We start from the raw sequence: 449,797 nt of genomic DNA, 5'->3' as shown, positions 1-449,797 counted from the left end.
CCCGGGCGGCAGGCAGCCGATGATGAAGGCCGAGGCCACGGCTTCGGCCGACAGGGCCTTGATCTTCTCGCCCATCAGCTTGCGGGCCCGCAGCACGATCGACAGGTTGCCCAGGGCTTCGGCCAGATTGCCGCCCGTCTTGGCCTGGATCGACAGAACGATGGCGAAGAAGCGCAGTTCATTGGTCGGCATGCGCTCGTACATGCGCTCGAGCGCCACATCCATCGGCATGCCCATGCCGACATTCTCGGTCATCATCCGGAACTCGCCGGCCAGAGGCTCGGGACTTTCCTTGCCGATGATCTTCAGGCAGTCGTGAACCGGCAGGCCCGACTTGATGCCGCGGACGATGATGTCGATGGCGTCGGAAAAGGCCTCGGTGAACTTCTTGGTACGGGCCGTCGCCAGCATGCCTACCACCCAGCGGGGCAGACCCAGTCCGGCTCCGAAGGCCGCACCCAGGGCCAGGAGCGGATGCTGGCCGAGGATGATCACGATCAGGCCCACGCACAGGCCCAGGCCGCCGCTGATCATCCAGAACATCTGGGCATTCTCGCCGAGGCCGGCGGCGCGCAGGCGCGCGGCAATGGACAGGGACGCCTTCTTCTGCTTGCGGTCCTGTTCCTTCAGGGTCTTGAGGATCTGCTTGCGGCGGGCATCTGGCGTATTGGCCGCAGCCTTGGCGCGGGCACCGTCGTCCCGGGCCCCGCCGCCGACAATGGCCTGGGTGCGCTTGGTGGTTCGGGCCGCCGTCTGGTCGCCGCCGGCAAAGGCAAAGCCCAGGGCTGTGATAGTGATAAAGCCCAGAATACCGGCGATCACGAACAGCATCGGCTACTCCGCCGCGTCGAGGGCTTCGGCCAGCTCGCGCTCCAGGCCGTAATAGCGGGCGCGGTCCCAGAAGCGCGGCCGGGCGATGCCGGTGGAGCGGTGCTTGCCGACCACCTTGCCTTCCGCGTCCTCGCCGGTGATCTCGTAGACGAACAGGTCCTGGGTGACGATCACATCGCCCTCAAGCCCGACGACCTCGGTGATGTGGGTGATCCGTCGTGAGCCGTCCCTCAGGCGGGCCGCCTGGACGATGACATCGACCGAGCCGACGATCATTTCCTTGATCGTCTTGGAGGGCAGGCCATAGCCGCCCATGGTGATCATGCTCTCGATCCGGCTGATGGCTTCACGCGGGGTATTGGCGTGCAGCGTGCCCATCGAGCCGTCGTGACCGGTGTTCATGGCCTGCAGGAGGTCGAACGCCTCCGGGCCACGGACTTCACCGACGATGATGCGTTCGGGCCGCATCCGCAGACAGTTCTTGACCAGGTCGCGCATGGTCACAGCGCCCGAGCCTTCCAGGTTGGGCGGCCGGGTTTCCAGACGCACGACGTGGGGCTGCTGCAGCTGAAGTTCAGCGGCGTCCTCGCAGGTCACCACCCGTTCGGTCGGGTCGATGAAGGCAGTCAGGGTGTTGAGCAGGGTAGTCTTGCCGGAACCGGTACCGCCCGAGATGACGATGTTGCAGCGACAGGCACCGATCACACCCAGAACCCGCGCGCCCTCGGGGCTGATGGACTTGAAGTCCACCAGGTTCTTCATGGTCAGCTTGTCCTTCTTGAACTTCCGGATGGTCAGGGTGGGACCATCCAGAGCCAAGGGGGGCGCGATGACATTGACGCGGCTGCCGTCGGGCAGGCGGGCGTCGCAGATCGGCGAGCTTTCATCGACCCGGCGGCCGACCTGGCTGACGATCCGCTGGCAGATGTTCATCAGCTGCATGTTGTCGCGGAAGCGCACATTGGTCAGCTGGACCTTGCCGCCGACTTCGATGAACACCCTGTGCGCGCCATTGACCATGATGTCGGCGATGTCATCGCGAGACAGCAGGGGCTCCAGCGGGCCATAGCCGAGGACGTCATTGATGATGTCCTGGACCAGGTGCTCCTGCTCGGAGACCGACATCGAGACATTCTTGATCGCGACCAGCTCGGCGACGATGTCGCGAATTTCCTCGGCTGCCGCCTTCAGATCCAGCTGGGCCAGCTGGCTCAGGTCGATGGTGTTCAGCAGGGCATTGAAGATGACGGTCTTGGTGGCGTGATAGTAGTCGCTCTGCTCCCGCACGATCGTGGTCGTGGCAGTAGCCCCTTGGGCGGCACGCAACTGCTCCAGGCCGGGCGTCGGCTTGGGCGTGGCTGTGGCCACCTTGGGTGCGGGCGCGGTGCGATCCGGGGCAGGTTCGACGCGCTGCGGCCGCGTCGCGATCGCAGCCCCGTCGACCGGAGCCGGCGGCGGCGCATGTCGATCCGTTGCGGAATTCTGATCGCGTTTGCCGAACATCCGTCGCTATTTCTTCCTGAACAGACCGGACAGCATCGAAGCCTTTTGAACCTGCGGCGGTTCGCGACGGCTGATCAGCTGGGCCAGATGGTCTATGCCCTCCGCCGCCTTGGACTTGGGCGCGACCTCACCGACCATCTGGCCGTTATTGGCGGCCTGGCCGAACGACTTCGGATCAAAGGGCAGGACGATCGATGGGGTAAGGCCGAGGGCCTCGCCGAAGTCCTTGACCGGAATTTCAGGACGGCCGGGAACGCCGACCTGGTTCAGCACCAGCCGCGGCGGTGCGTCATTGGGACGGGCCTGACGGACCATGTCGACAATGTTCTTGGCATTGCGCAGCGAGGCCAGGTCCGGTGTGGCGACCACGACCAGGTCGTCGGACCCGATCAGAACCTTGCGGGTCCAGGCCGCCCAGCTGTGCGGCAGGTCCAGCACGACGAAGGGCGCGGCACCGCGGATCTTCTGGGTGACTTCCTCATAGGCCTCGGCGCTGATCTCGTAGTCCTGGTCGAGGGTAGCCGGAGCGGCAAACAGCGACAGCCGGTCGCCGCAGCGGACCATCATCCGGTCCATCAGCACCGGATCCAGCCGCTCGGGCTGGGTCAGGGCGTCGATCACGCCCTGCAGGGGGTCCTGGTTGAAATCGAGCCCGGCCGTGCCGAACGGCAGGTCCAGGTCGACGAGCACCGTTGCGGTCTGCATTCGCTCGGCCATGGACCAGGCAAAGTTATGCGCCAGGGTCGAGGCCCCCACCCCGCCCTTGGCACCGACAAAGGAGACCTGGCGGCCGACAAAGGGTGCCGACGGATCGGCATAGAGCCCGGAAACGGCGCGGATGATCTGCAGCGGCCCAAGGGGCTGGGTCAGGTATTCGCTGACCCCGCGGCGCATCAGTTCGCGATAGAGGGCGATGTCATTGGTCTGGCCGATGACCACGACCTTGGTGCCGGGATCGCAAACCTGGGCCAGGGCATCCAGCAGGTGCAGCAACCGCTGGGCCCCGTCATGGCTTTCCACCATCACCAGCGAAGGCGTGGACTGGTTCTGGTAAAGGTCGACGGCGGCGTCGAGCCCCCCCACCCGGACGATGGTCGAGGCGCGCGACATGCGACGGTCGGCTGCGGCCTGTTCGATCAGGGCCGAGGTCTCGGACCGTACACAGAAGGCATGAATGGTGATGCGGGGCACCGCCACCTCGCCGAGGGCGGCGTCGCTGCCGCCCAGGCTGTCCTGCGGGATCGGGGCAGACGGCTCCGGAATCGGCGGCGGTGCCATGTCGGCGGCACGAGGGCGCTGAACCTGCGGCTGGGCCTGGGGCGGTGTCGCAGCAGCCTGGGCTTGGGCTTGGGCCTGGCGGGCCGCGGCAGCCGCCGCGAAGGGATCCTGTGCGGCCGCAGGCTGCTCATCGCGCGGTCGAGCCGGCGGAAACTCGGCAAAGGGATCGTCTCGGTCGCCGGCTGCAAAGGCCTGAGGCGACGCACGCCAGGGATCGGAGCCGGCCGAGGTGAACTCGTCGGCGGCGTCGAAACCCAGATCAAACGGTTCCAGATCTGAAGGCGGACGCGACATCAGTTGATCGCCTTGGAGATTGCGCCATTGGCCTGATCGTCCTTGGCCGAGGACGTGATTTCGCCCTTGCGGTACTTGCCCAGAACCGTGTCGCGACGGCCGGCGTCGATCGCGGTGGAGTCACGCGGCCGGATCAGGTCTTCCGGATTGGCGATCTGGGCGGCGAGATTGGCGGCCAGGGCACAACCGAAGTTGTCATAGGCCTCGTTCTTGCGCGTTGCCGTCAGGTTTTCCCAGTGCTGGCCGCAGCGGGGTCCCTCGGCGACGAAATACTCAAATCCGACGCGAACCGCGGCGTTGGCACTTCCGGCGGCGTCATAGCCGACCAGCCGCACCTGGGGTGCCGGAGCCCCCAGCATCACCAGGCGCTCGCGAACATCCATGGCCATGCGGCTGGCGACGGCGGGGTCGCCACCGCCCAGGGGCGCGCTGACCACGATCTCGCGGGCCTCCGCCGACAGCCAACGGCTGACCAGGGCCCGCAGCGCCTGATCCTGATTGGCCGAGATCCCCGTGGTGTGAGCGGCCAGCTGGATCTCGTCGGGGTGCCCGTCGACCTTGATCCGGTTGGTCCATTTTTCCGTGGCCAGGCGCGGCGTCGGTTCGGGCACGGCCTTGCCGGCGCCCTCGCCGCCCGTGGCGCAGGCCGACAGGGTCAGCAGGACGGCGCCGGCAAACAGGCTCTGAAGAATGCGGTTCACGGTTGGCTTGCTCATGTCCGCGTCCTCACTCGATCACATAGCCGACCGGGCCCTGATAGGCGCGGCCCGCATTGGCCCCGGCCGGAGCCTTGACCACTTCGTTCAGGCGACCCAGCAGGGTCGTACTCAGGTCGCCGGCGACCCTCAGGCCATCCGCCGGCGTCTGCAGGTTCTGGGGCCGGGTGGGATCGACGATATAGGGGGTGATGATGATCACCAGTTCGGTCTCGCCGTTCAGATAGTCGCGCGACCGGAACAGCGAGCCCAGGATCGGCATGCTGGTCATGCCCGGGATCGCGTCGATGGTTTGCTTGGTCGTCTGTTGCAGCAGGCCGGCGATCATCAGGGAGCCGCCCGAGGGCAACTCAACCGTGGTCTCGGCGCGACGCACCGTCAGGCCGGGCACCGTCAGGACACTGCTGCCGGTCGTCACCGAATAGGCCCCCAGACTGCTCAGCTCCGAGACTTCAGTCGACAGCTTCAGGGAAATTCGGCCGCCCGACATCACCACCGGCGTATAGCCCAGGCCGACACCGTAGGGCTTGAACTCGACCGAGATCTTGCCGGTGTTGTCGGCCGAGACCGGCACCGGGAACTCGCCGCCGGCCAGGAACTTGCCACCCTCACCCGAGACAACGGTCAGGTTCGGCTCGGCCAGGGTCCGCACCAGGCCCACCCGCTCAAAGGCCTGGATCATCGCCTTGGCAGAATTGACGTCATCACTGCCGGCCAGGCCGCTGGTGACACTGGCCAGGGGATTGCCCTTGTCCTGATAGATGCCCGAGCCCGGCGTGACCGTATTGACGTTGGTCAGGAAGTTCTGGATCCACAGGTTCTTGGCGTCATTGCCGGCCGTGCCGGCACCGCCGGCCAGGAAGGTCCGAACATCGGATGACAGGGACGCCGCCGAGATGCCGACATCCTTCATCGTATAGGTCACGGCCGCAGAGCCGGTGCCGACCACAGCCGTGGTCTTTCCGGCGATCGAATTGGCATAGGAGCCCAGCCACGAGCTCTGGGCCGAGCTCAGGCTGCTGTCATTGGACAGGAAGCGCTGCAGATAGTTCAGCAGCGACACCCCTGGCTGCGCGCCGGGGACCGTCCCGAACAGGCTGGAGACCAGATTGGTCGGCTGGTTGGTGGTGTTGATATTGTAGCCACCCTTGACCCCGCCCAGCAGGCTGCCGTTCACGCCATAGGTCGGCGACAGGCCGAACGAGAACTGGTCGGTGCCCAGCTGGCCCAGCACGGCATTCAGGTCGACGCCCAGCTGCTTGATCACATTGCGCTGCACCTCGACGATGCGCACCTGCAGCATCACCTGGTCCTTGCCGGCGATGCTGAGCATGTTCAGCACCTTGTCGGGCGAGGCGACGAACTGGGCCGCGATCCGCGAGGCCTTTTCCGAGTCGGCGGCGTTCATGACCATGCCGCTGAGAATGACACTGTCCTTCAGCGGAATGACCTGGACCGTTCCCATCGGCAGGACAGTCTTCAGCGTCGAGGACAGGAGGCTGATGTCCTGGGCGACGCGAATGTTGAGCTGCAGGATCTTGCGACCGGCGGCGTCAAAGAACACCGCATCGGTCGAGCCCGCGGTCAGGCCGAGGACATAGATCCGCCGGGGACTGCGCAGCACGGCATCGGCGACCAGGGGATTGGTGACCAGCATGTCGCGCACGTCGACCGGCAGCTCGATGATCGCTGACTTGCCCAGCGGCAGGTCGAGCACACGGGCCCCGGTGCCGGCGGTCAGGTCGATGCTCAGAACCTGTTCAGCGGGTGGCGGCGAGAGCGACGGCAGGGGCGCGGCGGCGACCGGTGCCGGACGGACCGTGCGAGGCGCAGGTCGATAGGTGTGCGACCCGGCGACGGGCCCGTCGGCGAACACGGGCGTGGTCGAGCTGAGCGCCAGAAGCGCGGCAACTTGGGCAGTGAGAACGCGACGGATCACGGGGGAGCGGCTCATTGGCGCACCGAAATGTTGGTGGTCTGGCCGCCACGGTTGACACGGATGACCGCTTCTTCCTGGGCCTTTTGCTCGACCCGTCCGACGGCACCCGAGGGGCCGCCAAGATCGGTATAGGCGCGCAGGGCCAGGGTCACCGGCCCGGTCGCCTTGGCCCGGGTCAGGGCTTCGGCGTCGGAGGGGCTGACCTCGATCGTCGCAGTCGCCGCCACAATGGACTTGGCGTCCTTCTCGGCGGCGGTGCTCTGGTCGAGGGCCAGGACGCGGACGTTCTGGAGAATGGTCTCGGCGATCACAATCTTGCTGGCGCCGCCTTCGGCACCGGGGGCCACGGTGTCTCGCGTCTGCAGCACATCCACCCGGTCGCCGGGCAGAATGAAACCGCCGACAGCGGTCTCCGAAGTGACCGGCACCGACATGGCCCGCTTGCCGGGGGCCAGCACGACCGACAGATAGCCGCCATCGCCGCCCCGGACGATCTTGCGCGGGGTGATGGGTTCGCCGGTCAGGATCGGGTCGCGCACGATTGCACCCTCGACCGCCTTGGCCGGGTCGACACCCCCGATCATTTCATTGGCAACATTGGTGACGGCAGCCGTGGCCTTGGCCGCCCCGACGGGCGCAGGCTGGGCGGCACCGTTGGTGATGAAAGCTGCGTTGACGGCCTCGGTCGGCCAGGCCTGCCAGGTGACGTCGTCGCCCGTCAGGCGTGCACCGATCGCCAGGTCACGCTTGGCGACCAGTACCTGGGTCATGGGCTTGCCCGCAACCGGAGCGGACACCGCCGACGGTGAGGCGACGGCAGGCTTTCCACCCAGGGCGCGCTGCATCACCACAGCCAGGCCAATGGCCGAAACGGCGGCGACCAGGACGATCAAGAGGCGAACAGGATTCATTGCGCGGTCACAGGCTTTCGCGACGATAAGCGAGGTTTCGCAAGCGGTTGCCCTTCAGGGCGGCGCACGCGATTCGTCAGTCAGCCTTTCTGGCCACCCTCATGGTCGCCCGCGCATGGTTAACACCGGCTAAAGTTTTGCCCTTCCGAGTCGATATGCCCTCTGTGACAGGCTGACGCGGAACCGCCCGGCTCAGCTCATGATCGCCGAGGCCAGGGCCCCTTGAGGGAAGGTTATCAGGGCCCCGGCCGCGATGGCCACGCCATAGGGAATGTCGCCCCCCTGGGCCCCGAGTTTGCGCAGCCAGGACGGGGCTCCGGCCAGGACCGGCTCAAGCCAGCCCGAGCGCAGGGCCAGGATGCCCATGGTCAGGGCTCCACCGGCCAGGCCGGTCGACAGCATGAAGGGAATGGCGGCAGGCCAGCCGATCCAGAGGGCACTGGCCGCAAACAGCTTGGCGTCTCCACCACCGATCCAGCCGGCGGCAAACATCCCCATGCCCAGGACCAGAGCGCCGAGCCCCGTCGCCAGACATAGTCCGATCACCGCAAGGGGCGCGCCACTGACGGCCGCCGCCGGAACAAAGGCTGCGATCAGGGCCAGCGAGATCCAGTTGGGGATCGTGTAGCTGGTCACGTCCTTCAGTGCGGCCACGATGGCCAGGGCGGGAAAGACCAGCAGAAGCGGGATCTGGATTGCTTGCATCACTTAAGCCCTGTTGTGCGCCTCATTTTGGGACGATCAAGTGAAGCAATGGTTTCCCGCTGGGGCCAGACGCGGAAAAGGCCGCAGCGAAACCGCCACGGCCTTCCCGTTTTCGAGGCTGTTTCGGGCCCTTGAGGGCCCTCGCACCTTAGCTGGCCGAGTTGGCCGTGCTGACCGTGGTGCCGACCTTGGTGAAGGTCGCCTTCAGGTTGGTGCCCAGGGTGGTGACGGCGGTCACGATCACAACGGCGATCAGGGCGACGATCAGACCGTATTCGATGGCCGTAGCGCCGGACTCGTCATTCAGAAACGTCTTGATGAAGCTGGTCATTTAAAGTCTCCAGAGTTGAATTTCGTGATTTAGACTTTGCACCAAGAGTGTAAATCAATCGTATTCGTCGAACGACATTCTGCGAAATGCATAGATTGTTTTAAAATGGCCGATAAGACAAGAAAAAGGGCCGGGACATGCTGTCCCGACCCTTCTTTTTTCGAGGCCTGAGGCCAGGATTTAGCTGGCCGAGTTGGCCGTGCTGACCGTGGTGCCGACCTTGGTGAAGGTCGCCTTCAGATTGGTGCCGAGGGTGGTGACGGCGGTCACGATCACAACGGCGATCAGGGCGACGATCAGACCATATTCGATGGCCGTGGCGCCGGATTCGTCGTTCAGGAAGCGGGTGAAGAACTTCGACATGACTTGATCTCCTAAATCATCGTTGGTTGATGTTGAGGTCTTCAAGCCGTGTTGACTTGCTCACCCCCGAAAACACGATCAATTTCGCCCACCTCGCTTAATGGCCAGTAAACAGCAGAATAGTTTTCGGAAATTTCCTCTTGGTTTATTTGTATTTACTATTACTTGTTCTTAACCGTACCCGATCTCGGGCCGAACAAAGCCTTTTGAATCAAGGATTTCAGGCAGGGTCACGTTGTCGCGTCCAGGACTAATTTAGTCTTTTGTTGACCATTCAAAGTCAGTCTCGGCGGCGCTCCGTTATCGAACTGGAACCGCCATGCGTCGCCTGTCGCTCGCCCTTGCCGCCATTTTCGCCCTGTCAGGGGCGACAGCCCAGGCTGAAAGTCTGTCCGTCGCAGCAGGTGACATTGCCCGCATCACCCTGTCCGGTCCTGTGCGCGACGTGGTGGTCGGCGATCCGCTGGTCGCGGACGTCAGTGTCATCAATGAACGTACCCTCCTGATCATGGGAAAGCGCGCCGGTGCCACCACGGTCCTGGCCTTCGACACGGCCGGCCGGCCCCTGGCCGATCGGCAGGTGACGGTGTCAGAGAGCGGGGGCGTCACCGTCTATCGCGGCGCCGCCAACGTCGGCACCTATGCCTGTAGCGCCCAATGCAACCGCGTTACGCCGACGACCGGCGGCGTTCCTTAAGAGTCCGCCGGACGCGCCCGTGCGTGCCTCTCAACACCTGATTAGGAGCGCGGGACCTATAGTGTCTCGACCGCCCGATCCGGCGGAATCGCAATGGACCCCCAGCGTCATGGCGCACCTTGCCCGCCTCAAACGCATCAGACGCCGCGCCGGCCTTCTGGCCCGCTTCGCCCGCGCGCGGCGCGGCGCGGTGACAGTCGAGTTCGCCTTCGTCTCCATTCCTTTCCTGTTGCTGATCTTCGCGATCATTGAACTGGGCCTGGTGTTCCTGGTTTCCCTGACCCTGGAAAACGCCCTGCTCGACGTCGGCCGGACCATCCGCACCGGCGAGCTGCAGACCGCCAACGGCAACGCCGCCGGGTTCAAGACCGCTGTCTGCGCGAAGATGAGCTGGCTGGGTACGGCCTGCAGCGGTGCCCTGAGCCTGGACGTCCGCACCTTCAGCGGCTTTTCCGCCTCGGCCACGGCCCTCAGCGCCACCAAGCCCAATACGACCTGCTGGGATCCAGGTGGACCGAGCTCGATCGTCATGATCCGCGCCTATTACAACTGGCCCCTGATCACACCGTTGCTGCAGACCGGCCTTCAGACCTCGAACGGCAGGCGCATGCTGACGGCAGCCACGGCCTTTGCGAACGAGCCCTATGCCGACACCACGGCACCGACCGTCACATGCCCCACCAACTGACGTCCAAACCCAGACGGAGCCTCAAGGGCTTCTGGCGCGACCGAGGCGGCGTTTCGGCCGTAGAGTTCGCCCTGATCGCGCCGGTGCTGGTGATCCTGTATTGCGGCCTGGCCGAACTGACCCAGGCGATGATGGCCCAGCGCCGTCTCAGCAACATCGCCTCATCGATCGGCGACCTGGTGGCCCAGAGCACCCAGCTGAGCAATGCTCGCCGCGACGACATCTTCACGATCGGCAACACGATCATGGCCCCCTTCCCGACCGCAACCCTGCGGATGTGCCTGGTCAGCGTCTCGTCGGATTCGACCGGCAAGGACACGGTCGACTGGTCTGAGAACAGGAACAGCCATGCCAACTGCCCGGCGGCCGGCACAGTGCTGGCGACCGGTGTGATCCCGACGGGGGTCCTGCCCGCCAGCCAGAACGTGATCATGGCCAAGGCCAGTTATGGCTACAGCTCGCCGATCAAGTTCATCCTGCCCTCGACCCTGAACTTCTATCGCACCTTCTATCTGCGGCCGCGAAAGTCGGACAAGATCCTCCGGGTCACCTGACGGGCTCGGCCCTTAAGCCGGGCCTCAGCCGATCGTCAGGCGCAACCGATCGCTCAGGCCGTGCGGCGAAAGGGTCCGGCCGTTCAGGACCGAGACAGGACGCACGCCGATCAGGCTGTTGGTCAGAAATACCGCCTCCGCCGACAGCAGCCGCTCCGCCCCGGCGGCGACCTCCAGAACCTCGACGCCCGCCGCGCGCGCAGCCGCCAGGACACGGGCGCGGGTGATCCCGGCCAGGACCCCGCAATCGAGAGTCGGAGTCACCAGTCGATCACCTTCGATCCAGAACAGGTTGGCCGCCGCAGCACAGGCCAGATGGCCGGCATTGTTCAGCATCACCGCCTCATCGGCCCCCGCCGACCGGGCCTGAGCGCGCGCCAGCACATTGTCGAGATAGGCCAGGGTCTTGAGCCGCGACGCCGGTGAGCCCTCGTTGCGGCGGGTCTCGGCAATGATCAGGGTCGCCGGGGTTTCGATGGGCGCGGACAGGGCGGCGGTCGCCCTCAGGCGCGGGACGACCTGGGCCGGACGATCCAGGCCTCGCCCCCCGGAACCGGCCGTCACGGTCAGACGCACGCCGGCCCGGCCCGCAGGCGGCGACGCGGCAAGGCACAGGGCCCGCGCCGTCTCGCGATCCAGATCCGGCAGACCCAGAGCCGCGCAGCCGGCCGCCAGACGGTCCAGATGCGCCTCGATCATCGGGATCGCGCCGTCCAAAGCCAGCATGGTCTCGAACAGGCCATCGCCCAGCAGCAGGCCGCGATCGTCCAGCGGGATCATCGAGTCATCTCCGTCAGGGGCTCGGTCAGGGCGCGCTTGAGGGCGGCGATCTTGGTCTCGGTTTCCTGGCGCTCAGCCTGCGGATCACTGTCGGCGACGATCCCCGCCCCCGCCCGCGCCTCGAGCGTCCAGCCCGACCCGTCCTGCTCCAGCCCCACGGTCCTGATCAGCACGCTGGAGTCAAAGCTGCCGTCGAACCCCGCCCAGAACAGAGAGCCACAATAGGGTCCGCGCGGCGGTTCATGGCCAGCGATGACCTTCATGGCCTGGACCTTGGGCGCGCCGGTGATCGAGCCGGGCGGAAAACTGGCCCGCAGCAGGTCGGCCAGGGTCAGGCCCGGCCTGAGCCGCGCGGTCACGGTCGAGACCAGGTGGTGCACATTGACGAAGGTCTCGACCCCGAACAGGTCTGGAACCCGCACGCTGCCCGCCGGGCTGACCCGGGCCAGGTCGTTTCGCATCAGGTCGACGATCATCAGGTTCTCGGCCCGGTCCTTCTCGCTGGCCGACAGCTCGGCGACCATCACCGCATCCTCGGCCGGCGTCGCGCCGCGCCGCCGGGTGCCCTTGATCGGCTTGGTCTCGATCGTGTCATCGGCCCCCGAGACTTTCAGGAACCGTTCGGGCGAGTTGGACACCACGGCCCGGTCCTGCAGCCGCCAATAGGCCGAAAAGGGGGCCGGGCTCTGGCCGCGCAGACGGACGAACAGGTCGAAGGGGTCAACGCCATCCGCCAGACGGCCGGTCCAGGCGCGGGCGATGTTGGCCTGGAAGATCTCGCCGCCATGGATGCGCGCCACCACATCGGCGACGGCGCGCTCATAGGCGTTCCCGTCCGTGGCGGTCAGGGCCGGGCAGAGCGGCCCTGCCATGGGTGGCCGCGCCTCGGCAGGCTGGTCAAGCCAGGCCAGGGCCTGCCAGGCAGCGTCCGTCGCCAGGGCGTCTGTCTCGCCCCGCCCGACGGCCACGACCTGTCGCTGATGATGGTCGAAGGCGAGGAGCGCGCCATAGCGGGCGGCGGTCAGGTCCGGCCAGGCGGTGCGGGCCAGACCCAGGGCCTCGACCCGGTCCCCCAACTCATAGGTTCCCAGACCCACCACTCCGCCCTGAAACGGCGGCCCCTTTGGGTCCGTCGGCCGGCGTGGCCCGATCAGGGCCGTGAGGGCCTCGAAGGGATCGCGCGGATCAGCGGGTTCAAGACTCAGGACAGCGTCCGGAGCGCGCAGCAGATAGGACCACCGAGCCGTGCCGCCCGACAGCAGGGCGCAGGCGAAGGGCTCGTCCCGGAAGGGCTGCAGGGCCTCGGCCGGCTCGCACCAGGGGGCGGAATGGAAAGCGACGCAGCGCATGACGGGGGATCTAGCAGATGCTCCCCCTTTGGGGGAGCTGTCGCAGAGCGACTGAGGGGGCCATCTCGGCATCGACCGCGCTGCCCCCTCCGACCCTCCGGGCCACCTCCCCCGGAGGGAGAGGATCTAGACCTAAGCCTCGCGGTTACCGCCCTTGACGAAGAACAGCCCCAGCGCCCCGAGCGCCAGCAGGCCGACGATCGGCACGAAGCCCGCCACCTGGCTCTGGAAAATCCGGGTTGCGAGGGCCACCAGCAGCGAGCCCAGCCACACCGTCGCCGTGCCCGAAAGGGCGAACAGCCCAAAGAAGGCGGCGATACGGTCGGGCGGCGCCAGACGGACCAGCAGGGTGCGGCTCGAAGCGTACTGGGCGGTGACGAACACCGCGATCAGCAGGCCCAGACCCAGATACAGAACCTCGGGCAGGGTGCGGAACAGCGGCCCGTTCCACAGCGGCGCATGGGCGGCGGGGTCATAGCTCCAGAAGTACAGGATCCTGTCGCGGCCCATGCCCAAGGCACCGATCAGCACGATCAGGCAGCCGAAGATCTCCAGCTGCACCGCGCGGCGCGGCCCCAGGGTCCTGTCCAGCCAGGGGGCCAGGAAGCCGCCCAGCACGCCGAAGATCGACAGCGAAATGCCATAGGCCAGCATCTCCAGCTCGCCCCAGCCCATCAGACCGGCGGCGAACAGGCCACTGAACACCAGCAGGGCCGTCATGCCGTCGCAGTACAGCATCCGCGTTCCCAGGAACGTCGCGACGTCGCGATGGCCCTTGAGGTTGCTGAGCGTGTCGATCAGCAGCCGCGCGCCGTGGCGCAGGCTGGCCGCCATCGACAGGCCGGTGCGCGGCGCATCGCGCGTCCACAGCAGGAACGGGATCGCGCCCAGCAGCATCACCCCGGCCGCCATCGGTCCCGACAGGCGGGCCGGCTCGTGGTTGGAGGTCGGCAGGCCAAACAGCGGCGCAGCCGGCACGCCCGGCCAGTCCACAGCGCCGGGCAGGACGAAGGCCCACATCATGAAGATCAGCAGGCTCACCGACAGGCCGTTGGCCATGGCATAGCCCAGCCCCGAGACCAGCGGCTCCTGACCCGGCTCGGCGGCCCGTGACAGCAGCGAATTGTTGAGCACGTCGCCCCAGTTATAGGACACGCCCAGGACGATCAGGACGAGGCCGACCACGGCCACCGACGGCCCATCGTTCGGCTGGGCCAGCCACAGCAGCATCAGCAGCGGTAGCATGATGGCCAGAATGCCGATCAGGAGCGGCTTGCGCGGGCCATAGCGCTCGATCGAGGCGCCCAGCAGGGGGGCTGTGAGCGCCGTCAGCAAACCAAAGGCGGTGGCGATGTCGGCCATGGTCGCCTGACCCTTGACCGGATCCCCGACCAGGACCCGCGAGAAATAGGGGGCGAAGATGTAGATGGTGATCAGGACGACATAGGCGTCGCGAGAGCCCTGATGGAGGATCCAGCTGAGCGCACCCTTCGACAGGCCCGCCGGCTTGTCGCGCGCCGGCGCGTTGGTGACGTCACTCATGCCCTACCCCGTCTGAGCGCCGTCTGACGCGGTCGCTTCAGGACAGCGTGGCGGTTAAACAGGCGTTTGTCACGAACCCGTTTAGAGCAGGATGTGGGCCCGCACGGCCTCACGGCTCGCCGCATCCAGGCCGATCACCTGGTCCAGATAGCCGTCCAGCGAGCCGTTCTGGTCCTTGATCACCGCGAAGGCGGCGGCCAGGTAGTCGGCGTGAACGCCCATGGCCGCGCGCATCGCCGCTTCGGACGGCATGCGGCCTGTCACCTCATGGATGGCGGCCATGAACTTGGGCCCGCGCCGCTCGAAGCGGCTGTCGTCATTGGTCAGCAGATAGTCGTCGATGACGTCGTCGTCCGACACCCCGGCAATGTGATGGGTCAGGGCCGCCAGAACGCCGGTGCGGTCCTTGCCCGCCGCGCAGTGGATCAGCACCGGTCCGCGTCCCTGGGCCAGGGCCTGGAAGTAGCGGGTGAACAGGTCGATGTGCCGCTCCTTGAACGGCAGCCGGCGATAGTACTCGACCATATAGTCGTGGATCGACTGCACACTCAGGTCGGAGCTGTGCAGGAAGGTGTGCCAGGGATCATCGGGTGAGCCCTGGTCGTTCTCGATGACCTCGGCCGCAAACCCGGCCCAGCGCCGCGAGGGCGCGCGTTCCCGTTCATTGGGCCGGCGCAGATCGACCAGGGTCGCGATCCCGAGCCCTGCCAGGGCCGCAAGATCCTCGTCCGTGGCCTCGGCCTGATGGGCGGCGCGGAACAGAACCCCCCGCTTCAGACGGCCCGCGCCGGCGGCGTAGTCACCATAGTCGCGGAGGTTTTCAATGCCTTGCAGCGGGATCAGACGGGTCATGTCAGGGGTGTTAGCGCGCCAGGGTGACGTTGGCGAGACTCTGGACGCCCCGCGCCACGCCTGAGTAGATGGTCCCATGACCAATCCTTACCGCTTCAAGAGCTTCGACGGCGTCGAGATCGCCTGGCGCACCCTGGGCGAGGGTCGGCCCACCCTGATGCTGCATGGCTTCCTGGCCAATGCCGAGTTCAACTGGTTTGCGCCCGGCATCGCCGCCGCCGTGGCCGCCACGGGCCGTCAGGTCATTGCGCCGGACCTGCGCGGGCATGGCCACTCCGCCGCGCCCGTCGCGCCGGCGGCATGGCCTGCCGACGTCCTGGCCGCCGACCAGGAGGCGCTGATCGCCCATCTGGGTCTGACCGATTACGATCTCGTCGGCTATTCGCTGGGCGCGCGGACGGCGGTGCGGATGCTGAACCGCGGTGCCCGGCCGGCGAAACTGGTGCTCGGCGGCATGGGCGACAGCGGCCTGATGGCGGCCGGCGCACGCGCGGCGATGTTCGAGGACTCGATCCGCCACGGCGAGGCCGCCAAAGACCCGCGCGCAGGCCGGCGGGTTAAGGCGATGATGGCGGCCAGCGGCCTGATCCCCGAGGCGATGCTGGGCGTGCTGGCCTCGTTTGTAGCGACCTCCGAGGCGCAGCTGCGCGCCCTTGACCTGCCGACCCTGGTGATCGCCGGCGTCTCAGACGACGACAATGGCTCGGCCGAGGGTCTTGCGGCGATGATGGGCAACGCGCGGGCGGTGCGCGTGGCCGGGGATCATCTCAGCGCGGTGATGGAGCCGGACCTGGCGGCGCAGATCGCGCGCTTTCTGGCGGCCTGAAACGGGCTACCGCCTCAGCCACGGTGCCAGCCGGTCCTGCACCGGCTGGTCGACATAGGTGTGGAACAGCCAGGCCCCGCCATAGGCCAGGGGGAAGCCGGCCAGCCACATCAGCCACTGCCAGCCGATACCGATCGGCACGGTGTCGATCAGCTTGTGTACGGCGCTCCAGTAGATCACCCCGACGAAGATGTGGGTGATGAACAGGGCAAAGGACAGCTTGGCCCCCTCTTCGATCCAGGCCCGGGGGCGCTTTACCGGCAGGCGGCCGGCACCGAGGATGATGCAGCCTATGGCCAGCAGGCTGGGCAGGTCGAACCACAGCACGTCGGGCAGGGCATAGCGGTCGAACAGCTGCCAGGCGATCAGAACCGCCGCGCCGCCATAGAGCAGAACGCGCGCCGCCGCCTCCGAGGGCCAGTCCATCTCCACAGCCCGGGCCAGGCAGACCCCCAGGATGAACAGGGGCAGGGCCCGGACGACCCCGAACTGAAACTGCAGGTCGGCCAGGGCGTGGTCGAAGCCGAAGCGGGCGATGATTTCAAAGACAATGATCACGGCCAGGCCCGCCAGGGGCAGCACGACCGCATGTCGCACCCGGTCCGCTGCCCGCCACAGGAACGGGAAGATCGCATAGCAGACGATCAGGGCCGACAGGGACCAGCTGGGCAGGTTCCAGCCATCGCTGGGCACACCCCAGGCATGGACCAGCAGGGCCTGGACCGGCAGCTGGTCCCAGGCGAAACGCGAGGGCTTGTGGGCGTCCGTGCCGATGGCGTTGAGCACCAGCACCAGGGCCGCCATGGCCGCCAGCACCATCAGATGTCCCGGCCAGACCCGGGCGGCGCGCCGCACCCAGAACCGGCCCGGCGAGATCTGGCCCGACAGGGTCGAGGCGCCATAAGCCCGGCCCAGCACATAGCCCGAGAGGATCAGGAAGAAGTCGGTGGCCAGAAAGCCGCGCGAGAAGACCTGGTGAAACCGCTCGATCCGCAGCGGACTCTCGGCCCCGTAGTGATAGAGCACGATCAGCAGCGAGGCGAGAAACCGCAGGAAGTCCAGGGCCCCGCCCCGCACGGCCCGGCGCGCGCGCGCCATGACCGGGGTCGCGACCGGAGGGGCTTCAGGCGCCGACGAGGACGCGTCAGGGGGCAAATCAGAGCGGGTCACAGCCATGGCCTTAACAAAGCCGGCCGCGCGGGAAAAGCCATGCCGTCGCGCCATCTTGCGGCAGGCTGTGCCCCCGCCTATCTGTAACTAGAGTTGTTTCCGAATAGAGATCACCATGACCCGCATGCCCGCCCTGTTCGTCGGCCACGGATCGCCGATGAATGCCATTGAGGACAACGCCTGGAGCCGCGCCTGGGCCGCGATGGGCCGCGACCTGCCGCGTCCGCGCGCCATCGCCATGGTCAGTGCCCACTGGGAGACCAGGGGTGCCACGGGCGTCAGTGCCTCGGCGACGCCCGAGACGATCCACGATTTCGGCGGTTTTCCGCAGGTCCTGTTCGATGTTCAGTACCGCGCCCCGGGCGATCCGGCCCTGGCGGCGCAGATCGGCCAGATCCTCTCGCCCGACCCGGTGGTCCAGCATCCGACGCGCGGTCTCGACCACGGGGCCTGGGGCGTGCTCTTGCCGATGTATCCCGAGGCCGACATTCCGGTAGTGCAGATCAGCCTCGATCGCGGCCGGTCCAATCCCTGGCACTATGAGGCCGGCCGGCGTCTTTTAGCCCTGCGCGACGAGGGCGTGCTGCTGATCGGCAGCGGCGACATCGTCCACAACCTGCGGGCCGCCGATTTCCGCCGGCCCGAAGCGCCGCCCTGGGCTGAACGTTTCAACGAGACGGCCAAGGCCCTGATCCTGGCCGGCGACCATGACGCGCTGATCGACTGGCAGGGCCTGGGCCCAGACGCCGAGATCGCCATCAACAGCGCCGAACACTATCTGCCCCTGCTCTATGTGCTGGGGGCACAGTGCCCGGACGATCCGGTCAGCTTCTTCACCGATGACGTCTTCGCGGCGATCTCGATGACGGGGGTGAAGGTCGGCTAAACGTCATTCACCGAAGCCCACCAACAAGCGGGGATTGCGGCTCATCACTTCAATTTTTTGGCGACAGCTTTGGCTTTAGGCTTTGAGCTTGGTGCTGAAATCTTAACTTTAGGCTTTGGAACCAACATTTTCGCGGAACTCTCCACATCGTTCACAAAGAAAAAGTGATCTTCGTCGACGTCGAAACTCGTAACATCACCTTCTCCCTTTTCCGAATTACATACGAAATTCAGATATACATTTGCAACAGTTCCGGGCGCAACGGGTCGCCATTCAATTGAATATTCAGATATGGTCCTTGAATTCAACACTTCGCCACTTGAATCGTAGCTAATATATGATTTTAAAGAACTACTATTATCTTTGCAATCATAATACCTCATTTCTCTCGACGTCAATTCTCCAGACTTATCCGCCGAGCTATTTCTATAGAATGCCCAAACCCTGAAAGCGTCCCGACCCAGGACTTTTACTGACCGAATGGACTCCCGGTCCGCAAAATAGACGGTCTTGTCACTTTCAGTAACGTACCACCATTCTGATGCAAACGACGATCCAGTCTGAAGCGCCAACGCCGCTCCAATCAGAGCTAATGAGTGCTTCAACGTACCCTCCCGACAGCCCAAATTCTCGCTCAAATGGCATAATAAGCAAACATCAACGGCAACGGGAAGGGTTCGCCCGCCCCTGCTCTATTTGCTGGGGGCACAGGGCCCGGACGATCCGGTCAGCTTCTTCACCGATGACGTCTTCGCCGCCATCTCGATGACGGGCGTCAGGGTCGGCTAGATGCGAACAACGCCCGTGCCGGGGAGCACGAGCGTTGCGCTTTTAAGGACGCTGGGGCCGGCTGGGGGGGGGGAGGAGCCGGGTTGTCCGCGTCGAGTCTTAGATTGGGAGCCGAACCCGGCTTTGCAACGGCCTGACCGGGGTCTTTTCAAGACCAAATGCGGCGCAGCTCGCCGGAACAGCCCGCCGCTTAGGTCTCACCGTCAGGACCGGGCGATCCGCGTGCTCCACCAGAGCAGAAGCGGCATCAGGATCACCTCGGCTAGAAAGGAGCCCAGAATGTCGGGTCCGAACTGGATATCGAAGCGAAGGGCGCTGAACCGCGCCAGCCCTCCGATGATCGTCAGGACCAGCGCGGTCTGAAGGGCCGGCTTGAGCGGCCGCAGGTTCCAGGCACCGGCCAGAAAGAGCAGACCCACCCCCAGCCACAGCCCGCCCAGAAACCGGACATGACTGTCGTGGGCCGCATAGGCGTCGGGGCGGATGGCGGCGACGAAGTCGGTCGGACCCTGCAGCCCCAGGGTGGCGATGCCGCCCAGGGCGACATTGGCACCCGTCAACAGGGCCACCAGGCCAAGGAAGAAGATCACGGTCCGGAAAGCGCGTTCGCTGAGGCTCGTTCGGTATTGCATGGGAGATCCTGGGGCGGGCTGACGCTAGCGCGAGACGCTGCGGAGATAGGCGATGAGAGTGTGGCGATCCTCGGCGGACTTCACCGTGACCGTCATCCGCGTGCCGGGCACCAGGCGCGATGGTGCCGTCAGCCACTGATCGAGCATTTGCTCGGACCAGACGACACCCGAATGGGCCAGGCTCGAAGAATAGCCGAAGGTGCCGAGGCTGCCCGCCGGGCGCCCGACCACGCCGCGCAAGGACGGTCCCGTCCTGTTGACGTCGAGGGCGTGGCAACCACCGCACCGAAACATGAATTGCATCCTGCCCCGTTGAACCGAGGCAGCGGCCCTCGCCTCCTCGTCCAAAACGGGAGACGCAGCTGTTAGGGTGGCGGCAAGGCACAGCCAGGCCAGGACGACGATCGGTTTCATATGGCCTTGTCTATTATTTATAACGCGTGATAAATAATAATAAGCGAAGGAAGTCAAGCCTGTGAGTTTGGACAAGGAAACCGTGAGCGCGCGCAGGGGCCGACCGGCGCGGAGCGGTGGAGACATCGTGGCGATGCGGAAAAAGGTGGCCAATGCCGCCGCGCAGCTGTTTCGCGATGAGGGCTACGCCTCTGTGTCCATGCGCCGACTGGCCAAGGAGGTCGGCTGCACGCCGATGACCCTCTATGCCTATTTCGACAGCAAGGCCGACATCCTCAGCCATCTCTGGGAAGGGATCTATGACGAGGTGTTCGCCGAACTGGGCGCCCTGTCACGGTCGATCGACAGCCCCGCCGATCGCCTCACCGCCGTCGCCGCCCACTATGTCCGCTACTGGGTCGGGAACCCGGAGCGATACAGGCTGGTGTTCATGACCGAAGGCGTCAGCCAGGCTGAAGTCAGCAGCTTTCTGGAGTCCTCCACCGCCGTCGGCCACTACCAGCTGTTCTTTGGTCTGGTGCGTGACGTGCTGGGGCATCCGGGCGAGGCTGACCTGAAGCCCCGGACCGAGGCCCTGCTCTGCGGCCTGCTGGGCATAGCCCACAGCCATGTCACCATTTCCGGCTACCCCTGGTGCGCGCCGGAGGTCCTGACCCGGCAGATCGTCAGTGCCCTGATGTCACCTTCAGATTGGAAAGAGCCCTAGGCGGGTCCGCGCCTGCGCCTATATCTGAGGCTCACCCGCCAGGACCGCGCCCATGACCAAGCCCCTGAAGATCGATTTCGTCTCCGACGTCTCCTGCCCCTGGTGCATCGTCGGCCTCGGCGGTCTGGAAACGGCGCTGGAGCGCGTGGGGGATCTGGTCGAGGCGGAGATCCATTTCCAGCCCTTCGAGCTCAACCCCCACATGCCGCCCGAAGGTCAGAACATCGTCGAGCATATCGCCGAGAAGTATGGCGCGACGCCGGAGCAGTCGGCCGCCAATCGCAAGGCGATTCACGAGCGGGCCGCCTCGGTGGGCTTCACGATGAAGACCAGCGAAACCAGCCGGATCTACAATACCTTCGACGCTCACCGCCTGCTGCACTGGGCCGGCCTGGTCGGCGGCCAGAAGGCCCTGAAGCGCGCCCTGTTCGACGCCTATTTCACCGACGGCCTCAGCCCCGCCGACCATGACGTCCTGGTCGCGACCGCCGAGAAGGCCGGTCTGGACGGCGCGGCGGCCCGGCAGGTGCTGAGCTCGGGCCAGTATACCCAGGAGGTGCGCGAGGCAGAGCGCGCCTGGCACACGGCGGGCATCAGCTCGGTCCCCGCCGTGATCATCAATGACCGTTACCTGATCTCGGGCGGACAGCCGGCGGAGTACTTCGAAAGAGCCCTCCGCCAGATCGCCGCCGAGGCCTGAGCCCCCTTCACAGCGCCTGGGTCGCCGTGCCTGCCACCATGTACCAGGTCAGCAGCAGGCCGCAGATCACCGTCGCGACCGCATAGCCGCCGGTGCGTTTCCAGGTGAAGACCCCGATTGCCGCCATCAGGGCCGTCAGCGGCAGGAACTGGATGGCCACAACGGTCGACAGCGGATCAAACGCCGTCGGCAGGCGGCCCGTCAGGAACAGCACGCCGTAGTCGATGGCCAGCAGCAGGGCAAATCCCCCGCTCAGGGCCAGGACGGCAGAGCCATAGCGGGCCAGATTGCCTTCACCGGCCACCGGGATGCGGGCCAGCAGGGTGCGCAGGGTGACGCCGAAGGCCAGGGTCAGGGGCAGGACATAGACCAGCACCAGACCGGCCTGGTCCGGGCTGAGACGCTTGAGCGCCACCACCCAGAAGCGGAAATCGACCAGGAACAGGCGATGGACCAGTTCCAGGGCGCCATAGACCACGCCGACACTGATCAGGCCGATCAGCAGCGAGAGCGGCCAGCGATTGCTGAAGCCCGGCCGCGCGCCCTTGCCGAGCGCCGCCAGCCCCAGGGTCAGCAAGGCCGTTACGACCGCCCAGGTCAGGACCTGGTTGGTGATCGCCTGCTTCAGGAGACCATTGGCCGGCAGGGCCACCATGCCGAGGATGAACAACGGAAAGAAGGTCACGGCCGGCAACAGGGCCGACAGGGCGATGCCGCGCCACCAGCGTCCGTCCCGAGCCGAAGCGGTCGGCTGGATCGCCTGACGCAGGGGGGCAAACAGCTTCAGGGTCAGCAGGGCCTGGAACGTCCCCAGCAGCAGCACCACGGCGCCGATCAGGGCAATGCCGGTTCCGGCCTCCTTCCACATCCAGATCTTGTCGCTGGCCGGGCGCGGCGTGCCGCCCTTCAGGGTCAGGGCAAACCAGTCGAGAGCATGGCCGATGGCGGCGGGCGAGATGTGATCGCCGGGATGGGTGGTGGCCGGGGTCTGCAGCATCCGCGCGGTTCCGTCGGCCACCGTGCCATAGACCTTGCCCGGCTGGACCGGCCCCGTCGCGCCGAACACCGCCTGCAGCTTGGCGCTGCCGGTCACGTCCTTGGCGCGATCGACGCCCCACATCAGCTTGGAGAACTCGTCATACTGGCTGAACACCAGGGCGAGGTTGCGCGGCCAGACCGGGGAACCCTCGGCCGCGAACGGCTTGCCGGTCGAGGAGCCTTCCAGCACCACGGACCGATAGGCGTCGGGCATGGCGGCCGCGGCGGCCAGGACCGTCCACCCGCCCATGCTGTGCCCTTCCAGGCCGATATTGGCCGGATCGACGGTCGGCAGGCTGCGCAGGTACTTCAGGCCGTCGGGACCGCCAAAGCCGTTCGAGAAGGCCGGTCCGCCGCTATAGCCGTGGCCGGTCTGGTCCAGGGCCAGAACCACATAGCCGCGCCGGGCGAACTCGATGGCGAAGCCGCTCTGGGTCTCGCGGGAATTGATATAGCCGTGCACGGCCAGCACGCCGGGGGCCGGCGTCGCTGCGGTGGCGTTGGGCGGAGTGTAGAGCAGGCCGCTCATCGGCGTGCCGCCGGTGCCGGCGAAGGTCACCTCGGTAACCCTGATCCCGCCCGCCGTCTGGACCTTCCAGGCCAGGGCACTGCCGCCCAGAACAAGCACCATACCCAGCAACAGCAGCAGCCATGGCTTGCGCATCTCATCCCCTCCCCGCGCCGGTCATTCGCCGGCTTTGCGAGGGAGCCTAGAGGAGGTGCGGGGAATGTCGAATCCCTGCGCCCCTTTGGAGGCCGGGGCTATCACCCACGACCCAAAACGGCTGTCATCCCGGACAAGCGCGCAGCGCGAAGATCCGGGACCGACGCCTGAGCTCTGCGCTTCCGGCGATCCCGGATCTACGCCCGGCTTTCGCCGGGCTTGTCCGGGATGACAGGCTTTTCGAGACGGAGCCAGCCCCTACACCAGCGCCCCGGCCTTCTCCGCTGCCGCCAGACGCTCGTCCATGCCCTTGCCGTACATCCGCTGCATCCGCTCCAGGACCTCGGCCGGTGCCGTTTCGGGGCGGCCGGCATTGAACGGTGGGGCCGGGGCATATTCCACGGCCAGCTGGATCGACTGGGCGACGACCTCGCCAGCGATCTCGGCGGCGATGGTCAGGGCGAAGTCGATGCCGGCCGTGACCCCGCCGCCGGTGAAGACATGGCCATCCCGGACCACCCGCTCGGGATCGGGAATGGCCCCGAACAGCGAAAGCTGGTCGCGCCAGGCCCAGTGGCAGGCAGCGCGCCGGCCCTTCAGCAGGCCAGCCGCGCCCAGCACCAGCGAACCGGTACAGACCGAGCAGACATAGCGCGCGCCGGCGGCCAGTCGCCGGATCTCGGCAAGGAAGGCCGGCTCGGCCATGGCCTGGGTGGTGCCGAAACCGCCGGGCACGATCAGGACATCGCACGCCCCGACATCAGCCAGACGCGGCAGGTGCGCGAAGATCAGGCCATCGGCCTCGATCTCGCCGCCGTCGAGGCAGGCGACCGTGACTTTCGCCCCAGGAAGGCGGCACAGGATCTGGTGGGGACCGGTGAAGTCCAGATGGGTGACGCCCGGAAACAGGGCAAAGACAATGTTCAGGGGCTCGACCTGGGCCATGGCGACATCTCCGTTTGACGCCGCATCATCCCGCGCCTAGCGTCTGGCTGAAATGACATAATTCCCTCGGATTCCGCCATGCCTCGCACCATCGGCTTTCTGGTCTATCCGGACTTCCAGCTGCTGGACGCCACCGGCCCGATCGCTACCTTCGAGATCGCCGCGCGCTACGCCCCGGGGGCCTATCGCCTGCTGTTCCTGTCGCGCGACGGCGGCCTGGTCACCAGTTCGTCCGGCATGGCCGTCGCCACCATGGCCCTGACCGACGCCCCGCCCCTCGACACCCTGATCGTGGCGGGCGGCGACGGCGTAAAGGAACCCGCCAACTGCGCGGTCACCCTGGCCTATGTGCGTGACACGGCCAAGACAGCCCGGCGCATCGCCAGTGTCTGTTCCGGGGCCTATGTCCTGGCCGAGGCCGGCCTGCTCGACGGCAAGCGCGCCACCACCCACTGGAGCCGCACCAAGGACTTCCAGAAACGTTATCCGGCCATCCGGCTCGAGCCGGACCGGATCTTTGTCCAGGACGGCCAGATCTGGAGCTCGGCCGGAATCAGTGCCGGGATCGACCTGTCCCTGGCCCTGGTCGGGGCCGACGAGGGCGAGACCCTGGCCCGCCGGGTCGCCCAGCAGCTGGTGGTCTATCACCGCCGTCCGGGCGGTCAGTCGCAGTTCTCGGCCCTGATCGACATCAAGTCCCGGCGGTTCGATACCCTGCTGGCCTGGGCCCGCGAGCATCTGGCGGAGCCGCTGAGCGTCGAGCAGCTGGCCGACCGTGCCGCCATGAGCCCGCGCAACTTCGCCCGCCTATTCACGGCCGAGACCGGGGTCACCCCGGCCAAGGCGGTCGAGCGCCTGCGGGTCGAGGCGGCCCGCGCCCTGCTGGATTCCCAGCCGCTGCAGGTCGAGGACGTGGCCGTGGAAACCGGGTTCGGCGACCCGGAGCGCATGCGGCGGGCCTTCATCCGGGCCTTTGGCCAGCCCCCACAGGCCCTGAGACGCAAGGCCAAGACGGGATAGGCAGCGGCAGCGGGGTAAGGTTCTCAGCCTATTTTTCTCCGCTCTCCCCGGCGAAGGCCGGGGCCCAGATCGAACCCGAAAAGGACGTCAATTTGGCCCGGCCAGACGGCGAGTCATCCCCAAACGCTCAGGCTGAATCTGGGCCCCGGCCTTCGCCGGGGAGAGCGGAGTGAAGGAATGGGGAGAGGTGGGATTGAACCTTCCCTAGTGCCCCCCACCCCTCGTCGGATGGGGGATCTTGGCGACATCCGCCGCCGTCACCGGCTTGGCATAGCTGTTGCCGAAACTGGTGCGGATATAGGTCACCACCTGGGCGATCTGGTCGTCGTCCAGGGGCCCCGCCAGGCTGGGCATGCCGCCCTTGCCCAGCACCACCGCCGAGATCGGATAGGCCGCTCCGGCCAGACGCGGATTGGCGGCCAGGGCCGGTATGGTCCCGGCACCGACACCCCCCTTGGCATCGGCCATGTGGCAGGCCTGGCAGACGGCCTCATAGACCTGCTGGCCGGTGACAGGCTTGGCGACGCGGACGACGCCGCCGCCGGTGTCGCCGCCGGCCGGGGTCTGGGCCAGGGCGGGCGTCGCGACGGCCAGCAGGCCGGCCAGGATCGCGGGAGAAAGACGGACGGTCATGCTCAGGCCTCCAGGGCGCGCTTGTGCAGGCGGGTAATGGCATCGATCGAGGAGAGCAGAGCGCCCTCCATCCAGCAGCCGACATAGGAGGCGTGCTCGCCGGCCAGGACGATGCGGCGGTCCATGGCCACCAGGGTCTGGTAGTGCTCCTTGCGCGACTCCTCGGTCCAGCGGGCGCAGCAGCCAAGCGCCCAGGGGACCCGGCTCCAGGCCACCGAGGCCCCGGTGCGGAACTCCTTGCGATAGCTGGCCGGATGCAGGACCGAGCCCTGCTGCAGGGCGACCTCGAGCCGCTGCTGCGGGGTCATGCCGGCCAGACGATAGGCCCCCATCTCGCGGGCAAAGGCCCCCAGCAGCACGGCCGGGCCGTCGCCGAACAGATTGTTGTTCGGATAGGAGATCAGGGCGATTTCCTGGTCGGTGAAGCTGTGACCGCCATAGATGGAGTCCTCCTCCTCCCAGAAGCGGCGGTTCATCTCGAGGCCGATCTTGACCTGGCCCGAATAGGGCACGGCCTTGATGGCGGCCATCATCGCGTCGGTGACCTGGGTGTCGATCTGGCCCAGCACCGACAGGGGGATGGTGCAGACACACCAGTCGGCCTGGGCCGTGGAGACCTTGCCTGACCGGGTATCGGCATAGGTCACGGCCACGCCCCTGTCGTCCTGGGCGATCTTCGTGACCTTGGCCCCATAGGTGATCTGGCCCTCGACCTGTTTGGCGAAAGCCTTGCCGATCATGTCCATGCCGCCGACCGGCTGGAACATGGTGGTCTGCATCTCGTGCCCCATGAAGAAGGCCATCGAGGTCCAGACCTGCGGGTCCAGCACATCATGCAGGTCATAGAGGGCCGACGGGATCGGCGCGCCATTGATGCCGCCGCCGGGCGGACGGTCATAGCCCCGGTGCGAGGCCGAGCGCAGGTTCGAGGCGTAGCGATAGTCCTTGTCCAGCATGCCCCAGCCCTTCAGGGCCTCCAGCAGGCGTTCGCGATCCTCGGGCGTGACGGCCTCGTCCAGGGCCTTGGTATTGACCGACTTGGCCAGCAGCTCGGCGACATGGCCCTCGAAGTCGGCCGCCGCGGCCTTGAAGCGCACCGGCTTGCCGCCGAACGATTCCGACGAGTGGATCCAGGTATTGTGGTTGAACTGGATGAAGGGTTCCAGGGCCACGCCGAAGGCCTTGCAATAGTGCAGCAGGGTCCTGTGATGGTGCGGGATCCGCCAGGGCCCGGGATTGAAATAGTTGCCGGGCGCATAGCCGACCTTCTGGGTGGCCCCGCCCAGCTCGGTATAGGTATCGCCGCCGCGCAGCGACCAGTTCCGGCCGCCGGCCCGGTCCTGGTATTCGAGGATCTGGACCTTGTAGCCGGCCTTGGTCAGCTCGTGGGCGGCCAGCATGCCGGCCAGACCCGCCCCCAGCACGATCACCGAGGCCCCCTTGCGCGCCCCCGCCAGGTTGGGCGGGCCGGCGAACTGGGTCTCGGCTGCATGGCCCAGGGAGGTCATGGCCTGGTAGAGCGCCGCCGTGCCCCCGACTGCAGCGATGGCCGAAAGCAGCTGACGTCTCGTCGGTGTGCGTGCGCCCAGGTCCATGCGACCAAATCCCCTCGCGCCGTCCGGTCGACGGCTGTCGGGATCGAGCTAACGAGAACTCGGACGGCTTGGCGCGGGTGATGTCGCTCGCCGGGGGGCCGAGCGACGCGCTCTTGGTTATTTGGGGCGCCGCGTGGGGAAGGCTGCGCAGGAACTATGCAGACGGGCCTGCGCGGGAAGGCGGCGCTGTGCGCTTCCCTTGGACCTCACGCCCGAAAGGAGACGTTTGGAACGTCAGAGAAGGGTGGTTAGAGGACTTTCGGGGCGCCGCGCGAAGTGACAAGCTCGCACCATGCTCGCCCTGACAATTGCTCGCTTCGATGCTGACCCGGACGCGGTCACTGACATCTTGGGTCTGGCGCCAACAGCAGTTGTAAGGCGTGGTGAGCCTCGGCCAAGCGGGCGGCTGCATGACTTCAACATGTGGCATCTGGAACTGCATGACGCGCCACTCCTCGATGGCCGAGAGCACGCAAACGCTATCGATACGCTGATCGGCCAGCTCAAAGGCCGGGAGCCCCGCTTTGTGGAGCTTGCCAGGACGATCAAACCCGCGAGCATCGAAATCTACGGAGGCTTCTATGTCTCTGACGAACAGCAGGGCGTTTGGCTCGACGCTAACCAAATGGCCGTCCTAGCGGCGTGCGGAATTGGTTGGGGCCTCGACTTATTCGAGGCGACAATGCTGAGCTGAACGTCCGCAACGGGTCGAAAGCGGAAATCAGGCCATCGCCCGAAACAGGACATCCGTCCCCTGACCCGCAAGCGGACGTCGCCAAGGTCTGTGAGGGGTGGATGGCTGGCGTGGCGGCTAGACGTGATCCGCGTCTTTACGCCAACCGAAGAGGCGGACCATTCCAGCGATCACGAAGCTCGCCAGCAGCGCGCCGCCTCCTAGCCACAGCAGTATGAAGTCCCGGCCTTGGCTCCAAGCAAACGCGTTACGGTCTAAGAGCGGCAGTCCAAAGAGGACTGCCAGAAGCGCGAATAGCTTTAGCCAGGTCCATAAGAATTCGCGCACGAGCTTCATAAGCGGCAGGCTCGCACGGCTTTGGATCAATGTCAGCTATGGGTCGGGAGCGGAAATCAGATCACCGCCCGAAACCAGACGTTGGACGTTTTGCCCGCAAGCGGACATCGCGAAGGTCAGAGAAGGGTGGGAAGCGGTCATTTCCAACGCAAGAGTTCGCGTGCAGGCTTCGCAGTTTGGTTCACCAAATACTCATCGAACAGGTCGGGCTTGTAAGCTCCGTCCCAAGGCGTCAAACCATGAAATGCGTTCAGGAACATTGACACAGCGCCACCATCCAAGACTTTGGTGCCGACAAACCGGTCATGTCTTCGCTGGCGGATTTCCATCAATTCCTCCCATCCGATGACGGGCGTTGAGTTGCCAACCACTTTCCAAGTGCGTTTGTTGATTTCCTTTGGCAGCACCAACAGCAGAGAAACTAAAGAGGATGGGTCCACCAGCCGCAGCAGGTCTGCATCCCACTCGCTTTGATTGCGGCGCGCGAAGAATGCACATGCAACTGCGCCCATTGCATCTGGCTCTAACGATAGGATTTGTCCAAGTGCCGTTGAGCCGTCCGTGAGGGGGACGCTAAAAAAATCCCCTACTCTGAATCTAGGTGGCATTGACCCTCATCGCGCTACGAGCATCCATACGGCCAAGATTGGCAAGCTTCCGCAATGGGTCGGGAGCGGAAATCAGCCCATCGCCCGAAACAGGACATCCGTCCCCTGGCCCGCAAGCGGACGTCGCCAAGGTCTGTGAAGGGTGGTGAGCGGCCTTCGGAACCCCTCTCTCATAGAGAGAGGGAGGGGCCCGGCGCCGCAGGCGGTGGGAGGGTGAGAGGTTTCACCGCTAGCCGGAAAAACCTCGATTCCTGTCGTTGAGCGCCCTGACACCCCAGCCCACCTTTTAGCCACGGCCAAGACTGCGAAATAGCGGACACCATCTTGGCCGCGTTTCAGTCGGATAGTTTGTAACCTCTCACCCTCCCACCGCTTCGCGGCGGGCCCCTCCCTCTCTCTATGAGAGAGGGTTTCAGGAGGTCCGACTTGGGTCGTGCCCGGCCATCAGCACAGGCACCGGATCCGGACATTCCGATCGCAGCCGCGAGATATTGTCCGTCCCGGTCAGCAAAAGCCCCTGCAAAATGAAGGGGCGCGGTGCGAGCCCCGCAGGGCCCGTCGCCCTACCCCTTCGCCTCCAGCTTGCCCGCCAGCGCCGCCACCTGGGCCTCCAGCCGTGCGAGGGCCTCGGCATTGTGGCGGCTCAGCTCGGCGAGGTCGCGGTCCCGGAGGGCGTCGAGCTTGGCGTGCAGGTGCATGATCTCCAGCTCGGCCCGCAGATTGACCACATAGTCGTGCTCGGCGTTCTGGCGATCCTTCTGGGCCTGGCGGTTCTGGCTCATCATGATCACCGGGGCCTGCAGGGCTGCGACCGTCGACAGCAGCAGGTTGAGGAAGATGAACGGATAGGGGTCGAAGGACAGGTGCAGGGGCCCCAGGGCCAGGTTCAGGGCCACCCAGGCCAGCAGGACCGCGCTGAAGCTGCCGATAAAGGCCCAGGACCCGCCCACCGCCGCCACCCGGTCGGCCAGCCGATCCCAGTAGGTGCGGTCATCGGCGACCAGGACCTTGTTCAGCCCGGTCGGTGCCTCGGCGGCAATGAGGTCGATGACGCTGCGCTGGACGTCATTGAGGTCAGCATAGGCCTCGTTGAGCAATTGATGGGACAGTTCGTCGAGACGGTCATTGGGCGACATGGGCAGACTCCGCAGCCCCGCACGATTGACACGGTAACACGGCACAAGCGAGGCTCCGCGCGCCGCAAAGGCGACATGCCCACCCTGCTCCGAGGAGAGATCCCATGGCCCACAAGTTCATTATCAAGAAGGACAAGGCGGGCGAGTTCCGCGTCAACTTCGTCTACAACAGCGAAGTCATCTTCTCGACCGAAGGCTATTCGTCCAAGGCCTCGGCCAAGAACGCCATCGAGTCGATCCTGAAGAACGGCCCCGGCGCCGAAATCGACGACCAGACCGACTGATCCGCCCTGACTCAACCCGCGCCCCCTGAACACAGGCCGGGCGGGCGCGGGACTTGACCCCTTCCCCCGCTCGGCGTCTGATCGCCGATAACAAACAAAAACGGGGGAGGACTGCCGATGCCCGCCAACGGCCGCAAGACCATTTTCATCACCGGTGCCGCCAGCGGAATCGGCCTGGCCAGCGCCAAGCGGTTCGCCGCTGAAGGCTGGTTCGTCGGGCTGTCCGACATCGATGTGGCCGGGCTGAAAGCCGCCCTCGCCGCCATCGGGCCCGACAACGGTGCCACCTTCAAGCTGGATGTCCGCGACCGCGAGGCCTGGGACAATGCGCTGGGCGAGTTCGGACGCCTGACCGACGGCAAGCTGGACGCCCTGCTGAACAATGCCGGCATCGCGCGGTTCGGCAATCTGGAAGAGCTCAGCGAGGCCGACTGCGATCTGCAGATCGACATCAACATCAAGGGCGTGATCCACGGCGCGCGGGCCGGTCTGCCCCTGCTCAAGGCCGCCGGCGGCCGCCTGATCAATGTCGCCTCCTGCGCGGGCCTCTATGGCTCGCCCAAGCTGGCGGTCTATTCGGCCACCAAGTTCGCGGTGCGGGGCCTGTCGGAAGCCCTCGACATCGAATACGGCCAGCACGGGGTGTCCGTGGCCTGCGTCATGCCGTGGTTCATCGAGACCCCGATCCTCAATGCCGGCTCATCGGGCAGCAACGAGAACATGGCCGACGCCCTCAAGAAGGGCGGGCTGGAAGTCTATCCGGTCGAAGACGCCGCCGAGGTGGTGTTCAAGTCCGCCAGCGGCAAGGACCTGCACTATCTGGTGGGCAAGCGCGCCCGGCAGATGCGCTTTGCCACCAGCCACATGCCCGGCTCCGTCAGGAAGCAGCTCCGGTCACGGCCCCTGTCGTCGTCCTGACGGCTTCGGCAGCGGACTTGTCGGTGCCCGTCTTGGCGGGCGCCGAGGCCGGCTCCGAGACCTGGCCGAGCGGGCCGCCCATGCCGTTGCCGGTCGGTGCGGCCGTCTGCACCGGCGACAGGGCGCTGGCAGCATAGATCATGCCGCCGATCGGCTTGCCATCGGCCGAGATGCTGGCGATCTCGGGCGCGTTGGGCAGGTCGTCGAGCGTCGAGGGACGCGGGGTGGCCGAGAAGGCTCCCGGCGCGCCGGCGCGGCCGCCGAAGCGGTAGAACACGTGCATGCCGACCTGGGCGACCTTCAGAAGGCGCGGACCCCAGCCCGGTGCCACACCCGTGGTGTGGAAGTGGGTGGCGGAGCCGACCTCGTTCATCACGGTCCCGGTCAGGGCGCGCTCGGCGATCTTCTGGGCCCGCCGCCAGGCGCCGCGTTCACGGCTCCGGTTCATCGAGCCGTCGCAGGCAAAGCTGAACTGGCAGCCGATCTTGCGATAGGCCCCCTGGAACACGACGCCGCAGATCGACTTCGGGAAGGCCGGGTGGCGCACGCGGTTCAGAACGACCTGGGCCACGGCCGCCTGGCCGCTGGGGGTCTCGCCGCGGGCTTCATAATAGACGGCCTCAGCCAGGCAATCGAGCTCGCGCGAGCTCTCAAGCACATTGCCGAGGCGGAAGGGCGAGGCCGCCGGATTGAACGGTCCGCCGAAGCTGGCGCGCAGCATCAGGGGCCCGCTGCGGGCGACCGGTTCGCCGGCATGGCGGTTCTCAAGCCGGGCCACCAGCAGCGACACCTGGCGGTCGCGCTGGGCGGCACCCGCCACGGTATAGGGATCATGGCGACGGGCCACGGCGAGCGCGCCCTGGTCCATACGCGAAGCGGCATTCATCAGGGCGACGTCGGAGAAGCCCTCCGAAGCGCCGTCTGCAAGGCGTGTAACGCGGGCGTGCTGGCCAGCGGTCTGGGCAAGCCCACCCGCCAGATAAACACCGCCCAGAGCCAGGCCCGTAGCGGACCCAATCAAGACAGCGCCGACCAGCGCGCGCGCGTCTGCGCGCGTCTGCATGTTGTTGTACAAAACTCGTGTCCTGCGCGGCGAGGGCAATCCGCCCCCCGACAAAAACGCTTCTAGAAACCCGGAAAACTCACTGTCGGGCAGTCCTGGAGGCGGAGGTTCGACCGTTTCACGATGTGGCCGAAAACCTGCTTATGACCGGCTTATGACTGATAACGGCGCGAGTCGCAAGCGCACGCCGCAGTGCAGCATTGAATCCGGGCCGATTGGTCGCAGTCAAGAACGTTAACGCCTTGATTCGCTAGAAAAACCCGACAGTGAAAAAAATCACTGCTTTGCCGCAGCGCGAAGCATTGGTCCGACTGTTCTGGACCCCTTGATTCAGGGAACGCGAAGCCATTGAGCGACGTTACTCAAGCCAGACAAACACCGTCTAAGAGGAGCGCGCCATGACCCCCAAACCCCGTGTCTTTCGAGGCCTTTCCCTGGCCGCCGTGGCGACTCTCGCAGCGCTCGGATTGTCCGCCTGCGGGCACAATATGGAGCAGCGCGCGGCCACGGGAGCCATGACTGGTGCCGTCGTCGCCGGGCCGGTCGGCGCGGTGGTGGGTGCCGGTGTCGGGGCCGTCGTCGACACCGCCACCAAGCCGAAGAACTAGGGCTTCAGCCGGCCCGGGATCCGTCCCGGGCCGGCGGCAGCAGCCGCCAGCCTTCGATCAGGATCTTGCCGGCGAAGATGGCGGCGGCGACCACGGCGATGACCCTGAAGGTCTGGTCAGTGACATGGCGAAGGGTCACGAAGTCCTCGGCCGAGGCACCCGGCCCGGTGAACGTCACGAGCGGCATCTCGCGCCACAGGGCGTAGGCCAGGACGATGCCGGCGATCGAGAGCACGATCTCGACCGCCGCCCGCGGCCGGATCCAGGCCGGGCGGATCACCAGGATCAGTCCCGAGATGATCTGGCCGATGGCCAGCAGCAGGATGGGCGTGTGCAACTGGGTCAGGATCGGCGCCAGCGTGACCTGCAGTTCACCCTCGTGGCCAAACGGTCCCCGGCTGCCGGGAAAGTCCACGACGCCCGCCCACCACAGGGCGAAGAAGGTCATGAAGATGACCTCGAACAGGGCCTCGAAGCGCGTGGTGCGGAACCACTGCTTCCTTGTCGAGACGTGCGGCAGGTCGCTGACCTTCCACTGGCCAAAGTCGCCGGTCTTGATCCAGCCGCGCTCGACCATCGCCCCGATGATGGTGATCACACCGATCAGTTGCAGGGCTGTGGGAATGAAGTCGTGGATCACGCGGCTGGGGATGCCCGCCATGCCGCCATGTGCTCCCGTCATGCCCTGGACCACCGCAGGAATGATGCCGACGAAGAGGGCGATGGCCAGGGCCACCTTCACCGCGAACATGTAGAAGGGGTAGAGCTCCACCCCGATCAGGGCGCGCTGCGGGCCATAGCGGCCGGCCACGGCCAGGGGATGGCCAAACTCCCGAAACAGGACTTCGAGGGCCTTTTTGTCGAGAGGGCGGCCCTGCTGGGCTTCCCGCTCCTCGATACGGCTCATCAGAACGTCGCGCAGTTCGGCGATGATGTCGTCGCGCTGGGCGGCGGGCAGCAGGGCGGCGACGGCGCCCAGATAGCGGTCGAGCAGGTCCATGATGCCTCTCCTCAGAGCAGGGGTTGCAGGGTGTCGTTGATGGAGCGCCATTCGTCGGCCAGGCGGGCCAGCACAGCCTCGCCCTCGGCCGAGAGGCGGTAGAAACGCTTCTTGCGCTTGTCTTCTTCGCGCCACTCGCTGGAGAGCAGGCCCTGCCCTTCCAGCCGGCGGAGCATGGGATAGAGCGCGCCTTCGTCGATCTCGACACCCACCGAAGAGAGCGCCTGGCGCAGGCTGTAGCCGTAGCGCTCGACCCGCAGCTGGGCGAGGACGGCGAGGATCAGGGTCCCGCGCCGGAGCTCCTGGCGGAGCTGTTCAAAGATCTCGGTTTCAGACGGCATGCTATGCATCATATCGTGTGCGCCACATGGTGTGTGGCGCACACTGTGTGGCACACAGTGATTTCAGAGTCAAACACCGGGCATCCTGAGCTGGATGTGCTGCGTAGCTGTCAGCAGGCTCGCCCGATGGGCCAGGAGATCCCCGCCATGCCCCGTACCGCCCGCCTCGCCGTGATGGCCGCCACCCTGATGGCGATCAGCCAACCGGCGTCCGCCCAGCCCAGGCCGCTCGACATCGCGGCCCTGCGGCTGACCACGGTCGGGGCCTGGGAGGGCAAGCTGGAATATCGCGACTATCAGGCCGACCGCTGGTTTGGCATCCCGATGAAGGTCCGGATCGAGGACGGGGGCGACGGCGTCACCCTGATCCGCAAGGCCGACTTCGACGACGGCCCGAGGGTGGGCAATGTGAGGATCACCACGGTGGACCTGCTGGATCCGGCCACGGATAAGGAAACCTCGGCCAGCTTCCGCAAGGGCCGCGAGACCAGCCTCGAGACCAGCGCCCTGCGCCTGGCCGCGCCACCGGTCGATGCCACCCACTGGACGATGATCTCTGAGGCCGACAGCCGCGATGACGACCGCCCGGCCCGCCTGCGGGTGACCACTGTCCGCGACGGCGACCGCATGACCACCCTGAAGGAGGTCGACTTCCTCGACGATGCCGCCGAGGCCTGGATCCAGCGCAACCGCTCGACGCTGACCCGCGTCGGCGGCTGAGCCGGACCCCTCCGGAAAGCCGGAGGGTCTTACTTCACGTCGGTGACGAACTGGTCACGCGGACGGCGGACCTTCTTCAGATTGACCAGCCAGTCGCCCTCGGGCTGGCGGTAGCCCAGCGGGATGATGACCACCGAGCGCAGGCCGCGCTCGCCCAGGCCGAGGATCGCGTCCAGCGAGGCCGGATCAAAGCCCTCCATGGGCGTCGCATCGACCTCTTCAAAGGCCGCCTGGGCCAGGGAAAGACCGACGGCGATATAGGCCTGACGGGCGGCGTGCTCATAGTTCAGCTGGGCATCGCGCTGCGGATAGGAGGCCAGCAGCATCTGGCGGTAGTTTTCCCAACCTTCGTTGCGGAAGCCCCGGACCTCGTTGACCAGGTCGAACATGTGGTTGATCCGGTCGGCGGTGTAGTTGTCCCAGGCGGCGAAGACCAGCAGGTGCGAGCCGTCGGTGATCGGGCTCTGGTTCCAGGCGATGGCCTTGATCTTTTCCCGCACCTCGGGATTGGTCACCACATAGACCTCGAACGGCTGCAGGCCGCTGGAGGTCGGGGCCAGTCGCGCGGCCTCGACAATGCGCTCGACCTTGTCGTCCGACACGGTCTTGGCCGGATCCATCTTCTTGGTGGCATAGCGCCAGTTCAGCTTTTCAAGCAGCACGGGAAACCCTCGTTTCGCCCTCGACGGGGCCAGTTGAGACCTGCATGTGAGGGTAACGAACCGAAACCGCAACGGGTTCAGTGTCAGATAATGCTGAACCCGGGCCCTGCCGCCACGTCCCGCCAGTCTGCTGACACCGGCCGTCAGCAGGGCCCCTAGCCTTCGACCGCGCGCAGCCCTACTTTCGGACCATGCCCAGCACCCCGGACAACGGCGTTTCCGACGTCTCGACCCCCTTCGTCATGGATATCGTGCCCGGCGGTGCCATGCCCGCCCTGTGGACGCCGCACCGGCCGGCGCGTCCCGCCAAGTCGGAAGGCGGCCGGGCCTTCAAGCTGGTCTCGGAATATTCCCCCGCCGGCGATCAGCCGACCGCCATCGCCGAACTGGTCGAAGGGCTGGAGAACGGCGACCAGGACCAGGTGCTGCTGGGCGTCACCGGCTCGGGCAAGACCTTCACCATGGCCAAGGTCATCGAGGCCACCCAGCGCCCGGCCCTGATCCTTGCCCCCAACAAGACCCTGGCGGCCCAGCTCTACAGCGAGATGAAGAGCTTCTTCCCGGAGAACGCGGTCGAATATTTCGTCAGCTATTACGACTATTACCAGCCCGAAGCCTACGTCCCGCGCACCGACACCTATATCGAGAAGGACAGTTCCATCAACGAGCAGATCGACCGGATGCGCCACTCGGCCACCCGGGCGATCCTGGAGCGCGACGACGTGATCATCGTCGCCTCGGTCTCCTGCATCTACGGCATCGGCTCGGTCGAGACCTATACGGCCATGACCTTCACCCTCGAGGTGGGCCAGACGGTCAACGAGAAGCAGCTGATGGCCGACCTGGTGGCCCAGCAGTACAAGCGCAATGACGCGGCCTTCGAGCGCGGCACCTTCCGCCGACGCGGCGATACGCTGGAAATCTTCCCCGCCCACTATGAGGACCGCGCCTGGCGGGTCAGCCTGTTCGGCGACGAGGTCGAGGCCATTGCCGAGTTCGACCCCCTGACCGGCAAGAAGACCGCCGACCTCGAGAGCATCAAGGTCTATGCCAACAGCCACCACGTCACCCCGCGCCCCACCCTGCGCCAGGCGATCATCGAGATCCGCAAGGAGCTGAAGGAGCGCCTCGCCTGGATGTACGAGAACGGCAAGCTGCTGGAGGCACAGCGGCTGGAACAGCGCACCACCTTCGACCTGGAGATGATCGAGACCACCGGCTCGTGCGCCGGCATCGAGAACTACAGCCGCTATCTCTCGGGCCGGAAGACCGGCGAGCCGCCCCCGACCTTCTTCGAATATATCCCCGACAACGCCCTGCTCTTCACCGACGAGAGCCACCAGACGGTTCCGCAGATCGGGGCCATGTACAAAGGCGACCGCAGCCGCAAATGGACCCTGGCCGAGTACGGCTTCCGCCTGCCCAGCGCGCTCGACAACCGCCCGCTGAAGTTCGAGGAATGGGACGCCATGCGGCCGCAGTCGGTGCACGTCTCGGCCACCCCGGCCAGCTGGGAGATGGAGCGGGCCGGCGGCGTCTTTGCCGAACAGGTCATCCGCCCCACCGGCCTGATCGACCCGCCGGTCGAGGTGCGCCCGGTCAGCAAGGACGGTGCCTCCCAGGTCGACGACGTGGTCGACGAGATCCGCCAGACCATCGCCAAGGGCTACCGCACCCTGGTCACCGTCCTGACCAAGAAGATGGCCGAGGACCTGACCGAATACCTGACCGAACAGGGCATCCGCGTCCGCTACATGCACTCCGACGTCGACACCCTGGAGCGCATCCAGATCATCCGCGAGCTGCGAATGGGCACGATCGACGTGCTGGTCGGCATCAACCTTCTGCGCGAGGGCCTCGACATCCCCGAGTGCGGCTTCGTGGCCATTCTCGACGCCGACAAGGAAGGCTTCCTGCGCTCGGAGACCAGCCTGATCCAGACCATCGGCCGCGCGGCCCGCAACATCGACGGCAAGGTCGTGCTCTATGCCGACCGGATCACCGGCAGCATGGAACGGGCCATGGCCGAGACCCAGCGCCGCCGCGAGAAGCAGCACGCCTACAATCTCGAACACGGCATCACCCCCGAGAGCGTCAAGCGCGACATCAAGGACATCCTCAACAGTCCCTATGAGCGCGGCGACCGGGTGCTGGTGCCGATGGGCGTCTCCGAAACCGACGACCGCCCGTTCAACGGCGACAACTTCAAGTCCGCCCTCAAGGACCTGGAAGCCCGCATGCGCGAGGCCGCCGCCAATCTCGAATTCGAAACCGCCGCCCGCCTGCGCGACGAGATCAAGCGCATGAAGCTGATGGACCTGGAGTTCGCCAACGAGGTCCTCACCGCCCCGGGCACCGCCGTGGACAAGGCCGCCCCCAAGCGGGTGCGGGCCGAGCTGCGGGCGGAGCAGGCGGAGGCGTTTAGGAAGAGCAGGCTGTAGCCCCCTCTCCCCTTGCGGGAGAGGGTGGCCCCGGCGAAGGCCGGGGTCGGGTGAGGGGTTGAAAGGCGCTCGCTTTGAGAACCCCGTTTTAACTACCGTCTGGACTATGAGCGAGCGCCAGATCACACCCGACGCAGCCCGCAAAGCCGACGCCGCCCGCGAGGTACACTACCTAACCCTCATGCAGGAAAGCCTGGACGAACTCGCGCACAGCGCACAGTCTATTCACGCCCCATTAGTCGCTCGATCGTTTGATCCCCGTACTTTCGGCGCAAGCGATCTACAAATACAGGCTCAGCATCCTGTGCAAAGGCAAGTAAACCAACAAGTTTACGCTCTTGTTCCGGATCAAAATCACCAATCAACCACTTGTGGACCATTGCGGATATAGATCTCTTGCGATCTCGACCAAGGGAAACGCCGCCAGAATTGGGCAACACAAGCCCCGTAACTCTCAACGATCCCCTTCTCGAGAACAATCCTGTCTTCTTCTCATTTATCGATAATTTTGGACCATCTACTCTTCCCAGGAGCCCACGCATGAATTTCATCACCCCTACGAAATCAATATAGTCATGAGATGAAACTGTAATATCGTCGGCATATCTAGTATAAATTAGACCATTATCTTTCGAGAAGGCCGTCATTTCCGCGTCAAAATCAAACATAAGTATGTTCGATAATTTAGGAGAAGTAGGAGCTCCTATTGAGAGGCAAATCGGAATTTCCCCACCCGCTCCCCAAAACATAGATTGAACAGTAAAATCTATGTCTATATTTGACCAGTTTGGAAATTTTCTCTTCGCATACGAAACCCAATCCGCTACCTTTATGGACGGAAAAAAAGCTTCAAAGTCTGTCTTTATAATAACTCTCGCACCAGAATGTGCATTCGCGTTAAGTCGGATTGACGTACCGACCTCATAGGCCATCGCGCTAGGATGCACCTCACATTCGGAGAGTATTGTGTTCAGTAAATGATACTGGATTGCCTTCAATTCACGTGAAGGTTGACAAATTAGGCGCTTTCCACCATCGCGCTTATCAATAGTATATACTTTGTATTTCTTCGGTGCATTGCGAACGATGTACGCAACTTCGGACATCGTTATCCCAAGATCCAGTGCGCACCTTCTGATTAGACCGCCATCAGCACTAGGAGTCAGCATTGTGCGCTCCAAACACTGCCAAGCGATTTTTATCTTCTTCTTTTATCTGAGAAACAACGTCTGTAAGATAACGGACAGGATCCCTAATACTCCCCCCCTCAGATAAACTGATATCTAGGTTTACCCTTTCAATCCTTGGAACATAATACGTATTTTTTCCATTAGTGACCGGCTTCAAAAGGTCAACCACTTGTAGAACGTCAAGAAAATTTCTTATCTCTGTTTCAGATATGTATGGCCATATAATTCTAGCACATTCTTTTATCTCTCCAATTTTACCGCCCCTCAGTATAAAAGAAATCGCCAAAACAACGTACACTTTATGACCCAAGCTATTGGGCAAAAATCCTTCCTTAATTGGACGGGCAGAAGCAGCCGCTTCCGCCTCAGCTTTAATTTCGTTCAGAACGAATGGCTCAACCCTAACGCCGCCAACGCCGACATCCCAATCAAATGTCGAGAAGTTATCGACGCCGTCAGCCTTCGCCAAGTATTTAAGTGGACCATTTCTGACAAACGAGCTCCTAATAGCATGCTCGTTCATCACAAATGTAGTTAGCCTGTTTGCAATATCTGGTATTTTGCAAAAAGCTCCAAGTTCACATATAGAACCAGGGCTCTCAACAAACAAAACAACAGCATCTACGACAGCTCCGATACACTCTTCTAAATCAAGCAAGTTTTTAAAGCTACTGTCAGGAAGAGCCGCATTGGCCTTTTCGGCTAAGATAACCTTTGCACCACCAAGGGCTCCGTTATTCAACTGGCGCATAAGTGCGTCTCTCGCCGAGACGGGGGGAGCATCTCTATCGCCAAGCAATCCGCCGCAAAGAAATACAAGCCGAGCAGGGCGCAATATCTTTGTGCGCTCCAAGTCCCAGTTCTTAATAAAATTCTGTGCGGTTTCTAAAAAAGACACGCTTTACCTTAGCAAGGCTCGGTTAGGCCTTGGGTTTCTTCCCTCGGAAGGGAGCGATAGCGAGCGTCTGCTTGCAGGCCGAGGGAAGAAACCCAAGGCCTAACCGAGCCGACAATCCCTACCAATCAGAACATGTCTGGCTAATCGCCCGACGGAGCTTGCGCCCATTCGCGTAAAGCAATGCAAAGTTGTGCTAGCAAACAACCTTTGTCAACAAGGCCTACCAATAAATGGGCGGCACCCTTCCAAGTCGCTCCACAATGAAGACCCAGGGCATCATGTTAGCAGTGCACTAGTTGGCGCCCCTCGCGCCCCACCCCGCCCTTCATCTCCTAGAGACCAAGCGTGCCGGCCTGGACAGGTTGGTAAAGGCCCGGTCTACGACCGGCCGCGCGGCGGCGTCCCGGAGGGCCGGCCTGGAGCAACCTGTCCAGACCGGCGATCGACTTGCCGTGAAATATTGGCCTGGCTCCCCCTAGGCGCGAAGGGCCGCCCCCCACAGCCGCCTCCCCCTTCAGGGGGAGGATCTGCGGGGATCCCGGCCGCTCCATCCCCGCAACGCGGTTAAGCGGCCTTCGTGATGAACCCCGCAGTCATCACGCTTGTTCTCACAGTCTTCAGGAGGCCCGGCCTAGCCTGTGCGACAAATCGTCCAGTCAATCTTGGGTTTGTGAAAACGATTGCCGGGCGGGACTAGGCTTAACGCGCGCTTAACGGGGGAACGTCCGCAAGCCCCGACCGGCGCGGCCGCTCCGCCACGGGAGCGGTCCCCCGTGCCCGACCGGGACCGGGGCCAGATGGGACGGGGAGGCGTTCGGATGAAGGGCGTGATCTTCAATCTGCTGCAGGCGGCCGTCACCGAGACGCACGGCGCCGACCTCTGGGACGACCTGATCGACGACGCCGGTGTGGACGGGGCCTATACCTCGCTCGGCACCTATGACGAGGCGGACCTCGAACAGCTGGTGGCGGCGGCCGGCCAGGCCCTGGGCCTGACGCGCGCCGAGGTGCTGCGCTGGTTCGGTCGCCAGGCCATGCCGCATCTGGCCCGCGCCTATCCGGTGTTCTTCGAGGGCCATGCCAGCGCCACGACCTTCCTGGCCGGGATCAATGACGTGATCCATGTCGAGGTGCGCAAGCTCTATGTCGGGGCCGTCTGTCCGCACTTCAACATCCAGACCGCCCGGCCAGGCCGGATGGACATGGACTATCACTCGCCCCGGCGGCTGTGCGCCCTGGCCCACGGCTTCGTCGAGGGGGCGGCGCGCCACTTCGGCGAGACGGTCGATTTCCGGCACCTGACCTGCGTCGAGCAGGGCGATGCCGGCTGCACCTTCCGGATCGGCTGGCCGACGCTCGAGGCCGCCCATGTCTAGGTCCACCGCCCGCTCCCACCCCCGCCCGGTGACCTGGGTGGACGACGTCGCCGTCAGCCTCACCGACCAGATCACCCGGCTGGAGCGCCGCCTGGCCCGCGCGGAGAAGGCCCGGCACGAGGCCGAGACCATCGCCGAGCGCGAGACCCTCAACCTGTTCCGCCAGAAGGAGCAGATGCGGCTGCTGTCGGAGCTGGCCATCATGGCCAACCGGGGCGGCGACCTCGTCGAGGTCCTGCGGCTGGCGCTGGAGAGCATCTGCACCTTCACCGGCTGGGCGATCGGTCATGTGCAACTGGTCGAACGTCTGGATGATGGCCGGCGCCGGATGCGGCCGTCCGGAATCTGGTGGGCCAGCGAATCCTTTGACGGCAGGGCGCTGATCGCCGCGACCGAGGCTATTGAGTTTGTCGACGGGGTCGGCCTGCCCGGGGTGGTGCTGTCCCAGGCCCGGGCCTACTGGATCTCCGCCACCGCCAGCAGCACCCTGCCGCGCAGCCGGATCGCCCCGGACAACGGCATCGCCGCCGGCGTCGCCCTGCCGGTCCTGGTCGGGTCCGAGGTCGCCGCCGTGCTGGAGTTCGGCCAGGTGATCGCCCGGGAACCGGGGCAGGACACCCTCGACTTCCTGGGCCAGATCGGCGCGATCCTCGGGCGGGTCATCGAGCGCGACCGGGCCACTGCCGCCGCCGCGACCGCCCAGCGGGACCTGGAACAGATGCTGCACCGGGCCGAGGCGGCCAGCCGCGCCAAGACCCAGCTGCTGGCGGTCGCCAGCCACGAGGTTCGCACGCCGCTGAACGCTGTCCTCGGTCTCGCCGAGGCCCTGGCGGCGACCCCGCTGGATGATGAGCAGCGCGATCACCTCGACGGCATCCGCCGCTCCGGCGGCATGCTGCTGCGCCTTCTGAGCGCCGTCATGGACTTCGTACGGGTCGAATCCGGGGCCAGCGCGGTCGCCCGGACCGAGTTCGACCTCGTGCAAATGACCCGGGACCTGTTCGAGCTGTGGCGGACTCCGGCCGCGGCCCGGGGCCTGTCCATGACCCTGGACGTCACCGCCCTGCCCGCCTCGCACAGGATCATCAGCGACCCCGGCAAGATCGAGCAGACCCTCACCAACCTGATCTCCAATGCCGTCAAGTTCACCCCCGACGGCGGCGCAATCCACGTGCGGCTCAGCCCCTCTGCGGGCAAGGCCGGCCGGATTCTGGTCGAGGTGCGTGACACCGGCCAGGGCGTCGCTGACGAGGACCGGGACCAGCTGTTCACACCCTTCCAGCCCGCCCGCCTGGGTCGCGAGACCGGCGGCGCAGGCATGGGCCTGGCGATCTGCGCCGCCAATATCCAGGCGCTGGGCGGCGAGATCGGCTGCGACACGGAGGCCGAGGCGCGGACGGGCGGCGGCAGCCGCTTCTGGTTCGACTTTCCCGCCGAGCCGGCCAGAGCCGGGTCCGATCCCGAACCTGAGCCCGAGCCCGAGCCCATGCCCGCCCTGACGGCGCGCATTCTCGCCGCCGAGGACAATCCGGCCAACCAGCGCGTCCTGCAGCTGCTGCTGGCCCAGATCGGACTTGAGGCCCTGATCGTCGACGACGGTCTGGCGGCGGTGGAGGCGGTGCAGCAGGCCCCCTTCGACCTGATCCTGATGGACGCCAACATGCCCCGCATGAACGGGGTCGAGGCCGTGAAGGCGATCCGCGCCCTCGAGACCAAGGCCTGCCTGACGCCGATCGTCATGGTGACGGCCAATGTGTTTGAGGACGACCTGCTGCGCTACCAGGAGGCCGGGGTCGATGGCGTCCTGGCCAAGCCGATCATCGTCTCGGAACTCTTCGGCATCCTGGCCGCCGTGCAGGAGATGACGGCCGCGCGCTGAAGGCGGGCCGCGCCCGGCTTGAGGCTTCTCCCCCTGCTTCGAACGGTGCCCTCCGGGATCGCCGCCATGACCCATGCCCGAAACGGGTTTTGGACCGGGCCGCTCACTATTAAATGGGCACGGAACGTGTCAAAACATTTGAACCACTCAAACAATTTGAATGGTAACTATATCCCGGCGCGATAACAGCGTAAACTCAGCGTTTACCCTATCAGAATTGCCAATTCATAAGTAATTGAAAGTTATTCGACGTTAACAAATACAAGGCACAGTTCAACGGACTTTGTCCGTTTTTACCCTTCAGGAAACGATAACGTTACACCAAGTAGGGCGGGGGCCAGACATGCTGGATAGCAGCCGAATTAATCTTAATTCCGCGAAGGTTCTGGTCGCTGATGATAACGAGAATGCCCGCACCATCCTTCAAGACATGCTGCGATCCTTTGGGGCGAATGACATCATCGCCGTCAAGGATGGCACCGAGGCCAAAAGCCTCCTGGCCAAGCAGCATTTCGACCTGGTGATCACCGACGGCGCCATGCCCGAATGCGATGGCTATGAACTGGTGCGCTGGCTGCGAAACCGCCCAAAAGACGAAGACCGTATCACGCCGGCCATCATCATCTCGGCTCACACCCGCGAATCCCAGGTGGCCGCCGGCCGCGACTGCGGGGCCAACTACATCATCGCCAAGCCGATCAGCCCTCAGGTCCTGCTGGAGCGCATCTTCTACATCTCGAACGAGCCCCGCAGCTTCATTGTCGGCGACAGCTATGCCGGGCCGGACCGGCGCTGGAAGCATCAGGGCCCGCCGAGCCAGGAAGAGGGCCGACGCAAGAGCGACCTGTCCCTCGATATCGGCGCGGCCCAGGACGAGAACCTGAGCGAGAACGAACTCGACGACCTGGTCAAACCCCAGAAGGCGGCATCATGAGCCCGGTCCGCACGATCCGTCAGCTTCCCAGTCTGAGCCGGCTGATGAAGGCCGAGGGCGGCGTCTATGCCCGAACCGCCCTGGACCAGGCTGCGGCGGTCCAGGCGGCCCATCGAGACGCCCATCTGATCCTGATCGATGAGGCCCTGGGCTGGATGGGCGAGTGGCGCGAGCTGCTCGAACCCTCCGCCTCCGACTGGGAGGCCCTTCATGAGGCCAGTGCCGGGATTATCGGCCTTTGCGACGGCAAGGCGGACGCTCACCTGCTGCGAGCCTCCCGCCTGCTCTGCGAATATGTCGATCGCTGCCGGCACGGGACCTGGTCAAAGGACGTCGCGGCCCTGTTCATCAACACCCTGAAGGCGATCGCCGCCCGGGACGCGGACCCGGCCACACGGGCCGCGGTGCTGGGGGGGCTCGAGGCGCTCGTGCCGCGACCGGATCCCGGCACCGCCACCTGAAGGGGGGCGCGGCCGGAGCCCGGCCAGGGGAGACGATGCGCGGGCTCAGTCGGCCTTCGTCGTCCCGACAGAGGCGGCGCCCCGGGCCTTCTTAAGGCGTTCGCGATAGGCGGCCGAGCTCTTCACGAAGCCCTCGGCGTCGCCATAATCAAGGAAGCCGGCATAGCGCTCGTGGCTGCCCTTGACCTTGAGCGCGTGTTTGATCGGGCACCAGTACTGCTCGGTGCGGGCCGTGATCTCGCGGGCATAGGCGATGACGCCGTTGCCATAGCCGCAATAGACGCAGTTGAGCTTCTGAACCGGGTTCAGATAGCTCAGCCGGTGGCGGTCGATGACCACATAGTCTCGGCGGCGGACCCGCTCTATGCCCCAGGCAGTGAAGCAGCCCAGCTGGTAGACGCTGACGGCCAGGTCCATCAGGGCCATCGGAATGACCATGCCGTAGATCAGGGGCAGGGTCAGCAGGGTGGGCCACGGCGTCTTGAAGAAGTGGATGCGCCGCTTGTGGCCGCGCTGGCTGGCCCGGACCTCGGGGCCGAAGCGCGGCTTGCCGCTCTTGAGGTCCAGGCCATGGCTTCCGGCCCGGACCGCAAAGGCGGCCTCCAGCTGTTCCTCAAGCGCCCGCAGGCGGTCGATCATCGCCTCGATCGAATCGGCCATCGGGGTCCCCTCGCCTGTCAGACCCCTTCATCGGCCATTGGGCGAGGCAGGACCAGTGATGGTTGCGCGACGTCAGCCGACCATCCCGGCCAGACGGCCACGGATGATCGCCTCGGCCTCGGCGACCATGCGGTCAACGAGATCTTTCACGGTGGGGATATCGTGGATCAGGCCCTGGACCATGCCGGCCGACCAGATGCCGCCGTCGGTGTCGCCCTGGGCCAGGGCGTCGCGGCCCCGGGTTCCGGCGACCAGGTGCTGGACGTCCTCGAACTTGGCTCCGCCGGCCCGCTCGATCTGCACGACCTCCTGGCTGACCGCATTGCGCATCACGCGGGCGGTATTGTGCAGGGTCCGGAAGATCAGGTCGGTCTGACGCTCGTCATTGGCCACCATCTGTTCCTTGAAGGCCATGGGGATCGGGGCCTCCTGGGTGACGCAGAAGCGGGTGCCCATATTGACGCCGTCGGCACCGAGGGCCAGGGCCGCGACCAGGCCGCGCGCATCGGCAATGCCACCCGAGGCCAGCATCGGGATCTTCACCTTGTCGGCGGCGGCGGCGATCAGGATCAGGCCGGGAATGTCATCCTCGCCCGGATGGCCGGCGCATTCGAAGCCGTCGATCGAGATGGCGTCGACACCCATCCGCTCCGCGCTGAGGGCGTGGCGGACGGCGGTGCACTTGTGGATGATCTTCACGCCATGGGCCTTCAGATGATCAACGTGCTCCTGCGGCTTGTAGCCGGCGGTCTCGACAATGCGGATGCCGCTCTCGATGATCGCGGCCCGGTACTCGGCATAGGGCGGCGGCTTGATGGCCGGCAGGATGGTCAGATTGACCCCGAACGGCTTGTCGGTGAGATCGCGGGTGCGGGCGATCTCCTTGGCCAGGTCCTCGGGGGTGGGCTGGGTCAGGGCGGTGATGAAGCCCAGGGCCCCGGCATTGGCGACGGCACCGACCAGCTCGGCCTTGCCGACCCACTGCATGCCGCCTTGGGCGATCGGGTGCTCGACGCCGAACATCTCGGTGAAACGGGTCTTGATGGCCATGCGCGGATCTCCCTGATGATTTTCAGGGACTATGGGCGCTTGACCGTAACGTCAGGCAAGAGGCATCCGCAGGCTATGCGGCAGGTCTGCCGAAGACCTGGATCCGCCCTCAGGGCTTGAGCAGGTCTTCCAGGGCCTGGGCCCGGCGGGCCGTGTGCTCCAGATAGCAGATCTGCATAACGATCGGGGCGATGGTTCCGCCGCTCAACGCCCGGACTGACGCGCAGTCGGCGTCGCGAAAGGCGATCCAGGCCCGCTGGGCCTTGAGCAGGGCGGCCTTGGCCTCAGGTGCCTTCGCCAGGTCGGCCATGTCCGCCTTGTAGGCCTTGTTCAGCCGGGCGTCCTGAAACTTCATCTCCGCTTCGCCGCACTTCAGAATCCCGTAGGTGGTGGAGTTTTCTGGCGTGTCCCAGCAACGCTCATAAGCGGGGCTAAAGGTGACGCCCTCCTTGGACTGGGCCTGGGCATGGGCCGCGACGGGGGCCACGATCAGAAAGGCGGCGGCGATCAGCGTCGTCCGGAACATCATGGACTGGTCCTTGCCCGTCTATTGCAGGCCGACGTGGCCGATGGCGTAGAAGCGATCGGAACGTTGCTTCTTGAGTGCGGCGGAATCCAGGCCAGACAGCGCCTTGAGCTCTTCTTCGAGGGCATCACCCACCGCCTTGAGGGCCGCCTCGTGGTCGGAATGGGCCCCGCCGGCCGGTTCCTCGATGATGCGGTCGACAATGCCGATCTTGATCAGGTCCTGGGCGGTGATCCGCATCTGGGTCGCGGCATCCTTGGCCCGGGCCCCGTCGCGCCACAGGATCGAGGCCGCGCCCTCGGGGCTGATCACCGAATAAATCGAGTGCTCGAGGATCAGCACCTTGTTGGCACCGGCCAGGGCGATGGCCCCGCCCGAGCCGCCCTCGCCGACGATGGTGGCGATCATCGGCACTTCCAGGGTCAGGCAGCGCTCGGTCGAGCGGGCGATGGCCTCGGCCTGGCCGCGCTCTTCGGCCCCCAGGCCCGGATAGGCCCCGGCGGTGTCGACAAAGGTGATGACCGGCAGGTTGAAGCGCTCGGCCATGTCCATCAGGCGCACGGCCTTGCGGTAGCCCTCGGGGCGGGCCATGCCGAAATTGTGCTTCAGGCGCGTGGTGGTGTCGTGACCCTTTTCGTGGCCCATGACCACGACCGGCTGACCCCGGAACCGTCCCAGCCCACCGACAATGGCCTGGTCATCGGCGAACTTGCGGTCGCCGCGCAGCTCCACGAACTCCTCGATCAGGCCGGCAACATAGTCGCGCAGATGGGGGCGCTGCGGATGACGGGCGACCATGGTCTTCTGCCAGGCGTCGAGATTGGCATAGGCCTCGACGCGGAGTTCCTGGGCGCGATCGCGCAGCGCCTGGATCTCGAGCTCGAATGCGCCTGGTCCGGCGGTCTCGGAGAGCTTGCTCAGCTCTTCGATCTTGCTTTCCAGATCCGCGATGGGACGTTCGAAATCGAGATAGTGGGCGGCCATGGAGTCTCAACGTCGCCGTTTACGAAAGGGTGCGAACCTAGTGGCTCTGCCGGAAAAAGGGAACCGGCTTTGGAACGTTCCGCAAGGGCGAGGATTCATCCCCAGGACCGTCCCCAGATGGATCGCGAGAGAGTCTCTTTTGAAGACTCATTTTTATGGTGAATCGCGACATTTGGTCCTATGGTCTGTTCCTAGCTGGTCGCGAAAGAGAGCCAGCGCCTGCGGCCCCCGCCATCGAATGTGGCCCGGTCCCGCCTGTTGAGAACCGTGTTCCCATGCAGGTGTTTACATTCTTCTGCGTCGAGCCGGACGGCTCCGTTCCCCGCTTCGACGTCGCCCCCTATGCCGATGACCAGGCCGCCCGTCAGCGCGCCTTCGAACTGATCGACATGCACCACCGCTGCGACATGATCGAGGTCTGGCGTGGCAGTAAACGCATCTTCGATGTCCCGGCCCGGCGCGTGGCGGCGGCTTAGATTTCATCGGACGATGAATTATTGCCCCGCCCACCCGGCGGTGCTATCCGATGGTTCCGGACGGAGCGCCCTCCCCGGCAGCTCCCGATCCGGAGTTCGCCATGGACGTCCAGGTTTCCAAGCCGCTGATCCCGCCCGCGCCAAAGGTTCACACCAGGGACCTGACGGATCTGGGTGCCGCCTGGGCGATGATGCGCAACATGGTCGGGGCCTGGTCAGAGTCCGGCTTCGACACCCTGATGATCCCCTATAACTTCCTGGGCCAGCCTGGCCTTGTGGTCAGCGACCCGGCCGGGGTCAGGCAGGTGCTGGGCTCCCACGCGGCGCGCTATCGGCGCCCTTTCCAGATCAGCCGGATCCTTCGGCCCATTGTCGGCGACGGCCTGCTGCTGACCGAGGGCGAGATCTGGCGACGGCAGCGCAAGGCCCTGGCGCCAGCCTTCACGCCCAAGGCGGTCGAGACCCTGCTGCCGCACTTCATGGCCGCCGGCCAGACCCTGGCCGAAGGTCTGGCGGGCCAGGATCGCGTCAATCTGAGCGAGACCTTCCATCGGGCCACACTCGATGCCGTCCTGCGTGCCCTCTTCTCTCGCGCGGCCAGCGGCGAGGGGGCGCAGCTCGGCAAGATCGCCCGCGACTACCTGCAGGGCCAGGCCAATGTGAACCTTTTCGATCTTCTGGCCCGTGCGCCGGGCGATTTCGGCTTTGCCGAACGGCCGAGGCGAGCCGTGGGGGCCCGCTGGATGGCCGCCGTCACGGCGCTGATCGACGCTCGCCGAGACGACCCGCCGCAGTCGCACGGGCGCGATCTGCTGGACAGTCTCCTGGCCGCGCGTGACGAGGACGGCCGCCCCCTGCCCGACCAGGAAATCCGCGATCAGTGCGGGACCATGCTGGCTGCGGGTTTCGAGACCACCTCGCGCCTGCTGTTCTGGGCGACCTATCTGCTGGCTCTGGATCCCGTGACCCAGGGACGGGTGCGCGCCGAGATCCTGGCCTATCCGCCGGACAGGATCCGGTCCCTGGAGGATCTATCGGGCTGGCCCCTGACCCGGTCGGTCCTGCTGGAGGCCCTGCGGCTCTACCCGCCCGCCCCGATGATGAGCCGCGAAGTGATCGCCGAGGATGAGGTCCAGGGCTTCAAGGTCTCGCCCGGCCACGTGATCACCATCAGTCCGTGGCTGATCCATCGTCATCGCAAGCTTTGGGATCAGCCGACGGCCTTCCTGCCCGAACGCTTTCTGGGCCACCCCTCTCCCTGGGGGATGGACGCCTTCATCCCGTTCGGGGCCGGACCTCGGGTCTGTATCGGGGCCAGCTTTGCCATGGCCGAGAGCCAGATCCTGCTCGGCAGCCTGCTGTCGCAATTCCAGATCACCCTGGCCGACGACCGGCCGGTCATACCCGTGGCCCGGATTTCTCTGGGACCCGATCGCGAACCGGACTTCCGACTGACACCGTTCCGGCGGACATAGGCGCAAGCCTGGGTCTTGCGGGGCACCCAACGACACCCAAGCTTGGTTGAACGTCGCAAGGACCCTGCCCATGACCGCCACCCCTCGCCCCAGTGCCATCGCCGCTGACAGCGGCCACGGCGGCCTGCAGACCTTCGTAACCGCCGGCCCGACCAGTCTGGTGGCCGATGTGAAGGTCTCGGCCGGCGGTCTGGATCTGGGACCTGACCCGCATGACCTGGTCGCGGCGGGCCTGGCGGCCTGCACGACCATGACCCTGCGCCTCTACGCCAAGCGCAAGAACTGGCCCCTGGGCGCGGTGCATGTCGAGGTGCGGAGCAGCCGAGAGGCCGACATGACCCCGCCGGAGCGGTTTGATCGCGTGATAACCCTGGGCGGCGATCTGGACGCCGAGCAGCGCGAACGCCTGCTGGCCATCGCCGAACTGTGCCCGATCCACAAGCTGCTGACCCAGGGCGCGCGGGTGGTGACGACGGTGGGGTGACCTCAGCAGATCCTCCCCTTCCGGGGGAGGTGGCCCAAAGGGCCGGAGGGGGCTAGCTCGGCATTCGCCGCGACGGCCCCCTCAGTCGCTCCGCGACAGCTCCCCCAGCGGGGGAGCATCTGCCGCTAAAAGCCATAGAGCCTGGCATACTCCGCATCCTTGCCCGCGATCTGGCGCGCGCAGTCGACCATGACCTTGGCCTGTTTCCAGGTGGCGTCGTCCTGCATCTTGCCGTCGAGCATGGCGACGCCCGTGCCGTCGGGCATGGCTTCGAGGATGCGCTTGGCGAAGATCACCTCGTCGGGGGCCGGGCTGAACACCGACTTGGCGATGGCGATCTGGCTGGGGTGCAGGCTCCAGGCCCCGGCGCAACCCATCAGGAAGGCGTTGCGGAACTGCTGCTCGCAGGCGACCGGATCATCGATCGCACCGAACGGACCATAGAACGGCTTGATGCCATGAGCGGCGCAGGCGTCGACCATCTTGGCGAAGGTGTAGTGCCACAGGTCCTGCTGCACCGAAGCGCGGGGCGCGCCGTCGGCATGCGGGTCCTCGATGACGCGATAGCCGGGATGGCCACCGCCGACGCGGGTGGTCTTCATGGCCCGGCTGGCGGCGAGATCGGCCGGGCCCAGTGAGATGCCCTGCATGCGCGGACTGGCCGCCGCGATCTGCTCGACGTTCATCACGCCCTCGGCCGTCTCGAGGATGGCATGCAGCAGGATCGGCCGGGTGACGCCGTGCTTGGCCTCCAGCGAGGCCAGGAGCTGGTCCATGTAGAAGATGTCCCACGGCCCCTCGACCTTGGGCACCATGATCACGTCGATCTTGTCGCCGGCCTTTTCGACGATGGTCGAGACCTCGTCCAGGTGCCAGGGCGAGTTGAGGCAGTTGATCCGCGTCCAGAAACCGACGCCCAGGGCCTTGAAGTCGATGGTGCGGGCCATGTCGATCAGGCCGGCCAGGGCCGCGCCCTTGGCGTCGGCGGGGATGGCGTCTTCGAGGTTGGCCAGGATCACATCGACGGTCGGAGCGATCTCGGGAAGTTTGGCGCGCACCTTGTCCAGGTGCGGCGGCACGAAGTGGATCATGCGTTCGACGCGGGCCGGCAGATCGCGATAGGGCGTCGGCGCACCGATGGCCAAGGGTCTGAAAAAGCCTCGCGCGGTCTTCATCGGTCGCTCCCCGTCATGGATAGGCGCGTGTCGGACACCCAGACCGGTGGCCATTCTTCACTGTCGCGCCTGCTGTTCTTTTCGCAGTTGCGAGAAGACTGCGGCGACGCGTCAAGGGCGTCAAGCCTCAGCTTATCGGCGTTCAGAAACCTCAGCCCTTGGACGGTGCAGCCGGGGGCGACGGCGACAGGGGGGGATCGTCAGGATCCTCGCGTTCCAGATCCAGGGCGGCGTCATTGCTGGAGCCGGGCTTGGCGGCCTTGGCCTTGCGGCGGCGGGCGGCGGGCTCCAGCTTCAGGCTGGTCAGGGCGTCCTCGCCCTCCTCGCCGAACAGGCCTCGCACCCGGAGGTCGCGCTGGGGATAGGGGATCTCGATGCCCGCCTCGCGCAGGGCGTCGTCAATGGCCCAGGTATAGGCCGCAAAGATCGCGGCCGGGCGGCGCACCGCCTCGACCGTGGGCCAGACGATCAGCTCGAACTTCAGGGCGTGTTCGCCATAGCCGACCAGCCAGACCTGGGTGCGCCGCACGGCATCGTCCGGCGAGGTGAAGGGTACGCTCCGTGCGGCCTTCAAAACCGCCTCGCGCACCTTCTGCTTGTCGACCCCGAAGGCGGTGACGAACGGCACCCGGATGCGGCGATTGGTGTTGCGCAGGGTCCAGTTGATGACGAGGTCATTGACCAGGACCGAGTTGGGCACGATCAGGTCGGTGCTGTCATTGGTGCGGATGCGGGTGGCGCGCGGACCGACCTCATGCACCACACCGCGCTGGCCATTGGGCAGTTCGACGAAATCGCCCACTGCCACCAGCCGCTCGAACACAAGCGAAATGCCCGAGGCGAAGTCCTTGACCATGCCCTGCAGGCCCAGACCGACACCGACGCCCAGGGCACCGGCGAACACGGCCAGAGAGGTCAGGTCCAGACCCATGGTCGAGAGGCCCGCCACGAAGCCGATGATCACCAGGCCGTAGGTCAGGACCTTCTCGACGATGTAGAGCGAGGCGGCGCTTCCGGCCGCCCGGGCCCGCAGGCGCTGCAGGCCCGCTGCCGTAAGACGCGAAGCGATCAGGGCGGCGGCGATGATCAGCAGGGCGGCCGCAAGGCCGCCGACCGTCACTGAGGCCTTGCCCAGCTTGACCAGTTCGAAGGTGTCCAGGCGTTCCAGGGGATTCTCGGCCATGGCCTAGTCTGGGCCCCGCTGCCGCATCGGATCAAGGGGGTCCCGGCGCTTGCCGATCAGTCGAGCCAAAGCCCCGACCGTTCCATCCCGTCACCCCAAAACCCCGGCTTGGGTGGCGTGATGACTCCACCCTCGACCCGCAGCCCCCCGGGGTGATCCACCGCCAGCCACCAGGGTCCGTCGAGATCGGCATACTGGCATCCCCCCGCCAGGTGCAGGGCCGGGGCGATCCCCAGGGACGAGGCCACCATGCAGCCGGTCATCAGCTGGAAGCCCAGGGCACGGGCCTGTTCCAGCATCCTTACGGCCTCGGTCAGGCCGCCGGTCTTGTCGAGCTTGAGATTGACGGCCTGATACCGCCCCCGCAGGGCGGCGAGATCGCCGCCGACATGCACCGACTCATCGGCGCAGATGACATAGGGCGGGTCATAGCCGTCCAGGGGATCATCGGCACCGGCCGGCAGGGGCTGTTCGACCAGGGCAATCGGCAGGTCGGCCAGCAGCGCGCGCAGGCCATGCAGAACCTCGAAAGTCCAGCCCTCATTGGGATCGACGATGAAGCGGCTATTGGGCGCGGCGGTGGCTACGGCCCGCAGGCGGGCGGCGGGATCCTCAGCGGACAGCTTGATCTTGATCAGCGGCGCGTCGGCCACGGCCAGGGCCGCGGCGCCCATGGCCTCGGGCGTATCCAGACTGACGGTGACGGCGGTGACCAGGGCGGTCGGAACCAGCAGGCCGGTCGCCTCGGCGACGCTGACGCCGGCGCGCCGGGCCCGCAGGTCCCAGAGCGCGCAGTCCAGGGCGTTGCGGGCGGCCCCGGGGGCCAGCAGGGCCAGGGCGGCACCTTCGTCACCTTCGCGCTCCAGCACCGCCAAGGCCGGCTTCAGCTGCTCCAGCACGCCCCCGACCGTCTCGTCATACCGGCCATAGGGCACGCTCTCGCCGCGTCCGACCTGGCCTTCGGCCTCGACCTCGACCACCACGACCTCGGCCGCGGTCTTGACCCCGCGCGAGATGCGGAACGGGGCTTTCAGCGGATGGTGGACGGCGCGGGCGGTGGCAGACAGCGACATGGCCCAAGGCTTGTCATTGTTCGCCAGGCTTGGCGAGACCCCTACCAGCGCCAGTCGCGGCGGATCGGCGAGTCGGCGCGGCGCTCGCGGAACACCTTCAGCGCCAGGGGCCGGTCGAGCACGAACAGGGCCAGCCAGACCAGCAGAACGCCTCCATAGCTTACGGCACCGATCAGGCCGGTGGGACGCCCCGGACGGGCGGGACGGCGGGTCGGCTGGAAAGCGTGGGGCATGGCAAAGTCGGTCATGGCGTCCTCCTGGGATGCCTCACTCTCGAGCCTGGCCACGTCGAAAACGGTCGCAGCTTTCGCTGCAGCAAAGCGCACCTATGTTCAGGCGGCGTCGTTCCGTTTCTGCAGTGAGTTCCCGATGTCCAAGCCGATCACGATCACCATCCCCCACAAGCTCGGCGCTGCCGAGGCCCGTCGGCGGATCGAGACCGGCTTTGCCCAGCTGGCCAGCCAGATTCCCGGCGGCAGCGCCGATCAGGTGAAGCAAACCTGGAACGGCGACACCCTGACCTTCTCGGCGGTCGCCATGGGCCAGACGATCAGCGGCACCCTGGATGTGCTGGGCGATATGGTGAAGCTGGACATCGTCCTGCCCGGCATGCTGGGCATGATCGCCGGCAAGATAAGAGACCAGCTGCAAAAGCGGGGTCAGCTGCTGCTGGAGAACAAGTAGTCCCTAAAGGCGGCGTTCGTCGAAATCGTGCCGGCCGAGACTGGCGAACCGGCCTTCCTCGGCCTTGTGGATGTATTGCGAGGCCACCAGCCAGGCCTTCACGGGCCGCAGCGTGCCCAGACACCCCGCCAGCAGGGCCGGGAACACGGTGACGAAGTGGACCCAGACCGGCGGGTGATAGGCCACCTCGATCCAGGCGAAGACGCCGATCACCACGATCCCGACGCCGCTCATCACGAAAAAGGCCGGACCGTCGGCCGGGTCGGCGAAGGCGAAGCTCAGGCCACACCGGTCACAGGCCGGGGCCAGTTTCAGGAAGCCCCTGAACAGCTTGCCCTCGCCACAGCGCGGGCACCGGCAGCGCAGGCCGGAGAGAACCGGCGGGATCGATCGCTCAGGCGTCGTCATCCTCGTGCTCCGCCTCGTCGTCGCTGTCGCCGCCGGTCGCCAGCTCCAGGGAGTCGATGATGTCGTCCATCTGGTCGGCGGTGATCGAGACGTAGAGGGTGTCGCCGCCAATGGCCGAGACCAGCAGGCGATAGCCGTCCTCGGTCTCCTGCAGGCTGAAGGACTGGAGGGGCTGCAGCTTGGCCATCGGGGTCTCCGGAAAACACAAGGCGCGGATATAGGCTGCCGGGACCGACTTTGCCACGGCCGGGCGCGGGCGCGCCTACTTAAGGGCACCCCGGCGCAGCATGGCGATATGGGCGTCGATGAGCGCCTCACGCTCGACCCAGGGAAACTCCGACCGTGCGATCAGCAGGGACACCAGGCCATGCAGCCCCGCCCACAGGGTCTGGGTGGCCAGTTGCGGGTCATCCAGCACGGTCAGACCCGCTGCCTGATACTCTTCGACGATGTCACGGAACATCGCGAAGGCGTCCAGGCCCGCCAGCATGGGCAGGCTGTCACGCTTGTCGAAGCCGTGGCCGTGCGGCCCCTTCTCGATCATGAAGGCGACCCGATAGGCATTGGGGCTCTCGATACCGAAATCGACATAGACCCGCAGGGACCGCTCGAAATTGGCCACGGTCGGCTCGCCCACCACCCTGGCGGCCTTCATCCGCTCGACCAGGACTGCGAAGGCCCGCACGCACAGCTCATCGGCCATGTCGTCCTTGGTGGCGAAATAGGCATAGAGGGCCGGTTGCGAGATGCCGGCCAGTTCAGCGATCTGGCGGGTCGAGACCGCATGGACGCCGCGCTCGCTGAACAGGGTCAGGGCGGCCTCAAGGATCTCCTCGCGGCGCTCGGCACCGTGCCCTTTGGCTTTACGCGGCGATCGCGTGGTTGGAGTCTTCATTTTCCGACCTTCATCACCCGGTGGCGAGCTTGACAAGTGGCAACAATCTATCACTGATAACTTATCATTGATTGACATGGAACCCGGACGATGCGGCGCTCTCCCCAGCCCCTTCTCCAACCTGCCATGCGCCCATGGGTCGTGGTCGCGCTTCTGCCCTGGCTGGCGTCCTGCGGCAGTCAGGGCCAGAAGGCCGAGGCCCCGGCCCTGCCGACCCCCGTCGAGGCCGTTCGAGTCGCCGCCCCCCGCAATGCCGACACGGTCTCGGCCACCGGTACGCTGGAACGCCGCCGCGAAATGGCCCTCTCCTTCCGCATCGCCGGGGTCCTGACCCGGATGAGCGTCGAGGCCGGAGACCGGGTGCAGGCCGGCCAGGTGATTGCGACCATCGATCCGGCCAGCCTGGATGCACGTCAGCAGCAGAGCTCGGCCGATCTGGAACGCGCCCGTCGCGACGTCGAGCGCGACAAGACCCTGTTCGAAAAGGGCTATGTCAGCCGCCAGCGCCTGGATGATCGCCAGAGCGCCCTGAAGGCGGCCCAGGCAGCCTATAATGCCGCCAGCTTCGATCGGCGCTGGGGCCAGTTGGTCTCGCCCGCCTCCGGCGTGGTGCTGGCGCGCACCGCCCAGACCGGTGAGGTGGTGCAGCCCGGCCAGGTGGTGGCACGGGTCGCCGACCTGAACAGCCCCCTGGTCCTGCGCCTGCCCCTGGCCGCCCGCGACGCCGCTCGCGTCAGGGTCGGCGACGGGGCCCGGATCAAGGTCGAGGATCTGGGCGGCGCGCTCCTGACCGGCACCGTCACCCGGGTCGGCGAAGCTGCCGATACCCGCACGGGGGCTGTGACCGTGGAACTCGAACTGGCCGGTCGCTCCGACCTGCGCAGCGGCCAGATTGCCAGTGCCGAGCTGTCGGTTCGCGCCGCCACTACACCATCGGGCCCGGCCGCCGCCCAGTCCCGCATCCCCGCTGAGGCCCTGCTGGAGGCCAAGGGCTCCCGCGCCTTTGTGCTGCGTCTCGACGGCGGCGTCGCCCGACGCACCGCCGTAGGCTTTGGCGGTTTTGACGGCGATGACGCCCTGGTCTCCGGCCTCGCCGACGGCACCCAGGTGATCACCGCCGGAGCCGGCTTCGTCAGCGACGGCGAAAAGGTGCGGGTTGTCGATCCGGCCAAGCTGGTCGGGGAGAACTAGCCGTGAAGTTCGACCTCGCGGGCGTGGCGGTTCACCGCTGGCAGTTCACCCTGGTGGCGTTCGGACTGCTGACCATGCTGGGCTTCAATGCCCTGACCAGCATTCCGCGCTCCGAAGATCCGCATTTCCCGATCCCGATCGTCATCGTTCGCGCCGTGCTGCCGGGGGCCGAGCCCTCGGAGATGGAGCAGCTGGTCGTCGACCCGATCGAGGATGCCGTCGACGGTCTGGACAATATCGAAAAGGTCGAGTCGACCAGCGCCGATGGCGCGGCATCGGTCCGCGTCCACTTCACCTGGGACGTCGATCCCGAGCGCAAATACGATCAGGTGGTCCGCGAGGTGAACGCCATTCGCGGGGCCCTGCCGCCCGGCCTGGCCCGTCTCGACATCCAGCGGGCCCGCACCACCGAGGTCTCGATCGTCCAGGTGGCCCTGACCAGCGACGTCCTGCCCATGCGGCGGCTTGAGAAGACCGCTGACCGCCTGCGGGAACGCCTCGACCGGGTGCCCGGTGTGCGTGAGGCCAGGTACTGGGGCGCGCCCGCCTCGGAGGTGCAGGTCACGCTCGATCTGGCCCGTCTGGCGGCCCTGAGACTGCCCGCCACCGCCGTCGCCGACGCCCTGAAATCAGCCGGCGCAGAGGCCCCGATCGGCGCGGTCCAGGCCGGCGAGCGGCGGTTCAACGTCAAGTCCGGGGGAGCCTTCCGTTCTCTGGAGGCCGTCGGCGATACGCCTGTGCGCGCGATCGGCGGCCAGGTGACCCGGGTTCGCGATGTCGCCAAGGTGGCCTGGGCCCAGGCGGAACCCACCCATCTGGCCCGCTTCAACGGTCAGCGCGCCGTGTTCCTGACCGTGACCCAGAAGGACGGCCAGGATGTGACCAAGATCACCAGGAGCGTTGAGCAGGTCCTGGATGAGTACGAGAAGATCCTGCCGGCCGGGGTCAAGCTGGAGCGCGGCTTCGTCCAGGCCGACAATGTCAAACACCGGCTGAAGGCCCTGTTCCGCGACTTCGGCATCGCCCTGGTGCTGGTGCTGATCACCCTGCTGCCCCTGGGTCCGCGGGCCGGTCTGGTGGTGATGGTGTCGATCCCGCTCAGCCTGCTGATCGGCCTGTCGATGCTGCAGGCCTTCGGTTTTACCCTGAACCAGCTGTCGATCGCCGGCTTCGTGCTGTCCCTGGGCCTGCTGGTCGACGACAGTATCGTCATTACCGAAAACATCGCCCGCCGCATCCGCGAGGGCGAGAGCCGCACCGAGGCGGCGGTCAACGGCACCCGCCAGATCGGCCTGGCGGTGATCGGCTGCACGGCCACCCTGATGCTGGCCTTCCTGCCGCTGATGGCCCTGCCCGCCGGCTCCGGGGCCTATATCAAGTCCCTGCCGGTGACCGTGCTGTGCACCATCGCCGCCTCCCTGCTGGTCTCGATGACCATCATCCCGTTCCTGGCCAGCCGGATCCTCGACAAGCATTCGGATCCCGAGGGCAATGCCATCCTGCAGGCCGTGAACGGCGGCATTCACCGGTTCTATCGTCCGGTGCTGCACTGGTCCCTGGCCCGCCCCTGGGCGGCTCTGGCCATCATGCTGACCCTTTGCCTCAGCACCTTCCCGATGCTGAAGCTGATCGGCTCCAGCCTGTTTCCGCCGGCCGAGACGCCCCAGTTCCTGGTCCGGATCGAAACCCCCGACGGCACCTCCCTGGCCCGCACCGATCGCGCCCTGAAATATGTCGAGCAGCGCCTGAAGGCCACGCCCGAGGTCACCTGGAGCGCCGCCAATCTGGGTCGGGGCAATCCGCAGATCTTCTACAACCAGCAGCAGCGCGAGAGCGCCACGACCTATGCCGAGCTCTTTGTCAGCCTGAAGGCCTGGGAGCCGGGCAAGAGTGAGAAGGTGCTGGACAGCCTTCGCCGCGACTTCGCCGATGTGCCCGGCGCGCGGATCAGCGTCGTCACCTTCGAGAACGGCCCGCCGATCGATGCCCCGATCGCCATCCGCCTGACCGGTCAGAACCTCGACGCCCTGAAGGCCCTGGCGGCCCGCGCCGAGGCCATCCTCAAGGCCACGCCGGGCACGCGCGACGTCACCAATCCGATCCGTCTGGACCGCACGGATCTGGACCTCGGCGTCGACGAGGCCAAGGCCGCCGCCCTCGGCGTCCCCGCCGGAGCAGCCCGCCGCGCGGCGCGTCTGGCCCTGTCCGGCGAAGAAACCGCCCGCTTCCGCGATCCCGACGGCGACGACTATGCCGTGAAGGTGCGCCTGCCGATGGACCAGGCCGACGGCGCGGCCCGCAATGCCCTCTCGGCCCTGAAGGCGGTCTATGTCCCGACCGCTGACGGCCTGGCCGCGCGCCTGGATGCCGTGGCCACCCCGACCCTGAAGTCCAGCCCGGCCCGCATCGACCGCTTCGACCGCGAGCGGACCGTGACGGTCACTTCCTATGTCGCCACCGGCTTCCTGGCCGCCAAGGTCACCGAGGACGTCGTCGCCCGGATGGAGAAGGACCTGCCCATGCCCCCCGGCTATCGCCTGGGCCTGGGCGGCCAGGCCGAGGCCCAGTCTGAAAGCTTTGCCGGCCTGGGCGCGGCGGTGCTGATCGCGGTCTTCGGCATCCTGGCGGTGCTCGTCCTGGAGTTCCAAAAGTTCAAGACCGCCCTGGTCGTTGCCGGAATCATCCCGTTCGGCATCTTCGGGGCCGTGGCGGCCCTGGCCATTACCGGCAACTCCCTGAGCTTCACGGCCACCATCGGCCTGATCGCCCTGATCGGTATCGAGATCAAGAACTCGATCCTGCTGGTCGATTTCACCGAACAGCTGCGCCGCGAGGGCATGGACCTGCACGACGCCATCGAAAAGGCCGGCGAGGTGCGTTTCCTGCCGGTGCTGCTGACTTCGGTGACGGCCATCGGCGGCCTGCTGCCCCTGGCGCTGGAGCGGTCAGGCCTCTACTCGCCCCTGGCCATCGCGATCATCGGTGGCCTGATTACCTCGACCGTCCTGTCACGGGTGGCGACACCGGTGATGTACTGGCTGACGGCGCGGGGGGATCAGCGGGCTTAGGTCGGCGAACACCTGCCCCCTCCGCGCCTTCGGCGCTCCTCCCCCGGAGGGGGAAGACGACCGCGAAGCGGTCCGGAGGGGGCGAGTCCGCCGAACGCCCTTGCCTATTATACACTCGTATAGCAACTTCTCCCCACACATCGGGGAACACACCACATGGCCACCACCCAAACCCGCGACGCGGTCATCATCGGCGGGGGCCATAACGGCCTCGTCTGCGCCTTCTACCTGGCCAAGGCCGGGCTGAAGGTCACGATCTGCGAGGCGCGCGGCGTGGTCGGCGGGGCGGCGGTGACCGAGGAATTCCATCCGGGCTTCCGCAACTCGGTGGCCAGTTACACGGTCAGCCTGCTGAGCCCCAAGGTCCTCTCCGACATGGGCCTTCACTGTCACGGGCTGAAGATCGTCGAGCGGCCGATTTCCAACTTCCTGCCGATCAGCGACAGCCAGTACCTGAAGCTCGGGGGCGGGCTGGAACGCACCCAGGAGGCCTTCCGCCAGTACAGCCGCCGCGACGCCGAGGTGCTGCCGGCCTACTACGCCATGCTCGACGAGATTGGCGACGTGCTGCGCGACCTGGCCGCCGAGACCCCGCCCAATCTCGGCGACGGCATCCATGGCCTGCTGCGCGGGGCCCGCCAGGGCACCCGGCTGGCCCTGCTGAGCAGGGAACGCAAACGCGACCTGCTGGACCTGTTCACCAAGAGCGCTCGCGACTTCCTGGACGGCTGGTTCGAAAGCGACGCGGTCAAGGCCAGCTTCGGCTTCGACGCCGTGGTCGGCAACTTCGCCAGCCCCGACAGCCCGGGTTCGGCCTATGTCCTGCTGCACCACACCTTTGGCGAGGTGAACGGCAAGAAGGGGGCCTGGGGCCACGCCATCGGCGGCATGGGCGCGATCACCCAGGCCATGGCCAAGGCCTGCGAGGCCCTGGGCGTCGAGATACTGCTCGATGCCCCGGTCGAGGCCGTGCATGTCGAGCACGGCAAGGACGGCCCCCGGGCCACCGGCGTGCAACTGGTCGACGGCCGCCAGATCATGGCCCCGATCGTCTCCTCCAACCTCAATCCGGCCCTGCTGTACGGCAAGCTGATCGCCCCCTCGGCCCTGCCCGCCCCGTTCGCCAAGGCGATCAAGGGCTACAAGAACGGCTCGGGCACCTTCCGGATGAATGTGGCCCTGTCGGAGCTGCCGGACTTCACCTGCCTGCCCGGCAAGGTCTCGGCCGAGCACCACCAGTGCGGCATCGTGATCTCGCCCAGCCTCGACTACATGGACGAGGCCTATCGCGACGCCAAGGCGCACGGCATCAGCAAGAAGCCGATCGTCGAGATGCTGATCCCCTCGACCCTGGACCCGACCCTGGCCCCGCCCGGCCAGCACGTGGCCAGCCTGTTCTGCCAGCAGTTTGCCTGGGACCTGCCGGACGGCCGCTCTTGGGACGATGAGCGCGAGGCGGCGGCCGACCTGATCATCGACACGGTCAATGACTGGGCCCCGAACTTCAAGGCCTCCGTCCTGGGACGGATGATCCTGTCGCCGGTGGACCTCGAACGGAAGTTCGGCCTGGTCAATGGCGACATCATGCATGGCCACATGTCGCTGGACCAGCTGTGGGCCGCGCGCCCGATCCTGGGTCATGCCAGCCATCGCGGGCCGCTGAAGGGCCTCTACATGTGCGGAGCCGGCTGCCATCCGGGCGGCGGCGTGTCCGGCAATCCCGGCCGCAATGCCGCGCGCGAGATCCTGCGCGACAAGGACTTTGTCACAGCGCTGCAGCTGTCGGTGGTGGGGCGGTGATGGCCAACCAAGACCCGCAAGCCGACTGGGGCCTGCCCGGCTGGATCTATGGCAACGACCGGTTTTTCAAGGAAGAACAGGACCGCATCCTGCGTCCCTCATGGCAGATCGTCTGCCATCTGAACGACATCCCCAAAGCCGGCGACTTCCATACCCTCGACTATATCGGCGAAAGCGTCGTGGTGGTGCGCGCCCGGGACGGGGGCGTCCGCGCCTACACCAATGTCTGCCGCCATCGGGGGGCGCGACTGCTCGACGGCCCCAGCGGCAGCTGCGGCAAGGGCGGCGGCCGCATCGTCTGCCCCTATCACGCCTGGACCTATGACCTTGAGGGCCGGCTGATCGGCGTGCCGATGCGCGACACCTATCCCGCCCTGGAGCTCGACCAGCAGGGCCTGGTCAGGGTCGATGTCGAGGTCTGGCGCGGCTTTGTCTTCACCCGACTGGAAGGAGACGGCCCCTCCGTTGCCGAGATGATGGCCCCCTATGACCACGAGGTGGCGCACTACCGGTTCGAGGATCTGCAGCCGTTCGGCCGGGTCACCCTGCGACCTCGCCCGGTGAACTGGAAGAACATCAGCGACAACTATTCGGACGGCCTGCACATTCCCGTCGCCCATCCGGGCCTGACCCGGCTGTTCGGCAAGGGCTATGGCGTCGAAGCCGAAGCCTGGGTCGACAAGATGTGGGGCCAGCTGATCGACGAGCCCTCGGCCAACCCGTCCGAGCGGCTGTATCAGGACATCCTGCCGGACGTTGACCACCTGCCGCCCGAGCGCAAACGGCTGTGGACCTATTTCAAGCTGTGGCCGAACTTCGCCTTCGACATCTATCCCGACCAGGTGGACTTCATGCAGTTCATCCCGGTCTCGGCCACCCAGACCCTGATCCGCGAGATCGCCTATGCGCTGCCCGACGAGCGGCGCGAGATGAAGGCGGCCCGCTATCTGAACTGGCGCATCAACCGTCAGGTCAATACCGAGGACACCGAACTGGTGGCCCGGGTTCAGGAGGGCATGGCGTCGCGCAGCTTTACGGCGGGGCCGCTGGCCAGCTCCGAAGTCTCGCTGCGCAGCTTCGGACGGAAGATGCGGGCGCTGATCCCCGAGGCGCGGCTGGACCGGCCGCCGACGGGGTGGTGAGCCCGGAACGCCCCCTCCGTCACGATGAGTATTCGCATCGCGCCACCTCCCCCGTTTCACGGGGCAGGAGGGTTCAGCCGCTCTTCTCCTGCCCCGCTTGCGGGGGAGGTGGCGCGGCGCCGAAAGGCGACGTGACGGAGGGGGCGTCCGCGCCATGACCCGCGCCCCCTTCACCCGCGAAACCGCCGACACCCGACGCCAGGCCCTAGTCGCCGCCGCCGAGACGGTTCTGGCCCGCGACGGTGTCGCCGGGGCTTCGGTGCGGGCGATCTGCGCCGAGGCCGGGGTCTCACCCGGCCTGCTCCGGCACTATTTCGACGGCGTCGAGGCCCTGTTCGCGGCGGCCTATGAGGCGGTCGGCCAGAGGATTGATGCGGCGCTGGAGACGGCGGTCGCCCAGGCCGGACCCGCGCCGCGAGCGCGCCTGTCGGCCTTTCTGACCGCCAGTTTCAAGCCGCCGGTGCTGGACGAGCAACTGCTGGCCGCCTGGCTGGCCTTCTGGAGTCTGGTCAAGGTCAATGCCGTCTTCGCCGACATCCACAGGCGGACCTATGCCGGCTATCGCGCGCGGCTGGAGGACCTGCTGGCGGCCTGCGATCCCTCGGCGGATGCGCGCCTGGCGGCCATCGGCCTGACCGCCGTGGTCGATGGACTGTGGCTGGAGCTGTGCCTGGACCCGACGGTCTTCACCCCGGCCGAAGCCGGGGCCATAGCGGAACGGCTGCTGGCCGGCTATTCGCCGACGCCGGTGTTTCTGGATTAAGCGGCGACGTGATTGACGATGCTGCGGCCCCAGGTGGCGCGGCGCTGTTCGGGTTCAAACACCTCGACCTTGGCGGTCTTGCCCTGAACCCGCATGTGGCGCGCCATCATCTCGGCGATGGCCTGGGCCTCGGCCTGGCAGGAATAGGAGCCGATCAGATCCGGTGCATCGTTCCAGGTCACATGCCAGACACCGGAGACGGGGCGCACGAAGTAGCTGTGTTCGTTGGCCATGGGTGACTCCTTGGACTGGCTTAAGCGTCGGACATACAGCGTCCGTATGACAGTGTTTCAATGCTGCGCAGCAACATGAATGTTGCATTGCACATAGCACAGGCCGCGCCAAGGCGAAGGCTGGTGAATCCGGGAGCAGGTTTGAGGCGAACGCGCCTCTGGATATCCACCCGACTTCCAGAAACCCGCTCTCCCCGGCGAAGGCCGGGGCCCAGATTCAGCCCGAGCGCCCTGGCGTGACACGCCATCTGCCTTGGACAGAACAACGACCGTTCGGGGTTCGATCTGGACCCCGGCCTTCGCCGGGGAGAGCGGAAAAAAGGGGGTGTGAAGCGGCCGGGCCTACTCCTTCACCACCACCCCGCCCTTCATGACCTTGGCGACCGAGGACAGAAGGGTGATGTCCGCCAGCGGATCACCGGCGACGGCGATCATGTCGGCATAGCGGCCCTTGCTGATCACGCCGACCTCGGCGGACTTGCCCATCAGGGCGGCCGAGACCGTCGTCGCCGACTGGATCGCCTGCATCGGTGTCATGCCGTACTTGACCATATAGGGCATCTGCCTGGCGTTCTGGCCGTGCGGAAAGACGCCCGCATCGGTGCCATAGGCGATCTTCACCCCGGCCTTGACGGCCTTGGTGAAGCCGATGCGCTGGGCTTCGGTGGTCTCCAGGTTCTTGCGCAGGGTTTCGGCCGGCCAGCCATGGGCCGTGCCATAGGCGTCGATGAAGTCGCCATTATAGATATCGGCCACCAGCCAGGCGCCCTTGGCCTTCATCAGGGCGATACCCTCGTCATCGATCAGCGAGCCGTGCTCGATCGAGCGCACCCCGGCCCGCACCGCAACCTTGATGCCCTCGGCCCCATGGGCATGGGCCGTGGCATAGGTGCCGCGCTTGGCGGCTTCCTCGACGGCGGCGGCGATTTCCTCGGCCGACAGTTCCAACTGGCCAGGCTCGGTACCGACCGTCAGGACAGCGCCGGTGGCGATCAGCTTGAGGAAGTCCGCGCCGCCGACCAGCAGGGCACGGGCCTTCTTGTGGGTGTCGGCCACGTCCTCAACCACCCCGCGCCGCATCTCGGGCGGAATGCCGACATCAGCAGCGATGCCGGTGATCTCGCCACCGCCGCCGGGCGTGGTGATATAGGCTCCGGCCACCGACATGCGCGGCCCGGGAACCAGTCCCCTGTCGATGGCGTCGCGCAGGGCGACATCGCTGAAGGCCCGCCACGACCCCACGTCACGCACGCTGGTGAAGCCGGCCATCAGGGTCGCCCGGGCATGGGCGGCACCGATATAGGCCTGCTCGGCGGCTGTGGTCAGCAGGGGTTCGGCGATATTGTCGGTCTGCTCCTGGTCGACCAGATGAGTATGCATGTCCATCAGGCCCGGCAGGACGGTATAGGCGCTCCAGTCCAGCACCGGGCCGTCGGAGGGGGCCCCGGTCCAGGGGGCGACGGCTGCGACCCGCTCGCCCTCGATGCGGATCAGCTGGTTGGTCAGAACCTTGCCGGCCTCGGTATCGATCAGCTTGCCGGCATGGACATAGGTCGGCTTGGTCTGGGCCAAGGCCAGGGTGGGCACCAGAAGGGCGAGGCTTGCGGTCAGGGCCGCGCCCGCAAGGCAGGTCAGTCGCCGCAGCATGTCGGTCACTCCGCAGGGGGCGCGACGGCGACCCGCTTGATCAGCCAATGGACCGGCAGTCCCACCACCAGCAGGACCAGACTCCAGAGACTGGCCTCGCCGGCGCCATAGAGGGTCCAGAACGAATAGACGGTCGCGATGATCGCCACCACGGTGAGCACGCGCGACGGCTCCATTTGACCCCGCCCCTGCAGCCGCAAGGCCGCCGCAGCGCAGAACAGATAGGCGAACAGCGAGATGGCCGTGGCCAGCAGGGCCATGAAGGTGAAGAGTTCGACCATGGACTTGCTGTAGTTCATCGCCACCAGCACGGTCAGGAAGACGCTGGACAGCAGATGGGCCCGAACCGGGGCACCTCGCCTTGAGGTCTTGGCCAGAAAGGCCGGAAACACCCCGCCCTTGGCCATGGCATAGGGCACTTCGCCCTGCAGCAGCATCCAGCCGTTCAGGGCCCCGAAGCCGCTGATCGCCGCAAAGCCCGCCAGGACCAGCCGGGCGTCGCCACCACCATGCAGGCCGACGAAATCGGCGAATGGGGCATTGGAGGTCTTGAGCATATCGGCCGGGGTCAGCAGAACCACGGCCGAACAGACGACCAGATAGATGACCCCGGCGAAGGCCGTGCCCACCAGGGTGGCGCGGGGAATGGTCCGCTCGGGATCGACGACCTTGCCGGCCGGGACGGTGGCCGACTCCATGCCGAGCAGGGCCCACAGGGTCAGGGTGGCGGCGGCGGTAATCCCGACCGGGGTCAGGTCCTGGGCGTGGAACGGCAGGACGGTGGAGCCGCCGGTCTTGCCCAGCACCACGGCCGCCAGCAGCAGCACGCCCAGCAGGGGCAAAAGTTTGAGGACGGTGGTGACCACCTGCAGGCCGCCCGCCAGGCGCGCGCCGAAACAGTTCATGAGCGTCAGGCCCCAGACCATCGCCAGGGTGATGGCGCAGTGAAGGCCGGTCTGGGTGGCGATCTGCGGATAGAAGACGCTCAGATAGCTGACCGTGCCGGCGGCGATGGCCGCATTGCCGACCCAGATCGAGATCCAGTAGCTCCAGGCCACCATGAAGCCGGCGGCGGGGCCAAAAGCTTCCTGGGTGTAGATGTAGGGTCCGCCGCCCTGCGGAAAGGCCTTGGCCAGGCGGGCGAACACGAAGGCCAGGCAGAGCGCGCCGCCGATGGTGAGGATCCAGCCCGCGACGGCATTCCAGCCATAGGGCGCCAGGGAGGCGGGCAGCATGAAGACGCCCGACCCGATCATGTTGCCCACGACCAGGGCAACACACATCCAGAAGCCGAGGGCCTTGGGTTCAACGACCTTCACGAAAACACACCCTTTTGGCTTGTCCCGGCGATACGGCAGTCCGGCGCAGACGAAGCCCTGTCGCAAACGAAAAAGGGGCGGCCCTGCGGCCGCCCCTTTCCCCTAGAACTTGCGGCCGATCTTCACGCCGACCGTTCTGGGCTGGTTGGGCGTGATGTAGGTCTGGGCACCGCAGACGCTCTCGGCGCATTCGGCATAACGGCCCAGGCTGGCGCGCTTGTCAGTGAGGTTCTTGATGTACAGGGACATCGACCAGTCGGCCCGCACGACACCGCCGGACACGTCCAGCAGGGTATAGCCCGCCTGACGACCGATGATGGCGCGTTCCTTGAGGCGCAGGTCCGTCCAGTTGCCCGACTGATTGACGGCCGAGGCCTGCAGATAGGCCTCATAGTCGCCGACATTGAAGTCGTAGCGCGCCGTGATGTTGGCCTTGAACTTCGGAGTGACCGGCAGGGCGGTGCCGTCCGGAGCCTGCGGCGTCGGGCAGACCGTGACCGGATTGCCCTTGGCGTCAGTGAAGCCGCAATAGTTGGCCGTCAGCTTGGCGTCGGTATAGGCCGCCGCGCCGCTGATCGTGAAGCCCTGGCTAACGGCCAGGGTCACGTCGCTTTCGATGCCCTTGATGCGGGCCTCGTTGGCGTTCTTGATCTCGGTGAGGCCGTTGGCCCCCAGGATCGAGAACTGGAAGTTGTTCCAGTCTTCCATGAAGACCGCACCGTTCCAGCGGAAGCGGTTCTCCATCCAGCTGGTCTTCCAGCCGAACTCGTAGTTCTTCAGATAGTCGGCCTGATAGGGCGGCAGGGTCGAGCGGCGATTGATACCGCCCGGACGGAAGCCTTCCGAATAGGTGACATAGGCCAGCTTGTCGTCGTCATGCTTGTAGGTGAGCGTGACCTTGGGAACGTTGCCGGTTTCCTTGACGCGCTTGTCCAGGTTCGTACAGGGCGCGCCATTGACGCCGCCCGTACGGAAACAGGCCTTCTCGCCGGTCGAGCCATAGCCCTTGCCGTAGCCGTAGAAGCCTTCCAGCGAGTTGTCGGACTTGAAGAAGCGGATGCCGCCCATGATGGTCAGCTTCGGCGTGATGTCGAAGGTGGCTTCACCAAAGGCCGCCGTATCGCGGTCGATCCGCTGCTGGGCGGTCAGCCAGATGGTGTCGCTGTATTTGGGAACTTCGATGTCGTAGCCGATGCCGTCGATCTTGTAGCGCTGGAAGATCCCGTGTTCCTGCTTCTGGTAGAACAGGCCGCCGATCAGCCGGAATCGCTTGTCGTCCGGCGTGGCGATCCGGATTTCGTGGCTTTCCTTGGTGTAGCGGTCCTTGCCCTGGATGTACTGCGACGGGTTGGCCAGGCCACCCGTGTCATTGGTCCAGTAGAAGCCGTAGCCGACCTGATCATAGAAGTACGAATAGTCGGAATAGTCCTGACGGGTGTCGACGGTGCGCTTCAGATAGGAGCCGGCATAGGTGACGTCGAGATTGGCGATCTGCCCCTCGATGGTCATGGCCGTCTGGGTCCACTTGTCGTCCGAAGATTCCGGATAGAAGTGGGTCAGCTTCAGGTCGCCGACCTTGGGATCATAGGCATAGATGCCGCTGGTCTTGGTCCGCTGGCCCATGATCGACGGGGTGACCACCCAGTTTTCGCCGAGTTCGACCCGCATGGCGGCGCGACCGCCGCGGGTGCTGGAGCCGTTGTAGTTGTCGCTGGCAATGCCGGCATTGCTGATCGTCAGGTCGTCCGCCTTGGTGGCGGTGCCGCGGCCATAGGTGCGCGTGCCCTTGACGTTGTCGATATAGCCGGCGGCTTCCTCGTTCCAGCCGACCAGGCGCACCGCGACGGTGTCCGACAGCGGCAGGTTGACGAAGGCCTCCTCGACATGGCCGGTATCGTCGCCGTCGACGATATTGCCCTCGATGTCGATACCGGCTTCGAAGCCGGCGGTGCTCGGCTTGTTGGTGATGACGCGCAGCGTGCCGGCCTGCGAGCTGGCGCCGTACAGCGTGCCCTGCGGACCGGCCAGGGCCTCGACCCGGGCGACGTCATAGACGTGAACATCCAGAGCGCCCTGGATGGTGCTGATCGGTTGTTCGTCGAGATAGACGCCGACGCTGGGCAGGGACCCGGAGTGGTTACCGTCGCCGCCGCTGGCCACGCCGCGCATATAGACCTGGCCGAAGCCCGGTCCGGCCGTCGTGAACGAGACGCTGGGCAGGTACTTCACATAGTCGACGAAATTGCCGACCTGCAGCTGCTCAAGCTTGGCCTCGCCCATGGCCTGGATGCTGACCGGCACGTCCTGCAGGTTCTCGGATCGCTTCTGGGCGGTCACCACCACCTCGTCCAGCGATACAGACTGGCTCTCCTGGGCCGAGGCGGCCACGCTGGTCAGCATGGTCGAAGCCAATAGCGCGGCCGAGTAGACCCCCGCTCTCTTGATTGTCTTAGTCGTCTTCATGGTCGCTCCCCGTACCATTTTAAGCCAGGGATGTTCGGCCGCGTCCCACCGCTCGGCAAGACGTAAAGCGTCGGAAAAACCCGAATCTTCCGACTGTTGCAGAAATGGCAGACCCTGTGACGGCTGTTCAAATTCTGGGCGGGTCCGGATAAGTCTGCAGGCATTCGCCCAAAGCCTGTTTCAGCGGGCCAAGGTCTGATTCGAAGTTCTGCCAATGCTCGACGGCCGTCTTGAAGATCGGCTGGCGGACCTGCTCGGAACTGGCGGTGCGGACGGCCCGGTCATTCTCGTGGAAGTTCAGACAGCCCGGCTCGAACGGCAGACCGCAATGGTCCAGCAGGGCGCGGATCTGGCCCTCGGGATCCTCGATCATCGCCTCATAGATGACCCGGTGCACCCGCCCCGGCAACACGGTGTCGAAATGGTCCATCAGGGCCACATAGTCGGCATAGTAGCGACCGATGTCGGTCAGGTCGTAGCTGAAGGCCTGGCCGCGGGCGAAGTGCTGCTTGAAGCCGGAAAAGCAGCAGCCCAGCGGATGACGGCGCGCATCGATGATCTTCGCGTTCGGCAGGATCAGGTGGATCAGGCCGGTATGGGCGAAATTGTTCGGCATCTTGTCGATGAAGAACGGCCGATCGGTCTTCCGCTGCACCCGGGTCCGCTCGAGATACTCCTCGCCCAGCTCACGCAGGGCCTCGGGCGACAGGTCAGCCAGCATTTCCGGATAGGTCGAGTCGGCGCGGCGCACGGCCTTGCCGCCCAGGCGGCGGGCCATGACGATCAGGTCGGGCAGCTCCATCGTGCCCTCGACCTGACTGTGGCTGGCCAGGATCTGTTCGATCAGGGTCGAGCCGGAGCGCGGCAGACCGACCACGAAGATCGGATCCGGGGCCGGGCAGCCCTGCCCCGCCGTCGCGGCCAGCAGGGCCGGGGTGAAGACCGCCCGCGACCGCACCAGATCGGCATGGTTCTCGTCCGGGTCATAGTCGACCTGGGTCCGGCGAAGGGCCGCTCCAGCGGCATAGTGCCGGAACGAGTCGGCATAGAGTTCGGCATCCTCGAGCGCCTTGCCGAGGGCATAGTGCAGATGCAGACGGTCATCGTCGGACAGATCCGGCCGCTCCAGCCCGGCGGCCATGGCGGCGCGATCCCCGGCATCGAAACGGACGGTCTTGAGGTTGGCCAGGCTCCACCAGGCCTCGCCCAGGCCAGGCGATAGCTCAAGACACCGGCGATAGGCCGCGATGCAGTCGGCCTGGCGGCCCACGGTCTTGAGCGCATGGCCATAGCTCATCCAGCCCTTGGGCTGATTGGGAAACTCGGCCAGCATCCGCTCATAGAGGCCGATGGCCTTATCGTATTCCCCAAGCCGCGACAGGATGGCGGCCCGCAGATTGGCATAGCCGGGATGGCGCGGATCGCGGTCGGTCAGGCGCTCGATCTGGGCCAGGGCCTCGGCGGACTTGTTCTGGCGATAGAGCATGGTCGCCAGATTGTGCCGGGCGGCCGCAAAGCCCGGTGCGATCTCCAGACAGCCGACCAGCAGGCGCTCGGCGTCTTCGTAGCGGCCCAGTCGGGCCCCGGTCTCGGCCAGCATGCGCAGGGCGGCGACGTCGGCAGGATGGTCGGCCAGATGATCGCGCAGCCGCTGCTCGGCCTCGCCCAGCCGGTTGTCGATCAGGGCCGCAGCGGCCTCGATAAGGGCCGGATCACCCGTCGAGGCCCGAAGTTGCTGGGCCAGGGCCTGCTCGGCACCGGCCCTGTCGCCCAGCAGGTCGAGGCTCTCGGCCAGGCCGCGCCAGGCTTCACCCGCCCGCACGTCCAGGGCCAAGGTCCGGCGAAAGGCCGCCACCGCTTCGACCGTGCGTCCCAGATCCGCCAGGGTCAGGCCCAGTTCCAGCTGCCCTTCGGCGAGGCCAGGCAGACCCCGCGCCAGGGGCGCAATCACGACCAGGGCCTGGTCGGGCTCGCCGGACAGACGCAGGGCCGAGGCCAGAACCACGGTCGTCTCCGCATGGCGCGGCACGGCTTCAAGGATGGCCTCGGCCTGCTGTCGGGCCAGGACGGGGTCGCGCTCCAGAAGACGTCGGGCGTGGTCGAGGGCCGTGGCGAGGCCGCCCTGGGCTTGTGGAGTCGCGGTGGTCATGGCGCGAGGAGACGGGGACAGCGAAGGCTTGTCAATTCGAACTCCGCCGCCGACGGCCTCAGGCGACCGGCACCCAGATCTCGATCACGCCCGTCCCCGTGCGACTGTCGAACCGCTCGTCCATGCGCTCGAAACTGGGGGCATTTCCGGGCTTCAGCCGGGCGGCCGGGAGCCAAGAATCATAGATGTGACGCCAGGTATTGCCGATGCCGCTGACATGGCCCTGATGGGTAAAGACGGCATAGCTGTGGGGCGGGATCCTGAGCCGTGTGAAGCCCTCCGGCAGGTCGCCCTCGCCGACCTCGACGGCGGTCAGATAGTCCAGCCCGTCTGCGCCGGTGAAATTGTAGGACACCCCATAGCTGGCCGTTCCCTTCTGGGCGTCGATCTGGCCCTGCCAGGTGCGGAACTTTTGCCACTGGCCCGGGATCCCCGCCAGATTGGCCAGGGAATAGGTGGCGCTCAGTCCGCCAAGGGTCATGGCTGGGACCTTGACCACGCGGGGGGTCTGGTCAGGAAGGGCTTGGGTGGTGGTCATCGTCAAGGGCTCCGTCAGGATCAGGCTTTTCAGGTCTTGGGTTTGACGAAAGGTCTTGGGTGAAATCCCGAACTGGGCGCGGAAAGCCCGCGAAAAGGCCGCGTGCGAGCCATAACCCGCACCGACCGCCACGGACAGAATGTCCGACTGCGGACCCAGCATCCCGGCGGCCACACTCAAGCGCCGCGCCCGGACATAGGCCATGACCGGCATGGCAAAGGTCAGGGCGAAGAGGCGCGTGATGTGGAAGGGACCGGCCCCGACTCCGCGCGCAATGCGGTTCAGGGTCAGGTCCTGGTCGAGGTGGGCCTCGACGTACCAGATGATTTTTGCGGCCAGGCTCAAGATGTTCCCCGTCTCTCGTCTGGACTGTCCTAGGGTCTGTCGCGGCGAGATATTTGATCAGTCTTGCCATGGCCGGCGGGCTTTTTCGCCCTGCCCTGATGCAGCCATCGGGTCGAAAAGAACCCTAGAGCCGGTCCCGCATGGCATACCAGCTGAGCCCGGCCACGGTCAGGGGCCAGCGCAGCCAAGGGCCGCCCGGGAAGGGCGGGGTCGGCAGGCGCGACAGAAGCTCGACGCCGCCGGGCTCGCCCAGGGCCGCGTCGGCGAGCAGCTTGCCGACATAGGGGGCCAGCATGACCCCCTGCCCCGAATAGCCCGAAGCCACCCGAACCCCGGGGGCCACTTCCCCGACGAAGGGCACCCTCTGCATCGTGATGCCGAGGGTCGCGCCCCAGGCGTGGCTGATCTTCACATCCTTCAGCCGCGGATAGATCTTCAGCATGTGGCGGCGGACGAAGCCGGCAATGTCGCGCGGGAAGCCGGGCCGATAGTTCTCGCCGCCGCCGAACAGCAGGCGTCCGTCGGGCGTCTTGCGGAAATAGTTCACGACAAAGCGGCTGTCGGCGACGGCGGCGTCCGAGGCGATGATCTCGCCCGCCAGCTCGCCGAGAGGCTCGGTGGTCAGGACGAAATTGTTGATCGGCATGACCCGGGCGCGATCACGGCCGGCCATGTGGTTGAGACTGCCGTCGCCGCTGATGATCAGCTGGTCGCAGCTCACGCGGCCATCGACCGTGAAAACGGCCAGCTTGCCGCCTTCGCGCCGCCAGCCGAGCGCGCGACTGCGGGTATGGATCACCGCCCCGGCGCTCAGGGCGGCCCGGGCCAGGCCCAGGGCAAGATTGAGCGGATGCAGATGGCCGCCGTCCCGGTCGACCAGGCCGCCATGATAGACCTCCGTGCCCAGATCCGCAGCGAGATCGGCGGTGCCGATCAGGGACAGGGCGTCATAGCCATACCGGCGGGCCATGTGCTCGATATGGGCCGCATCCTCGGCCTCGCCGCCGGGCCGGTGGCGGGCGTGGATCATGCCGGGCTTGAGATCGCAGGCAATGGCCTGTTCAGCGATGGTGGCATGAAGATGGGTTCGGGCGTCCTGGGCCAGTCGCCACAGCGCCATGGCGTCATCCGGTCCCACCGCCTTTTCCAGCCAGGCCTGGTCGCGACGGTGACCGGTATGGATCTGTCCGCCGTTGCGGCCCGACGCCGCCGAACCGACCTCCCCGGCCTCCAGAACCATCACGGAAACACCGCGCCGGGCCAGGTCCAGGGCGGCCCCCAGGCCGGTGAAGCCCGCCCCGATCACACAGACATCAACCCGCACGTCGCCCTTCAGCGGCGACAGGTCTGGAAAGGGCGTGGCGGTATCGACGTACCAGCAGTTCAAGGCTGCGACCTCTGGGACGCGATCATCTCGCGAGCAGAGAGGCAGACGGAAAGGCCACCCCAAAACGCCACAGGATCAGGCTCACACATTCAGCAGCAGGAATTCCCGCTCCCAGGGACTGATGGTGCGCATGAAGGTCTCGTACTCGGCCTGTTTCACATGGTCATAGGCCTGGCAGAAGACCGGCCCCAGAATGTCGACCAGGTCCTCGCAGGCCTCGAACAGGCGCAGGGATTCGGTCAGGCTGCGCGGCAGTTCAATGCCCCGCGCCCCGGCGTCGGTGAGGACCGGTGCCGTTGGCTTGAGATCCTTGACCATGCCCAGATAGCCCGCCGCCAGGGTGGCGGCGATGGCCAGATAGGGGTTGGAGTCCGACGAGGGAATGCGGTTTTCCAGGCGCCGGTTGGCGGCATTGGAGGGCGGCACGCGCAGGCCGCAGGTGCGGTTGTCATAGCCCCACTGGGTATTGACCGGCGCGCCACTGTCCTTGGCGATCCGGCGGTAGGAGTTCACATAGGGGGCCAGGATCGCCATGACCGCCGGCAGGTAGGTCTGCTGTCCCGCAATGAAGTTGTGGAACAGCGGCGTTTCCTCACCGGTCTTCGGATCGGAAAACAGGTTCTGGCCATGCCGGTCGATGATCGACTGGTGGATGTGCATGGCGCTGCCGGGCTCGGTGGCCATCGGCTTGGCCATGAAGGTGGCATAGATCTCATGTTCCAGCGCCACCTCGCGGATGGTGCGCTTGAACATGAACACCTGGTCGGCCAGTTCCAGCGGCGGGCCGTGGCGCAGGTTGATCTCCATCTGGGCCACGCCGCTCTCGTGGATCAGGGTGTCGATCTCCAAGCCCTGGCGCTCGGAATATTCGTACATGTCCTCGAACAGGGCGTCGAACTCGTTGACCGCGCTGATCGAATAGCCCTGGCGACCGGTCTCGGGCCGGCCCGAACGCCCGATCGGCGGCTTCAGCGGGTAGTCCGGATCGGTGTTGCGATCGACCAGATAGAACTCGATCTCCGGGGCCACGATCGGCACCCAGCCCTTCTTTTCGTAAAGGGCCAGGACGCGGCGCAGCACCTGGCGCGGGCTTTCCTCAACCGGTCGACCGTCCGGATGGTAGGCGTCGTGGATCACCTGGGCGGTCGGATCCTGGGCCCAGGGCACGGCGGCCAGGGTGGCGAAGTCCGGGGTCAGGACGATGTCGGTGTCGGCCTGGACCGAATTGACCTCCCCTTCGAACTCGGGAAAGTCGCCGGTGATGGTCTGGTAGAACACGGCCAGGGGCAGGTTCATCGAGGGCGTTCCGAGGAACTTGCGCACCGGCATGATCTTGCCGCGCGCCACGCCGGCCAGGTCGGGCACGACGCACTCGATCTCCTCGATGTTCTGCCGCTCGAACCAGGCCTTGGCGTCCTCGATGGACTGAACGCCGCGATTGACCCGCTGGTCGGGCTTGGCCTTCTTGTGCTTGGGCTGTTTCACGACTTGGCCTCCGGCTTCAGGGCCCGAAGCACGGGTTCGGCCTCGATCAGCGACTTGCGCAGGATGCCGACCAGCTCGTCGATCTCCGCATGGGTGATGATCAGCGGCGGGCAGCAGACCAGGCTGTCGCGGATGGCCCGGACCATCAGGCCATTGCGGATGCAGATGTCGCGCACGACCGGTCCGGCCTCGCCCTCCTTGTCGAGGAAGCGGAGATTGGTGCCCTTTTCCCGCACGATCTCGACCGCGCCGATCAGGCCCAGCGAGCGGGCCTCGCCCACCAGGGGCAGGTCATTCAGCGTCGCGAGGGCCTTGGCCAGATAGGGACCGGTATCCTGGCGGGTGCGCTCGACCAGACCCTCGCGCTCCATGATCTCGATGTTCTTCAGGGCCACGGCGCAGCAGGTGGGGTGGCCGGAATAGGTGAAGCCGTGGACGAAATCGCCGCCCTTGTCCTTCAGCTCGTCGACGATGAAGTCGGCGACGCCCACCGCGCTGATCGGCAGGTAGCCGGAGGACAGACCCTTGGCCATGGCGATCATGTCGGGCTTGATGCCGTAGTGCTGGTGACCGAACCACTGGCCTAGGCGCCCGTAACCGCAGATCACCTCGTCACAGACCAGCAGGATGCCGTATTTGCGACACAGGGCCTCGACTGCCGGCCAGTAGCCATCGGGAGGGATGATGACCCCGCCCGCACCCTGGACCGGCTCTCCGATGAAGGCGGCGACATTCTCGGGGCCGACCGCCAGGATGCGGTCCTCGATCGCCTTGACCGCGCGCGCGCAGAAGGCGGCCGGATCCTCGCCGAAGCCCTCATTGAAGCTGTAGGGCTGCATGACGTGCTCGACGCCCGGGATCGGCAGGTCGCCCTGCTCGTGCATGTACTTCATGCCGCCCAGGCTGACCCCGGCCACGGTCGAGCCGTGATAGGCGTTCCAGCGGCTGATGAAGACCGTCCTCTGCGGCTGGCCCTTCAGCTTCCAGTAATGGCGAGCCAGGCGGAAGACCGTGTCATTGGCCTCTGACCCCGACGAGTTGAAGAACACGTGGGTCAGGTGGCCGCCCATCTTCTCGGCGATCTTGGCGGCCAGCCGGATCGGCGGCGGCGAGGCCGTCTTGAAGAAGGTGTTGTAGTAGGGCAGCTCCAGCATCTGGTCATAGGCCGCCTGGGCCAGCTCCTGCCGGCCATAGCCGACATTGACGCACCACAGGCCGGCCATGCCGTCGAGGATCTGGTGACCCTCGCCGTCATGGATATAGACCCCGTCGGCGCGGGTGATGATCCGGCTGCCGCCGAGGGTCTGCTGCAGCTTGTAGTCGGTCTGGGCCGGCAGGTGATGGGCCAGGTCCAGGCGCTTCAGTTCGGCGATGTCATGGTTGCGGATCGGGACGGTCATGGGCGTTACTCCGGTACTTTTCCTGTGCCGCGCCTCCCCTGGCTGAACGGGGATCCGGGCGGCGATTGTGGGATCTTGTCTGGGCGCCTGTCGCCCGCACGGCCTGGGTCCCCGCCCTCGGCGGAGATCTACCGTCAGGGGTCTATCGGGACCATCGGCTCGCCCCGCAGGGCCCGGCCGAACAGTTCAAAGAAGATCTGCGACTGCCGATGGGCGGCCGTCTGCCATTCCGGATGCCACTGAACGGCCAGGACCGGCGCGCCATTGACCGCAGCCGAGACGGCCTCGACGACGCCGTCCTCGGCCCGGGCCTCGACGGTCAGGCCCTCGCCCAGCCGGTCGACGCCCTGGTAGTGCACCGAATTGACCACCGCCCGGCCGGTGCCGAAGGCCGTGGCCAGGATGCCGCCGGCCGTCAGATCGACCGGATGGGCATGGTCGAACATGGCATTGAATCCGACATCGTCGGGCGCATGGTGCGGGATCAGGTCCGGGCTGGCGGCCATGTCGCGACGCAGGGTGCCGCCGAACGCGACATTGATCTCCTGAAAGCCGCGACAGACGCCGAACACCGGCCGGCCAAGGTCGAGCATGGCCCGGATCAGGTCGGCGGTCATGGTGTCGCGGGCCAGGTCGAACGGGCCGGGCGCGTCGCCGATCTCCTCGCCATAGAGGGCCGGATCCAGATTGGACGGGCTGCCGGTCAGCATCAGGCCATCGAGACGCGCGGCGATCTCGGAGGCCTTCATCAGCTCCGGCATCGACGGCACCAGCAGGGCCGCGGAGTCGGCAAACCGCATCGCGCCGGCGACATAGCGGTTCATCACCGCCTGGGCCGGCTCGATCCCGACCGTCCGGGTGCAGCAGATGATGCCGGCGACGGGACGGGTCATGACAGCAGCACCGCCGGCGAACAGGCGTGCCAGCAGAGCCAGACGGTCTCGCCGAGCTTGAAGTCCTCCTGGTCCCAGCGGGTCAGGTTCGAGCGATGCACCTTGACGCGCCGCCCTCCGTCGATCTCGACTTCGTAGACCGAGGAGCCGCCCAGATAGGCCTCGTGCTTGATGACGCCCGCCACAGCATTGGCACCTTTGGGCGCATCGCCGAGATTGGGCGCTTCGTCGCCGACCTTCTTGTGCAGCTCGATCTTCTCGGGCCGGATTGCCGCCCAGGCGGTGCCGCCGCGCGGACCGGTGACGCCGTGGTCGAGGAAGATGTCCACCGGCAGGTCCGGCGAGCGGATGATCGCATGGCTGGGCTCGTCCACCGCCAGCACGCCCTCGAACAGGTTCACGCTGCCGATGAAGTCGGCGACGAAGCGGCTGTTGGGGAATTCATAGAGGTCGTTCGGCGTCGCCACCTGCTGCAACACGCCACGGTTCATCACCGCACAGCGGCTCGCCAGGGCCAGGGCCTCGTCCTGGTCATGGGTGACCATGATGAAGGTGATGCCGACCTTTTCCTGCAGGGTGCACAGCTCGGTCCGCATCTGCTCGCGCAGCTTGGCATCAAGGGCCGAGAGCGGCTCGTCCAGCAGCAGCACGCGCGGACGCTTGACCAGGGCCCGGGCCAGGGCCACCCGCTGGCGCTGGCCGCCGGACAGCTGGTCCGGCTTGCGGCCGCCCAGACCGCCCAGCTGAACGAGCTCCAGCGCCTCCTCGACCCGGCGATCGCGCTCGGCCCGGGGTACGCCGTCGACCTTGAGGCCATAGGCGACATTGTCGGCCACGCTCATGTGCGGGAACACGGCATAGGACTGGAACACCATGTTCACCGGCCGCTTGTTGGGCGGCACGGTCGAGACATCCTGTCCGTCGATCAGGATCCGGCCCTCGGTCGGGGTCTCGAAGCCCGCCAGCATCCGCAACAGGGTGGTCTTGCCACAGCCCGACGGACCCAGCAGCGAGAAGAACTCGCCCTCCTCGACCGACAGCGAGACATTGTCGACGGCCACCATCTTGCCGAAGCGCTTGGTGACGTTCTCGAAGGTGATGATGCTCATGACTTTTCCCCCCCATGACCCGCTGTCGCGGCCGAATTGCCCTGCAGCTTCAGGGCGACGGCCGTGAGGATCACGGTCAGTACGATCAGAATGGTCGAGGCCGCATTGACCTCGGGCGTCACGGAGAACCGGACCATCGAATAGACCTTCACGGGGAAGGTCACCGTGTCGGGCCCGGCCGTGAAGAAGGTGATGACGAAGTCATCCAGGCTGAGGGTGAAGGCCAGCAGCGCTCCGGCCACCAGGGACGGGGCCATGTGCGGCAGGATCACGTCCTTGATCGTCCGCCATTCGCCGGCCCCCAGGTCGCGCGCCGCCTCCTCCATTTCGCGGTTGAAACTGGTCATGCGGGCCCGCACCACCACCGCCACGAAGGGGAACGAGAACGAGACGTGGGCGATGATGATGGCCCCGAGGTTCAGCGGCCAGATCATCCCCTGCGGCCAGGGCATGACCTTGGCGAAGAACACCAGCATGGCCACGCCCATGCAGATCTCGGGCACCACGATGGGCAGGGCCAGGGCTCCGTTCAGGGCCGTCTTGCCCGGGAATCGGAAGCGCCAGAGGGCCAGGGCGACCATGGCTCCCAGGGCCACGCTGACCACGGTGGAGATCGCCGCAATGGTCAGGCTGTTGCCGAACGCCTCGATCAGACCCGCATTGTTGAAGGCCTTCTCGTAATATTTGAGCGTGAAGCCCTTCCAGACGATGTTGCGCCGGCTGTCATTGAAGCTGAAGGCCATAAGGGCGATCAGCGGCGCGTAGAGAAAGATCGCCACGGCCGCCAGCCAGGCCTGCATCTGCCAGCGGCGGAGATATTCCAGGGGACCGGGTGCGGATTTCTTGGCCATCAGCGCACCCTTTCCCCGTTCTCCCCGGCGAAAGCCGGGGTCCAGATCGAACCCGCCAACCTCGGCGGATTGGGTCGAGGCAGAAGGCGCGTCATCCCCAGACGCTCCGGATGAATCTGGGTCCCGGCCTTCGCCGGGAAGAGCGGATTGAAGGGCCCCATCACTTGGCCTCCGGCGTCTTGCGCGACAGCACGGCCTGGATCGCGATGGCGATGAAGGTCATGTACATCAGCAGGAACGACATCGCCGCCCCGAACGGCCAGTCATTGGCCCGCTTGAACTGGCGCTCGATGACATTGGCGATCATCTGGCTGTCGGGGCCGCCCAGCAGGTCGGGCGTCAGATAGGCCCCCAGCGCCGGGATGAAGGTGATCAGCACGCCAGAGGCTATGCCCGGCAGGGCCAGGGGCACGACAACCTTGAACAGGGTCTGCAGGTGGCCGGCCCCGAGGTCGAGACTGGCCTCCAGCAGCGACTTGTCCAGCCGGTCCAGGGCCGAATAGAGCGGCAGGACCATGAACGGCAGGTGGACGTAGATCAGGCCGAGAATGACGGCGAAATTGTTGTGCAGCAGTTCCAGCGGCTGGAAGTCGCCAAAGGGCTGCAGGCCCAGCAGGGCGGCGACCGTGCCTCCACCCTTCCACAGCCACTCCAGGCCCATATTGACGTAGCCCTCGGTGCGCAGCACCGCGATCAGGGCGTAGGTGCGGATCAGCAGGTTGGTCCAGAACGGCAGCATGATCAGCAGCAGCAGCCAGGTCTTGGTCCTCTCGGACGCAAAGGTGATGGCCAAGGCGACCGGGAAGCCGATCACCAGGCACAGGCCGGTGGTGATGGCCGCCACCCAGGCCGATTTCAGGAAGATCTTCAGATACAGGGGCTCGATGGCCCGGGCGTAGTTCTTGAAGGTGCCGGTGATGGCGATCTCGGTCAGGCCGTCATTGTGGCCAAAACTGTAGGCCCAGACGATGGCCAGGGGCACGAGGAAGAACAGCACAAGCCAGAACAGCGGCGGGCCGAGGGCGCCGGCGAACACCGCCTTGGCCTGTTTCCAGCTCTGTTCCATTCAAACCCCCTGTCCTCGGTAGATGCTCCCCCTCTGGGGGAGCTGTCGCGGAGCGACTGAGGGGGCTAATGCGGCCTAGGCCGCGCTGCCCCCTCCGGCCCTCTGGGCCACCTCCCCCGGAGGGGGAGGATCTGGCTTAAGCCGCCCGCACGCGGGTGATGACTTCCTCGTACTGGCTGGCCTTTTCCGCGCCTTCGAAGGCGCCGTACTCGCACTTGGCCATCACATCGAGGGGCGGGAAGATCACCGGATTGTTCTTGTAGTCGTCCGGCATCAGCGCCTTGGCGGCGGCATTGGGGGTTGGGTAGAGGATGGTCTTCGAGATCGCCGCCCCGGCCTCGGCGTCGAGCAGGTAGTTGATGAACTTGTGGGCGTTCAGCGGCCGCGGCGCGCCCTTGGGAATGCACAGGGTGTCGGAATTGATCAGCGACCCCTCCTTGGGGACCACGAAGCCGATATCGGGATCTTCCTTCATCAACTGGGCGATATCGCCATTGTATTCGAGGACCAGATCCACCTCGCCCGAGGCCAGCATGTCCTGGCCGTTGTCGTCGTGGAAGGCTTTGACGAACGGCTTCTGCCTGATCAGCATCTTCTCGATCTCGGCGACCAGTTCGGGCGGGATGTCGTTGACGCTGTGGCCCTTGTACTTGGCCGAGAGGCGGATCAGGTCGGCGCTTTCCGACAGCAGGGCGATCTTGCCGGCATATTGGTTGCTGTCGAACAGGTACTTCCAGCTGTCGGGAACACCCTGCACCTTGCTCTTGCGATAGCCGATCCCCAGCACCAGCCAGGTGTAGGGCATTGAGAACTTCCGGCCCGGGTCGAAGGCGGGGTTCATGAAGTTGGGATCGACGTTCTTGATATTGGGAATCTGGCTGTGGTCGAGGACCTCCAGCAGCCCCCCCTGGCCCATCCGGGTGACAAATTCATTGGACGGCACCACCACGTCGAAGCCGGGGTTGCCGGCCTTCAGCTTGGCGAACAGCTCATCATTGGTGGCGAACAGGCTCATGTTCACCTCGACACCCGAGGCCTTCTTGAAGTCGGCCAGGGTGGTGTCGCCGATATAGGTGTCCCAGTTGTAGAAGTTCAGCTTGGCTTCTTCGCCGCCCGTCGACGCCGCCGGCTTTTCGCCGCAGGCCGTGAAGGTCAGGCCGATGGCGGCCGCGCCGGTCGCCGTCAGCAATGACCGGCGGTTCATGCCCCGTTGTGTGATGGTGCCCATGGTCTCGAAACTCCCCTTGCTGTTTCGTCTGATGTCGGCCTGCGCCGAACGTTCAACCCAAGCTCAGCTTCACTCCGCCATCAGGCGTTGCGAAGGTACCAATCGAAATCGAGGCTGGTGACCACCTCGAAGAACCTCGCCTGTTCCGTCCGCTTCACGGACACGAACATGTCCACGAAGCGGTCACCCAGATAGTCGCGCAGCACGGTCGACTGGTCGAACAGATCGACCGCCGAGAACCAGTTGGAAGGCAGACGCGACTTCTCCTTGGCGGCGGCCGCATAGCCGTCTCCGACCACCGCCGGGCCCGGATCGATCTTGTTCGTCAGGCCGTGGTGGGCACTGGCCAGCAGCACGGCCATGACCAGATAGGGGTTGCCGTCAGCCCCCGCGACCCGGTGCTCGACATGGCGGGTGGGGGCCGGACCGGCCGGGATGCGCAGGCTGACCGTGCGGTTGTTGACACCCCAGGTGGCGGCGACCGGCGCATAGGAATTGGCCTTGAAACGGCGATAGCTGTTGGCATTGGGGGCCAGGATGGCCATGCCCTCGCCGAGCAGCTGCTTCATGCCGCCGATGGCCTGGCGCAGCATGGGCGAGCCTTCCGGATCCTCGTCGGCGCACAGGTTGTTGCCGTCGTTGTCATTGAAACTGACATGGACGTGGAAGCCATTGCCCGCCTTGTCGGCCCAGGGCTTGGCCATGAAGGTGGCCTCGCAGCCGTGGCGCAGGGCGACGCCCTTGGCCATGCGCTTGTAGAGCAGGGCGTCGTCGCAGGCCCGCAGCGCGTCGGGCTTGTGCTTCAGGGTCAGTTCCACCTGGCTGGGCGCGAACTCCGAAATGGCCCCCTCGAGCGGCACGCCGATCACGTCGGCGGTATCCCAGAGCTCGCGCAGGAACGGTGCGATCGCTTCCAGTTCCGGCAGGCCATAGACCTCGATGCCGTGCGGCCGGCGGCCGGTCAGGGCCGATTTCGGCGGTTGCAGATCGCCGTCGGCGGTGCGCTCCCGATCGACGAGGTAGTATTCCAGTTCACAGGCGGCGACCGGCGTCAGGCCATCGGCCGCATAGCGGTCCAGAACCCGCTGCAGCACGTGGCGCGGATCCAGGTCATTGGGCGTCCCGTCCAGCTCGTAGAGCGACAGCATCACCTGGGCCATGTCATCGCCCAGCCAGGGGGCGAGGGTCAGGGTGCCGGGCACCGGCCGTGCCCGGCGGTCGGCGTCGCCGTCTTCCCAGACCAGACCGGTGTCCTCGCAGTCGGCCCCGGTGGTGTCGACCACCAGGATCGAGCCCGGCAGGAAGCGGCCATAGTCATAGATGGCCTGCAGCTCATGCACCCGCAGCCTCTTGCCGCGCGGCACGCCGGTCATGCTGGTGAAGAACACCTCGACATATTTGACCTGCGGATGGGCGGCGAGGAAGTCGCGGCATTCCTGGGGATCGGCGACCATGGGATGACTCATGCGGAAAGGCCCTCGATCTCCCCGGCGAAGCTGTCGACCGCCGCGACCAGACGGTCGATGGCAGGGTCTTCAGTCACCGGTGACACCAGCATCATGTTGTGAAAGGGCGCTATCAGAACGCCCCGGTTGATCAGCCACAGATGAAGCGCGGCCAGGAGGTCGTGGTCCAGAGCCTTGCGCATCTCGGCAGCATTTTTCGGAAGGGGATCGGCGAAGACCAGCTCGACCCGTGCCCCGACATGGGCCACCGACCAGGGCAGGCCGCGCGCCGCGATCACGGCCTGAAGCCCCGCCACCAGGCGCTGCGCCCCGACCAGCATCCGGCCAAAGGCCTCCGGCGTCATCACCTCGGTCAGCATGGCCCGCATGGCGGCCAGGGCCAGGGCATTGCCCGACAGGGTGGTGCCGATGCCCGACTGGCCCGGTCCGGTCCGCGCCTGGGCCTCGTCCATGCGACCCGACAGTTCGGCGGTCACGCCCCAGACGGCGGCCGGCACGCCGCCGGCAATGGCCTTGCCGACCACGAACATGTCCGGCTCCAGGCCGTGCAGCCCGACATAGCCGCCCGGCCCGCTGGACAGGGTGTGGGTCTCGTCAAGGATCAGCAGGGTCCCGGCGTCGCGGGTCAGGGACCTCAAGGCGTCATGGAAGCCCGGCTCGGGCAGGATCATCCCGCAATTGGTCATCACCGGCTCGGCCAGGACCGCGGCGACATCCCCCGGTGCCAGGGCCGCCTGCAGGGCGGCAAGGTCGTTGAACGGTATGACCCGGGTCGTCGCCGTCAGGTCATGCACCTGGCCCAGCAGGCCCGGCTTCATGATGGCACCACCGTCGCCGAGGACGACGAAGGCATCCTCGACCATGCCGTGATAGCAGCCGTCGAAGATCAGGATGACCGGCCGGCCCGTGACCGCACGTGCCCAGCGGATCGCCGCGCGGTTGGCATCGCTGGCCGTGGTGGCCGTCTGCCAAAGGGGCAGGCCGAAGCGCTCGGCCAGCAGACGGCCGACGATCACCGAGGTCGCCGTGGGCAGCATGAAGCCGGCCCCGCGCTTGATCTGGTCCGATACCGCTGCCGCCACCGCCGCATCGCCATGGCCGAACATCGACGGCGTGTCGCCCAGGCAGAAGTCGTCGTACAGCTTGCCGTCGACGTCGGTGATCTGGGCCCCGACGCCTTGGGCCGCGAAGATCGGGCTCGGGCTGGCCCAGTCGTTCATCCAGTGCATCGGCGCGCCGCCGCGCCAGACCTGGGCCGCCTGCCCGGCCATCGCCACGCTGCGCGGGTGCTCGGCCGTGAAGCGCGCGGCTTCGGCGGCGAGGAGGTCTTTCAGTTCGGGGCGAGTGGTGCGTTCAGCGATCATGCGCGCCCCGCACCAACGGTGTCAAAAGCAGGCGGAACCCCATCATCCCACCCCGCCAAAACAGAGGTACTTGGTCTCCAGATACTCCTCGAGCCCCTCGGACGCGCCTTCACGGCCAAGGCCCGATTCCTTGACCCCGCCGAAGGGCGCGACCTCGGTGGAAATCAGGCCTTCATTGATCCCGACCATGCCGGCCTCGATCGCCGCGGCCACCCGCCAGCAGCGCCCGACGTCGCGGCTGTAGAAATAGGCGGCCAGGCCAAACGGCGTGGCATTGGCCAGGGCGATGGCCTCGGCCTCGGTCTCGAACTTCACGATAGGGGCGACCGGACCGAAGATCTCCTCCTGGAACAGCCGCATGTCTGCGGTCGCGCCGCTCAGGACCGTGGGCTGGTAGAACAGGCCGGCCAGGTCATGGCGGGCACCGCCGGTCTCAACCCTTGCGCCCTGGGCTACCGCCTCGCGGACCAGGGACTCGACCTTGACCAGGGCCTTGTCGTTGATCAGCGGCCCGATGGTGACGCCCTCGCCCGTGCCGGGCCCGACCGTCATGGCCCCGACCCTGGCCGTCAGCCGTGCCACGAAGGCGTCGTGGATGCCTGACTGCACGATCAGCCGGTTGGCGCAGACGCAGGTCTGGCCGGTATTGCGGTACTTGCTGGCGATGGCCCCCTCGACGGCGGCCTCGAGATCGGCATCGTCGAAGACGATGAAGGGGGCATTGCCGCCCAGTTCCAGCGACAGCTTCTTCACCGTCCCGGCGCACTGGCCATAGAGGGTCTTGCCCACCGGAGTGGAGCCGGTGAAGGACAGTTTCCGCACCCGGGAATCCGCGCACAGCACCTTGCCGATGCCGCTGGCGTCCAGGCCCGTGACGATGTTGAGCACCCCGGCCGGAAGGCCTGCCGCCTCGGCCAGGCGGGCAATGGCCAGGGCGCTGAGCGGAGTCTCGGCCGCCGGCTTGACCACGACGGTGCAGCCCGCCGCCAGGGCCGGCCCGACCTTGCGGGTGATCATGGCGATCGGGAAGTTCCACGGCGCGATGGCGGCGCAGACCCCGACCGGCTGCTTGATCGAGGCCAGGCGCTTGCCCGGCATCGGGCTGGGAATGGTGTGGCCGTAGGACCGCTTGGCCTCCTCGGCGAACCAGTCGATGAAGCTGGCACCGTAGACGACCTCGCCCCGCGCCTCGGCCAGGGGCTTGCCCTGTTCGGAGGTCATCAGCCGGGCCAGGTCGTCGGCCTGGGCCAGGATCAGGTCGCTCCACCGCCGCAGGATCGCGCCGCGATCCTTGGCCGTGCGCGCGGCCCAGGCCGGAAAGGCGCGGTGGGCGGCCGCAATGGCCAGGTCGGTCTCGGCCGCCCCCAGATCGGCCACCTCGGCGATCAGCATGCCGTCGGCCGGATTGGTCACCGCAAAGGTGCTCGCCCCCGCGATCCAGTGCCCGTCAATCAGGGCAGCGGTTTCAACAAGCCTCATCAGGTCACCTCAGCGTCACGGACACCGACTTCAAGTCGGCATACTTGTGCAACGCATGGAGGCTGCGGTCGCGGCCAAAACCCGACTGCTTGAAGCCGCCGAACGGCATGGTGATGTCGCAGGCATCCCAGCCATTGACCCAGACCAGCCCGGCCCTGAGCTGGCGTGCCCCGCCCAGGGCCCGGCTGATGTCCGAGGTCCACAGGCCGGCGGCCAGGCCATAGACCGTGTCATTGGCCAGGCGGAAGGCTTCGGCCTCGCTGCTGAAGCTCATCACCCCGAGGACCGGCCCGAAGACCTCCTCGCGGGCCAGGGTGCTTTCCGGTGCGACGCGGTCGAAAATGGTCGGCTCGACATAGAAGCCGCCGCTGTCCTGGCGCACCTGCCGTCCGCCCAGGACCCGCCGCGCGCCTTGGCTGTCGGCGGTGGCGATATAGTCGAGGGCGGTGTTCATCTGCCGCTCGCTGACCATGGCTCCGAACACCGTCGCCGGATCCAGCGGGTCGCCGGGCACCATGTCCCTGGCCACGGCCACGACCCTGTCCAGAAAGGCGTCCTTGATGCTGGCCTCGACCAGCAGGCGCGACGCCGCCGTACAGACCTCGCCCTGGTTATAGAACACGCCCCAGGCGGCGGCCTGGGCGGCGGCCTCGAGGTCCGGGCAGTCGGCGAAGACGATCTGGGGCGACTTGCCGCCCAGTTCCAGCGACACCCGCTTGAGGTTGGAGCGAGCCGAATACTCCATCAGCCGCCGCCCCACCGGACCCGAGCCGGTAAAGGCGATCATGTCGACATCCATCGACAGGGCAAGGGCCTCGCCGGCGACGGAGCCCAGACCGGGGACCACATTGAGAACCCCTGCCGGGAGCCCAGCTTCCAGGGCCAGTTCACCGAGCTTCAGGGCGGTCAGGGGCGACTGCTCGGCCGGCTTCAGCACCACCGAATTGCCCATGGCCAGGGCCGGGGCGACCTTCCACATCGCCATGTGCAGCGGGAAGTTCCACGGCACGATCGCTCCGATCACGCCCAGCGGCTCATGCACGGCATAGCTCAGCCGATCCACCGGCGAGGTCCCGACCTCGCCATAGACCTTGTCCAGGGCCTCGGCGTACCAGCGGCAGGTATTGATCGCCAAAGGGATGTCGACGGCCCGGGCGTCGCGGATCGGCTTGCCGACGTCGAGGCTCTCGAGCAGGGCCAGTTCCTCGGCATCGCGTTCCATCAGGTCGGCGAGGCGGAACAGGATCGCCTTCTTGGCGCGCGGTCCCAGGTCCCGCCAGCGGCCGTCCTCGAAGGCCGCCCGGGCCGAGGCGACGGCCCGCTCGACATCGACGGCCTGACAGGCGGTCACCAGGTTCAGCACCCGGCCATCGCGCGGCGAGACATTGTGGAAGGTGGCCCCCGACTCCGCCTCGACGCGCTCGCCTTCGATCACCGCCAGGCCAGGCAGGGTCAGGCGGGCAACCGCTTCGGTCATGGCAGCAGGCAGGGTCACGGGCGGGGCTTCCTAAAACTGTGATCACAGTTCTTGGCCCGGGCGGGACTGTCAAGCCGGACCGTCACGACCCGGCCTCCACGGCGGCCCGCATCTTGTCCATGCCTTCGGACAGATCAGCGGCGATGGCGCGGCGGGCACCTTCGGCGTCGCGGGCCTTCAGGGCGGTGATGGCCTCGGCATGGCGGTCCGTGGGCAGACTGCCCGTGCCCACCCGGCCGAACACCACCCGCATGAAGGGCCCGACCTGCAGCCACAGGCCGCCGGCCATCGACAGCAGCACCTCGGCCCCGGACCGCTGGTAGATGGCAAAGTGAAAGGCATGGTTGGCGGTCATGTAGCCGTCGACATCCCCGGCGGCGAGCGCCGCATCCAGGCGCGCGTCAATGGCCTGCAGGGTCTTGATCAGGGCCGCATCGGCCAGGGGCGCGGCGCGGGCGGCCAGTTCGGGCTCGATCCACAGCCGGGCCTGGGACAGCTGTTCAAGCCGGTCGGCGGTCAGGGACGGCACCGACAGGCGCTTGTTGGCCGGATTGATCGCCAGGGCCCGCTCGGCCGCCAGCCGCCGCACGGCATCGCGGACCGGCATGGGGCTGACCCCCAGTTCGGCGGCGAGGCTGCGCAGACTGACACCCACCCCGGGGGCGATACGGCCGGTGATCAGGGCCTGCCGGATGGCGTCATAGACCTGGTCATGCACGGCCGTGGAATCGGCCAGGGGACGGCGGGACTTCGCTTCGGCCAAAGGCTTCTCCCCAGCTCACCCCCCAAAAGCGGGGCCAAGCGGCTATTGAGGGCTTGCAAGGACACACCAGATTGCGATCACATTGCAAGGCCTCATCAAGGATCACCGCCATGGCCGATTTCGGTGCCAACAACCTCGATGCCTTCTGGATGCCCTTCACGCCCAACCGGCGGTTCAAGGCCCATCCGCGCATGCTCGCCTCGGCCAAGGACATGCACTACCGCACGCCGGAAGGCCGCGAGATCCTCGACGCCACCTCGGGCCTCTGGTGCGTCAATGCCGGCCACGACCAGCCCCGGATCCGCGAAGCGATCCAGAAGCAGGCAGCCGAGATGGACTATGCCCCCTGCTTCAACATGGGCCATCCCCTGGCCTTCGCTTTTGCCAGCCAGCTGGCCCAGGTGACACCGGAGGGCCTGGACCGGATCTTCTTCACCAACAGTGGCTCGGAGTCGGTCGACACGGCCCTGAAGATCGCCCTGGCCTATCACCGGGCCCGCGGCAAGGGGACCAAGACCCGGCTGATCGGCCGCGAGCGCGGCTATCACGGCGTCGGCTTCGGCGGCATTTCAGTGGGCGGCATCCCCAAGAACCGGATGTATTTCGGCTCGCTGCTGACCGGCGTCGACCACCTGCCCCATACCCACGGCGTAGCCGGCAACCTGTTCTCGAAGGGCGAGCCCGAGCACGGTGCCCACCTGGCCGACGAGCTGGAGCGCATCGTCGCCCTGCACGACGCCTCCAACATCGCCGCCGTCATCGTCGAGCCGGTGGCCGGGTCGACCGGCGTGCTGATCCCGCCCAAGGGCTATCTGCAGCGCCTGAGGGCGATCTGCGACAAACACGACATCCTGCTGATCTTCGACGAGGTGATCACCGGGTTCGGCCGCTTGGGCACGCCGTTCGCCGCCGACCGCTTCGGCGTCACCCCCGACCTGATCTGCATGGCCAAGGGCCTGACCAATGCCGCCGTGCCCTGCGGCGCGGTCGCCGCCTCGGGCAAGATCTATGACGCCATGATGGAGGGGGCAGACGCCCCGATCGAGCTCTTCCACGGCTACACCTATTCGGCCCATCCCCTGGCCTGCGCGGCCGGGATCGCCACGCTGGAGACCTACAAGGAAGACGACCTCTTTGCCCGCGCCGCCGGCATGGAGTCCTACTGGCAGGAGGCCATCCACAGTCTGCGCGATGCCCGCCATGTCATCGACATCCGCAATCTCGGCCTGATCGGCGGCATCGAGCTCGAGGCCCGCCCCGGGGCCCCGACGGCCCGGGCCCTGGAGGTGTTCGAGGCCGCCTTCGACGCCGGCCTGCTGATCCGGGTCACCGCCGACATCATCGCCCTGTCGCCGCCGCTGATCATCGAGAAGAGCCATGTCGACCAGGTCGTCGAGACCCTGCGCGGGGTGCTGGCCCGGGTCGACTAGGAGCCATCGCCCGGCCCTATTGATCGGGATCAATTCCGGCGCAGGCGGAGAGCGCAGACTGGGCTCACCCCTGTGGGCCAGAGCGCCATCACCATGACACCGCCCCTCCCCGTCGCTGTCCGCCATCTTGGCCTGGTCATCGCAGCCTGCGCCGGCCTCGCCGCCTGCGCCAGCACGCCGGGCGAGCCGTCCGCCTCAGACCTCGTCGCCCGCGGCCGCAGCCTCGCCCTGTCCGAATGTGCCCAGTGCCATGCGGTGGGCCCCAGCGGCGGCAACGCGCGCTCTGGCGCGCCCGCCTTCGCCAAGGTGGCCGAAACCTATCGCAATACCCGGCTCGACTGGGAGCTGGAGGCCATTACCCAGGTCGGCCACTACCGCATGCCCCGCAAGCAGCTGACCTCAACCGAGATCACCGAGGTCACGGCCTATATCCGCTCGCTGGACCGCTCGCGGCGCTAGGGGGCGGTGGGGGCGGTGTAACCCCGGCCGACGCCGCTGGCCCCCTCCTGACCTGCTTTGCAGGTCGTCCTCCCCCCTGCGGGGGGAAGATGAAACGCGCGAACCCATCTTCCCCCTCCGGGGGAAGACGATCGCGAAGCGATCCGTAGGGGGCAAGTACGGGGATAGAGAACAATCAATCCCCGGGGCTTGCAGGGAAAAGCTCAACCCGATCAACACCCTGCAAAAACAACCACCGCGCCCAACCGACGCGCCCAATCCTCCCGTATTCTGTACCCACCTCGTCGCGAGGAAAGGGCGCTTGGCCAGCGACCATGGCGGCGGCGGGGGGTGATCGAGCGGGGCTGGGGTCGAGGGGGATACTCGACCGGTCCGGGGACCTGGTTGCTGGCCAGACCCGCCCGCCGTCGGCGTGGTTGAAGGCAAAGGGGCGTGTCTGGCTGAAAGCCCGTCCTCTTCGACCGCCGGAGCGCGCTGGAAACGGCGGGATCCGGGTCCCGGTAAGGCCTCAACAGGGCCACCTGGCGGGAGGCTGACGGAAAACGGTGACGCGGAGCGGACGGCTTCGTCGAAACGGTATTTTCTATCTCTCATCCGGACGTCGTCCGGACGCTCCGCGACCCTTTCCATCCCTTCAGCGAGTGATCGCGTGAGGTCGAGAAGCTGTGTCCGCCAGACTTGCCCCCTACGGGCTGCTGCGCAGCCGTCTTCCCCCGGAGGGGGAAGATGAAAGGCGCTGACCTCATCTTCCCCCTCCGGGGGAGGACGACCGCCTAGCGGTCAGGAGGGGGCCAATAGCTCCGAGAGAGAAATGACACCGGTGGACAAAGGTCTCTCTCACCGGCATTTTCCCGCCTCGACACCTGCCCTCAAGACACCAATGCTCCGGGGATGAAACACGCCATGCGCCGCCCGCTTCAGAACGCCGCCAGCCTCGCCGCCCTGGCTCTTGCCGTCTCAGCCTGCGCCACCGGCCCCTCGGTCGCCGCGCCGAAAGAGGTCGTCGCCTTCCCCGGGGCCGAGGGTGCGGGGCGGCTGTCGGTCGGTGGACGCGGCGGGGCGGTGCTGCGGGTCACCAACCTCGAGGACGCCGGTCCCGGCTCGCTGCGCGCGGCGGTCGAGGCCAAGGGCCCGCGGACCGTGGTGTTCGATGTGGCCGGCACGATCCTGCTGAAGACGCCGCTGAAGATCTCCAACGGCCAGATCACCATCGCCGGCCAGACCGCACCGGGCGGCGGTATCACCCTGCGCGACCAGACCCTGGTGGTGGCCGCCGATGATGTGGTGATCCGCTTCATCCGCTCGCGCCTCGGGGCCGAGAGCAAGACCGAGGGCGACGCCATCTGGATCGCCAAGGGGCGGCGGATCATCCTGGACCATGTCTCGGCCAGCTGGTCGGTGGACGAGACCCTGTCGGCCTCGGCCCGGTTCGACAATCCAGACCAGGGCTTCCATGACCTGACCGTGCAGTGGTCGATCATCGCCGAGAGCCTGGCCCACTCGCTGCATGCCAAGGGCGACCACGGCTATGGCAGCCTGATCCGCGGGGGCCAGGGCTCGAAGATCAGCTTCCACCACAATCTCTGGGCCAATCACATGGCCCGCATGCCGCGCCCCGGAAACTATGACGGCCCCGACAAGGACCCGATCGGTGCCTTCATCGAGTTCCGCTCCAACGTCTTCTACAACTGGGGCAAGGGCTATGCCGGCTATGACGCCGACAAGGCGGCCCTGGTCGCCTACAACTTCATCGACAATGCCTATGTCGCCGGGCCCAATTCCGAGAAGCTGGTCGCCTTCCAGGAGGGCAACAGCCTGGCCAGGGCCTATTTCGCCGGCAACAGCATGAACGGCGAGATTCCCGCCGACCCTTGGAGCCTGGTCACCGGTCTGCAGGTCGAGAACTATCGCCAGACGGCTCCGATCGCGGTCGCGCCGGTGACGGCCGACCCGGCCCCCAGTGCCTATCAGCGCGTCCTGGCCGAAGCCGGGGCCTCGGTGTCGCGGGACGCCGTGGATGCTCGGGTGGTCGAGGGCGTGAGGGCCCGGACCGGAAAGGTCATCAACAACGAACAGGAAGTCGGCGGCTGGCCGGCCCTCGCGCCCGGCCAGGCGGCAATCGATACCGACGGCGACGGCATGCCCGATGCCTGGGAGACCGCGTACGGCTTCAACCCGAAGCTGGCCGATGGAGCGGCTCTGGCCAGGGACGGGTCGGGCTGGACGAACCTGGAGCTCTACCTGGCCGATGCGGCCAAGGTTCGGGGGTGAGCGGCCAGCGCCGCAGGCCCCCACCGGGTCGCTTCGCGACCGTCCGCCCCCGGCGGGGGCGGATGAACCGACCTCATCTTCCCCCTCCGGGGGAGGAGCGCGAAGCGCGGAGGGGGCAAGTGCGCAAACCCCTGCCCGCCTTTGCTGCAGCCGGCTGTTTCCGCTAGAAGCCCCGGCATGTCGCACAATACCTTTGGTCACCTGTTCCGCGTCACCACCTGGGGCGAAAGCCACGGGCCGGCGCTCGGCTGCGTCGTCGACGGCTGCCCTCCCGGGATCGCCCTGACGGCGGAGATGATCCAGGGCTTCCTCGACAAGCGTCGCCCCGGCCAGGGCAAGTTCGTCACCCAGCGCCAGGAGCCGGATGCGGTGCGCATCCTGTCGGGCGTGTTCGAAGACGGCCGCTCGGACGGCCAGCGCACGACCGGCACGCCGATCTCCCTGATGATCGAAAACACCGACCAGCGCTCCAAGGACTATGGCGAGATCGCCCAGGCCTTCCGGCCCGGTCATGCCGACTATCCCTATTTCGCCAAGTACGGCGTGCGTGACTATCGCGGCGGCGGCCGCAGCTCGGCCCGCGAGACGGCGGCGCGCGTGGCGGCCGGGGCCATTGCCCGGCTGGTCATCCCCGGCGTGACGGTGCGCGCGGCGCTCGTCCAGATCGGCCCCTACGCGATCGACCGGGCCAACTGGGACTGGGACCAGGTCGAGCAGAACCCCTACTGGTCGCCCGATGCGGCGATCATCCCGGTCTGGGAAGAGCATCTGGAAAAGATCCGCAAGGCCGGCTCCTCGACCGGGGCCGTTGTCGAGGTCGAGGCGACGGGTGTTCCGGCCGGCTGGGGCGCGCCGCTCTATGGCAAGCTGGACGCCGAACTGGCCGCAGCCCTGATGTCGATCAATGCCGCCAAGGGCGTCGAGATCGGCGAGGGCTTCGCCAGCGCCGCCCTGACCGGCGAGGACAATGCCGACCAGATGCGCATGGGCAATGACGGGCCAGTCTTCCTGAGCAATCACGCCGGCGGGGTACTGGGTGGCCTCTCGACCGGTCAGCCGGTGGTGGCCCGGGTGGCCTTCAAGCCGACCTCCTCGATCCTGATCCCGCGGGAGACGGTCAATGAGGCCGGCGAGAATGTCGACCTGCGCACCAAGGGACGCCACGACCCCTGTGTCGGCATTCGCGGCGTGCCGGTGGTCGAGGCCATGACCGCCTGCGTCCTGGCCGATGCCTTCCTGCGCCACCGGGCCCAGACCGGCGGCGGTGCCTACCGGCCCGGGCAAAACGAGCGCCTCTGAAACCTCCGGTCAGCGACCTTTGGTATTTTGAGTACGCTTGCTGAAAACATTAGGTTTTTCGGCTTGACCTGCCCAGTTGCCAGGCAGTAGGTCTGCCATTACTGCGAATAAAATCCAAAAAATCTCGCAAAAGTTGCGCCGTAGCGCGTCAAGGTCCAGGAAACGCGTGCGCTTCGACACCCTGAAAATTCTACTGGTCGATGACAATCGGCACATGCGGCTGCTGTTGACCGAGATGCTGCGCGCGATCGGCGTCCGGCAGATCTTCGAGGCCATGGACGGCGTCGAGGCCCTCAACCTGATGCGCGGCGTGCCGATCGACATCGTCATCACCGACCTGAAGATGGGCCAGCTGGGCGGCATCGACTTCGTCAACCTGCTGCGACGCTCGCCTGACAGCCCCAATCCCTTTGCGCCGGTCCTGATGGTCACCGGCCACTCCACCCTGCGGCGCGTCCAGGATGCCCGCGATGCCGGGGTCAACGAGTTCCTGACCAAGCCGGTCACCGGGCGCAGCCTGGTCCATCGCCTGACCCTGCTGATCGAGCAGCCGCGCCCCTATATCCGCTGCGGGACCTATTTCGGGCCTGACCGCCGGCGACGCACCAGCGCCGACCACAAGGGCCCCTGGCGGCGCGACGAAGATTCCATCGCCATCGATTTCGGCTAGGGCACCTAAACGGCCGAAAGCCGTTTCCCGCCGGTTGGGCAACGCTCCGGGACGTTGCTCATCAGGTTTTAAGACCTGTTAGCCATCATCAGGGCGCTGTCCGTCCTGATGAGCGCGCCATGAGCCTGAAACGTCTGACTTCCGTCGTCACCCTCGTCGCCCTGGGCCTGAGCCTGCAGGGCTGCCTGGCCGCCAGCACCGTCGGCATGGTGGCCGGCACCGCCATTGGCGTGACCGGGGCCATGGTCGGCGGCGCCGCCAAGGTCGGGGGCAAGGCCGTGGTCGCCACCGGCAAGGCCGTCATTCCGGGCGAAAGCGCCAAGGATCGCGAGAAGCGGGAATACGACGCCTGGAAGCGCTCGCAATAGGACTCAGAGGCTGAGCGCGCAGCGCTCGCCGATGGTCGGGCGCGAGATCTCCACCCGGGACAGACCCGGAAAGGCCGGGGTCAGCCGCTCGGCGAAATAGAGACAAAGGCGCTCCAGGGTCGGGCTTTCCAGACCGGGGCGATCATTCAGCAGGCCATGGTCGAGCTCTGCGGCCACGGCCTTCAGCGCCGTGTCCAGCCCCTCCAGGTCGGCGACCCAGCCGGCGCCCTGCATCTGGCCCTTCACGCTGGCCTCCACCTTGAACGAGTGGCCGTGCAGCTTGCGGTAGCGATGGTCGGCAGGACCTTGCTCGATGTAATGGGCCGCGTCGAAGGTCGCGGCCTTCGTGATCTCGAAGACGGGCATCATCTATGCTTCTTTTGACAAGGCCTGGGAGGCTCTAGCGCGTCGACCCTGTCACCAAGTCGAGCGCCTTATCCGTCAGGGCAGGCCGAGATATTTATGTGTTTGGACGCTTAAACGCCATTGAGGGTGGGAAAGGCAATAGGCGACGGCCAATTGCGTGTTTCGGTCGCGGTCGGGGCCGTCCATCGGCTGCAGGTAAAAGCGCTCGAAATCGAGACTTTCGAACCGCTCCGGCATGGCCTTGTCCTGCGGATAGACCAGCTTCAGCTCCTGGCCCCGGGTCTGGATGACCGGGGCGTCAGCCTTCGGGCTGATACAGACCCAGTCTATGCCCTCGGGGGCCGAGACGGTGCCATTGCTCTCAACGGCGATCATGAAACCCCGGGCGTGGAAGGCGGCGATCGCGGGCGGATCCAGCTGCAACAGGGGTTCGCCACCGGTACAGACCACCAGGCGATCCTTGGCCCCGCCCGTCCAGGCGGCCTCGACTGCGTCCGCCAGAAGTTCAGGCGTCGCGAACTTGCCGCCCCCCTCGCCGTCTGTGCCGACGAAGTCGGTGTCACAGAAGGTGCAGACCGCCTTGGCGCGGTCCTGCTCGCGACCCGTCCACAGATTGCAGCCGGCGAAGCGGCAGAACACAGCCGCCTTGCCGGCCTGGCCGCCTTCGCCCTGCAGGGTCAGGAAGATCTCCTTGACGGAATAGGTCACAGTTCGAGCTCCGCACGTCCGGCGGCGTCCCAGGCCTCGTAGCCCTTCTGGCGCAGGTCGCAGGCCGGACAGTCACTGCAGCCATGGCCCCAGGCCTGCAATTCGCCGCGCTCGCCCTGGTAACAGGTGTGGCTCTCGACCACGATCAGGTCGACCAGATCCTCGCCTCCCAGGGCCTTGGCCAGGGCCCAGGTCTCGGCCTTGGTCAGGGCCATCAACGGCGTTTCGATCCGGAACTCGCGGTCCATGCCGAGATTGAGCGCATTCTGCATGGCATCGAGGGTGTCGCGCCGGCAATCGGGATAGCCAGAGAAGTCCGTCTCGCACATTCCACCGACCAGGGCGGCGATACCCCGGCGGTCGGCCAGGGCCGCAGCATAGGTCAGGAACACCAGGTTACGCCCAGGAACGAAGGTCGACGGCAGGCCCCGATCAGTCATTTCGATGGCCCGATCTGCGGTCAAGGCGCTCTGCGCCACCGCACCGAAGCCGCGGAGGTCCAGCACATGGTCCTCGCCGAGCCGTTCGCCCCAGTGCGGGAAGCGCGCCGCGATCTGGTGACGGACAGCTTGCCGCGCCTCCATCTCGATCACGTGACGCTGGCCATAGTCGAAACCGACCGTCTCGACACGGGCATAACGTTCCAGTGCCCAAGCCAGGCAGACGCTGCTGTCCTGGCCGCCAGAGAACAGCACCAGGGCGGCATCAGTCATGACGTGAGCTCCAGGCCGGCTGGCCGCCGGTTGAACAGGGGGTGAGGAACAGAACCATGGCTCCCTCTACACGACGCCGAGACCACTCGAAACGGCTGAGCCGTGGCTGCGGACCTTGATCCACCACCTGGTGCCCAGCGTCACGGCTGCTGCAAGTCTATGCCGCCAATACCCAAGCCCGTAATCGCGCAACGGGCGATAAGGTGGTCCGGTGCAGGATCCCGGCCTTGGGGGCCTCAGGCAGAACTTCCGTTAGGTAAGCAACAAACCGTCCTTTCTAATTCCGGTGGAAACTTGCCCCAAACAGGAGAACGCAACGAAGGGGAAAGTGAAAAGGCGTAACCTATCGCCGATCACTTATATGGACACCAGTTGACAGCCAAAGAACGCAAGTATGCAATCCTTGTATGCTGCGAGGGGTCAGCCGTACGCCCGCGTAGCGCGAATTGTACGGCACCGAGGAAACAAGCGACGCACGCAGGGTCCGCCATAAGGAACCGCGGCGTTCAGGGAGGGAATTCGAATGTCGCAATCTTCGCGTTTGCGGAGCCTGTTGGCCATGGGTGCTTCGGCGGCCGTGCTTGCAGCCGTCGCCACACCCGTTCTGGCCCAGACCAGCACCCAGCAGAGCACGGTGATCGAGGAACTGGTCGTCACCGCCCAGAAGAAGGAAGAAGCCCTTCAGGACGTGCCGATCGCGGTTTCCGCCTTCAGCCAGGACACGCTTGAAGCCCAGAAGATCGACGGCGGTCCGAACCTTCAGCTGGCTATTCCGAACGTCAGCTTCGCCAAGAGCAATTTCACCAACAGCTTCAACTTCCAGATTCGCGGCATCGGGGCTCGGGCCGTCGGCTCGTCAGCGGATGCCGGCGTCGGCGTCCACCTGAACAACGCCCCCCAGCAGTCGGGCAACCTGTTCGAAGCCGAATTCTACGACATGGAACGCGTCGAAGTGCTGCGCGGACCGCAAGGCACCCTTTATGGCCGTAACGCCACCGGCGGCGTGGTCAACCTGATCACCGCCAAGCCGACCGACAGCTTTGAGGGCATGGTCCGCGCGGAAGTCGGCAACTACGGGACCCAGAAGGTCCGCGGCATGGTCAATCTGCCGATCTTCGGCGACGTGCTCGCCGTCCGGGCCGCAGGCGCCTATCTGAAGCGCGACGGCTACATGACCAACACGTTCACCGGCAACAAGGTGGACGACCGGGACCTTTACTCGACCCGCATCTCGGTGATGTTCAATCCGTCCGAGAAGCTGCGCACAAACTTCCTCTGGGAACGCTTCCACGAGGATGACGCCCGTTCGCGGACCGGCAAGCAGCTCTGCACCAAGGACAATGGTCCGGCCACCGTCGGTGGCGTGGCCACTGGCGCAGCCCGCATCTTCCTGACCCAGGGCTGCCTGCCCGGAACGCTGTACAGCAACAACGCCTATGGCACGGTCAACTCGTCCGGCACCCTGACGGGCGAACTCGGCAACATCTTCGGTTTCACCAGCGGCGACGTGAACGCCGGCGACACCACTGACAAGGATCTGAACAAGTTCGAGTCGTCGTTCGACCCGATCTATCGCTCCAAGTCAGACGTCTATCAGTTCACCCTGAACTATGACCTGACCGACAACCTGACGGTCACGGCTATGACGTCTTACAGCGAGAACTCGGTCTATTCAAAGCAGGACTATAACCGCAACGTCTCGACCGTACCGTTCAACAATACCCCGTTCACGCCCGGTGGCTTTGCCAATGACCCGCAGACCGGTCGCAGCAACAAGTTCACCACGCTCGATATCTCGGCCAATGACGCCAATCAGTTCAGCCAGGAAATCCGCCTGTCGTCGAACTTCGATGGGCCGCTGAACTTCAACATCGGCGGCATCCACTTCGACTATGAGACGGTCACCGACTACTATGTGATCGGCAACTCGCTGACCCTGTCGGCCCTGGCCCTGAACGCGACCAACCCGCTGAACGGCGGCAATCCGAACTGTAACCCGGTCACCCTGCCGAACAGCTGTATCGGCATCGATACCAAGGCCACGCCGGACGGTTCGGGCCACAACTACTATGACAACCGCACCCCCTATCGCCTGAAATCAGACGCCCTGTTTGGCGAACTGTACTGGCAGGCCAATGACGACCTGAAGTTCACCCTGGGCCTGCGCCAGACCCGTGACCGGAAGGAAGTCGACAACTACAAGACCGTGCTGCTCGCGCCGGGTACCGGCCTGGTCCTCGATCCTGCGACCCCGACCGCCAAGGTCAGCTTCAGCGAACTCACCGGCCGCTTCGGCTTTGACTACAAGCCGGATCTGGAACTGACGGACGACACCCTCGTCTATGCCTTCTATTCCAAGGGCTACAAGGGCGGTGGCATCAACCCGGGCGTTCCGGCCAATGCCGTTGGTATCCCGCAGACCTTCGAGCCGGAGTTCGTCAACGCCATCGAGCTGGGCACCAAGAACACCCTGATGGGTGGCAGCCTGCTCGTGAACGCAACGGGCTTCTACTATGACTACCAGGGCTACCAGATCTCGAAGATCGTGAACCGCACCTCGGTCAACGAGAACGTCAACGCCAAGGTCTATGGCCTTGAGTTCGAGTCGATCTGGTCGCCGATCTACAACCTGCGCCTCAACGCCAATGTCGGTTATCTGCACACCGAGATCGGCAAAGGCGTGAAGTCGATCGACACCATGAACCGGACGCAGAGCAACCCGGCCTATACGGTGGTCAAGGTCGGGCCCAGCCTGCCGAACGCCAGCGTCGGCGCCAACTGCGTGCTCAGCTCGGCCGGCGTCGCCACCCTGCTGGCCATTGGCCAGGGTGCCACCCTGCCCTTCGCTTGCGGCGGTCCTGCCGTGTTCGCCGGCTTCCTGCAGAGCCGCGGCGTTCCGGCACCGACGGCCAACTTCCTGGCCAACGGCACCGGCCTCTATAACTACGGTGCCGGTTACTCGATCGAAGGCACCACGGCGGATCTGTCCGGTAACGAGCTGCCCAGCTCGCCGCACTGGACGACCTCGGTCGGTGCCCAGTATCGCTGGGATATGGCAGACGGCTGGTCGGCCACCCTGCGCGGCGACTACTACCGCCAGACGGGTCAATATGCCCGAGTGTACAACACCGCCTATGATCGCATCAAACCCTGGGACAACGCCAACCTGACCCTCAAGATCGAGAAGTCGGAATGGGGCTTGGAAGTCGACGCCTATGTGAAGAACCTGATGAACGACATCCCGATCATCGATGCCTATACCAGCGATGACTCCTCGGGCCTGTTCACCAACATCATCACCCAGGAGCCGCGCCTCTACGGCGTGAGCGTCACCAAGAAGTGGTAACCAAGGGTTCCTGACGGAACACTTCAGACTTCAAAGGGCGGCGGACAATTCCGCCGCCCTTCTTTCATGGTCGGGACAGCCAGGGCCGCGACCAGCACAAACGCCGGCACCAGGCTGAATTTGCAAGAATCTGCCGCGACTTAACGACTCCGCAAGGGCGCTGACGGCAAGGTGATCTTTCACAGACGCCAGCGAAGCGGCCGCATGGAAACGCTATCTCGTCTTATCGATCGCCGTCCACCGGTCGCCCCGACTGCCTCCTGCGAGGCGGTGTGGGCGCTGCTCGAGGCTGATCAAACGGCCTTCTCCCTTGCGGTGGTGGACGGTGGCAAGCCGGTAGGCGTGATCTACCGCGATGTGTTCATGGGCATGATGGCCGTCGCCCGCGCGGCTCTGGCCCAACAGCCAATTGCCGAGATCATGGACACCTCACCCCGCCAGGTTCCGGCGGATACTGAGCTTGGCGCTTTTGTCGACCGACTGGCTGACAATCCTTCACCGGTGTTCCGCACGGCCTTCGTGGCGGTGGACGAGGCCGGCGACTATGTCGGCGTGGGAGGACTTGGACCCTTGCTGGCGTCCTATCGGCGCCGGCAGCGCGAGGCCCGGGAGGCCATGGCGCTGGTCGAGCGGATGGCGACCGACATCAATCATCACCTGGACGGCGTCCTGGCCATCACTGAGCGACTGGAGCAACAGCGCCTGACGCCGGACGCCAGCGCCTTTGTGCGCGCCATCGGCGATACCAGCCGCGACATGGGGGCCATGCTGGGCCGGGCGATCGACCTTCACCGTTCGACCCTGGGTCAATTGCCTTTGGCATCGCAGCCAGTGCGCCTCTGCGACCTGGCCGACGCTGTTGAGGCCCGTTGGTCAGTGCGCGCCGCCGAGGGCGGCTCAACCCTCCTGTTTTCCTATGATGGCGAACCGGACTGCGGGGTCGAGGTCGACGCCGAGCGCCTTTTGCAGGTCTTTGACGCCCTGATCGAAAGTGCCCTCGCCAGCGGCCGGGGCGTCATCGAAGCCTGTCTCCAGGCCCGTATCGGCCAGGATGGTGTCCATCTTGAAGGGAGCGTCCGCGATAATGCCGTTGGCCAGGCAGAAGATCGGCTGGCACGCATTTTCGACCCCCTGGGTGCCGCTCGCATCGAGGATCGTACCGAGATGGCCCTCGGCGTCGGCATGGCCCTGGCCCACCAGATCATGCGTGGCATGGGCGGCGAAGTGAGGGCTGAAGCCAATCGCGGCGCAGGCCTGACCGTGCGCTTCGGCCTTGACGCTCCCCTGGCAGAAACCAGCGCCGCGCATCGGGCAGAGCCGAGCCACGACACCCGGGCCGCTCATATCCTGATCGTCGATGACAATGCCACTAACCGCATGGTCGCCGAGGCCTTGTGCGACATGTTTGACTGTACTTCGGAACAGGCGGTCGATGGTCTCGAGGCTGTTGAAATGGCCAGGAGCGGCCGCTTCGACCTGATCTTGATGGACATCAAGATGCCCCGCATGGACGGCGTGACGGCCACGCGCGCCATTCGCGAGATGCAGGGGCATCCCGCCACGACGCCGATCGTCGCCTTGACCGCCAACGCCGATCCTTCCGATGTCCAGACCTATCTGGCAGCCGGTATGCAAGATGTCGTGGAAAAGCCGATCAAGCCCGACCGATTGGCCACCGTGCTCAGCGCGCTCCTGAACGACGCAGCGGACGAGGACGTGGCGGCCTGATCCTCACCGATTTGAGCAACACTCCGATCAAGGCCCACGGCTTCGGACCGCACAGATGCCCCTTCGAAGGATCAGCGGCGGCTGGTCTGAACCCATATTGGGGGGCGCAGGACCTCACTCGCCCAACCTGAGGCCACGCCTGACTTTCGCCGCCGTCACGGTCGTGTCATGTTTGGCGAACAACCGTTGGAGGCGAAAGAATGAACGAAGAAACCGAAGGCCGACGACCCAACCCGGTCGATCTGCATGTCGGCGGGCGCGTTCGAATGCGTCGCAAACTGTTAGGGGTCAGCCAGGAACAATTGGCGGAGTCCCTCGGCCTGACCTTCCAGCAAGTGCAGAAGTACGAGCGTGGTGCCAACCGCGTCAGTGCATCCAAACTGTATGAGATCGCCAAGACCCTGCAGGTGCCGGTTTCCTTCTTCTTTGACGGATTGGCTGACCCCATGGGGGGCTCTGAGGCCGACGAGGTCGGGCTGCATGCCGAACGGGTGGTGCAGGAGTTCCTGACGACCCCTGAAGGCATTGAACTGGCAGAAGTCTTCCCCCGCATTGGCCGGGGCAAGGTGCGCCGCCAGGTACTCGATCTGGTTCGAGCCATGGCGGATGACTCCGTGCGGGGCGACGCCGCCTGACCCAAGGCTAGGGAAACGATGAGCGAGATCCCGACAGTCAGCTGTCAGGATCTCGGTTGCCTAACTGACCGAAAGGCGCGCCTGCGAGGCCATCCAAAGGTTCTTGGCCGTGCGGGCTGAGGCGTGGGTCAGACCGCGCAGATCATGGCTCTTGAGGATTTTGAAGCCGACCTCGCGCTCCCTCTGCCAGGCCAGTTGCACGTCATGGGCCAAGCCTGCAGCGAGATCGACCAGTTGAACCTGGGCCGGTGGCGCAACCCCGGCGAGCATCTGCACCCTGATCCCGCTTTCTGAAACGTCGCGGATCACGCAGTCCCAGGCGAAGGTGCCGGACAGCAGCTTGCCGGCCCTTTGGGTCGCCAATCGGGGCGCGCCCCGCCGATCGCCTTCTCCGCCTGACGCGTACTTGGACATGGGGCCATAAACGCATGCCGCGGTTAATCGGCCGTGCAGGCGGGCTTTTTTTGTCGTCCCTGCGACCATTACCCGCCGGCAAGCCGCTGAAACCTAGGGTCTTTTACCTGCGCCAGCGAGGGAATTTGCCCCGGCGATCATGGTGCCGCCACATTAACCTTTCGCTCTTCCGGCACCGGGCTCAGCTTTGCGTTCGGAGACAGGGCCGTGGTCAGATCGGCCAGGATATCAGCCAGATCCTCAAGACCAATCGACAGCCGCACCAGCCCCTCGCCGATGCCCGCCGCCGCCCGCTCCTCGGCGCTGTAAGTCGAGTGGGTCATGCTGGCCGGATGCTGGATCAGGGTCTCGGCGTCACCCAGGGAGACAGCCCGGCGGATCAGGGTCAGCCGGTCCATCATCGCCACCCCGGCCTCGTGCCCGCCGGCCAGTTCGAAGGCCATCATGCCGCCGGGCAGGGCCATCTGGCGCTGGGCCAGCGCGTGCTGGTCAAAGCTCTTGAGCCCCGGATAGAAGACCCGCGTCACGGCCGGATGAGACTCCAGCCAGGTCGCGACGCTGGCGGCGCTGGTGCAGTGCTGACGCATGCGCAGGGCCAGGGTCTTCAGCCCCCGCATGACCAGAAAGGCCGTGAACGGCGACATCACCGCCCCGGTCATGTCCTTGACCCCGGTCAACCGTACACGGGCCATGTCTTCCACCCCGCCGACGGCGATGCCGCCGACCAGATCGCCGTGACCGCCCAGATACTTGGTGGCCGAATGCACCACGATGTCGGCACCCAGTTCGATCGGCCGGGTCAGCAGCGGTGTCGCGTAGGTATTGTCCACCACCAGCTTTGCTCCGCAGGCACGGGCCACCTTTGCCGCACCGGCGATGTCGACCAGCCGCATATTGGGATTGGCCGGGGTCTCGAAATAGATAATCCGGGTCTTGTCTGACACCACCGCCGCCAGGGCGTCCATGTCGGTCATGTCGACCTGGGTGACCGTGATCCCGAACCGCGAGAGGCCGTCACGCATGAAGGCGAAGGTGCAGCCATAGAGCGTCTGGTCAGTGACCACCTCGTCGCCCGCCCGCAGAAAGCTCCACATCACCGCCGTGATCGCCCCCATGCCCGAAGCTGTGGCCACGCCCGCCTCGGCTCCCTCCAGCGAAGCGACGCGGCGTTCCAGCAGGTCGGTCGTCGGGTTGGAGATGCGCGAATAGAAGTGCCCCGGCCGCGTGCCGGCAAACATCTCACCGCCGGCCTCGGCGCTGTCGAAGGCGAAGGTCGAGGTCAGGTGGACGGGCGGGGTCAGGGCACCGTGCTCGTCAGCCGGATCATAGCCCGCGTGGATCGCCCGTGTCGAAAAGCCGGTCTCGATAAGGTCGCGCGCCATGGCTGTGCTCCGTTGCTACGGCACGAGATTGACGTGGATTCATCGGCGGAAGATTGCCAAGTCTGCTAGTGAAGGCATCTGTTTTGGCAGATTCCACCCTGAGGAGCCGATATGGACGCCAAGGACCGTCAGATCATCCGCGAACTGCAGAAGGACGGTCGCCTGACCAACCAGGACCTGGCTGATCGGGTGAACCTGTCGCCCTCCCCCTGCCTCCGCCGTCTGCGCAATCTGGAAGCTGAAGGGGTGATCACCGGCTACACGGCCCTGGTCGATCAGAAGGCCTATGGCCTGCCGATCACCGTCTTCATCCGCGTGCGGCTGGATCGTCACGGCCAGGACGTGGTCAAGGGCTTCGAGGACCAGGTGGCGCGGATCGACCAGATCCTCGACTGCTTCCTGCTGGCCGGCGGCGACGACTATCTGCTGCGGGTGATCGTTGAGAGCCTGGAAGCCTATGAGGACTTCATCCGGCGGAAGCTGCACGCCATTGCGGGTATCGCCTCGATCGACACCAGCTTCGCCTATGGTGTCGTCAAGCAAACCCGGGTGTTTCCGCTGGCGGGATAGGGCACGAAGCGGAAAAGTGACCTGGTGGTTGGAGGCGGGATCGAACCGCCGACCTGTGGGTTATGAATCCACCGCTCTAACCATCTGAGCTACCCAACCGTCCCAGGACGGAGCGGGGTCATACGCCCAAGTCGCTGAGGCATCAAGCCCGGGCAAGCATCCGATCTACCACGGCATCAAGTCGCCTCGCCAGGCTGGCAGGGCCGTAGTCGCGCAGGACGGCCTCCCGGGCACGCTCACCAAGGCTGCGGGCCAGGGCGGGCTGGGCGATCAGGTCTGCCAGTGCCTCGGCAAGGGCTTGCGGCTCACCCGGTGGCACGAGCCGTCCGGTCACGCCCTCCTCGACCATCTCCACAGGGCCGTCGATCGCGGATGAAACGACCGGCAGGGCAACGGCCATAGCCTCGAGCAAGGCGAGCGGGAAACCTTCCTGGTACGACGGGAAGGCAAAGAGGTCCCCGCTGGCGAGATGGCTCGACACCTCGGGGGTCCAGCCGATCAGGCGAACGACCGAGCCGAGGTCCTGCGTCGTGATCAGTTGCTGCAGATGGGCGCGCTCCTCACCTTCGCCCGCGATGTCGCAGACCACGTCCAGACCGCGGGCCCGCAGCAGGCCGATGGCCCGGATCAGGACATCAAAGCCCTTCTTGGGATGCAGACGGCCCGCCGCCACGATACGGACCGCCGCGCCTGGCTCCGCAAAGGGCGTCGCCTGAACGGTGGGCTCGGCAACGGCATTGGGAACGACATGCACCCGCGACGACGGCACGCCGCGCGCCAGGGCCAGGTCGGCCAGATGGCGGCCAACGCAGATATAGTGGGTATCGTCGACGACATCGAAGGTCGGCTTGTGCACACAGACCGCTTTGACCGCCCCGACCGGAGCCAGGCGCGCAAACAGTCGAGCAGGCCTCTGGCCGTGGCTGAGGATCAGGTCCGGACGGGTCTGGGCCACCAGGCGGCGGGCAGAACCGACGGTCCAGGGATCCCAGTCCGTATAGGCGGGCATGCTGGCCAGGGGGGGTGCGCGCAGCGCCTCTGCTGCGGCGATCGCGCCGCCCCGGCGCACCACGCCCGTACAGTGGCCGCCCTGCCTGGCGGCATAGGCCTCCAGGATCGGCTGATAGTCGAGGAATACGCGCTCCAGTCCGCCCAGCCCCTTGCCCAGCATGGCGTGCAGGATGGCGGTCAAGGGCAGGCTCCAGTGCGTCCAGGAAGGCGGAACATCTGCGGGCGGGTCAATGGTGTCAACGGGACCTGCTTAGCCCAAAAGCCGCGCGGCGACCTCTTCCCCGATCGCGAGGGAGCTGGTCAGGCCCGGACTTTCGATCCCGAACAGGGCCATGAGCCCTTCAAGCCCGTGGTCATCCTCAGTGCGCAACTGGAAATCCGGTTGCGGTTCGCCGGGGCCATGCAGCTTGGGGCGTACCCCGGCATAGTCCACCGACAGGGCCCCTTCGGGCAGGCCCGGCCAGAACTTGCGGATATAGGCGGCAAAGATCTCGGCCCTGGCCGGGTCGACCGAATAGTCAGGGGCCGGGACGTATTCCAGATCGGGTCCGAACACCGCCTGCCCGCCCAGGTCATTGCGATAATGGGTACCCAGGGCCCCATGGATCGGCGGCGGATAGATCAGGCGCTGGAACGGAGCCTTGCCGGTCAGACGGAAATAGACCCCCTTGCCGAAATGCCCCTTGGGGATGTGATCGACGGGATAGCCCTCGATCCGCGCTGCAACAGCCTGGGCCGACAGCCCCGGTGCGGTGACCAGCCACCGGCAGGTCAGGCTCGTGGGCTCGGCCCCGCCGGCGCGAACGGAAAAGCCGCCGCCCGGAAGGGCTTCCGCGCCCTCGAACGGCGTCGCGATCACCACCGCCCCGCCGGCCGCCTCGATCTCGCCCTGCAGGGCCGACATGTAACCATGGCTGTCGAACACGCCGCTCTCGGGCGACAGCAAGGCGGCGTGGGCATTGAGGCCGGGCTCAAGGGCACGGGCCTGTTCGCCGGTCAGGCATTCCATGCCCTCGACATCATTCTCCAGCGCTTGGGCCAGGATGTCGTCCAGCCGCGCGATCTCGGCTTCGTCAGTGGCCACCACCAGCTTGCCGCACTTCTTGAAGCCGACATTGTGCCGCTCAAGGAAGGGGTAAAGAGCTCGCCGGCCCTGCACGCACAGCCGCGCCTTCAGCGACCCGGTCGGATAATAGAGCCCGCCGTGGATGACCTCGGAATTGCGCGACGACACGCCCTGGCCGATATGGCCCTGCTCTTCCAGCACGGCGACAACCAGACCCCGCTTGGACAGGGCATAGCCACAGGCCAGGCCGACGGCACCCGCGCCGACCACCACGGCGTCGAAATCGAAGGCCACGCTCACTCGTCGGCGGCCTTGGCCTGCGCCTTCAGGTTGGCCAGCATCTCGGTCAGGGAGATGTTGCCGGCCACCGGCGCTTCAGGCTCGACCATCTCGAAATCCAGATCATCGAGCAGGGCTTCCAGCGCCTCGGAGCCTCCGACGATCTCGGCCGCGCGGCGATAGTTCAGCTCGGCCAGCTCGGCCGCCACGCCCTCATCCAGCGAGGCGAACTCACCGCGATCGACACGGGCCTGCAGATCGGCGGCATCTTCGGCCGACAGCCGGACTGTGACCAGACGTGGACTGGGGAACTTTTCCATTGGCGGCAGCCTAGAGTATTTCCCGGGAAGTGGGAAACGGCCATCGGATCTGGAAAGGCTCTAAACTTTTGATTTAGAGCCCGTTTTGACCAAGCCGCTGCCACCGGCCCGGGCAGAAAGGGCTCTGAATCATAGGCTTAGACCCGCTCGGACAGTCGGCCGGCCGGCCGCCCCCCTTCAGGGGCGGGCTTCGCGCCTTAGGCCTGTGAAGGTGACCGGCGCGTTGTATTCGCGGGCCACGACCCGCACATAGTCCGTAAAGGCGGACGCGGTCTTGCGTGTTTCACCTTCGCTCCAGCCCGAGGCCAGCAGATACCGGAACCGGCCATCGGCCGGCAGGGACGCGGTCATCAGGTGATTGCCCTCATAGGCTGGAAGAAAGGCATAGGCCGGTGCGAGCCGATCAGGCACGACCACGGCAGAGCCCGCATAGGCCACCGCCATGTCCGCCTGGACCCGCGCCAGATCATCGGGGTTTCGGATCAGCTCGGCCCCGGCGCTGACCACCATCCCGCCCTGCTGAACGAAGCTGTCCTCGGTCGCCCGCTTGCGGATGCCGACCACCAGCCGAGGCGGGCTGGCGCTTTTCGGCCGGCGCGTGAAGGCCAGTTCGGCGGTCGTGTAGTCCTCACCGGCATAGGCCGTATAGACCTGCTCCAGATCATAGGTCCCCAGGCCGGTCGTCCAATTCATCGTCCGGATGCGCACCATGCTGCGGACCGGCCCATTGGCCACGACGCTGAACGCATAGCGCGTTGAAGACAGCGGTCCGCCATTGAAGTTCTCGGTGGTTCCCGGGCCAAACCGCGGCCGTGAGACCTTTTCGGGGTGGGCCGGGTCCTCGATCAGGCCAATGCCACCGCCGCCGAACGAGTTGGCGACACTCATGATGTCCGAGCCAAGACCCGGATCGATCAGCGACACCGCATAACCGTCCAGGTTCTCCATATAAAGCCGGTTGCTCATCAGCTGCGGCTTGCGCTTGCCGTAGACGTCGATGTCGGTGGGATACCAGAGTTTCCAGCCGATATTGGCGCTCTCCCAGAACGGAACCGTGTGGCGCATGTAGCTGCCGATGGCGGCATGGGTGCGGTGCGGGTTCCAGCCGCGCTGCTGCATGCCCAGATAGACATAGAAGGTCCGGGTTTCGCGCGGAGCGAAGTCGGCCATGAAAAACAGCTCATCCCAAAGGCCGTCGCCATCCAGGTCATCGAACTGGTAAGGGAAGGCGTGGCCATTTGCCTCGGCAACCTGGCCATGCGCCCCCTCAAGCGCCCGTTTTTGGGCGGAGGGCTCGGGATTGGGCGTTCCACGCGGATCGACCAGCGTCATCTGCAGCTCATGCACGTCGTGCAACGGCACCAGATCGGCGCGCTGGATCGCGACCGGGCTGTTGGTCCGCGCCACGTCCAGCGGGTTCTGCACCTGGATGGCGATGCGCTGCACGGGTTTGAACTCGCCCTGGACGTACCATGGGTCCTGCGCCAGGGCTGGGCCGGCCGTCAGCAGAAGCAGGGCAGCGAAGCCAAAGGCCCTCATCGGCCGGCCTCCAGATAGGCGATCAGGCGGCTCATATTGTTGATGTAAGTGCCTGTCGAAATGCCCATGGGACCCGAGGCCTCAGTGAAGGGTGAGGTGTCCCACGCGTCACCGACCTGCCCGCGATCGACAAAGCCCGGCGGGGGGACCGGCGGGCCGTCTCCGCGATAGACGTGGCTGGTGGTCCGCAGCTCCACGGGCCAGTAACCCTCGGCATTGAGCCCCGCCACCAGGGCCATTGCGCTGTCCTCGGCCTTGGCTGCGGCAGCGGTGACATTGAGGTCTGACCCGCCCAGGGCGTGGGTCACGACAAACCGGGGCATCAGCGACGGTCCGCGCCCCATCAGCGCCGAGTCGCGCGTGGCCTCCTCGGCGCTCATGGCGGCCAGCTGCGTGTAGCGGGCGCGGAGCTTTTCGACATTGACCCGCTTGGCCGGCAGCGTGGTGGAGGTGTCGGCCCCGTTCCAGTACGCGCCGTTCTGGGCGTTCGAGCCCTTGCGCCCCCCGCCGATGAGCCGACCGGTACTTGGATCATAGTTGCGATAGAAGTTCAGGCCGTTCGCCGGCCGCTTCTCCGGCGGAATCTCCACGCTGGTCAGCCAATCGATCGCCTCGCCCACGCGGGCCAGATATCTCCGCTCCCCGGTCAGCTGGTAATAGTCGAGGAGCTGGGTGATCGCCGCCGCCGTGCCGTGCGGGGTGATCGATGCGGGCTCATAGGTGCGGGCCGGTGCGGGTTTGAGGTCGGGCGTGTACTGCATGGCCCAGCCCGGCGTCGGGGCCGGCTGCTGCAGGTCGATCATCAGCTCCATGGCCCGAACAAGCGGCGCGCGGACCCGCTCCTCCTTCAGCTGTTGCAGGACCAGCAGCAGGAAGCTGATGTTCTCTTCCGCAACCTCGTCATTGAGGGTGATCAGACCGGTATAGTCCGGCCTCCCCTGTTTTGAGAACTCGCCCATCCTGGGCCAGCGTTGCGGCCAGCCGCCGTTGGGATACTGGCTCTCCAGAACGAAATCGACGGTCTTGTCGACGGCCTGGCGATAGCGGGCATCGCCCTTTTCCAGATGCATCCTCAGCAGGAAGCGGCCGCATTCGATGGTCGCATGATCATCGAAGGTGGCGTTGCCGTAGTAGTGCTGAAACTCCTCCAGTCGCCAGCCGTTCTTGCCGATCGTCTCGTACCAGCGCCGCATTGAGGCCTCGCCGGCAAAGTCGATGATGTAGTTCCAGCCGCCCGAAGGATGCTGGCCGGCGATCAGGGCCGCAGCGACCTGCTCGGCGGCCGCGTAGTAAAAGGCCTCTCCCGTGGCGTGCCAGGCATCCAGAAAGATCTGCCCCACCTCCGGCGTCCCCGGGGCCTGGGTCCAGATCATGGTCGGATAGGCCTCCATCTCGCCCCAGCGGCGCGACAGGTCGGGGAGGTAGGACCAAACATAGCCGCCGCGAACGGCCACCTTCTCGGTCATGAAGCGGGTGGCGCGCGCCATGGCGGTCAGCACGGCCTGGCGCGGCGCTTCGGCGGCCGAGGCCCTGCCCTTTGGGCAAAGGGCCAAGGCCACACCTGCCAGCAGCCAATTGCGGCGATTGAACATGCAACACCCCCCTAAACCGCCCGGACCTGAGGGGTCTCTATTGGCGGAACGCTCGAAACGCACCGCCAGTGAGACTCTTGATAGACACCGGTGTCAATGCACGACGGTCGGGCTCAGGCTCAGTGGACGGGGTGCGCGTCGGACGGGAGCGCGCTGGCCGCCAGGGCCGAGGTCGGTCAGACCAGCAAGGCTGCCGACATCAGGCCCCGGCGGATGCGGTTCGGACGGGTCTGCGACATCACGCCCTCTCCGTTCGTCGGCAGGGGGCTTAAGCCCCCCACTGCTCCCACAACTTCGCCTCGGCCGCCTTGGCCGTGACCACCGCCGCTTCCTTCACGTGGCCATAGCCGCGGATGGACTGCGGGATCTCGGCGATCTTCTGCGCCAGGGGCAGGCTCTCGGGCTTGAGGCCCGCTGAGAGGCGATCCAGGGCGACCTCATAGGCGTCGATCAGGCCGCGCTCCATGCGGCGCTCCTCGGTCTTGCCGAAGATGTCGAAGGCTCCGCCGCGCAGGCCCTTCATCTTCGCCATAATCGGGAAAGCAAACTCGAGCATCCAGCCGCCGAAGGCGATCTTCTTCGGTTTGCCGTCCGGACCCTTGCGGGCGATCAGCGGCGGGGCCAGCCAGACCTTGGCCTTGCCGCCCTTGAAGGTGCCGGCCAGCTCGGCGGCAAAACGACCGTCGGTATAGAGCCGGGCGACCTCGTACTCGTCCTTGTAGGCCATCAGCTTGTAGAGATTGATGGCGGCGGCGCGGGTCAGGGGCAGGGCAGCGGCCTCGGCACTGACAGCGAGCTCGGCGGCCCGGACCCTGGCGATCTTGGCGGCATAGCGTTCGGCATAGGCGGCGTTCTGATAGGCCGTCAGTTCGGCGGAGCGCTTGGCGATCAGGTCGTCCAGAGGCATCGTCTCGGGCGTGGCTCCGACTTCGACCTTGGGGCCGGCGGCGGACGGATCATGGGCGATGCGGCGACCCAGTTCGAAGGCCTGGAGATTGGCCTCGGCTTCCACCCCGTTCAGCTTGATGGCCCGATACATGGCGCGACTGGACAGGGGGATCACCCCGCGCTGCCAGGCGAAGCCGACCATGATCATGTTGGCGAAGATGGCGTCGCCAAACTGGCTTTCAGCCAGGTGCTGGGCTGGGCAAGCATCGAAACTCTTGGTCGCGCCCTTGACCCGGCGGGCCATGGCTCCGCTGTCGAACTTGACGTCGCGGCTGGTGACGAAGTCGGCGGTGGGGGCAAAATCGCTGTTGCCGAAAGCAGCGGTGCGGTCCTTGGCATAGAGCGACAGGCCCTCGGGGCTGGCAGCCACCAGCAGGTCGCAGGCGATCAGGACGTCGGTGCTGGCGGCCGGCACGCGGCCGCCGACCACGGTGTCCTCGGTCTCGCCGATCTTGACGTGGCTGAACACCGAGCCGCCCTTCTGGGCCAGACCGGTCATGTCGACTACGCTGCCCGAGCGACCATCAATGTGCGCCGCCATGGCCAGGATCGAGGCCACGGTGGTGACGCCGGTACCGCCGACGCCGGTGAACAGGATCTTGCGAACGCCGACCAGCGGCTCGAACTCTGGCAGCGGCGTGGAGTCGGCGGTCAGGGCGGCAGGACGGGCCTTCGACTGAGCGCTTTCAGCCCCCTCCAGGGTGATGAACGACGGGCAGAAGCCCTCGACGCAGCTGTAGTCCTGATTGCAGCTGGACTGGTTGATCTTGCGCTTGCGGCCAAACTCGGTGTCCAGCGGCTCGACGGAGACGCAGTTGGACTTCACCGAACAGTCGCCGCAGCCCTCGCAGACCAGCGGGTTGATGAAGACCCTGCGAGGGGCCTTGGCCATGGTGCCGCGCTTGCGGCGACGGCGCTTTTCAGTGGCGCAGGTCTGGTCATAGAGCAGCACCGTGGTGCCGGGCGTTTCGCGCAGCATCTTCTGTACGGTCATCAGTTCGGACCGCGGGAAGACGTCGACATTGGGCGCCAGATCGGAGACGCCCTGATAGCGTTCCAGCTCATCGACCACGATGACGGTGCGGGTCACACCTTCCGAGGCCAGTTGACGGGTGATCTGGGCAGGCGTGAAGCCGCTTTCGGCCTTCTGGCCGCCGGTCATGGCCACGGCGTCATTGAACAGCAGCTTGTAGGTGATGTTGGCCCTGGCCGCGATCGCAGCCCGGATCGCCAGCGAGCCGGAGTGGTTGTAGGTGCCGTCGCCCAGGTTCTGGAAGACGTGCTTCTCGGTGGTGAACGGCGCCGCGCCCACCCAGGTCAGGCCCTCGCCGCCCATATGGGTGTTGAGGTCCGTCGAGGGGTCGTTGAACCCGGCCATGTAGTGGCAGCCGATGCCGGCGAGGGCCCGCGAGCCCTCCGGCAGCTTGGTCGAGGTGTTGTGCGGGCAGCCCGAGCAGAAGAACGGCTTGCGGGCCTGGTCGGCGGCCAGGCTGACGGCGGCGACGCCGGCGGCCGAGACGCGGTCCAGATAGGCGCGGGCCCGTTCCATGTGCGGCCCGTCGGGCAGGCGGTCATAGATGGCGAGGGCGATTTCGGCGACCGACAGCGAGCCGAGCTCCGACAGCAGCGGGTGATGGTGCTCGTCGGTCTTGCCGATGATGCGCGGGCGGGCCTGGGCCGGCAGGTCATAGAGGGCGGCCCGGGCCTGGGGCTCGATCAGGCCGCGCTTGTGCTCGATGACCATCAGGGTCTCAAGGCCCGCAGCGAAGGCGCGGATGCCCAAGGGCTCCAGCGGCCACGGCATGCCGACCTTGTAGATCGAGACGCCGAGGTCAGCGGCTTCCTGCAGGGTCATGCCCATGGCCGTGAAGGCCTCCAGCACGTCCTTATAGGCCTGGCCCTGGCAGACGATGCCCAGGCGGGCCTTGCCGACGCGGACATGCGAGGCGCCCAGCACCACGCGGTCGATGTGGTTGGCACGGGCAAAGGCCAGGGCGGCCGGGATCTTGTGCAGACGGAGCCGGCGCTCCTTTTCCATCGGCTGATCCTTCAGCCGGATGCCGAGGCCGCCCGGCGGCATCGCGAAGTCGGGGATGATGACGTTGTGGCGATCCAGCGACACATCGATCGTCACGCCGGAGTCCATGGTGTCGGCAAGGGCGATCATGCCGGTCCACAGGCCCGTGAACCGCGACATGGCGATCCCCATCAGACCGTAGTCGAGGACCTCCTGCACATCGGCCGGCGACAGCACCGGCATCTCGAAGTCCTGGAAGGCGAACTCCGACTGCGACGGCAGGGTCGAGGACTTGCAGGCATGGTCGTCGCCGGCCACGGCCAGAACACCGCCGGTCGGGAAGCTGCCGGCGAAATTGGCGTGCTTGAAGACGTCGCCGGTGCGGTCGACGCCCGGGGCCTTGCCGTACCACATGCCGAACACGCCATCATGGGTCGCGCCGGGGAACAGGTTGGCCTGCTGGCTGCCCCACACGGCGGTGGCGGCCAGGTCCTCGTTGAGGCCTTCCTTGAAGACCACGTCATGCGCGGTCAGCAGCTTGTTCAGGCGCGCAGCCTGCTGGTCGAGTCCGCCGAGCGGCGAGCCCCGATACCCCGACAGGAAGCCGGCCGTATTCAATCCGGCCCGGCGATCCAGCCGCTTGCGATCGAGCAAAACCCGGATCAGCGCCTGGACACCGGTGATGAAGGCGCGACCATCTTCGAGAAGATATTTGTCGTCCAGAGTGACTTCTGAGTGCCTCATGGCAAAAAAATTCCTCCCGGGTCTTCTCGCCCGCGTAGCAATATCTTATAGAAACGGGGAAATTGTTTGCCCAAGGCGTGCCCTAGTCGTGGCTGCTTTCGGCACGATCACCGCGCTAAATGACCTCTGGGGGAGGAATTCTTGTCCGAACAACTCGACGCCGTGGATGCCAAGATCCTCGATCTCATCCAACACGACGCCGGTCTGTCCGTCGCCGAGATCGCTGAACGGGTCGGGCTGTCGTCCAGCCCCTGCTGGCGTCGGATCAAGCGCCTGGAAGACGCCGGCGTCATCCAGCGCCGCGTGACGATCCTCGACCGCGAGAAACTGGGCCTGGGCTTTGAGGTCTATTGCACCGTCAAGCTGTCCCTGCCGACCAAGGAAAACCTCGACACCTTCGAGCAGGCCGTCAGCAAGTGGGCCGAGGTCGTGCAGTGCGCCACGGTGACCGGGGCCGCCGACTATGAGATGCGCATCGTCACCCGCGACATGCGCGCCTTCGACGAGTTCCTGCGCGACAAGCTGCTGTCCCTGGGCCTGGTCAGCAATATCGAGAGCCGGATCGTCATCCGCGGCGTCAAGAACTCGACGGCCGTGCCGCTGGGTCTGGTCAGCCCGTATGTGAGCCCTCTGGGTTAGTCAGCACTCGCCCCCTCCGCGCTGACGCGCTCCTCCCCCGTAGGGGGAGGATGAAAGCGTCTTTCCCCTGCGGGGGAGGACGGCGGCGAAGCCGCCAGGAGGGGGCCAGTCGCTCAGACAGGGCGCATTTCGACAAGACGCCCACCGCAACCTGTGAGAATCTCCGGCCACCCCCTCGCCGGAGCCCTCCATGATCGACCTCGTCATCGAAGCCCGCCGCCACGACATCGGCAATTTCGAGGTCGGGCGCATCCTGCCCTTCCATGCCCATCGCATGGTCGGCCCGTTCACCTTCCTCGACCACATGGGACCCGCCGAATTCGCGCCGGGCTTTCCCAAGAGCGCCGACGTGCGGCCTCACCCCCATATCGGCCTGTCGACCCTGACCTATCTGTTTCAGGGCGAGATTACCCACCGCGACAGCGTCGGGTCGCTGGCCGAAATCCGGCCAGGCGAGGTCAACTGGATGACCGCCGGGTCAGGCATCACCCATTCCGAACGCTTCGAGACCCTTCGCCGCCAGGGCGGCCGCATGGACGGCATGCAGGCCTGGATCGCCCTCCCCCAGGAATTCGAAGAGGTCGCCCCCAGCTTCAGCCACCATGCGGGCGACACCGCCCTTCCCTATTATGAGAGTGGCGGCCTGAAGGCCCGGCTGATCGCCGGCGAGGCGTTCGGGGCCAAGACCGATGTACCGGTCTATTCGCCGCTGTTCTATGTGCACTGGGAACTGGCGGCCGGGACCACCGCCGGCCTGCCCGCCGAGTATTCCGAGCGCGCAGCCTATGTCGCCAGCGGCCGGGTCGAGGTGGATGGTCGCGAGCTTTCAGCCCTGCAGATGGCCGTATTCGCCCCCGGCGAGACGATCGTTTTCAAGGCCCTGGAGCCCTCGACCGTCATGTTGCTGGGCGGCGAGCCCGTCGGCCCGCGCTTCATGGAATGGAACTTCGTCTCGTCCTCAAAGGACCGGCTGGAACAGGCCAAGGCCGACTGGAAGGCCGGACGCATGAAGCTGCCCGACCTCGATCATGACGAGTTCATCCCCCTGCCCTGAGCGCCGTCGGCGACAGGACAGACGGCGGAACAGACCTAGGTCTGGGCGGAACTACCTGTAGCGCCGGTTCTCGCGGATACCGAACCTCAGGAAATGCTTGCGGGCATCCACCCCCGCTGCGGCCACATCGGCATTGAGCGCCAGATAGCGCTTGGGATCGAAGTCAGCCGGGATCTTGCCCGGCACGAGGGCGGCCTGGTGCTGGGCGGCAGGCGGGGTAGGCTCCCGGCGAACGACCTCGGAGACTGGCCGGTCAATATAGATGTTGGGTGCCACCTGACCGGTCGACAGATCGATGATCTGGCGCAGGTCCAGATTGCCGACCAGCGGGTCCGAAAAGGCCGGCGTGTAATAGGTGCAGTCGTCGAAATAGTAGTGGGTCACCTGCGACCAGCGGGTGCGGGCAGGGTCCTTCTGCCGGCTGCCGCCATGCAGCAGATTGGCCGCCCAGATCAGGGCCTGGCCCTTCTTGGGATAGAAGTATTCCGGTTGCACACCGGTCGCCTCGACCAGGGCTGCCCAGACGTTTTCGTAGGGTGTCTGGGCCAGGAAATCCGCGCCGGCCCCGATCACCTTGCCGATCATGTCGTTGTAAAGGATCGGCCACTTGTGGGAGCCCGGATAATAGACCAGCGGCCCGGCGTCGGGATGGATGTCCTCCAGGGCCAGCCAGACCCCGCACATGAATCGCTCCGGAATGCTGGAAAAGTGGATCGAGTCAGAATGGACGTGCTGCTGGGTCCCGACAGGGAAGTTCAGGGTCTGGAACGGAAAGGCCCGCCGGCCATAGAGCTTGCCCAGCAGGGCCAGCACCGCCTCATTGACCGCGATGGCGCGCACGTCTTCGCTGGTCTTCCAGGCATCCTGCACCCTTAGGCCATTGTCGGCGGCCCAGCCCTCGGACCGCCAGTGCTCGAAATCATACTGGGGGGTCAGGGTCTCGATGATCCGCGCGATGCGCGCATCCAGATCGTCGTCCGGGAAATCCAGGACGGCAAAACCCTTCTCATGCAATTGCAGGGCAATGTCCCGCTCGATCGCGGTCAGACCCATCTGATCCAGAGAGGCCTTGAGCAGCCAGGACTCGACCAGCGGCACGCCGGGGAGAAGGTCTTGGGAAACAGTCATGAGGCCTTATAGGTCCGTTCGACGCAATTGGGCGGACACAAGCGTCAAGGCGTGGCCATTTTTTGACGGTCGGCAGACTGGGCCCTTACCCGGAGCTGATCCGAGTACATCGCCCTGTGCCTTGCAGGCCTCGCCCCATCCAGACTCAGATGGCGATAGATGACGTGTCGCATGATGCGGCCCGAGCTAGCCTGAGACGCATTCATCACCCTGCCGGAAGTGGCGGGGACCCTACCAGGACAGGTCGGCCATCATCGCCGCATATAGCCCGATCCCGTCCCAGAGATTGGCCAGGCGCAGGTTCTCGTCGGCAGCGTGCTGGTTGTTGTCGTGGTTGCCGATCGGCAAGCCGATCAACGGCGCGTCCAGGGCGTCCTCGAACATGTTGAGCGGTACGCTGCCCCCCATCATCGGCAGCAGAGCGACCGGGCGGCCGGCGACGCGATTGGCCGCGGCGATCACCGCCCGCGAGGTCGGCGTCGTCATGTCCGAGCGCAGGGCGCGATAGCCGCCTGACCATTTCAGCCGCATCAGCTGCGGATGGGCCGCGCGATCAGCCTCGCTCGGCGGGCCGTCCAGTAGGGTCCAGCCGCGCTTTGTCAGGAAGGTTTCGACGCTGGCGCGCACGGCGTCCGGCGACTGGCCTGGAACCAGGCGGATGTCGAAGGCAGCCTGGGCCTGGCTGGGGATCGCGCCCTGGGCCTGGTCGCCGACCTGACCGGCTAACAGCCCCCGCACGTTCAAGGCCGGGCGCTGGGTCGACAGGGTCAGCCCCTCCTCGCTCTCGGCGGCGGCGACGCCGATCTCGCGGCGGATGTCGGCGTCGACCGGCGGCAGAGCGTCGATCGCCGCCTTCTCGGCTGCGCTCGGCGGCTGCGCCCCATCACTGAAACCCGGAATCAGAACCCGGCCATCGGGGGCGCGCATCTCTGCAATCACCTGCGCCAGGCGAGCGGCGGGATTGGGTGCCCAGTTGCCGTAGTGGCCGCTGTGCAGCGGTCGTCGCGGGCCATAGAGGGTCATGTCCAGGGCCATGACCCCACGCACGCCGAAATAGAGGGTCGGGGTCCGCGACTGGTGCACGGGCGCATCACCGATCAGCCAGAGATCGGCCTTCAGGCGGTCGCGGTGGGCGGCCAGGATGGCGGGCAGATGCGGTGAGCCGGCCTCCTCCTCGCCCTCCCAGAAGACGATGATGTTGATCGAAGGCCTCTTGCCCACTGCCTTCAGCGCGTCGAACGCGGCCAGGAAGGCGACGATGGCAGCCTTGTCGTCAGCCGCGCCGCGTCCGAACAGTCGCCATTCGGGATCCAGCGGCCGGGCACCGGTCCGCCAGTCCGAGATCTCGGCGGCGTCAACCCCTAGGCCAGTCCGCAGGGTCGGGACGAACGGATCCGAGCGCCAGTCGCGCGGCGCGACCGGCTGGCCGTCATAGTGGGCATAGAAGACGACCGTGCGCCTGGCACCCGGGGTGTCGTAACGGCCGAACACGACCTTGGGCGAACCGTTGGCGGCCAGCAAATCGGTCTTGAACCCGCGCTGGTCCAGATGGGCCTTGAGCCGGTCTGCCTAGGCGTCCAGCCCGGCAGGATCGACGGCAATGCTGCGAATGGAAATCGCGTCGGCCAGCTGGCCGACGATGGCGGTCTCGTTCTTTTGCCGCCAGGCTGAGACCTTGGCCGACAGGGTTTGGGCCTGGGCGACCGTCGCCAGGCTCAGCAGGACACTGACAAGCGTTAGTCCTCGGATCAGCCGCATTCCGACCACGTCGCTTCCCCCTACATCGCCTTGTGTTTGGCGATCGTCGCCGCGTCGAGGCGCAGGAACCGCGCGGCATTGTTGTAGAGGATGTCACGCTTTTGCTGCGGCGTCAGAAAGGGTGCCTCATCGATCACGGCAATCGACCGTTCGATGGCTTCAGGCCAGACCATCTGGTCGGAGCCGAACATGACCCGCTCGCCAAACCCTGCGTCCACAAGGGCCTGCAGATAGCGATAGAAGGCCGGCCGGGGCTGCGTATAGACGATGACGCCGGTGTCCAGATAGACTTGCGGGTGGGCGTAGAGAAGCGCCAGGGTGTCATCCAGCATCGGATAGCCGGCGTGCATCACATTGATGCGCAGCTTGGGATGTTTGACCAGCACGTCCTCCAGCAATAGCGGGCTGCTCAGCCGGGCGCGGTACCCTGACCCGGGCATATAGGCCACGCCGGGAGGGCCCGGTCCGACATGGATGGCCACCGGGATGTCGAGCTGTTCGGCGGCGGCCCACAGGTTCTCCAGGCGCGGATCGTTGGGCGCGATCCCCTCATACTGAAAGCCCAGTTCGCCAAGCACGGCCAGCTGGCCGGCTGCCTTGGCCTTGCCGAAGTCGTCCTGCAGCACCTTGGGCTTTGAGAGATCGGACATGGTCGGCATCAGTGCCGGCAGCACCCGGTCGGGGGCCAAGGCGCGCCAGGCCATCACCCGCTTATAAGGCCCGCTGACCACGCCGATAATGTTGCGCCTGGCCATGATCGCCAGGGTCCTGTCGCGGATCTCGTCATCGGTCGTCGGTGACCAGATCGGGTCGGCGCAGCCGGGCGTCTTGAACATGCCGATCAGACCGTCGGTCCAGGGCTGGCGCTGGTCCCAGGTCGGCATCGGCGAGATCGGCGTGCACATGGCCAGCGGCGGCGGCCCCTGGTCATCCGCCGCCAGAGCGTGCAGGTGCATATCGATGATCGGATCGGCGGCGGCGGCAGGCGTGACGCAGAGCCACAGCCCCGCGAGGGCGAGCAGGATGGGCTTGGGGGACATGTCGTGCTCCAGCGTCCGGCGCTAATTGCCGCAGATCAAGTCAAGCTGACCCGCCCCCGCCTTGTAAATGCCCTTGAGAACAAAGGTCTGCGATTTCCGCCGACACGCGCGGCCTAGGCGAGGTCGCGGAAGATCTCGGGCAGGGCGGCGGTCAGGGTCGAATAGTGCGAGTGCCCCGGAAAGGACCGGACGCGGCGGGACTCCGGCCGGGCCTCGGCGATGGCGTGCGACATGCCCGATGGTGCCCAGGTATCGGCCTCGCCGCACCACAGGGTAATCGGTGCCCGCAGGGTCACCAGCCGTTCGGGCGTCTGGACTACATAGCCGCCGATGTCGCGCTTATAGCCCCGTGCGCCCTTGGCCAGGCTGTGGACGATGATGCGTTGGAGACTCGCCTGGAATGCCGGGTCGAGGGCCAGTTCAGCGTCCGCCCCGGCCGCGCCGGCGAAGATCTGGCCGAACAGCGTCTTGGGCGCCAAGGCCGCGAGACCGCCTTGCACCTGGGTCATCAGGTTGAACAACCAGGGTTGGGCGCGCGCCAGGGCGAAGACCCGGCCGCCCGCCATATGCGGCAGGAAGTCCCCATAGCCCAGCGGAGCCGCCGTTGAGATCAGATCCAGGCTCAGATCGTCGCCACGACCGCGCTCAGCCAGCCGCAGCGCGATCTCGGTGGCGACATAGCCGCCCAGCGAGAAGCCCACCAACCGGATAGGACCCTCAGGATATCGCCGCAGGATGCTGGCGGCCAGATGGTCCAGATAGGGCTCGAGCGCCAGGTCGGGACGGTCCAGGGCCCGGTCGGGCGCAAACAGATTGGCGGCAGCTGTCCAGCCGTCGGGACGCGCCAGGGTCAGTTCAACAGGCGAGCCTGGTTGGCCGTGCAGATAGACAAACTGGTCCGCCGCCATGTCTCGCCCCTTCGCCGCCTGGATCGCAGGCATGCCACCCGGCGTGTCATAGGGGGTGGTGGTCGAGGGTCAAGCGCGCCGGCGTCGCGTCCACTGGCGAAGATCCGGTTGAAACCGGCCAGCGCGGCGGCCCATAACAGCCACATGACCGACACCGATCTTACCGCCTTCGTCCGCGGCCTGCCCAAGGCCGAACTCCACATGCACATCGAGGGCAGCCTCGAGCCGGAGCTGATGTTCGAGCTGGCCGAGCGCAATGGCCTCGCCCTGCCCTTCAAGTCGGTCGAAGAGATCCGAGCGGCCTACGCCTTTTCGAACCTGCAGGACTTCCTGGACATCTATTATCAGGGGGCCGGGGTGCTGATCACCGAAGCCGACTTCAAGGATCTGGCCCTGGCCTATTTCCGACGGCTGGCGGCCGATGGTGGCACCCATGCAGAGATCTTCTTCGACCCCCAGACCCACACCGATCGCGGCATCGCTTTCGATGTGGTGATCAAGGGCCTGCTGGCCGGCATGGACGAGGCTGAAAAGACGCTGGGCGTCACGTCAAAGCTGATCCTCTGCTTCCTGCGCCACCTGGACGAGGACGCCGCCTTCGCCACCCTGGAACAGGCCAAACCCTGGCTTGCCGAGATCGTCGGCGTGGGTCTGGACAGCTCCGAAGTCGGCCATCCGCCCGCCAAGTTCGCCCGCGCCTTCCAGGCGGCCCGCGACCTGGGCCTCAAGATCGTCGCCCACGCCGGCGAGGAAGGCCCGCCGGCCTATGTCTGGGAAGCCATAGACCTGGTGAAGGTCGACCGTATCGACCACGGCAACCGGGCGCTCGAAGACGACGCCCTGACGGCGCGGCTGGTGCGCGACGGCACGACCCTGACGGTCTGCCCGCTGTCGAACCTGAAGCTGTGCGGCGTGAAAACGCTGGAGGAGCACCCCCTCAAGCGCATGCTGGACCTGGGCCTGAAGGCTACGGTCAATTCCGACGACCCGGCCTATTTCGGCGGCTATCTGCTTGAGAACTACATGGCCACGGCCACGGCGGTGGGCCTGACGCGCGAGGATCTGGTGACCCTGGCCAAGAACAGCTTCGCCGGATCGTTCCTCAGCGAGGCAGAGAAGGCTGAAAGGATCGCGGGCGTCGACGCCTATGCGGCGGCGAACTAGCCCGCGACAGCGCTCCGCAGCACCGCCGCGATATCGTCGAGCGCCTCAAGGCCCAGGTCCGGATCGATGCGGATCACAATCACCGAACCCGCCAGCCGGTCGGCGATCGGGGTCTCATCGGCGTCCATGTCGCGGGTCCGGAACGATGTGCCGACGGCTTCAACGCCGGCATCGCCGAGCTTTGTCAGCACGTCGGCGGCGGTGTCTTCGGGCAGGCTGAAGGCGCAGGTCTCGGACACCCAGCTCATGCCCCAGCCCGGCTGAAAGCCGATCGGCGCGTCCAGAAGCAGCACCCGCAGGCGCTGGGCGGCGGTGGCCAGGCGCGGCCGCTTCTGCGGCCACAGATCCAGGCCCGCCTCGCCCTCGAACAGCGGGGTATCCATGGCATTGATCGGGGTGGCATCCTCGCAGGCGACGAACACGCCCTGACCGCTGGGCAGGCCGACAATGACCGGCACCGGGGCACTCTGGATGACGTCAAAGGCCTCGACGGCCTCGACCAGGATCGGCAGGCCGGTCTCGTCCCGAAAGGCGGCCCAGGCCCGCAGGTCAGGTGCGCGGCCATGGGCACCGGCCGGCAGGATGGCCTCCAGCGGGCCGGGGGCCTCGGGCAGGCGCTCGCGCAGATGGGCAGGATCGAACATCCAGCTGAACGGATCGACATCGACCAGCCAGGGCTTGAGTCCGGCATCCGCGACGCCCTTCAGGGTCGCGGCGCAGGCCAGGGCCGAAACAACACAGTAGCCGCCGGGGCGCACGCCGAGGGCGGTGAGGGCGACGGAGACGGCCTGGGCGTGATCTGACAGAACCCTTACCGCGACCGGTTGACAGAAGCGCGACATCAGGCCGGCTTCCTCGCCGGGTCCATGACCGGCCGCACGCAGGGCCTCGGTCACGGCATCGAAGTCCACGGGCGAGGCCGGCGCACGGGTCTTGGCGGTGATGGCTTTCGGAACGGGCGCGGTGGCGGGCGAAGGACGCATGGGGCAGGCGCTTCCACGAGAGACCGGTTCCGCCCTATGGCGTCACCTTATGGTTAAGCAACCGTAACAACCGATTCCATTCGCCCCGCTGCGGCGCGCCGTCGCGGGGAAAAGCTCAGAGCTTGGACTCAGCCTGCCATGAGTCGCGCAGTTCCCGCTTGAGAACCTTGCCGATGTGGCTGCGGGGCAAGGCATCGACCAGATGCACCTCGGCGATCCTCTGGGTCTTGCCCACCCGGCCATTGACGAAGGTCCTGATCTCCTCCGCCGTTGCGCTCGTCCCGGCCTTGAGGGCCACGAAGGCGACCGGAGTCTCGCCCCAGGCATCGGACGGCACCCCGACCACCGCCGCCTCGGCGACGGCCTCGTGCCTGACGATCTCGGCCTCCAGATCACTGGGATAGATGTTGAAGCCGCCGCTGATGATCATGTCCTTCTTGCGGTCCATCAGCGTCAGGAAGCCGTCCTCGTCGAACCGGCCCACGTCGCCGGTGCGAATGAAGCGCTCACCCTCGGGCGAGATCCAGGTCGCCTCGGCGGTCTTGCCCGGCTGGCCGTGATAGCCGTTCATCATGCCGGCCGACCGCCCGACGATCTCGCCGACCACGCCAGGCCCGACCTGGACGCCGTCCTCGTCGATCAGACGGATATCGTGGCCCGGGGCCGGCCGCCCCACCGTGTGCAGCTTGTCCGGATGCTCATGGGCCATCAGGATGCAGGTGCCGCCGCCCTCGGTCATGCCGAAATACTCGACCAGTCCACCAGGCCAGCGCTTGAGGACGTCGGCCTTCAGATGGGCGGCGAACGGGGCGCTGGTGCAGAACTTCAGATGGGTGGTCGACAGGTCATAGCTGTCGAAATCAGGTCGCTCCATCAGCCGGCGGTACTGTACGGGCACCAGCATGGTGTGGGTCATGCGGTGGGTCTGGGCCAGGTCCAGATAGCGGCCGGCGTCGAACTTCTTCATCAGGATGACGGTCCCGCCGCCCGCCAGGGTCGGGAAGAAGACGACCAGGGTGGTGTTGGAATAGAGCGGGGTCGACAGCAGGGTCACGGCGGTCGGGCCATAGCCGACCGCGTCGCCGCGGAAGACGTGCTTCCAGCGCATGCCGTGCGACTGGACGATGCCCTTGGGCGTGCCGGTGGTGCCGCTGGAATAGATGATATTGAACGCCGCTTCGGGGGCGATCTCGACGGGCGTCGGCTGGGCACCTTCAGGGGCCAGCCAGGCGTCGAAGGCCTCGCCGGCACCCGAGCCGTCCAGGGCGATCAGGCGCACCGCAACCGGTGCGGGCGTCTGGGCCTCGGCCACCCCGGCGTCGAGAAAGAACAGCTTGGCCCCGCAGTCCGCGACCATGCCGGCTATGGCCTCGGGCGTGGAGGACGGGGCGATCGGCGCGACCGCAACACCGGCCCTCAGCCCGCCCAGAAATACCGCCGTGTAGGGAATGGATGAGAGGGCGCAGACCGCCACCGCCTCGCCCGGCTCGATCCCGTCGCGCTGCAACGCAGCCGCCACGCGATCGACCAGGGCGTCGAACTGGCCGTAGGTCACGGCCTCGCCGGATTCCATGATGATGGCCGGATGGTCGGGATTTTCCGCCGTCCGCAGCCGCAGGATGTCACCCATCACGCCGTAGTCGGCGCTCATCATGCTGGCGATGGTGGTCATGGGCGAGCATCCACAGAAATTGTCATCCCGGACAAGCGCGAAGCGCGCCGATCCGGGACCGACCCGAAGCGCTGAGTTCCATGTCGGTCCCGGGTCTGCGCTTCGCTACGCCCGGGATGACAACGTTCAGGAGGATGCCGCTACGCGTCCCTGAAGCCCTTGCCCTCGGCCACCAGCCGCTCCAGCAAGGCCGACGGCTTGAAGTCATCGCCAAGGGCCGCGTGGAATTCGCGCATCTTGGCCAGGATCTTGTCGAGGCCGACCAGCTCGCCCCAGAACATCGGCCCACCGGTATAGACCGGCCAGCCATAGCCATTGAGCCACACCGTATCGATGTCCGAAGCGCGGATGGCCTTGCCCTCTTCGAGGATCTTCGCGCCTTCATTGACCATCGGGTACAGGCACCGCTCCAGGATCTCCTGATCGGTGATGTCGCGGCGCTGGATCTGGCGCTTCTCGGCGAAGTCGCGGATCACCTCCTCGACGATGGCCGAGGGCTTGGCGACGCGGTTTTCGTCATAGTCGTAGAAGCCCTTGCCGTTCTTCTGACCGCGACGATCCATCTCGCACAGTACTTCGCGAACGGTCGAAGACGAGGTCTTGGCCGGATCCCAGCCGATGTCGAGGCCGGCCAGGTCGCTCATCGCAAACGGGCCCATGGGCAGGCCGAAGTCGTAGAGCACCCGGTCAACGTCCCAGGGCATGGCCCCTTCGAGGATCAACTTCTGGGCCTCGCGCTGGCGCTGGGCCAGCATGCGGTTGCCGACAAAGCCGTGGCAGTTGCCGACCAGAACGGCGACCTTGCCGATCTTCTTGCCGATCGCCATCGAGGTGGCGATCACCGACTTGTCGGTCTTGGCCCCGCGGACGATCTCCAGCAGGCGCATGACATTGGCCGGCGAGAAATAGTGCAGGCCGATCACGCTTTCGGGGCGCGAGGTCGAGGCGGCGATCACGTCGATATCGAGATAGGAGGTATTGGAGGCCAGGATCGCGCCCGGCTTGGCGATCTTGTCGAGCTTTCCGAAAACTTCCTTCTTGATCTCCATCAGCTCGAAGACGGCTTCGATGATCAGGTCGCAGTCGGCCAGGTCTTCCAGGTGCATGGACGGCGTCAGCAGCCCCATGCGCTTCTCGACGTCGTCCTGGGTCAGGCGGCCCTTCTTGGCGGTGTTCTCATAGTTCTTGCGGATCGTGGCGACACCGCGATCCAGGTTTTCCTGCTTCATCTCGATGATCGTCACCGGGATGCCGGCATTCAGGAAGTTCATCGAGATGCCGCCGCCCATGGTGCCCGCACCAATGACGCCGACCTTCTTGATCGGAATGAGCGGCGTATCGTCCGGAACATCGGGGATCTTGGCGGCCTGGCGTTCGGCGAAGAATACATGGCGCTGGGCGGCCGACTGGCTGCCGGTCATCAGCTCCATGAACAGCTTGCGCTCGGCTTTCAGGCCTTCGTCGAAGGGCAGGTTCACTGCCGCCTCGATGCACTTGATGTTGTTTTCCGGGGCCATGAAGCCGCGGAACTTCTTGGCGTTGGCGGCGCGGAAGGCCTCGAAGATCTCAGGCTTGCCACGGGCGGCCTCGACCTTGGCGTTCAGTTCGCGAACCTTAGCCAGAGGCCGCTTCTCGGCCAGCACCTTCTGGGCGTAGGCGATCGCACCGGCACGGAGGTTGCCCTCCTCGACCAGCTCGTCGAACAGGCCCATCGCAAGCGCGGCCTTGGCCGGCACGTGCTGGCCGCTGGTGACCATCTCCAGTGCCTTTTCGACACCGACGATGCGCGGCAGACGCTGAGTGCCGCCGGCACCCGGCAACAGGCCGATGTTCACTTCCGGCAGGCCACCCTTGGCCGACGGCACGGCGACGCGATAGTGCGCGACCAGCGCCACTTCCAGTCCGCCGCCCAGCACCGTGCCATGGATCGCGGCAATGACCGGCTTGGGCGAGTTTTCGATGGTGTTCTGAACGTCCTGCAGGGACGGACCGGTCATGGCCTTGCCGAATTCGGTGATGTCGGCCCCGGCGATGAAGGTCTTGCCCTCGCAGATCAGCACGATCGCCTTGACGGCGGGATCGGCAATGGCCGCGTCAAAGGCACCCGAAAGGCCTTCGCGTACGGCAGCCGACAGTGCGTTGACTGGCGGCGAGTTCAGCGTGACGACGCCGATGTCGCCTTCGACAGTGAGATCGGTGACGGCGTTGATCGCGGTCATGGCGGTTTCCACCCCTGCTCTTATGTTTGAACGGTTGTTTGAAGACAAAACCTGCACGCTCGCGCGCCGATGTCCAGACCTCCGTGACGGCGCCCGAATTATGGGCACCCGGCGTTGACGGCACAGGGGACATACTACAAATTCGAAATCAGAGATTCAGCCGAGATGGTCAGCGGGGGCGGCCGAGGCGTTGAACGCTATCAAAGCCCTCCCGCGACCAAGAACCGTCCGTGCTGGGGGAGGGCGTAAGCGTGGAGGCCGGGGCTTGGGGCGCGACTTGCAAGCGTCCCGCCAATTCGAAGTCATGGATTTTTACGCGGACGCGGCGCGTTGTGGCCAACGTGTCGAACTAGGTAAAGCGCACTTCGGCGCGGGAGCCCTGCTCCCGCGCCGCTTTCTTTGCGCGCCCCCCAAGGAGCCTGACTAGGCGGCGCTTTCCGTAAAGGCTGAATAGACCAGGGTGCGCAGCTCGCGCCGGATGGGATAGGCCGAGGACGGCATCAGCTGGGTCATGAACACCACCGCCAGGTCTTCGACCGGATCGATCCAGAAGGCCGTCGAGGCCATGCCACCCCAGAAATACTCGCCATGCGAGCCGATGTTCTTGGTCCGCGCCTGATCGACAGTCATGGCGAAGCCAAGGCCAAAGCCCAGGCCTTCGAATACCGCCTCGCTGAACAGCGACTTGGAGAGGTCCGTCAGTTCCTTGCCACCCGGCAGGTGGTTCATGGTCATCAGCTTGATGGTCTTGGGGCTGAGCAGTCGCGCGCCGTCCAGTTCGCCACCGTTCAGCAGCATGCGGCAGAAACGCATATAGTCGTCAGCCGTCGAGACGAGGCCGCCGCCACCCGACTTGACCGACGGATCGGTCAGGAAGCGGCTCTTTTCCGGATCGTCCTGCAGGACCACCTTGCCTGACGGCGTCAGGGCGTAGCAGGCGGTAAACCGGGCGCGCTGGCTCTCCGGAACATGAAAGCCCGTATCGACCATCTTCAGGGGATCGAAGATGCGGCTCTTCAGAAAGGCGTCAAAAGGCTGGCCGGAAATGGTCTCGACCAGGTAGCCGAGCACGTCCGTGGCCACGGAATAGTTCCAGGATTCGCCGGGCGTGAATTCCAGGGGCACCGTGGAGAGCTTGTCGACAAAGTCCTGCAGGCCGCCGTCGCTGTCGATCCCGTCCAGCTTCAGCTTGCGATAGGCCGCATCGACATTGGTACGCTGCTGGAAGCCATAGGTCAGACCCGCCGTATGGCGCAGAAGGTCCAGCATGCGCATCGGCTCGCTGGCGCGCTTGGTCTGGAAAGCGCCCAGGACGCCCGCCTGGAAGACGCCGAGGTCGCGCCAGGCCGGGATGTAGCGATGGACCGGATCATCGAGGGAGACCTTGCCCTCCTCGACCAGCATCATGAAGGCGACGCTGGTGACGGGCTTGGTCATCGAATAGATGCGAAACAGGCTGTCGGCCTGCAAGGGCTTGCCGCGCTCGACATCGGCCGAGCCCAGAACCGAGCTATAGGCCAGCTGGCCACGTCGCCAGACCTGGGTGAGGGCGCAGGGCAGCTTGCCGCTGTTGATGTACCGCTCCTGGATGAAGGTCTCGATGCGGCTCAGGCGCTCCGACGACAGGCCTACGGCTTCCGGCGTGCTCATGGATACTGTCTCCCCTGGGATCGCCCCCGGATCGAAGGCGTTGTTCTTGTTGGCAGCGAGGCATCCGGCCGTGATCGGCACCAGGTAGCATCGTGCGTGGCTATTCAAAACGAAGCAGGGTCCGTGGGCAAGGACTTGCGCACTACAGGGTCCGCCGGCCCGCAAAAACTCGGCATTCTGCAACAGGCCTGAAAAACAGGCGCACCAAAGCTCTGCTAAGGAGGAGATAATCGGAGGGCAGCCTTTGCGCTGCCGCTGGGGACGCCTAAATTGGAGGCAGCCGCCCAGCGACCGGCAAAATCGGCATTTCGGGGACCCCGCCTTATGGATGACGGACGGATCGCAGGTGCGGCCACCGCGCGCTATGCGCGGAAGAAAGAGGCGATCCTCGCCGCCGCAACCGCCATCCTCAATCGCCAGGGGGTGCGCGGCATGACCCTGGCCGACGTTGCAGCCCGGGTGGGCCTGATCACCACCAGCGTCACCTATTACTACCGCAAGAAGGATGATCTCGCCGCGGCCTGTTTCCTGCGTGGCCTGGAACGGTTCGATGCCATGATCACCCAGGCAGCGGTCCAGCCTGATCCACCATCACGTCTGAAAACCTTCATCGACCTGTATCTTGATCTGAACCGGCGGGTCAGGCTGGGCGAGGCCACGCCCCTGACCAGTTTCACCGAGATCAAGGCCCTCAAGGAACCGCTGCGCTCATCGGTCTCCCAGGCCTTCAACGACCTTTTCCGGCGGGTGCGCGGCTTCTTCGAGGGCGAGGGCTTCGAGCACCTGGAGAAGCGCGAACGCAATGCCCGCACCCATCTGCTGATGGAGCAGGTCTTCTGGTCGGGCACCTGGTTGCGGCGCTACGATCTGGATGATTACGACCGCGTTCGGGACAAGATGTACGACATCCTGGTCGGCGGCCTGGCCGCACCGGGGCGACTCTGGTCGCCCGCCGCCCTGCCCGATCCAACGCCGGTCTCGCCCGACGGCCTGGAATGGCGTGAGACCTTCCTGGTCGCCGCCACCCGGCTCATCAATCAGCGCGGCTATCGCGGCGCGTCCGTCGAGGACATCTCCGCGGCCCTGAACGTCACCAAGGGCTCTTTCTACCATCACCACGATGACAAGGACGCCCTGGTGGTCGAGTGCTTCCAGCGCACCTTCGCAGTGATCCGCAAGTCGCAGGTCGATGCCCGCGCCGGCCAGGGGACATCCTGGGACCAGGTTTCCGCAGCCACGGCGGCACTGGTGGCCTATCAGCTGTCAGACCATGGTCCGCTGCTGCGCGCCTCGTCGATGGGGGCCCTGCCGACGGACATCCGCCATGAGATGGCCGAAGGCTATGGCCGGGGCTCGGAGCGCTTCGCAGCGATGATCTCGGACGGGATCGCTGACGGCTCGATCCGGCCCGTCGATCCGATGATCGCCGCCCACATGATCAATTCCATGCTCAATGCCGCCGCTGCCCTGGGAGCCTGGGTTCCCGGTGTCGAGCGTGATGAGGCGGCAGGGCTGTTCGCCCGCCCGCTCATGATGGGGCTGTTCACAGCCTAGTGGCCGTGACGGGACGCTCTGGCGCTATCGCCAAAAACAGAAGCGCGCCCCAGATGGGACGCGCTTCCGTCTTGATCGCTCCAGCGCGAGTTAGAACTTCTTGCGCAGTCCAACCTTGTAGGTCCGGCCCAGCGGATCCCCGGTGAAGGGGTCATAGGCGAGATCCAGACGGGCGTAGGACGGGTCCTTGTCGAACAGATTGGTGATCGCGGCCGTGACCGTCGTGTCCCAGGGCAGGAAGACGCGATAGGCCAGATCGGTCAGGACCTGGGCGTCGATCTTCTTGCCCCGGGTGATCTGGACGCCTGCTCCGGTCGTGTCCTTGTAGGCATTGGCCGCAAAGGGGGCCGTACGCTGATCGGTGTACGAGTCGATATAGTGGACCGTCAGGCGCACATTGTGCGGCCCCATGCTCCACTCGGTGTGAACGTCACCCTTCCACTGCGGGATTGGCACGACCGTGGTCTGGTAGTTGAGCAGGCCAACGGCGTCGAAGGCCTTCTCGACCACCACACCCTCGACGCTGGTGGCTCCAACCTTGTACTCGGAGATGTAGGTGGCATTGCCGCCGACCGCGAGATCGCCGCCAAGGACATTGCTGAACTCGTAGTCGACCGCAAAGTCGAAGCCGGAGTTCTTCACCGCCGCGCCATTGATGTAGTTGGTCTTCAGGCGCGCGATCGTCGTCGGGGGACCGCAGACACCGTTGAAGGTGAACCGCGCCGCCAGGGCCGGATAGAGCGCGCAGTTATTGGCCCCCGCGGCACCGTTCGGATAGAGGGCATTGACGATACCGGCCACAGGCTCGGTGACGATCGGATTTTTGAAGTCGAACTGGAAGTAGTCGATGCTGGCCTTCAGCTTGCCGTGGCTGAACAGCAGGCCGGCGTTGTAGGTATTGGCCTTTTCCGGATTGAGGTTCGGATTGCCGAAGATATCGACCGCCCGGAACGTGCCCAGAATGCTCTGCAGTGATGTCACCGAGGTCGTGGTGGTGATCGGATCCGGCGGCCCGCGGAAGGTGGAACCGGCGGAGCCCCGCACGGCCAGCCATGGCAGGGCCTGCCAGCGCGCAGAGATCTTGGGATTGAAGGTGTCACCCACCGCGCCGCCATAGTCTTCAAAGCGGGCCGCCAGCTGGACCTGGAAATCGTCGGTGAAAGGCACCGACAGTTCGCCGAAGGCGGCCATCACATCAGACTGGTTGTCGGCCTCGTTGCCCACGCCCAGGAACATGAAGGGCCCGTTGCGCTGCGAACCGGTGCAGGTCGTGACACCAAAGTCCGGCGTGTTGACGCAAGGATTGATCGCCGCATTGCTGATGTCGTTATAGTCGGCCTTGAAGTAGGTCCGGCGATACTGAACGCCCGCCGCCCAGGCGACATCGCCGCCGCTGAGGCTGATGGCGGTCTTGCCGTTCAGAACCGCTTCACCGACGAACAGTCGCGAGGACTGCTTGGTCGACAGCTTCTGGAAGAACCACTTGGCCAGGTCCTTGTTGACCGCCAGGGCCGAGTTGTAGGCCGGATTGGCGACGCCGGTGACCGCATTGCTCGGGATCGCGCTGGCAAACGGGTTGAAGTACATGCAGCCGCCGACGCCCGCAGTACCCTGGATACCGGGCAAGGTGGGATTGCTGTCGCAGGTCGGGCCGCCGAGGCCCTGCAGGGCCAGGGCGTAGCGGTTCACCAGGGTGTCATAACCCGTGCGGATACCGATCTCCTGGGAGTAGGTCAGAGCCATTTCCCAGCCGATGCCGTTGTCGAATTCGCCCTGCAGATCACCCGAGACCCGGAACGCGTCGAAGGCGCGCGAGCCGATCGAGGGGCCATAGCCGAAGGCCGGGTTGCCTCCGATCCCGAAGGGCCGGTTTGCCGCGTTGATGGCCCCGAAGGCAAAGATGGACCCCGGCGCCGAAAACTGGGTGCCGTTGACCAGATTGGTCAGCTGAACGGTCGGATTGGCCGCGATAAAGGCCTGCAGGCCCGGATTGGTCGCCGGAACAATGTAACGCCCTGCGATGGGCGAAGCTTCCGCGGTCGGCACGGCCAGTGCGGCATAGGACGGTGAGGTGTTCCAGTCAGGGACGTCCGTATGGGCATACAGCACTTCGACATGGAACTTGGTCTTGTCGGACAGGTTGGCGTTGATCTCGCCATAGATCTGCACCGCGTCCGACTTCTCGACGAGATTGTCGAACGGGGTGTAGTGCCAGTAGCAGACCGGGGTCAGGCCGCTGAAGCCCGGGAAGCCGCCCAGGCCGCCGCAGCCCGGATCACGCATGCCACTGGTCGTGCTGGCCAGGGGAATAAAGGTCGAAGGGCTGCCCGCCGCCGACCAGCCGGCTTCCGGATTGTTCAGATAGGGGGTGTTGGCCCAGTTGCGCTCTGCCACGCTCAGTTTGGAGCGATGCTGCCAGCCCGCGCTGACCAGAAGATTGCCGTTGTCCCAGATCTTGCCGAAGGTCGCGTTCAGGCCGTAGTCGCCGTCCGAGCCATTGATGACCCGGTAATCGGCGCCCACCTCGAGCCCATCGACATTCCGCTTGGTGATGAAGTTGACGACGCCGGCGATGGCGTCCGAGCCATAGGTCGCTGCCGCGCCGTCCTTCAGGACTTCCAGCCGTCCAATGGCCGCCGCGGGGATGATGTTGGTGTCGACGATCCCTGCCCCGGCCGCACCGAACGGATTGATCGCCAGGCGCCGGCCATTCAGCAGCACCAGAGTGCGTTGCGAGCCAAGGCCGCGAAGATTGACCGAGCCCGAGCCTTCCGAGCCCTGGGCCCGGCTGTCGAACTGGTTGGTGTCACCCAGAACCCCACTGGAAACCGACAGGGCCTTGAGGAGTTCGACCGTGGAGGGAGAGCCACGCTTCTGCAGTTCTTCGGCACCGATCACATCGACCGGAAGGGCAGCGTCCTCAGGCGTACCCCGGATGAAGGAGCCGGTGACGACGACCTCTTCGACCTGTGTGGATGCCGCATCGGGCCGGGTCTGGGCGTGCGCCGCCCCGGCTGTCAGGGCGATGGCCAAGGCCAGTGACGAGCCGCCGCGCAGGAACACGGTTCTATTCATTATGCTTCCCTCCCTCGTTTGCTTTTTTGATGCTTATTTTTGGGGGCCTTGGTCGATCTCAGTCGTCGGGACGCCTTGCAGGACAGGTCGCTGACCAGATCATCCCGTCGAGGAAGAAATCTGGCACCGCAGCATTTTCGAAACCTGATGATGCACCGCACATAACCGACACGCCTGGGATCTCCCTGAGCCGGATACCGGAAAACGCAAGCATACTGCCTCACAAGACAGAGCAAGGCGGGTCACGAACCTGAATTCGAACACCCGTTTCGATGATGCGGTATGTTTCTGAGGGACGCAACTGTCTCTCTGCCGCGCGAAGGCGCGAACCGCCTTCACCCTGCCGTGCCTGCAATGCTCCGATGGCGGCATATCTCTAAGCATCTTGATTGTTAAGTTGCTTAGAGATATGTTCCCAACATGATTCGCGATTCAGCACCGTCCGACTGCGCGCCCCGGGCCGCCTATGCCGACAGGCTGAACGACCCCATCATGCAGCGCCTGAAGGCCATCTCGTTTCTGAACCTCGAGATCGGCAAGAAGATCGGCGAGACCCTGGGGGTCAACGTCACCGACATGGCGGCGATGGAGCTGTTGATCGACGCGCGCACGCTGACGCCGAGCCAGCTGGCCAGTCAGCTGAAGGTGACAACGGCTGCAGCCACCCAGATCGTCGATCGTCTGGAGCGGGCCGGTCATGTCACGCGCGAGCGAAAGACCATCGACCGCCGAAAGATCTTCGTGGCTCCCGTGGAAGCTTCAGAGGTCAGGGCCTTCGCGCTGCTGGCACCGATGCTCGATGCCTTGAGCGGCGTGATCTCTGACCTTACCCCCGCCGAACGCAGCGTCATCGAGACCTTTCTGGACCAGGTCGTCGACATCTACCTCCAGGCGTCGGGGCCACCGCCCCTGTGTCCCGAACCGACCGAACCTGATGACGCCTCCTCCCCTGTCCCCTAGCGCGCCCGAGTACCGGCAGATGAACCCTAGCAAGACTGTCAGGCGACCTGGATCAGGCGCGAGCCTGTCGGCCCTGGCCCTGGCCCTGACGGGGCTGGCCCTGGCCGGCTGCTCGACCGCCCCGCGCCACACAGCCGAGACCCGACTACCCGCGGCCTATGAGGTCGCGGCTGGAGCCACCCTGCCCGATCAGGATCTGGATCGCTGGTGGCTGGTCTTCAACGACCCCGCCTTGAGCGCGCTTGTGGACACGGCCCTGACCCAGAGCCAGGACGCCCGCCTGGCGGCAGCGCGCCTTGACGAGGCCCGCGCCGTTCGACGCGGACAGGTGCGGCAGCTCTACATCCCCTCTACGCCCCTGACCGGCTCAGCCAACCGCAGCAACACCGACATCATCGACCAGAGTGGGCCGGGCGGCTTTACCCAGGGCGGGGACAGCGAGAACTACAGCGGCAGTTTCGACGTCAGCTGGGAGCTGGACCTGATCGGTCGTCGCCGCGCTGCCATGGGCGTCGTGCGCAATGATCTGGCCGCCAGCCGTTTCGCCTATGAAGGCGCTCGCGCCGCCCTCGCCGCCAATGTCGCCCAGTCCTATTTCCAGGCGCGGGTCCTGGCCGTGCAGCTGGACGACGCGAGAGAGAGTGTCCGCATCGCCAGGGCCCTGGCCGATCTGGCTGCCGGCCGCGTTGCCAGGGGCCTTTCGCCGGGATCCGATGCGGATCGAATGGCCGCTGACCTGGCCCAGGCCGAGGCCCAGGCCGCCAGTCTGGAAGCTGAGCTGCAGGTTGCCCGCCGCAGTCTGCTGATCCTGGTCGGACGCGGCATCGATCCTCTGGCCAGTCTGCCTGTGGCGGCGATCCTGACCGATGCGCCCCCGACCCCGACGGCCCTGCCCGGCGCGCTACTGGCCCGCCGCCCGGACGTGCGAGAGGCCCAGGCCCGGTTAGCCTCGGCTTCTGCCAACCTGAAGGTCAATGAACTCGCGCTCTTTCCAACCTTCACCCTCAGCCCGGGGATCGGATTGACCAAGGCGTTGTCGCCCAGCTTCCTGACATCCGGAGCCACATCCTCCACCACCAGTTCCGCCTGGTCCATCGGCCTCAACCTGTCGATCCCGGTCCTGAACATTCCCAAGCTTCTGGCGGACATTGACGCCCAGGACGCCCGCACAGAACAGGCCGCCCTGGCCTATGAGAAGACGGTGCAGATGGCTTTCGGCGAAACCGAAGGCGCACTTCTGCAACTGTCCGCCGACCAGCGCCGTGTTGCCCTGCTCAGCGCTGGTGAACGTCGCGCCTCCACGGCCTATGAGGCCGCCCGCCGGGGCTATGCGGCCGGACTGAGCGACCTGACCTCGACCCTGCAGGCCGAGCAATCCTGGCGCGCCGCCCGGACGGGGCTCAACGGCGCGCGAGGTCAGGCGCTGCAACGCGCCGTCCAGACCTACAAGGCCTTGGGCGGCGGATGGTCGCCATCGCCGAACCCCTCGGCGGCTACCGAACAAACCTCTTCGCGATGAGATCCGCTCCAATGACACGCCCCCTGATCGCCGCCCTTTTTCTGACGACGGCCCTGGGCCTGACCGCCTGTGGCGACAAGCCGGACAAATCCGCCAAAGAGACCGCCGCCAGCCCGGCGCGCGCCGTCACGGTCGGCCGCGTGGAAAGCCGTTCGCTGGGGGCCGGGTTCGAAGCCTCGGGCCAACTAGTCCCGCGAGAGGAAGCCGCCGTCGGTTCCGAACTGGCTGGCTATCGCGTCGCCCGCGTCTATGTCGAGGAAGGGGCCTATGTCCGGGCCGGTCAGCCGCTGGTCCAGCTGGACGATACCCTGCTGCGCGCCCAGATCGCCCAGCAGTCGGCCCTGACGGCCCAGGCCCAGGGCGAAGCCGCCCGCGTCGCCGGGCTCGATGGCCAGGGCGTGCTCAGCCAGGAACAGATCGAAAGCCGCCGCTATGCCGCCAAGGCACAGGAGGCCGCCTTGGCAGAACTGAAGACGCGCTCCAGCCGCATGACCATCACGGCCCCGGTGAGCGGGCGAATTCTGGAGCGGACCGTGCGCCCCGGCGAGATTTCGGGCGGCGCAACCGCGCCCTGGTTCCGCATCGCCCGTGACGGCCTGGTCGAACTGGATGCCGAGGTCGGCGACGCCCAACTGTCCGCCATTGCGGTCGGTCAGTCTGCTCAGGTGCTCCTGCCCGATGGTCGCACGACCTCAGGCGTCGTCCGCCTGATCAGCCCCCGCATCGACGCCGCAACACGTCTGGGAAAGGTGCGGGTTCGCTTGCCCCGGGACTCGGGCCTTCGCCCTGGCGGCTTTGGCCGGGCCACCTTCGCGCCGTCCGGCCGCCAGGTGAAGGCCGTGCCGGAAACCGCGATCCGCTATGACGCCGAGGGCTCGTCCCTGGTCACCGTCGACGGGTCCAACCGCGCTCGCCAGACCCCGGTCCGCACCGGCCAACGCGGCGGTGGCTGGGTGGAACTGCTCGATGGCCCGCCCGTCGGTGCGCGAGTGCTGCTCGGCGGCTCAGCCTTCACCCTCGACGGTGATCTGGTCAAGCCGGCTGACGCCAATGGCAAGGCCGCGCGCTGATGGCCAATGTTCGCATCTCCGCCTGGTCGATCCAGAATCCGATCCCGGTCGCGGTTCTGTTCATCGCCCTGATCCTGGCCGGCATTGCCAGCTACATGATGCTGCCGATCAAGCAGTATCCCAATGTCTCGTTCCCGCTGGTGGCGGTGACCATCACCCAGAGCGGCGCAGCCGCAGGCGAGATGGAAACCCAGATCACCCGTCAGGTGGAAGACGCCGTCGCCGGGATCTCGAACGTCAAGAGCATCCGCTCTTCGGTCGTCCAGGGCGTCTCGACGACGTCGATCGAATTCGAGATCGGCGAAGACCTGCAGAAGGCCACCGACGAAGTCCGCTCGAAGGTTGATCAGGCCCGCGCCCTGCTGCCCCGCGAGATCGACGAGCCGATCGTCCAGCGCATCGATCTGGATTCGCTGCCGATCATCACCTACGCGGTCTCGTCGCACACGATGACGATCAGCGAACTGTCCTGGTTCGTCGACGACACCATCAGCCGCAGCCTGCAGGGTGAAAAGGGCGTCGCCCAGGTGGCGCGAGTTGGCGGGGTCAGCCGCGAGATCAACATCGTCATCGATCCCGACCGGATGGCGGCGGCGGGCCTGACGGCACCCCGGCTCAATGCGGCCCTGGCCAGTTTCAGCCTCGACGCCCCCGGCGGCCGGCTGGCGATCGGCGCACGCGAACAGACCGTCCGGGTTCTGGCCGCGGCCCGCACAGTCGAGCAACTGCGCGCCCTGACCATTCCCACGGCCGGCGGTCGGTTCGTCCGCCTGACCGACGTGGCCGAGGTCGGCGACGGCGCGGGTGAGGCGCGCTCCTTCGCCCGTCTCGACGGCCGGCCCGTGGTGGCCTTCCAGGTCAGCAAGACCAAGGACGCCAGCGACGTCCGCGTCGAGGACGGCATCAAGATCGCCATCGAGAAGATGGTGCAGGCCCATCCCGACGTCACCTTCACCAAGATCTATTCGATCGTCGACGACACCCGCGCCAGCTTCGAGGCGACCCGTACGACCCTGCTCGAAGGCATGTTGCTGGCCGCCGTGGTGGTGTTCCTGTTCCTGCGCGAATGGCGGGCCACCGCGATCACTGCCATCGCCATGCCGATGTCGCTGATCCCGACTTTCATCTTCATGGCGGTGATGGGCTTTTCGCTCAATGTCGTGACCTTGCTGGGCCTGACCCTGGTGATCGGCATCCTGGTCGACGACGCCATCGTCGAGATCGAGAATATCGAAAAACGCGTGGCGGCCGGCGAGCGACCCTATGCCGCCGCCATGGTCGGGGCCGATGCCATCGGTCTGGCCGTCGTCGCCACCACCTTCACCATCGTTGCGGTCTTCGCGCCCGTGGCCTTCATGCCAGGCATCCCGGGTCAGTTCTTCCGGGAATTTGGCCTGACGGTTGCCGTCGCCGTGCTGTTCTCCTTGGTGGTGGCCCGACTGCTGACGCCGCTGCTGGCGGCCTATTTCCTCAAGCCGGCCGCCCATCCGCGCCCGCGCAAGCCCTTCAAGGGCCTGTATCGCAACGTTCTGGAATGGGCCCTCGATCACCGGATCGTGGCCTGCATCATCGGCGGGGTGATCTTCGCTTTCTCGATCTTCATGGCCGCCGGCCTGCCGGCCGGCTTCCAGCCGCCGGCCAACAACAACTATTACTACCTGAAGGTCCAGGGCCCTCCCGGGGCTACGGCCGCCGACATGGATCGCGCGGTCCAGTCGATCACCAAACTGTTCAAGGCGCGACCGGAGACGGCCCACGTCTTTGCTCAGGTCGGCTCGGTCATTGCGGCCAGTGGCCCAGGCGGCGGATCCGGCGGCAGCGACCTGCGCGACGGCACGGTGACCATTGTCCTGCACGATGAGCGCGAGCTCCGCGTCCCGGAGATCAAGGCCCTGATGCGGGACAAGCTGCTGGATCTGCCGGATGTTCGCGTCAGTCTGCTGAGCGACGACGGATCGGCCGAGGTCTCCACCATTCTGACCAGCGAGAACGGCGAGGCCCTTGAACGCGCCGCCCTGACCCTCGAGCGTCAGATGCGCGGCCTGAAGACCATTGCGGATCCTCGCCCGGCCTCTCCCCCCAGCGGACCGGAAATCGTTATCCGTCCCCGCCCGGACGAGGCCGCCCGTCTCGGCGTCTCACCGGCCGATATCGCCGCCATCGCCCGCGTGGCTTCGGTGGGAGACATCGATGCCAATGTCGCCAAGCTGACGGACGGCGAGCGCCGCCTGCCGATCCGGGTGCGCCTGGATGACAGCACGCGTGGCGACCTGGCCCGGATCAAGGCCCTGCAGCTGCCGACCGCATCGGGCGGCTATACGCGGCTCGACGCTGTGGCCGATGTCGAGTTCCAGGCCGGTCCGGCCAAGATCGAACGCTTTGGCCGCAAGCGCCAGCTGACCACCGAGGCGGACCTTCAGCCCGGCGTCGTCCTTGGCTCGGCGACGGTCGAGGTCGACAGTCTTCCGATCATGAAGAACCTGCCCGCCGGCGTGGAAAAGGCCACAGGCGGCACGGAGGAAGCCATGGGCGAACTGTTCGGCGGCTTCGCCATCGCCCTGCTGTCGGCGATCTTCCTGGTGTTCGGCGTGATGGCCCTGCTGTTTGGCAGCTTCTTCAAGCCGATCACCATCATGTCGGCCCTGCCCCTGGCCATCGGCGGAGCCTTTGCCGGCCTGCTGCTCTGCGGCATGAGCATGTCGATCCCCTCGCTGATCGGTCTGCTGATGCTGATGGGTCTGGCGGCCAAGAACTCCATCCTGCTCGTGGACTATGCGATCGAGGAGGAGCGGGCCGGCAAGCCCCAGCGCGAGGCCATCCTTGAGGCCTGCCGCGAACGGGCCCGGCCGATCATCATGACCACCCTGGCCATGATGGCCGGCATGCTGCCGACGGCCCTCGGTATCGGCAAGGGCGCCGAATTCCGCCAGCCTATGGCCGTAGCGGTGATCGGCGGCCTGATCACCTCGACCGTCCTGTCCCTGGTTCTGGTGCCGGTGGTCTATGAGATCGTCGACGATTTCGAAAACTGGCTGAAACCCAAGCTGGCCCGCTGGACGACCCCACGGGAAGCGCCGGTAACCGCTGGGCCGGAGGCGGCGACCCCGGCAGAGCGGATCTAGAACGAAGGGCCCCGGTGCGAACCGGGGCCCTTTTTCAAACCGGGGTCTCAGCGGATCGAGGCGATCTCGTACAGGAAATCGACATAGCCCATGGTCGCGCCGACCAGGCCTTCGACCTTGGGATTGGAGGACTCGATCACGTAGTACTCGTTGGGAGCGTGAGCGCCGCTGCCGTGACCCAGACCGAACTGCCCGGCCGGCAGGCCGACGGGGGCCGAGGTAAAGACAGCGCCCGGCCATGAGCCGGCCAGTCGCGGATAGAGCGAGGTCTCGACGCCCAGGCGCTTGTAGCTATTGAGTTCGGCGCGGATCAGCCGGCTGTTCTCGTCGGTCTCGGTGGGATCATAGCCGCCGCTGACATTGACCTCGATATCCTGGAAGCCGCGCTTGTCGAGATGGGCCCGCAGCTTGGCCACGCAGTCGGCCATGGTCATGTTGGGCACCAGGCGCAGGTCAATCTTGGCGACGGCGCGGCCGGGCAGCACAGTCTTGCCGCCGGGGCCGGTATAGCCCGAGACCAGACCCTCGATATTGATCGTGGGCTGGGAGGCCAGGCGCTCCAGGGCCTTTTCCCACGGCAGGTCGTCGATCCAGCGATCCACCCCCAATGACCGCTTGGCATCAGCCTCGCTCATGCGCTGGGCCGCCAGGCCGATCAGCTCGCGTTCGCGCGCGGTCAGCGGTCGCACCTTCTCGAAATAGCCGTCTATCGCGGGCGTATTGCCGTCCGGGGTGACCAGGGTGGTCAGGGCCTGGACCAGTCGCCAGGCGGGACTGTCGACCCTGGCCTTCTCGCTGGAATGGATATCGGTCCGGGGACCCCGTCCCCATTTGGCTCCGCTGGCCACCAGTTCGAGCTCGACTATGCCCTTGGCCCCCAGATTGACACTGACGCCACCATTGCTGGGGCTCTGCCAGCCCGCGGGAATGACCACGCCCTCGCAGCGCTTCAGCGCCGCCAGAATGTGTGGCCGGGTGACGATCTGGTGGAAGTGCGGACTGCCGATCTCTTCCTCGCCCTCGCAGACCAGCACCAGATTGACCGGTGACTTACGGCCGGCCGCGCGGAGGGCGTGGAGCGCGGCGAGGAACGCCGCTTCCGGGCCCTTCTGGTTGACGGCCCCGCGACCCACGATGACCTTGCCGAAGCCCGGCTTGTCGACGATGCGCGCCTCCAGCGGCGGCGAACTCCACTCGGCGGGATCGAACTGCTTCACGTCGTACATGAAGTAGATGCCCATCCACCGCTTGGCACCGACGTCCAGGGTGGCAAAGACTCCGGGGTGGCCATCGGTCGGGACCTTCTCGACCTGTTGGAAACCGGCATCGCGGGCCAGGGCCATCATGTAGTCGGCCCCTTTGTCCATGTCGCGATTCTCGGCGGCGATCGACGGCAGGGCGATCCAGTCCTGGATGCGCTTGACCGAAGCGTCGAAGCCGGCCTCGGCGGCCTTGCGAACAGCGGCCTGGTCTCCGCTGGCAGCGAAGGTCAGCCCCGGCGTGAACAGGGTCAGGGCGGCAGCCCCGGTCAGCAGCGTGCGGCGATCCTGCACAAGGCCAGAGCGCTTCGATGTGTTGGTCATGCCGTTCCCCCAGATCAGACGTCGGGGGGATTAGAACCGGGCGCGCCGCGAGCGGCAAGGCCCGGCGCCTAGAACTCTAGCGCCTTGGGCCGATAGGTCAGGCGACAGACGGTCCAGCCGTCCTGGCGGGTCAGATCGAAGACGCCGCCAAGCTGACCGGCCATAGACCGGACGATCCGCAGGCCAAGACTGGCGGAGTTGCGGGGATCAAAGCCCGGCGGCGGCCCGGTGCCGTTGTCGCGCACGATCAGCACATGCTCGTCCCCGCTCTGATCGAGGCTGACCTGCACCTGGCCCGCGCCGCCCTTGAAGCCGTGTTCGATGGCGTTGTTGAAGCTTTCGAGCAGCACCAGGGTCACAGGCGTGGCCTGATCGGGGTGCAGAGGCGCCTCGCCGCCGTCCAGCGACACCTGGGCGGGGCTGCCGGCCGCCGCGTTGGCGTCGGCCAGAAGGCTCCGGGCGAAGTCGCGGAACGGAGACGGATCGCCGACCTGATTGTGCAGTTCGCGCTGGATCCGGGCGATGGTTTCAATCCGGCCACCGGCCTCGCTCAGGGCGTGACGCGCGTCGCCATCCTTGACCCCGGCCGCCTGGAGCCGCAGCAGGGCGCCGACGACCTGGATGTTGTTGCTCACCCGATGATGCAACTCGCGATAGAGCAGGTCACGGTTCTCGGCCAGCCGCTCATAGCGTTCGCGCTCGGCCGCCAGCTGCCGCATCGCGCCACGCATGCCGTCGATGAAGAAGATGTCGACCGCCACCACGAAGACATAGAAGAACAGCGCCATCCCGGTGGCGACGTTGATGTGGAAGCCGTTGTAGGCCGGGACGAAGAAGTAGCCCGCGCCGCCCAAAGCAAAAGGCCCCGGCGTTTCCGCCGGGGCCTTCGCATTCGATCAGCGTGTCGCTGAAGACCGGTCGATTACTCGACGATCTTGGCAACCACGCCGGCGCCGACCGTACGGCCGCCTTCGCGGATGGCGAAGCGCAGGCCCTGGTCCATGGCGATCGGGGTGATCAGCTCAACGTCCAGCTCGGCGTTGTCGCCCGGCATGATCATTTCCACGCCTTCGCGCAGCTTGATGATCCCGGTGACGTCCGTCGTGCGGAAGTAGAACTGCGGGCGATAGTTGGTGAAGAACGGGGTGTGACGGCCGCCTTCTTCCTTGTTCAGGATGTAGGCTTCAGCCACGAACTTCGTGTGCGGGGTGATCGAACCCGGCTTGCAGAGAACCTGGCCGCGCTCGACGTCTTCGCGCTTGGTGCCGCGCAGCAGAACGCCGACGTTGTCGCCAGCCTGGCCCTGGTCCAGCAGCTTGCGGAACATTTCGACGCCCGTGCAGGTCGTCTTCTGAACCGGACGGATGCCGACGATTTCGACTTCTTCGCCGACCTTGACGATACCCTTTTCGATACGGCCGGTGACCACGGTGCCGCGGCCCGAAATCGAGAACACGTCTTCGACCGGCATCAGGAACGGCAGGTCCAGCGGACGGGCCGGCTGCGGGATGTAGTCGTCAACCGTCTGCATCAGCGCCAGGATCGACTCTTCGCCGATCTTGGGGTTGCCACCGTCGATGGCGACCTTGGCCGAGCCCTTGGTGATCGGAATGTCGTCGCCCGGGAAGTCATACGACGAAAGCAGCTCGCGCACTTCCATCTCGACCAGCTCGAGCAGCTCTTCGTCGTCGACCAGGTCGACCTTGTTCATGTAGACGACCAGGGCCGGAACGCCGACCTGACGGGCCAGCAGGATGTGCTCGCGGGTCTGGGGCATCGGGCCGTCAGCGGCCGAAACCACCAGGATCGCGCCGTCCATCTGCGCCGCGCCGGTGATCATGTTCTTCACATAGTCGGCGTGGCCGGGGCAGTCGACGTGGGCATAGTGACGGTTGGCCGTCTCATATTCCACGTGCGCGGTGTTGATCGTGATGCCGCGGGCCTTTTCTTCCGGCGCAGCGTCGATGTCGGCGTAGTTCATCGCCTTGCCGCCGCCGACCTTGGCCAGCGTGATGGTGATCGCAGCCGTCAGCGTCGTCTTGCCATGGTCAACGTGACCGATGGTGCCGATGTTGCAGTGCGGCTTAGTGCGTTCGAACTTTTCCTTGGCCATTTTTCTCTACCTTCGGACCCCAAACCCCTCAAAAAGTGGGGGGGCCTGCAATGAATGGGGAATATCTGGGGTTAACTTAGGCGTACTTCTTGATCACTTCGTCGGCGACGTGTTGCGGCACCGGCTCGTAGTGATCGTAAACCATGCTGAACTGGGCGCGGCCTTGCGACATGCCCCGCAGGGTGTTCACGTAGCCGAACATGTTGGCCAGCGGCACGAAGGCGTTCACCACCGTGGCGTTGCCGCGCATGTCTTGACCCTGGATCATGCCACGACGGCTGTTCAGGTCGCCGATGACCGAACCCAGGTACTCTTCCGGGGTCACGACCTCGACCTTCATGATCGGCTCGAGCAGCTTGGGAGCGCCCTTTTCGCGCAGCTCCTTGAAGGCGGCGCGCGAAGCGATTTCGAACGCCAGAACGCTGGAGTCGACGTCGTGGTACTTGCCGTCCGTCAGGGTGGCCTTGAAGTCAATCAGCGGGAAGCCGGCCAGCAGGCCGTTGTCCTTGACGGAGTTCAGACCCTTTTCGACGCCCGGGATGTATTCCTTGGGCACCGCGCCACCGACGATCGAGTTTTCGAACACGAAGCCCGAACCCGGCTCGCCCGGCTCGAAGGTGATCATGACGCGGGCGAACTGGCCCGTACCACCGGTCTGCTTCTTGTGGGTGTAGTCGATGTCGACCTTGCGGCCCAGGCTTTCGCGATAGGCAACCTGCGGCGCGCCGATATTGGCTTCGACCTTGTAGGTCCGCTTCAGGATGTCGATCTTGATGTCCAGGTGCAGTTCGCCCATGCCCTTAAGGATCGTCTGGCCGCTTTCGAAGTCGGTCGAGACGGTGAAGGACGGATCTTCAGCGGCCAGCTTTTGCAGGGCGACGCCCAGCTTTTCCTGGTCAGCCTTCGACTTGGGTTCGACGGCGATTTCGATCACGGGCGCGGGGAATTCCATGCGCTCCAGGATCACCGGCGACTTCAGCGGATCGCACAGGGTGTCACCGGTGCGGGTTTCCTTGAGGCCGGCCAGGGCGACGATGTCGCCGGCATAGGCTTCCTTGATGTCTTCGCGGTTGTTGGAGTGCATGAGCAGCATGCGGCCAACGCGCTCGCGCTTGTCGCGCGTGGCGTTGAGCAGGCCCATGCCGGTTTCCAGCTTGCCCGAATAGATGCGGCAGAAGGTCAGCGAACCGACGAAGGGGTCGTCCATGATCTTGAACGCCAGAACCGACAGGGGCTCTTCGTCCGAGGCGCGACGCACGACTTCTTCTTCGGTCTTGAAGTCGATGCCCTTGGTCGGCGGGATGTCCAGCGGCGACGGCAGGTAGTCGACGACGGCGTCCAGGAGCGTCTGCACGCCCTTGTTCTTGAAGGCCGAGCCGCAGAGGATCGGATAGAAGGCACCGGTCAGAACGGCCTTGCGCAGGCATTTCTTGATGACTTCTTCCGAGGGCTCTTCGCCGCCCAGATAGGCTTCCATCGCCTCGTCGTCCATTTCGACGGCGTTCTCGACCAGATAGGCACGGGCCTCGACAGCCTTGTCCATCAGGTCGGCAGGGATTTCTTCATCGCGGAAGTTGGCGCCCAGGGCGTCGTTGTCCCAGACCACGGCCTTCATGCGGACCAGATCCACCAGGCCGCTCAGCGAGGTTTCCGAGCCGATCGGGAACTGGATCGGAACAGCCTTGGCGCCCAGGCGATCGCGGATCGACTCGACCGACTTGTCGAAGTCGGCACCGATCTTGTCCATCTTGTTGACGAACACGATGCGCGGAACATTGTACTTGTCGGCCTGGCGCCAGACGGTTTCGGTCTGGGGCTCAACGCCGGCATTGCCGTCCAGAACGGTGACAGCGCCATCGAGCACGCGGAGCGAGCGTTCGACTTCAATGGTGAAGTCGACGTGCCCGGGGGTGTCGATGATGTTCAGGCGCTTGCCGTTCCAGAACGCAGTCGTCGCGGCCGACGTGATCGTGATGCCGCGCTCCTGCTCCTGCTCCATCCAGTCCATGGTGGCGGCGCCATCGTGGACTTCGCCGATCTTGTGCGACTTACCTGTGTAGTACAGGATCCGCTCGGTCGTCGTCGTCTTTCCGGCGTCGATGTGCGCCATGATGCCGAAGTTACGGTAGTCTTCGATTTTATGCTGGCGGGCCATGATGGAGCTCTGCGTAGCGCTGCTGTGAGGCAGGGACATTTAAACGTGCGGCGCGGGCGGTTTATCGCAAACCGCCCGCGCCTGAAAGAGTGCTGGTAAGAAAGCTTACCAGCGGTAGTGCGAGAACGCCCGGTTGGCTTCAGCCATCTTGTGGGTGTCTTCGCGCTTCTTCACCGCGGTGCCGCGGTTGTTGGAAGCATCGAGCAGTTCACCAGCCAGCTTTTCGGTCATGGTGTTCTCGCCGCGCTTGCGCGCAGCGGTCACCAGCCAGCGGATGGCCAGGGCACGACGACGGTCCGGACGGACTTCCACGGGCACCTGATAGGTGGCGCCGCCAACGCGACGCGACCGGACTTCAATCGCCGGGGCGACGTTGTCCAGGGCGGAGTGGAAGGTCTCAAGCGGACCTTGGTCCTTGCGCTTGTTTTCCAGGATGTCGAAAGCACCATAGATGATGTTTTCGGCGACGGCTTTTTTGCCCTCATACATCACATAGTTCATGAACTTCGTGACGATCAGATCTCCAAACTTGGGATCCGGCAGGACTTGGCGTTTCTCGGCGCGACGGCGGCGGGACATTCTTCTTTTCCTTACTTCGGACGCTTGGCGCCGTAGAGCGAACGACGCTGCTTACGATCCTTGACACCTTGGGTGTCGAGGACGCCGCGCAGGATGTGATAGCGGACGCCGGGCAAGTCCTTGACGCGGCCGCCGCGGATGAGCACCACCGAGTGCTCCTGCAGGTTGTGGCCTTCGCCCGGGATGTAGCAAACGGCTTCAATGCCGGTGGTCAGACGGACCTTGGCGACCTTACGCAGAGCCGAGTTCGGCTTCTTCGGGGTCGTCGTATAGACGCGGGTGCAAACACCGCGACGTTGTGGGCAGCCCTTGAGGGCCGGCACCTTGTTCCGGACCGGCTTAGGCTGGCGCGGTTTGCGGATGAGCTGGTTGACGGTAGGCATTAAGTCTCTGCTCTGATGGAAGCGTGTGCCTTTCGGCCGGGGCGCTTCAGGTCCTAGTCATGTAGTCCGGCTTGCGAGACTCCGAACGGAGACCCGATAAACACGAAACTCGCCGGGACGCGGAAAGCGTTCCGGCGGGCTATCCGTCGGTTGGGGACGGGCGCTTACCAGGACAGGCACAGGGCCCGCCTCGAAAGAGCGCGGTATTTACTCGCGAAGTCGATCCGCGTCAACGCCAGTGATTGCACCGGTTAATAGCACCTTAACGGCCACGCTTTCGCCACCTGGCGTCGCCATTGTCGCCTCGGGTTTCCCTTTTGTGTCGAGTGGCGTTTGGTCCGGTCAAGGTCGCATTCAAATCGGGTCGGACGCGGCCTCCTGCTCGCCGGATCGGTAGCAGCCCATGCGCTCGTGCTGGCGTTGCTGGCCCTGCCCCAGGCCACCGCATTCCTCGACCGCTCGGACGACGAGGACGCCCTGACGGTGACCCTCGTGCGGCCGCAGAGGCCTCTGACCACGGCGAGGTCACAGCCGGTGAACGCCAGAAGCGTGGATGGCCGCCCCCTGGCCGTGCGGCCCAGTCCCCGTTTGCCGGCCCTGCCGGTACCGCCGGGCGTGCCCACCCTGCCGACGCTTCCCGCCATCGGGACGGGCAACGCTTCAGCCCCGCCGCCGGAAGGTCCGCGCGGAGACCTCCGGACGGCCCTGAGGTCGAGCGGCGTCGGTTGCGCCAATGGCACTGCTGTCGGGCTGAACCGACGCGAACAGGAACGGTGCGACGAGCGCTGGGGTGAAGCGGCCCGCCGGGCTCCGCTCTACTCCGAGGCCCCCATGGATCCAGCCAAGCGGGCCGCCTTCGACCAGATCGCCGCCGGCCAGGCCGCCGCCCGGCGCTACCGTCAGGCCCCGATGGGTCCTGGCGTGGATCATCGCAGCCGCGATGGCCCCGGTCAGGTCAAGGAGATCCCGTTCGTGATGGGCAACACCGACGGCATCGGGCGCAAGAAGTCGGACGAGAGCCTGGGCATTCGACGCTGAGGTCAGGCCTTGGGTCGCATGACCAGCCAGGGCGTCGGACCGGCCCGCCATTCCCAGAGGGCCAGCACCATGTCCAGATGGCTCCGGTGTGTCAGAACCGGTGGCAAGTCTGCCTTGCCGACCTCCGGGTCCAGCCGGCGGATGTCGTGGCTGGCAGCGAACCGCTCCATGATCCGGTCCGTGACCCCCGGGCGAAGGCCGGGATGGGTCTCGACAATCAGGTTATAGCCCGCCAGGGCGGGATAGAGATCCGGGCGCAGGAGATCGTCCTCGGCCCCCTCGGCGTCGATAAACACCAGGATACGACCCTTGTCCTGGAAGGTCGCGAAATCGGTACCGTCAAAGGCCCCACGGATGACGACCCGATCCGCCACGCCATTGGCCTGGGCCAGGAAGCCGCAACGCCGACGGGCGGTTTCGTCGATGTCATAGGCGTTGACGATGGCGTCCGGCATCAAGCGGGCCAGGCCGACGGCATAATAGCCTTCCGCGCAGCCGATATCGATGACGTGATCCAGTCCGGCCGCCGCGAAGGCCAGCAGGTCGGGGTGAAGCTCGCGCTCATAGACACCCAGCAACCTGGGCAGAAGAGCGCCTTCGGCAGCATTGACGACATAATCCAGGCCGGAAAAGGGACCAGACCGGACCTGCAGCCCATCAGCGGCGAGCGTGTTGACCCAGAGTTGCGTGCGCCATTTGACGGCCGTCATCAGGGATTTGGCCAGCAATTCCTCGTCCGACAACTGGTCAGATTTGGCGACGAGGTCCCTGAGCCGCGCCGCACTGTCTGATGTCAAACCCATTGTGGCCGGTCCCCGAGGCGATGATCTCCAGATCTAAACCCATGGGCGAAATGCGGAAAGCCCGGGATCGCTCCCGGGCTTTCTTGAGTCATCCGATTGGCGGGCGCATGGCTTGCACCCGCCAGACTGGACATCGCAAACCGCCTATTCGGCGTCGGCGAGGGCGATGGCCTCGGGAAGAGGCTCCATCGCATCTTCACGCTGCTGGGCCAGTTGCTCGTCGCGCTTGGCTGCGACGCGCTGCAGGCTGCGCAGATAGGAACCCGTACCGGCGGGGATCAGGCGACCCACGATGACGTTTTCCTTCAGGCCTTCCAGGGTGTCGGTCTTGCCGTGCACCGAGGCTTCGGTCAGGACGCGGGTCGTTTCCTGGAACGACGCGGCCGAGATGAAGCTCTTGGTTTGCAGCGAGGCCTTGGTGATGCCGAGCAGCACCGGCTGGGTGGTGGCCGGACGGCCGCCCCGCGCGACAGCGCGGTCCTGCTCGATGTAGAACTCGGGCTTGTCGAGCTGATCGCCCTTGATCAGACCCGTATCGCCCGGCTCCAGGATCTCGACCTTCTGCAGCATCTGACGAACGATCGTCTCGATGTGCTTGTCGTTGATCGGCACGCCCTGCAGTCGATAGACCTCCTGGATTTCGTCCACGAGGAAGTTGGCCAGGGCCTCGACGCCGAGGATGCGCAGGATGTCGTGCGGATCCGGGTTGCCGTCGATGATGTACTCGCCGCGCGCGATGAAGTCGCCATCGTGCACCGCGATGTGCTTGCCCTTGGGGATCAGGAACTCGACCGGCTCGCCCTGGTTGCCGTCTGCATCGACTTCCGGGGTGATCTTGATACGGCGCTTGTTCTTGTAATCCTTGCCGAATTCGACGCGACCGTCCATTTCCGCGATGACCGCGCAGTCCTTCGGACGGCGGGCTTCGAAGAGTTCGGCGACGCGTGGCAGACCGCCGGTGATGTCGCGGGTCTTGGCACCTTCGGTTGGGATCCGTGCGATGACCTCGCCCGGCTTGACCATGTCGCCATCGGCCACCGACAGAATGGCCCCGACCGACATCAGGTAGCGAGCCTCGCCGCCGTTAGCCAGACGGACATAAGAGCCGTCTTCGCCCAGCACGCCCATGGCCGGACGCAGGTCCGAAGCGCGGGCCGAGGTGCGCCAGTCGGCGATCACGCGTTGCGCGATACCGGTGGCTTCGTCGGTTTCCTCGCGGACGGAGAAGCCGTCCACCAGGTCTTCGGCGCGAATGCGGCCGGCGACTTCGGTGATGATTGGGGTGGTGTAGGGGTCCCAATCGGCCAGGCGCTGTCCGCGCTTGACCTTCTCGCCGTCCTTGATCTTCAGGCGCGCGCCGTAAGGCGGCTTGTAGTTTTCGCGTTCCTTGCCGTCGACCAGGACGCTGACGGCCGTGTTGCGGCTCATCACGACCAGGAAGCCGTCGGCGCCGGTCACGGTGGCACCGGTCACGCGGACCGTACCGTCGTTGCTGCTTTCGAAGAACGACTGCTCGGCCACCTGGGCGGTGCCGCCGATGTGGAAGGTTCGCATCGTCAGCTGGGTGCCGGGCTCACCGATGGACTGGGCGGCGATGACGCCGACCGCTTCACCGATGTTGACCGGGGTACCACGGGCCAGGTCGCGGCCGTAGCAGGCACCGCAGACGCCGATCTTGGCTTCGCAGGTCAGGACCGAACGCACCTTCACCGACTGCACGGCAGCCGCCTCGATGGCGTCGGCCATGTTTTCGTCGAGATAGGTATCGGCCGGAACGACCAGCTCGCCGGTCGCCGGGTCCTTGATGTCCTCGGCCGAGAAACGGCCCAGGACGCGGGCGCCCAGCGAGACCAGAACGTCGCCGCCCTCGACGACGGCGCGCAGGGTGATGCCCCGCGTGGTGCCGCAGTCTTCCTCGACGATGATGCAGTCCTGCGCGACGTCGACCAGACGACGGGTCAGGTAACCCGAGTTGGCGGTCTTCAGCGCGGTGTCGGCCAGACCCTTACGGGCACCGTGGGTGGAGTTGAAGTACTCCTGAACGGTCAGGCCTTCCTTGAAGTTCGAGACGATCGGGGTCTCGATGATCTCGCCCGAGGGCTTGGCCATCAGACCGCGCATGCCGCCCAGCTGCTTCATCTGGGCCTGCGAACCACGAGCCCCGGAGTGGGCCATCATGTAGATGGCGTTGATTTCCTTCTCGCGGCCGTTCTCGTCCTTATGCTTCATCTGAAGCTCGGCCATCATTTCGTCAGCGACGCGATCGGTGGCCTTGGCCCAGGCGTCAACGACCTTGTTGTACTTCTCACCCTTGGTGATCAGGCCGTCGGCGTACTGCTGCTCATATTCTTCAGCCAGCGAGCGGGTTTCGGCGACGATGGCCTCTTTCCGCTGCGGGATGATGATGTCGTCCTTGCCGAAGGAAATGCCGGCCTTGGCCGCTTCCTTGAAGCCCAGACCCATGATCTGGTCGGCAAAGATGACCGTCGCCTTCTGACCGCAGTGGCGGTAGACGATGTCGATCAGATTGCCGATTTCCTTCTTGGTCAGCGCCTTTTCGATCAGGCGGTGACCCACCTGCGGGTGACGCGGCAGCAGGGCGGCGATCTTCATCCGGCCCGGGGTGGTGTCGATCACGCGGCGACGGGCCACGCCATCGGCGTCCACTTCCGTGAAGCGCGACTTGATCTTGGCGTGCAGGCTGACGACGCCGGCATCCATGGCGGCTTCGATTTCGGCGATGTCGCTGAAGATCTTGCCTTCACCCGGCTCGCCGTCGCGGGCAACCGACAGATAGTACAGACCCAGGACGATGTCCTGCGACGGCACGATGATCGGGCGACCGTTGGCGGGCGACAGGATGTTGTTGGTCGACATCATCAGGACGCGCGCTTCGAGTTGCGCTTCCAGCGACAGCGGCACGTGCACGGCCATCTGGTCGCCGTCGAAGTCGGCGTTGAAGGCGGCGCAGACCAGCGGATGCAGCTGGATGGCCTTGCCCTCGATCAGCTTGGGCTCGAACGCCTGGATGCCCAGACGGTGAAGCGTCGGCGCGCGGTTCAGCAGGACCGGGTGTTCGCGGATAACCTCTTCGAGGATGTCCCACACCTGGGGCTGTTCGCGCTCGACCATGCGCTTGGACTGCTTGACGGTGCCCGACAGGCCCTTGGCGTCAAGGCGCGCATAGATGAACGGCTTGAACAGTTCGAGCGCCATCTTCTTGGGCAGGCCGCACTCGTGCAGCTTCAGGTCGGGACCGACCACGATGACCGAACGGCCCGAATAGTCGACGCGCTTGCCGAGCAGGTTCTGACGGAAGCGACCCTGCTTGCCCTTCAGCATGTCGGCCAGCGACTTCAGCGGACGCTTGTTGGCACCGGTGATGACGCGACCGCGACGGCCGTTGTCGAACAGGGCGTCGACCGACTCCTGCAGCATCCGCTTTTCGTTGCGGATGATGATGTCAGGGGCGCGCAGCTCGATCAGGCGCTTCAGGCGGTTGTTACGGTTGATGACCCGGCGATAAAGGTCGTTCAGGTCGGAGGTGGCGAAGCGGCCACCGTCCAGCGGCACCAGCGGCCGCAGTTCCGGCGGGATGACCGGCACGACCGTCAGCACCATCCACTCGGGGCGGTTGCCCGACTCCGAGAAGGCTTCAAGGATCTTGAGGCGCTTGCTGAACTTCTTCTGCTTCATGTCCGACACGGTGCCGGCCAGCTCTTCGCGCAGGCGGTCGGCTTCCTTGTCGAGGTCGATCGCCTTCAGCAGGTTCTGCACGGCCTCGGCGCCGATCTCGGCGGTGAAGCTGTCATCGCCGTATTCTTCCTGGGCGCGCATATAGTCGTCCTCGCTGAGCAGCTGGTGCTGCTTCAGCGGGGTCAGGCCCGGCTCGGTGATGATGTAATATTCGAAGTACAGGACGCGCTCGATGTCCTTCAGCGGCATGTCGAGCATCATGGCGATGCGCGAGGGCAGCGACTTCAGGAACCAGATGTGGGCGACCGGCGAGGCCAGTTCGATGTGGCCCATGCGCTCGCGACGGACGCGGGCCAGGGTGACTTCGACACCGCACTTTTCGCAGATGATGCCCTTGTACTTCATGCGCTTGTACTTGCCGCACAGGCATTCGTAGTCCTTGGTCGGGCCAAAGATACGGGCGCAGAACAGGCCGTCACGCTCGGGCTTGAACGTGCGGTAGTTGATGGTTTCCGGCTTCTTGATCTCGCCGAACGACCACGAGCGGATCTTTTCAGGCGAAGCCAGCGAAATACGGATCTGGTCGAAGGTCGGAGCGGCCTGGACCGGATTGAAGATGTTCAGGACTTCCTGGTTCATCTTGGTTCCTTCTGCGGGACTACCCGCGAAAATTCTTGAGACAGAGAGCGGCGATCAAAGGCCCCTCCCCGGTCCGGAGACCGGAGAGGGTGCGATGGATCAGCTGTTCTCCAGCTCGACGTTCAGGCCGAGCGAGCGCATTTCCTTGACCAGCACGTTGAAGCTTTCGGGGATACCGGCTTCGAACGTGTCATCGCCACGGACGATCGACTCGTAGACCTTGGTGCGGCCGGCCACGTCGTCGGACTTCACCGTCAGCATTTCCTGCAGGGTGTAGGCCGCGCCGTAGGCTTCCAGTGCCCAGACTTCCATTTCCCCGAAGCGCTGACCGCCGAACTGGGCCTTACCACCCAGCGGCTGTTGCGTGACGAGCGAGTACGGACCGATCGAACGGGCGTGGATCTTGTCGTCGACCAGGTGGTGCAGCTTCAGCATGTAGATGTAGCCGACCGTGACCGGACGCTTGAACTGCTCGCCGGTCTGGCCGTCGTACAGGATCGATTGGCCCGACGGATCGAGGCCCGCCATGCGCAGATGATCCTCGATGTCGCCGATCCGCGCACCGTCGAACACGGGGGTCGCGATCGGAACGCCCTTGCCGAGGTTGCGGGCCAGTTCCACCAGACCCTCTTCGGTGTCGGGCAGTTCTTCGTCCGGGCCATAGATCTCGGTCAGACGCTCAACGAGCGCCTGCTTCTGACCGCCGGCCTGCCAGTCTTCCAGCAGGGCGGTGATCTGCTTGCCGAGACCGGCGCAGGCCCAGCCCAGGTGGGTTTCGAAGATCTGGCCGACGTTCATGCGCGAGGGCACGCCCAGCGGGTTCAGAACCACGTCGACGTGCGTCCCGTCGGCGAGGAACGGCATGTCCTCGATCGGCAGGATGCGCGAGATGACGCCCTTGTTGCCGTGACGGCCGGCCATCTTGTCGCCGGGCTGAAGCTTGCGCTTCACGGCCACGAAGACCTTGACCATCTTCATCACGCCCGGGGGCAGTTCGTCGCCGCGCTGCAGCTTGTCGACCTTGTCCTCGAAGCGGCGGTCCAGACGCTTGCGGTTCTCGTCGAACAGACGGCGCAGGCTTTCCAGTTCGCCCATCGCCTTCTCGTCTTCGAGAGCAATCTGCCACCACAGGCCCGGCTGGATTTCAGCCAGCTTGTCGGCGGTGATCTCGCCGCGCGACAGGCCCTTGGGACCCGACAGGGCCACATTGCCGATCAGCAGCTCGCGCAGACGGCCCGAGATGTTGCGGTTCAGGATCGCGAATTCGTCGTCGCGGTCCTTGCCCAGGCGGTCGATTTCCGAGCGCTCGATGGCCAGGGCGCGTTCGTCCTTGTCGACGCCGTGACGGTTGAACACGCGGACATCGACGATCGTGCCGGCGACGCCCGGGGGCAGGCGCAGGCTGGTGTCGCGGACGTCAGAGGCCTTTTCGCCGAAGATGGCGCGCAGGAGCTTTTCTTCCGGCGTCATCGGGCTTTCGCCCTTCGGCGTGACCTTGCCGACCAGGATGTCGCCCGGCTGGACTTCGGCGCCGATCGCCACGATGCCGGCTTCGTCGAGGTTGCGCAGGGCTTCCTCGCCGACGTTCGGGATGTCGCGGGTGATTTCTTCCGGACCGAGCTTCGTGTCGCGGGCCATGACTTCGAATTCCTCGATGTGGATCGAGGTGAAGACGTCGTCGCGGACGATGCGTTCGGAGATCAGGATCGAGTCTTCGAAGTTGTAGCCGTTCCAGGGCATGAACGCGACGAGCGCGTTGCGGCCCAGGGCCAGTTCGCCCAGCTCGGTCGAGGGACCGTCAGCGATGATGTCGCCGGCGCTGATCTTGTCGCCCACCTTCACCAGCGGGCGCTGGTTGATACAGGTCGACTGGTTCGAACGCTGGAACTTGCTCAGACGATAGATGTCGACGCCCGAACGGGCGGCGTCGGTCTCTTCCGTGGCGCGGACGACGATACGGGTACCGTCGATCTGCTCGACCACGCCGGTGCGCTTGGCCACGACCACGGCGCCGGAGTCGCGGGCGACCACGGCTTCCATGCCCGTACCGACCAGCGGCGCGTCGGACTGCACCAGCGGCACGGCCTGACGTTGCATGTTCGAGCCCATGAGGGCGCGGTTGGCGTCATCGTTTTCGAGGAAGGGGATCAGGGCCGCGGCCACCGAAACCACCTGACGCGGCGACACGTCCATCAGGTCCACCTGTTCCTTCTGGAGCAGGGTGGGTTCGCCGTTGATCCTGCCGGGCACCAGGTCGTCGACGATCTCGCCGTTCAACACCTTGATGTTGGACTGGGCGATGACGTGCTTCGACTCTTCCATGGCCGACATGTAGACGACCTCGTCGAGCGGCTTGCCGTCGGCGACGCGACGGTAAGGGCTCTCGATGAAGCCGTACTTGTTGACGCGGGCATGGGTGGCCAGCGAGTTGATCAGACCGATGTTTGGGCCTTCCGGCGTTTCAATCGGGCAGATGCGGCCGTAGTGGGTCGGGTGAACGTCGCGGACTTCGAAGCCGGCGCGCTCACGGGTCAGACCGCCCGGGCCGAGCGCCGAGAGACGGCGCTTGTGGGTGATTTCCGACAGCGGGTTGGTCTGGTCCATGAACTGCGACAGCTGCGAGGAGCCGAAGAATTCGCGGACCGAGGCGGCGGCCGGCTTGGCGTTGATCAGGTCGTGCGGCATCACGGTGTCGATGTCGACGGACGACATGCGTTCCTTGATGGCGCGTTCCATGCGCAGCAGGCCGACGCGGTACTGGTTTTCCAGCAGTTCGCCGACCGAACGGACCCGGCGGTTGCCGAGGTTGTCGATGTCGTCGATTTCGCCGCGACCGTCGCGCAGGCCGACCAGCAGCTTCAGGACGGCCAGCACGTCTTCCTTGCGGAGCACGCGCATCTCGTCCGAAGCGTCCAGCTCCAGGCGCATGTTCATCTTCACACGGCCGACGGCCGACAGGTCGTAGCGCTCGGCGTCGAAGAACAGCGACTTGAACATCGCTTCAGCGGCTTCGACGGTCGGCGGCTCGCCCGGACGCATGACGCGATAGATGTCGAACAGGGCGTCCTCACGGACGGCGTTCTTGTCCACGCGCAGGGTGTTGCGCATGTAGGCGCCGACCGTGACGTGGTCGATGTCCAGCACGTCGATGGTGCTGAAGCCTTGGTCGGCCAGGGCCTGGATCGAGGTGACGTCCAGCTCGTCGCCGGCTTCAGCGTAGATTTCGCCGTTTTCGAAGTTGACGGCGTCGCGGGCCAGATAACGGCCGGTCAGGGCTTCAGGAGCCAGCAGCAGGATCTTCAGACCGTTGTCGGCCAGTTTCTTGGCCTGACGGGCGGTGATCTTGGTGCCGGCCGGAGCGACTTCCTCACCGGTGTCGCCGTCAACCAGGGCGAACTCCGGCTTCACGCCGCGCCAGCGCTCGGGCTTGTAGGGGGTGGCCCAGCCGCCTTCGCGCTTCTCGAACGGGACGACGTCGTAGAACGTCGTCAGGATCTCTTCGCCGTCCATGCCCAGGGCATAGAGGAAGGTGGTGGCGGGCAGCTTGCGGCGACGGTCGATGCGGACATAGACCACGTCCTTGGCGTCGAACTCGAAGTCCAGCCACGAGCCGCGATACGGGATCACGCGGGCGGCGAACAGCAGCTTGCCCGAGGCGTGGGTCTTGCCCTTGTCGTGGTCGAAGAACACGCCGGGCGAACGGTGCATCTGCGAGACGATGACCCGCTCGGTGCCGTTGACGATGAAGGTACCCTTGTCGGTCATGAGCGGGATATCGCCCATGTAGACGTCCTGCTCCTTGATGTCCTTGACGGACCGGGCGCCGGTTTCTTCTTCGGTTTCGAACACGATCAGGCGCAGCTTGACCTTCAGCGGCGCCGCGAAGGTCATGTCGCGCTGGATGCACTCTTCAACGTCGTACTTGGGCTCTTCGAATTCGTACGAGACGTATTCGAGCACCGCGCGCTCGTTGAAATCCTTGATCGGGAAGACGGACTTGAAGACCGCTTCAATGCCCTCGTCGCGGCGCTGGCCCGGACGGACCTCGCGCTGAAGGAACTGTTCGTAGGAGGAGCGCTGAACCTCGATCAGGTTCGGCATCTGCACAGCTTCGGGGATGCGGCCGAAAGACTTCCGGATCCGCTTCTTGCCGGTGAACGATTGCGCCATGTTTTTCCCTTGGGCGCGGATCGCCGCGCCAAATGTTTCGAAGGGCCCGTGCGAAAAGACTCCGCGCGAGCGTTCGTTTGTCCTGCGTCCACCCTCGCCGCACCCGCCTGAAACGGGAGCGCCGGACGCTGGAATTCCCCTGACAGGCGACCGGGACCGGTAGACCTGTCGGGCGCCCCTTCGCGCGGGTCGGAGGGCGGCTGACCGCGCCTCGGGGCGTAAATTGCGGACACGCGCGTGCGCGTTCCACCGAATGTCTTCGTGAACGCGCGGATATAGGCCAAGCCCGGAGCGATGGGAAGAGGGATTGTTGAGATTCTGTCTACGCCCGGTCGAGCCCGGCCAGGGCCGGCCGACTCATCCGTGCCAAAGCCCGACCGTTCCGCCCGGACCACCCAGCACACCCGTCTTCCGGTCCACGAGGCGCACGACATTATAAGGTTGGGCCGTGAGGCGCTCGAATTGGCCTCCGTTCCGGCTGGCCAGGGTTCCCGAAAGGCCCGTGGCTAGCACCGTTGCCCCGGTCGTCGCGATCGAGGACAGAAAGCCGGGCGGCGCATCGACGGCCTGGAACTGGTCTCCGCCGGGGGGCAGCCACGCCAGATTGATGCCCCTGGCCGACGGGACCTTGTAGTCACCACCGCAGACCCAGAGTTCGCCACGCGGTCCGAAGGTCAGGGCGAAGGCCCCCTGGGTCGGCCCCTTGGCGGGGATCGGCGTCTCAAAGACCTGGAACCGCCGCAGATGGCCGTCGCGCGACAAAAAGACCCGCCCCCAACCGGCCCCGCCCGTACAGAAGGCCAGCTGCCCCTTGGGCCCGATAGCCAGACAGCCGTTGCTGGCCGCAAAAGCCGCCTCGCCGGCGGCAGGGGCCGGGATCAGCCCCCGTGGCGCGCGAGCCCAGTTGACCCCGCCGTCGCGGGTGATCAGCAGGGTAAAGCCTTCGTCGGTCGGATCGCCAAGGATGTAGCCGGTGCGGCCGTCCGGGGTGAAGACCAGGGCATCCCAGAAACCGGCGGGATCGGAATTGGTCATTTCCGCCGCCCAGATCCGCCCACCGTCGCGGGTCCGCCAGAGCTGCGAAGCCGTTCCAGGACCGGCACTCATCGCCAGCACGTGATCGCGGTCAAAGGCGTGCAGTCCCCGGAAATCCAGCCCCTCGGCCCCGCCGGGACGCACGACCGTCAGGCTGCGGCCCCGACCACCGTGATAGAGCACCCCGTTCGACCCGCTGGCCCAGTAGCCGTGCCGGACGATCGACAGGCCACGCAAATGACTGACCGCGCCGGGTTCGAGCATCTCGATATGGCCGGCGGTTCGCACTGCGGCCTTCGCCGGGCTGGTCAGGGCCGGAGCCACCAGGGCCGCTGCCGATCCCATCAGGGCGGCACGGCGGGTCAGGTCAGACAGAATCATGGCTCGGCTCCCTTGGCCCAGGATCCTAGACCCAATCGGACCTGCCGCGCTGCAGCCTAGGCCTTTAGCAGCGCCAGGAGCGCTTCGGCCGCCGGCCGCGACGAGGCCGGGTTCTGACCGGTGATAAGAAGGCCGTCGGTCTGGACGAACGGGGCCCAGTCCGGCCCCTTGGCATAGATCCCGCCCCTGGCCTGCAGCATGTCCTCGACCAGGAAGGGCACGACCTTGGTCAGGCCGACGGCCTCTTCCTCGGAATTGGTGAAGCCGGTCACCGCCTTGCCCGAGACGAGAGGCTCGCCGTCCGGCCGCCGGACATCGCGCAGGACGCCGGGGGCATGGCAGACTGCGGCCACCGGCTTGCCTGCGGCCGTGAAGGCCTCGAGCAGGGCGATCGAGTGCGGATCGGAAGCCAGGTCCCACAGCGGGCCATGGCCACCCGGATAGAACACCGCGTCGAAGTCGTCCGCCTTCACCCCGGCCAGGGTCACGGTGTGAGCCAGGGCCTTCTGGGCCTCCGGATCGGCCTTGAAGCGGCGCGTGTCGTCGGTTTGGGCGTCGGCGTCATCGCTCTTGGGATCCAGCGGCGGCTGACCGCCGGCGGGCGAGGCCAGGACGAGGGTCGCCCCGGCGTCTTTCAGCGCATAGTAGGGCGCGGCGAATTCCTCCAGCCAGAACCCAGTCTTGTGACCCGTGTCACCAAGACGATCGTGTGAGGTCAGAACCATCAGAATGTGCATGGGAGCCCGATATGTCGTGAAGGGAGGGGGCTCGAAAGGGGCACGAACCTGGCTACCATAACCCCCGAGGGCGCGAGACGTTGCGCGTCCGCCTCCCGGCCCAGGCGGAGCGGCTCCAACCCTTGTGCCACTGGCGGCCGAGATCGGGTTGAGCCTGACGACCCCGGCGCGGGAGATCAGCCGCTGGGGTGAGCGGATCGGGCGGTGCCGCCGGCCCGCAGGGCCTGCTGGACGCCGGTGATCAGGCTTTCCGGCGTGATCGGCTTGGAGATGTGCCAATCTGCACCCGCCTCCGCGCCCTGCAGCCGATGCTGCTCCATGGCGTTGGCGCTGAGCAGCGCGATCGGCGTGCGGACGCGGCCCGGGTCGGCAGCTTCCAGAGCGCGGAAGGCGCGGGTGGCGGTCAGGCCATCCATCACGGGCATCTGCATGTCCATCAGGACCAGGTCGAAGGTCTGCCGCTGAAAGCAGTCGAGGCCCAGCTGGCCATTGCCCGCGATCTCCAGGTCCACGTCATAGGGCTCAAGCACCAGGGACACGATCTTCTGGTTGATGTCATTGTCCTCAACCAGCAGGACCCGCAAAGCCGGCCCTGCGGCCAGACCGATCTCCTCGGGGGCAATTACCGGCTCGGCGGACTCAGAAGCGGCCTCTGGCCGCGCCAGCGGAATATCAAAGCTGAAGGTGCTGCCGGCGCCAGGCTGCGACTGTACCCGGATGTCACCGCCCATCAGATCCACCAGTTGCTTGCAGATCGACAGGCCAATGCCGGTACCGCCGAACCGCCGGGTGATGCTGTTGTCGGCCTGACGAAAGCGGTCGAACAGGCTGACGACCAGGCTCTCATCGAAGCCGATGCCGGAATCCCGCACCGCCACCCGCAGGTGGGTCAATGTCGGCGACACCGCGTCCGGCTCGACGTCCACCGTCAGGCTCACCTCGCCCACGGACGTGAACTTTACGGCGTTGGACAAGAGGTTGGCCAGAACCTGCTGGAGGCGAAGATCATCGCCCAGGAACTGTCCCCGCGCGGCCTCGCTCAGTCGCAAGGTGAAGGCCACACCCTTCTCGGCGGCACGCGCGCCCATCAGGTTGGCGATGCCCTGAATGCAGGCTGCTAGGTCGAAGGGCCGAGCCTCTATGGCCATCAGGCCGGATTCGATCTTGGACAGATCCAGCACGTCAGAAACCAGCCGCTCCAGAAGCAGGCCGGAGCTCTCAATCATGCCCAGCATGTCGCGCTGCTGGCTAGACAGTGGCGTTGCAGCCAGAACGCCGGCGACGCCAACCACCGCGTTGAGCGGCGTGCGGATCTCGTGCGACATGTTGGCCAGAAAGTCGTCCTTGGCCTTGCTGGCCGCCACCGCCGACTCGCGCGCCGCTTCGGCCTCGCGTCGGGCCTTGAGGATCTCGGCCTCGTACTTCCGGCGATCCGATGCCGGGAACACCGCTAGCCGAATGCCAGACTGATCGCCTTTCAGATCACCGATCAGCTCGGCATTCAGAAGGACCGGCACCCTGGCGCCGCTGGCCGAGACCAGGTCGAAGGCCACCTCATCCACCCGTCCCTGCATCTTCACAAGCGGTGCGACATGGGTCTCGAAATAGATCCGCCCGGCCACGCTCAGCAGGCTGGGAAAGCCCGTCACGCCGATCATCGCTTCGGGCGATCGTTCCAGCAGCCCGCAGAAATAGCGATTACAGGCCGTCAGGACATGCCCCGGCCCCAGCACGGCCAGGCCGCACGGTGCCATGTCGAAGAGCGCATCGAGATCAGAGCCAGTGGCCGAGGGCGGAAGGTGCGGCACGCCCTTCCCTAGCCGGCGCGCAGTTCGTGAACGTCCAGATAGGTTCGCATGGCCGCGATCGTCGCCTCCGGAGCGCTCAGGTGCGGACAATGGCCGGTGGCGTCCAGCGTGGTCAGCACGCTGCCGGCAATGGCCGCCTGGACATAGCGCCCCACCACGGGCGGGGCGATGCTGTCTTCTAGACAATCAATGATCATGGTCGGCGTCGCTACTGCGGCGAGGTCCTGCCGAGAATCGGACAGGAAGGTGACGCGAGCGAACTGCCGGGCGATGTCGGGATCGGTGGTGCAGAAGCTGTTCGACAGCTCCTCGGCCAGTTCCGGCCGGTCGGGATTGCCCATGATCACCGGGGCCATGGTCGTGGACCAGCCCAGATGGTTGGTGTCGAGGAATTCCAGGAGCTCGTCGATGTCGGCGCGGGCGAAGCCGCCGACATAGTCCGCGTCGTCGACATAGCGGGGCGATGGACAGATCATGATCATGTGGCTGAACAGGCCGGGCCGGCGCGCGGCGGCGAGCACGCCGATCATGGCGCTGACCGAATGGCCGACGAACACCACATCCTTCAGGTCCAGCGCGTCGCACAGGGCCACGACATCGTCCGCATAGCCGTCGAGCGAGGCGTACTTGTCGCGATCATAGGCCGACAGGTCCGAACGCCCGGCTCCGATATGGTCAAACACGACGGTCCTGAAATCGGCCGCGAAGGCCGGCGCAACAAGACGCCACATGTTCTGGTCACAGCCGAAACCGTGCGAAAACAACATCGGCCGCACGCCCTGGCCTGAAATCTGAACCGCATGCTGCTCCGCAAGGGTCAAAGCCATTCTCCTGGGCGATACTGACGGTCGGAACGCGCGCAGAACAAACTGGCAGGCTTTTTCATCCGGTCAAGGTTTCGCCGCTGCGGCCCGCCCGGAGACGAAAAACGGCCCCGGAGGTTTCCCTCCGGGGCCGCTCTTCAAGTCGTGATCCCCAACCGAAGTTGGGAAACTCCATTCGCCGAAGCGAGCGGAATTCTTACTTCACGGTGACCTTGGCGCCGGCTTCGGTCAGCTTCTTGGCGACTTCGTCGGCCTGGGCCTTGGAGACGTTTTCGACGACGTTCTGCGGAGCGCCTTCGACCAGGTCCTTGGCTTCCTTCAGGCCGAGGTCCGGACGGACGCCGCGGACTTCCTTGATCACGTTGATCTTCTTGTCGCCACCGTCCGTCAGGACGACGGTGAATTCGGTTTGCTCTTCAGCAGCTTCAACCGGAGCGGCCGGGCCGGCAGCGGCGACGGCGACCGGAGCAGCGGCCGAAACGCCCCACTTTTCTTCCAGCATCTTCGACAGGTCAGCGGCTTCGAGGACCGACAGGGTGGACAGTTCTTCAACCAGCTTTTCGAGCTTGGACATGTTCAATTTCCTAAAACGAATGAGGGATGTACGCGGAGATGACCGTTAGGCGGCGTCTTTGGTCGCATAGGCGTTGAAGACGCGAGCAAGTTGGCCAGCCGGGGCCTGCAGGACGCCAGCGATCTTGGTCGCCGGAGCCTGGATGAGGCCGATAAGCTTGCCACGGATCTGATCCAGCGACGGCAGCGTGGCGAGCGCCCGCACCGCAGCTTCGTCCAGAACCGTCGTCTGACCCAGGATGCCACCGACGAGCTTGAGCTTGTCGTTTTCCTTGGCGTACTGGGCGACGATCTTGGCGGCGGAAACAGGATCCTTGCCATAGGCGATGGCGACCGGGCCGGTGAACAGGGCGTCGCCCGCTTCACCGATCGAGCCACCGAGGGCCTTCTGGACCAGGGTGTTCTTCACCACCTGGAACGTGGCCTCTTCCTTGCGGAGGCGGCTACGCAGTTCAGTCATTTCCGCAACGGTCATGCCCATGTAGTGGGTCACGACGACAGCGCCGGCGTCGGCGAACACGCTTTTCAGCGCCTCGATCGACTCCTGCTTTTGAGCGCGGTCCATTGCGGTCTCCTACTCAATTACAGCGGCCGGACCATTCCGGCAGCCAAATGCCACAAACATGAGGGATCGCTCCCGCACGCGAGTTGCATCAGCCTGTTCCAAGGAAAGTCAGCCGCGCGTCCCATCCGTTTTCAGGAGGAAATAGCGTGGTCTTGTCCATCCCTGTCTCCCGACGGCGAGGAAGGGCTCTTCCTCATTTACGGCGTTGGTGACCCCACGCCCCGCTGTTCACAAACAGGTCTCCTCCGGGTGAACCCGATGGAGAAGGCGCGGCGTATAGACGGTTTGGACGGCAAGATCAACCGGGGGCGACAGGAACCGCCCAACGCAGGCCAAAGGCCGCGTCGGGCGGTGTCGGTCAGGCGGCGGTCAGCGCGCCATCGACGGTGTAGAAGCCGCCGTTGCAGTAGGTCGCGTCGTCGGAGGCCAGGAAGGCCACCAGGCCCGCGACCTCCTCGGGCGTGCCATAGCGCTTGGCCGGCACGGCATTGCTGATCAGGTCATGGGAAAACTTGGGGTCGCCCGACTGGCCGGTGTTGATCGACTGCATCATCCGGCTTTCGATCGGCCCGGGATTGACGCAGTTGACCCGCACGCCCTTGGCCGCAGCCTCGATCGCCGCAACGCGCGTGATCCCTACGACGGCATGTTTCGAAGTGCAGTAGCCGGCCATGCCCGTCGCGCCGGTCAGTCCGGCGACGCTGGAGGTGTTGATAATGCTGCCCGCGCCCTGGGCGTACATCACCGGCAGGACATGTTTCAGGCCCAGGAAAACCCCGGCCACATTGACGCCCAGCACCTGCATGAACGCCTCCAGCGGATAGGATTCGATCGGCTGAACTGGACCTTCGATGCCGGCATTGTTGAAGAAGATGTCGATCCGCCCGCACTCGGCTTTGGCCTTTTCGACATAGGCCTTGACCGAAGGCTCGTCGGTGACGTCGGCCTCGGCCGTGACCAGCCTGGTATCCTTGGGCAGGGCGGCCTTCAGTTTGGACCAGTCGGTTCCGGGGATATCGACAGCGACGATGGTCGCACCGCGCTCGGCCATCAGCCTGGAGGTCGCCATGCCGATCGCCCCGGCCGCGCCCGTGATGACGGCGACCTTGCCCTCGAGAACTCGTGTCATGGACCATTTCCTCGTTGTGGCGGGAAGCCCGCCGACACCCTAAACTTTGACGGTCCTCGGTTCGTTGCATGACAACAGGAACGGAGTTCCGGCCGATACCGGGGCGAGCGCCCTACTTCAGACCGTCCTGCGCCAGTGTAAAGGCCACCACCGCATTGGCGTGGCCATGGCCCATGCCGTGTTCGGTCTTGAGCAGGGCCACCAGCTCCATGTGTTTGGCCGGATAGGCCGCGCGGACCAGGGCCTGCCAGTCGGCGATCGGCCGGCCATAGGTCTTTTCGATCGACGGGAAATAGGACGCCGGGCCCTTCACCTTCTCATCCGCCATGTCGTTCCTCCTGCTGCAGTTTCGCCAGGACCTGGCGGGCCGCCGCCACGCCGGTGGCGAAACAGGCCTGTAGCAGATAGCCGCCGGTCGGCGCTTCCCAGTCCAGCATCTCGCCGGCGACGAAGATATCCGGAGCGGCCTTCAACGCCAGCCCGTCGAGCGAGTCCAGCGTCAGGCCGCCGGCCGAGGAGATCGCCCGGTCCAGCGGCTGCACCCCGGTCAGGCGGATCGGCGCGGCCTTGATCGCCGCCGCCAGGGCCGCCGGTTTGACCGGCAGGTCCAGGCCATGGGCCTCACGCAGCAGATTGACCTCCACCGGCGACAGGTTGGCGGCCTTGCGCAGGAAATTGGCCACAGACTGGCCGTCGCGGGGCCGGTTGAGGCGCGCGGTCAGGGTCTCGACCGGCATGTCCGGTCGCAGGTCGATCTCGAAGATCGCCACTCCCTCGTGTTCGATGGCCTCGCGCGGGGCTGCGCCGAGGGCATAGATCGCTCCGCCCTCCAGCCCATAGGCGGCGACCATGGCGTCGCCGCGCGCTGTGACCTCGCCCAGCCGCACGGCGATGTTTTTCAGCGGCTCGCCGGCGAAGCGCTCGCGGAACACAGCGCTCCAGGTCACGTCGAAGCCGCTGTTGGCGGCGGCGAACGGGGTCACTGCCGCGCCACGCGCTGCGAGAAGCGGGGCCCACGCTCCGTCCGAGCCCAGTCGGGCCCAGCTGGCACCGCCCAGGGCCAGGATCGTTGCGCGCGGCCGCACGGCCTGGAGCCCCTCGGGTGTCTGGATCGCCAGGGCACCATCTTCGGCCCAGCCCTGCCACTCAGCCCGGAGGCGCAGTGCAACGCCCTGCCCTTCCAGACGGGCCAGCCAGGCCCGCAACAGGGGCGAGGCCTTCAGCGCCGTGGGAAAGACCCGGCCGCTGGAGCCGATGAAGGTCTCCTGCCCCAGCCCCTGCGCCCAGGCGACCAGATCGGCCGGGGTGAAGGCCTCCAGCATCGGCCGCAGCGTCGCACTGGCCGCGCCATAGCGCTGGGCGAACCGCGCGAAGTCTTCGGAATGGGTGAGATTGAGCCCGCCACGCCCGGCCATCAGGAACTTGCGGCCGAAGGTCGGCATCTTCTCGAACACGGTCACCGACCGTCCAGCGGCACTCAGCGTCTCCGCCGCAATCAGCCCGGCCGGCCCGCCGCCGATCACGGCGACATCTAACAAGGAATCAGCGTCGCTCACGCGGCCTCGATGTCGGTCAGGGCGAAGTCGTCGCCTTTGAACAGCAGCGGCACGCCGTTGGCTTTGGCGCAGGCATAGGCGAAGCAGTCACCCATATTGAGCCGGGCGGGGTGGACGCCCTTGCCAAACCGGGCGTGGGCTTCGAGTGCAATCGTCTGCTCTGCCTGTCCAATGGGAAGGACGCGCGCACCCGCCAGCCTCTGGAGCAGGCCAAGCTTGAGCGAGGCCATCGCAATGTCGGAGGACGTCTGGCGAGCGACGGCGCGTACAACCTCCCAATTAGCGATTGCGGAGGTCGTCACTTCGGTGGTGTCGGCCAGTTTCTCTCGGAAGGCCTCCGCCTCTGGCTCTTCCAGCAGAATCGCCGTCCAGGCCGAAGCGTCGACAAACATTAGTCGTCGTACATTTCGTCGAAGAACGCCTTGTCGGCCCTAAGCCCGGTGCGCGGCCAGCTGGAGACCTCCGCCGAGATCGCCCGCATCTTGGCCAATTTTTCGGCACGCGCCTGCTCGCGCGATGCCAGGGCCTCGGCGGCGGCCAGTTTCACAGCCTCGGTAATGCCGAGCCTGGTCTTGTCCGCCAGCTCTCGTACCAGGGCGTCAGTCTCGGGATCGCGAACGTGGAAAGCCATCGGACATCTCCGTCTAGCCGAAACATAGCACCGGCTAGACGGCCAGACAACGCAGCCCCCAAACGCAAAACGGGCGCTGGATCGCTCCAGCGCCCGTTCCGATAGTCAAAAGCCCAAGAGGCTTAGGCGACCGACGAGGTGTCGACCTTGAAGCCCGGGCCCATCGTCGAGGACATCGCGATGCGGCGGATATAGATGCCCTTCGCGCCCGTCGGCTTGGAACGGTTCAGAGCTTCGATCAGCGCCTTGACGTTGATCAGCAGGGCTTCGTCCGAGAACGACACCTTGCCGATACCGGCGTGAATGATACCGGCCTTTTCAACGCGGAACTCGATGGCGCCGCCCTTGGCGTCCTTCACGGCCTGACCGACGTTCGGGGTCACGGTGCCGACCTTCGGGTTCGGCATCAGGCCGCGCGGGCCCAGCACCTTACCGAGGCGACCGACGAGAGCCATCATGTCCGGGGTCGCGATGACGCGATCGAAGTCCATGAAGCCGCCGGCGATCTTTTCGTAGAGGTCTTCAGCACCGACGTGCTCGGCGCCCGCCGCGGTCGCTTCAGCGGCCTTGGCGTCCTTGGCGAAGACGGCGACGCGAACGTCGCGGCCAGTGCCCGACGGCAGGTTGACGACGCCACGGACCTGCTGGTCGGCGTGGCGCGGGTCAACGCCGAGATTGACCGAGATTTCGACGGATTCGTCGAACTTGGCCTTGGCATTGGCCTTCACCAGGGCGATGGCGGCGGCGGCGGTGTGGGTGGCGTCACGATCGCCGGTCCACGCCTGGATGCGCTTTGCTTGCTTAGCCATGATCTTAGGCCTCCACGATCTTCAGGCCCATGGCCTTGGCGGAGCCTTCGATGATCTTGGCCGCAGCCTCGATGTCGTTGGCGTTCAGGTCCTTCATCTTCTTTTCGGCGATCTCGCGCAGCTGGGTGCGGGTCACTTCACCGACGGTCTCGCGACCGGTCAGCTTGGCGCCGGACTTCAGGCCGGTGATCTGCTTCAGATAGTGGGTCGCCGGGGGCGTCTTGGTGACGAAGGTGAACGACTTGTCTTGGTACACGGTGATCACGGTCGGCAGGGGGGTGCCCTTTTCGACGTTCTCGGTGCGCGCGTTGAACTCCTTACAGAAGCCCATGATGTTGACGCCGCGCTGGCCCAGTGCGGGGCCGATGGGGGGCGAAGGCGTGGCAGAGCCGGCCTTCACCTGGAGCTTGATATAGCCCAGGATCTTTTTAGCCATTGTATCCTCTCAAGAAAGTCGAGCTAACGACCTTCAGTGGTTGGCCGTGGTGCGGGCTTGGCGTCCCTTCCACGGATTTGAACCTGCCGCTAACGGCAAGCACGCCCCAGGACGGCGTCCAGGAGCGAGGCGCGGCGTTTAGCAGGCGGAGCCGGAGGAGTCCAGCGCAGGGGGCGACTGCGCCCTCGGCAAGACTGCGGCTATGGCCTCGTACGATCGGACAGGATCGCCGAGATCTGTGCGACGGCGTGATCGATGGAACCGCAGTCCAGGCGATCGAGCGCGATGGTCGCCAGGGTCGCCTGTCCGGATTTTCGCCGCTCGCGCGCATAGGCTCGGTCATAGTGGGCGGCCATCAGGGCGTCGGCCAGGTCCACAAACTGGCCCTGCTCGACCATGTCCTGCCAGGCGCTCAGTCGCCTCAGGCTCTGGTGGATCGGCAAGCGTTCCAGGATGGCCAATAAGGCCTCGCGCTGCGAGGTGATGTCGCCATAGGTCTCGACAAGATAGCGAGCTCGCTCCGGTCGGGGCACCGTGACCTCGAGGCGCGGTGCCCCGGTCATGGCGGTCCAGAGCACGGGCGGCAGAACCCGGTTGCCGATCTTACTCGACTCCGCTTCGACGACAATCGGCAGGGTCGGGTCAAACGCGTCCAGGGCCGCGACCAGCCGGCTTTCAAACAGCTTCTGGTCCGGCTGGTCCTGACCGGCCAGGGCACCGAACAATGAACCCCGATGGTGGGCAAGGGCTTCCAGATCGAGGGTCTGAACGCCGCGGCTTGCCAGGCCCTGCAGGATGGCCGTCTTGCCCGTGCCGGTGTCCCCGTCGAGCAGGACAAGGTCCAGATCGCAGCGTCCTTCATAGAGCCTGGCCTGCACCCAGCGACGATAGGTCCTGTAGCCGCCGTCGAGCACCGTCGTGGTCCAGCCGATGCGGGACAGGATCGTCGCCATGGACTGGGATCTCTGCCCGCCGCGCCAGCAGTAGATCAGGGGCCTGAAGCCCTCCGGCCGGTCGGCGAGACTGGACTCCAGATGACCGGCAATGTTCCGCGCCACATGGGCCGCGCCGATCCGGTTGGCGCGAAGACGCGAGTCCTGGACATAGATCGTCCCCACCTCGGCGCGCTGTTGATCATCCAGCACCGGCAGATTGACGGCCCCTGGCAGGTGATCGAGCGCAAATTCGCCGGGACTGCGGACATCGATAATCTGGTCAAAGGCCGCGAGCGAGAGCGGATCGGCCGAGGTGGCAACCTGAACGGGCTTCATGGCAGGCCTATTGTCCGTTCGGGGTCTTGCGACAAGCTACAACGTCTCGCCACCAAGGCTTTTCAGCGGGCGACTATGCGCGACCCGCCGGAGAATCGTAAGATCCAGGCGACAGGACGCGCCCAACCCGTGTGGCGAAAGTTCAGGAGCCACCGATGACACATCCCGCCGGGCAGCCCGTTCGCCTGACCTCACTGGCCCATGGGGGCGGGTGCGGCTGCAAGCTTTCGCCGGCCGTCCTGCGCGAGATCCTGCAGCAGTCACCGGCCGCCGGCGTCTTTCCGAATCTGCTGGTCGGGACCGAAACCTCGGATGACGCCGCCGTCTGGCGCCTCAACGACCAGCAGGCCCTGGTCGCGACCACGGACTTCTTCATGCCCGTGGTCGATGATCCGCATGATTTCGGCCGCATCGCCGCGACCAACGCCCTGTCCGATATCTATGCCATGGGAGCCAGACCCATCTTCGCATTGGCCATTGTCGGCATGCCGGTGGCGACGCTGTCGACGGAGACCATCGGGGCGATCCTGGCCGGCGGCGCTGCCGTTTGCGCCGCGGCGGGCGTGCCGATCGCCGGCGGCCATTCCATCGACAGCGTCGAGCCGATCTATGGCCTGGTTGCGCTCGGCATCGTCCACCCCGATCGCGTCCTGTCGAACCGGGGCGCTCAGCCGGGCGACCTGCTGATTCTGACCAAGGCGCTCGGAGTGGGCGTCCTGAGCGCGGCCTTCAAGCAGCAACGCCTGCCGGAGGAGGGCTATGCCGCCCTGATCGCCACGACCACCCAACTGAACAAGGTAGGTGCCGACCTGGGGGACGTGGCGGGCGTCCATGCGCTGACGGATGTGACCGGGTTCGGCCTGCTGGGCCACCTGCTGGAGCTGTGTCGCGGGGCCGGCCTGGCCGCCGAACTTGATGCCGATGCCCCGGTCCTGCTCCCAGGGGTCGAGGTGCTCGCTCGAGACGGGGTCAGGACCGGCGCGGCCGTTCGAAACTGGGCCAGCTATGGTGGCGACGTCACCCTGCCAGACGGGACTCCGGAATGGCGTAGAGACCTCCTGGCTGATCCCCAGACCAGCGGCGGCCTGCTGATCGCCGTCGCACCCGGTGATGCTCAAAGCGTCCTGGACATGGTCCAGACTGCGGGTTTTGCTGCCGCGCGCATCATCGGCAGGATGGTCGAGGGCCCACCCGGGGTTTCTGTCTCAACCGGAACAGCCTGAGCAGGCTGGCCCGGCGCTCAGCCCAGTTCGGCCTCGACCTGGCCCAGTCGTTCCTTGCCGAAGAACATCTCGTCGCCGACGAAGAAGCTCGGGATCCCGAACACGCCCCGGGCCACAGCGCCATCGGTATTGGCGGCCAGTTCGGCCTTGACCTCGGGCTCTCCGGTCGCCGCCAGCAGGGCTGCGCCATCAAGCCCCGCACGATCAAGCGCGGCGGTGAAGACTTCTGGATCGTCGAGCTTCAGACCCTGCTCCCACATGCCCTGCAGCATGGCCTCGAAATAGGCCTCGCCGACGCCCAGCCGCTGGGCAGCGACCATGCCACGCATCAGCAGCAGGGTATTGACCGGGAAGTGCGGATTGAACTGGAAGGCGGTCAGGCCATGGGTCGCGATGAAGCGGCGGGTCTCCAGCATCTCATAGGCCATCTTGCCCTTGACCCCGCCGAAGGCGACCATCGGAGCCTGGTTGCCGGTCAGCTTGAAGATGCCGCCCAGCAGGCAGGGGATCAGCCGGATCTCGGCCCCGCGCCGCGCCGCGATGTCGGGCAGGACCTTCCAGGCCAGATAGGCGTTGGGGCTGCCGAAGTCGAAAATGAAGTCGATGGTCTTGCTCATGTCAGCAGCTCCTCACCAGGTTTCAGAATGGGGGCGCAGGTCGATCTCGTGGGTCCAGGCCGAGCGCGGCTGGTTGTGCAGCCAGACATAGTTGGCCGCGATCTCATCCGGCTTGAGGATCTCGTCGCGGTCCAGCAGGCCCTGCACATCGTCGCGCATCTGGCGCGTGAACACCCCGTCGATGGCCCCGTCGACCACCACATGGGCCACATGCACGCCCTGCGGGCCCATCTCGCGCGCCAGGCTCTGGGCCAGGGCCCGCAGGCCGGCCTTGGCCGAGGCGAAGGCAGAAAAGCCGTCCTTGCCGCGCAGGCTGGCGCTGGCGCCGGTGAACAGGATCGTGCCGCGACCGCGCGGGACCATGACCCGGGCTGCCTCGCGCCCGGTCAGGAAGCCGGCGAAACAGGCCATCTCCCAGACCTTGGAGAATACCTGGGCCGTGGTCTCGACGATGCCGAAACGGACATTGGCCCCGATGTTGAAGACCACCACCTCGAGCGGGCCGACCTCGGCTTCGATCTTGTCGAACAGGGCGACCATCTCGGCCTCCTGACGGGCGTCGACGCCATAGGCACGAGCCCGGCAACCATCGGCGCGAATCTGCTCGGCGAGGGCCTCCAGCTGATCGAGATGGCGCGGGCGGCGGGTCATGCAGACCTCGTAGCCCTCGGCGGCGAAGGCCCGAGCGATGGCACTGCCGACACCGTCACCGACACCCACCACAAGGCACGCGCCCTTCTGGGTCGTCGCCATCGCCATCTCCCTGAATTCATCTCGGATCAGGTTCGTATTGAATCTGTACTGAGTCAAATGCAGAATGCCGACGCACGCAACAGGACTGCAATGCCATGAAGTGGGATGATCTCGCCGCCCAGCCCTGCTCGGTCTCGCGATCCCTGGCCGTGATCGGCGATCGGTGGACCCTGATGATCCTGCGCGACTGTTTCCTGGGCGTGCGGCGGTTCGAGGTTTTCCAGGCGCGCCTGGGTATTTCGCGCAGCATCGTCACCGATCGCCTGCGGATGCTGGTCGACGAAGGCGTGCTGCGCCGCGAGGCCTATCAGACCAATCCGCCCCGCCACGAATACCGGCTGACCGCCAAGGGGATGGACCTGCATCCGGTGATCATGGCCGTCGCCCATTTTGGCGATGCCTACTATGCCGGCGCAGAGGGTCCGCCCCTGCTGCGTCGGCACAAGGTCTGCGGCTGCGACTTCCACCCGGTACAGGTCTGTTCGGCCTGCGGCGATGTTGTGAAGGCCAGGGACGTAGAGACCCGGGAGTCTCCTGCCCGGGGCGCAGGCTAGGGTGCCGGGGCGACCGCAGGCTTGGGCGCGGCCTCGGGCCGCCTGAAGGCCGTGGCGTCCGGGCTCTGCACGATAGCAACCTGGTGGAGAACGAAGGCACCGCCGGTCTTGTCTTCAATGTCCAGGCGGATCTGGTTGATGGTCGAGGTGCGCCAGTCATCACCGCCCAGAACCAGCTGGCCCATGTTGTAGACCATGGTGGTGGTCTCATTGACTGCGGGATTGCCGCCGATCACCGGCTTGCCGAAATACTGGCCGCTCTCGGCATGGTCCGTTGTCGAGTAATAGAGCGCGCCGTTCCAGGCCTGTCCTGGGGCTGTGCGGGTCAACCGCACCAGGACGAGCTGATACTTGGCACCATCGATCCCGAGGCCCTTGGGAGACCGAAGGGTCGGATCGGCAATGGTGATGGAAAGGCCATCTGCCGAAGGCGCGATCTTGCTGGTGACAGCGGCGAAACCGTCGGTGGAATCGCGGAAGGTCCACAGCTTGACGGTCCGAAGGGGCGCGCCGTTCATCTCAAAGGCAGCGGCGCTGGCATTCCAGGTAATCGGGCCGGCGCGTTCAACCTTGGCCGCATGACTGGCGGCCGCCTGCTTATCCGACTTGTCGCAAGCTGAAAGCGCTGTGGAGGCCAGCAGGATCAGGGCGACTGCAGGAATCACGTTTCGCAAGGGCTCTCTCCAGAACATCCGCAGCTTCAGGTTCGATCACAAACCTTCGATGACCGCGCTTAGACTAGGACGATGAAAACGTAAATCGGCTAACGCCCAGAACCGGTGCTCAGCACACCGCGGATCCATTCAAACAAAAGCCCCGCGCCAACAAATGCGCAGGGCTTTCGATTGGTCAGATCGACACTGGGATCGAAATCAGCTGATCTTTTCAACCTGATTGTATTCCAGCTCGACCGGGGTGGCGCGGCCGAAGATCGAGACGGTGACGCGAAGGCGCGAGCGCTCTTCGTCGACCTGCTCGACCGAACCGTTGAAGCTGGCGAACGGACCGTCGGTGACGCGCACGTTCTCGCCGATCTCGAACAGTACGACCGTCTTCGGACGCTCGACGCCCTCTTCGATCGCGCCGACGATGCGCTGAACTTCCTTTTCCGAGACAGGCTGCGGCTTGGACGCGCTGCCCAGGAAGCCGGTGACCTTCGGGGTGTTCTTGATCAGGTGATAGGCTTCGTCCGAGAGGTTCATCTTCACCAGCACATAGCCGGGGAAGAACTTGCGCTCGGCATTGACCTTGCGGCCGCGACGGATCTCGACGACGTCCTCGGTCGGAACCAGGATTTCGGAGAAGCTGTCCTCGAGCCCTTGGCTGCGGGCCTGCTCGCGGATGCTCTCGGCCACCTTCTTCTCGAAGTTCGAGTAGGCGTGGACGATGTACCACTTGTGGTTCGGGTTGGACGCGGTTTCGGTGCTCATCGACTTTTCTTATCCCGCGGCGAACGACAGGAGCGCCTTGGCTCCCAGGCCCAGCAGTCCATCGACCGCCGAGAAAAACAGAGCCGCCAGCACCACCATCATGAAAACCATCACCGAGGTGATCCAGGTCTCCTTGCGGGTGGTCCAGGTGATCTTGCGGGCCTCAGCACGCACTTCGCGGAAGAATTGCACGGGATTCGTGCCCTTCTTCTTGGGCGTTGCCGCTGCGGCGGGAGCCCCACCGGCGGGCGCGAGCGCTGCCGCCGTACGGGCGGCGCGGCTCTTGATCGCGGACGGGCTGGAACCCGGTTTCCTGGCCATGCTCTTGAGGCTCACGACTTTCCAAAGCGACAGACCGGGGACCCGGACCTATCGAAGACATAAAATGGCAGGAGTGGGGGGACTCGAACCCACGACTTTCGGTTTTGGAGACCGACGCTCTACCAGCTGAGCTACACTCCTGCAGACCCTGACCCTTTCGGATCGCGGTCTCTGAACAAATGGCGGCGAGGCGGAGACCTTCAAGGGCCTTCGTCACGCTGGTCCAATCGCCAGAGCCGCGCCATTTAGCAGGGTCATCTCCGCCGGGCAAGCGGCCTGGACGGTCTCTGCGGCGTTCTGGGCCAGGAAGTCCGCAGGACAGAGCGTCGCCAGCAGCGTCGGTGGATCGGCAGCAAGACCCTGTGCCTCCCGCGCGCTCGATGCCAGAACCGCCAAGCACCGGCGAATGCGACGCCCATAGACGCACCGGCTAGGGTGCCGTCAGTCGCCCCCCCCCCGCAACAGGACTGCGCAGAGGGGTTCTCTGGGTCAGAACCCCCAAAGCGGGGCCTGGATCCAGGACTTCAGACCAGAACCAAACCGTCGGGCGGTCGCTTGCGCGCCGCCCGCACAGGTCTATTCCGCCTTTTTCTCGTGCCGTTCGATCGACGCCGAGGTGGAAGGCGCTGCGCACTGAATGCCCAGATAGGACCACTTCACGTCGGTCAGTTGACGACCGCATTCGGTGTTTTTGCCCAGGTCCTTACCTTGCAATGACACCGCGACCCCCTTGCTCGGATCCGGTGCCGGGCTGGCGGAACTGATGTCATAGTATCCGCCTGCACGACCGCGAACCACAAGGCACGAGGTGGTTTCGACCGGGCGCACGCAGCCCGTCGCCGTCACCGATTTTGCTTCCAATACAACTTGTTGAGCCAGCGCGACTTTCGTCTTCGCGCCGCCATCACCACAACCGGCCAAACCAAACGCTAACAGACTGGCCGCCGCGGCGGCCCTCACGAACCTTACCCGCATACGTTCCTCCGTATCGTTGGCTCCGCGAACGAAGCAGATGGAAGTCTGCGCCCCGTTTGTTGGGTCGGCAATCACATTTTTGACGCATTTAGAAAAAGCGTCGCCGCGCATTTTGACGATTTTGCGAAAGATTTTCCCGTAGGACCGAGCCCGCTGCCGAGTTGACTTCTCCGCCCCGGTCCTCAAATGAAACCTGCGTCGCCTCAGGGCCGTGGCGGCGCTCTCGTTTGACCTCTTCGCGCGCAAGCGCCCAGGACCGAAACATTGATGATGACGGCCGCCCCAGCCCCCGCTACGCCGACCAAGGAACCCGCCCAGTTCGTCGAGACGGTCTTGTGGGTCAAGCACTGGACAGATCGCCTGTTCAGCTTCGCGATCACCCGCCCGGCCAGCTTCCGGTTCCGGTCCGGCGAGTTTGTGATGATCGGCCTGCCTCCCCGCGAAGAGCTGGGCGAGAAGAAGCCCATCCTGCGCGCCTATTCAATCGCCTCGCCCAGCTTCGCCGAAGAACTGGAGTTCTTTTCGATCAAGGTTCCCGATGGTCCCCTGACCTCGCGCCTGCAGCAGATCCAGCCCGGCGACCAGATCCTGCTGGGCAAGAAGCCCACGGGCACTCTGGTTCTGGACGCCGTGCGCCCGGGCAAACGCTTGTTCCTGTTTGGCACTGGCACAGGCCTGGCACCCTGGCTGTCGGTGGCACGCGACCCCGACGCCTATAGCCGCTTCGAGAAGGTCATTGTCGCCCACGGCGTGCGCGAGGTGAAGGAACTGGCCTATCGAGACCTCTTCACCTCGGAGATCTTCGACGACCCGCTGGTGGGCGATGAGGCCCGCGCGCAGCTGGTCTATTACCCCACCGTGACCCGCGAGCCGTTCGAGCGTCAGGGCCGCTTTACCGATCTGATCGAGAGTGGCCGGTTGTTCCGTGACCTGGGTCTCGATACCGACCGCTTCGATCCCGAGCATGATCGCGCCATGCTGTGTGGCTCAATGGCCATGATCAAGGATACCGCCGCCCTCCTCGAAGCCCATGGCCTAAAGGAAGGCTCCAATGCCGAACCGGGTGATTTCGTGATCGAGCGGGCCTTCGTCGGCTAGGGCATGGCGCAGGTGCCACTCAAAAACCTGGCGGTCGAGGAGGCCCGATCCCGCATCCTGGCAGGGATATCCCGGCTGGGCGCAGAAACGGTCGCCCTGGAGGGGGCCCTCGGACGGGTCCTGGCCGCCCCGGTCACGGCCGGTCGCGATCAGCCGCCCTTTGCCGCCTCGGCCATGGACGGTTGGGCCATCCGCCGCGCCGACCTGACGCCGGATGCTCGTTTTCGGGTGGCCGGCGAAAGCGCCGCCGGCAAGGCCTATGGCGGCATCGTCGCTGCGGGCGACGCGGTCCGGATCTTTACCGGAGCGCCGGTTCCGGCAGGTGCCGATCTGGTCATCATCCAGGAAGAGGCCCACCGCGACGGCGACACCGTGCGCTTCGACAGCGAAGACGACGCCAAGGCTCATATTCGCCCCGCCGGCGGTGATTTCCGCGCCGGCGACGGCCTGTTGGACTCGGGCAGCCGGCTCGATCCCTGGCGGCTGTCCCTGGCGGCGGCGGCCGGGCGCGCCAAGCTGGAAGTCGTCCGGCGACCCCATATCGCCATTCTGGCCACAGGTGACGAACTGGTTCAGCCTGGCGGCGATCCGGGCCCCGACCAGATCTTCGAGTCCGGCTCCATCGCCCTGGCCGCATTGGTCGAAACCTGGGGTGGATCGGCGCAGAGGCTGATGCCCACCGCTGACAGTGCCCAGGCCATCGCCGCCGCGGTGACGGATATTGAGGCCGACCTCATCGTCACCATCGGCGGGGCCTCGGTCGGCGACCACGATCTGGTCAAGCCTGCCCTGTCGCAGTTGGGGCTGTCTCTGGCGGTGGAATCTGTCGCTGTCCGCCCCGGCAAGCCGACCTGGTTTGGAACCCTTGCCGACGGACGTCGGGTCTTGGGGCTTCCCGGCAATCCGGCCTCGGCGCTGGTTTGTGCGGAGCTTTTCCTGCGGCCATTGATCTCAGCCCTGACCGGACGTGATCCGGCCACCACCCTGATCGGTGCCCATCTCGATCATGCCCTGCCGGCCAATGGCCCGCGTGAGCACTGGATGCGGGCGAACCTCGCTATCGACCCTCGCGGGCGAGCAATCGTGACCGTATTCCCCGATCAGGATTCCTCGCTGGTCAGCGTGTTCGCCAGGGCTGATGCTCTCATCCGACGACCTGTGCATGCCGCCGCCGCATCGGCGGGAGATCTCGTCGACGTCCTTCCCCTTACGCGGGCCTGACATTTGCCTGAGGCGATGGGGAGGACGGCGGCGAGCAGGCGTGCTAAGCCCGGACGACTCCGGGTCTCGGCCGGGCGTTTGATGTAGAGGTTTCGTCTATGGGCCGTGCCGGAAAGATCGCAGCGCATACGCTGCTAGCCTTCCTGGCCTTTCTGGCTGGCCGCGTTCTGGCCGGCGTCACCAACATCGACATGCACGTGCTGCCACAGGCCGGCCTGTTTGCGGTTTCGGCCCTGCTGGTCGAACTGGTGCTTCGGGTCGAGCGCGTTCCGTGGCGCTTCGTGGCGGCCAGCGACATCCTGCGTCTCGCGCGCTCCGCCTTTATCAGCTGCCTGGTCTTCGCCGCCCTGCTATGGCTGACCACGCACCGGTTCGAGGGTCTTCGCGCCCTGATCGGGGCCTTTGTGATCCAGGTGTTTCTGCTGGCCAGTCTGCGGGTGGTGCGGCGCGGCCTGCACGAACGCGTCTTGTTCGAGGCCGTTCTGGGCCTGCGGCCGGCTGCGGCCCACCCCGCCCAGCCCCGTCTGCTGATCGTCGGGGCTGCGGCCGAGGCCGAAGAATTCCTGCGCGCGCCCACGGGCCTTGGCGAGCGCTATACGCCGGTGGGCGTGGTTTCGCCCATGGACAAGGAAACCGGCGACGAACTGCGCGGCGTCTGCGTTCTGGGGTCGATCGCGGCCTTTGACGATGTGCTGGCCCAGCTCCGCGAGGGCGGCCTGGCCCCGGCGGCAATCCTTTTCCTGGCCGACAGCCCGATGAACGCCTTCGGGGCCGAGCGTCTGGGCCGTCTCAAGAGCGAGGGCATGCGCCTGCTGCGCCGGCATGGCGTGGTCGAGATGGGCCATACCGCCACAGCCCTGCGCGAAATCAGCCTTGAGGAATTGCTCAGTCGCCCGCCCGTTTGTCTGGATCCGGAGCCGGTCCGGGCGCTGGTTTCGGGACGCCGCGTCCTCGTCACCGGGGCTGGCGGCAGCATCGGTTCGGAACTGTGTCGCCAGATCGCCGCCAGCGGCTGCGCCCAGCTGATCATGCTGGATGTTTCCGAGGCCAATCTCTTCCACATCGATCGCGAACTGGGCGAGGCTTGGCCGACCCTGGCACGCCGCGAAATTCTCTGCGACGTCCGGGACTCCGCCAGGCTGGACCGCGTTTTCGCCGCTGAACGGCCCGAGATCGTGTTCCATGCTGCGGCGCTCAAGCACGTCACCATGGTCGAGAACCATCCCTGCGAAGGCGCGCGGACCAATGTCCTGGGCACCCGCAACGTCGCCATGGCGGCCAAGGCCTTTGGTGCCGCGCACATGGCCCTGATCTCGACCGACAAGGCCGTGGCCCCGACCAGCGTGATGGGCGCGACCAAGCGCATCGCCGAGACCCTGGCCCGTCAGTATGGCTCCAGCCATGAGACGCGGGTCAGCATCGTCCGGTTCGGCAATGTGCTGGGCTCGGCAGGCTCTGTGGTGCCGCTGTTCCAGCATCAGATTGCGCGCGGCGGGCCCATTACCCTGACCGATGCCCAGGTCGAGCGCTTCTTCATGACCATCCCCGAGGCGGTGCAACTGGTCCTCCGGGCCGTCGCCCTCTCGACCATCTCGCTTGAACCGCCTGCCGGTGTCCTGACCCTGGAGATGGGTGAGCCGGTCAAGATCATCGATCTGGCGCGCCGCATGATCGAACTGCAGGGTCTGGTGCCCGACCGCGACATCGAGATCCGCATTACCGGCCTTCGCCCCGGTGAAAAGCTGACCGAGGTACTGGTCGACGTCAACGAGGCCGCCAAGCCCAAGGCACCGGGCGTCATCGAGGCCGCGCCCATGACGCCGCCCCCGATGATCGATGCCGAAGTGCTGGCGACGCTGGAAGCCTCCGCCATGGCCGGCGACGAGTTTAGCGTTCGCACCCAGTTGTTCGCCCTGGTGGAAAGCATTCGCTGCAACGAGCCGGTCACCCAACCCAAGGCACGCACCCGGGCTTGAGCCGTGCGACCCGTGACGGCCAGCGCTCCGCTGTCGGACATACCCATGCTCGGCCTGGCTCGGGAAGCTGACCGCGCTGAGGCGTGGGCTTTACCTGGGCTTGGAGCGTCAGGGTCCTCTAAAGTTGCTTCCCTGTCACATCAGTTAGGGGCCGGCGCATGATCACCGTTTGGGGCGGACAGACCTCGCGATCGGTCCGGGTGGTCTGGGTGCTGGAGGAAATGGGCCTTCCTTACTGCGTACGGCAGGTGGACATGCTGGCCGCCGAGCGGGATAGCGAGTTCCTGGCTGTGAATCCCGCCGACTACATCCCGGCGATCCAGGACGGCGATGTTGTCATGGTCGAGTCGATCGCGATCATGGAATACCTGATGGCCCGCTACGGGCCGACGCCGCTGGCACCCTCGCCCCACGATCCGACCTTCCCCGCCTACCAGCAGTTTCTGCACCTGGGTGAAGCCGGCCTCGCAACCCTCATGATGCCCGTCATCGTCAGCCGCTTCATCGCGCCCGAGTCCGAGCGGGCGAACTGGGGCGCGTCCTGGTGCCTGGAATCGTTCCAGAAGCGGCTGAAGCTGGTCAGCCAAAGGCTTGCCCGCTCGCCCTATCTTGCCGGTGAGGCTTTCACCGCCGCCGACATCTCGGTGACCTACGCCCTGAACCTGGGCCAGCGGACCTGCGGCCTCAGCCTCGGCGACGCCGAACAGGCCTACCTCGCCCGGACCACCGGCCGCGACGCCTACAAGCGCGCCATGGAGCGCTCGCATGAGGGCGTGAACACATAAACGCCGTCTCCGCTTTGAGGCGAGGCAGAGTCGGTCGTTTGAAGACCCGCCTTGAGAAGGACCTGCCTAGTGAAAGTCCCGGCTACGCTGCAGTCGTCCTGACGTCCTGGACCGCACACGTGGTGCCGGGGTGGCGGTGTCTTCCTTCAGACGGCCGAGCTCGGCCGACAGGTCGGTGAAGCGCTCGGCGACCACGTGGATCACGCCTTCGGCGGACTGTACCTTGCCGTGAACGACCAGCAGGGAGGCGGTCATCACCGTCGCGCGGTCGGCCTCGAAGCGGTCCTTCCAGACCACGGCATTGGCGACGCCGGTCTCGTCCTCCAGGGTGATGAACACCACGCCCTTTGCGGTGCCGGGCCTTTGCCGGATCAGCACGATCCCCGCGACCGAAACCCGCCGGCCATCCCGGACCTGAGGCAGACGGTCGGCGGGAATCACGCCCATCGCGTCCAGCCTCGACCGGTAGAAGGCGCAGGGGTGGGCCTTCAGCGACAGGCTGGTGGTGCGATAGTCCTCGGCCACCGCCTGGGGCAGGGCCATGACCGGCAGGTTCACCGCCGCCTCGAATAGCGGCAGGCCCGCCAGCAGCGGCGTCTGGACCGGAGCCCTGTTTTCACCTGCCAGTCCCTTGACCGCCCAGAGGGCCTCGCGCCGGCTGAGGCCTGCCCCGGCAAAGGCATCGGCCTCGGCCAGAAGTTCCAGCGCCCGTTGCGGGACACCGGCCTGGGCGAAGTCCGCCGGCGCCTGCGCGCCCTCATCCCGGGCCATGATCAGGCGCTGGACCTCGGCCTCCCGCAGGCCCTTGATCTGGCGCAGGCCCAGACGGACGGCCTTCCACAGCGGGCGGGTGTCGGGATTGAACAGCTTGTCGTCGCGACGACCCGACGACGCGACGGCCGGCGCCGCCTCCAGGGTGCAGTCCCAGTCACTGCTCAGCACGTCGGGCGGTCGCACCTCGACCCCGTGCTCGCGGGCGTCGCGCACCAGCTGGGCCGGCTGGTAGAAGCCCATGGGCTGGGAATTGATCAGCACCGCGCAGAACACGTCGGGCCAGGCCCATTTCAGCCAGGCCGAGACATAGACCAGCTTGGCGAAACTGGCCGCATGGCTCTCGGGGAAGCCATAGTGGCCGAAGCCCTCGATCTGCTTGAAGCAGCGCTCGGCGAAGTCGCGCTGATAGCCGCGCCCCACCATGCCCTCGACAAACTTGGCGCGATATTCGGCCGGCGTGCCGAGGTTCTTGAAGGTGGCCATGGCCTTGCGCAGGCCGTCGGCCTCGTCGGGCGTGAACTTCGCCGCCTCGATGGCCAGACTCATCGCCTGTTCCTGGAACAGCGGCACGCCGAAGGTCTTGCCGAGGATTCCCCTCAGCTCGTCGGCCGGGCCGTGCTCGGGCGACGGGGCCGGCCATTCCACCGGGTCCTTGCCACTTCGCCGCCGCAGATAGGGATGGACCATGTCGCCCTGGATCGGGCCGGGCCGGACGATCGCCACCTCGATCACCAGATCATAGAACTCTGCAGGCTTCAGCCGAGGCAGCATCGACATCTGGGCGCGGCTCTCGACCTGGAACACCCCGACCGAGTCGGCCTTGGTCAGCATGTCGTAGACACCCTTCACCTCGACCGGGATGTCGGCCAGATCGTGGATGTCGAGGCCATGCTCGGCCCGCAGCATGCCCAGGCCGCGCTGGATGGCGGTCAGCATGCCCAGGGCCAGGATATCGACCTTCATCAGGCCGAGACTGTCGATGTCATCCTTGTCCCACTCGATGAAGGTTCGGTCCTTCATGGCGGCATTGCCGATCGGCACGGTCTCGTCGAGGCGTCGCTTGGTCAGGACAAAGCCGCCGACATGCTGCGACAGGTGGCGGGGAAAGCCGAGCAGTTCGGAGGCCAGGCTGACCGCGCGGGCGATCTCCGGCGCCTCGGGGTCCAGACCCGCCTTGCGGATATGCGCCTCCGGCAGGCCGGAGCCCCAACTGCCCCAGACCGTGCCGGCCAGGAGGCTGGTGACGTCCTCGGTCAGGCCCAGGGCCTTGCCGACATCGCGGATGGCGCTGCGCGGCCGGTAATGGATCACCGTGCCGCAGATGGCGGCATAGTCGCGGCCATAGCGGCGATAGACATATTGCATCACCTCCTCGCGCCGCTCGTGCTCGAAGTCGACATCGATATCGGGCGGCTCGCCCCGGTTTTCGGAGATGAAGCGGGTGAACAGCAGGCGGTGTTCGGTCGGGTCGATCGCGGTCACGCCCAGGCAGAAACAGACCGAGGAATTGGCCGCCGATCCCCGCCCCTGACACAGGATGCCCATCTTGCGGGCCTCCTGCACGATGTCGTGCACGGTCAGGAAATAGTTGGGATAGTTCATCTTGCCGATCAGACGCAGCTCTTCGGCCAGCTGGTCGGCGACCTTGGGGGGGACACCCTTGGGATAGCGCCAGGCCGCGCCGGCCCAGGTCAGGTCGGTCAGGTGCTGCAGGGCGGTCTTGCCCGGCGGCACCGGCTCGTCGGGATATTCCTCCTTCAGCTGGCCCAGGTCGAAGCCGATGCGCTCGACGATCTCCAGGGTGCGTTCGACGGCGCGCGGCCAGCGTTCGAACAGGCGGACCATTTCCTGCGGTGCCTTCAGGTGACGTTCGGCATTGGCCTGCAGCCGGAAGCCCGCCTCCTGGATCGTGCAGTGCTCGCGCACACAGGTCATGACGTCCTGCAGGGGCCGCCGTTCGGGGCCGTGATAGAGCACGTCATTGGTGGCGACCATCGGTGCTCCGGACTCGCGGGCCAGCGCCTCCAGCCGCGCAAGGCGCTGCAGGTCGCGGGCGGCATAGGCCCGGCTGGCGGCCAGCCAGACCCGGCCGCGCAGCTCACCGGCCATGCGGTTCAGGTCGGTCGTGAAGGACTCATCCAGCCTGGCCGGGGGCACGATCAGGGCCAGCTGCCCCTCGGCATGCTGCAGGAAATCCTCCCAGTGCAGCTCGCACTCGCCCTTGCCGGCCCGGCGCTGGCCGACGGTGAGCAGGCGGGTCAGGCGGGCGAAGGCCTCGCGATCGGACGGGTAGCACAGCAGGCTGGGCGTGCCGTCGGCGAAGTCGAGCCGGCAGCCGGTCAGGGCCCGGACCTGCAGCGCCTTGGCGGCTGTCCAGGCCCGGACCACGCCCGACAGGGTGTTGCGGTCGACGATCCCGACGGCCGCCAGACCCAGGCCCTGGGCCGTCGGGATCAGTTCGCGGGCGTGCGAGGCCCCGCGCAGGAACGAGAAATTGCTGGTGACCTGCAGCTCGGCATAGGCGGGGGTCATGGGGTCGCCCTAGCCCCCTCCGGACCTGACGGCCCTCCTCCGCCGGAGGGGGAAGATGAAATCATCCGCCCCCTCCGGGGGCGGACGACCGCGCAACCGGTCCGGTGGGGGCAAGTGCTCTGGCTACCCAAACAGGCCATGCAACCACCACTTCGGCTCGTCGCCCGTCCCGAACAGGCCCTGGCGAAAGATCCAGAACCGGCCGCCGGCTTCGTCCTCGACCCGGTAATAGTCGCGGATCCTGCCCGGTCCGGTGTCGTCGAAATCGCCGCGCCACCATTCCTGGCCGATGCGTTCGGGACCCTCGGCACGGCGCACGCGGTGCGAGCGGCCGCGCCACTGGAACTGGACCGGGGGATCGTCGGGCAGCTTGGCCATTGCCGTGATCGGCTCGGGCCGCTTGAACAGCCGCACCGGCCGGGGGCGTTCGGGGTCCCAGGTCTGGCCGGAAGGCGCGGCCAGCGGCGCGCGACGGATCACCGAGCGTTCGGGCACATGGCTCTCATACGGATCGGCCCGCCAGACGCGATCCTCGCCCAGCCGGTTGATCAGCCGGTCGACCAGGGGGGCCAGGGTCTCGTCCAGCCCGGCTCCGGCCTCGGCATCGAGCCGGGCCTGAACGGCGCTCAGGGGCTCGACGTCGGCGGCAAAGACCGTGACCACCTCGATGCCGAAGCCGGGATCAATCACGTCCAGCTTGGGGATCATCAGCCGGGTCAGGCGCGCGGCGTCGCGACCCGGCCGCGCCAGCCCCGCCCGCACCGCCATGGCCTTGCCGTCCAGCCGGTGAAAGACCACCTCGAACCGCCGCGCCCCCTGGCCCTCGGCCTCCAGCCGCTGGCAGATCAGGGCCGTGACGTCGCCGACCACCCGGGCCAGATCGTCGGGCGCGCTGATCGGCTCGGCAAAGGCCAGGCGGTCGAACCAGGGACTGGCCGGCCGGCGATAGACCAGGGCCTCGCCCGCCGCCCCCATAGCCTGGTCCAGGCGCAGGGTCAGGTTCAGGCCGAACCGCTTGGCCAGTTGGGCGCGAGGCAGGCCCAGGATCTGCTCGATCCGGAACAGGCCCAGACGCGGCAGCTGGTCGGTGGCGGTGGCGTCGAGGCGCAGGGCCGCCACCGGCAGATCGGCCAGCCGGTCGCGCTGACCGGCCGGCGGCGCGATCTCGCCGGCCTCGCCGAAGCGGGCCCCAAATCGCGCCAGGGCCCAGGCCGCGCCGGGCGTGTCGGCGATCGCCGCCCGGGCCGGCACGCCCCAGCGGGCCAGTCGCGCCAGCAGGTCGGCCATCATCGCCGCCTCGCCGCCCCACAGGTGGTCGGTCCCGGTGATGTCGAGGAACAGGCCGTCCGTACCGTCGAGGGCCACGGCTGGCGAGAACCGCACGCACCAGTCGCTCAGGGCCTCCAGGGCCGCGCGGTCGGCCTCGGGATCGTGGTCGGCGGTGACAAGGTCGGGGGCCAGGGCCATGGCGTCGGCAGCCTTCTGGCCAGGGCGCAGGCCCAGGGCCTCGGCCGTTTCGTCGATGGCGGCGAGGCGGCGGGTGCCGGAGTCCGAGATCAGCAGGGCAAAGGGGCGCGCTGTGGCGATACCCTCACCCGGCCCTGCGCCAGGATTCCGCCGTCGCCAGGTCGTGATCGGCCAGTTGGGACACCAGACGGAAAGGATGCGGGCCATGCTCGGCCTCCGAAGACTCCAGGATCCAGGCACCGGGGCGCCCGCCCCGGCAGCGTTCCAGCTCGACCCGCCAGCGCGGCGGGCCCAGGCCCGGCGTATCCGGCGGCGGCTGGCTGGGCGCGCTGCCGATGCGCCAGCGACTGAAGGAGGACGACCCCGACACCGTCCGCGCCCGCCCTGCGGGACCGCCATAGGGCCGCCGGTGCAGCAGGACGCCGAAACTGCCGCGCTTCTCGCTGGCCAGTTGCAGGCGGCGACCGATCTTCAGCTCCGGTGCCGCCGCCTCGCCGACCGCGGCGGCCACCCCGAGGGTCGAGAGGGCATCCTCCAGCACCGACAGTACCTCGGCATCGTCGCGGGCCCGGACCTGGATCAGCCGGTCGGTGGGAAGGCCAAGCCCCGCCAGGCCCGGGGTGAAAAGATCCGTGCGCCGCATCACCCAGACCACCGCCCCGCTCTTAAGCAACGGCCGGGTCAACAGGGCGGCGAAGGCGGCAGGGGCCGCCGAGGTCTCGTCCTCCAGCCCCGCGCCCATCACCTCGTGCCAGCAGCCCGACGGCAGTCCGCCCGCCGGAAAGCAGCTGTCGATACGGGGATCGCCCAGGGCCAGGACCGGACTCGGAGTCCGAGTCCCTGCTTCCAGAGCAGCGATCCGGCCCTTCAATGCCGCCAGGCGCGCCTCGCGCGGTACGGCCATCACTCCATTCCTTTGTTCCCTTTATGTTCTGATCTTATGGGCTTGGAGAGTCAAGCGGGCCCGGCCATGCTGCGTCAAACGGCCGTATGAAGCCCCTCCAGGAAACGTCTCCATGTCCTTCCAGCGCGTGCTGATCGCCAATCGCGGCGAGATCGCCCTCCGCATCGCCCGCGCCGCTGCCGAGCTGGGGATCGAAAGTGTCGCGGTCCATGCCGGCGACGACGCGGCCAGCCCGCACGTCGCCGCCGCCGACCAGGCCGTCGCCCTGCCCAGCACCGGGGCCCGGGCCTATCTCGACATCGAAGCCATCGTCGCCGCGGCCAGGGGCGCGGGCTGCGACGCCCTGCATCCCGGCTATGGCTTCCTGTCCGAGAACGCCGGACTGGCCCGCGCCTGCGCGGCGGCGGGGATCACCTTCATCGGCCCGGCCCCCGACCAGCTCGAGACCTTCGGCGACAAGGCCGCCGCCCGCGCCCTGGCCCAGAAGCTGGGCGTGCCCCTGATCCCCGGAACCGGCACCCTGGACCTGCCCGCCGCCGAGGCCTTCCTGACCCAGCACGGGGCGATCATGCTGAAGGCGCGGGCCGGCGGCGGCGGACGCGGCATGCGGCTGGTGCTGGATCCCGGCGAGCTGGACGCCGCCTTCGCCGCCTGCGCCCGCGAGGCCATGGCCGCGTTCGGCGATGACGGCCTCTATGCCGAGAAGCTGATCGAGCGCGCCCGCCATATCGAGGTGCAGATCGTCGGTGACGGAACCCGCGTGCTGGCGGTGGGCGACCGCGACTGCTCCCTGCAACGCCGCAACCAGAAGCTGGTCGAGATCGCCCCGGCCCCGAACCTGCCCGCCGCCACCCGGACGGCCATGGCCAGGGCGGCCGAGACCCTGTGCGCCGGCTATCGCGGCCTGGCGACCGTCGAGTTTCTGCTCGACACCGCCACCGGCGACTTCGCCTTCATCGAGACCAATCCCCGCCTGCAGGTCGAGCACACCGTCACCGAGGAGGTCACGGGCCTGGACCTCGTTCGCCTGCAGTTCGACCTGGCGGCGGGGCGGACCCTGGTCGAACTCGACCTGACCACGCCGCCCCTCGCCGTGGGCATCGCGATCCAGGCGCGGATCAATGCCGAGACCCTGGGTGCCGACGGACAGGTCAAGCCCTCGTCCGGAACCCTCACCGCCTATGCCCCTCCGGGCGGTCCGGGGGTGCGGGTGGACGGTGCCGGCGCGGTCGGCCTGGTGGTCGGGGCGACCTATGACAGCCTGCTGGCCAAGGTCATCGCCCGGGGCCGGACCCTGGCCGAAACCGCTGCGCGTCTCGATCGGGCCCTCAGCGAGTTCACGATCACCGGCCTCGCCACCACCGCGCCCCTGATCCGGGCGATCCTGCAAACCCCGGACTGGAAGGACGGAGCGGCAACCACCCGGTTCATCGACGACCACGCCGCCGAACTGGTCGCCGGACTTCCCCTCCCGTCAGAGAGCGCCGAAGCCCATTTCGAGACCCTGGACGGCGCGATCACCGTCGCTGCACCCCTGGCGGCCACGGTCGGCGCGATCGCGGTGGCGGAAGGCGATCTGGTCCGTCCCGGTCAGGCCCTGGCCGTGCTGGAGGCCATGAAGATGGAGCATCTGGTCATCGCCACGTCCGGCGGCCGGGTGCTGAAGATCGCCGCCGCCCCGGGCCAGACCGTGGCCGAGGGTCAGCCGCTGGTCTTCCTGGAGCCGGTCGAGATGGCGGCCGCAGAGGCGCAGGACGCCGCCGTCGAGGACCTCGATGCGATCCGTCCGGACCTGGCCGAGGTCATAGCCCGCCACCGCTTCACCCTCGACGAGGCCCGTCCCGACGCCGTTGCCCGCCGTCGCAAGACCGGCCATCGCACGGCGCGGGAGAACATCGACGACCTCGTCGATCCCGGCAGCTTCCTCGAATACGGGGCCCTGGCCATCGCCGCCCAGAAGCGTCGGCGCACCACCGAGGACCTGATCGCCAATACCCCCGCCGACGGCCTGATCACCGGCATCGGCACGGTCAACGGCGGCCTCTTCGCCCCCGACAAGGCCCGCTGCGCCGCCCTGGCCTATGACTTCACCGTGCTGGCGGGCACGCAAGGCGCGATGAACCACCGCAAGACCGACCGGCTGATGGCGGTGATCGCCGACCAGAAACTGCCGGTGGTCTGGTTCGCCGAGGGCGGCGGCGGACGTCCCGGCGACACCGACACCACGGCGGTGGCCGGGCTCGATGTGCCGACCTTCAGGAGTTTCGCCCAGTTGTCGGGCCTGGTGCCCAAGATCGCCATCGTCGCCGGCCGCTGCTTTGCCGGCAATGCCGCCATCGCGGGGCTATCGGAGATCATCATCGCCACCCGCGACTCCAATCTCGGCATGGGCGGTCCGGCCATGATCGAAGGCGGGGGTCTGGGCGTGTTCAAGCCCGAACAGATCGGCCCCTCGGCCCATCAGTGGAAGAATGGCGTCATCGACATCCTGGCCGATGACGAGGCCCAGGCCACCCGCCTGGCCAAACAGGCCCTGTCCTATTTCCAGGGCACGCTGAGCACCTGGACCGCCCCCGACCAGCGCCGGCTCCGCAACGCCATCCCGGAGAACCGCCTGCGGGTCTATGACGTGCGCGCCCTGATCGCCGGCCTCGTCGACGAGGCCTCGTTCATCGAACTGCGCGGCGGCTTTGCGGCCGGCATGGTCACTGGCCTGATCCGCATCGAGGGCCGGCCCATGGGCCTGATCGCCAATGATCCGCGCCATCTGGGCGGGGCGATTGACTGCGACGGGGCCGACAAGGCCGCGCGCTTCCTGCAGCTGTGCGACGCCTTCGCCCTGCCGGTCCTGAGCCTCTGCGACACGCCCGGCTTCATGGTCGGTCCCGACAGCGAGGACGCCGCTGCCGTACGCCGGGTCAGCCGCCAATTCATCGCCGGCGCCAAGCTGCGCTCGCCCCTGTTCACCGTGGTCACCCGCAAGGGCTATGGCCTCGGGGCCCAGGCCATGGCCGGCGGCAGCTTCCACAGCCCAGCCTTCATCGCCGCCTGGCCCACGGGCGAGTTCGGCGGCATGGGCCTGGAGGGCGCCGTCAAGCTGGGCTACCGCAAGGAGCTGGAGGCCCTGACCGATCCGGCCGAGCAGAAGGCCCTCTATGACCAGCTGGTGGCCCGGCTCTATGCGGCCGGCAAGGCGACCAGCATGGCCGCAGCCCTGGAAATCGACGCGGTCATCGACCCGGCCGATACCCGGCGCTGGATCCTGGGCGGGCTTGACGCTGCGGCGGGGGTGACGCGGCCGTGGGCGGTGCGGGTAGACAGTTTCTAGAAAGGCCACGGACCATGAGCGAAGTCGAACTGACCACCGACGGTCCGGTCTGGACCGTGACGATCAACCGTCCGGAGCGCCGCAACGCCGTCGATCCCGCCACGGCCCTGCAGCTGAACGCAGCTTTTGACGCCTTTGAGGCCGATGAAACGGCGGCCGTGGCCATACTGACGGGTGCCCATGGGACCTTCTGTTCGGGCTTTGACCTGACTGTCGCCGCGAGCGGCGCGGGCGAGCGCTACGATCCGGTCGGCGAGGGCCCGATGGGACCAACGCGCCGCCTGCTGGCCAAGCCGGTGATCGCCGCTATCGAGGGCCATGCCGTGGCCGGCGGGCTGGAACTGGCCCTGTGGTGCGACATGCGCGTGGCGGCCGAAAACTCCACCTTCGGAGTCTTCTGCCGACGCTGGGGGGTGCCGCTGATCGACGGCGGAACGGTGCGCCTGCCGCGAATCGTCGGCCAGGGCCGGGCGCTGGACATGATCCTGACCGGCCGTGCGGTCGGTGCCGCAGAAGCCTTGTCATGGGGTCTGGCCGACCGGGTCGTCGCCGAGGGTTCGGCCCTGGTCGAGGCGCAAGCCCTCGCGCGGAGCATCGCCGCCTTCCCCCAGATCTGCCTGCGGGCCGATCGCGCCTCGGCCTTTGGGCAATGGGACAGCGATCTGGCCGAAGCCCTGAAGGCCGAAGGGCGCGGCGGGGTCGAACCCCTGCGCCGCGAGGCCCGTTCAGGCGCAGCGCGCTTCACCGGCGGGGCGGGTCGCGGCGGTCAAGCCGCGCCGGACTGAAGGCCCGGGCCTTTGAGGGTGAAGACGGGGATTGTGGATGGGGATTAAAGTGCACTGGCACCGTCGTGCGGTTCGCCTCACTGCGGTTGCCCTTGGGTCCCGGCGCTCCCGCCCTCGCGGGCGTCCGGCCGGGATGGCAGGATTATTGGGGTGAGGCGGAAGCCCCCAAAGCGGAACGATCGAGAGCCCGCCATGGGTGGAAGTCGGTCGCTCTGACCGATCCCTCTCTCTGAAAGAGAGGGAGGGACCATGAAGGTTCGCCATGGGTCGGGAGCAGATTTGGCGTCACTCCCAGAACGCGAACGCCCCGTGTCCCTCTTATCCTTAAATCGCCGGGAGGCTGCTGCGCGCTAGTCCGGAAAGGTCAATCAAGGACCGCCTCGCGGCGACGCGCAGCGTCGTCCCTGAGCAACCTGGACAGACCAGCGATCGTCTCGCCGTGAGGTTTAGGGAGTGCTCCCGCTTGGGGACGGAGGGAACGCTTGGTACCGGTCCAAAGCAGCGGCGGGAATGGAACCAGGCGGCGTCGCGACGCCGCGCGCCTCGGTCACAGGATCTCCGGCGACCAAGTTGTGAGAGACTGGTGTTCAGCCCGATTCTGCGAGCCCGACATGAAGCCCGTGATCATCTTTCAGCCCGGCATGGCCGGCGACCTGCTGTTCATTCAGAAGATCGTCAAGACCTATGCCGCCAATGGTCGCCGGGTGATCCTGCCGGTGCGCGAGACCCATCGCTGGGTCTATGACGCCCTGGTCATGCCGGACAATGTCGAGACCCCGACCCTCGAGTACGATTTCGAGTTTCGCGACGAGATCCTGTTCCTGGCCGACAAGATCGCGCTCAGCCCGATCGAGGCCAATGCCTATACGTTCCTGTCGCTGTTCTTCAGTTGGCGCTATGCCCCCGAGCAGACCATGGACCTGAAGTATCAGGTCTCGGGCGTCGAGATGGATGACTGGGCCGACCATGTCACCCTGCGCCGCGACCTGGAGAAGGAAGAGCGGCTGTTCCGGCAGCTGGGCCTGGATGACGGGGTGCCCTATGCCCTGATCAACGAGCACTGCAGCAAGCGCTATATCCCCTTTCCGAACCGGGCCCCCGAGAAGGAAGTCCGGTTGCAGGTGGTCGAGGGCTATACCCTGATCGACTGGTCGACCGTGATCGAACGGGCGGCGCGGATCGCCTCGGTGGACACGTCACTGGTGCTGCTGGTCGAGGTGCTGAAGATCACCGGCAAGCCCCTGCACGTGGTTTCGCGCTATGAGCCGCCCAGCTTTCGCGAATTGCAGAACATCCTGAAACTGGAATGGCTGTTCTATTTCCTGCCGGAGCATCTGGCCTTCGACTAGACCGGGTTCGGCGCCGGTCGGGTCCAGGCGCGGAGCAGAATCGGTCCGAACAGGGCGGCAATGCCGCAGGCGTCGGCGACGACATCGCCAAGAGCTGCATCCCGGCCGACCAGGGCCTGGACCGCCTCGATCGCCACGCCGAAGGCCAGCAGAACGGCCCCGATGCGCCAGAACCGGCTATTAGGCAGGGCAGCGACGGCCAGGGCGGTCAGGACGTAGAAGGCGATGAAATGTTTGGCCTTGTCCCACGGGATGAAGCCGATCCCGCCATCGTCCGGCAAGACGGCGCGCCACAGGGTGAACAGCGACGCCGCCACAAAGGCGGTGAAGGCCAGGCGATTGATCCTGCGGTGCTGGAACAGCGGCATGCCTGGTCTTGAACCTCGTCGTCATTCCGGAGACGGCCACTATGCCGCTCCGGAATGACGAAATCGCAAAGGCCGGCTGGACCTAGAAGGTCAGGGCGCGGGCTTCCTTGACGTGCGGCAGGGCCTGGATCTTGGCCAGCAGGGCGGCATCGGGAGCCTGGTCGACGCCGACCAGGGCGATGGCGTCCTCGTCGGCCGAGACACGACCCAGGTTGAAGGTGGCGATGTTGACACCTGCCTCGCCCAGCAGCATGCCCAGGGCCCCGATGAAGCCCGGCTTGTCGAGGTTGTTGATGTAGAGCATGGCCGGCGAGAAGGCCGCGTCCAGTTCCATGCCCTTGACCTCGACGACGCGCGGCGCTCCGGCGATCACCGTGCCGGCGAAGGCGCGCTGGCCCTTCTCGGTGGTGATGGTGATGCGCATCAGGCTGTCATAGGTGGGGCTGACCTCCTGGCGGCTTTCGGAGACGGTGATACCGCGCTCCTTGGCCACGGCCGGGGCCGAAACCATGTTGATCTCGGCCAGCATGGGCTTGAGGATTCCCGACAGGGCCGCCGAGGTCATCGGCTTGACGTTCAGATTGGCCACTTCGCCCTCATAGGCGATGTCGATGGTCTTGATGCCGAAGTCGACCATCTGACCGGCCAGGGCACCGATCTTCTCGGCCAGGGCCACGAACGGCTTCAGCTTGGGGGCTTCTTCCGCCGTGATCGAGGGGCTGTTCAGGGCGTTGGTGACGGCGCCGGTCAGCAGATAGTCGCTGACCTGTTCGGCGACCTGCAGGGCGACGTTCTCCTGGGCTTCGCTGGTGCTGGCGCCCAGGTGGGGGGTGGCGACGACGCGGTCGGACCCGAACAGCGGGTTTTCCTTGGCCGGCTCGGTGACGAAGACGTCAAAGCCGGCACCGCCGACATGGCCGCTGTCGAGCAGGGCGCGCAGGGCAACCTCGTCGACCAGGCCGCCACGGGCGCAGTTGACGATCAGGACGCCCTTCCGGGTCTTGGCCAGGTTCTCGGCCGACAGGATGTTGCGGGTCTTGTCGGTCAGGGGCGTATGCAGGGTGATGACGTCGGCGCGGGCCAGCAGGTCCTCCAGCTCGACCTTCTCGACGCCCATCTCGATGGCGCGCTCGGGCGACAGGAACGGGTCATAGGCCACGACCTTCATCTTCAGGCCCAGGGCGCGGTCGGCGACGATGCCGCCGATATTGCCGGCCCCGATCAGGCCCAGGGTCTTGGCGTAGAGCTCCACGCCCATGAAGCGGTTCTTTTCCCACTTGCCGGCCTGGGTGCTGGCATCGGCCTGGGGCAGTTGGCGGGCCAGGGCGAACATCATGGCGATGGCATGCTCGGCCGTGGTGATCGAGTTGCCGAAGGGGGTGTTCATCACGACGATGCCCTTGGCGGTGGCGGCGGGGATGTCGACATTGTCGACGCCGATGCCGGCCCGGGCGATGACCTGCAGCTTGTGGGCGGCGGCAATCACATCCTTGTCGAGCTTGGCACCCGAGCGGATGGCGATGCCGTCATAGTCGCCGATCACGGCGATGAGTTCGTCTTTCGACAGGCCGACCTTGATGTCGAAATCGACGCCGCGGTTCTTGAAGATGTCGACGGCGGCGGGGGAAAGCTTGTCAGCAATGAGGACGCGGGGAGCCATGGTGGGTGTTCCTTGCGGAGAATTGTGTGTGGGAAAGCCCCCTCCGCCGCCGTTCGGCGGTTCCCCTCCCCCCAGCGGGGGAGGGGAGCCTTTTCATCTGCCCCTGTGGGGGCGGACGGCTGCGAAGCAGCCCGGTGGGGGCAAGTCTTGAAAGCTTAAGCGGCGGCCAGTTCGGCCGAGACGGTGGCGAAAGCCCAGTCCAGCCAGGGGGTCAGGGCTTCCAGGTCGGAAGCCTCGACGGTGGCTCCGCACCAGATGCGCAGGCCGGCCGGGGCGTCGCGATAGCCGCCGATGTCGAGGGCGGCACCCTCCTTCTCGAGCAGGCTGGCCAGCTTCTTGGCGAAGTCGGCCTGGGCATCGTCCGACAGGGCGGCGATCGCAGGATCGACGACCTTCAGGCACACCGAGGTGTTGGAGCGGATATCCGGCGTCGCGGCCAGGAAATCGACCCACGGGGTCTTGGCCACCCAGTCGGCGATCACGGCCAGGTTCTGGTCGGCGCGCGATTGCATGCCTTCCAGACCGCCGATGGACGAGGCCCACTTCAGGGCGTCCAGGGCGTCTTCCACGCAGAGCATCGAGGGGGTGTTGATGGTCGCGCCCTCGAAGATGTCGAGGCTGACCTTGCCGCCCTTGGTCATGCGGAACAGTTTCGGCATCGGCCAGGGGGGTGTGTAGCTCTCCAGGCGCGCCACGGCGCGCGGCGACAGGATCAGCACGCCGTGTGCGCCCTCGCCGCCGAGGGCCTTCTGCCAGGAGAAGGTCACGACATCGAGCTTGGTCCAGTCGAGGTCCTGGGCGAAGGCGGCGCTGGTGGCGTCGCAGATGGTGATGCCTTCACGGTCGGCCGAGATGAAGTCGGCGTTCGGGACGCGGACGCCCGAGGTGGTGCCGTTCCAGGTGAAGACCAGATCCTTGGCCGGATCGACCCTGGAGGTGTCGGGCAGCTGGCCGTACGGGGCGTCGAGCACCTCGACATTGGGCAGCTTCAGTTGCTTGGTCACGTCGGTGACCCAGTCCTTGCCGAAGGACTCGAAGGCCATCAGCTGCACCGGGCGGGCGCCCAGCATCGACCACATCGCCATTTCGACGGCCCCGGTGTCGGACCCGGCGACGATGCCGATCAGGAAGTCGGCCGGGACTTCCAGCACTTCGCGCGTCTGGTCGATGGCGGCCTTCAGGCGGCCCTTGCCCAGCTTGCTGCGGTGCGAGCGACCGAGCACGGCGTTTCTGAGATTTTCGGGGGTCCAGCCGGGCCTTTTGGCGCAGGGGCCGGAAGAGAACTCGGGACGAGCCGGGCGTTGCGCCGGCTTGGCGAGGGTCGTCATAGCGATGTCTCCCATCCTTACAGATGGACAGCGCCCCGTTGGGGGGGCGTGGCCCGCCGGCGAGAAACGCTGTTTCAAACCCAAAGGCAAGGAGAGATTTGTCGCGGCGACGGGATTCTGGCGACCCGTCGGCAATTATTTTTCTTCGGAGCCTGCGCGACGACGCCATGAAACAATCGTCGCAGCCAAGATAATCAGCAGGATTGCAAAGGTATTTACGTTGTTCACTGCCCGATAAAGGTAGTCGTGTGGCTTCTCGCCGATCAGATAGTAGGCATGAAGGCTAAACTGTATGGCTTGGAGTATCATCGCCAATCCCAGCCAAGGGCTGAGATAGCGCATGGCGACCAGCAGAAAGCCAAGTGCGAGGGCTGCCTCTCCAATCAGAAGCGCCGTTGCCTGAAGCTCCGTAGGCAAAGAGACGTGGATGATCACGACCAGCAGGCTGCCGGTCAACACCAGCGCTGAACCCAGGCGTTCTGCAGAGCCGCCCCGCAACCAAGCCAGCAACACCGTAATGGCCGTAAGCGTCCAGAGCAGCGGTGCGATAAACTGTAACATAGCAAAAGCCCCTAACTCACATTAGGGGCTTCGCGAAGTTAAAGTGTTGCAACGATCGAGTTGATTAACCCGCGTCTCGCAAGTCCGCTGCCGAGCCACGAACGGCGTCTTTAGACTTATCCTCGATCCCGATCAGCTTCGTGCGAACGCCAATGCGCAGCTTTACGTCATTGAGTTCGTTGTGCATCTCGACCATGGCCGAACGGGCTTCGCCGAGGGCGGAGAGGGCTTCGACCAGCTTGGCGCTGGCGCGGTCGCCGACCACGGCCGAAAGGCCGATGTCCTTGCGAGCCTTCAGCATGTCGGCCATCAGCTCGGCGGCTTCGACCATCGCCGCATCCACCGCGTTCTCCGTCGCGAACAGCTTGGTCGCGATGCGTTGTGCAACAAAAACCTTTTCCACGCCCATCTCCCGTTAAGAACCTGTCAATCAAGGTAAACGAAGTCTTAACGCGTGCGCAACGGGAAACTCGTCTTGGCGTTGAATTGTCGCGGAGGGCTCCGGGGTTGGAAGTGAAGCGTTAGGAAGATGGCCCCAAAATGGGTCTTGCCCTTCACCCGGACGTCTCATGCCCGACACGCTGCGCCGCCCTGACACGCCGACCCACGCCCCCCTGCAGGCGCGCATTGCGGGCGTGGCCCTGATCACCACAGTGGTCGCGCTGATCGCCGCCTGCGCCTGCTTCATGGTCCAGCAATGGAGCGTGGCGCGCCAGGAGGCCCGGGCCAATCACCAGATCCTGACCCAGATGGTCGCGGCGGGGGCCGCCGCTCCCCTGGCGGCCGGAGACGTGACCGGCGTCCGCAATGCCCTGGCCGCCGTCGCCCGGGCTCCACATGTCGCAGGCGTACAGATCTCCGATCTCCAGGGCCGGGTCGTGGCTCAGGAGGGGGTTGCACGCGAGGCCGGAAAGGCGACCCAGACGGTCGAGAAGACCATCGTTCTGGATGGCCGGACGATCGGGACCCTGGCCCTGATGGCGCGCGAACCGCGGCTGGAGCAGATCCTGGCCCGTGACCTGGCCCTGACCGGCACCCTGTTCTTCGGATCGGCCGGTCTGGCGATTCTGCTGGCCAACAGCCTGGCGCGCCGCATGACCCGCCCGATGCAGCGTCTGACTGAGGCCATGCAGGCCGTGGCGGCGGACGGCCGCTTCCGGCCCGTCCAGCAGACCAGCGAAGACGACGTCTTTCACAGCCTGACCGAAAGCTTCAACCATCTGGTCGGACGGCTCGAGATCAACGACCAGGACCTGCGGGGTGCCATGGCCGAACTGGTCAAGGCGCGCGACCAGGCCAATGCCGCCAATGTGCTGAAGTCCCACTTCCTGGCCAATATGAGCCACGAGATCCGCACCCCCCTGAACGGCGTGCTGACCATGGCCGAGGTCATGGCGATGGATGAGCTCAAGCCGGCCCAGCGCGAGCGGCTGGCGGTGATCCGGGTTTCGGGCGGCCTGCTGCTCACCGTGCTCAATGACGTGCTCGACCTGTCGAAGATCGAGGCCGGCCGCCTCGATCTCGCCGCCGAGGACTTCGACCTCGCCGCCCTGGCGGTGGCCCTGCGCGACAGCTTCGCCGGCGAGGCGCGGGACAAGGGTCTTGCCTTCGAGGTTGCGGTCGCCGCCGAGGCCCAGGGGATCTGGCGGGGCGATGTCGACCGGCTGCGTCAGATCCTGGGCAATCTCATCTCCAATGCCCTGAAGTTCACGCCCAGCGGTGCGGTCGCCGTGCGCTTCGCCTCGGCCGAGGACGGTTCGGGCCTGCGCATCGACGTGGCCGATACGGGCATCGGCATTCCGTCGGAGATCCAGCCGCGCCTGTTCGACAAGTTCGTTCAGGCCGACAGTTCCATGACCCGCAAGTTCGGGGGTTCGGGCCTGGGTCTGGCGATCTGCCGCGAACTCACCGGCCTGATGGGTGGCAGCATCGCGGTGCAGAGCCGCGAAGGGCAGGGCTCGACCTTCACGGTGGTTCTGGCCATTCCGCGTGGCGAGGCCAGGGCCGTGGCCTCCGAACCGGTCCAGCCGGAAATTCCGACGACCCAGACCCGCCCGCGGGTTCTGGCTGCCGATGACAATCCAACCAATCAGAAGGTCATTGCCGCCGTCCTGGCGCCCCTCGGGGCCGAGGTCGAACTGGTTGCGGACGGCGCAGCCTGTGTCGAGGCCTGGAAACGGGGCGGACACGACATCATCCTGATGGACATCCACATGCCGGTCATGGACGGCGTCGAGGCCGCCACGACCATTCGCGAACTGGAACGGGCCGAGGGCAGGGCCCGCACGCCGATCGTGGCGGTCACAGCCAATGCCCTGGCCCATCAGGTCGAGGGCTATCTGGCGGCCGGCATGGATGGGCATGTGTCCAAGCCGATCGAGGTCACCAAGCTCTATGCGGCCATCGAGGCCGCCATGACCGCTGCGCGCCTTGCCGACGCGGCCTGAAGCCGGCTTTCGCAGCCTGCAAACATGAACGCCAGACAACGAGCGGCTCAGAACCGTGTCAGGCTCGGCATGGTTTCTTGAGATCAACGTCACCCACCCCCGGGGCGACGGAGAGTTTCAAGAGGAACCGACCGATGAAAAAGATCCTGCTTTCGATCACGGCGGTCTCGGCCCTCGCGGCCGCCACCGCTATCCCTGCCGCCGCCTCCGCCCAGTCCTTTGACCATCGCCTGGACCGACTGGAGCGCCGCATCGACCGGGGCCTGCGCAGCGGCTCGCTGAGCCGTGGCGAAGCCTACCGCCTGCACGCGCAACTGCGCGAGACCGCCCATCTCGAGCACCGCTATCGTCGCGGCGGCCTGACCGGATGGGAGCGCGCCGACCTCGATCGCCGCTTCGACCGTATCAGCGCCCAGATCCGGTTCGAACGCTACGACCGCGACTATGGTTCAGGCTATGGCCATGGCCACGATCGCGACTATCGCGACGACTATCGGCCGCGCTGGTAGTCACCCTGAGCGTCAGTCCGGCTCCACCCGCAGCCGGCTGTCCATCACTGTAAAGCCGCGGCCGCGCAGCAAGACGCGCGCGCCGCGGCTTTCGCAGTCCAGATCGCCGCCGCGGCCGGGATAGGCCTGATGGAAACTCAGCACCTCGCGGCCAAGCTTGTCGCCATAGAGGGGCATCAGGATGCAGTGGGCCGAGCCCGTGGTGGGATCTTCGGCAATGCCGCAGCCCGGCGCGAAGAACCGGCTGACCACCTGATAGGGCCGCCCTGGATCGGCGAGGGCCACGGTCACGATCTGGCCGGGACCGCCCGAGGCCTCGCTGCCCAGTTTCGCGACCGCTGACTGATCCGGCTTCAGCCTTCGGACCGTCGCTTCGTCGGCCATGACGGCGACCAGGTACATGCCGGCCCAGACCTCGACCGGGGCTGCGCCGAGGGCCTGCTCGAGCCCTTCGGGAACTGAAATCTGCTGGGGCGGATCGGCGGGGAAATCCAGTTCCAGCCGCTCGCCATCGCGTCGTACGGTCAGGGCCCCGGCCTGGGTGTCAAAGGTCAGCAGGGGCAAGTCCACCCCCATCTCGAAGAACAGGGCATGGGCGGCCGCCAGGGTCGCATGGCCGCAGATCGGGGCCTCCACGGCCGGGGTGAACCAGCGGAGGCCATAGCGCGACGGATCGGCCGTCTTCAGCAGGAAGGCGGTTTCGGCCTGATTGTTCTCGGCGGCCAGGGCCTGCATCCAGTCCGGAGAGGGCCAGGCGTCAAAGGGCTCGACCACACAAGCGGGATTGCCCCTGAAGGGGGCCGGGGCGAAGGCGTCGATGGTCCACTGGCGCATGGGGCGGATCTTTCAGAGGAAGGCGCCGACAGGGCTAATTCGGATTGATCCACAGATCAAAGATAACATTGTCATGGTGACAATCTAGGATCTGTCATCCCGGACGAGCCCGGCGAAGGCCGGGTGAAGATCCGGGACCGCCGGAAGCGCGGCGCTCAGGCGTCGGTCCCGGATCTGCGCGCGACGCGCTTGTCCGGGATGACATCCTATTCCACCGTGATCTCCGGCCAGCGCGCCTGGGCCGAGCCCGTCGTCCGTTCCCAGCCGCCCGCGCCCTTCAGGCGCAGGGGATTGGGTCGCAGATGCAGGGCGAACAGATCGTCCAGCCCGAACGGCGCAAAGACACTCAGGCTGTCGTCGGCCTCCATCCGCACGCCGACGCAGAAGGCGGTGGCGACGAAGCGCTTCAAGGCGGCGGCACTGCTTTCGAGTGGCGGATAGGGCTCGTCGGCCCCGAACTTCTTCTCGAACCACACATGCACCCGCGCTTGGTTGCGGACCTCGACCAGATCGCGCAGCGGCGGTTCGAAGGCGGCCGCCACCCGCTGGATCACGACATCCTCGGCCTCGTAGGAGATGTCGGAGACGTCGTGATAGGCGACGTCATAGTCCTTGATGCCATAGTCGGGCGCGCGGCCGGTCAGGTGGTTCCAGACCGGCTGATAGATGGCCCCGGAAAAGATCATCGCGTCGGGCAGATCCAGATCGCGGACCACGCGCAGCACCTGCATCGTGGTCGGCACGCCGTGGACGATGTCGATCAGGCGCGTTTCGAGGGATGTCGTCATTTCCGCAGCATCCATCCATGGTCGAGCGGGCCGTGGCCCTGGCCGAAGCCGGGGGCGTGCAACATGGCCTGATGCACATAGGTCCAGGCCCGGGCCACCGCCTGTTCCAGAGACTGGCCCTGGGCCAGGCCGGCGGCGCAGGCCGAGGCCAGGGTACAGCCTGTGCCGTGGGTGTGCCGCGTGTCGATCCGTTCGCCCTCGAAGGTCGTTTCGCCCGCCGGGGTCATCAGCACGTCGATCATCCGATCACCGTCAATGTGCCCGCCCTTCATAAGCACGGCCCGAGCGCCCATGGCGAGCAAGGCCTCGCCGGCCCGGCGCAGGTCGTCGGTGGTCTCGACGCTTAGGCCCGTCAGGGCCGCGGCCTCGGGCGCGTTGGGGGTCAGCAGGGCGGCGCGGGGGATCATCAGGCTCTTGACCGCCCCGATCGCGGCGTCGGCCAGCAGGCTGGCCCCGCCCTTGGCGACCATGACCGGGTCGATGACCACCGGGACATTCCCCCCCTCTTGAGATTGGGCGTATTCCAGAATGACGGCCACCGTTTCGACCACGCCCACATCGCCCAGCATGCCGGTCTTGATGACGTCGGCCCCGATGTCGTCGAGCACGGCCCGGGCCTGGGCGGCGATGATCTCCAGCGGGATCGGATGCACGCCGGTCACGCCCAGGGTGTTCTGGACCGTCACGGCGGTAATGGCGGTGGCCGCATAGCCGCCGAGGGCGGAGATGGTCTTGATGTCGGCCTGAATGCCCGCGCCGCCGCCGGAATCCGATCCGGCGATGACGAGGACGCGGCCTTGATGAGCGTGGGTCATGACGGCAGTCCTAGGGGGGAATCGGCGGAGTGCGAAGAGGGCGTGCGGCACTGGCCCCCTCGTGACCGCTGCGCGGTCGTCCTCCCCCGGAGGGGGAAGATGGGTTCCCGGGTTTCATCTTCCCCCATGCTCCCCTTCGGGGGAGCTGCCGGCGAAGCCGGCTGAGGGGGTTGGGGGGGAAGACGGTCGCGAAGCGACCCATAGGGGGCAAGTCTGGCGGACACGGCTTCTCTACCCCGCGCTTTCGCTGCGAGGGTGATGGAAAGGGTCGCGGAGCGTCCGGACGACGTCCGGATGAGAGATAGAAAATACCGTTTCGACGAAGCCGTCCGCTCCGCGTCACCGTTTTCCGTCCGCCTCCCGCCAGGTGGCCCTGTTGAGGCCTTACCGGGACCCGGACCGCGCCGTTTCCAGCGCGTTCCGGCGATCGAAGAGGACGGGCTTACAGCCAGACACGCCCTTTTGTCTTCAACCACGCCGACGGCGGGCGGGTCTGGCCAGCAACCAGGTCCCCGGACGCGCTTCAGTATCCCCCTGAAGCCCAGTCCCGCTCGATCACCCCCCGCCGCCGCCATGGTCGCTGGCCCTGCGCCCTTTCCTCGCGACGAGGTGGGTCAAGAATACGGGAGGTTTGGGCGCGTCGGATAAGTTTGCTGAACGCCCGGATTGATCCTCCCCCTGGAGGGGGAGGTGTCGGCGAAGCCGACGGAGGGGGAAGTCTTGCTGAATCAAGGCGGTCTTCCCCCACCGGCCTCCGGCCGCCTCCCCCTTCAGGGGGAGGATCTGGGTTCAATCCCCGTGCCGATCCGGGGATGGCGCGATCGCACTCCCCGCACTGGCCCCCTACGGATCGCCGTCCTTCATCTTCCCCCCGCAGGGGGGAGGACGACCTGCAAAGCAGGTCAGGAGGGGGCCTGCGGCGTCTGACGGGGAAACTCCGCCTCGGCGTCGCCCACGCGGGAGCCATCCTTAAATCTCACGACGAGACGTTCAGTTTGTCCGGAAAGACGGCCGACACCAGACGCCCCCTCCGTCACGATGCGTATTCGCATCGCGCCACCTCCCCCGTTTGGCTTCGCCACCCTTCGGGACACGGGGCAGGAGCGTGAATCTGTTCTTCTCCTGCCCCGTAGCGAAGCGTGCGGGGGAGGTGGCGCGGCGCCGATAGGCGACGTGACGGAGGGGGCGCTGCTGAGCCTTACCTCCGCTGCACCCATGAAGGGTCCGCTCACCACCCTCAACAGACCTTCAAAACAGCCGCAGCGCCCCTCACGACGCTGCCGCCCTCACCGCCTCCCACACCGCCAGCGCCTGCGCCGTCTCGCGCACGTCGTGGGCCCGCACGGCCGCCACGCCCGCCGCCGCGCCGGCGAGATGCGCCGCGAGCGAGCCGCCCAGACGCGCCCCGGCGGCCTCGGCTAGGGGGTCGATGGCGGCGATGAAGCGCTTGCGGCTCGCCCCGAGCAGGACCGGAAAGCCCAGGGCGACCAAGTGCGGCAGGGCGGCCAGCAGGGCCAGGTTGTGGGCCAGGGTCTTGCCGAAGCCGATACCCGGATCCAGCCAGATCTTCTCGCGCGCCACGCCCGCCGCCATCGCGGCCGAGGCACGGGCCAGCAGGAAGGCTTCGACCTCGCCGACGACATCGTCATAGGCGGGCGCGTCCTGCATGGTGCCGGGCTCGCCCAGCATGTGCATCAGCACCACCTCGCAGCCCAGTTCGGCCGCAACCCCGGGGGCGTCGGCGGCGAAGCGCAGGGCGGCGACATCGTTCCAGATCGTGGCCCCGGCCGCGACGGCGGCGCGGGCGACGGCGGGCTTCATGGTGTCGATCGAGATCGCCACATCGCTGTCGGCACGGATCGCCTCGATCAGCGGGATCACCCGGGCCAGCTCTTCGGCTTCCGACACCGGCGCAGCGCCGGGCCGGGTCGACTCGCCGCCGATGTCGAGGATGTCGGCCCCGTCGGCGATCAGCCGGCAGGCATGGGCCAGGGCCTGGGTATGATCCAGGAACCGCCCGCCGTCCGAAAAGCTGTCGGGCGTGACATTGACGATGCCCATGAGGCGGGGCCTGGCAGGTCTGAAGGTCATGAGCGGTGTTCTAGGCCCTGGAGGTGGCAAAGAAAAAGCCGGCCCCGCAAAGGACCGGCTTTTCCGAGTTCAGAGGCTTCAGTACCTAGACCGTGACGCCGGCCGGCGAGATCGGCACGGAGGAGACCGGGGCTGCCGGCTTCTTGTCGTCTTCGTCCTGGCGGGTGGGCTGGACGCCCTTCATCACGCCGATAATCTCGTCGCCACTGAGGGTCTCGAACTCCAGCAGGGCCTTGGCCACCGCGTGCAGGTTGTCGAGCTCCTCGGACAGGATCCGGCGGGCCTCGTCCTCGCCGCCCTTGACCAGGCGACGGACCTCGGAGTCGATCTTGATCATGGTCTCGGGCGAGACGTTCTGGGTGCGGGCGACCGAATGGCCCAGGAACACCTCGTCCTGGTTGTCGCCATAGGCCACGGTGCCCAGCTCGTCGGAGAAGCCCCAGCGGGTGACCATGTTGCGGGCCAGGCCGGTGGCGGCGCTGATGTCGCTGGAGGCACCCGAGGTGATCTTCTCCTTGCCGAAGATCAGCTCCTCGGCGACCCGGCCGGCCATCATGATGGCCAGACGCGAGGTCATCATGTCGAAGCTCATCGAATAGCGGTCGCCCTCGGGGAGCTGCATGACCATGCCCAGGGCCCGGCCGCGCGGCACGATGGTGGCCTTGTGGACCGGATCGGCGACGGGAACGCGCAGGGCCACCAGGGCGTGGCCGCCCTCGTGATAGGCCGTCAGCTTCTTTTCGTCCTCGCTCATGGCCATCGAGCGGCGCTCGGCGCCCATCATGACCTTGTCCTTGGCGTATTCGAAGTCGTGCATGGTGACCATGCGACGGTTCTTGCGCGCCGCCGTCAGGGCCGCCTCATTGACCAGATTGGCCAGATCCGCGCCCGAGAAGCCGGGGGTGCCGCGCGCCAGGGTGCGGACATCGACATCGGCAGCCAGGGGGATGTTCTTCATGTGGACGCGGATGATCTTCTCGCGACCGGCCACATCGGGGTTGGGCACCACGACCTGACGGTCGAAACGGCCTGGACGCAGCAGGGCCGGATCCAAGACGTCAGGACGGTTGGTCGCCGCGATCAGGATGATGCCTTCATTGGCCTCGAAACCGTCCATCTCGACCAGCAGCTGGTTGAGGGTCTGTTCGCGCTCGTCATTGCCACCGCCAAGGCCGGCACCGCGATGGCGACCGACGGCGTCGATTTCATCGATGAAGATGATGCACGGCGCGTTCTTCTTGGCCTGTTCGAACATGTCGCGGACGCGGCTGGCACCGACGCCGACGAACATTTCCACGAAGTCGGAACCCGAGATGGTGAAGAACGGCACGCCCGCCTCACCGGCGACGGCACGGGCGATCAGGGTCTTGCCGGTGCCCGGAGGGCCGATCAGCAGGGCGCCCTTGGGAATCTTGCCGCCCAGGCGCTGGAACTTGGCCGGGTCCTTCAGGAAGTCGACGATCTCGGTCAGCTCTTCCTTGGCCTCGTCAACGCCCGCCACATCGTCAAACACAACGCGGTTCTTGTTTTCGGTCAGCAGGCGGGCCTTGGACTTGCCGAAGCCCATGGCACCCTTGGCCCCGCCCTGCATCTGGCGCATGAAAAACACCCAGACGCCGATGATCAGGATGATCGGCAGCAGGTTCACCAGGATGGCGAACAGGCTGATGCCGCCGCCCTTGAACTTGACGTCCGCGCCCCTCGCCACCAGTCGATTGACCAGCTCGTCGGAATTGTTCGGCGCATTGACGGTCAGCACCTTGCCCGAGCTGTCCTTGGCCTGGACGATCTGACCGGCGATATCGGCCGACTTGATCTCGCCAGCGTCCACCTTGCGCAGAAGCTGCGAATAGCTGATCTCACCGCCGGCCTGGCTATGCGAGGTCTGGTTCACGACAAACATGCCGACCAGCACCGCCCCGATCACCAGCCAGATGGCTGCATTCCTGAAATTCATACGCGTCGTCTTCCCAAGGATAGCCTTCGACCTCCCAAGATAGGGGGTCGAAGGCGCTTCCGCCACGCGCGCTTTGTCAGGTCACGCATTCTTGGTCGATCAGGCCCGTCGCGGCCCTGAATCGATCCAGGACGAGCGCCCGAATTCGCACATCGGGATCGCCTGCAAAAGCCGGGCCGCCGAGGACGGGACAGGTGACCTCTCCAGACGGCAAAGCCAGTACCGGCAAGGCCGGGCGGGATGCGGGGCTCACGCTGCGCAGGGCCTTGCGCTGGGGCTCAGGCAGGTCGGCGGCCAGGCCTTTCAGCGCCCGAACCGTCACGGGGCTCGTGCCGGCGACAATTTCAAAGCGTCCGTCCCAGACACCGGTCTGGCCCGCCGCCAGGGCGAGATCGCCCAGACCACCCCGTTTTGATTCGCCCGCGTCGCGTAAAAACCGCACCGAGTCCGCCTCGGCCTCGATCCTGGCCCCAGCCAGGGTGGCGGTGAAGGCCTCGCGGGACCGCAGCCGCGTGACCAGGCGCTGCAAGCGCTCGCCGCGCGGCGGACGCTCGGTTCCGGCGGCGCACAGGCAGGCGGCGGCGACATGGGCGGCCGCGGCGGCCCGGGGCAAGGTAAGGCCGCCAAGGGGGTCTCCCTCGAAGTGTGGCTTCGCGGGTTCGGGCGGTGCGGTGGCAGGTGTGGCCGTAGGGGCCAAGGCGCGCCGGGCCCGCGCCCGGGTCGAGCCCGGATCCTCATTGGCGGGATCGTCCAGCCAGGTCTGCCCCCGCTCCGTCAGCCAGGCGCGAAGCCCGGCCCGCCTCTGGCCCAGCAGGGGCCGCAGCAGAAAGACGTCCCGGCCCTGTGGCCAGACCGGTGATGGGGCCCAGATCCGGGGATCGCTAACGGTGGAGCCCTCGGCCCGCATGGCGGCGGCTTCCAGCCGGTCATCGGCGGTGTGGCCCAGCAGCAGCACCCGCGCCCCGGCCGCCCGCGCCGCCTCAGCCAGCAACGCATGACGCGCCCGGCGCGCGGCGGCGGAAAGGCCCGTCGCCGGCTTGGGGCCTGTCCAGGCCAGGGCGAGGGATCGGGCACCCAGAGCGGCCGCCTTCTGGACCGCCTCCTGGGTCCAGAGGGCGCTGTCGGGCTGCAGCTGATGGTCGACGGTCAGGCTCAGCACCGGTCGCCCGTGCCGGCGCGCCCACTCGAGGGTCAGGATCAGCAGTGCCAGGGAATCGCCGCCGCCCGAAAAGCCGACGGCGAGGGGCGCGGCACTGTCAGGGTCCAGCCGCCGGTCGAGGGCGGCCGAGACCTCTGCTAGGCGCACTTGGCCGCGACACGGGTCGAGGCCGCCCGCGAGACGACCGCCGGCGGGGCCTTGGGATAGCGCTTGGCCAGCTCGTCCAGCGTCTTGCAGGCGTCAGCGGGCTTCTTCAGCGCCACCAGGGCGCGGGACAGCTTCAGGGTGGCGTCGGGGGCCCAGGCGGTCTGGGGCCAGCCGCGGACCGCGCCGAGATAGGATCCGGCGGCGTCGCCATAGGCTTCACGCACGAACAGGGTCTCGCCCAGCCAGTAGCGGGCCTCGGGCGTCCGGGGGGTGTCGGGATAGTTGGTCACAAAGGCCGCGAAGGCGGCTTCCGCGCTCGGATAGTCGCCATCCAGCAGGAACTGGCGGGCCTGCTTGAAGGCCAAGGCCGGATCGGCGGGCGGGGCCGGCGGGGGCGGAACCTCGGCGGTCTGGGCCACCTGTGCCGCCTGGGCGGCAGCGGCCTCCATCGCGGTCAGCTGGGCTTCCAGCGTCGCCAGTCGGGCCTCGAAGGCATCACTGCGGGCCTTCTGCTCGGCCAGGGCCCGGCGGGTCTGGTCAAGATCGTGGGTCAGGGCCTCGTTCTGGCCGTTGGCGCGCTGCAGGGTCTGTTCGAGGTCACCGAGCCGCTCGCCCAGGCTCAGGATCTGGGCGTCGGTCTCGGCCGGCTGCACGACCACCGGCTTGCCGGTGTCGCGGCCCTGGAAGACGATCGAGCGCAGTTCCCGCACCACCTTCTCCATCCGCTCGACACGCTTGACCGAGCGGTCGTCCAGCGGATCGTCGGGCAGCGGGGTCTGGGCCAGGGCCGGGACGGCTGTCGTGGCCAGCAGGGCGGCCAGCAGAACGGATTTCAGCTTCATGTCGGCGATTATGCCCTGATTACGGACAAAAGTGGGGCGGCCTTCAAACAGTCATCCCCCGGTCGCGATGCGATCCGGGGGACCCAAGCGGGCTAGGCGGCCCTTGCGGCTTGGGTCGCCCGGACAAGCCGGGCGATGACGGCCTGATGGGCTTAGCGCGCGCCGTCGGTGATGGCGGTGCGGGCGTTACGGTTCTTGGCCCAGGCCTCTTCGGAGGTGCCTGCGTCGATCGGGCGCTCCTTGCCGTAGGACAGGGTTTCGATACGCGCGCCGGCCACGCCCTGGTTGACCAGGAAGTCACGGACGGCGTTGGCGCGGCGGGCGCCGAGGGCCAGGTTGTACTCGCGGGTGCCGCGCTCGTCGGCATTGCCCTCGATGCGGATACGAACAGCGGGATAGCGGTTCAGCCACTGGGCCTGGGCGGCCAGGACCGGCTGGGCGTCGCTGCGGACGACATATTCGTCGGTGTCGAAATAGATGCGCTCACCGATATTGATCACGAAGTCCTGCACCGAGCCCGGCAGCGGGCCCTGGGGCACCGGCGAGGTCGGCGGGGTGTAGGGCTTGGTGGGGGCGGCAGGCTCGGTCGGCGCGACCGGGGCCGGGCCCACGGGCGTCGGGCGCGAGGCGCAGGCGGCGAGAGATGCGGCCGCCAAACCGATCAGCGCCAGTCTAGCGGCGCGCTTGGTGTCGAAGTTCATCCTGTTTCTCCTCAAAACCTCGGTTTGGACCCGTTGAATACCCGCCAAGCACCTCGGCGGGATCATGAAAACGCCTGACCAAGCCTCACAATGACGTCAGATGACCCTGTCGCGACCTGGATTCACTTGCAAGGCGAACCATCACAACAACGCCGCCAAACGGCCGGGGTTTCCCCCGGGCCGGCTTAGTCCAGCAAGGGCGACCAGGCCGGATCGGAGGCCTGGCCCTGATAGGCGGCCGGTCGCAGGATGCGGCCGGTGATGTCGACGGTCCACAGGCGCGGCGTGCCGTTCTGGCTCTCGCGGAAATACATCAGCACCCGGCCGTTCGGAGCCCAGGTCGGGCCCTCGTCCAGATAGCTTGTGGTCAGCAGGCGCTCGTCGCTGCCGTCCGTGCGCATCACGCCGATATGGAACTGTCCGCCGGTCTGCTTGGTGAAGGCGATGAAATCGCCGCGCGGGCTCCAGACCGGGGTGGTGTAGCGGCCGCCGCCATAGGAGATGCGGCGCACGCCGGAGCCGTCGGCGTTCATCACATAGAGCTGGGCCTGGCCGCCGCGGTCGGAGTTGAACACGATCTTGCTCCCGTCGGGCGAGAACGACGGCGAGGTGTCGATGGACGGATCGGTAGTGATGCGCGTCGACTGGCGGCTGCGCAGGTCCAGCACATAGACATCGCTGTTGCCGGCCTTTTCGACCGAGAAGGCCACCTTTGTGCCGTCCGGTGAGAAGCGCGGCGCAAACACCATGCCCGGGAACTTGCCGACCGTTTCCTGGCGGCTGGTCTCGAGATTGAGCAGATAGATCGACGAGCCCGTCGGCCGCAGGGCCATATAGGTCAGCTCCTGGCTGGTGGCCGAGAAGCGCGGGGTCATGACAATATAGGAGCCGTCGGTCAGGAACTGCGGATTGGCGCCGTCCTGGTCCATGATGGCCAGGCGCTTGACCCGGGCCATCTTCGGACCGCTCTCGGCCACGAAGGCGACGCGGGTGTCGAAATAGCCCTTCTCGCCCGTCAGGCGCTCATAGACGGCGTCGCTGATCTTGTGGGCCACGCGGCGCCAGTTGTCGGGCGTCGAGGAGAACTGCAGGCCCAGGAGCTGCTGCTGGCTGAACACGTCCCACAGGCGGAAATCGACCCGCAGGCCGCCGTCGGCCCCGACCGTCACCTGGCCGTTGATCAGGGCCTGGGCCCCGGTCGCCTGCCAGTCCGGAAAGCGCGGCTGGACATTCACATCGGCCAGCTTGTCCGGCACCGCCGTGACGTTCAGCGGCTGGAACAGGCCGGACCGCTCAAGGTTGCCGGTGATGACCTGGGCGATCTCGGCCCCGCGCGGGGTTCCGGAAAAGGCCGGCACCGCGATCGGCAGGGGCTTGACCGCCCCGGCATTGATGTCGACCTCGATCTGGGCGGCGGCCGGCAGGGCCATGCCGCCCCCGACCAGGGCGGCGACCATCAGAATCAGGGCTTTCAGGCGCATCACATTCCCTCTGGGCGTCATCATCGCGAGCAAGCCTGTTTTGCGTTGAAGTTCAGGGCGATTTTCTGACCGTAGAGATCAGACGGCAGATAGGCGAACGGCGAAGCCTGCAGCAGGGCCCGCACCGCGCGGTCTGAAGCGGCCTTGACCACCGGATCGGACGAGCTGGTGCCCGGCGTTTCCGGCTGACCCACGACCCGGCCGCCGGGGCCGATCACAAAGACCACCCGCACGCTGACATTGGCTCCGCCTTCGACCTCGCAGTTGGGATTCCAGCGATCCTGCACCTCGCCCTGCAGTCGGCCCAGGGCCGCGGCGGACAGGCCGGTGGCGGCACCGAGCGCGGGGCGGGCCGACACCGAGGTCTCCGCGCGGCTGGGACCCTTGGGTGCCGGCGCGGCGGACTTGGCGGTCGAGGCCTTGGTCTTGGACAGCGAGGCCTCCATAGAGGCGAAGAAGTCGTCCTTGGGCTTGGCCGGTTTCGGGGTCTTGCTGGCTGTCGGGCTTGGCTTGGGCGCAGGCGTCGGCGCGGGGGCCGGGGCCGGAGGTTCCGGGGTCGCCTCGGGGGCCGGGGTTTCGGTCAGGGCCGTCTGGTCTTCGAGGGCCTCCTCGGCCGGCCGGACATTGGTCGGACCGGTGGTGACGATCGTGACCGGCACGCTTTCGCCCAGGGTGATCGGCACGGGCTTCTTCCACGGCAGGCCGATCAGAATGGCCGCCGCGACCAGGCCGTGCAGGGCCACCGACCCGATCAGGGCCGGGGAAAATCCGGTTTCCGCGCGCCGGGCCATCAGCAACCTATTGGGCCGGCCGCAGGTCGCCCGACCCTTCGGGCAGGGCGTCGCGCGGAACGGCGCTCGGCGTCACATCGCCGGAGCTTGCACTGCCCGACGAGGGCCCGCCGGTCTCGGTGATCAGGTTGATCTTGGCGAAGCCGGCATTGGACAGGGCCGCCATGGTCTGGGCGACCACGGCATAGGTCGCCTTGCCGTCGGCCCGCACAAACAGCGGCTTGTCATAGCCGTGGCCGGCGATGGCGGTAATGCGGGGGGCGAGGTTCTCGAAGGCAATTTCGGTCTCACCGACAAAGATCGCCCCATCGGCGCGGATCGAGACCGTGATCGGCTCCTGCTGGTTCTGCAGGGCGGCGGCTTCGGTCTTGGGCAGTTCCAGCGGCACGCCGGCCGTCAGCAGCGGGGCGCTGATCATGAAGATGATCAGCAGGACCAGCATCACGTCGACCAGCGGGGTGACATTGATCTCGGACAGGGCCCCGCGCGAGCGGCGGCCGCGTCGGCGACCGCGGCGACCGCCGGTGGCGAAAGCGTCATTGGCGGACATCGACATGGGGCTAGACCCGCTCGGCCAGGCGGCGCTGGATCGCGGTGGACAGGTCGTCGGCGAAGCCTTCCAGGCGGCCGGAATACTTGCCCGCGTCGGTCGAGAACTTGTTGTAGGCGATATAGGCCGGGATGGCGGCCACCAGGCCAATGGCGGTGGCGAACAGGGCCTCGGCGATCGAGGGGGCCACAACGGCCAGGGACGTGTTCTTCGACAGGGCGATGCTCTGGAAGGCGTGCATGATGCCCCAGACCGTGCCGAACAGGCCGATGAAGGGGCTGGCGGTGGCGACGATGGCCAGGCTGCCCAGGCCCTCTTCGACCTTGGCGCTCTCGCGGGCGATCATGGTGTCCATGATCCGGTCGATGCGCTGGATCAGAAAGGCACTCTGGCTCTCGCTGATCGCGCCGCGCGCCTTGGCGTCACGCCATTCCTTGAGCGCTGCCTGCAGCATGCGCGGCAGGGCGTGGCGCGGATTGGCCCCGGCCTCACCGGCCACGTCTTCCAGGGAACGTCCCGCACCGACCTGGCTTTCGAAGCGGTCGGCAGCCCTGTTGAGCGCCGCAAAGCGGAACAGCTTGTCCAGAATCACCGCCCAGGACCCCAGCGAGGCCAGGATCAGACCGATCATCACCCCCTTCACGACCCAGTCGGCCTGCAGGAACAGGGCGACAAACGAGAAATTGGCGGGGGCGGCGGCTGCGGCGTCCATGCGGGAAATCCTGATCCGGTCGGGCGTCTGGCGGGAAACTAGCGTCTTACTGACATGAAGCGGCGCTTTGGTGAAACTATGACAATCACCGCGAGAGCCTGAAAGATCAGACGCCTCAGTCCGGGCTCCTGGCTCCGGGCGCGAGCCAAGGGGCCATCTGGGCCAGCATCTGGGGCGTCGGCTTGCGGGGACGGCCATCCAGCGAGATGCAGACCGCCACCCCTGCTGACTGGCAGATCAGTTCGTCGCCGCGTGTGACCTTCTGGCTCACGAACAGGCGCGGGCCCTTGACGCTGTCAAAGGTGGTGCGGACCAGCAGGGCATCATCGATCCGGGCCGAACGCTTGAAGTCCAGCTCCATGCGGATGATCGCAAACGCCGTATCGGCCTCAGCCAGTTCGGTATGCGAGATCCCGATCAGCCGGAAGAAGTCGCTCCGCCCGCGCTCGAAATAGCGCAGATAGTTGGCGTGATAGACGATGCCGGAAAAGTCGGTGTCCTCGTAATAGATCCGCACGGGCAGCTGATGCTCGCGGCCTTCGAAGACGCCGGCGGTAGGGTCGATCATCGGGCAGGCTCATCCTCTTTGGCGGGTTCGGCCAGCACCAGACCCAGGGACAGACCCCAGGCCAGAACCGGCCCGGCCCCATAGCCCAGCACAGGCGCAGGATAGTTGCCAAACAGATTGCCGGCGATCCAGCCCGTCCAGAGGGCCGCCAGGGCCAGGGCTTCGGCGCGGCGTTCGGATCGGCTGAAGGCGACCAGCAGGAACGGCGCGGGCAGGCTGAACATCAGGATGGCGGCCAGGGCACCGGTCACCGGACTGGCCTCGAAGCCGGCGCGGATCAGGCCCTCGACATAGGGCACGGCCGGCAGGGTGTCTGGCTCGGTCCAGGCGGCATAGGCGAACACGGCGGCGACCACGACCACGGCCCAGGGGACCATCTGGCGCGGACGCCGGACCAGGGTCGCCGCGCCGAGGGCCAGGGCCCAGGCCAGGGACGAGGCCGCGTCGTGCTGGTAGAGCAGCGCAAAGCTCAGGGCGGCGGCCAGGGGCGCAACACGGCGGTCCTCAAAACCGCGCGCGAAGGCCCACGCGGCGACCGGCAGGGCCAGGGAGGCGGTGTGCAGCTGCACCGGCCCCAGGGCCAGCCAGCGCCGCGCGCCCTCCAGGGTGACGCCGGACATCAGGGTCCAGACCAGGGCCAGGGCACAGGCTGCCACCAGAAGCCAGTAGCGCCAGCCCGCCTTGCGCCAGAAGCGTGTGACGACCACGGCCAGTCCCATGGCGACGACAGCGGCCAGGGTCTGCAGGAGCAGCGCATTGCGGCCGGCACCTGCCGCCGCGATCGCCATCAGGGATACGCCAAGACAGGCTGCCGCCTGGATCGCCGCCAGAAACCGTATGGCCTTCACGCCCTACTCCTCGCCAAACAGCCCCGCCTGGCCCGGAGCCGGCGGGGGAGCCTTCAGCCCCAGATGGAGATAGGCCTTGCCGCAGGCCACCCGGCCGCGCGGGGTGCGCTGGATGAAGCCCTGCTGCATCAGATAGGGCTCGATGACGTCTTCCACCGCGTCACGGGCTTCGGCAATGGCATAGGCGATGGTCTCGACCCCGGCCGGGCCACCGCCATAGTGCTCGATCAGGGCGCGCAGATAGCGGCGGTCGAGACTGTCGAGGCCGACCTCGTCGACCTCCAGCCGCGCCAGGGCCATGCCCGCCGCCTTGCGGTCGATGACGGTCGCGCCGTCGGCCTCGGCAAAGTCACGGACCCGGCGCAGCAGGCGGCCGGCCACCCGCGGCGTGCCGCGGGCCCGGGCGGCAATCTCGGCGGCACCGTCTTCCGACAGCGGCGCGCCCATCTTGCGGGCCGCGCCCAGCAGAACGTGTTTCAGCTCGGCGTGGGTATAGAATTCCAGCCGGATCGGGATGCCGAAACGGTCGCGAAGCGGCGTCGCCAGCATGCCCGCCCGGGTCGTGGCCGCCACCAGGGTGAAGGGCGCCAGGTCGATGCGGATCGACCGGGCTGAAGGTCCTTCCCCGATCACCAGGTCCAGCACATGGTCCTCCATGGCCGGATAGAGGATCTCCTCGACGTTCGACGACAGGCGGTGGATCTCGTCGATGAACAGGACGTCGTTGGCTTCCAGATTGGTCAGGATCGCCGCCAGGTCGCCGGGCTTGTTGAGGACCGGGCCCGATGTGGCGCGAAAATTGACGCCCAGTTCGCGGGCGACGATCTGGGCCAGGGTGGTCTTGCCCAGGCCCGGCGGGCCGAACAGCAGCACATGGTCCAGGGCCTCGCCCCGGCCCTTGGCGGCCTCGATGAAGATCCGCAGATTGCCCTTGGCCTGCTCCTGACCGACGAACTCGGCCAGGGTCTGGGGCCGCAGCGCCTTGTCGGCCGCAAACGGCGTCGCTTCGTGCGGCTCGGCTTCGCCGGAGATGATGCGGGTCACGCCTTCACCCCACCTTCGCGCTTCGCGTTCATCGGCCCAGCTCCTGCAGCCCGGCCTTGATCAGCTGCTGCACCGTGGCCTCTTCGCCCAGCCTGGCCGCTGCGGCCTCGACCACGCGGCGGGCATTCACCTCGGCCACGCCCAGACCCATAAGGGCCGCGACCGCGTCGCCGGTGGGGGCGGGTTTGGCCTTGACGGGCGCGGAGGTTGAGGCCGGCGCGGTCATCAGGACCGGACCGTCGGTAATCGGCTTGTCCTTCAGCTCGGTGACGATCCGCAGGGCCAGCTTGGGGCCGACGCCCGAGGCGCGACCGACAGCGGCCTTGTCGTCGCGCGCCACGGCGCTGGCCAGTTCGGCCGGCGACAGGACGTCGAGCACCGCCATGGCGGCCTTGGGTCCGACGCCCTGGATGGCCTGCAGCAGCACAAAGGCCCGGCGATCCTCGCGGGTGCCGAAGCCATAGAGCCGCAGGCCGGCGCTCTCGCTCCACTGGCTCTCGATATGCAGCAGGGTCTCCTCGCCAAGGGCCGGCAGGCGCGACAGGGTGCGCGAGCCGCAGCGGACGACATAGCCGACGCCCATGACGTCGATCAGGGCCTCTTCCTCGCCGACCTCGGCGACAGCCCCGCGCAGTCTTCCAATCATAGCTTTTTGGCGATCATGCGACCCTCCGGTTGGCGACGCGCAGATTGGCGTGGGTGATGGCGACGGCCAGGGCGTCGGCGCAGTCGGCCGTGGTCTTGCCGGCCGTCGGCAGCAGGCGGGCGATCATGAAGCCGATCTGGGGCTTGTCGGCCGCCCCGGTGCCGACCACCGCCTTCTTGACCAGGCGGGTGGAGTATTCAGCGACCGGCAGGCCGGCCCGGGCCGGGGCGATCAGAGCCGCGGCGCGGGCATGGCCCAGTTTCAGCGTCGACTGGGCATTGGTGTTGAGAAACACCTCCTCAACCGCCGCCTCGTCGGGGCGATGGGCCTCGATCACCGCGCTGATGCCCTCGAACAGATGCAACAGACGCTGGGCGAAGTCGGCCTTCTCGTCGGGCACGATCACCCCGTGGGCGACATGGCTCATGCGCGAGCCCTCGACGGTGACCACGCCCCAGCCGGTGCGGCGCAGGCCGGGGTCGAGCCCCAGGATCCGGATCGGGATGCGATTCATGTTCATCATGTGTTCTCGCAACATCGCCTGTTCCGCCTCCGAGGAAAAGCCCCTCTATTGCTAACGCGCCCTTAACGGCGGCCCTTGCGCCCAGGCCCGGCACGGGCTCTGTTTGGCAAAAGCGCCTAGGGAGATAAGTTGATGCGTTTGGCGGGATGGATGACGACGGCGGCCATGCTGGTCTTGCCGGTAATGGGGCCGGCCGTGGCGAGCGCGCAAACGCCCCCTGCTCCGGCGACACCCCGCCCCGACCAGCTGGCCTTCCGGGCGCTCTACAAGGAACTGGTCGAGATCAATACCACCCTGTCGGTCGGCAGTTGCACCGCCGCCGCCGAAGCCATGGGCACGCGCCTGAAGGCCGCCGGCTATCCCGACAGCGACGTCCAGGTGGTGGTCCATCCGAAATATCCTCGCGAGGGATCGCTGGTCGCAGTGCTGAAGGGGTCCGATCCCAAGGCCAAGGCCATCCTGCTGCTGGCCCATATCGACGTGGTCGAGGCCAATCGCGCCGACTGGACCCGCGACCCGTTCGTGCTGGTCGAGGAGAACGGCTATTTCTACGGGCGCGGCACCTCCGACGACAAGGCCCAGGCCGCCATCTGGGCCGACAGCCTGGTTCGCCTCAAGCAGTCGGGCTTCAAGCCCAAGCGCGACATCAAGATGGCCCTGACCTGCGGCGAGGAGAGCGAGGGCTATAACGGCATCGAGGACCTGCTGAAGACCCACCGCCCGCTGGTCGACGCCGAGTTCGCCCTCAACGAAGGCGCCGACGGCCTGCTGGACGAGCAGGGCCGGGAAGTGGTGCTCGAGGTCCAGGCCGGCGAAAAGGTCTACCAGGACTTCACCCTGACCGTGACCAATCCGGGCGGCCATTCCAGCCGGCCCCATGGCGCCAATGCCATCTATCAGCTGTCGGCGGCCCTGGACCGGATCGGTGCCTATCAGTTCCCGCCCCGCTTCATCGATGCGACCCGGGGCTATTTCACCCAGATGCAGCCGCGGGTTCCCGCCGATCAGGCGGCGGCCATGAAGGCCCTGGTGGCCAATGTCGAGGATCCGGCCGCCCTGAAGGTCATCACCGCCGATCCGATGTGGAACTCGATGCTGCGCACGACCTGCGTGGCGACCCTGGTCAGCGCCGGCCATGCGCCCAATGCCCTGCCGCAGCGCGCCACCGCCAACGTCAATTGCCGCATCCTGCCCGGCACGCCGGTCGAGGAGGTCAAGGCCAAGCTGGCGGAACTGTCAGCTGATCCGGCCGTCGCAGTCACCCTGGCCCACCCGTCCAAGGCCGCCTCACCGCCGCCGGCCCTGACCCCGGCCATCATGGGTCCGATCACCAAACAGGCCGCCAAACAGTGGCCCGGCGTGCCGATCGTGCCGATCCTGCTGACCGGGGCCACCGACGGGGTGCACACCAATGCCGCCGGCATTCCGACCTATGGCGTTACCGGCCTGTTCGGCGGCTCGGACGGCGACGGCATTCACGGCCTAAATGAGCGGATGCGGGTCAAGTCGCTATATGACGGCCGCGACTTCCTGTTCGGCCTGATCAAGGACTATGCGGGCGGGAAGTAGCCGCTCCGGAACAAAGCCCTCTCCCCTTGCGGGAGAGGCTGGCCCGCGGCAGCGGGTCGGGTGAGGGGTCGCACCGCCCGTTCGGCCGGGTCTTTCAACCCCTCATCCGGCGCTTCGCGCCACCTTCACCCGCCAGGGGAGAAGGATCAGACCGCCGCCTTCGCCCCGAACAGCGTCGCCACAATCAGCGCCTCGACCGCCTCGGCATCGACAGCCACGCAGATCTCGGCATTGGGTTCGCCATCGATGCGGTCGATCCGGCCCTGACGCATGCCGTCGACCGAAACCCGCAGTCGGGCCGGCTCGAAGGTGAAGGCCTCGGGCGCAACCAGGCTGGCGGCGGCCACGGCATCATGCGGATGGCAGGCCCCTTCCGTCCCCCAGGCCTGGGCGTGGAAGTCGAGATAGGCCCCGGCCGCCCGCAGCAGACGCGCCGACAGCGGCGATCCGCAGGCGGCGGAGCCCGCCTCCAGCGCCGCCCGGGTCAGGGTGATCCGACTTGAAACATCCATCGGCATCAGCCGCGGGCGGACCCCGGCCTCCAGCACACGCTGCAGGGCCTCGGGATCGCTCCAGCTGTTGAAATCAGCCCCACCGGCGGCCTTGCCCTCGACGGCAAAGGCCCCGGCCATGACCGTGGGTCGCCAGTCGCGAAAGGCGATGGGATCGTCCAGCAGGCCCTGGGCCAGATTGGTCAGGGGCCCCAAGAACAGGCCGGTGATCCGGCGGCGGGCCACGAAGGCCAGCAGGCTGACCCCATGGCCGCGATCGAGTTCCGGCAGTTTCCAGCGCTGCGAGAACCCGGCCCCGTTCAGGCCGTCGGCCCCATGCGCCGGCCGCATGCGCTCGACGCGGCGCTTGGCCAGGCCCGACCCGGCCCCGATATAGACCTCGGCTCCGCAACCGGCGAGGCGCAGCACGCCCCGGGCATTGGCGGCCGCCTGGTCGACATAGGTATTGCCGAACACCGCCGAGACCGAGCCCACCTCGATCGCGTCGCGGGCCCGCGCCAGCATGGCCAGGGCCAGGGCATCGTCCACGCCGCAGTCAGTGTCGATATGAACGCGCAGGGTCATGCGCCCACTGTAGCCGAGCGGATGCGACAGGGAGAAGACGCCTTGGACACGACGTCACACCGAGTGCGCGTCAGGCTTTCAAATTCACCTGACGCGCTCTCAATGGACCCCGTCGAGCCCGATTGCCCCGGTTGGAGGGGGCCATCTAGGCGTGAGGGTTTCTAGCCCAGCTTGGCCAGGTCTTCGTCGCTGATCTCTTCGTTCGAATAGACGTTCTGGACGTCATCATCGTCGTTGAGCATGTCCAGCAGCTTCATCAGGGTGGCGACACTGTCGCCGGCCACCGGAACCTGCATCTTGGGACGCCAGGCGATCTTGGTGTTGGAGGCCGCGCCGAACCGGGCTTCCAGGGCGGCGGCCACCTCATTGAGGCTTTCGAAGGCGGTATAGACGGTATGGCCTTCGCCCTCCTCGTCCATGTCCGACTCGACGTCATCGGCGCCGGCCTCGATGGCGGCTTCCATCATGGCGTCTTCGCTGGCGGCCTTGGCCGGATAGCCGATCTGGCCGACATGGTCGAAGTTGAAGGTCACCGAGCCGGTGGCCCCCATATTGCCGCCCAGCTTGGTGAAGTAGGAACGGACATTGGCGGCGGCGCGGTTGCGGTTGTCGGTCAGCACCTCGACGATGATGCCCACGCCGCCGGCGGCGACGCCTTCGTAGCGGATCTCGGTATAGTCGGCGGCATCGCCCATCTGCGACTTCTTGATCGCGCGGTCGATGACGTCCTTGGGCAGGCTTTCGGCCTTGGCGTTGTTCACGGCCAGGCGCAGGCGCGGGTTCATGTTCGGGTCAGGCAGGCCCGCCTTGGCGGCCACGGTAATTTCCCGCGACAGCTTGGAGAACAGCTTGGAGCGCGCAGCATCGGCGCGGCCCTTGCGGTGCATGATATTCTTGAATTTCGAGTGGCCGGCCATTCGGGGGCTCTATCTCTGGTCTGATGATGGAGTTTGGGCGCGCTTCTAGCCCCTGCAGCGGGGTTTTGTCACTCAAATCTAGGACCTCTCCCAGAGGGAGAGGAGGGGCCCATGGCGAAGCCATGGGAGGTGAGGGGTTACGCTTTCAGCCGGAGTGTCGCGCAGATGGCGTCGGCAACCCCGCCGGGGTCGGTCAGGACAAGCTCGTTGTCGAAGCGCAGAACGCGGAAGCCGCAGCGTTCGAGCACCACGGTCCGCAGAGCATCGTGCACGACCCGCTCCTCGTGCGATGCGCCATCCAACTCCACGATCAGGCTCGCCTCGCGACACAGGAAGTCCGCGAAGTAGCGATCAACCGGAACCTGGCGACGGAACTTGAAGCCGTTCAGGCGGCGGCCTCGAACGATAGCCCAGAGCTTGGACTCCGCGAGAGTCTGGCTGCGGCGGAGGCGACGGGCGTTACTGACGGGATCCATGAGCGCGGTCATGAAATCAACTTCCACGCGCATCAATGCCAGAAACGCGCGTTTCGCTGTTGGCGCCGTAACCCCTCACCTCCCACCGCTTCGCGGCGGGTCCCTCCTCTCCCTCTGGGAGAGGATTTTATACGGTGGGCACCGTCGCCTTCAGCCGACCGCCCACCCGGATCGGTTCGACGCGGAGGGCCAGGCCGGTGCGGTCATCGGTCTCGACGAAGACGCCGCAGACCGTGGCCGGACCCGAGGCGGGCGTATAGCGGCCGCCGCTGATCTTGGTGGTGAAGCGCCGCAGGGGCTCTTCCTTCTGATTGCCGATCACGCTGTCGTAGTCGGCGCAGGCCCCGGCATCGGTCTGGTAGGCGGTGCCGCCCGGCAGGATCTGGGCGTCGGCGGTCGGCACATGGGTATGGGTGCCGACCACCAGCGAGGCGCGGCCGTCGCAATAGTGGCCCATGGCCATCTTCTCGGAGGTGGCCTCGCAGTGCATGTCGACCACCACCGCATCGGCCACCTGGCCCAGCGGGGCCTTGTCCAGCTCGCGGTCGGCGGCGGCGAAGGGATCGTCCATGGCGTCCATGTGGACGCGGCCCAGGAGGTTGATGACCATGATGGTGCGGCCACGCTCGGTCTGGAACAGGTGACTGCCCCGTCCGGGCGCGTCTGACAGGATCGGATAGTTGGCAGGCCGGATCAGCCGGGGTTCGCGGACGATGTAGGTCAGGGCCTCGCGCTGGTCCCAGCTGTGATTGCCCAGGGTCAGGCAGTCGGCCCCGGCCTCGAACAGCTCGCGGGCGGTGTTCTCGGTGATGCCGAAGCCGGCGGCGGCGTTCTCGGCATTGATGATCACGAACTCGAGGTCGAGGTCACGTCGCAGGGCGGGCAGATGATCGGCCAGACCGTCGCGGCCCGACTTGCCGACGACATCGCCGAAGAAAGCAAAACGCATAGAGATTCCTTGGTGCGGCTCTGCGTGAGCCTCAGACTTTCACGGCGATATACTCCTTTTCCGTGAGAATGGCGTCCAGCGCTTGATCATGGGGTTCATGCGGCAAATTCGCCGTCTCCTGGCCGCTATAGGCCAGGCCCAGGGCGAACACATCGCGCCGCGCCTTCAGGCCCTCCAGCGCCCGATCATAATAGCCGCCGCCCTGTCCCAGCCGCCGTCCCTGGCGGTCAAAGGCCAGCAACGGCACGACAACGAGGTCCGGCTCGACCACCGCCTGATCGCGGCCCGGGGCCTGCAGCCCGATCGTGTCGCGAACCAGAGGCCGGGCCCGGTCCCAGATCCGGAAGACCATGCGACCGGCCTCGCCCTCGACCGAGGGCAGGGCCAGGGTCCAGCCGGCTTCGGCCAGACTGTCGGCCAGGGCATGGGTCGAGAGCTCCGAGCCCAGGCCCTGATAGAGCGCAGCGACCTGGCCGCCGGCCTGTGGAAAGCGGGCGGCCAGGGGCGCGCGCCCGACCTCGGCAGCCATCCAGGCGGCCTGGGGGAGCTCCCGGGCCAGGATCTTGCGCCGGGTCCGGACAAACATCCGCAGGGCGGCCTTGGCAGAGGCGGGATCAGCGAGGCTCAAGACGGATCAGACGGATCAGACGGATCAGACGCCCGATAGGTCAGCCAGACCACCCCGAGCAGAAGCAGGATCAGGGCGCACTGCACCCAAAGCCGCAGATCATCGGCGATCCGGGCCGTGCCGATCATCGCGATGAAAAACAGGACGGTGACCAACCAGCCCTGCCATCCGGTCGGGCGCGGGCCGCCCCCGAAGGGCTTGGGTCCAAACCAGCCGGATTTCATGATCGCCTCGGCGAGCAGGGAACGGGGTGGCGGCGCCATGAAGAACCGTGAAGACGTTTCAATCCACTCGAACCTGTTAGTTACAGGTGGGCCCCGTGTTCCCGCAGCCACGGCCACGGGAGGGAACAGGTCCCGATAGAGAGATTAAGGTCCCTGGGAATAGAAATCTTCGACGAGGGCCACAGCAGACCCGCCGTCAATGAAGATAGGCGTTCAGTGAGCCAGGCGCCAGCGTTGCGGTGTCGCGGAGGGCGAATAGTGCGAACTTGCCCCCTCCGCGCCTTCGGCGCTCCTCCCCCGTAGGGGGAAGATGAGATCAGCGTGCTTCATCTTTCCCCTACGGGGGAGGACGACCGCGAAGCGGTCAGGAGGGGGCGAGTTACTCCGCCGCCAGCTTCTCGATGCGCTCGGCTGCGGCGTCAATGGCGCGGATGGCGGCGATTTCGATGCGGCTGGCTTCGCGGTTCTGCTCGGTCTGCAGGCGCGACAGTTCGCTCTGGGCATGGGCCAGGCGCAACTTCAGGTCGCTGAGCTCATCGGCCAGCAGCAGGGCCCCCATCAGGAACAGCCGGGTCTCGCCCAGTTGGCCGACATCCTGGCTGACCTGCCGCACCTGTCGATCGAACAGGCGGGCGATCTCCAGCAGGTGCGGCTCCTGGCCGTCCTCGCAACCGACCGTATAGGGACGACCGTTCACCTGGATGGTCAGTTGGGCCATGAGTTGGCCTCCTCGGGCTCGTCGAACAGCTCGTCGGCCTCGCGGCGGGTCACAAAGCCCGGCTCGATGTCGGCATCGAGATGGTCGTCATTGACCGGTCCCGCAACGCGCCCCTCATCGCCGAGCGCCGCCCGGATTTCCGCAATGGCGCGGCCCAGGGCGATCGAGGCCTGGGCCCCGGCGTCCTCGAGGGCCCGCTCGCGTTCGCGCGCGGCATCCAGCTCGGCCTTCAGGCGCGCGGCCTCGGAGTCGATCGGCGCAACGGCCATGTCGGCTGCCGTCCGGGAGGTACGCGCGGCCAGCCGCTGCTCGAGCTGGACCACGGCCCGCTCCAGTCGGCGCACGGCCAGGTCGAGGGCGCTCGTTTCGCCCAGGGTCATCGGCGGGTTCCAATCATGCGGTGCAACATATAGATCAGCACCATCTTCGCCACCCGCTGCGGCGACATTAGGGTGATGAAATCGCCCTTGGCCGTAATCCGTCATGCGTTGTTACCGGCACCGGACTTGACTTCCCGGCGTGCGCCCGCAAAACGCGCTGCAAATTCAAGGAACGCTGGTCGCCTCTGGCTCGCGTCCGATCGTTAGGAGAAAGATCCCCATGGCTCTTCGCGTCGCCATCAACGGCTTCGGCCGTATCGGCCGCCTTGTCCTGCGCTCCATCGTCGAGCACGGCCGCACCGACATCGAAGTCGTGGCGATCAACGATCTGGGCCCGGTCGAGACCAACGCCCACCTGCTGCGCTACGACAGCGTGCACGGCCGGTTCCCGGGCGTCGTCACCTCGGGCGAGGACTGGATCGATGTCGGCACCGGCAAGATCAAGGTCACCGCGATCCGCAACCCGGCCGAACTGCCCCACGCCGAGCTGAAGGTCGACATCGCCTTCGAGTGCACCGGCCTCTTCACCACCAAGGAAAAGGCCAGCGCCCACCTGACCGCCGGCGCCAAGCGCGTGCTGGTCAGCGCCCCCTGCGACGGCGCCGACCAGACCATCGTCTACAAGGTCAATGACAACGTGCTGAGCGCCGCCGACCTGGTGGTCTCCAACGGCTCGTGCACCACCAACTGCCTGGCTCCGATCGCCAAGGTCATCCACGACCTGGTCGGCATCGAGCGCGGCTACATGACCACCATCCACTCCTACACCGGCGACCAGCCGACCCTGGATACGATGCACAAGGATCTGTATCGCGGCCGGGCCGCCGCCCTGTCGATGATCCCGACCTCGACCGGCGCCGCCAAGGCCCTGGGGCTGGTCCTGCCGGCCCTGAAGGGCAAGCTGGACGGCTCGTCGATCCGCGTCCCGACCCCCAATGTCTCGGTTGTCGACCTGAAGTTCGTGCCCTCGCGCGACACCACCGTCGAAGAGCTGAACAGCGCCCTGAAGGCCGCCGCCGCCGGTCCGCTGAAGGGCGTGCTGGGCGTCACCGACGAGGCCCTGGTCTCGACCGACTTCAACCACATCGCCGAAAGCTCGACGGCAGCCCTGGCCCAGACCCAGGTGATCGAAGGCAAGCTGGGCCGCGTGCTCAGCTGGTACGACAACGAATGGGGTTTCGCGACCCGCATGAGCGACACTGCGCTCGTGATGGCGAAGTTCCTCTAAGACCTGCCAGACCCCCGTCCCTCTCCGAGGGGCGGGGGTTTTGCTTGGCTCGCTCCGGCGGGTCCGCCCTCGTCCTTCGACAGGCTCAGGATGAGGGCTAGTGTACCGCCTGCTCCAGGATCCTCATCCTGAGCCTGTCGAAGGACGAGGATCCCAGCACCGACGTCAGGACTCCAATGCCCTTCCGCACCCTCGACACCGCCGATCTCGCCGGCAAGACCGCCCTGGTCCGCGTGGACTTCAACGTGCCCGTCGAGGGCGGCAAGATCACCGATGACACCCGCCTGCGCTCGGCCCTGCCGACCATCCAGTACCTGACCGGCAAGGGTGCCAAGGTGGCGCTGCTGGCCCACTTCGACCGGCCCAAGGGCAAGGTGGTTCCCGAGATGAGCCTGGGCTTCGTGGCCGAGCCCCTGGCCGCCCTGCTGGGCGCCCCGGTGACCTTCGCGGCTGACTGCATCGGCGACGCGGCCGCTGACGCCATCGCCGCCCTGCCGGCCGGCGGCGTCACCCTGCTGGAAAATGTCCGCTTCCACGCGGGCGAGGAAAAGAACGATCCGGCCTTTGCCGCCGAACTCGCCAAGCTGGGCGACGTCTATGTTAATGACGCCTTCAGCGCCGCCCATCGCGCCCATGCCTCGACCGAAGCCCTGGCCCGCGCCCTGCCGGCCTATCCGGGCCTGGCCATGCAGCGCGAACTGGAGGCGCTGGACTCGGCCCTCGGCAATCCGCAGAAGCCGGTGATCGGCATTGTCGGCGGCTCCAAGGTCTCGACCAAGCTCGACCTGCTCAACAACCTGGTCGCCAAGCTGGACCGCCTGGCCATCGGCGGCGGCATGGCCAACACCTTCCTCTTTGCCCAGGGCCACGATGTCGGCGGCTCGCTCTGCGAGAAGGACCTGGCTGACACCGCCCGCCAGATCATCGAAAAGGCCAAGGCCGCCGGCTGCGAACTGCTGTTGCCGGTCGACGTGGTGGTGGCCAAGAAGGTCGCCCCGGGCGTCGACGCCGAGACCCGCAGCCTTTCCGATGTGCAGCCCGATGACCTGATCCTCGACGCCGGCCCTGAGACCGCCAAGCGCCTGCTGGCGGCCATGGATGCCAGCAAGACCCTGATCTGGAACGGCCCGCTGGGCGTGTTCGAGGTGCCGCCGTTCGACGAAGCGACCGTTGCGGCGGCGAAACATGCCGCTCAGCTGGCAAAATCGGGTAAGATCGTGGCCGTGGCCGGCGGCGGTGATACGGTGTCGGCGCTGAATCACGCCGGTGTCGTGGGCGATATGACCTTCGTCTCGACTGCCGGCGGCGCATTTCTTGAGTGGATGGAGGGCAAGGACCTGCCCGGTGTCTCGGCTTTGAACACCTAGGGTTCCAGATTTCTATCGGCGCAGGCTACCGCGAGGGGCCTGCGCTTACGACCGGACGACCCGGGCAGAGAACGCAAAAGCGTCACGGCCCCAAAAACAAGAAACGACCAAAAACCTTTCAAGCTTGCAGGAGAGATATCACGTGGCGAGGATCACGCTTAGGCAGTTGCTGGACCATGCGGCGGAGCATGAGTACGGGCTGCCGGCCTTCAATATCAACAATATGGAACAGGGTCTGGCGATCATGGAGGCGGCCGACGCCGTCAACTCGCCGGTCATCATCCAGGCTTCGCGCGGCGCGCGGTCCTATGCCAACGACATCATGCTGGCCCGCATGATCGACGCCCTGGCCGAGATCTATCCCCATATTCCGGTGTGCATGCACCAGGACCACGGCAACGGCCCGGCGACCTGCGCCACGGCGATCCAGTACGGCTTCACCTCGGTGATGATGGACGGCTCGCTGATGGAAGACGCCAAGACCCCGGCCTCCTACGAGTACAATGTCGAGGTCACCCGCAAGGTGGTCCAGATGGCCCACAGCTGCGGCGTGTCGGTCGAGGGCGAACTGGGCGTGCTCGGGTCGCTCGAGAGCGGCATGGGAGAGGCCGAAGACGGCCACGGCTTCGAGGGCGTGCTGAGCCACGATGAGCTGCTGACCGATCCCGACCAGGCGGTCGACTTCGTCGGCCAGACCGGCGTCGACGCCCTGGCCATCGCCATGGGCACCAGCCACGGTGCCTACAAGTTCACGCGCAAGCCGGACGGCGACGTCCTGGCCATGAACGTGATCGAGGAAATCCACCGCCGCCTGCCCAACACCCACCTGGTGATGCACGGATCCAGCTCGGTGCCGCAGGACCTGCAGGACATCATCAACCAGTACGGCGGCGAGATGCCCCAGACCTGGGGCGTGCCGGTCGAAGAGATCCAGCGCGGCATCAAGCACGGCGTCCGAAAGATCAATGTCGATACCGACAACCGGATGGCCATGACCGGCGCGATCCGCAAGATCCTCGCCGAGAAGCCCGGCGAGTTCGATCCGCGCGCCTATCTGAAGCCGGCCAAGGAAGCCATGCGCAAGGTCTGTCAGGCCCGCTTCGTCGAGTTTGGCTCGGCCGGCCACGCCGACAAGATCAAGGCGCTGTCGACCGCGACCATGGCCAGGCGCTATGCCTCGGGCGAACTGCACGCCAAGTTCGGCGCCTCGAGCGGCAAGGTCGCCGCCGAATAGGGCGACCGGTCAGTCGCAGAAACGAGGCCTCCCGGAGCGATCCCGGGGGGCCTTTTTTGTTCAGGCGGGATCGGCGAGCAGGGGATCCGTCTGCCGGCTTGTGTGGATCAGCTTGAGCCCGACCGCCCCGATCGCGCCGCACAGGGCCACGCCGAGGCTGAACCAGAGGGCGACAAACAGGAAGGTCGAGTCCTGGCAGTGAACGCCATAGATGCTGGCCGATACCGCCCCGCAGAACAGGCCGACGAACAGCCCCGTCAGGCCGGGCCGATCCAGCTCGACCCGCCTTAGCCCTACCCCGGCCACCAGCAGCATGGGAGCCGCAAGGACGACGACATAGGTCAGGCAATTTCGCGCTCCGGTCGGATCTAAGATGTGGACCATCATCACCCTGCCCAGGCCGGGAGCTTCCAGAGCGGCCGACAGGGCCATGGCCCCGAGCACGACGCCGCCCGTCAGCCAGGCTGGCCACAGCGACGCACCCGGTCGGGCCGCAGCGGTCGCGGCCACAAGGGCGATGGCCGAGAGCACCACCGTGTAGAGCGCCTTGATCCAGAAGAACGGCTGAGCGATCGCAACCAAGAAATCCGGCCGCAGCTTCAGCCAGAACATCACCAGCAGAAGGGCCGCCAGGGCCCCGGCCGCACCGACTTCCAGAAGCCGAAGATGAAGCGTCCCCGTCGACCATGCAGGGGTGACCTGCAGCGTCTCGACCCCGGGGATGAGGAGGTCGTCTAGCATTACGGGCGACCCTCCCCACAAGGCGTCAAGACCGGCTCTGAAAGCCACGCCTGCGTCTTTCGCGCGGAGAGGCCTCATCACTTGATGAGCTGCTCCCGCGGTTGTCAACCGCTGTTCTGGGAACCGCAACCGGACGGGATCAGGGAACCGGACGAGGTCGCACCCCTGCTTACCAGCGCAGCATCCAGCGCCCGATTACCGCACCAAGGACCGCGCAGCCCAGCACACCCAGGCTGTACCAGAGCCCGACAAAGACAAAGGTGCTTTCGGCGCAATGCAGGCCATAGACCGTTGCCGCGACGCCGCCGGCCAGGGCTCCGGTCGCGAAACCGGCCTCAAGGGCCCGGGTCGGGGCCAGGCCGCGCAGGACCCAGAGGCCCAGCAGGGTGGTCGGCGCGCCCAGCACCAGGATGTTCAGGGAACAGCGGGTCCAGGACCTGCCGCGCATCAGGGCCATCGGATCCTCCGCCAGCCCGGCCTGGACCAGCGCCGCCAGTCCGAAGGCGATCAGGACGATCAGGCCCAGCAGCAAGCCCCGGCGGGGCGATCCGGTCGGCCGCGCCAGGCGCTCGACCGCCAGGAACCCGGCCAGGCCCAGAGCGCCGGTGTAACCCGCCTTCAGCCAGAAGAAGCTGCCATGCATGACCTGCATCAGGTCCGGACGGACCTTCAGCCAGGCCAGGACGCCAAAGAGGGCCAGAAGCGCGCCAAGGCCTGCCAGCAGGCCGAAACGTCCCGCCGGCGGAGCGCCGGGCGGCGGTCCGGCATCGGCGGCCAGGGCGTCGATCAGGTCATCGGTCCGCATGGCGCATCCTTTCGGCGAGAGCCTTCAGGGCCCGATGCAGGGCGACCTTGGCCGCGCCCTCGGAAATACCCGCCCGCGCACCGGCCTCGGCCAGGCTCAGGCCGGCCAGCTTGACGTCGCTGACCAGAATACGCTGGCGGTCGGGGAGGCTGGCCAGGGCGCGATCGAGCTCCAGCCCGACACCCGGGTCATGCTCTTCAGCGGCCAGAAATTCGGTGTGGTCTTCCAGCGGCAGGGTGTGGCGGATCTTGCGACGCCGCCAGTGGTCGATCAGCTTGTAGCGCGCCACGGCATGCGCCCAGGCGGTGAACGACTGGGAGCTGTCCCAGGTCGCCCGCTTGATGTGCACCGCCAAGAGCGTCTCCTGCACCAGATCCTCCACATCACCGGGCGCACCGGACATCCGGCGCGCAAAATAGGCGCGCAAACGAACGCCCAGCAGGGCCAGACACTCGCGATAGGCCGGGGCATCGCCCTCAAGCCCGCGCAGCATCAGAGCCTTCAGTCGGGTCTCGGTGTCCGTCACGCAGTCCCCTATTCGCGCGCCATGGCCAAAGGGTTACACGGCCCGCCCACGCATCGGAACCCATCCGTCACGGTCGGAAAAATTTTGTTCGACGAGCGATGTAACCTTCGCCGGCTGCCGGCCGTATTCCCCCATGACCGACCAGCAGGGACGGTCACAGACACCCTCTCAAGGAGCCAGTCCCATGAACCGCACCACCGCAACCGCCGCCTTCGCCGCCGTTCTCGCCCTCTCGGCCGGCGCTGCCATGGCCGCCGACGATATGGCCGCCAAGAAGCCCGCCATGGAAAAGTGCTACGGCGTGTCCAAGGCCGCCGAAAATGACTGCAAGGCCGGCGCGGGCACCTCGTGCGCCGGCACCTCCAAGGTCGACTACCAGGGCGACGCCTGGAAGCACGTGGCCAAGGGCACCTGCACCACCATCAAGACTCCCAAGGGCATGGGCTCGCTGACGCCGAAGACGATGTAATTCGGCAAACCGGCTACCTGCCCCCTCCCCGCCGGCACCCGCCTCCCCTTTCCGGGAAGATACAAGCGAAGCGGTCAGGAGGGGGCAGGCGATCGTCCTACCTCAAGAGACACACCATGACCCCCGCCGCCGGCCTTGGCCTGAAACCCCAGCACTATGCCGAGGCCCTGGCGGCGACGGACCAGGGCCTGTGGTTCGAGGTCCATCCGGAAAACTACATGTCGGCGGGCGGACCCAGGCTCTCGGCCCTGGCGGAGATCCGCCAGAACCATCCCCTGTCGCTGCATGGCGTCGGCCTGTCCCTGGCCGCTGATGCCGATCCGGACCCTGAACATCTGTCCGCCCTGCGGAAACTGGTCGACCGCTTTGAGCCCTTTTTGGTCTCCGAGCACCTGGCCTGGTCGAGCCACCGCGGCATCCACCAGCCGGACCTCCTGCCCTTTCCCCGCACCCACGTCGCCCTGGCCCGCATCGCCGGCAATATCAGCCGCATGCAGGATGCCCTCGGCCGCAGGGTGCTGATCGAAAACCCCTCGCTCTATCTGCCCCTGACGGGTCACGACCTGGACGAGACCGATTTCCTCGCAACCCTGGTCAGCCGAACCGGCTGCGGCCTGCTGGTCGACGTCAACAACATCTTCGTCAGTGCCAGCAACCTCGGCTACGGGGCCGAAGCCTATCTCGACGCCCTGCCCGCCGCGGCGATCGGTGAGGTCCACCTCGCCGGCCACGGTCCTGACGAGGGCGGTTCGGGCCTGCTGATCGACACCCACGGCGCGCCGGTCGCCGAGCCCGTGTGGACGCTGTTTGAGCGCCTGATCGACCGGATCGGGCCGCGCCCCACCCTGATCGAACGCGATGACGACCTGCCTGCCTTCGCCGTGCTGATGGCCGAGCGGGACCGGGCCCAGAGCCTGCTCGAAGCCGGAGCCTCGGCCCATGTCTGAGCTGCAGGCCTTTCAGGACGCCTTCGTGGCAGCGCTCAACGGTTCCACCTCGGATCTGGACTCTTGGCTGCAGGGCCAGGCCGCCGGCGAGCCGGGCCTTTCGGTCTATCGCAACACGATCGCCCGGGGCTGTGTCGACGCCCTGGCCGCCAATTTCCCCTCGGTGCTGGCCCTGGTCGGCGAGGACTGGTTTCGCGCCGCCGCCGCCCGGTTCGCCCGCGAGGCCCCGCCCGCCCGCGCCGCCCTGCTCGACTATGGCGAGGCCTTCCCGGCCTGGCTGGACCGCTTTCCGCCGGCCCAGGACCTGCCCTATCTGAGCGGCGTCGCCCATCTGGACCGGCTGTGGACCGAGGCCCTGTTCGCCGCCGAGGCCCCGCACCTTTCGGCTCAGGCCTTTGCGACCCTCTCGCCCGAGGCTCTGGCCGGGGCCCGCGTGGCCCTGCATCCCGGCGTTCGCTTCGCCGCCTTCGAGGCGGGCCTGCCCAGCCTGTGGCAGGCCGTTCGCGAGGGCTCCGAGGATCTGGACCTTTCCGACACACCCGAAGGCCTGCTGGTCTACCGGCGCGACGGGTCCGTGATCTGGCGCGTCGTCGGCCCTGCCGATTGCGCCTTTCTCGCCGCATGCCGGCGGGACCAGACCCTGGCCGAGGCCATCGGCCTGGCGGCAGAGGCTGATCCCCAGGCTGACCTGCAAACCCTCTTTTCCGCCCTGATCGCCGACGGCGTCTTCAGGGACCTAAAGACCGGAACCTGACCATGACCCACGCCCTTCTGAAGCCTTTCGACCAGCTGGCCCAGATCGCCGGCAGGGTCCTGCCTGACGACGTCCTGACCCTGGTCGCCCGCCTGGGCGTGGCCGGCGTGTTCTGGCTCTCGGGTCGCACCAAGGTCGACGGCCTGCTGCACATCACCGACGGCACCTATTCCCTGTTCGCCGACGAATATGCCCTGCCCCTGATCCCGTCGGACATCGCTGCCCATCTGGCGACCTATTCGGAGCACCTGTTCTCGATCCTGCTGGTGCTGGGCCTGTTCACCAGACTGTCGGCCCTGGCCTTTCTGGGCATGACCCTGATCATCGAGATCTTCGTCTATCCCGATGCCTGGAGCACCCATCTGTCATGGGCGGGCCTCTTGCTGCTGATCCTCGCCAAGGGCGGCGGTCGGTTCAGCCTGGATCGCCTTTTGCGCGTTGCCTGAGGGCAACGCCCGCTCTGCGACAATAGGCCTCAGGTTGTCCTTCTGATTGAGAACTCTCGTTAAGCTTGTTTTATCTGCCTGTCGCCATCGTCCAGTAACACGGTTGGGCGAACGGGAGCGACAGTATGGGCTTTGCGACGACGAACGCGGAACTGACCTTCAATTTCGGAGAGGCCAACGTCCTGATCGTGGACGAGAATGCCGGTTTCATGGACGTCACCAGCCTGATGCTGTCCAGTTTCGGGTTCCGGAAACTGCACCGTTGTCCAAGCCTGGGCGAGAGCCATGCCTTCTGCCAGGACCTCGAAGCCGACCTGATCCTGGTCGATCCCTTTCCGCGGACCGAGGAGGGCCTGGCCCTGATCCGCGATCTGCGCGGACGCCAGCAGCCGACGGATCCGCCGCTGGTGGTGATCATCGTCACCGGCCACACGCCGCGCGACCTGATCCAGAAGGCCCGGGCGGTGGGGGCCGACTATGTGGTGGCCAAGCCCTTCTCACCGGCCACCCTGCTGGACCGCATTCTGTGGAGCGCGTCGCCGGCCACTGAACGCAGCCTGGGCGGGGAAAATCCGGGCCAGGCCGGCCACGCGGCGGAGACCGTCGATCCCCTGCAGCAAGCCGCCCAGGCCCTGCTGCAATGACCGCCTTGAGCCGTCTGACCCGCTATATTGACCTGCCGGACGGGCTGGACCCGCAAGAAGCCCTCTGCCGGGCCAATGACAGTCTCGAATCCCATCGGAGCTCGGCCCTGAAGGTGATCGATCAGGCGCTCGCCGAACTGGTCGAAGGGGGAAACCAGGCCTCTCTTGAGACCCTGGCGCGCCTTTCCGACAGTATCGGCGGCCTGGCCGGCATGTTCCAGATGGACGCCCTGGGCCAGGCCGCCAAGCGGCTCTGTGATATCGTTCGCCTGTTCCAGCTACGCGGAACCTCAGCGCCGGCCCTGATCGACCTGCATATCGCGGCCCTGCGCCTGGTCCGCAGTCATCCCGATTCGGCCCAGGCCACCGAACTGCTCCGGGGCCTGGACAGGATCGCCGCCCGCGAGGCCAGAGGCCCCGGAGCGGCGACCGTCTGAACCGGGCCGAGCCTGGCCTCACCAGCCGCGATAGATGGGCCTGAACCGGTGTTCGAGGGCGCTGACCTCACGCTCCGCATCGCGAATGGCCCAGTCGGCCCGGCGACCGTCCTCGATGGCGTCACGGCGCTCGCTGCGCAGGCGGTTCAGCCGATCGCGCAGTTCGCGCTTCTGCTCGTCGTTCAGGGCCGGGTTACGCAGTTCATCCTCGACGCCCCGCGCCTCACGATCGCGCTTTTCCGCGCGGCGGTCGGCACTGGCCCGATCCGATTCCGCTCGCCGCAGCCGTGACTCGGCCTCATGGATCAGGCGGCCGTCAGAATAGGCCACGACGAAGTCGCCGGCCGCCGGCTCGGGGCAGACCCCGGCATAGCTGTGACCCAGCCGCCCTTCCGTAAAGCCGCGTTCCGGGGTGCAGTAGAGCCTCAGGCCCTGGGCCCGGGCGGCGAAATAGGGTGCAGGGTCAGGAGCCACGCCGCTCTTGGCGCAGGCCTTGGCATGGTCGTCGAGACGGCTTTGCGGATGGCCGGCCTGACCATCCTTGAAGCCAAGGCCGGCCCAGTCGCCCTGCAGGCAGGCCTCCTGGCTGATGGTGGCGCAGCCCGCCAGGGCCAGGCTGCTGGCCGCAAGGGAAATCAACAGAAACGAACGCATGACAGACACTCTCCAGAACCTGGCCTGAAGCTAAGCCTTGGCCGCCTGAATGGTCGATGAACATGTTCGCGGGCGCGGAGAGAACGCGCAGGAACCGCGGAAATGCCGAAGGGCGGGGCTAGTGAAGGGTCTGGCCCTGTCCGGCGCCGCGTCCCCAGATCTGGGCGGACAGGGCATTGGCCACGCCCAGCCAGCCCAGGTCCGGACCTGTCCCGCCCCCCACCTTGCTGGCCTCGACCGCATAGGCCGTTGAGGCGGCCAGGGATGCGGTCGCCGCAGCGGCCTGGCCTCCCAGCCGCCTGGCCCCCAGGCCCAGCCACAGGGCATTGAAGCCCTGGGTCAGGCTCCAGAGGGTCAGGGCCCGCGTCCGGGCCGGACTGGCCGGGGCATTCCAGGTGCGCAGGCCGGACAGGGTCATGGCAATGAACAGGGGCGGCAGGAGCAGGCTGGTCAGGGGCTTGGGCTGATGGGCGACCGGTTCGTGCATCTCGGCGAACTCGACCGCGTACATGGCGTCGTCCAGGACCGCCTCATGTCGCCGGCCCATGGCGAGGGCCGCCAGGATCGCTCCGCCCGCCAGCAAGGCCCCAAGGGCGATCTGGGCGGCAGGATGGGCCTCGGTCTCGGCTTCAACCTCGAAGGCCTCGCGGCCCGGGCGCGTAGAGGGTTTGCGGTGTCTGCCGTTCAGGATGGTCATGCCCGGACTCCTCGCTAAGCTGGCGGTGTAACCGACTGGGACTGGCTTGGTTCCCGCCCTGACCTAGACATTTGCAAGATGGTTGCGTTTCGGGTCGTTTGCCAGCGCCGAGAGCACCCGGACGAACAAGAACCATGAGACTCAGTCTGCGCGACGCCCGTCCTGAAGAGATCGAAACCTTGCGCGCCATCGAGCGGGCCTCATCCCAGCGCTTCATCGGCCTGATGGAGGACCTGGCCGGCGATGAACCGTCATCGGCCGAGACGCTGGCAGCACGCATCGACGCCGAGGGCCTTCTGGTCGCCACGGACTCCGATGTGCCGATCGCTTTCGTGATGTTCCGGCCGGTCGAGGACGGGCTCTATATCGAGCAGATCGACGTCCTGCCGGCCTTCGCGGGCCAGAGACTTGGCGCGCGACTGCTGGACGCTGCTTCAGACAAGGCCCGGGTACGCGGGCTGAGGGTCCTGACCCTGTCAACCTTCCGCGACATTCCGTGGAATGCGCCCTGGTATCGACGCCTGGGGTTTGTCGATATCACCGAGGCCGACTTGACGCCGGGCCTGTTGGCCATCCGTCTGGCTCATGTGGCACGCGGGCTGGACGAGTCCGCCCGAACCTTCATGCGCCGTCCTGGTTAGCCCAGACCGCAGACCCTTCAGCGGTTGCGTGGCGTGCGCTTCAGGCTTTTGACCAGGACCGCCATGGCGGTCTGGTTGAGCAGCCCCGCCTCCCGGATCTCGTCCCGCGCCAGACAGGCGGAGGTCACCAGCACCCCGCCCGAGCCTGTGCGCTCCACAAAGCCGGACGCGGCCAGCTTGACCACATGGCGGCGGGTCGTCTCCACCGGCAGGCCTACGGCCCGGGACAGGGCCGAGACGCTGATCGGCCGGCGCAGGTCATCGGGAAAGAACTCGTCGGTGATCAGATCGACATAGTCGTCGCGTTCGCGCAGGTGTTCGGTGCCGGCCTGGGCCGCCGTGATGAACACCAGGGCCAGGCCCAGATCACCGTCGAACACATCGCTGAAGATCCGGATCAGACGCAGCGCATAGTCCGCGCCGAGGCTGAGCTGATGGCGATTGAGGAACGGCGTCGAGCTTCGTTTCATGACCCGCCAGGCGACTTCAAAGGTTAAGATTTCTGGAACCCGGAATTACTCAATTTGAGCAATAATCAGTTACGCCTTAACCGTTTGCTTACGTCAGCAATGTCCATTGGGTTAACAGAGTGGGGGCGTCAAGTTATGCAATTGCGGCTTTCTGGGGCGATGAACCTGTTCGGGGCCAGCCTGGCGGGCGGTCTGCTGGTTCTGGCGGCGGTATCCTGGTTCGCGATCGCGACCGTTAGTGTCGGTGGGCCGATCTACACCCGGATCGTGGCCGGCAAGGACCTGACCGCCGATATCCTGCCGCCGCCCCTCTACATTATTGACGGCTATCTGGACGCCAAGCTGACCTATGCCGCCGGCGGAACGGCGGATCTCGCGGCCGCGGCCAAGGAACTGGCCAAGCATCGCGCCGAATATGACGCCCGTTTGGCCTATTGGCGTGCAATCGATTTTGACCCCGAAGTGAAGTCGGTGCTGCTGGGCGAGTCGAACGATCAGGCCCAGATTGTCTGGAGCTCGGCTGACGCCATGGTCAAGGCCCTGTCGAGCGGTGACGCCGCCGCGGCGACCGCCCATGAGGCCCGCCTGACCAAGGCGTTCGAAGCGCACCGAGCTGTCATCGAACAGATCGTGCCCCTGATCGCCGCCGACAACCTCCGGATCGAGGCCGACTCCCATGCCGAACAGGTGAAGCAACTGGCGCTGATGGGTGGCCTCTGCGTGCTGATGGCGGCGATCATCGGCGGGGGCGTCTGGGCGATGCGGCGCAGGGTCGTGGCCCCGGTCCAGGCCATCACCCGCTATATGGGTGATCTTGCGGCAGGCGACTATGAACGCGCCGTTCCCTATGCCGGCCGTCAGGACGAACTGGGCGACATGGCCAAGTCGGTGGCCGTGTTCCGCGAAGGCGTTCTGGAGCGCCGGGCCCTGCGGCTGGAGCAGGATGCCGAGCGCCGCTCGATCGAGTCCGAGCGCCGGTCCAGCGAAGAACAGCGCCTCACGGCCGAGCAGCGTCGCGAAAGCGCCATGCAGAGCCTGGCCCAGGCGCTGGACCATCTGTCGGCCGGCGATGTCGCCTATCGGCTCGAGACCGCCTTCGCACCGGAATATGAGCGCCTGCGGGGCGACTTCAACGCCGCCGCCGAACAGCTGACCCAGACCCTGAGCCAGATCCGTGAGTCTTCCAGTGGGGTGGGTTCGGGCGCGGCCGAAATCGCCCAGGCCGCCGATGACCTGTCGCGCCGCACCGAGCAGCAGGCCGCCAGCCTGGAACAGACCGCTGCCGCCCTCGACGAGATCACCGCCACCGTGCGCCAGACCGCCGAGGGGGCCCGCAAGGCCAACGAGATCGTCGCCGACACCCGCCGCCAGGCCCAGTCGACCGAGCAGGCCGTCGGGGCCGCCGTGCGCGCGGTCGGCGAGATCGAGACCTCCTCGGCCCAGATCAGCCAGATCATCGGCGTCATCGACGAGATCGCCTTCCAGACCAATCTGCTGGCCCTCAATGCCGGGGTCGAAGCCGCCCGGGCCGGCGAGGCCGGTCGCGGTTTCGCCGTCGTCGCCCAGGAGGTGCGGGCCCTGGCCCAGCGTTCGGCCGAGGCTGCCAAGGAAATCAAGGGCCTGATCGGCACCGCCTCCAGCAAGGTCCAGGAAGGCGTCGGCCTCGTCGGTCAGACCGGCACGGCCCTAGCCGACATCCTCGAGCGCGTCGGCCAGATCGCGGCCCTGGTGGGCGAAATCTCGACCTCGGCCCAGGAGCAGTCGACCGGGCTCCATGAGGTCAACACGGCCGTCAACCGCATGGACGAAATGACCCAGCAGAACGCCGCCATGGTCGAGCAGACCACGGCTGCGGCCCATTCGCTGCGCAGCGAGTCAGGCCGGCTTGCCCAGCTCGTGGGACAGTTCAACCTGACCCCGGCGAGCCGGGCCCGCTCGGCGGCCTGAAGCCTCAGCCGGCCGGCAGCTCGCCCATGGCGCTCTGCAGATAGTTCTGCTCGCCGAGCGACTTGACCAGACCCAGCTGCATTTCGAGGAAATCGATATGGTGCTCGGTGTCGCTGAGGATTTCGCGCAGCAGTTCGCGGCTGACGAAGTCGCGGGCCTGTTCGCAGAGCAGGATGCCCGGGATCAGGGCCTCGCGGCCGCCGATCTCGACGGCCAGATCGCTGCCCAGGCATTCGGGCACCGTCTCGCCGATCTTCAGCTTGTGCAGGTCCTGCAGGTTGGGCAGGCCTTCCAGGAACAGGATCCGGTTGATCAGCTTGTCGGCGTGCTTCATCTCGCCGATCGATTCGTCATAGGTGATCTTGCCCAGGCGCTTGAAGCCCCAGTTGTCGTACATCCGCGCATGCAGGAAATACTGGTTCACGGCGGTCAGCTCATTGGTGAGCACCGCATTGAGCAGGCGAATAATGCCAGGATCGCCCTTCATGGCGCACCTCCGAGGTTCAAGTCCGGGCAACCGTGCGGCAAGCGGCGGCGCGCTTCAACCGCAATGTCTGCAAGTGTTTCGCGCTATCATGGAAAGGCGTAGCGGACAGGTACACGCTCCCTGCCGGCCTGGACGGCCCTATTCGGCGGCGTAGGCCAGGGCCTGACGGCTTTCGTCGATCATCTGGCGCATCTCGCACACGCACTTGGCGCATTGGGCCTGACAGCCCTTGTGGCGGAAGATGTCGGCCGGCCGGCTGGCGCCGTCAGCGATGGCGGCGCGCACTTCGCGCTCGCGGATGCCGTTGCAGTTACAGACGTACACGGAAACACGCCCTTGCTGAATGAGTGTCATTCTCATCTAGAGCAGATCGCGACCTTTTGCAACTGACTCTCATTATGGTTAGCAGCGGCAAGGGGTCGCGGCCCTCCTCCCCCTGTGGAGAGGGCGATCGTCTGTAGATTCGTGAGAGAGAAAGCTGTCATTCCGGACAAGCCCGGCGAAAGCCGGGCACAGATCCGGGATGACAACCGGTTTTGGTCAAAGGCAAAAGCCCGGCCCTGAAATGGGGAACATCTGTTCTCTCGTCCCCCGGCGCGAATTGGCGTAATTCCCGCGTCATGACTCTCGATTGCCGCCTCTATCTGATCACCCCGCCGGCCCTGACCGATCTGGCCGCCTTTGGCCTTGAGCTGAGCAAGGCCCTCGACGGCGGCGATGTCGCTGCCCTGCAGATCCGGCTGAAGGACGTCTCGGATGCGGCCATCGCCGAGGCGGTCGCGGCCCTGGCCCCGATCGCCCGGGCCCGCGACGTGGCGGTGATCCTCAATGACCGCCCGGACCTCGCCGCCAGCCTCGACTGCGACGGCGTGCATGTGGGCCAGGGCGACACCCCCTATGCCGCCGCCCGCAAGCTGGTGGGCAAGGACCGCATGGTCGGGGTGACCTGCCATGACAGCCGCCACCTCGCGATGGAGGCCGCCGAGGCCGGGGCCGACTATGTGGCCTTCGGAGCCTTCTTCCCGACCACCACCAAGGATGCCCCCACCACCGCCGATCCGGAAATCCTGTCGATCTGGCAGGAGGTGATGGAGACCCCCTCTGTCGCCATCGGCGGGATCACGGCCGACAATGCCGCCGGCCTGGCCACGGCCGGGGCCGACTTCCTCGCCGTCTCGGCCGGGGTCTGGGCCCATCCCCAGGGGCCGACCGCCGCTGTGGCCGCCCTGAACGCCGCCATAGCCGCCGGTCTGGCAGCCCGTAGTCCCGCCTAACGACCTTATTGCGAGGTCGTTCAGACAGGCATAGCCTCCCTGTTAACCATAGGTTCCGGGGGGGAACGCGATGAACAAGCGACTCGTATTGTGCGTGGTGGGCGTGGCGGCCCTGTCTGTGGCGACCTACGCCCTGGCCGAAAACTGGAAGCCCTCGCCCGGCGAGGCCAAGACCTTCTATGACGAGGACTATATGCGGGTGGACGCCAAGTCCGGCATGGTCCTGGTCCGCATCGCCGAGGGCAAGCCCAACGGCCCCTACAGGAACTGGCCGGCCAGCAAGGGGCCGATCATCATGTTCGCCCTGGACTGCGCGGCCGACAAGTGGATCGACCTGGGCATGGATTTCGCCGGAGACATGGGTCTGAGCAAGGGCTGGCGCAGCGGCGAAAAGATCGACGACGCCAGGGCGGCCGCCGGCAGCGCTGGCAAGCTGGCCTGCGAAGCCCGCGACAGCCTGCCCAAGGTCGATCTGCCCTGACCTTTGGGGTGCCGATACCGCTGTGGCTCAAGCGTTGAGCCGCGCCAGCTTGTCGGGATTGCGCATCGTATAGATGGCCGAGATCCGGCCCTCGACCAGTTCCAGGCCCATGGTCTGGAATACGATGCCGGCGTGCGACACCACGATGCCGGGGTGACCGTTGATGCGGGCCAGGCGCGCGGTCGTGCCCTCGGGTGGCGGCCACTTCTTGCGGATGCCCAGGATCAGGCGCACGGCCTTGTCGAGGCCGTGGACCGGCCTGAGAACGGCCGCGACCTTGCCGCCGCCGTCGGCATGCCAGACCACGTCCGGGGCCAGCAGACTGCGCAGGGACATCTCATCGCCCGTCATGGCCGCCATCAGGAAGGCCGCGGTCAGAGACCGCTCCTCATCAACCGTCGGCCTGTAGCGTGGGCGCTCTGACCGGACATGCTGGCGGGCCCGGGCCGCCAGTTGCCGGCAGGCGGCCTCGCCGCGCCCCAGGGTCCTGGCGACCTCGGCAAAGGGCGTGTCGAACACGTCGTGCAGCAGAAAGGCCGCGCGCTCGAGCGGCGTCAGGCGCTCCAGGGCCAGCAGGAAGGCCACCGACAGGTCGGCATCCAGCGCGCCCGGCGCAGCGTCGAAATCCTCGTCGACCAGCGGTTCGGGCAGCCACTCGCCGACATAGACCTCACGGCGGGCGCGGGCCGACTTCAGCCGGTCGAGACACAGACGGGCCACCACGCGGTTGAGGAAGGCCGCGCCGTCCGCGACGGACCCCGTCTCGACCTTGCGCCAGCGCAGCCAGGCGTCCTGCACCACGTCCTCGGCATCAGCGCGCGAGCCGAGCATGCGATAGGCGAGGCCCGTCATGGCCGGGCGTCGGGCTTCGAATAGCGCGTCGGACCTCGTCATTCCGCCTTGACCACCCTCACAGCCTCGCCGTCCACCCTGACCTGCGAACAGGTCTTGCCGTGGCCCATGGCATATTTGACCGTGGGATAGACGCGAGCGGAAGCCATGGCGAGCGCCAGGGCGGCCAGGCCCCTGGGGCCCCAGCGCCGCAACACCTCGTCCCGCAGGGGATCGGCGCGCTCCAGATCCCGGACCAGCGAGGCCTGTGCGAAACCATAGGCCAGGCCGGCATCAGCACCCATCAGGCCGGCATCGCCGGTCAGAACCCCGCGCAGCACGGCGGGCGAGACGCCCTGCTCCTGGGCGATCCTCACCCCGATCTGCACGCAGGATCCGCAGTCCTCGGCCAGGGTAGCCACCAGACCCGCCGCCGCCAGGGCCTCGGACGGCGCACCCTCGCGATAGCCGGCCAGTTTCTGGACACCCAAAAAGGCCGTCAGCGCCCGGGGTCCGGCGGAGAGCAGGTCGTGCAGATAGGCCGCGTCATAGTCATAGCGCTTTTCCATGCGCCGCACGGCCGCCCGCATCAGCCAGGTCAGCATGGCTCAGCCCTCCCTGGCGGTGAGGCGCAGGGCGACCACCGCGATCCAGATCGTCAGCAGGGCCGGCAGGATCACGCCCGGAAAATCCCGCGCCAGCAGGGGCCAGGGCACGGCCTTGCCGCAGAACGGGGTGATGAGGTGGATCAGGGCATGGACGCCCTGGAAGGTCGCGGCCACCGTCACCGCCCCGGCGTGCCGCGCCGGGTTCCACGCCCCGAGGGCCAGTCCGACCGCGCAGGCCAGATAGGTCGCCCCGACATCGCGCACGAAATGGTCGTTGAACGGCCCCGTCTCGATCACGCCCGGCACGGCCCCGAACCAGCCATAGGGCTGCAGCAGCATCGCCACGCCGTTCAATCCGAACAGCACCCCCAGAAACCCGCAAACCCAGCGAACCATGATCGCCCTCCGCCATCGTCTTCGAGGACAGGACGAGACAGCCCGACCGGTTGTGACATCGCAGGCCGAAATTCGCCCTGCCTTGCTTTCGCGCGCGTCCGCGACTAGGTTCCGCGCCCAATTTCCCGATCTTTCTGACTGCCGCTCGCATATCCCCCGCCGTCTGCTCCAGACGCTGCGCAGGGGGACCTATGAGGAAAACCCGCCTTGGCCACTCCCTCCGCCCTTCTGAACGTGATGATCGACGCCGCCCGCAAGGCCGCACGTGGCCTGGCCCGTGATTTCGGCGAAGTCACCGAGCTGCAGGTGTCCAAGAAGGGCGCGGCTGACTTCGTCACCAATGCCGACCTCAAGGCCGAGCAGACCATCTTCGAAATCCTGGAAAAGGCCCGCCCCGGCTATGGCTTCCTGGGTGAAGAGCGCGGCCTGATCGAGGGCACTGACAAGACCCACACCTGGATCGTCGACCCGCTGGACGGCACCACCAACTTCATGCACGCCATCCCGCACTTCGCGGTCAATATCGCCCTGCAGCGCGAGGGCGAAGTGGTGGCCGGCGTCACCTATAACCCCATCACCCACGACCTGTTCTGGGCCGAAAAGGGCAAGGGTGCCTTCCTCGGGGCCGAGAAGCGCTTGCGCGTCGCCGCCCGTCGCAGCCTGGACGAAGCCGTTCTGGCCACCGGCGTGCCGTTCCTCGGCAAGCCCGGCCACGCCCAGTTCCTGAAGGAACTGCACCAGATCAGCCAGAAGGTCGCCGGCGTCCGCCGCTTCGGTGCCGCCTCGCTGGACCTGGCCTGGGTCGCCGCCGGCCGCTTCGACGGCTACTGGGAGCGCAATCTCGGAGCCTGGGACGTCTCGGCCGGCGTGCTGATGGTCACTGAAGCGGGCGGCAAGGTCTCGACCATCGAGGAGGACGGCAACCCGGCCGAAGGGGCCTCGATCCTGGCCGCCAACCAGGACCTGCACCCACTTGTGCTGGAGAAACTGCGCCTGGCCTAGGAACCGCCAGACTCGCCCCCACCGGGCTGCTGCGCAGCCGTCCGCCCCCGGAGGGGGCGGATGATCTCGTCTTCCCCCTCCGGGGGAGGAGGGCCGCAGGCCCGGAGGGGGCCAGTGTTCACCCCTAGCCAAAGTGTCATGATGCAGCGCTAAATCGCCGCCATGACCCTGCTGACCCGTCGCGCCCTGACCACCGCCGCCCTCGCGGGCACCTTCCTGCCCGGCCTGGCGCGGGCCCAGGGCAAAAGGCCCCTCGTCATCGCCCACCGCGGAGCCTCGGGCCTGCGCCCCGAACACACGGCCCTGGCCTATGAGCTGGGGATCGAGCAGGGCTGCGACTTCATCGAGCCGGATCTGGTGCCGACCAGGGACGGCCATCTGGTCGCCCGCCACGAGAACGAGATCGGCGGCACGACCGACATCGCCTCCCGCCCCGAGTTCGCGGCCCGCAAGGCGACCAAGACCATCGACGGCGAGAGCGTCACGGGCTGGTTCACCGAAGACTTCACCCTGGCCGAACTGAAGACCCTGCGGGCCCGCGAGCGCCTGCCGCAGCTGCGCCCGACCAGCGCCGCCTTTGACGGCCAGGCCCAGATCCTGACCTTCGACGAGGTGGTCGCCATCGCCCGGGCCGGCACAAAGCGCACGGGCCGCGTCATCGGCGTCTATCCCGAAATGAAGCACCCGAGCTATTTCGCCTCGATCGGCCTGCCGGTCGAAGGCCGGATGCTGGACGCCCTGAAGCGCAATGACCTCAACTCGGCCACCGCCCCGGTGTTCGTCCAGTGCTTCGAGGTCACCCCCCTGAAGACCCTGCGCGCCAGGACCCGCGCCCGGCTGGTGCTGCTGGCCGATGCCGAGGGCGGTCCGCCCGACCTGCCGGGCGTCAAATATGCCGACCTGCTGACCGCCGAGGGCCTGAAGGGCGTCGCCGCCTATGCCGACGGCCTGGGACCCAACTGGCGGCTTGTGGTGCCCACCGACGGCAAGACCCTGGGTGCGCCGACCCGCCTCGTCAGCGACGCCCATGCCGCCGGCCTGCAGGTCCATCCGTGGACGGTGCGGGCCGAGAACTACTTCCTGCCCGAGACCCTGCGCCGCGGCGATGCCCAGACCGCCGACTATCTGGCCCGCCACGGCGACGCCGATGCGGTACTCAAGGCCCTCTACGCTGTCGGCGTCGACGGCGTGTTCAGCGACTTCCCGGCCCTCGCGGTGGCGGCACGCGCTTGACCGAAGGCGCTTCGCCGACTGATGGTCGGTGAGGGCTTCCGGGGGAACGGGTTTTGCGCGCGATCGTCTTTACCGCAGGGCTGATGGCCCTGGTGCCGGCCTTCACCCAGGCCGATGCTCCGCCCCTGCCGCCGTCGGCGACGACGCTGTGCTCGGCCGGAGCTCCGACAGGGGATGCGCCGGCCAGGGCGGTGAGCCTCTTGCCGGGCTATGGCAGCGCCCGCTGGACGATCCGGACCGCCTCACCGGAGGCCCAGGCCTATTTCGACAACGGCCTGCAACTGGGTCACGCCTTCGCCCACAAGGCCGCCATCGCCGCCTTTGAAGAGGCCGCCCGTCGCGATCCGAACTGCGCCATGTGCCTGTGGGGCCAGGCCTGGGCCGGCGGGGCCACCATTAACTATACGGTCGACGCCGCGACCCAGGCGAAGATGGCCGCGCTGATGGTCCGCGCCACGGTGCTGGCCGCCGACGGTCCGCCGGTCGAGCGCGCCCTGATCGCGGCCATGACCGCCCGCTACAAGAACGGCGGCGGCAAGGGCCCCGGCGACGTGGCCTATGCCCAGGCCATGGAGGCCCTTGCTGCGGACCACCCCGAGGATGACGAACTGGCGGTCCTGGCCGCCGATGCGGTCATGGTCCGGGCCTCGATGACCGGCGACATGAGCACGATGCCCCGGGCGGTCGCCTTGCTGGAAAGGGCGCTTAAGCGTTCGCCCGACAGCGCCGCCGGCATCCATTTCTACATCCATGCCACCGAGATGAGCGGCTTCGCCGGCCGGGCCGAGCCGTACGCCGACAGGCTCGAGGGCGTCGCGCCCGCCGCCAGCCACCTCGTCCACATGCCCTCGCACACCTATTACTGGGTCGGACGCTACCAGGACGCCCTGACCTCGAACGCCAGCGCCGCGCGGATCGACGCGGCCAATGCCAAGGCCGAGGGCTTTGAGGGCGAGGACGGGGTCTTCAAGCTGTTCTACCACGCCCACAATGTGCAGTTCGGCGCGGCGGGAGCCCTGATGTCCGGCGACGCCGAGGGCGGCCTGGCCATCGCCCGCCCGTTCCTGGTCCATGCCAGGACCCTGACCGCCGACCAGGGCTGGGACCAGATGGTCGCCGGCACCGCCTATGCTGTCGAGGGGCGCTATGCCCCGGTGGACGAGGTGCTGGCCCTGCCCGAGCCGGCCCTGCCCTATCTGAAGGCGATGTGGCGCTATGCCCGGGGCGAGGCCCTGATCCGCAAGGGCGATCTGGACGGCGCGCGCCTCGAGGCGCCCCAGGTCGAGCGCTCGCGGCGCGACCTTCGAGCCTTCGGCGGGACCAGCGGCCAGGCGGCGGATGCGACGCGGGTGGCCCGGCTGGTCCTGGAGGGCCGTATCGCCATGCTCGAAAACCGCCCCGGTGACGCGGCCCGTGCCTTCCGCAAAGCCGCCGCCCTGGAGGAGACCCGCTTCCGCGACATCACCGACCCGCCCCTGTGGTGGTATCCGGTTCGGCGCAGCCTTGCCGCGGCCATGCTCTCCTCCGGCGACGCGCGCGGCGCGGCCGACGAGGCCCGCGCGACCCTGGCCCGCCGTCCGAAGGATCCGATCACGCTCAGCGTCCTGGCCCAGGCCGAGCGACGTCTGGGCCTGAACGAGGCTGCCGCCGAGCATGAGGCCCTGGCCCGGCGCGGCTGGACCGGAGACCTCGCCCGGATCGGTCTGGCCCAGAGCTGAGGCCGGCCGTGGCGCTCGCGGCCTTGCCCCGACGGGGCGGCTTGGTGCAGCCTGCCGGCCTTGCCATCTTCTGGGGACCCCCGACATGCCGATCCGCCGCGCCGCCGCCCTGGCCACCCTGGCCGTAACCCTGATGGCCGGCGTGTCCGCCCTGGCGGCCCCGGGCCCCAAGGACCTGGACCGGATCGCAACCGACTTCGTACACCTGACCCTGGAGGCCGGTGAGCGCGAGCCGGGCTATGTCGACGCCTATTACGGCCCCAAGGCCTGGGCCGAGACCGCCAAGGCCAATCCGCGCGCCGTGCCCGCCCTGAAGGCCGAGGCCGTTCGCCTGACCGCCGCCACCCGCGCTGTCCCCGATACGGCCCTCTCGCCCGACGAGCGCCGCCGCAAGGCCTTCCTGCTGGGCCAGCTGAAAGCCGCCGAGACCCGCCTGGCCATGCTGGACGGCACGAAGTTCAGCTTCCAGGACGAGGCCGAGGGCCTGTTCGGCGTCCGGCCACCGCTGAAGCCGCTGGAAGCCTATGACCCGATCCTGGCCCGGATCGACAAGCTGGTCCCGGGCGGGGGCGATCTGGCCGGCCGCATCGATGCCTTCCAGGCCCGCTACACGATCCCCGCCGACCGGCTGGAGCCGGTGATGCAGGCCGCCATCGCCGCCTGCAAGGCGCGGACGGCGGTCCACATTCCCCTGCCCAAGGCCGAGCGCTTCGACCTGGCCTTCGTCACCGGCAAGCCGTGGAGCGGCTACAACTGGTACAAGGGCGGGGCCCACAGCCTCATCGAGATCAATACCGACCTGCCCGTCGCCATCAGCCGCGCCGTCGATCTGGGCTGCCACGAGGGCTATCCCGGCCACCATGTGCTGAACGTGCAGCTGGAAGACCGGCTGACCAAGGCCAGGGGCTGGGTGGAGTTCTCGGTCTATCCGCTGTTCTCGCCGCAGTCCCTGATCGCCGAGGGCTCGGCCAATTACGGCATCCGGCTGGCCTTTCCGGGTGCCGAAAAGGTCAAATTCGAGCGCGAAAAGCTCTATCCGCTGGCGGGCCTCGACCCGGCCACGGCCGACGCCTATGACGCCCTGATGGCCGCCAAGGCCGATCTGGCCAGCAGCGAAAACACCATCGCCGACGCCTATCTGTCCGGAAAGATGGACAAGCCCACTGCCGTCGCCGCCCTGGCCAGATATGGCCTGAGCTCGGTGGCCCGTGCCGAGAAGCGCCTGAGCTTCATCGAGACCTACCGCTCCTATGTCATCAACTACAATCTCGGCCAGGACATGGTCCGGGCCCATGTGGAGCGGGCCGGAGCCAGCCAGGATGCGCGCTGGAAGGCGATGGAAGCGGTAATCAGCGAGCCGACGACACCGGCGGATCTGGCGAGGTAGTCAGCCAAGGCCTTCTCCCGCAAGGGGAGAGAGCATATCAAGCCGCCTCCACCCCGAACTGCAACTTGGCCAGCCGCGAATAGAGCCCGCCGCGGGCCGAAAGCTCGGCGTGGGTGCCCTGTTCGACCACGCGGCCGTCCTCCATGACCACGATGCGGTCGGCCTTGAGCACGGTGGCCAGGCGGTGGGCGATGACCAGGGTGGTGCGGCCGGCCATGGCCGCGTGCAGAGCCTGCTGGACCAGGCGCTCGTTCTCGGCGTCAAGCGCGCTGGTGGCCTCGTCGAGCAGCAGGATCGGGGCCTGGCGCACCAGGGCCCGGGCGATGGCCAGGCGCTGGCGCTGGCCGCCCGACAGGGTCTTGGCGCGCTCGCCGACCGGGGTGTCGAAGCCCTGGGGCAGGGCCTCGAGGAAGCCGGTGGCCTGGGCCGCCTCGGCGGCGTCGCGGGCCTCCTGCTCGGTGGCGTCGGCGCGACCGAAGCGGATATTGTCCAGGGCCGAGCCCGAGAACAGCGGCGAATCCTGGGCCACCAGGGCCATGCACTGGCGAACCTCGGCCGGGTCGGCGTCGCGCAGATCGACACCATCGAGGGTCACGACGCCCGCCTGCGGGTCGTAGAAGCGCAGCAGAAGGCGCAGGACGGTGCTCTTGCCCGCGCCTGAGGGTCCGACCAGGGCGACGGTCTCACCGGCCCTGACGGTCAAATCAAAGCCGTTCAGGGCCGGCAGGTCGGGGCGGCCCGGATAGGCGAAGGTGACGTTTTCGAAGGCGACGGCCCCCGTCGCCGGCTGCGGCAGGGTCCTGGGCTTTTCCGGCGCGGCGATGCCGGGCCGGGAGCTCAGCAGTTCGGCTATGCGTTCCATGGCACCGGAGGCCTTCTGGACATCGCCCCAGACCTCGCCGAGCGCCCCGATCGACCCGGCGGTCATCATGGCCAGCAGGGCGAACTGGGCCAGGGTGCCCGCAGTCATCTCGCCGGACAGCACCAGATGGGCACCGGACCACAGTAGCAGGGTGATCCCGCCGAAGGCCAGGACGATGACCACGGCGGTCATGACGGCCCGGGCGGTGATGCGCCGCACCGAGGCCTGATAGGCCATCTCGACCGCCTCGCCGAAGCGGCTGTCCGAGGCCTTCTCGCGTCCGAAGGCCTGCACCGTGTCCAGGGCGTCGAGGCTCTCTCCGGCATAGCCGACCGCGTCGGCGAAACGGTCCTGGGCGGTCACCGACAGCTTGCGCACCCGGCGGCCCATCAGGAACATCGGCGCTAGGATCACCGGCACCATCAGAACGATGAAGCCGGCCAGCTTGGGGCTGACCACGGCCATATAGCCGAGACCGCCCACCAGGCTGAGGATGTTGCGCACGGCCACCGAGGCCGAGGTTCCGACCAACTGCTCGATGATCGTGACATCAGTGGTCAGGCGCGACAGCACCTCGCCGGTGCGGGTTTTCAGGAAATAGGCCGGATCCAGGGTCAGGGTATGGCCGTAGAGGGCCCGCCGCAGGTCGGCCACGACCCGCTCGCCCAGCCGGGTGATGAAGAAGAACCGCAGGGAGGTGGCCACGGCCAGAACCAGGGCCACCGCGCCAAGGCCCACAAAGGCCCCATTGACCGCCGAGGCGGCACCGGTGGCAAAACCCTTGTCGATCACGGTCTTGAAGGCGGCGGTCAGGCCCAGGGTGGCGCTGGTCGAGAACAGCAGGAAGAAGCCGGCCGCCAGGGCGTCACCGATATGGGCGCGCACGAAAGGCAGCAGATGGGCCAGGGGGCGGATGTCCTTGCGGCGCGGCCGCCGGGCGGCGGCTTCCGACATTCCCTGGGCCAGTTCAGCACCTGCGCCGGGGCGTCCCTCGACCGAAATATCCCCGCCGTGCACGTCGGTCATCAACTGTCCCTTGCCAAATTCGCGGGTGTTCTTTATAGCCGCGCCTCTTCGAGGGCCACCCGCAAGGGCGTCCGCTCACCAACTTTCACACCGCCAGTCGGTTGGACCGCCCGATGAAACAAGACATTCACCCCGACTATCACTTCATCACCGTCACCATGACGGATGGCACCAGCTATCCGACCCGTTCGACCTACGGGAAGGAAGGCGCTGTGCTCGCCCTGGATATCGATCCGCGCGTGCACCCTGCCTGGACCGGCGGCAACGCCCACCTGCTGGACCGTGGTGGCCGCGTGTCGCGCTTCAACGCCAAGTTCGCGGGCTTCACCAAGAAGTAAGCGTTTCTCGCCGCAAGGCGACGGAAAGCCGGCACCGCGTTCGCGGGCCGGCTTTTTCTGTTTGGGATTGGTGCTGCCGTCAAATCTACAAGACGCCGTCATCCCCCGCGTCGTGCGGGGTACCCAAGCCGAGGCGGCCAGGTCCGCTTGGGTAACCCGAACAAGTCGGGTGATGACTAAATTTTAGATTGAAATACCGGCGGCAGATTTCAATCTATGCGACTATTGGCCGCCAACACCTACATCCTCGCCAGTCGCCCCTACGGTACGCTCTACATGGGCGTGACCAACGATCTGTCGCGCCGGATCTGGGAACATCGGGAAGGCGTAGGCAGTCAGTTCTGCCGAAAGTACGGTGTCCACAGGCTTGTCTACTATGAGGAGCACGAGGACATCAGCTTCGCGATCCATCGCGAGAAACGGCTGAAGAAGTATCACCGCCAGTGGAAGATCAACCTGATCGAGGGCTTCAACCCGACCTGGACTGATCTCTATGAGACCTGGAATTGCTGAGCACCCGGCCATCCCAGCTTGGGCCCCCGCATGAAGCGGGGGATGACGATCTGGATTAACCGCCGAACGCCGCCGCCAGTCGATCGAACTGGGCCTGAACGGGCCGGGGGGCCTCTTCAGAAGCGACTTCGATATACATCCGGCGGTCCAGATGCCGGACGCGCTCGTAGAGGCGCTCGGACCGCTGCAGCAGATTGACCAGGCCGTAGGGCAGTTCCTCGACCGCAGCCCCGATCGCCGCGACCTCTTCGGCCAGACGATAGCTTTCGGCGCAGGCGGCTTCGGCGGCCATCTCGCCCTCCTTGACCGCCCGCTGCACCAGCAGCCAGGAGGCCACCTGCATCAGGCGTGTCGTCAGGCGCATGCTCTCGGTGGCATAGGCCAGGGCGGCGTTGCGCGAGAGGATCTTGCTGTCGTGGCGGCCGGCCCCATCAAGATAGGCGGCGGTTTCCTCGACCAGCATCATGCCTTCCTCGAAGGTGCGATCGAACAGTTCCGACTTCGCGAAGTCCTGGATGACCCCCGCGCGCCACGGTGTCGACGCAGATGCGTTCAGATCGGTCATAGGTACTCAATGCCCCTTCGAAAGGCCGCGAGAACGTCTCGCCCGGCGAAGGGACTGCAACCCCCATGCCAAACTCCAGCGTCCCGTTTCGCGACCCGCCCCCTTCGACCCTGACTTGGCCCGCAAAACGCGCGGGCGAGATCCAAGGCGGCATCCCGCCTTTAGACATTGGTTAGGGTAAATGAATTGCTAGTCGAGGCGACCAAACAGCGCATTGGCCGCGTCGCGCCCGGCCCGCTTCTTGTCCAGTTGGGCCTTGGTGCGGGTGATCTCCGCCTGCAGCGCCTCGATCCGCTCCTCGAGCTCGGCCACGCCATAGATCTCGAGGTCCTCGTGGATGGTCTCGCTGAGTGCGCCACGATTGAAAGCGCGTGGCTCGACGGGTTCCTCGAACATCGACTGGCTCCCCAAGACTATGAACGTCCTTTTCGTTGGTCCATCTGACGCCTACCTAGGACGCAAGGCAAGCTAGAGAAACGGAAACACCATGTCCGACGCCATGACCGCGATTACCGTTGAAGGCGGCAAGGGGCCCGCCGAGGCGCTGGCTGCCGCGTCCCTGCCGCGCCCTGTGCCCGGACCCGGCGAGATCCTGATCAAGGTCGCGGCGGCGGGGATCAACCGGCCCGATCTGCTGCAGCGCTTGGGCTATTATCCGCCCCCGCCCGGAGCCCCGGCCACCCTGGGCCTGGAGGTCGCCGGTGAGGTCCTGGTGGCCACCGGACGCTGGTCGGTAGGCGACAGGGTCTGCGCCCTGCTGGGCGGTGGCGGCTATGCGCAATATGCCGTGGTCGACGCCCGCCATGCCCTGCCCGTGCCCGACGGGTTCGACATGGTCCACGCCGCCGCCCTGCCCGAGACCGTTTTCACCGTCTACGCGAATGTGTTCGAGCATGGCACCCTGAAGGCCGGCGAGACCCTGCTGGTGCACGGCGGAACGTCCGGGATCGGCACAACCGCCATTGCCATGGCCAAGGCCGCCGGGGCCCGGGTGATCGCCACCGGACGCGGGGCCGACAAGAAGGCCAAGGCCCTTGAGCTGGGGGCCGACATCGCCGTCGACACCAGGACCGAGGACTTCGCCGAGATCGCCCGGGCGGCCGGCGGCGTCGATGTGGTGCTCGACATGGTTGGGGCCAGCTATTTCGAAAAGAACCTGAGCGCCCTGAATATCGGCGGCCGCATCGTCTATATCGCTGCCCTGGCCGGTCCGGTGCTGGAGGTGCCGGTCATGCAGATCATGCAGAAGCGCGCCACGATCACCGGCTCGACCCTGCGCCCCCGCTCTGCCGACGAGAAGGCCCGTCTGGCGGCCGAGATCGAACGCGTGGTCTGGCCCTGGATCGCGGCGGGCAAGCTGAAGCCAATCGTCGACGCGACCTTCCCGCTGGAACAAGCGGGCAAGGCCCATGCCCATCTCGAGGCGGGCGAACATGTCGGCAAGGTCGTGCTGGTGGTGTGAACCGCCATCGCCGGGCAAGGACGCGTTCAGCCTGCCCGCAGACCCACGACGAAGCGTTCATTGATCCGGCGGCTGAGCCGCTCGCGCGCCGTCCTCGGCTCATCTTCTGCCGAACAGGCATACCAGAGGGCCGAAAGCAGCCGCGACAGGACGCCTGCCGGGAGGGCAAGCGAGGCGTGTGTCCCCGGCCGCAGGCGCCCCAGCGCCTCGCGGACCGTGCCACCATAGGAAAATCGGATCACCGCCCCGGCAGTCGCCAGATCTGGTCGGTGGATCGTCGCCAGGAAGAGACTACGCCGACGCGTCAGTGGACTGGGCGGGCGATCCTGGCCGGCCTGGAGCTGAATGGCATCGATCAAGTGCTCGACCGAGGTGACATCATCGATCGCCGGCGGCGACTGGTCGTGGCTGCCGCCATCCGCCTCCTGCATCAGTAGCTGAACCTGCCCCCGGATCGCCCCGGCGAGCAGATCCTCGATCGAGCGGAAATGGTGGGTGACGGAACCGGTGGTCAGGCCTGCCCGTGCCGCGACCGCGCGATGGGTCAGTCCGCCCAGCCCCTTGTCCTCGACGACCTCCGCCGCCGCTTCCGCAATGCGCAGGGCCGCGGGCGGCAGTGTTCCATGGGCCTTGGCGCCCGCGATCCGCTCTGCCTGCTCCAGGGCACCGCGCCCGGGTCGCGGGATCGCTCCCAGCCAGGCCTCCGCAAAAAACTCGCACATTTCCCGCAGGGCCCCGCGCTCGAGCGCGGGGGACCATCGGGAAAGGTTGTGAAGGGCTTCGGATTCAAAAAAGACATGCAGGAGCCGCCCCTCCAGCGGATCGAGGCCGAACTGCTCCGCCACATCCAGCCAGAAGTCTCGCCAGAGGCGCGTCCAGTCCGCGGCAACGCCCGAGCCCAGGCTGGTGGCGAGACATTCCTGGTACAGGACCGCGAGCGACCGCTCGCCTGCCGTCCACTGAACAATGACATCCTCAAGCGCCAGGGCAGCAGCATCCGGCGTGGCGGGCAGGAAGGCGAGCTCGCCGAGACGGCCCTTCAACCAGCACGCGGTATCGGCCATGCCCCGCGTGAACGTTGCCGATAACAAGCGTTCCAGACTGCCATGGTTATAGTTGATCGCGCTCGGGGCCATCCCTGCAGCAGCGGCGATGGACCGCGCCGAGACTGCCGCGACTCCATGGTGGGCAATGACCTCGGCGGCCGCCAGTCGAAGACGCTCGCTGCGCCCATCTCCATCTTGCCCGGACGTCGCAGTGGGCACCGGAGATTCCGGGTTTGAACCTATAACCATGGCACATTCTGTCAGGCCGGAAAGAAGGCGCAACCCCAAGGGGGTGTCGGCGGCCATATTCGCCAAACCGTGACATAACATTCGTTCCAAGGTCATGAAGGACGCCTACCTCGCACCTCGGCCAACAGGCCACTTCAGATTCAGGTGGGGTGCAGAATGGGACGGCAATTTCATGGGGTGGCGCTGCGCGCGAGCCTGCTGGCAGGCGCTGCGGCCCTGACGCTGAACGGTCAGGCCCTTGCAGCCGACGCACCGGCGCCTGCCGAGGGCGAGACCAGCCTCACCGAAATCCTGGTGACCGCCCAGAAGCGCAAAACCAACCTGCAGGACACGCCGATCGCCATTTCGGCCCTGGACGGCGAGGCCCTGAAAGCCCGCCACGTCCAGTCGATCGACGACCTCGGCGACGGCTCGATTCCTTCGCTGCGGGTCGCCCCCTTCTTCGCCCGCAAGTCCGCCCTGACCATCGGCATGCGCGGCATCGGGGCTCTGGGCGACGCGAACCAGCCGGCTCGCGACCAGGCGGTCGGCGTCTATGTCAACGGCGTCTATCTGGGCCGCGCCCAGGGCCTGGGCTCAGGCCTTTACGACGTCGAGCGCATCGAGGTTCTGAAGGGGCCGCAGGGCACGCTGTTCGGCCGCAATACCGAAGGCGGTGCCATCAGCATCATCACCAAGGCCCCGACCGGCGAGTTCGGCCTCAATACCACGGTCGGCTATGGCAACTATGCCTCGCACAAGATGGAAACCCATCTCGACCTGCCGAGCTTCAAGGGCGTCAGTGTCAAGATCGACGCCCTGCTCAGCAAGCGCGACGGCACGATCACCAACCCCACCACCTCCGGCCAGCCGGACTTCAACGCCTACGACAAGCGCGGCCTGCAGATCCAGGCCCTGTGGCGAGCGACCGAAAACGTCAGCGCCGACTATGCCTTCGACGTCTCCTATGACGGCTCGACGCCCTACAATGTTCAGCTGCTGAAGAAGGGCATCCTGACCCTGGCACCGCTGGCACCGGCCCAGCCCGATCGCGCCGACCGCGCCAATGTCGGCGTCCCCCTGCGGATCAGCGAAGGCTTTACGCGGGGCCATCGCCTGAACCTCAGCTGGAAGCTTTCGGACGACATGGAACTGAAGTCGATCAGCTCCTATCGGCAACTCAAGCAGGGCCAGTATGACAACGGCGCGGCCGCACTCTCGGCCTTCGCGCCCAATGCGCCGTTCGCCCGCTACAGCCTGGCCCAGGTTCACCAGGATCAGTTCAGCCAGGAACTGCAACTGATCGGCAAGACCGAACGCCTCGAATATGTCGTCGGAGCCTTCTATTACCGCGAGAACGTCGACGACAACGCCCAGACCCCCAACACCCTGCAGTGGAATGCCACGGGCACGGCCTACTCGACCCTGTCCCTGGACCTTCGGGCCGTGCCGTTTGACCGGGTCAGCCAGGTCACCACGACCAGCCAGGGCGTCTTCGGCCAGGGCGTTTGGACGCCGCCGGTCCTCGACGACAAGCTCCACCTGACGCTGGGCGCGCGCCTGACCAAGGACGAAAAGACCGGCTCCCTCGACATCGTCAACGGTGCCCTGCCCCGTTATGTCAACGCCAGCAAGGCGACCATCGTCGGCATCATTCCGCTCAACGAATCCTGGAGCCACATCGACCCGCTGGTCACCGTGGCCTATGATGTGACCCCGGACATCAATGTCTATGGCCGCTGGAGCACCGGCTACAAGGCGGGCGGGGCCAATTCCCGCTCCCTGACCTATCGCGCCTTCGACCCTGAAAAGGTTTCGATGTTCGAGATCGGGGCCAAGAGCGAGTTCTGGGACCGCCGCGCGCGTTTCAATGTCGCGGCCTATTCCGGCGACATCAAGGACGCCCAGGTCGACTTCAACGTCCTGATCCTCAACAACAACCGCGGTACGCTGGAAACCACCAATGCGGCCACGGGCAAAACCAAGGGCTTCGAGGCCGATTTCGCCCTGGTACCGTTTGAGGGCCTGACCCTGACGGGCAGCTATGCCTATACCAAGGTCACGCTGTCGAAGGCCTTCAACCCCTTCACCAATACCCAGGCGACGATCTATCCGCTCTACACGCCTGAGAACGCCGCAAGCCTGGCCGCCGACTATGTGCGCCCCGCCTTTGGCGCAACCTTGCGGGTCCACCTCGACGCCAACTATGCCGAGGGCCAGTACACCAATACGGTTGATCCGACGCTCAGCGACGAGTCCCTGATCGTCAATGGCCGCGTGGCCCTGACCGACATCCAGGTCAGCGAGGGCGGTCCTGCCCTGCAGCTGTCCCTGTGGTCGCGAAACCTGCTCGATGAGGCCCACGTCTTCTACCGCAACACCAGCGCGGTTCTGGGCGTGTACGGCATCTACAACGAGCCGCGCACCTTCGGCATCGAAGCCAACATCAAGTTCTAGACCTGCAGCAAAGCCGACACCGGGCGAGCCAGGCTCGCCCGGTCGTTCCCGGAGCACTCAAGATGAACCGTCGAGACTTCCTGCTGGCGGCTCTCGCCAACGGCACCCTGGCTGCCGCCCCGGCAGCCTTTGCAGCAACACCGCTCGAGGGCGCGGTGACCCGTAAACAGGCCGGATCCCTGCAACTGGACTGGAGCGCAAAGTCCGACCGGACCTCGATCTATCTCTCCACGGATCCTGACGCCTCGCGATCTGCCATGCGCCTGGTCAAGGCCAACGTCACCGGCGGCACCCTTGACCTGCCCACACCCATGACTCCCCGACCCTATTTTCTTCTGACCACGCGCAGCGGCGGCCAGACCCGGGTAGCCGAGCGCCTCCTGCCGCTGGCAGGGGGGCGCAACTTCCGTGATCTCGGCGGCTATCGCACGACAGACGGCCGTCAGGTCCGATGGGGCAGGATCTATCGCTCGGGCGTGATGAGCAGCCTGACCCATGCCGACATGGACTACCTCTCGAAACTGGGGGTTTCGGTCATCTGCGACCTTCGCAGTCCGCAGGAACGCACCGGCGAGCCGACGCCCTTCCAGGCGGCAGCCGGGCCGAAGGTCATTGCCTTTGACTATGACATGACCTCTTCGATGGGCGCGCTGGTTCGCGCCACGACCAAGGCCGAGGCGGTCAAGGTCTTCGCGGACGCCTATGTCCAGTTCATCGACCTGCTGACGCCGCACTATAGCGATCTCTTTGCACGGCTGGCGGCAGGCGAGGCCCCTCTGGCCATGAACTGCAGCGCCGGAAAGGATCGCACCGGCATGGGCGCGGCCCTGGTGCTCTCGGTTCTGGGGGTCCCTCGCGAGACCGTCATTGCCGATTACGCCCTGACCCAGACCTATACGCCACCCGCCTATTACAAGAAGCAGATGGCCCAGGGCGCGAAGGGCAGCGGATCAAGTGCTCTAACGTCCGAGCAGGCCCAGGCCTTCGCCCGCATGCCGCCGGAAGTCCTGGACGTGATCCTGGGTTCGGATCCCGCCGTCATGCGCGAGGCCCTGGCCACCGTCGACCGGGAGCATGGCGGGCCCGTAGCCCTGGCCAAGGCGCGCCTTGGCCTGACGGACGCCCGAATCTCCCAGCTCCGCAAGACCTATCTGGTCTGATACCGGCCCGGGACAGCCAGCGAACTTGACGGATCCCCTCCGCCCTTCTCGCAAGGCGGCTGCAAGTTCGCTGGACTCTTCGGGTATCCCCCGTTCCCTTTCCGCCAGAACCGGATTATAGCGTTCAGCAACATCCCGCCCGGCCGAAAGGCCGGGCGCCGTCATTTCTGGAGGACCGCATGTCCGACATCCTGATGCCCAAGGCGACGGCCGTCTGGCTCGTGGACAACACGTCGCTGAGCTTTGAACAGATTGCCGACTTCTGTAATCTGCACCCGCTGGAAGTGCGCGGTATCGCCGATGGCGAAGTGGCCCGCGACATCCGCGGCGCCGATCCGATCGGCAATGGCCAGCTGACCCGCGAAGAGCTGGACCGCGCCCAGGCCAATGACGCCTATCGCATGAAGGCCCAGGTCAGCCGCCATGCCGAGCTGCTGAAGCCGCAGAAGAAGGCCCCGCGCTACACCCCCGTGTCGCGCCGTCAGGATCGCCCCGACGCCATCGCCTGGTTCCTGCGCCATCACCCGGAAGTGACCGACGCCCAGATCTCCAAGCTGCTGGGCACCACCAAGTCGACCATCGAGCAGGTCCGCGCCCGCACGCACTGGAACGCCGCCAACATCAAGCCGGTCGATCCCGTGACCCTGGGCCTCGTCGGCCAGCTGGAACTGGACGCCCTGGTCAAGAAGGCCGCCGAGAAGAAGGCCAAGGATGACCTGAAGAAGGGCATCCTGCCGGAAGATCCGACCCTGCGCCCCGCCTCCGAGACCGGCGTCGTCGAGACGCACGAAGAGGACGAAGAGGCCGATTACCGCAAGTCGCGCGCCGAGCCCAAGGCCGAGGACGTGTTCGGGACCTCGACCTATGTGGCCGACGACGAAGACGACGAAGACGAAGACTGAGACGGTCTCACGACCGCATGAAAAAAGGCCCATTCCGGTCATCCGGAATGGGCCTTTTCTAATCGGTGAGCCTCAATGGAGCTGGGATCTAAGTCCCTCTATCTGCTCCTTCAGCTTGAGCTTTTGTCGCTTGAGCTCCCTAAGTCGGGTGGCATCGCTGGCGGGACGCTTGGTCTCTTCCTGAATCGAGCGATCAAGGTTCTCGTGACGGGACCCAAGTTCGCGGATACGGGATTCGATCGCCATGGCTGACGGCTCCTTGCTGTTGACGCCGATGAGTGAACACCCGCTGCGTCCGGCTGTCAGATCACATATGGTTGCACGTGGCCCCGCTTGACGTGACCGATCTTCATCCCGTGCCGGACGAACATTAACCATGCCAGACCCTGCAAGCCGCTCTGAGCGCCCCCGGGACCCCCGGAGACTGATCATCGGAATCTCCGGCGCGTCCGGTGTCGTCTATGGCCTCAGGGCCCTGGACGCCTGTCGCGACCTGGGGGTGGAAAGCCATCTGGTGATGTCCAAATCGGCTGCCCTGACCCTGGCCCAGGAGACCGGACTGACGGTCAGCGACGTCCAGGCCAAGGCCGATGTGGTCCACCGCCCGGCCGATGTCGGGGCCGCCATCGCCTCAGGCTCGTTCCGCACCCTGGGCATGGTCATCGCCCCCTGTTCGGTGCGCACGATGAGCGAAATCGCCAGTGGCGTAACGTCTTCGCTGCTGACGAGGGCTGCCGACGTGGTCCTGAAAGAGCGCAGGACCCTAGCCCTGATGGTGCGCGAAACCCCCCTGCATCTGGGCCATCTGCGCACCCTGACCAAGCTCGCGGAGATGGGGGCCGTGATCGCCCCGCCCCTGCCGGCCTTCTATGCCAAGCCGGCCTCGATCGCCGAGATGGTCGACCAGTCCGTGGGCCGGGTGCTCGACCTGTTCGACCTCGACTGGAAGCCCGTCAAGCGCTGGGGTGAGGACATCGCCCCGATCACCGGCAAGGGAGAAGGTTAAGATCATGATCCTCTGGGACTGGGCCCTCGCCGCCTATGCGCGACAGGATGTCGCGGCCGCCTGCCTGCACCTGCAGGACGCCCACGGACAGAACGTGCCCTACCTGCTTTGGGCTGCCTGGGCGGCCGGGGAAGGCCGCTCTGCCGACCCCAAGGCCGCCGCCCGCCTGATGAAACAGTGGGACACCGAGGTCGGGGCACCGCTGCGTGGTATTCGCCGGGCACTCAAGGCCCCGTTCCAGGATGTGGCCGACTCGGCGCGCGAGCCTTTTCGCGAAGCCCTCAAGGGCGTGGAGCTGCAGGGCGAGAGGGTGCTGATGGAAAGCCTCGAGGCCCTGTGTGGTCCGCCGGGCCCGTCGCGGGACGTTCTGGACGGCCTGATCGCGGCCGCAGCGGCCTCCGGCGACCCGCCCCGCCAGGCGGCGCTCGAACGGCTTGCGACGGCCCTGTCGTGAAACCCTTTACGCAGGCCCCGCCTTTGCTATCTATCAGACTTGGCGGCCGGCCAGGGGGAACCATCCATGACCGATGAACCGTCGACGAACGACGACGATCCGTCGGACGAGTCCGACATCGCGATCGAGCGCCGACTTTCGATCCTGCGGGAAGAGCACCAGGACCTGGATGCGGCTGTCCACGCGCTGGAGGAACGCCCCCAGCCCGACATGCTGCAGATCGCCCGGCTGAAGAAGAAGAAGCTGGCCCTGAAGGACAAGATCGGCCGGCTTGAAGACCTGCTGATGCCCGACATCATCGCCTGACGCTCTAGCCGGGCAGCCGGCCCCGGGCGACCACTTCGGACGGCTGGCGTTTGCGCACCACGAACTCGATGGCGCATTCGGTGGTCGGCAGGCGGGTCTGATCCAGCCTCTGGTTGGTGTGATAGAAGGTGCTGTTGAGGCTCTCGACCTTCTGCACCTCGGCCTGGGGTCCCAGGTCGCGGAGCAGGTCCAGCACATTCAACGACCGCCCGCTCCACGACTCCGGCTTGTAGATCGTGAACGTCCACTTGTGGTCGTCATTGAAGGTGCTGGGAAACACCCCCTGCTCGTACATGTCCTCGTCAGGGACCATGACCACCATGTGGCCGCCCGGCTTCAGCACCCGCAGCCAGTTCTGCAGGCTGACAGCCGGGTCGACCAGGTGCTCCAGACAGTGGCTGGAATGCAGGAAGTCATAGGTTTCGTCGGGGACGCTTGCCAGATACTGGCCGTCGCCCTGGGGCAGGTCCCAGGTGTCGCAGTCGCGCATCAGCGGGAAAAAGGGCCGGAAACGCTCCAGCGGATCGGGCGCGCCGCCCACATCCACGCCATGGCCCACGAAATAGTGGCTGGCGAACTTCGGATCGTGCATGCGGCGGACGATCGACTTGGCGCATTCGTGAGTCATGCGAGCCCCCTGGCGAGGGCTGTTGATCGCCCTGTTCGCCGAACTTGTCAGCGGGCCAATCGATCAGTGGGCCTGACAGGCCTCCAGCGCCCGGACGCCGCTGAGCAGCCGGGCCGGGGTGATCGGCTTTTCAATGCGGGCGTCGGCGCATTCATCCTCGCGCAGGCCGACCGGGTCGATGGCCGAGGCCAGCATGGTGCAGGTCAGATTGCCGCGTCTCTGGCGGACCGCGCGGATCAGTTGGCCGCCGGTCATGCGCGGCATGTAGAAGTCGGTGATCACCAGATCGGGGGCAAAGGCATCGAGGGCCGCCAGGGCTTCTTCGCCGTCGCGACAGACCAGCACATCGAAGCCGGCCTCGCCCAGCGTGATCTCATAGATCATCGCCAGGATCGGATCGTCCTCGGCGATCAGAATTCGTTGCATTCTCGCGCCCCACACGCCCCAACGACAGTCAGGGGGTCTTAGCTTAACCAACCGTTAAATTGGTAGCGCGGGGTAACAGGAAGAGTCCCCGGGCAAAAGGTCGCATTCCTGTTAGGCGAGTCGGTGCATCATTTTCAGGCTTGCTTGCGCTTGCGCACGAACATGGCGGCATCGGCCTCGGCCAGGGCGATTTCGGGATCGGTGCCCGGCTCGATCTCGCGAACACCCCAGGAGATATGAAGCGGGGCCGACCATTCGCCGAACTCGACCGGCGTATCCTGAACGGCTGCCGCCAGGCTGGCGGCCTTTGACAGGGCGGTTTCCTTGTCGGCCTGGGCCAGAAGCACGGCGAACTCGTCGCCGCCCATGCGCCCGACCACATCGCTTTCGCGCACATTGGCCAGCAGTCGGCCCGCAACGGCCTGCAGGGCGGCGTCTCCGGCCGCATGGCCAAAGCGGTCATTGACGTTCTTGAAGCCATCCAGATCGAAGAACACCACACTGGCCGGCGAGCCATAGCGCTGGGCGAAGGCGGCCACGCGCTTCATCTCGCGCAGGAAGGCCCGACGGTTCAGCACCGGGGTCAGAACATCCTGGTCGGCCTGCTGCTGGGCTTCATTGAGCCGCAGCTTCAGCCGCGAGACCTCGCTGCGCAGGTCATCGATCTCGGTCATCAGGGTGGTCAGGGCTTCCTGCACCTGGGGGGTCAGGTCCGCCTCGCTCAGGCCGAGAAAGGCGGCGCTGTCGGGCGACTGGGCCTCGCGCACGGAAACCTGGGCCCCCGCACGGGCCAGGGCCCGCTTGCGGATGGCGGCAAAGGGTTCGGTCCGGGCACCGGAGATCTTCATGGGCTAGGGAATCGTTTCTTGCACAGATCGGACAAGTGTTAACGCGAACGGCGGCAGGCGCAATCCGGGCGCGCTTTGGTCGCAGCGACAAGGCCCCGGGGCTGCCCGCCCTGGCCTCCGCGCCTAAAACCGCAGCGCCCTGAACGTTTTGGACTTGCACTCGCGTCATGGACGCGCATACGGGGCGGCTTCAGGCCTCGCCCCCGCAGGGCGGAGCCCGCGCGCCGACTTCAGGGGACCTCGACGCCGATGCCAAACCCGATCCCGGACAGCCCGGGCGCGCCGCCCGTCGCCATCATCATGGGCAGCCGCTCCGACTGGCCGACCATGAAGGGAGCCGCTGACGCCCTGACCAGCCTGGGCGTCGCCTGGGATGCCCGGGTAGTCTCGGCCCACCGCACTCCTGAGCGCCTGTTCGACTTCGCCCGCAGTGCCGAGACCCAGGGCTTCAAGGTGATCATCGCCGGAGCCGGCGGCGCGGCCCACCTGCCGGGCATGGCCGCCTCGATGACCAATCTTCCGGTCCTGGGCGTGCCGGTGCAGTCCAAGGCCCTCAGCGGGCTGGATTCCCTGCTGTCCATCGTCCAGATGCCGGGCGGCATTCCGGTCGCCACCTTGGCCATCGGCGAGGCCGGGGCCAAGAATGCCGGCCTGCTGGCTGCCCAGATCCTGGCCCTGTCCGACCCGGCCCTGGCCGGTCGCCTGGCCGCCTTCCGTCAGGCCCAGACCGACAGCGTCGCCGAAAGCGTCGAGGACTGAACTACAGATGACTGACGCGCCCTTCCCCCTCGTCCCCGGCTCCACGATCGGCATCCTGGGCGGCGGCCAGCTGGGCCGGATGCTCGCCCTCGCCGCCGCACGCCTGGGCTTTGACGTGGTGATCCTCGACCCCGAGGACGGCAGCCCGGCCGGTCGGGTCGCGGCCCGCCAGATCGTCGCCGCCTATGACGACCGCTGGGCCCTGAAGCGCCTGGCCGAGGCCTGCGACGTCGTTACCTATGAGTTCGAGAACGTTCCGGCCGACACCGTCGCCGAGCTGACGGCCCTGGGCTGTGTCGTCGCGCCGGGGGCCAAGGCCCTGGCCGCCGCCCAGGACCGGGTTGTGGAAAAGAGCTTCATGGCCGAGATCGGCGTGCCCACCGTGGCCTTCGCCGCCGTCCAGGACAGCGACTCCCTGGCCGCCGCGGTCGCCAAGATCGGCGCACCCTCCCTGCTGAAGACCCGTCGCGAGGGCTATGACGGCAAGGGCCAGGCCTGGATCCAGCGGGCTGCCGACGCCGAAGCCGCGTTCGAGAAAATCGGCCGCCAGGCGGCTATCCTCGAGGCCCCGGCCGATTTCGGCCGCGAGCTGTCGGTCATCGCCGCCCGTGGCCGTGACGGCGAGATCGCCTGCTATCCCCTGTCGGAAAACCACCATGAGGGCGGTGTGCTCCGGCGCACGGTGGCCCCGGCCAGGGTCACCCCGGCCACCCGTGACCAGGCCGAAGCCATCGCAGCCAAAATCCTGACCGCCCTCGACTATGTCGGCGTCATCGGGGTCGAGCTGTTCGAGCTGGCCGGCGGCAAGCTGCTGGTCAACGAGTTCGCGCCCCGCGTCCACAATACCGGCCACTGGACCCAGGACGGCTGCGAGGTCGACCAGTTCGAGCAGCACATCCGCGCCGTGGCCGGCTGGCCCTTGGGCCCGACCCAGCCCCTGGCCCATGTCGAGATGACCAACCTGCTGGGCCCCGATGTCGACGCCTGGAAGAAGCTGGCCGCCGAGCCCGAGACCCGCGTCCACCTCTATGGCAAGGGCGAGGCCCGCACGGGCCGCAAGATGGGCCATGTGAACCGGCTGCGGGGCCTGAAGGACTAGGCCCTTCATGACCGACCAAGCGATCATCGGCCTGATCGGCGGCATGAGCTGGGAAAGCTCGGCCCAGTACTACCGGCTGATCAATGAGGCCGTGCGCGCGCGGCTGGGCGGCGTGGCCTCGGCCCGTACCCTGATGTGGTCGTTCAATTTCGCCGAGATCGAGGCCCTGCAGCACCAGAACCGCTGGCCGGAGCTCGCTCGCCGGCTGGCCGATGCCGCCCGGGCTCTGGAGGCGGGCGGGGCAGACTTTCTGGTCCTGTGCACCAACACCATGCACCGCGAGGCCGACACGATCGAGGCGGCGGTCCACATCCCCCTGCTGCACATCGCCGATCCGACCGCCGAGGCGGTCAAGGCCGCCGGTCTCTCGAAGGTCGGCCTGCTGGGCACCGCCTTCACGATGGAGCACGACTTCTATCGCGGCCGCCTGGAGAAGCGCCACGACCTGGAGGTGCTGGTCCCCGAGGCCGACGACCGGGCAGCCGTGCATGACATCATCTATCGCGAGCTGGTCGCGGGACAGGTTCTGGACGCCTCACGCGAGGTCTATCGCGCCGTCATCGCCCGGCTCGTCGCGCGCGGGGCCCAGGCGGTGATCCTGGGCTGTACCGAGATCATGCTGCTGATCGGCCAGGCCGACAGCAGCGTTCCGGTGTTCGACACCACAGAGCTGCACGCGCTGGCGGCCGTGGAACGGGCCCTGGGGGACTCTGGCCTCGGCTGACTTTGCAGGGGGCGGACATGGCGAAGTGAGCGGATGTCCAGGCGCTCCGGCCTGAAGGACCCCATCGCTCCCACGCGCAGAGCTTGGCATGCAATTCAGGTTCAGGACCTTGGGCGCGGACCGCCCCCATCACTAAAAAAGTTGTCGCACGTCGTTTTCTGCAGGCAGTGTTGTGCCTAGCTGCTTTTGGCCACTCGGTACGTTCGCCCCATGATACGCACCAAGCTCATTCGCGCCTTCACCCTTGCCGCAACCGTAGTGTTGATGGCGATCGCGGCTGATTTTCTTCTTTCGATCCTGGTCGCTGGTCACACCGAGGTTTTTACCCCTTTTTCCACCCTGGCGATCGCATCGGTCATCGCGCTGCCACTGGCCTGGATCCTGACGAGCCAGCAGGTCAATCTGGCAACCGCCCACAAAGAACAGCTGGCCCTCCTGGCGGCCCGTGAACGCGCGGTCTCCGAGTATGAAGACGCCCAGGCCCGCCTGAGGTCCAGCGAGTCACTCTACCGCCTGCTGGCAGACAACCTGACAGACTCGATTTCGCTATGGTCGCCCGAAGGCAAGCGCCTCTACAGCTCGCCTTCGATTGAACGGCTGATGGGTTATACCCCTGAAGAATATGTAAGCATCCCAGTAGGCGACGTCATTCGACCCGAAGACCGTGGCCAGCTGTTTAAGATCTTAGAAACTTTGACGCCGGGCGGAGAAAGCCGCACCTGGGAGTATCGCTGCCGCCGCAAGGACGGCAGCGAAATATGGGTCGAGAGCACCTATACCCGGCTGACGGACGGCGGCTTGATGTCGACGTCACGCAACATCACGGAACGCTGGACCCTGCAGCGGGATCTGGAGACGGCCCTGGTCGAGGCCCAGAGCGCGGCCGCCGCCAAGTCCGACTTCCTGGCCAACATGACCCACGAACTGCGCACGCCGCTGAATGCCATCATTGGCTTTTCAGGCGTGTTGCGGGGGTCCAACCGTCTGTCGTCCGAAGACAGGCATCATGTCGAACTGATCAGCGGCGCCAGCGCCACCTTGCTGGGCGTGATCAATGATGTGCTGGAGTTTTCTCGGCTCGAGGCCGGCTATCTGGACCTGGACCCCCAGCCCTTCGACCCGGCTCAGTTGGTTCGCTCGGCCTGCGCCCTGATCGAGGACCTGGCCCGGGACAAGGGCCTGACCCTGAGCCTGGACCTAGCGCCGGGCCTTTCCGGCATGGTCGGCGATGGGCCGCGCCTGTCGCAGGTGCTGCTGAACCTGCTGTCCAACTCTGTGAAATTCACCAGCGAAGGCCATGTCACGGTATCGCTGCGCCAGTTTGTCGAGGCGGAGACCGCTCGCCTGCGGATCGAAGTGATCGACACCGGTATCGGCATTTCCGAAGATCAGATCGGCAAAGTTTTCGAACGCTTCGCTCAGGCCGACGGAGGAATCTCACGGCAATTTGGCGGCACGGGCCTGGGCCTGGCGATCTCGAAACGGATTATCGAGCGCATGGACGGCCAGATCGGAGTCGTCAGCACAGAGGGCCAAGGCTCGACCTTCTGGTTCGAGGTTTCCGCGCCCGTTGTGAGCCTGGACACGGTCCAGGCGGCGCACAACGAAGGCGCCTCCGGCTTCACCGCGCCGCTGCGCGTGCTCGTGGTCGAAGACAATGCCGTAAACCGCGAACTGGTCTGCACACTGCTGGCCCCCTTCGACATAACCATCGATACAGCTCACGACGGGGCCGAAGGCTTGAAGGCCACCGAACGCGGGATCTACGACCTGATCCTGATGGACATACAGATGCCGGTCATGGACGGCCTGACCGCCACCCGCCTCATTCGGGCCAACAACAACACCGCCCCGATCGTGGCCTTGACCGCCAATGTCCTGCCCGAGCAAATCGCGAAATGTCTGGCTGCCGGTATGAACGATCACATCGGCAAGCCTTTCCACGCAGCCCGCTTGCTGGAAACTGTGGTTCGCTGGACGCAGATCGCGGCCTGAGTGTTGAAGGCGGGCGGTGCGGGGAGCAGCGTGGGTGAGCTGAGGTGAAAGGTGTCTGCTGTAGGTGGGAAGCGGATACTGGCGCGTGAACCGAAGTGGGCGCGGGGCTGTGTGTCTACCGGTCGACGCCGCAGGCCCCCTCCTGACCTGCTACGCAAGTCGTCCTCCCCCCCGCAGGGGGAAGATGAGATCGCCGCCCTTCATCTTCCCCCTGCGGGGGAGGAGCGCCGAAGGCGCGGAGGGGGCGAGTGATCAGCGGTACCGCATCTTCGCCAGGGCCGTGACCAGCTCGCTGGCCAGGTCCATCGGCTTGAGCCCGGCCTTCCACTTCTCGAAGGCCATGACGTTCTCGATGCGGGCATCCAGATGGGCCAGGGCCGAGTCGCGGCCCGAGGCCATGTCGACGGCCAGGGTCGAGACCAGAATGCCCGACAGGATCGCCCGCTTGGAATAGTGGTTCTCGTCCGTGGCCGTGTCGCCCGCCCAGCGCCAGAGCATGTCGGCGCTTTCCCAGGTCAGGCGCAGGGCGAGGGCCAGGTTGGTCGGGAAGGACAGGAAGGCGGCCAGGGCCCGCATGACCTCGGCATCGGCCGCCACGGCGTCCAGCCGGGCGACGACCCCCACGCGGATCCTGTCGCGAATCTTCAACCCGTTGGGGTCGTGGATGGCCAGGCTATCCAGCGCTACCGCGTCATGGCGCCGCGACAGCAGGGCCGCCAGATCGCGGGCCCCTTCGGGCAGCAGAAGCTGGGTCTCTCCGGGCGACAGGCCGGCCGCCTGGGCCGCCCGTTCGGTCAGGCGGGCGTTCCAGCCCGCCGCCGGCGCAAGCCGCACGGCCTCGTCCAGCACCCGCTGTTCGGCCTCATCGGCCCAGTTGCTTCCTGTCTCGGCAGCCTTGCTCATGAATCCGAGTCTACACCGTGGTTTAGGCCGCGTCGCGCATGGACAGAGCCCATTCACTCTGCTATCAGCCGCCCCTCGTTTCCCGGAAGCCCCCCTTCCGGGTTTATCAGGTTTTGTTCGCCCGCCCGGCCCCTGAGAGGGACTCGGGACATTGGTCGGGCCGTCGAATGGAGAGAGACCCCTGGTCCAGATTTTCGTCCGCGACAACAACGTCGATCAGGCCCTCAAGGCCCTGAAGAAGAAGATGCAACGCGAAGGCTCGTTCCGCGAAATGAAGCGGCACGTGCACTATGAGAAGCCGTCGGAAAAGCGCGCCCGTCAAAAGGCCGAAGCGGTCCGCCGCGCCCGCAAGCTGGCCCGCAAGCGCGCCCAGCGCGAAGGCCTGCTGCCGATGCCGAAGAAGCCGGTCGGTGCCCGGTAGGCTTCACGCCTAACGGACTGAAGACTTTCGAAAGCCGCGCGGCGATCCGCGCGGCTTTCGTCGTTTATGGCCGCTGTTTCAGTGCGCCGACGGGGGTTCACCCACGAAGGCCACGGCCTTGACGATGCGGTCTGCGAAGGACCGGCCCAGCAGGCGCGTGTGGGTGGCCCCTTCGACATGGTCGACCATGCCGTGGCGCGAGGCCAGGGCCGGCGCCGACTGGATGGCCTTCCAGGCTTCGCGGCCCTTGATCGAGCCCGCCGTGACCACCGCCACCGGCCAGGCGGGGTCGAAGGGCGGCTGCTCAGCGGCCTGGTCCGAGGCCTTGACCCACAGACCCACCTCGTCGGCCGAGGTGCGGTTATGGCGGCCATAGGCAAAGGCCCAGCGCTTTTCGGCTGCGGCCTGGGGCGGCAGGCCGATCTTGTCGCCCAGGCGGGTCTGGGTCAGGGGCTTGTAGAGACCGATCGACGCCCCGCGTGCGGCCCAGCGGGAGGCCGAGGCAAAGGCCTTGACGAAGCCGCTCATGCGCGGGTTCTGCGCTGCCTCGGGCGTGGCCGCATCGACCAGGACCAGACCGGCGATCCTGTCGGGGTTGCGACCGGCATAGTGGCGCAGCCTCAGGCCGGCCATCGAGTGACCGACCAGGACATAGGGCCCGGGCTCGCCGGAGGCGGTGACCAGCTTTTCGAAGTCGGTGACGATGGCCAGGCCGTCGCGGGGCGCGGGCCCCGGCGGCGAATAGCCCATGCCGGCCCGGTCATAGGCACAGGACCGCCAACCGGCCGCTGTCAGGGCGTCCTGGGTGGCCCCCCAGTCGGCGGCGAAGCCGAAGGCTCCGGCTTCCAGCCAGACCACCGGGCGGTCGCTACGCGGCCCGTCACAGACCAGTCTCAGGCTTCGACCCGGCTCGATCTGGACCAGTTCGCCGCGCGGACGAGGAGACCCGAACGCGCTCATGGTGCCGCCCAGGGCGACATAGGCAATGAAGAAGACAGTGACACCGGCGAGACCGCGACCAAGGACCTTGAACATGGCCCCTACCTTATCGCCGGTTCGTGACGCGTCGAGCGTCGTTCGCTCAGCTGTCGGCGACAGAAGCCCGCGTTCTGACCCGGTCAGGCTTGGTCTTGGGCGGCTTGACGCCCTCGGGCCAGGCAGAGACCTGGGCCATCCGCACCTTGCGCGGCACCCGGGCCGCGGCGCGCAGGGGCAGGTCATCGGCTTCGGCAAAAACCTGACCCAGGAAATAGGACGGGTTCAGGGGCTTGCCCTTGCGACGGATCTCAAAATGCAGATGCGCACCCGTCGAGCGGCCACTGCTGCCGACATAGGCAATGGTCTGGCCTCGGCGGGCCACCATGCCGGGCTTCACGCCCCGCGCCGTGGCCCCCAGATGGGCGTACAGGGTCCGGAAGCCGTCCTTGTGGCCGATCTCCACGAACCGGCCATAGCCGCCATCCTTGCCGGTGCGGAGGACCACACCGTCGGTCGCAGCCCGGATCGGCGTTCCGATCGGCGCGGCGATGTCGACGCCCTCATGCAGCCGGCCGTTTTCTTCCCAGGGCAACTGACGCAGGCCGAAGGGCGAATTGACCACCTGGCCCGGCAGGGGGGCATCAAAGATGAAGGCCGGTGGCGGAGGCAGGTCGACAGGCGGGACCTCGACCGTCTCAGCCGGCGGTCTGTCCGGCTCTTCTGCGAAGGCGCTCAGAGCCGTGCTCGCATTGAGGGCGCACACCGTGGCCAGGACGCCGACCAGGGTCAGAAAGGCGACACGGCCGTAGGGCGGCTTGGCGGCGAGGGTCTCTGACGTCAAAAATCCGCTTCCCTGGAGTCGTGCCGTCAGGTCGCGGGACCGGGCCTTGGGCAGCGTCTTCCCACATCGATCTTTCGTGTTGGTGAATGAGCGGCCCGGCGCAGGTGCCTCGACCCGCTCTGCGACACCCTGTCGCGACGCCCCCTCCGGAGGCTGCTCACAATTCCTCGCGGGAACACGGGGCCCGACACATCGTGTGTTACTAAATGTTCACACCATAAACATTCTGTAATTCTCTAAATTATACGTCATGACTGAGACGTAACGGGACTTAATGAAATCTCGCAAGTAAACCTCTCGACATGAGGCGCAGCGAAGCGCCAAACACAAACCAACACCGAGGGATTACTTCAAATGCGCAAGTTCATCATGAGCCTGACCACCGTCGCCAGCCTGAGCCTGGCCGCCATTCCGGTTCTGGGCCTGGCCCAGGCTGCCAATGCTACCGAGCTTCAGGCCCGTATCTCGGTCAGCGACCTGAACCTGTCCAACCCCGCCCAGGCTGCCGAGTTCAAGGCCCGCGTTGATGCCGCTGCCCAGTCGCTGTGCAGCGCCCAGGCCCGCAACAACGCCGCCCACACCTTCTATGGTGCCTGCGCCACCGAAGTCCGCCGCGACGTCGAACGCCAGCTCTCGGCCCCGCAGCGCAAGGCCCTGCAGGTCGCTTCCCGCGCCAAGTCGGTCGAGATGGCCGCCCGGTGAGGCCAGGCTCCCCGACGTCCGAAAACGACAAAGGCCTCAGGGAAACCTGAGGCCTTTGCTATATCTGCGGTCCGGCCAGTGAAAGGTCAGAGCCCCTTCACGATCCCCTCGACCATCTTCTTGGCATCCCCGAACAGCATCATGGTGTTGTCGCGGAAGAAGAGTTCGTTCTCGACCCCGGCATAGCCCGAGGCCATGCCGCGCTTGATGAACAGGACCGTGCGGGCCTTTTCGACATCCAGGATCGGCATGCCGTAGATGGCGCTGGTCGGGTCGGTCTTGGCGGCCGGGTTGGTGACGTCATTGGCCCCGATCACGAAGGCCACATCGGCCGTCGAGAACTCGCTGTTGATGTCTTCCAGCTCGAAGACCTCGTCATAGGGCACATTGGCCTCGGCCAGCAGCACGTTCATGTGGCCGGGCATGCGGCCGGCGACGGGGTGGATGGCGTATTTCACCTCGACGCCCTCTTCCTTCAGCTTGTCGCCCATCTCACGCAGGATGTGCTGGGCCTGGGAGACGGCCATGCCGTAGCCGGGGACGATGATCACCTTGCTGGCGTTCTTCATGATGAAGGCCGCGTCGTCGGCGCTGCCCTGCTTGACCGGACGGCTCTCGACCTTGCCGCCAGGACCGGCCGCAGCAGCATCGGCACCGAAGCCGCCCAGGATCACCGAGACGAACGAGCGGTTCATGCCCTTGCACATGATGTAGGACAGGATGGCACCCGACGAACCGACCAGGGCGCCGGTGATGATCAGGGTGGTGTTTTCCAGGGTGAAGCCCAGGGCCGCCGCCGCCCAGCCGGAATAGCTGTTCAGCATCGACACCACGACCGGCATGTCGGCCCCGCCGATCGGGATGATCAGGGTGACGCCGATCAGCAGGCTGAGGGCGAAGATGCCCCAGAAGGCCCAGATGGCCGAACCGCCGCTGACGACCAGCACCACCACCAGGGCGACGATCGCCAGGGCGATCAGGATGTTCAGCAGGTGACGGGCCGGCAGCAGGATCGGCGCGCCGCCCATATTGCCGTTCAGCTTGGCAAAGGCGATGACCGAGCCGGTGAAGGTGATGGCACCGATGGCCAGGCCCAGAGACAGTTCGATCAGGCTGGCCCCGTGGATCGCGCCGTCTTCGCCGAGGATGCCGTAGGCGGCCGGTGTGTAGATGGCGGCCACGGCGACCAGACAGGCAGCCATGCCGACCAGGCTGTGGAAGGCGGCGACCAGCTGCGGCATCGAGGTCATGGCGACCTTGCGGGCAATGACCGCTCCGACCGCGCCGCCGACGGCGACGCCGCCGAGGATCAGGCCCAGGGTCACGAGATCCAGCGCGCCCTGGCTCCACAGGGTGGCCAGGGTGGTGGCGACGGCGATGGCCATGCCGATCATGCCGTTGCGGTTTCCCGCCTGGCTGGTGACCGGGCTCGACAGCCCACGCAGGGCCAGGATGAACAGCACCCCCGAGACGATATAGAGGATGGCGGCGATATTGGCGTTCATTCGGAGGTCCCCCCGGACGGCGGCGCCGGTTCGGCGCGCAGATTGGCGAGCAGCAGAGCTACGCCCATGCCGACGGCAAAGGGCGAGAGCCAGCGAAGGATGTCGGCGCCGCCGCTGGTTCCAGCCTGCAGGCCGATGGCGTTGGCGCTGAGGCCGATGGCGATCAGGACGAAAGCCGGCGCGAAGGCCGCGCCGTTGCCGGCCGCCTTCCTGCGGGGCAGCACCATCGAGACGCCGGCGGCGATGATCAGGATGATCAGGGCCGCCAGGGTCAGAGTGGCGAAGCCGCTCACTTGGCCTTGTCCTTCTTCTTGTACATGGCCAGCATCCGGTTGGTGACCAGGAAGCCGCCGAAGATGTTGACTGCGGCAAAGGCCGCGGCCAGGGCACCGGCGCCCTTGGAGATCCAGACCGAGCCGGTCGCGGCCTCGCCCGCACCGCCATGGGCGGCGGCAGCGAGCAGGGCTCCGACGATGATCACCGAAGAAATGGCGTTGGTCACCGCCATCAGCGGCGTGTGCAGGGCGGGCGTCACGCTCCACACGACATAATAGCCCACGAAGATGGCGAGCACGAAGATCGCCAGACGGAACACGGTGGGGTCGACGGCTTCCATGGAGGCCTCCCTTTCAATGTGAGTTAGGCAGTCTTCAGCGACGGATGGACGATCTCGCCCCCCTGGGTCACCAGGGCGGCCTTCAGGATCTCGTCCTCGAAATTGGGCGCGAAAGCCCCTTCCTTGTTGAGGAACAGACCCGACAGGGCAAAGAGGTTGCGGGCATAGAGTGCGCTGGCATCGGTAGCGATGCGGCCGGGCAGATTGGCGGCACCGAGGATCTTGGCGCCATTGGCGGTCACGACCGTCTCATTCAGCTTGGCACCGACGACATTGCCGCCCTGCTCGATGGCCAGGTCTACGAGTACCGACCCGGCGCGCATCGAGGCCACCTGCTCGGCACTGACCAGCTTGGGCGCGGGCCGGCCGGGGATAAGGGCCGTGGTGATCACGATGTCCTGCTTGGCGATGTGGCTGGAGACCAGGGCAGCCTGCTTGGCCTGGTATTCAGCCGACATTTCCTTGGCATAGCCGCCGGCGGTCTGGGCGTTTTTGAATTCCTCGTCCTCGACGGCGAGGAACTTGGCCCCGAGCGACTCGACCTGTTCCTTGGTGGCGGGCCGCACATCGGTGGCGGTGACCACCGCGCCCAGGCGACGGGCCGTAGCGATGGCCTGCAGACCTGCAACCCCGACGCCCATGATGAACACCTTGGCGGCGGCAACGGTGCCGGCGGCGGTCATCATCATCGGCAGGGCCTTGCCATAGGCCTCGGCCCCTTCAATCACGGCGCGATAGCCGGCGAGGTTGGCCTGGGAAGACAGCATGTCCATCACCTGGGCCCGCGTGATGCGCGGGATGAACTCCATGGCGATCGCGCTGACACCGGCCTTGGCCAGGGCGGCGAGCGTTTCCTTGTCCTGATGCGGATTGAGAGCGGCGGCGACGATGGCACCGCTCTTGAGGGCCGCGATCTCGCCGGCCTCCGGGGCGCGCACCTTGAACAGCACGTCCGCGCCGGTGATGGCGGCCTTGGCCGTCTTGGCCAGCTTGGCTCCGGCGGCTTCATAGTCCGCATCGGGATAGGCTGCGGCGATTCCCGCCCCAGCCTCGACCACCACCGAGAAACCGGCGGCGGTCAGTTTCTTCACCGTTTCCGGCGTGGCGGCAACCCGGGTTTCACCCCCGCGGGTTTCTTTCGTCACGGCGATGACGGCCATCGGCATACCCCTCCCAGAGCGCTGCTATCCCAGTCAGCTTGCGCTGCTGTTTAGGGGATAGTCTTGCCTCTTGTCGAGGCTTCAAGCGCGAGTAAGGGAGAAAATATGCCGATGTCTACCGGTGTCAGTGACCCGACTTAGGCTTCTCGCGCAGAAACACGATGCCCAGCACGGTAAGGACGAACCCGGAGATCGCGCCCGCCAGGAAGCCGGCCGGGGTGCAGAACCACACAGTGATCGTCAGCAGCAGCACGGCGATCGCCAGCGAACCCCACTTGGTCATGTCGCCAAAGGCCGCATAGGTGGCGGCCTGTTCCTGAATGTCCATTTCACCGCGGTGATAGTCGCCGGCCATGTCATCGTCCTCTTTGGGAAGAAAAGTCGTTCCGCCGATTACAACGGCCGGCCTAAAGGCTCAAGCGGGCGATTCCGGCGACGCTCTCGACCGAGAGGGCCGACATGCCCCCGGGAGGCCCGATCAGGGGCCGCAGAAAGCGTGAATAGTCGAGCGGCGGACTGTCGCCAAACAGCCCAATGGCGGTCAAGCCGACCGAGGCCGCGAGATTCAGGGGACCCGAGTCGTTGCCGATGAAGAGGTCGGCCCTGGACAGCAGGGCTGCCCCGGCATCCAGCTTCAGATCGCAGGCATTGACGTTGATACAGCTGCGTTCGGCACGGGCCAGCTCGGCGTCGACGGCAGGACTGTCGCCCGGACCCCCCAGCCAGAAATGGGTGCCGCCGAGATCGGACAAGGCCCCGCTCAAGGCGGTAAACCGGTCGAGCGGCCAGCAGCGACGGGGTTCGCTCGCCCCGACGCCATAGACGATCCAGGGCTTGGGCCGGTCACCGAAGCGATCCTGAATGATGTCCAGAGCGGCCGGTACCGGTGCCAGGGCCGGCTCACGGCTGGCAACCTTCAGACCGTGGAGATCTTCAAAGGCGGCCAGCTTGGCGATCCGATGCGCCGGACGCAGGGTCCGCGGCAGGAACGGTCCATGGGTCAGCCAGCCTTCCTGACTGTGTCCCAGGCCGAAGCCGCGTCGCTCACGGACCCCGGCCAGGGCCGCGCCGATGGCCGGGCGGTCGATCTTTTCCAGGATCCATACCGCCCGGGGGCGACGCAGGCGGCACAGCCGAAAGAAATCGACGATCTCGACCAGGTGGCGAAAGGTGCCGGCGCGGTATTCCACATAGTCGATCAGTTCGACACAGGGCTCTGCCGCCAGTAGTTCCTTGGCCCGGCTCGAGGGGCGTGCGGCCAGCAGCACCCGGCCCTCGATAGCCCGGCTGGCGATGGCCCGAAGGGTCGGCAGGTGCCACATCAGGTCCCCCACGCCGCGATCGGGCATGTAGACCATGACCATCCCGGCGGGCGGCACCAGGCTTTCGGTCATTGCCAGTTGGCGAGCAGGCCGCGCAGCCCGGCCACGAAGGCCAGGGGCTGATCGATCATCACATGATGGTCAGCATCGGGAATCGGCACGAGCAGGACATCCTTGGGCATCTGGTCGATCATATAGTCCAGAGTCTCGGCGTGCATAAGATTGGACCGCTCGCCCCACATCAAGGCGGCCGGACAGGCAATCTGCGGCAACAGGAGCCCCAGATCCGGCATCCGGAACCGCTGCCAGATGGCGGGATCGAACTTCCAGGTCCAGCCTCCCTCGACTTCCTTCAGCGAGCGGCGGGCGATGTAGTCGGCGATGTACAGGTTTTCGCAGGCCTGGGGCGGGGCGAGTCGGAACCGGCCGAGCGCCTCGACCAGGGTCGCATAGACCTTGTTGCCGAAGCCGGGACGATTGGGCGGGCCTTTCCAGCGCTTTTCCGGCGGCTGGATGCTGCTGTCGACCATGATGATGCCCCGCAGTCGGTCCGCGTGGGCCACACTGCAATACAGGGTGGGAAAGCCGCCAAACGAATGGCCGACGAAGATCGGCTTGACCCCGCCCGCCTCCAGCTGCGCGGCCTCGACGGCGGCAAAGGCTTCGGCGGCGAAGGATTCGGCCGAATAGGAGTCCCGCCAGTCGGAACTGCCCATGCCCGCCCAGGAAATCGCGGCGACGCGCCAGTCCTTGGCGAAGAACGGCGCGATGAAGCTCCACCAGTCGGCATGGGCCCCATTGCCGTGCAGGAACAGCAGGCCCGGCTTGCCGACCTCGCCCCAGGTCAGCATTTCAATCCCGGCCCCGTCGACCATAAGGGTCGTGCGCTCGGGTTCCACGGCCAGGGCCTGCTCGAACCAGGCCGGGGCCGGGGGCACAGCGCCGGCGAAGGCCTCGAGCGGGGCCGGCATCGGCGGCGGCACGCGGGCCAGCTGCTGCTGATCATCAGCCATGTTCAACCCTCGTCCTTGAAGGCCAGTTCGCCGGGGCGCGGCTTGCGGGGGCTGAGGCCCTTGAAGACGCCGGTGCCGGTGATCAGGGTGCGATCGCCCGACCAGATCCGGCCGCGCACGGTGAAGACCATGTCTTCCTCGCCGATCAGTTCGCCCTGCCCTTCCACCCAGTCGCCCAGCTTGGCTCCCGACAGGAAATCGCACATCAGCCGGACCGTGACCCAGCTGTAGGACTTCTGAAGCGAGATGATCCGACCCCAGGCCATGTCGGCAAAGCTCATCAACATGCCGCCGTGGCAGTTGCCCAGGCCATTGGTGTGATGCTCCTCGACCCTGAAGCCCAGGCAGGCCTCACCGGGTCCCGAGCGCTGCTCGAACAGGGGACCGATCTGGCGGCCAAAGCCGCGCGACCAGTTGAGCTGGCTGTAGCCGTCGGGGATGGCGGCGGTCTGGGCGTCTGTTAGATCATCGGACATGGGACAAACCTAACGACCGTTTGAACAAAGCGGAACCCTTCCCTGACGGCGTGTAAGGACGACCCGGCCTGCGGCGTCTAACCTTCTCGAAACCGGGGCGGATCATGGGCGCTGAACATTCAAGGGACGAGGCGTTCGTCGACTGGCTGGAGCCGCATCTGGCGGCCCTGCGCCGGATCAGCCGCGCCTTCGCCCAACCGGCCGATCAGCACGATCTGCTGCAGGAGCTGATGGTAGCGGTCTGGCGCGCCTGGCCGCGCTTTGAGGACCGCAGCGCCGCCGCGACCTTTGTCTATCGGGTCGCGCACAACACCGCCCTGACCTGGAAACGGGGCGAGATGCGGCGGCGGCGGCGGCGAGACGCGATCGAGGCCGAGCTCAGTCTCCGGGCCGACACCGGCGATCCGATCGAGGCGGCCCTGCTGGAGCAGCTCTACCGGGGGATCCGGACTTTGCCGCCACTCGACCGCTCGCTCATCCTGCTGTCGCTGGACGGCGTGGCCTATGGCGAGATCGCCCGGCTGCACGGCCTGTCGGAAACCAATGTCGGCGCACGCCTGACCCGCATTCGCGCCCGCCTTTCAACCCTCTTGAAGGACGACGGCGATGGAGTTTGACCGTCTCGAACAGGCCTGGCGCTCGGACGCCAACACCCCGACCGATGAAGCCCATGCCCTCTTGAAGGAGCAACTCATGCTTACGTTGAAGACCCGCCGGCGCCTCGAAGTTCTGCTGGCCGGCATCCCGGCCACGGTCCTGACCCTGTTCACGGGCATGGCCCTGTCCGCAGGCCTGAAAAGCGACGGGGCCGGATGGCCCGGAATCGCCATGCTGGCCGTGTGCTGGATGGTGCTGGGTGCGGTGCTCTGGAACGGTTTCCGGCATCGGTCACACGACACCGGCCCGCCGCTGCGCGATACGGTGGCCGGCCTGCTGGCCGCCAATCGCCGGGCGCGATCCAACTGCCACGTCTTCTGGGCCATGCTGCCGGTGTTCATGGTGCCGCTGTTCATGGCGATCCAGCGCCTGCAGGAGGATGGCCGGATGAACACGACGGCCGGCTGGCAGGCGATGGCCGTTTGCGGCCTGGCCCTGGCGGCCAGCGCAGGCTGGAACCTGCTGCGCTACATCCTGATGCTCAAGCCCGAGCAGCGGCGACTGGAAGCGCTGCTCGCCGACTACCAAGACTAGGTCCCTAGGTGACGCCCGCTGCCGCCAAGACCGCGGCCTGGCGGCGGGCCAGCCCCTCTTCGGAGAAGCCCTCCAGAGACGCCTCGAACAGCGCCTTCCAGTTATGGCGGGCCCCCAGATGCAGGAAGGCCGCGCCCAGGCCGATGGCGGCCCGGTCCATGAACACGAACTCGCGGGGAATGGTAATCGGCCCCTTTTCCTTCAGGGCCTGACGCACCCTGAAGGCTTCGCGGCGGCCATATTCGCCGGGCGGCACATCGTCGGCGACACTCCGTACCCGATCGTCCAGCAGCGGCCCGTAGATGAAGCGGGCCCAGACGTTGAGGGTCTCGACCAGGTCATCATTGAGATTGGCAAAGCCCCAGCTGCGATAGGCCTCAAACTGTTCGGCGCGATCATCATTGGATAGAGCCCGATAGAGCCGGACCACCCCGGCCACGAAGCGCGGCGGGAAGATGCGGATACAGCCGAAGTCCAGCAGGTTCAGATGCTGGGCGTCTTCACCGCCAAAGGTGTAGTTGCCCAGGTGCGGGTCACCATGAATGATCCCGAGCTTGGTCATCGGGCTCCACCAGGCTTCGAACAGCAGGGCGGCGATGCGGTCGCGGGTCTCCTGGGGCGCGTCCTTGAAGGCCAGCAGCCCCTGCCCCTCCATCCAGGTCATGCTGAGCAGGCGGCCGGTCGACAGCGACGGCAGGGGTTCGGGAACCCGGATGTCCGCGCGCCCGGCAAAGAACCCGCCATAGAGCGCCATCAGCCTGGCTTCACGGCCATAGTCGAGCTCCTCGCGCAGGCGGTCGCCGATCTCGACGATCATCTGAGTGGGGTCGATCGAGCCATCCAGGCGCTTGAACAGGGCAAACAGCGAGCGCAGCTGGCCGAGATCGCTTTCGACGGCGCTCTGCATGTCCGGATATTGCAGCTTCACGGCGATGGCCCGGCCGTCGGGGGCGACGGCGCGGTGCACCTGGCCCAGCGAGGCGGCGGCGCAGGCCTCGTGCTCAAAGCTCTGGAACTTCCCCTGCCAGTCGGGGCCCAGCTCGGCAGCCATCCGCCGACGGACGAAAGGCCAGCCCATGGCCGGAGCATTGGTCTGCAATTCCGCCAGTTCGGCGGCAAATTCGGGCGGCAGCAGGTCCGGAACGGTTGCGAACATCTGCGCCGCCTTCATCAGCGGCCCCTTCAGCCCGCCGAGCGCCGCCTTCAGAGCCTTGGCATTGCGGGCGTCGGCGCTGTCGCCACCGAACAGACTGTTGGCTCCATAGCTGACCGCCGCACCCGACAGGCCCGCACCGACCTTGGCAAAGCGGGTCAGTCGACCGGAAAGCCGGTCGCGTTCGGGGTCGCGGGTGTCGTCAGCCATGCTTAAGTCCTCCCCCTAGCGGGAGAGGTGTCGCCCCGGACTTGATCCGGGGCGAGGGAGGGGGAAGTCGGCGGAGTCATTGCGGTCTTCCCCCTGCGGCCTTCGGCCGCCTCCCCCTTCAGGGGGAGGATTTTGACGGTGCCGCTCACACCAGCGCCTCGAACTCATCGACCAGCCGTTCCAGCTGCGCACAGCCCGCCGCCCAGAAGGCCTTGTCGCGCGGGTTCAGACCGAAGGGTTTCAGCGCCTCGACATAGGTCCGTGTCCCGCCGGCAGCGAGCAGGTCTTCGTACAGCGGCGCGAAGCCTTGCGGATCCTCGCGGCGCTTCTCCATCAGGCCGCGCACCAGCAGGTCGCCGAAGGCATAGGCATAGACATAGAAGGGCGCATGGCAGAAGTGGCTGACATAGGCCCAGTAGTGCTCGTAGCCCGGATTCAGCCGCACAGCCGGGCCGAGGCTCTCGCCCATCACTTCCAGCCACAGACCACCGATCTGGTCGGGTGACAGCTCACCCTCCTGGCGGGCCTCATGGAAGCGGCGCTCGAAGCGGTGGAAGGCGATCTGGCGGACCACGGTATTGAGACCGTCTTCGATCCGGCCGGCCAGCAGCTTGCGGCGATCATCAGGCGTCGCCTCGGCCAGCAGCCGGTCGAACACCAGGCCTTCGCCAAAGATCGAGGCGGTCTCGGCCAGGGTCAGGGGCGTGTCGGCCAGCAGGGTCCCCAGCGGCGCGCACAGGGTCTGGTGCACGGCATGGCCCAGCTCATGGGCCAGGGTCAGGACATCCCGCCGCTCGCCCATATAGTTCATGAACACAAAGGGATGGCGGTCGGCGGTAACCGGATGGGCATAGGCCCCCGACTGCTTGCCGGGGCGGGGCCGGGCGTCGATCCACGGCTGGGTGAAGAAGGTCCGGGCGGCGTCGGCGAATTTCGGGGCCAGGGTCTGGAAGCTGTCCAGCACCAGATCCTGGGCCTCGGCCCAGGCGTAGGCGCGGGGGGCGGCCGCGTCGAGCGGGGCGTTGCGGTCCCAGTAGTCCAGGGCCTCGAGGCCCATCAGGCGGGCCTTCAGTGCATAGTAGCGATGCGACAGGCGTGGATAGGCCTCGACCACCGCCGCCTCCAGGGCGTCGACGGCGTCGGCATCGACCTCATTGGCCAGATGGCGCGACTGGGCCGGATCGGCATAGCGCCGCCAGCGGTCTTCGACCTGCTTCTCGAAGGCCAGGGTGTTGAGCGCCAGGGCCTGGGTGGAGCCCGCCGCCTCGAGGGCGGTCGCCAGGCCGTCGGCGGCCGCCTTGCGGCGTCCGGCATCGGGGTCCGACAGGCGGTTGAGCACCTCGGGCAGGGTCAGGGACTCTTCGCCGACCTCGGCCCTCAGCTTCGACAGCGTCTCGTCATAGAGGCGCACCCAGTTGGCGGCCGCCGGGCTGCGGTCGACGATGAAGCGTTCCAGCTCGGCCGGCAGCTCGTGCGGTCGCGACAGGCGCACGCGGCGCAGCCACGGCGTCCAGCGCCGGGCAGCGGGAAAGCCGGCCAGGGCGGCCTCGATTTCCGGGTCCTCCAGCTGGTTCAGTTCCAGGCTGAAGAACAGGCTGTCCGCCGCGATGCCGGCCGAGCGGGCCCGCAGATCACCCTCGAACTTGGCCCAGGCGGCATCGTCCCGGGCCACAGACGCCGCCAGACCGGCATAGGCCCCGACGCTCCACAGGCCATTGGTGGCCTGCTCGTAGAGCCTGATCCCGCGATCGATCAGCTGGCCCAGCCGCTCGGGCTCGGCCCGCGCCTGCAGGAAGAGGCCCTCAAGCGAGGCCAGTTCGTCATTGGCGGCCTTGGCGGCGGCCAGATCGACCTCGATGCGCGGATCGTCCCGACCGGCATAGAGATCAGCGAGGTTCCATTCGGGAAGGGCGTCGGTCTTGAAGGGGGCGTTCATGGCCCTACCGATATGGCCCGAACGGGGCCCAGCGCAATCGCCCCGCCACCATTATCCTCAGACTGCGGGTTTAAGCGGCGGTTCGACGAAGCGGGCGATCAGGGTCACCACCAGATAGACGGCCAGGGCGGTAAGGCCCAGTTGCAGGGCACCGCCGCCGGGCGGCGAGGCCAGGGCAATCAGCTGCACGGCCAGCAGCAGGCCCAGAAACAGCGGTGCCGGCCACCAGGCCCGACCCTCAAGTCCGCGTCGCCACGCCCAAGCCGCCCCGGCCATGGCCAGCAGGCCCATTTCCAGGGCCTGCTCGGGCACGGGATAGTTCCACCAGCCCAGGCCCACCTTGGGACCGCCGACCCACAGGGCCAGGTCCGGTCGGTGGACCAGAAAATCCAGGCCCCAGTGCGACAGCACCGTCAGCCCCACCACCACAGCGGTCCAGCGCGGCAGCTTCAGCACCCAGCCCGCCAGAACAGCCGCCGCCACCGCCCACAGGGCCGCTCCAGGCAGGCTGTGGGTATAGGGCATGTGCTCCAGGACCAGGGCGCTGCCCGGCAGGGTCGGATCGATGCTGACCCGCTCGACCCCGGTCATGATCAGCGCGCTCCAGCCGACATCGATCAGCTGGCTGGCCAGCACACAGGTCCACAGCGGTGCCTTGGGCGCGACGGCCTTGGCGGCCAGGGCGGCGGCATAGTGTCCGACAAACATGGTGGTCCCCCAGATTGAATGGCGGGAGCATGCACCCGGATGGGAGATCCTGGAAACCGCTGTTCTGCGGGAGGAGCGACCTCCAGGCCGGGCTGCCCCCTAGTCCGCGTCGCCCCGGTGCAGGCACGGCTTCAGGATCACCTTGTCGATCCGCGAGCCGTCCATGTCGACGATCTCGACGTCGAAGCCGCCCAGCTCGACGATCTCACCTTCACGGGGGATGCGGCCGAGGCGGTCGAGGATCAGGCCGGCCACGGTGTGGTAGCCGCCCTCGGCCTCGAAGGCCTCGCCCAGGGCATCGTTGAGATCCTGGATATCGAGGCGGGCATCGACCAGCCATGAGCCGTCTTCGCGGCGCAGCATGCGGGTCTCGGTCTCGTCATGGGTCTCGGGGAAGTCCCCGGCGATCATTTCCAGCAGGTCAATGGGGGTGATGACGCCCTGGACCGACCCGAACTCATCGACCACCAGGGCCATGTGCAGCGGGGTCTGCTTGAACAGGGCCATGGCCCGCAGCAGGGACATGGTCTCGGGGATGGCGATCGGGTGCTGCACATGGGCGGCGACGTCGATCGGGGCACCCGACAGACAGGCATCCAGCAGGTCCTTCTTCAGCAGCACGCCGATCTCGCCGTCAAGATCATCGTCGGTGGCCACCACGATGCGTGAATAGGGGCAGCCGCGGATCTCGGTCAGGATCTGCTCGGAGGTATCGGCCAGGGAGATCCAGAACAGGTCGCGGCGCGGCGTCATGGCCACGCGCACCGGGCGGTCGCCGAGCCGCAGGACTTCCTGGATCATCGAGCGCTCTTCCGGCTCGATCAGGCCGGCATCGGCCCCCTCAGCCAGCACAGTCTCGACCTCCTCGGCGGTCATGTCATTGGTCCGCTCGTCGCGCACCCCCATCAGCTTGAGGATGGCGGCCGTCGAGACGGTCAGGATGGTCACGAAGGGGCGCAGCACCAGGGCAACCACGGCCAGGAACGGGGCCATGCGCCGGGCGATGGCGTCAGGGAACTGCAGGGCCAGGCGCTTGGGCACCAGTTCGCCGAGAATCACAGAGACATAGGTCAGGCCGATGACGACCACGATGGTGGCGATGGCCTCGGAATGGGGGCCGATCACCGGCATGGGCTCGAGCCACAGGTCGAGGGCACCGGCGATGGTGGCCTGGCCATAGGCGCCGGCCAGGATGCCAATCAGGGTAATGCCGACCTGCACGGCCGACAGGAACCGGGTCGGATGCTCGGCCATGGCCAGGGCCAGCCTGGCCCCCTTGTCGCCGCGATCGGCAAAGGTCTGGAGCCGGGCCCGGCGGGCGGAAACCACCGCCAGTTCAGACATGGAGAAAACCCCGTTCAAAAGAACGAGGAGGAAGACGACGGCGAGCGCGAGGAGGATCATGGCCCTACTGGGTCGATGACGCAGCGCCGGACGGCGACCACGGCCCCTGCTTCCTTGACGCGGCGAGGGCGAACCGTTGGCACACTATACAAAAGAAATCGCCGCGGCCCATAGGGGCCGCGGCGACATGCAGTTGGTCGGGGAATAAATTCGGCTTACGAAGCCGGACGCGCCATCGTGGTCTTGTTCTTGACGACGTTCTTGTTGTTTTCGTGCTGGCCGGGGGGCAGCGGGATCAGACCGCGACCCTGCAGATAGCCACCGCGACCCGTAGCGGCGTCCGAGGTGAACTCCGTCACGAACTCGTTCAGGCCCGGCGTCACGCCGAGATTGGCCTTCTTGACGTAGATGTAGAGCGAACGGGCCAGCGGATAGGAGCCGTCCGAGATCGTCTGGGGCGACGGCTTGACGCCGTTGATCGAGGCGCCCTTGACCTTGTCCATGTTCTCTTCAAGGAACGACCAGCCGAACACGCCGAGGGCGCCCGGGGTCTTGGTCAGGGTGCCGACGATGGCGTTGTCGTTTTCGCCGGCATCGATCCAGCCGTCAGCGCGCAGCGGGTCAACCTTGGCCTTGAACAGCTTTTCGTTGTTCGAGCGCAGTTCGTCGACGGTCGGGAACTTGCGGGCACCGGCTTCGATGGCCAGCTCGACGAAAGCGTCGCGCGTGCCCGAGGTCGGGGGCGGACCATAGACCTGGATGCGGTTGCCCGGCAGGCCCGGACCGACGTCATCCCAGCTGTTGCTGGTGTTCTTCACGAACTGGCCGCCCTTCAGGACCTGGGCGGAGAGGCCCAGATACAGGTGCTCGGTCTTGAAGTTGTAGTCAGCGCCGTCCTTGTCGGTGGCGACCACGATGCCGTCAAAGCCGATCTTGATCTGGATGATGTCCTTCACGCCCTTGCCGGCGCAGGCATCAAACTCGGACTTCTTCATCGGACGCGAGGCCGTGGCGATGTCCGGGAAGCCTTCGCCGTTACCACCGCAGAACAGCTTGATGCCGCCGCCGGTGCCCAGCGATTCGACCTTCGGGGCCTTCTTGCCGGTCTTCTTGGCGTAGTTTTCAGCGACGCGGGTCGCGAACGGGAAAACGGTCGAGGAACCGCCGGCCCAGACATAGTCGCGGGCGGCGTGGGCGGGGACGGCGGCGAGGCCCGACAGGGCGACGGCGGCAGCCGCGCAGGAAAGAAGCTTCTTCATGGAGAACTCCTGAAAATCTCTAAGGCGTGGGGAGGAAGCAGGCCGCGCCTGGCGCGGCCTGCTTTGGGGTCAGGTCTTAGAAGTCGAACTGGGCGCGCATCTGGAACGTGTCGACGTCGACATCGTTCAGTTCGCGGTTCACGCCCGTCGCCAGGGTGGGGTTGTCGTTCGTCGACTTGGTGTAGTTGGCCTGGAAGCGAACATAGGGGTGCGGGTACCAGTTCAGACCAGCGGTCCAGGCGGTGTACTTGCCGGCCGTGGCCACGCCCTTGAGGTCGGTCAGGTCGACCGAGTCGTAACGCAGGGCGGCTTCCCAGGCACCGATGCCACCCGCGGTGAGCGGCGACAGGATGCGGGTGCGGTTGAACTCGCCCTTGGCGGCTTCATAACGGCGGGTTTCGCCGGTCAGGAAGAAGCTGCCGGTGACGTAGAAGGCGTCCAGATCAACGTCCGAAGCCGTGCCGGTGCGGTCAGCGGTGATGCGGGCATATTCCGACTGGACCGAGAACTGCTTGTGCAGGACGACGGCTTCCAGGCCGATCGTCTTGTCATGAACGCCAACGGCACCCGACGACACATAGCGCGCGCCGTAGTTGGTGTTGTTGCGGACCTGATAGGTGAAGTTGGCCTGGTCGCCGCGATCGCGGTAACGGCCCCAAACGCCCAGGTGCACGGTGGTGTCGTCGGTGACGATCGGCGCATAGGTGAAGCGACCGTTGTAGCCGAAGGTTTCCTTCGAGCCCGTCGCGACGTTGGTGGCGACGTCGGCGTTGTTCAGGCTGTCACCCGAGACGGCGACGGCGGCGGTCCAGTTCAGGCCGTTCATCTTGTACTGCAGGTTCATCACGCGGCCGGCGTTGATGAAGTCGTTGAACGGGCCGCGTTCCATCATCGTGTTGTAACGCGACGAGGTGATGTCCTCGAGCGACACGGTCTTGAAGTTACCGACGACGATCGAGCTGAACTCGGTGGGCTTGTACTCGAGGGTCAGGTCTTCCCACTGGGTGGTGCCGCCACCGCTCGAAACGCTGAACTCGGCCTTGTACGCCCACTGGCTGTTCCAGGTGCCCTCAACGCCCAGACGGGCGGTGCGCAGGCGGGTGTTCCAGGCCTTGAAGTCCACGCCGGTGCCGGTGCGGTCAACGTCCTGATAGACGACGTCTTCGTAAACGCGACCGCGGACCTTGAAGGTCAGGCTGTCGTTGGCGAACTGCGGCGCGCCCTTCCAGGTGGTGGTCGTGTCTTGAGCTTGAGCCGAAACGCCCAGGCCGAGCGCGAGCATCACGCCCAGCGCCGACCCGCCGACCAGCGAGGTCTTGTTACGCATGTGAGAATTCCCCTTAGCTGCCCCTGCCCTCTCGCCCCCTTCGAGGGGCGGGATCAGGATGAAAGCGGCTTACCGGGCTCCCATGACGGTTCAGCCACCGATTTATGACAGGCTGGCGACAAGGGTTTTCAAGAGGTTAAGCTGTGGCAGGGCCGCAACAGATTGCTCCGTTGTCAGAGCAACCGGCTGCGGATGATCTGCGACAGAAGGTCGATCATCGACACCGCCACCACGATAACGAGCACGATGCAGCCGGTCTGGTCGAACTGGAAGGCATTGATCGAGTCGAACAGGATCTGGCCGATGCCCCCCGCCCCGATGATGCCCAGCACGGTCGCGGCGCGGCTGCTCGATTCGAAGCGATAGAGGGCATAGCTGGTCCACAGGGGCGCGACCTGCGGGATCACCCCCCAGACCACTTCCTGCAGGCGACCGGCCCCGGTGGCGCGCACGCCTTCGACCGGGCCCTTGTCGATCGACTCGACGGCTTCGGCGAACAGCTTGGCCAGAACACCGCCGGTGTTGAACATGATCGACATGACGCCGGCGAAGGGGCCCAGCCCCACGGCGGTAATGAAGATCAGGGCCACGACCAGGTCGGGGATCGAGCGGACCATGTCGAGCAGCCGGCGAACGGGCTGCTGGATCCACCAGGGGGTGATGTTGCGCGCGCCCAGCAGGCCCAGTGGAATGGCGACGATCACGGCCAGGGCCGTGCCCCACAGCGCCATCTGGATGGTCTGCCACATCTTGCCGATGAACAGAGGCCAGTCCATCGACAGGAACAGCTTGGGATCGCCGAACGGCGCGAAGAACTGGCGGGCAAAGCCGCTGGTCCGCTCGGTATCGCCGAACAGCTGCGGGAACTTGTCGATCTCGGCCGGCCGGAAGCTGATGACGAGGATGGCCAGAAGCCCGCCCCACAGCAGGATGTCAAAGGCCAGGGCCGAGGCCGACCGTCGGGGCGGGGCCGGAATCGTCGCGTCGGTCATGGTTAGGCTCAGTTGGCCGGCGCGGCGACGCCGGCCTTGCCGTCGGCGGCGAGGCGCTCGGCCTTGACGCCATCAAGGATCTTCTGGGTCTCGGCAATCTTGGCGGCGTCGCCGGACTCGCGGGCCAGGCCGAACTGCTCGAGGGCTTCCATTTCCCGGACCACCAGCAGGTGGGTGTCATCCGCCGGCTTGAAGCCGCCGATGCTCAGCTTCTTCAGATTGGCCCGCTGCTGCACGGCCGCCGGGGAATCGCCCTGGGCGTAGGTCAGGAAGAACTGGCGGATCTTTTCCTTGACCACCGGGTCCAGGTCCTTGCGCCAGACCAGCGGATCCTCGGGCAGGTTCGGGGATTCCCAGATCACCTTGATCTTGCCGGCCACGGCCTCGCCGCGGGCCGCGCTGAGATTGATGGCCGTGGTATTGTTGGTGGCCGCGTCGAGCTTGCCATTGGCCACGGCGAACAGATTGGCCTGGTGATTGGCCGACAGCACGGTCTTGAAGCAGGTCTCGGGCTTCTTGCCGGCCGGGATGAAGACATAGGTCATCGGGGCCAGGGTGCCGGAGGTCGACTTCTTGTCGCCGATGCCGAAGTTCAGGGTCTTGTCGCACTTGAGCAGGTCTTCCACCGTCAGACGGCTGCCCGCCGGGACGATGATCACCGACTTGTAGCCGTCCGTACCCGACGGATCGAAGGTGCGGGCGAAGACCTCACCGCCCGAGCGGCGAACGGCTTCCAGGCCCGACTGGTTGGAGAACCAGCCGAGGTCCGTCTGGCCGGCGCCCATGGCGACGATCAGCGAGGAATAGTTGGACGAGAAGAACGGCTTCACCTTCAGGCCGGTCTGCTTCTCCATGTCGGCCAGGATCGGGGTCCAGTAGCCTTCCATGTTCTGGGCCGACTCGGTCGACAGGATCGAGAACACGACGGTGTCCTTGGGCCCCTTGTCGGCCGGCTTGGGCGCGCAGGCGGAAAGCGCCAGGGTGGCGATGGCGGCGGTGAACAGGCTGCGGCGGATCATTGCGGAGCTCCTTCCCAGAATACGTCCTCGAATTCCGGGCCGTAGATGTCGATGAGTTGTTCGCGTTTCAGGCCGTCGGCCGGGCCGTCATAGACCTTCTTGCCGGCCTTCAGGGCCACGACCCGGTCGCAATAGCGCAGGGCGTAGTCGACCTGATGCAGGGTGACGACCACCGTCAGGCCATCGGCCTTGTTCAGGTCGCGCAGGATTTCCATGACCTTGCGGGCCGAGACCGGGTCCAGCGAGGCGACCGGCTCGTCGGCCAGGATGATCTTGGCCTTCTGGACCAGGGCGCGGGCGATGGCGCCGCGCTGCTGCTGTCCGCCGGACAGGGTATTGGCGCGCTGGGCGGCATAGTCGGAGACCCCGACCCGGTGCAGGGCGGCCATGGTCGCCAGCTTGGTCTCGGCCGGCCAGGCCCCCAGCAGGCCCCGCCAGGCCGGAATGCGGCCCAGTGAACCGAGCGCCACATTGCTGAACAGCGACAGGCGGCCGACCAGATTGAACTGCTGGGCGATGAAGCCGATCCGGACCCGCGCCTTGCGGACCTGGTCGCTGACCTTGCCGCGTGCCTGGACGGGACCGCCGAAGGCGGTGATCACACCGATCGCCTCGCCCTTGTCGTCGCCCGGGGCGTCGATGGTCTGCAGGCCGTCGATGGAGCGCAGAAGGGTGGATTTGCCCGAGCCCGAAGGACCGATGAGCGCGATCATCTCGCCCCGATGCACATCGAGCGAAACGGCATCCAGGGCTCGCCGCGACCCGAAGGTCTTGGAGGCGGCACGGATCGAGAGAACAGGTTCCGACGTCATGGTCGGGGCGAATCCTTAACGGGGTTTCAGGCCAAGGGGAATGCGTTCACCGCTTTGGCGGTGGATCGCAATGAATTTGTGACAATCGGTGGATGAATTCTCCCCAACACGAGGGTCCAAAAGGGACTTTACATCGGAGAACGATACCCCTATTTCGCACGTCTCCGGCGGACCCGAAGTCCTCATAAGCGCTGCTAACGCCGGCCTAGGTTTCACTTCTTGCAGGGGGTTACGTGAATTGCACACGTACCATGAACCCCTGGACCTGGTCCGTGAGCGGTCACCGGAACGTCCTGTCGCACTCGTGCGACCGGACGCGGTGTCGGTAGCGGCGCGCTGGTTCCAGGCAGAATTTAAAGGCGACGTCTTTTACGCGGTGAAGGCCAACCCTTCGCCGTGGGTGATCCACGAGCTGGTCAAGGCCGGCGTGCGGTCGTTCGATGTGGCGTCGCTGAACGAGATCGAACTGATCTCGCAACATGCGCCCGGCTCGCGCATGGCCTTCATGCACCCGGTCAAGAGCCGGGTGGCGATCTCGACCGCCTATTTCGATCACGGCGTGCGGACCTTCTCGTTCGACACCCATGAGGAACTGGCCAAGATCCTCGACGCCACCGGCCAGGCCAAGGACCTCAACCTGATCGTCCGCATGGGCGTGCAGGCCGAGGGCGCGGCCTATTCGCTGTCGGGCAAGTTCGGCGTCGAACCGCACGCGGCCCCGGACCTGCTGCTGGCCGCCCGTCGCGCCACCCAGGACCTGATGGGCGTGTCGTTCCATGTCGGCAGCCAGTGCATGCGCCCGACCGCCTATCAGGCGGCCATGGCCCAGGCCTCGCGCGCCCTGGTGCGGGCCGGCGTCCTGGCCGATGTCGTCGATGTCGGCGGCGGTTTCCCGTCGATCTATCCCGGCATGGTGCCCCCGGACATGTCCGAGTACCTGGCGGCGATCGACCGCGGCTTTGCCGAGATGATGGTGCACGAGACGACCGAGCTGTGGTGCGAACCCGGCCGGGCCCTGGTGGCCGAAGCCTCGTCCCTGCTGGTCAAGGTCGAGCTGAAGAAGGGCGATGCGCTCTATCTGAACGACGGGTCCTATGGCTCGCTGTTCGACGCCGCGCACATGAAGTGGCCCTTCCCGGTCAAGCTGTTCCGCAAGAACGGCGAAGTCGTCGAAGAGGGCCTCAAGCCCTACCGCTTCTACGGCCCGACCTGCGACAGCGTCGACCACATGCCCGGCCCCTTCTATCTGCCGGAAAGTGTCGACGAGGGCGACTATATCGAGATCGGCATGCTGGGCGCCTATGGCGTGGCCATGTCGACCCGCTTCAACGGCTTCGGGGACAACGAAACCGTCGAGGTGCAGGACGCGCCCATGGCCTCGATGTACGGCCTGGCAAAGCGCTCGATCCCGACCCACAAGCCGGAGTCGGAAGAGCGCAAGGTCGTCCGCTTCTCGCGGCCCAAGGGCGCGGCCGGCAAGAAGCGTCGTCGGCGCTAGCCGTGCGCTTCCTGCGGGGACTGGACGCGTTCCGGGCCGAAAGGCCATGGGGCGCGCTCGATGTCGGTTCGGTTGACGGCACCACCGTTCGCCTGCACTGGACCGACCAGCCCTATGTCTGGCACGTCAATGACGGTCCCGAGGTGTTCATCGTTCTGTCGGGAACGGTGGATATGCACTGGCGCAAGGACGGCGTGGAAAGCGTCGAAAGACTGAACGCTGGCGACGCCTGCTACGCGGAGATAGGCGATGAACATGTCGCCCATCCGATCGGAGAGGCCCGCATCCTGGTCGTCGAACGCCAGGGCAGTGTCTGATAAACCCCATGCGGGACAGGGCGACTGTCCCGCTCCCGCCCGCCGGTTGCTCCGTCCCGGCTGCGGGGCTGCTGCGACGGGCGCTCAAACCAAAGGGAAACCCGCGAGATGAACGCACCCGTTCCGAATACCAAGGCCGAGCTGCTGCAGAATGTCGTCGAACATATCGACATCACCAGCTTTGACGCCCGTCCGATCATCGATGCCATGCGCAAGATGTCGTTCTCGAGCCGCGACACCGCCCGCGCCGCCGACATCTTCAACATGGCCCTGGCCGACAAGGGCTGCTCGCCCTGGCTGATCCTGGCCGGCTCGACCTCGGCCGGCGGCTGCATGCACGTCTATCGCGACATGGTGCAGAACGGCATGATCGACGCCGTGGTCGCCACCGGCGCCTCGATCGTCGACATGGATTTCTTCGAGGCCCTGGGCTTCAAGCACTATCAGGCCGCCGGCCCGGTCGACGACAATGTGCTGCGCGACAACTATATCGACCGCATCTACGACACCTATATCGACGAGGAAGAGCTCCAGAACTGCGATCACACGATCCTGGAGATCTGCAACGCCCTCGAGCCGCGCGCCTATTCCTCGCGCGAGTTCATCTGGGAAATGGGCAAGTGGCTGTCCGAGGGCAATGCCAAGAAGCCCGGCTCGCTGATCCAGACCGCCTATGAGCAGGGCGTGCCGATCTTCTGCCCGGCCTTCGTCGACAGCTCGGCCGGCTTTGGCCTGGTCAAGCACCAGAAGGAACGCATCGCCGCCAAACAGCCCTATCTGATGATCGACGCGGTCGCCGACTTCCGCGAACTGACCGACATCAAGATCGCGGCCGGCACCACGGGCCTGTTCATGGTCGGCGGCGGCGTGCCCAAGAACTTCGCCCAGGACACCGTGGTCTGTGCCGAGATCCTCGGCGTCGAGGCCGACATGCACAAATATGCCGTCCAGATCACCGTGGCCGACGTGCGCGACGGGGCCTGCTCGTCATCGACCCTGAAAGAAGCCGCCTCCTGGGGCAAAGTTTCGACCACCTATGAGCAGATGGTCTTCGCCGAAGCCACCACCGTGGTGCCGCTGATCGCTTCGGACGCCTATCACCGTCAGGCGTGGCAGGGCCGTGAGCGCCCCCGCTGGAACAAGCTGTTCGGCAAGTAGGCTTGCTAAGCCTCCGATGAGATTGCAGGGTCCCCCGAACAACTGTTCGGGGGACTTTTTCATGCGTGTCAGCACACTGATCATCGGCTCGGCCCTGTTGCTGTCCGGTGCCAGCTTCGCGGCCCCGACCACGCCCCCGCCCGCCCAGGCCGGCTATCTGCCGCCGGGCACCTATGACGCCATCAAGGTCCTGGCCCCCGCCCCCCGGCCGGGTTCGCCGGTGGCCGAGGCCGACCGCCAGGTCTTTCTCGCCACCCGGGCGCTGAAGGATACGCCGCGCTGGTCCCTGGCCCGGAGCGATGACAGCACCACCGGCATCCTGCAGGACTTCAGCTGCGCCCTGGGCTTCACCCCCTCGATGTCGACCACCCCGAAGATGGTCGGGATCATGCTGCGCCTGCGCTTCGACATCCGGCCGGCAGTCGATGGCCCCAAGGACCACTACAAGCGGCCCCGTCCCTATCTGGTCGATGAGGGCGCGATCTGCATCGACCGCAGCGACGGCCTCGACAAGAGCCCCGACTATCCGTCCGGCCACAGCACCTGGGGCTGGGCGATCGGCACGGTCCTGGCCCAGGCCTCGCCGAACCAGGCGGCCGAAATCATGGCCCGAGCCCGGGCCTTCGGCGAAAGCCGGATGGTCTGCGGCGTCCACAATGCCAGTTCGGTGACGGCGGGTCAGGTCAATGGCGCGGCCCTGATGGCGGCCGTCAACGGCTCGCCCCTGTTCCGCTCCGACCTCGAGGCCCTGCGCGCCGAGATCGCCGCCGCCCGCAAGGCCGGCCCCGCCCCGGACAGGACGGCCTGCGCCGCCGAGGCCGCCCTGATCGCTCAACCCCTGCTCTGAGCTTGCGGGAGCGGCTGCGCGCCTCTACCTCTTGGCCATGGCCCATCATGCCGCTTGCGATCACGATCATGACCACCACGGCGTCGCCGGCGCGGCCCTCGCGGCCGAGCTCGCCGCCGCCGAGTCGCGCTGCGCGGCGGCCGACCAGAGGCTGACCCCGCCCCGGCGCCGGGTGCTGGAACTGCTGCTGCAGGCCGGCCAGCCGGTGAAGGCCTATGACCTGATCTCGACCTTTGCCGTGGATGGCCCGCCGGCCAAGCCGCCGACCGTCTATCGCGCCCTCGATTTCCTGGAAAAACAGGGCTTTGCCCACCGGATCGAGAGCCTCAACGCCTATGTCGCCTGCCGCAAGGAAGCCGACGGCCACGCCGCCGCCTTCCTGATCTGCGACTGCTGCGGCGCGACCCGCGAGATCGAGCCCAAGGCCAGCGCCGAGATCATCGCCGCCGGGGCCGCCGCCGGCTATGCCCTGACCGGCGTGACCATCGAGGCACACGGCCTGTGCGGGGATTGCCGATCCTAGCTCATCTGCCCCCTCCGGGGGCGGACGACCGCGCAGCGGTCCGGTGGGGGCAGGTGATCAGTTTGCGATGACTCGCCCCCTCCGCGCTGCGCGCTCCTCCCCCTCAGGGGGAAGATGATCCGCGTGATTGCCTAGGCCGCATGAACCCCGCTAGGCTCAAACAACCGTTCAACCTGCCGAGACCCCGCCCATGACGACCGCTGAGACCCTGCCCGGCGTCGAGATCTGGCGCGGCGGGGTCAATACCTGGGACTGCGACGAGATGGGGCACATGAATGTGCGCCACTATATCGTCCGCGCCATGGAGGGTCTGGTCGGGCTGGCGGCGGAACTGGGCCTGCCCCATGCCTTTACCCCCTATGCCAATGCCACCCTGCTGGTGAAGGAGCATCACGTCCGCTTCCTGCGCGAGGCCCATGCCGGCGCGACCCTGCACATGCTGGGCGGGGTGATCGAGATCACCGACACCGAGGCCAGGCTTCTGCAGCTGCTGGTCCATTCGGCGAGCGGCGAACTGGCCGCCACCTTCCAGACCACGGTCGTCCACGCCACCCCGCGCGAGGGCGAGGTCTTTCCCTGGCCCCGGATCACCCGCGAGCGGGCCGCGGCCCTTATGGTCGAGGTCCCGGAAAAGGCCCGGGCCCGCAGCATCGACCTGTCGCCCTTCACCCCCACTGCCGGCCTGGCCCGTGCCGAGACCCTGGGGATGAAGCGGATCGGACTGGGGGCCCTGTCGCCGACCGAATGCGACGTCTTTGGCCGCATGCGCACCGAGCAGTTCATCGGCCGGGTCTCCGACGGCATCGGCAGCTTCATCGGCCCGTTCCGCGACGCGATCGTCGAGCATGCTGACCACAAACCGACGCGGTTCGGCGGGGCCGTGCTGGAATATCGCCTGGCCTATCTGGCCTGGCCCCAGGCCGGCGACCGGGTCGAGCTGCGCTCCGGCCTGATCAGCGCCGATCCGCGCACCATGCGCATGGCCCACTGGATGATCGATCCCGCCACGGGCCTCGCCTGGGGCACATCCGAAGCCGTGGCCATCACCTTCGACCTCGACGCCCGCAAGGCGGTGCCGATCAGCCCGGCGGCGCAGGCGGGGTTGGAGGCGTTTTCGGTAGAGGGGCTGTCCCTTTAGTTCCGCTCTCCCCGGCGAAAGCCGGGGCCCAGATCGAAACCTGATCGATTCAAGACTTGGCTAAGCCCGCAGGCGAGTCATCCCCAAAATTCTCCGGATGAATCTGGGTCCCGGCTTTCGCCGGGAAGAGCGGGTTTTTAACGCGTCGCCATCCGGAAGATCGCATCCCGCGCCAGATCCGGCCGTTCCATCGGCAGGAAGTGGCTGGTGCCGGCCACGGTCTCGACCGTTACGTCGCGGCCACGGCGGGCGAAGCCGTCGCCGGCCCGGCAGGTCGAGCCGCGCTCGGCCTTCAGGATCCGCACCGGCCCCGTGACCTTGCGGATCGCCCGCCACGGATCGTGGGCCTGGGCTGAATAGTTCGAGGCCTCCCAGGCCGGAGCGCAGGCCAGTTCGACCTTGCCGTCCTCGCGATCGACGAAGCCGCCGTCGACATAGTCGGCCAGCATGGTCTCGGGCCAGGTCTTGAAGGCCCCGCGACCGGTATAGGCGGTGACCACCGCCTCGCGGTCGTCAAAGACCGCGCGGCGGCGCGAGGCGGCCTGGGCTATGGGCATCTGTTTCCACAGGACCCCGGAGGTCCAGGGGGCCTGGGCATAGAGTGCCACAAGGCGCGGCATGATCACCGGGTCCAGCAGGACAAGGCCCTTGACCGCCTCGGGCCGGGTGGCGGCGGCCAGAAGACTGACCGTTCCGCCCATCGAATGGCCGGCCAGCACCACCGGCGGACCATCGAGGGCCTTGAGCAGGGCAACCAGATCATCGCGCAGATCATGCCAGGAGCGTCGGCCCTCGGCCTCGGCGGCCAGCGGCGTTGACCCGTGGCCTCGCTGGTCGATGGCCAGGATCCGCAGGCCCGCCGCCAGAGGGGCCAGCAGGCTGTTATAGGTCTGGGCGTTGAAACCGTTGGCGTGAACGAAGATCACGTCGATGGCCCGGTCCTGTGGGCCGAACTCCAGGGCCGCGATCTCGCCGGGCCCGGCCGGGCTGTCGATGGCGATCAGGCGTCTGCGGGGCTGGCGAAACACGGCCGCATCCATCGGCGAGGTCCTTCTTGCGGCTCTCAGGCACGATAGGGCCGCCACCGGGCCGCGTCCATGGAGCCTGACGCCGCGCCCCTGAATAGGACTCAGCCCCCTCCCCATGGGAGAGGGGGCCAATCCGCGTTCTAGGCCTGGGTCAGCTGCCACTCACCGCGATTGTCCTGGCAGGCGCTGTAGCGCTCGGTGGCCGGACGCTGGCCGGAGGTCGAGATCGAGGCGTCGATCACCCGGCACGAGGCCGCGACGACCTGCACCGGCCGGACCAGGGAGGCGGCGGCATAGCCGACCGCATAGCCGTTCTGGCCGACCAGGACCCAGCCGCCGCCCGGGGTAGCGCCGAGGGCGTCGAAGGTCTGGCCCGGGGTCAGCTTGCCGACCAGGGCGGCCTTGGCCGAAGGGCCGGCGCGCAGGTTGGAGGCACCGCTGGAGGCATAGCGGCCGCCCAGGGCGTCATAGCTGGGCAGGGACTGCACACCCTGGGCGAAGCGCAGGTTGCGGCTGTCGACCGGCGGGCCGTAGCTGGACGAGACCACGTCGATCCGGCCCGAGGCCCCGGTGCGCGCATTGCTCCAGGTCTGGGGCTGGCCGGTTTCGAGCGCCTTCTTGGTGGCCTGCTGGGCCAGGGCGGTGTCGGTCGACTGCATCCGGCAGCCGATATAGGAGCCCGCCGCCGCACCGGCGGCCGCGCCGACCAGGGCGCCGAGGGTCTTTTCGTTCTTGGCGACCTTGCTGCCGATGAAGGCGCCGGCGGCCGCGCCGATCAGGGCCCCGCCTTCCTGCTTCTTGCCCGAGCCTTCGCACGAGAACAGGCTGCCCAGGCCCTTGGACTGGGCCAGGACCGGGGCCGGAACGGCGAGGCTGGTCGCGGCCAGGGCGGCGATGGCGATCAGGGCGGAGGTGGTCTTCATGGGTCTTCCCTCTGTCTTGGCCGACGCTGATGCGGCCGCATTCCGCAAAGTCACTGTTGGCGCCGCGTCCGGTCCGCGAGATAGTCCCTTATCAACGATAAGGGAGGACGTGATGAGCGCCCACGACCAGGCAGACTATACGTGTTTCAAGGTCGAGATCGAGGCCGGCGTTGCGCACATCCAGCTCAAGCGCCCCGACGCCATGAACACTATGACACGGGCCTTCTGGAATGAGCTTCCCGCAATTGTAAAACATATCGATGACAACGCCCTGGCGCGCTGCATCGTCATCACCTCGACCGGCAAGCACTTCTCGGCCGGCATGGAGCTGTCGGTGTTCACCGACGGCGAGGGCGTCACCGAAGAGCGCGGCGGCGACCGCCATGTGGCCGGCGAAAGCTTCCGCCACCATGTCCACCACCTGCAGAACACCTTCAGCTGCCTGGACCGGGCCCGGATGCCGGTCATCGTCGCCATCCAAGGCGGCTGCATCGGCGGGGCGGTGGACTTCATCAGCGCCTGCGACATCCGCTATGCCACCAACGACGCCTTTTTCTGCATCCAGGAGATCAATATCGGCATGACCGCCGATGTCGGCACCTTCCCGCGCCTGTGCAAGCTGATCCCCGAGGGCTGGGTGCGCGAACTGGCCTATACGGGTCGCCGTCTGCCGGCCGGCAAGGCCATGGCCATCGGCCTGGTCAACGAGCTGTTCGACAGCCATGAGGCCCTGGTCGCCCATGCCTTCGCCACCGCCCGCGAGATCGCCGAGAAGTCGCCCCTGGCCGTGGCCGGCAGCAAGGTGATGATCAACTATGCCCGCGACCACACCATCGCCGATGGCCTGGACTATATCGCCACCTGGCAGACCGGCATGTTCGCCGGCTCGCACATGGCCGAGGCCTTCCGGGCCAAGATGGAAAAGCGTCCGGCCGACTTCCCCGACCTGCTGCCGCTGAAAAAGCGGATGTAGCAATCAGGGCCTCCCCCCTCTCGGGGAGGCCTGTCAGCCGACCCCGAGCGGCAGTTCCGCGCCTGTCAGGTCGCAACCCTCGAGGCGGGCTCCGGTCAGGTCCGCCTCGATGAACCGGGCGCGCGGTGCGCTGGCCCCGCTCAGGTTGACGTTGCGCAGCACGGCCCGGCTGAGGTCGGTCCGCGCAAAGCGGTCCTCGGCGATCTGGAGCGGACCCAGCTTGGCCCCGGTCAGGTCGGCCTTGGCCAGTTGGGCACCGACCAGGCGGGCACCGCGCAGATCGGCATTGCGCAGCTTCACGCCGCGCAGGTCCGCGCCCATCAGATTGGCCCCCTGCAGCTCGACCCCGTCCAGATCCATGCCGAAGAACACCGCTCCAGGCGCGAACAGGCCGGTGAGGTGACGGTTCTTCAGGCGGCGCAGGGGCCGGAAATCCACGGACTCGGCCCTGGCGATCTGGCCCTCCCGGCCCTCGGTCCGGACAAAGGTCTCATGAGACTCGAGCACATCATGCAGCGGCAGGTCGTCGATATAGATGATCGGCGGCGGCGCGCGCAGCACCAGGCTCATGTCGACGTCTTCGAGATTGGCCCCGGTGAGGTCCGTCCCGACCAGGATTGCCCGTCGCAGCGAGACCTTGGACAAGTCGGCCTTGTGCAGGTTGGCCCCGGAAAGATCGGCGCCGTCCATGCGGGCATTGGCCAGTTTCGCGCCCTGCAGGCTGACGCCGGTCAGGTCCGCGTCACTGAAGTCTGCCGCCCGGGCAAAGGTCCCCGACATCTGGGCCCCGGACAGGTTGGCACCGTTCAGCAGCGCATAGTCCAGTTCGCCCGGCCGCGTGTCATGCTTGAGAATCCGCAGACCCTTGGTGTCATCCTGAACGGCGGTGACGCCCTCGCGCAGGTCACAGGCCGACAGATTGGCGCCCGACAGATTGGCCCCGCGCAAACATGCCCCGCGCATGTCGGCCCGGGTCAGGTCGCACTCGCGCAGGTCGGCGTCGCGCAGATCGGCCCCATACAGGGTGGCATGGGTCAGCTTGGCGCGGGCCAGCATGGCCCCACCCAGCAGGGCCCCGGTCAGATTGGCCTCGGAAAGGTCCCGGCCCTCGAAATTGTAATTGTTGAGATTCACATAGGCGAGATTGGCGCGGCGGCCGGCCGGCAGCCCCTTCAGGAACCGGGCATGCGAATCCACAACCTCCTTCACGGCGGAGGCATGCAGGGATCGGATCAGACTGGGCCTGGCGGCGGCGGACATGAGTCGGTGGATGTCTCTACGGAAAGCCGATCATGCCGTGCCGGCTTTAAGGAAAGGTGCAGTCCACCGGGGCCGAACCCAAAACGCGTAGGGCTCCAGATCAAAGGCCTAGAGCCAGCCCTTGCGCTTGAACCACAGCAGGGGACCGATCGCGGCGGCGGCCATCATGGCCAGGGCCATGGGATAACCTTCCATCCAGCGCAGCTCCGGCATGTGTTCGAAATTCATGCCGTAGACGCCGGCGATCAGGGTCGGCGGCAGGAAGACGGCCGAAAACACCGAGAAGATCTTGAAGATGGCGTTCTGTTCGATGTTGATCAGGCCCAGGGCCGCATCGAGCAGGAACGTGATGTTGCTCGACACATAGCTGGCATGGTCGGTGATCGACTGCACGTCCCGCTGCAGGGACTTGAGGTGATCACGCAGGTCGCGGTCGCCCTCGAACTGTTCGGCCAGGGAGGCGAAGCTGAGCAGGCGGGCCAGGCTGACCAGGCTGTCGCGGGCCTTGGAATTGATGTTCTGGGCGCGACCCAGCCGGTTGAGGATCTGCTCGAAGGCCCCGCCGCGCGGCCGGCTGAAAATCGCCCGGGACTGGGCCTCGACCTCGCTGGCCGTCCGTTCGATGATGTCGGCGGTCCGGTCGATGATCGCGTCCAGCAGACCCAGAAAGGTCTGGGCGCCGCCCGGACACAGGCTGGGCTGGCGCTCGGCCTGGGCGGCGAACACCGCAAAGGCGCGCGGCTCGACATAGCGGATCGTGACCAGGCGTTGCCCGGTCAGAACGAAGGTCACCGGCGCGGCGGTCGGCAGGTCGCCGTCGGCATTGACCAGGATGGTGGCGGTCATGAAGGTACCGCCGTCCTCCTGATAGAGCCGGGACGAGGCCTCGATCTCGGCCATTTCTTCTCGGGTGGGCAGCAGCAGGCCGATCGACTGTTCGACCGACACTTCCTCGGCGCGGGACGGATCGACCAGCTCGATCCACACCGCATCGTCGGGCATGCGCCAGTCGCGGCCGGCATCGGCGTTTTCGAAGCCTGGCGCGCCAAGGCGCAGAATTCTCAGCATGGGTCTGCGAGCCTCGTCACCCGCCGGGAATGGCCCAGTGCGACGCTGCCGTCAATCAGCGGGCTCTAGCGGGGAGCGGCCGGCTTGTCGTCTTCGGCCTGGCCACCCGAGGCGGCGGCGATCAGGGCCGCGATCCGGTCGGTGGAGTCGGCGGCCTGGTTGATCAGGTCCAGCGGCGAGGCGCGCACCGAGGCGGCGACCTGGTTGGCGGCGGACTTGGCCAGGGACACGGCAGCGTCCTGGGCCAGGGCCAGCTTGCTGGTGGCCACGGCGATCTTGGTGGCCTGGGCGTTCTGATAGATGAAGCCGTGGGTCGGATAGACGGTGGTGCCAAGGTCGCGGATCGGGTCGTACCAGACCTTGACCTGGGTCCAGTCGCCGGCCGGCGACACGTCGACGACCGTGACGTCCTGCTCGACCTGACCGCGGGCCCCGTTCATCACCGACCAGTTGGCGTGGGTGACCTGGATAACGCGATCAGTAAGGACCTGGCTGACAAAGGCCACGTGGCCGAGATTCATGCGACCGGTCGGCTTGAAGGAGAGAACGGAGCCGATCTTGGGCACCGAGCCGGTGTCATACTTGCCGGCCGCCTGGCCCCACCAGGTGCGGGCGTCACCGAAGATCTGGATGCCGGACATCAGACGCGCAAACGGCACGCACTGCCAATAGCCATCAGCCACGGCCCCGGAAACGGGCAGCAGGCTGATCATGGCGGCAGCGGCGATGGAACCCCAGAGGGTCCTCGTCCGTTTCGTCATGCTGTGGGCGCTCCCGCGTGTCACTCGGCGAAGCAGTAACCCTGACAGCGACATGTGAAAAGAGTGTTTCTTAGGCGCCGACCGTAATTGGGCCTGGCTGCCCGCGACGCTGCGCCCACGCTTTCAGCAGATTCCGGGCCGGCTTTTCTATCAGGTGATAAGATGCCGAGGACAGCGGAACCAGGGCGGCGACAATGATGATCCAGATCAGCAGGGGCAGTTTATCGCCTTCGATCTGAAGCAGCTTTGTGGCCGCATTGACCGCTACGATCTTCCAGGGGATGCAGATCATATAGGTCGAGTAGCTGATCTCACCCAGATAGACGAGAATGCTCTGGCTGCCGAAACTTGAACCGCTCGCGGTCAGGCTGGCCAGCATCAGGATCAGGCCGCCCAAAGCCGCAACAATAACCATATCGGGGGCCCCGAACTGCACAGTGCCCAGAACCACGGCACCCAGGATCGCGGCGCCGGGCCCGGCGAGTCGGCCCGGGATCGATCCTGACCGCCACAGGGCATGCAAGGCACAGCCATAGGCGAAACACGGCACGATCCGCAGCGCGCCCCAATGGATCGTGGCGGCGGTCAGCGGAAAGCCGGCCAGCCGCTCGAAGGCCGGATAGAGGATGGCAATCAGGCCAAGGGCCAGGCCGACCGCCAGGAACGGCCGCTTGCGCAGCCGCCAGGCTAGAAGGGCGAAGACGGGAAAGCTGAGATAGGCGAACCACTCGGCCGAGATCGACCATGAGGCATGGTTCCAGCCCGCGACCGGGGCAAAACCCCAGGCGTGGACGAGCAGCAGGTTGGCCGGCAGCGCTTCCCAGGAGACGATGTTGTTGCCGACCGTGATGCCGGCGAGGCCGGCGACGGCGGCCATCAGTCCGACACCCGCCAGGGTGGCCAGATGCAGGGGATAGACCCGCGCCAGGCGGTTCCAGAGGAAGGCACCATAGCGGAACTTGCCCTGGCCAAAGTCCTGCAGATAGACGTGGCAGAGGATGAAGCCCGAGAGGGTGAAGAAGGCTTCGACCCCGAGATAGCCCTTGCTCGCCGCAGCCGGCGTGAAGCCAATTGCCAGATTGGGCCAATAGTGGAACATCACCACCCAGAAGGCGGCGAAGAACCGAAGTGCGGTCAGGGACTTGATATTGGCGGCGTCGGGCATACTTCAGGTCCAGTTTGGCGAAGCCCGGGGGGCTTCCGTCACGTTCCCTTGCATGGACGGGGCCCACTGAGGGGTGGGTCGAGACGCTTTTCCAGACAACAGACTTAGAACAGGACGATGAACGAACTCCTTAATCTCGCCGTGGACCCTGCAGCCTGGGCCGCCCTGATCACCCTGATCGTCATGGAAGTCGTGCTGGGCATCGACAACCTGATCTTCATTTCCATTCTCTCCAACAAGCTGCCGGAAGAGCATCGCCAGCGCGTGCGCCGCATCGGTATCTCGCTGGCCCTGATCATGCGCCTGGTCCTGCTGTCGACCATCGCCTTCATCGTCGGCCTGGTGCATCCGGTGTTCGACCTGGGCATTGCCGGCCCGACCGGTCCGCACGGCGAGCCGTCGTTCGAGACCGCCTTCTCCTGGCGCGACCTGATCCTGCTGGCCGGCGGCTTGTTCCTGATCTGGAAGGCCACCAAGGAAATCCACCACACGGTCGATCCCAACCAGGAGAGCCATGACGTCCTCGACAAGACCGGGGCGGCGATCTCCAATGTCGGTTCGGCGATCTTCCAGATCATCTTGCTGGACCTGGTGTTCTCGATCGACTCGATCCTGACCGCTGTCGGCATGACCGATCACCTGCCGATCATGGTCATTGCCGTGCTCGTGGCCGTCACGGTCATGCTGCTGGCCGCCGATCCCCTGGCCAACTTCATCAACAACAACCCGACGGTCGTGATGCTGGCCCTGGGCTTCCTGCTGATGATCGGTACGGTTCTGATCGCCGAGGCCTTCGGCATGCACGTGCCGAAGGGCTACATCTATACGGCCATGGCGTTCTCGGCCGCGGTCGAGGGACTCAACATGATGTCGCGTCGAGCCGCGGCGAAAAAGAAGGCGGCGGCCGGGGAGCACTAGGCTCCACCCGTTCCCCAGACGATCAGCGCCCCGGCCCGCAAGGTCCGGGGCGTTTTTTATGGCCCGGGGCGACCAGGACCCCGCGAAACTACAGAAAGCTGTAGGGGTCGATGTCGATCACGACCCGCACGGAGTTCGGGATCCGGGCCCGGGCGCGCCAGGCGGCCATGAAGCCCTGCAGGTCCACCCGGCGATCAGCCCGCACCAGGAACCGCTTGCGACGTCGGCCGCGCACCAGCCCCAGAGGCGCATCGGCAGGGCCGAACACCTCCACCCCCTCGGCATTGGGGATCACGGCCGCCAGGGCCTCGACATAGGCGTCCAGGGCCGCGCCGTCCGGACCCGAGGCGATCACCGCCGCCAGGCGTCCGAACGGCGGCAGACCGGCCTCCTCGCGCATGCGCAACTCGGCCTCGACAAAGGCATCGCGGTCCTGGGCCTTCAGGGCCTGCAGCACGGCGTGATCCGGCGAATAGGTCTGCAACAGGGCCCGGCCTGGCTTTTCATGCCGCCCGGCGCGCCCGGCCGCCTGGGCCAGCAGCTGGAAGGTCCGCTCCCCGGCCCGCAGGTCGCCGCCGCGCAGGGACAGGTCGGCATCGACCACCCCCACCAGGGTCAGGTTCGGGAAGTTGTGACCCTTGGCGGCCGCCTGGGTGGCGACCAGAATATCGATCTCGCCCGCCGCCATCGAGGCCACCAGGGCCCGCGCCGCGGCAGCATCCATTACGGTGTCCGACGAGAACACCGCGATGCGGGCGGTCGGGAACAGGTAGCGGGCCTCTTCCTCGACACGCTCCACCCCGGGTCCGATGGAGACGAGGCTGTCCCGGGCCCCGCAGTGCGGACAGGCCTCGGGCTTCTTCATCGAAAAGCCGGTCAGGTGACAGACCAGCCGCCCGGTATAGCGATGCTCGACCAGCCAGCTGTCGCTGTCGGGCGACTTCATCTTTTCGCCGCAGGCCTTGCACAGGACCAGGGGCGCATAGCCCCGGCGGTTGAGGAACAGCATCGACTGCTCGCCGCGGGCCAGGGTCACGGTCATGGCCTTGATCAGCGGCGGCGACAGCCAGCGCCCCGGTTCGGGCGGGGTTTCGCGCAGGTCGATCAGTCCGATGTCGGGCAGCTGGGCCGCCCCGTGCCGGGCGCTGAGCCGCAGCCAGCGATAGCGGCCGCTCTGGGCATTGAACAGGCTCTCCAGAGACGGCGTGGCCGAGGCCAGAACCACCAGGGCCCCCTCGATCTTGGCGCGGGCCACGGCCAGGTCGCGGGCCTGGTAGATGAAGCCCTCTTCCTGCTTGAACGAGCTGTCATGCTCTTCGTCGACCACGATCAGCCGCAGCTTGCGGAAGGGCAGGAACAGGGCCGAGCGGGCCCCGACCACGATCCGGGCCTGGCCGCTGGCCACGCCTTCCCAGACGCGCCGGCGTTTGGGCGGAGCGACACCGGAATGCCATTCGGCCGGCACCGCCCCGAACCGGGCCTCGAACCGCGCCATCACCGCCTGGGTCAGGGCGATCTCGGGCAGCAGGATCAGGACCTGACTGTCCGGATCCTCGGCCAGGGCGGCGGCGACGGCCTCCAGATAGACTTCGGTCTTGCCCGAGCCGGTCACCCCGTCGAGGAGGGCCGCCTGGAAGCCGCCCTCCCCCAGCATGTCGCCCAGCACCTCGGCGCAGGCCTGCTGGCTGGCGTTCAGGGATTGTGGCGGCAGGGTCAGGTCGGGGGCAGGGAAACGGCTGTCAGGCTCGATGAGCGTTATGGCCAGGGCCCCTTCATCGACCAGGCCCTTGACGACGCCGGCCGAAACCCCCGCCAGATTGGCCAGAGCAGCCCCGGACTTCGGACCCTCCCGGGCCGCCGCCAGCACCTTCAGCCGCGCCGGGGTCATGCGTGCCGGCTCGGTCCCGGTCAGGACCAGCACCTTGTCCGGCCTGGGCGGCGGATGGCGCAGGCCGCGCAGGGCCATGGCCAGCGGCCAGCCGGCCACATCGACCGCATAGCGCGCCGCCCAGTCGACAAAGGTCAGGACACCGGGCGGCAGGGGTGGATCGTCCAGCCGCTCCAGAACCGGTTTCAGCGGCCGGTTGCCGCCGGTGCCGTCGCGCAGAGCGGTGACCACCCCGCGAATCACCCGCGGCCCCAGGGGCACGGTCACATGATCGCCGACCGCCAGGCCCAGACCCTCGGGCTCGGCATAGTCGAACGCCTCCGGCAGCGGCATGGGCAGAAGGACAGAAGCGATGCGCGGCATGGGAAAGAGCTTCTGCCGCGAAAGCCCTTCCGGGTCGAGATGGTCTGTCGTCAGGGACCGCAAGCCGGCGTTAACCGATATGGGGTTTGATGCCGCCTCTCTGAGTGGAATTACCGTGGGGCGGAGAAGACCGACGATGAGCGACGCGACCCAAGCCTTGAAAAAGCCCGTCGATCCCGAGCTGGTCCGCGCCTTCCTGCGCGATGAGCCCGATTTCCTCCGCGACGACAGCAGCCTGCTGGGCGAGCTGGGCCTGCGGGTCGACGGCGGCAATGTCATTGATTTTGGCCCCGCCGCCCTGGCCCGGGCCGCCGCGGCCCACCGTCGCGAAGCCGTCGTCCGCCGCGAGATCGAGGCCACGGCCCGCGCCAATTTCTCGGCCCAGGCCCAGACCCATGCCGCGGTCATCGACCTGCTGGACGCGCGCAACCATTCCGACCTGGCCCGCCGGGTCGACGAAATGGCCAATCTGCGCTTTTCCCTGACCAGCGGCGTCATGGCCCTGGAAGGTCCCGGCCGGGTTCCGGCCGGCTGGCACGCCCTGATCGAAGGCCAGATCGACATGCTGATGGGCGAACACGCCGTGGCGCGGATGGGCTTCTATGCCCCGGCCCTGGGCCTGTTCGGCGACAAGCTGGACCATATCCGCAGCATGGCCCTGGTCCGCATGGCCCTGTGGGAGCCCTCGCGCCAGGGCATTCTGGCCTTTGGCTCGACCGATCCCGAGGCCTTCACCCCCGACATGGGCTCTGACCTGGTGGCCTTCCTGGCCCGCGTGGTCGAGCGCACCGCCGAGCGCTGGCCAATCCTGTGACCCCTGTGACGAGCGGCCGCCAGGCCCTCGTCGCCTGGCATGACTATCTTGAGCACGAACGCCGGGCCTCGCCCCGCACCGTGCGGGCCTATGGCGACAACGTCCTGGCCTATCTGAACTTCCTGGAGCGCCATCGCGGCGAGACGGTGACCCTGGCCGACCTCGGTGCGATCACGGCGGCCGAGCTGCGCGCCTATCTGGCCTTCCGCCGCACCGGCGAGGACGCCCTGGCTCCGCGCTCGCTATCGCAGAGCCTCTCGTCGATCCGGGCCTTTCACCGCTTCCTCGACCAGCGCCTGGACACCCCCAACCCCCATGTCGAGCTGGTGCGAGGCCCGCGCCTGAAGGTCGGCCTGCCGCGTCCGGTCACCGAAGACCAGGCCCATGGCCTGATCCACGAGATCGGGGCCGACCCCGATCGCGAGGACTGGGAAGTGGCCCGCGACGAGGCCGTCCTGACCCTGCTCTGGGGCTGCGGCCTGCGGATTTCCGAGGGTCTGTCCCTGCGCCGTCGCGACGCCCCCCTCGGTGAAACCCTGAGGATTACCGGCAAGGGTGGCAAGACCCGGATCGTGCCGGTGCTCGACGCCGTCCGCGAGACCATTGCGGTCTATGTCGCCGTCCTGCCGTTCGCCCTGTCGCCCGACGAGCCGCTGTTTCGGGCGCGGAGGGGCGGGCCACTGTCGCCGCGCCACGTCCAGGCCAGTGTCCAGATCCTGCGCGGCCGGCTGGGCCTGTCCGACCGGGTGACCCCCCATGCCCTGCGCCATGCCTTCGCCACCCACCTGCTGGGGGCCGGCGCCGATCTGAGGTCGATCCAGGACCTGCTGGGCCATGCCTCGCTGTCGACGACCCAGCGCTACACGGAGGTCGACGCCGCCGGCCTGATGGCCGCCTATGCCCGGGCCCATCCCCACGCCTGACGGGCGACCGTGAGTCAAAACCGCGCTGTGGCAGACTGTCGCGATTTTCCTCACAGTTTTCGCGCATTAACCGCGTTTTTACTGCGCGCACGGCTTGTGGTCGCAAGAACCGGCGCCTGTCTTTCGACTGGCGGGCGTTGCGGACATGAGGCGAGCGATGAATATCGACGATCTGAAGATTTCGACCAAGGTGGCCCTGCCCGCCGTGATCCTGACCGTGGTGGCCCTGTCCATCGTCGGCATGGGAGCCTGGCAGGCCAACAAGGCCGAAGAGTCCACGAGGATTCTCGTCGAAGAGCGCGCCCCAGCCGAACTGGAGGCCTCGCGCTTCAACCGCCGGATCATGACCATCGGCTATGCGGCCTATCGCACGGTGTCCAATACCGGATCCTCGCCCGAGGCCCAGGCGGCGAGTCAGGAAATGGATACGGCCTACAAGGAGGCCAAGGAACGTATCGCCGCCATCAAGAAGGCTGACCCTGCAGCCAGCAAGACCCTGGCCGACTTCAGCCAGCGCCTGGAAAAGATCTATTCGAGCGCCCGTCAGGGGGCTGACCTGGCCCTGATGGATGCCGACGAGGCCGCGATCATGGTCATGGCCGTGATCGATCCGGACATTGCCAGCCTCAACAAAGACGTCAGCAAGTGGACCAACGACCATTCCGCCGCCACTGATGTGATGGTCGCTGAGGCCAAGAAAGAGGCGACGGCCGGCACCATCTTCAGCGTGCTGTTCGGCTTCATCTCGGCCGGTGCCGCCATGCTGTTCGCCCTGTGGATCGGCAACAACAAGATCTCCAAGCCCCTGACCAACCTGTCGCGGACCATGGAAACCCTGGCCCAGGGTTCGGTCGACGTCGACGTGGTCGGTGCCCAGCGCAAGGACGAGGTCGGTGCCATGGCCCGCTCGGTCCAGGTGTTCAAGGACAATGCCCTGGCCCTGCGCTCCGCAGAGGCCAACCAGCAGCGCCTGTCGGCCGAGACCGAGGCCGAGCGTCGCCGCAGCCAGGAGACCGCCGAGGCCTCGGCCCGCGAGCAGGCCTTCGTGATGGAAGCCCTTGCCGCAGGCCTGAACAAGCTGGCCGACGGCGACCTGACCTATCGCGTCGATGCCGACTTCCCGCCCGCCTATCAGCGCCTGCAGAGCGACTTCAACGGCGCCATCACCCAGATGGAAGAGGCGATGCGGACCATCGTCCACGCCGCCAGCAGCATCGGTGCCGGTTCGGATGAAATCGCCTCGGCCGCCGACGACCTGTCGCGCCGCAGCGAGCAGCAGGCCGCCAGCCTGGAAGAGACCGCCGCCGCCCTCGACGAGATCACCGCGACGGTGAAGCGCTCGTCAGCCGGTGCCGTCGAAGCCTCGCGTGTCGTCGGCTCGACCCGTTCGGACGCCGAACGCTCCAGCGTCGTCGTGCGCAGCGCCGTCGAGGCCATGAACCAGATCGAGAAGTCCTCGCAGTCGATCAGCCAGATCATCGGCGTCATCGACGAGATCGCCTTCCAGACCAACCTGCTGGCCCTGAACGCGGGCGTCGAGGCGGCGCGGGCCGGTGAAGCCGGTCGCGGCTTCGCGGTCGTCGCCCAGGAAGTGCGGGCCCTGGCCCAACGCTCGGCCGACGCCGCCAAGGAAATCAAGACCCTGATCTCGACCTCGACCCAGCAGGTGGGTCAGGGCGTGGCCATGGTCGGCCAGACCGGCGAGGCCCTGCAGGCCATCGTCGCCAAGGTCAGCGAGATCGACGCCCTGGTCAGCGAGATCGCTGCCGGCGGTGCCGAACAGGCCACCGGCCTCAACGAGGTCAATGCCGCCGTCAACCAGATGGACCAGACCGTCCAGCAGAACGCCGCCATGGTCGAGCAGTCGACTGCGGCCAGCCACTCCCTCAAGGGCGAGGCCGGCAATCTGATGCAGATGATCTCGCGCTTCCAGGTCAGCGGCGGTGGGGCCTCCTCGGCTCGCGCCCCCGCCCGCCGTTCGGCCGCCCCGCCCACGCGCCCCACCCTGCAACCCGCCTCGTCCAGCAGCCGTCCGGGTGCCAATCCGGTCCGCGCCGCCCAGGCCAAGCTGGCCGCCTTCGCAGGCTCGGCCAAGCCGGCCGCCGACGAGTGGGAAGAGTTCTAGTCCTAGTAAGCGTAAGCGCCCCAGATCCCCCTCTTGGGGCGTTCCTCCCCTGAAAATGACTGAGCCCCGCCAGGACACTGGCGGGGCTTTTTTCTGTGGTCAGGCCGCGCGGGGGGCGCGGCAGCCGCCGGGCTGGCATACGGATTACCGCGAATTCATCCGGATCGCCGTCGCGACACCTAGTCTCTCTACATGTGTAGCGCTACACATGTAGAGAGACTAGGTGTCGTGGAGGCCGCCATGATCGAATCCCTGCCCCGCCGCGAACGCGAGGTCTTTGAGACCCTCTGCCGCCTGGAGGCCAGCACGGCCGCCGGGGTACGCGGCGCGCTGTCCGACCCGCTGAGCGATTCAGCCGTCCGCACCATGCTCTCGCGCCTGGAGGCCAAAGGCCTGGTCGAGCGGTCCAGCGGCCCCGGCGGTTTCGTGTTCCGCCCTGTCCAGCAGACCGAGGCCGTCGCCGCGAGCGCCCTGCGGCGCATGATCGACACCTTCTTCGCCGGCTCGGCCGCCAGTGCTGCCACCGCCCTGCTGGGCCTGGGCCAGCGACTGACGCCCGAGGAAGCGGCCGCCCTGGAGCAGGTGATTGACCGCGCCGTGGAGCCGCGCTCATGACTGCGGGCCTTCTCCTGTCGCTGCTGGTCAAGTCCAGCCTCATCGCCGGTGCCGGTCTGGCCTGCGCCCGCTTCCTGGCCCAGCGCCCCGTCGACCGCGTGGACATCCTGCGCGCCACGGTCTGCCTGCTGCTGGCCCTGCCGATCATTATGAACATCCTGCCGGCGATGAACCTGGCCCTGTTGCCGCCGTCATCGCCCGATGTGCCCGCCACGATCCTGCCGGTCCTGACCGGCGAGGTGGCCGCGCCCGCGCCGTTCTGGCCACCGTCCATCCCGATGATCGGTGGCCTGTGGCTGCTCGGCGTCGTCGCTGTGGCCGGCCGGCTACAACTGGGACTGCTGACCCTCAACCGCTGGACGCGCCAGGGCCGGCCTGTGACCTGTCCGACATGGTCTGCGCCGCTGGAACACCTGCCGCCGGTCGACCGCCCCCGCCTGGTGTCCAGCGATCGCCTGACCAGTCCGCTGAGCTGGGGTGTATCGCCCGGCATTATCCTCATCGATCCGGGCAGCCTCACCGAGCGCCACGCCGCCCCCGCCATCCTGGCCCATGAGATGGCCCATCTGCGGCGTCATGACTGGATCTTCCTGGTGCTCTCCCGCCTGGCCCTGGCCCTGTTCTGGTTCAATCCGCTGGTCTGGCACCTGCACGCGGTGCTCGCCGACCGGTCGGAAGAGGCCGCTGACGCCGCCGCGCTCCAGACCGTCGACCGCACCCTCTATGCCAGGGCCCTGGTCCGGCTAGCCGCCCACCCGACCCCTCACATGAGCGCCCCCCGAGCCGCGACCGCCATGGCTGCCGACTCCCGCACGCTGAAGACAAGGATCGCCTGCATCATGACCGACAAGCCTGCCCGCTGCCGCCGCCTCACCGTTGCCCTGACCATCGCCGCCCTGGGCATGGTCGCCACGCCGCTGGCCGCCCTGGGCCTGAGCCGCCAGGACTCGCCCGCGCCGGCTGAAGCGCCGACTGCGACAATCGCCCGCCCCCCGCCTGCACGGCCCGTGCCGCCCGAGCCGCCCGAGCCACCCGAGCCGCCGGAGCCCCCGCCGCCGCCGCCGGAACTGCCCCCGCCACCGCCGCCGCCTCCCCCCCCGGAGTTTCCACCGCCGCCTCCGCCTCCACCGCCTCCGCCTCCGCCGCCGACAAAGAGGCAGATCGCCGCCGATTGGCGTCGCGTGGCCGCAGACGCCCGCGCCGTTGCGGCCGAGGCCCGGGGCCGGGCCGCGGAAGCCCGCCACGAGGCCGATAGCGCCCGCGTCGCCGGCGAGGAGGCCCGTGTCCGCGCCGATCAGGCCAGGATCATGGGCGAGCAGGTCCGCATGGTCGGCGAGCGCGCCCGCCAGGAGGTGGCCAGCCACATGATCGAGGCCCGCGCCCAGATGGCCCTGGGCGCCGAACAGATCCGCCAGGGCGCCCGGCAGCTACGCACCGAAGCCGTGCGCCTGAGCGATCCCGCCTACCGCGCCCGGCAGATCGCCGAGAACCGCGCCCGGGGGAATGTGGTCACCGACGCCGAGCTGCGCGCCGTGGCGGCGCGCATGCCCGCTCAGGCCGACCAGATGGATCGCCAGGCCGAAGATCTGGCCCGGGAGGCCCGCAAGACGAGCTGAGCGCGCGGAGGACGCGATCCCCGCCCCTTAGGCCCTGCCGGACAACCGGCAGGGCCTTTTCTTTGATCGGGCGGTGGCTGGACAGCCGCGTCCGGCAGGAGAGCGGACAGAAAAATGGCGGGGCTCCGTTGCCGAAACCCCGCCACAGCATGTCCGATGGATCGAACGTGGCTTCAAATTTCGGCCAGGCCGATCAGGCCTGCATGGTCCAGCCCTCGACGCCCATGGCCGCCTGGCGCAGGGCTTCGGAACGGGTCGGGTGCGGGTGGCAGGTGCGGGCCACGTCTTCCGAGGCGCCGCCGAACTCCATGGCCACGCAGAACTCGCCGATCATGTCGCCGACATTGGGGCCCACCATGTGGACGCCGAGAATGCGATCGGTCGCGGCATCGGCCAGAACCTTCACCTGGCCTTCGCCCTCATGGTTGATCTTGGCGCGGCTGTTGGCGGTGAAGGGGAACTTGCCGACCTTGTAGGCGATGCCTGCGGCCTTCAGCTCTTCCTCGGTCTTTCCGACCGTGGCCACTTCCGGCTTGGTGTAGATGACGCCGGGGATCAGGTCATAGTTCACATGGCCGGCCTTGCCCGCGATCAGCTCCATGCAGGCCACGCCCTCGTCCTCGGCCTTGTGGGCCAGCATCGGCCCTGAGGTCACGTCGCCGATCACCCAGACGCCCGGAGCGGTGGTCTTGAAGTGGTCATTGGCGATCACGCCGCGCTTGTCGGGCACGATGCCGACCGTCTCCAGGCCCAGACCTTCCGTGAACGGACGGCGGCCGATGGCGACCAGCACATAGTCGGCCGCGATCGTCTGGGCTGCGCCGCCGGCGACAGGCTCGACCGACAGCTCGACGCCCTTGGCCGAGGCCTTGGCGCCCGTGACCTTGGCCCCGAGCTGGAACTTGAAGCCCTGCTTGGTCAGGCTGCGCTGGAACACCTTGGCGGTGTCGTCATCCAGGCCCGGGCAGATGCGGTCCAGATATTCGACCACGGTGACCTCGGCGCCCAGGCGGCGCCAGACCGAGCCCAGCTCCAGGCCGATCACGCCGGCCCCGATCACGACCAGGCTCTTGGGCACTTCCGGCAGGGACAGGGCGCCGGTCGAATCGACGATGCGCGTGTTGTCGACGGTGACGCCCGGCAGCGGCGTGGGCTCCGAACCCGTGGCGATGACGATGTTCTTGGTCTCGAGGGTGGTTTCCGAACCGTCCTCGGCCTTGACCACCACCTGGCCGGCACCGGCGATCCGGCCCCAGCCCTTGATGTAGTCGACCTTGTTCTTCTTCATCAGGAACTCGACGCCCTTGGTCAGGGCTTCGACGCTGTCGGCCTTCTGGGCCATCATCTGCGGCAGGTTCAGCTTGGGCTTCACCTCGATGCCGAGCTTGGCGAACTCGCCATTGGTCGCGGCGTCATAGAGTTCCGAAGCGTGCAGCAGGGCCTTGGACGGCATGCAGCCGACGTTCAGGCAGGTGCCGCCCAGCTTGCCGCGTCCCTCGATGATGGCGACCTTCAGGCCGAGCTGACCCGCGCGGATCGCGCCGTTATAGCCGCCGGGACCGCCCCCGATGATGACGACGTCGTACTGAGCCATGGGTCTTGAGCCTTCAGGACGCGCCGGAAGCGGCGCCGGACAGAATATGGGGCCTCGCCGGCCGCATTGTCAGACCTTTGGAGGCGGGAGTTCCTTAGAGCGCGAACGGTTAAAACGAAACCCGCTTTCGACGCTGGATGCCCTGAAAAGGGTGCGAAATCCGGCCTTTGGGCCTCATGGCCCTGCCCCCTTCCCTCATCTTTCGACGCGCCCTAGCTTCCCGCCCATGCTTCGCGCCCTGACCCTCGCCCTGACCCTGCTGGCGACCGCCCCCGCCCTGGCCCAGACTGCGCCCGCCGAGGGGCGGCCGATTGTCATCGGCCAGTCCCTGACCCTGGACTCGAAGATCCTCAAGGATACCCGGCGGATCAATGTCCACCTGCCGGCCAGCTATGGCAGCAGCCCCGCCAAGGCCTATCCGGTGCTCTACTTGCTGGATGGGGGCGAACAGGAGGACTTCCCCCATATCGCCGGCCTCGCCCAGCTCGGCGAGCTGTCCTGGACCTGGCGCGAGATGATCGTCGTCGGGATCGAGGGCGTCGATCGGCGTCGCGACCTGACCCACCCCACCACGGTCGCCAAGGAACGCAGCGACTTCCCGACCAGCGGCGGCTCGGCCGCCTATCGCCAGTTCCTGGGCGAGGAGCTGAAGCCATGGATCGCGGCCCGCTATCGCACCAGCGGCGAAACCGCCCTGATCGGCGAATCCCTGGCCGGTCTGTTCGTGGTCGAGACCTTGCTCAAGCAGCCGGCTCTGTTCGACGCCTATATCGCCGCCAGCCCCAGCCTGTGGTGGAACGACCAGAGCCTGGCGCGCGGCGCGGCGGCTGACCTGGCGCTCTGGCCGGCGGGCGAGCGGCGGCTCTACCTGACCATCGGCGACGAGGGCTCGACCATGCAGGCGGGGGTCGACAGGGTGGTGGCGGCGCTGAAGGCCGCACCGCCCAGGGGCCTGACCTGGCGCTATGATCCGATGCCCCAGGAGCAGCACAGCACGATCTACCATCCGGCGGCGCTGGAAGCCTTCAAGACGGTGTGGCCGGGGCCGAGGCCGGACTGATAGCGTCTCCCATCAGATGAATAGCTGGGCCCCGCCCCTTCGAGGGTCGGCGGTGGGTGGATTCAGGGCCAAGCTCTTTCCTCCGCTCTCCCCGGCGAAGGCCGGGGCCCAGATCGAGCCCAGAACGCCTGGTGTGTTTGCTAGGGCAGAAGGCGCATCATCCCAGAGGCTCAGGCTGAATCTGGGCCCCGGCCTTCGCCGGGGAGAGCGGATAAAGAAGAGCCAAAAGCGGACCTCCGCAGCGTCTGCAACGGGTGGAAAGCGGAACCTGGCTCGTTAGTCCAGGAAGCTCGGCGGGAGCGCCGCCCACCCGAGCGCGGCGCATGAGGCCTGCGTGTCACAGCGCGATCCGCCGATGATTGTCGGCATTGGCAATTGGATAGCAAGGAAGAGGACTACCCAACGGTAGGCGCGACGTCGCAAAGCGATCCATGATCCGATGATGCCGAGCGCGGCAAAGCCTATATCCAGAGCAGATAGGACCGCCCACCCATCGGGCCGCACTTGGTGTCGAACTAGGTATGCGAGGTAGTCGCCGGACCCAACTGAATGCAGCGCAGACACCAGTGCGAAACCGCTCGCCAATGCCCAGAGGCCGATCGTAGCTGCCTTCATGGTTTCACCCGGGGTACTCGGTGGAAGGTCAAGCTTAGCCTCAGATCCAAGGTCCGCAACGGGTCGAAAGCGGAAATGACGTCCGCGCCTTAAACCCGACCTTGAGCGCTACACCGGAAAGCGGACTGATTGAAGGTCCGCTAGGGGTGGGAAGTGGACCATTGAGGCCCTTGGGTCATTCGTCCGGCGAGACAAATCGCAGGTCCAAATATTGCTGGATCCAGTCCTTGAAGGACGGAGCTACCAGTGCGGTCTTACCCGTCTCGTGATCGAAGAACCAAACCTCGGAATTTTGGTCCAGCGCGACGCCGTCGAAGGCAAACAAGTTGCCCATGCAATCCGAAGCGAAAGCGATCTTGCCCTGAGGCAATCCCATTTCTCGCCAAGCCTCAGTGGATGAGATCATCTCATCTGCTGACAGAAAGTCGGCCACATCAGCGAAATGGACCTCTTCTTCGCAGACGCTATGAAGAAGCGCGATTGTCGGTTGCGGCAAGCCAATGCCGATGACCGCTTCTCGATATTCAGCAGGTAGACGGCCGCCGAGTTGTTCCTCCGCTCGTGCCAAATCGGCAACGTCTACGGGCTCTGGCGGATAGTCGGGATGCGACCATTTAGTCGAAAAGTCGGCGAGCTCGCGCATTGTAGTCCTAGGGTCAAAACCCGATCAAACACTTGAATGATATATTCTTGTTGTGATTCAATCTCCGAAATGGGGGTTGAGTCATGGCTGGAGAGTTCTGGTTGTCGGATCGGCAGTGGGCGGTGATCGATCCGTTGCTGCCGAAAAACCAGTCGGGCGCGCATCGGGTCGATGATCGGCGCGTCATCAGCGGCATCATCCATGTGCTGAAGGTGGGTTGCCGGTGGCAGGACTGTCCAGCGATCTATGGCCCGCCGACGACCATCTACAACCGGTTCCGGCGCTGGACGATTAAGGGTGTCTGGCGGCGGCTGTTCGCGGCTCTGGTCGCGTTCAGCCCCGACGACGTGCACATGATCGACTCCACTAGCGCAAAGGCCCACCGCTCGGCGGGTGGCGGAAAAGGGGGGCCGAAATCCAGGCGATCGGCCGTTCGCGCGGGGGCCGCACGACCAAAATCCACGCCGTCGTCGACGGCAAAGGCCGCCTCATCGCCTTTGAAATAACCGCCGGGCAGCGCGGCGACGCCCCCTTCGCCCGGTCATTGCTTGAGCCGCTTCCCAGTGCGCGCCTCTGCCTGGCCGACACCGCCTATGATGCCGACAGGTTGCGCAATTTCCTGATCGAGCGGGGAACCACCCCTGTCATCCCCAACAACCCGACCCGAAAGCGCATGCAGCCCTTCGACCCGGAGGCCTACAAGCAGCGCAATCTCGTCGAGCGGATGTTCTGCAGGCTAAAGGACTGGCGGCGTGTCGCAACCCGATACGACAAGCTCGCCGCTACCTTCGCCAGCACCGTCTTCATCGCCGCCATCATCATATGGTGGGCCCAATGAGTCTGGAGCCTAGAGCGTTGCCGGCACGAGTGCCGTAGCATGACCTCACGCTAACCGACGCTGCGAATGTCGCCTATGGGTCGAAAGCGGAAATGACGTCCGCACCTTAAACCCGACCTTGGGCGCTACACCAGAAAGCGGACTGATTGAAGGTCCGCTAGGGGTGGAAAGCGTACCTCCACCGCGATAGCCTCAAGACATGTCTGACGAGCAATTGTTTTTGGTCATCTGGGGCGTTGCTATGATGGTGACATGGCCGCCGTGGATTTGGTGGTCCATTCGCAGCCGTCAAGCGCACGGCTATCCCATCATTCCGCGAATACTATCGGCCAGTGTCTATTCAGAACGTCGCGCGTCCGGTCGGCAACGAGGCAAGCTCGCCGGTGCGAGTAACTGTTTGCTGATCTCAGTTACCGAAGACACCTTCCTTGTTGCACCGGCGTTCCCGTTCAATCTGGTCGCGCCACGCGGCATGTTTGGACTGGAGCACACCCTTCGGCGTGATCGGATAGTTGCTTCCACGCAGACGACTTGGCTTGGTGCAAACGTTAGGGTCGAACTGGGCCCCGAGGCGGACCATGCGATACTGGATTTGAAGGTGCGTGACCCAACGGCTTTCGTGAAAGCAGTAGGAGCCAAACCCTAAGGTCCGACTTCGGTCGGAAGCGGCCATATCTCACTCACCAATCGCAGGCGACGCCACGATTATCGGCTCAAGGATGACCTTGTCACCCTCGCGGCGAATGGTGACCTCCACCCCTCGAAACGGCAGCCTTCCGGAAGGCACAGGGCCTGGCTCCTGCCGTGAACGAACAGCTTGGCGCGGACGGGCTCGGGAACCGGGTCGGTCATGGTGATGATCCGTGGCTGTAGGTCGAGCATACACCCGTCGCCACAACGAAAAAGGGGCCGCTTTCGCGGCCCCTTCGACGTTCGACAGTGCGTCGGGACTAGAGGTCCAGCAGCAGGCGCTGCGGATCTTCCAGGGCTTCCTTGACCTTGACCAGGAAGGTCACGGCGCCCTGGCCGTCGACCACGCGGTGGTCATAGCTGAGGGCCAGGTACATCATCGGGCGCACCTCGACCTTGCCGTTCACGACCATGGCGCGTTCCTTGATCGCGTGCATGCCGAGGATGCCCGACTGCGGCGCGTTGAGGATCGGGGTCGACATCAGCGAGCCATAGATGCCGCCGTTGGTGATCGTGAAGGTGCCGCCCTGCATGTCGTCGATGGCCAGCTGGCCGTCGCGGGCCTTCTTTCCGAGGGCACCGATGGCCTTTTCGATCTCGGCCAGGCTCATGGCGTCGGCATCACGCACGACCGGCACGACCAGACCCTTGTCGGTGCCGACGGCGACGCCGATGTCGTAGTGGTTCTTGTAGACGATGTCGGTGCCGTCGATCTCGGCATTGACGTCCGGCACGGCCTTCAGGGCGGCGACGACGGCCTTGGTGAAGAAGGACATGAAGCCCAGCTTCACGCCGTGCTTCTTCTCGAAGACGTCCTTGTAGGAATTGCGCAGGGCCATGACCGCGCTCATGTCGACCTCGTTGAAGGTCGTCAGCATGGCGGCGTTGTTCTGGGCTTCCTTCAGGCGGCGGGCGATGGTCTGACGCAGGCGCGTCATCTTCACGCGCTCTTCGCGCTCATGGACCGGACGCGGGGCCGACGGCGCGGCGGCGGCCGGAGCCGGGGCCGAGGCGCGGGCTTCCAGGGCGGCCAGGGCGTCGCCCTTGGTCACCCGGCCATCCTTGCCGGTGCCGGCGACCTTGGACAGGTCCAGATTGTTCTCGGCGGCGATGCGGGCCGGGGCCGGGCTGACCGGAGCGGCGGCAACGGGGGCCGGGGCGGCGGCGGCAACCGGTGCGGGGGCCGGGGCAGCCGCCTTCGGCGCGGCGGCAGGCGCAGCCGGTGCAGCAGCGGCGGTCGCGCCTTCGCTGACGACACCCAGAACCGTACCCGGAACCACGGTCGCGCCTTCGGCGGCCCCGATGGCGGTCAGCACGCCGTCGGCGGGCGAGGCGACCTCAAGGCTGACCTTGTCGGTTTCGAGCTCGATCAGGATCTCGTCCTTTTTCACCGCCTCGCCGACCTTCTTGGTCCAGCGCGCGACCGTCGCTTCGGTGACAGATTCGCCGAGGGCGGGGGTCATGATGTCGGCCATGGGGGTTCCGATGTCTCTCGTTTTTGCCGGTCGGTGTGGAGGCGGCCCCGCCCTGCAGGCGGAGCCGTTCAATAGTCTTTAGGCGAAGGTTTCGTCGAGGAAGGCTTGCAGCTCTCTCATGTGGCGGCTCATCAGACCCGCCGCCGTCGAGGCGCTGGCCGGACGGCCGATATAGCGCGCGCGCTTGGACTTGATGTCCAGCTTGGCCAGGGTCAGCTCGATCCAGGGATCGACGAAGGTCCAGCCGCCCATGTTCTTGGGCTCTTCCTGAACCCAGACCAGTTCGGCGTTCTTGAAGCGGGCCAGGATGCCCATCAGCGACTTCAGCGGCCACGGATAGAACTGTTCCAGGCGCAGCAGATAGATGTCGTCGCGACCGGCCTTGGCGCGGGCGTCGACCAGGTCGAAATAGACCTTGCCCGAGCATAGCACCACGCGCTTGATCTCGGCGTCGGGCTTCAGGGTGATCCCGCCGACGTCGCAGCCGGCCTCGGCCCCGTCGACCATCACGCGGTGGAAGGACGAGCCTTCGGCCAGGTCGGCGATGTTGGAGACGGCCCGCTTGTGACGCAGCAGGCTCTTGGGGGTCATGATCACCAGCGGCTTGCGGAACTCGCGGTGCATCTGGCGACGCAGGGCGTGGAAATAGTTGGCCGGGGTGGTGCAGTTGAGGACCTGCATATTGTCCTCGGCGCAGGACTGCAGGAAGCGCTCGAGGCGGGCCGAGCTGTGCTCGGGGCCCTGGCCCTCATAGCCGTGCGGCAGCAGCATCACGAGACCGCTCATCCGCAGCCACTTGCGCTCGCCCGAGCTGATGAACTGGTCGATGACCACCTGGGCGCCGTTCACGAAGTCGCCGAACTGGCCTTCCCACAGGGTCAGGGTGTTCGGATCGGCCAGGGAGAAGCCGTATTCGAAGCCCAGGACCGCCTCTTCCGACAGGGCCGAGTCGATCACTTCGTAGTGGGCCTGGCCGGGGCGGATATTGTTCAGCGGCGTGTAGTGCTCTTCGGTCGACTGGTCGATGACGTCCGAATGGCGCTGGGTGAAGGTGCCGCGCACCGAGTCCTGGCCCGACAGGCGCACTGGGAAGCCCTCGTCGAGCAGGGTGGCAAAGGCCAGGTGCTCGGCAGTGCCCCAGTCGAGGCCCTCGCCCTTTTCAATGGCTTCGCGACGGTTCTCGATGACGCGCTTGACGGTCTTGTGGGCGTCGATCCGGTCCGGGATGGTCGTGATCTGACGGCCCAGCTCGATCAGGCGGGTCTTCGGGAAGGCGGTCGAGCCGCGACGCTCTTCGTCGGCCGGGGTGGCGAGGCCTGCCCACTTGCCGTCCAGCCAGTCGGCCTTGTTGGCCTTGTAGGTCTTGCCGGAGTCAAATTCCTTGTCGAGGAAGGTCTCGAACTCGGTGACCCAAGCGTCAACCTCGCCCTGGTTGATGACACCTTCGGCGATCAGACGGTTGCCGTAGAGCTCGCGGGTCGAGGGATGACCCTTGATCTTGGCGTACATCAGCGGCGAGGTCATCGTCGGGTCGTCGCCCTCGTTGTGACCGAACCGGCGATAGCAGAACATGTCGACCACGACGTCCTTGCCGAACATCTGGCGATATTCAGTGGCGACCTTGGCCGCATAGACCACGGCTTCGGGATCGTCGCCGTTGACGTGGAAGATCGGGGCTTCGACCATCAGCGCCACATCCGAGGGATAGGGCGAGCTGCGCGAATAGCGCGGGCTGGTCGTGAAGCCGATCTGGTTGTTGACGATGAAGTGGATGGTGCCGCCCGTGCGGTAGCCCTTCAGGCCCGACAGGGTGAAGCACTCGGCCACCACGCCCTGGCCGGCAAAGGCGGCGTCGCCGTGCAGCAGCAGGGGCAGGACGTGACCGCGACCGGCGTCCGGCTGTTCGCGCAGGGTGAAGGCCTGCTTGGCGCGGGCCTTGCCGATCACGACCGGGTTGACGATTTCCAGGTGCGACGGGTTGGCCGTCAGCGACAGGTGGACCTTGTTGTCGTCGAACTCACGGTCCGACGAGGCACCCATGTGATACTTGACGTCGCCCGAACCCTCGACGTCCGAGGGCAGGCTGGTGCCGCCCTGGAACTCGTGGAAAATGACGTGATAGGGCTTGCCCATCACGGCGGCCAGGACGTTCAGGCGGCCGCGGTGCGGCATGCCCAGGACGATGTCCTTCACGCCCAGCGAACCGCCACGCTTGATGATCTGTTCCAGGGCCGGGACCATGGCTTCGCCGCCATCGATGCCGAACCGCTTGGTGCCGGGGAAGCGCTTGTGCAGGAAGCGCTCGAAGCCTTCGGTCTCGATCAGCTTCTTGAAGATGGCGACCTTGCCCTCCTTCGAGAACACGATCTCCTTGTCGCGACCCTCGATGCGCTCCTGCAGCCAGGCCTTTTCGTGCGGGTCGGAGATGTGCATGTACTGCACGCCGACATTGCCGCCATAGGTGCGACGCAGGATCGACAGGATCTCGCGGACCGTCGAGGTCTCCATGCCCAGCACGAAGTCCAGGAAGATCGGACGGTCATAGTCGGCTTCCGAGAAGCCGTAGGTGGCCGGATCCAGTTCCGGGGCCGGCGGCTTGGGCTCAAGACCCAGAGGGTCGAGATTGGCGGCCAGGTGACCGCGCATGCGGTAGGCCCGGATCATCATGATGGCGCGCAGGCTGTCGAGGGTCGCGGCCCGGACGGCTTCGGCCGAGGTGCCCGGGGCCTTGTCCTCGATGGCCTTGGTCATCTTGGCCTGGACGGCCGGCGCAACCGTGGGCCACTGGCCGTCGAGGGCCGACAGCCAGTCCGGACGAGCGGTCGGAACGGCGCGCGGCGTCCAGGCCGGGTCCTTGGCGGCCCGCTGAACCTGGTCGGCCTGCTCTTTCAGGGTGGAGAAGAAGGCGTTCCAGGAGGGTTCGACCGAATTGGCATCGGTCGCCCACTGGGCATACAGGTCTTCAACGAACGCCGCATTGGCGCCGTAGAGGAAGGAGGTCTCGGTCAAGACCTGATTGATGATGCCTGCGTCGTCCGCCATGGTTCTTCGCCTTAGATCCGTCGGTCTACGGGACCGGTAGCCCAGGCCCGTAAATATAGTGTCTCAATCGCCCGGGCGCCCCTTGATTAGGGGGCCCAGGTGATTTTTTCGGATCGTCGACTGGCGGTCGCAAAAAACCTGGGCCCCGCTAGGGCGGGGTTTCGGTAGCAGATTAGCCCTTGAGGACCTCAAGCAGGGTTTCACCCAGCTTGGCCGGCGAGGGCGAGACGCGGATGCCCGCCTCTTCCATCGCCGCGATCTTGTCCTCGGCACCACCCTTGCCACCGGACACGATGGCGCCGGCGTGGCCCATGTGACGGCCGGGAGGGGCCGTACGGCCGGCGATGAAGCCGACCATGGGCTTCTTGCGGCCGCGGCGGGCTTCGTCCTTCAGGAACTGGGCAGCTTCTTCTTCAGCCGCGCCGCCGATTTCGCCGATCATGACGATCGACTTGGTGGCTTCGTCAGCGAGGAAGAGTTCCAGCACGTCGATGAACTCGGTGCCCTTGACCGGGTCGCCGCCGATGCCGACCGCCGTCGTCTGGCCGAGGCCGGCATTGGTGGTCTGGAACACGGCTTCATAGGTCAGGGTGCCCGAACGCGACACGACGCCGACCGAGCCGGCCGAGAAGATACCGCCCGGCATGATACCGATCTTGCACTGGTTGGGCGTCAGGACGCCCGGGCAGTTGGGGCCGATCAGGCGCGAGCGCGAACCCTGCAGGGCCTTCTTCACCTTGACCATGTCCAGCACCGGAATGCCTTCGGTGATGCAGATGATCAGCGGAACTTCCGCGTCGATGGCTTCCAGGATCGAGTCGGCCGCGAAGGGGGGCGGCACGTAGATCACCGAGGCGTCGGCACCGGTGGCTTCGCGGGCTTCGCCGACCGTGTCGAACACGGGCAGGCCGATGTGGGTCTGGCCGCCCTTGCCGGGGGTGACGCCGCCGACCATCTTGGTGCCGTAGGCGATGGCCTGCTCGGAGTGGAAGGTGCCCTGGGCGCCGGTGATGCCCTGGCAGATGACCTTGGTTTCAGAACCGATGAGGATCGACATTTAGCGAGCACCCTTCACGGCTGCGACGATCTTTTCGGCGCCGTCAGACAGGTCGTTGGCGGCGATGACGTTCAGGCCGCTTTCCGAGATGATTTTCTTACCGAGTTCGACGTTGGTGCCTTCCAGGCGCACCACCAGCGGAACCTGCAGGCCGACTTCCTTCACGGCGGCGATGACGCCTTCCGCGATGATGTCGCAGCGCATGATGCCGCCGAAGATGTTGACCAGAATGCCCTTCACGGCCGGATCGGCGGTGATGATCTTGAAGGCCGCAGTGACCTTTTCCTTCGAAGCGCCGCCGCCGACATCGAGGAAGTTGGCCGGCTCGGCGCCGTACAGCTTGATGATGTCCATGGTGGCCATGGCCAGGCCCGCGCCGTTGACCATGCAGCCGATTTCGCCGTCGAGGGCGATATAGGCCAAGTCATACTTGGAGGCTTCGATTTCCTTGGGGTCTTCTTCGCTCTCGTCGCGCAGAGCCTTGATGTCCGGGTGACGGAACAGGCTGTTGCCGTCGAACGACAGCTTGGCGTCGAGGACCTTCAGGTGATCATCCGCCGTGACGATCAGCGGGTTGATCTCCAGCATGGCCATGTCCTTGGCCAGGAACGCCGTGTAGAGCTGGTTGAGCAGCGAGGCGGCTTCCTTGGCGAGACCGCCGGTCAGGCCGAGAGCCTTGGCCAGGGCCCGGTGGTGGGTCGGCCACACGCCCGTCGCCGGGTCGATCGTGAAGGTGTGGATCTTCTCGGGGGTCGAGTGGGCGACGTCCTCGATGTCCATGCCGCCTTCGGTCGAGGCGACCACCGAGACCTTGCTCGAGGCGCGGTCAACCAGCAGCGACAGGTAGAATTCCTTGGCGATCGCAGCACCTTCCTCGATGTAGAGGCGGTTGACCTGCTTGCCCTTGGGACCGGTCTGGTGGGTCACCAGCACGCGGCCGAGCATTTCGGCAGCGTTGGTCCTGACCTCTTCAGCCGACTTGACGACGCGGACGCCGCCCTTGGCATCGGGGCCCAGTCCTTCGAACTTGCCCTTGCCACGGCCACCGGCGTGGATCTGGCTTTTCACCACGAAGACCGGCGTGCCCAGCTTTTCAGCGGCGGCGAAGGCTTCTTCGGGGGTGAAGGCGGCAAAGCCGCGCGGAACAGGAGCGCCGAACTCGGCGAGTACGGCTTTGGCTTGGTGTTCGTGAATGTTCATGAGGGCCCGGTCTCGGCGACGGCTTTTCTGAAATGTGGCCGGGTTATAGGAGCGTGATTTCGCAGGCGCAACAGCGCGTGCCCGATAAGGTGAAGGCTTGGGCCGATCTTTGTCCAATCGGACAACCGCATTGCCCTCACCGAGGCCGGTTCGGGCACCGTCTGAAGCAGCCCAGGGCTGTTACCGGTCACGCCATGCACGTTAACCGACGGCTTCCATCTCCCCGGCCGACTCAGGGCTCAAGCCCGGGCAAGTCTCGAAGGTCGCGCCCCGGAGACCAGCCAAGGTCCCCGGGGGCGAACCGTGCCGTCCTAGACGGGCGTATCCATAAAGAAGATCAGGATCAGGGCCATGACGGCCGCAGCGTCACGATCCGGTGAGCCCTTGGCCGGGAGGTAGGCGGTCTTGCTGAGCCCAACCAGGTCAACAGCAGCGATCTGCTCTTCGCCCCGCCGGATCACATAGCTCGTGGCACCGCCCGTCAGGCCGGACGGCAGGGGCGCGACGGCCTTGGTCTCGGCCCGCAGGGTCATGGCCCCGAACTGAAGTTCGGCGGCGCGCTGGCGCGGTTGCAGGCGGGCCAGCAGCCCACCCTTGGACTGAACCAGGCTGAAGGTGGCGCCGGTGCCGGCACCGGGCCCTTCGAAGGTGCAGACATAGGCCAGCTTGTCGCGATCGAAGGTGACCCAGCCCTCCCCGATCCGGCTTGCGCCGCCTTTGCAGCGGATGGTCAGGTCGCCGAAACTGGCGGCCTTCACATTGATCTCGGCCGTGGACTTGGCGCTGGAATAGACGCCCAGGGCACTGGTGGAGCTGCCGCGGACCTTGCTGAGGCCGGTATATTCGCCAAAGACAAAGCCTGGCTGAAACAGGCCCTTGCCCTTGGTCGGCTCCAGCTTGACCTTCTCGGTGCGGGCAGCGATCGGGTCTGCGGCCTGGGCCGGGAGCGAGCCGGCCAGCAGGCCGGCAAACAGAACGGCGCTGAACAGCGCGGAAATCTTAGACATGGTCGCCCTCTTGAAACGCGGCGCGTTCCTGTACCGAAGCCGTACAGAGGGCAAGGGCCTGCAACTGGATGGAGACTACTCTACCCAGTCCTGCTTGAGGCGGCGTGAGGCCAGGATCAGCAGGCCGGCACTGACCACATAGAAGCCCAGCCCGAAATAGAGGGCATAGCGCATCGATTCCGCCCCATAGCGCGGGGCCAGCAGGTCAGAGACGTAGCCGAAGAACCACAGGCCGACGGCCAGGCCCAGCAGGTTGTTGATCAGCAGGAACAGGGCCGAGGTCGTAGTCCGCATGGCGGCCGGGGCCAGGTGCTGCACGGCCGCGACCACCGGACCCAGCCAGGCCAGGTTCAGACCCGTGGGGATCAGGAACAGCAGGAAGGCCCAGACCATCGAATTGACGTTCATGGCCAGCAGGAAGCACGGCAGGGCCACCAGGAAGCAGATGGCCGGGGCCAGGGCATAGGCGGCCTTGTTCTTGGCCCCGAAGCGGTCGGCCAGCACGCCGCCCAGCCAGATGCCCGCCACCCCGCCGATCAGGGACAGGGCGCTGTAGAACATCGCCCGCTCGGGCAGGCTGAGGCCGAAGCTGCGCTGGAAGAAGGTCGGCAGCCAGAAGGCCACGCCATAGCCGCAGATCGACGAGCAGGCCGCCCCGAACGACAGCAGCCAGAAGCTGGGCTTGGGCAGGATCGTGGCCAGGACCTTGCTGAAGGCCGGAGCCTTGGGCGCCTCGAGCGGAGCCACCTCGCCCGGCTCGCGATCCATGCCGCCCCGAGGCGGATCCTTGACCACCCACTTGAAGATCGGGGCCAGCAGCACGCCGGCCAGGCCCACGGCGATGAAGGCAAAGCGCCAGTCGACATAGGCGGCGATCAGCCCGCCGAACAGCACGCCCAGGGCCGTACCCAGCGGGATGCCGAACGAATAGACCGCCAGGGCCCGAGCTCTCTGCTCCTTGGGGAAATAGTCGGCGATCAGGGAATAGGCCGGCGCCACGCCACCGGCCTCACCGACCCCCACGCCCATGCGCGACAGGAACAGGCTCCAGAAACCGCCCGCAAAGCCGCACGCCACCGTGAAACCGCTCCAGACGGTCAGGGCGATGGTCATGATCCATGTGCGGCTGACCCGGTCGGCCAGCCAGGCCAGAGGCACGCCCAGAGTGGTGTAGAGCGCCGCAAAGGCGACCCCGCCCATCAGGCCGAGCTGGGTGTCGGTGAGATGCAGTTCGGCCTTGATCGACCCGGCCAGGATGCCGAGGATCTGCCGATCCAGGAAATTGAAGGTGTAGGCGAGGATCAGCATCGCCAGCACGACATAACGGTAACGCGAACCGGTCGCCGAAGGCTCGATCGGGCTCTGGCTCATGGTCGCTCCGCTGGAATTCTACACTGCAGACAAAGAAATGGCGGCGGCCCTTTGCAGCGGGCCGCCGCCAGTCATGACCTAGATCAGAAAGCGACTTCGAGGCTGGCCGAAACCGTGCGCGGCGGGCCGTAGAAGCCGATGACCGAGTTGTTGTAGGTCGGCACACCGAAGTTGTAGCCACCGGTGCGGTAGCGCTCGTCGGTCAGGTTCTTGCCGGTCAGGGCCAGCTTGTAGTGACCGCCCGGGGCCGTCCAGATCGCCGTCAGGTCGACCAGGGTGAAGGCCTTCTGGTCGAGCAGGGGCAGCGGCAGTTCGAACTGCTGGTAGCTGTCGCGATAGCTGACCATCGGGGTGACGGCCAGGAGGCCGCCCGCCACATTGGCGGTCCAGGTCAGGCTGACATTGCCCGTCCATTCCGGCGTGTTCTGCAGACCATAGAGGTCGGCCACATTGATCACCTGACCGCCGGCCGGCACCGTCGTCGACGGATTCAGCGGGTTGGGCGCACCACCCGGAACGAACCGGCTGAAGGTGTCGTACTTGGCATGGATGTAGCCGACGGCGACATTGGCCGAGAGGTTGGCGCTGAGCTTGGCCTTGGCCTCGAACTCGGCACCATACATCGTGGCCGCACCGGCATTGTCGATCGAGCTGGCGATGCCGCTGGGCACCACCACCTGGGTCGAGACCTGCTGGTCCTTGTACTTGGACAGGAAGATCGCCGAGGCGAACGAGACACGGCGGTCCAGGGCATAGCCCTTGAGGCCGGCTTCATAGGCGTCGACCACTTCGGGCTTGTAGCCATTGACGGTCTGCGGGGTGATCAGGGCGTCGCCGCGCATGTCCCAGCCGCCCGACTTGAAGCCCTTGGAATAGGACACATAGGTGCTCAGGTCGTCGCTCAGCTCATACGAAGCGCTGAGGCGCGGCGTGAACTGGTTGAACGAACCGTCGGTGCTGTAGTTGGTGCGGGTCTGCAGGATCGGACGCGGGGTGCCGCCCTGATAGGGGGTGCGGGTCGCGCCGAGATAGAAGAAGCGATAGCTGTTGCTGCGCTTGTGATCGCGGGTGGCGCGGGCACCCATCGAAACCTTCAGGCGCTCCGACAGATTGGCGCTGAAGTCGAAGAAGGCCGCGAAGCTCTGGGTGCTGACCTTGCCGCCATTGGCGATGGCCAGGCCCAGATTGCCGGCGATGGTGTCGAACTCGCCCGAGGCCTGGCTGTTCATGTAGTAGAGGCCAAACACGCCCTGGACGTTCTCGTCCGAATAGACGGCCTGCAGTTCCTGCGAGAACGAACGGTCGTCATAGGTGGCCGGAATGTCGAGGGTCGGCAGCGGGGTACCGTCAAAGTCGATGACGGTGGTGGTGTGACCCTTGCGGCTGGCGGTGATCGACTTCAGCGTCAGGTTTTCCGACGCGTCCCACTGGCCGGTCAGCGACACGCCTTCGGTCTCGACCGAGTTGTCGTCGCCGAGGCCGGCCTGGGTGTCATAGATGTCGAGCACCTTGTAGCCGCCGACCAGGGCCGGCAGCTCGCGGTGACCGTGACGCGGGTTGGAGTCGTCCTGCACCTTGTCATAGGCCAGGCGGAAGAACAGGTCTTCGTTCGGCGCATATTCGGCGCTGAGGCGGATGGCCTGGACGTCCTTGTTATAGTGCTCGGCACCGGTGGTCAGGTTCTTGCCGTAGCCGTCGCGCTTGTAGACCGCATAGGCGCCGCCGACCGACAGGCCGCCGCCGACCGGGGTCTGGCCCGAAAGCAGCAGGTCGGTCTGGTTGTAGCTGCCATAGGTGCCCTTGATCTTGCCATGGGCTTCATCGCCGAGGCGCTTGGTCACGTACTTGATCGCGCCGCCGATCGTGTTGCGGCCGTACAGGGTGCCTTGCGGACCGCGCAGCACTTCGATGCGCTCCACGTCGAACACGTCGAGCACCGCACCCTGCGGGCGGTAGACATAGACGTCGTCGACATAGAGGCCCACGCCGGGCTCATAGCCCCACAGCGGGTCCTGCTGGCCGATGCCGCGGATGTAGGAGATCAGGGTCGAGTTCGAACCGCGGGCGGTCTGAACGGTGATGTTCGGGGTGGTCTGCTGCAGGATGGTGATGTCAGCGCCGCCCTGGCGGGCCAGGGTCTCGCCGCTAAAGGCCGAGACGGCGACCGGAACGTCCTTGAGGTTTTCCTCGCGGCGACGGGCGGTGACGACCACCTCATCCACCGACAGGGTCGCGCTGGGGGCCGGAGCCTCCTGGGCCGAAACGGCAACAGCGGCCGCGCCCCATGCCGCGCCAGCCAGCAGCGCAGCCTTCCACATCGAAGTCATTGGGTTTCCCCTCCCTTGTACGTTCCGCCCACCCGAACCGGATCCTTGTGGCGGACACGTGCTCGGAGCTCGCATGTTCATCGAACCGCGAATAATCGCACTCTCACCCAGAGAACGCTGGGACGCCAGTCTTTTTTCATCAGGTGATGAAATGGTGTCAGGGTGTGGCTTTACAGCCCCGGAGACCGGGGCTCGACCTTGGGCTCAAGCCTTGGCGGCGCGGCCGATGACGGTCTCGAAGCCGGCCGCGCAATAGGCGAACAGCCGACGGCGTACCGACTCCAGGTCATGCGAGTGGCACTCGCCCTCCGACAGCGAGTCGATCCGTCCGGTCTCGGACAGGGCCAGCATCATCGAGCCGGTCAGGAACTGGTAGCACCAGTAGAGGTCGCGATACTCAGCGTCCGGGCGGGCGGCCTTCAGGGTCTCGACCAGGCGATGGACCACCGGATCAAAGAACCGGGTCATGGTCTCCCCGCCCCAGACCGGGGTATTGTTCACCTGGGCGACAAGGACGAAATAGTTCTTCCAGCCCTTGCCGCCCTCCTGGGAGATGCGCAGCAGGGGGTCGATGAAGGCCTCGATCACCCCCTCGACGGTCATCGCCCCGGCATGGGACTTCACATAGAGATCCATCGAGGCCAGCCGCGCCTGGTTGAGGATCTCGGCCCGGCGCAGGAACACGGCGTCGAACAGCTCGCGCTTGGCCCCGAAATAATAGTGGATCAGGGCCGTATCGACCCCGGCCTCGGCCGCCACCTGGCGGGTGGTCACACCGTAGAAGCCGTGGCGCGCAAACAGGCCCTCGGCCGCGTCGAGAATGGTTTCCTTCAGGTCCAGGCCCTTGGCCTTGGACGGTCTGCCACGCCCGCCTGGACGGGCGCGGGGCTTGGCTGCGGTCATTCGACTCTCTGGGCCTGCCGTGATTGCGCAGTACCCGGATGGCGCATCTGGACAAGCGTGGCAAGGCGGAAGGCCCGGAAGGGGCGTGCTTCCCGGCCCACGCCGCAGGCCCCCTCCTGACCGCTTCGCGGTCGTCCTCCCCCTTTCAGGGGGAAGATGAGATCGCCGTCCTTCATCTTCCCCCTCCGGGGGAAGACGGTCGCGCAGCGACCCGTAGGGGGCAAGGATGGGGATAAGCTGCGCCTAATCCCCGAACGATCTCTGCGAGACTGCAGTGAAATCAACACTCTGAAAACAGTTTGAGCGCGCCCGTCCGACGCGCTGAAACCTCCCGTATTCTTGACCCACCTCGTCGCGAGGAAAGGGCGCAGGGCCAGCGACCGTTGCGGCGGCGAGGGGTGATCGAGCGGGGCTGGGCTTCAGGGGGATACTGAAGCGCGTCCGGGGACCTGGTTGCTGGCCAGACCCGCCCGCCGTCGGCGTGGTTGAAGGCAAAAGGGCGTGTCTGGCTGAAAGCCCGTCCTCTTCGACCGCTGGAGCGCGCTGGAAACGGCGCGATCCGGGTCCCGGTAAGGCCTCAACAGGGCCACCTGGCGGGAGGCTGGCGGATAACGGTGACGCGGAGCGGACGGCTTCGTCGAAACGGTAATCTCTATCTCTCATCCGGACGTCGTCCGGACGCTCCGCAGCCCTTCCCATCCCTTCAGCGGCAAGCCGCGTGAAGCCGGAAAGCCGCGCCGTTCAGCCGAGGAAGACGTGCCACATCAGCCGGCCGGGCAAGAAGGTGAACAGGCCGGCGATCAGCAGGCCACCGACGAACATCCCGGTCATGGCCCGGGCATGCTGGCGAACCTTGCGGCGCTTGATGGCGAAGATGGCCATGGGCAGGGCGATCAGGGTCCAGCCGCTGAGCAGGTGGATGAGGCTGAAATGGCCGGGATTGATCGTTCGGATGAACAGCGAACTGACCGCCGTCAGGGTCATGGCCAGGACCCAGGTCCAGCCCAGCGCCTTGTGCAGGCCCGTGCCCTTGACCCCCGCCAGCAGCACCGCGCCGATCACGAAGGCGGTGACGGCCCCGGCGACGTGCAGCTGGATCACCAGGGGTGCGGCGGCAAGCAGGCCGAGGTCCGGCGCATGCGGCCGGAATCCCAGGCCCTGCAGGACACGAAGCGGTGCCGCAAGCACACCCGGGCTGGCCGCCAGGATCGCCAGGGTGGCGGCCCCGAGGGCCAGAACGCCAAAACGACCGCTCAGGGTGGGACGCTGCATTGACTTGTCTTGATCGGCCATCTTCATCTCCTCGGGCGACGGCGCTGTGTGGTCCGTCGGCGTCCCTTCCCTGGAGCCCTGCCCCACGTGCCTCAACCGTCGTTGCGTCAGTCACCGCCCGGCCTTCGTGAGTGGCTGGCAAACGCCATTCACGCTTCGCGAACGGCGCTGACGACCGCAGAGGCCAAGCGTGGTTTCGGGGTCTCAGCCTGCGCCGGCCTGTTCCTGGCCCTGATCGGTCCGTTCGGCTCCGACCAGGCCCCGATGCTTGTTCGGCTGCCCTACTGGATCGGCCTGTGCGTCGCGGGGGCCGTCGTCGGCACCGGCGTCAGCCACCTGGTCGACCGGGACGGACGGGCGGAGTCACGACCGGTCCTCTATGGCAGCCTGGTCGCGATCGGCATCACCCTGCCCTTTACAGGCGTGGTCTGGCTGGTAACCGAACTGGCCTTTCATGCGGGCACGCCGCGCCTTCCCGCCCTGCCGATCTATCTGGGGCCGGTGTTCACGATCACCGCCGCCATGACCGCCCTGAACTTCCTGGTCCAGCGCAAACCGCCCGAGACCCATGCCGGCCCGGCCGGCGCGCCCGCCCCCCGGTTCCTGGAGCGCCTGCCGCCCCGCCTGCGGGGGGCCCAGCTGTTCGCGGTGGCGGCCGAAGACCACTATCTGAGGCTCTACACCTCACTGGGGGAGGATCTGATCCTGCTGCGCCTGTCCGACGCTGTGGCGGAACTGGAGGGTATCGAGGGGGCCCAGACCCATCGTTCCTGGTGGGTGGCCAAGGCCGCCGTGCAGGAGGCCCGCCGCACCGATGGCCGAGCGATCCTGACCCTGCCCGGCGGCGTCGAGGCCCCGGTCAGTCGCGCCTATGCCCGGGCGCTGCGAGAGGCCGGCTGGTTCTAGAGCGTTTTCCGATAAGTGTGAAACGGTTATCGGATCGAAAAACGCTCTAAACTTTTGATTTAGAGCCCTTTTCGCCCGACCCTGATGAAGCCATCAGGTCGGAAAGGGCTCTAGGCCCGCCGCGCGCGCCATTCGTCCCGGCTCTGGCCCCAGATATCGATGACGTGATCCTGATAGGGAGCCGGCAGCTGCCCGCGGCCCCGATTGTACGACCCGATACTCTGGGCCACCTTCTGCGAGGGCGTATTGGTCGGGTCGATGCAGTGGATGACCTCGTCCCAGCCGAGATGGTCGAACACCCAGTCGATGGTGGCGATAGCGGCCTCGACCGCATAGCCCTTGCCCCAGGCTGCCGGGGCCAGGCCCCAGCCGACCTCTGTGCCCGGCCAGTCCTCGGGCTGCCAGGGCCCGATCCGGCCCAGCCACTGGCCGCTCGCCTTGTCGAGCACCGAGAACATGCCGAAGCCCAGCAGGGTCCAGGATCCGGCCATCGAGGCCATGCCGCGCCAGGCCGAGGACCTGGGCTGCTGTCCGCCGATGTAGCGCGCCGCCTCGGCGTCGGCCATCATCGCGGCCCAGCCGTCGATATCCTCGGTCGCGGTGGGGCGCAGGATCAGCCGCGCGGTTTCGAGCGTCGGGCCGGGGGCGACAGGCATCCGAGTATCTCCAGGCTAGACGACGCAGGCCGCGAGGCCGTCGCGACGGACGGTGCCGGACGCCGCGCCGATCTTGCGGGTCCGCTTCTTCACATACTTGCCTGCCCCCACCACCTTCCACTTCAGCGGGCTGGGCAGGATGGCGGCCAGGCGGGCGGCCTGGGCATTGGTCAGCTTGTCGGCCCCGACCCCGAAATAGCGGCGGGCGGCGGCTTCGGCCCCATAGATGCCGGGGCCGTACTCGATGGAGTTCAGATAGACCTCCATGATCCGCTTCTTGCCCCAGAAGGTCTCGATCAGGACGGTGAACCAGGCCTCCAGCCCCTTGCGCACATAGGACCGGCCCGGCCACAGGAAGACGTTCTTGGCGGTCTGCTGGCTGATGGTCGAGCCGCCGCGGATCTTCTTGCCCTTGCCGTTGTTCTCATAAGCCTTCTGCAGGGCCTCGAAATCAAAGCCGCGATGGTCGCAGAACTTGGCGTCCTCGGCGGCGATCAGGGCGCGCGGGAGGGCCGGCGAGACGGTCTTGATCGATCGCCAGCGATGGTCGAGCCCCTTGCCTTCGACGGCCCGGATGACCATCAGCGGCGTGACCGGCGGCGGTACGAAACGGAAGACGATCACCGCGACAACGGGCCCGGCGACCATCACGATGAACAGCGCCAGAAAAATATTCCGCAACAGCTTCACCGATCGCTCCCAAACCTACTTGTCTTGACGCTGCGGCCGGATGCTAGCGATTGAGGACGTCCCTGTCGCGGGGGCATGATCGACCTTGCTCAGGGAGCTTTGGCATGGATGTCCTCGACGCCGTCAACCGCCGTATGTCCGTGCGGGCCTTCAAGTCCGACCCGGTGGACGCCACCGTCCTGCGTGAATTGCTGGAAGCCGCCGCCCGTGCGCCCTCCGGCGGCAACCTGCAGCCCTGGCGGGTTCAGGCGATCACCGGCGCGCCGCGCGCCGCCCTGCTGGAGACCATGCTGCAGCGTGTGGCCTCGCCCGATACCCCCGAATATGACGTCTATCCGGCCAATCTGTGGGAGCCGCTGCGCAGCCGCCGCTTCCAGGTCGGCGAAGACCTTTATGGCGCGCTGCAGATCCCGCGCGAAGACAAGCTGGCCCGCCTGCAATGGTTCGCCAGCAACGGCCAGGGCTTCGGCGCGCCGGTACTGCTGTTCTTCTCGGTCGACCGCCGCTGTGGCCCGCCGCAATGGAGCGATCTGGGCATGTACATGCAGACCCTGATGCTGCTGGCCGTCGAGCGGGGCCTCGACACCTGCGCCCAGGAGTTCTGGTCGCACTATCATCAGGTGGTCGACCAGCATGTCGGCCTCCCCGAGGGCCACATGCTGTTTTCCGGCATGGCCCTGGGCTATCGCGACGAAGCCGCCCCGGTGAACAACTGGCGCTCGCGCCGGGATGAGTTCGAGGTCTGGGGTGAACTGAAGGGGTTCTAGAGGGGGCGTCCTCGTCCTTCGACAAGCTCAGGATGAGGACAACAGTGCAGGCCGCCGCCCACAATGACCTTAGTGTCGGCGGTAAAAACGCCTCATCCTGAGCTTGTCGAAGGACGAGGCGTTCGGCATCGCGCCAAGGCCGGCAAGGCATCCCAGTCCCCCCGGATGACCGCCTCTTTCTTTGCGCGGCTCCACCCCTTGAGCTGACGTTCGAAGGCTATGGCGTCCGTAATGAACTGAAAGTCGCCGGCCCAGACCAATTCGACGGGCCTGCGTCGAAAGGTGTAGGCGGCCGGATCAAGGCCTTGGTTGTGACTGCTGGCCCGTGCCGCCGGATCAGGACCTCGATGGGACCCGACATAGTACGAACCGTCCGCGCAACGGAGAATATAAACCCAAGCCGACTGCACATCGTACATGGCGAGCATTCCTGGTTCTCGCCTGCATAATGCGTGTTAAAATTGCGCCTTGGCAGTCACTAAATCGACAGCTCGGCTAGATTATCCGAGGCCCGCTGAGGTCGGGGATCGCGATCACCCCGGCCTCGCCGTCCTCGTCGCCCCAGGCCAGACGCTGGCCATCCGGAGACACGCACAGGGCACTGATCGGCGAGCCCTTCTCGGCCTTCAGCGTCTCGATTCGGCCGGTACGCATGTGCGCCGCCCAGATCTTGCCGTTGTCCTGACCGGCCAGGGCGACCGGCAGGGCCTCGACGCCCGCCACGCGAACCACCATCGAATCGCGGGCGAAGCCGATCTCGGCGGCTTCCTTGCCCATCGGACCGCTGGCCCCAGCGAAGGGCCAGACCACTGCGCCATTGGCACCGGCGGTGACCAGCAGATTGCCCTTGTCGAAGAAGGCCAGGCTTTTGATCTTGGCCGGATAGCCCCCCATTCGCATGTCCTTGCCGTCCGACAGACGCCAGCCATGCAGCTGGTTCTCCTGCATCGACGAGACCAGGAACTTGCCGTCCGGGCTGAAGGCGACGGCGATGTGGCTACCGGCCCATTTCAAGATCTGCGGCTTCTGCTCGGCGATCTTCGCCCACCACAGCTGGGTGCCGCCATAGGCCGCCGTGGCCAGGCGCCGGCCCTTGGGGTCGAAGGCCAAGCCCGAAACGGTCTTGTCGTGGACAAAGACCCGCGAAAAGGCCGGATCGGCGATGTCACGCACATGGGCTTCGCGCCCGGCCGTGAAAGCGATCAGGCCCGAGGCGGGGCTGGCGGCGAGATGCTCGACCCACTTGCCCTTCACCTCGGCCAGGACCGTGGCGACGACCTCGCCGGCCTCGATTCGGCTCCAGACCACCCGGCCGTCGTCGCCGCCCGTGACCAGGCCCATACCCGAGGGATGCACGATGGCGCTCAGAATCGCGCCCCCCATGGGACCGCCATGGGCCTCCACCGTCACATAGCCGCCATCGGTTTCCAGGCGCACCGTGCCGTCGCCGAGGGCAAAGGCGGCGCGGCCGGACTTGTCGAAAAGCGCGGCGGTGACATAGGCATCAAACGAGAAGATCATGCCCGCGCCATACCCCGACGGGGCCCTGGCGCCTAGCCGGATGGCGCCTGGCGCGCACCGCTGCCCTGACGGATGCGAACAGCGTTCGACCAGAAAGACTCAAAAAGGGGCTTGCCAGTGCGACGCCACGTCGGGCTTTACTTCCGCGTCCGTCTGCGCCAGACGTGACGACCTAACAATTGCGGGACCGCGAGTGACGCGGCCCTTGGGAGACAGTCAGGCTATGGCGGCTAAACTCTCTGGTGGTGGTGGCGGTCGCTACTCCCTGAATCAGAATTCCGAAATCAACGTCACGCCTTTCGTGGACATCCTGCTCGTTCTGCTGATCATCTTCATGGTCGCCGTGCCGATGGCCACCGTGGCGATCAAGGTCGACCTGCCCCCGGCGACGATCCCGCCGCCGGACGCGCCGAAGCCGAAGGAGCCGGTGTTCATCTCGATCCAGAAGTCGGGTGCGCTGTTCATCGCGGACAAGCAGACCAGCCTGGACAATCTCGAGATTGATCTGGACGCCAAGTTCACCGCGACCGGCCAGGCCGGCCCGAAGGACGATCAGCGCGTCATGATCCGCGCCGACGCCGACGTGCTCTATGCCGACTTCATGGGCGTCCTGAACCAGCTGCAGACCGCTGGCTGGTACAAGGTCGGCCTGATCAACGAAGACATCCACTAAGGATCTTCGTCGCCAGACCTTCTGGCAGACCCGCTCTGAAGAGCCCCGGAAGCACCGCTTCCGGGGCTTTTTCTTTGTCTCCGCCTCGGCAGGACCATCTGAGTCCAGCCCTGAGGGCGGCACGACGTTTGAAACTCACCCTCCCGACAGGCCTTGGGCGTCCCGTTTCCGGACAGGAACGGCTCCCGGGCGCAGACCAGGGAGTGCTTCATGCTCATCGAACGGAACCCGGCCCCGGCCCCGGCCACCGCTCCAGGCGTTTCGATCGAAGGCGTTCGCATCAACCTCCCGACCCTGGACACCGCTGCCGACGAAGCCATCGTCCGGGCCCAACGGGGTGAAGGCTTCACCCTGTTCACCGTCAATCTCGACCATCTGGTCAAGCTGGCCTCCAACGACGCCTTCCGGGCGGTCTATCGCCGGGCCACCTACGTCACCGCCGACGGCTGGCCCGTGGTCTGGCTGGCCGGTCGCAAAAATGCCCGTCTCGAACGCGCCACTGGTGCCGACCTGGTCGAGCCCCTTTGCCGTGCCGCGGCCGATCGCGACCTGGGCGTCTATTTCATCGGGCCGGGCCCCAAGGCCCAGGCCGGTGCACTGGAGAAACTCACCGCGCGCTTCCAGGGCCTGAAGATCGCCGGTGCTGAAGCTCCGCAATTGCCTTCGGGGCCTGGTCCGGCCATGCTGGCGGCCATGGATCTCGACGCCATGGCCCAGCGCATCAACGCCTCGGACGCCCGCCTCTGCTTTGTCTCGCTGGGCGCGCCCAAGCAGGAGATCCTGGCCGACGCCCTAGCCGCCCGTTGCCCGAGCGTGGGTTTCATCTGCGTCGGTGCCGCCCTCGACTTCATCTCCGGCCAGGCGCACCGGGCTCCCCGCTGGATGCAGCGCGGCAAGCTGGAATGGTTCTGGCGTCTGGCCAATGACCCGCGCCGGCTGGCGGTGCGCTATGCCGAATGTGCCATGCTGTTTGCCGTCCTCGCCCTGGGCATGACGACCGCCCAAGGCGGCTCGCCGGTTACCGCCGCCGAACCCCGCGGCGTCCTGCGATGATCTCTCAGGCCGGACGACTGTCACGACGGTCGCTTCTGGCCTCGACCCTGGCCCTGGCCGCCTGTGGCCAGGGCGCTTCGGCCGACATCGCCCGTCCGGCGCGTGGCGGACCCATCCCGCGTCTGCGAGACCTCGCGCCGTTCCGGATCGGGACAGAAATCGTCTCCGACGAATTTGGCCGCCCCGGCTTTGACGCCGCAGCCAGCACCCAGTTCTCGCAGATCACGGCCGGCTTCGAGATGAAGATGGAGTACATCCTGCAGCAGGATGGCTCACTCCGCTTCGAAGGCGGCGATCGCATCGCCGAATTCTGCAAGGCCCATAACCAGGCCCTGCATGGCCACACCCTGATCTGGTACATCGACCGCCCGGCCACCTTCCAGAAACTGGTCGGCGACAAGCGGGCCTTTGACCGGGCCTATGGCAACTACATCCAGTCCGTCGCCGGTCGCTACCGGGGCCTGGCGCGCAGCTGGGATGTGGTCAATGAACCCGTGGCGGACGATGGCGTGTCCCTGCGGGAGTCGCTCTGGACCGAGGCCCTCGGCCAGGAAGGCCACTTCATCCGGGCCCATGAAGAAGCCCACGCCGCCGATCCCGACGCCCTGCTGTTCGTCAACGAGTACCATCTGGAGAGCAAGCCGCATAAGCGGCGGACCTTCCTGAAGCTGGTCGAGTCGATGCTGAAGCGCGGCGTGAAGATCGACGGCATCGGCACCCAGACCCACATCGATGTCGACCTGCCGCCGGGCAAGATCACCGAAGCCATGCGCGACCTGGCCAGCCTCGGCCTGCCGATCCACCTGTCGGAGATCGATGTCTCGTTCCAGACCGAAGGGGTCAGCCTCAAGTCGAAGGCCGAGAAGCAGGCCAGTCAGCTGCGCCTCTATCGTGAAGCGATGGAATCCTTCGTCGCCCTGCCGGAGCGGCAGCAGTTCGCCTTCACCATCTGGGGCGTGCGCGACGCCGACTCCTGGCTGCGCACGGCCACCTGGGTCAAGGACAAGACCGATCAGCCTCTGCTGTTCGACGACCTTGGCCAGCCCAAGGAAACCTTCTGGACCCTGGTCGACGTCCTGCGGGGCCGCTGATCCCGGTTTTTTAAGACAAGAGCCCTAGCCTCGTCCGCAGGTTATGCGGGGGGCTCGCCGATGAGCGGTCATCACAAGGACTATGTCGCCGGTCTGGACGGGCTGAGAGCGGCCTCTGTCAGCATGGTGATCCTGGGCCATGTCGGCCTCGGCGACCTGATCCCCGGCGGGATGGGCGTGACCATCTTCTTCTTCATCAGCGGCTTTCTGATCACCCGCCTGCTGTGGGCCGAGCGCGACGCCCATGGCGGGGTCGACCTGCTGCGCTTCTATGGTCGCCGGACGCTGCGCCTGCTGCCCGAAATGCTGGTGCTGCTGCTGGTCCTGACCTTCATTGTCGGACCCTTGCTGAACCAGCCGATGCAGCCCCTGCAGGCCCTGGCCGGCCTGACCTACTGGACCAATTACTACATCATCAGCGGCCTGGGCGACTGCAACAACTGCGCCGTGACGGGACACCTGTGGTCGCTGGCGGTCGAGGAGCACTTCTACCTCGTCATGCCCCTGGCCCTGCTGCTGTGCGGCTTCGTTCCGCGCCGGCTGGCCGTGCTGTTCCTGATCACGATCATCGGCGCGGCCGCCTGGCGGACCTATGCCTATACCGTCCTGCACGTGTCAGAGGTCTACACCTACAAGGCCACTGAAAGCCGGATCGACTCGATCGCCTGGGGCTGTCTGGCGGCGGTCATCGACCGCAGCTGGCCCAGGGTCATGGCTTTTGTCCGGCGTCAGGCCTGGATCGTGTTCAGTGCCGGTGCCGGTCTGATGCTGGCGTCCCTGGCCTATCGTGACCCGATCTTCCGCGAGACCCTGCGCTATTCCGTTCAGGGCCTCGCCCTGGTCGGAATCATCCTGCCACTGGTCGCGGCGCCGCAGCTGGGCGGTCTGGTCAAGCTGCTGGAAATCGCCCCGCTGCGCTGGATGGGTCGACGCTCCTACGCCGCCTATCTCTGGCACATGCTGGCCCTGACCCTGGGCGGCATGATCGTGGGGTTCAGCGGGGTGATCGAAACCGCGCCCCGCCTGACCCAGCTCCAGGCCCTGCCGTTCGTGGTGGCCCTGTCCTGGATTTTCGCCGAACTCAGCTACCGTTTCGTCTTCACCCCGGCCCAGAAGCTGAAGCCCTGGGTCACGCCGAAGCGAGCCGGAGACGAGAACGCCGCGCGTATCCCCCCGGACCGCGCGGCCGAAGCGCTCAGCTAGGGGTGCGAACCGCGTCGCTAGACCGGGAACCGAAGGCCATCGCCAGGCCATAGGCCACCGCGCAAAGCGGCAGCAAGAGCAGCCAAACCATCCCCCTGGCTACCAGACCCAGTCCTGCGGCCGTCCGACCGGCCGCATCGGCAAACTTCGTCATCGCACCCACCCCTCGCCCGGCGTTCCAATTTGGCTCGCAACACCGGGGTTCTGGGCTGCGGGTGGCAAGGCCTGGGCCAGTCAGGCAGCCGTCGCCTCGAACCCGGCCTTCAGTTCGGCCTCGTCGAGGTCGCGACCGATAAAGACCATGCGGCTGTAGCGCTTGTCGCTGTCCAGCCACGGGCGCTGGAAGTCGCCTTCCAGGATCATGTGGACGGCCTGGAAGACCAGGCGGCGGTTCTCGCCCTGCACGTCGATGATGCCCTTGGCGCGCAGGATGTCGGGCCCGCGACGGGCCAGCAGGTCATTGAGCCAGGCGGTGATCTTCTGGCCGTCCACGGGCCGGTCCAGCGTCAGGGAGATCCCCTTGACGCCATCATCATGGACCGCGCTGGCCTTGGCGTGATCGTGCCCATGGTCGTGGCCGTGGTCATGACCACAGTGCTCATCATGAACATGGTCATGGCCATGATCGTGGTGGTGATGATCGTGGCCGCAATGCTCGTCATGCACATGGCCGGGCTCGCCATGGGCGGGATTGAGGAAATCCGGCTCCAGCTCGGTGATCCGCTCGAGATCGAAGCTGTGCTTGCCGATGATGGCGCTCAGCGGGACGTTCGAGCGCTGGGCACGGTGGATCGGGGCCAGGGGATTGATCCGCCGGATGCGGGCCTCGACATGGCGCAGGTCATCCTCGGAGACCAGATCGGTCTTGTTCAGCACGATCTGGTCGGCGAAGGCGATCTGCTCGACCGCTTCGCGGCTGTCGGACAGGCGCAGCAGGATGTGCTTGGCGTCGACCAGGGCGGTGACCGAGTCGAGATAGGTGCGGGCCTTGACGTCCTCGTCGACGAAGAAGGTCTGGGCGACGGGGCCGGGATCGGCCAGGCCGGTCGTCTCGACGATGATGGCGTCAAAGCCGCCCTTGCGCTTCATCAGGCCCGCCAGAACCCGGATCAGGTCGCCGCGCACCGTGCAGCAGACGCAGCCATTGTTCATCTCGAACACTTCCTCGTCGGCCCCGACCACCAGGTCGTTGTCGATGCCGACCTCGCCGAACTCGTTGACGATCACGGCATAGCGCTTGCCGTGGGCCTCGGTGAGGATGCGGTTGAGCAGGGTGGTCTTGCCGGCACCGAGATAGCCGGTCAGCACGGTGACGGGGATCTTGCCGGTCGAGGAAGCGGTCTGGGTCATGGCCGCTATTTAGGGCCTCGGAGGTCCCGGCGGAAGCCCGCTGTCAGGTCTTGAGAAAGGCGACGGCCAGACCGACCAGGATCAGGGCTACGCCGAGGATGGTTTGCTCATAGCGCTCGACCCACCCCAGGCCCAGCCGCTGGAAGCCGGCCAGGCTAAGGCTGGTGAAGATCAGCATGCCGGCGGCGGTCGCCGCCATCAGCACGCCGCTGAGCAGCAGGAAGGCCTGCCAGCCATGCTCCATCCCCGCCAGGTAATAGGGCAGGAAGGCCTCGCAGGGTGACAGGGTAAGAAGGGTGACGAGGGCTGCCACGGCCGCCCTGTCCGAGGCATAGGTCCGACGGCTGGCCTCCGGCAGGGCGTGGCTATGGCGGCTCCGAAAGACATAGAAGACACCGACCGCCACCATCAGCCCGCCCACGATCCAGTGGAAGATGCCGCCCAGGCTGGGCTGCAGGGCCAGGCCGGCCATGACGAGCGCCAGTCCCAGCACGATCGTCAGGCCCACATGACCCAGGCCGGCCAGCAGGGTCACGCCGAGGGTACGGCCCGTTGACCACTTCTGCGCGCGGCCGACCAGCACGAACGGCAGCCAGTGGGTTGGCAGGGCCGCATGCAGGAAGGCCACGGCGAAACCGGTGGCGGCGATCGAGGCGAAGAAGGTCGAATTCACCCCCGAGGCTATATACTGTTACATTGTAACGTTCCAGCCTGAATCCTTCCTGGGGATCTTCACCGTTTCATGGCCAGGAATCTGTCACAGCCCGTTGACTCAGGAACGGCCGACTGTATAAGTCCGCCCCCTCGCCCGCCGGGTTTCCTTGCGGGCGTTCCCTATTTTGCGAACGCACGTTTCTTAAGGCGCTAACCTATGTACGCGGTGATCAAAACCGGCGGCAAGCAGTACCGGGTCCAAGCCGGCGATCTGCTGGTTGTCGAAAAGCTCGACGGTGAACCGGGCTCGGAAGTCGCTTTCGGCGAAGTCCTGATGCTTGGCGAAGGCGAGGCCGTGACGGTCGGCGCCCCTGTGGTGGACGGCGCAGTCGTCAACGCCACCCTGATTGAAACCCGCAAGGGTGAAAAGGTGAAGATCTTCAAGAAGATCCGCCGTCAGGGCTATCGCCGCACCCGCGGCCACCGCCAGACCGAAACGGTCCTGCGCGTGACCTCGGTCGCCGGCGCCGGCAAGGAAGCCAAGTGGGACGGCGTCATCGACCTGACCCCGAAGGTCATCCTGAACGCCCGGGCCCGTGGCCTCGGCGACGCGGCTGTCCCCTTCACGATCCCGGTCGCCAAGTCGGCCGCTCCGGTCGCTGAAGCCGCCCCCAAGAAGAAGGCCGCGCCGAAGAAGGCCGCAGCCGCCCCGGAAGACGGCGAAGCCTAAGCGGCTGCGCCTCTAGAGATTAGGAGAGCAAGATGGCTCACAAGAAATCAGGCGGCTCGTCCAGCAACGGTCGCGACTCCGACGGCCGCCGCCTTGGCGTGAAGAAGTTCGGCGGCGAGAAGGTTCTCGCCGGCAACATCATCATCCGTCAGCGCGGTACGAAGTTCTGGCCGGGTGCCGGCGTCGGCATTGGCAAGGACCACACCCTCTTCGCCCTGGTCGAAGGCGCGGTGAAGTTCGTGACCAAGAAGCATAATCGCACCTACGTAACGGTCGCGCCCAAGGCGCAGGCTGCCGAGTAGTACGCACTCGACTTTTTCGGGTCGTGCTTCTCCGCCGAGAAGACGACCCGGACAGACGAACCTAAGCGGGGAGTCCGGGCACGCCGGACTCCCCGCTTTTGTTTTGCCTGCGGCGCCAAGAAGCCTCGAATCGCCATGGCGTCGTCACGGTCCTCGCGCAAAGAGGGGCCGGTCAGACAGGAGGCCTAAGATGTGCGTCATCGACAAAAGCCCCATCATCGAAGCACGGCGCGTCACCCTTCGTGCGCCCACCATGAACGATGTGCCGCGCCTGGCGAGCCTCGGCGGTGATCGTGACGTCTCACGCATGACCACCCGCATGCCCTGGCCCTATGGCCGGTCGGATGCCGAAGACTTCGTGGGGCGCTGCCAGGCGCAGGACCGCCGGCGGGACAACACCTTCGTCCTGGATCTCGAAGCCGAGGGCGTCGTCGGCGTCCTTGGCCTGTTCACCCCGCCGGGGGGACAGCTGGAGATCGGCTACTGGATCGGAAAGCCCTTCTGGGGCCGGGGCCTGGCGACGGAGGCCTGTCAGAGCGCCCTGGCCTGGGCCAAGCAGGACTGGCGCAAGCGGCTCGTCGTCGCCGGCCATTTCGCCGACAATCCGGCCTCGGGCCAGGTGCTGATCAAGGCCGGGTTTCTCTATACCGGCGTAGTCGAGGCCAAGCCGTCCGTCGCGCGTGGTGCGGTGGCACAGACGCGGATGATGGTCTGGCTAGCCTGACCCGTCAGGCGGCGCGGTGGGTCGCGATAACCTTCTGCGCCCCTTCACGGAAGCGCTTCTCGGCGGTGAGGATGCGGTCGCACAGGGCGTCCAGGTCCGACAGCAGCGAGTAGGTGGCATAGATGGGGATTTCCATCAGGGCCACCTGCGCCCGGGGCATGAATTCGCAGTACTTCTTCCAGGAGCCATGATTGTCGCGGGCGGTCATGGCCCTCTGACCCAGCGGGTTCCAGAGGTTCAGGTCGATCAGTTCGTCCCGGCACTGCTTCATCACCGGCAGGGCGATGTAGAGGAACAGGAAGGTCGGGGTCGCGGCGCGGCTGAACTGGGGCTGCACCTGCATGTGCCAGATCCGGAAGGCTTCAAAGAAGCCGGCCTTGCGCTTGGGGTCCGGCGGCAGCCAGGTGGCCTCCGGATTGATCAGGTCGCTGGCGGATGAGGCCCGCTTGATCAGATCGTCGGCCGAGCGGCCGTCAGCCATGGTTTTGGACAGGGCCGTGATCGGGATGTTCAGCTTCTTGGCGACGTCGCTATAGGCCACCTGCTGGCCCTGCATCGGCGTCCATTGCCCGAAGGCGGCGGCCTTGGGATCCTTGGAGCGTTTAACGGCGGCGGCCTGGTGCAACAGCAGCTGTTCTTCCCGCTGCTTCTCGGCGCGAATGCGGTCGAACTCGGCCTCGTGGGCCGCCTGCTCCTCGGCCGTCATCCAGGCCGCACGGCCGGGACCATAGGTTCGCTCATAACGGTTGATCAGCACCAGGCCATGACCAGGGGTCGGCCGCTGGCCGATATCCCCGAGGAAGGCGCGGAAATCGCGCCAGGTGCCCGTCACGCCGGTACCACGGCTCATCAGGATGTTGCGGTGGATCGAAGCTTCGTCAGCGTACTTTTTGCAGAGCAACTGGGGCGTGAGTTCCCGAAGGTCCTTCGCCAGTGCCTCTCCAAAGCTTTGTGTCGTGGTCAACGCCAGGCCCCCACACCACCAGGATAAAAATGGTGGTTTCGCTGCATGACACTTCGTCGCACGGTGTGTTTTAACATTTCGTCACAGAACCGAACGGTGTTCTGCTCATAGGTCTGCGACCAAGCGACGCCATTTCGGCTCGACGCGGCGGACGCCTTGCGACAAAAGACGCAGATGAAATTTCTGGACCAGTGCAAGATCTTTATCCGCTCCGGCAACGGCGGCGGCGGCGCGGTCTCGTTCCGACGCGAGAAGTACATCGAATATGGCGGTCCCGACGGCGGCGATGGCGGCCGGGGCGGGGATATCTGGATCGAGGCCGTGGACGGCCTCAACACCCTGATCGACTACCGCTATCAGCAGCACTTCAAGGCCGAGACCGGGATCCATGGCATGGGCCGGGGACGCCACGGGGCCGCCGGTGCCGACATCACCCTGAAAGTTCCGGTCGGCACCCAGGTGCTGGAAGAGGACAAGGAAACCCTGATCGCCGACCTCGACACGGCCGGCATGAGCGTGCGCCTGTGCAAGGGCGGTAACGGCGGCTGGGGCAACCTGCACTTCAAGGGTCCGGTCAACCAGGCCCCGAAATATGCCAATCCGGGTCAGGAAGGCGAAGAACGCTGGATCTGGCTGCGGCTGAAGCTGATCGCAGACGTCGGCCTGGTCGGCCTGCCCAATGCCGGCAAGTCGACCTTCCTGGCCGCCGCCACGGCCGCCAAGCCGAAGATCGCCGACTATCCGTTCACGACCCTGACCCCGAACCTCGGCGTGGTCGACCTGTCGACCAGCGAGCGTTTCGTCCTGGCCGATATTCCCGGACTGATCGAAGGGGCCTCGGAAGGCGCAGGCCTCGGAACCCGGTTCCTGGGCCATGTCGAGCGGTCGGCGGTGCTGATCCATCTGGTTGATGCCACCCAGGAGGATATCTGCGGGGCCTGGACCACGATCCGGGGCGAACTCGAAGCCTATGGTGACGAGCTCGGCGACAAGTCCGAGATCCTGGCCCTGAACAAGATCGACGCCCTCGACGAAGAGACCATCGCCGCCAAGGCCGCCGAACTCGAGGCCCTGACCGGCGTCAAGCCGCGTCTGGTCTCCGGCGTCTCGGGCAAGGGCGTGAAAGAGCTGCTGAGAGCCGCCTATCGCGAAGTCCGGGTTCGTCGCGGTGACGAGATCGAGGAAATCGACGAGGAAGAAGACCATATTCCGGAGACCCCCGGGGGCTGGACCCCGTGAGTCCGGCCCAGCAGGGCGCGGAACCCGGGCCACTCGCCACGGCGAGGCGCATCGTCTTCAAGGTGGGCTCGGCCCTGCTGGTCGACGCCGAGACCGGCGCGGCCAACCACGCCTGGCTGCAGGCCTTCTGCGATGATGCCGCCGCCTTGCGCGCCCGGGGTCAGCAGGTGGTCGTGGTCTCGTCCGGGGCCGTGGCCCTCGGCCGTCGTCGCCTGGGCCTGACAGGCCGCAAGTCCCTGACCCTGCCGGAAAAACAGGCCGCCGCCGCCGCCGGCCAGTCCCTACTGATGCGCGCCTGGGAAGAGGCCTTCGAACCGCATGCCATCGGCGCCGCCCAGATCCTGATGACCCGTGACGATACCGAGACCCGGCGGCGCTGGCTCAATGCCCGGGCTACGGTCGAGACCCTGCTGGGCCTGGGCGTCGTGCCGGTGGTCAATGAGAACGACACGGTCGTCACCGAGGAAATCCGCTACGGCGACAATGACCGCCTGGCCGCCCGGGTCGCCCAGCTGGCGGGTGCCGACCTGCTGGTCCTGCTGTCCGACATCGACGGGCTCTACACGGCTGACCCCCGGCGCGATCCGGCCGCGACCCATCTGCCGGTGATTTCGGAAATCACCGCCCAGATCGAGGCCATGGCCGGCGGAGCCAATGCGGCTTCAGGCGTAGGTACCGGTGGCATGGCTACCAAGATCGCCGCCGCCCGCATCGCCCGCGCCGCCGGCTGCGCCACCCTGATCACCCTGGGCTCGCGCCCGCATCCCCTGAAGGCCATCGAGGCCGGGGGCAAGGCGACCCTGATCGAGGCCGGTGCCAGTCCCGCCGCCGCCTACAAGGCCTGGATAGCCGGCAGCCTCGCCCCACAGGGCTGGGTCTCGGTCGATGCCGGTGCCGCCGCAGCCCTGGCCAAGGGCAAGAGCCTGCTCGCCGCCGGGGTCCGGGCCGTCGAAGGCCCCTTCGACAAGGGCGATGCCGTGCGGGTGCGCGACGACACCGGCCGCGAAGTGGCCCGAGGCCTGATCCGCTATGACAGCGCCGACGCCCACCGCATCGCCGGCCTGCGCTCGGACGCCATCGAGGCCGAACTGGGATTCACCGAGGGCCCGATGATCCATGCCGACGATCTGGCGGTCGCGGACTAGTCGATGACCCTCGGCCCCGCTCCGTTCCGGACGCCCGAATGGCGTGATGTCAGCCGCGAGGTCTTCCGCGACCAGATCGTGCCGTCTGGCCGGCCTGCTGTCCTGAAAGGTCTGGTCGCCGACTGGCCCGCCGTAGCGGCCGGCCAGGTCTCCGACCAGGCCATGGCCGACTACCTGCTGGGCCTGGACGCCGGCGGACCGGTCACAATCCTGCATGGCGGACCCGAGATCGGCGGGCGGTTCTTCTATACCGACAGCCTGGACGGCCTGAACTTCCGCCGCCGCACCGTGCCCCTGCGCGAGGCCCTGGGGGCCCTGCTGTCGTTCCGCGACGCCGCCGAGCCCCCGGCCCTGGCCGTGCAGTCGACCCCGACCGCCAGCGCCCTGCCCGGCTTCACCGCCGCCAATCCCCAGCCCCTGCTCGACGACGCGGTCGGGCCCCGGATCTGGATCGGCAATGCGATCACCACCGCGACCCATTTCGACATGAACTACAATATCGCCTGCGCGGTGGCGGGCCGACGGCGTTTCACCCTGTTCCCGCCCGACCAGCTGAAGAACCTCTATCTGGGCCCCCTGGAGTTCACCCCGGCCGGTCCGCCGGTCAGCATGGTGGACATCGCCGCCCCCGATCTCGCCCGCTATCCGCGCTTCGCCGAGGCCTGGTCCACCGCCCAGGTCGCCGAGCTGGAGCCTGGGGATGCGATCTACATCCCCTATTTCTGGTTCCACAATGTCGAGTCGCTCGACCCCTTCACCGTGCTGATCAACTACTGGTGGGCCGAGCCGCGCGCGGTCCTGGGCCGACCTCTGGAGGCCCTGCTTCATGCCATGGCCTCGATCCGCGAGATGTCCGCCAGCGAGCGGGCGATCTGGCGCGACGTCTTTGATCACTTCGTCTTCAAGACCGATGGTGACCCGGTCGCCCACCTGCCGCCGGATCGGCGCGGCTCCCTGGGCGAGATGACGCCCGAGCATCTGAACCGCATCCGCGGAATCCTGCTTCAGGCCCTGGGCAAGGCGTAGCCAAGGCCGAAAAAACCACTAGGTTCCGGCCTCCAAGGAGCACCTCATGGCCTATCGGTCCCTGCGCGAATTCATCGACGTCCTCGAGGCCAAGGGCGAACTGGTCCGGGTCAGCGAGCCGGTCTCGTCCGTGCTGGAAATGACCGAGATCCAGACCCGCCTGCTGGCCACCGGCGGCCCGGCGGTGCTGTTCGAGCACGTCATCCTGGCTGATGGGTCGCGCTCGCCGATGCCAGCCCTGGCCAACCTGTTTGGCACCGTCAAGCGCGTGGCCATGGGCGTCACCCTGGGCGGCGAGCCCCGCGAGACGGCCGGCGAGCTGCGCGAGGTCGGCGAACTGCTGGCCTTCCTGCGCCAGCCCGCCCCGCCCAAGGGTCTCAAGGACGCCCTCGACATGCTGCCCCTGGCCAAGACCGTCATGGCCATGCGACCGGGCACGGTGAAGAAGGCGCCGGTGCAGGAGATCGTCCTGACCGGCGACGATATCGACCTGTCCAAGCTACCGGTCCAGACCTGCTGGCCCGGCGAGCCGGCACCACTGATCACCTGGCCGCTGATCGTCACCAAGGGCCCCGGCAAGGACCGCGAGGACGACTTCAACCTGGGCATCTACCGCATGCAGGTGCTGGGCAAGGACAAGTGCATCATGCGCTGGCTGGCCCATCGCGGCGGGGCCCAGCACTATGCCCGCCACAAGCAGGCCGGCAAGCGTGAGCCCCTGCCCGCCTGCGCCGTGCTGGGGGCCGATCCCGGCACCATCCTGGCCGCCGTGACCCCGGTGCCTGACACCCTCTCCGAATACCAGTTCGCCGGCCTGCTACGCGGAGCCAAGGTCGATCTGGTCGCCGCCAAGACCGTGCCCCTGATGGTGCCGGCCCACGCCGAGATCGTGCTGGAAGGCCACGTCCTGCTCGACGAATATGCCGACGAAGGCCCCTATGGCGACCACACCGGCTATTACAACAGCGTCGAGAAGTTCCCGGTCTTCCAAGTGACGGCGATCACCATGCGCAAGGACCCGATCTACCTGACCACCTTCACCGGCCGGCCGCCGGACGAGCCCTCGGTGCTGGGCGAGGCGCTCAACGAGGTGTTCATCCCGCTGCTGCGCCAGCAGTTCCCCGAGATCGTCGACTTCTGGCTGCCGCCCGAGGGCTGCAGCTATCGCATTGCCGTCGTCTCGATGAAGAAGGCCTATCCGGGCCACGCCAAGCGCGTGATGCTGGGCGTCTGGAGCTATCTGCGCCAGTTCATGTACACCAAGTGGGTGATCGTCGTGGACCACGACATCAATGCCCGCGACTGGAAGGACGTGATGTGGGCGATCAGCACCAAGATGGACCCGGCGCGGGACATCACGGTGATCGAGCATACACCTATCGACTATCTGGACTTTGCGTCGCCCGAGAGCGGCCTCGGCTCCAAGATCGGCCTGGACGCCACCGACAAGCTGCCGCCCGAAACCCATCGCGAATGGGGCCAGGAGATCCGCATGGATCAGGCCGTGATCGACAAGGTCAGCGACATGTGGGGCCGGCTGGGCCTGCCGGGTGACGGCAAGCCGATCTGGAAGGCGTGATCTGACGGCATGAGGCGTTGAGAATGCGGGACCTAACCCTGGCGGCCCTAGCCGCCGTACTGATGGCGAGCACGGCTATGGCACAGACCAACTCCCCGACTAAGCCCTGGGACCAGCCCTTTCTGCCGCCCGCGCCCCCGTGGAAGGGCGCCAGCCAGGCCCTGTTGCGCGACAAGACCGATCCCTGGGTGACGGCGTTCGAGGCCGATCCAGCCCATGACTTCAGCCCCAACTATGTCGAGACCCGCAAATGGTTCGACCGGCTGGACAAGGCCTCGAGCCTGATCCGCATCGAAGCGTTCGGGACCTCGCCTGAAGGCCGCGAGATCTATGCGGTGATCGCCTCCAAGGACGGGGCCAAGCTCGACCCCAAGAAGCCGCTGCTGCTGGTCCAGGCCGGCATCCATCCGGGCGAGATCGACGGCAAGGACGCGGGCATGATGCTGCTGCGCGACATCGCCTTCCACGGCAAGGACGCGCTGCTCGACAAGGTAAATCTGCTGCTGATCCCGATCCTGTCGGTCGACGGCCATGAGCGGGCCTCCGCCTATAGCCGCCCCAACCAGCGTGGTCCCCGCATCCAGGGCTGGCGCAATACGGCGACCAACCAGAACCTCAACCGCGACTTCATGAAGCTCGACCAGCCGGAAATGCAGGCGCTTAAGCGCCTGCAGGCCAGGTACCGGGCCGATCTCTATGTCGATGTCCATGTCACCGACGGCATGGACTACCAGTATGACGTCACCTACGGCTTCAACGGTGAAAACGGCGTCTGGAGTCGCTCGCCGGCCATTGCCCAATGGCTGAACGGGGTGCTCAAGCCCGCCCTCAACCAGGGCCTCGAAGCCCAGGGTCACATTCCCGGCGAGCTGGTGTTCGGGATCGATGAACATAATCCCAAGGCCGGCTTCTCGGACGGCGGCCTGGGCGAGCGCTTCTCCAATGGCTGGGGCGCGGCGGCCCATGTCTCGACCATCCTGATCGAGAACCACAGCCTCAAGCCCCATGCCCAGCGCGTGCTCGGAACCTATGTGCTGATCGAAACCGCCCTGAAGCTGCTGGCCGAGAAGGGCGGCGACCTGAGATCGGCCATCGCCGCCGACAGCGCCCTGCGCCCGGCCGAGATCCCGGCCAATTTCGTCGCCGATCCCAAGCCTGCCTATACGCGCGCCTTCAAGGGCATCCGCTACGAGACCTATGACAGCCCGGCCTCGGGCCGGAAGGAAATCCGCTGGCTGGGCGAACCGGACCCGGCCCTGTGGCAGGTTCCGTTCTATGGCTCCAAGCCGTCCCTGACCCTGAAGCGGCCCACCGCCTATTATGTCCCCAGCTATCGCGCCGATCTGATCGAGCGGCTCAGGCTGCACGGCGTGACGGTCGAGCCCCTGGCGGCCGCCAGGACCCTGCCGGTCGAGATGCTGCGCCTGACCGACCCCAAGCTGGCGACCCGCGCCAATGAGGGTCACGTCCAGATCACCGTCACCCAGGTCAAGGCCGAGACCCGAGACTGGACTTTCCCGGCCGGATCGGTGCGGGTGCCGACCGACCAGCCTCTTGGCGACCTCGTCGTGCTGCTGCTGGAGCCGCAATCCAGCGAGAGCTTCTTCGCCTGGGGCATGGTGCCCGAGGTGCTGAGCCGGGTCGAATATATCGAGGGCTATGCCATCGCACCCCTGGCCGAAAAGATGATGGCGGCGGATCCTGCGCTCAAAGCCGAGTTCGAGGAGAAGCTGGCGGCCGACCCGAAATTCGCGGCCGATCCGGAAGCGCGCCTCTCATGGTTCTACCGCCGGACACCCTTCTATGACGACCGCCACCTGCTCTACCCGATCGCGCGTGAACTCGCCCTATAGGGCAGGTCGCTTGCATCCGGGCGCGGGAGCGGGCTTTTATGCCGCCTCGCCCGGACGGCGAGTTGGAAATTGCAGGGTTCTCTGATGGATACGATCACTTCGGGTCATGCCGCCGCCCTCTGGGCAGGACTGCACGTCTTCCTGATGCTGACCCTGTCGCTGCTGGTCGTGCGCCTGCGCCAGAAGCATAAGGTCTCGCTCGGCGACGAAGGCATTCCCGAACTGGCGCGCGCCATCCGTGCCTTCGGCAATGCCACCGAGTATGTGCCTACCGGCCTGATCGCTCTGGTGGTTCTGGCCGTGGTCGGGGCCCCGCCCCTGGCGATCCATGTGGCCGGCTTTGTGCTGTTCTCCGGCCGCCTGGTCCATGCGGTCGGCCTGTCCAGCAGCGGCGGGGCCTCGATCCCGCGCGCCCTCGGCATGGTGGCCACCTGGCTGGCCTATATCTTCGTCGGCGTGGCCCTGCTGTTCTACGCCATCGCCTGAAGCCGCCAGGGCACCTTGCCCGGCACCATAGGCCTCGTCCATAAGACCCCATGGACGATAATCTGCTGAACGACGTGGTCTCGGCCGCACTCAAGGCTGGGGCCGATACGGCCGAAGCCGTCTTCGCCGAGCGCAAATCCCTTTCCGTCAGTGTTCGCCTGGGCGAACTGGAAGAGGTCGAACGCGAAGAGGCCCGCGATCTGGGCCTGCGCGTGTTCATCGGCCAGCGCAGCGCAACGGTCTCGGGCTCGGACATTTCCAGCGAGGCCCGCGCCAAGCTGATCGAGCGCGCGGTGGCCATGGCCCGGCTGGCACCCGAGGATCCCTATGCGAGCCTCGCGCCCGGTGATCGCCTGGCCAGGGGTCCGTTCCCCGAACTCGATCTGATCGACGCCTATGAGCCGACCGCCGAGACCCTGGAAACCCAGGCGCGCCTCGCCGAAGAGGGGGCCCGCTCGGTCGAGGGCGTGACCAATTCCGATGGCGGCACGGCCAGCTGGAGCGCCGCGACCTGGCGCCTGGTCACCAGTGCCGGCTTTTCCGGAGCCCATGCCGCCACCGGCCATTCCCTGTCCTGCTCGGCCATTGCCGGCGAGGGGGCGGGCATGGAGCGGGGCGGCGAAGGCCGTTCGGCCCGTCACTTCGCCGATCTGCCGGGTGCCGGCGATATCGGCCGCGAGGCGGGCCGTTCGGCGGTCGTGCGGCTCAATGCCCGCAAGATCGCCTCGACCACCGCGCCGGTGATCTTCGAAAACCGCCTGGCCATGTCACTGATCGGTCCGCTGCTCGGGGCCATTTCCGGTCCCTCGATCGCGCGCGGATCGTCCTTCCTGAAAGACAAGCTGAACCAGCAGGTCTTCGCCCGGGGTGTCAGCCTGATCGAGGACCCACACCGGGTGCGCGGCCTGGGTTCGGCCCCCTTCGATGACGAGGGCGTTGCCACCGTCCGCCGGGCCCTGATCGACGACGGCGTCCTGACCACCTGGCTGCTCAATACCAGCAGTGCCAAACAGCTGGGCCTTGAGACAACCGGCCATGCCTCGCGCGGTCTGGCGGGTCCTTCGGGCGTCTCGACCAGCAACCTGACCCTGTCGACGGGGACGCGCGATCAGGCCGGACTGATGGCCGACGCCGGGACGGGTCTCCTGGTCACCTCGATGTTCGGCCCCGCGCTGAACGGCAATACCGGCGACTGGTCGGTGGGCTGTTCGGGCCTGTGGTTCGAGAACGGCGAGATCACCGGGCCTGTCACGGAGATCACCGTGGCCGGAAACCTGATCGACATCTATGCCCGCCTGATTCCGGGCACGGACCTGGAGTTCCGCGGTGCCAATAATGCGCCGTCCATCCTCGTCGACGGTCTGGCCATCGCCGGCAAATGACCGATCTGGATCTGATCCTCGACGCGGCGCGAGAGGCGGGCGAGCTGGCCCTCAAGGCGCGCGCCGGGGGTCTGAAGATCTGGTCCAAGGACGGCGGCTCGCCGGTGACCGACGCCGATCTGGCCGTCGATACCCTGCTGAAGACGCGCCTGCGGGCTGCCCGGCCCGACTATGGCTGGCTGTCGGAAGAAACCGTCGATGATCCGGCCCGCCTGACGACGACGCGCCAGTTCGTGGTCGACCCGATCGACGGCACGGTCGCCTTCATGAAGAACAAGCCGTGGTTCGCCGTTTCTATTGCCGTGGTCGAGAACGGCCGGCCGATCGCCGGTGTCGTCCATGCCCCGGCCCTGAACGAGACCTATTCGGCCCGACACGGAGGCGGGGCGACGCTCAATGGCATGGCCATTTCGCCGAGCGACACCGACGATCTCGAGGACGCCGCCATGCTGGGTGACGCCAAGATGTTCGTGCACCCGGCCTGGACGACTCCCTGGCCCGCCATGCGGGTCGAGAGCCGCAACTCGATCGCTTATCGGGTCTGTCTGGTCGCCGCCGGGGCTTTCGATGCAGCCGTCGCCCTGTCCCCCAAGAGCGAGTGGGATGTCGCCGCAGCCGATCTGATCCGCACGGAGGCCGGTGCCTGGTTATCGGACCACAAGGGCAATCCCTACCGCTATAATCGCCCTGTTCCGCTGGTTCCGAGCCTGGTTTGCGCCAATGCGACACTCGCGCCATTGATCCTTAACCGTGTCGGGCATATCGACCTGCCATAAAGATAATTCCTCGCAGGAACGTGCCCCACCATGCCCGATAAGCAGCTTCTCCATCTCGTTGTCGGCGGCGAACTGAAGGATGTCTCCGACATCGAGTTCCGCGATCTCGACAAGGTCGAGTTCGTCGGGGCCTATGCCACCTATGCCGACGCCCACAAGGCGTGGAAGGCCAAGGCCCAGGCCACCGTCGACAACGCCCATGCGCGCTATTTCATCATCCACGCCCACAAGCTTCTGGATCCGAGCCTGGGCTGAACGGCTGATAGGTCCTCCCCCTCTGGGGGAGGTGGCCCGGAGGGCCGGAGGGGGCTAACTCGGCAACCGCTGCGAAGACCCCCTCAGTCGCTCCGCGACAGCTCCCCCTAAAGGGGAGCAGCTATTCCCGGCGCAGAAGCTTGTCGGTCAGGAGCTTGCCCAGCATCCCGGCGCGGAAGGTCTTTTTCATCGCCACGGGATCGTAGTCGTCGCTTTCGACCCAGTCGGTAAAGGTCAGGCCCTTGGGCTCGCCCCGCTCCAGATACTGTTCGAACACATAGTCCAGCACACCGGTATTGCCGGCCTTGATGTGCAGATAGCGCGGCGACAGCTCCTTCATCGCCTCGCGGATCGGCAGGCCGAGGCGGTAGTGGGCATAGAGCACACTCATGATCCCGGCCCGGTCAGCGCCCGACTTGCAGTGGATCAGGGCCGGATATTCGAGCGTTTCGAACAAGAGTTTGGCCCCGCGCACCCGTTCGCGGATCGGCACCTCGCGCGAGGTGATGGTGAAGTCGACCAGGTTGAGGCCCAGGCGCTCGCAAGCGTCCTTCTCCAGGGCATAGAAGCTTCCGTCGAACCCGCCCCGCAGATTAACGATGGTCCTGATGCCGCGCTTCTTCCACCAGGCCAGCTGGAAGGGCCAGGGCTGGTTGGCGCGCACCAGTTCAGGACTGACCCAATGGGCGTTGGAGAACCCGACCCTGAGATAGGCATGGTCGTTCCACAGATAGTGGAGATAGGTCTGGAATCGGCCCCACGGCGTGGTCAGGTCGAACTTGGCCAAGTGGCGTCCCCTCAATGTCCGCGCCTAGGTAGGATAGACCGGCGTCTTTTGCAAAACGCCCTGTCGTTTCCATCCCGACTGATGCGCCCGCGTCCTTGACAGCTTGGCCCCGACGTCCGACCCCTCGCCCATGACTGATGCCGCCGCGCCACCTGCCTCCAACCGCGCCCTCGCGATGCGGATCTGGCGCGACTACCTGCGTCCGCGCTGGAAGGGGCTCAGTGTTTCACTGGTCAGCGCCGCGATCGTGGCGGGCCTCAGCGCCCAGCTGACCCGGATGATCCAGCCAGCCGTCGACCAGCTGATCACGAATCCACGCCCCGGGGCGATCCTGACCATCCCGGCCGCCATCGCCGGCATCGCCGTCCTGCGCGGCCTGTTCCAGGTACTGCAGGCGACCTTCATCAACCGGATCGGCAACGGTGTGGTCGGCGACGTCCAGGTGCAGCTGTTCGGCAAGTTGGTCCGCTCCGACCTGGCCCGGCTGCGCGGAGCCCATTCGGGCTCCTATGTCTCGTCGGTGCTCTATGACGCCAGCCTGATCCGTGAGGCGGCCACCAGCGGGGTCGTGAACTATACGCGCGAGTTCCTGACCGTGATCGGGGCCCTGGCGGTGATGTTCAGCCTCGACCCGATCCTGGCCGCCGGGGTGCTGGTGATCGCGCCGGTCGCCAGCCTGATCATGCGCCGCTTCTCGAAGAAGACGACCAAGGCCGCCAAGGGTGCCATGGGCGAGACCTCCAACCTGTCGACCGCGATCATGGAGAGTCTGGACGGGGTCAAGATCGTCAAGATGGAGAACCGCGAGGCCTATGAGGAGGCGCGGGTCGCCGCCGTGGTCGACCGTCGCCAGCACCATCTGATCAAGGGCTCCAATGCCAGGGCCATGGCCGCGCCGGCCACCGAGACCTTCACAACCCTGATCACCGCTGGTGTCTTTGTCTATGCCGGCTGGCGCGCCACGACCGGCGACATCACGGCCGGGGCCTTTTTCGCTTTCCTCAGCGCCCTGCTGATGGCGGCCCAGTCCCTGCGCCAGGTGGCCAATCTGCAGACGGTGTTCAGCGAGGGCCTGACCGCCGCCCGCCGACTGTTCGAAGCCCTGGACGTGGCCCCGACCATTGTCGACCCCGCCGATGCCCGCGCTCTGCCACCGGGCGACAATGCCATCGCCCTGGACGCGGTGAGCTTCTCCTATGGCGGAGAGGTCGCGGCCCTGAGCGGGGTGTCCCTGCAGGTCCAGCGCGGCGAGACCATTGCCCTGGTCGGACCGTCGGGGGGCGGCAAGAGCTCGATCCTGAACCTGATCCCCCGCTTCTATGACGTCACGGCGGGGGCGGTGACCATCGACGGTCACGACGTGCGTTCGGTGACCCTGGCCTCCCTGCGCGACCGCATCGCCCTGGTCACCCAGGAGCCCTTCCTGTTCGACGACACCATCCGCGCCAATATCGCCTATGCCCGGCCCGATGCGACGGACGAGGCGATCATCGCTGCCGCCCGTCAGGCCGCCGCCCATGACTTCATCAGCGAATTGCCCGATGGCTATGAGACCGGCGTCGGCGAGGCCGGTGCGCGCCTGTCCGGCGGCCAGCGCCAGAGGATCGCCATCGCCCGCGCCTTCCTGAAGGATGCGCCCATCCTGCTGCTGGACGAGGCCACCAGCGCCCTCGACACCGAGAGCGAGGCCCAGGTCCAGGCCGCCCTGGAGCGGCTGATGGCGGGACGCGCCACCATCCTGATCGCCCACCGTCTGTCCACCGTGAAGGGCGCGGACCGGATCTATGTGATCGACAGGGGCAAGGTGGTCGAAACCGGAACCCACCCGGACCTGGTGCGGGCCGGGGGCCTCTATGCCCGCCTGGCCAAGGCGCAGGACCTGGATCACCTGCCGGACACTACCGCATGAAGCCGCTGCGCTCCCCCCTGGTCATGGGCCTGCTGGTCAGGCTGATGTCGGGCTATCTGGCCCTGACCTATCGCACCCTGCGCTGGACCCGTGAGGGCCAGTCGATCGCCGAGCAGGTCTGGGCGGAAAGTCTCGCCAGACGGTCCGGTGCCATTCTCGCCCTGTGGCACTCCCGCGTTCCGGTGGGGCCTGCCACCTGGCCTCAGGGGCCTGACAAGCCGGAAATCCGGGTTCTCGTCAGCCAGTCCCGCGACGGCGAGTTCATCGCCCGGGTCATCGCCAGGCTGGGCCTGCCTGCGATCCGGGGCTCCTCGCTGAAGAAAACCGACACGGCCAAGAACAAGGGCGGCGAGCAGGCCTTCCGCGACATGGTCAAGTGGGTCAAGGACGGTGGGGCCATGGCCATTACCCCTGACGGTCCGCGCGGCCCGGTCGAGGTTCTGCAAAAGGGTGCCGTGGCCCTGGCCCGGGTCAGTGGCGCTCCGGTGCTATTCGTCGGCGTGGCGATGAAGCCCTGCCTGCGACTGGGCACCTGGGACCGCACCATCATTCCCCTGCCCTTTGCCCGGGCGGCCATGGTCTGGGACGGCCCGACCACCGCCGGTCGTGACGACGATCCGGACAGTCTGGCCCAGGCCTGGGGCGAGCGACTGTCGGCCGTCTCACGCCGGGCGGAGCAATTGGTCGGCGAGACGGACGGAGAACCGGTCCGCCATTGATCCGGCCCGCCCATGGTGGGATGTAGGGCCATGCCGCACGACCATTCGGGCCACGCTCACAATCACCATGATCACCATCATGGACATGACCATGCTCACGATCACGGGCATGGGCATGGGCATGGGCATGGGCATGGTCACCATCATCACGTCCCCAAGGATTTCGGCCGCGCCTTTGCGGTGGGCGTCGCCCTGAACCTGGGTTTCGTCCTGGTCGAGTTTGCGGCCGGCCTGCTGACCCAGTCCCTGGCCCTGCTGGCCGACGCCGGCCACAACCTGTCCGATGTGCTCGGTCTGGTCCTGGCCTGGGGTGCGGCGACCCTGGCCAAGCGCGCGCCCAGCGGCCGCCACACCTATGGCCTGCGCAAGGGCACCATACTGGCCTCCCTGGCCAATGCCGCCCTGCTACTGGCGGCGACGGGTGCCATCGCCTGGGAAGCCGTCCGCCGCTTCGCAGCCCCGACCCCGATCGAGAGCGGCCCCGTGATGATCGTGGCGGCCATCGGCATCGCCATCAACACCGCCACGGCCCTGATGTTCATGCGGGGCTCCAAGGACGACCTCAATGCCCGCGGGGCCTTCCTGCACATGGCTGCCGATGCCGCCGTCTCGGCGGGTGTCGTGGTCGCCGCCCTGCTGATGATGCTGACCCAGTGGCTCTGGATCGACTCGGTCACCAGCCTGGCGATCGTCGTGGTGATCGTCCTCGGGACCTGGGGCCTGCTGCGCGATTCGCTGGACATGGCCCTGGACGCCGCACCGCGCGGTATCGACCCCGCCAAGGTGCGGGCTTGGCTGGCGACCCGGCCTGGCGTCGTCGAGGTCCATGACCTGCACATCTGGGCGATGAGCACGACCGAAACCGCCCTGAGCGCGCACATCGTCCGGCCGGCGGCGGAAGATCACGATCAGTTCCTGCACGCGGTTTGCGCGGACCTGGCCAGCCAGTTCAGGATCGGCCATGCCACCGTGCAGATCGAGCACACCGCCGGCACCCATGCCTGCCGCCTGGCCCCCGCGGACGTGGTGTGAGCCTGCCGCTGTCGCTCTGGCTCTACCGGCTCGCCACGGCGGGTCTGGAACCCTTCGCGCCGCTGCTGCTGAAGCGCCGCGCGGCCAGGGGCAAGGAAGACCCGTCCCGCCTGCCGGAACGTCTGGCCCGGTCCAGCTTGCCCCGTCCGCCCGGGACCCTGGTCTGGCTGCACGGAGCCAGTGTCGGCGAGAGCCTGTCGATCCTGCCCCTGGTCGAGCGCCTGCGCGCCGAGCGGCCGGACGCCACGGTGCTGGTCAGCTCCGGCACCGTGACCTCGGCCGAGCTGCTGGCCCGGCGGCTGCCCCCGGGGGTGATCCATCAGTATGTGCCGGTCGACACACCCGGCGGGGCCCGGCGGTTCATCGGCCACTGGCGGCCGGACCTTGCCGTCTTCGTCGAGAGCGAGCTGTGGCCCAACATGCTGCTCAAGGCCAAGGCCGCCGGGACCCGGCTGGCCCTGGTCTCGGCCAAGCTGTCGGACAAGAGTTTCGACGGCTGGCGGGCACGGCCGTTCGCGGCCCACCAGCTGTTCTCGGGCTTCGACCTGATCCTGGCCCAGGACAGCCGGGCTGCCGAACGCCTGGCCAGTCTCGGTGGCAGCGTCGCCGGCGAGGCCGATCTGAAGTTCGGGGCTGCGCCCCTGCCCGCCGACGCCGCCGAACTGGAGCGTCTGCAGTCCCTCCTGGCCGATCGTCCCCTGCTGCTGGCAGCCAGTACCCATCCGGGCGAGGATGAGATCGTGCTCGACGCCTTCGCCCCCCTGGCGGACCGGGCGCGGCTGGTGCTGGTGCCCCGGCATGTCGAGCGCGGCCCCGCCATCGTCGCCCAGGCCCTGGCACGGGGCCTGACCGTCAGCCTGCGCAGCATCGCGCCGGAGGCCTCGCCGGCCCAGGTTCTGGTCGCCGATACCCTGGGGGAGCTGGGCCTGTGGTTCCGCTTGGCCGACCTCGCCCTGGTCTGCGGCAGCCTGGTGCCCGGCATCGGCGGCCATAATCCGCTGGAGCCGGCGCGGCTGTCCTGCCCGATCCTGTCGGGCCCGCATGTCGAGAACTGGCTGACCGCCTATGCTGATCTGTCGGCGGTCGAAGGCCTCGTCCTGGCCGATGCCGGCGTCCTGGCCGAGCGCCTGGCCGCCGCCCTGGCCGAACCCGCCGCCGGCAGGGCGCGGGCCGAACGTGCAGCGGCCTTTGTCGAAGCCCGCGACGCCGAGGCCCGGGCCGGCCTGACCCGCATCATCGAGCTTGTCCCATGAAGCTGTCGACGCCCCGCTGGTGGTACCAAAGGTCCGGCGCGCCATCGCCCATTACCCGCGCCCTGCTCACCCCCCTGTCCTGGATCTGGGCAGCCGCCACGGCCCGCCGACTGGCCAGGGGCCCCGGCAGCGAGGTCGGGGCGGCGGTGATCTGCGTCGGCAATGTCACAGTCGGCGGGACCGGCAAGACCCCTATCGTCCGTGAACTGCTTCTGACCCTGACCCAGCGGGGGATCGAGGCCCACGGCCTCGCCCGCGGCCATGGCGGCAGCGACAGGGGCCCGACCCGGGTCGACGGGTCTCGCCATACGGCGCTGGAGGTCGGCGACGAACCGCTGATGCTGGCCCAGGACTTTCCGATGTGGATCGCCCGTGACCGCGTCGCCGGAGCCCATGCCGCCTCGGCGGCCGGGGCCAAGGCCATCGTCATGGATGACGGCCATCAGAACCCGGACATCCGCAAGACCCTGTCTCTGGTCGTGGTCGACGGCGAAACCCGCCAGGACGAGTGGCCCTTCGGCGATGGCCGGGTGTTTCCGGCCGGCCCCATGCGCGAGCCGCTCAAGGTCGGACTGGCCCGGGCCGATGCCGTCGTCCTGCTACTGCCCGCCGACCTGCCGACGGCTGATCCGGACCTGCTGGCCCTGTTCGGTGAAAAGCCGGTGCTGATCGCCAGACTGGAGCCGGCTGCGCCCGTTCCGCCGGGGCCACAGATGGGGTTTGCGGGGGTCGGCAAGCCGTGGAAGGTCGAGCGCGCCCTGCTAGCCGCCGGCTGCCAGCTGGTCGATTTCGCGCCCTTCCCCGACCATGGCGTCTATGACGACGGGACCCTGAAGATGCTGGCCGACCGAGCGGCCCTTTTCGACGCCGGACTGGTCACCACCGAGAAGGACTGGGTGCGGCTGTCGCCCGCCTGGCGCGACAGGGTCACGCCCTGGCCGGTCCGGGCCCGCTTCGAGGACGAGGCAGCCCTGGCGGCCGTGCTGGCGAAGGTGGGGCTGTAGACTTGCCCCCTACGGATCGCTTCGCGATCGTCTTCCCCCGGAGGGGGAAGATGCACCGCGCTGAAGTCATCTTCCCCCTCCGGGGGAGGAGCGCCGGAGGCGCGGAGGTGGCCAGTGACTAGGGCTTCACCACCGCCCCGCCCTTGATCACTGAGGTCACGCTCTGCAGCACGGTCACGTCCGTGAGCGGGTCGCCCTTGACGGCGATCAGGTCTGCCGCCTTGCCGGGGGCCAGGGAGCCGATCTCGGCCGAGAGGTCGAAGTGGGCCGCGGCATTGACCGTGGCCGTCTGGATCGCTTCCAGCGGGCTCAGCCCCGCCTTGACCAGCAGGGCGAACTCGCCGGCATTGTCGCCATGGGCCGAGACGCCGCTGTCGGTGCCGAAGGCGATCTTCACCCCGCCCTCATGGGCGCGGCGGGCCATGGCCAGCATCTTGGGACCGGCGTCCAGGGCCTTTGTGGTCTGGGCCGGGGTCAGGAAGTTGTTGGGCCCCGAGGCGATCCGATAGACGAAGTCGCCGGCCATCAGGGTCGGGACCAGATAGGCCCCGTTCTTCTTGAACAGGGCGATGCTTTCGTTGTCGAGATAGGTGCCGTGCTCGATCGAGTCGCCACCGGCCTTCAGGAAGGCATTGATGCCGTCGACGCCATGGGCGTGGGCGGTGACCTTGCGGCCCATGCGGTGGGCGGCGTCGACAATGGCTTCCAGCTCGGCACCCGAGAACTGCTGGGCGAGACCCGCAGCCGTATTGGACAGCACCCCGCCGGTGGCGGTGATCTTGATGACGTCGGCCCCGCGCCAGACCTGCTCGCGCACGGCCCGGCGGCAGTCATCGGCGCCCGAGCAGACCGAGGCCGGCCGCAGGGCGTGCATGACCTCTTCGCTGAAGCCGTTGATGTCACCGTGGCCGCCATGGATCGAGACCGCCGAACCCGAGGCAATGATGCGCGGACCGATCACGTCACCGCGCTTGACCGCCGCCCGCAGCGCGAAGACCGCCGCATTGTCGGCCCCGAGGTCGGCAACCGTGGTAAAGCCGGCCATCAGGGTCTTGCGGGCAAAGCCGGCCCCGACCATCGCCTGGTCGGCCGAGGACTGGGTGACTTCTTCCAGCCGTGAATTGGGATTCTGCTCGCCCGTCAGGTGGACATGGCTGTCGATCAGACCCGGCAGGACGAAGCTGTCCTTCAGATCCACCACCTTGCCGCCGGGCTCGGAGACATAACCGTCGACGATGCGGACGATCTTGCCCTTGTCGATCACCAGGGTCCTGGCGGTCTCGACCTTGCCCGTGGCGGGGTCGGCCAGCAGCCGACCGGCCTGGACGAACAGGGTTTCAGCGGCGGCAACGCCCGACAGGCCGGCCGTCAGGGCCAGGGCGCAGGCGCCCGTCATCAGTTTACGGATCAAGGTCTCAGGCCCCCGCCTTCTGCGCAAAGCTCCAGGCCCCTCGGGCCAGAACCGGCACGCGTGCTTCCATCAGCTGCGCATGGGCACTGGCGGCCGTGCCGTCACGGACGCGACCGACGATGCCCTGGCAGATGCCGGCCAGTCTGAACAGGTTGTAGCTGAAGTACCAGTCCAGATTGGGCAGGCCGTCGCGGCCCGTGGCCTTGCAGTAGCGCTCGACCGCCTCGGGGATGGTCGGCACGCCATAGGCGGTCAGGTCGCCGATGTCCGACAGGCCACCGCGCTGGTCGGAGGGCATGACCCAGTTCATCAGGAAATAGCTGAAATCGGCCAGGGGATTGCCCAGGGTCGACAGTTCCCAGTCCAGCACCGCCACCACCTTCGGTTCGGTGGCGTGCAGGATCATGTTGTCGAGGCGATAGTCGCCGTGGACGATCGAGGTCATGTCATCCGGCGGGCAGCTCTGCGGCAGCCACTCCATCAGACGGTTCATGTCCTCGAGGGTGGTCGTCTCGCTGGCCTTGTACTGCTTGGTCCAGCGGTCGATCTGGCGCGAGAAATAGTTGCCCGGCTTGCCGTAGTCGGCGAGGCCGACGGCGGCATAGTCGACGGTGTGCAGGGCCGCCAGGGTGTCGATCTGGGCCTCATAGATGGCCCGTCGCTCGGCCGGCTGGTAGTCCGGCAGGGTGCCGTCCCACAGGATGCGGCCTTCGACATTGTCCATCACGTAGAAGATCGTGCCGATCACGTCCTCGTCCATGCACAGGGCATAGGCCTTGGCGACGGGGAAGTGGGCCTTGTTGAGCCCGGAAATGACCTTGAACTCGCGATCCACGGCGTGGGCGCTGGGCAGCAGCTTGCCCGGCGGCTTGCGGCGCAGGACGTATTTCTTCGTCGGGGTCACCAGCTGATAGGTCGGGTTGGACTGGCCGCCCTTGAACTGGCGCACCTCCAGCGGCCCCTGATAGCCCTCGACATGGGCCGTCAGCCAGGCGGCCAGCTTGCCTTCGTCGATCGCATGGCGCGGATCGACCGGCTTGGTCCCGGAGTTCAGGTCCTGAGCGGTCTGTTCGGCGGCGTCGGCCATGCGGTTTCTCCCCAACACTTGTTTGAACGGGAGTTTAGAGGGTGGGACGCGGGGCGCAAGCCACTTGCCCCCTACGGGTCGCTTCGCGACCGTCTTCCCCCGGAGGGGGAAGATGATCTCATCCGCCCCCTACGGGGGCGGACGACCGCGAAGCGGTCAGGTGGGGGCGAGTGATCGGACTAGCCCTGCCCCAGCGCTCGCCAGCCGATATCGCGGCGATAGAAGCCGCCCGGCAGGTTGATGGTCTCCAGCGCCGCATAGGCCGCCTCGCGCGCCTCAATCAGGGTCGCCCCCAGGGCGCAGACATTGAGCACCCGGCCACCGGACGCCACCAGCTGCCCGTCGGCGTCGCGGGCCGTGCCGGCGTGGAAGATTACCGCCCGGTCGCCGAATTCGGCCTCGGCCCCGGTGATCACACCGCCGGTCCTCGGGGCATCGGGATAGCCCTCGGCGGCCAGCACCACGCAGATCGCCGCCTCGTCGCGCCACACCGGCTTGGCCGCGCCGGCCAGTTCGCCCTTTGCGGCGGCCAGCAGGATCGGCACCAGGTCGCTCTCCAGGCGCAGCATCAGGGTCTGGCATTCGGGATCGCCGAAGCGGGCATTGTATTCGACCAGCTTGGGCCCCTCAGGCGTCAGCATCAGGCCGGCATAGAGTACGCCGACATAGGGATTGCCCTCGGCGGCCATGCCCCTGACCGTGGGCAGGATCAGTTCGTTCCAGGCCTGGCGCACCAGGGCGTCGGTCAGCACCGGCGGCGGCGAATAGGTGCCCATGCCGCCGGTATTGGGGCCTTCATCGCCGTCATAGGCGCGCTTGTGATCCTGGGCGGCACCGAACAGCAGGGCCGTCTTGCCGTCGCAGAGGGCAAACAGCGAGGCTTCTTCGCCCTGCATGAACTCCTCGATCACCACCCGCGCCCCGGCGGTGCCGAACCGCCCGCCCAGCATGTCGAGCACGGCGGCGTCCGCCTCGGCCCGGGTCTGGGCGATGACCACGCCCTTGCCGGCGGCCAGGCCGTCGGCCTTGATCACGAAGGGGGCCTGCAGGGTGTCGAGGAAGGCCCCGGCCGCAGGCGCGTCGGTGAACACGCCATAGGCGGCGGTCGGCAGGTCGTGGCGGGCGCAGAAGTCCTTGGTGAAGGCCTTTGAGGTCTCCAGCCGTGCGGCCCTCTGGCTGCCGCCGAAACAGGGGATGCCGATTTCTGCCAAGCGGTCGGCGAGGCCGACCTCCAGCGCCGATTCCGGGCCGACCACCACCAGATCGGCGGCGATCTCCTGGGCCAGGGCGACCAGGCCCTCGACATCGGTGACCTTGACCGCGCGCAGCTCGGCGACGGCGGCCATGCCCGGATTGCCCGGCGCGGCGACAAGCCGTCCGCACAGCGGCGACTGGGCGATCTTCCAGGCCAGGGCGTGCTCGCGCCCGCCGGACCCGACGAGGAGGATGTTCAGCTTTTCCATGAGGCCGGGGTGTGGCTCCAGAGGCGGTCGGGGTCAAGGCGCCCCGCGCACGGGTTCGCCGTCTCGCCGGCCTGACCGGCGAGTGTGGGGAGGCGGCGGAGCGTCCGGGCCAGGCCCGGAGGGGATTGAGGGGAGTACCGTTTCGGCCGTGGCCGGAGCGCTCCGCGCGGTCGTTATCCCTCTGGCCGGGGCGCGCAGGCCTGTTCAGCCTTTTGCCCCACCCGGATCTTGCCCTCCTCGCGACGGACTTGAGCCTTGGGCTGCAGCCACGCCGATTCCGGAGGCACCCGGAGCGGACCTTCGGACGGGCGGAGGCTTGGCCTTCCTCCGATGGACAGGTTTACGTCCCCTGTCCTCTTGTACCCGTACAACCGCCCCCGTCGCGCGTGTCGGTCGCCAGCTTCGCGCCCTCCCCTGCGACGGGGCGAGGAGAAGTATGGGGGTGTTTTGGTGGGGGCGGCGTCGATTTTGGATCGTGACGCCGGGTGCGGGGGTTGAGGCGTTGAATTTGCTGGGCTGGGAGTGGGGTTATCCCCGTGACGGAACGGGGATAGAGGCCCCCCAAAAACGCAACCGTCATTCCCGCCCTTGTGGCGGGAACCCCTGGTTCAGCCGACCCGTGAAGCGCCAGCGAAGGGCGCGCGCCCTTCGCCCCTCCCGCACCTGCGGCGGACCGAGGGGTTCCCGCCACAAGGGCGGGAATGACGATGCTGTAGTGGAGAGGCGCAAGCTCACCTCCGCGCCGGAGGGAGCCATCCTTGCATCTCACGGCGAGACGATCGCCGGTCTGACCAGGTCACTCAAGGACGGCGCTCCGCGCCGCCGCCGCGCGGCTGGCCGCAGGCCAGTCCTTGACTGACCTGGACAGACCGGCACGCTGCAGCCTCCAAGAGATGCAAGGCTTGGCGCGGCGCGGGGGCGTCGGTGGCTACCACACAATGAATTGGTAGACCGCGTTATCGGCAAAAGGCTAGCCTTTCGAAATGAGCAGCCTACGCACCTTGGATTTGAACGTTGTCAGTGACCTCGTGGATTTCATCCAAGGGGGTGGGTACGTCCTAACTTTCAACAACAGTACATTTGCGGAGTTTTTCGCAACTGAACTCGACGTTGATATCGATGACCCCCGCTACGCTGACACAGGCACTTCGAAGGGCAAGCGACTTCGGCGCTTTCTTCAACTCGTTGAAGATTCGGTCGCGCTCAAGACGCTCGAGGCACTCTGGGAGCATCGGAAAGACTTCCTGTTGCGGAGTGGCCGCGAGGACCCGGTACCCAACGCCGAAGCACGGTATCTGGCAGTCTTGAACCGTGTGGGCGGAAGCCCGGCAGTGGCGACGCCACAGGAATCGCCGAGGATCGCCTTCGATTTGGCGCGCGTCGGGGCCTTGAAGGGCGAGCTAATGGCCCTCTCGCCTCTCGCACCCCAGCCGCGCGGGTACGCCTTTGAACGATTCCTGCAGAAGTTATTCGAGACTTACGGCCTCAAGCCTCGAGAGCCATTTCGGAATAGAGGCGAGCAGATCGACGGCAGCTTCATGATGGGAGACAACACCTATCTGCTGGAGGCCAAATGGCAGCACGCCCCAATCGGAGTGGCCGATCTCCACATTTTTGAGGGCAAGCTCATGCAGAAGGCAGCATGGGCTCGCGGCCTCTTTGTGAGCTACAGCAGCTTTACGGACGAAGGCCTCGCGGCTTTCGGTCGGGGAAAGCGCACCATCTGCATAGACGGGCTCGACCTGTATGAGATGCTCGACCGCGCCATACCGTTTGATCACGTCATAGATCGGAAGGCACGCCGCGCCGTAGAAACGGGATCTCCGTTCATTCGACTGCGGGACCTGTTCTAGACTTGGCGCGGGCGTCGCGAGGTGGTGCCGCGCGTCAGCCCTCATCCGACCACGGCTTTTGCCGTGGCCGCGTTCTCTCTAGGGGGGAGAGAAACTCTCCCCTAAGCCGCCTCGACGTCCAGCGAATACCCCGCCGAACGCACGGTCCGGATCGGATCGCCGTCGGCCGAACCATTGAGCGCCTTGCGCAGGCGGCCGATGTGGACGTCGACGGTGCGGGCCTCGACATAGACGTCCGAGCCCCAGACCGCGTCCAGCAGCTGTTCGCGGCTGAACACCCGGCCGGGGTGCTGCATCAGATAGTCGAGCAGGCGGAACTCGGTGGGGCCGAGGTGGATTTCCTTGCCCTGGCGCTTCACCCGGTGGGCGACGCGGTCGATGATGATGTCGCCGACCGTGATGCGGTCATCGGCCAGACCCGGACGGATCCGGCGCAGCACGGCGCGGACCCGGGCGGTCAGTTCGACCATCGAGAACGGCTTGACCACATAGTCGTCGGCGCCGGTGTCGAGGCCGCGGATGCGGTCGCTCTCTTCGCCGCGGGCGGTCAGCATGATGATCGGCACATTGCGGGTCTCGGCCCGGCCGCGCAGGCGGCGGCAGACCTCGATGCCCGAGACCTTGGGCAGCATCCAGTCGAGGATCACCAGGTCGGGCGCGCGTTCGCTGGCCATGGTCAGGGCCTCCTCGCCGTCGCCGGCGAGGCCGATCTGGTAGCCTTCCTTGTCGAGATTGTAGTGCAGGAGGGTGGCCAGGGCGTCCTCGTCCTCGACCACAAGCACGTAAGGCGTCACGGGCGTCTGTCCTCTAGCGCGGCGTATCGAGCTTGGGGCGCTTGGAGACGATCTCCTCGCCCGTAATCTCGAAATGGATGATCTCGGCGATGTTGGTGGCGTGGTCGCCAATGCGCTCGAGGTTCTTGGCGACGAACAGCAGATGGGCGCAGGCATTGATCGTGCGCGGGTCGCCCATCATGTAGGTCAGCAGTTCACGGAAGATCGCATTGTAGTGCTCGTCGACATCCTCGTCGCGGGCCCACACGGTGATGGCGCGGTCGAGATCCGAGGCCGAATAGGCGTCCAGAACATCCTTCAGGCGGCCCTGGACCAGCTTGCCCATGCGCTCGATCGAGCGGGTCAGGGCGGTCATGGGCTCGGCGTCGGTGAGGATCAGGGCGCGCTTGCCGATGTTCTTGGCCATGTCGCCGCAGCGCTCGAGGCTCATCGAGATCTTCAGGGCGGCGACGGCATGGCGCAGGTCCACGGCCATCGGCTGACGCAGGGCGATCAGCCTGAACGCCTTGCGCTCGATCTCGCCCTGCAGGGCGTCGAGACGCTCGTCGCGCGACACCACCTGTTGGGCCAGGGGCGCGTCGCGGCGGGCGATGCATTCCACGGCGTCGGCGACCTGGGCCTCGGCAAGGCCACCCATGCGGGCGACTTCGGCGGTCAGGTGGCTCAGTTCGTCGCCATACGACTTGACGGTATGTTCGGTCATCTGTTGCGGGGTCCTAGCCGAAGCGGCCGGTGATGTAGTCTTGGGTGCGGCTGTCACGAGGATTGGTGAACATGTCCTCGGTCGAACCGCTCTCGACCAGCTTGCCCAGGTGGAAGAAGGCGGTCTTCTGCGACACGCGGGCGGCCTGGGCCATCGAGTGGGTGACGATGACGATGCAGAACTGGTTGCGCAGCTCGTCGATCAGTTCCTCGATGCGGGCCGTGGCGATCGGGTCGAGGGCCGAGCAGGGCTCGTCCATCAGGATCACTTCAGGACCGACCGCGATGGCGCGGGCGATGACCAGGCGCTGCTGCTGGCCGCCGGACAGGCCGGTGCCGGGCTGGTGCAGGCGGTCGGCGACCTCGTTCCACAGGCCGGCCTTCTTCAGGCTGCTCTCGACGATGGCTTCCAGCTCGGCCTTGCCTGTGGCCAGGCCATGGATGCGCGGGCCGTAGGCGACGTTCTCGAAGATGGTCTTCGGGAAGGGGTTGGGCTTCTGGAAGACCATGCCGACCCGCGAGCGCAGGATCACCGGATCGACGCTCTTGAGATTGACGTCATTGCCGTCGATCTCGATCGCGCCGCTCACCTTGGCGGTGGGGATCGTGTCGTTCATGCGGTTGATGCAGCGCAGGAAGGTCGACTTGCCGCAGCCCGACGGGCCGATGAAGGCGGTGACCGACTTGCCCGGGATGTCGATATTGACGTCGAACAGGGCCTGCTTGTCGCCGTAGAAGACGTTGACGTCCTTGGCGCGGATCTTGATCTCGTTGGTCGAGGCCGGGGCATAGGTCTGCGTCGAGGCCGTCTTGATGACGGGCGCGGAGACGGAATCGTCGGGGCTGGCGGTGGTCATGGCGTGTCCCTGGACGAGGGGAAGGGCGGAAGGGTTCAGGATCATCAGGTCTACCAGCGGCGCTCGAAGCGGCGGCGCAGGATGACGGCCGCAGCATTCATGACGATCATGAAGACCAGGAGGACGATGATGGCGCCGGCAGTGCGTTCGTGGAAGGCGCGCTCGGAGGCGTTCTCCCAGATGAACACCTGCACGGGCAGGACGGTGGCGGCACCGGTGAAGCCCTCGGGCACGCCGGGCACGAACGAGACCATGCCGATCATCAGCAGCGGGGCCGTTTCGCCCAGGGCGTGGGCGAGCGACAGGATGGCGCCGGTCATCACACCCGGCATGGCCAGGGGCAGGACGTGGTGGAACACCGTCTGGGTCTTGGAGGCGCCGACGCCGAGGGCCGCTTCGCGGATCGAGGGCGGCACGGCCTTGAGGGCCGAGCGGGTGGCGATGATCACGGTCGGCAGGGCCATCAGGGCCAGGACCAGACCGCCGACCAGGGGCGACGAGCGCGGTACCTGCAGCCAGTTGATGAACAGGGCCAGACCCAGCAGGCCGTAGACGATCGACGGCACGGCGGCGAGGTTGTTGATGTTGACCTCGATGATGTCGGTCCAGCGGTTCTTCGGGGCGAACTCTTCCAGATAGACGGCGGCCATCACCCCGGCCGGCACCGCGATCAGGGCGGTGATCAGCAGCATCATGGCCGAGCCGACCACGGCCCCCAGGACGCCGGCCTGTTCAGGCTCGGTGGAGTCGGAATTGGTGAAGAAGGCGAAGTTGAAGCCGGCCTTGACCGAACCGTCCTTGCGCAGCTGCTCCAGCCAGTCGAGCTGCTGGTTGTCGAGCTTGCGGTCTTCCTCGGCGGTCGAGCGCTTGATCTGGCCCTTGAAATAGAGGTCGGCGTCGGCCTTGAACGGACCGGTGACCGTCACGGTCTTGCCGATCAGCGACTTGTCGGCCTTGAGCTGGTTCAGCAGCTGGAAGCCGAAGTCCCGCGAGATCAGGTCCATGACCTTGCCCGAGACGAGACCCAGGTCGTCGTCCTGGACGCCCAGCTTCTTCATCGTCGCCTCGGCGACGATATAGTCATAGTTGACGCCCTCGAGATCGGACACGTCGATGCGGTCCGGATTCAGATAGACCGGAATGCTCAGGGTGTGGGTCTCGAAGGTGGTGTAGCCCTGGTGGACGATCCGGCCCACGAGCACGACCAGGAAGATCATGGCCACGGTGATGGCCATCAGACCCTGGGCCTTGAACCAGACCTCGGCCTTGTGGCGCTTCTTCAGGCGGGCTTCCATGGCGGTCAGCGCAGGGCGAGCGGTGGAACCGACGGGGGTGGCGACGTCAGTCATACTGTTCCCGATACTTCTGGACGATGCGCAGGGCGATGATGTTGAGGCCCAGGGTGACGACGAACAGGGTCAGGCCCAGGCCGAAGGCCGAAAGGGTCTTGGGGCTGTCGAACTCCTGGTCGCCGGTCAGCAGGGTCACGATCTGCACGGTGACGGTGGTGACGGTGTCGAGCGGGTTGGCGGTGAGCTTGGCCTGCAGGCCGGCCGCCATGGTCACGATCATGGTCTCGCCGACGGCGCGGGACACGGCCAGCAGCATGGCGGCCATGATGCCCGGCAGGGCGGCGGGCAGGACCACCTTCTTGACCGTCTCGGACTTGGTCGCGCCCATGGCATAGCTGCCATCGCGCAGGGCCTGGGGCACGGCATTGATGATGTCGTCCGACAGGGACGAGACGAAGGGGATCAGCATGATGCCCATGACCACACCGGCCACCAGGGCCATCTGGTTCTGGACCTCCATCAGGTACTGGCCGGTTCCGTCCAGCGGACCGCCGATCAGCATGGCCCCGATGGCATTGAAGCCGGCCCGGAACAGCGGACCCACGGTCAGGGCGGCGAAGAAGCCGTAGACCACGGTCGGCACGCCGGCCAGGACTTCAAGCAGCGGCTTGATCGTCGCGCGCACGGGGCGGCTGGCATATTCCGACAGGTAGATGGCCGAGTAGAGACCGACCGGAGCCGCCACGGCCATGGAGATCATCATGATCAGGAAGGTGCCGGCGAACAGCGGCACGGCCCCGAAAGCGCCTTCAGCGGCCACCTGGTCGGCGCGCATGGCGATCTGCGGGCTCCATTCGGTGCCGAACAGGAAGGCCATGGGCGAGACGCTCTGGAAGAAGCGCCAGCTTTCCCAGATCAGGGACAGAACAATGCCGAGCGTCGTCAGGACGGCGGCGATCGAACAGGCCATCAACAGACCGCCGACCCAGCCCTCGACCCGGTTACGGGCCCGGAAGTCGGCCGAAAGACGCGGGAAGGCCAGAAGGAAGCCGGCCAGGGCGAGCACGCCGGCCAGGCCCAGAACGCTGTACTGGATCAGGGCGTCGATGCGGCGGGCCTCGGCCACCTTGACGTCGAGCGCGGCTTTCAGCTCGCCCTCATAGGTGATTTCGCTGGGCGCAATGCCCTGGGCAATGGCCTGGGCGTCACTGAAGAAGACGTTCTGGCGGTCGATATCCAGGGCCTGAACGACCGCCGGGCGCTGCGCCTCCAGCATGGCGTCCTCGACGCGATCGCCGAAGCTCACTCCCAGCAGCAGCAGCAGGGCTGCCGGCACGCCGGCCCACAGGGCGGCATAGGCCCCGTAATAGCCCGGAAGCGAATGAAGGACGCGCTTGGCGCCACCGGACGCCTTCACGGCCCGGCGTTGACCGAGCACGTAGGCGGCGCCGGAGAACAGCGCCAGAAACAGGAGCGAGAGCCAGGTCAGCATGCGTGCGGCGGGGTCTTGCGCGAGGGGTTGCGATGACGTCGCCCAACGCGTCGTCCCGCCCGGTGGGAGCTATGCCCGCCAGGCGCTGTGCTTATGCGACGGTTAGATGACAGTTTGACGACAACGCCCGGGCTTCGGGCACCTGATTGTCATGGCACGGCTGAAATAGTTCGCCGTTGTCTTGAAATCGCAACGCAACGAAGCCACGCCATGTCCGTTCCGCCGCAGGCCCCGACCTGCCGCCGCAAGCCTGCCCCGGGACCGACTGGAGACCTGACTTGACCCTGCCCGCGACGACCCCGACCGATGACACAGCGGCACGCCGGCTGCGGCACGCCCTGATGCTGGGGACCTGTCTGACCCTGCTGGCCGCGCCGGCGCTCGCCCAGAGCAGGGCCGCCGTCGAGGACGACAGCTATGAGGTCGACGCCCTGACGGTCACGGCCTCGCGCCAGCAGCCCGGCGCGGTGATCGGCGACATCCCGCCAGAACTGCAGCTGTCGCCGCGCGACATCCGCGCCTATGGCGTCTCCACCGTGTCCGAGCTGATCGCGGCCCTGGAGCCCCAGACCTCTTCGGCGCGCGGCGGCGAAGCCGGCGGGCGGCCGGTGATCCTGGTCAATGGCGGCCGCATTTCCAGCTTCGCCGAGGTGCGCGACATTCCTTCGGAGGCCATCGCCCGGGTCGACATCCTGCCCGAGGAGGTCGCGCTGAAATATGGCTATCGCGCCGACCAGAAGGTCATCAACCTGGTGCTGCGCCGCCGCTTCCAGGCCCGGACCGTCGAGGCCGGGGCCCGGCTGCCGACCCAGACCGGCGGCGGTGACCGGGTCGAGCTGCGCCTCAACCAGTTCAGCATCCAGCGTGACAACCGCTTCCTGATCGATGCCCGGGTCACCGACCAGAACGCACTTTATGAAAGCGAACGTCCCATCGCCCAGCCGCGTTCGGATGCCGCCTTCCGCAGCCTGATCCCCGACCAGGCCAGCTGGGCCCTGAACACCGTGCTGTCGCGACCGGTCCGGGACGGGGTGTCGGGCACGCTCAATGCCAGTATCGAGGGCAGTGACAGCACCAGCTGGCTGGGCCGCAACCTTCTGACCTCCGGCCCACTCCGCCGGCAGTCGGAAACCCAGACCGGACATCTGGGCGGCGGGCTGATCGGGGCGATCGCCGGCTGGCGCTGGAGCGTGACCGGCAATGCCGAGCGGGCCAAGAGTGACAGCAGCACCGAGCGGCTGATCGCCGGCCTTGCCTATCGCGATCAGTCCAATTCGATCTCGACCACGGCCGACCTGAAGGCCGACTTCAGCGGCACCCTGCTGCGGCTTCCGGCCGGTGCGGTGACCTCGACGGTCAGCGGCGAAATCGAGACCGTGCATCTGGAAAGCGACTCCCTGCGGGCCGGGGTGGCGCGGTCGGGGGACCTGTCGCGTGATACCGGCAGCGCCAAGCTCAATCTCGACCTGCCCCTGACCAGCGTCCGCAATGATGTGCTGGCGGGTCTGGGCAATCTGTCGCTGAACCTCAACCTTGCGGCCGACCGCCTGTCGGACTTCGGCACCCTGACCACCGTCGGCTACGGGGCCAACTGGTCGCCCGTCGAGGCGTTTCGGGTGATCGCTTCGGTGACCCGTGACCAGGGCGCGCCCAGCCTCGGCCAGATCGGCGATCCCGAGCAGCTGACCCCCGGCGTGCAGGTCTATGATTTCCGGCGGGGCGAGAGCGCGGTGATCTCACGGCTCAGCGGTGGCAACCGGGCCCTGCGCGAGGAAGAAGGCCGGGTCATCAAGCTGGGCCTGAGCCTCAAGCCGTTCAGCAAGACCAACCTGACCCTGACGACCGACTATACCAATACCCGGACCGATGACCTGATCGCCGGCTTCCCGACCGGCACCAGCCAGATCGAGGCGGCCTTTCCGGAACGCTTCGTGCGCGACGCGGCGGGTCGGCTGCTGCAGATCGATGCCCGGCCGATCAATTTCGACCGCCGCCAGACCACCGAACTGCGGACCGGCTTTACCTTCCGCAAGGCCTTCGGACCCCAGCCGCAGCCGGGGCAGTTCCGGCAAGGCCAGGGCCAAGGTCAGGGACAGCCCTCAAGCCAGGGCGGCGCGGCCACCCCGCGGCAAGGCGGCCAGGGGGCTCCAGCCGGCATGGGCGCGGAACAGGCGCTGCGCCTGGCCGGGCAGGACGGGGCTCCGTCCCAGGGGTCGGCGACCGAGGCGCGACGCGAAAGCGCGGATCGCAGCTTCGGCAATCCCGGCGGCGGACCCGGCGGGCCGGGTGGCGGCTTTGGGGGCGGTCGCGGCTTTGGCGGCGGCGGACCTCCGGGGGCCGGGACCTTCCAGATCGGCCTCTATCACACCGTCAAGTTCACCGATGAGATCGTCATCCGGCGTGGTCTGGCCCGGCTCGACCTGCTGGACGGGGCGGCCCTGGGGTCCAGCGGCGGCACACCCAAGAACCAGCTCGACCTGCAGGCCAATCTGTCGCGCAGCGGGCTCGGCGCCAACCTCAATGCCCGCTGGCAGGAAGGGACGGTCGTTCGCGGCTCCGGCGCACTCGGCTCCCAGGACCTGTCCTTTTCCGGCCTGACCACCGTGAATCTGCGCCTGTTCGCCGACCTGGGGGCCCAGCCGGCCCTGCGCGGCAAACCGTTCTTCCGGGGCGCGCGGATCAGCGGCGGCGTCGACAACCTGTTCGATGCCCGGCAGAAGGTCCGCGCGCCGGACGGGACGACGCCGATCACCTATCAGGAAGACTATCTGGATCCGCGGGGACGGGTGATCCGCGTGTCGATGCGCAAGCTGTTCTGATGCCGGTGCCCGCCTCCCGGTCAAATCCGCGAAGCGGGCGTCAGGCCTCGGCCTCGGCCTCGGCGACCGCCGCCTCGACACCGGGCCCCGGCCCGGCAAGGGCTCCGGACTTGGACATCGGGATATAGAAGGCGAAGGTCGCCCCCTCGCCCTGGACGCTTTCGACCGTCAGCCCGCCCCGGTGGCGGTTCATGATGTGCTTGACGATCGCCAGACCCAGGCCGGTGCCGGAGCGATCGCCGCTCTTCTGGCCCTCGACCCGGTAGAAGCGTTCGGTCAGACGCGGCAGGTGCTCGCGAGCCAGGCCCGGCCCGCGATCGGTGACCCGCAGGGCCGCATAGCGCTCGCCGGCGGCATGATCGGGGGTGAGCAGGGACATGCGCGCCGCCGCCGGGTCGCGAGGCGAGGCTGCCGCGTCCGCCGACAGGCCAGGAAAGATCTCGACCCGAACCACCCCGTCGCGGGGGGTATATTTGATGGCGTTGTCGATCAGGTTCTGGATCACCTGGATGATCTGGTCGCGATCGCCCTCGACCACGGCCGCGCCGCGCGGCGGCAGGACCGGATCGAAGGCGACGGCCTTCTCCTTGGCCTGGGGAGCGAGGGCGTCGATGACGTCGATCGCGGCCATGGCCAGGTCGACCCGGCCCAGCGGGGCGATATGCTCGTTCAGCTCGATGCGCGACAGGCTCATCAGGTCATCGATCAGTCGCGACATCCGCTCGGCCTGGGCCAGCATGATGCCCAGGAACTTGTCGCGGGCCCCGGGATCGTCCTTGGCGTGGCCGCGCAGGGTCTCGATGAAGCCCGACAGTGAGGCCAGGGGCGTCCGCAGTTCATGGCTGGCATTGGCCAGGAAGTCGGCGCGGGTTCGCTCGCTGCGCCGGGCATCGGTTTCGTCGCGCAGCACCAGCATGGCCAGGCGCGACACCTGGGACGTGTCGCTGAGCGGCCGGGCATAGGCGATCCAGGACCGCCCCTGGGTCCCGCCGGTCTCATATTCCACCGCCCGCTCGATGCCGCCGAACAGGGCCTCGTCCACGGCTTCGAGTACCTGGGGATTGCGCATGGCGGTCACCAGCAGGGTGCCTTCGCGTTGAATCCGGAAGAGCTCGCGGGCCGCCGCATTGGCGAAGACGAACCGGCGCCCGGTCAGGTCGTCGGCCTCTTCGGCGGCAATGACCATCAACGGATCGGGGAGGTGCTCCAGAATGACACCGTAGGGCGGTCCACTGCGGTCGGGGGCCGGAGCCAGGGTCGGGGCCGGGCGAAGCCGGGCCTGGGCAGCCTTGTAGCGGGTGTTCAGATAGAGCCCGCCGGCCGCCGCGGCGAGGGCGGCCACGAGCGCCGGCCCGACCTGGGCGGCACCGGTCGCCGCCAGGGTCAGGATCGCCGCCGGACCGACGGTCAGCGGCAGGGCGGCACCGCCAAGCAGCCGCGTGAGGATGGGATCGGAGTGGTTCTCCGGCGGCATGGACAGGCGCCTCGTTTTTCGCCGTGGAGGGGATTCGACGAAGCAGATATGGCGCCCCGCCAAGCCATGCGATAGACGGTTGGCCGCTCTAATGCGTGACAATGGCGTTGCTCACCGCAATTTCGCCGCAACGTGACGCAAGTTAGGGTCTGGGTTCTTATCCGAGGTGGTTGTTCGTAATGCAGCGCAAGGTCCTGGTCGCGACAGTCGCAGCCGCTCCTCTCCTGGCTTTGGCGTTTGGCGCTTACGCTGAAACCTCGGTCACCACGGCCCGTACGACGCCGATCGCGACGTCGACCGCCAATAATGGCGCAGCCGACGACGTGAAGGTCACCGCCGACGGGTCGATCAAGCCGACCACCGCCGGTGCGCTGATCACCCTCGACAGCAACCACAAGGTCACCAGCCTGGGGACCCTGGCCACGGTCGGGGTCAATGATTCGACCGGCATCCTGGTGCTGGGCGGCAGGACCGGATCGGTGAGCAACGGCGCGGCGATCACCCTCAACGAAGACTACACGCCGACCGACACCGATTCCGACGGCGATACCGACGGGGCCTTCGCCACTGGCTCCAACCGCTTCGGCATCCGCCTGACCGGCGCCGGGGCCTTTACCGGCAACATCGTCAATGAGACCGCCGGGGCCATCACGATCGAGGGCAACAACTCGGCCGGCGTCTCGCTCGAAAGCGCCCTGATCGGCAATTTCACCAATAATGGCACGGTGACCCTGCTCGGCGACAACAGCGCCGGCATCAAGATCGCGGCGCCGGTGACCGGCAAGGTGACCGTCAATGGCGGCGTCTCGGTCATCGGCAAGAACACGGTCGGCGTCGCCGTCGACGGCGATGTCAGCGGCGCCTTCGTCGTCCAGGGCGGCGTCACGGCGACCGGATACCGCTTCACCACCCGTCCATCCCTGGCCGCCGATCGCGCCAAGCTGGACGCCGACGACCTGCTGCAGGGCGGCTCGGCCCTGCGCGTCACGGCCAATGTGGCCGGCGGGCTCCTGCTCGACATTCCGCCGAAAGACACCGACCCCAACAAGACCGACGACGACGGTGACGGCGTGGTCGACACCAGCGAAGGCTCCGCCGCGCTGACCGCCTTCGGCGCGGCCCCGGCCCTGCTGATCGGCTCCGACACCCGCACCGTGACGCTCGGCGCAGTCGGAACCGGTGACAATGCCTATGGCCTCGTCGCACGCGGCGCGATCAGCACCAGCGGCGTCTTTGACGGCATCTCGGCCACGGCGATCCAGGTCGGCGGCAATGCCGGCCAGGCCACGACCCTGGCGGGCGGCGTCAAGCTGTCCTCGACCGTCGCCGCCAGCGCCTATGAGGCCAATGCCACCGGTCTGCTGTTCAAGTCGGGAGCCCGCGCGCCGACCCTGTGGAACCAGGGCTCGATGTCGGTGTTCACCGTCTCGGAAGGCGTCTTTGACGCCCGCGCCGTGGCTATCGACGCCGGTGCCGCCGTGACCACCTTCCGCAATGACGGCGCGATCACCGCGACGGTCGGCGGCGAAAAGGGCAGCGCCTACGGCGTCATCGACTATTCGGGCCTGCTGACCAGTATCCAGAACAACGGCAAGATCTCGACCTCGGTGGTCGCCACTGATGACTCTGCCGATACGGATGACTCCGACCTTCTGCCGGGCAACGAGGTCGTCACCGGCAAGGCCGTGGCCATCGATGTCAGCCGCAACACCACCGGCGTCACCCTGATCCAGGCCGGCCTGAGCGATGGTGACGACCTCTCAGACGGTGTTGCCGACCCCGATGCGGACGGCGACGGCGTCGACGATGCCGACGAGCCGGCCATCCTGGGCGCGGTCCGGTTCGGCTCGGGCGCGGACACCTTCAGGGTGCTGAACGGCTCGGTGATCGGCGACATCGCCTTCGGCGCAGGTGCCGACACCTTCGTGATCGACAATAACTCGCTGGTCCTGGGGGCCCTGACCGACAGCGACGGCCTGCTGTCGATCACGGTCGGCAAGGGCAGCCTCGGCATTTCGAACGCCGCCACCATCAATGCCACCAGCCTGACGGTCGGCTCGACCAGCAAGATCCTGTTCACCGCCGATCCGACGGCCGGGACCAATACCCGTCTGCAGGTATCCGGCGCGGCGACCATCGCCAGCGGCGCCGAGCTCGGCATCCGTTTGACCGGCCTGGTCAAGCAGCCGACCTCCTATACGGTGATCTCGGCCGGCAGCCTGACGGTCGGCTCGATCGGCCAGGCCCTGCTGGCCGATTCGCCCTATCTCTACGTCGCCTCCAGCCGCTCCGACGCCAAGAACGTCTATATCGACGTGCGCCGCCGCTCGGCCGCCGAGATCGGCATGACCCGCTCACAGGCCGGGGCCTATGACGCGGTGTTCAGCGCCCTGGGCAGCAGCTCCGAACTCTCGACCGTCTTCCTCGCCCAGAATGGCAAGGACGGGTTCCTGGGCGTCTATGACCAGATGCTGCCCGACCAGGGCGAAGGCCTGTTCGCCTCGCTGCAGTCGGCCAACCAGATGATCTCGGCCGCCACGGCCGTCCGTCCCGATCCGGGCGAGCGCTATGGCCCCGACAGCCTTTGGATCCAGGAGATCAACTCGCTGGTCCGTCGCGACGCCAGCGACACGCCGGGCTCGGACAACCAGGCCTTCGGCTTCGTCGCCGGCTACGAGGCCATGGGCGACGCGGGCGGTGCCCTGGGCCTGACCCTGGCCTATGTGAACGTCGAGGAACACGACATCGCCGCCAAGATCGGCGAGCAGACCACGGCCTCCTTCGTGCAGGGCGGGGCCTATTGGCGTCGTTCGGTCGGCGGCTGGCGTCTGAATGCCGGCGGCGGCGGCGGCTTTGGCTGGTTCACCGGCGATCGACGCTTCATCGCCCCCGACGCCAATGCCGACGGTACTGCGGACCTGATCCTGGCCAATACGGCGGACTGGACGGGCGCGACGCTCAATGCCTTCGCCGGCGGGGCCTATGAACACAAGATCGGCCGCTATTTCGTCCGGCCCGAAGGCCGCGTGGACTATGTCTGGCTGCGTGAAGGCGAGCGCAAGGAAAGCGGCGGCGGCTCGGGCTTTGACCTGACCGTCGAGGAGCGCACCTCCAGCAACCTCTCGGGCGAGTTCGGCATCGCCTTCGGTGCCGACTTCGGCCAGGACGTCTGGTGGCGGCCTGAAGTGCGGGTCGGCTATCGTCAGACCCTGGCCGGCGAAACGGGCGACACGGTTGCCCGCTTCAAGAACGGCAACCCCTTCACCCTGGCGGCGCTCGACGACAAGCAGGGCGCCCTGACCCTCGGCTTCGCGCTGAAGGCCGGCACGCCGATGTCCTACCTCGCCCTCGAGGGCGGGGCCGAAGCGACCAAGAAGCAGAAGCGCTACAATCTGCGCCTGTCCGGACGGGCGATGTTCTAACCCTGGGCCCGGCCTCCGGCCGGGACGCCCGATTGTCAAATTCAGACCTCCCGTCACGGATGCCGTGGCGGGAGGTTTTGCGTTTTTGGGCCTGAACAAACTGCACTGTGACGAATTGTCTCGGTACGGATAATGAGTCGTTAACCCTCTACCTCTTTGTGTTGGCTGAAGTTTCCTGGCCCAGGCCGGGACGCTGAATCGCGCCTGCAGATTTTCTCATGGCCGGTTCCTCTAATCTCTATTCACGAGCTAGGAATAATACCGTTTCCTAGGCCATGCAGGACGGACCGCCGAGGCGGCCCGAAAGGGGAAGACGATGACAACCCAGAAGACCACCTTGCGGACGGCTTTGATCGCCGGTGTTTCGGCCCTGACCCTGGCCGGCGCTGCCAATGCCCAGACCCCTCAGGACGCCGAAGCCCGCATCGCCGCGCTGGAAGCCCAGCTCGCCGCCCTGTCCGGCCAGATCGCAGACCTGAAGGCCGCCACCGCTGCCAACGTCAAGGACGTCCGCGCAGCCCAGTCGGCCACCACGGTCACCCTGGCCAATGCCCGCCCGACCATCACCACCGGTGACGGAGCCTTCACGGCCTCGTTCCGCGGCATCTTCCAGGCCGATGCGGCGATCTATGATCAGCGCGACGCCGGCCCCCTGGCCACCGACTTCCGCCGCGGCTCGTTCGGCGACGCCGGCGAGAACGACCGGGCTCGCGACCTGGGCGACGGTGCCAATATCCGCCGCGCCCGCTTCGGCATCGAGGGCAAGGCGTTCGGTGCCTTCGATTACAACATGATCTATGACTTCGGCGGTTCGGGCACGGAAGAAGCCGGCAAGATCTCGTCGGCCTGGGTGCAGTACAGCGGCTATCCGGTGAAGATCCGGGCCGGCATCTACGCGCCGGTCACCAGCCTGGAAGACGCCGCCAACAACACCGGCTCGCTGTTCGTCGAGCGCGCCTCGGTCGCCGAGACCGTGCGCGGCCTGGCCGGCGGCGACGGCCGCGCTGCGATCGGCCTGCTGGCCAATGGCGAGCGCTGGAACGCTTCGGCCGCCCTGACCGGCAATACGGTCACGACCCAGACCTTTGACGAGCAGGTCGGCTTCGTGGGCCGGCTGGCCTATGTGCCCTTCAAGGGCAAGGACTGGCTGGTCCATGTCGGTGCCAATGCCAACCTGATCCTCGACCCGGCCGCATCCGGTCCGGACGTGGCATCGGCCGGCGGTGCCGTGACCAATGTCCGACTGCGCGACCGCCCGGAACTGCGCGTTGACGGCACGCGCCTGATCGATACCGGCAATATCGACGCCGACGGCATCAATGTCCTGGGTCTCGAGTTCGGTGCCCAGCACAAGAACCTCTATGTCCAGGCCGAGTACTTCAACATCGACGTCGAGCGCCGCAACAGCGCCCTGCCCGATCCGGAGTTCGATGGCTGGTATGTCCAGGGCGGCTGGACCATCACGGGCGAGCCACGCCGCTACAACATCGCCACCGCGGGCTTCGATGCGCCGCGCGCGGCCAAGCCCTTTGATCCCAAGAAGGGTCAGTGGGGCGCGCTGGAACTGGGCCTCCGCTATTCGAATCTCGACCTGAACTATCGTTCGGGCGGCCCCGGCAATCCTGCCCTGCCCGGCGCGATCCGTGGCGGTGAGCAGAACATCTTCTCGGTCGGGCTGAACTGGTACCTCAACAACATCGTTACCGTCTCTGGCACGTACCGCAATGTCGAGGTCCGTCGTCTGTCACAGGGCGGTACCGCGTTCGTGGCAGGCTCGACCCCGGCCGTCGGCACACAGGTCGGGCAGGACCTCGATATCTGGTCACTGCGAACCCAATACGCATTCTAAACCCTAGCTTCTTGGATCCGAGGACGTCCCGAATGACCCGTAGTTTCAACAAACCCACGCGTCGGGGCCTCCTCGGAGTCGCTTCGGCCGGGGCAGCGGTTGCCGCTGCTCCGGCCCTGATGTCGGGCCAGGCCCTGGCTCAGGGCATCAGGCCGCTGACCCTGCTGAATGTCAGCTACGACCCCACGCGTGAGCTCTACAAGGGGATCAACGCCGCCTATGCCAAGTACTGGAAGGACAAGGTCGGCCAGACCCTGACCATCAACCAGAGCCATGGCGGTTCGGGCAAGCAGGCCCGCTCGGTGATCGACGGTCTGCAGGCCGACGTCGTCACTCTGGCCCTGGCCTATGACATCGACGAAATCGCCGCCAAGGCCAAGTTGCTGCCGGCCAACTGGCAGTCGCGCCTGCCCAACAACTCGACGCCCTATACCTCGACCATCGTGTTCCTGGTCCGCAAGGGCAACCCCTGGAAGATCAAGGACTGGGGCGACCTGATCAAGCCGGGCATCGACGTCATCACGCCCAACCCCAAGACCTCGGGCGGGGCGCGCTGGAACTATCTGGCGGCCTGGGCCTGGGCCCTGAAGCAACCGGGCGGCAATCCGGCCAGGGCTCAGGCCTATGTCGAGGCCCTGTTCAAGAATGTGCCGATCCTCGACACCGGAGCGCGCGGCGCGACCACCACCTTCACCCAGCGCGGCATCGGTGACGTCCTGCTGTCCTGGGAAAACGAGGCCTATCTCGCCCAGGAAGAACTGCCGGGGAAGTTCGACATCGTCTATCCGTCGCTGTCGATCCTGGCCGAGCCGCCCGTGGCGATCGTCGACAAGAATGTCGACCGCCGCAAGTCCCGCCTGGCCGCCGAGGGCTATCTGAACTTCCTCTACAGCCCCCTGGCCCAGGACCTTATCGGCAAGAACCACTACCGGCCGCGCAATGCCGCGGCGGCAGCCAAATATGCCGGCAAGTTCAAGGCCATCCCGCTGGTCACGATCGACGACACCTTCGGCGGCTGGAAAAAGGCCCAGGCCACGCACTTCGCCGACGGCGGTGTCTTCGACAAGATCTACCAGCCGAAATAGGCGGCTCGCCGAAGGTCACCCTCCTCTTTCCGTCCGGCGCGCGCGGCGTGAACTCAAAACGGGTTCACGCCGCACCTGTTTTGGGCGCATGCTCCGGGATCAGAATCGCGCCCGCCATGGCGCGTTGTGGCCAGCGAGGACTGCAGTGTCGGGTCGGGCAAATTCATGACGGACTTTTCGCAGGCGCTGCGTGCCGCCGATGCCCTGGCAGCAGGCCGTGGGTCCGAAGATCCGTTCGCTGCGGCGATCCTGGCCTCCCGCTTGGCGACGATCGTCACCGACGCCTTGCAGGACGACAATCCGATCGTCTTCGCCAATGACGCCTTCCTGCGCCTGACGGGCTACAGCCGCGAGGAGGTGATCGGTCGCAATTGCCGGTTCCTGCAGGGTCCTGACACCGATCCCCTGGAGCGGGCGAAGCTGCGCGCGGCGATCAGCGCGGGCCAGGACATCGCCTGCGAGTTGCAGAACTGTCGCAAGGACGGATCAACCTTCTGGAACGCCCTTTATATCAGCCCGGTGCGCGATAGCGGCGGCACCATCACTCACTTTATCGGCTCCCAGCTGGATATCAGCGACAAGAAGCGCATCGAGTTCCAATGGAGCAATAGGCAAAATGATCTGGAACTGCTGGTAGCGGATCGCACCCAGGCGCTGACCCACGCCCTGGAACAGAAGACGGCCCTGCTCCATGAGGTGGACCATAGGGTCAAGAACAACCTGCAGCTCATCTCGTCCCTGCTGCTGCTGCAAAACCGCCGGGTGACCGACCCGGCCGTCAAGCATGCCCTGCGCGGGATGCTCGAGCGGGTCGGCGCGATCGCCACCGTCCATCGCCGCCTGTTCCAGAGCGATGACATCGAGCGGTTCGATGTGTCCGCCTTTATCCGCGACCTGGTGGCCGACCTGATGGGCACTGCGGGCCGCAACGACATCGCCTTCGAACTGGATCTGGAACGGGTTGAGGTCCCCGCCGCCAAGGCCGCCCCCCTGGCCCTGGTGGCCAACGAACTGCTGTCCAACGCCCTGAGGCACGCCTTTCCCGTGGGTCAGGCCGGTCGTATCTTGATTGGAATCCGGCGGATGGACGACACCCTGCGGATCGAAATCGCCGATGACGGTGTGGGTGCTGGGGCCGCGACGCAATCCTCGGGCTTTGGGCTGACCATTGTTCAACTGCTGTGCCAGCAGCTGAAGGCCAAGGCCGAAACCACCGACGCCTCGCCGGGAACGCGGGTGGTCATCACCCTGCCGGTGAACGGCGCGGCACACTAGGGCAGGCCGGGCCTTTTCGGACGCGCTTTTGGATGACAGGGGGGACAGGGTCCGCTATCGAGACCCGCCCATTTGCGTACAGGATCCGCCCCTTGACCGACGCCGCCGAGGAAGCGGGCTGGGCCACAGCCAAGACCCTGGCCGAGGCCCTGCCCTATATCCAGATCTATGACCGCGAGACGGTGGTGATCAAATACGGCGGCCACGCCATGGGTCAGGAAGAGGTGGCCAAGGTGTTCGCCGCCGACGCCGTGCTGCTCAAGCTGCTGGGTGTCCATCCGGTGGTCGTGCACGGCGGCGGTCCGCAGATCAGCCGCATGCTGGAGCGGGCCGGCGTCAAGTCGACCTTCGTCGACGGCCTGCGGGTCACCGATGAAGCCACCATGGAAGTGGCCGAGATGGTGCTGTCGGGGGCCATCAACAAGGAAATCGCCAACTGGATCACCCTGGCCGGCGCCGAAGCCGATGTCCGGGGCGTGGGCCTGTCGGGCAAGGACGCCCGGATGATCACCGCCGAGAAGGTGACCCGCACCAAGCGCGACCCTGACAGCAATATCGAACAGGTCGTCGATCTGGGCTTTGTCGGCGAACCGACCAAGGTCGATCCCCACATCATCCAGGCCCTGCTGTCGTCGGAGACCGACTACATCCCGGTGATCGCCCCGATCGGCGTCTCCGAGGCCGGCCAGACCTTCAACATCAATGCCGACACCGTGGCCGGAGCCCTGGCCGGGGCCCTGAAGGCCAAGCGGATGCTGATGCTGACCGACATCGCCGGCGTGCTGGACGGCGAGGGCCAGCTGATCCGACAGATGACCGTGGCCGAGGCCCGGGAGCTGATCGCCACGGGCGTCGCCAGCGGCGGCATGATCCCCAAGCTGGAAAATGCCATCCATGCCGTGGAGTCGGGCGTCGAGGCCGTGGTCATTCTCGACGGCCGTCGCCCTCACGCCATGCTGGTCGAGCTGTTCAGCGAACACGGCGCCGGTACGCTGATCTCGCGATGAGCGACGCCCCGCCTGCGGACCTGACCCACGTCGAGACCTGGCTCTTCGACCTCGACAACACCCTGTATCCCGCCGAGTGCGAGTACATGGCGCTGATCGAGGGCAAGATGACCGACTTCATGGAGCGGGCCACCGGCCTGCCCCGCGACGAGGCCCGGGCGATCCAGAAGAAGTACTATCACGAGCACGGCACCACCCTGGCCGGGCTGATGGCCCATCACGGCATCGCGCCCAAGGCCTTCCTCGACGAGGTGCATGACGTCTCGATGGACCGGCTGGTCCCCGACCCCGTCCTGCGCGCGGCGATCGACACCCTGCCGGGCCGGCGACTGATCTTCACCAACGGCTCGCTGGGCCATGCCGAGCGGGTCCTGGGTCATCTGGGCCTGGACCATCTGTTCGAAGACGTCTTCGCCATCGAGACGGCCGACTACCTGCCCAAGCCGGCCATGGCCACCTTCGAGAAGATCGTCTCGCGCCATGACCTGTCCGCCCCGGCCACCGCCTTTTTCGAGGACAGCGAGAAGAACCTGGCCCCCGCCGCGGTGCTGGGCATGACCACCGTCCTGGTCGGGGCCCATGCGGCCGCCTCGACCGCCGATTTCGTCCACCACCGCACGCACGACCTTGCCGGGTTCCTGACCTCGGCGCGCCTGAAGGATCTCATGCCATGACCACCGTCAGCCCCCCCGCCATTTCCTTGGCTGATCTGCAGACCGAGATCGAAGCCGCCTGGGACGCCCGTGACGGCATCTCCACCGCCACGACCGGCCCGGTCCGGACGGCGGTCGAGGAATCCCTGCTGCTGCTCGACAGCGGCAAGGCCCGGGTCTCGGAAAAGATCGACGGCGAATGGACCACCCATCAGTGGCTGAAGAAGGCCGTGCTGCTGTCCTTCCGCCTCAACCCCAACACCGTCATGCGGGCCGGTACCCTGGGCGACGGGGTCGGTCCGTGGTGGGACAAGGTGCCCAACAAGTTCGATGGCTGGGACGCCCCCAATTTCGAGGCCGCCGGCTTCCGGGCCGTGCCCGGGGCCATCGTCCGCCGCGGGGCCTTCATCGGCCGGAACGTCATCCTGATGCCCTCGTTCGTCAATATCGGCGGCTATGTCGACGACGGCACCATGGTCGACACCTGGGTCACGGTCGGCTCCTGCGCCCAGATCGGCAAGAACGTCCACCTGTCGGGCGGCGTCGGCATCGGCGGCGTGCTGGAGCCCCTGCAGGCCAATCCGACCATCATCGAGGACAACTGCTTCATCGGCGCCCGCTCCGAAGTCGTCGAGGGCGTGATCGTCGGCGAGGGCTCGGTCCTGTCGATGGGCGTGTTCATCAGCGCCTCGACCAAGATCGTCGACCGCAAGACCGGCCAGGTCCACATCGGCAAGGTGCCGCCCTACAGCGTCGTGGTCCCCGGCAACCTGCCCGACCCCCATGGCGGCCCGGGTCTCTACTGCGCCGTCATCGTCAAGACGGTGGACGCCCAGACGCGGTCGAAGACCTCGATCAACGAGTTGCTGCGGGACTGATCCTGCCCTCGGCCTGACCCGGTCAGGCCGAGACGCCGAACATGGCTCCGACCCCGGCGGTCAGGGCCATGGCGATCGCGCCCCAGAAGGTCACCCGCACCACGGCCTTGACCAGGGGCGCGCCGCCCGCCCGCGCGCCGATACCGCCCAGCAGGGCCAGGAACAGCAGCGAGGCGACCGAGACCGCCACGACGATGGCGCTGGCCGGCACCACGATCGCCGTGACCAGCGGCAGGGCCGCCCCGGTGGCGAAGGTCGCGGCCGAGGTCAGGGCCGCCTGGATCGGCCGGGCCGTGGTGATCTCGGAAATGCCCAGTTCCTCGCGGGCATGGGCGCCCAGGGCGTCCCTGGCGGTCAGCTGGATGGCGACCAGGCGGGCGACCTCGGGTTCGACCCCGCGCGCCACATAGAGGCCGGCCAGCTCATCGAGTTCGAAGGCCGGCTGGGTGTCCAGCTCGGCCCTTTCCCGCGCCAGATCGGCGCGCTCGGTGTCGGACTGGGAACTGACCGAGACATATTCGCCGGCGGCCATCGACATGGCCCCGGCCACCAGCCCCGCCACCCCGACCACCAGGATCTCGCCCCGGCCCTGGGCAGCGGCCGCGACACCGACGATCAGGCTGGCGGTCGAGACGATCCCGTCATTGGCCCCCAGTACGGCGGCCCTCAGCCAGCCGACCCGTTCAATCAGATGGCGTTCGCGGTGACTGATCATGGGACATCTCCTCCGGGCCCCTAACGATGGCCCATCCGGCGCACAGCGCCTTGACCCGCATCAAGCCCGATCGGCTAACGCTTGCGTCCGCCGTCGAGTTCATAGGGCGTCCCGTCCCGGTGGCGGTAGGCCTCCTCGCCTTCGCGCAGGATCAGGTCGATATCCGGATAGTCGCAGCCGTCGGTCTCGGGCGCGCGGGTGCCGATTTCCAGCAGCACCGCCATCCTGTCCGAGCGGTTCTGGATGTGGTGGCCATTGGCGACCCCGGCCTTGAAGCCCGCGCAGTCGCCGGCCCGCAACACCGTCTCGCCCTCGTCCTCGACCAGCACCACCTCGCCATCGACCACCCAGGTGAACTCGTCCTCGGCCGTGTGCCAGTGACGCTGGCTGGTCCAGGAACCCGGCGGCAGGCGCATCAGGTTGACGCCGAACTGGGTCAGGCCTGCGGCATCGCCCAGCTTCCAGCGCTGACGCCCCTGGCACGGCGCGTCGTAAGGCGGTGGATAGGCCGTGCCGAAACGGGTCGGCGCGGCGTCGATGTCGATCTTGGGCATGAGAGATCCGGCAACAGGCTTGCGTGGTTTGCGTCGGGCAGAAGGGAAGCTTAAAGCCAGCATCATGACCAGCCCCGCGCCCGCTCCTGTCAGCATCGACCCCGTCGACCTCGCCCAGGCCCTGATCCGTCGCCCTTCGGTGACCCCGGCCGACGAGGGCGCGATGGACATCCTGCAACGCCAGCTGGAGGCCCTCGGCTTCACCTGCCGGCGCATGAGGTTCGGCGAGATCGAGAACCTCTATGCCCGGCGCGGGACCGCCCGGCCCAACCTGTGCTTCGCCGGCCATACCGATGTGGTGCCGGTCGGCGATGACGCCGCCTGGACCGCCGGCCCGTTCGAGGCCCAGATCAGGGACGGCGTGCTCTATGGCCGCGGCGCGGTCGACATGAAGAGCGCCATCGCCGCCTTCGTCTCGGCCGTCGGCAACAGTCCCGAGCACCCCGGCTCGATCAGCTTCCTGATCACCGGCGACGAAGAGGGCGTGGCCGAGGACGGCACCGTCAAGGTCGTCGAGGCCCTGGCGGCCGAGGGCGAGATCATCGACCACTGCATCGTCGGCGAGCCGACCAGCGCCAGCCTGCTGGGCGACATGGTCAAGATCGGCCGGAGGGGCAGCATCAATGCCTGGATCACGGTCGAGGGCCAGCAGGGCCACGTGGCCTATCCGCATCGCGCCGCCAATCCGATCCCGGTCCTGGTCTCGATCCTGTCGCGCCTGCAGAGCCGGGTGCTGGACGAGGGCTATGAGGGCTTCCAGCCCTCGAACCTGGAAGTCACCACCGTCGATGTCGGCAATACGGCCACCAATGTCATCCCGGCCACGGCCCGGGCGCGGGTCAATATCCGCTTCAACCCGGCCCACCGGGGCAGGGATCTGCAGGCCTGGATCGAGGGCGAATGCGCCGCGGCGGGCGAGGGCTTCAAGGCCCGCGCCGAGGTCATGTGCAAGATCAGCGGCGAGGCCTTCCTGACCCAGCCCGGCCCCTTCACCGAGGTGATCGTGGCGGCCGTCGAGGAGGCCACCGGCCGCAGCCCGGAGCTCTCGACCACCGGCGGCACGAGCGATGCCCGGTTCATCCGCAGCCTCTGCCCCGTGGTCGAGTTCGGCCTGGTCGGCTCGACCATGCACCAGGTCGACGAGCGGGTGCCGGTCCAGGAAATCCGCGACCTGGCCAAGGCCTATGAAGCCCTGATCCGCCGCTATTTCGTGGCCTTCGCCTGATGGTTCGCGCCGCTCTGGCAAGCTGGCCTTTCTGGGCCGTGGCCTCGGCGGTGTTTGCGGCGATGACGACGATCCTTGCCAAGGTCGGGATCGAGGGCGTGGGCTCCAACCTCGCCACCTTCATCCGCACCGTGGTGATCCTGGCCTTTGCCGGTCTGATCCTGACCCTGTTTGGCGAGTGGCGGGCCCCGGGCGAGATCTCGCGCCGCTCGTGGATCTTCCTGATCCTGTCGGGCCTGGCCACCGGTGCCTCATGGCTGTGCTACTTCCGGGCCCTGAAACTGGGCGACGCCAGCCGGGTGGCCCCGATCGACAAGCTCAGCGTGGTGCTGGTGGCCGTCTTCGCCGCCGCCTTCCTGGGCGAGCGGCCCTCGGGCCTGAACTGGCTGGGCGTAGCCCTGATCGCGGCGGGGGCAGTGCTGGTGGCGGTGCGGGTCTAGACCATGGACGAGTTTTCGATCGATCAGGTCCTGGCCGAGGTGGCCGTGCTGGTGAAGCCGCACTTCGGCAAGGGCCGGCCGGCGGACTATATCCCCCAGCTGGCGACCGTGCCGGGCTCGAAGTTCGGCATGGCCGTCTGCACGCTCGACGGCGGCGAGCATGTGATCGGCGATGCCGATGAGCCCTTCTCGGTCCAGAGCATCACCAAGGTCTTCGCCCTGGGCCTGGCCCTGAACCGGTTCGGCGACGAGGTCTGGACCCGGGTCGGCAAGGAGCCGTCGGGCACGCCGTTCAACCATCTCTCGCAGCTGGAGGCCGAGGGCGGGGTGCCGCGCAACCCGTTCATCAATGCCGGGGCCCTGGCGATCACCGACCACCTGCTGGAGACCGTGCGCGATCCGGCGGCCCTGGTGCGTGGCTTTGCCGGCTTCCTGGCCGATGCGCCGGTACAGATCGACGAGGCGGTGGCGGCCTCTGAACTGGCCCATGCCCACCAGAACCGCGCCATCGCCCACCTGATGCGCGGCCGGGGCACGATCAGCCATGATCCCGAGGCCGTGGTCGCCGCCTATTGCCGCCAGTGCGCCCTGACCATGAGCTGCCGCCAGCTGGCGCGGGCCCTGCTGCCCCTGGCAGCCGGCGGCTTCTCGCCGGTGATTCAGGAGACCATCTTCCCCGAGCGCCTGACCCGCCGGCTCAATGCCCTGCTCCTGACCTGCGGCATCTATGACAGCGTCGGCAGCTTCGCCTATCGCGTCGGCCTGCCGGCCAAGAGCGGCGTCGGCGGCGGCATCGTGGCCGTGGTGCCCGGCAAGGCGGTGATCTGCGTCTGGTCGCCGGAACTGGACCGCTTCGGAACCTCCGTGGTCGGAACAGCAGCGCTCGAGGCATTCAGCCAGTTGACGAATTGCTCGGTGCTTTAAGGCGGGCACTTGCCCCCTCCGGGCCCTTGGCCCTCCTCCCCCGGAGGGGGAAGATGAAGTCATCCTCCCCCTACGGGGGAGGACGGCTGCGAAGCAGCCCGGAGGGGGCAAGTGTCAGTCCCCGTACCCCACGCCCACCAGATAGAGTCCATCCGCCGGAGCCACCGGTCCGCACCGGGTGCGGTCCTTGGCCTCCAGCGCCTCACGGACGTCATCGGCGGTCCACCGCCCGATCCCGACCTCGGCCAGGGTGCCGGTCATCGAGCGCACCTGACGATGCAGGAAGCTGCGCGCCTCAAAGGCCAGACAGACCGCCTCGCCCTCGCGCCAGACCCGCGCGACATCGAGGGTCTTGAGCGGCGACTTGGCCTGGCAGTGCATGTCGCGAAAGGTGGTGAAGTCGTGCAGACCCACCAGGGCTTGCGCAGCCTCCTGCATGGCCTCTGCGTCCAGCGGCTTCTTGAGGTGCCAGACCCGCCCCTTGTCGAGCGCCGGGGGGGCAGGCCGATTAAGGATGCGATAGAGATAGCGCCGCTCATTGGCCGAGAACCGCGCATGCCAGTCCCCCTCGGCGATCTCGCAGGCGAGGATGCTGACCGCCTCCTGGGTCATGTGGGCATTGAGGGCGTTCATCACCGTCTGGGCGGGCCAGTCGCGCTCGAGATCCACATGCACGACCTGTCCCGTCGCATGGACGCCGGTGTCGGTGCGGCCGGCCGCGGCAATGCGGATCGCCTGACCGCTGAACGCCTTTACCGCCGCCTCGATGGCCCCCTGCACCGAGGGCAGGGTCGCCTGGGCCTGGAAGCCGCAATAGGGCCGGCCGTCATACTCGACGAGGAGGCGGTAGCGGGGCATCAGGCCAGAACGGTCCCGGCCTTCAGCGGAAAGCCGCGGATGAAGTCGCCGGCCTCCTGGGCGCCCTTGCCCTCGCGCTGGGCCCTCAGCAGGCGGATCGCGCCCCCACCGCAAGCGATCAGCAGGCTGTCGTCCAGCACGGTGCCGGGCGCGCCTTCGGCCTCCTCCACCCGCGACAGCAGGGCCTTCACGCGCACGGGGCCCTTGTCGGACGGGGCCTCGAACCAGGCGCCGGGGAAGGGCGACAGGCCGCGGATGTGGCAGTCGATCTCGGCCGCCGGACGGGTCCAGTCGATGCGGGCCTCGGCCGACTTGATCTTCCTGGCATAGGTGACGCCGTCATCGCTCTGCGGCGTCTCGCGGGCCCCGCCGCGCTCTATGGCCCCCAGGGCCACCGGCAGGATGCGCGAACCCACGGCGGCGAGCTTGTCGTGCAGAGAGCCGGCGGTGTCGAGCGCGTCGATCCGCACCTGTTCGGACATCAGGATCGGCCCTTCGTCGAGGCCCTCGCTCATCCGCATCACCTGGACACCGGTGACGGTATCCCCGGCCATGATCGCCCGCTGGATCGGGGCCGCGCCGCGCCAGCGGGGCAGCAGCGAGGCGTGCAGGTTGAAACAGCCCTCGCGGGGGGCATCGAGCACGGCCTTGACCAGGATCTGGCCGAAGGCGACCACGACAGCAGCGTCGAGATCCAGGGCCTGGAAGGCCTCGATCTCCTCGGGCGTCTTCATCGAGACCGGCGTGCGCACCGGCAGACCCAGGCCTTCAGCGAAGGCGTGGACCGGCGAGGGCTTCAGGTCCTGGCCGCGACCGCGCGGGGCCGGCGGCTGGGAATAGACGGCCACGATCTCGTGGCCCGAGGCGACCAGTTCGGCCAGACAGGCCACAGCGAAATCAGGGGTGCCGAGGAAAGCGATGCGCATGGGCGCGGTTTAGCGGTCCGCGCCCCGCATTGAAAGCCGTTGGGAAGGCTGGCGGCGGAACCTTGGCCGTAGAAGGCCGTTAGACGGCTGACACCTTTGCAGGAGCACCACCATGCGTTCCCCCCTGATCTTCGCCGTCTGCGCCGCCGCCCTGTCCCTGGCCGCCTGTTCGGATCGACAGGCCACCGAGATCAAGGACGGGGCCAAGGCCGTCGGTTCCGAGGTCAAGTCCGCCGCGCACGACATCGCCACCGACCCCGAGGTCAAGCAGGCCGGGACAGCGATCAAGGACAGCACCAAGCAGGCCGGCGCGGATCTGAAGGAAGCCGGCCAGAAGGTCGGCGAAGCGGCCAAGGAGGCCGGCTCGGACATCAAGGCCGGTGCCAAGAAGGCCGGCGAGGAAACCAAGGACGAGATTCACAAGGCGACGCGCTAGGTCGGGGATGGCTGCTCCCCCTCCGGGGGAGCTGTCGCGAAGCGACTGAGGGGGCAAATGCGGGTTAGGCTGAGCTGACCCCCTCCGGCCCTCCGGGCCACCTCCCCCGGAGGGGGAGGATCAGGTCAGGCCGCGCGGCGGGCCTTCTTGACCTTGGTGATGGCCCGGTCGCGGCGCAGGCGCGACAGGTGGTCGATGAACAGCACGCCTTCCAGGTGGTCCATCTCGTGCTGGATGCAGACGGCGAACATGCCCTCAGCCTCCTCGACGACGGTCTCGCCCTTATAGTCCTGATAGCGCAGGGTAACCTTCGAGGGGCGCTCGACATCGTCATAATAGTCGGGGACCGACAGGCAGCCCTCTTCATAGCCTTGCGTCTCTTCCGAGGCCGACAGGATCTCGGGATTGACGAAATAGCGCGGGGCCGGCTCTTCGCCGTCGCGGGCCAGGTCCATGACGATGACGCGGATGGGCTCGCCGATCTGCACGGCGGCCAGGCCGATGCCCGGGGCGTCGTACATGGTCTGCAGCATGTCATCCATCAGATGACGCAGATCATCCGTCACCGCCTCGACGGGGGTGGAGATCTTCTTCAACACGGCCATATCGGCGGCGTTATCGACGGTAAGGATGCGACGGATAGCCATAATAGGTGTCAGGTAAGGGGCTCATTCCCGAGCGTCAAGGTGGGGGATTGCCCCACCGCCAGCTTGTTGAGCGCCCGAACCCCGCCCTCGACCGGGGTCAGCTCGGCGATTTCCTTGCCTTCATGGTCGACCGACAGGTCCTCGAACCGGCGGGCCTGGGTCAGGACCTGGCTCTCCAGCGAGCCGACGAACTGGTTGTACTTGCCCACGGCCGACTCCAGCGCCTTGCCGACCGCCCCGGCATGGGCCCCCATCACCGCCACCCGCTTGTAGAGCTCGCGGCCCACGGCGACGATATTGGCGGCGTTCTTGGCCTGGTCCTCGACCCGCCAGCCATAGGCCACGGCCTTGCAGAGGGCGAACAGGGTGGTGGGCGTCACCAGCAGTACCCGCTTGTCCATGGCCTCGGTCATCAGGTCGGGCAGGCGCTCGAGGGCGGCGGCCAGGAAGCTGTCCCCGGGCACGAACATGGCCACGAAGTCGGGCGAGCCTTCGGAGGCGAACTGGTCCCAGTAGGACTTGGCCGAGAGGCTGGTCATGTGGGCCCGAACGCTCTGGGCGTGGCGCAATAGGGCAGCCTCGCGCGGCAGCTCCTCGGTCAACTCCTGGGCTTCGAGGAAGGCATTGAGCGAGCACTTGGCGTCGATGACGAACACCGCCCCGCCGGGCATGCGGACCTTGACGTCAGGCCGCCGGCGGCCCTCCTCGGTCTCGACGCTGAACTGCTCCTCGAAGTCGAAGCGCTTGTTGAGGCCGGCGGCCTCCAGAACATTGCGCAGGGTCTGTTCGCCCCAGCGGCCCTGAACGCCGGCCCCGCGCCGCAGGGCGGCCGACAGCTTGCGGGCTTCGAACTGGGTGGCGGTCGAGGCCTCCATCAGGGCGGCGATCTGGGCCTTGAGCCCGCCGGTCTCCTCGGCGCGGGATTTTTCAACGGCGGTGACCTGGGCCTCGAACTTGGCAAGCGTCTCGGCCACGGGCTTGAGCTGGGCTTCCAGCCGGGCCGTGGCCAGGGCCTCGCGGCTCTTGAAGTTCTCGTCGGCCCGCTTGATCAGGGCCTCGGCCACGGTATTGGCGGTCATGGTCGCCTGCTGGGCGGCCTGGGCGCGGATCAGCTCGGCCTGGGTGGCCGACTGGTCCTCCAGCAGGCGAGCCCGCTCGTCGGCCTGGACCAGCCGGGCATTGAGGTCCCAGGCCCGGGCATCCGCCGCGCTGGCCCGCCGCGTGGCGGACAGGGCCCAGAGGGCGGCCGCGACGGCGATCAGGGCGAAAACAATGGCGAGGATCAGGAACGGATCGGAAAAGTTCATGCTCCGTTCCTAGCTGGAGTCGGGGGGTGTTGGAAGGCGCGGCCTTTGTGCCCAACATTAAAACCCGCTCTCCCCGGCGAAAGCCGGGGCCCAGATTCAGCCCGAATGTTTGGGGATGATGCGCCTTGGGCCTTGACCAAGCGCGCCCGTCTGTCCGGGTTCGATCTGGGCCCCGGCTTTCGCCGGGGAGAACGGAGTTGGGTCAGTAAGCGCAGTCGGTGAAGACCCGGCTGATGTCGCCCTGCCACTCGCCGTGATAGAGCGCCAGCAGGCGGTCGGCGCGGGTCAGGCCGCTGTCGGCGATCTCTTCCAGCTCGCCCATATAGATGGTCTCGTCGAGGAACCCGCCGTTCATGTGGGCCCGGCCCTTCAGGCCCGACTTGGCGATGGCGACGAAATCCTTCGCCACGTCCTGGGCGGTGCGCCCGGCGATCGGGGCCTTGAGACCCAGAACCGGCACGTCGCGGCGCAGCTGGGCGCGGTCTTCCGGCGTCCAGTCCTTGCAGAGGTCCCAGGCGGCGGCCAGGGCAGCATCGTCATAGAAGACGCCGGTCCACAGGGCCGGAAGGGCGCAGAGGCTGCTCCAGGGGCCGGCATCGGCCCCGCGCATTTCCAGATAGGTCTTCAGGCGGACTTCCGGGAACAGGGTCGTGGTGTGGTCGGCCCAGTCCTTGATCGAGGCGCGCTCGCCCGGCAGTTCCTCGATCTTGCCGTCGATGAAGTCGCGGAAGCTGCGCCCGGCCAGGTCGATATATTTGTGGCCACGCTTGGCGAAATACATCGGCACGTCCAGGGCGTAGCGGGCATAGCGCTCGAAATCGAAGCCGTCCTCGAAGACGAAATCCAGCAGGCCTGTGCGGTCGGCGTCGGTGTCGGTCCAGACATTGGCGCGGGCCGAGAGAAAGCCGTTCGTCCTTCCTTCCGTGAACGGAGAATTGGCGAACAGGGCCGTGGCGATCGGCTGCAGGGCCAGGCTCATGCGGAACTTGGCGACCATGTCGGCTTCGCTGGAGAAGTCGAGATTGGCCTGCACCGTGCAGGTGCGCAGCATCATGTCGAGGCCGAGACCCCCGACCTTGGGCATGTAGTTGCGCATGATGACGTACCGGCCCTTGGGCATGATCGGCACGTCTTCACGCTTCCAGACCGGCGAGAAGCCCAGGCCCATGAAGCCCAGACCGAGCTCGTCGGCGACGGTCTTGACCTCGTCGAGGTGCTGGCCGGTCTCCTGGCAGATATCGTGCATGGTCAGCAGGGGCGCGCCGCTGAGCTCGAACTGGCCGCCGGGTTCGAGGCTGACATTGGCCCCGTTGCGCTCCAGCCCGATGATGACCTCGCCCTCCATGACCGGCGTCCAGCCGAAGCGCTGAAGACCGGTCAGCAGGGCGTGGATACCCTTGTCGCCCTCATAGGGGACGGGGGCGTGGCTGCCGAGATAGTAGCCGAACTTCTCGTGCTCGGCCCCCACGCGGAAGGCCTCCTTCGGCTTGGATCCCGAAGCGAAATAGGCGGTCAGATCGTCGAGCGTCAGAGGACGCTCCTGCAGGCTAGCGGTGTCGGCCATGAGCCGTCTCTCCCCAAGGTCCCATGCGCATAGAGTTGGGAGAGGCCCCTCCCCCCGACCTGCCGCGTATTCGTAAAGCGCAATTGGGCGTTTTTTTAGAGAACCTCAAGAGGGCGCCGTTGCTTTAGCCTTCCCGCCAGTCGCCGACCGCCGCCTGCCAGAGGGTCAGGGCAGCGATCGCAGCGGTATCGGCGCGCAGGATGCGGGGCCCCAGTGACACCGGTATGACGAAGGGCAGAGCCCTCAGGGCCTCGCGCTCCTCGGGCGAAAAGCCGCCTTCCGGGCCGATCAGGATGGCGGCCGGAGCCTGGCTGCCGGCCAGGGCCTGGAAGGCCGGACGGGTATCGCCCCCCTCGTCGCAGAACACGAGGCGGCGGGCGGGATCCCAGCCGTCGAGGATCTCGGCCAGTTTCTGCGGATCATCGACGGTCGGCACGTCCAGGCGGCCGGTCTGCTCGGCGGCCTCCATGGCGATGGCATCGAGACGGCCCAGCTTGACGAAATCGACATTGGTTCGTCGGGTCACCGCCAGCCGCACCCGGCGCACGCCCAGCTCGGCGGCCTTTTCGACAATGGTCTCGACCCGGCCGCGCTTGACCAGGGCAATGACCAGGTCAAGGTCCGGGCCCAGGGCCATGGGGCGGACCTGCGCGTCGACCTTCAGCAGCGAGCCGCGCTTGCCGGTTTCGGTCAGGGTGGCGGTCCACTCGCCGTCGCGGCCGTTGAACAGCAGTACCTGGGCCCCGATCGCCTGGCGCATCACCGAGCTCAGATAGCGCGACTGGTCGAGGGTCAGGATGACGCCGTAGCCGGGGGCCAGGTCCTGGGGAACAAAAAGACGGATCATGGGCTCCTTCTAGCGCAACTCGATGATCTGGCGGTAGGCTCCCCCCATGACCAAGTCCGCAGACTACGACGAAGAACTGGCGACCCTGCAACTGGCGCTGATCCGGCTGCAGCAGAAGGCCATCAAGGACGGCTGGAAGATCCTGACCGTCTTCGAGGGGCGCGACGCCGCCGGCAAGGACGGGGCGATCACCCGCATCGTCGAGCACCTGTCGCGCCGCAACACCATCGTGGCCGCCCTGCCCAAGCCCTCCGACCGCGAGCGCAGCGAATGGTATTTCCAGCGCTATGTCGAATGGCTGCCGGCCTCGGGCGAGGCGGTGCTGTTCAACCGCTCCTGGTACAATCGCGGCGGCGTCGAGCCGGTCATGGGCTTCTGCACGCCCGAGCAGCACGCCCAGTTCCTGAACGATGTGCCCGCGTTCGAGAAGATGCTGGTCGATAGCGGTATGCGCTACGCCAAGTTCTGGCTGGATATCGGCCGCGACACCCAGGCCGAGCGGCTGAAGGCCCGGTCCGAGGATCCGCTGAAGGCGTTCAAGATCAGCCCGCTCGACGCCGTGGCCCAGGCCAAGTGGGACGACTATACCGCCGCCCGCGACGAGATGCTGACCCGCACCCACTCCGAGGCCGCCCCGTGGATCTGCGTCCGCGCCGACCACAAGAAGGCCGCGCGCCTCAATATCATCCGCTGGCTGCTGCACGCGGTCGGGGAAAAGAAGCTGCTGAAGGGCGTCGCCAAGCCCGACCCCGAGGTGATCTTCCCGTTCGAGGTCTCAGCCCTCAGCGACGGGCGCCTGGCGCGGTAGCGACCCTTGAATCCCTCTCTCAAAGAGAGAGGGATTCCTTAGCGCCGCTTCCGCCCGGCCCGCTCTGCGGCGAGCTCGAGGTTCTGCACCACCCGGTACTGGACGATCTCTCGCACCAGGGCCTCGGGCAGGGGCTTGTCCGGCTGAAATCGGATCGTACCCTTGCTGATATCGAAGTCGGCCAACTGCTCGGCGAAATGGCTGATCACCGATCCCGCATAGAGGGAGCAGTGTCTGGCCGCCGCGCCGAAATGCACCAGATTGCCGTGCAGCTTGAAGGTGGGCAGGCCGTAGCTGATCGCTTCCTCCGCATCCGGCACGACCGCGCGGATCTGGCGGCGCAGGGCCTCGAGCGCGGCGCGCTGGTCATCCGGCAGATCGGCCAGATAGGCCTCGGTTGAGACGGCGGCGGGTTTCACGGGCGGCCCCTCCCTGCGGGCCCTATTTCACGCCGTACAGCGCCATGACGTCCTTACGGAAGGCCGCCCCGCTGTCGGGCCGACTGTAGAACATGTGGCCGCCCGGATAGTTGGACAGGGTCACGCGGCCGGCCACCGTGGCGGGCATGGCGTCGACGATCAGGCGCGAGGCGAAGAACGGGCACGACAGGTCGTTATAGCCGTGGACGATCAGCACCTTCAGCTTGGGGTCGACCGAGACGATCTTGCGCAGGTCGGTCACCGACTCGGTGTCGGGACCGCGACCGCGATCCCAGTTGCGGTTCACGACGTCGGACAGGGCGTCATAGCGCACGTCCGGCTTCCAGCCGACGATGCGGGTGGTGAAGTCGACGATGGCGCTGGTGGTCGGGGCGATGATCGAGTCAAGGATCGGGTCCTGGGTTTCCTGCTCCGGCGCGAAGGGGAAGGGGTCCAGAGCGGTGACATTGCTGTCGTAACGGCTGCCCAGACGCCCCTTGTCGCGGAACACCTCGCGCAGGAAGGACTGGGTCTCCAGCCGCCCGCCGGCCCGGCGCACATAGTTGGGATCAAGGCCGGTCATGGCCGAGACCTTGGACGTCAGGCGATCCAGGGCGGCGGGGTCGCTGCCCTTCATCAGGTCGACCATATATTCGCCGCGCGTATAGTCCTCGACGGCCTTGATGCTCTCGGGGGTCAGCTTGCCGTCACGCTCCAGCTTGGCGGCGGCGATCGAGGGCAGGGTCCACATCGACGGCAGGGGCGAGATCTCCTGGCCCTGGCGACCGGCGCTGGTCAGCAGGGGCGAGACCAGCACCACGCCCTTCACCGCCACGCCCAGATCGGTCTGCAGGGTGTAGGCCAGGCGCGGGCCCCGGAAGCCGCCATAGCTTTCGCCGACGATGTATTTCGGCGAGGCCAGCCGCTCGGTCTTGACCAGATAGTCAAAGACGATGCGCGACAGATAGTCGATGTCCTGCTTGACGCCGTAGAAGCGCTTCTTGGTCTCTTCCTCGGAGGTCAGGCTGCGCGAGAAGCCGGTGCCGACCGGGTCGATGAAGACGATGTCGGTGAAGTCCATCCAGCTGGCGGGATTGTCTTCCAGCTTCACATTGGCCGACGGGCTGTCGCCCTCGGCGCCGAACTGCACGCGTTTGGGACCCAGGGCGAAGTTCAGATAGACGCTGGCCGCGCCCGGACCGCCGTTGAAGGCGAAGGTGATCGGACGGTTCGGATCGCGCGGGCCGTCCAGGGTGTAGGCGGTGAAGACCACCTCGGCGATCTTCTTGCCCTTCTCGTCGCGCACCGGCATGGCCCCGACCGTAGCGGTATAGGCGATGGCCTTGCCGCCGACGGTCGTGGTCTGCTTGACCGACTTGTCGGCCGGGAACGGGGTCAGGTCACTGGCGGCCGGCTTGTCGCCGGAGGGCTTGGCCTCCTGGGCGAAAACCCCGCCAGAACCGCTGACGGCCGCCGCCAGAACCAGGGCCGCAAGCCCCGCCTTGAATGAGTTTCGCATCGCTTCCCCCGGACTGAAGCGCAAATTGCTAGTGTATCCGCGCCGGCTTCACAACGGCCGCGCGGCGTGGTCCTGTCGCCCAAACGGCGAGGACAAGGCCATGGACCTGACGGCATCCCCATCAGCCCGGACAACCACCGCCATCCGGCTGGGCGTCGGCTTCCTGCAGGGTCTCGCCCTCTTCCTGCTGCACCATGTCCAGACCGCCAAGCTCTGGCCCTCGACCGAGCCCCTGATCTTCGCGCCCCTCATGCTGGTGGCTGCCTTCGCGCCATTCGTGGTCCTGGCCGGGGTCGGGGCCCTGAAGCGCAGCAGCCTGATCGTCTGGACCCTGGGGGCGGCGATCCTGACGGCTGGCCTGGCCTGGCACGGGGCCTGGCAGGGCGTTGACGGCGACAGGATGCCCGATGCGCCGGTCTTCCTGGCCATTGCCGCCGGCCTGTTCATCGCCCATCACCTGATCCAGCCGGCCCAGGCCGAACACCGCTGGGTGGCCGCCTATCCGGCCTATTTCGACATCACCTGGATGCACGGGGTGCAGCTGGCCCTGTCGGTCGCCTTCACCGGGGCCTTCTGGATCCTGCTGTTTCTGGGTTCGTCCCTGTTCAAGCTGATCGGCATCGAGGCCTTTCAGAAACTGATCAGCGAAGAGGCCTTCGCCTATCCGGCCACCACGGTGATGTTCGCCGCCGCCGTGCAGCTGACCGATGTACGCTCGAGCCTGGTGCGCGGGGTGCGGACCGTGGCCCTGACCCTGCTGGCCTGGCTGCTGCCCCTGATGACCCTGATCGCGGCCGGCTTCCTGGCCAGCCTGCCGTTCACCGGGCTGGAGCCCCTGTGGAAGACCAAGGCCGCCACTGCCCTGCTGCTGACCGCCGCCGCCCACCTGATCGTGCTGATCAATGCCGCCTATCAGGACGGCGAGGACGCCCCGCCCGTGGTCCTGAAATGGGCCGCGCGGATCGCCGGCCTGCTGCTGGTGCCGATCAGCCTGCTGGCCGCCTATGGCCTGGCCCTACGGATCGGCCAGTACGGCCTGACGCCCGAGCGGGTGTTCGCCGCCGCCTTCGTGGTGATCGCGGCCGGCTATGCCCTGGGCTATACGCTCGCCGCCGTGCGACCGGGCGCCTGGATGAAGGCGCTGGAAAAGACCAACGTGGCTCAGGCCTTTGTGGCCATCGCCCTGATCCTGGCCCTGTTCACGCCGCTGGCCGATCCGGCCCGGCTGTCGGTGCAGGATCAGGTGGGGCGGCTGGAGCGGGGGACGGTCAAGGCCGAGGCGTTTGACTTCCAGTTCCTGCGCTTTGACAGCGGGCGGTATGGCAAGGCGGCGCTGGAGCGGCTGAAGACCAGCCAGGACGCGGCGATCGCCAGGCTGGCGCGGGAGGCTTCGGCGCAGACGGAGAAGACGCCGCCAAAGCCTGAAAAACCTGACCTCTCCAAGATCAAGGTCTTTCCTACGGGCGCGAACCTGCCCGCGTCGTTCGCGGGGCAGGCCTGGGGCGTTGAGTCGGGCTCTTCATGCCTTTATTCAGGGTCTGAATGTCTGGCGCTTCTGCTCGATACGGATGGCGATCAGACCGACGAGGTTCTGCTGGCAGCGGGCAACGCGTTCGACATCTTCAAATCGGTGGATGGACGCTGGCGAAAGGTCGCGGAGACCCAGGCAGGATGTCAGTCGGCGGCGCTTGATGCCGCGCTCAAGAAGGGCCCGATACGGATGTCGGAGCCGGTGCAGCGCCGCGACCTTCTGGTGGGCGACCTGCGCCTGACCCTCACACCGGCCGGGCCGGGTTGCGCGTTCTAGGGGCGGCCAGAACTTGCCCCCTCCGCGCCTGCGGCGCTCCTCCCCCGGAGGGGGAAGATGGGGTCGGCGCACTTCATCTTCCCCCTCCGGGGGAAGACGATCGCGAAGCGATCCATAGGGGGCAAGTGGCCTAACCCACCCCCTCGCTCACCGCATTCAGCCGCGCATAGACCCCGCCCTTGGCCTTGAGCTCGGCATGGCGGCCTTCCTCGACCACCCGGCCCTTCTGGAACACCAGGATGCGGTCGGCCCCGCGCACGGTCGACAGGCGGTGGGCGATGACGATGGTGGTGCGGCCGGCCATCAGGGCCTCGGCAGCGACCTGGACCTCGGCCTCGGTCTCGACATCCAGCGACGAGGTCGCCTCGTCCAGCACCAGGATCGGGGCGTCGGCCAGGAAGGCGCGGGCTATGGCCACGCGCTGGCGCTCGCCGCCCGACAGCTTGACGCCCCGCTCGCCGACCAGGGTGTCATACCCGTTGGGCAGTTTCAGGATGAAGTCGTGGGCATGGGCCTTGGCCGCCGCCGCCTCGATCTCCTCGCGCGTGGCGTCGGGTTTGCCATAGGCGATGTTCTCCGACAGCGTGCGGTGGAACAGGGCCGGGTCCTGGGGCACCACGGCGATGGCCCGGCGCAGGGAGCCTTGCGTCACGGCCGCCACATCCTGACCGTCGATGACGACCCGGCCGCCCTGCAGGTCGTGCAGGCGCTGGATCAGCTTGACGAAGGTCGACTTGCCCGAGCCCGTCGGCCCGACCAGGGCCACCCGCTCGCCCGGCGCGATGGTCAGTGAAAAGGCATCGTAAAGCGGCGCACCGGCCGCCTTGTAGCGGAAGGTGACGTCCTCGAAGGCAATGGCCCCCGGGCCGGCCTTGAACGCCGGGGCATCCGGGGCGTCGGCGATCTGGGGCGGCAGGCGCTCCCAGGCGGCGACGTCCTCGGCATCGTCCAGGCCCTTCTGCAGCATGCGGATGTTTTCACCGAGATTGCGCAGATAACCGCTCATCAGCATGAAGGCGGTGATGGCGAAGGCCACGTCGCCGGGCGTGGCTGTGCCCTGGCTCCAGCCCCAGACCATCGAGCCGGTCAGCCCGGCCTGCAGCACCACCAGCAGCAGGTTCTGGCCCAGCCAGACATCGGTGAAGCGGTTCCAGGTCACCATGACCGCATCGCGCCACTGGGCGGTGACGGCGGCGATGCGGGCGGTCTCGCGGGCTTCGGCCCCGAAGCTCTTGACGGTGGGGTTGGAGGTCACGGCATCGGCCAGGGCCCCGCCGATCTTCGAATCTAGGGCATTGGAGCGCAGATTGCTGGGCCGGACATAGCGCTCGGTGATGATCAGGTTGGCCCCCAGATAGGCCGCCACCACCACCAGGGAGACCACGCCGGCCAGGGGCTGGCGAAACAGCATCATGGTCGACAGGCCGATCAGCACGATGATCCCCGGCCCCAGCCAGATGGTCACGGCGTCGGTGACGGCGTCATAGCCCCACATGGCCCGGGTCAGCTTGCGGACCGTGGCCCCGGCGAAGCTGTCGGCATGCCAGTCGGACGAGAAGGCCTGCACCCTGGCAAAGCCCTCATTGGTCATCTCTTCCATGTTGCGGGCGGCCAGCGGGATCCAGAACCGGTGCGAGATGTTGCGCACCACCGCGAAGGCGAAATAGACGCCGACGAACATCCACAGGGCCGACCAGGCCGACGGGTCGCCGCGCGGCTTTTCGACCACCGTGTCGATCAGGTGTCCCGAGGCATAGGGCAGGGCGAGGTCGAAGGCCACCGCCAGCAGGGTCAGGCCGACGCCCAGGCCGAACAGCACGGGCCGCCGCTTCCAGAACCGGGTGACGAAACCCAGCACCTGGCCGTTGGACAGCACCCGCTTGCGGCCACCCGCCTCGTCTTCGTCGTCGAAAAGGTCGCTCATGATGCGGGGCTAGATAGGCGGTTTTTCATCCCTCTCCTATGGGCGAGGGTTTCTCGAAAACGGCCGCCAGCGCAGGAAGCCTATAATCGCCGGTCCCACCACCGGCGTGCGGAGCAGGGGGCGCACCACCAGGGGCCGGGTCTTGAGGAAACAGACCACCGCCCCGATCCAGAACACCGTGGTCGGCATGCCGGGCACCACGATGCCCACCGCGCCGGTGGCGACCAGGGCCCCGCCCAGACCGTCCAGAGCCCAGCGCTCGGCCCGGGTCAGGCGGCGGCGGGCTTTGCGATCGGTCGGGAGTTGAGCCGTCATCGCCAAAACACTATCGCTCAAACTCAGCCCCGTCATTCCCGCCCTTGTGGTGCCCCCTCTGTCCGCCCCCTGTGCGGTGCCCGGCACGGCCGGACGGCGCAAACGCCCGATCGAAGGGTCGGGGAGAGCGGCGGGCGGGAACAAGCCGCCCTCCCCACGCCGTCGAACCGTCCGGTGCGGACTATGCGGCGGCGATCGCCGCAGGATCGAAGGTGATCCCGAGCCTTTGGGCGACGCCGGCGGCATAGGCCGGATCGGCGCGGTGGAAATGGACCAGCTGGCGCGTCTGGATCTCGACCGGCACGCCGTGCATGGCGGCGGCGATATTGTCGAACAGCTGGCCCTGCTGGTCGGCGTTCATCAGGCGGAACAGGTCGCCCGGCTGGGTATAGTCGTCGCTGATCCCGCGATGGTCGAAGCGGTCGGCGTCACCGGACAGCGGCAGGGCCGGCTCGGCAAAGCGCCTGTCTTCCACCGGACCGCCGAATGAGTTGGGCTCGTACCAGGCATTGGTGCGCGGGGGCGCATCGAAGCGCATCGCGCCGTCGGCGTGCTGGTGGTTGACCGGGCAGCGCGGACGGTTGACCGGCAGGGCCTCGTAGTGGGTGCCGATCCGGTAGCGGTGGGCATCGGCATAGGCGAAGATCCGCGCCTGCAGCACCTTGTCCGGCGAGAAGCCGATGCCCGGCACGATGTTGGAGGGCGAGAACGACGACTGCTCGATCTCGGCAAAATAGTTGTCGGCATTGCGGTTCAGCTCGACGATGCCGACCTCGATCAGCGGATAGTCCGCATGCGGCCAGACCTTGGTCAGGTCGAAGGGGTTCCAGCGGAAGGTCTCCGCTTGAGCTTCGGTCATCACCTGGATGCAGAACCTCCAGCGCGGGAAGTCGCCGGCCTCGATGGCCTCGAACAGGTCGCGCTGGGCGCTCTCGCGGTCGTTGGCGATGACGGCATTGCCCTCGGCATTGGTCCAGGTCCGGATGCCCTGCATCGACTTGAAGTGGAACTTCACCCACACCCGCTCATTGGCCTCGTTGAAGAACGAATAGGTGTGGCTGCCGAAGCCATGCATGAACCGGAAGCCCTGGGGCAGGCCGCGATCACTGAACAGGGTGGTCACCTGGTGCAGGCTTTCAGGGCTCAGCGACCAGTAGTCCCACATGGCCGTCGGCGAGCGCAGATTGGTCACCGGGTGGCGTTTCTGGGTGCGGATGAAGTCGGGGAACTTCATCGGATCGCGGACAAAGAACACGGGGGTGTTGTTGCCCACCATGTCCCAGTTGCCCTCCTCGGTGTAGGCCTTGATCGAGAAGCCGCGCACGTCGCGCTCGGCGTCGGCCGCGCCACGCTCGCCGGCCACGGTCGAGAAACGCATCAGGATCTCGGTCTGCTTGCCGACCTCCGACAGGAACCTGGCCTTGGTCCAGCGGGTGACGTCCTGGGTCACGGTCAGGGTGCCATAGGCCCCCGAGCCCTTGGCGTGGACGACGCGCTCGGGCACGCGCTCGCGGTTCTGGTGGGCCAGCTTTTCCAGCAGCTGATAGTCCTGCATCAGCAGGGGCCCGCGCGGACCGGCGCTGAGCGAATTCTGATTGTCGGCGATGGGCGCGCCGGCTGTGGTGGTCAGGAACTTGTCGGTCATTTGGGCCTCCGGCTTGTGTGGGTCCACCGTGGGGAACACGCTGACATAAATCCAATTGATCGTTTTTCGTTCCCGTATCGACTGAGGCTATGCATGGCACGGCCCGCGCGGGATCGACTTTCCGCTCGGCCATAAGCTCGCTAAGCCTTGGCCATGACCGCCTCCGCCATCCTGCCCGACGCCGCCGCGACCAACTGGGTCGACCGCCATGCGCCCCCGGCCCTGCGCCCGTGGTTGAAGCTGGGACGCTTTGACCGGCCGGCCGGGATCTGGCTGCTGATGCTGCCCGGCTGGCAGGGCATCGCCCTGGCCGGGGCCGAGAAGGGCCAATGGCCCAACCCCTTCCTGCTGGTCGCCTTCTTCGTCGGCGCGGCCCTGATGCGGGCGGCCGGCTGCGCCTTCAACGACATCGTCGACCGCGACTTCGACGCCCAGGTCAGCCGCACGGCGATGCGGCCGATCCCGGCGGGACAGATCTCGGTGAAACAGGCCTGGGGCTTCGTGTTCGGCTGCTGCGGGGTCAGTTTCCTGATCCTGATCTGCCTGGGCTGGCTGGCCATCGGCCTCGGTGTGCTGTCCCTGGGCCTGGTCGCCGCCTATCCGTTCATGAAGCGCATCACCTGGTGGCCGCAGGCCTGGCTGGGCCTGACCTTCAACTGGGGCGTGCTGCTGGGCTATGCCGCCGCCACGGGTCATCTGAGCTGGACCGCCGGCCTGCTCTATGCCTCGGGCATCTTCTGGACCCTGGGCTATGACACCATCTACGCCATCCAGGACATCGAGGACGACGCCCTGGCCGGGGTGAAGTCCTCGGCCCGGCGGCTCGGCGACAGGGCCCAGTACGGGGTTGCGGGCTTCTATGCCGCCGCCTTTGTCATGGCCATGGCCGCCGCCTGGCTCGGCGGTCTGGGAGCCCTGTTCCTGCCGCTGGCCGCCCTTTTCGCCGTGCATCTGTCCCGGCAGGCGGCAGCGGTGCGGATCGACGATCCGGTGGGGGCGCTGAAACTCTTCAAGTCCAACACCCTGGCGGGACTGGTGCTGTTCCTGGCCCTGGTGGCCGGGCTGTGGGCTCCGGAGACGCGGTTTTAGGGCCGTTCGGCCGCTGACGCCGCGTCATCCTTCAGGATCCGGCCCGGGTGTGAGACGGTGCCCAAATGGCCGTGGCTCCTCGCGTCAAACCCCTGGACCTGTTTACGCCCGAGGAATGGGCGAAGATCTCGGCGCGCTCGTCCTGGCGCGGGATCTGGATGGTGGTCCATGCCTGGGGGACGATCCTGCTGGCCGGGGCCCTGTTCGTGGCTTTCCCCAATCCCCTGACCTATGTCCTCGCCGTGATGATCATCGGCGCGCGGCAGCTGGGCCTGGCGATCCTGATGCACGAGGCGGCCCATGGCGGGCTGCACCCCAACCTCAGGCTCAATGACTGGCTGGGCGAGTGGCTGTGCGCCGCCCCGACCGGCGCCTCGCTGAAGAGCTATCGCCCCTATCACCTGACCCACCACAAATATGCCCAGCAGGCCGAGGATCCCGACCTGATCCTGTCGGCCCCGTTCCCGACCACGCGCGCCTCTCTGAACCGCAAGATCATCCGCGACCTGACCGGCCAGACCTTCTTCAAGCAGCGCTTCGGGCCCCTGCTCGGCAAGCTCAAGGGCTCAAAGGCCGGCGGTCAACCCAAGGGCACCATCTTCGCCGGCGAAATCGCCCGCCAGAAGCCGTTCCTGCTGTGGAACCTCGCCCTGCTCGTCGCCCTTTCGGCGGTCGGCCTGTGGTGGGCCTGGCTCGCCCTGTGGATCGTGCCAATGGCCACCTGGTTCCCGCTGGTCACCCGCCTGCGCAACATCGCCGAGCACGCCCTGGTGGCCCGCGACGAGCCCGACCCGTTCCGCCACGCCCGCACCACCAAGGCCAACGGGATCGAGCGCCTGCTGATCGCGCCCTACCAGGTCAATTTCCATGCCGAGCACCACATGTTCATGCACACCCCGTGCTGGAACCTGCCGCTGGCCCACCGGCTGCTGGAGCAGAAGGGTCTGACGGGCGGGATGCTGACGGCGCCGGGGTATCTGAGCGTGCTGAAGGAAGCGTCGAGCAAGCCTGTAGCCGCTGCCTAAAAACCTCGTCCTTCGACAAGCTCAGGATGAGGTTTTTTGCAGGCGCTAGAGTAGCCCTCATCCTGAGCCTGTCGAAGGACGAGGGCGGTTCCACTCGCATCGCTAGCCCGCCGATGCTCTAAGCGCCCCATGATCGACCAGACCCTGGAAGGCCGCCGCGCCTTCATTCTTGAGAACACACGCGTCCAGGCGCCGCCGCATGCGCCGGAGCTGGTCCTGCATCTGGCCGACGAGATCACCCCGATCTGGAAACTGACCGAGGAAGCCCTGGTCGAGATCGGACTGCCGCCGCCGTTCTGGGCCTTTGCCTGGGCGGGCGGTCAGGCCCTGGCGCGCTACATCCTCGATCACCCTGAGATCGTGGCCGGCAAGACCGTGGTCGACTTCGCCACCGGCTCGGGGATCGTGGCCATCGCGGCGATGAAGGCGGGGGCCAGGAGCGTGCTGGCCAATGACATCGACAGCTTCTGCCAGGCGGCGGTCAGCGTGAACGCAGAGGTCAACGGCGTCGAGATCGCCTTCACCGAGGCCAACCTGCTGGACGGCCCGCCGCCGGAGGCCGAGGTGCTGCTGGCCGGCGACATCTGCTACGAAAAGCCGATGGCCGAGGCGGTGATGGCCTGGCTGCGCCAGGGCCGCGCCTCTGGCTCCACCGTGCTGATCGGCGATCCCGGCCGCACCTATTTCCGCAAGGATGACCTGATCAGGCTGGCCGAATACCAGGTCGAGACCACCCGAGAACTGGAAGATTTCGCCGTCAAGCGCACCTGCGTCTGGACTCTGCCGTGACGGCATTTTAGAACAATAAGAGAACAACGAAAGCGCGATAGCCGAAAGTGGACGCCGGTTTCGGCGGCCATCGCGCGTCACACCAAGGAGGTCGCGACCATGCGCGAAGACGGCAAGATCGACTATATCGAGTGGCCCGCAACCGACCTGCCGGCCACCAAGGGCTTCTATCAGGCCGCCTTCGGCTGGGCCTTTACCGACTATGGCCCCGACTATGCCGCCTTCGCCGACCAAGGCACGGACGGCGGCTTCTGCACCCCGCAGGAAGGCTCGACCGACAAGCCGCTGGTGGTGCTGTACGCCCACGACATCGAGGCCATGGCCGCCAGGGTCACCGCCGCCGGCGGCGTGATCACCGCGCCGATCTTCAGCTTCCCGGGCGGGCGGCGGTTCCACTTCACCGACCCGTCGGGCAATGAGCTGGCGGTGTGGAGCGAGGGCTAGGCTTTAGCTCCTCCCCCTCTGGGGGCCTGTCGGCTGTGGCCCAAGACGCTGTCATTCCGGACGAGCGCCTAGCGCGAAGATCCGGGACCGACGCCTGAGCGCCGGGTTCCTGGTCGGTCCCGGATCTGCGCCCGGCTTCGCCGAGCTTGTCCGGGATGACAATTTCGAGACGCGGCTCATAGGCTCCAGCTCCCCCAAAGGGGAGCAGCTAAAAAACCGTCACACGCCGTCGCTAATGTCCGGCCCCGGAGTATTGGGGCCAGATCAGATGAGCGAGCGAAGCTGCGGCGACTGCGGGATGTGCTGCAAGGTGCTTCATATCAGCGAACTGCAGAAGGCTGCCGGCGTCTGGTGCGGCCACTTCAAGAAGGGCGGCGGCTGCGGCAATTACGAGGCCCGCCCCCAGGCCTGTCGGGGCTTCACCTGCCTGTGGCTGGACTCGGTGCGGCTCGACGACGCCTGGCGCCCCGATCGAGCCGGCTTCCTGATGTATCCCGACAAGGACGGCAAGCGCCTGAACGTCGTGGTCGACACCGGCAAGCCGACCGCCTGGAAGCGCGAACCCTACTATTCCAAGCTCAAAGCCATGTCGCAGCGAGCCTATGACGGCTACGAGCTGATGATCTGTATCGGCGACCGGCGGGTGGTGATGTTCCCGTCCGAGGATGTCGACCTGGGCGTGCTCAATCCCGACCACAAGGTGGTCAGCGGCTATGTCGAGCGCGACGGCGTCCAGGTGCCGTTCGCCATGGTGCTGAGCGACGCCACCGAAGCCTAGAACTTCGGGTGAAAGTCCCGCGGTGCCCAGCCGAAATCCCGCGTCGCATCGCCGCTGTCGAAGGTCAGGTCCACCCCCATCCGCGAGCCCATGGCTGCGGTGGCCCCGGGCAGGACCGGCGAGGCCAGCTTGAGCATGAGGCCAAACAGGGCCGGCGGCAGGGAGATCACCATGGGCGCGCGGCCCAGGCCCTCGAACACCCGCGTCGCCATCTGGCGATAGGTCAGGGTTTCCCCGCCGACCAGGTCATAGGCGCGGTTCTCGGCAGCGGCGGCCCCGGCTGCGGCCAGGGCGCCGGTGGCCAGGTCCCGGGCATGAACCGGCTGGCGCAGCCCCTCCCCCCGGCCCGACAGCGGCAGGACGCTAAAGCGGCGGATCAGGCCGGCCAGGCGGCTGACATTGCCGTCGCGGCCCTCGTCATAGATCAGGGTCGGCCGCAGGATCGTCCAGGCGATCCCGTGTTCGGCACAGAACTGCTCCACCGCCGCCTCGGCCCCGGCCAGACTCTCGGCGACGGCGCGCTCCTCGGGAACATCCGAGGCCTGCTTGGTGAAGCGGCTGGTCGAGGAAAAGGCCACCAGCCGGCTCATGCCCCGGGCTTTGAGAGCCGGCAGGGCAGCGGGCAGCAGCCAGATCGGTGACAGGGAAAACACCGTGCCCACCGGCGGCAGGCCGTCCGCCAGGTCCGGATCGGCGAGGTCGGCATCCAGCCAGCCGGCGTCCGTGGCCGGCGGTCGGCGGCTGACCGCGATCGGGTCGACCCCGACCGCCCGAAGGTCGGTCAGCAGGTGGCGGCCGATCAGGCTGGTCGCGCCCAGGACCAGGACCGGCGTCTTCAGGGTTTTCGAGACGTCCATGCTGTTTCTATAGTCGAGCCGGAGATCCGATCCCATGGCCATGACCTATGATGCCGTCCGCGCCTTCGCCTTTGCCCTGCCCGGCGTCGAGGACAGCACCGCCTATGGCCGCCCGTGCCTGAAGGCGCACGGCAAGTTCCTGACCCGCCTGATGGAAGACGGCGACAGCCTGGTCTGCCCCGGCGTGGGGTTCGACGAACGCGACATGCTGATGGAGGCCGAGCCGGCGACCTTTTACGTCACCGATCACTTCCGGAATTATCCCTATGTTCTTGTTCGTCTGTCACAGGTGCATCCCGGAACCGTTGAACGCCTGATCGAACGCCAATGGCGGGCCACGGCATCCAGGACGGTTCTGAAGGCCAGGGAACGTCAGACAGCGGAGACCGAATGAGACACTGGCGCATCCTGATCGCCGCCCTGGCCTGTTTCGGCCCGGCCCTGCAATATGGGCTGATGGTGCATGACGAGACCCTGGCCACGGGCCTGGTCAAGTCGGTCGAGTTCTTCAGCTACTTCACCATTCTCAGCAACCTGCTGGCGGCCGTGGTCCTGACCGCTCCCCTGGTCGCACCGACCTCGAAGGTGGCGGTGTGGGCCGAGCGATCGGCGACCCGGATCAGCGTGGCCGTCTATCTCAGCCTGACGGCGGGGATCTATCACACCCTGCTGGCCGGCCTGTGGGATCCCAAGGGCTGGCGTCTGGTCTCCGACATCATACTGCACAGCATCACCCCCGCGGCCTTCGTGATCGACTGGCTGCTGCGCGGCGGTCAGGGCGAGACCGGGCGGGCCACGGCGGCCAAGGCCCTGATCTTTCCGGCCCTGTACGGCGTCTGGACCCTAGGGCATGGCGCGACGTCGGGCTTCTACCCCTATCCGTTCTTCGACGTCGCCAAGCTCGGCTACCTGTCGGTCTTCGTCACCATGCTGGTCATGGCCGGCGGCTTCCTGTTGATCGCCCTGCTGTTCACGATGATCCACCAGGCCCGGGCCCGGCTGGCGACCGCTCGCGGCACGCCTCTCTCGGCCTGAGGGGCTGCAACGACCGGCCGATCCTCCCGGTCCGGAACAGGGCCGCCGCCAAAACCGCTTACACTTTGCGCCTTCAGGCTCTAGGTAAGGCTCAACCTGAGCATATCCTTGGGATGGTGAGGCAGATGGACGACGCGGGCGTCAGCTTGCAGGCGAAGATGATCGCGATGGGCGAGGCGGCCCGTGCGGGCGCGCGCGCCCTGCGTCTCGCCTCGGCCGAGCAGCGCACCGCCGCCCTCCAGGCCATGGCGAAGGCGATCCGCGAGGACGCCGCGCCGATCCTCGCCGCCAATGGCCGGGACATCGCACAGGCGAAGGCCAATGGCCTGTCGGGCCCCATGCTCGACCGCCTGCTGCTCGACGAGGCCCGGCTTGAAGCCATGGCCGCCGGGGTCGAGGTCGTCGCCGCCCTGGCCGATCCGCTCGGCGTGGCCACCGCACGCTGGACCCGCCCCAACGGCCTGGACATCGCCCGGGTGCGCACGCCGATCGGCGTGATCGCCATGATCTATGAGAGCCGGCCCAACGTCACCGCCGATGCTGCCGCCCTGTGCGTGCGCTCGGGCAATGCGGTGATCCTGCGCGGCGGCTCCGAATGCCTGGCCTCGAGCCTTGCCATCCACGCCGCCATCGTGCGCGGCCTGAAGGCCGCCGGCCTGCCCGCCAGCGCTGTCCAGGCGGTGGGAACGGCCGACCGCGCCGCCGTCGGTCACATCCTGGCCGGCCTGAACCGGGCGGTCGACCTGATCATCCCGCGCGGCGGCAAGAGCCTGGTCGCCCGCGTCCAGGCCGAAGCCCGGGCCCCGGTCCTGGGCCATCTGGAAGGCCTCAACCACGTCTTCGTCCACGCCGCCGCCGATCCCCGCAAGGCCGTCGAGATCGCGCTCAATGCCAAGATGCGGCGGGTTTCGGTCTGTGGCTCGGCGGAAACCCTGCTGGTCGATCGCGCCGTCGCCGACCGCCTGCTGCCTCTGCTGGCCGATGCCCTGATCAAGGCGGGCTGTGAACTGCGCGGCGACGCTGCCGCCCTGGTCATCGAGCCGACGATGAAGAAGGCCCAGGAGGCCGACTGGAGCACCGAATATCTGGCGCCGATCCTGTCGGTCGCCGTGGTCGACGGCGTGGCCGGTGCGGCGGCCCACATCGCCCGCTATGGCTCGGGCCATACCGACGCCATCGTCACGGAAGATGCCGCCGCCGCCGAGGCCTTTGCGGCCGAAGTCGACAGCGCCATCGTGCTGATCAATGCCTCCACCCAGTTTGCCGATGGCGGCGAGTTCGGCTTCGGGGCCGAGATCGGCATTGCCACTGACAAACTCCATGCCCGCGGTCCGGTCGGGGCCGAGCAACTGACGACATTCAAATATGTGGTTCGCGGGACCGGCCAGACTCGTCCCTGAGGCCGGTCGGCCCAACGCGCAGCGTCTCGGCTTCCACCTGGAAGCGGGCATGCGCGTCGGGCTGTTCGGCGGCAGCTTCAACCCGGCGCACGAGGGTCACGCCCACGTCGCCGAGACGGCCCTGCATCGCCTGAACCTCGACAAGGTGATCTGGCTGGTCTCGCCGCAGAATCCGCTGAAGTCGTCGGCCGAGACCCGCCCCCTGGCCGAGCGGCTGGCCGGGGCCCGGCTGCGGGCCCGGGGCAGTTCGATGATCGTCTCCGACGCCGAGACCCGCCTGGGCTCGCAATATACGATCGACACCCTGAGGGTGCTGCGGGCCCGCTATCCCGGCGTGAAGTTCGTCTGGGTGATGGGGGCCGACAGCCTGGCCACCTTCCATCGCTGGCGGGGCTGGACCCAGATCATGCGCGAGGTGCCGGTGGCGGTGATCTCGCGGCCCTGGGCGGCCCTGAAGTCACGGACCTCACCCGCCGCCCGCCGCTTTGCCCATGCCCGCAAGCCCGCCAGCGCCGCCGCGACCCTGCCCGACGCCACCGCCCCGGCCTGGGTCTATCTGACCGGACCGCTGAACTACGCTTCGTCCACCGCGATGCGCGAGCGGCAGAAGCGGGGCTAGAGCGCGGCCTGCTCGACGGTAATGTCGACACGGAAAGGCTTTTGGGTCCCCGTGTCCTGGCCAAAGGCGATCGCGGCCTCCTGCCCAGGCTTGACGATAAGTTTGGGATGAATCGCCTGACGGAAACCCGTGATCGAGGTGGCATCGATGCTCGAGCTCACACTCACGTCGGCATCCGGTCCCGGGCGGGCCACCAAGCTCACGCTGAAGCCATGCCCTTCGGCGTCACGGATCTCGACCTGGGCCGTTGCGCCGGCATGCACCTTCAGCCGCGGCTCCCCGACCAGACGATCGCCGTCGTGCAGCCTGATCGAGACGGAATAGACGGTCGCGGCTGGCTCGACAGCGTGCACGGGCACGGTGGCCATCGCACTCGCTAGAAGGCTCGCGCCCAACAGAAATCGCCCGCGCACGTCCACCCTCATGAATTGCGATTCGTCATAACTAAGCTGCTGCGGGAATCCCGACAAGGCCAGACGGGCGCAGCTTCATCTCTGACACAGGCAGGGGCCGGCGTGGCCAATTGGTCGCGGATTGCGACGGAATCCGGCGACGGCACGCACCCCCTCACCTTTTCGACTCATCCATGCTATGAGGAGAACCCGCGCGACCCCATAAGGAGTACTTCCGCTGCGTAGCGACCCCGCGCAAAGTGCGCACGAAGACACGGCAACCGCCGAGTCCTCGACCCAGAATCCAGACCTGAGTCTGGACCAGAGCATCAAGGCTCTCGAGACCCTGATCCTGTCACGCCTCGACGACGACAAGGCGCAGGACATCGTTCACATCGACCTGACGGACAAGAGCTCGGTGGCGGACAGCCTCATCGTGGCCTCTGGCCGTTCGCACCGTCACGTCGGCGCCCTGGCTGATCACATCATCCGGGCCCTGAAGGAAAATGGCTTCGGCAAGGCGCGGGTCGAAGGCCTGCCGCACTGCGACTGGGTGCTGATCGACGCCGGCGATGTGGTGGTTCACCTGTTCCGTCCCGAGGTGCGCAGCTTCTACAATATCGAGAAGATCTGGGCGATCGACGCCCCGCACCGGATCGCCGGCCCGGCGAACTGAGACTTTTAAGTCCGTCATCACCCGGTTTATCCGGGTGATGACGATCTAACCCATGAAGCTCACCATCCTCACCGTTGGCAAGCTTGGCCGAATGGTCGAGGCGCAGCTGGCGCTGGACTATATGTCCCGCGCCACGGCGTCCGGCCGTGCCCTGGCCCTGGGCCCGGCCGAGATCCTCGAGGTCGAGGCCCGCAAGCCCGGCAAGGCCGCCGAGGCCGAGGTCCTGCGTCCGCATCTGGAGGGGGCCCATGTCATCGCCTGTGACGAGCACGGCAAGGTCCGGACCAGCCGCGCCTTCGCCGAGCATATCGGCCGCCTGCGCGACGACGGCACCCGCAAGGTGGTGTTCCTGATCGGCGGGGCCGACGGTCTGGATCCCTCGATCCTGACCACCGCCAACGAAACCCTGGCCTTCGGACCCCAGACCTGGCCCCACGCCCTGGCCCGGGCCATGCTGGCCGAGCAGGTCTATCGCGCCGTCACCATCCTGGCGGGCTCGCCCTATCACCGCGACTAGGGGCTCGCGGCCATCGGTAGGGCCGGTTTCGGCGCCCTTTGAGTCCCAAGCCGAGACCAAGACGTCATCGCTTTCTTTGACGCCATGAGGACTGGGGTTAGACAGGCGGAGATGCTTCGCCGTCCCGCGTCCGTTCTGCTGTCCGTCGCCGTCCTTGTCGTCACCCTGTCGGCGGGCGGACTGGTCCTCGCACGTCAGGACCAGCAGCGCATGCGCGACCGCCAGACGGCCATCGACATTCGCCGGGAGATCGAGGATCTGCGTCGCGAGCTCACCCGCCTGGACAATGCCCGGGTGTCCGCCGGCGAGAATGTGGACTTCAAGCGGGCCCGGCTGGAGGCGCTGAATGCCCGCGAGGCCAGGGTTCTGGCTGATCTGGGCCGCGACCGGCACCGCCTGGCCCAGCTGCTGTCGGCCCTGCAGCTGTTTCGCCGCAATCCCCCGCCGGCCCTGCTGGTCAGCCCGGACGATGCCCGGGATGCCGTGCGGGCCGCCATCCTGATCCGCGCCATGACCCCGGAACTGCAGCGCCGGGCCGATGCCTATTCCCGCCAGGCCCTGGCCGTCCGCACCCTGAGGCGCGAAGCCGCCGCGGCGGCCGCCGAACTGTTCACCGCCGAAAGCGTGGTGGCCGACCGCAAGGGCGAGATCGAACGGCTGATCATCGAAAAGACCCGTCTGGAGCGGGCCTATGCCCAGGAAGCCCTGATCGAGGCCAGCGAACTGCGTACCCTCGGTGCCCTGACCGACGGCCTGACACCGCGGGCTCCGACCGGGCCCCTGACCCTGGCCTCCCCGGCCCCCGGCCGGATCATCACCCGCTTCGGGGCCACCCTGCCGGCCGGGGGCCGAGCGTCGGGCCTCTCGATCCGCACGGAAAAGGGACGGACGGTCACCAGTCCGGCTGCGGCCACGGTCGAATATGCCGGTGCCCTGAACGGCTGGGGCGTGGTGCTGATCCTGCGCGCCCAGGACGCCTATCTGCTGGTCCTGGCCGGCCTGGACCAGGTATCGGTGGCCCCCGGACAAACCCTCGCCCCAGGGGCCCCGGTCGGCAGGATGGCCGATCGCCTGACGTCCGAGCCCGACCTCTATCTGGAGGTCCGTGAAGAGGGCATTCCGGTCGATCCGGAGCGTTGGTTGAAGCAAGGGTCGCCGTAGACGACTTTTTCAGTAATGATGGCCTCAAATAGAACGTTCTCGTCTGGGATGGTCGGGAACGAGTGATCACAAGCGCGGCGTTTCCAGCGTCGCCAGGGAGCCTTCCAGGCCTAATGCGCAAGTACCTGCTCATCGGAGTTTCAGCCTTTGTCCTCGGCGCGGGGACCATGGCCTACCTCAGCCCCATCGCCCAGGCGAACATCCCGCCCAAGACCAAGACCTACAAGCTGCTGGAACTGTTCGGCGACGTGCTCGGCACGGTCGAAGACCAGTATGTGGCCGAGGTGGACGACAAGAAGCTGATCGAGGCCGCCCTCGACGGTATGCTGACCAGCCTCGACCCGCATTCGGGCTATCTGTCGCCCGACAGTTTCGAGGACATGCAGGACACCACGCGCGGCGAATATGGCGGCCTCGGCATCGAGGTCACCAGCGAAGAGGGCGTGGTCAAGGTCATCTCGCCGATGGACGGCACCCCCGCCTCGCGGGCCGGCATCCAGGCCGGTGACTATATCACCGCCGTCAACGGCCAGAGCGTGCTGGGCCTGACAGTCAACGAAGCCGTCAAGCAGATGCGCGGCGCGCCCGGCGAAGCGGTCAGCCTGACCATCGCCCGCGAAAAAACCGACCCGTTCGACGTCAAGCTGATCCGCGAAGTGATCAAGCCCAAGGCCGCCATCGCCCGGATGGAGGGCGACTATGGCTATGTGCGCCTGCCGGGCTTCAACGAAAAGGCTACCGACGCCCTCGTCACGGCGATCAATGAACTGAAGGCCAAGAACCCGAAGATGAAGGGCCTGGTCTTCGACCTGCGCAACAATCCGGGTGGTCTGCTCGACCAGGCTGTCGGCGTGGCCGACGTGTTCCTGGACGGCGGCGAAGTGGTCAGCCAGCGCGGCCGCGATCCGCGCAACATCCAGCGCTACAACGCCCGCCCCGGCGACCTGCTGAACGGCCTGCCGGTGGTGGTGCTGATCAACCAGGGCTCGGCCTCGGCCGCTGAAATCGTCGCCGGCGCCCTGCAGGATCGCAAGCGGGCCGAGCTGATCGGCCTGACCAGCTTCGGCAAGGGCTCGGTCCAGACCGTGATCCCCCTGCGGGGCGGAGCCGACGGCGCGCTGAAACTGACCACGGCCAAGTATTTCACGCCCTCGGGCCGCTCGATCCAGAAGACCGGCATCGCGCCGGACCTCGAGGTCGCCCAGACCCGCGACCAGGCCCAGGACATCGCCAACCGCGTCTGGTTCAGCGAGGCCAGCTTCAAGAACGCCCTCAATGCCGACGAGGGCAAGAGCCGCGTCGGAGCCCACACCCCCGCCGAAGCGCCGCCGGCGGCCTTCGACGACAAGAAGGGCGACTTCCAGCTGCAGCGGGCCATCGCCGTGCTGCAGGCCGGTTCGGTGGCCGCGACGCCAAAAATGCCCAAGCCCCCGGCCAAGATCGCCGATATCACGGCCAAGGCCGCCGCCATGGGCAAGCCGGTCGTCGAGAAAAAGTAGGGTCAGCCGCGATTCTTGTCCCCGCAGACCGGATCCTGGTCCGGCTGCGGGGACCAAATCGTCGCAGGATCTCGTTAACCATAAATTTGAAGCTTGCCGGCTAGGGTCGTTGTCATGGCCGCCATGTTTTCCCGCAAGCCCGCCTATGCCGCCTCGGCGCCCTCGCCCGAGGTCAGCGGAGACCTGCGCGCCCGCCTGATGGCGGCCGTGTCCAATCCCTATATCGCCGCCAGCGGGGCGGCCCTGCTGTTCATGCTCAGCCTCGCAGGCCTGGTCCTGGTCACGGGCGATCCCAAGGCCGGTGCCCCGGTCGTGCGCGTCGAACTGACCAAGATCGGGGCCACCCGCAATGCGCCCGAGGGCTGGAAAGAAGCCCTGGCCGAGGAGGGCGAACACGAAGCCGCCTTCAAGCCCGACACCTATGACCTCTCGGCCAAGCCGATCGTCGACAGTCCGGTCGAGGCCTCGATTTCGTTCCCCGGCGCCGAGGAAGGCCCCGGCGCGACCCACGTCGTCGGCGGAGCCCTGCCCCAGGCCCCGATCGCGGGCCTCACCGCACCGGGCCCCGGCGGGGCCCAGCTGCCGATCATCGCCGCCAATGGCCGCACGCCGGCCGAGGCCTATGCCCGGCCGTTCACCGCCACGGGGCGACCCAAGGTCTCGGTGATCATCGGCGGCCTGGGCCTGAACCCCCAGACCACCCGCGCCGCGATCGAGACCCTGCCGCCCGAGGTCACCCTGTCCTTCGCCCCCTATGCCGAGGGTCTGCAGGGCTGGATCGATCTGGCCCGCGCCAACGGCCACGAGGTGCTGCTGGAAACGCCGATGGAGCCGGCCGACTATCCGGCCAATGACCCCGGCCCCTATACCCTTATCGCCGCCAACCGGCCGGAAGACACCGTGCGCAAGCTGGAATGGCTGATGTCGCGGGCCACCGGCTATTTCGGCCTCAGCAACTATCTGGGCGCGCGGTTCGTCGAGTCCGATGCGGCGATGAACACCTTCAACGCGGCCCTCAAAGCCCGCGGCCTGGCCTTTGTCGATGACGGCCTGGCGGCCCGGCGCGGGGGCGCGATCCCGCGCGCCTCGGCCGACAAGGTGATCGATGACGAACTGTCGGCCAGCGCCATCGACGCCCAGCTGCGCGGCCTGGAGATGGGGGCCAATGCCCGGGGCCAGGCCCTGGGCTCGGGCTTTGCCTATCCGGTGACGATCAATCAGGTCCGGGCCTGGGCCAACGGTCTGTCAGCACGCGGCCTGCAGCTGGCCCCGGCCTCGGCCCTGACCCGTCGATGACCGTTCCGGCCGCAGAACAGGATCTGCCGCGCCACCGGCCCAATGTCGGGGTCGTGCTGTTCCAGGCCGACGGCCGGGTCTGGCTGGGACGCCGGAACCAGCAGCCCCCGCCCTATAACTGGCAGTTTCCCCAGGGCGGGGTCGACGCAGGCGAGGACCTGCTGGACGCCGCCCGGCGGGAACTGGCCGAAGAGACCGGCGTCACCTCCGCCCGGCTGCTGGGCCGCACCGAGGGCTGGATCTCCTATGACTTCCCGCCCGAGGTCGCCGGTTCCAAGATGGCGCGCGGCTGGATGGGTCAGAAGCAGGTCTGGTTCGCCTTCCGCTTCACCGGCGATGACAGCGAGATCGACCTGGAAGCCCATGGCGAGGTCGAGTTCGACGCCTGGCGATGGGGAACGCTCGACGAGACCCCCGAACTGATCGTACCCTTCAAGCGCGGGGTCTATGAACAGGTGGTCTCCGCGTTCGAAAGATTCGTGGGCAGCGACTGATCGCTCCCACCGGGAGAGCGACCACCATGGCCAAAACCATCCTGATGATTCATGGCTATGGCTGCGCAGGCAGCTGCTGGGGCCCCATTGCCGAGCGCCTGACGGCGGAAGGCTACAGGGTCGAGACCCCCACCATCCGGGCCGACCAGCGCCGGGCCGACGCCCCTGGAGCGGGACTGGCCGGCCTCAGCCTGGCCGACTATGTCGCCGACATGAGCGCTTTCGCCGCTACCCTCGCCCGCCAGGACGGTGAAGCGCCGGTCGTGTTCGGCCATTCGATGGGCGGCATGATCGCCCAGAAGCTGGCCGAGGCCGGTCTGGTCGCCGGAGCCGTGCTGTTCTCGCCGGCCTCGCCCGCCGATGCGCGCGGCGCGCCCAAGCTGTCGCCGCTGTTTGCCTTCCTCAATGCCGCCCTGGTGCCGAAGCCCGAAACCCGGACGGTCAAGCAGTGGAAGACCGGCTTCAAGGTCTGCGTGATGAACGCCGTGCCCGCCAGCCGGCATGACGTCCTCTATAGCCGCATGGTCCATGATTCCGGCCGCGTGCTGGCCGACCTGGCCTGGCCCGACAAGGACCCCAACCGGACCGTCCATGTCGATGTCGACAGGGTCAAGGTTCCGGTTCTGGTGGTGGCCGGGGCCCTCGATCGCACGACACCCGTCGATGACCTGCGCCGGGTCGGCCAGAAGTATTCCGCCGTCGGCGGCGACTATGTCGAATATCCCGCCAATGCCCACTGGCTGATCGACGAGCCGGGCACGAACGTGATCGTCGACGACGTCATCACCTGGCTGAAGACCAAGGCCCTGACCGTCGCGCCGGCCGAGGCCGCAGCGGCCGAACCCACTCCCGCGCCTGCCGCAAAGGCCGTAGCCAAGAAGGCACCCGCCAAGGCTGCAGCCGCTCCGAAGGCCAAGGCACCAGCGGCTCCGGCTGAGACGCCGGTCCCCGAGGCCAAGGCCAAGCCCGTCAAGGCTGCGCCCAAGACCGCCGCAGCCAAGCCCGTTGCCAAAGCCGCCGCCAAGCCCAAGGCTGCGGCCCCGAAACCCGCGGCGACGGCGAAGCCCGCCACGCCCAAGGCCCCTGCACCGAAGGCCGCAGCGCCGAAAGCGGCGGCCAAGTCCGCTGCGAGCAAGACGGCACCGGCCAAGGCTGCGCCCAAGGCGGGCACGAAGACCGCCGCAGCCAAGCCGGCTGCGACAACGAAACCCGCCAAATCTTCGCCGAAGACCCAATAGAGCGTGTAAGCTCGCGCCGTCGGCTGCTTCGCCGACGGCGTTCGAAAGGCGCCCATGCCCGCACCGGTCATCATGGTCCACGGCGCCTTCTGCGGCGGCTGGACATTCGACAGTTTTCGCCAGCCGTTCGAGGCGGCCGGTCATGCGGTGCTGACGCCGGACCTGCTGGGCCATGACGGCAAGGCTTCGGTTGCCGGGCGTTCGATGACCGACTATGCCAAGCAGATCGCCGCCCTGTGTGCCACCTGCGAGGAGCCCCCGATCCTGATCGGTCACTCGATGGGGGGCCTGGTTGCCCAGATGGCCGCGACGCGCACCAAGGTCTCGCGTCTGATCCTGCTGGCCCCGTCACCGCCCTGGGGCGTCTCGGGGGCGAGTCTGGAGGAAGCGGTCTCGGCCGTCAGTCTCTATGCCCTCGGCCCCTACTGGCTGCAGGCCGTCGATCCTGACTATGGCGTCGTCCGGCGCTACAGCCTCGACCGGCTGGAGCGCGCCGATCGCAAGGCCCTCTATGCCCGCATGTCGCCCGAAAGTGGCCGGGCCCTGTGGGAAACCCTCAACTGGTGGCTGGACCCGTTCATGACCACCAGCGCCGCGCCGTCCGGCGTGCCGACCCTGGCCATAGCCGGCGGCCGGGACGTGATCCATCCCCCCGCCACCGTGCGCCAGACCGCCGCCCGCCTGAACGGGGCTGTCGAGGTCTTTGCCGAGATGAGCCACTGGCTGCCCGGCGAGCCCGGCTGGGAGACCGTGGCCGAGCGCTGCCTCGACTTCATCGCCGATCAGGATCGCGCCGCCGCTTAGGCTCCTGAGGGGGTGAAGAGCTTGAGCCCCAAAATGCCCGCCACGATCAGGCTCAGACAGACCAGTCGCGCCGCCGTCGCCGGTTCCTTGAAGACCACGATCCCGACAATGGCCGTGCCGACCGCGCCGATACCGGTCCAGACGGCATAGGCCGTGCCCAGGGGCAGGGTCTTCACCGCCCATCCCAGCAGGCCCATGGACAGCACCATGCTGGTCGCCGTCAGGACCGTCGGGATAGGTCGTGTGAAACCCTCGGTGAATTTCAGGCCCACGGCCCAGCCGATCTCGAACAGACCCGCGATGCCAAGGATGATCCAGGCCATGAGCGGCTCCGATGTCGGGCGGGGTCGTCCCCGGAAACGCGAAAAGGCGCAGGGTCGTCCCCGCGCCTTTTCTAGATAGGACCCGGTCAGGAACCGGGCAAGCCTTAGCGGCTGGTGGTGCTGTACAGGACCTGGGCCTGTTCGAAGTTCTTGCCCACGGGCGAGCCGTCGGTCTTCTTCAGGCGCATATAGACCAGACCGGCGTGACCGCTGGCCCAGTTGTCATCCCAGGAGACGGTGAAGCGACGGAAGTCGCTGCTGACCACCTGGTCGTTGCGGATCAGGCGCAGCTGCGGGCTGTTTTCCCAGGTGGCCCAGTCGTGCAGGGCGCTGGCCAGAGCCTGGGCCTGGGCGTCGCCCTGGGCGTACTGGATGGTGATGGTGCAGACGTTCTTGTTCGAGCCTGGATTGTCCAGGACGATCTGGAAGGGCTTGCCGAGGTCCAGGACCCACTGTTCCTTCTTCTTCTTCAGCCCGGCCGCCTTGACCAGGGCCTGGAAGTCGCCGCCGACCACGGCCGGCTTGCAGATCCTGTCCAGCACGCTCAGCAGCTGCAGCGAGACCGGATCGGTCGTCGGCGGCGGACGGACCGGCTCGACATAGGTGTCGGCCGGTGCGGCGGCTGCGGGGGCCGCAGCGGCCGGATCAGCGGGCGCGGCCGGCGCGGGCGCCGGGACCGGAGCGGCAGCAGGTGCCGGGGCGGGAGCGGTTTGCTCCTGGGCGACGGCAGCGGTCGAAACCACACCGAGGGCGATCAGGCTGGCGAGCGCGAGGCGCATTATCGAGATATCCCCATCAGGCAAGAGGTCGGCATTAAAACCGACAGACGTTCCCTCGCAACCCTTATGGCGACAGATTGCGACGGAGATTGGGCCACAAGTGTAAATTCTTGCGACCATACGTCGCGCAGCTTCCCCTCAGACGCGAAAACGCCTCCGTCCCGGGCAGGACGGAGGCGTCTGATCGAATCAGGAGAAGCGGATCAGGCCGCTTCGACGGCGTGCTCGGCCAGGATCGTCAGGCCATCAGGCCCGACGTCGGCGAAACCGCCCTGGATGTCGTACAGCTTGGTGGTCGCGCCGTCCTTCACGGTGACGCGGCCTTCGCGCAGCGTCGTCATGAACGGGGCATGGTTGGCCAGAACGCCGAAGTCACCTTCAGCGCCCGGAGCCTGGACCATATCGACCTCGCCCGAGAACAGTTCGCGTTCCGGAGCGACCAGAGAAAAGTGCAGCTTTGCCATTATTCCACGATCTCCACGTCGCCGAGCGCCGCCTCGACGTCTTCGTCGGTTTGGATCTCGGTGCCGCAGAACGGGCAGAAGCGGATGGTGGCCAGCACGACGCCGGTCTCCCCGTCTTCCGTCCGTTCGCCAAGATTGAGCAGGATCAGGCCGCTGTCATGCTCGATGAGCGCGTCGGTCGGGTCCGAAGAGACCGCGTCCTCGAGCTCCTCGCAGCAGAAGCCGACCAGATCATGTTCTTCGGTCATTACGCTTCGCTCGCCAGCTTTTCAGCCTTGGCCACGGCTTCTTCGATCGGGCCGACCATGTAGAAGGCGGCTTCCGGCAGGTGGTCGTATTCACCGTCGACGATGCCCTTGAACGAGCGGATCGTGTCCTTCAGGGCCACAAAGGCACCGGGGGTGTTGGTGAACTGCTCGGCCACGTGGAAGGGCTGGGACAGGAAGCGCTGGATCTTGCGGGCGCGGGCGACCGTCAGCTTGTCCTCTTCCGACAGCTCGTCCATGCCCAGGATGGCGATGATGTCCTTCAGCGACTTGTACTGCTGCAGGACTTCCTGGACCGAACGGGCCACGTTGTAGTGCTCTTCGCCGATGACCAGCGGGTCCATGATCCGCGAGGTCGAGTCCAGCGGATCGACGGCGGGGAAGATGGCCTGGGCAGCGATGTCGCGCGACAGAACGGTGGTGGCGTCCAGGTGGGCGAACGAGGCGGCGGGCGCCGGGTCGGTCAGGTCGTCGGCGGGCACGTAGATGGCCTGGACCGAGGTGATCGAACCCTTGTTCGTCGAGGTGATGCGCTCCTGCAGGTTGCCCATCTCGGTGGCCAGGGTGGGCTGATAGCCCACGGCCGAGGGGATGCGGCCCAGCAGAGCCGACACTTCAGCGCCGGCCTGGGTGAAGCGGAAGATGTTGTCGACGAACAGCAGCACGTCCTTGCCTTCTTCGTCGCGGAAATATTCCGCGATCGACAGGCCGGTCAGGGCGACGCGGGCGCGGGCGCCCGGGGGTTCGTTCATCTGGCCGTAGACCAGGGCGCAACGCGAGCCTTCCGTCGAGCCGTTATTGGCCTTCGGGTCGACGTTGACGTTGGACTCGATCATCTCGTGATAGAGGTCGTTGCCTTCGCGGGTGCGCTCACCCACGCCGGCCAGAACCGAGTAACCGCCGTATGCCTTGGCGATGTTGTTGATCAGTTCCTGCATCGTCACGGTCTTGCCGACGCCGGCACCGCCGAACAGGCCGATCTTGCCGCCCTTGGTATAGGGGCACATCAGGTCGATGACCTTGATGCCCGTGACCAGAACTTCAGCCGTGTTGGTCTGCTCGGCGAAGGACGGGGCGTCGCGGTGGATGGTGCGGTAGATGTCCGACTGGATCGGGCCCTGTTCGTCGATCGGCTCGCCGATGACGTTCATGATGCGGCCCAGGGTGCCGGGGCCGACCGGAACCCGGATCGACTCGCCGGTGTCGCGCACGGCCTGGCCGCGAACGAGGCCTTCGGTGGCGTCCATGGCGATGGCGCGGACGGTGTTCTGGCCCAGGTGCTGGGCGACTTCGAACACCAGGCGCTGGCCGGTGGCGGTGTTGACGGTCTCGAGGGCGTTCAGGATCGCCGGCAGTTCACCGGTGAACTCGACGTCGACGACGGCGCCGATGACCTGCACCAGCTTGCCGGTGGCGGCACCGATGGTGGCCGGAGCGGCCTTGGTCGCCTTGGGCGCCGCAGCCTTGGGGGCAGCGGGCTTCTTGGCAGCCGGAGCCTTGGCGGCGGCGGCGGCGGGAGCGGCGGCGGCCGCTTTCGGGGCGGCGGGCTTCTTGGCGGCTGCCGGCTTGTCGGCGGCGGCGGGAGCCTTAGCGGGGGTCTTGGCCATGGCGTGCGGGTCTTTCGTGCGTGCTCGTGCGTGCGTTTTTTACGTTAGGCTTTTGATCAGACGGCTTCGGCGCCGGAGATGATCTCGATCAGCTCCTTGGTGATCTGGGCCTGGCGGGAACGGTTATACTCAAGGGTGTAGCGCTTGATCATGTCGCCGGCGTTGCGCGTGGCATTGTCCATCGCCGTCATCTGGCTGGCATAGAAGCCGGCCATGTTGTCGAGCAGGGCCGACAGGATCTGGACCGTCAGGTTGCGCGGCAGCAGGGTCTCGAGAATGGCCTCTTCCGAGGGCTCATACTCATAGACCGCGCCGGTCGAGGGGGTAGCGCCACCGTCGACGACGGCCGGGATCAGCTGCAGCGCCGTCGGGGTCTGGGTGACCACCGACTTGAAGCGGCTGTAGAACAGCGTGACCACGTCGATGTCGCCGGCCTCATAGAGGCGCGTGACGACGTCGGCGATCGGCTGGGCCACCGACAGGGTGAACTGGCGATAGGCCGACAGGTCGAAGTTCTCGACGATGCGGTCGGCATAGAGCCGGCGCAGCTGCACGGTCGATTTCTTGCCGACGCAGACGATCTTCACGTCCTTGCCCTGGGCGATCAGGCTGTCGATGTGCTGACGCGCGGCCCGCACGATCGACGAGGTGAACCCGCCGGCCAGGCCGCGATCCGCCGCCGCCACGATGACCAGATGACGGTCATCGCGACCGGTGCCGGTCAGCAGGGCCGGAGCCCCGTCGCCGGACACGCCGGCTGCCAGGTTGGCGATCACCGAGGCCAGACGCCGGGCATAGGGACGCGCCGCTTCGGCAGCGTCCTGGCTCCGGCGCAGCTTCGCGGCCGCCACCATCTGCATCGCTTTCGTGATCTTCTGCGTCGCTTTGACGCTGGCGATCCGATTGCGCATTTCCTTCAAGCTGGCCATTCGGCGCTACTCTCTCCGAGCGTTCCGAGGGGCTTAGGCGAAGGTCGACGAGAAGCTGTCGAGCGCGCTCTTCAGCGTGTTCTCCAGGTCCTTGTCGAGGGCCTTCTTGGTGCGGATGCCGTCCAGCAGGTCCTTGTGCTGGCTGTGCAGACGGGCCAGGAACTCGGACTCGAACCGGCGCACGGCGCTGGTCGGGATGGCATCCAGATAGCCGCGGGTGCCGGCATAGATCACGCAGACCTGCTCTTCGACGGCTTGCGGCGCATACTGGGGCTGCTTCAGCAGCTCGGTCAGGCGTTCGCCGCGGGCCAGCATCTTCTGGGTCGAGGCGTCGAGGTCCGAACCGAACTTCGCGAAGGCGGCCATTTCACGATACTGGGCCAGTTCGCCCTTAATCGCACCGGCGACCTGCTTCATGGCCTTGATCTGGGCCGAGGAGCCGACGCGCGACACCGAGATACCGACGTTCACGGCGGGGCGGATGCCCTGATAGAACAGGTCGGTTTCCAGGAAGATCTGGCCGTCAGTGATCGAGATCACGTTGGTCGGGATATAGGCCGAGACGTCATTGGCCTGGGTTTCGATGATCGGCAGAGCCGTCAGCGAGCCCGAACCATTGTCTTCGTTGAGCTTGGCGGCGCGCTCCAGCAGGCGGGAGTGCAGGTAGAAGACGTCGCCCGGATAGGCTTCGCGGCCCGGCGGGCGGCGCAGCAGCAAGGACATCTGGCGATAGGCGACGGCCTGCTTGGACAGGTCGTCATAGATGATCAGGCCGTGCAGGCCGTTGTCGCGGAACCACTCGCCCATGGCGCAGCCCGAGAACGGGGCCAGGTACTGCAGCGGGGCCGGCTCGGAGGCCGAGGCGACGACGACGATGGTGTATTCCAGAGCACCGTGCTCTTCGAGCGTCTTGACGATCTGGGCGACGGTCGAACGCTTCTGGCCGATGGCGACATAGACGCAATAGAGCTTGGCGCTCTCGTCCTTGCCGGCGTTGGCGGCCTTCTGGTTCAGGATGGTGTCGATGGCGACGGCGGTCTTGCCGGTCTGACGGTCACCGATGATCAGCTCGCGCTGGCCACGGCCGACCGGGATCAGGGTGTCGATCGACTTCAGGCCGGTCTGGACGGGCTCGTGCACCGACTTGCGCGGAATGATGCCCGGCGCCTTGACGTCGACGCGGCGACGCTCGGTGTACTGGATCGGGCCCTTGCCGTCGATCGGCTCGCCCAGCGGGTTGACGACGCGGCCCAGCAGGCCCTTGCCGACCGGAACGTCGACGATCTCGCCGAGGCGGCGGACTTCGTCGCCTTCCTTAATGGCCTGGTCCTGGCCGAAGATCACGGCGCCGACATTGTCGCGCTCGAGGTTCAGGGCCATGCCCTTCACGCCGGCCTTCGGGAATTCGACCATTTCGCCGGCCTGGACATTGTCCAGACCGTAGATGCGGGCGATGCCGTCACCGACGGACAGCACCTGGCCGACGTCCGAGACGGCAGCTTCTTCGCCGAAATTGGCGATCTGCGACTTGAGGATGGCCGAAATCTCGGCGGCGCGGATGTCCATGGCTGTACTTGGGCTCTCTGCGATTTTTATCTTTTGACGCGCTTATAGAGGTTTAGGCGCGCTTCAGGGCGAATTTCAGGGAATCGAGCTTCGAACGGAGCGAAGCATCGAACAGGCGGGAGCCGACACGCACCTTGAGGCCACCCAGAAGGGAAGCGTCGACGCGGGTCGAAAGTTCAGGGGTCTTGCCGAGCGCCGAAGCCAGGGCGGTTTGCACGCCCTTCAGCTGGGCGGCGGTCAGGGCGGTGGCCGAGATCACCTCGGCCGAAACGACGCCGCGATGCTTGGCCGAGAGTTCGGCAAAGGCGGTGATGGCGCCCATCAGGTCGCCGGCGCGGCCATTGGTGGCCACCAGGCCGAGGAACTTGCTGGTCAGGGGCTGGAAGCCGGCCTTCTTGGCGATGGCGGCCAGGCCCTTGGCCTTGTCTTCCGACGAGAAGGCGGGCGAGGCGACAAGGCGGCGCAGGTCGGCGCTGTCGGCATACATCGCCTTCAATGACTTCAGGTCGGCCTCGACCTTGGTCAGTTGATTGCCTTCGATCGTCAATTCGAACAGGGACTGCGCATAGCGCTGACCCGCATCCGTCGCCTTGGTTTCGTCCGCCACTTGGTATCCGCCCGGTGCGTTGCAATGGCCGCGGACAAGACGTTTAACCCTTGTCGCGGCGTAAAGGCTTGAGTGCGCTTAAAAAAAGCGCTCGGAGAGCCGGTGCTGATGCGCCGCCCCGTCCGAAGCCGCGCGCCTGATAACACGGGCTTTTCGCAGTCGCAACCAAACCGGCACGATCAGGCCTCGACGCGACGAAACACCGCCGAAGCTGCGGCCGCCAGGCTTCCGTTACGGCGCCGGGCTTCGGCCTGGGCGAAGACTAGGCTGCGGGTGCCGCGCTCGACCCAGGCGCGCACGTCGAGATCCTCGTCCGGACCCTCGGGGCCATAGTCGATGGTCAGGGACGAGGGACGGCTTTCGGCCCCGGCGATTTCGCGCAGGGCGGTCTCCAGGGCGGCGGCGAGGGACGTGCTCATGGGGCCTCAACTAGCGAGGAACGGCGGAAAGAAAAAGGGCGGCGGAACAGGCCCGCCGCCCCATCAGGCGAATGCTCGAGGAAACAGCCAGACGGGGCTAGGGGAGCCCCAACGCGTCCGGATACAGGATAGAAGTCTATTTCGCGTCGGACTTGGCCGCGCCGTTGCAACGGCCCAGGTCCTCGGCATCAAGCGACTTGGACTCGCCGCCGAACGCCGAGACGCGGCCGACTTCCTTGACCAGGGCCTTGCACGAGGCGGCGGTGATGGCCCGCGACGGGGCCGAGGCGGCGACGCATTCCGCGCCGTCGCAAACGAAGACCGCGCCGCCGGCGACGATCTTGGTCTTGGCGGCGACCGGGGCTTCCAGGGCGGCGGAGACGCGGCCGTCGGCCAGGGCGGCACCGGCGAACAGCGAAGCGGACAGGGCGGCGACGGCCGCCAGGGTACGGAGCTTCATAAGAGCCCTCCAACGTTCAGGGGAGTTGTGTAAGATCGATGATCGGCGAAAAGCGTACTGGGTGTTCAGGCTGGGGGATGCAAGCATCGGTATCCCCACCGACGCCACCAGGCTGAACTAAGCACTGCTTAGATATCAGTGATCAATAATTGCGCAAGCAGAAATTGGTTCGCATGAGCAATTTGTAATCCTGGCCAGCCGATTGCGGAATCGGCCAGGCTCGTCTGGCTAAAGGCCGAGGATGGAGTCGATCCGGCTTTCAGCACGGGCGTGGACTTCGCGCTCCACCACCATGCCCTCGACCCGCGAATAGCGGCCGTTCTTGCCGGCCTTGCGCCGCAGCTGGTCGGCGGTCACCAGGCCGGGCGTACCCTCTGGCTCGGAGAATTTGCCCATCAGGGCTGCCAGCACCGCGCCGATGAAGGCTGCAGCGACAGGGCCCGCCGCGCCGGCGACCCCCTCGCCGAACACGGCTTGCAGGCGGCCGATCAGCAGTTCCCGGTTGGGCTGGTCCTCAAGCATGCCGATCAGCAGCAGGACACCCCCCTCGATGCAGACCGCCAGCAGCACCGTAACGAGAATGCCCAGCAGTCGGGGTCGGACGAAAAGTCCGAGAACCGCACCGATAATCGCTGCCACAGCCAGGGTGTACATGACCACAACCTAGCCGAGGTTGGTCAAGGGCCGGTTAAGATCGGCGGTCTTCCCGAACGTCAGGCTTGGCGGTCGATCAGGGTGGCGCATACTCGGCCGCAAGACCAAGACGACAACGCCGGGAGGCAAGGCCATGGACTTCAACCCGCCGCCGGAACTGACGGCCTATCTGGCCGTGCTCGACAAGTTCATCGAGGACGAAATCGCGCCCTTGCAGGCACGCGACGACAATGAGCGGTTCTTCGACCACCGTCGGGAATGGGCCCGTACCGACTGGGACGGCGGCGGCCTGCCGCGTCACGACTGGGAAGAACTGCTGGCCAAGGCCCGCAAGCTGGCCGACGCCGCCGGCCACTATCGCTTTGCCCTGCCCCGCGAGTTCGGCGGCCAGGACGGCTCCAACCTGTGGATGGCCGTGATCCGCGAACATCTGGCCAGCAAGGGCCTGGGCCTGTTCAACGACCTGCAGAACGAGCACTCGATCGTCGGCAACAATCCCTTCGTGCTGATGATCCGGGATTTCGGCCGGCCGGACCAGCAGCACCTGATCAGCGACATGCTGGATCGCGGGGCCTTCCGCCCGACCTTCGGCCTGACCGAGCCGGATCACGGGTCGGACGCCACCTTCATGGAAACCCGCGCGGTGCGCGAGGTCCACAAGGGCGAGAGCGGCTGGCGGATCAATGGCGAGAAGATGTGGACCACCGGCATGCATGCCGCCACCCACTGCTGCCTGTTCGCCCGCACCAGCGGCGAGGACGGCGAGGCCAAGGGCATCACGGCCTTCCTGGTGCCGGCCCATGCCCCCGGCGTGAAGATCGAGGAATATCTCTGGACCTTCAACATGCCGACCGACCACCCCCGGGTCAGCTTCACCAACGTCTTCGTGCCCGATAGTGCGATGTTCGGCCCCGAAGGCGGCGGCCTGGCCCTGGCCCAGCACTTCGTGCACGAGAACCGTATCCGCCAGGCGGCCTCCAGCCTGGGGGCAGCGGTGTTCTGCATAGAAGAGAGCGTCAAGTACGCGCGGGTCCGCAAACCCTTCGGCAAGCCCCTGGCCGAGAACCAGGCCATCCAGTTCCCGCTGGTGGAACTGGCCAGCACCGCCGAGATGCTGCGCCTGCTGATCCGCAAGACCGCCTGGGAGATGGACCAGATGACCAAGCCGGAGGTGGAAAAGCGCCTCTCCGACAAGGTCTCGATGTGTAATTACCAGGCCAATCGCCTGGTCTGCGAAGCTGCCGACCGGGCCATGCAGGTGCACGGCGGCATCGGCTATTCGCGTCACAAGCCCTTCGAGCACATCTATCGCCACCACCGCCGCTACCGGATCACCGAGGGCAGCGAGGAGATCCAGATCCGCAAGGTGGCCGCCTGGCTGTTCGGCTTCCTGGGCCCCCGTCGCAAATTCTTCGCCGAGATGGAGAAGGTTTAATCCGTCCCGACCTGACGTGGATCAAGGGACGCGCTATCTAACACCGGTATGCGACCTGAACGGCGCGTCCCGGCCACGCATGCGCGTTTCAGTGACTAAACAAGGCGGGCCTGTTTATCTGTTGCGGACGTCCTGTCCGGAACGGACAGGCTCTGTGGAGGGCTGCATGAACCGTTTCGTCAAAACCGCCGCGCGGATCGCGCTGGTCGCCTCTCTCGCCGCCGGCCTGGCCGGCTGCGGGGTCAATACCATCCCGACCCAGGACGAGGCCACCAAGGCCGCCTGGGCCGAGGTCCAGAACCAGTATCAGCGCCGGGCCGACCTGGTGCCCAATCTCGTCGCCACCGTGAAGGGCTATGCCGCCCAGGAAAAGGGCGTGCTGGTCGAGGTCACTCAGGCCCGCGCCAGCGCCACCCAGGTCAAGGTCGACGCCTCGACCATCACCGACCCGGCCCAGTTCCAGCAGTATTCCGCCGCCCAGGACAAGCTGTCGGGCGTGCTCGGCCGGCTGATGATGATCCAGGAAAACTATCCCGACCTGAAGTCGAACCAGAACTTCATGGCCCTGCAAAGCCAGCTGGAAGGCACGGAAAACCGCATCACCATCGCGCGGCGCGACTACAACGAGACTGCCCAGAAGTACAACACGACCCTGCGGACCTTCCCCAGCATCCTCTGGGCCAAGACGCTCTATTCCAGCCAGAAGCCGGCCCAGCTGTTCCAGGCCACGGCGGCGGCCCAGGCGGCCCCGACCGTCAGCTTCGACCCGGCACCGCCGGCCTCCGCTCCGGCGCAGTAAGTTGAAGCCTACAATCCTTGTCATCCCGGAAGCCTCGCAGAGGCTGTCCGGGACCCAGGGGCCGGCCCACAGCGGTCGCCCCTGGGTCCCGGCGCTTCGCGCATCGCGCTTCGGCCGGGATGACAAGCGGGGGCTTGTCGCGCTGTTGATCATGGCTCTGGCGGCTCTCTGGCTGGCCACAGCCCTTCCCGCCGTCGCCGCGCCGAAGTTCCCGCCGCTGAGCGGCCGGGTGGTCGATGAGGCCAATATCCTCTCGCCCCAGGTCGAGCAGGACCTGACCGTCCGGCTGAAAACCCTCGAGGACACCACGGGTCGCCAGCTCGTGGTGGCCACGGTTCCCAGCCTGCAGGGCTACGAGATCGAGGACTACGGCTATCAGCTCGGTCGCAGCTGGGGCCTGGGCGACAAGACCAAGGATGACGGCGTGATCCTGCTGGTCGCGCCCACCGAGAAGAAGGTGCGCATCGAGGTCGGCTATGGCCTGGAGCCGGTCCTGACCGACGCCCTGTCCAGCGTCATCATCCAGAGCGCCATCCTGCCGAAGTTCAAGGCCGGCGACCTGCCGGGCGGGATTGTCGCCGGGGCGGACGAGCTCGTCACCCAGCTGTCCCTGCCCGAGGACCAGGCCAAGGCGAAGGTCGCCCAGGCGGCTGAGCCACGGGCTTCAAGCCCAGGCTCGGGCTTCTCGCCGATCGCCGCCCTGCTGATCGGTCTGTTCGTGTTCTTCCTGATCACCCGCCTGCTGCCGGGACGGCGCGGACGGCGGAGCGGCCTGGGCGCCGCCCTGCCCTGGATCATTCTCGACGCCCTGACCAGCGGCAACGGTCGCGGGGGCGGCGGTGGATTTGGCGGCGGCAGCGGCGGAGGGTTCTCCGGCGGCGGCGGCTCGTTCGGCGGCGGCGGAAGTTCGGGGAGCTGGTGATGCGCAAGATGACTCCGCAAGACCAGACCCGCATCGCCGAGGCCGTAGCGGCGGCCGAGAAGACCACCGCCGGCGAGATCTTCTGCGTCCTGGCCCCCGAGGTGTCCGACTATCGCGAGACACCCCTGGTCTGGGCCGCGGCGGCGGCCCTGATCCTGCCGGCCGGCGGCCTGCTGGCCGGATTGCGGCCGGAGATGCTGACCACCCTGTTCGGCGGCTGGACGGTGGGCCACGCCTCGGCCACCGACGGTGCCATACTGTCGGCCCTGTCGATCTATATCGGGCTGCAGGCGGCGATCTTCATCGTCGCCGCCCTGCTGGTCTCGATCCCGCCCATCCGTCGCGCCCTGACGCCCGGCGCGATGAAGGCGGCGGCGGTCAAGCGCGCGGCGCTGGAACAATTCATGAGCAAGGGCCTGCACCTGACCCGTGACCGCACCGGGGTGCTGATCTTCGCCGCCCTGGCCGAACGCCGCGTCGAAGTCATCGCCGACGAGGGCATCTACAAGGCCGCGCCCAATGCGGTCTGGGATGAGGTGGTCGCCGACCTGTTGGCAGGCCTGAAGCGCGGCAGGATCGCCGACGGCTTCGTCGCCGCCGTCACCCGGGTCGGCGAGATCCTCTCCAGCCACGTGCCCGTCCGTGAGACCGACACCAATGAACTGCCCGACGGCCTGACCATCCTGCCCAAGGGCTGAAGAGGGAGCACCCCATGTCCAGCATCGACCCGACCCGCGAGCAGTTCGACGCCTTCAAGGGCCTGCCGCGCGACACGCCGATCCAGATGCTGAACCTGGTGCGACTCAAGGCCCTGGCCGACTATCCGGCCGATCACCCTGACCATGGCAAGGGCCTGTCGGGGCTGGAGGCCTATCGCGCCTATGGCCGGACCACGGCGGCGCTGTTCGCGAAACTGGGCGGGCGGCAGATCTGGGCGGGCAAGCCGGATCTGGTCCTGACCGGCCCCACCGACGAGCGCTGGGACCTGGCCTTCATCGCCGAGTATCCCAATGCCGGGGCCTTCTTCGCCATGGTCACCGATCCGGACTACCGCGAACACGTCAAGCACCGGCAGGCGGCGGTCGAGGACTCGCGGCTGATCCGACTGGCGCCGATGACGCCGGGCGAGGGGTTTGGGGAGTAGGCTACTCCGCCGCCAGAGCCACCGGCGCGGACCTGGCCCCGCGCACCAGACGACCCGGCAGGGCGCCGGTCGGCTCGCCGTCGCGATAGGTGACCATGCCGCCGACGATCGTGGCCACATAGCCGTGGGCCTTCTGGGTCAGGCGTCGCCCCCCGGCCGGCAGGTCGTAGGCGACGCGGGGTGCCTCCAGACTCAGGACCTCATAGTCGATGACATTGAGATCGGCCCTATAGCCCGGCGCGATCAGGCCGCGGTCCTCCAGGCCGACCGTCAGGGCGGTGTCGCGGGTCTGCATCGCCACCATGGCTTCCAGCCCGATGCGCGGACCGCGCGTGCGGTCGCGGGTCCAGTGGATCAGGTTGCTGGTCGGGAAGCTGCCGTCGCAGATCATGCCCACATGCGCCCCGCCGTCCGACAGGCCCGGCACGGTGTCCCGGTGGTTCAGCATGGCGAAACTGGGGTCCAGCGAGCCGTCGGCATAGTTCAGGAAGGGGTGATAGAGCATGCCCCGCCCGCCGTTCTCGAGCAGGATATCCAGGGCGACCTCCGCCGGACCCCGGCCTGAGGCCGCCGCGAGCGCGGCGATCGTCATCTCGGCGGTCGGCTCATAGTCGGGAACCGCCCCCATCGGGAACAGATTGCCCCAGGCCCGCAGGGCGCTACCGGCAAAGGGGCCCCTGGCGTCGACATCATGGCTGAACAGGCGGGCGCGGAAGGCTGGATCGGAGAGCGCCACAACCTTTTCCGCCAGAGGACGGTCCCTCAGTTCGGCAAAGACCGGGTTCTGGCTGAACGGATTGAGGGTCAGTTCCAGGCCAAACAGCACCCCCACCGGGCGGCCGCAGACCTGGGCCTTGATCGGCAGCCCCGCATCGGCGGCGTCCTGCAGGCCCGCGAGCAGCCGCTTCCAGCCGTCCGGCGACTTGGGACTCTGGACGAGGGAGAAGGACAGCGGCCGACCCGAGCGCTCGACGATCCGGCGCAGCATGGCCAGTTCGGCCAGACCGTCGGGGAAAAAGTCGGAGACCAGCTGCAGCACGCCCTTGCCGGCCGCAGCCAGGCTCAGGGCAATGCCGGTCAGTTCGTCCTCGCCGGCCGTCAGGGTCGGGGTCGGCTGGCCGTCGCTGGTGCGGTGATTGAGGGTGCGCGAGGTGGAAAAGCCCAGGGCCCCGGCCTCGACCGCCTGTTTGGCGATGGCGGCCATAGCGGCGATGTCGGCGGGCGTCGCCGGCTCGCGATTGGCCCCGCGCTCGCCCATCACATGGACCCGCAGGGCCGCGTGCGGCAGCTGGGCCCCGATATCGACGTCGAAGGTCCGTGCCTCCAGTGCGTCGAGATAGTCGGGAAAGCTTTCCCAGGTCCAGGGCAGGCCCTCGGTCAGGACCGGGAAGGGAATGTCCTCCACCCCCTCCATCAGGCGGATCAGCCGGTCACGGTCTTCCGGCCGGCAGGGCGCGAAACCGACGCCGCAATTGCCCATCACCACCGTGGTGACGCCGTGGCCCGAGCTGGGCGTCATGCGCGCGTCCCAGGTCGCCTGGCCGTCATAGTGTGTATGGATGTCGACAAAGCCGGGGGTGACGATGCGGCCCCGCGCGTCGATCTCCTCGGCACCCGCCGCCAGGTCCGTACCGACGGCGGCGATCAGGCCATCCTTGACCGCGACATCGGCGAGGAAGGCCGGCGCGCCGGTCCCGTCGACCACCTGGCCCCCGCGCAGCACGAGATCATAAAGCCGACCCGGCATTCCGGCCTCCCGCATCCTGTCCCTGGTCGCGAGCGTCCGTCCGGCATCCGGCCCGGTCAAGGGTTCCGCCCCGTAAGGCAGAACGGGGCGGCCGCTTGCGCGACCGCCCCGTCCGTTTAGACCCGAGGTCGGGCCTTAGAAGGTCCGGCGGACCGTCACGCCCATGGTGCGCGGCTGGCCGACCGAATAGCCCAGACGGGCCCGACCGCCGCGTTCGCGGTCGAACGACAGCAGCGGGTTCTCGTCAAAGACATTGTTGGCGTAGGCGATGATGTCGACGCCGTTGTCCATCTCCAGGCCGATGCTGAAATTGACGATCTCGTAGCTGGGCAGCTTGAGATCGACGATCGTCGGCACAGTGCCCGTCGCCCCGCCGAAGGCCAGGCCCGAGGTGAAGGAGCGCGGGTTGTTCTCCTGATCGCTGGCCTGGGTATAGCGGCTGCCGATGTGCTGCACTGAGGCCGTGACATAGGCGTCGATGCTGTCCCGGAAGCGCCAGGAATAGGTGGCGTCGGCCGAGATCTGGAAATTGGGCACCGAAGGCAGGCGGTTGCCTTCCCGGATGCCGCCGATGACCGCGCCCGAACCGTCCTTCACGGTCGAGTCGAACTCGGCTTCCAGCAGGCTGCCCGAAACGCCGACGTCGAAGCCCGGTGCCAGGCGAGCCGAGAACTCGGCCTCGATACCCTTGGTGTGAGCCTTGGGCACGTTGAACACCACGCGCGAGGAGCACGAGCCGGCGTCCAGCGTGGTCTGCAGGTCCTTGATGTCGGTATAGAAGATCGCGCTGTTGAAGCTGATGCCGCCGAAGCGTGACTTCACGCCGGCCTCATAGTTCCACAGGGTCTCGTCATCATAGGACTGGAAGCCGCCGAAGATCGCCTTGTCCTGCGCCGAGCACAGCGGCAGGTTCAGCGGATCATTGACCCCGCCGAGCCGGAAGCCCTGGGCGGCCTGGGCGTTGAAGGTCACCGTGTCGCTGGCCTCATAACTGACCAGAACGCGGGGATTGAAGCCGCTCGAGTCCGTCTTGTCGGTCTGGTTGTCGCCATTGGCGAACAGGCCGCCCGACTTGAACTGGCGGGTTTCCTTGAAGTCGTAGAACCGGCCGCCGGCCGTGACCGTCAGCTTCTCGCGCTTGTAGCTGGCTTCACCGAACAGGGCCTTCTGCTTGATGTTGTAGGGCAGCGAGGCGTTGTAGGGCGAGTTCAGCGGGAAGCCGTTGGCCACCGCCGCCGCGGTCCCGGCCCCGAAGCGGGCATTGGTATAGGGGTCATAGCCCGGGGTCGGCAGGCGCTGGTTATAGATGCGGTCGACCTCGGAATAGAAGCCGCCGATCACCCACTGGAAGGGCCCGTCGCCGGACGAGGACAGACGCAGTTCCTGGGTGAACTGTTCCAGGTCGGTGGTGTCGACCAGCTTGGACGGCAGCAGGACGGCGGCCGAGGGGAAGCCCAGATCCACCGAGACGCTGCCCGTCAGGGCGCTGGCGTCGCGGTCAATATGGATCTTGCGGTCCACATAGCTGGTCACCGAGGTCAGATCGACGGCACCCAGGCCGACCGAGGCGGTCAGGTCGGTCAGGAAGGTGTCGTCGGCGAAGCTTTCATCCAGCAGCAGATGCTGTTCGCGCTCACCCATCCGGACCGGGGCCCGGGTCGTGGTGTTGGGATTGGCATACAGGTTGAAGACTTCCTGGCGATTGAAGCCGTCGGCGCGGATCTCCTGATAGACGACGCGCGGGATGATGCTGATGTTCTCGGTCGGCTGAAGCAGGACCGAGAGACGGCCACCGACGCGGCTGCCGTCATTGACGTTCTTCTTGCGACCCCCGCCTTCGCGGCGCGCATCGATGAAGCCCGCATACTTGGTGTAGTAGCCGACCGCGCGCACGGCGACCTTGTCGGAGACCGGCAGGTTGATCGCGCCCTTGACGTAGCCGCCGGTGTCGTCGCCATCGACCATATTGGCATTGGCCTCGATCACGCCCTCCTGGACGCCGATCTTCGGCTGGTTGGTGATGTAGCGGATCGTGCCGCCGACCGAGCCGGAGCCGAACAGCGTGCCCTGCGGGCCGCGCAGGGTTTCCACCCGGTTCAGGTCAAAGAGGTCGATGTCCGGCGTGAACAGCGACAGCGAGATCACCGATTCGTCGAGATAGACCCCGACCTGCTCCTTGACGCCCGGCTGGTCGCGAACGACCTGGCCGGCCGAAACGCCGCGCACCGAGACCTGGCTCTGGCCGGGACCGAGGTTCTGGATCGTCAGGCTGGCGACATTGCGCGACAGGTCTTCCAGGGTGACCGCGCCGGACCGCTGGATGTCCTGCTGGGTCTGGGCATTGATCGAGAACGGCACGTCCAGAATGGTCGAGTCCCGCTTGGTGGCGGTGACGATGATTTCCTCGACGGTGGACTCCTGGGCCTGGGCCAGGGCCGGCAGGGCGACAAGGCCCGCCAGGGCGGTGGCGGCCAGCAGCGCGTGACGCGCGCGCGGGCGCCGGGTCGATAAGGTCATATGTAGTCCTCCCAGATGTTTTTCGCGGTCTCTGGGCCAGGCCCGGCCGCAGCCTGAGGGTTCATGTTCACGTGAACCAAAGTCAACGCCCATTAAGGACGTTCCCGGATGGTTATCCGGGCTTGTGTCCCGACTGGCGCACATCCGCTACATCAAGGCATGGAACGGGCTCGGAAGGGCCTCATCGGGGTCAGGGTTTGCGCGACATGGCGCAGACACCGGTGTCCCGCCCCTCCTAAAGCTCCGACTGTCAAGGCCGAAGCGGCTTTACGTGCGCGTGACCTTTCGCCGGCCGGATTCCGAGTCTAGGGTGGCCGCCAATTCAAACTAACGTTTAACGGGGAGTGCGCTCATGCGCGAAGCGGTCATCGTCTCTTACGCCCGCACCGGTCTGGCCAAGTCAGTCCGCGGCGGTTTCAACAATACGCACGGCGCCGCCATGGCCGGCCATGCCATCCAGCACGCCGTGGCGCGTGCCGGCCTCGAAGGGGCTGAAGTGGAAGACGTGGCCCTGGGCTGCGGCGGTCCCGAAGGTGCCACCGGCATGAACGTGGCCCGCAATGCCGCCATGTGGGCCGGCCTGCCGGTCACCACCTCGGGCCACACCATCAACCGCTTCTGTTCGTCGGGTCTGCAGGCCATCGCCACGGCAGCCAACTATGTCCGCAATGACGGCGCTGATGTCGCGGTCGGCGGCGGCGTGGAATCGATCTCGCTGGTCAATGCGGGCGGCCACATGAACCGCTTCCACATCACCGAAGAAAAGCTGATGAAGAGCCATCCGGCCCTCTGGATGGCGATGATCGACACCGCCGACATCGTCGCCAAGCGCTACAACGTCAGCCGCGAATACCAGGACGAATACGCCCTGCGCAGCCAGCAGCGCATCGCCGCTGCCCAGGCCGCCGGCCTGTTCAAGGACGAGATCGTGCCGATGGCCACCAAGATGAAGGTGGTCAACAAGGAAACCAAGGAAGAGAGCTTCGTCGACTATGTGGTCGACAAGGACGAGTGCAACCGCGCTGACACCACCCTGGAAGGCCTCTCCAGCCTGAAGCCGGTCATGGGCGAAGGCAAGTTCGTCACCGCCGGCAATGCCAGCCAGCTGTCGGACGGCGCCGCCGCCGTGGTGGTGATGGAAGCCGCCGAAGCTGCCCGTCGCGGCCTGACCCCTCTGGGTGCCTTCCGCGGCTTCGCCGTGGCCGGTTGCGAGCCCGACGAGATGGGCATCGGTCCGGTCTTCGCCGTGCCGCGCCTGCTGGAGCGCCACGGCCTGAAGGTCGACGACATCGACCTGTGGGAACTGAACGAGGCCTTCGCCAGCCAGTGCCTCTACAGCCGCGACCGTCTGGGCATCGATCCCGAGAAGTACAACGTCAATGGCGGCTCGATCGCCATCGGCCACCCCTTCGGCATGACCGGCGCCCGCTGCGCCGGCCACCTGCTGATGGAAGGCAAGCGTCGCGGCGCCAAGCTGGGCGTGGTCACCATGTGCATCGGCGGCGGTATGGGCGCGGCCGGCCTGTTCGAAATCTATTGATTTCGATCTGAAGCCATAGGGCTTTCAACTCGGTCGGGCCGGGAACCTGCAGTGGTTCCCGGCCCGATTTGCATTCCGGTAACCCATCGTGGGTATTCTGACGTCAGGTGCTTGAACGACGGGTTTTGGCAACCATCTTTGTTGCTGAAACGCGGCCGCGATCTTCGCGCAACGCCAGAACAGAGACCCGCCATGGCCCTCAAGGCCTTTTTCGTCCTCGCCCTCGTCCTCGCCATCACGATCGGCCTGCTGCTGCCGACCCCGGGGTCGGACAAGTCGCACCCCTCGCATTCCTCGATCGAGACGATCGAACTGCGCCGCGGCTAGGGCCCTCCCGGGTTACGGCCCGCCTTCGACCTGAAACGGGCCTAGGGCTTGGGCTGGGCCGCCAGAATGGCCGTGTGTTCGGCGCAGCCCTTGAGCGTCTCGCCATCAATCCAGACCTCGGCATAGAACCGGTAGATCCGGTCCGACATGCCGTCGGTACAGACGCCGGGCGTCAGGCGAACCACCAGCCGGCCCTTGTCTGCCTCTGCGCCGTTGGAGTCCCAGACCCCCTGGGTGCCGTCGAGGCGCACGCCGGGATTGGCATTGACGACGTCCGGCGCGTCGGGACGGGTCAGGGTCAGGCCGGCGGCGCGGATCTTCACCGACCAGAACGGCTCGGTGCCGAGGACATCGAGATCACCGGCATAGTTCGGCGTCCGGGCCGAGGCCGGCGCATCTGCCGGAGGAGCGGCGTCATCGGACGCGCCCATCGGGGATGGGCCACAGGCGGCGAGCACCAGCAGCAGAAAGGTCAGGGCGGCTGTACGTGGCATGGCGGCGGCTATCCCCCTTGAGGCGACTGAGGCTAGTCTTGCGCAGCATGACTCGAAAAGCCTCTCCCAGCTTCCTGGAATTTTTCGCCGGTGGCGGAATGGCCCGTCTGGGTCTGGGAGACGGCTGGACCTGCGCCTTTGCCAATGACTTTGACCCGGTCAAGGCGGCGACCTATCGCGCCAATTTCGCCGATGCGGGCTCTTCCAACGAGGAGGGGCATTTTCACGAAGGCGACGTCTGGACCATCGCGGCCGACCGCCTGCCGACCGCCGACCTGGCCTGGGCCTCCAGCCCCTGCCAGGACTTCAGCCTCGCCGGGGCCCGGGCAGGCCTGGCCGGCGGGCGCTCCTCGGCCTTCTTCGGCTTCTGGCGACTGATCCAGGCCCTCGCTGCCGAGGGACGCAGCCCCGACACGATCGTGGTCGAAAACGTGGTCGGCTTGCTGACCTCGCATGAGGGCCGCGACTTCACCGCCCTGTGCCAGGCCCTGGCCGACGCCGGCTATGGCTTCGGGGCCCTTGAGATCGACGCGGCGCGGTTCACACCGCAGTCACGGCCGCGGGTCTTTGTGGTCGCCACCCGCCGGAGGGCAGACGCCCTGGCCGGTCCCAGCCCGTTCCACAGTCGCGCCGTCAAGGCAGCGTTCGCGCGCCTGCCGGCCAGCCTCCAGGCCGGCTGGATCTGGTGGGGGCTGGCCGCGCCCCCGGCCCGCAACACCGATCTGGCCGCCCTGCTCGAGCCCGATGCGGCCATGGCCTGGAGCCCGCCCGACAAGACCCGGGCCCTGCTGGCCCTGATGGCCCCGGCCCAGCGCGCTGCGGTCGAGGCCCATGTGCAGGGCGGCGGTCGCGCCGTCGGGGCCGTGTTTCGGCGCATGCGGGACGGTCAGCAAAGGGCCGAGGCCCGCTTTGACGGCCTGGCCGGCTGTCTGCGCACCCCGCGCGGCGGCTCGTCACGCCAGACCCTGCTGGTCATCGATCAGGGCGAGGTGCGCTCGCGGCTGCTGTCACCGCGGGAAGGCGCGCGGCTGATGGGTCTGCCCGAGACCTATGTCCTGCCCCGCAGCCAGACAGCGGGCCTGCACGTGATCGGCGACGGCGTGGCCCCGCCTGTCGTCCGCTGGCTAGCTGCAAGTCTGCTCGAGCCCCTGATCGATAGCAAATCTGCAAGCCTTGCCGCCGAATGACCCGCTGACAGTCAAAACCCCGCGCCCTAAGGTGCGTTCAGGCCTTTGGGCCGGACAACTTTCAGCGAGATCTTCCCATGGCCGACGCCACCTCCTCCTATGATGCGGCCCGCTACAAGCGTTCCGGGCGCGGCAAGATCTATGACTCCATCCTCGACACCATCGGCGACACGCCGCTGATCCGGCTGCCGCGGCTGTCGGCCCAGATCCAGCCCAAGGGCGAGGTCGTGGCCAAGCTGGAGTTCTTCAATCCCCTCGCCTCGGTGAAGGACCGGATCGGTGTCTCCCTGATCGAGAGCCTGGAAGCCCAGGGCATCCTGAAGGACGGCGCGACCATCGTTGAGCCGACCAGCGGCAATACCGGCATCGCCCTGGCCTTCGTAGCCGCCGCCAAGGGCTACAAGCTGATCCTGGTCATGCCCGAAAGCATGTCGATCGAGCGCCGCAAGATGCTGCTGCTGCTGGGTGCCAAGCTGGAGCTGACCCCCGCTGAGAAAGGCATGCGCGGTGCCGTCGCCCGCGCCCAGGAGATCATCGAGGCCACGCCTGGCGCGATCATGCCCCAGCAGTTCGAAAATGCTGCCAACCCCCTGATCCACCGGGTCTCGACCGCCGAGGAGATCTGGAACGACACCGACGGTGCCGTCGACGCCGTGGTCTCTGGCGTCGGCACCGGCGGCACCATCTCGGGCGTCGGCCAGGTGCTGAAAGCCCGCAAGGCCTCGCTGAAGATGGTCGCCGTCGAGCCCGAAGCCTCGCCGGTGCTGTCGGGCGGCGCGCCCGGCCCGCACAAGATCCAGGGCATCGGGGCCGGCTTCGTGCCCGGTATTCTGGATCGCGGTGTGATCGACGAGATCATCCAGGTCAGCAATGACGACGCCTTCGCCATGGCCCGCCGCTCGGCCGCGGTCGAGGGCCTGCCGGTCGGCATCAGCTCCGGCGCCGCCCTGACCGCCGCCTTCGATCTGGCCCTCCGCGACGACTATGCCGGCAAGCTGATCGTGGCGATCATCCCCAGCTTCGCGGAACGCTACCTGTCCACGGCCCTGTTCGACGGGCTCTGATCACACGGCAATGATCCTGGGCGTGGCGTTGTCCTGTTCGGCGGGACGACGCCGCGCCCATGTTCCCTGACCTCCGGGGTCTCGCCGCTGTCACAGGGCGGGCTTGGCCACCATCAGCCAGACAATGCCGAGCACCGCCGCAAAGGCGGGAAAGCCCAGCACGAACCACAGCCTGAACAGACGGAAATAGCGTTCAGGCAAGGGAGCGCCGCTCTCGGCCGCCTGGAGGGCGAGGTCGCGCAACCGGATCTGGATCCAGACCACGGGCAGCCAGCAGAGACCCGTCACGACATAGAGCACAAGGCTCAGGCCGATCCAGCCTGACAGCAGCGGATAGCCGGCCAGATGGGCCAGGGCGGCGCCGGTGATCGGCTGAAGGATCACGGCCGAAGCCGTGAACACGGTGTCGGCCAGCACCACGATCCCGGCGGTGTGGGCGATCACGGCCGGATCGCGGCTGCGGTGGGCCATCAGCATGAAGAAGGCGATGCCGGCTCCGGTGCCCAGCAGGACCGCCGCCCCGATCACATGGGCCACCTTCAGGAGGATGTAGAGGTCCATCAACGCTCGTCCAGCAGGGCCAGGGCCGTCAGGGCCAGGAAGGCGGCGGGAATGCTCTTGAGCAGCGGCCCCATCGGATCGAGCCACAGGTCCGGGCGGACCAGGGCGCCGCCGATCAGATAGGCCGCCGTGATCAGCAGCATGCCCTGCAGGCTGCGGGCCGTGGTCGGCCGCCAGGCCAGGAGCAGCGCCAGACCTATATCGGCCAGGCTTCCGGTCACCACCGCCTGAGCCGCCAGCCCGGCCTCCATCCCGGACGTGGTCAGCACGGCGACGGCGGCGTCAAATCCGACTGTCAGGCCGATCAGGCCCGACAGCAGCCAGAAGCCAAACAGGCAGGTCAGAATGGCCGGCTTGGCGAAATAGGCGCGGGCGAACCAGCGCTCCTGCACGCCCGAGGGCGCGGCGGTCAGCAGGGCGTCGAAGGACCTGAGCTGCAAGCCCAGAGTCGCGGCGTCTTCTGCCCGACCGCGCACACCCATCCGCAACTGCTCGAGCGCTGCGGTGCGCATCGGACTGCGCCAGCCGAGCCAGGCCAGGCCATCACTCACGGCGGCCGTCGCCCGGGCCAGGACGAGCGGCAGTCGCACCACCGGCGCGGGACGCAGGCCCAGCCAGAGGCGCAGACGGCCGACCAGGTCCACGAGGGTCAGGACCTCTGAATGGACAAGGTCGAGACTGACCCGCGACGGCGCGTCTGGCCTGACGCAGCGGGCGACCGCGAGGGCCAGGTCCTCGGCCCCTATCGTCTGGACGAGGCTATCGGCATGAACCAGGGGGCTGATGCCCGGGAAACCCGCCAGGCCGCGCAATAGGGCTGTGCCGCCATAGGCCGAGGGCGCGAAAACCAGGCCGGGACGCAGGATGATCCAGTTCAGGGGCGACTGGGCCAGCAGGGCCTCCGCCTCCAGCTTGGTGGCATTGAAGGCCGTGGCCCGCTCGGGTCCAACCCCGGCGGCCGAGACATGAACCAGCCGGTGAACGCCGGCCGCTTCGCAGGCCTCGGCCAGACGACGGACCCCGTCGACATGCACTGCGCGCAGGTCGTCGCGGGGACTGTCCTGAAGGGCACCGGCGCAATTGACCACCACCTCGACGCCTCCGAGCAGGGCGACCCAGTCGGCGACCGTGGCCTCCGCCAGGTCGGCGCGCTTCCAGTCGAGGGCAGGAAAGCGTCGGCGGGCCGCGTCGAGGTCACGCCCCAGGCCCAAGACCTCATGGCCATCGACCACAAGCCGCGCCGAAACATAGGAGCCGATGAGCCCATAGGCCCCGATAACCGCGATGCGCATCAGCGAGTCTTATCGTCTGAGTTTGTGCGGGTGAAGCTTCACAATCGCGGCCTGCGGCTTGGCGGGTGTGGTCCGTACATTGGGCCCCCGCAGTGGGCCCACCCTCGTCAAGGCGACAGGTGCTCCCCTAGGGCGTGGCAGCGGCGGGCGTCCGGATCGCCGCGTCCCGCTGGTCCGGGGACAGTACCTGAGCCAGGGCGGCGTAGAGCTCGATCGGATCGATCGGCTTGGCCACATGGGCATTCATGCCGGCGGCCCGGCAGGCGTCCCAGTCCTTGGGCGTGGCCGAGGCGGTGACCGCGATCACCGGCGTGTCGCGATTGGGCCCTGAGCCACTGCGCAGGACGCGGGTGGCCTCGCGCCCGTCCATGCCGGGCATGTAGACATCCATCAGCACCGCATCGAAGATCTCGGAAGACAGCATCTCAAGGGCTTGCTCGCCGGATTCCGCCAGGCTGGCCTCGACCCCGAAGGGCTGCAGGACCAGTTCGATGGCCCGGCGGTTGACGACATGGTCGTCGACCACCAGCACCCGGGTCCCTGCCACCGATGGGCCGACCTCGCCGACCTGCGGTGCCTCCGCGGCCTCGACCTGCAGGCCCAGGGTAAAGGTAGCCCCCTGCCCCTCGACGCTGCTGACGACCAGGTCCCCGCCCATTAGTCGGGCCAGTTCCCGGCTGATCACCAGGCCCAGGCCTGAACCGCCATGCTGGCGCACGACGCTGGTGCTGAGCTGCTCGAACGGCGTGAACAGCCGGGCCATGTCGGCCTGCGAAATACCGGCCCCCGTATCGACGATCGTGATCTTCAGATGGTACCCGGAGCCCTCTTCCCGGCTGTCCAGGCGCACCTCGACCGCGCCGCGGTCGGTGAACTTGATCGCATTGGAGAGCAGATTGTTCAGCACCTGCCGCAAGCGCAGGGCATCGCCCGACACCCATTTCGGCTGGGAGGCCACTCCGACGACCCGCAGCCTAAGGCCCTTCTTGGCCGCTTCCGGCCGCCAGAGGCGCAGGGTGTCCGACAGGGTCTGGCGAAGATTGAACGGGGCCTTTTCGACGGCCATCCGGCCGACCTCGAGTCGCGAGAAGTCCAGCAGATCATTGAGCAGGGCCCGCATCAGGCCACCGGCGTCGCTGATCAACTGGGCATGGATCTTGGAACTGGCCTCGGGGACCTCGCTGTGCAGGCGCGCCGCCCCGGCCAGGATGGCGCTGATCGGGGTGCGCAGCTCATGACTGATCATGGCGACAAAGGCGGACTTGGCGGCCACGGCCTCCTCCGCCTCCTGTCGGCGCAGCTCGGCCTCATGCTTGGCGTCGGCCTCGGCCTGAAGAGCCGCCGACAGGGTCCGGCTGGCGACGGCGACCGAAATGATCAGCAGGGCGGCCCCGACCCAAAGCACATTGGCCAGGGGCGCGTCCGGATTGGCCGTGCGGGCGATCAGGGGCGCTGCCAGCAGATAGACCAGGTGGGGCAAGGCGGCCGACAGGGTCGCCGATCTCAAACTGCCATTGACGACGATCACATTGAGCAGGGACCCCGCGATCAGCATGGCCCCCAGGGTCGGCGCAAACCTCAGATCTGAGGCAAACAGCGGCAGGGCCAGAAAGCCGAAAGTGGCCGAGGTGAGGAACGGCGAAACCGTCAGCGCCCAGCGGCGCCAGGGTGACGGAGTCGCTTCGGGGTGAGCCGCCACCGAACGGGTTGCCCACTGCTCGCCGAGCAGGGCCAGAAGATAGACACCGGCCCAGATCCAGATCCAGTCCATGCCGGCGGCAAGGTAGAGGGCCACGGTGATCGTGGCGGTGGCAAACAGGCGCAGATAGATGTTGGCCATACGCGAAGCAGCAGCGCGTGCCAGGTTCCGCTGCGATTCACTGACCCCCATAGGCGCCTTGTCCCCCGGCCTGACGCTTTACGCTTGCACCGGCCTTTTCAGCACCGATCCCTGAGTTGACGTGAAGCACCAGCGTCCCGTCAATGGGCTCGCCACCGACATTTCCGTGGGGAGGCCGCAAATTTCGTGGCGTTCCCGGCCTCCGGGAGAATCTCTAAGGGCAAATTCTACCCCAAACTCCGCCCAGCATGCGCCCCTGTCGGCTAGGGTCGCGGGCCGAAGGCGCGCTCCAGATCGGCCGCCTCGACCCCGTCGATCTCCAGGCGCTTGAGGCGCGCGGTCGCGCCCGCCGCCAGGCGGACAGCGGATTTTGGCAGGCTAAGGCTCTTGGCGATGAAGCCGATCAGGGCGGCATTGGCCTCGCCCTCCACCGGGGCGCTGGCCACACGGACCTTCAGATAGGGCCGCCCCTCGGCGTCGAGGGCCCAGCCGTCCGCGCCGTCGCGCCCGCCGCGCGGCGTCAAGCGGACGGCCAGTTGCATGGATCAGCCCAGCAGGCCGATCAGGGTGAACTTCAGTGACGGCAGGAGAATGTCCTTCACGCCGGTGATCAGCAGCAGCACCACGATCGCGCTGAGATCGACGCCGCCCAGGGGCGGGATGATCCGCTGGAACGGCCGCAGGACCGGACCTGTCACCCGGTCGAGGAAGGTGCTGACCTGATAGACGGCCGGGTTGCGCAGGTTGATGACGTCGAACGCCACGAGCCAGCTCATGACGGCCGAGATGATGATGGCCCACCAGAGCAGGCCGAGCAGTGCCGAAGCGATGAAGAAGGCGAAGGTGATAATGGCGGCCATGGGTTTCCCGTCCGAGTCTTCCGCTTCTTGCCGCGCCTTGCCCGCGCTGGCAAGCAAAGCCGACCGGGGCAGCTTGACGCGAGCCCCGCCCCGCCTTATTCCCGCGCTTCCTTGGGGCCGTAGCTCAGATGGTAGAGCGCCTCGTTCGCAATGAGGAGGTCAGGGGTTCGATTCCCCTCGGCTCCACCAAGGACTTCCGGAAATCCTGATCTTCAGCTCGGCCTCGTGGCGGCAAATCGCGTCTCTGGTAGCGGTCGCGGTCACAGGTGCTGCAGCAAAACCGTGAGCCCGACGCAAGCCCCATGCGCATTGATGGCGGATGGGGACATGTTCTTGCCCCCCGGATGTAGAACTGCGACATTCTGACACAGGCAGCGGGGTCGAGCCCCCCGCGACCACACGTCACAGGCGTCACGGATCTGGCGTCCAGCCTCTGGAGGCCGGTGCCCCCGTCCGTCAGTGCGCCTCGTCCCAACTGAGGGCCGCCCGGGCCTCGACGGTCAGGGGCACAGACATGGCCACGGCCGGCGTGGCAGCACCTTCCATCACCCGGCGCGCCACGGCGCAGGTCGCCTCGGCCTCGTTGCTAGGCGCCCAGGGCCTGAGCGCGCTTGCCCGCTCAGGGCGGAGTGTCCTGGCTTGGAACTGTACCAATGCAAGGCGGGCCCGCCGTGAAGGCGGCGAGCCCGTTTCGCGGAAACCCTGTTGAAAGCGTGAGGCTTAGAACTCTTCCCACTCTTCCTTGACCGCAACAGCGGCCGAGCTACGGCCCGGACGGACAGCGGTCTGCGGACGTTCGCGCGGCGGCGGCGGCGCGGCGCGGTTGGCCGCCTGGGCGGCCTGGGCCGCGCCCCCGGCGGAAACCTTGAAGCGGCCGACCAGATTGGCGAGCTCGCTGGCCTCGCCCTTCAGGGCGTGGGTGGCGGCGGTGGCCTGTTCGACCATGGCCGCGTTCTGCTGAACCACCTGATCCATCTGGTTCACGGCCTGATTGACCTCGTGCAGACCCGTGGACTGCTCGGTGGCCGAGGCGGCGATCTCGTTGACCAGGGCGTCGATCGAGGCGACCTGGGTGACGATGCGCTGCAGGGCCTCGCCCGTCTGGCCCACCAGATTGACGCCCGTGCCGACCTGCTGGGTCGAGGTCGAGATCAGGACCTTGATCTCCTTGGCCGCGTCGGCCGAGCGCTGGGCGAGCGCCCGCACTTCCTGTGCCACGACCGCGAAGCCGCGACCCGCCTCACCCGCGCGCGCCGCTTCGACGCCGGCGTTCAGGGCCAGAAGATTGGTCTGGAACGCGATCTCGTCGATCACCCCGATGATGTTGCCGACCTTCTGCGAGGACCCCTCGATCTCGGTCATGGCCGCGACGGCCTGGCTGACGATCTCGCCCGAGCGCTGGGCGTCGGTGCGGGCATTGGCCACCACCTGCGAGGCCTCCTTGGCGCCCGAGGCCGTCCGGCGGACCGTGGCGGTGATCTCGTCAAGGGCCGCGGCGGTTTCTTCCAGGCTGGCGGCCTGCTGCTCGGTGCGGCGCGACAGGTCATCAGAAGCCCGGGCAATCTCCTCCGCGCCGGCGCTGACGCCGCCGGTGGTGGCGGTGATCGCCTTCATCGTGACCAGCACGCGTTCGGCCGCGGCGTTGAAATTGGCCTTCAGGCCTTCGGCCTTCGGCGAGAACGGTATCGTGATGCGGTGCGTCAGGTCGCCCGAGGCCAGGTGATCGAGGGCCTCATTGAGGGCGGCGAAATTGGCGGCATCGCTGCGGGCCATCTCGCTCTTCTCGTCCTCGTTGGCGGCGCGCTCGGCCTCGACGGCACGGCGCTGATGGGCAGCGTCGGACTCGATGCGGATCTTCTCGAGCGCGGCCTCCTTGAAGTGGCTGACGGCGGCGGCCATCTGGCCGATCTCGTCCTTGCGGCCGGCGGCCGGCACGGCCACCGAATGGTCGCCCGAGGCCAGTCGGCGCATGGCGGCGGTCATGGCGGCGACGGGACCGGCGATGCCGCTGGTCAGCAGCAGGCCGCTGGCCAGGGCGATGGCGGCGGTGACCAGGATGCCGATGGCCAGGGTCAGGGTCGAGGCGGTCGAGGCCTTCCTCTGGGCGGCGGCTTCGGCGGCGACCACGGCCTCGGAGTCGTCGACGATGGCCTGGATGGCGTTTTCGACCGGCTCGACGGCCTTGTCGGCGATGCCGTCATGCTTGACCAGGTCGATGGCCTGAGGGCGGGTCAGGGGATCGCGGCCCAGGCTCAGGGCGGGCTCGATGGCCTGCGCGCGATAGTCGGCATAGGCGGCGTCAACGGCGGCGATGCGAGCCAGATCGGCCTCGTCGCCCTTGTTCAGCTCGCGCAGCTTGTCCAGCGCCGCCAGGAACTTGGGCTTGTGGGCCTCCTCCAGCCGCTTGACGTAGTATTCATCGCCCGACAGCAGGAAGCCGCGCAGCGAGTTTTCCTGCCGGGTCAGGCGGAAGGCTGCAGTGTCGGCGGCGCGCAACGACTGATGGGCCCGCTCTGTCCGCTCGAAGGACTTGGTCAGGCTCTGCGTATTGGCGTAGAGCGCCGCGCCCATCAGCATGATCGTAGCGAGCATGACGGCAAACACCGTCATCAGCTTTTGCGGAATTCTCAGATCGCCGAAAGACACAGCCAACTCCTGGATAGCGCGACGGTGCCTTCAAACCCTAGATATAACAGAGATTTAAGTCTGAATCCGAGGCAAGGCACCAGCCCTAGCCATGCTTTGAAATCGGTTGACACGGCATTAACGATGGCGCCGCGTAATGTCGCACCCCGGCCCGTTTCGCCACTATCCTGATCAGTGCGCCTCGTCCCAGTTGAGGGCCGCCCGGGCTTCGACGGTCAGGGGCACCGACATGGCCACGGCCGGCGCAGCAGCGCCTTCCATCACCCGGCGGGCCACGGCGCAGGTGGCCTCGGCCTCGGCCTCTGGGGCTTCGAAGACCAGTTCGTCGTGCACCTGGAGCAGCACCTTCGACGACAGGCCCGCCTCGACCAGGGCCGCCGGCATGCGGATCATCGCCCGGCGCATCACATCGGCTGCCGCCCCCTGGATCGGCGCATTGATCGCCGCCCGCTCGGAGAACTGCCGCTGGGCCGCCGACTTGGCGTGGATGTCGGGGATGTTGATCTTCCGACCGAAGATCGTCGTCACATAGCCGTGCTCGCGCACGAAGGCCTTGGTGGCGTCCATATAGGCCTGGATGCCGGGGAAGCGTTCGAAATAGGTCTTGATATAGGCCCCGGCCTCGCCCTGGCCGATGCCCAGCTGGTTGGCGAGACCAAAGGCGGAAATGCCGTAGACGATGCCGAAATTGATCGCCTTGGCCCGGCGGCGCACCTCGCTGGGCATGCCTTCGATCGGCACGCCGAACATTTCCGAGGCGGTCATGGCGTGGATGTCGAGGCCCTCCTGGAAGGCCTTCTTCAGTTGCGGGATGTCGCCGATATGGGCCAGCAGGCGCAGCTCGATCTGGCTGTAGTCGGCGCTGATCAGCAGCTTGCCCGGCGCAGCCACGAAGGCCTTGCGGATCTTGCGGCCTTCCTCGGTGCGGATCGGGATGTTCTGCAGATTGGGATCGGACGAGGACAGCCGCCCGGTCGTGGTCGCGGCCAGGGCATAGGAGGTGTGGATGCGGTTCTCGCTGCCCGGCGCGATGGCCGCGATCAGGTTGTCGGTATAGGTGCCCTTCAGCTTGGACAGCTGGCGCCAGTCCAGCAGGACGCGCGGCAGCTCGTGCTCCAGGGCCAGGCCCTCCAGCACGTCGCTGTCAGTCGACCACTGGCCGGTGGCGGTCTTCTTGCCGCCCTTCAGGCCCATCTCGCCGAACAGCACGTCGCCAACCTGCTTGGGACTGCCCAGATTGAACGGATGGCCGACCAGGGCCTGGGCCTTGGCCTCGAACTCGGCCATGCGCATCGAGAACTCGTTGGACAGCCGCCTCAGGGTCTCGGGATCGACGCGGATGCCCTCGTTCTCCATCGCCGCCAGCACCGGCGGCAGGGGGCGCTCCAGGGTCTCATAGACGGTCAGCAGGCCGCGCGCCGCCAGCTGGGGCTTCAGGATCGCATGGAGCCGCAGGGTGACGTCAGCGTCCTCGGCCGCATAGGCCGTGGCCTCGACCAGGCCGACATGCTTGAAGCTGATCTGGCTCTTGCCGGTGCCGGCCACCTGTTTGAACGGGATCGGCTTGTGGCCCAGCCACAGCTCTGACAGCTCGTCCATGCCGTGGCCGTGCAGTCCGGCCTCCAGCACATAGCTGATCAGCATGGTGTCATCGATCGGCGAGACCTGGACGCCATAGCGCGACAGGACGGCGATATCGTACTTGCCGTTCTGGGCCACCTTCAGCACGGCCGGGTCTTCCAGCATCGGCTTGAGCACGGCGATCGCCTCGACCAGCGGGATCTGTTCCAGGCTGGCGGCGGTCTCGAAGGCCAGGCCCTCGGCCTTTTCCTCATGGGCCAGAGGGATGTAGCAGGCCTCGCCCGGCGCCAGGGCCAGAGACACCCCGACCAGGCCGGCGGTGGCGGAACCCAGGGCGTCAGTCTCGGTGTCGAAGGCCACCAGCCCCCTGGCCGTGGCCCGGTCGACCCAGGCCTGCAGGGTGGCCAGGTCACGCACGCAGGCATAGGCGCTGGTGTCGATGGCAACCGGCTCGGCGACCGGGGCCGCGGCGGCGCGGGCGGCGGCACCCGCATAGGACACGGTGGCCACCGGGGCCGTCGGCGTCGTTCCGGCCGGGCGGTCCAGGGTGCGCGGCGCGGCGGCGGCGCTGCCGTCCCCGACCCGGCGGGCCAGGGTGCGGAACTCCATGGCCTCGAGGAAGGCCTGCAGCACGTCCTTGTCAGGCTCGCGCAGGGTCAGGTCGGCGATCGGTTCCGGCAGGGGCGTATCGCAGTCCAGCTGCACCAGCTGGCGCGACAGGCGGATCTGGTCGGCGAAGGCGATCAGGGTCTCGCGCCGCTTGGGCTGCTTGATCTCGCCGGCCCGGGCCAAAAGGGTGTCGAGGTCGCCATATTCATTGATCAGCTGCGAGGCCGTCTTGATGCCGATCCCCGGGGCGCCGGGCACATTGTCGACACTGTCGCCGCACAGGGCCTGAACATCGACGACCTTGTCGGGATAGACGCCGAACTTCTCGAACACCTGCTCGCGATCGATACGCACGCCCTTCATCGGGTCGAACATCGAGACCCCGTCCCCGACCAGCTGCATCAGGTCCTTGTCGGACGAGACGATGACGGTCTCGCCGCCCAGCTCGCGGACCCGGCAGGCATAGGCGGCAATCAGGTCGTCGGCCTCATAGCCGGGCAGTTCGATGGCCGGGACACCGAAGGCCAGGGTGGCCTCGCGCACCAGCGGAAACTGCGGCACCAGATCCTCCGGGGCCGGCGGGCGGTGGGCCTTGTACTGGTCGTAGAGCTTGTTGCGGAAGGTCTTTTCCGAATGGTCCCAGATCACCGCCAGGTGGGTGGGCGCATCGCCCTGCATGTCGCGCAGCAGCTTCCACAGCATGTTGCAGAAGCCCTGCACCGCACCGACCGGCAGGCCGTCACTCTTGCGGGTCAGGGGCGGCAGGGCGTGATAGGCGCGGAAGAGATAGGCCGAGCCGTCGACCAGGAACAGCCGCACGGCCGGGCCGTCTGCGGGCATGGTCGGGGAAGGAGCAGAATCGGCGGGCGCAGCGGTGTCGGTCATGGCCGGACCATAGGCTGGCGGCCGGGCGGCGGGAAGAGTTGGCGGGGTGGGATGCGCGTCAGCGGATAGGGGACATGCTGAGGGGCGGTTCAGGGTGGTGAGTGGGCCGCCAGCAGGGCAGTTTGGCCCCATGTCAAAGCTACCCGTAAATCCGCTTGCTTGGCTCGAACCCGACCGTCGTTGGCTCTATCTCGCACTGCTGGTGCTCACTCATCATCGGCTCACCGCAGGCCGACTTGCAGTGGCCCGCCATGTCCTGCTCGTTGAAATGGAAATCTACGATGACCCGCACCAAGGCGTGGGGTGCTGGCTATTCCCAAATGAAGAACTGCTGCTGGATCGGCTGGGCCAGCAACTTCAGATCGTCGGCACCTCGGTGGGTGACGATGGCTGGAGTCAGATCGTCCAAACGGCAACCGACTTGCGCTCTCATCTCGAAGCAAATGGCATCGGGCGCCCGCTACCCAACGTCCGCTAAGGGTCGGAAGCGGAAATCAGCCCACCCCCGAAACCTGACATACGACGTTCGGCCCCGAAGCGGACATCGCGAAGGTCAGAGAAGGGTGGAAAGTGGACTCAGGCGCGCTACTGTACTGGCCCAGCTAATCGAGCGCACGATGACAAATCGGGATCAGCCGCCCCAAGTCGCACCCCTATCTATGCGAAGAGGGCCCTTGCTTCTGACTGTGGCCTGCTTCGCGCTAGCGCTTCCTATCCAGATGCTGGATTTCGTTGGTCGGGTGGGGATTGTGTGGAAGCTACTGATGCTCGCACTTATGGTGACAGGAAGCGTGGTGTTTTGGCGTGAAAGGCGGCGGGCGCGCAAACCCCCGTCGGAGAGCTAGGCCGGAGCTCCAAGACCAGCAATGGGTCGGAAGCACGCTTTGCCTTCCCGCCCGAAAGCGGACGCCCCGCGTCCCGCTGATCCTTAAATCTCCTGGAGGCTGCAGCGTGCCGGTCTGTCCAGGTTGGTCAAGGACTGGCCTGCGGCCAGCCGCTTCGCGGCGGCGCAGAGCGCCGTCCTTGAGCAACCTGGACAGACCGGCGATCGTCTCGCCGTGAGATTTAAGGCTGGCTCCCGCGTGGGCGCGAAGCCGGGGCGGTGCTTCGCCGGCCAACGCCGCAGGCCCCCTCCTGACCTGCTGCGCAGGTCGTCCTCCCCCCTGCGGGGGGAAGATGAAGGACGGCGACCCGTAGGAGCCAAGTGCGGGGATAGCGATCGCGCCATCCCCGGATCGGCGCGGGGACTAACAACCCTCTCCCAGAGGGAGAGGGCGGGGTCCGCCGCGTAGCGGTGGGAGGGTGAGGGGTTTGCGAAGCCCTTCCGGACAGGGCACGGCCTGAGGTGCGACAACGGTTGACGGTGTAACGCCTCACCCTCCCACGCCAGCGTTGGCCCCTCCCTCTCCCTCTGGGAGAGGGTCGAAGGAACGAGGACCCACCCGGGCGTTCAGCAAACTTATCCGACGCGCTGAAACCTCCCGTATTCTGTCCCCACCTCGTCGCGAGGAAAGGGCGCAGGGCCAGCGACCATTGCGGCGGCGGGGGGTGATCGAGCGGGACTGGGCTTCAGGGGGATACTGAAGCGCGTCCGGGGACCTGGTTGCTGGCCAGACCCGCCCGCCGTCGGCGTGGTTGAAGGCAAAAGGGCGTGTCTGGCTGTAAGCCCGTCCTCTTCGACCGCCGGAACGCGCTGGAAACGGCG

General features: G+C 66.7%; 425 protein-coding genes, 3 tRNA genes and 7 pseudogenes (1 of these 435 cut by a window edge). 178 read left to right on the top strand and 257 right to left on the bottom strand.

Going from position 1 to position 449,797, the window contains the following annotated elements; all coding sequences use genetic code 11:
* From ACW17U_RS02175 to ACW17U_RS02135, 9 genes are all read right to left on the bottom strand, one after another.
* Positions 1-831 carry the 5' portion of a type II secretion system F family protein gene (locus ACW17U_RS02175; RefSeq protein ID WP_492054665.1) on the bottom strand. It extends 147 nt beyond the left edge of the window, so 831 of the gene's 978 nt are visible here — the first part of the coding sequence; its start codon is at positions 829-831; the stop codon falls past the left edge of the window.
* A 3-nt stretch (positions 832-834) separates the two neighbouring features.
* On the bottom strand, positions 835-2,334 hold the full coding sequence (locus tag ACW17U_RS02170; RefSeq protein ID WP_492054664.1) for a TadA family conjugal transfer-associated ATPase: 1,500 nt from the start codon (positions 2,332-2,334) through the stop codon (positions 835-837).
* Between the two features lie 6 nt (positions 2,335-2,340).
* The gene (locus ACW17U_RS02165) at positions 2,341-3,906 is read right to left on the bottom strand and encodes a CpaE/TadZ family protein (protein ID WP_492054663.1); all 1,566 of its coding nucleotides are present in this window, start codon (positions 3,904-3,906) and stop codon (positions 2,341-2,343) included.
* Complete coding sequence (locus ACW17U_RS02160; protein ID WP_492054662.1) at positions 3,906-4,622, bottom strand: CpaD family pilus assembly protein; 717 nt, start codon at positions 4,620-4,622, stop codon at positions 3,906-3,908. Before ACW17U_RS02160 ends, ACW17U_RS02165 begins: the two co-directional genes overlap by 1 nt.
* Before the next feature lie 10 nt (positions 4,623-4,632).
* Positions 4,633-6,576, bottom strand: a complete 1,944-nt coding sequence (locus tag ACW17U_RS02155) for a type II and III secretion system protein family protein (RefSeq protein ID WP_492054661.1) — start codon at positions 6,574-6,576, stop codon at positions 4,633-4,635.
* Positions 6,573-7,472 (bottom strand): Flp pilus assembly protein CpaB, encoded by a 900-nt coding sequence (gene cpaB / locus ACW17U_RS02150; protein ID WP_492054660.1) that lies wholly within the window; start codon positions 7,470-7,472, stop codon positions 6,573-6,575. The genes ACW17U_RS02155 and cpaB overlap by 4 nt, the downstream gene beginning before the upstream one ends.
* A gap of 192 nt (positions 7,473-7,664) precedes the next feature.
* Positions 7,665-8,177, bottom strand: coding sequence for an A24 family peptidase (locus tag ACW17U_RS02145; protein WP_492054659.1), 513 nt, complete (start codon positions 8,175-8,177; stop codon positions 7,665-7,667).
* A gap of 148 nt (positions 8,178-8,325) precedes the next feature.
* On the bottom strand, positions 8,326-8,508 hold the full coding sequence (locus tag ACW17U_RS02140; RefSeq protein ID WP_492054658.1) for a Flp family type IVb pilin: 183 nt from the start codon (positions 8,506-8,508) through the stop codon (positions 8,326-8,328).
* Positions 8,509-8,688: 180 nt separating this feature from the next.
* Positions 8,689-8,871: a Flp family type IVb pilin gene (locus ACW17U_RS02135; RefSeq protein WP_062148948.1), complete on the bottom strand. Its 183-nt coding sequence runs from the start codon at positions 8,869-8,871 to the stop codon at positions 8,689-8,691.
* Between the two features lie 319 nt (positions 8,872-9,190).
* Here ACW17U_RS02135 and ACW17U_RS02130 point away from each other — a divergent pair, with 319 nt between their 5' ends.
* The 3 genes from ACW17U_RS02130 (at position 9,191) to ACW17U_RS02120 (ending at position 10,810) form a co-directional block, all read left to right on the top strand.
* Complete coding sequence (locus tag ACW17U_RS02130; RefSeq protein ID WP_492054657.1) at positions 9,191-9,568, top strand: pilus assembly protein N-terminal domain-containing protein; 378 nt, start codon at positions 9,191-9,193, stop codon at positions 9,566-9,568.
* A gap of 109 nt (positions 9,569-9,677) precedes the next feature.
* Positions 9,678-10,256: a TadE/TadG family type IV pilus assembly protein gene (locus ACW17U_RS02125; protein ID WP_492054656.1), complete on the top strand. Its 579-nt coding sequence runs from the start codon at positions 9,678-9,680 to the stop codon at positions 10,254-10,256.
* Positions 10,241-10,810 (top strand): TadE/TadG family type IV pilus assembly protein, encoded by a 570-nt coding sequence (locus ACW17U_RS02120; RefSeq protein WP_492054655.1) that lies wholly within the window; start codon positions 10,241-10,243, stop codon positions 10,808-10,810. The genes ACW17U_RS02125 and ACW17U_RS02120 overlap by 16 nt, the downstream gene beginning before the upstream one ends.
* Before the next feature lie 24 nt (positions 10,811-10,834).
* Here the strand turns inward: ACW17U_RS02120 and ACW17U_RS02115 are convergent, their stop codons facing one another.
* The 4 genes from ACW17U_RS02115 to ACW17U_RS02100 form a co-directional block, all read right to left on the bottom strand.
* On the bottom strand, positions 10,835-11,590 hold the full coding sequence (locus tag ACW17U_RS02115; protein ID WP_492054654.1) for an aminotransferase class IV: 756 nt from the start codon (positions 11,588-11,590) through the stop codon (positions 10,835-10,837).
* Positions 11,587-13,011, bottom strand: coding sequence for an aminodeoxychorismate synthase, component I (pabB, locus tag ACW17U_RS02110; protein ID WP_492054653.1), 1,425 nt, complete (start codon positions 13,009-13,011; stop codon positions 11,587-11,589). The genes ACW17U_RS02115 and pabB overlap by 4 nt, the downstream gene beginning before the upstream one ends.
* A 60-nt stretch (positions 13,012-13,071) precedes the next feature.
* Entirely contained in the window at positions 13,072-14,481 is a 1,410-nt protein-coding gene (locus ACW17U_RS02105; RefSeq protein ID WP_492054652.1) for an MFS transporter, read from the bottom strand.
* An 81-nt stretch (positions 14,482-14,562) separates the two neighbouring features.
* Positions 14,563-15,333: a tyrosine-protein phosphatase gene (locus ACW17U_RS02100; protein ID WP_492054651.1), complete on the bottom strand. Its 771-nt coding sequence runs from the start codon at positions 15,331-15,333 to the stop codon at positions 14,563-14,565.
* A 76-nt stretch (positions 15,334-15,409) separates the two neighbouring features.
* Here ACW17U_RS02100 and ACW17U_RS02095 point away from each other — a divergent pair, with 76 nt between their 5' ends.
* Positions 15,410-16,159, top strand: coding sequence for an alpha/beta fold hydrolase (locus ACW17U_RS02095; protein WP_492054650.1), 750 nt, complete (start codon positions 15,410-15,412; stop codon positions 16,157-16,159).
* 6 nt (positions 16,160-16,165) lie between these two features.
* On the opposite strand, the gene ACW17U_RS02090 is transcribed toward ACW17U_RS02095, so the two are convergent.
* On the bottom strand, positions 16,166-17,257 hold the full coding sequence (locus tag ACW17U_RS02090; RefSeq protein ID WP_492054649.1) for an acyltransferase family protein: 1,092 nt from the start codon (positions 17,255-17,257) through the stop codon (positions 16,166-16,168).
* 187 nt (positions 17,258-17,444) lie between these two features.
* Between ACW17U_RS02090 and ygiD the strand changes: the two genes are divergently transcribed.
* Complete coding sequence (gene ygiD, locus ACW17U_RS02085; RefSeq protein WP_492054648.1) at positions 17,445-18,215, top strand: 4,5-DOPA-extradiol-dioxygenase; 771 nt, start codon at positions 17,445-17,447, stop codon at positions 18,213-18,215.
* A gap of 44 nt (positions 18,216-18,259) precedes the next feature.
* On the opposite strand, the gene ACW17U_RS02080 is transcribed toward ygiD, so the two are convergent.
* Positions 18,260-18,787 carry a surface-adhesin E family protein gene (locus ACW17U_RS02080; RefSeq protein ID WP_492055779.1) on the bottom strand — a complete coding sequence of 176 codons (528 nt, stop codon included), beginning with the start codon at positions 18,785-18,787 and terminating at the stop codon, positions 18,260-18,262.
* 112 nt (positions 18,788-18,899) lie between these two features.
* On the opposite strand from ACW17U_RS02080, the pseudogene ACW17U_RS02075 reads away from it, so the two are divergent.
* Positions 18,900-19,004 (top strand): annotated as a pseudogene (locus ACW17U_RS02075) (4,5-DOPA-extradiol-dioxygenase); the annotation flags it as partial.
* 203 nt (positions 19,005-19,207) lie between these two features.
* On the opposite strand, the gene ACW17U_RS02070 reads toward ACW17U_RS02075, so the two are convergent.
* Together ACW17U_RS02070 and ACW17U_RS02065 are read right to left on the bottom strand one after the other, a co-directional pair.
* Entirely contained in the window at positions 19,208-19,636 is a 429-nt protein-coding gene (locus tag ACW17U_RS02070) for a DUF4345 domain-containing protein (RefSeq protein ID WP_492054647.1), read from the bottom strand.
* A 24-nt stretch (positions 19,637-19,660) separates the two neighbouring features.
* A complete protein-coding gene (locus ACW17U_RS02065) occupies positions 19,661-19,930 on the bottom strand; it encodes a c-type cytochrome (RefSeq protein ID WP_492054646.1) in 270 nt (89 codons plus the stop codon).
* Positions 19,931-20,183: 253 nt separating this feature from the next.
* Between ACW17U_RS02065 and ACW17U_RS02060 the strand changes: the two genes are divergently transcribed.
* Positions 20,184-20,756 carry a TetR/AcrR family transcriptional regulator gene (locus ACW17U_RS02060; RefSeq protein WP_492055778.1) on the top strand — a complete coding sequence of 191 codons (573 nt, stop codon included), beginning with the start codon at positions 20,184-20,186 and terminating at the stop codon, positions 20,754-20,756.
* Positions 20,757-20,808: 52 nt separating this feature from the next.
* Positions 20,809-21,456, top strand: a complete 648-nt coding sequence (locus ACW17U_RS02055; protein WP_062148981.1) for a DsbA family oxidoreductase — start codon at positions 20,809-20,811, stop codon at positions 21,454-21,456.
* A 7-nt stretch (positions 21,457-21,463) separates the two neighbouring features.
* On the opposite strand, the gene ACW17U_RS02050 is transcribed toward ACW17U_RS02055, so the two are convergent.
* Together ACW17U_RS02050 and ACW17U_RS02045 are read right to left on the bottom strand one after the other, a co-directional pair.
* Complete coding sequence (locus tag ACW17U_RS02050) at positions 21,464-23,158, bottom strand: alpha/beta hydrolase family protein (protein ID WP_492054645.1); 1,695 nt, start codon at positions 23,156-23,158, stop codon at positions 21,464-21,466.
* A gap of 258 nt (positions 23,159-23,416) precedes the next feature.
* On the bottom strand, positions 23,417-24,103 hold the full coding sequence (locus ACW17U_RS02045; RefSeq protein WP_492054644.1) for a DJ-1/PfpI family protein: 687 nt from the start codon (positions 24,101-24,103) through the stop codon (positions 23,417-23,419).
* Positions 24,104-24,181: 78 nt separating this feature from the next.
* On the opposite strand from ACW17U_RS02045, the gene ACW17U_RS02040 reads away from it, so the two are divergent.
* Positions 24,182-25,123, top strand: a complete 942-nt coding sequence (locus ACW17U_RS02040) for a GlxA family transcriptional regulator (RefSeq protein WP_492054643.1) — start codon at positions 24,182-24,184, stop codon at positions 25,121-25,123.
* 204 nt (positions 25,124-25,327) lie between these two features.
* Here the strand turns inward: ACW17U_RS02040 and ACW17U_RS02035 are convergent, their stop codons facing one another.
* Positions 25,328-25,756 (bottom strand): c-type cytochrome, encoded by a 429-nt coding sequence (locus ACW17U_RS02035; protein WP_492054642.1) that lies wholly within the window; start codon positions 25,754-25,756, stop codon positions 25,328-25,330.
* 2 nt (positions 25,757-25,758) lie between these two features.
* Positions 25,759-27,351: a flavin monoamine oxidase family protein gene (locus tag ACW17U_RS02030; protein ID WP_492054641.1), complete on the bottom strand. Its 1,593-nt coding sequence runs from the start codon at positions 27,349-27,351 to the stop codon at positions 25,759-25,761.
* A gap of 292 nt (positions 27,352-27,643) precedes the next feature.
* Between ACW17U_RS02030 and ACW17U_RS02025 the strand changes: the two genes are divergently transcribed.
* Positions 27,644-28,045: a DUF4279 domain-containing protein gene (locus ACW17U_RS02025; protein WP_492054640.1), complete on the top strand. Its 402-nt coding sequence runs from the start codon at positions 27,644-27,646 to the stop codon at positions 28,043-28,045.
* A 473-nt stretch (positions 28,046-28,518) separates the two neighbouring features.
* On the opposite strand, the gene ACW17U_RS02020 is transcribed toward ACW17U_RS02025, so the two are convergent.
* Complete coding sequence (locus ACW17U_RS02020; RefSeq protein WP_492054639.1) at positions 28,519-28,989, bottom strand: Imm26 family immunity protein; 471 nt, start codon at positions 28,987-28,989, stop codon at positions 28,519-28,521.
* A 563-nt stretch (positions 28,990-29,552) separates the two neighbouring features.
* Entirely contained in the window at positions 29,553-30,125 is a 573-nt protein-coding gene (locus ACW17U_RS02015) for a DUF1003 domain-containing protein (RefSeq protein ID WP_492054638.1), read from the bottom strand.
* Between the two features lie 104 nt (positions 30,126-30,229).
* On the opposite strand from ACW17U_RS02015, the gene ACW17U_RS02010 reads away from it, so the two are divergent.
* Complete coding sequence (locus ACW17U_RS02010) at positions 30,230-30,409, top strand: YegP family protein (RefSeq protein WP_062148997.1); 180 nt, start codon at positions 30,230-30,232, stop codon at positions 30,407-30,409.
* A gap of 117 nt (positions 30,410-30,526) precedes the next feature.
* On the top strand, positions 30,527-31,327 hold the full coding sequence (locus ACW17U_RS02005; protein WP_492054637.1) for an SDR family oxidoreductase: 801 nt from the start codon (positions 30,527-30,529) through the stop codon (positions 31,325-31,327).
* Here ACW17U_RS02005 and ACW17U_RS02000 read toward each other — a convergent pair.
* Positions 31,287-32,402 carry a cell wall hydrolase gene (locus ACW17U_RS02000; protein WP_492054636.1) on the bottom strand — a complete coding sequence of 372 codons (1,116 nt, stop codon included), beginning with the start codon at positions 32,400-32,402 and terminating at the stop codon, positions 31,287-31,289. The genes ACW17U_RS02005 and ACW17U_RS02000 overlap by 41 nt on opposite strands.
* 386 nt (positions 32,403-32,788) lie before the next feature.
* Between ACW17U_RS02000 and ACW17U_RS01995 the strand changes: the two genes are divergently transcribed.
* Positions 32,789-32,998, top strand: coding sequence for a hypothetical protein (locus tag ACW17U_RS01995; protein WP_492054635.1), 210 nt, complete (start codon positions 32,789-32,791; stop codon positions 32,996-32,998).
* 4 nt (positions 32,999-33,002) lie between these two features.
* Here the strand turns inward: ACW17U_RS01995 and ACW17U_RS01990 are convergent, their stop codons facing one another.
* Together ACW17U_RS01990 and ACW17U_RS01985 are read right to left on the bottom strand one after the other, a co-directional pair.
* Positions 33,003-33,998: a hypothetical protein gene (locus ACW17U_RS01990; RefSeq protein ID WP_492054634.1), complete on the bottom strand. Its 996-nt coding sequence runs from the start codon at positions 33,996-33,998 to the stop codon at positions 33,003-33,005.
* An 11-nt stretch (positions 33,999-34,009) separates the two neighbouring features.
* Positions 34,010-34,339 (bottom strand): PadR family transcriptional regulator, encoded by a 330-nt coding sequence (locus ACW17U_RS01985; protein ID WP_492054633.1) that lies wholly within the window; start codon positions 34,337-34,339, stop codon positions 34,010-34,012.
* 147 nt (positions 34,340-34,486) lie between these two features.
* Here ACW17U_RS01985 and ACW17U_RS01980 point away from each other — a divergent pair, with 147 nt between their 5' ends.
* Positions 34,487-35,059 (top strand): hypothetical protein, encoded by a 573-nt coding sequence (locus ACW17U_RS01980; protein WP_492054632.1) that lies wholly within the window; start codon positions 34,487-34,489, stop codon positions 35,057-35,059.
* Positions 35,060-35,088: 29 nt separating this feature from the next.
* Here the strand turns inward: ACW17U_RS01980 and ACW17U_RS01975 are convergent, their stop codons facing one another.
* Positions 35,089-35,721, bottom strand: coding sequence for an NAD(P)H-dependent oxidoreductase (locus ACW17U_RS01975; protein ID WP_492054631.1), 633 nt, complete (start codon positions 35,719-35,721; stop codon positions 35,089-35,091).
* Positions 35,722-35,912: 191 nt separating this feature from the next.
* On the opposite strand from ACW17U_RS01975, the gene uvrB reads away from it, so the two are divergent.
* Positions 35,913-38,162, top strand: a complete 2,250-nt coding sequence (gene uvrB, locus ACW17U_RS01970; RefSeq protein ID WP_492054630.1) for an excinuclease ABC subunit UvrB — start codon at positions 35,913-35,915, stop codon at positions 38,160-38,162.
* Here uvrB and ACW17U_RS01965 read toward each other — a convergent pair.
* From ACW17U_RS01965 to ACW17U_RS01955, 3 genes and pseudogenes are all read right to left on the bottom strand, one after another.
* Positions 38,143-38,225, bottom strand: a pseudogene (locus tag ACW17U_RS01965) (hypothetical protein); the annotation flags it as partial. The gene uvrB and the pseudogene ACW17U_RS01965 sit on opposite strands and share 20 nt — an antisense overlap.
* 158 nt (positions 38,226-38,383) lie before the next feature.
* The gene (locus ACW17U_RS01960; protein WP_492054629.1) at positions 38,384-39,268 is read right to left on the bottom strand and encodes a retron St85 family RNA-directed DNA polymerase; all 885 of its coding nucleotides are present in this window, start codon (positions 39,266-39,268) and stop codon (positions 38,384-38,386) included.
* Between the two features lie 49 nt (positions 39,269-39,317).
* The gene (locus ACW17U_RS01955) at positions 39,318-40,250 is read right to left on the bottom strand and encodes a retron St85 family effector protein (protein ID WP_492054628.1); all 933 of its coding nucleotides are present in this window, start codon (positions 40,248-40,250) and stop codon (positions 39,318-39,320) included.
* 818 nt (positions 40,251-41,068) lie between these two features.
* On the opposite strand from ACW17U_RS01955, the gene ACW17U_RS01950 reads away from it, so the two are divergent.
* The 4 genes from ACW17U_RS01950 to ACW17U_RS01935 all read left to right on the top strand — a co-directional run bounded on the left by ACW17U_RS01950 (position 41,069) and on the right by ACW17U_RS01935 (position 44,900).
* Entirely contained in the window at positions 41,069-41,626 is a 558-nt protein-coding gene (locus ACW17U_RS01950; RefSeq protein WP_492054627.1) for a heme NO-binding domain-containing protein, read from the top strand.
* A complete protein-coding gene (locus ACW17U_RS01945) occupies positions 41,619-43,505 on the top strand; it encodes an ATP-binding protein (protein WP_492054626.1) in 1,887 nt (628 codons plus the stop codon). The genes ACW17U_RS01950 and ACW17U_RS01945 overlap by 8 nt, the downstream gene beginning before the upstream one ends.
* Positions 43,506-43,848: 343 nt before the next feature.
* Positions 43,849-44,439, top strand: a complete 591-nt coding sequence (locus tag ACW17U_RS01940) for a response regulator (protein WP_084746057.1) — start codon at positions 43,849-43,851, stop codon at positions 44,437-44,439.
* Positions 44,436-44,900, top strand: a complete 465-nt coding sequence (locus ACW17U_RS01935; RefSeq protein ID WP_492054625.1) for a hypothetical protein — start codon at positions 44,436-44,438, stop codon at positions 44,898-44,900. Before ACW17U_RS01940 ends, ACW17U_RS01935 begins: the two co-directional genes overlap by 4 nt.
* Positions 44,901-44,945: 45 nt before the next feature.
* Here ACW17U_RS01935 and ACW17U_RS01930 read toward each other — a convergent pair whose 3' ends face one another.
* From ACW17U_RS01930 to ACW17U_RS01915, 4 genes are all read right to left on the bottom strand, one after another.
* The gene (locus ACW17U_RS01930) at positions 44,946-45,560 is read right to left on the bottom strand and encodes a hypothetical protein (protein WP_492054624.1); all 615 of its coding nucleotides are present in this window, start codon (positions 45,558-45,560) and stop codon (positions 44,946-44,948) included.
* 72 nt (positions 45,561-45,632) lie between these two features.
* Positions 45,633-46,610: an NAD(P)H-dependent flavin oxidoreductase gene (locus tag ACW17U_RS01925; RefSeq protein WP_492054623.1), complete on the bottom strand. Its 978-nt coding sequence runs from the start codon at positions 46,608-46,610 to the stop codon at positions 45,633-45,635.
* Positions 46,611-46,719: 109 nt separating this feature from the next.
* Positions 46,720-47,139 carry a lysozyme inhibitor LprI family protein gene (locus ACW17U_RS01920; RefSeq protein ID WP_492054622.1) on the bottom strand — a complete coding sequence of 140 codons (420 nt, stop codon included), beginning with the start codon at positions 47,137-47,139 and terminating at the stop codon, positions 46,720-46,722.
* A gap of 18 nt (positions 47,140-47,157) precedes the next feature.
* Positions 47,158-48,120, bottom strand: a complete 963-nt coding sequence (locus ACW17U_RS01915) for an acetyl-CoA carboxylase carboxyltransferase subunit alpha (RefSeq protein WP_062149054.1) — start codon at positions 48,118-48,120, stop codon at positions 47,158-47,160.
* 275 nt (positions 48,121-48,395) lie between these two features.
* On the opposite strand from ACW17U_RS01915, the gene ACW17U_RS01910 reads away from it, so the two are divergent.
* The 3 genes from ACW17U_RS01910 (at position 48,396) to ACW17U_RS01900 (ending at position 50,555) form a co-directional block, all read left to right on the top strand.
* The gene (locus ACW17U_RS01910; protein WP_062149057.1) at positions 48,396-48,596 is read left to right on the top strand and encodes a hypothetical protein; all 201 of its coding nucleotides are present in this window, start codon (positions 48,396-48,398) and stop codon (positions 48,594-48,596) included.
* A gap of 101 nt (positions 48,597-48,697) precedes the next feature.
* Positions 48,698-50,071 carry a cytochrome P450 gene (locus ACW17U_RS01905; RefSeq protein WP_492054621.1) on the top strand — a complete coding sequence of 458 codons (1,374 nt, stop codon included), beginning with the start codon at positions 48,698-48,700 and terminating at the stop codon, positions 50,069-50,071.
* 70 nt (positions 50,072-50,141) lie between these two features.
* Positions 50,142-50,555, top strand: a complete 414-nt coding sequence (locus ACW17U_RS01900; protein WP_492054620.1) for an OsmC family protein — start codon at positions 50,142-50,144, stop codon at positions 50,553-50,555.
* A 125-nt stretch (positions 50,556-50,680) separates the two neighbouring features.
* Here the strand turns inward: ACW17U_RS01900 and ACW17U_RS01895 are convergent, their stop codons facing one another.
* The 4 genes from ACW17U_RS01895 to didA all read right to left on the bottom strand — a co-directional run bounded on the left by ACW17U_RS01895 (position 50,681) and on the right by didA (position 54,234).
* Entirely contained in the window at positions 50,681-51,730 is a 1,050-nt protein-coding gene (locus ACW17U_RS01895; protein ID WP_492054619.1) for an HpcH/HpaI aldolase/citrate lyase family protein, read from the bottom strand.
* Positions 51,731-51,881: 151 nt separating this feature from the next.
* The gene (locus ACW17U_RS01890; RefSeq protein WP_492054618.1) at positions 51,882-52,913 is read right to left on the bottom strand and encodes a mechanosensitive ion channel family protein; all 1,032 of its coding nucleotides are present in this window, start codon (positions 52,911-52,913) and stop codon (positions 51,882-51,884) included.
* 56 nt (positions 52,914-52,969) lie between these two features.
* The gene (dgcA, locus tag ACW17U_RS01885) at positions 52,970-53,986 is read right to left on the bottom strand and encodes an N-acetyl-D-Glu racemase DgcA (protein WP_492054617.1); all 1,017 of its coding nucleotides are present in this window, start codon (positions 53,984-53,986) and stop codon (positions 52,970-52,972) included.
* A gap of 41 nt (positions 53,987-54,027) precedes the next feature.
* Positions 54,028-54,234, bottom strand: coding sequence for a DNA damage-induced SOS-independent cell division inhibitor A (gene didA, locus ACW17U_RS01880; RefSeq protein ID WP_492054616.1), 207 nt, complete (start codon positions 54,232-54,234; stop codon positions 54,028-54,030).
* Between the two features lie 121 nt (positions 54,235-54,355).
* Here didA and ACW17U_RS01875 point away from each other — a divergent pair, with 121 nt between their 5' ends.
* Complete coding sequence (locus ACW17U_RS01875; RefSeq protein ID WP_492054615.1) at positions 54,356-54,670, top strand: polyhydroxyalkanoic acid system family protein; 315 nt, start codon at positions 54,356-54,358, stop codon at positions 54,668-54,670.
* A gap of 3 nt (positions 54,671-54,673) precedes the next feature.
* Here ACW17U_RS01875 and ACW17U_RS01870 read toward each other — a convergent pair whose 3' ends face one another.
* The 3 genes from ACW17U_RS01870 to ACW17U_RS01860 all read right to left on the bottom strand — a co-directional run bounded on the left by ACW17U_RS01870 (position 54,674) and on the right by ACW17U_RS01860 (position 55,973).
* Positions 54,674-55,078, bottom strand: coding sequence for a DUF983 domain-containing protein (locus ACW17U_RS01870; protein WP_492054614.1), 405 nt, complete (start codon positions 55,076-55,078; stop codon positions 54,674-54,676).
* Positions 55,065-55,265: a hypothetical protein gene (locus ACW17U_RS01865; protein ID WP_492054613.1), complete on the bottom strand. Its 201-nt coding sequence runs from the start codon at positions 55,263-55,265 to the stop codon at positions 55,065-55,067. Before ACW17U_RS01865 ends, ACW17U_RS01870 begins: the two co-directional genes overlap by 14 nt.
* Positions 55,266-55,340: 75 nt before the next feature.
* Positions 55,341-55,973, bottom strand: coding sequence for a TetR/AcrR family transcriptional regulator (locus tag ACW17U_RS01860; protein WP_492054612.1), 633 nt, complete (start codon positions 55,971-55,973; stop codon positions 55,341-55,343).
* 126 nt (positions 55,974-56,099) lie between these two features.
* Between ACW17U_RS01860 and ACW17U_RS01855 the strand changes: the two genes are divergently transcribed.
* The 6 genes and pseudogenes from ACW17U_RS01855 (at position 56,100) to ACW17U_RS01830 (ending at position 63,937) form a co-directional block, all read left to right on the top strand.
* On the top strand, positions 56,100-57,164 hold the full coding sequence (locus ACW17U_RS01855; protein ID WP_492054611.1) for an efflux RND transporter periplasmic adaptor subunit: 1,065 nt from the start codon (positions 56,100-56,102) through the stop codon (positions 57,162-57,164).
* 2 nt (positions 57,165-57,166) lie between these two features.
* Positions 57,167-60,232 (top strand): efflux RND transporter permease subunit, encoded by a 3,066-nt coding sequence (locus tag ACW17U_RS01850; protein WP_492054610.1) that lies wholly within the window; start codon positions 57,167-57,169, stop codon positions 60,230-60,232.
* A 156-nt stretch (positions 60,233-60,388) separates the two neighbouring features.
* On the top strand, positions 60,389-62,032 hold the full coding sequence (locus tag ACW17U_RS01845; protein WP_492054609.1) for a phytoene desaturase family protein: 1,644 nt from the start codon (positions 60,389-60,391) through the stop codon (positions 62,030-62,032).
* Complete coding sequence (locus ACW17U_RS01840) at positions 62,032-63,174, top strand: aromatic ring-hydroxylating oxygenase subunit alpha (RefSeq protein WP_492054608.1); 1,143 nt, start codon at positions 62,032-62,034, stop codon at positions 63,172-63,174. Before ACW17U_RS01845 ends, ACW17U_RS01840 begins: the two co-directional genes overlap by 1 nt.
* Positions 63,168-63,309, top strand: a pseudogene (locus tag ACW17U_RS01835) (hypothetical protein). The gene ACW17U_RS01840 and the pseudogene ACW17U_RS01835 overlap by 7 nt, the downstream one beginning before the upstream one ends.
* Positions 63,310-63,328: 19 nt before the next feature.
* Complete coding sequence (locus tag ACW17U_RS01830) at positions 63,329-63,937, top strand: TetR family transcriptional regulator C-terminal domain-containing protein (RefSeq protein ID WP_492054607.1); 609 nt, start codon at positions 63,329-63,331, stop codon at positions 63,935-63,937.
* Here the strand turns inward: ACW17U_RS01830 and ACW17U_RS01825 are convergent.
* From ACW17U_RS01825 to ACW17U_RS01735, 19 genes are all read right to left on the bottom strand, one after another.
* Positions 63,934-64,170: a hypothetical protein gene (locus ACW17U_RS01825; RefSeq protein ID WP_062149100.1), complete on the bottom strand. Its 237-nt coding sequence runs from the start codon at positions 64,168-64,170 to the stop codon at positions 63,934-63,936. The genes ACW17U_RS01830 and ACW17U_RS01825 overlap by 4 nt on opposite strands.
* Positions 64,171-64,512: 342 nt before the next feature.
* Entirely contained in the window at positions 64,513-65,817 is a 1,305-nt protein-coding gene (locus tag ACW17U_RS01820) for a Xaa-Pro dipeptidase (RefSeq protein WP_492054606.1), read from the bottom strand.
* A gap of 5 nt (positions 65,818-65,822) precedes the next feature.
* Entirely contained in the window at positions 65,823-67,136 is a 1,314-nt protein-coding gene (locus tag ACW17U_RS01815; protein ID WP_492054605.1) for an amino acid permease, read from the bottom strand.
* 102 nt (positions 67,137-67,238) lie between these two features.
* On the bottom strand, positions 67,239-69,599 hold the full coding sequence (locus tag ACW17U_RS01810; RefSeq protein ID WP_062149109.1) for a TonB-dependent receptor: 2,361 nt from the start codon (positions 69,597-69,599) through the stop codon (positions 67,239-67,241).
* A gap of 127 nt (positions 69,600-69,726) precedes the next feature.
* The gene (locus tag ACW17U_RS01805; RefSeq protein ID WP_492054604.1) at positions 69,727-71,748 is read right to left on the bottom strand and encodes a tetratricopeptide repeat-containing sulfotransferase family protein; all 2,022 of its coding nucleotides are present in this window, start codon (positions 71,746-71,748) and stop codon (positions 69,727-69,729) included.
* Between the two features lie 58 nt (positions 71,749-71,806).
* On the bottom strand, positions 71,807-72,631 hold the full coding sequence (locus tag ACW17U_RS01800; protein WP_492054603.1) for an AraC family transcriptional regulator: 825 nt from the start codon (positions 72,629-72,631) through the stop codon (positions 71,807-71,809).
* 124 nt (positions 72,632-72,755) lie between these two features.
* Positions 72,756-74,018 carry an NAD(P)/FAD-dependent oxidoreductase gene (locus ACW17U_RS01795; RefSeq protein ID WP_492054602.1) on the bottom strand — a complete coding sequence of 421 codons (1,263 nt, stop codon included), beginning with the start codon at positions 74,016-74,018 and terminating at the stop codon, positions 72,756-72,758.
* Positions 74,019-74,099: 81 nt separating this feature from the next.
* Positions 74,100-75,503 carry a glutamine synthetase family protein gene (locus tag ACW17U_RS01790; protein ID WP_492054601.1) on the bottom strand — a complete coding sequence of 468 codons (1,404 nt, stop codon included), beginning with the start codon at positions 75,501-75,503 and terminating at the stop codon, positions 74,100-74,102.
* Positions 75,500-76,903 carry an aspartate aminotransferase family protein gene (locus ACW17U_RS01785; RefSeq protein ID WP_492054600.1) on the bottom strand — a complete coding sequence of 468 codons (1,404 nt, stop codon included), beginning with the start codon at positions 76,901-76,903 and terminating at the stop codon, positions 75,500-75,502. The genes ACW17U_RS01790 and ACW17U_RS01785 overlap by 4 nt, the downstream gene beginning before the upstream one ends.
* A gap of 134 nt (positions 76,904-77,037) precedes the next feature.
* Positions 77,038-77,796, bottom strand: a complete 759-nt coding sequence (locus ACW17U_RS01780; RefSeq protein WP_492054599.1) for a gamma-glutamyl-gamma-aminobutyrate hydrolase family protein — start codon at positions 77,794-77,796, stop codon at positions 77,038-77,040.
* Complete coding sequence (locus ACW17U_RS01775; protein WP_062149130.1) at positions 77,793-78,905, bottom strand: ABC transporter ATP-binding protein; 1,113 nt, start codon at positions 78,903-78,905, stop codon at positions 77,793-77,795. The genes ACW17U_RS01780 and ACW17U_RS01775 overlap by 4 nt, the downstream gene beginning before the upstream one ends.
* Positions 78,902-79,756 carry an ABC transporter permease gene (locus ACW17U_RS01770; RefSeq protein WP_492054598.1) on the bottom strand — a complete coding sequence of 285 codons (855 nt, stop codon included), beginning with the start codon at positions 79,754-79,756 and terminating at the stop codon, positions 78,902-78,904. Before ACW17U_RS01770 ends, ACW17U_RS01775 begins: the two co-directional genes overlap by 4 nt.
* Before the next feature lie 160 nt (positions 79,757-79,916).
* A complete protein-coding gene (locus ACW17U_RS01765) occupies positions 79,917-80,822 on the bottom strand; it encodes an ABC transporter permease (protein WP_492054597.1) in 906 nt (301 codons plus the stop codon).
* A gap of 136 nt (positions 80,823-80,958) precedes the next feature.
* Complete coding sequence (locus ACW17U_RS01760; protein ID WP_492054596.1) at positions 80,959-82,050, bottom strand: ABC transporter substrate-binding protein; 1,092 nt, start codon at positions 82,048-82,050, stop codon at positions 80,959-80,961.
* Between the two features lie 80 nt (positions 82,051-82,130).
* Positions 82,131-83,504, bottom strand: a complete 1,374-nt coding sequence (locus ACW17U_RS01755) for a glutamine synthetase family protein (protein ID WP_492055777.1) — start codon at positions 83,502-83,504, stop codon at positions 82,131-82,133.
* Between the two features lie 8 nt (positions 83,505-83,512).
* Positions 83,513-84,880 (bottom strand): aspartate aminotransferase family protein, encoded by a 1,368-nt coding sequence (locus ACW17U_RS01750; protein WP_492054595.1) that lies wholly within the window; start codon positions 84,878-84,880, stop codon positions 83,513-83,515.
* A 42-nt stretch (positions 84,881-84,922) separates the two neighbouring features.
* On the bottom strand, positions 84,923-86,359 hold the full coding sequence (locus ACW17U_RS01745; RefSeq protein WP_492054594.1) for an NAD-dependent succinate-semialdehyde dehydrogenase: 1,437 nt from the start codon (positions 86,357-86,359) through the stop codon (positions 84,923-84,925).
* A gap of 4 nt (positions 86,360-86,363) precedes the next feature.
* Complete coding sequence (locus ACW17U_RS01740) at positions 86,364-87,836, bottom strand: aldehyde dehydrogenase (RefSeq protein WP_492055776.1); 1,473 nt, start codon at positions 87,834-87,836, stop codon at positions 86,364-86,366.
* An 82-nt stretch (positions 87,837-87,918) separates the two neighbouring features.
* Positions 87,919-88,599: a GntR family transcriptional regulator gene (locus ACW17U_RS01735; RefSeq protein WP_492054593.1), complete on the bottom strand. Its 681-nt coding sequence runs from the start codon at positions 88,597-88,599 to the stop codon at positions 87,919-87,921.
* A gap of 101 nt (positions 88,600-88,700) precedes the next feature.
* On the opposite strand from ACW17U_RS01735, the gene aptA reads away from it, so the two are divergent.
* From aptA to ACW17U_RS01700, 7 genes and pseudogenes are all read left to right on the top strand, one after another.
* Positions 88,701-90,029: an omega-aminotransferase AptA gene (gene aptA / locus ACW17U_RS01730; protein ID WP_492055775.1), complete on the top strand. Its 1,329-nt coding sequence runs from the start codon at positions 88,701-88,703 to the stop codon at positions 90,027-90,029.
* Positions 90,030-90,122: 93 nt separating this feature from the next.
* On the top strand, positions 90,123-90,488 hold the full coding sequence (locus tag ACW17U_RS01725; protein ID WP_062151719.1) for a c-type cytochrome: 366 nt from the start codon (positions 90,123-90,125) through the stop codon (positions 90,486-90,488).
* A 903-nt stretch (positions 90,489-91,391) separates the two neighbouring features.
* Positions 91,392-92,759, top strand: coding sequence for a pectate lyase (locus ACW17U_RS01720; RefSeq protein ID WP_492054592.1), 1,368 nt, complete (start codon positions 91,392-91,394; stop codon positions 92,757-92,759).
* Between the two features lie 41 nt (positions 92,760-92,800).
* Positions 92,801-92,875, top strand: a pseudogene (locus ACW17U_RS01715) (hypothetical protein); the annotation flags it as partial.
* 61 nt (positions 92,876-92,936) lie between these two features.
* Complete coding sequence (gene aroC / locus ACW17U_RS01710) at positions 92,937-94,058, top strand: chorismate synthase (RefSeq protein ID WP_492054591.1); 1,122 nt, start codon at positions 92,937-92,939, stop codon at positions 94,056-94,058.
* Between the two features lie 166 nt (positions 94,059-94,224).
* The gene (locus ACW17U_RS01705) at positions 94,225-94,728 is read left to right on the top strand and encodes a response regulator (RefSeq protein ID WP_492054590.1); all 504 of its coding nucleotides are present in this window, start codon (positions 94,225-94,227) and stop codon (positions 94,726-94,728) included.
* 119 nt (positions 94,729-94,847) lie between these two features.
* Complete coding sequence (locus tag ACW17U_RS01700) at positions 94,848-95,096, top strand: hypothetical protein (protein ID WP_492054589.1); 249 nt, start codon at positions 94,848-94,850, stop codon at positions 95,094-95,096.
* Between the two features lie 3 nt (positions 95,097-95,099).
* Here ACW17U_RS01700 and ACW17U_RS01695 read toward each other — a convergent pair whose 3' ends face one another.
* From ACW17U_RS01695 to queC, 3 genes are all read right to left on the bottom strand, one after another.
* On the bottom strand, positions 95,100-95,465 hold the full coding sequence (locus tag ACW17U_RS01695; protein ID WP_492054588.1) for a 6-carboxytetrahydropterin synthase: 366 nt from the start codon (positions 95,463-95,465) through the stop codon (positions 95,100-95,102).
* A 72-nt stretch (positions 95,466-95,537) separates the two neighbouring features.
* A complete protein-coding gene (queE, locus tag ACW17U_RS01690; RefSeq protein ID WP_492054587.1) occupies positions 95,538-96,170 on the bottom strand; it encodes a 7-carboxy-7-deazaguanine synthase in 633 nt (210 codons plus the stop codon).
* Positions 96,167-96,883, bottom strand: coding sequence for a 7-cyano-7-deazaguanine synthase QueC (gene queC / locus ACW17U_RS01685; RefSeq protein ID WP_492054586.1), 717 nt, complete (start codon positions 96,881-96,883; stop codon positions 96,167-96,169). The genes queE and queC overlap by 4 nt, the downstream gene beginning before the upstream one ends.
* A gap of 523 nt (positions 96,884-97,406) precedes the next feature.
* Between queC and ACW17U_RS01680 the strand changes: the two genes are divergently transcribed.
* From ACW17U_RS01680 to ACW17U_RS01670, 3 genes are all read left to right on the top strand, one after another.
* Entirely contained in the window at positions 97,407-100,229 is a 2,823-nt protein-coding gene (locus ACW17U_RS01680; protein WP_062149178.1) for a TonB-dependent receptor, read from the top strand.
* A gap of 204 nt (positions 100,230-100,433) precedes the next feature.
* Complete coding sequence (locus tag ACW17U_RS01675) at positions 100,434-101,957, top strand: response regulator (protein ID WP_492054585.1); 1,524 nt, start codon at positions 100,434-100,436, stop codon at positions 101,955-101,957.
* A 200-nt stretch (positions 101,958-102,157) separates the two neighbouring features.
* A complete protein-coding gene (locus tag ACW17U_RS01670; RefSeq protein WP_062149185.1) occupies positions 102,158-102,592 on the top strand; it encodes a helix-turn-helix domain-containing protein in 435 nt (144 codons plus the stop codon).
* Positions 102,593-102,652: 60 nt separating this feature from the next.
* On the opposite strand, the gene ACW17U_RS01665 is transcribed toward ACW17U_RS01670, so the two are convergent.
* Both ACW17U_RS01665 and ACW17U_RS01660 read right to left on the bottom strand, forming a co-directional pair.
* Positions 102,653-102,955 carry a PilZ domain-containing protein gene (locus ACW17U_RS01665; RefSeq protein ID WP_492054584.1) on the bottom strand — a complete coding sequence of 101 codons (303 nt, stop codon included), beginning with the start codon at positions 102,953-102,955 and terminating at the stop codon, positions 102,653-102,655.
* Positions 102,956-103,143: 188 nt separating this feature from the next.
* On the bottom strand, positions 103,144-104,388 hold the full coding sequence (locus tag ACW17U_RS01660; RefSeq protein ID WP_492054583.1) for a methionine gamma-lyase: 1,245 nt from the start codon (positions 104,386-104,388) through the stop codon (positions 103,144-103,146).
* A 111-nt stretch (positions 104,389-104,499) separates the two neighbouring features.
* Here ACW17U_RS01660 and ACW17U_RS01655 point away from each other — a divergent pair, with 111 nt between their 5' ends.
* On the top strand, positions 104,500-104,958 hold the full coding sequence (locus ACW17U_RS01655) for an Lrp/AsnC family transcriptional regulator (RefSeq protein WP_062149193.1): 459 nt from the start codon (positions 104,500-104,502) through the stop codon (positions 104,956-104,958).
* A 22-nt stretch (positions 104,959-104,980) separates the two neighbouring features.
* Here the strand turns inward: ACW17U_RS01655 and ACW17U_RS01650 are convergent.
* The 7 genes from ACW17U_RS01650 to ACW17U_RS01620 form a co-directional block, all read right to left on the bottom strand.
* Positions 104,981-105,057, bottom strand: a tRNA-Met gene (locus ACW17U_RS01650).
* 43 nt (positions 105,058-105,100) lie between these two features.
* Positions 105,101-106,150, bottom strand: coding sequence for a glycosyltransferase (locus ACW17U_RS01645; RefSeq protein WP_492054582.1), 1,050 nt, complete (start codon positions 106,148-106,150; stop codon positions 105,101-105,103).
* Positions 106,151-106,219: 69 nt separating this feature from the next.
* Positions 106,220-107,329 (bottom strand): NAD(P)/FAD-dependent oxidoreductase, encoded by a 1,110-nt coding sequence (locus ACW17U_RS01640; protein WP_492054581.1) that lies wholly within the window; start codon positions 107,327-107,329, stop codon positions 106,220-106,222.
* Between the two features lie 2 nt (positions 107,330-107,331).
* Entirely contained in the window at positions 107,332-107,634 is a 303-nt protein-coding gene (locus ACW17U_RS01635; RefSeq protein WP_062149203.1) for a hypothetical protein, read from the bottom strand.
* Positions 107,635-107,811: 177 nt separating this feature from the next.
* Positions 107,812-109,173, bottom strand: a complete 1,362-nt coding sequence (locus tag ACW17U_RS01630; RefSeq protein ID WP_492054580.1) for a DUF4861 family protein — start codon at positions 109,171-109,173, stop codon at positions 107,812-107,814.
* On the bottom strand, positions 109,170-110,765 hold the full coding sequence (locus tag ACW17U_RS01625) for a pectate lyase (protein WP_492054579.1): 1,596 nt from the start codon (positions 110,763-110,765) through the stop codon (positions 109,170-109,172). Before ACW17U_RS01625 ends, ACW17U_RS01630 begins: the two co-directional genes overlap by 4 nt.
* 268 nt (positions 110,766-111,033) lie before the next feature.
* Complete coding sequence (locus ACW17U_RS01620) at positions 111,034-114,474, bottom strand: indolepyruvate ferredoxin oxidoreductase family protein (RefSeq protein ID WP_492054578.1); 3,441 nt, start codon at positions 114,472-114,474, stop codon at positions 111,034-111,036.
* 141 nt (positions 114,475-114,615) lie between these two features.
* Between ACW17U_RS01620 and ACW17U_RS01615 the strand changes: the two genes are divergently transcribed.
* Both ACW17U_RS01615 and ACW17U_RS01610 read left to right on the top strand, forming a co-directional pair.
* Complete coding sequence (locus ACW17U_RS01615) at positions 114,616-115,113, top strand: Lrp/AsnC family transcriptional regulator (protein ID WP_062149215.1); 498 nt, start codon at positions 114,616-114,618, stop codon at positions 115,111-115,113.
* 190 nt (positions 115,114-115,303) lie between these two features.
* Entirely contained in the window at positions 115,304-116,167 is an 864-nt protein-coding gene (locus ACW17U_RS01610) for a pirin family protein (protein ID WP_492054577.1), read from the top strand.
* A gap of 51 nt (positions 116,168-116,218) precedes the next feature.
* Here ACW17U_RS01610 and ACW17U_RS01605 read toward each other — a convergent pair whose 3' ends face one another.
* From ACW17U_RS01605 to ACW17U_RS01585, 5 genes are all read right to left on the bottom strand, one after another.
* Positions 116,219-117,295, bottom strand: coding sequence for a phytanoyl-CoA dioxygenase family protein (locus tag ACW17U_RS01605; protein WP_492054576.1), 1,077 nt, complete (start codon positions 117,293-117,295; stop codon positions 116,219-116,221).
* Positions 117,296-117,526: 231 nt separating this feature from the next.
* Positions 117,527-118,816 carry a M20/M25/M40 family metallo-hydrolase gene (locus ACW17U_RS01600; protein WP_492054575.1) on the bottom strand — a complete coding sequence of 430 codons (1,290 nt, stop codon included), beginning with the start codon at positions 118,814-118,816 and terminating at the stop codon, positions 117,527-117,529.
* Between the two features lie 48 nt (positions 118,817-118,864).
* On the bottom strand, positions 118,865-119,053 hold the full coding sequence (locus ACW17U_RS01595; RefSeq protein ID WP_492054574.1) for a hypothetical protein: 189 nt from the start codon (positions 119,051-119,053) through the stop codon (positions 118,865-118,867).
* Positions 119,054-119,073: 20 nt separating this feature from the next.
* The gene (locus ACW17U_RS01590; protein ID WP_492054573.1) at positions 119,074-120,093 is read right to left on the bottom strand and encodes an amidohydrolase family protein; all 1,020 of its coding nucleotides are present in this window, start codon (positions 120,091-120,093) and stop codon (positions 119,074-119,076) included.
* A gap of 113 nt (positions 120,094-120,206) precedes the next feature.
* Positions 120,207-121,001 carry an alpha/beta fold hydrolase gene (locus tag ACW17U_RS01585; RefSeq protein WP_492054572.1) on the bottom strand — a complete coding sequence of 265 codons (795 nt, stop codon included), beginning with the start codon at positions 120,999-121,001 and terminating at the stop codon, positions 120,207-120,209.
* A 144-nt stretch (positions 121,002-121,145) separates the two neighbouring features.
* Between ACW17U_RS01585 and ACW17U_RS01580 the strand changes: the two genes are divergently transcribed.
* A complete protein-coding gene (locus ACW17U_RS01580) occupies positions 121,146-122,165 on the top strand; it encodes an adenosine deaminase (protein ID WP_492055774.1) in 1,020 nt (339 codons plus the stop codon).
* Here ACW17U_RS01580 and ACW17U_RS01575 read toward each other — a convergent pair.
* From ACW17U_RS01575 to ACW17U_RS01560, 4 genes are all read right to left on the bottom strand, one after another.
* The gene (locus tag ACW17U_RS01575; RefSeq protein WP_492054571.1) at positions 122,162-123,148 is read right to left on the bottom strand and encodes a DegT/DnrJ/EryC1/StrS family aminotransferase; all 987 of its coding nucleotides are present in this window, start codon (positions 123,146-123,148) and stop codon (positions 122,162-122,164) included. The genes ACW17U_RS01580 and ACW17U_RS01575 overlap by 4 nt on opposite strands.
* 115 nt (positions 123,149-123,263) lie before the next feature.
* Positions 123,264-124,820, bottom strand: a complete 1,557-nt coding sequence (locus ACW17U_RS01570; protein WP_492054570.1) for a class I adenylate-forming enzyme family protein — start codon at positions 124,818-124,820, stop codon at positions 123,264-123,266.
* Positions 124,821-124,960: 140 nt separating this feature from the next.
* Complete coding sequence (locus ACW17U_RS01565; protein ID WP_492054569.1) at positions 124,961-127,051, bottom strand: 3-hydroxyacyl-CoA dehydrogenase NAD-binding domain-containing protein; 2,091 nt, start codon at positions 127,049-127,051, stop codon at positions 124,961-124,963.
* A gap of 411 nt (positions 127,052-127,462) precedes the next feature.
* The gene (locus tag ACW17U_RS01560) at positions 127,463-128,689 is read right to left on the bottom strand and encodes a serine hydrolase domain-containing protein (RefSeq protein WP_062149238.1); all 1,227 of its coding nucleotides are present in this window, start codon (positions 128,687-128,689) and stop codon (positions 127,463-127,465) included.
* Between the two features lie 324 nt (positions 128,690-129,013).
* Here ACW17U_RS01560 and ACW17U_RS01555 point away from each other — a divergent pair, with 324 nt between their 5' ends.
* Positions 129,014-130,243 (top strand): TetR/AcrR family transcriptional regulator, encoded by a 1,230-nt coding sequence (locus tag ACW17U_RS01555; protein ID WP_062149241.1) that lies wholly within the window; start codon positions 129,014-129,016, stop codon positions 130,241-130,243.
* 90 nt (positions 130,244-130,333) lie between these two features.
* On the opposite strand, the gene ACW17U_RS01550 is transcribed toward ACW17U_RS01555, so the two are convergent.
* Complete coding sequence (locus ACW17U_RS01550; RefSeq protein ID WP_492054568.1) at positions 130,334-133,318, bottom strand: TonB-dependent receptor; 2,985 nt, start codon at positions 133,316-133,318, stop codon at positions 130,334-130,336.
* Between the two features lie 420 nt (positions 133,319-133,738).
* On the opposite strand from ACW17U_RS01550, the gene ACW17U_RS01545 reads away from it, so the two are divergent.
* From ACW17U_RS01545 to ACW17U_RS01530, 4 genes are read left to right on the top strand one after another with little or no spacing between them, the layout of a single operon-like run.
* Entirely contained in the window at positions 133,739-134,278 is a 540-nt protein-coding gene (locus ACW17U_RS01545; protein WP_492054567.1) for a MarR family transcriptional regulator, read from the top strand.
* Between the two features lie 19 nt (positions 134,279-134,297).
* The gene (locus tag ACW17U_RS01540; RefSeq protein ID WP_492054566.1) at positions 134,298-135,797 is read left to right on the top strand and encodes an efflux transporter outer membrane subunit; all 1,500 of its coding nucleotides are present in this window, start codon (positions 134,298-134,300) and stop codon (positions 135,795-135,797) included.
* On the top strand, positions 135,794-136,867 hold the full coding sequence (locus ACW17U_RS01535) for an efflux RND transporter periplasmic adaptor subunit (RefSeq protein ID WP_492054565.1): 1,074 nt from the start codon (positions 135,794-135,796) through the stop codon (positions 136,865-136,867). Before ACW17U_RS01540 ends, ACW17U_RS01535 begins: the two co-directional genes overlap by 4 nt.
* Positions 136,867-139,989, top strand: coding sequence for an efflux RND transporter permease subunit (locus ACW17U_RS01530; protein WP_492054564.1), 3,123 nt, complete (start codon positions 136,867-136,869; stop codon positions 139,987-139,989). Before ACW17U_RS01535 ends, ACW17U_RS01530 begins: the two co-directional genes overlap by 1 nt.
* 47 nt (positions 139,990-140,036) lie before the next feature.
* Here the strand turns inward: ACW17U_RS01530 and ACW17U_RS01525 are convergent, their stop codons facing one another.
* The 6 genes from ACW17U_RS01525 to rpsL form a co-directional block, all read right to left on the bottom strand.
* Entirely contained in the window at positions 140,037-141,572 is a 1,536-nt protein-coding gene (locus ACW17U_RS01525) for a M20/M25/M40 family metallo-hydrolase (protein ID WP_492054563.1), read from the bottom strand.
* 68 nt (positions 141,573-141,640) lie between these two features.
* Positions 141,641-142,426 (bottom strand): sensor histidine kinase, encoded by a 786-nt coding sequence (locus ACW17U_RS01520; protein WP_492054562.1) that lies wholly within the window; start codon positions 142,424-142,426, stop codon positions 141,641-141,643.
* A gap of 68 nt (positions 142,427-142,494) precedes the next feature.
* Positions 142,495-143,685: an elongation factor Tu gene (tuf, locus tag ACW17U_RS01515; protein WP_492052331.1), complete on the bottom strand. Its 1,191-nt coding sequence runs from the start codon at positions 143,683-143,685 to the stop codon at positions 142,495-142,497.
* Positions 143,686-143,761: 76 nt separating this feature from the next.
* On the bottom strand, positions 143,762-145,840 hold the full coding sequence (gene fusA / locus ACW17U_RS01510; protein WP_062149262.1) for an elongation factor G: 2,079 nt from the start codon (positions 145,838-145,840) through the stop codon (positions 143,762-143,764).
* A gap of 105 nt (positions 145,841-145,945) precedes the next feature.
* Positions 145,946-146,419: a 30S ribosomal protein S7 gene (rpsG, locus tag ACW17U_RS01505; protein WP_007661568.1), complete on the bottom strand. Its 474-nt coding sequence runs from the start codon at positions 146,417-146,419 to the stop codon at positions 145,946-145,948.
* An 11-nt stretch (positions 146,420-146,430) separates the two neighbouring features.
* Positions 146,431-146,802 (bottom strand): 30S ribosomal protein S12, encoded by a 372-nt coding sequence (gene rpsL / locus ACW17U_RS01500; protein ID WP_007661566.1) that lies wholly within the window; start codon positions 146,800-146,802, stop codon positions 146,431-146,433.
* A 411-nt stretch (positions 146,803-147,213) separates the two neighbouring features.
* Here rpsL and ACW17U_RS01495 point away from each other — a divergent pair, with 411 nt between their 5' ends.
* Entirely contained in the window at positions 147,214-147,840 is a 627-nt protein-coding gene (locus ACW17U_RS01495) for a hypothetical protein (protein WP_492054561.1), read from the top strand.
* Between the two features lie 2 nt (positions 147,841-147,842).
* Here ACW17U_RS01495 and ACW17U_RS01490 read toward each other — a convergent pair whose 3' ends face one another.
* From ACW17U_RS01490 to mnmH, 17 genes are all read right to left on the bottom strand, one after another.
* Positions 147,843-148,643 carry a hypothetical protein gene (locus ACW17U_RS01490; protein WP_166504271.1) on the bottom strand — a complete coding sequence of 267 codons (801 nt, stop codon included), beginning with the start codon at positions 148,641-148,643 and terminating at the stop codon, positions 147,843-147,845.
* A gap of 144 nt (positions 148,644-148,787) precedes the next feature.
* Positions 148,788-152,978 carry a DNA-directed RNA polymerase subunit beta' gene (gene rpoC / locus ACW17U_RS01485; protein ID WP_492054560.1) on the bottom strand — a complete coding sequence of 1,397 codons (4,191 nt, stop codon included), beginning with the start codon at positions 152,976-152,978 and terminating at the stop codon, positions 148,788-148,790.
* 99 nt (positions 152,979-153,077) lie between these two features.
* Positions 153,078-157,148, bottom strand: a complete 4,071-nt coding sequence (gene rpoB, locus ACW17U_RS01480; RefSeq protein ID WP_062149270.1) for a DNA-directed RNA polymerase subunit beta — start codon at positions 157,146-157,148, stop codon at positions 153,078-153,080.
* 357 nt (positions 157,149-157,505) lie between these two features.
* Positions 157,506-158,564, bottom strand: a complete 1,059-nt coding sequence (locus ACW17U_RS01475; RefSeq protein WP_492054559.1) for a WD40/YVTN/BNR-like repeat-containing protein — start codon at positions 158,562-158,564, stop codon at positions 157,506-157,508.
* Positions 158,565-158,620: 56 nt separating this feature from the next.
* Positions 158,621-159,301: a type 1 glutamine amidotransferase domain-containing protein gene (locus tag ACW17U_RS01470; RefSeq protein ID WP_492054558.1), complete on the bottom strand. Its 681-nt coding sequence runs from the start codon at positions 159,299-159,301 to the stop codon at positions 158,621-158,623.
* Between the two features lie 176 nt (positions 159,302-159,477).
* A complete protein-coding gene (locus ACW17U_RS01465) occupies positions 159,478-161,109 on the bottom strand; it encodes an ATP-binding protein (RefSeq protein WP_492054557.1) in 1,632 nt (543 codons plus the stop codon).
* A gap of 8 nt (positions 161,110-161,117) precedes the next feature.
* Positions 161,118-161,936, bottom strand: coding sequence for an alpha/beta fold hydrolase (locus ACW17U_RS01460; protein ID WP_492054556.1), 819 nt, complete (start codon positions 161,934-161,936; stop codon positions 161,118-161,120).
* A 193-nt stretch (positions 161,937-162,129) separates the two neighbouring features.
* A complete protein-coding gene (gene rplL / locus ACW17U_RS01455) occupies positions 162,130-162,507 on the bottom strand; it encodes a 50S ribosomal protein L7/L12 (protein ID WP_062149279.1) in 378 nt (125 codons plus the stop codon).
* Positions 162,508-162,552: 45 nt separating this feature from the next.
* The gene (gene rplJ / locus ACW17U_RS01450; protein WP_062149282.1) at positions 162,553-163,071 is read right to left on the bottom strand and encodes a 50S ribosomal protein L10; all 519 of its coding nucleotides are present in this window, start codon (positions 163,069-163,071) and stop codon (positions 162,553-162,555) included.
* Between the two features lie 358 nt (positions 163,072-163,429).
* Positions 163,430-164,200, bottom strand: a complete 771-nt coding sequence (locus ACW17U_RS01445) for an SDR family NAD(P)-dependent oxidoreductase (protein WP_492054555.1) — start codon at positions 164,198-164,200, stop codon at positions 163,430-163,432.
* 112 nt (positions 164,201-164,312) lie between these two features.
* A complete protein-coding gene (locus tag ACW17U_RS01440; protein WP_492054554.1) occupies positions 164,313-164,528 on the bottom strand; it encodes a DUF4287 domain-containing protein in 216 nt (71 codons plus the stop codon).
* Positions 164,518-165,756: a TIGR03862 family flavoprotein gene (locus ACW17U_RS01435; protein ID WP_492054553.1), complete on the bottom strand. Its 1,239-nt coding sequence runs from the start codon at positions 165,754-165,756 to the stop codon at positions 164,518-164,520. The genes ACW17U_RS01440 and ACW17U_RS01435 overlap by 11 nt, the downstream gene beginning before the upstream one ends.
* Positions 165,753-166,148 (bottom strand): type II toxin-antitoxin system VapC family toxin, encoded by a 396-nt coding sequence (locus tag ACW17U_RS01430; RefSeq protein ID WP_492054552.1) that lies wholly within the window; start codon positions 166,146-166,148, stop codon positions 165,753-165,755. Before ACW17U_RS01430 ends, ACW17U_RS01435 begins: the two co-directional genes overlap by 4 nt.
* Positions 166,148-166,387, bottom strand: coding sequence for a type II toxin-antitoxin system VapB family antitoxin (locus tag ACW17U_RS01425; RefSeq protein ID WP_492054551.1), 240 nt, complete (start codon positions 166,385-166,387; stop codon positions 166,148-166,150). The genes ACW17U_RS01430 and ACW17U_RS01425 overlap by 1 nt, the downstream gene beginning before the upstream one ends.
* 122 nt (positions 166,388-166,509) lie before the next feature.
* A complete protein-coding gene (rplA, locus tag ACW17U_RS01420) occupies positions 166,510-167,196 on the bottom strand; it encodes a 50S ribosomal protein L1 (protein WP_062149296.1) in 687 nt (228 codons plus the stop codon).
* Between the two features lie 4 nt (positions 167,197-167,200).
* Positions 167,201-167,632, bottom strand: coding sequence for a 50S ribosomal protein L11 (gene rplK / locus ACW17U_RS01415; RefSeq protein ID WP_062149299.1), 432 nt, complete (start codon positions 167,630-167,632; stop codon positions 167,201-167,203).
* A 200-nt stretch (positions 167,633-167,832) separates the two neighbouring features.
* A complete protein-coding gene (gene mnmH, locus ACW17U_RS01410) occupies positions 167,833-168,903 on the bottom strand; it encodes a tRNA 2-selenouridine(34) synthase MnmH (RefSeq protein ID WP_062149302.1) in 1,071 nt (356 codons plus the stop codon).
* A gap of 155 nt (positions 168,904-169,058) precedes the next feature.
* On the opposite strand from mnmH, the gene selD reads away from it, so the two are divergent.
* Positions 169,059-170,126 (top strand): selenide, water dikinase SelD, encoded by a 1,068-nt coding sequence (gene selD / locus ACW17U_RS01405; protein WP_492054550.1) that lies wholly within the window; start codon positions 169,059-169,061, stop codon positions 170,124-170,126.
* Between the two features lie 17 nt (positions 170,127-170,143).
* On the opposite strand, the gene ACW17U_RS01400 is transcribed toward selD, so the two are convergent.
* The gene (locus ACW17U_RS01400) at positions 170,144-170,743 is read right to left on the bottom strand and encodes a 2-hydroxychromene-2-carboxylate isomerase (RefSeq protein WP_492054549.1); all 600 of its coding nucleotides are present in this window, start codon (positions 170,741-170,743) and stop codon (positions 170,144-170,146) included.
* A 12-nt stretch (positions 170,744-170,755) separates the two neighbouring features.
* Positions 170,756-171,496, bottom strand: coding sequence for an SDR family NAD(P)-dependent oxidoreductase (locus tag ACW17U_RS01395; RefSeq protein WP_492054548.1), 741 nt, complete (start codon positions 171,494-171,496; stop codon positions 170,756-170,758).
* A gap of 95 nt (positions 171,497-171,591) precedes the next feature.
* On the opposite strand from ACW17U_RS01395, the gene ACW17U_RS01390 reads away from it, so the two are divergent.
* Complete coding sequence (locus ACW17U_RS01390) at positions 171,592-172,050, top strand: winged helix-turn-helix transcriptional regulator (RefSeq protein WP_492054547.1); 459 nt, start codon at positions 171,592-171,594, stop codon at positions 172,048-172,050.
* Here ACW17U_RS01390 and ACW17U_RS01385 read toward each other — a convergent pair.
* The 5 genes from ACW17U_RS01385 to ACW17U_RS01365 form a co-directional block, all read right to left on the bottom strand.
* Positions 172,047-172,724 (bottom strand): hypothetical protein, encoded by a 678-nt coding sequence (locus ACW17U_RS01385; protein ID WP_492054546.1) that lies wholly within the window; start codon positions 172,722-172,724, stop codon positions 172,047-172,049. The two genes, ACW17U_RS01390 and ACW17U_RS01385, sit on opposite strands and share 4 nt — an antisense overlap.
* Positions 172,725-172,922: 198 nt before the next feature.
* Positions 172,923-173,480, bottom strand: coding sequence for a transcription termination/antitermination protein NusG (gene nusG, locus ACW17U_RS01380; RefSeq protein WP_062149320.1), 558 nt, complete (start codon positions 173,478-173,480; stop codon positions 172,923-172,925).
* A 9-nt stretch (positions 173,481-173,489) separates the two neighbouring features.
* Positions 173,490-173,801: a preprotein translocase subunit SecE gene (secE, locus tag ACW17U_RS01375; protein WP_062149323.1), complete on the bottom strand. Its 312-nt coding sequence runs from the start codon at positions 173,799-173,801 to the stop codon at positions 173,490-173,492.
* 65 nt (positions 173,802-173,866) lie between these two features.
* A tRNA-Trp gene (locus tag ACW17U_RS01370) sits at positions 173,867-173,942 on the bottom strand.
* Between the two features lie 435 nt (positions 173,943-174,377).
* A complete protein-coding gene (locus tag ACW17U_RS01365) occupies positions 174,378-174,887 on the bottom strand; it encodes a hypothetical protein (protein ID WP_378109256.1) in 510 nt (169 codons plus the stop codon).
* A gap of 156 nt (positions 174,888-175,043) precedes the next feature.
* Here ACW17U_RS01365 and ACW17U_RS01360 point away from each other — a divergent pair, with 156 nt between their 5' ends.
* From ACW17U_RS01360 to ACW17U_RS01345, 4 genes are all read left to right on the top strand, one after another.
* The gene (locus ACW17U_RS01360; RefSeq protein WP_492054545.1) at positions 175,044-175,874 is read left to right on the top strand and encodes a ferredoxin--NADP reductase; all 831 of its coding nucleotides are present in this window, start codon (positions 175,044-175,046) and stop codon (positions 175,872-175,874) included.
* Positions 175,875-175,877: 3 nt separating this feature from the next.
* The gene (locus ACW17U_RS01355; protein WP_492054544.1) at positions 175,878-177,095 is read left to right on the top strand and encodes a molybdopterin molybdotransferase MoeA; all 1,218 of its coding nucleotides are present in this window, start codon (positions 175,878-175,880) and stop codon (positions 177,093-177,095) included.
* 98 nt (positions 177,096-177,193) lie between these two features.
* Positions 177,194-179,071 (top strand): nucleoside-diphosphate sugar epimerase/dehydratase, encoded by a 1,878-nt coding sequence (locus tag ACW17U_RS01350; protein WP_062149332.1) that lies wholly within the window; start codon positions 177,194-177,196, stop codon positions 179,069-179,071.
* 158 nt (positions 179,072-179,229) lie between these two features.
* Entirely contained in the window at positions 179,230-179,856 is a 627-nt protein-coding gene (locus ACW17U_RS01345) for a glutathione S-transferase family protein (protein ID WP_492054543.1), read from the top strand.
* A 66-nt stretch (positions 179,857-179,922) separates the two neighbouring features.
* Here the strand turns inward: ACW17U_RS01345 and ACW17U_RS01340 are convergent, their stop codons facing one another.
* The 3 genes from ACW17U_RS01340 to ACW17U_RS01330 all read right to left on the bottom strand — a co-directional run bounded on the left by ACW17U_RS01340 (position 179,923) and on the right by ACW17U_RS01330 (position 185,533).
* Complete coding sequence (locus ACW17U_RS01340) at positions 179,923-183,162, bottom strand: error-prone DNA polymerase (protein WP_492054542.1); 3,240 nt, start codon at positions 183,160-183,162, stop codon at positions 179,923-179,925.
* Positions 183,163-183,285: 123 nt separating this feature from the next.
* Complete coding sequence (locus tag ACW17U_RS01335) at positions 183,286-184,665, bottom strand: Y-family DNA polymerase (protein ID WP_492055772.1); 1,380 nt, start codon at positions 184,663-184,665, stop codon at positions 183,286-183,288.
* A gap of 88 nt (positions 184,666-184,753) precedes the next feature.
* Entirely contained in the window at positions 184,754-185,533 is a 780-nt protein-coding gene (locus ACW17U_RS01330) for an ImuA family protein (protein WP_492054540.1), read from the bottom strand.
* A 112-nt stretch (positions 185,534-185,645) separates the two neighbouring features.
* Between ACW17U_RS01330 and ACW17U_RS01325 the strand changes: the two genes are divergently transcribed.
* The 3 genes from ACW17U_RS01325 to ACW17U_RS01315 all read left to right on the top strand — a co-directional run bounded on the left by ACW17U_RS01325 (position 185,646) and on the right by ACW17U_RS01315 (position 190,995).
* Positions 185,646-188,861 carry an acetyl-CoA carboxylase family protein gene (locus ACW17U_RS01325; RefSeq protein WP_492054539.1) on the top strand — a complete coding sequence of 1,072 codons (3,216 nt, stop codon included), beginning with the start codon at positions 185,646-185,648 and terminating at the stop codon, positions 188,859-188,861.
* Positions 188,862-188,875: 14 nt separating this feature from the next.
* Positions 188,876-189,646: a crotonase/enoyl-CoA hydratase family protein gene (locus ACW17U_RS01320; RefSeq protein ID WP_492054538.1), complete on the top strand. Its 771-nt coding sequence runs from the start codon at positions 188,876-188,878 to the stop codon at positions 189,644-189,646.
* A 611-nt stretch (positions 189,647-190,257) separates the two neighbouring features.
* A complete protein-coding gene (locus tag ACW17U_RS01315; RefSeq protein ID WP_492054537.1) occupies positions 190,258-190,995 on the top strand; it encodes a hypothetical protein in 738 nt (245 codons plus the stop codon).
* Here ACW17U_RS01315 and ACW17U_RS01310 read toward each other — a convergent pair.
* The 5 genes from ACW17U_RS01310 to ACW17U_RS01290 all read right to left on the bottom strand — a co-directional run bounded on the left by ACW17U_RS01310 (position 190,992) and on the right by ACW17U_RS01290 (position 195,321).
* The gene (locus tag ACW17U_RS01310) at positions 190,992-191,363 is read right to left on the bottom strand and encodes a VanZ family protein (protein ID WP_492054536.1); all 372 of its coding nucleotides are present in this window, start codon (positions 191,361-191,363) and stop codon (positions 190,992-190,994) included. The two genes, ACW17U_RS01315 and ACW17U_RS01310, sit on opposite strands and share 4 nt — an antisense overlap.
* A gap of 82 nt (positions 191,364-191,445) precedes the next feature.
* Positions 191,446-193,023 (bottom strand): phosphoglycerate dehydrogenase, encoded by a 1,578-nt coding sequence (gene serA / locus ACW17U_RS01305; protein WP_492054535.1) that lies wholly within the window; start codon positions 193,021-193,023, stop codon positions 191,446-191,448.
* Positions 193,024-193,178: 155 nt separating this feature from the next.
* The gene (locus tag ACW17U_RS01300; RefSeq protein ID WP_062149358.1) at positions 193,179-194,351 is read right to left on the bottom strand and encodes a phosphoserine transaminase; all 1,173 of its coding nucleotides are present in this window, start codon (positions 194,349-194,351) and stop codon (positions 193,179-193,181) included.
* Positions 194,352-194,486: 135 nt separating this feature from the next.
* Positions 194,487-194,912 carry a hypothetical protein gene (locus tag ACW17U_RS01295; RefSeq protein ID WP_492054534.1) on the bottom strand — a complete coding sequence of 142 codons (426 nt, stop codon included), beginning with the start codon at positions 194,910-194,912 and terminating at the stop codon, positions 194,487-194,489.
* A gap of 64 nt (positions 194,913-194,976) precedes the next feature.
* Complete coding sequence (locus ACW17U_RS01290) at positions 194,977-195,321, bottom strand: hypothetical protein (RefSeq protein ID WP_492054533.1); 345 nt, start codon at positions 195,319-195,321, stop codon at positions 194,977-194,979.
* Between the two features lie 160 nt (positions 195,322-195,481).
* Between ACW17U_RS01290 and ACW17U_RS01285 the strand changes: the two genes are divergently transcribed.
* Both ACW17U_RS01285 and ACW17U_RS01280 read left to right on the top strand, forming a co-directional pair.
* On the top strand, positions 195,482-197,359 hold the full coding sequence (locus ACW17U_RS01285) for an ATP-binding protein (protein ID WP_492054532.1): 1,878 nt from the start codon (positions 195,482-195,484) through the stop codon (positions 197,357-197,359).
* A 134-nt stretch (positions 197,360-197,493) separates the two neighbouring features.
* Positions 197,494-197,868 (top strand): hypothetical protein, encoded by a 375-nt coding sequence (locus ACW17U_RS01280; protein WP_492054531.1) that lies wholly within the window; start codon positions 197,494-197,496, stop codon positions 197,866-197,868.
* Between the two features lie 12 nt (positions 197,869-197,880).
* Here ACW17U_RS01280 and ACW17U_RS01275 read toward each other — a convergent pair whose 3' ends face one another.
* From ACW17U_RS01275 to ruvC, 17 genes are all read right to left on the bottom strand, one after another.
* A complete protein-coding gene (locus ACW17U_RS01275; RefSeq protein WP_492054530.1) occupies positions 197,881-198,702 on the bottom strand; it encodes a PhzF family phenazine biosynthesis protein in 822 nt (273 codons plus the stop codon).
* 206 nt (positions 198,703-198,908) lie between these two features.
* Positions 198,909-199,490 (bottom strand): nucleotidyltransferase family protein, encoded by a 582-nt coding sequence (locus ACW17U_RS01270; RefSeq protein ID WP_492054529.1) that lies wholly within the window; start codon positions 199,488-199,490, stop codon positions 198,909-198,911.
* A complete protein-coding gene (gene thiD, locus ACW17U_RS01265) occupies positions 199,487-200,305 on the bottom strand; it encodes a bifunctional hydroxymethylpyrimidine kinase/phosphomethylpyrimidine kinase (protein WP_492054528.1) in 819 nt (272 codons plus the stop codon). Before thiD ends, ACW17U_RS01270 begins: the two co-directional genes overlap by 4 nt.
* Positions 200,306-201,574: 1,269 nt before the next feature.
* Positions 201,575-202,396, bottom strand: a complete 822-nt coding sequence (folP, locus tag ACW17U_RS01260) for a dihydropteroate synthase (protein WP_492054527.1) — start codon at positions 202,394-202,396, stop codon at positions 201,575-201,577.
* Positions 202,397-202,481: 85 nt separating this feature from the next.
* Positions 202,482-204,353: an ATP-dependent zinc metalloprotease FtsH gene (ftsH, locus tag ACW17U_RS01255; protein ID WP_492054526.1), complete on the bottom strand. Its 1,872-nt coding sequence runs from the start codon at positions 204,351-204,353 to the stop codon at positions 202,482-202,484.
* 76 nt (positions 204,354-204,429) lie between these two features.
* Positions 204,430-205,659 (bottom strand): tRNA lysidine(34) synthetase TilS, encoded by a 1,230-nt coding sequence (gene tilS / locus ACW17U_RS01250; RefSeq protein WP_492054525.1) that lies wholly within the window; start codon positions 205,657-205,659, stop codon positions 204,430-204,432.
* Positions 205,650-206,501, bottom strand: coding sequence for a tol-pal system protein YbgF (gene ybgF / locus ACW17U_RS01245; RefSeq protein ID WP_492054524.1), 852 nt, complete (start codon positions 206,499-206,501; stop codon positions 205,650-205,652). Before ybgF ends, tilS begins: the two co-directional genes overlap by 10 nt.
* 152 nt (positions 206,502-206,653) lie before the next feature.
* Positions 206,654-207,217 (bottom strand): peptidoglycan-associated lipoprotein Pal, encoded by a 564-nt coding sequence (gene pal / locus ACW17U_RS01240; protein ID WP_062149395.1) that lies wholly within the window; start codon positions 207,215-207,217, stop codon positions 206,654-206,656.
* 170 nt (positions 207,218-207,387) lie between these two features.
* Positions 207,388-208,683, bottom strand: coding sequence for a Tol-Pal system beta propeller repeat protein TolB (tolB, locus tag ACW17U_RS01235; protein ID WP_062149398.1), 1,296 nt, complete (start codon positions 208,681-208,683; stop codon positions 207,388-207,390).
* Positions 208,684-208,703: 20 nt separating this feature from the next.
* Positions 208,704-209,474, bottom strand: a complete 771-nt coding sequence (gene tolA, locus ACW17U_RS01230; RefSeq protein ID WP_062151739.1) for a cell envelope integrity protein TolA — start codon at positions 209,472-209,474, stop codon at positions 208,704-208,706.
* Between the two features lie 7 nt (positions 209,475-209,481).
* Complete coding sequence (locus ACW17U_RS01225) at positions 209,482-210,030, bottom strand: ExbD/TolR family protein (protein WP_492054522.1); 549 nt, start codon at positions 210,028-210,030, stop codon at positions 209,482-209,484.
* A gap of 4 nt (positions 210,031-210,034) precedes the next feature.
* The gene (gene tolQ, locus ACW17U_RS01220; protein WP_062149403.1) at positions 210,035-210,736 is read right to left on the bottom strand and encodes a protein TolQ; all 702 of its coding nucleotides are present in this window, start codon (positions 210,734-210,736) and stop codon (positions 210,035-210,037) included.
* Between the two features lie 115 nt (positions 210,737-210,851).
* Entirely contained in the window at positions 210,852-211,304 is a 453-nt protein-coding gene (locus ACW17U_RS01215; protein ID WP_492054521.1) for a YbgC/FadM family acyl-CoA thioesterase, read from the bottom strand.
* A complete protein-coding gene (locus tag ACW17U_RS01210) occupies positions 211,301-212,152 on the bottom strand; it encodes an FtsW/RodA/SpoVE family cell cycle protein (RefSeq protein WP_492054520.1) in 852 nt (283 codons plus the stop codon). Before ACW17U_RS01210 ends, ACW17U_RS01215 begins: the two co-directional genes overlap by 4 nt.
* Positions 212,153-212,155: 3 nt before the next feature.
* Positions 212,156-213,196 carry a Holliday junction branch migration DNA helicase RuvB gene (gene ruvB / locus ACW17U_RS01205; protein WP_062149412.1) on the bottom strand — a complete coding sequence of 347 codons (1,041 nt, stop codon included), beginning with the start codon at positions 213,194-213,196 and terminating at the stop codon, positions 212,156-212,158.
* Positions 213,197-213,224: 28 nt separating this feature from the next.
* Positions 213,225-213,842: a Holliday junction branch migration protein RuvA gene (ruvA, locus tag ACW17U_RS01200; RefSeq protein WP_492054519.1), complete on the bottom strand. Its 618-nt coding sequence runs from the start codon at positions 213,840-213,842 to the stop codon at positions 213,225-213,227.
* 13 nt (positions 213,843-213,855) lie between these two features.
* Positions 213,856-214,377 carry a crossover junction endodeoxyribonuclease RuvC gene (gene ruvC, locus ACW17U_RS01195; RefSeq protein ID WP_492055771.1) on the bottom strand — a complete coding sequence of 174 codons (522 nt, stop codon included), beginning with the start codon at positions 214,375-214,377 and terminating at the stop codon, positions 213,856-213,858.
* Positions 214,378-214,497: 120 nt separating this feature from the next.
* Here ruvC and ACW17U_RS01190 point away from each other — a divergent pair, with 120 nt between their 5' ends.
* Positions 214,498-215,934, top strand: a complete 1,437-nt coding sequence (locus ACW17U_RS01190; RefSeq protein ID WP_492054518.1) for a M20/M25/M40 family metallo-hydrolase — start codon at positions 214,498-214,500, stop codon at positions 215,932-215,934.
* 146 nt (positions 215,935-216,080) lie between these two features.
* Here the strand turns inward: ACW17U_RS01190 and ACW17U_RS01185 are convergent, their stop codons facing one another.
* The 8 genes from ACW17U_RS01185 to ACW17U_RS01150 form a co-directional block, all read right to left on the bottom strand.
* The gene (locus ACW17U_RS01185) at positions 216,081-217,010 is read right to left on the bottom strand and encodes a nucleoside hydrolase (RefSeq protein WP_492054517.1); all 930 of its coding nucleotides are present in this window, start codon (positions 217,008-217,010) and stop codon (positions 216,081-216,083) included.
* A 161-nt stretch (positions 217,011-217,171) separates the two neighbouring features.
* Complete coding sequence (locus ACW17U_RS01180) at positions 217,172-217,927, bottom strand: YebC/PmpR family DNA-binding transcriptional regulator (protein ID WP_492054515.1); 756 nt, start codon at positions 217,925-217,927, stop codon at positions 217,172-217,174.
* Between the two features lie 137 nt (positions 217,928-218,064).
* Positions 218,065-218,415, bottom strand: coding sequence for an endonuclease domain-containing protein (locus ACW17U_RS01175; protein ID WP_492054514.1), 351 nt, complete (start codon positions 218,413-218,415; stop codon positions 218,065-218,067).
* A gap of 115 nt (positions 218,416-218,530) precedes the next feature.
* Positions 218,531-219,352 carry a TIGR00282 family metallophosphoesterase gene (locus ACW17U_RS01170; protein ID WP_062149432.1) on the bottom strand — a complete coding sequence of 274 codons (822 nt, stop codon included), beginning with the start codon at positions 219,350-219,352 and terminating at the stop codon, positions 218,531-218,533.
* 31 nt (positions 219,353-219,383) lie between these two features.
* Entirely contained in the window at positions 219,384-219,980 is a 597-nt protein-coding gene (locus tag ACW17U_RS01165; RefSeq protein ID WP_492054513.1) for a 5-formyltetrahydrofolate cyclo-ligase, read from the bottom strand.
* Positions 219,977-220,243: a hypothetical protein gene (locus tag ACW17U_RS01160; protein WP_492054512.1), complete on the bottom strand. Its 267-nt coding sequence runs from the start codon at positions 220,241-220,243 to the stop codon at positions 219,977-219,979. Before ACW17U_RS01160 ends, ACW17U_RS01165 begins: the two co-directional genes overlap by 4 nt.
* Positions 220,244-220,583: 340 nt before the next feature.
* A complete protein-coding gene (locus ACW17U_RS01155; protein WP_062149441.1) occupies positions 220,584-220,922 on the bottom strand; it encodes a cell division protein ZapA in 339 nt (112 codons plus the stop codon).
* Positions 220,910-221,302 (bottom strand): DUF4164 family protein, encoded by a 393-nt coding sequence (locus ACW17U_RS01150; RefSeq protein WP_492054511.1) that lies wholly within the window; start codon positions 221,300-221,302, stop codon positions 220,910-220,912. The genes ACW17U_RS01155 and ACW17U_RS01150 overlap by 13 nt, the downstream gene beginning before the upstream one ends.
* A 220-nt stretch (positions 221,303-221,522) precedes the next feature.
* Here ACW17U_RS01150 and gap point away from each other — a divergent pair, with 220 nt between their 5' ends.
* From gap to fba, 3 genes are all read left to right on the top strand, one after another.
* Positions 221,523-222,530 (top strand): type I glyceraldehyde-3-phosphate dehydrogenase, encoded by a 1,008-nt coding sequence (gene gap, locus ACW17U_RS01145; protein WP_492054510.1) that lies wholly within the window; start codon positions 221,523-221,525, stop codon positions 222,528-222,530.
* 176 nt (positions 222,531-222,706) lie between these two features.
* Positions 222,707-223,897 carry a phosphoglycerate kinase gene (locus tag ACW17U_RS01140; RefSeq protein ID WP_492054509.1) on the top strand — a complete coding sequence of 397 codons (1,191 nt, stop codon included), beginning with the start codon at positions 222,707-222,709 and terminating at the stop codon, positions 223,895-223,897.
* A 142-nt stretch (positions 223,898-224,039) separates the two neighbouring features.
* Positions 224,040-225,131, top strand: coding sequence for a class II fructose-bisphosphate aldolase (fba, locus tag ACW17U_RS01135; protein WP_492054508.1), 1,092 nt, complete (start codon positions 224,040-224,042; stop codon positions 225,129-225,131).
* Between the two features lie 60 nt (positions 225,132-225,191).
* Here fba and ACW17U_RS01130 read toward each other — a convergent pair whose 3' ends face one another.
* The 3 genes from ACW17U_RS01130 to ACW17U_RS01120 form a co-directional block, all read right to left on the bottom strand.
* Positions 225,192-225,872, bottom strand: coding sequence for an NrsF family protein (locus tag ACW17U_RS01130; protein ID WP_492054507.1), 681 nt, complete (start codon positions 225,870-225,872; stop codon positions 225,192-225,194).
* A 169-nt stretch (positions 225,873-226,041) separates the two neighbouring features.
* A complete protein-coding gene (locus ACW17U_RS01125) occupies positions 226,042-226,677 on the bottom strand; it encodes an NrsF family protein (RefSeq protein WP_492054506.1) in 636 nt (211 codons plus the stop codon).
* Complete coding sequence (locus tag ACW17U_RS01120) at positions 226,664-227,203, bottom strand: sigma-70 family RNA polymerase sigma factor (protein ID WP_062149461.1); 540 nt, start codon at positions 227,201-227,203, stop codon at positions 226,664-226,666. The genes ACW17U_RS01125 and ACW17U_RS01120 overlap by 14 nt, the downstream gene beginning before the upstream one ends.
* Before the next feature lie 184 nt (positions 227,204-227,387).
* On the opposite strand from ACW17U_RS01120, the gene ACW17U_RS01115 reads away from it, so the two are divergent.
* The 6 genes from ACW17U_RS01115 to ACW17U_RS01090 all read left to right on the top strand — a co-directional run bounded on the left by ACW17U_RS01115 (position 227,388) and on the right by ACW17U_RS01090 (position 230,900).
* Complete coding sequence (locus ACW17U_RS01115; RefSeq protein WP_062149464.1) at positions 227,388-227,672, top strand: BufA1 family periplasmic bufferin-type metallophore; 285 nt, start codon at positions 227,388-227,390, stop codon at positions 227,670-227,672.
* A 116-nt stretch (positions 227,673-227,788) separates the two neighbouring features.
* Complete coding sequence (gene bufB, locus ACW17U_RS01110; RefSeq protein ID WP_492054504.1) at positions 227,789-228,619, top strand: MNIO family bufferin maturase; 831 nt, start codon at positions 227,789-227,791, stop codon at positions 228,617-228,619.
* Positions 228,612-229,373, top strand: coding sequence for an HvfC/BufC family peptide modification chaperone (locus ACW17U_RS01105; RefSeq protein WP_492054503.1), 762 nt, complete (start codon positions 228,612-228,614; stop codon positions 229,371-229,373). The genes bufB and ACW17U_RS01105 overlap by 8 nt, the downstream gene beginning before the upstream one ends.
* Positions 229,374-229,375: 2 nt before the next feature.
* Positions 229,376-229,819, top strand: coding sequence for a DoxX family protein (locus tag ACW17U_RS01100; protein WP_492054502.1), 444 nt, complete (start codon positions 229,376-229,378; stop codon positions 229,817-229,819).
* 125 nt (positions 229,820-229,944) lie between these two features.
* A complete protein-coding gene (locus ACW17U_RS01095; RefSeq protein WP_062149477.1) occupies positions 229,945-230,463 on the top strand; it encodes a response regulator in 519 nt (172 codons plus the stop codon).
* A complete protein-coding gene (locus ACW17U_RS01090; RefSeq protein WP_492054501.1) occupies positions 230,460-230,900 on the top strand; it encodes a chemotaxis protein CheE in 441 nt (146 codons plus the stop codon). Before ACW17U_RS01095 ends, ACW17U_RS01090 begins: the two co-directional genes overlap by 4 nt.
* 18 nt (positions 230,901-230,918) lie before the next feature.
* On the opposite strand, the gene ACW17U_RS01085 is transcribed toward ACW17U_RS01090, so the two are convergent.
* Positions 230,919-231,554: a DUF2799 domain-containing protein gene (locus tag ACW17U_RS01085; RefSeq protein ID WP_492054500.1), complete on the bottom strand. Its 636-nt coding sequence runs from the start codon at positions 231,552-231,554 to the stop codon at positions 230,919-230,921.
* A gap of 118 nt (positions 231,555-231,672) precedes the next feature.
* Positions 231,673-232,251: a TspO/MBR family protein gene (locus ACW17U_RS01080; protein ID WP_492054499.1), complete on the bottom strand. Its 579-nt coding sequence runs from the start codon at positions 232,249-232,251 to the stop codon at positions 231,673-231,675.
* A 134-nt stretch (positions 232,252-232,385) separates the two neighbouring features.
* On the opposite strand from ACW17U_RS01080, the gene ACW17U_RS01075 reads away from it, so the two are divergent.
* Positions 232,386-232,892 (top strand): GNAT family N-acetyltransferase, encoded by a 507-nt coding sequence (locus ACW17U_RS01075; protein ID WP_492054498.1) that lies wholly within the window; start codon positions 232,386-232,388, stop codon positions 232,890-232,892.
* 17 nt (positions 232,893-232,909) lie between these two features.
* Here the strand turns inward: ACW17U_RS01075 and ACW17U_RS01070 are convergent, their stop codons facing one another.
* The gene (locus ACW17U_RS01070) at positions 232,910-233,362 is read right to left on the bottom strand and encodes a hypothetical protein (RefSeq protein ID WP_492054497.1); all 453 of its coding nucleotides are present in this window, start codon (positions 233,360-233,362) and stop codon (positions 232,910-232,912) included.
* Positions 233,363-233,497: 135 nt separating this feature from the next.
* On the opposite strand from ACW17U_RS01070, the gene ACW17U_RS01065 reads away from it, so the two are divergent.
* Entirely contained in the window at positions 233,498-235,309 is a 1,812-nt protein-coding gene (locus ACW17U_RS01065) for a methyl-accepting chemotaxis protein (protein ID WP_492054496.1), read from the top strand.
* 4 nt (positions 235,310-235,313) lie between these two features.
* Here the strand turns inward: ACW17U_RS01065 and bfr are convergent, their stop codons facing one another.
* Positions 235,314-235,796 carry a bacterioferritin gene (gene bfr, locus ACW17U_RS01060; protein ID WP_062149499.1) on the bottom strand — a complete coding sequence of 161 codons (483 nt, stop codon included), beginning with the start codon at positions 235,794-235,796 and terminating at the stop codon, positions 235,314-235,316.
* A gap of 138 nt (positions 235,797-235,934) precedes the next feature.
* Positions 235,935-236,120, bottom strand: a complete 186-nt coding sequence (locus ACW17U_RS01055; RefSeq protein ID WP_062149502.1) for a (2Fe-2S)-binding protein — start codon at positions 236,118-236,120, stop codon at positions 235,935-235,937.
* A gap of 296 nt (positions 236,121-236,416) precedes the next feature.
* Between ACW17U_RS01055 and thiE the strand changes: the two genes are divergently transcribed.
* Positions 236,417-237,070 (top strand): thiamine phosphate synthase, encoded by a 654-nt coding sequence (thiE, locus tag ACW17U_RS01050; protein WP_492054495.1) that lies wholly within the window; start codon positions 236,417-236,419, stop codon positions 237,068-237,070.
* A 70-nt stretch (positions 237,071-237,140) separates the two neighbouring features.
* On the top strand, positions 237,141-237,551 hold the full coding sequence (locus ACW17U_RS01045; protein ID WP_062149508.1) for a hypothetical protein: 411 nt from the start codon (positions 237,141-237,143) through the stop codon (positions 237,549-237,551).
* 27 nt (positions 237,552-237,578) lie between these two features.
* Here ACW17U_RS01045 and ACW17U_RS01040 read toward each other — a convergent pair whose 3' ends face one another.
* The 3 genes from ACW17U_RS01040 to ACW17U_RS01030 are packed head-to-tail and all read right to left on the bottom strand — an operon-like array spanning position 237,579 to position 239,386.
* The gene (locus ACW17U_RS01040; protein WP_492054494.1) at positions 237,579-238,445 is read right to left on the bottom strand and encodes a sigma-70 family RNA polymerase sigma factor; all 867 of its coding nucleotides are present in this window, start codon (positions 238,443-238,445) and stop codon (positions 237,579-237,581) included.
* Positions 238,442-238,987 carry a hypothetical protein gene (locus ACW17U_RS01035; RefSeq protein ID WP_492054493.1) on the bottom strand — a complete coding sequence of 182 codons (546 nt, stop codon included), beginning with the start codon at positions 238,985-238,987 and terminating at the stop codon, positions 238,442-238,444. Before ACW17U_RS01035 ends, ACW17U_RS01040 begins: the two co-directional genes overlap by 4 nt.
* A gap of 3 nt (positions 238,988-238,990) precedes the next feature.
* Complete coding sequence (locus tag ACW17U_RS01030) at positions 238,991-239,386, bottom strand: hypothetical protein (protein WP_492054492.1); 396 nt, start codon at positions 239,384-239,386, stop codon at positions 238,991-238,993.
* Positions 239,387-239,593: 207 nt separating this feature from the next.
* Here ACW17U_RS01030 and ACW17U_RS01025 point away from each other — a divergent pair, with 207 nt between their 5' ends.
* From ACW17U_RS01025 to ACW17U_RS01010, 4 genes are all read left to right on the top strand, one after another.
* Positions 239,594-240,388 carry an inositol monophosphatase family protein gene (locus ACW17U_RS01025; RefSeq protein ID WP_062149523.1) on the top strand — a complete coding sequence of 265 codons (795 nt, stop codon included), beginning with the start codon at positions 239,594-239,596 and terminating at the stop codon, positions 240,386-240,388.
* A 162-nt stretch (positions 240,389-240,550) separates the two neighbouring features.
* Complete coding sequence (locus tag ACW17U_RS01020) at positions 240,551-241,621, top strand: glycerophosphodiester phosphodiesterase (RefSeq protein WP_492054491.1); 1,071 nt, start codon at positions 240,551-240,553, stop codon at positions 241,619-241,621.
* 53 nt (positions 241,622-241,674) lie between these two features.
* Entirely contained in the window at positions 241,675-243,339 is a 1,665-nt protein-coding gene (locus ACW17U_RS01015) for a hypothetical protein (protein ID WP_492054490.1), read from the top strand.
* Positions 243,340-243,424: 85 nt separating this feature from the next.
* Complete coding sequence (locus ACW17U_RS01010; protein ID WP_492054489.1) at positions 243,425-244,726, top strand: hypothetical protein; 1,302 nt, start codon at positions 243,425-243,427, stop codon at positions 244,724-244,726.
* Positions 244,727-244,763: 37 nt separating this feature from the next.
* Here the strand turns inward: ACW17U_RS01010 and ACW17U_RS01005 are convergent, their stop codons facing one another.
* Positions 244,764-246,617 (bottom strand): ABC transporter transmembrane domain-containing protein, encoded by a 1,854-nt coding sequence (locus ACW17U_RS01005; RefSeq protein ID WP_166504278.1) that lies wholly within the window; start codon positions 246,615-246,617, stop codon positions 244,764-244,766.
* 110 nt (positions 246,618-246,727) lie between these two features.
* Between ACW17U_RS01005 and rpmE the strand changes: the two genes are divergently transcribed.
* Positions 246,728-246,952, top strand: a complete 225-nt coding sequence (rpmE, locus tag ACW17U_RS01000) for a 50S ribosomal protein L31 (protein WP_035047522.1) — start codon at positions 246,728-246,730, stop codon at positions 246,950-246,952.
* A gap of 216 nt (positions 246,953-247,168) precedes the next feature.
* A complete protein-coding gene (locus ACW17U_RS00995; protein ID WP_492054488.1) occupies positions 247,169-247,465 on the top strand; it encodes a GIY-YIG nuclease family protein in 297 nt (98 codons plus the stop codon).
* 55 nt (positions 247,466-247,520) lie between these two features.
* Here ACW17U_RS00995 and rcdA read toward each other — a convergent pair whose 3' ends face one another.
* Together rcdA and ACW17U_RS00985 are read right to left on the bottom strand one after the other, a co-directional pair.
* Positions 247,521-248,030, bottom strand: coding sequence for a protease adaptor protein RcdA (gene rcdA, locus ACW17U_RS00990; protein WP_062149529.1), 510 nt, complete (start codon positions 248,028-248,030; stop codon positions 247,521-247,523).
* A gap of 189 nt (positions 248,031-248,219) precedes the next feature.
* Complete coding sequence (locus ACW17U_RS00985) at positions 248,220-248,426, bottom strand: DUF1192 domain-containing protein (RefSeq protein WP_062149532.1); 207 nt, start codon at positions 248,424-248,426, stop codon at positions 248,220-248,222.
* Positions 248,427-248,517: 91 nt separating this feature from the next.
* On the opposite strand from ACW17U_RS00985, the gene ACW17U_RS00980 reads away from it, so the two are divergent.
* Positions 248,518-249,492, top strand: coding sequence for an NAD(P)H-quinone oxidoreductase (locus ACW17U_RS00980; RefSeq protein ID WP_492054487.1), 975 nt, complete (start codon positions 248,518-248,520; stop codon positions 249,490-249,492).
* Between the two features lie 26 nt (positions 249,493-249,518).
* Here the strand turns inward: ACW17U_RS00980 and ACW17U_RS00975 are convergent, their stop codons facing one another.
* On the bottom strand, positions 249,519-250,883 hold the full coding sequence (locus ACW17U_RS00975) for a TetR/AcrR family transcriptional regulator (protein ID WP_492054486.1): 1,365 nt from the start codon (positions 250,881-250,883) through the stop codon (positions 249,519-249,521).
* A 60-nt stretch (positions 250,884-250,943) separates the two neighbouring features.
* Here ACW17U_RS00975 and ACW17U_RS00970 point away from each other — a divergent pair, with 60 nt between their 5' ends.
* The 3 genes from ACW17U_RS00970 to ACW17U_RS00960 all read left to right on the top strand — a co-directional run bounded on the left by ACW17U_RS00970 (position 250,944) and on the right by ACW17U_RS00960 (position 255,285).
* Positions 250,944-253,223 carry a TonB-dependent receptor gene (locus ACW17U_RS00970; protein WP_492054485.1) on the top strand — a complete coding sequence of 760 codons (2,280 nt, stop codon included), beginning with the start codon at positions 250,944-250,946 and terminating at the stop codon, positions 253,221-253,223.
* 62 nt (positions 253,224-253,285) lie between these two features.
* Positions 253,286-254,383 (top strand): tyrosine-protein phosphatase, encoded by a 1,098-nt coding sequence (locus ACW17U_RS00965; protein ID WP_492054484.1) that lies wholly within the window; start codon positions 253,286-253,288, stop codon positions 254,381-254,383.
* 179 nt (positions 254,384-254,562) lie between these two features.
* Positions 254,563-255,285 (top strand): DUF1013 domain-containing protein, encoded by a 723-nt coding sequence (locus tag ACW17U_RS00960; protein ID WP_062149547.1) that lies wholly within the window; start codon positions 254,563-254,565, stop codon positions 255,283-255,285.
* 72 nt (positions 255,286-255,357) lie between these two features.
* Here the strand turns inward: ACW17U_RS00960 and ACW17U_RS00955 are convergent, their stop codons facing one another.
* A complete protein-coding gene (locus ACW17U_RS00955) occupies positions 255,358-255,531 on the bottom strand; it encodes a YdcH family protein (protein WP_062149550.1) in 174 nt (57 codons plus the stop codon).
* Positions 255,532-255,661: 130 nt separating this feature from the next.
* Here ACW17U_RS00955 and ACW17U_RS00950 point away from each other — a divergent pair, with 130 nt between their 5' ends.
* The 3 genes from ACW17U_RS00950 to ACW17U_RS00940 all read left to right on the top strand — a co-directional run bounded on the left by ACW17U_RS00950 (position 255,662) and on the right by ACW17U_RS00940 (position 257,051).
* The gene (locus tag ACW17U_RS00950) at positions 255,662-256,291 is read left to right on the top strand and encodes a UbiX family flavin prenyltransferase (protein WP_492054483.1); all 630 of its coding nucleotides are present in this window, start codon (positions 255,662-255,664) and stop codon (positions 256,289-256,291) included.
* A gap of 4 nt (positions 256,292-256,295) precedes the next feature.
* Entirely contained in the window at positions 256,296-256,745 is a 450-nt protein-coding gene (locus tag ACW17U_RS00945) for a TIGR02444 family protein (RefSeq protein ID WP_492054482.1), read from the top strand.
* A 66-nt stretch (positions 256,746-256,811) separates the two neighbouring features.
* Positions 256,812-257,051 (top strand): YdcH family protein, encoded by a 240-nt coding sequence (locus tag ACW17U_RS00940; protein WP_062149559.1) that lies wholly within the window; start codon positions 256,812-256,814, stop codon positions 257,049-257,051.
* A 4-nt stretch (positions 257,052-257,055) separates the two neighbouring features.
* On the opposite strand, the gene ACW17U_RS00935 is transcribed toward ACW17U_RS00940, so the two are convergent.
* The 3 genes from ACW17U_RS00935 to ACW17U_RS00925 form a co-directional block, all read right to left on the bottom strand.
* Entirely contained in the window at positions 257,056-257,679 is a 624-nt protein-coding gene (locus ACW17U_RS00935; protein WP_492054481.1) for a methyltransferase domain-containing protein, read from the bottom strand.
* A gap of 63 nt (positions 257,680-257,742) precedes the next feature.
* The gene (locus ACW17U_RS00930) at positions 257,743-258,105 is read right to left on the bottom strand and encodes a response regulator (protein WP_062149565.1); all 363 of its coding nucleotides are present in this window, start codon (positions 258,103-258,105) and stop codon (positions 257,743-257,745) included.
* A gap of 134 nt (positions 258,106-258,239) precedes the next feature.
* Positions 258,240-258,953: a GGDEF domain-containing protein gene (locus ACW17U_RS00925; RefSeq protein WP_062149568.1), complete on the bottom strand. Its 714-nt coding sequence runs from the start codon at positions 258,951-258,953 to the stop codon at positions 258,240-258,242.
* Positions 258,954-259,202: 249 nt separating this feature from the next.
* Here ACW17U_RS00925 and purE point away from each other — a divergent pair, with 249 nt between their 5' ends.
* From purE to ACW17U_RS00905, 4 genes are all read left to right on the top strand, one after another.
* A complete protein-coding gene (gene purE, locus ACW17U_RS00920) occupies positions 259,203-259,712 on the top strand; it encodes a 5-(carboxyamino)imidazole ribonucleotide mutase (RefSeq protein WP_062149571.1) in 510 nt (169 codons plus the stop codon).
* A 7-nt stretch (positions 259,713-259,719) separates the two neighbouring features.
* Complete coding sequence (locus tag ACW17U_RS00915) at positions 259,720-260,811, top strand: 5-(carboxyamino)imidazole ribonucleotide synthase (RefSeq protein ID WP_492054480.1); 1,092 nt, start codon at positions 259,720-259,722, stop codon at positions 260,809-260,811.
* A gap of 7 nt (positions 260,812-260,818) precedes the next feature.
* Positions 260,819-261,535: an aspartate/glutamate racemase family protein gene (locus ACW17U_RS00910; protein ID WP_492054479.1), complete on the top strand. Its 717-nt coding sequence runs from the start codon at positions 260,819-260,821 to the stop codon at positions 261,533-261,535.
* A gap of 210 nt (positions 261,536-261,745) precedes the next feature.
* Positions 261,746-263,530 carry a PAS domain-containing hybrid sensor histidine kinase/response regulator gene (locus tag ACW17U_RS00905; RefSeq protein WP_492054478.1) on the top strand — a complete coding sequence of 595 codons (1,785 nt, stop codon included), beginning with the start codon at positions 261,746-261,748 and terminating at the stop codon, positions 263,528-263,530.
* A 252-nt stretch (positions 263,531-263,782) separates the two neighbouring features.
* Here the strand turns inward: ACW17U_RS00905 and ACW17U_RS00900 are convergent, their stop codons facing one another.
* The gene (locus ACW17U_RS00900) at positions 263,783-264,433 is read right to left on the bottom strand and encodes a COQ9 family protein (RefSeq protein ID WP_492054477.1); all 651 of its coding nucleotides are present in this window, start codon (positions 264,431-264,433) and stop codon (positions 263,783-263,785) included.
* Between the two features lie 181 nt (positions 264,434-264,614).
* On the opposite strand from ACW17U_RS00900, the gene rpsU reads away from it, so the two are divergent.
* Positions 264,615-264,854 (top strand): 30S ribosomal protein S21, encoded by a 240-nt coding sequence (gene rpsU, locus ACW17U_RS00895; RefSeq protein ID WP_155856916.1) that lies wholly within the window; start codon positions 264,615-264,617, stop codon positions 264,852-264,854.
* A gap of 78 nt (positions 264,855-264,932) precedes the next feature.
* On the opposite strand, the gene ACW17U_RS00890 is transcribed toward rpsU, so the two are convergent.
* Together ACW17U_RS00890 and ACW17U_RS00885 are read right to left on the bottom strand one after the other, a co-directional pair.
* Entirely contained in the window at positions 264,933-265,889 is a 957-nt protein-coding gene (locus tag ACW17U_RS00890) for an alpha/beta fold hydrolase (RefSeq protein ID WP_492054476.1), read from the bottom strand.
* 46 nt (positions 265,890-265,935) lie between these two features.
* On the bottom strand, positions 265,936-266,673 hold the full coding sequence (locus ACW17U_RS00885) for a M23 family metallopeptidase (RefSeq protein ID WP_492054475.1): 738 nt from the start codon (positions 266,671-266,673) through the stop codon (positions 265,936-265,938).
* A gap of 354 nt (positions 266,674-267,027) precedes the next feature.
* Between ACW17U_RS00885 and ACW17U_RS00880 the strand changes: the two genes are divergently transcribed.
* The gene (locus ACW17U_RS00880; protein WP_492054474.1) at positions 267,028-267,375 is read left to right on the top strand and encodes a UrcA family protein; all 348 of its coding nucleotides are present in this window, start codon (positions 267,028-267,030) and stop codon (positions 267,373-267,375) included.
* Between the two features lie 86 nt (positions 267,376-267,461).
* Here the strand turns inward: ACW17U_RS00880 and ACW17U_RS00875 are convergent, their stop codons facing one another.
* The 8 genes from ACW17U_RS00875 to ACW17U_RS00840 form a co-directional block, all read right to left on the bottom strand.
* Positions 267,462-268,880 (bottom strand): NAD(P)(+) transhydrogenase (Re/Si-specific) subunit beta, encoded by a 1,419-nt coding sequence (locus ACW17U_RS00875; RefSeq protein WP_492054473.1) that lies wholly within the window; start codon positions 268,878-268,880, stop codon positions 267,462-267,464.
* Entirely contained in the window at positions 268,877-269,173 is a 297-nt protein-coding gene (locus ACW17U_RS00870; RefSeq protein ID WP_062149598.1) for a hypothetical protein, read from the bottom strand. The genes ACW17U_RS00875 and ACW17U_RS00870 overlap by 4 nt, the downstream gene beginning before the upstream one ends.
* Positions 269,170-269,496 (bottom strand): proton-translocating transhydrogenase family protein, encoded by a 327-nt coding sequence (locus tag ACW17U_RS00865; protein ID WP_062149601.1) that lies wholly within the window; start codon positions 269,494-269,496, stop codon positions 269,170-269,172. Before ACW17U_RS00865 ends, ACW17U_RS00870 begins: the two co-directional genes overlap by 4 nt.
* A 23-nt stretch (positions 269,497-269,519) precedes the next feature.
* Positions 269,520-270,662 (bottom strand): Re/Si-specific NAD(P)(+) transhydrogenase subunit alpha, encoded by a 1,143-nt coding sequence (locus ACW17U_RS00860; RefSeq protein WP_492054472.1) that lies wholly within the window; start codon positions 270,660-270,662, stop codon positions 269,520-269,522.
* A 118-nt stretch (positions 270,663-270,780) separates the two neighbouring features.
* The gene (locus tag ACW17U_RS00855; RefSeq protein ID WP_492054471.1) at positions 270,781-271,011 is read right to left on the bottom strand and encodes an aa3-type cytochrome c oxidase subunit IV; all 231 of its coding nucleotides are present in this window, start codon (positions 271,009-271,011) and stop codon (positions 270,781-270,783) included.
* A gap of 52 nt (positions 271,012-271,063) precedes the next feature.
* The gene (locus ACW17U_RS00850) at positions 271,064-272,050 is read right to left on the bottom strand and encodes a glycosyltransferase family 9 protein (protein WP_492054470.1); all 987 of its coding nucleotides are present in this window, start codon (positions 272,048-272,050) and stop codon (positions 271,064-271,066) included.
* A complete protein-coding gene (locus ACW17U_RS00845) occupies positions 272,047-272,991 on the bottom strand; it encodes an alpha/beta fold hydrolase (RefSeq protein WP_492054469.1) in 945 nt (314 codons plus the stop codon). The genes ACW17U_RS00850 and ACW17U_RS00845 overlap by 4 nt, the downstream gene beginning before the upstream one ends.
* Positions 272,992-272,993: 2 nt before the next feature.
* Entirely contained in the window at positions 272,994-273,467 is a 474-nt protein-coding gene (locus tag ACW17U_RS00840) for a PaaI family thioesterase (protein WP_492054468.1), read from the bottom strand.
* Positions 273,468-273,571: 104 nt separating this feature from the next.
* On the opposite strand from ACW17U_RS00840, the gene ACW17U_RS00835 reads away from it, so the two are divergent.
* Both ACW17U_RS00835 and ACW17U_RS00830 read left to right on the top strand, forming a co-directional pair.
* Complete coding sequence (locus ACW17U_RS00835; protein WP_492054467.1) at positions 273,572-274,084, top strand: RNA polymerase sigma factor; 513 nt, start codon at positions 273,572-273,574, stop codon at positions 274,082-274,084.
* Positions 274,074-274,658 carry a hypothetical protein gene (locus ACW17U_RS00830; protein ID WP_492054466.1) on the top strand — a complete coding sequence of 195 codons (585 nt, stop codon included), beginning with the start codon at positions 274,074-274,076 and terminating at the stop codon, positions 274,656-274,658. The genes ACW17U_RS00835 and ACW17U_RS00830 overlap by 11 nt, the downstream gene beginning before the upstream one ends.
* A 4-nt stretch (positions 274,659-274,662) precedes the next feature.
* Here the strand turns inward: ACW17U_RS00830 and ACW17U_RS00825 are convergent, their stop codons facing one another.
* The 9 genes from ACW17U_RS00825 to phnC all read right to left on the bottom strand — a co-directional run bounded on the left by ACW17U_RS00825 (position 274,663) and on the right by phnC (position 285,418).
* Positions 274,663-276,021 (bottom strand): ABC1 kinase family protein, encoded by a 1,359-nt coding sequence (locus tag ACW17U_RS00825; protein ID WP_492054465.1) that lies wholly within the window; start codon positions 276,019-276,021, stop codon positions 274,663-274,665.
* Between the two features lie 145 nt (positions 276,022-276,166).
* The gene (locus tag ACW17U_RS00820; RefSeq protein WP_492054464.1) at positions 276,167-277,957 is read right to left on the bottom strand and encodes a M3 family oligoendopeptidase; all 1,791 of its coding nucleotides are present in this window, start codon (positions 277,955-277,957) and stop codon (positions 276,167-276,169) included.
* Positions 277,958-278,014: 57 nt separating this feature from the next.
* Positions 278,015-278,665 (bottom strand): hypothetical protein, encoded by a 651-nt coding sequence (locus ACW17U_RS00815; protein WP_492054463.1) that lies wholly within the window; start codon positions 278,663-278,665, stop codon positions 278,015-278,017.
* Between the two features lie 99 nt (positions 278,666-278,764).
* Positions 278,765-280,069 (bottom strand): hemolysin family protein, encoded by a 1,305-nt coding sequence (locus ACW17U_RS00810; RefSeq protein ID WP_492054462.1) that lies wholly within the window; start codon positions 280,067-280,069, stop codon positions 278,765-278,767.
* Between the two features lie 155 nt (positions 280,070-280,224).
* Entirely contained in the window at positions 280,225-281,268 is a 1,044-nt protein-coding gene (locus tag ACW17U_RS00805; protein ID WP_062149637.1) for a substrate-binding domain-containing protein, read from the bottom strand.
* Between the two features lie 76 nt (positions 281,269-281,344).
* A complete protein-coding gene (locus ACW17U_RS00800) occupies positions 281,345-282,595 on the bottom strand; it encodes an OprO/OprP family phosphate-selective porin (protein ID WP_062149640.1) in 1,251 nt (416 codons plus the stop codon).
* A gap of 173 nt (positions 282,596-282,768) precedes the next feature.
* Positions 282,769-283,587 carry a phosphonate ABC transporter, permease protein PhnE gene (phnE, locus tag ACW17U_RS00795; RefSeq protein WP_062149643.1) on the bottom strand — a complete coding sequence of 273 codons (819 nt, stop codon included), beginning with the start codon at positions 283,585-283,587 and terminating at the stop codon, positions 282,769-282,771.
* Positions 283,588-283,595: 8 nt separating this feature from the next.
* Positions 283,596-284,627 (bottom strand): phosphate/phosphite/phosphonate ABC transporter substrate-binding protein, encoded by a 1,032-nt coding sequence (phnD, locus tag ACW17U_RS00790; RefSeq protein WP_492055770.1) that lies wholly within the window; start codon positions 284,625-284,627, stop codon positions 283,596-283,598.
* Complete coding sequence (phnC, locus tag ACW17U_RS00785; protein WP_062149649.1) at positions 284,603-285,418, bottom strand: phosphonate ABC transporter ATP-binding protein; 816 nt, start codon at positions 285,416-285,418, stop codon at positions 284,603-284,605. The genes phnD and phnC overlap by 25 nt, the downstream gene beginning before the upstream one ends.
* 238 nt (positions 285,419-285,656) lie before the next feature.
* On the opposite strand from phnC, the gene ACW17U_RS00780 reads away from it, so the two are divergent.
* The 6 genes from ACW17U_RS00780 (at position 285,657) to ACW17U_RS00755 (ending at position 290,899) form a co-directional block, all read left to right on the top strand.
* The gene (locus ACW17U_RS00780) at positions 285,657-286,916 is read left to right on the top strand and encodes a type III PLP-dependent enzyme (protein ID WP_492054461.1); all 1,260 of its coding nucleotides are present in this window, start codon (positions 285,657-285,659) and stop codon (positions 286,914-286,916) included.
* Between the two features lie 2 nt (positions 286,917-286,918).
* Positions 286,919-287,233 carry a cupin domain-containing protein gene (locus ACW17U_RS00775; protein ID WP_492054460.1) on the top strand — a complete coding sequence of 105 codons (315 nt, stop codon included), beginning with the start codon at positions 286,919-286,921 and terminating at the stop codon, positions 287,231-287,233.
* 108 nt (positions 287,234-287,341) lie between these two features.
* Positions 287,342-288,391, top strand: coding sequence for a 1,9-bis(guanidino)-5-aza-nonane synthase (locus tag ACW17U_RS00770; protein ID WP_492054459.1), 1,050 nt, complete (start codon positions 287,342-287,344; stop codon positions 288,389-288,391).
* A gap of 61 nt (positions 288,392-288,452) precedes the next feature.
* Positions 288,453-289,238: an acid phosphatase gene (locus ACW17U_RS00765; RefSeq protein WP_492054458.1), complete on the top strand. Its 786-nt coding sequence runs from the start codon at positions 288,453-288,455 to the stop codon at positions 289,236-289,238.
* A 37-nt stretch (positions 289,239-289,275) separates the two neighbouring features.
* Positions 289,276-289,761, top strand: coding sequence for a transcriptional repressor (locus ACW17U_RS00760; protein WP_492054457.1), 486 nt, complete (start codon positions 289,276-289,278; stop codon positions 289,759-289,761).
* A 190-nt stretch (positions 289,762-289,951) separates the two neighbouring features.
* Entirely contained in the window at positions 289,952-290,899 is a 948-nt protein-coding gene (locus tag ACW17U_RS00755; protein WP_492054456.1) for a thioesterase family protein, read from the top strand.
* A 137-nt stretch (positions 290,900-291,036) separates the two neighbouring features.
* Here ACW17U_RS00755 and ACW17U_RS00750 read toward each other — a convergent pair whose 3' ends face one another.
* Both ACW17U_RS00750 and ACW17U_RS00745 read right to left on the bottom strand, forming a co-directional pair.
* Positions 291,037-291,939 (bottom strand): alpha/beta fold hydrolase, encoded by a 903-nt coding sequence (locus tag ACW17U_RS00750; RefSeq protein ID WP_492054455.1) that lies wholly within the window; start codon positions 291,937-291,939, stop codon positions 291,037-291,039.
* 128 nt (positions 291,940-292,067) lie between these two features.
* Positions 292,068-292,850 carry an SH3 domain-containing protein gene (locus ACW17U_RS00745; RefSeq protein WP_492054454.1) on the bottom strand — a complete coding sequence of 261 codons (783 nt, stop codon included), beginning with the start codon at positions 292,848-292,850 and terminating at the stop codon, positions 292,068-292,070.
* Positions 292,851-292,962: 112 nt separating this feature from the next.
* On the opposite strand from ACW17U_RS00745, the gene ACW17U_RS00740 reads away from it, so the two are divergent.
* Positions 292,963-293,823 carry a crotonase/enoyl-CoA hydratase family protein gene (locus ACW17U_RS00740; protein WP_492054453.1) on the top strand — a complete coding sequence of 287 codons (861 nt, stop codon included), beginning with the start codon at positions 292,963-292,965 and terminating at the stop codon, positions 293,821-293,823.
* Positions 293,824-293,856: 33 nt separating this feature from the next.
* Here the strand turns inward: ACW17U_RS00740 and ACW17U_RS00735 are convergent, their stop codons facing one another.
* The 4 genes from ACW17U_RS00735 to ACW17U_RS00720 all read right to left on the bottom strand — a co-directional run bounded on the left by ACW17U_RS00735 (position 293,857) and on the right by ACW17U_RS00720 (position 298,077).
* Complete coding sequence (locus tag ACW17U_RS00735; protein ID WP_492054452.1) at positions 293,857-295,083, bottom strand: pentapeptide repeat-containing protein; 1,227 nt, start codon at positions 295,081-295,083, stop codon at positions 293,857-293,859.
* A 108-nt stretch (positions 295,084-295,191) separates the two neighbouring features.
* Entirely contained in the window at positions 295,192-296,151 is a 960-nt protein-coding gene (locus tag ACW17U_RS00730) for a magnesium transporter CorA family protein (RefSeq protein WP_062149684.1), read from the bottom strand.
* 65 nt (positions 296,152-296,216) lie between these two features.
* Positions 296,217-296,912, bottom strand: coding sequence for a CHAP domain-containing protein (locus ACW17U_RS00725; RefSeq protein WP_084746087.1), 696 nt, complete (start codon positions 296,910-296,912; stop codon positions 296,217-296,219).
* 70 nt (positions 296,913-296,982) lie between these two features.
* A complete protein-coding gene (locus tag ACW17U_RS00720) occupies positions 296,983-298,077 on the bottom strand; it encodes an acyltransferase family protein (RefSeq protein ID WP_492054451.1) in 1,095 nt (364 codons plus the stop codon).
* A gap of 117 nt (positions 298,078-298,194) precedes the next feature.
* On the opposite strand from ACW17U_RS00720, the gene ACW17U_RS00715 reads away from it, so the two are divergent.
* Positions 298,195-298,995, top strand: a complete 801-nt coding sequence (locus ACW17U_RS00715; RefSeq protein WP_062149690.1) for a TerC family protein — start codon at positions 298,195-298,197, stop codon at positions 298,993-298,995.
* An 88-nt stretch (positions 298,996-299,083) separates the two neighbouring features.
* Here the strand turns inward: ACW17U_RS00715 and ACW17U_RS00710 are convergent, their stop codons facing one another.
* Entirely contained in the window at positions 299,084-301,246 is a 2,163-nt protein-coding gene (locus tag ACW17U_RS00710) for a primosomal protein N' (RefSeq protein ID WP_492054450.1), read from the bottom strand.
* 136 nt (positions 301,247-301,382) lie between these two features.
* Here ACW17U_RS00710 and ACW17U_RS00705 point away from each other — a divergent pair, with 136 nt between their 5' ends.
* The 5 genes from ACW17U_RS00705 (at position 301,383) to ACW17U_RS00685 (ending at position 307,339) form a co-directional block, all read left to right on the top strand.
* Positions 301,383-302,060: a DUF484 family protein gene (locus ACW17U_RS00705; protein WP_492054449.1), complete on the top strand. Its 678-nt coding sequence runs from the start codon at positions 301,383-301,385 to the stop codon at positions 302,058-302,060.
* A 5-nt stretch (positions 302,061-302,065) separates the two neighbouring features.
* Positions 302,066-302,983, top strand: a complete 918-nt coding sequence (locus ACW17U_RS00700; protein ID WP_492055769.1) for a tyrosine recombinase XerC — start codon at positions 302,066-302,068, stop codon at positions 302,981-302,983.
* A gap of 157 nt (positions 302,984-303,140) precedes the next feature.
* Positions 303,141-305,108 carry a methyl-accepting chemotaxis protein gene (locus ACW17U_RS00695; protein WP_492054448.1) on the top strand — a complete coding sequence of 656 codons (1,968 nt, stop codon included), beginning with the start codon at positions 303,141-303,143 and terminating at the stop codon, positions 305,106-305,108.
* 240 nt (positions 305,109-305,348) lie between these two features.
* Positions 305,349-305,723 carry a BlaI/MecI/CopY family transcriptional regulator gene (locus tag ACW17U_RS00690; RefSeq protein WP_492054447.1) on the top strand — a complete coding sequence of 125 codons (375 nt, stop codon included), beginning with the start codon at positions 305,349-305,351 and terminating at the stop codon, positions 305,721-305,723.
* Positions 305,720-307,339, top strand: a complete 1,620-nt coding sequence (locus tag ACW17U_RS00685) for a M56 family metallopeptidase (RefSeq protein WP_492054446.1) — start codon at positions 305,720-305,722, stop codon at positions 307,337-307,339. The genes ACW17U_RS00690 and ACW17U_RS00685 overlap by 4 nt, the downstream gene beginning before the upstream one ends.
* A gap of 193 nt (positions 307,340-307,532) precedes the next feature.
* Here ACW17U_RS00685 and lpdA read toward each other — a convergent pair whose 3' ends face one another.
* Complete coding sequence (gene lpdA / locus ACW17U_RS00680) at positions 307,533-308,933, bottom strand: dihydrolipoyl dehydrogenase (RefSeq protein WP_492054445.1); 1,401 nt, start codon at positions 308,931-308,933, stop codon at positions 307,533-307,535.
* Positions 308,934-309,159: 226 nt separating this feature from the next.
* Between lpdA and ACW17U_RS00675 the strand changes: the two genes are divergently transcribed.
* A complete protein-coding gene (locus ACW17U_RS00675) occupies positions 309,160-309,993 on the top strand; it encodes an alpha/beta hydrolase (RefSeq protein ID WP_492054444.1) in 834 nt (277 codons plus the stop codon).
* Between the two features lie 790 nt (positions 309,994-310,783).
* Here the strand turns inward: ACW17U_RS00675 and ACW17U_RS00670 are convergent.
* Entirely contained in the window at positions 310,784-311,251 is a 468-nt protein-coding gene (locus ACW17U_RS00670; protein ID WP_492054443.1) for an SMI1/KNR4 family protein, read from the bottom strand.
* An 83-nt stretch (positions 311,252-311,334) separates the two neighbouring features.
* On the opposite strand from ACW17U_RS00670, the gene ACW17U_RS00665 reads away from it, so the two are divergent.
* Together ACW17U_RS00665 and ACW17U_RS00660 are read left to right on the top strand one after the other, a co-directional pair.
* Positions 311,335-312,089, top strand: a protein-coding gene (locus ACW17U_RS00665; RefSeq protein ID WP_492054442.1) for an IS5 family transposase whose coding sequence is annotated in 2 segments (ribosomal slippage) — positions 311,335-311,668 and positions 311,668-312,089 — 756 coding nt in all. Because the reading frame shifts where the segments join, the coding sequence is not laid out codon by codon here.
* Positions 312,090-312,288: 199 nt separating this feature from the next.
* The gene (locus tag ACW17U_RS00660) at positions 312,289-312,735 is read left to right on the top strand and encodes a hypothetical protein (RefSeq protein WP_492054441.1); all 447 of its coding nucleotides are present in this window, start codon (positions 312,289-312,291) and stop codon (positions 312,733-312,735) included.
* Positions 312,736-313,039: 304 nt separating this feature from the next.
* Here ACW17U_RS00660 and odhB read toward each other — a convergent pair whose 3' ends face one another.
* From odhB to ACW17U_RS00615, 9 genes are all read right to left on the bottom strand, one after another.
* Positions 313,040-314,254 carry a 2-oxoglutarate dehydrogenase complex dihydrolipoyllysine-residue succinyltransferase gene (odhB, locus tag ACW17U_RS00655; RefSeq protein ID WP_062149726.1) on the bottom strand — a complete coding sequence of 405 codons (1,215 nt, stop codon included), beginning with the start codon at positions 314,252-314,254 and terminating at the stop codon, positions 313,040-313,042.
* A gap of 78 nt (positions 314,255-314,332) precedes the next feature.
* A complete protein-coding gene (locus ACW17U_RS00650; RefSeq protein WP_492054440.1) occupies positions 314,333-317,296 on the bottom strand; it encodes a 2-oxoglutarate dehydrogenase E1 component in 2,964 nt (987 codons plus the stop codon).
* A gap of 172 nt (positions 317,297-317,468) precedes the next feature.
* On the bottom strand, positions 317,469-318,353 hold the full coding sequence (sucD, locus tag ACW17U_RS00645; RefSeq protein ID WP_492054439.1) for a succinate--CoA ligase subunit alpha: 885 nt from the start codon (positions 318,351-318,353) through the stop codon (positions 317,469-317,471).
* Positions 318,354-319,553, bottom strand: a complete 1,200-nt coding sequence (sucC, locus tag ACW17U_RS00640; RefSeq protein ID WP_492054438.1) for an ADP-forming succinate--CoA ligase subunit beta — start codon at positions 319,551-319,553, stop codon at positions 318,354-318,356. It abuts the gene before it with no gap.
* Between the two features lie 311 nt (positions 319,554-319,864).
* Complete coding sequence (locus tag ACW17U_RS00635; RefSeq protein ID WP_492054437.1) at positions 319,865-320,560, bottom strand: hypothetical protein; 696 nt, start codon at positions 320,558-320,560, stop codon at positions 319,865-319,867.
* A gap of 75 nt (positions 320,561-320,635) precedes the next feature.
* The gene (locus ACW17U_RS00630) at positions 320,636-321,931 is read right to left on the bottom strand and encodes a spinster family MFS transporter (protein ID WP_492054436.1); all 1,296 of its coding nucleotides are present in this window, start codon (positions 321,929-321,931) and stop codon (positions 320,636-320,638) included.
* A gap of 83 nt (positions 321,932-322,014) precedes the next feature.
* A complete protein-coding gene (locus ACW17U_RS00625) occupies positions 322,015-324,258 on the bottom strand; it encodes a TonB-dependent receptor (RefSeq protein WP_492054435.1) in 2,244 nt (747 codons plus the stop codon).
* A gap of 204 nt (positions 324,259-324,462) precedes the next feature.
* Positions 324,463-325,161: a TetR/AcrR family transcriptional regulator gene (locus ACW17U_RS00620; protein ID WP_084746090.1), complete on the bottom strand. Its 699-nt coding sequence runs from the start codon at positions 325,159-325,161 to the stop codon at positions 324,463-324,465.
* A 741-nt stretch (positions 325,162-325,902) separates the two neighbouring features.
* Positions 325,903-326,454 (bottom strand): DUF2306 domain-containing protein, encoded by a 552-nt coding sequence (locus ACW17U_RS00615; protein WP_062151759.1) that lies wholly within the window; start codon positions 326,452-326,454, stop codon positions 325,903-325,905.
* Positions 326,455-326,520: 66 nt separating this feature from the next.
* On the opposite strand from ACW17U_RS00615, the gene ACW17U_RS00610 reads away from it, so the two are divergent.
* Positions 326,521-327,339 carry a LytTR family DNA-binding domain-containing protein gene (locus ACW17U_RS00610; RefSeq protein WP_492054434.1) on the top strand — a complete coding sequence of 273 codons (819 nt, stop codon included), beginning with the start codon at positions 326,521-326,523 and terminating at the stop codon, positions 327,337-327,339.
* A gap of 110 nt (positions 327,340-327,449) precedes the next feature.
* Here the strand turns inward: ACW17U_RS00610 and ACW17U_RS00605 are convergent, their stop codons facing one another.
* Together ACW17U_RS00605 and mtgA are read right to left on the bottom strand one after the other, a co-directional pair.
* Entirely contained in the window at positions 327,450-327,995 is a 546-nt protein-coding gene (locus tag ACW17U_RS00605) for a GNAT family N-acetyltransferase (protein WP_492054433.1), read from the bottom strand.
* Between the two features lie 15 nt (positions 327,996-328,010).
* A complete protein-coding gene (gene mtgA, locus ACW17U_RS00600) occupies positions 328,011-328,643 on the bottom strand; it encodes a monofunctional biosynthetic peptidoglycan transglycosylase (RefSeq protein WP_492055768.1) in 633 nt (210 codons plus the stop codon).
* Between the two features lie 146 nt (positions 328,644-328,789).
* Between mtgA and ACW17U_RS00595 the strand changes: the two genes are divergently transcribed.
* Entirely contained in the window at positions 328,790-329,452 is a 663-nt protein-coding gene (locus ACW17U_RS00595) for a nitroreductase (RefSeq protein WP_062149755.1), read from the top strand.
* A 92-nt stretch (positions 329,453-329,544) separates the two neighbouring features.
* Here the strand turns inward: ACW17U_RS00595 and ACW17U_RS00590 are convergent, their stop codons facing one another.
* Both ACW17U_RS00590 and ACW17U_RS00585 read right to left on the bottom strand, forming a co-directional pair.
* Positions 329,545-329,871, bottom strand: a complete 327-nt coding sequence (locus ACW17U_RS00590) for a GIY-YIG nuclease family protein (protein ID WP_084746302.1) — start codon at positions 329,869-329,871, stop codon at positions 329,545-329,547.
* Between the two features lie 76 nt (positions 329,872-329,947).
* Positions 329,948-330,973 (bottom strand): WD40 repeat domain-containing protein, encoded by a 1,026-nt coding sequence (locus tag ACW17U_RS00585; RefSeq protein WP_492054432.1) that lies wholly within the window; start codon positions 330,971-330,973, stop codon positions 329,948-329,950.
* A 223-nt stretch (positions 330,974-331,196) separates the two neighbouring features.
* Between ACW17U_RS00585 and ACW17U_RS00580 the strand changes: the two genes are divergently transcribed.
* The 4 genes from ACW17U_RS00580 to ACW17U_RS00565 all read left to right on the top strand — a co-directional run bounded on the left by ACW17U_RS00580 (position 331,197) and on the right by ACW17U_RS00565 (position 334,993).
* Entirely contained in the window at positions 331,197-331,646 is a 450-nt protein-coding gene (locus tag ACW17U_RS00580; protein ID WP_062149761.1) for a biopolymer transporter ExbD, read from the top strand.
* A gap of 210 nt (positions 331,647-331,856) precedes the next feature.
* Positions 331,857-332,699 carry a WecB/TagA/CpsF family glycosyltransferase gene (locus ACW17U_RS00575; protein WP_492054431.1) on the top strand — a complete coding sequence of 281 codons (843 nt, stop codon included), beginning with the start codon at positions 331,857-331,859 and terminating at the stop codon, positions 332,697-332,699.
* Positions 332,696-333,790 (top strand): endo-1,4-beta-xylanase, encoded by a 1,095-nt coding sequence (locus ACW17U_RS00570; RefSeq protein WP_492054430.1) that lies wholly within the window; start codon positions 332,696-332,698, stop codon positions 333,788-333,790. The genes ACW17U_RS00575 and ACW17U_RS00570 overlap by 4 nt, the downstream gene beginning before the upstream one ends.
* A gap of 60 nt (positions 333,791-333,850) precedes the next feature.
* Positions 333,851-334,993, top strand: a complete 1,143-nt coding sequence (locus ACW17U_RS00565; protein WP_492054429.1) for an acyltransferase family protein — start codon at positions 333,851-333,853, stop codon at positions 334,991-334,993.
* Positions 334,994-335,227: 234 nt separating this feature from the next.
* Here ACW17U_RS00565 and ACW17U_RS00560 read toward each other — a convergent pair whose 3' ends face one another.
* Together ACW17U_RS00560 and ACW17U_RS00555 are read right to left on the bottom strand one after the other, a co-directional pair.
* A complete protein-coding gene (locus ACW17U_RS00560) occupies positions 335,228-336,343 on the bottom strand; it encodes a CobW family GTP-binding protein (RefSeq protein ID WP_492054428.1) in 1,116 nt (371 codons plus the stop codon).
* 43 nt (positions 336,344-336,386) lie between these two features.
* A complete protein-coding gene (locus ACW17U_RS00555; protein ID WP_492054427.1) occupies positions 336,387-337,016 on the bottom strand; it encodes a hypothetical protein in 630 nt (209 codons plus the stop codon).
* Between the two features lie 198 nt (positions 337,017-337,214).
* Here ACW17U_RS00555 and rplU point away from each other — a divergent pair, with 198 nt between their 5' ends.
* The 3 genes from rplU (at position 337,215) to ACW17U_RS00540 (ending at position 338,753) form a co-directional block, all read left to right on the top strand.
* Positions 337,215-337,727 (top strand): 50S ribosomal protein L21, encoded by a 513-nt coding sequence (rplU, locus tag ACW17U_RS00550; RefSeq protein ID WP_062149775.1) that lies wholly within the window; start codon positions 337,215-337,217, stop codon positions 337,725-337,727.
* Positions 337,728-337,759: 32 nt separating this feature from the next.
* Complete coding sequence (rpmA, locus tag ACW17U_RS00545) at positions 337,760-338,029, top strand: 50S ribosomal protein L27 (RefSeq protein WP_062149779.1); 270 nt, start codon at positions 337,760-337,762, stop codon at positions 338,027-338,029.
* 190 nt (positions 338,030-338,219) lie between these two features.
* Complete coding sequence (locus ACW17U_RS00540) at positions 338,220-338,753, top strand: GNAT family N-acetyltransferase (protein WP_492054426.1); 534 nt, start codon at positions 338,220-338,222, stop codon at positions 338,751-338,753.
* Between the two features lie 4 nt (positions 338,754-338,757).
* Here ACW17U_RS00540 and ACW17U_RS00535 read toward each other — a convergent pair whose 3' ends face one another.
* On the bottom strand, positions 338,758-339,717 hold the full coding sequence (locus ACW17U_RS00535; RefSeq protein ID WP_062149785.1) for a hypothetical protein: 960 nt from the start codon (positions 339,715-339,717) through the stop codon (positions 338,758-338,760).
* Positions 339,718-339,891: 174 nt separating this feature from the next.
* On the opposite strand from ACW17U_RS00535, the gene obgE reads away from it, so the two are divergent.
* The 9 genes from obgE to ACW17U_RS00490 all read left to right on the top strand — a co-directional run bounded on the left by obgE (position 339,892) and on the right by ACW17U_RS00490 (position 349,458).
* Complete coding sequence (gene obgE, locus ACW17U_RS00530) at positions 339,892-340,956, top strand: GTPase ObgE (protein WP_062149788.1); 1,065 nt, start codon at positions 339,892-339,894, stop codon at positions 340,954-340,956.
* Entirely contained in the window at positions 340,953-342,101 is a 1,149-nt protein-coding gene (gene proB, locus ACW17U_RS00525; RefSeq protein ID WP_492054425.1) for a glutamate 5-kinase, read from the top strand. Before obgE ends, proB begins: the two co-directional genes overlap by 4 nt.
* A 3-nt stretch (positions 342,102-342,104) precedes the next feature.
* Positions 342,105-343,127 carry a cupin-like domain-containing protein gene (locus ACW17U_RS00520; RefSeq protein ID WP_492054424.1) on the top strand — a complete coding sequence of 341 codons (1,023 nt, stop codon included), beginning with the start codon at positions 342,105-342,107 and terminating at the stop codon, positions 343,125-343,127.
* A 46-nt stretch (positions 343,128-343,173) separates the two neighbouring features.
* A complete protein-coding gene (locus ACW17U_RS00515) occupies positions 343,174-344,706 on the top strand; it encodes a UbiD family decarboxylase (protein ID WP_492054423.1) in 1,533 nt (510 codons plus the stop codon).
* Positions 344,707-344,729: 23 nt separating this feature from the next.
* Positions 344,730-346,559, top strand: coding sequence for a M14 family metallopeptidase (locus ACW17U_RS00510; RefSeq protein ID WP_492054422.1), 1,830 nt, complete (start codon positions 344,730-344,732; stop codon positions 346,557-346,559).
* Positions 346,560-346,643: 84 nt separating this feature from the next.
* Positions 346,644-347,045, top strand: a complete 402-nt coding sequence (locus ACW17U_RS00505; RefSeq protein WP_062149813.1) for an MAPEG family protein — start codon at positions 346,644-346,646, stop codon at positions 347,043-347,045.
* Positions 347,046-347,095: 50 nt separating this feature from the next.
* On the top strand, positions 347,096-348,427 hold the full coding sequence (locus tag ACW17U_RS00500) for a TldD/PmbA family protein (protein WP_492054421.1): 1,332 nt from the start codon (positions 347,096-347,098) through the stop codon (positions 348,425-348,427).
* On the top strand, positions 348,424-349,203 hold the full coding sequence (locus ACW17U_RS00495) for a 3'(2'),5'-bisphosphate nucleotidase CysQ (protein WP_062149819.1): 780 nt from the start codon (positions 348,424-348,426) through the stop codon (positions 349,201-349,203). Before ACW17U_RS00500 ends, ACW17U_RS00495 begins: the two co-directional genes overlap by 4 nt.
* A gap of 30 nt (positions 349,204-349,233) precedes the next feature.
* Positions 349,234-349,458: a DUF4170 domain-containing protein gene (locus ACW17U_RS00490; protein WP_062149822.1), complete on the top strand. Its 225-nt coding sequence runs from the start codon at positions 349,234-349,236 to the stop codon at positions 349,456-349,458.
* A gap of 121 nt (positions 349,459-349,579) precedes the next feature.
* Here the strand turns inward: ACW17U_RS00490 and ACW17U_RS00485 are convergent, their stop codons facing one another.
* Positions 349,580-350,245, bottom strand: a complete 666-nt coding sequence (locus ACW17U_RS00485) for a fused DSP-PTPase phosphatase/NAD kinase-like protein (protein ID WP_492054420.1) — start codon at positions 350,243-350,245, stop codon at positions 349,580-349,582.
* Between the two features lie 130 nt (positions 350,246-350,375).
* Between ACW17U_RS00485 and ACW17U_RS00480 the strand changes: the two genes are divergently transcribed.
* Genes ACW17U_RS00480 through lpxK form a run of 5 tightly spaced genes read left to right on the top strand, consistent with a single transcriptional unit; the run spans position 350,376 to position 356,162 of the window.
* Positions 350,376-352,154 (top strand): ABC transporter ATP-binding protein, encoded by a 1,779-nt coding sequence (locus ACW17U_RS00480; protein WP_492054419.1) that lies wholly within the window; start codon positions 350,376-350,378, stop codon positions 352,152-352,154.
* On the top strand, positions 352,151-352,873 hold the full coding sequence (locus ACW17U_RS00475) for a lysophospholipid acyltransferase family protein (protein ID WP_492054418.1): 723 nt from the start codon (positions 352,151-352,153) through the stop codon (positions 352,871-352,873). The genes ACW17U_RS00480 and ACW17U_RS00475 overlap by 4 nt, the downstream gene beginning before the upstream one ends.
* Positions 352,874-352,903: 30 nt before the next feature.
* Entirely contained in the window at positions 352,904-353,905 is a 1,002-nt protein-coding gene (locus ACW17U_RS00470) for a cation diffusion facilitator family transporter (RefSeq protein WP_492054417.1), read from the top strand.
* Between the two features lie 2 nt (positions 353,906-353,907).
* Positions 353,908-355,158 (top strand): 3-deoxy-D-manno-octulosonic acid transferase, encoded by a 1,251-nt coding sequence (locus ACW17U_RS00465; protein WP_492055767.1) that lies wholly within the window; start codon positions 353,908-353,910, stop codon positions 355,156-355,158.
* The gene (gene lpxK / locus ACW17U_RS00460) at positions 355,155-356,162 is read left to right on the top strand and encodes a tetraacyldisaccharide 4'-kinase (RefSeq protein WP_492054416.1); all 1,008 of its coding nucleotides are present in this window, start codon (positions 355,155-355,157) and stop codon (positions 356,160-356,162) included. The genes ACW17U_RS00465 and lpxK overlap by 4 nt, the downstream gene beginning before the upstream one ends.
* Positions 356,163-356,280: 118 nt before the next feature.
* On the opposite strand, the gene ACW17U_RS00455 is transcribed toward lpxK, so the two are convergent.
* The 3 genes from ACW17U_RS00455 to purD all read right to left on the bottom strand — a co-directional run bounded on the left by ACW17U_RS00455 (position 356,281) and on the right by purD (position 360,123).
* A complete protein-coding gene (locus ACW17U_RS00455; protein WP_492054415.1) occupies positions 356,281-357,573 on the bottom strand; it encodes a metal-dependent hydrolase family protein in 1,293 nt (430 codons plus the stop codon).
* Between the two features lie 4 nt (positions 357,574-357,577).
* Positions 357,578-358,660 (bottom strand): phosphotransferase family protein, encoded by a 1,083-nt coding sequence (locus ACW17U_RS00450; protein WP_062149844.1) that lies wholly within the window; start codon positions 358,658-358,660, stop codon positions 357,578-357,580.
* A 179-nt stretch (positions 358,661-358,839) separates the two neighbouring features.
* Entirely contained in the window at positions 358,840-360,123 is a 1,284-nt protein-coding gene (gene purD, locus ACW17U_RS00445; protein ID WP_492054414.1) for a phosphoribosylamine--glycine ligase, read from the bottom strand.
* A gap of 983 nt (positions 360,124-361,106) precedes the next feature.
* Here purD and ACW17U_RS00440 point away from each other — a divergent pair.
* The gene (locus ACW17U_RS00440; protein WP_492054413.1) at positions 361,107-361,976 is read left to right on the top strand and encodes a restriction endonuclease; all 870 of its coding nucleotides are present in this window, start codon (positions 361,107-361,109) and stop codon (positions 361,974-361,976) included.
* Between the two features lie 101 nt (positions 361,977-362,077).
* Here the strand turns inward: ACW17U_RS00440 and phoB are convergent, their stop codons facing one another.
* The 5 genes from phoB to pstC are packed head-to-tail and all read right to left on the bottom strand — an operon-like array spanning position 362,078 to position 367,113.
* Positions 362,078-362,770, bottom strand: coding sequence for a phosphate regulon transcriptional regulator PhoB (gene phoB, locus ACW17U_RS00435; protein WP_062149849.1), 693 nt, complete (start codon positions 362,768-362,770; stop codon positions 362,078-362,080).
* A gap of 13 nt (positions 362,771-362,783) precedes the next feature.
* Positions 362,784-363,473 (bottom strand): phosphate signaling complex protein PhoU, encoded by a 690-nt coding sequence (gene phoU / locus ACW17U_RS00430; protein ID WP_062149852.1) that lies wholly within the window; start codon positions 363,471-363,473, stop codon positions 362,784-362,786.
* A 13-nt stretch (positions 363,474-363,486) separates the two neighbouring features.
* Positions 363,487-364,329 (bottom strand): phosphate ABC transporter ATP-binding protein PstB, encoded by an 843-nt coding sequence (pstB, locus tag ACW17U_RS00425; protein ID WP_492054412.1) that lies wholly within the window; start codon positions 364,327-364,329, stop codon positions 363,487-363,489.
* A 50-nt stretch (positions 364,330-364,379) separates the two neighbouring features.
* A complete protein-coding gene (pstA, locus tag ACW17U_RS00420; protein ID WP_062149858.1) occupies positions 364,380-365,678 on the bottom strand; it encodes a phosphate ABC transporter permease PstA in 1,299 nt (432 codons plus the stop codon).
* Complete coding sequence (gene pstC / locus ACW17U_RS00415) at positions 365,671-367,113, bottom strand: phosphate ABC transporter permease subunit PstC (RefSeq protein WP_492054411.1); 1,443 nt, start codon at positions 367,111-367,113, stop codon at positions 365,671-365,673. Before pstC ends, pstA begins: the two co-directional genes overlap by 8 nt.
* Before the next feature lie 278 nt (positions 367,114-367,391).
* Here pstC and ACW17U_RS00410 point away from each other — a divergent pair, with 278 nt between their 5' ends.
* Positions 367,392-369,932, top strand: a complete 2,541-nt coding sequence (locus tag ACW17U_RS00410) for a TonB-dependent receptor (protein WP_492054410.1) — start codon at positions 367,392-367,394, stop codon at positions 369,930-369,932.
* 40 nt (positions 369,933-369,972) lie between these two features.
* Here the strand turns inward: ACW17U_RS00410 and ACW17U_RS00405 are convergent, their stop codons facing one another.
* Positions 369,973-371,406 carry a sensor histidine kinase gene (locus ACW17U_RS00405; RefSeq protein ID WP_492054409.1) on the bottom strand — a complete coding sequence of 478 codons (1,434 nt, stop codon included), beginning with the start codon at positions 371,404-371,406 and terminating at the stop codon, positions 369,973-369,975.
* 179 nt (positions 371,407-371,585) lie between these two features.
* Between ACW17U_RS00405 and ACW17U_RS00400 the strand changes: the two genes are divergently transcribed.
* From ACW17U_RS00400 to dapD, 7 genes are all read left to right on the top strand, one after another.
* Entirely contained in the window at positions 371,586-374,828 is a 3,243-nt protein-coding gene (locus tag ACW17U_RS00400; protein ID WP_492054408.1) for an autotransporter domain-containing protein, read from the top strand.
* A gap of 316 nt (positions 374,829-375,144) precedes the next feature.
* Positions 375,145-376,677, top strand: a complete 1,533-nt coding sequence (locus ACW17U_RS00395; RefSeq protein ID WP_492054407.1) for an OprO/OprP family phosphate-selective porin — start codon at positions 375,145-375,147, stop codon at positions 376,675-376,677.
* A gap of 32 nt (positions 376,678-376,709) precedes the next feature.
* Positions 376,710-377,762, top strand: coding sequence for a sulfate ABC transporter substrate-binding protein (locus ACW17U_RS00390; RefSeq protein WP_492054406.1), 1,053 nt, complete (start codon positions 376,710-376,712; stop codon positions 377,760-377,762).
* A gap of 165 nt (positions 377,763-377,927) precedes the next feature.
* The gene (locus tag ACW17U_RS00385; RefSeq protein WP_492054405.1) at positions 377,928-379,037 is read left to right on the top strand and encodes a PAS domain-containing protein; all 1,110 of its coding nucleotides are present in this window, start codon (positions 377,928-377,930) and stop codon (positions 379,035-379,037) included.
* Between the two features lie 92 nt (positions 379,038-379,129).
* The gene (argB, locus tag ACW17U_RS00380) at positions 379,130-380,044 is read left to right on the top strand and encodes an acetylglutamate kinase (RefSeq protein WP_062149879.1); all 915 of its coding nucleotides are present in this window, start codon (positions 379,130-379,132) and stop codon (positions 380,042-380,044) included.
* On the top strand, positions 380,041-380,718 hold the full coding sequence (locus tag ACW17U_RS00375; protein ID WP_492054404.1) for a pyrimidine 5'-nucleotidase: 678 nt from the start codon (positions 380,041-380,043) through the stop codon (positions 380,716-380,718). The genes argB and ACW17U_RS00375 overlap by 4 nt, the downstream gene beginning before the upstream one ends.
* Positions 380,715-381,575: a 2,3,4,5-tetrahydropyridine-2,6-dicarboxylate N-succinyltransferase gene (gene dapD, locus ACW17U_RS00370; RefSeq protein WP_492054403.1), complete on the top strand. Its 861-nt coding sequence runs from the start codon at positions 380,715-380,717 to the stop codon at positions 381,573-381,575. Before ACW17U_RS00375 ends, dapD begins: the two co-directional genes overlap by 4 nt.
* 22 nt (positions 381,576-381,597) lie before the next feature.
* On the opposite strand, the gene ACW17U_RS00365 is transcribed toward dapD, so the two are convergent.
* Complete coding sequence (locus tag ACW17U_RS00365) at positions 381,598-382,290, bottom strand: VIT1/CCC1 transporter family protein (RefSeq protein WP_492054402.1); 693 nt, start codon at positions 382,288-382,290, stop codon at positions 381,598-381,600.
* A 74-nt stretch (positions 382,291-382,364) separates the two neighbouring features.
* Positions 382,365-382,844 carry a cupin domain-containing protein gene (locus tag ACW17U_RS00360; RefSeq protein ID WP_492054401.1) on the bottom strand — a complete coding sequence of 160 codons (480 nt, stop codon included), beginning with the start codon at positions 382,842-382,844 and terminating at the stop codon, positions 382,365-382,367.
* A gap of 64 nt (positions 382,845-382,908) precedes the next feature.
* Here ACW17U_RS00360 and dapE point away from each other — a divergent pair, with 64 nt between their 5' ends.
* The 3 genes from dapE to ACW17U_RS00345 are packed head-to-tail and all read left to right on the top strand — an operon-like array spanning position 382,909 to position 385,433.
* Positions 382,909-384,069 (top strand): succinyl-diaminopimelate desuccinylase, encoded by a 1,161-nt coding sequence (dapE, locus tag ACW17U_RS00355; protein WP_492054400.1) that lies wholly within the window; start codon positions 382,909-382,911, stop codon positions 384,067-384,069.
* A complete protein-coding gene (locus ACW17U_RS00350; protein ID WP_492054399.1) occupies positions 384,069-384,509 on the top strand; it encodes an EamA family transporter in 441 nt (146 codons plus the stop codon). The genes dapE and ACW17U_RS00350 overlap by 1 nt, the downstream gene beginning before the upstream one ends.
* Before the next feature lie 3 nt (positions 384,510-384,512).
* Positions 384,513-385,433, top strand: a complete 921-nt coding sequence (locus ACW17U_RS00345; protein WP_062149904.1) for a glutaminase — start codon at positions 384,513-384,515, stop codon at positions 385,431-385,433.
* 114 nt (positions 385,434-385,547) lie between these two features.
* Here ACW17U_RS00345 and truA read toward each other — a convergent pair whose 3' ends face one another.
* On the bottom strand, positions 385,548-386,291 hold the full coding sequence (gene truA / locus ACW17U_RS00340; protein ID WP_492054398.1) for a tRNA pseudouridine(38-40) synthase TruA: 744 nt from the start codon (positions 386,289-386,291) through the stop codon (positions 385,548-385,550).
* Positions 386,291-387,217 (bottom strand): methionyl-tRNA formyltransferase, encoded by a 927-nt coding sequence (fmt, locus tag ACW17U_RS00335; RefSeq protein ID WP_492054397.1) that lies wholly within the window; start codon positions 387,215-387,217, stop codon positions 386,291-386,293. Before fmt ends, truA begins: the two co-directional genes overlap by 1 nt.
* A 112-nt stretch (positions 387,218-387,329) precedes the next feature.
* Between fmt and ACW17U_RS00330 the strand changes: the two genes are divergently transcribed.
* On the top strand, positions 387,330-387,653 hold the full coding sequence (locus ACW17U_RS00330; protein ID WP_492054396.1) for a cell surface protein: 324 nt from the start codon (positions 387,330-387,332) through the stop codon (positions 387,651-387,653).
* A 125-nt stretch (positions 387,654-387,778) separates the two neighbouring features.
* On the opposite strand, the gene def is transcribed toward ACW17U_RS00330, so the two are convergent.
* The 4 genes from def to ACW17U_RS00310 all read right to left on the bottom strand — a co-directional run bounded on the left by def (position 387,779) and on the right by ACW17U_RS00310 (position 392,018).
* Positions 387,779-388,300, bottom strand: a complete 522-nt coding sequence (gene def / locus ACW17U_RS00325; protein WP_492054395.1) for a peptide deformylase — start codon at positions 388,298-388,300, stop codon at positions 387,779-387,781.
* 8 nt (positions 388,301-388,308) lie between these two features.
* Positions 388,309-389,607 (bottom strand): DNA recombination protein RmuC, encoded by a 1,299-nt coding sequence (locus ACW17U_RS00320; RefSeq protein ID WP_062149920.1) that lies wholly within the window; start codon positions 389,605-389,607, stop codon positions 388,309-388,311.
* A gap of 202 nt (positions 389,608-389,809) precedes the next feature.
* Positions 389,810-391,171: a glutamate--cysteine ligase gene (locus ACW17U_RS00315; protein ID WP_492054394.1), complete on the bottom strand. Its 1,362-nt coding sequence runs from the start codon at positions 391,169-391,171 to the stop codon at positions 389,810-389,812.
* A gap of 124 nt (positions 391,172-391,295) precedes the next feature.
* Positions 391,296-392,018: a 16S rRNA (uracil(1498)-N(3))-methyltransferase gene (locus tag ACW17U_RS00310; protein WP_492054393.1), complete on the bottom strand. Its 723-nt coding sequence runs from the start codon at positions 392,016-392,018 to the stop codon at positions 391,296-391,298.
* Between the two features lie 46 nt (positions 392,019-392,064).
* Here ACW17U_RS00310 and ppk2 point away from each other — a divergent pair, with 46 nt between their 5' ends.
* Positions 392,065-392,826, top strand: coding sequence for a polyphosphate kinase 2 (ppk2, locus tag ACW17U_RS00305; RefSeq protein ID WP_492054392.1), 762 nt, complete (start codon positions 392,065-392,067; stop codon positions 392,824-392,826).
* Positions 392,827-392,864: 38 nt separating this feature from the next.
* Here the strand turns inward: ppk2 and ACW17U_RS00300 are convergent, their stop codons facing one another.
* Together ACW17U_RS00300 and ACW17U_RS00295 are read right to left on the bottom strand one after the other, a co-directional pair.
* Entirely contained in the window at positions 392,865-393,245 is a 381-nt protein-coding gene (locus ACW17U_RS00300) for an iron chaperone (RefSeq protein ID WP_492054391.1), read from the bottom strand.
* 22 nt (positions 393,246-393,267) lie between these two features.
* Entirely contained in the window at positions 393,268-394,764 is a 1,497-nt protein-coding gene (locus ACW17U_RS00295; protein WP_492054390.1) for a S10 family peptidase, read from the bottom strand.
* 100 nt (positions 394,765-394,864) lie between these two features.
* Between ACW17U_RS00295 and ACW17U_RS00290 the strand changes: the two genes are divergently transcribed.
* The gene (locus tag ACW17U_RS00290; RefSeq protein WP_492054389.1) at positions 394,865-396,571 is read left to right on the top strand and encodes a DUF4153 domain-containing protein; all 1,707 of its coding nucleotides are present in this window, start codon (positions 394,865-394,867) and stop codon (positions 396,569-396,571) included.
* A gap of 130 nt (positions 396,572-396,701) precedes the next feature.
* Here the strand turns inward: ACW17U_RS00290 and ACW17U_RS00285 are convergent, their stop codons facing one another.
* The 3 genes from ACW17U_RS00285 to ACW17U_RS00275 form a co-directional block, all read right to left on the bottom strand.
* Entirely contained in the window at positions 396,702-398,495 is a 1,794-nt protein-coding gene (locus ACW17U_RS00285) for an ABC transporter ATP-binding protein (RefSeq protein ID WP_492054388.1), read from the bottom strand.
* A 36-nt stretch (positions 398,496-398,531) separates the two neighbouring features.
* A complete protein-coding gene (locus tag ACW17U_RS00280) occupies positions 398,532-398,810 on the bottom strand; it encodes a DUF454 family protein (protein ID WP_062149948.1) in 279 nt (92 codons plus the stop codon).
* Positions 398,811-398,991: 181 nt separating this feature from the next.
* On the bottom strand, positions 398,992-400,455 hold the full coding sequence (locus ACW17U_RS00275; protein WP_492054387.1) for a catalase: 1,464 nt from the start codon (positions 400,453-400,455) through the stop codon (positions 398,992-398,994).
* A gap of 153 nt (positions 400,456-400,608) precedes the next feature.
* On the opposite strand from ACW17U_RS00275, the gene ubiA reads away from it, so the two are divergent.
* From ubiA to ACW17U_RS00250, 5 genes are all read left to right on the top strand, one after another.
* Positions 400,609-401,544: a 4-hydroxybenzoate octaprenyltransferase gene (gene ubiA, locus ACW17U_RS00270; protein WP_492054386.1), complete on the top strand. Its 936-nt coding sequence runs from the start codon at positions 400,609-400,611 to the stop codon at positions 401,542-401,544.
* A 65-nt stretch (positions 401,545-401,609) separates the two neighbouring features.
* Positions 401,610-402,569: a fatty acid desaturase family protein gene (locus tag ACW17U_RS00265; protein ID WP_492054385.1), complete on the top strand. Its 960-nt coding sequence runs from the start codon at positions 401,610-401,612 to the stop codon at positions 402,567-402,569.
* 129 nt (positions 402,570-402,698) lie between these two features.
* Positions 402,699-403,358 (top strand): class I SAM-dependent methyltransferase, encoded by a 660-nt coding sequence (locus tag ACW17U_RS00260; RefSeq protein ID WP_492054384.1) that lies wholly within the window; start codon positions 402,699-402,701, stop codon positions 403,356-403,358.
* A 99-nt stretch (positions 403,359-403,457) separates the two neighbouring features.
* Positions 403,458-403,802 (top strand): VOC family protein, encoded by a 345-nt coding sequence (locus ACW17U_RS00255; protein ID WP_062149959.1) that lies wholly within the window; start codon positions 403,458-403,460, stop codon positions 403,800-403,802.
* Between the two features lie 268 nt (positions 403,803-404,070).
* Positions 404,071-404,580, top strand: coding sequence for a CxxCxxCC domain-containing protein (locus tag ACW17U_RS00250; protein WP_492054383.1), 510 nt, complete (start codon positions 404,071-404,073; stop codon positions 404,578-404,580).
* Here ACW17U_RS00250 and ACW17U_RS00245 read toward each other — a convergent pair.
* Complete coding sequence (locus ACW17U_RS00245; protein WP_492054382.1) at positions 404,577-405,437, bottom strand: NAD-dependent epimerase/dehydratase family protein; 861 nt, start codon at positions 405,435-405,437, stop codon at positions 404,577-404,579. The two genes, ACW17U_RS00250 and ACW17U_RS00245, sit on opposite strands and share 4 nt — an antisense overlap.
* Before the next feature lie 34 nt (positions 405,438-405,471).
* Here ACW17U_RS00245 and ACW17U_RS00240 point away from each other — a divergent pair, with 34 nt between their 5' ends.
* The 4 genes from ACW17U_RS00240 to ACW17U_RS00225 all read left to right on the top strand — a co-directional run bounded on the left by ACW17U_RS00240 (position 405,472) and on the right by ACW17U_RS00225 (position 408,491).
* Complete coding sequence (locus ACW17U_RS00240) at positions 405,472-405,831, top strand: MmcQ/YjbR family DNA-binding protein (RefSeq protein WP_492054381.1); 360 nt, start codon at positions 405,472-405,474, stop codon at positions 405,829-405,831.
* Complete coding sequence (locus ACW17U_RS00235) at positions 405,828-406,472, top strand: Pr6Pr family membrane protein (RefSeq protein WP_492054380.1); 645 nt, start codon at positions 405,828-405,830, stop codon at positions 406,470-406,472. Before ACW17U_RS00240 ends, ACW17U_RS00235 begins: the two co-directional genes overlap by 4 nt.
* Positions 406,473-406,597: 125 nt before the next feature.
* Positions 406,598-407,872 (top strand): glutamate-5-semialdehyde dehydrogenase, encoded by a 1,275-nt coding sequence (locus ACW17U_RS00230; RefSeq protein ID WP_492054379.1) that lies wholly within the window; start codon positions 406,598-406,600, stop codon positions 407,870-407,872.
* The gene (locus ACW17U_RS00225; protein WP_062149976.1) at positions 407,838-408,491 is read left to right on the top strand and encodes a nicotinate-nucleotide adenylyltransferase; all 654 of its coding nucleotides are present in this window, start codon (positions 407,838-407,840) and stop codon (positions 408,489-408,491) included. The genes ACW17U_RS00230 and ACW17U_RS00225 overlap by 35 nt, the downstream gene beginning before the upstream one ends.
* Here ACW17U_RS00225 and ACW17U_RS00220 read toward each other — a convergent pair.
* A complete protein-coding gene (locus ACW17U_RS00220) occupies positions 408,488-408,859 on the bottom strand; it encodes a hypothetical protein (RefSeq protein ID WP_062149979.1) in 372 nt (123 codons plus the stop codon). The two genes, ACW17U_RS00225 and ACW17U_RS00220, sit on opposite strands and share 4 nt — an antisense overlap.
* Before the next feature lie 262 nt (positions 408,860-409,121).
* On the opposite strand from ACW17U_RS00220, the gene rsfS reads away from it, so the two are divergent.
* The 8 genes from rsfS to ACW17U_RS00180 all read left to right on the top strand — a co-directional run bounded on the left by rsfS (position 409,122) and on the right by ACW17U_RS00180 (position 416,568).
* Positions 409,122-409,559 (top strand): ribosome silencing factor, encoded by a 438-nt coding sequence (gene rsfS, locus ACW17U_RS00215; RefSeq protein WP_166504366.1) that lies wholly within the window; start codon positions 409,122-409,124, stop codon positions 409,557-409,559.
* A gap of 52 nt (positions 409,560-409,611) precedes the next feature.
* On the top strand, positions 409,612-410,076 hold the full coding sequence (gene rlmH, locus ACW17U_RS00210) for a 23S rRNA (pseudouridine(1915)-N(3))-methyltransferase RlmH (protein WP_062149985.1): 465 nt from the start codon (positions 409,612-409,614) through the stop codon (positions 410,074-410,076).
* Between the two features lie 111 nt (positions 410,077-410,187).
* Positions 410,188-411,237: a murein hydrolase activator EnvC family protein gene (locus ACW17U_RS00205; protein ID WP_084746098.1), complete on the top strand. Its 1,050-nt coding sequence runs from the start codon at positions 410,188-410,190 to the stop codon at positions 411,235-411,237.
* Between the two features lie 113 nt (positions 411,238-411,350).
* Positions 411,351-412,736 (top strand): S41 family peptidase, encoded by a 1,386-nt coding sequence (locus tag ACW17U_RS00200; protein ID WP_062149991.1) that lies wholly within the window; start codon positions 411,351-411,353, stop codon positions 412,734-412,736.
* Between the two features lie 114 nt (positions 412,737-412,850).
* A complete protein-coding gene (locus ACW17U_RS00195) occupies positions 412,851-414,032 on the top strand; it encodes a divergent polysaccharide deacetylase family protein (RefSeq protein WP_492054378.1) in 1,182 nt (393 codons plus the stop codon).
* Positions 414,029-414,526: an RNA pyrophosphohydrolase gene (locus ACW17U_RS00190; RefSeq protein WP_062149996.1), complete on the top strand. Its 498-nt coding sequence runs from the start codon at positions 414,029-414,031 to the stop codon at positions 414,524-414,526. The genes ACW17U_RS00195 and ACW17U_RS00190 overlap by 4 nt, the downstream gene beginning before the upstream one ends.
* Positions 414,527-414,552: 26 nt before the next feature.
* The gene (locus tag ACW17U_RS00185; RefSeq protein WP_492054377.1) at positions 414,553-415,764 is read left to right on the top strand and encodes an alpha/beta hydrolase; all 1,212 of its coding nucleotides are present in this window, start codon (positions 414,553-414,555) and stop codon (positions 415,762-415,764) included.
* A gap of 54 nt (positions 415,765-415,818) precedes the next feature.
* Positions 415,819-416,568, top strand: coding sequence for an alpha/beta fold hydrolase (locus ACW17U_RS00180; protein WP_492054376.1), 750 nt, complete (start codon positions 415,819-415,821; stop codon positions 416,566-416,568).
* On the opposite strand, the gene sugE is transcribed toward ACW17U_RS00180, so the two are convergent.
* The 11 genes from sugE to ACW17U_RS00125 form a co-directional block, all read right to left on the bottom strand.
* Complete coding sequence (gene sugE, locus ACW17U_RS00175; protein WP_492054375.1) at positions 416,565-416,891, bottom strand: quaternary ammonium compound efflux SMR transporter SugE; 327 nt, start codon at positions 416,889-416,891, stop codon at positions 416,565-416,567. The genes ACW17U_RS00180 and sugE overlap by 4 nt on opposite strands.
* 104 nt (positions 416,892-416,995) lie before the next feature.
* Complete coding sequence (locus tag ACW17U_RS00170) at positions 416,996-417,670, bottom strand: hypothetical protein (protein WP_062150008.1); 675 nt, start codon at positions 417,668-417,670, stop codon at positions 416,996-416,998.
* A gap of 203 nt (positions 417,671-417,873) precedes the next feature.
* On the bottom strand, positions 417,874-418,134 hold the full coding sequence (locus ACW17U_RS00165) for an ATP synthase F1 subunit epsilon (RefSeq protein WP_062150011.1): 261 nt from the start codon (positions 418,132-418,134) through the stop codon (positions 417,874-417,876).
* Entirely contained in the window at positions 418,134-418,382 is a 249-nt protein-coding gene (locus ACW17U_RS00160) for a hypothetical protein (RefSeq protein ID WP_062150014.1), read from the bottom strand. The genes ACW17U_RS00165 and ACW17U_RS00160 overlap by 1 nt, the downstream gene beginning before the upstream one ends.
* A complete protein-coding gene (atpD, locus tag ACW17U_RS00155) occupies positions 418,382-420,007 on the bottom strand; it encodes a F0F1 ATP synthase subunit beta (protein ID WP_062150017.1) in 1,626 nt (541 codons plus the stop codon). Before atpD ends, ACW17U_RS00160 begins: the two co-directional genes overlap by 1 nt.
* A gap of 56 nt (positions 420,008-420,063) precedes the next feature.
* Positions 420,064-420,936: a F0F1 ATP synthase subunit gamma gene (locus ACW17U_RS00150; RefSeq protein ID WP_492054374.1), complete on the bottom strand. Its 873-nt coding sequence runs from the start codon at positions 420,934-420,936 to the stop codon at positions 420,064-420,066.
* Positions 420,937-420,969: 33 nt separating this feature from the next.
* A complete protein-coding gene (gene atpA, locus ACW17U_RS00145; protein ID WP_062150022.1) occupies positions 420,970-422,502 on the bottom strand; it encodes a F0F1 ATP synthase subunit alpha in 1,533 nt (510 codons plus the stop codon).
* A 52-nt stretch (positions 422,503-422,554) separates the two neighbouring features.
* The gene (locus tag ACW17U_RS00140) at positions 422,555-423,109 is read right to left on the bottom strand and encodes a F0F1 ATP synthase subunit delta (RefSeq protein ID WP_492054373.1); all 555 of its coding nucleotides are present in this window, start codon (positions 423,107-423,109) and stop codon (positions 422,555-422,557) included.
* A 179-nt stretch (positions 423,110-423,288) separates the two neighbouring features.
* Complete coding sequence (locus ACW17U_RS00135) at positions 423,289-423,528, bottom strand: acyl-CoA thioesterase domain-containing protein (RefSeq protein WP_062150028.1); 240 nt, start codon at positions 423,526-423,528, stop codon at positions 423,289-423,291.
* Positions 423,529-423,664: 136 nt separating this feature from the next.
* Positions 423,665-423,988: a DUF8200 family protein gene (locus ACW17U_RS00130; RefSeq protein WP_062150030.1), complete on the bottom strand. Its 324-nt coding sequence runs from the start codon at positions 423,986-423,988 to the stop codon at positions 423,665-423,667.
* Between the two features lie 228 nt (positions 423,989-424,216).
* Positions 424,217-424,642 carry a hypothetical protein gene (locus tag ACW17U_RS00125; RefSeq protein WP_062150033.1) on the bottom strand — a complete coding sequence of 142 codons (426 nt, stop codon included), beginning with the start codon at positions 424,640-424,642 and terminating at the stop codon, positions 424,217-424,219.
* 133 nt (positions 424,643-424,775) lie between these two features.
* Between ACW17U_RS00125 and ACW17U_RS00120 the strand changes: the two genes are divergently transcribed.
* Together ACW17U_RS00120 and ACW17U_RS00115 are read left to right on the top strand one after the other, a co-directional pair.
* Positions 424,776-426,077, top strand: coding sequence for an acyl-CoA dehydrogenase family protein (locus ACW17U_RS00120; RefSeq protein ID WP_492054372.1), 1,302 nt, complete (start codon positions 424,776-424,778; stop codon positions 426,075-426,077).
* A 154-nt stretch (positions 426,078-426,231) separates the two neighbouring features.
* The gene (locus tag ACW17U_RS00115) at positions 426,232-426,876 is read left to right on the top strand and encodes a LemA family protein (protein WP_492054371.1); all 645 of its coding nucleotides are present in this window, start codon (positions 426,232-426,234) and stop codon (positions 426,874-426,876) included.
* A 19-nt stretch (positions 426,877-426,895) separates the two neighbouring features.
* Here the strand turns inward: ACW17U_RS00115 and ACW17U_RS00110 are convergent.
* Positions 426,896-427,004, bottom strand: a pseudogene (locus tag ACW17U_RS00110) (hypothetical protein); the annotation flags it as partial.
* A 23-nt stretch (positions 427,005-427,027) separates the two neighbouring features.
* On the opposite strand from ACW17U_RS00110, the gene ACW17U_RS00105 reads away from it, so the two are divergent.
* From ACW17U_RS00105 to ACW17U_RS00095, 3 genes are read left to right on the top strand one after another with little or no spacing between them, the layout of a single operon-like run.
* Positions 427,028-427,798 (top strand): TPM domain-containing protein, encoded by a 771-nt coding sequence (locus tag ACW17U_RS00105; RefSeq protein ID WP_492055766.1) that lies wholly within the window; start codon positions 427,028-427,030, stop codon positions 427,796-427,798.
* Complete coding sequence (locus tag ACW17U_RS00100; protein WP_492054370.1) at positions 427,798-428,496, top strand: TPM domain-containing protein; 699 nt, start codon at positions 427,798-427,800, stop codon at positions 428,494-428,496. Before ACW17U_RS00105 ends, ACW17U_RS00100 begins: the two co-directional genes overlap by 1 nt.
* 14 nt (positions 428,497-428,510) lie before the next feature.
* A complete protein-coding gene (locus tag ACW17U_RS00095; RefSeq protein WP_492054369.1) occupies positions 428,511-428,942 on the top strand; it encodes a DUF1330 domain-containing protein in 432 nt (143 codons plus the stop codon).
* A gap of 1 nt (position 428,943) precedes the next feature.
* Here the strand turns inward: ACW17U_RS00095 and ACW17U_RS00090 are convergent, their stop codons facing one another.
* Together ACW17U_RS00090 and ACW17U_RS00085 are read right to left on the bottom strand one after the other, a co-directional pair.
* Positions 428,944-430,689 (bottom strand): N-acyl-D-amino-acid deacylase family protein, encoded by a 1,746-nt coding sequence (locus tag ACW17U_RS00090; RefSeq protein WP_492054368.1) that lies wholly within the window; start codon positions 430,687-430,689, stop codon positions 428,944-428,946.
* A 135-nt stretch (positions 430,690-430,824) separates the two neighbouring features.
* Positions 430,825-433,206: a TonB-dependent receptor gene (locus ACW17U_RS00085; protein ID WP_492054367.1), complete on the bottom strand. Its 2,382-nt coding sequence runs from the start codon at positions 433,204-433,206 to the stop codon at positions 430,825-430,827.
* A gap of 352 nt (positions 433,207-433,558) precedes the next feature.
* Between ACW17U_RS00085 and ACW17U_RS00080 the strand changes: the two genes are divergently transcribed.
* Together ACW17U_RS00080 and ACW17U_RS00075 are read left to right on the top strand one after the other, a co-directional pair.
* Positions 433,559-434,746, top strand: coding sequence for an acetyl-CoA C-acyltransferase (locus tag ACW17U_RS00080; RefSeq protein ID WP_062150060.1), 1,188 nt, complete (start codon positions 433,559-433,561; stop codon positions 434,744-434,746).
* A 192-nt stretch (positions 434,747-434,938) separates the two neighbouring features.
* Positions 434,939-435,073 carry a hypothetical protein gene (locus ACW17U_RS00075; RefSeq protein ID WP_257720828.1) on the top strand — a complete coding sequence of 45 codons (135 nt, stop codon included), beginning with the start codon at positions 434,939-434,941 and terminating at the stop codon, positions 435,071-435,073.
* 41 nt (positions 435,074-435,114) lie between these two features.
* On the opposite strand, the gene ACW17U_RS00070 is transcribed toward ACW17U_RS00075, so the two are convergent.
* Positions 435,115-435,567 (bottom strand): COG3650 family protein, encoded by a 453-nt coding sequence (locus tag ACW17U_RS00070; protein ID WP_492054366.1) that lies wholly within the window; start codon positions 435,565-435,567, stop codon positions 435,115-435,117.
* Between the two features lie 47 nt (positions 435,568-435,614).
* On the opposite strand from ACW17U_RS00070, the gene ACW17U_RS00065 reads away from it, so the two are divergent.
* On the top strand, positions 435,615-436,754 hold the full coding sequence (locus ACW17U_RS00065; protein ID WP_492054365.1) for a DNA cytosine methyltransferase: 1,140 nt from the start codon (positions 435,615-435,617) through the stop codon (positions 436,752-436,754).
* Between the two features lie 77 nt (positions 436,755-436,831).
* Positions 436,832-437,818: a cysteine synthase A gene (gene cysK, locus ACW17U_RS00060; protein ID WP_492054364.1), complete on the top strand. Its 987-nt coding sequence runs from the start codon at positions 436,832-436,834 to the stop codon at positions 437,816-437,818.
* A 90-nt stretch (positions 437,819-437,908) separates the two neighbouring features.
* On the opposite strand, the gene ACW17U_RS00055 is transcribed toward cysK, so the two are convergent.
* The 5 genes from ACW17U_RS00055 to ACW17U_RS00035 all read right to left on the bottom strand — a co-directional run bounded on the left by ACW17U_RS00055 (position 437,909) and on the right by ACW17U_RS00035 (position 442,371).
* Positions 437,909-438,379 (bottom strand): DUF2269 family protein, encoded by a 471-nt coding sequence (locus ACW17U_RS00055; protein ID WP_492054363.1) that lies wholly within the window; start codon positions 438,377-438,379, stop codon positions 437,909-437,911.
* Complete coding sequence (locus tag ACW17U_RS00050) at positions 438,379-439,671, bottom strand: NAD(P)H-binding protein (protein WP_492054362.1); 1,293 nt, start codon at positions 439,669-439,671, stop codon at positions 438,379-438,381. The genes ACW17U_RS00055 and ACW17U_RS00050 overlap by 1 nt, the downstream gene beginning before the upstream one ends.
* A gap of 127 nt (positions 439,672-439,798) precedes the next feature.
* Positions 439,799-441,511, bottom strand: a complete 1,713-nt coding sequence (locus ACW17U_RS00045; RefSeq protein WP_492054361.1) for an ATP-binding protein — start codon at positions 441,509-441,511, stop codon at positions 439,799-439,801.
* Between the two features lie 263 nt (positions 441,512-441,774).
* Complete coding sequence (locus tag ACW17U_RS00040) at positions 441,775-442,053, bottom strand: DUF167 family protein (RefSeq protein WP_492054360.1); 279 nt, start codon at positions 442,051-442,053, stop codon at positions 441,775-441,777.
* A 3-nt stretch (positions 442,054-442,056) separates the two neighbouring features.
* Positions 442,057-442,371 (bottom strand): YggT family protein, encoded by a 315-nt coding sequence (locus ACW17U_RS00035; protein ID WP_174515181.1) that lies wholly within the window; start codon positions 442,369-442,371, stop codon positions 442,057-442,059.
* A gap of 113 nt (positions 442,372-442,484) precedes the next feature.
* On the opposite strand from ACW17U_RS00035, the gene ACW17U_RS00030 reads away from it, so the two are divergent.
* Positions 442,485-442,560, top strand: a tRNA-Ala gene (locus tag ACW17U_RS00030).
* 267 nt (positions 442,561-442,827) lie between these two features.
* On the opposite strand, the pseudogene ACW17U_RS00025 reads toward ACW17U_RS00030, so the two are convergent.
* From ACW17U_RS00025 to polA, 3 genes and pseudogenes are all read right to left on the bottom strand, one after another.
* A pseudogene (locus ACW17U_RS00025) lies at positions 442,828-442,965 on the bottom strand (hypothetical protein); the annotation flags it as partial.
* Between the two features lie 126 nt (positions 442,966-443,091).
* Positions 443,092-445,017, bottom strand: coding sequence for a methyl-accepting chemotaxis protein (locus ACW17U_RS00020; RefSeq protein ID WP_492054359.1), 1,926 nt, complete (start codon positions 445,015-445,017; stop codon positions 443,092-443,094).
* A gap of 171 nt (positions 445,018-445,188) precedes the next feature.
* Positions 445,189-448,092 carry a DNA polymerase I gene (polA, locus tag ACW17U_RS00015; RefSeq protein ID WP_492054358.1) on the bottom strand — a complete coding sequence of 968 codons (2,904 nt, stop codon included), beginning with the start codon at positions 448,090-448,092 and terminating at the stop codon, positions 445,189-445,191.
* Positions 448,093-448,222: 130 nt separating this feature from the next.
* Between polA and ACW17U_RS00010 the strand changes: the two genes are divergently transcribed.
* Together ACW17U_RS00010 and ACW17U_RS00005 are read left to right on the top strand one after the other, a co-directional pair.
* Complete coding sequence (locus ACW17U_RS00010) at positions 448,223-448,570, top strand: hypothetical protein (RefSeq protein ID WP_492054357.1); 348 nt, start codon at positions 448,223-448,225, stop codon at positions 448,568-448,570.
* Positions 448,571-449,580: 1,010 nt separating this feature from the next.
* Positions 449,581-449,757, top strand: a pseudogene (locus ACW17U_RS00005) (hypothetical protein).
* Positions 449,758-449,797 lie beyond the last annotated feature (40 nt).

This window comes from Caulobacter sp. AVps16 (genome assembly GCF_058681455.1).
The sequence above is the reverse complement of the archived record's forward strand: the minus strand, read 5'-3'. Positions and strand labels throughout refer to the sequence as shown.

Excerpts from the sequence above, each read along its gene's own strand:
- ACW17U_RS00570 (WP_492054430.1), top strand. The coding sequence starts at position 332,696 with ATGATCTCTCAGGCCGGACGACTGTCACGACGGTCGCTTCTGGCCTCG.
- ACW17U_RS02010 (WP_062148997.1), top strand. The coding sequence starts at position 30,230 with ATGGCCCACAAGTTCATTATCAAGAAGGACAAGGCGGGCGAGTTCCGC.
- ACW17U_RS00970 (WP_492054485.1), top strand. The coding sequence starts at position 250,944 with ATGGGACGGCAATTTCATGGGGTGGCGCTGCGCGCGAGCCTGCTGGCA.
- ACW17U_RS00915 (WP_492054480.1), top strand. The coding sequence starts at position 259,720 with ATGACTGACGCGCCCTTCCCCCTCGTCCCCGGCTCCACGATCGGCATC.
- ACW17U_RS01985 (WP_492054633.1), bottom strand. The coding sequence starts at position 34,339 with ATGCCGTCTGAAACCGAGATCTTTGAACAGCTCCGCCAGGAGCTCCGG.
- ACW17U_RS01530 (WP_492054564.1), top strand. The coding sequence starts at position 136,867 with ATGGCCAATGTTCGCATCTCCGCCTGGTCGATCCAGAATCCGATCCCG.
- ACW17U_RS01040 (WP_492054494.1), bottom strand. The coding sequence starts at position 238,445 with ATGACGAGGTCCGACGCGCTATTCGAAGCCCGACGCCCGGCCATGACG.
- ACW17U_RS00190 (WP_062149996.1), top strand. The coding sequence starts at position 414,029 with ATGACCGTTCCGGCCGCAGAACAGGATCTGCCGCGCCACCGGCCCAAT.
- ACW17U_RS01475 (WP_492054559.1), bottom strand. The coding sequence starts at position 158,564 with ATGATTCTGTCTGACCTGACCCGCCGTGCCGCCCTGATGGGATCGGCA.
- tolB (WP_062149398.1), bottom strand. The coding sequence starts at position 208,683 with ATGCGCCTGAAAGCCCTGATTCTGATGGTCGCCGCCCTGGTCGGGGGC.
- ACW17U_RS00670 (WP_492054443.1), bottom strand. The coding sequence starts at position 311,251 with ATGCGCGAGCTCGCCGACTTTTCGACTAAATGGTCGCATCCCGACTAT.
- ACW17U_RS01315 (WP_492054537.1), top strand. The coding sequence starts at position 190,258 with ATGAAGCCCGTGATCATCTTTCAGCCCGGCATGGCCGGCGACCTGCTG.
- ACW17U_RS01810 (WP_062149109.1), bottom strand. The coding sequence starts at position 69,599 with ATGAAGACGACTAAGACAATCAAGAGAGCGGGGGTCTACTCGGCCGCG.
- rplK (WP_062149299.1), bottom strand. The coding sequence starts at position 167,632 with ATGGCTAAAAAGATCCTGGGCTATATCAAGCTCCAGGTGAAGGCCGGC.
- ACW17U_RS01980 (WP_492054632.1), top strand. The coding sequence starts at position 34,487 with ATGCCCCGTACCGCCCGCCTCGCCGTGATGGCCGCCACCCTGATGGCG.
- ACW17U_RS01625 (WP_492054579.1), bottom strand. The coding sequence starts at position 110,765 with ATGTTCAATCGCCGCAATTGGCTGCTGGCAGGTGTGGCCTTGGCCCTT.
- ACW17U_RS00390 (WP_492054406.1), top strand. The coding sequence starts at position 376,710 with ATGACCCGTAGTTTCAACAAACCCACGCGTCGGGGCCTCCTCGGAGTC.
- ACW17U_RS01660 (WP_492054583.1), bottom strand. The coding sequence starts at position 104,388 with ATGGCGCGCGACCTTATCGAGACCGGCTTTTCGACACGGGCGATCCAC.
- ACW17U_RS00360 (WP_492054401.1), bottom strand. The coding sequence starts at position 382,844 with ATGCCCAAGATCGACATCGACGCCGCGCCGACCCGTTTCGGCACGGCC.
- ACW17U_RS01130 (WP_492054507.1), bottom strand. The coding sequence starts at position 225,872 with ATGCTAGACGACCTCCTCATCCCCGGGGTCGAGACGCTGCAGGTCACC.
- uvrB (WP_492054630.1), top strand. The coding sequence starts at position 35,913 with ATGCCCAGCACCCCGGACAACGGCGTTTCCGACGTCTCGACCCCCTTC.
- ACW17U_RS00925 (WP_062149568.1), bottom strand. The coding sequence starts at position 258,953 with ATGAAGATCTCCGGTGCCCGGACCGAACCCTTTGCCGCCATCCGCAAG.
- ACW17U_RS00595 (WP_062149755.1), top strand. The coding sequence starts at position 328,790 with ATGGATGTCCTCGACGCCGTCAACCGCCGTATGTCCGTGCGGGCCTTC.
- ACW17U_RS00130 (WP_062150030.1), bottom strand. The coding sequence starts at position 423,988 with ATGAAGCTCCGTACCCTGGCGGCCGTCGCCGCCCTGTCCGCTTCGCTG.
- ACW17U_RS01655 (WP_062149193.1), top strand. The coding sequence starts at position 104,500 with ATGGACGCCAAGGACCGTCAGATCATCCGCGAACTGCAGAAGGACGGT.
- ACW17U_RS00185 (WP_492054377.1), top strand. The coding sequence starts at position 414,553 with ATGGCCAAAACCATCCTGATGATTCATGGCTATGGCTGCGCAGGCAGC.
- purD (WP_492054414.1), bottom strand. The coding sequence starts at position 360,123 with ATGGAAAAGCTGAACATCCTCCTCGTCGGGTCCGGCGGGCGCGAGCAC.
- ACW17U_RS00770 (WP_492054459.1), top strand. The coding sequence starts at position 287,342 with ATGAACGCACCCGTTCCGAATACCAAGGCCGAGCTGCTGCAGAATGTC.
- ACW17U_RS02035 (WP_492054642.1), bottom strand. The coding sequence starts at position 25,756 with ATGACCGTCCGTCTTTCTCCCGCGATCCTGGCCGGCCTGCTGGCCGTC.
- rlmH (WP_062149985.1), top strand. The coding sequence starts at position 409,612 with ATGAAGCTCACCATCCTCACCGTTGGCAAGCTTGGCCGAATGGTCGAG.
- ACW17U_RS01860 (WP_492054612.1), bottom strand. The coding sequence starts at position 55,973 with ATGAAGACTCCAACCACGCGATCGCCGCGTAAAGCCAAAGGGCACGGT.
- ACW17U_RS00705 (WP_492054449.1), top strand. The coding sequence starts at position 301,383 with ATGAGCGACGCGACCCAAGCCTTGAAAAAGCCCGTCGATCCCGAGCTG.
- ACW17U_RS00855 (WP_492054471.1), bottom strand. The coding sequence starts at position 271,011 with ATGGCCGGCGACTATCACCGCGGTGAAATGGACATTCAGGAACAGGCC.
- ACW17U_RS00690 (WP_492054447.1), top strand. The coding sequence starts at position 305,349 with ATGATCGAATCCCTGCCCCGCCGCGAACGCGAGGTCTTTGAGACCCTC.
- ACW17U_RS01550 (WP_492054568.1), bottom strand. The coding sequence starts at position 133,318 with ATGAATAGAACCGTGTTCCTGCGCGGCGGCTCGTCACTGGCCTTGGCC.
- ACW17U_RS01325 (WP_492054539.1), top strand. The coding sequence starts at position 185,646 with ATGTCCTTCCAGCGCGTGCTGATCGCCAATCGCGGCGAGATCGCCCTC.
- ACW17U_RS00625 (WP_492054435.1), bottom strand. The coding sequence starts at position 324,258 with ATGACTTCGATGTGGAAGGCTGCGCTGCTGGCTGGCGCGGCATGGGGC.
- ACW17U_RS01070 (WP_492054497.1), bottom strand. The coding sequence starts at position 233,362 with ATGAAACGAAGCTCGACGCCGTTCCTCAATCGCCATCAGCTCAGCCTC.
- ACW17U_RS00620 (WP_084746090.1), bottom strand. The coding sequence starts at position 325,161 with ATGACCGCAGCCAAGCCCCGCGCCCGTCCAGGCGGGCGTGGCAGACCG.
- ACW17U_RS00940 (WP_062149559.1), top strand. The coding sequence starts at position 256,812 with ATGACCGATGAACCGTCGACGAACGACGACGATCCGTCGGACGAGTCC.
- gap (WP_492054510.1), top strand. The coding sequence starts at position 221,523 with ATGGCTCTTCGCGTCGCCATCAACGGCTTCGGCCGTATCGGCCGCCTT.
- ACW17U_RS00520 (WP_492054424.1), top strand. The coding sequence starts at position 342,105 with ATGACCCTCGGCCCCGCTCCGTTCCGGACGCCCGAATGGCGTGATGTC.
- ACW17U_RS00045 (WP_492054361.1), bottom strand. The coding sequence starts at position 441,511 with ATGGCCAACATCTATCTGCGCCTGTTTGCCACCGCCACGATCACCGTG.
- ACW17U_RS01525 (WP_492054563.1), bottom strand. The coding sequence starts at position 141,572 with ATGACCAACACATCGAAGCGCTCTGGCCTTGTGCAGGATCGCCGCACG.
- nusG (WP_062149320.1), bottom strand. The coding sequence starts at position 173,480 with ATGAGCACCGAAACCGCGTCCAACCCGAACCACAAGTGGTACATCGTC.
- ACW17U_RS00905 (WP_492054478.1), top strand. The coding sequence starts at position 261,746 with ATGATACGCACCAAGCTCATTCGCGCCTTCACCCTTGCCGCAACCGTA.
- ACW17U_RS00135 (WP_062150028.1), bottom strand. The coding sequence starts at position 423,528 with ATGAGCACGTCCCTCGCCGCCGCCCTGGAGACCGCCCTGCGCGAAATC.
- ACW17U_RS00675 (WP_492054444.1), top strand. The coding sequence starts at position 309,160 with ATGCTTCGCGCCCTGACCCTCGCCCTGACCCTGCTGGCGACCGCCCCC.
- ybgF (WP_492054524.1), bottom strand. The coding sequence starts at position 206,501 with ATGAAGCTGAAATCCGTTCTGCTGGCCGCCCTGCTGGCCACGACAGCC.
- ACW17U_RS01150 (WP_492054511.1), bottom strand. The coding sequence starts at position 221,302 with ATGACCCTGGGCGAAACGAGCGCCCTCGACCTGGCCGTGCGCCGACTG.
- ACW17U_RS00815 (WP_492054463.1), bottom strand. The coding sequence starts at position 278,665 with ATGTTTGTCGGACACTATGCCGCCGCCCTGGCCGCCAAGGCCGTCGCG.
- ACW17U_RS00745 (WP_492054454.1), bottom strand. The coding sequence starts at position 292,850 with ATGAAGACCACCTCCGCCCTGATCGCCATCGCCGCCCTGGCCGCGACC.
- secE (WP_062149323.1), bottom strand. The coding sequence starts at position 173,801 with ATGGCCAGGAAACCGGGTTCCAGCCCGTCCGCGATCAAGAGCCGCGCC.
- ACW17U_RS02155 (WP_492054661.1), bottom strand. The coding sequence starts at position 6,576 with ATGAGCCGCTCCCCCGTGATCCGTCGCGTTCTCACTGCCCAAGTTGCC.
- ACW17U_RS01910 (WP_062149057.1), top strand. The coding sequence starts at position 48,396 with ATGCAGGTGTTTACATTCTTCTGCGTCGAGCCGGACGGCTCCGTTCCC.
- ACW17U_RS01155 (WP_062149441.1), bottom strand. The coding sequence starts at position 220,922 with ATGGCCCAACTGACCATCCAGGTGAACGGTCGTCCCTATACGGTCGGT.
- ACW17U_RS00825 (WP_492054465.1), bottom strand. The coding sequence starts at position 276,021 with ATGGCTGACGACACCCGCGACCCCGAACGCGACCGGCTTTCCGGTCGA.
- ACW17U_RS01855 (WP_492054611.1), top strand. The coding sequence starts at position 56,100 with ATGCGCCCATGGGTCGTGGTCGCGCTTCTGCCCTGGCTGGCGTCCTGC.
- rplA (WP_062149296.1), bottom strand. The coding sequence starts at position 167,196 with ATGGCTAAGCAAGCAAAGCGCATCCAGGCGTGGACCGGCGATCGTGAC.
- ACW17U_RS01560 (WP_062149238.1), bottom strand. The coding sequence starts at position 128,689 with ATGAGCACGCCGGAAGCCGTAGGCCTGTCGTCGGAGCGCCTGAGCCGC.
- ACW17U_RS00760 (WP_492054457.1), top strand. The coding sequence starts at position 289,276 with ATGGCCCATCATGCCGCTTGCGATCACGATCATGACCACCACGGCGTC.
- rcdA (WP_062149529.1), bottom strand. The coding sequence starts at position 248,030 with ATGACCGATCTGAACGCATCTGCGTCGACACCGTGGCGCGCGGGGGTC.
- ACW17U_RS00285 (WP_492054388.1), bottom strand. The coding sequence starts at position 398,495 with ATGAGCGACCTTTTCGACGACGAAGACGAGGCGGGTGGCCGCAAGCGG.
- ACW17U_RS00510 (WP_492054422.1), top strand. The coding sequence starts at position 344,730 with ATGCGGGACCTAACCCTGGCGGCCCTAGCCGCCGTACTGATGGCGAGC.
- ACW17U_RS01620 (WP_492054578.1), bottom strand. The coding sequence starts at position 114,474 with ATGAGGCACTCAGAAGTCACTCTGGACGACAAATATCTTCTCGAAGAT.
- sucD (WP_492054439.1), bottom strand. The coding sequence starts at position 318,353 with ATGTCGATCCTCATCGGTTCTGAAACCAAGGTCATCTGCCAGGGCATC.
- ACW17U_RS01915 (WP_062149054.1), bottom strand. The coding sequence starts at position 48,120 with ATGGCCGCCCACTATCTCGATTTCGAACGTCCCATCGCGGATCTGGAA.
- ACW17U_RS01875 (WP_492054615.1), top strand. The coding sequence starts at position 54,356 with ATGTCCAAGCCGATCACGATCACCATCCCCCACAAGCTCGGCGCTGCC.
- ACW17U_RS00230 (WP_492054379.1), top strand. The coding sequence starts at position 406,598 with ATGGACGACGCGGGCGTCAGCTTGCAGGCGAAGATGATCGCGATGGGC.
- ACW17U_RS00180 (WP_492054376.1), top strand. The coding sequence starts at position 415,819 with ATGCCCGCACCGGTCATCATGGTCCACGGCGCCTTCTGCGGCGGCTGG.
- ACW17U_RS02060 (WP_492055778.1), top strand. The coding sequence starts at position 20,184 with ATGCGGAAAAAGGTGGCCAATGCCGCCGCGCAGCTGTTTCGCGATGAG.
- tolQ (WP_062149403.1), bottom strand. The coding sequence starts at position 210,736 with ATGGACGCCGCAGCCGCCGCCCCCGCCAATTTCTCGTTTGTCGCCCTG.
- ACW17U_RS00480 (WP_492054419.1), top strand. The coding sequence starts at position 350,376 with ATGACTGATGCCGCCGCGCCACCTGCCTCCAACCGCGCCCTCGCGATG.
- ACW17U_RS01075 (WP_492054498.1), top strand. The coding sequence starts at position 232,386 with ATGAGACTCAGTCTGCGCGACGCCCGTCCTGAAGAGATCGAAACCTTG.
- ACW17U_RS01270 (WP_492054529.1), bottom strand. The coding sequence starts at position 199,490 with ATGACGACATCCCTCGAAACGCGCCTGATCGACATCGTCCACGGCGTG.
- ACW17U_RS00085 (WP_492054367.1), bottom strand. The coding sequence starts at position 433,206 with ATGACCTTATCGACCCGGCGCCCGCGCGCGCGTCACGCGCTGCTGGCC.
- ACW17U_RS00615 (WP_062151759.1), bottom strand. The coding sequence starts at position 326,454 with ATGGCCGATCAAGACAAGTCAATGCAGCGTCCCACCCTGAGCGGTCGT.
- ACW17U_RS01105 (WP_492054503.1), top strand. The coding sequence starts at position 228,612 with ATGTCTGAGCTGCAGGCCTTTCAGGACGCCTTCGTGGCAGCGCTCAAC.
- ACW17U_RS01080 (WP_492054499.1), bottom strand. The coding sequence starts at position 232,251 with ATGACCATCCTGAACGGCAGACACCGCAAACCCTCTACGCGCCCGGGC.
- ACW17U_RS00965 (WP_492054484.1), top strand. The coding sequence starts at position 253,286 with ATGAACCGTCGAGACTTCCTGCTGGCGGCTCTCGCCAACGGCACCCTG.
- ACW17U_RS00490 (WP_062149822.1), top strand. The coding sequence starts at position 349,234 with ATGCCCGATAAGCAGCTTCTCCATCTCGTTGTCGGCGGCGAACTGAAG.
- ACW17U_RS00330 (WP_492054396.1), top strand. The coding sequence starts at position 387,330 with ATGCGTTCCCCCCTGATCTTCGCCGTCTGCGCCGCCGCCCTGTCCCTG.
- ACW17U_RS00605 (WP_492054433.1), bottom strand. The coding sequence starts at position 327,995 with ATGCCTGTCGCCCCCGGCCCGACGCTCGAAACCGCGCGGCTGATCCTG.
- pstC (WP_492054411.1), bottom strand. The coding sequence starts at position 367,113 with ATGCTGACCTGGCTCTCGCTCCTGTTTCTGGCGCTGTTCTCCGGCGCC.
- rpsL (WP_007661566.1), bottom strand. The coding sequence starts at position 146,802 with ATGCCTACCGTCAACCAGCTCATCCGCAAACCGCGCCAGCCTAAGCCG.
- ACW17U_RS01805 (WP_492054604.1), bottom strand. The coding sequence starts at position 71,748 with ATGACCACCGCGACTCCACAAGCCCAGGGCGGCCTCGCCACGGCCCTC.
- ACW17U_RS00800 (WP_062149640.1), bottom strand. The coding sequence starts at position 282,595 with ATGCGTAACAAGACCTCGCTGGTCGGCGGGTCGGCGCTGGGCGTGATG.
- ACW17U_RS01285 (WP_492054532.1), top strand. The coding sequence starts at position 195,482 with ATGCCCGACACGCTGCGCCGCCCTGACACGCCGACCCACGCCCCCCTG.
- serA (WP_492054535.1), bottom strand. The coding sequence starts at position 193,023 with ATGGCTCCCCGCGTCCTCATTGCTGACAAGCTTTCCCCCGCCGCCGTC.
- ACW17U_RS00065 (WP_492054365.1), top strand. The coding sequence starts at position 435,615 with ATGACTCGAAAAGCCTCTCCCAGCTTCCTGGAATTTTTCGCCGGTGGC.
- ACW17U_RS01360 (WP_492054545.1), top strand. The coding sequence starts at position 175,044 with ATGATGACGGCCGCCCCAGCCCCCGCTACGCCGACCAAGGAACCCGCC.
- ACW17U_RS00740 (WP_492054453.1), top strand. The coding sequence starts at position 292,963 with ATGAGCGCCCACGACCAGGCAGACTATACGTGTTTCAAGGTCGAGATC.
- ACW17U_RS00010 (WP_492054357.1), top strand. The coding sequence starts at position 448,223 with ATGTCAAAGCTACCCGTAAATCCGCTTGCTTGGCTCGAACCCGACCGT.
- ACW17U_RS01445 (WP_492054555.1), bottom strand. The coding sequence starts at position 164,200 with ATGACACGAGTTCTCGAGGGCAAGGTCGCCGTCATCACGGGCGCGGCC.
- thiE (WP_492054495.1), top strand. The coding sequence starts at position 236,417 with ATGACTCTCGATTGCCGCCTCTATCTGATCACCCCGCCGGCCCTGACC.
- odhB (WP_062149726.1), bottom strand. The coding sequence starts at position 314,254 with ATGGCCGACATCATGACCCCCGCCCTCGGCGAATCTGTCACCGAAGCG.
- ACW17U_RS01785 (WP_492054600.1), bottom strand. The coding sequence starts at position 76,903 with ATGACCGTCCCGATCCGCAACCATGACATCGCCGAACTGAAGCGCCTG.
- ACW17U_RS01575 (WP_492054571.1), bottom strand. The coding sequence starts at position 123,148 with ATGCGTCCTTCGCCCGCCACCGCGCCCGTTCCGAAAGCCATCACCGCC.
- ACW17U_RS00710 (WP_492054450.1), bottom strand. The coding sequence starts at position 301,246 with ATGCCGCGCATCGCTTCTGTCCTTCTGCCCATGCCGCTGCCGGAGGCG.
- ACW17U_RS01490 (WP_166504271.1), bottom strand. The coding sequence starts at position 148,643 with ATGGGTTTGACATCAGACAGTGCGGCGCGGCTCAGGGACCTCGTCGCC.
- mnmH (WP_062149302.1), bottom strand. The coding sequence starts at position 168,903 with ATGAAGCCCGTTCAGGTTGCCACCTCGGCCGATCCGCTCTCGCTCGCG.
- ACW17U_RS01895 (WP_492054619.1), bottom strand. The coding sequence starts at position 51,730 with ATGAAGACCGCGCGAGGCTTTTTCAGACCCTTGGCCATCGGTGCGCCG.
- ACW17U_RS01470 (WP_492054558.1), bottom strand. The coding sequence starts at position 159,301 with ATGCACATTCTGATGGTTCTGACCTCACACGATCGTCTTGGTGACACG.
- ACW17U_RS00195 (WP_492054378.1), top strand. The coding sequence starts at position 412,851 with ATGGCCGCCATGTTTTCCCGCAAGCCCGCCTATGCCGCCTCGGCGCCC.
- ACW17U_RS00170 (WP_062150008.1), bottom strand. The coding sequence starts at position 417,670 with ATGCGCCTCGCGCTCGCCAGCCTGATCGCCCTCGGTGTGGTTTCGACC.
- ACW17U_RS01725 (WP_062151719.1), top strand. The coding sequence starts at position 90,123 with ATGACACCGCCCCTCCCCGTCGCTGTCCGCCATCTTGGCCTGGTCATC.
- ACW17U_RS02100 (WP_492054651.1), bottom strand. The coding sequence starts at position 15,333 with ATGACCCGTCTGATCCCGCTGCAAGGCATTGAAAACCTCCGCGACTAT.
- ACW17U_RS01095 (WP_062149477.1), top strand. The coding sequence starts at position 229,945 with ATGGGCTTTGCGACGACGAACGCGGAACTGACCTTCAATTTCGGAGAG.
- ACW17U_RS01275 (WP_492054530.1), bottom strand. The coding sequence starts at position 198,702 with ATGCGCCAGTGGACCATCGACGCCTTCGCCCCGGCCCCCTTCAGGGGC.
- ACW17U_RS00865 (WP_062149601.1), bottom strand. The coding sequence starts at position 269,496 with ATGGAAGCCGTCGACCCCACCGTGTTCCGTCTGGCGATCTTCGTGCTC.
- ACW17U_RS00840 (WP_492054468.1), bottom strand. The coding sequence starts at position 273,467 with ATGTCCGATGATCTAACAGACGCCCAGACCGCCGCCATCCCCGACGGC.
- ACW17U_RS00290 (WP_492054389.1), top strand. The coding sequence starts at position 394,865 with ATGGACCTGACGGCATCCCCATCAGCCCGGACAACCACCGCCATCCGG.
- ACW17U_RS01630 (WP_492054580.1), bottom strand. The coding sequence starts at position 109,173 with ATGAGGGCCTTTGGCTTCGCTGCCCTGCTTCTGCTGACGGCCGGCCCA.
- ACW17U_RS01720 (WP_492054592.1), top strand. The coding sequence starts at position 91,392 with ATGCGCCGCCCGCTTCAGAACGCCGCCAGCCTCGCCGCCCTGGCTCTT.
- ppk2 (WP_492054392.1), top strand. The coding sequence starts at position 392,065 with ATGACCAAGTCCGCAGACTACGACGAAGAACTGGCGACCCTGCAACTG.
- ACW17U_RS01100 (WP_492054502.1), top strand. The coding sequence starts at position 229,376 with ATGACCCACGCCCTTCTGAAGCCTTTCGACCAGCTGGCCCAGATCGCC.
- ACW17U_RS01300 (WP_062149358.1), bottom strand. The coding sequence starts at position 194,351 with ATGACGACCCTCGCCAAGCCGGCGCAACGCCCGGCTCGTCCCGAGTTC.
- ACW17U_RS00090 (WP_492054368.1), bottom strand. The coding sequence starts at position 430,689 with ATGCCGGGTCGGCTTTATGATCTCGTGCTGCGCGGGGGCCAGGTGGTC.
- ACW17U_RS00860 (WP_492054472.1), bottom strand. The coding sequence starts at position 270,662 with ATGCCGATGGCCGTCATCGCCGTGACGAAAGAAACCCGCGGGGGTGAA.
- ACW17U_RS00440 (WP_492054413.1), top strand. The coding sequence starts at position 361,107 with ATGAGCAGCCTACGCACCTTGGATTTGAACGTTGTCAGTGACCTCGTG.
- ACW17U_RS01140 (WP_492054509.1), top strand. The coding sequence starts at position 222,707 with ATGCCCTTCCGCACCCTCGACACCGCCGATCTCGCCGGCAAGACCGCC.
- ACW17U_RS00985 (WP_062149532.1), bottom strand. The coding sequence starts at position 248,426 with ATGTTCGAGGAACCCGTCGAGCCACGCGCTTTCAATCGTGGCGCACTC.
- ACW17U_RS00845 (WP_492054469.1), bottom strand. The coding sequence starts at position 272,991 with ATGGCTGATGATCAGCAGCAGCTGGCCCGCGTGCCGCCGCCGATGCCG.
- rpmE (WP_035047522.1), top strand. The coding sequence starts at position 246,728 with ATGAAACAAGACATTCACCCCGACTATCACTTCATCACCGTCACCATG.
- ACW17U_RS01755 (WP_492055777.1), bottom strand. The coding sequence starts at position 83,504 with ATGGTCGCCGATCCCCAGGAATGCCGCGACTTCCTCGCCGCCCATCCG.
- ACW17U_RS01290 (WP_492054533.1), bottom strand. The coding sequence starts at position 195,321 with ATGGGCGTGGAAAAGGTTTTTGTTGCACAACGCATCGCGACCAAGCTG.
- ACW17U_RS01010 (WP_492054489.1), top strand. The coding sequence starts at position 243,425 with ATGCCGATCCGCCGCGCCGCCGCCCTGGCCACCCTGGCCGTAACCCTG.
- ACW17U_RS00205 (WP_084746098.1), top strand. The coding sequence starts at position 410,188 with ATGCTTCGCCGTCCCGCGTCCGTTCTGCTGTCCGTCGCCGTCCTTGTC.
- ACW17U_RS01950 (WP_492054627.1), top strand. The coding sequence starts at position 41,069 with ATGAAGGGCGTGATCTTCAATCTGCTGCAGGCGGCCGTCACCGAGACG.
- ACW17U_RS01570 (WP_492054570.1), bottom strand. The coding sequence starts at position 124,820 with ATGACCACCATCGCCAGCATGATGAGCGCCGACTACGGCGTGATGGGT.
- selD (WP_492054550.1), top strand. The coding sequence starts at position 169,059 with ATGACACATCCCGCCGGGCAGCCCGTTCGCCTGACCTCACTGGCCCAT.
- ACW17U_RS00350 (WP_492054399.1), top strand. The coding sequence starts at position 384,069 with ATGGTTCGCGCCGCTCTGGCAAGCTGGCCTTTCTGGGCCGTGGCCTCG.
- lpxK (WP_492054416.1), top strand. The coding sequence starts at position 355,155 with ATGAAGCTGTCGACGCCCCGCTGGTGGTACCAAAGGTCCGGCGCGCCA.
- ACW17U_RS01595 (WP_492054574.1), bottom strand. The coding sequence starts at position 119,053 with ATGCGGCTGATCCGAGGACTAACGCTTGTCAGTGTCCTGCTGAGCCTG.
- ACW17U_RS00450 (WP_062149844.1), bottom strand. The coding sequence starts at position 358,660 with ATGGCCGACGCCGCCGAACAGACCGCTCAGGACCTGAACTCCGGGACC.
- ACW17U_RS01905 (WP_492054621.1), top strand. The coding sequence starts at position 48,698 with ATGGACGTCCAGGTTTCCAAGCCGCTGATCCCGCCCGCGCCAAAGGTT.
- ACW17U_RS00580 (WP_062149761.1), top strand. The coding sequence starts at position 331,197 with ATGGCGGCTAAACTCTCTGGTGGTGGTGGCGGTCGCTACTCCCTGAAT.
- ACW17U_RS00245 (WP_492054382.1), bottom strand. The coding sequence starts at position 405,437 with ATGGACGTCTCGAAAACCCTGAAGACGCCGGTCCTGGTCCTGGGCGCG.
- ACW17U_RS00125 (WP_062150033.1), bottom strand. The coding sequence starts at position 424,642 with ATGTACACCCTGGCTGTGGCAGCGATTATCGGTGCGGTTCTCGGACTT.
- def (WP_492054395.1), bottom strand. The coding sequence starts at position 388,300 with ATGGCTATCCGTCGCATCCTTACCGTCGATAACGCCGCCGATATGGCC.
- ACW17U_RS00650 (WP_492054440.1), bottom strand. The coding sequence starts at position 317,296 with ATGGCGGACGACGCAGGCATCATCAATCAGGTCTTGACCGAGACCTCC.
- ACW17U_RS00495 (WP_062149819.1), top strand. The coding sequence starts at position 348,424 with ATGACCGATCTGGATCTGATCCTCGACGCGGCGCGAGAGGCGGGCGAG.
- ACW17U_RS00725 (WP_084746087.1), bottom strand. The coding sequence starts at position 296,912 with ATGACGAAACGGACGAGGACCCTCTGGGGTTCCATCGCCGCTGCCGCC.
- ACW17U_RS00500 (WP_492054421.1), top strand. The coding sequence starts at position 347,096 with ATGGACGATAATCTGCTGAACGACGTGGTCTCGGCCGCACTCAAGGCT.
- ACW17U_RS01830 (WP_492054607.1), top strand. The coding sequence starts at position 63,329 with ATGACCCGCGCCCCCTTCACCCGCGAAACCGCCGACACCCGACGCCAG.
- ACW17U_RS01365 (WP_378109256.1), bottom strand. The coding sequence starts at position 174,887 with ATGCGCGGCGACGCTTTTTCTAAATGCGTCAAAAATGTGATTGCCGAC.
- ACW17U_RS00405 (WP_492054409.1), bottom strand. The coding sequence starts at position 371,406 with ATGCCGCCGGAGAACCACTCCGATCCCATCCTCACGCGGCTGCTTGGC.
- ACW17U_RS00120 (WP_492054372.1), top strand. The coding sequence starts at position 424,776 with ATGGACTTCAACCCGCCGCCGGAACTGACGGCCTATCTGGCCGTGCTC.
- ACW17U_RS01030 (WP_492054492.1), bottom strand. The coding sequence starts at position 239,386 with ATGGTTCGCTGGGTTTGCGGGTTTCTGGGGGTGCTGTTCGGATTGAAC.
- ACW17U_RS01670 (WP_062149185.1), top strand. The coding sequence starts at position 102,158 with ATGAACGAAGAAACCGAAGGCCGACGACCCAACCCGGTCGATCTGCAT.
- ACW17U_RS00475 (WP_492054418.1), top strand. The coding sequence starts at position 352,151 with ATGAAGCCGCTGCGCTCCCCCCTGGTCATGGGCCTGCTGGTCAGGCTG.
- ACW17U_RS00160 (WP_062150014.1), bottom strand. The coding sequence starts at position 418,382 with ATGACCGAAGAACATGATCTGGTCGGCTTCTGCTGCGAGGAGCTCGAG.
- ACW17U_RS01350 (WP_062149332.1), top strand. The coding sequence starts at position 177,194 with ATGGGCCGTGCCGGAAAGATCGCAGCGCATACGCTGCTAGCCTTCCTG.
- ACW17U_RS00955 (WP_062149550.1), bottom strand. The coding sequence starts at position 255,531 with ATGGCGATCGAATCCCGTATCCGCGAACTTGGGTCCCGTCACGAGAAC.
- ACW17U_RS00575 (WP_492054431.1), top strand. The coding sequence starts at position 331,857 with ATGCTCATCGAACGGAACCCGGCCCCGGCCCCGGCCACCGCTCCAGGC.
- ACW17U_RS02045 (WP_492054644.1), bottom strand. The coding sequence starts at position 24,103 with ATGGCCCAGGTCGAGCCCCTGAACATTGTCTTTGCCCTGTTTCCGGGC.
- ACW17U_RS01750 (WP_492054595.1), bottom strand. The coding sequence starts at position 84,880 with ATGATCGCTGAACGCACCACTCGCCCCGAACTGAAAGACCTCCTCGCC.
- ACW17U_RS00850 (WP_492054470.1), bottom strand. The coding sequence starts at position 272,050 with ATGACCGAAAGCCTGGTGCCGCCCGCCGGGATGGTCATGGTCTACATG.
- ACW17U_RS01700 (WP_492054589.1), top strand. The coding sequence starts at position 94,848 with ATGAGCCTGAAACGTCTGACTTCCGTCGTCACCCTCGTCGCCCTGGGC.
- ACW17U_RS02055 (WP_062148981.1), top strand. The coding sequence starts at position 20,809 with ATGACCAAGCCCCTGAAGATCGATTTCGTCTCCGACGTCTCCTGCCCC.
- ACW17U_RS00040 (WP_492054360.1), bottom strand. The coding sequence starts at position 442,053 with ATGCAACTGGCCGTCCGCTTGACGCCGCGCGGCGGGCGCGACGGCGCG.
- ACW17U_RS01780 (WP_492054599.1), bottom strand. The coding sequence starts at position 77,796 with ATGACCCGTCCCGTCGCCGGCATCATCTGCTGCACCCGGACGGTCGGG.
- ACW17U_RS00310 (WP_492054393.1), bottom strand. The coding sequence starts at position 392,018 with ATGATCCGTCTTTTTGTTCCCCAGGACCTGGCCCCCGGCTACGGCGTC.
- ACW17U_RS01540 (WP_492054566.1), top strand. The coding sequence starts at position 134,298 with ATGAACCCTAGCAAGACTGTCAGGCGACCTGGATCAGGCGCGAGCCTG.
- ACW17U_RS01175 (WP_492054514.1), bottom strand. The coding sequence starts at position 218,415 with ATGACCGCGCTCATGGATCCCGTCAGTAACGCCCGTCGCCTCCGCCGC.
- ACW17U_RS01345 (WP_492054543.1), top strand. The coding sequence starts at position 179,230 with ATGATCACCGTTTGGGGCGGACAGACCTCGCGATCGGTCCGGGTGGTC.
- pabB (WP_492054653.1), bottom strand. The coding sequence starts at position 13,011 with ATGCCGAGATGGCCCCCTCAGTCGCTCTGCGACAGCTCCCCCAAAGGG.
- ACW17U_RS00565 (WP_492054429.1), top strand. The coding sequence starts at position 333,851 with ATGAGCGGTCATCACAAGGACTATGTCGCCGGTCTGGACGGGCTGAGA.
- ACW17U_RS00320 (WP_062149920.1), bottom strand. The coding sequence starts at position 389,607 with ATGAACTTTTCCGATCCGTTCCTGATCCTCGCCATTGTTTTCGCCCTG.
- ACW17U_RS01930 (WP_492054624.1), bottom strand. The coding sequence starts at position 45,560 with ATGGCCGATTCGATCGAGGCGATGATCGACCGCCTGCGGGCGCTTGAG.
- ACW17U_RS00875 (WP_492054473.1), bottom strand. The coding sequence starts at position 268,880 with ATGAACGCCAATATCGCCGCCATCCTCTATATCGTCTCGGGGGTGCTG.
- ACW17U_RS00055 (WP_492054363.1), bottom strand. The coding sequence starts at position 438,379 with ATGGACCTCTACATCCTCCTGAAGGTGGCCCATGTGATCGGGGCGGCG.
- phnE (WP_062149643.1), bottom strand. The coding sequence starts at position 283,587 with ATGACCGACGCGACGATTCCGGCCCCGCCCCGACGGTCGGCCTCGGCC.
- ACW17U_RS01945 (WP_492054626.1), top strand. The coding sequence starts at position 41,619 with ATGTCTAGGTCCACCGCCCGCTCCCACCCCCGCCCGGTGACCTGGGTG.
- ACW17U_RS00685 (WP_492054446.1), top strand. The coding sequence starts at position 305,720 with ATGACTGCGGGCCTTCTCCTGTCGCTGCTGGTCAAGTCCAGCCTCATC.
- aroC (WP_492054591.1), top strand. The coding sequence starts at position 92,937 with ATGTCGCACAATACCTTTGGTCACCTGTTCCGCGTCACCACCTGGGGC.
- obgE (WP_062149788.1), top strand. The coding sequence starts at position 339,892 with ATGAAATTTCTGGACCAGTGCAAGATCTTTATCCGCTCCGGCAACGGC.
- lpdA (WP_492054445.1), bottom strand. The coding sequence starts at position 308,933 with ATGGCTCAGTACGACGTCGTCATCATCGGGGGCGGTCCCGGCGGCTAT.
- ACW17U_RS00235 (WP_492054380.1), top strand. The coding sequence starts at position 405,828 with ATGAGACACTGGCGCATCCTGATCGCCGCCCTGGCCTGTTTCGGCCCG.
- ACW17U_RS00165 (WP_062150011.1), bottom strand. The coding sequence starts at position 418,134 with ATGGCAAAGCTGCACTTTTCTCTGGTCGCTCCGGAACGCGAACTGTTC.
- ubiA (WP_492054386.1), top strand. The coding sequence starts at position 400,609 with ATGACCGCCTCCGCCATCCTGCCCGACGCCGCCGCGACCAACTGGGTC.
- fmt (WP_492054397.1), bottom strand. The coding sequence starts at position 387,217 with ATGCGCATCGCTTTCCTCGGCACCCCTGATTTCGCTGTGGCCTGTCTG.
- ACW17U_RS00255 (WP_062149959.1), top strand. The coding sequence starts at position 403,458 with ATGCGCGAAGACGGCAAGATCGACTATATCGAGTGGCCCGCAACCGAC.
- ACW17U_RS00635 (WP_492054437.1), bottom strand. The coding sequence starts at position 320,560 with ATGTCTAAGATTTCCGCGCTGTTCAGCGCCGTTCTGTTTGCCGGCCTG.
- ACW17U_RS00975 (WP_492054486.1), bottom strand. The coding sequence starts at position 250,883 with ATGACCTTGGAACGAATGTTATGTCACGGTTTGGCGAATATGGCCGCC.
- ACW17U_RS01840 (WP_492054608.1), top strand. The coding sequence starts at position 62,032 with ATGGCCAACCAAGACCCGCAAGCCGACTGGGGCCTGCCCGGCTGGATC.
- ACW17U_RS01675 (WP_492054585.1), top strand. The coding sequence starts at position 100,434 with ATGGAAACGCTATCTCGTCTTATCGATCGCCGTCCACCGGTCGCCCCG.
- ACW17U_RS01745 (WP_492054594.1), bottom strand. The coding sequence starts at position 86,359 with ATGAGGCTTGTTGAAACCGCTGCCCTGATTGACGGGCACTGGATCGCG.
- ACW17U_RS02020 (WP_492054639.1), bottom strand. The coding sequence starts at position 28,989 with ATGCCACCTAGATTCAGAGTAGGGGATTTTTTTAGCGTCCCCCTCACG.
- ACW17U_RS01400 (WP_492054549.1), bottom strand. The coding sequence starts at position 170,743 with ATGAGCAAGACCATCGACTTCATTTTCGACTTCGGCAGCCCCAACGCC.
- ACW17U_RS00755 (WP_492054456.1), top strand. The coding sequence starts at position 289,952 with ATGACGACCGCTGAGACCCTGCCCGGCGTCGAGATCTGGCGCGGCGGG.
- ACW17U_RS01310 (WP_492054536.1), bottom strand. The coding sequence starts at position 191,363 with ATGCCGCTGTTCCAGCACCGCAGGATCAATCGCCTGGCCTTCACCGCC.
- mtgA (WP_492055768.1), bottom strand. The coding sequence starts at position 328,643 with ATGGTCGCCGGGCCCGTTGTCGCGGTGATCGTCTTCCGTTTCGTACCG.
- ygiD (WP_492054648.1), top strand. The coding sequence starts at position 17,445 with ATGACCCGCATGCCCGCCCTGTTCGTCGGCCACGGATCGCCGATGAAT.
- ACW17U_RS01320 (WP_492054538.1), top strand. The coding sequence starts at position 188,876 with ATGAGCGAAGTCGAACTGACCACCGACGGTCCGGTCTGGACCGTGACG.
- ACW17U_RS00035 (WP_174515181.1), bottom strand. The coding sequence starts at position 442,371 with ATGGCCGCCATTATCACCTTCGCCTTCTTCATCGCTTCGGCACTGCTC.
- ACW17U_RS01610 (WP_492054577.1), top strand. The coding sequence starts at position 115,304 with ATGATCGACCTCGTCATCGAAGCCCGCCGCCACGACATCGGCAATTTC.
- ACW17U_RS01035 (WP_492054493.1), bottom strand. The coding sequence starts at position 238,987 with ATGCTGACCTGGCTGATGCGGGCGGCCGTGCGGCGCATGGAAAAGCGC.
- cpaB (WP_492054660.1), bottom strand. The coding sequence starts at position 7,472 with ATGAATCCTGTTCGCCTCTTGATCGTCCTGGTCGCCGCCGTTTCGGCC.
- ACW17U_RS01115 (WP_062149464.1), top strand. The coding sequence starts at position 227,388 with ATGAACCGCACCACCGCAACCGCCGCCTTCGCCGCCGTTCTCGCCCTC.
- ACW17U_RS02050 (WP_492054645.1), bottom strand. The coding sequence starts at position 23,158 with ATGCGCAAGCCATGGCTGCTGCTGTTGCTGGGTATGGTGCTTGTTCTG.
- rplL (WP_062149279.1), bottom strand. The coding sequence starts at position 162,507 with ATGTCCAAGCTCGAAAAGCTGGTTGAAGAACTGTCCACCCTGTCGGTC.
- ACW17U_RS01065 (WP_492054496.1), top strand. The coding sequence starts at position 233,498 with ATGCAATTGCGGCTTTCTGGGGCGATGAACCTGTTCGGGGCCAGCCTG.
- ACW17U_RS00315 (WP_492054394.1), bottom strand. The coding sequence starts at position 391,171 with ATGGCCGACACCGCTAGCCTGCAGGAGCGTCCTCTGACGCTCGACGAT.
- ACW17U_RS01820 (WP_492054606.1), bottom strand. The coding sequence starts at position 65,817 with ATGCTGCGGCGACTGACCTGCCTTGCGGGCGCGGCCCTGACCGCAAGC.
- ACW17U_RS01900 (WP_492054620.1), top strand. The coding sequence starts at position 50,142 with ATGACCGCCACCCCTCGCCCCAGTGCCATCGCCGCTGACAGCGGCCAC.
- ACW17U_RS02005 (WP_492054637.1), top strand. The coding sequence starts at position 30,527 with ATGCCCGCCAACGGCCGCAAGACCATTTTCATCACCGGTGCCGCCAGC.
- ACW17U_RS00540 (WP_492054426.1), top strand. The coding sequence starts at position 338,220 with ATGTGCGTCATCGACAAAAGCCCCATCATCGAAGCACGGCGCGTCACC.
- ACW17U_RS00980 (WP_492054487.1), top strand. The coding sequence starts at position 248,518 with ATGTCCGACGCCATGACCGCGATTACCGTTGAAGGCGGCAAGGGGCCC.
- tuf (WP_492052331.1), bottom strand. The coding sequence starts at position 143,685 with ATGGCCAAGGAAAAGTTCGAACGCACTAAGCCGCACTGCAACATCGGC.
- ACW17U_RS00910 (WP_492054479.1), top strand. The coding sequence starts at position 260,819 with ATGACCGACCAAGCGATCATCGGCCTGATCGGCGGCATGAGCTGGGAA.
- ACW17U_RS00260 (WP_492054384.1), top strand. The coding sequence starts at position 402,699 with ATGATCGACCAGACCCTGGAAGGCCGCCGCGCCTTCATTCTTGAGAAC.
- queC (WP_492054586.1), bottom strand. The coding sequence starts at position 96,883 with ATGACTGATGCCGCCCTGGTGCTGTTCTCTGGCGGCCAGGACAGCAGC.
- ACW17U_RS00100 (WP_492054370.1), top strand. The coding sequence starts at position 427,798 with ATGCGCAAGATGACTCCGCAAGACCAGACCCGCATCGCCGAGGCCGTA.
- ACW17U_RS01460 (WP_492054556.1), bottom strand. The coding sequence starts at position 161,936 with ATGGCTTTGACCCTTGCGGAGCAGCATGCGGTTCAGATTTCAGGCCAG.
- ACW17U_RS00250 (WP_492054383.1), top strand. The coding sequence starts at position 404,071 with ATGAGCGAGCGAAGCTGCGGCGACTGCGGGATGTGCTGCAAGGTGCTT.
- ACW17U_RS00365 (WP_492054402.1), bottom strand. The coding sequence starts at position 382,290 with ATGATCAGTCACCGCGAACGCCATCTGATTGAACGGGTCGGCTGGCTG.
- ACW17U_RS00960 (WP_062149547.1), top strand. The coding sequence starts at position 254,563 with ATGTCCGACATCCTGATGCCCAAGGCGACGGCCGTCTGGCTCGTGGAC.
- sucC (WP_492054438.1), bottom strand. The coding sequence starts at position 319,553 with ATGAACATTCACGAACACCAAGCCAAAGCCGTACTCGCCGAGTTCGGC.
- ACW17U_RS00105 (WP_492055766.1), top strand. The coding sequence starts at position 427,028 with ATGGCTCTGGCGGCTCTCTGGCTGGCCACAGCCCTTCCCGCCGTCGCC.
- ACW17U_RS00945 (WP_492054482.1), top strand. The coding sequence starts at position 256,296 with ATGATCCTCTGGGACTGGGCCCTCGCCGCCTATGCGCGACAGGATGTC.
- rpmA (WP_062149779.1), top strand. The coding sequence starts at position 337,760 with ATGGCTCACAAGAAATCAGGCGGCTCGTCCAGCAACGGTCGCGACTCC.
- fusA (WP_062149262.1), bottom strand. The coding sequence starts at position 145,840 with ATGGCCCGCCAGCATAAAATCGAAGACTACCGTAACTTCGGCATCATG.
- ACW17U_RS01180 (WP_492054515.1), bottom strand. The coding sequence starts at position 217,927 with ATGGCCGGCCACTCGAAATTCAAGAATATCATGCACCGCAAGGGCCGC.
- dapE (WP_492054400.1), top strand. The coding sequence starts at position 382,909 with ATGACCAGCCCCGCGCCCGCTCCTGTCAGCATCGACCCCGTCGACCTC.
- ACW17U_RS00730 (WP_062149684.1), bottom strand. The coding sequence starts at position 296,151 with ATGCTGAGAATTCTGCGCCTTGGCGCGCCAGGCTTCGAAAACGCCGAT.
- truA (WP_492054398.1), bottom strand. The coding sequence starts at position 386,291 with ATGCCCCGCTACCGCCTCCTCGTCGAGTATGACGGCCGGCCCTATTGC.
- rplJ (WP_062149282.1), bottom strand. The coding sequence starts at position 163,071 with ATGGACCGCGCTCAAAAGCAGGAGTCGATCGAGGCGCTGAAAAGCGTG.
- ACW17U_RS01920 (WP_492054622.1), bottom strand. The coding sequence starts at position 47,139 with ATGATGTTCCGGACGACGCTGATCGCCGCCGCCTTTCTGATCGTGGCC.
- ACW17U_RS01170 (WP_062149432.1), bottom strand. The coding sequence starts at position 219,352 with ATGCGTTTTGCTTTCTTCGGCGATGTCGTCGGCAAGTCGGGCCGCGAC.
- ACW17U_RS01680 (WP_062149178.1), top strand. The coding sequence starts at position 97,407 with ATGTCGCAATCTTCGCGTTTGCGGAGCCTGTTGGCCATGGGTGCTTCG.
- ACW17U_RS01580 (WP_492055774.1), top strand. The coding sequence starts at position 121,146 with ATGACCGACACCGATCTTACCGCCTTCGTCCGCGGCCTGCCCAAGGCC.
- ACW17U_RS01280 (WP_492054531.1), top strand. The coding sequence starts at position 197,494 with ATGAAAAAGATCCTGCTTTCGATCACGGCGGTCTCGGCCCTCGCGGCC.
- ACW17U_RS00585 (WP_492054432.1), bottom strand. The coding sequence starts at position 330,973 with ATGATCTTCTCGTTTGATGCCTATGTCACCGCCGCGCTTTTCGACAAG.
- ACW17U_RS01225 (WP_492054522.1), bottom strand. The coding sequence starts at position 210,030 with ATGTCGATGTCCGCCAATGACGCTTTCGCCACCGGCGGTCGCCGCGGT.
- ACW17U_RS00805 (WP_062149637.1), bottom strand. The coding sequence starts at position 281,268 with ATGAAGAAGCTTCTTTCCTGCGCGGCTGCCGCCGTCGCCCTGTCGGGC.
- ACW17U_RS00935 (WP_492054481.1), bottom strand. The coding sequence starts at position 257,679 with ATGACTCACGAATGCGCCAAGTCGATCGTCCGCCGCATGCACGATCCG.
- ACW17U_RS00750 (WP_492054455.1), bottom strand. The coding sequence starts at position 291,939 with ATGGATGCGGCCGTGTTTCGCCAGCCCCGCAGACGCCTGATCGCCATC.
- ACW17U_RS01295 (WP_492054534.1), bottom strand. The coding sequence starts at position 194,912 with ATGTTACAGTTTATCGCACCGCTGCTCTGGACGCTTACGGCCATTACG.
- ACW17U_RS02145 (WP_492054659.1), bottom strand. The coding sequence starts at position 8,177 with ATGCAAGCAATCCAGATCCCGCTTCTGCTGGTCTTTCCCGCCCTGGCC.
- ACW17U_RS01935 (WP_492054625.1), top strand. The coding sequence starts at position 44,436 with ATGAGCCCGGTCCGCACGATCCGTCAGCTTCCCAGTCTGAGCCGGCTG.
- ACW17U_RS01605 (WP_492054576.1), bottom strand. The coding sequence starts at position 117,295 with ATGACTGTTTCCCAAGACCTTCTCCCCGGCGTGCCGCTGGTCGAGTCC.
- ACW17U_RS01190 (WP_492054518.1), top strand. The coding sequence starts at position 214,498 with ATGCGTTTGGCGGGATGGATGACGACGGCGGCCATGCTGGTCTTGCCG.
- didA (WP_492054616.1), bottom strand. The coding sequence starts at position 54,234 with ATGACCGACTTTGCCATGCCCCACGCTTTCCAGCCGACCCGCCGTCCC.
- ACW17U_RS01535 (WP_492054565.1), top strand. The coding sequence starts at position 135,794 with ATGAGATCCGCTCCAATGACACGCCCCCTGATCGCCGCCCTTTTTCTG.
- ACW17U_RS01085 (WP_492054500.1), bottom strand. The coding sequence starts at position 231,554 with ATGCGTTCGTTTCTGTTGATTTCCCTTGCGGCCAGCAGCCTGGCCCTG.
- phoU (WP_062149852.1), bottom strand. The coding sequence starts at position 363,473 with ATGACCGAACATACCGTCAAGTCGTATGGCGACGAACTGAGCCACCTG.
- ACW17U_RS00050 (WP_492054362.1), bottom strand. The coding sequence starts at position 439,671 with ATGCGCATCGCGGTTATCGGGGCCTATGGGCTCATCGGCTCCTATGTT.
- ACW17U_RS00385 (WP_492054405.1), top strand. The coding sequence starts at position 377,928 with ATGACGGACTTTTCGCAGGCGCTGCGTGCCGCCGATGCCCTGGCAGCA.
- ruvA (WP_492054519.1), bottom strand. The coding sequence starts at position 213,842 with ATGATTGGAAGACTGCGCGGGGCTGTCGCCGAGGTCGGCGAGGAAGAG.
- ACW17U_RS00395 (WP_492054407.1), top strand. The coding sequence starts at position 375,145 with ATGACAACCCAGAAGACCACCTTGCGGACGGCTTTGATCGCCGGTGTT.
- ACW17U_RS01960 (WP_492054629.1), bottom strand. The coding sequence starts at position 39,268 with ATGTCCGAAGTTGCGTACATCGTTCGCAATGCACCGAAGAAATACAAA.
- ACW17U_RS01395 (WP_492054548.1), bottom strand. The coding sequence starts at position 171,496 with ATGGCGACGACCCAGAAGGGCGCGTGCCTTGTGGTGGGTGTCGGTGAC.
- ACW17U_RS00515 (WP_492054423.1), top strand. The coding sequence starts at position 343,174 with ATGGCCTATCGGTCCCTGCGCGAATTCATCGACGTCCTCGAGGCCAAG.
- ACW17U_RS00830 (WP_492054466.1), top strand. The coding sequence starts at position 274,074 with ATGGAGTTTGACCGTCTCGAACAGGCCTGGCGCTCGGACGCCAACACC.
- ACW17U_RS02015 (WP_492054638.1), bottom strand. The coding sequence starts at position 30,125 with ATGTCGCCCAATGACCGTCTCGACGAACTGTCCCATCAATTGCTCAAC.
- ACW17U_RS01425 (WP_492054551.1), bottom strand. The coding sequence starts at position 166,387 with ATGGCTTTCCACGTTCGCGATCCCGAGACTGACGCCCTGGTACGAGAG.
- cysK (WP_492054364.1), top strand. The coding sequence starts at position 436,832 with ATGGCCGACGCCACCTCCTCCTATGATGCGGCCCGCTACAAGCGTTCC.
- phnC (WP_062149649.1), bottom strand. The coding sequence starts at position 285,418 with ATGACGTCGGAACCTGTTCTCTCGATCCGTGCCGCCTCCAAGACCTTC.
- ACW17U_RS01825 (WP_062149100.1), bottom strand. The coding sequence starts at position 64,170 with ATGGCCAACGAACACAGCTACTTCGTGCGCCCCGTCTCCGGTGTCTGG.
- ACW17U_RS01925 (WP_492054623.1), bottom strand. The coding sequence starts at position 46,610 with ATGGCCATCAAGACCCGTTTCACCGAGATGTTCGGCGTCGAGCACCCG.
- rpoC (WP_492054560.1), bottom strand. The coding sequence starts at position 152,978 with ATGAACCAGGAAGTCCTGAACATCTTCAATCCGGTCCAGGCCGCTCCG.
- ACW17U_RS00220 (WP_062149979.1), bottom strand. The coding sequence starts at position 408,859 with ATGGCCACCGTGCCCGTGCACGCTGTCGAGCCAGCCGCGACCGTCTAT.
- ACW17U_RS01845 (WP_492054609.1), top strand. The coding sequence starts at position 60,389 with ATGGCCACCACCCAAACCCGCGACGCGGTCATCATCGGCGGGGGCCAT.
- ACW17U_RS01990 (WP_492054634.1), bottom strand. The coding sequence starts at position 33,998 with ATGGACCTGCTCGACCGCTATCTGGGCGCCGTCGCCGCCCTGCTGCCC.
- ACW17U_RS01045 (WP_062149508.1), top strand. The coding sequence starts at position 237,141 with ATGAACAAGCGACTCGTATTGTGCGTGGTGGGCGTGGCGGCCCTGTCT.
- ACW17U_RS01390 (WP_492054547.1), top strand. The coding sequence starts at position 171,592 with ATGAAGTGGGATGATCTCGCCGCCCAGCCCTGCTCGGTCTCGCGATCC.
- ACW17U_RS00950 (WP_492054483.1), top strand. The coding sequence starts at position 255,662 with ATGCCAGACCCTGCAAGCCGCTCTGAGCGCCCCCGGGACCCCCGGAGA.
- ACW17U_RS01125 (WP_492054506.1), bottom strand. The coding sequence starts at position 226,677 with ATGCGGACCGATGACCTGATCGACGCCCTGGCCGCCGATGCCGGACCG.
- ACW17U_RS01995 (WP_492054635.1), top strand. The coding sequence starts at position 32,789 with ATGACCCCCAAACCCCGTGTCTTTCGAGGCCTTTCCCTGGCCGCCGTG.
- ACW17U_RS02170 (WP_492054664.1), bottom strand. The coding sequence starts at position 2,334 with ATGTTCGGCAAACGCGATCAGAATTCCGCAACGGATCGACATGCGCCG.
- ACW17U_RS01585 (WP_492054572.1), bottom strand. The coding sequence starts at position 121,001 with ATGGCGGCGGACCAGTTTGTCTATCTGCACGGCCAACCAGGCTCGCCT.
- sugE (WP_492054375.1), bottom strand. The coding sequence starts at position 416,891 with ATGGCCTGGATCATCCTTGGCATCGCGGGTCTGTTCGAGATCGGCTGG.
- dgcA (WP_492054617.1), bottom strand. The coding sequence starts at position 53,986 with ATGTCGCTGTCTGCCACCGCCCGCGCCGTCCACCATCCGCTGAAAGCC.
- ACW17U_RS00900 (WP_492054477.1), bottom strand. The coding sequence starts at position 264,433 with ATGAGCAAGGCTGCCGAGACAGGAAGCAACTGGGCCGATGAGGCCGAA.
- ACW17U_RS01440 (WP_492054554.1), bottom strand. The coding sequence starts at position 164,528 with ATGGCGGATGAGAAGGTGAAGGGCCCGGCGTCCTATTTCCCGTCGATC.
- ACW17U_RS00765 (WP_492054458.1), top strand. The coding sequence starts at position 288,453 with ATGCGTGTCAGCACACTGATCATCGGCTCGGCCCTGTTGCTGTCCGGT.
- bufB (WP_492054504.1), top strand. The coding sequence starts at position 227,789 with ATGACCCCCGCCGCCGGCCTTGGCCTGAAACCCCAGCACTATGCCGAG.
- ACW17U_RS02065 (WP_492054646.1), bottom strand. The coding sequence starts at position 19,930 with ATGTTTCGGTGCGGTGGTTGCCACGCCCTCGACGTCAACAGGACGGGA.
- ACW17U_RS00930 (WP_062149565.1), bottom strand. The coding sequence starts at position 258,105 with ATGCAACGAATTCTGATCGCCGAGGACGATCCGATCCTGGCGATGATC.
- ACW17U_RS00070 (WP_492054366.1), bottom strand. The coding sequence starts at position 435,567 with ATGCCACGTACAGCCGCCCTGACCTTTCTGCTGCTGGTGCTCGCCGCC.
- ACW17U_RS02165 (WP_492054663.1), bottom strand. The coding sequence starts at position 3,906 with ATGTCGCGTCCGCCTTCAGATCTGGAACCGTTTGATCTGGGTTTCGAC.
- purE (WP_062149571.1), top strand. The coding sequence starts at position 259,203 with ATGCCAAACCCGATCCCGGACAGCCCGGGCGCGCCGCCCGTCGCCATC.
- ACW17U_RS01890 (WP_492054618.1), bottom strand. The coding sequence starts at position 52,913 with ATGGCCGAGAATCCCCTGGAACGCCTGGACACCTTCGAACTGGTCAAG.
- bfr (WP_062149499.1), bottom strand. The coding sequence starts at position 235,796 with ATGAAGGGCGATCCTGGCATTATTCGCCTGCTCAATGCGGTGCTCACC.
- ACW17U_RS02030 (WP_492054641.1), bottom strand. The coding sequence starts at position 27,351 with ATGGACCTGGGCGCACGCACACCGACGAGACGTCAGCTGCTTTCGGCC.
- rpsG (WP_007661568.1), bottom strand. The coding sequence starts at position 146,419 with ATGTCCCGCCGCCGTCGCGCCGAGAAACGCCAAGTCCTGCCGGATCCC.
- pstB (WP_492054412.1), bottom strand. The coding sequence starts at position 364,329 with ATGACCACCGCCAGCCCCGACGATTCCGTCTCCGCGCCCGTCATCAAG.
- ACW17U_RS02095 (WP_492054650.1), top strand. The coding sequence starts at position 15,410 with ATGACCAATCCTTACCGCTTCAAGAGCTTCGACGGCGTCGAGATCGCC.
- ACW17U_RS01695 (WP_492054588.1), bottom strand. The coding sequence starts at position 95,465 with ATGATGCCCGTCTTCGAGATCACGAAGGCCGCGACCTTCGACGCGGCC.
- ACW17U_RS01635 (WP_062149203.1), bottom strand. The coding sequence starts at position 107,634 with ATGGAAAAGTTCCCCAGTCCACGTCTGGTCACAGTCCGGCTGTCGGCC.
- ACW17U_RS02140 (WP_492054658.1), bottom strand. The coding sequence starts at position 8,508 with ATGACCAGCTTCATCAAGACGTTTCTGAATGACGAGTCCGGCGCTACG.
- ACW17U_RS01870 (WP_492054614.1), bottom strand. The coding sequence starts at position 55,078 with ATGACGACGCCTGAGCGATCGATCCCGCCGGTTCTCTCCGGCCTGCGC.
- ACW17U_RS01770 (WP_492054598.1), bottom strand. The coding sequence starts at position 79,756 with ATGGCCAAGAAATCCGCACCCGGTCCCCTGGAATATCTCCGCCGCTGG.
- ACW17U_RS00820 (WP_492054464.1), bottom strand. The coding sequence starts at position 277,957 with ATGAACGCCCCCTTCAAGACCGACGCCCTTCCCGAATGGAACCTCGCT.
- ACW17U_RS00505 (WP_062149813.1), top strand. The coding sequence starts at position 346,644 with ATGGATACGATCACTTCGGGTCATGCCGCCGCCCTCTGGGCAGGACTG.
- ACW17U_RS02040 (WP_492054643.1), top strand. The coding sequence starts at position 24,182 with ATGCCTCGCACCATCGGCTTTCTGGTCTATCCGGACTTCCAGCTGCTG.
- pstA (WP_062149858.1), bottom strand. The coding sequence starts at position 365,678 with ATGACTGACGTCGCCACCCCCGTCGGTTCCACCGCTCGCCCTGCGCTG.
- ACW17U_RS01545 (WP_492054567.1), top strand. The coding sequence starts at position 133,739 with ATGATTCGCGATTCAGCACCGTCCGACTGCGCGCCCCGGGCCGCCTAT.
- ACW17U_RS00810 (WP_492054462.1), bottom strand. The coding sequence starts at position 280,069 with ATGATCCTCCTCGCGCTCGCCGTCGTCTTCCTCCTCGTTCTTTTGAAC.
- ACW17U_RS01330 (WP_492054540.1), bottom strand. The coding sequence starts at position 185,533 with ATGGCCGTACCGCGCGAGGCGCGCCTGGCGGCATTGAAGGGCCGGATC.
- ACW17U_RS00590 (WP_084746302.1), bottom strand. The coding sequence starts at position 329,871 with ATGTACGATGTGCAGTCGGCTTGGGTTTATATTCTCCGTTGCGCGGAC.
- rplU (WP_062149775.1), top strand. The coding sequence starts at position 337,215 with ATGTACGCGGTGATCAAAACCGGCGGCAAGCAGTACCGGGTCCAAGCC.
- atpD (WP_062150017.1), bottom strand. The coding sequence starts at position 420,007 with ATGGCCAAGACCCCCGCTAAGGCTCCCGCCGCCGCCGACAAGCCGGCA.
- atpA (WP_062150022.1), bottom strand. The coding sequence starts at position 422,502 with ATGGACATCCGCGCCGCCGAGATTTCGGCCATCCTCAAGTCGCAGATC.
- ACW17U_RS00735 (WP_492054452.1), bottom strand. The coding sequence starts at position 295,083 with ATGTCCGCCGCCGCCAGGCCCAGTCTGATCCGATCCCTGCATGCCTCC.
- ACW17U_RS02135 (WP_062148948.1), bottom strand. The coding sequence starts at position 8,871 with ATGTCGAAGTTCTTCACCCGCTTCCTGAACGACGAATCCGGCGCCACG.
- ACW17U_RS00715 (WP_062149690.1), top strand. The coding sequence starts at position 298,195 with ATGAACGAACTCCTTAATCTCGCCGTGGACCCTGCAGCCTGGGCCGCC.
- thiD (WP_492054528.1), bottom strand. The coding sequence starts at position 200,305 with ATGACCCACGCTCATCAAGGCCGCGTCCTCGTCATCGCCGGATCGGAT.
- ACW17U_RS00080 (WP_062150060.1), top strand. The coding sequence starts at position 433,559 with ATGCGCGAAGCGGTCATCGTCTCTTACGCCCGCACCGGTCTGGCCAAG.
- ACW17U_RS01940 (WP_084746057.1), top strand. The coding sequence starts at position 43,849 with ATGCTGGATAGCAGCCGAATTAATCTTAATTCCGCGAAGGTTCTGGTC.
- ACW17U_RS02105 (WP_492054652.1), bottom strand. The coding sequence starts at position 14,481 with ATGAGTGACGTCACCAACGCGCCGGCGCGCGACAAGCCGGCGGGCCTG.
- ACW17U_RS01090 (WP_492054501.1), top strand. The coding sequence starts at position 230,460 with ATGACCGCCTTGAGCCGTCTGACCCGCTATATTGACCTGCCGGACGGG.
- dapD (WP_492054403.1), top strand. The coding sequence starts at position 380,715 with ATGACCACCGTCAGCCCCCCCGCCATTTCCTTGGCTGATCTGCAGACC.
- ACW17U_RS02125 (WP_492054656.1), top strand. The coding sequence starts at position 9,678 with ATGGCGCACCTTGCCCGCCTCAAACGCATCAGACGCCGCGCCGGCCTT.
- ACW17U_RS00280 (WP_062149948.1), bottom strand. The coding sequence starts at position 398,810 with ATGACGGCTCAACTCCCGACCGATCGCAAAGCCCGCCGCCGCCTGACC.
- ACW17U_RS00695 (WP_492054448.1), top strand. The coding sequence starts at position 303,141 with ATGAATATCGACGATCTGAAGATTTCGACCAAGGTGGCCCTGCCCGCC.
- ACW17U_RS00400 (WP_492054408.1), top strand. The coding sequence starts at position 371,586 with ATGCAGCGCAAGGTCCTGGTCGCGACAGTCGCAGCCGCTCCTCTCCTG.
- ACW17U_RS01020 (WP_492054491.1), top strand. The coding sequence starts at position 240,551 with ATGACCCTGCTGACCCGTCGCGCCCTGACCACCGCCGCCCTCGCGGGC.
- ACW17U_RS02115 (WP_492054654.1), bottom strand. The coding sequence starts at position 11,590 with ATGATCCCGCTGGACGATCGCGGCCTGCTGCTGGGCGATGGCCTGTTC.
- folP (WP_492054527.1), bottom strand. The coding sequence starts at position 202,396 with ATGACCTTCAGACCTGCCAGGCCCCGCCTCATGGGCATCGTCAATGTC.
- ACW17U_RS01355 (WP_492054544.1), top strand. The coding sequence starts at position 175,878 with ATGGCGCAGGTGCCACTCAAAAACCTGGCGGTCGAGGAGGCCCGATCC.
- ACW17U_RS00345 (WP_062149904.1), top strand. The coding sequence starts at position 384,513 with ATGGACGAGTTTTCGATCGATCAGGTCCTGGCCGAGGTGGCCGTGCTG.
- ACW17U_RS02025 (WP_492054640.1), top strand. The coding sequence starts at position 27,644 with ATGCTCGCCCTGACAATTGCTCGCTTCGATGCTGACCCGGACGCGGTC.
- ACW17U_RS01740 (WP_492055776.1), bottom strand. The coding sequence starts at position 87,836 with ATGACCGAAGCGGTTGCCCGCCTGACCCTGCCTGGCCTGGCGGTGATC.
- ftsH (WP_492054526.1), bottom strand. The coding sequence starts at position 204,353 with ATGAATTTCAGGAATGCAGCCATCTGGCTGGTGATCGGGGCGGTGCTG.
- ACW17U_RS02130 (WP_492054657.1), top strand. The coding sequence starts at position 9,191 with ATGCGTCGCCTGTCGCTCGCCCTTGCCGCCATTTTCGCCCTGTCAGGG.
- ACW17U_RS01215 (WP_492054521.1), bottom strand. The coding sequence starts at position 211,304 with ATGATCGACCCTACCGCCGGCGTCTTCGAAGGCCGCGAGCATCAGCTG.
- rpoB (WP_062149270.1), bottom strand. The coding sequence starts at position 157,148 with ATGGCGCAATCGTTCACCGGCAAGAAGCGGATCCGGAAGTCTTTCGGC.
- ACW17U_RS00470 (WP_492054417.1), top strand. The coding sequence starts at position 352,904 with ATGCCGCACGACCATTCGGGCCACGCTCACAATCACCATGATCACCAT.
- ACW17U_RS00890 (WP_492054476.1), bottom strand. The coding sequence starts at position 265,889 with ATGTTCAAGGTCCTTGGTCGCGGTCTCGCCGGTGTCACTGTCTTCTTC.
- ACW17U_RS00225 (WP_062149976.1), top strand. The coding sequence starts at position 407,838 with ATGTGGTTCGCGGGACCGGCCAGACTCGTCCCTGAGGCCGGTCGGCCC.
- ACW17U_RS00200 (WP_062149991.1), top strand. The coding sequence starts at position 411,351 with ATGCGCAAGTACCTGCTCATCGGAGTTTCAGCCTTTGTCCTCGGCGCG.
- ACW17U_RS01760 (WP_492054596.1), bottom strand. The coding sequence starts at position 82,050 with ATGGGCACCATCACACAACGGGGCATGAACCGCCGGTCATTGCTGACG.
- ACW17U_RS00275 (WP_492054387.1), bottom strand. The coding sequence starts at position 400,455 with ATGACCGACAAGTTCCTGACCACCACAGCCGGCGCGCCCATCGCCGAC.
- ACW17U_RS00630 (WP_492054436.1), bottom strand. The coding sequence starts at position 321,931 with ATGAGCCAGAGCCCGATCGAGCCTTCGGCGACCGGTTCGCGTTACCGT.
- ACW17U_RS00375 (WP_492054404.1), top strand. The coding sequence starts at position 380,041 with ATGAGCGACGCCCCGCCTGCGGACCTGACCCACGTCGAGACCTGGCTC.
- ACW17U_RS02120 (WP_492054655.1), top strand. The coding sequence starts at position 10,241 with ATGCCCCACCAACTGACGTCCAAACCCAGACGGAGCCTCAAGGGCTTC.
- ACW17U_RS02160 (WP_492054662.1), bottom strand. The coding sequence starts at position 4,622 with ATGAGCAAGCCAACCGTGAACCGCATTCTTCAGAGCCTGTTTGCCGGC.
- ACW17U_RS00995 (WP_492054488.1), top strand. The coding sequence starts at position 247,169 with ATGCGACTATTGGCCGCCAACACCTACATCCTCGCCAGTCGCCCCTAC.
- tolA (WP_062151739.1), bottom strand. The coding sequence starts at position 209,474 with ATGGCCCGGCGCGCGGAAACCGGATTTTCCCCGGCCCTGATCGGGTCG.
- ACW17U_RS00295 (WP_492054390.1), bottom strand. The coding sequence starts at position 394,764 with ATGCGAAACTCATTCAAGGCGGGGCTTGCGGCCCTGGTTCTGGCGGCG.
- ACW17U_RS01765 (WP_492054597.1), bottom strand. The coding sequence starts at position 80,822 with ATGGAACAGAGCTGGAAACAGGCCAAGGCGGTGTTCGCCGGCGCCCTC.
- ACW17U_RS00880 (WP_492054474.1), top strand. The coding sequence starts at position 267,028 with ATGCGCAAGTTCATCATGAGCCTGACCACCGTCGCCAGCCTGAGCCTG.
- ACW17U_RS00075 (WP_257720828.1), top strand. The coding sequence starts at position 434,939 with ATGGCCCTCAAGGCCTTTTTCGTCCTCGCCCTCGTCCTCGCCATCACG.
- polA (WP_492054358.1), bottom strand. The coding sequence starts at position 448,092 with ATGACCGACACCGCTGCGCCCGCCGATTCTGCTCCTTCCCCGACCATG.
- ACW17U_RS02090 (WP_492054649.1), bottom strand. The coding sequence starts at position 17,257 with ATGGCGCGCGCGCGCCGGGCCGTGCGGGGCGGGGCCCTGGACTTCCTG.
- ACW17U_RS01430 (WP_492054552.1), bottom strand. The coding sequence starts at position 166,148 with ATGTTTGTCGACGCTTCGGCCTGGACGGCGATTCTGCTGGAAGAGCCA.
- ACW17U_RS01865 (WP_492054613.1), bottom strand. The coding sequence starts at position 55,265 with ATGGCCAAGCTGCAGCCCCTCCAGTCCTTCAGCCTGCAGGAGACCGAG.
- ACW17U_RS00560 (WP_492054428.1), bottom strand. The coding sequence starts at position 336,343 with ATGACCCAGACCGCTTCCTCGACCGGCAAGATCCCCGTCACCGTGCTG.
- ACW17U_RS01160 (WP_492054512.1), bottom strand. The coding sequence starts at position 220,243 with ATGGCGCCGCCACCCCGTTCCCTGCTCGCCGAGGCGATCATGAAATCC.
- ACW17U_RS02070 (WP_492054647.1), bottom strand. The coding sequence starts at position 19,636 with ATGCAATACCGAACGAGCCTCAGCGAACGCGCTTTCCGGACCGTGATC.
- ACW17U_RS01775 (WP_062149130.1), bottom strand. The coding sequence starts at position 78,905 with ATGAGCATCATCACCTTCGAGAACGTCACCAAGCGCTTCGGCAAGATG.
- ACW17U_RS01340 (WP_492054542.1), bottom strand. The coding sequence starts at position 183,162 with ATGACCCCCGCCTATGCCGAGCTGCAGGTCACCAGCAATTTCTCGTTC.
- ACW17U_RS00720 (WP_492054451.1), bottom strand. The coding sequence starts at position 298,077 with ATGCCCGACGCCGCCAATATCAAGTCCCTGACCGCACTTCGGTTCTTC.
- ACW17U_RS00835 (WP_492054467.1), top strand. The coding sequence starts at position 273,572 with ATGGGCGCTGAACATTCAAGGGACGAGGCGTTCGTCGACTGGCTGGAG.
- ACW17U_RS01185 (WP_492054517.1), bottom strand. The coding sequence starts at position 217,010 with ATGACCCTGCGCGTTCATATCGACACTGACTGCGGCGTGGACGATGCC.
- ACW17U_RS00150 (WP_492054374.1), bottom strand. The coding sequence starts at position 420,936 with ATGGCCAGCTTGAAGGAAATGCGCAATCGGATCGCCAGCGTCAAAGCG.
- ACW17U_RS00095 (WP_492054369.1), top strand. The coding sequence starts at position 428,511 with ATGTCCAGCATCGACCCGACCCGCGAGCAGTTCGACGCCTTCAAGGGC.
- ACW17U_RS01555 (WP_062149241.1), top strand. The coding sequence starts at position 129,014 with ATGGATGACGGACGGATCGCAGGTGCGGCCACCGCGCGCTATGCGCGG.
- ACW17U_RS01590 (WP_492054573.1), bottom strand. The coding sequence starts at position 120,093 with ATGTCCCCCAAGCCCATCCTGCTCGCCCTCGCGGGGCTGTGGCTCTGC.
- ACW17U_RS00660 (WP_492054441.1), top strand. The coding sequence starts at position 312,289 with ATGTCTGACGAGCAATTGTTTTTGGTCATCTGGGGCGTTGCTATGATG.
- ACW17U_RS00240 (WP_492054381.1), top strand. The coding sequence starts at position 405,472 with ATGGCCATGACCTATGATGCCGTCCGCGCCTTCGCCTTTGCCCTGCCC.
- ACW17U_RS00265 (WP_492054385.1), top strand. The coding sequence starts at position 401,610 with ATGGCCGTGGCTCCTCGCGTCAAACCCCTGGACCTGTTTACGCCCGAG.